The 434,658-nt window shown below is 67.3% G+C and carries 459 protein-coding genes, 6 tRNA genes and 2 pseudogenes (2 of these 467 only partly in view); 215 read left to right on the forward strand and 252 right to left on the reverse strand.

The genetic code is table 11. The features are described 5' to 3' along the window. On the forward strand, positions 1-135 hold the end of the coding sequence (locus ACOZ4I_RS03665) for a 2,3,4,5-tetrahydropyridine-2,6-dicarboxylate N-succinyltransferase (protein WP_424003137.1). Its footprint begins 696 nt before the window's first position; the window shows 135 of its 831 coding nt (coding positions 697-831); the start codon falls outside the window, past its left edge; it ends in the stop codon at positions 133-135. A 417-nt stretch (positions 136-552) separates the two neighbouring features. Continuing rightward, a complete protein-coding gene (locus tag ACOZ4I_RS03670) occupies positions 553-1,080 on the forward strand; it encodes a hypothetical protein (RefSeq protein WP_424003139.1) in 528 nt (175 codons plus the stop codon). Positions 1,081-1,090: 10 nt separating this feature from the next. On the opposite strand, the gene ACOZ4I_RS03675 is transcribed toward ACOZ4I_RS03670, so the two are convergent. Further along, positions 1,091-2,209: a bactofilin family protein gene (locus tag ACOZ4I_RS03675; RefSeq protein WP_424003141.1), complete on the reverse strand. Its 1,119-nt coding sequence runs from the start codon at positions 2,207-2,209 to the stop codon at positions 1,091-1,093. A 362-nt stretch (positions 2,210-2,571) separates the two neighbouring features. On the opposite strand from ACOZ4I_RS03675, the gene lysA reads away from it, so the two are divergent. Both lysA and ACOZ4I_RS03685 read left to right on the forward strand, forming a co-directional pair. Next, positions 2,572-3,810 (forward strand): diaminopimelate decarboxylase, encoded by a 1,239-nt coding sequence (lysA, locus tag ACOZ4I_RS03680; RefSeq protein WP_424003143.1) that lies wholly within the window; start codon positions 2,572-2,574, stop codon positions 3,808-3,810. A gap of 2 nt (positions 3,811-3,812) precedes the next feature. Next, positions 3,813-4,991, forward strand: coding sequence for a M20 family metallopeptidase (locus ACOZ4I_RS03685; protein WP_424003145.1), 1,179 nt, complete (start codon positions 3,813-3,815; stop codon positions 4,989-4,991). On the opposite strand, the gene ACOZ4I_RS03690 is transcribed toward ACOZ4I_RS03685, so the two are convergent. From ACOZ4I_RS03690 to ACOZ4I_RS03715, 6 genes are all read right to left on the reverse strand, one after another. Further along, a complete protein-coding gene (locus ACOZ4I_RS03690; protein WP_424003147.1) occupies positions 4,988-5,629 on the reverse strand; it encodes a phosphoribosyltransferase in 642 nt (213 codons plus the stop codon). The genes ACOZ4I_RS03685 and ACOZ4I_RS03690 overlap by 4 nt on opposite strands. Positions 5,630-5,722: 93 nt before the next feature. Beyond that, a complete protein-coding gene (locus ACOZ4I_RS03695) occupies positions 5,723-7,030 on the reverse strand; it encodes an MFS transporter (RefSeq protein ID WP_424003149.1) in 1,308 nt (435 codons plus the stop codon). Positions 7,031-7,085: 55 nt separating this feature from the next. Next, positions 7,086-8,468 carry an adenylosuccinate lyase gene (purB, locus tag ACOZ4I_RS03700; RefSeq protein ID WP_424003151.1) on the reverse strand — a complete coding sequence of 461 codons (1,383 nt, stop codon included), beginning with the start codon at positions 8,466-8,468 and terminating at the stop codon, positions 7,086-7,088. Positions 8,469-8,519: 51 nt separating this feature from the next. Further along, complete coding sequence (locus ACOZ4I_RS03705; protein ID WP_424003153.1) at positions 8,520-9,464, reverse strand: PrsW family intramembrane metalloprotease; 945 nt, start codon at positions 9,462-9,464, stop codon at positions 8,520-8,522. Positions 9,465-9,528: 64 nt separating this feature from the next. Beyond that, positions 9,529-10,083, reverse strand: coding sequence for a hypothetical protein (locus ACOZ4I_RS03710; protein ID WP_424003155.1), 555 nt, complete (start codon positions 10,081-10,083; stop codon positions 9,529-9,531). Between the two features lie 65 nt (positions 10,084-10,148). Beyond that, positions 10,149-10,517, reverse strand: a complete 369-nt coding sequence (locus ACOZ4I_RS03715; RefSeq protein WP_424003157.1) for a hypothetical protein — start codon at positions 10,515-10,517, stop codon at positions 10,149-10,151. Positions 10,518-10,646: 129 nt separating this feature from the next. On the opposite strand from ACOZ4I_RS03715, the gene purH reads away from it, so the two are divergent. The 6 genes from purH to ACOZ4I_RS03745 all read left to right on the forward strand — a co-directional run bounded on the left by purH (position 10,647) and on the right by ACOZ4I_RS03745 (position 18,814). Beyond that, positions 10,647-12,227, forward strand: coding sequence for a bifunctional phosphoribosylaminoimidazolecarboxamide formyltransferase/IMP cyclohydrolase (gene purH / locus ACOZ4I_RS03720; protein WP_424003159.1), 1,581 nt, complete (start codon positions 10,647-10,649; stop codon positions 12,225-12,227). Positions 12,228-12,291: 64 nt separating this feature from the next. After that, positions 12,292-13,242: a formate/nitrite transporter family protein gene (locus ACOZ4I_RS03725; RefSeq protein WP_424003161.1), complete on the forward strand. Its 951-nt coding sequence runs from the start codon at positions 12,292-12,294 to the stop codon at positions 13,240-13,242. A 59-nt stretch (positions 13,243-13,301) separates the two neighbouring features. Further along, positions 13,302-13,853 (forward strand): hypothetical protein, encoded by a 552-nt coding sequence (locus tag ACOZ4I_RS03730; RefSeq protein WP_424003163.1) that lies wholly within the window; start codon positions 13,302-13,304, stop codon positions 13,851-13,853. A gap of 45 nt (positions 13,854-13,898) precedes the next feature. Continuing rightward, a complete protein-coding gene (locus ACOZ4I_RS03735; RefSeq protein ID WP_424003165.1) occupies positions 13,899-14,699 on the forward strand; it encodes a hypothetical protein in 801 nt (266 codons plus the stop codon). A 38-nt stretch (positions 14,700-14,737) separates the two neighbouring features. Beyond that, positions 14,738-17,179: a dihydropteroate synthase gene (folP, locus tag ACOZ4I_RS03740; protein WP_424003167.1), complete on the forward strand. Its 2,442-nt coding sequence runs from the start codon at positions 14,738-14,740 to the stop codon at positions 17,177-17,179. 144 nt (positions 17,180-17,323) lie between these two features. Beyond that, complete coding sequence (locus ACOZ4I_RS03745) at positions 17,324-18,814, forward strand: globin-coupled sensor protein (protein WP_424003169.1); 1,491 nt, start codon at positions 17,324-17,326, stop codon at positions 18,812-18,814. A 9-nt stretch (positions 18,815-18,823) separates the two neighbouring features. Here the strand turns inward: ACOZ4I_RS03745 and ACOZ4I_RS03750 are convergent, their stop codons facing one another. Next, entirely contained in the window at positions 18,824-20,689 is a 1,866-nt protein-coding gene (locus ACOZ4I_RS03750) for a DEAD/DEAH box helicase (RefSeq protein ID WP_424003171.1), read from the reverse strand. Between the two features lie 145 nt (positions 20,690-20,834). Between ACOZ4I_RS03750 and ACOZ4I_RS03755 the strand changes: the two genes are divergently transcribed. Beyond that, positions 20,835-22,574, forward strand: coding sequence for a Na+/H+ antiporter NhaC family protein (locus ACOZ4I_RS03755; protein ID WP_424003173.1), 1,740 nt, complete (start codon positions 20,835-20,837; stop codon positions 22,572-22,574). A gap of 34 nt (positions 22,575-22,608) precedes the next feature. On the opposite strand, the gene ACOZ4I_RS03760 is transcribed toward ACOZ4I_RS03755, so the two are convergent. Further along, a complete protein-coding gene (locus ACOZ4I_RS03760; protein ID WP_424003175.1) occupies positions 22,609-23,667 on the reverse strand; it encodes a glycosyltransferase family 4 protein in 1,059 nt (352 codons plus the stop codon). 79 nt (positions 23,668-23,746) lie between these two features. On the opposite strand from ACOZ4I_RS03760, the gene ACOZ4I_RS03765 reads away from it, so the two are divergent. After that, positions 23,747-25,543 (forward strand): S9 family peptidase, encoded by a 1,797-nt coding sequence (locus tag ACOZ4I_RS03765; protein WP_424003177.1) that lies wholly within the window; start codon positions 23,747-23,749, stop codon positions 25,541-25,543. Between the two features lie 94 nt (positions 25,544-25,637). Then, positions 25,638-26,168: an NUDIX hydrolase gene (locus ACOZ4I_RS03770; protein WP_424003179.1), complete on the forward strand. Its 531-nt coding sequence runs from the start codon at positions 25,638-25,640 to the stop codon at positions 26,166-26,168. Here the strand turns inward: ACOZ4I_RS03770 and ACOZ4I_RS03775 are convergent. Continuing rightward, positions 26,165-27,223: an NAD(P)-dependent glycerol-1-phosphate dehydrogenase gene (locus tag ACOZ4I_RS03775; RefSeq protein ID WP_424003181.1), complete on the reverse strand. Its 1,059-nt coding sequence runs from the start codon at positions 27,221-27,223 to the stop codon at positions 26,165-26,167. The two genes, ACOZ4I_RS03770 and ACOZ4I_RS03775, sit on opposite strands and share 4 nt — an antisense overlap. A 247-nt stretch (positions 27,224-27,470) precedes the next feature. Here ACOZ4I_RS03775 and ACOZ4I_RS03780 point away from each other — a divergent pair, with 247 nt between their 5' ends. Further along, the gene (locus ACOZ4I_RS03780) at positions 27,471-30,086 is read left to right on the forward strand and encodes a glycoside hydrolase family 3 N-terminal domain-containing protein (RefSeq protein WP_424003183.1); all 2,616 of its coding nucleotides are present in this window, start codon (positions 27,471-27,473) and stop codon (positions 30,084-30,086) included. A 104-nt stretch (positions 30,087-30,190) separates the two neighbouring features. After that, entirely contained in the window at positions 30,191-31,258 is a 1,068-nt protein-coding gene (locus ACOZ4I_RS03785; RefSeq protein WP_424003185.1) for a TrmB family transcriptional regulator sugar-binding domain-containing protein, read from the forward strand. Between the two features lie 24 nt (positions 31,259-31,282). Here the strand turns inward: ACOZ4I_RS03785 and ACOZ4I_RS03790 are convergent, their stop codons facing one another. From ACOZ4I_RS03790 to ACOZ4I_RS03800, 3 genes are all read right to left on the reverse strand, one after another. Continuing rightward, positions 31,283-32,263: an NAD-dependent epimerase/dehydratase family protein gene (locus ACOZ4I_RS03790; RefSeq protein WP_424003187.1), complete on the reverse strand. Its 981-nt coding sequence runs from the start codon at positions 32,261-32,263 to the stop codon at positions 31,283-31,285. Positions 32,264-32,311: 48 nt separating this feature from the next. Next, a complete protein-coding gene (gene gltB / locus ACOZ4I_RS03795; RefSeq protein WP_424003189.1) occupies positions 32,312-36,868 on the reverse strand; it encodes a glutamate synthase large subunit in 4,557 nt (1,518 codons plus the stop codon). 152 nt (positions 36,869-37,020) lie between these two features. Then, a complete protein-coding gene (locus ACOZ4I_RS03800) occupies positions 37,021-37,434 on the reverse strand; it encodes a CBS domain-containing protein (protein WP_424003191.1) in 414 nt (137 codons plus the stop codon). Positions 37,435-37,795: 361 nt separating this feature from the next. Between ACOZ4I_RS03800 and ACOZ4I_RS03805 the strand changes: the two genes are divergently transcribed. Further along, entirely contained in the window at positions 37,796-38,752 is a 957-nt protein-coding gene (locus ACOZ4I_RS03805; RefSeq protein ID WP_424003193.1) for a patatin-like phospholipase family protein, read from the forward strand. Positions 38,753-38,820: 68 nt separating this feature from the next. Beyond that, entirely contained in the window at positions 38,821-38,958 is a 138-nt protein-coding gene (locus ACOZ4I_RS03810; protein WP_424003195.1) for a hypothetical protein, read from the forward strand. Positions 38,959-39,034: 76 nt separating this feature from the next. Here ACOZ4I_RS03810 and proS read toward each other — a convergent pair whose 3' ends face one another. Both proS and ACOZ4I_RS03820 read right to left on the reverse strand, forming a co-directional pair. Next, positions 39,035-40,489 (reverse strand): proline--tRNA ligase, encoded by a 1,455-nt coding sequence (proS, locus tag ACOZ4I_RS03815; protein WP_424003197.1) that lies wholly within the window; start codon positions 40,487-40,489, stop codon positions 39,035-39,037. 259 nt (positions 40,490-40,748) lie between these two features. Next, positions 40,749-41,471 carry a hypothetical protein gene (locus ACOZ4I_RS03820; RefSeq protein ID WP_424003199.1) on the reverse strand — a complete coding sequence of 241 codons (723 nt, stop codon included), beginning with the start codon at positions 41,469-41,471 and terminating at the stop codon, positions 40,749-40,751. A 79-nt stretch (positions 41,472-41,550) separates the two neighbouring features. Between ACOZ4I_RS03820 and ACOZ4I_RS03825 the strand changes: the two genes are divergently transcribed. The 4 genes from ACOZ4I_RS03825 (at position 41,551) to ACOZ4I_RS03840 (ending at position 44,875) form a co-directional block, all read left to right on the forward strand. Further along, positions 41,551-41,889, forward strand: a complete 339-nt coding sequence (locus ACOZ4I_RS03825) for a DUF7471 family protein (protein WP_424003201.1) — start codon at positions 41,551-41,553, stop codon at positions 41,887-41,889. Then, positions 41,886-42,386 (forward strand): winged helix-turn-helix transcriptional regulator, encoded by a 501-nt coding sequence (locus tag ACOZ4I_RS03830; protein WP_424003203.1) that lies wholly within the window; start codon positions 41,886-41,888, stop codon positions 42,384-42,386. The genes ACOZ4I_RS03825 and ACOZ4I_RS03830 overlap by 4 nt, the downstream gene beginning before the upstream one ends. 88 nt (positions 42,387-42,474) lie before the next feature. Continuing rightward, complete coding sequence (locus ACOZ4I_RS03835) at positions 42,475-43,743, forward strand: DUF7405 family protein (protein WP_424003205.1); 1,269 nt, start codon at positions 42,475-42,477, stop codon at positions 43,741-43,743. 82 nt (positions 43,744-43,825) lie between these two features. Further along, complete coding sequence (locus ACOZ4I_RS03840; protein ID WP_424003207.1) at positions 43,826-44,875, forward strand: DUF7350 domain-containing protein; 1,050 nt, start codon at positions 43,826-43,828, stop codon at positions 44,873-44,875. 23 nt (positions 44,876-44,898) lie between these two features. Here the strand turns inward: ACOZ4I_RS03840 and ACOZ4I_RS03845 are convergent, their stop codons facing one another. Beyond that, on the reverse strand, positions 44,899-45,381 hold the full coding sequence (locus ACOZ4I_RS03845) for a hypothetical protein (RefSeq protein WP_424003209.1): 483 nt from the start codon (positions 45,379-45,381) through the stop codon (positions 44,899-44,901). Positions 45,382-45,387: 6 nt separating this feature from the next. After that, positions 45,388-48,141: a cation-translocating P-type ATPase gene (locus ACOZ4I_RS03850; RefSeq protein WP_424003211.1), complete on the reverse strand. Its 2,754-nt coding sequence runs from the start codon at positions 48,139-48,141 to the stop codon at positions 45,388-45,390. A gap of 193 nt (positions 48,142-48,334) precedes the next feature. Between ACOZ4I_RS03850 and ACOZ4I_RS03855 the strand changes: the two genes are divergently transcribed. From ACOZ4I_RS03855 to ACOZ4I_RS03865, 3 genes are all read left to right on the forward strand, one after another. Next, on the forward strand, positions 48,335-48,574 hold the full coding sequence (locus ACOZ4I_RS03855; protein WP_424003213.1) for a DUF7123 family protein: 240 nt from the start codon (positions 48,335-48,337) through the stop codon (positions 48,572-48,574). A gap of 240 nt (positions 48,575-48,814) precedes the next feature. Next, positions 48,815-50,737: a beta-CASP ribonuclease aCPSF1 gene (locus ACOZ4I_RS03860; RefSeq protein ID WP_424003215.1), complete on the forward strand. Its 1,923-nt coding sequence runs from the start codon at positions 48,815-48,817 to the stop codon at positions 50,735-50,737. Between the two features lie 75 nt (positions 50,738-50,812). Then, entirely contained in the window at positions 50,813-50,968 is a 156-nt protein-coding gene (locus ACOZ4I_RS03865) for a hypothetical protein (protein WP_174242918.1), read from the forward strand. A gap of 10 nt (positions 50,969-50,978) precedes the next feature. Here ACOZ4I_RS03865 and ACOZ4I_RS03870 read toward each other — a convergent pair whose 3' ends face one another. From ACOZ4I_RS03870 to pdhA, 4 genes are all read right to left on the reverse strand, one after another. Then, entirely contained in the window at positions 50,979-51,533 is a 555-nt protein-coding gene (locus ACOZ4I_RS03870; protein WP_424003217.1) for a hypothetical protein, read from the reverse strand. Next, positions 51,530-52,855, reverse strand: a complete 1,326-nt coding sequence (locus ACOZ4I_RS03875; protein WP_424003219.1) for a divalent metal cation transporter — start codon at positions 52,853-52,855, stop codon at positions 51,530-51,532. Before ACOZ4I_RS03875 ends, ACOZ4I_RS03870 begins: the two co-directional genes overlap by 4 nt. 124 nt (positions 52,856-52,979) lie before the next feature. Next, complete coding sequence (locus ACOZ4I_RS03880) at positions 52,980-53,702, reverse strand: hypothetical protein (protein ID WP_424003221.1); 723 nt, start codon at positions 53,700-53,702, stop codon at positions 52,980-52,982. A gap of 43 nt (positions 53,703-53,745) precedes the next feature. Further along, positions 53,746-54,858: a pyruvate dehydrogenase (acetyl-transferring) E1 component subunit alpha gene (gene pdhA, locus ACOZ4I_RS03885; protein WP_424003223.1), complete on the reverse strand. Its 1,113-nt coding sequence runs from the start codon at positions 54,856-54,858 to the stop codon at positions 53,746-53,748. A 107-nt stretch (positions 54,859-54,965) separates the two neighbouring features. On the opposite strand from pdhA, the gene ACOZ4I_RS03890 reads away from it, so the two are divergent. The 5 genes from ACOZ4I_RS03890 (at position 54,966) to ACOZ4I_RS03910 (ending at position 60,997) form a co-directional block, all read left to right on the forward strand. After that, a complete protein-coding gene (locus tag ACOZ4I_RS03890) occupies positions 54,966-55,361 on the forward strand; it encodes a DUF5658 family protein (protein WP_424003225.1) in 396 nt (131 codons plus the stop codon). 63 nt (positions 55,362-55,424) lie between these two features. Continuing rightward, complete coding sequence (locus ACOZ4I_RS03895; protein ID WP_424003227.1) at positions 55,425-56,558, forward strand: thiamine ABC transporter substrate-binding protein; 1,134 nt, start codon at positions 55,425-55,427, stop codon at positions 56,556-56,558. Positions 56,559-56,565: 7 nt separating this feature from the next. Continuing rightward, entirely contained in the window at positions 56,566-58,419 is a 1,854-nt protein-coding gene (locus tag ACOZ4I_RS03900) for an ABC transporter permease (RefSeq protein WP_424003229.1), read from the forward strand. Next, complete coding sequence (locus ACOZ4I_RS03905) at positions 58,400-59,494, forward strand: ABC transporter ATP-binding protein (protein WP_424003231.1); 1,095 nt, start codon at positions 58,400-58,402, stop codon at positions 59,492-59,494. Before ACOZ4I_RS03900 ends, ACOZ4I_RS03905 begins: the two co-directional genes overlap by 20 nt. Positions 59,495-59,857: 363 nt before the next feature. Beyond that, positions 59,858-60,997 (forward strand): CapA family protein, encoded by a 1,140-nt coding sequence (locus ACOZ4I_RS03910; protein ID WP_424003233.1) that lies wholly within the window; start codon positions 59,858-59,860, stop codon positions 60,995-60,997. A gap of 29 nt (positions 60,998-61,026) precedes the next feature. Here the strand turns inward: ACOZ4I_RS03910 and ACOZ4I_RS03915 are convergent, their stop codons facing one another. Next, positions 61,027-61,746, reverse strand: a complete 720-nt coding sequence (locus ACOZ4I_RS03915; RefSeq protein WP_424003235.1) for a DICT sensory domain-containing protein — start codon at positions 61,744-61,746, stop codon at positions 61,027-61,029. Positions 61,747-61,752: 6 nt separating this feature from the next. Further along, the gene (locus ACOZ4I_RS03920; RefSeq protein ID WP_424003237.1) at positions 61,753-62,145 is read right to left on the reverse strand and encodes a DUF7344 domain-containing protein; all 393 of its coding nucleotides are present in this window, start codon (positions 62,143-62,145) and stop codon (positions 61,753-61,755) included. 97 nt (positions 62,146-62,242) lie between these two features. On the opposite strand from ACOZ4I_RS03920, the gene ACOZ4I_RS03925 reads away from it, so the two are divergent. Both ACOZ4I_RS03925 and ACOZ4I_RS03930 read left to right on the forward strand, forming a co-directional pair. After that, complete coding sequence (locus tag ACOZ4I_RS03925) at positions 62,243-62,854, forward strand: translation initiation factor IF-2 subunit beta (RefSeq protein WP_424003239.1); 612 nt, start codon at positions 62,243-62,245, stop codon at positions 62,852-62,854. Between the two features lie 60 nt (positions 62,855-62,914). Beyond that, entirely contained in the window at positions 62,915-63,331 is a 417-nt protein-coding gene (locus ACOZ4I_RS03930) for a hypothetical protein (protein ID WP_424003241.1), read from the forward strand. Between the two features lie 7 nt (positions 63,332-63,338). Here the strand turns inward: ACOZ4I_RS03930 and cysK are convergent, their stop codons facing one another. Next, complete coding sequence (cysK, locus tag ACOZ4I_RS03935; protein ID WP_424003243.1) at positions 63,339-64,268, reverse strand: cysteine synthase A; 930 nt, start codon at positions 64,266-64,268, stop codon at positions 63,339-63,341. Between the two features lie 119 nt (positions 64,269-64,387). On the opposite strand from cysK, the gene ACOZ4I_RS03940 reads away from it, so the two are divergent. Next, positions 64,388-64,516, forward strand: coding sequence for a hypothetical protein (locus tag ACOZ4I_RS03940; RefSeq protein ID WP_424003245.1), 129 nt, complete (start codon positions 64,388-64,390; stop codon positions 64,514-64,516). A 9-nt stretch (positions 64,517-64,525) separates the two neighbouring features. Here ACOZ4I_RS03940 and ACOZ4I_RS03945 read toward each other — a convergent pair whose 3' ends face one another. Next, a complete protein-coding gene (locus ACOZ4I_RS03945; protein ID WP_424003247.1) occupies positions 64,526-65,227 on the reverse strand; it encodes an SOS response-associated peptidase in 702 nt (233 codons plus the stop codon). Between the two features lie 92 nt (positions 65,228-65,319). Here ACOZ4I_RS03945 and ACOZ4I_RS03950 point away from each other — a divergent pair, with 92 nt between their 5' ends. The 3 genes from ACOZ4I_RS03950 to ACOZ4I_RS03960 all read left to right on the forward strand — a co-directional run bounded on the left by ACOZ4I_RS03950 (position 65,320) and on the right by ACOZ4I_RS03960 (position 67,578). Then, complete coding sequence (locus ACOZ4I_RS03950) at positions 65,320-65,706, forward strand: hypothetical protein (RefSeq protein ID WP_424003249.1); 387 nt, start codon at positions 65,320-65,322, stop codon at positions 65,704-65,706. Between the two features lie 75 nt (positions 65,707-65,781). After that, positions 65,782-67,017, forward strand: a complete 1,236-nt coding sequence (locus tag ACOZ4I_RS03955; RefSeq protein WP_424003251.1) for a TIGR00300 family protein — start codon at positions 65,782-65,784, stop codon at positions 67,015-67,017. A 186-nt stretch (positions 67,018-67,203) separates the two neighbouring features. Next, the gene (locus tag ACOZ4I_RS03960; RefSeq protein WP_424003253.1) at positions 67,204-67,578 is read left to right on the forward strand and encodes a hypothetical protein; all 375 of its coding nucleotides are present in this window, start codon (positions 67,204-67,206) and stop codon (positions 67,576-67,578) included. A gap of 474 nt (positions 67,579-68,052) precedes the next feature. Here the strand turns inward: ACOZ4I_RS03960 and ACOZ4I_RS03965 are convergent, their stop codons facing one another. Together ACOZ4I_RS03965 and ACOZ4I_RS03970 are read right to left on the reverse strand one after the other, a co-directional pair. After that, entirely contained in the window at positions 68,053-68,745 is a 693-nt protein-coding gene (locus tag ACOZ4I_RS03965; RefSeq protein ID WP_424003255.1) for a universal stress protein, read from the reverse strand. Further along, entirely contained in the window at positions 68,745-70,166 is a 1,422-nt protein-coding gene (locus ACOZ4I_RS03970; RefSeq protein ID WP_424003257.1) for an APC family permease, read from the reverse strand. Before ACOZ4I_RS03970 ends, ACOZ4I_RS03965 begins: the two co-directional genes overlap by 1 nt. Before the next feature lie 340 nt (positions 70,167-70,506). Between ACOZ4I_RS03970 and ACOZ4I_RS03975 the strand changes: the two genes are divergently transcribed. Both ACOZ4I_RS03975 and ACOZ4I_RS03980 read left to right on the forward strand, forming a co-directional pair. Continuing rightward, positions 70,507-72,258, forward strand: coding sequence for a sugar-transfer associated ATP-grasp domain-containing protein (locus ACOZ4I_RS03975; protein ID WP_424003259.1), 1,752 nt, complete (start codon positions 70,507-70,509; stop codon positions 72,256-72,258). After that, entirely contained in the window at positions 72,255-72,626 is a 372-nt protein-coding gene (locus tag ACOZ4I_RS03980) for a hypothetical protein (RefSeq protein ID WP_424003261.1), read from the forward strand. Before ACOZ4I_RS03975 ends, ACOZ4I_RS03980 begins: the two co-directional genes overlap by 4 nt. Positions 72,627-72,704: 78 nt before the next feature. Here the strand turns inward: ACOZ4I_RS03980 and ACOZ4I_RS03985 are convergent, their stop codons facing one another. Next, positions 72,705-72,914 carry a hypothetical protein gene (locus tag ACOZ4I_RS03985; RefSeq protein WP_424003263.1) on the reverse strand — a complete coding sequence of 70 codons (210 nt, stop codon included), beginning with the start codon at positions 72,912-72,914 and terminating at the stop codon, positions 72,705-72,707. 178 nt (positions 72,915-73,092) lie between these two features. Between ACOZ4I_RS03985 and ACOZ4I_RS03990 the strand changes: the two genes are divergently transcribed. Beyond that, complete coding sequence (locus ACOZ4I_RS03990; RefSeq protein ID WP_424003265.1) at positions 73,093-73,299, forward strand: DUF7534 family protein; 207 nt, start codon at positions 73,093-73,095, stop codon at positions 73,297-73,299. Between the two features lie 27 nt (positions 73,300-73,326). On the opposite strand, the gene ACOZ4I_RS03995 is transcribed toward ACOZ4I_RS03990, so the two are convergent. Continuing rightward, positions 73,327-74,193 carry a ZIP family metal transporter gene (locus tag ACOZ4I_RS03995; protein ID WP_424003267.1) on the reverse strand — a complete coding sequence of 289 codons (867 nt, stop codon included), beginning with the start codon at positions 74,191-74,193 and terminating at the stop codon, positions 73,327-73,329. 202 nt (positions 74,194-74,395) lie between these two features. On the opposite strand from ACOZ4I_RS03995, the gene ACOZ4I_RS04000 reads away from it, so the two are divergent. Then, entirely contained in the window at positions 74,396-74,695 is a 300-nt protein-coding gene (locus ACOZ4I_RS04000) for a hypothetical protein (RefSeq protein ID WP_424003269.1), read from the forward strand. Between the two features lie 36 nt (positions 74,696-74,731). Here ACOZ4I_RS04000 and ACOZ4I_RS04005 read toward each other — a convergent pair whose 3' ends face one another. Beyond that, entirely contained in the window at positions 74,732-75,433 is a 702-nt protein-coding gene (locus tag ACOZ4I_RS04005; RefSeq protein ID WP_424003271.1) for an SDR family NAD(P)-dependent oxidoreductase, read from the reverse strand. 129 nt (positions 75,434-75,562) lie between these two features. On the opposite strand from ACOZ4I_RS04005, the gene crtD reads away from it, so the two are divergent. The 4 genes from crtD (at position 75,563) to ACOZ4I_RS04025 (ending at position 80,005) form a co-directional block, all read left to right on the forward strand. After that, positions 75,563-77,050, forward strand: a complete 1,488-nt coding sequence (crtD, locus tag ACOZ4I_RS04010) for a carotenoid 3,4-desaturase (RefSeq protein ID WP_424003273.1) — start codon at positions 75,563-75,565, stop codon at positions 77,048-77,050. A gap of 1 nt (position 77,051) precedes the next feature. Further along, entirely contained in the window at positions 77,052-77,936 is an 885-nt protein-coding gene (locus ACOZ4I_RS04015) for a prenyltransferase (RefSeq protein WP_424003275.1), read from the forward strand. Further along, positions 77,929-78,810, forward strand: a complete 882-nt coding sequence (cruF, locus tag ACOZ4I_RS04020; protein WP_424003277.1) for a bisanhydrobacterioruberin hydratase — start codon at positions 77,929-77,931, stop codon at positions 78,808-78,810. The genes ACOZ4I_RS04015 and cruF overlap by 8 nt, the downstream gene beginning before the upstream one ends. 91 nt (positions 78,811-78,901) lie before the next feature. Beyond that, positions 78,902-80,005 (forward strand): NADH:flavin oxidoreductase/NADH oxidase, encoded by a 1,104-nt coding sequence (locus ACOZ4I_RS04025; protein ID WP_424003279.1) that lies wholly within the window; start codon positions 78,902-78,904, stop codon positions 80,003-80,005. Between the two features lie 4 nt (positions 80,006-80,009). Here ACOZ4I_RS04025 and ACOZ4I_RS04030 read toward each other — a convergent pair whose 3' ends face one another. From ACOZ4I_RS04030 to ACOZ4I_RS04040, 3 genes are all read right to left on the reverse strand, one after another. Next, on the reverse strand, positions 80,010-81,023 hold the full coding sequence (locus ACOZ4I_RS04030; protein WP_424003281.1) for a DUF368 domain-containing protein: 1,014 nt from the start codon (positions 81,021-81,023) through the stop codon (positions 80,010-80,012). Between the two features lie 111 nt (positions 81,024-81,134). Further along, positions 81,135-81,386: a DUF7127 family protein gene (locus tag ACOZ4I_RS04035; RefSeq protein ID WP_424003283.1), complete on the reverse strand. Its 252-nt coding sequence runs from the start codon at positions 81,384-81,386 to the stop codon at positions 81,135-81,137. Between the two features lie 91 nt (positions 81,387-81,477). Continuing rightward, positions 81,478-82,785: a phosphoribosylamine--glycine ligase gene (locus ACOZ4I_RS04040; protein WP_424003285.1), complete on the reverse strand. Its 1,308-nt coding sequence runs from the start codon at positions 82,783-82,785 to the stop codon at positions 81,478-81,480. 104 nt (positions 82,786-82,889) lie between these two features. Here ACOZ4I_RS04040 and ACOZ4I_RS04045 point away from each other — a divergent pair, with 104 nt between their 5' ends. Beyond that, complete coding sequence (locus ACOZ4I_RS04045; protein WP_424003287.1) at positions 82,890-83,162, forward strand: DUF7553 family protein; 273 nt, start codon at positions 82,890-82,892, stop codon at positions 83,160-83,162. 80 nt (positions 83,163-83,242) lie between these two features. Here the strand turns inward: ACOZ4I_RS04045 and ACOZ4I_RS04050 are convergent, their stop codons facing one another. Continuing rightward, positions 83,243-83,755 carry a hypothetical protein gene (locus ACOZ4I_RS04050; protein WP_424003289.1) on the reverse strand — a complete coding sequence of 171 codons (513 nt, stop codon included), beginning with the start codon at positions 83,753-83,755 and terminating at the stop codon, positions 83,243-83,245. Positions 83,756-83,791: 36 nt separating this feature from the next. Continuing rightward, a complete protein-coding gene (locus tag ACOZ4I_RS04055) occupies positions 83,792-84,655 on the reverse strand; it encodes a hypothetical protein (protein ID WP_424003291.1) in 864 nt (287 codons plus the stop codon). Positions 84,656-85,129: 474 nt separating this feature from the next. Between ACOZ4I_RS04055 and ACOZ4I_RS04060 the strand changes: the two genes are divergently transcribed. Further along, positions 85,130-85,894 (forward strand): winged helix-turn-helix transcriptional regulator, encoded by a 765-nt coding sequence (locus ACOZ4I_RS04060; protein ID WP_424004778.1) that lies wholly within the window; start codon positions 85,130-85,132, stop codon positions 85,892-85,894. Here ACOZ4I_RS04060 and ACOZ4I_RS04065 read toward each other — a convergent pair. The 5 genes from ACOZ4I_RS04065 to ACOZ4I_RS04085 form a co-directional block, all read right to left on the reverse strand. Continuing rightward, the gene (locus ACOZ4I_RS04065) at positions 85,891-86,214 is read right to left on the reverse strand and encodes a transcription factor S (RefSeq protein ID WP_424003293.1); all 324 of its coding nucleotides are present in this window, start codon (positions 86,212-86,214) and stop codon (positions 85,891-85,893) included. The genes ACOZ4I_RS04060 and ACOZ4I_RS04065 overlap by 4 nt on opposite strands. Before the next feature lie 32 nt (positions 86,215-86,246). Continuing rightward, complete coding sequence (locus tag ACOZ4I_RS04070) at positions 86,247-86,873, reverse strand: hypothetical protein (RefSeq protein WP_424003295.1); 627 nt, start codon at positions 86,871-86,873, stop codon at positions 86,247-86,249. Then, the gene (locus ACOZ4I_RS04075) at positions 86,866-87,735 is read right to left on the reverse strand and encodes a hypothetical protein (protein ID WP_424003297.1); all 870 of its coding nucleotides are present in this window, start codon (positions 87,733-87,735) and stop codon (positions 86,866-86,868) included. The genes ACOZ4I_RS04070 and ACOZ4I_RS04075 overlap by 8 nt, the downstream gene beginning before the upstream one ends. A gap of 130 nt (positions 87,736-87,865) precedes the next feature. After that, positions 87,866-88,702: an RAD55 family ATPase gene (locus ACOZ4I_RS04080; protein WP_424003299.1), complete on the reverse strand. Its 837-nt coding sequence runs from the start codon at positions 88,700-88,702 to the stop codon at positions 87,866-87,868. A 46-nt stretch (positions 88,703-88,748) separates the two neighbouring features. Continuing rightward, complete coding sequence (locus ACOZ4I_RS04085) at positions 88,749-89,714, reverse strand: beta-ribofuranosylaminobenzene 5'-phosphate synthase family protein (protein ID WP_424003301.1); 966 nt, start codon at positions 89,712-89,714, stop codon at positions 88,749-88,751. A gap of 119 nt (positions 89,715-89,833) precedes the next feature. On the opposite strand from ACOZ4I_RS04085, the gene ilvD reads away from it, so the two are divergent. Beyond that, the gene (gene ilvD, locus ACOZ4I_RS04090) at positions 89,834-91,576 is read left to right on the forward strand and encodes a dihydroxy-acid dehydratase (RefSeq protein ID WP_424003303.1); all 1,743 of its coding nucleotides are present in this window, start codon (positions 89,834-89,836) and stop codon (positions 91,574-91,576) included. A 78-nt stretch (positions 91,577-91,654) separates the two neighbouring features. Here ilvD and ACOZ4I_RS04095 read toward each other — a convergent pair whose 3' ends face one another. Next, complete coding sequence (locus ACOZ4I_RS04095; protein WP_424003305.1) at positions 91,655-91,897, reverse strand: hypothetical protein; 243 nt, start codon at positions 91,895-91,897, stop codon at positions 91,655-91,657. A gap of 197 nt (positions 91,898-92,094) precedes the next feature. Here ACOZ4I_RS04095 and ACOZ4I_RS04100 point away from each other — a divergent pair, with 197 nt between their 5' ends. Further along, complete coding sequence (locus ACOZ4I_RS04100; protein WP_424003307.1) at positions 92,095-92,484, forward strand: DUF7344 domain-containing protein; 390 nt, start codon at positions 92,095-92,097, stop codon at positions 92,482-92,484. 93 nt (positions 92,485-92,577) lie between these two features. Here ACOZ4I_RS04100 and ACOZ4I_RS04105 read toward each other — a convergent pair. Then, a tRNA-Pro gene (locus tag ACOZ4I_RS04105) sits at positions 92,578-92,648 on the reverse strand. Positions 92,649-92,732: 84 nt separating this feature from the next. Then, on the reverse strand, positions 92,733-93,833 hold the full coding sequence (locus tag ACOZ4I_RS04110) for a right-handed parallel beta-helix repeat-containing protein (RefSeq protein WP_424003309.1): 1,101 nt from the start codon (positions 93,831-93,833) through the stop codon (positions 92,733-92,735). Positions 93,834-93,978: 145 nt separating this feature from the next. Here ACOZ4I_RS04110 and ACOZ4I_RS04115 point away from each other — a divergent pair, with 145 nt between their 5' ends. From ACOZ4I_RS04115 to ACOZ4I_RS04125, 3 genes are all read left to right on the forward strand, one after another. After that, the gene (locus tag ACOZ4I_RS04115) at positions 93,979-95,313 is read left to right on the forward strand and encodes a DEAD/DEAH box helicase family protein (protein ID WP_424003311.1); all 1,335 of its coding nucleotides are present in this window, start codon (positions 93,979-93,981) and stop codon (positions 95,311-95,313) included. A 150-nt stretch (positions 95,314-95,463) separates the two neighbouring features. Beyond that, positions 95,464-96,717: a TIGR00341 family protein gene (locus tag ACOZ4I_RS04120; protein WP_424003313.1), complete on the forward strand. Its 1,254-nt coding sequence runs from the start codon at positions 95,464-95,466 to the stop codon at positions 96,715-96,717. A gap of 75 nt (positions 96,718-96,792) precedes the next feature. Next, positions 96,793-98,367 carry a DUF790 family protein gene (locus ACOZ4I_RS04125; RefSeq protein WP_424003315.1) on the forward strand — a complete coding sequence of 525 codons (1,575 nt, stop codon included), beginning with the start codon at positions 96,793-96,795 and terminating at the stop codon, positions 98,365-98,367. 10 nt (positions 98,368-98,377) lie between these two features. On the opposite strand, the gene ACOZ4I_RS04130 is transcribed toward ACOZ4I_RS04125, so the two are convergent. From ACOZ4I_RS04130 to ACOZ4I_RS04145, 4 genes are all read right to left on the reverse strand, one after another. After that, positions 98,378-99,601, reverse strand: a complete 1,224-nt coding sequence (locus ACOZ4I_RS04130; protein WP_424003317.1) for a nucleotidyltransferase domain-containing protein — start codon at positions 99,599-99,601, stop codon at positions 98,378-98,380. After that, positions 99,595-100,509, reverse strand: a complete 915-nt coding sequence (locus tag ACOZ4I_RS04135; protein WP_424003319.1) for a hypothetical protein — start codon at positions 100,507-100,509, stop codon at positions 99,595-99,597. Before ACOZ4I_RS04135 ends, ACOZ4I_RS04130 begins: the two co-directional genes overlap by 7 nt. Before the next feature lie 527 nt (positions 100,510-101,036). Further along, complete coding sequence (locus ACOZ4I_RS04140; RefSeq protein WP_424003321.1) at positions 101,037-101,408, reverse strand: lasso peptide biosynthesis B2 protein; 372 nt, start codon at positions 101,406-101,408, stop codon at positions 101,037-101,039. Between the two features lie 49 nt (positions 101,409-101,457). After that, positions 101,458-101,754 (reverse strand): PqqD family protein, encoded by a 297-nt coding sequence (locus ACOZ4I_RS04145; RefSeq protein WP_424003323.1) that lies wholly within the window; start codon positions 101,752-101,754, stop codon positions 101,458-101,460. Positions 101,755-101,870: 116 nt separating this feature from the next. Between ACOZ4I_RS04145 and ACOZ4I_RS04150 the strand changes: the two genes are divergently transcribed. Both ACOZ4I_RS04150 and ACOZ4I_RS04155 read left to right on the forward strand, forming a co-directional pair. Next, positions 101,871-103,673: an ABC transporter ATP-binding protein gene (locus tag ACOZ4I_RS04150; RefSeq protein WP_424003325.1), complete on the forward strand. Its 1,803-nt coding sequence runs from the start codon at positions 101,871-101,873 to the stop codon at positions 103,671-103,673. A gap of 146 nt (positions 103,674-103,819) precedes the next feature. Next, on the forward strand, positions 103,820-104,248 hold the full coding sequence (locus ACOZ4I_RS04155) for a hypothetical protein (RefSeq protein ID WP_424003327.1): 429 nt from the start codon (positions 103,820-103,822) through the stop codon (positions 104,246-104,248). 2 nt (positions 104,249-104,250) lie between these two features. On the opposite strand, the gene ACOZ4I_RS04160 is transcribed toward ACOZ4I_RS04155, so the two are convergent. The 5 genes from ACOZ4I_RS04160 to ACOZ4I_RS04180 form a co-directional block, all read right to left on the reverse strand. After that, complete coding sequence (locus tag ACOZ4I_RS04160) at positions 104,251-105,594, reverse strand: ATP-binding protein (protein ID WP_424003329.1); 1,344 nt, start codon at positions 105,592-105,594, stop codon at positions 104,251-104,253. 365 nt (positions 105,595-105,959) lie between these two features. After that, positions 105,960-106,631 (reverse strand): hypothetical protein, encoded by a 672-nt coding sequence (locus ACOZ4I_RS04165; RefSeq protein ID WP_424003331.1) that lies wholly within the window; start codon positions 106,629-106,631, stop codon positions 105,960-105,962. A 152-nt stretch (positions 106,632-106,783) separates the two neighbouring features. Beyond that, entirely contained in the window at positions 106,784-107,104 is a 321-nt protein-coding gene (locus ACOZ4I_RS04170) for a hypothetical protein (protein WP_424003333.1), read from the reverse strand. A 231-nt stretch (positions 107,105-107,335) separates the two neighbouring features. Continuing rightward, on the reverse strand, positions 107,336-107,836 hold the full coding sequence (locus tag ACOZ4I_RS04175) for a DUF7122 family protein (protein WP_424003335.1): 501 nt from the start codon (positions 107,834-107,836) through the stop codon (positions 107,336-107,338). Beyond that, a complete protein-coding gene (locus tag ACOZ4I_RS04180) occupies positions 107,833-108,744 on the reverse strand; it encodes an RsmB/NOP family class I SAM-dependent RNA methyltransferase (RefSeq protein ID WP_424003337.1) in 912 nt (303 codons plus the stop codon). Before ACOZ4I_RS04180 ends, ACOZ4I_RS04175 begins: the two co-directional genes overlap by 4 nt. 86 nt (positions 108,745-108,830) lie before the next feature. Here ACOZ4I_RS04180 and ACOZ4I_RS04185 point away from each other — a divergent pair, with 86 nt between their 5' ends. From ACOZ4I_RS04185 to ACOZ4I_RS04205, 5 genes and pseudogenes are all read left to right on the forward strand, one after another. Continuing rightward, positions 108,831-109,568 carry a proteasome assembly chaperone family protein gene (locus ACOZ4I_RS04185; protein ID WP_424003339.1) on the forward strand — a complete coding sequence of 246 codons (738 nt, stop codon included), beginning with the start codon at positions 108,831-108,833 and terminating at the stop codon, positions 109,566-109,568. Further along, entirely contained in the window at positions 109,568-110,563 is a 996-nt protein-coding gene (sppA, locus tag ACOZ4I_RS04190; protein WP_424003341.1) for a signal peptide peptidase SppA, read from the forward strand. Before ACOZ4I_RS04185 ends, sppA begins: the two co-directional genes overlap by 1 nt. 44 nt (positions 110,564-110,607) lie before the next feature. Continuing rightward, positions 110,608-111,729: a DUF373 family protein gene (locus ACOZ4I_RS04195; RefSeq protein ID WP_424003343.1), complete on the forward strand. Its 1,122-nt coding sequence runs from the start codon at positions 110,608-110,610 to the stop codon at positions 111,727-111,729. 35 nt (positions 111,730-111,764) lie between these two features. After that, complete coding sequence (locus tag ACOZ4I_RS04200; RefSeq protein WP_424003345.1) at positions 111,765-112,484, forward strand: diphthine--ammonia ligase; 720 nt, start codon at positions 111,765-111,767, stop codon at positions 112,482-112,484. A 543-nt stretch (positions 112,485-113,027) separates the two neighbouring features. Next, positions 113,028-113,153: pseudogene (locus ACOZ4I_RS04205) on the forward strand (diphthine--ammonia ligase); the annotation flags it as partial. A gap of 56 nt (positions 113,154-113,209) precedes the next feature. Here ACOZ4I_RS04205 and ACOZ4I_RS04210 read toward each other — a convergent pair. From ACOZ4I_RS04210 to ACOZ4I_RS04225, 4 genes are all read right to left on the reverse strand, one after another. Beyond that, positions 113,210-113,395: a hypothetical protein gene (locus tag ACOZ4I_RS04210; protein ID WP_424003347.1), complete on the reverse strand. Its 186-nt coding sequence runs from the start codon at positions 113,393-113,395 to the stop codon at positions 113,210-113,212. Between the two features lie 736 nt (positions 113,396-114,131). Next, positions 114,132-114,530 (reverse strand): PIN domain-containing protein, encoded by a 399-nt coding sequence (locus ACOZ4I_RS04215; RefSeq protein ID WP_424003349.1) that lies wholly within the window; start codon positions 114,528-114,530, stop codon positions 114,132-114,134. Then, positions 114,527-114,772, reverse strand: coding sequence for an antitoxin VapB family protein (locus tag ACOZ4I_RS04220; protein ID WP_424003351.1), 246 nt, complete (start codon positions 114,770-114,772; stop codon positions 114,527-114,529). Before ACOZ4I_RS04220 ends, ACOZ4I_RS04215 begins: the two co-directional genes overlap by 4 nt. A gap of 293 nt (positions 114,773-115,065) precedes the next feature. Further along, the gene (locus ACOZ4I_RS04225; RefSeq protein ID WP_424003353.1) at positions 115,066-116,034 is read right to left on the reverse strand and encodes a sugar phosphate nucleotidyltransferase; all 969 of its coding nucleotides are present in this window, start codon (positions 116,032-116,034) and stop codon (positions 115,066-115,068) included. 86 nt (positions 116,035-116,120) lie between these two features. On the opposite strand from ACOZ4I_RS04225, the gene ACOZ4I_RS04230 reads away from it, so the two are divergent. Beyond that, a complete protein-coding gene (locus tag ACOZ4I_RS04230; RefSeq protein WP_424003355.1) occupies positions 116,121-116,783 on the forward strand; it encodes an NUDIX hydrolase in 663 nt (220 codons plus the stop codon). An 18-nt stretch (positions 116,784-116,801) separates the two neighbouring features. On the opposite strand, the gene mce is transcribed toward ACOZ4I_RS04230, so the two are convergent. The 3 genes from mce to ACOZ4I_RS04245 all read right to left on the reverse strand — a co-directional run bounded on the left by mce (position 116,802) and on the right by ACOZ4I_RS04245 (position 118,774). Beyond that, positions 116,802-117,191, reverse strand: coding sequence for a methylmalonyl-CoA epimerase (gene mce / locus ACOZ4I_RS04235; protein WP_424003357.1), 390 nt, complete (start codon positions 117,189-117,191; stop codon positions 116,802-116,804). Positions 117,192-117,258: 67 nt separating this feature from the next. After that, positions 117,259-117,654 (reverse strand): SHOCT domain-containing protein, encoded by a 396-nt coding sequence (locus ACOZ4I_RS04240; RefSeq protein WP_424003359.1) that lies wholly within the window; start codon positions 117,652-117,654, stop codon positions 117,259-117,261. Positions 117,655-117,781: 127 nt separating this feature from the next. Next, entirely contained in the window at positions 117,782-118,774 is a 993-nt protein-coding gene (locus tag ACOZ4I_RS04245; RefSeq protein ID WP_424003361.1) for a PQQ-binding-like beta-propeller repeat protein, read from the reverse strand. A 545-nt stretch (positions 118,775-119,319) separates the two neighbouring features. On the opposite strand from ACOZ4I_RS04245, the gene ACOZ4I_RS04250 reads away from it, so the two are divergent. The 3 genes from ACOZ4I_RS04250 (at position 119,320) to ACOZ4I_RS04260 (ending at position 121,779) form a co-directional block, all read left to right on the forward strand. Further along, positions 119,320-120,321 carry a hypothetical protein gene (locus ACOZ4I_RS04250; protein WP_424003363.1) on the forward strand — a complete coding sequence of 334 codons (1,002 nt, stop codon included), beginning with the start codon at positions 119,320-119,322 and terminating at the stop codon, positions 120,319-120,321. Positions 120,322-120,439: 118 nt separating this feature from the next. Further along, positions 120,440-121,219, forward strand: coding sequence for a hypothetical protein (locus tag ACOZ4I_RS04255; RefSeq protein WP_424003365.1), 780 nt, complete (start codon positions 120,440-120,442; stop codon positions 121,217-121,219). After that, on the forward strand, positions 121,216-121,779 hold the full coding sequence (locus ACOZ4I_RS04260; protein WP_424003367.1) for a PH domain-containing protein: 564 nt from the start codon (positions 121,216-121,218) through the stop codon (positions 121,777-121,779). Before ACOZ4I_RS04255 ends, ACOZ4I_RS04260 begins: the two co-directional genes overlap by 4 nt. Positions 121,780-121,804: 25 nt before the next feature. Here the strand turns inward: ACOZ4I_RS04260 and ACOZ4I_RS04265 are convergent, their stop codons facing one another. Beyond that, on the reverse strand, positions 121,805-123,487 hold the full coding sequence (locus ACOZ4I_RS04265) for an acyl-CoA mutase large subunit family protein (protein WP_424003369.1): 1,683 nt from the start codon (positions 123,485-123,487) through the stop codon (positions 121,805-121,807). A gap of 151 nt (positions 123,488-123,638) precedes the next feature. Between ACOZ4I_RS04265 and ACOZ4I_RS04270 the strand changes: the two genes are divergently transcribed. Continuing rightward, a complete protein-coding gene (locus ACOZ4I_RS04270) occupies positions 123,639-124,781 on the forward strand; it encodes a CobW family GTP-binding protein (RefSeq protein WP_424003371.1) in 1,143 nt (380 codons plus the stop codon). Here the strand turns inward: ACOZ4I_RS04270 and ACOZ4I_RS04275 are convergent, their stop codons facing one another. Both ACOZ4I_RS04275 and ACOZ4I_RS04280 read right to left on the reverse strand, forming a co-directional pair. Next, positions 124,782-124,943: a hypothetical protein gene (locus tag ACOZ4I_RS04275; protein WP_424003373.1), complete on the reverse strand. Its 162-nt coding sequence runs from the start codon at positions 124,941-124,943 to the stop codon at positions 124,782-124,784. A gap of 57 nt (positions 124,944-125,000) precedes the next feature. Beyond that, the gene (locus tag ACOZ4I_RS04280; RefSeq protein WP_424003375.1) at positions 125,001-126,158 is read right to left on the reverse strand and encodes a glutathione-independent formaldehyde dehydrogenase; all 1,158 of its coding nucleotides are present in this window, start codon (positions 126,156-126,158) and stop codon (positions 125,001-125,003) included. A gap of 170 nt (positions 126,159-126,328) precedes the next feature. Here ACOZ4I_RS04280 and ACOZ4I_RS04285 point away from each other — a divergent pair, with 170 nt between their 5' ends. Continuing rightward, the gene (locus ACOZ4I_RS04285) at positions 126,329-126,802 is read left to right on the forward strand and encodes an FKBP-type peptidyl-prolyl cis-trans isomerase (protein WP_162411943.1); all 474 of its coding nucleotides are present in this window, start codon (positions 126,329-126,331) and stop codon (positions 126,800-126,802) included. A gap of 7 nt (positions 126,803-126,809) precedes the next feature. On the opposite strand, the gene ACOZ4I_RS04290 is transcribed toward ACOZ4I_RS04285, so the two are convergent. Next, complete coding sequence (locus ACOZ4I_RS04290; protein WP_424003378.1) at positions 126,810-127,397, reverse strand: GNAT family N-acetyltransferase; 588 nt, start codon at positions 127,395-127,397, stop codon at positions 126,810-126,812. A 110-nt stretch (positions 127,398-127,507) separates the two neighbouring features. Between ACOZ4I_RS04290 and ACOZ4I_RS04295 the strand changes: the two genes are divergently transcribed. After that, complete coding sequence (locus tag ACOZ4I_RS04295) at positions 127,508-128,212, forward strand: helix-turn-helix domain-containing protein (protein WP_424003380.1); 705 nt, start codon at positions 127,508-127,510, stop codon at positions 128,210-128,212. 67 nt (positions 128,213-128,279) lie between these two features. Here ACOZ4I_RS04295 and ACOZ4I_RS04300 read toward each other — a convergent pair whose 3' ends face one another. The 5 genes from ACOZ4I_RS04300 to ACOZ4I_RS04320 are packed head-to-tail and all read right to left on the reverse strand — an operon-like array spanning position 128,280 to position 133,222. Beyond that, positions 128,280-129,017, reverse strand: a complete 738-nt coding sequence (locus ACOZ4I_RS04300) for an ABC transporter ATP-binding protein (RefSeq protein ID WP_424003382.1) — start codon at positions 129,015-129,017, stop codon at positions 128,280-128,282. Then, a complete protein-coding gene (locus tag ACOZ4I_RS04305) occupies positions 129,014-129,763 on the reverse strand; it encodes an ABC transporter ATP-binding protein (RefSeq protein ID WP_424003384.1) in 750 nt (249 codons plus the stop codon). Before ACOZ4I_RS04305 ends, ACOZ4I_RS04300 begins: the two co-directional genes overlap by 4 nt. Before the next feature lies 1 nt (position 129,764). Further along, the gene (locus ACOZ4I_RS04310) at positions 129,765-130,916 is read right to left on the reverse strand and encodes a branched-chain amino acid ABC transporter permease (protein ID WP_424003386.1); all 1,152 of its coding nucleotides are present in this window, start codon (positions 130,914-130,916) and stop codon (positions 129,765-129,767) included. After that, on the reverse strand, positions 130,913-131,854 hold the full coding sequence (locus ACOZ4I_RS04315) for a branched-chain amino acid ABC transporter permease (RefSeq protein WP_424003388.1): 942 nt from the start codon (positions 131,852-131,854) through the stop codon (positions 130,913-130,915). Before ACOZ4I_RS04315 ends, ACOZ4I_RS04310 begins: the two co-directional genes overlap by 4 nt. 9 nt (positions 131,855-131,863) lie before the next feature. Continuing rightward, positions 131,864-133,222, reverse strand: a complete 1,359-nt coding sequence (locus ACOZ4I_RS04320) for an ABC transporter substrate-binding protein (protein WP_424003390.1) — start codon at positions 133,220-133,222, stop codon at positions 131,864-131,866. Positions 133,223-133,452: 230 nt separating this feature from the next. Here ACOZ4I_RS04320 and ACOZ4I_RS04325 point away from each other — a divergent pair, with 230 nt between their 5' ends. Both ACOZ4I_RS04325 and ACOZ4I_RS04330 read left to right on the forward strand, forming a co-directional pair. Then, the gene (locus ACOZ4I_RS04325) at positions 133,453-134,322 is read left to right on the forward strand and encodes an SDR family oxidoreductase (protein ID WP_424003392.1); all 870 of its coding nucleotides are present in this window, start codon (positions 133,453-133,455) and stop codon (positions 134,320-134,322) included. A 70-nt stretch (positions 134,323-134,392) separates the two neighbouring features. After that, on the forward strand, positions 134,393-136,462 hold the full coding sequence (locus ACOZ4I_RS04330) for an AMP-binding protein (protein ID WP_424003394.1): 2,070 nt from the start codon (positions 134,393-134,395) through the stop codon (positions 136,460-136,462). A gap of 84 nt (positions 136,463-136,546) precedes the next feature. Here ACOZ4I_RS04330 and ACOZ4I_RS04335 read toward each other — a convergent pair whose 3' ends face one another. From ACOZ4I_RS04335 to ACOZ4I_RS04350, 4 genes are all read right to left on the reverse strand, one after another. Then, positions 136,547-137,737, reverse strand: coding sequence for an MFS transporter (locus ACOZ4I_RS04335; protein WP_424003396.1), 1,191 nt, complete (start codon positions 137,735-137,737; stop codon positions 136,547-136,549). Positions 137,738-138,405: 668 nt separating this feature from the next. Next, positions 138,406-139,383, reverse strand: a complete 978-nt coding sequence (locus tag ACOZ4I_RS04340; protein ID WP_424003398.1) for a phosphoadenosine phosphosulfate reductase family protein — start codon at positions 139,381-139,383, stop codon at positions 138,406-138,408. A gap of 98 nt (positions 139,384-139,481) precedes the next feature. Further along, positions 139,482-140,135, reverse strand: a complete 654-nt coding sequence (locus tag ACOZ4I_RS04345) for a potassium channel family protein (protein ID WP_424003400.1) — start codon at positions 140,133-140,135, stop codon at positions 139,482-139,484. A gap of 2 nt (positions 140,136-140,137) precedes the next feature. Further along, complete coding sequence (locus tag ACOZ4I_RS04350; RefSeq protein ID WP_424003402.1) at positions 140,138-141,592, reverse strand: APC family permease; 1,455 nt, start codon at positions 141,590-141,592, stop codon at positions 140,138-140,140. 208 nt (positions 141,593-141,800) lie between these two features. Between ACOZ4I_RS04350 and ACOZ4I_RS04355 the strand changes: the two genes are divergently transcribed. After that, positions 141,801-142,439: a stage II sporulation protein M gene (locus ACOZ4I_RS04355; RefSeq protein WP_424003404.1), complete on the forward strand. Its 639-nt coding sequence runs from the start codon at positions 141,801-141,803 to the stop codon at positions 142,437-142,439. 15 nt (positions 142,440-142,454) lie between these two features. On the opposite strand, the gene ACOZ4I_RS04360 is transcribed toward ACOZ4I_RS04355, so the two are convergent. The 3 genes from ACOZ4I_RS04360 to ACOZ4I_RS04370 all read right to left on the reverse strand — a co-directional run bounded on the left by ACOZ4I_RS04360 (position 142,455) and on the right by ACOZ4I_RS04370 (position 144,567). Continuing rightward, positions 142,455-143,285: a DUF502 domain-containing protein gene (locus tag ACOZ4I_RS04360; RefSeq protein ID WP_424003406.1), complete on the reverse strand. Its 831-nt coding sequence runs from the start codon at positions 143,283-143,285 to the stop codon at positions 142,455-142,457. Positions 143,286-143,428: 143 nt separating this feature from the next. Beyond that, complete coding sequence (locus tag ACOZ4I_RS04365; RefSeq protein ID WP_162411925.1) at positions 143,429-144,031, reverse strand: DUF7110 family protein; 603 nt, start codon at positions 144,029-144,031, stop codon at positions 143,429-143,431. A 203-nt stretch (positions 144,032-144,234) separates the two neighbouring features. Beyond that, entirely contained in the window at positions 144,235-144,567 is a 333-nt protein-coding gene (locus tag ACOZ4I_RS04370) for a 2Fe-2S iron-sulfur cluster-binding protein (protein ID WP_424003408.1), read from the reverse strand. Between the two features lie 102 nt (positions 144,568-144,669). Here ACOZ4I_RS04370 and ACOZ4I_RS04375 point away from each other — a divergent pair, with 102 nt between their 5' ends. Beyond that, positions 144,670-146,079, forward strand: coding sequence for a geranylgeranyl reductase family protein (locus ACOZ4I_RS04375; RefSeq protein ID WP_424003410.1), 1,410 nt, complete (start codon positions 144,670-144,672; stop codon positions 146,077-146,079). Positions 146,080-146,365: 286 nt separating this feature from the next. Next, positions 146,366-146,761, forward strand: coding sequence for a type IV pilin (locus ACOZ4I_RS04380; protein WP_424004779.1), 396 nt, complete (start codon positions 146,366-146,368; stop codon positions 146,759-146,761). A 6-nt stretch (positions 146,762-146,767) separates the two neighbouring features. Here ACOZ4I_RS04380 and ACOZ4I_RS04385 read toward each other — a convergent pair whose 3' ends face one another. Together ACOZ4I_RS04385 and ACOZ4I_RS04390 are read right to left on the reverse strand one after the other, a co-directional pair. Beyond that, positions 146,768-148,039, reverse strand: a complete 1,272-nt coding sequence (locus tag ACOZ4I_RS04385) for an amidohydrolase (protein ID WP_424003412.1) — start codon at positions 148,037-148,039, stop codon at positions 146,768-146,770. 58 nt (positions 148,040-148,097) lie between these two features. After that, complete coding sequence (locus ACOZ4I_RS04390) at positions 148,098-148,430, reverse strand: uS10/mL48 family ribosomal protein (protein ID WP_424003414.1); 333 nt, start codon at positions 148,428-148,430, stop codon at positions 148,098-148,100. 94 nt (positions 148,431-148,524) lie between these two features. On the opposite strand from ACOZ4I_RS04390, the gene ACOZ4I_RS04395 reads away from it, so the two are divergent. Next, positions 148,525-148,956, forward strand: coding sequence for a bis(5'-nucleosyl)-tetraphosphatase (locus ACOZ4I_RS04395; protein WP_174242916.1), 432 nt, complete (start codon positions 148,525-148,527; stop codon positions 148,954-148,956). 83 nt (positions 148,957-149,039) lie between these two features. On the opposite strand, the gene ACOZ4I_RS04400 is transcribed toward ACOZ4I_RS04395, so the two are convergent. Continuing rightward, the gene (locus ACOZ4I_RS04400) at positions 149,040-149,513 is read right to left on the reverse strand and encodes an RDD family protein (protein ID WP_424003416.1); all 474 of its coding nucleotides are present in this window, start codon (positions 149,511-149,513) and stop codon (positions 149,040-149,042) included. Between the two features lie 136 nt (positions 149,514-149,649). Between ACOZ4I_RS04400 and ACOZ4I_RS04405 the strand changes: the two genes are divergently transcribed. Continuing rightward, positions 149,650-150,705: a DUF5787 family protein gene (locus ACOZ4I_RS04405; protein WP_424003418.1), complete on the forward strand. Its 1,056-nt coding sequence runs from the start codon at positions 149,650-149,652 to the stop codon at positions 150,703-150,705. A 37-nt stretch (positions 150,706-150,742) separates the two neighbouring features. Here the strand turns inward: ACOZ4I_RS04405 and ACOZ4I_RS04410 are convergent, their stop codons facing one another. The 4 genes from ACOZ4I_RS04410 to ACOZ4I_RS04425 form a co-directional block, all read right to left on the reverse strand. After that, a complete protein-coding gene (locus tag ACOZ4I_RS04410) occupies positions 150,743-151,222 on the reverse strand; it encodes a DUF5797 family protein (RefSeq protein WP_424003420.1) in 480 nt (159 codons plus the stop codon). An 85-nt stretch (positions 151,223-151,307) separates the two neighbouring features. Further along, positions 151,308-151,766 (reverse strand): Mut7-C RNAse domain-containing protein, encoded by a 459-nt coding sequence (locus ACOZ4I_RS04415; protein WP_424003422.1) that lies wholly within the window; start codon positions 151,764-151,766, stop codon positions 151,308-151,310. Continuing rightward, positions 151,759-153,540: a DNA polymerase/3'-5' exonuclease PolX gene (gene polX, locus ACOZ4I_RS04420; protein WP_424003424.1), complete on the reverse strand. Its 1,782-nt coding sequence runs from the start codon at positions 153,538-153,540 to the stop codon at positions 151,759-151,761. The genes ACOZ4I_RS04415 and polX overlap by 8 nt, the downstream gene beginning before the upstream one ends. A 1-nt stretch (position 153,541) precedes the next feature. Then, positions 153,542-153,994: a DUF5788 family protein gene (locus tag ACOZ4I_RS04425; RefSeq protein ID WP_424003426.1), complete on the reverse strand. Its 453-nt coding sequence runs from the start codon at positions 153,992-153,994 to the stop codon at positions 153,542-153,544. 230 nt (positions 153,995-154,224) lie between these two features. Between ACOZ4I_RS04425 and ACOZ4I_RS04430 the strand changes: the two genes are divergently transcribed. After that, entirely contained in the window at positions 154,225-156,327 is a 2,103-nt protein-coding gene (locus tag ACOZ4I_RS04430; protein WP_424003428.1) for a hypothetical protein, read from the forward strand. Between the two features lie 66 nt (positions 156,328-156,393). Here the strand turns inward: ACOZ4I_RS04430 and ACOZ4I_RS04435 are convergent, their stop codons facing one another. Further along, on the reverse strand, positions 156,394-156,525 hold the full coding sequence (locus ACOZ4I_RS04435; protein ID WP_424003430.1) for a DUF7503 family protein: 132 nt from the start codon (positions 156,523-156,525) through the stop codon (positions 156,394-156,396). Between the two features lie 407 nt (positions 156,526-156,932). On the opposite strand from ACOZ4I_RS04435, the gene ACOZ4I_RS04440 reads away from it, so the two are divergent. The 4 genes from ACOZ4I_RS04440 to ACOZ4I_RS04455 all read left to right on the forward strand — a co-directional run bounded on the left by ACOZ4I_RS04440 (position 156,933) and on the right by ACOZ4I_RS04455 (position 160,653). Further along, positions 156,933-157,877, forward strand: coding sequence for a response regulator (locus ACOZ4I_RS04440; protein ID WP_424003432.1), 945 nt, complete (start codon positions 156,933-156,935; stop codon positions 157,875-157,877). A 101-nt stretch (positions 157,878-157,978) separates the two neighbouring features. Then, positions 157,979-158,902 (forward strand): rhomboid family intramembrane serine protease, encoded by a 924-nt coding sequence (locus tag ACOZ4I_RS04445; RefSeq protein ID WP_424003434.1) that lies wholly within the window; start codon positions 157,979-157,981, stop codon positions 158,900-158,902. A gap of 2 nt (positions 158,903-158,904) precedes the next feature. Beyond that, positions 158,905-159,705, forward strand: coding sequence for an endonuclease V (locus tag ACOZ4I_RS04450; protein ID WP_424003436.1), 801 nt, complete (start codon positions 158,905-158,907; stop codon positions 159,703-159,705). A gap of 123 nt (positions 159,706-159,828) precedes the next feature. After that, a complete protein-coding gene (locus ACOZ4I_RS04455; RefSeq protein ID WP_424003438.1) occupies positions 159,829-160,653 on the forward strand; it encodes an SDR family oxidoreductase in 825 nt (274 codons plus the stop codon). Here the strand turns inward: ACOZ4I_RS04455 and ACOZ4I_RS04460 are convergent, their stop codons facing one another. From ACOZ4I_RS04460 to mct, 6 genes are all read right to left on the reverse strand, one after another. Continuing rightward, on the reverse strand, positions 160,654-161,727 hold the full coding sequence (locus ACOZ4I_RS04460) for an ArsA family ATPase (protein ID WP_424003440.1): 1,074 nt from the start codon (positions 161,725-161,727) through the stop codon (positions 160,654-160,656). A gap of 51 nt (positions 161,728-161,778) precedes the next feature. Continuing rightward, a complete protein-coding gene (locus ACOZ4I_RS04465) occupies positions 161,779-161,940 on the reverse strand; it encodes a DUF7563 family protein (RefSeq protein WP_004516852.1) in 162 nt (53 codons plus the stop codon). Between the two features lie 73 nt (positions 161,941-162,013). Further along, on the reverse strand, positions 162,014-164,476 hold the full coding sequence (locus tag ACOZ4I_RS04470) for an ATP-dependent DNA helicase (protein ID WP_424003443.1): 2,463 nt from the start codon (positions 164,474-164,476) through the stop codon (positions 162,014-162,016). A gap of 121 nt (positions 164,477-164,597) precedes the next feature. Next, positions 164,598-165,158 (reverse strand): TATA-box-binding protein, encoded by a 561-nt coding sequence (locus ACOZ4I_RS04475; RefSeq protein WP_162411903.1) that lies wholly within the window; start codon positions 165,156-165,158, stop codon positions 164,598-164,600. Positions 165,159-165,331: 173 nt separating this feature from the next. Continuing rightward, positions 165,332-165,766: a TRAM domain-containing protein gene (locus ACOZ4I_RS04480; RefSeq protein WP_424003445.1), complete on the reverse strand. Its 435-nt coding sequence runs from the start codon at positions 165,764-165,766 to the stop codon at positions 165,332-165,334. A 78-nt stretch (positions 165,767-165,844) separates the two neighbouring features. After that, the gene (mct, locus tag ACOZ4I_RS04485) at positions 165,845-167,032 is read right to left on the reverse strand and encodes a succinyl-CoA:mesaconate CoA-transferase (RefSeq protein ID WP_424003447.1); all 1,188 of its coding nucleotides are present in this window, start codon (positions 167,030-167,032) and stop codon (positions 165,845-165,847) included. A 121-nt stretch (positions 167,033-167,153) separates the two neighbouring features. On the opposite strand from mct, the gene glmS reads away from it, so the two are divergent. Genes glmS through citE form a run of 5 tightly spaced genes read left to right on the forward strand, consistent with a single transcriptional unit; the run spans position 167,154 to position 172,427 of the window. Then, positions 167,154-167,594 (forward strand): methylaspartate mutase subunit S, encoded by a 441-nt coding sequence (glmS, locus tag ACOZ4I_RS04490; protein ID WP_424003449.1) that lies wholly within the window; start codon positions 167,154-167,156, stop codon positions 167,592-167,594. A gap of 2 nt (positions 167,595-167,596) precedes the next feature. Beyond that, entirely contained in the window at positions 167,597-169,060 is a 1,464-nt protein-coding gene (locus ACOZ4I_RS04495) for a methylaspartate mutase subunit E (protein ID WP_424003451.1), read from the forward strand. After that, positions 169,050-170,318, forward strand: coding sequence for a methylaspartate ammonia-lyase (locus ACOZ4I_RS04500; protein WP_424003453.1), 1,269 nt, complete (start codon positions 169,050-169,052; stop codon positions 170,316-170,318). Before ACOZ4I_RS04495 ends, ACOZ4I_RS04500 begins: the two co-directional genes overlap by 11 nt. After that, entirely contained in the window at positions 170,311-171,390 is a 1,080-nt protein-coding gene (gene mch, locus ACOZ4I_RS04505) for a 2-methylfumaryl-CoA hydratase (RefSeq protein ID WP_424003455.1), read from the forward strand. The genes ACOZ4I_RS04500 and mch overlap by 8 nt, the downstream gene beginning before the upstream one ends. Then, the gene (gene citE, locus ACOZ4I_RS04510; RefSeq protein ID WP_424003457.1) at positions 171,387-172,427 is read left to right on the forward strand and encodes an L-malyl-CoA/beta-methylmalyl-CoA lyase; all 1,041 of its coding nucleotides are present in this window, start codon (positions 171,387-171,389) and stop codon (positions 172,425-172,427) included. Before mch ends, citE begins: the two co-directional genes overlap by 4 nt. A 30-nt stretch (positions 172,428-172,457) precedes the next feature. Here citE and ACOZ4I_RS04515 read toward each other — a convergent pair whose 3' ends face one another. Both ACOZ4I_RS04515 and ACOZ4I_RS04520 read right to left on the reverse strand, forming a co-directional pair. Beyond that, on the reverse strand, positions 172,458-173,576 hold the full coding sequence (locus ACOZ4I_RS04515) for a pyridoxal phosphate-dependent aminotransferase (RefSeq protein WP_424003459.1): 1,119 nt from the start codon (positions 173,574-173,576) through the stop codon (positions 172,458-172,460). Positions 173,577-173,614: 38 nt separating this feature from the next. Next, positions 173,615-173,758 carry a hypothetical protein gene (locus ACOZ4I_RS04520; protein ID WP_424003460.1) on the reverse strand — a complete coding sequence of 48 codons (144 nt, stop codon included), beginning with the start codon at positions 173,756-173,758 and terminating at the stop codon, positions 173,615-173,617. Positions 173,759-173,837: 79 nt separating this feature from the next. Between ACOZ4I_RS04520 and ACOZ4I_RS04525 the strand changes: the two genes are divergently transcribed. Both ACOZ4I_RS04525 and ACOZ4I_RS04530 read left to right on the forward strand, forming a co-directional pair. Continuing rightward, positions 173,838-174,350 (forward strand): CinA family protein, encoded by a 513-nt coding sequence (locus tag ACOZ4I_RS04525; protein ID WP_424003461.1) that lies wholly within the window; start codon positions 173,838-173,840, stop codon positions 174,348-174,350. 36 nt (positions 174,351-174,386) lie between these two features. Then, positions 174,387-174,893, forward strand: coding sequence for a metal-dependent hydrolase (locus ACOZ4I_RS04530; RefSeq protein WP_424003463.1), 507 nt, complete (start codon positions 174,387-174,389; stop codon positions 174,891-174,893). Here ACOZ4I_RS04530 and ACOZ4I_RS04535 read toward each other — a convergent pair. After that, complete coding sequence (locus tag ACOZ4I_RS04535; protein WP_424003465.1) at positions 174,890-175,651, reverse strand: PHP-associated domain-containing protein; 762 nt, start codon at positions 175,649-175,651, stop codon at positions 174,890-174,892. The genes ACOZ4I_RS04530 and ACOZ4I_RS04535 overlap by 4 nt on opposite strands. Before the next feature lie 115 nt (positions 175,652-175,766). On the opposite strand from ACOZ4I_RS04535, the gene ACOZ4I_RS04540 reads away from it, so the two are divergent. After that, positions 175,767-176,063: a DUF7565 family protein gene (locus ACOZ4I_RS04540; RefSeq protein WP_424003467.1), complete on the forward strand. Its 297-nt coding sequence runs from the start codon at positions 175,767-175,769 to the stop codon at positions 176,061-176,063. Positions 176,064-176,091: 28 nt separating this feature from the next. On the opposite strand, the gene ACOZ4I_RS04545 is transcribed toward ACOZ4I_RS04540, so the two are convergent. The 9 genes from ACOZ4I_RS04545 to ACOZ4I_RS04585 form a co-directional block, all read right to left on the reverse strand. After that, the gene (locus tag ACOZ4I_RS04545) at positions 176,092-176,349 is read right to left on the reverse strand and encodes a hypothetical protein (RefSeq protein WP_424003469.1); all 258 of its coding nucleotides are present in this window, start codon (positions 176,347-176,349) and stop codon (positions 176,092-176,094) included. Positions 176,350-176,487: 138 nt separating this feature from the next. Further along, positions 176,488-177,147: a helix-turn-helix domain-containing protein gene (locus ACOZ4I_RS04550; RefSeq protein ID WP_424003471.1), complete on the reverse strand. Its 660-nt coding sequence runs from the start codon at positions 177,145-177,147 to the stop codon at positions 176,488-176,490. A gap of 247 nt (positions 177,148-177,394) precedes the next feature. Then, positions 177,395-177,832, reverse strand: coding sequence for a transcription elongation factor Spt5 (locus tag ACOZ4I_RS04555; protein ID WP_162411887.1), 438 nt, complete (start codon positions 177,830-177,832; stop codon positions 177,395-177,397). A gap of 4 nt (positions 177,833-177,836) precedes the next feature. After that, the gene (locus ACOZ4I_RS04560) at positions 177,837-178,016 is read right to left on the reverse strand and encodes a protein translocase SEC61 complex subunit gamma (RefSeq protein WP_424003473.1); all 180 of its coding nucleotides are present in this window, start codon (positions 178,014-178,016) and stop codon (positions 177,837-177,839) included. Positions 178,017-178,168: 152 nt separating this feature from the next. Then, positions 178,169-180,619: a methyl-accepting chemotaxis protein gene (locus ACOZ4I_RS04565; RefSeq protein ID WP_424003475.1), complete on the reverse strand. Its 2,451-nt coding sequence runs from the start codon at positions 180,617-180,619 to the stop codon at positions 178,169-178,171. Further along, a complete protein-coding gene (locus ACOZ4I_RS04570) occupies positions 180,616-181,851 on the reverse strand; it encodes an ABC transporter substrate-binding protein (RefSeq protein ID WP_424003477.1) in 1,236 nt (411 codons plus the stop codon). Before ACOZ4I_RS04570 ends, ACOZ4I_RS04565 begins: the two co-directional genes overlap by 4 nt. Positions 181,852-182,095: 244 nt before the next feature. Beyond that, a complete protein-coding gene (gene ftsZ / locus ACOZ4I_RS04575; protein ID WP_424003479.1) occupies positions 182,096-183,256 on the reverse strand; it encodes a cell division protein FtsZ in 1,161 nt (386 codons plus the stop codon). Positions 183,257-183,360: 104 nt separating this feature from the next. After that, entirely contained in the window at positions 183,361-184,716 is a 1,356-nt protein-coding gene (locus ACOZ4I_RS04580) for a D-aminoacyl-tRNA deacylase (RefSeq protein WP_424003481.1), read from the reverse strand. Beyond that, positions 184,716-186,101, reverse strand: a complete 1,386-nt coding sequence (locus tag ACOZ4I_RS04585) for a sodium:calcium antiporter (protein ID WP_424003483.1) — start codon at positions 186,099-186,101, stop codon at positions 184,716-184,718. Before ACOZ4I_RS04585 ends, ACOZ4I_RS04580 begins: the two co-directional genes overlap by 1 nt. A 142-nt stretch (positions 186,102-186,243) precedes the next feature. On the opposite strand from ACOZ4I_RS04585, the gene ACOZ4I_RS04590 reads away from it, so the two are divergent. From ACOZ4I_RS04590 to ACOZ4I_RS04610, 5 genes are read left to right on the forward strand one after another with little or no spacing between them, the layout of a single operon-like run. Further along, positions 186,244-187,041 (forward strand): shikimate dehydrogenase, encoded by a 798-nt coding sequence (locus ACOZ4I_RS04590; protein ID WP_424003485.1) that lies wholly within the window; start codon positions 186,244-186,246, stop codon positions 187,039-187,041. A 51-nt stretch (positions 187,042-187,092) separates the two neighbouring features. After that, positions 187,093-187,701: a helix-hairpin-helix domain-containing protein gene (locus ACOZ4I_RS04595; RefSeq protein ID WP_424003487.1), complete on the forward strand. Its 609-nt coding sequence runs from the start codon at positions 187,093-187,095 to the stop codon at positions 187,699-187,701. A 48-nt stretch (positions 187,702-187,749) separates the two neighbouring features. After that, positions 187,750-189,219 (forward strand): aminodeoxychorismate synthase, component I, encoded by a 1,470-nt coding sequence (gene pabB, locus ACOZ4I_RS04600; protein WP_424003489.1) that lies wholly within the window; start codon positions 187,750-187,752, stop codon positions 189,217-189,219. After that, positions 189,216-189,926, forward strand: coding sequence for an anthranilate synthase component II (locus ACOZ4I_RS04605; RefSeq protein ID WP_424003491.1), 711 nt, complete (start codon positions 189,216-189,218; stop codon positions 189,924-189,926). Before pabB ends, ACOZ4I_RS04605 begins: the two co-directional genes overlap by 4 nt. Next, complete coding sequence (locus ACOZ4I_RS04610) at positions 189,911-190,783, forward strand: aminotransferase class IV (RefSeq protein ID WP_424003493.1); 873 nt, start codon at positions 189,911-189,913, stop codon at positions 190,781-190,783. The genes ACOZ4I_RS04605 and ACOZ4I_RS04610 overlap by 16 nt, the downstream gene beginning before the upstream one ends. Before the next feature lie 24 nt (positions 190,784-190,807). Here ACOZ4I_RS04610 and ACOZ4I_RS04615 read toward each other — a convergent pair whose 3' ends face one another. Then, positions 190,808-192,109, reverse strand: a complete 1,302-nt coding sequence (locus tag ACOZ4I_RS04615; protein ID WP_424003495.1) for an alpha-amylase domain-containing protein — start codon at positions 192,107-192,109, stop codon at positions 190,808-190,810. A gap of 268 nt (positions 192,110-192,377) precedes the next feature. On the opposite strand from ACOZ4I_RS04615, the gene ACOZ4I_RS04620 reads away from it, so the two are divergent. Continuing rightward, on the forward strand, positions 192,378-192,794 hold the full coding sequence (locus tag ACOZ4I_RS04620) for a Rieske (2Fe-2S) protein (RefSeq protein WP_424003497.1): 417 nt from the start codon (positions 192,378-192,380) through the stop codon (positions 192,792-192,794). Positions 192,795-192,817: 23 nt separating this feature from the next. On the opposite strand, the gene ACOZ4I_RS04625 is transcribed toward ACOZ4I_RS04620, so the two are convergent. Then, entirely contained in the window at positions 192,818-193,108 is a 291-nt protein-coding gene (locus ACOZ4I_RS04625) for a transcriptional regulator (protein ID WP_424003499.1), read from the reverse strand. A gap of 106 nt (positions 193,109-193,214) precedes the next feature. Here ACOZ4I_RS04625 and ACOZ4I_RS04630 point away from each other — a divergent pair, with 106 nt between their 5' ends. Both ACOZ4I_RS04630 and ACOZ4I_RS04635 read left to right on the forward strand, forming a co-directional pair. Beyond that, complete coding sequence (locus tag ACOZ4I_RS04630) at positions 193,215-193,664, forward strand: pyridoxamine 5'-phosphate oxidase family protein (RefSeq protein ID WP_424003501.1); 450 nt, start codon at positions 193,215-193,217, stop codon at positions 193,662-193,664. Between the two features lie 7 nt (positions 193,665-193,671). Further along, the gene (locus tag ACOZ4I_RS04635; protein ID WP_424003503.1) at positions 193,672-196,368 is read left to right on the forward strand and encodes a cation-translocating P-type ATPase; all 2,697 of its coding nucleotides are present in this window, start codon (positions 193,672-193,674) and stop codon (positions 196,366-196,368) included. Here the strand turns inward: ACOZ4I_RS04635 and ACOZ4I_RS04640 are convergent. After that, positions 196,321-196,902, reverse strand: coding sequence for a VIT1/CCC1 transporter family protein (locus ACOZ4I_RS04640; RefSeq protein WP_424003505.1), 582 nt, complete (start codon positions 196,900-196,902; stop codon positions 196,321-196,323). The two genes, ACOZ4I_RS04635 and ACOZ4I_RS04640, sit on opposite strands and share 48 nt — an antisense overlap. A gap of 3 nt (positions 196,903-196,905) precedes the next feature. Beyond that, the gene (locus ACOZ4I_RS04645) at positions 196,906-197,196 is read right to left on the reverse strand and encodes a DUF211 domain-containing protein (RefSeq protein ID WP_424003507.1); all 291 of its coding nucleotides are present in this window, start codon (positions 197,194-197,196) and stop codon (positions 196,906-196,908) included. Positions 197,197-197,654: 458 nt separating this feature from the next. Here ACOZ4I_RS04645 and ACOZ4I_RS04650 point away from each other — a divergent pair, with 458 nt between their 5' ends. Together ACOZ4I_RS04650 and ACOZ4I_RS04655 are read left to right on the forward strand one after the other, a co-directional pair. After that, on the forward strand, positions 197,655-198,005 hold the full coding sequence (locus ACOZ4I_RS04650; protein WP_424003509.1) for a hypothetical protein: 351 nt from the start codon (positions 197,655-197,657) through the stop codon (positions 198,003-198,005). A gap of 119 nt (positions 198,006-198,124) precedes the next feature. After that, positions 198,125-198,994 (forward strand): universal stress protein, encoded by an 870-nt coding sequence (locus ACOZ4I_RS04655; RefSeq protein WP_424003511.1) that lies wholly within the window; start codon positions 198,125-198,127, stop codon positions 198,992-198,994. 9 nt (positions 198,995-199,003) lie between these two features. Here the strand turns inward: ACOZ4I_RS04655 and ACOZ4I_RS04660 are convergent, their stop codons facing one another. Further along, positions 199,004-199,639: an FAD-dependent oxidoreductase gene (locus ACOZ4I_RS04660; RefSeq protein WP_424003513.1), complete on the reverse strand. Its 636-nt coding sequence runs from the start codon at positions 199,637-199,639 to the stop codon at positions 199,004-199,006. Between the two features lie 215 nt (positions 199,640-199,854). Here ACOZ4I_RS04660 and ACOZ4I_RS04665 point away from each other — a divergent pair, with 215 nt between their 5' ends. The 3 genes and pseudogenes from ACOZ4I_RS04665 to ACOZ4I_RS04675 all read left to right on the forward strand — a co-directional run. After that, complete coding sequence (locus ACOZ4I_RS04665) at positions 199,855-201,618, forward strand: 2-oxoacid:acceptor oxidoreductase subunit alpha (RefSeq protein WP_424003515.1); 1,764 nt, start codon at positions 199,855-199,857, stop codon at positions 201,616-201,618. Next, on the forward strand, positions 201,615-202,478 hold the full coding sequence (locus ACOZ4I_RS04670; protein ID WP_424003517.1) for a 2-oxoacid:ferredoxin oxidoreductase subunit beta: 864 nt from the start codon (positions 201,615-201,617) through the stop codon (positions 202,476-202,478). The genes ACOZ4I_RS04665 and ACOZ4I_RS04670 overlap by 4 nt, the downstream gene beginning before the upstream one ends. 123 nt (positions 202,479-202,601) lie before the next feature. Then, a pseudogene (locus ACOZ4I_RS04675) lies at positions 202,602-203,021 on the forward strand (FAD-binding domain-containing protein); the annotation flags it as partial. Positions 203,022-203,025: 4 nt separating this feature from the next. On the opposite strand, the gene ACOZ4I_RS04680 reads toward ACOZ4I_RS04675, so the two are convergent. From ACOZ4I_RS04680 to ACOZ4I_RS04690, 3 genes are all read right to left on the reverse strand, one after another. Then, a complete protein-coding gene (locus tag ACOZ4I_RS04680) occupies positions 203,026-203,523 on the reverse strand; it encodes a metal-dependent hydrolase (protein WP_424003519.1) in 498 nt (165 codons plus the stop codon). Then, positions 203,523-204,071 carry a hypothetical protein gene (locus ACOZ4I_RS04685; protein ID WP_424003521.1) on the reverse strand — a complete coding sequence of 183 codons (549 nt, stop codon included), beginning with the start codon at positions 204,069-204,071 and terminating at the stop codon, positions 203,523-203,525. Before ACOZ4I_RS04685 ends, ACOZ4I_RS04680 begins: the two co-directional genes overlap by 1 nt. A gap of 102 nt (positions 204,072-204,173) precedes the next feature. Next, positions 204,174-205,472, reverse strand: coding sequence for a hypothetical protein (locus ACOZ4I_RS04690; RefSeq protein ID WP_424003523.1), 1,299 nt, complete (start codon positions 205,470-205,472; stop codon positions 204,174-204,176). 110 nt (positions 205,473-205,582) lie between these two features. Here ACOZ4I_RS04690 and ACOZ4I_RS04695 point away from each other — a divergent pair, with 110 nt between their 5' ends. The 4 genes from ACOZ4I_RS04695 to ACOZ4I_RS04710 all read left to right on the forward strand — a co-directional run bounded on the left by ACOZ4I_RS04695 (position 205,583) and on the right by ACOZ4I_RS04710 (position 208,752). Next, positions 205,583-206,815: a digeranylgeranylglycerophospholipid reductase gene (locus ACOZ4I_RS04695; protein WP_424003525.1), complete on the forward strand. Its 1,233-nt coding sequence runs from the start codon at positions 205,583-205,585 to the stop codon at positions 206,813-206,815. A gap of 83 nt (positions 206,816-206,898) precedes the next feature. Then, positions 206,899-207,609 carry an ATP-NAD kinase gene (locus ACOZ4I_RS04700; RefSeq protein WP_424003527.1) on the forward strand — a complete coding sequence of 237 codons (711 nt, stop codon included), beginning with the start codon at positions 206,899-206,901 and terminating at the stop codon, positions 207,607-207,609. Between the two features lie 51 nt (positions 207,610-207,660). Next, positions 207,661-208,122 carry a DUF7313 family protein gene (locus ACOZ4I_RS04705; RefSeq protein WP_424003529.1) on the forward strand — a complete coding sequence of 154 codons (462 nt, stop codon included), beginning with the start codon at positions 207,661-207,663 and terminating at the stop codon, positions 208,120-208,122. 450 nt (positions 208,123-208,572) lie between these two features. Beyond that, a complete protein-coding gene (locus ACOZ4I_RS04710; RefSeq protein WP_424003531.1) occupies positions 208,573-208,752 on the forward strand; it encodes a DUF7317 family protein in 180 nt (59 codons plus the stop codon). A 49-nt stretch (positions 208,753-208,801) separates the two neighbouring features. Here ACOZ4I_RS04710 and ACOZ4I_RS04715 read toward each other — a convergent pair whose 3' ends face one another. The 8 genes from ACOZ4I_RS04715 to ACOZ4I_RS04750 form a co-directional block, all read right to left on the reverse strand. Beyond that, positions 208,802-209,071, reverse strand: a complete 270-nt coding sequence (locus tag ACOZ4I_RS04715) for a DUF7314 family protein (RefSeq protein WP_424003533.1) — start codon at positions 209,069-209,071, stop codon at positions 208,802-208,804. After that, positions 209,064-209,375 (reverse strand): DUF7315 family membrane protein, encoded by a 312-nt coding sequence (locus tag ACOZ4I_RS04720; RefSeq protein ID WP_424003535.1) that lies wholly within the window; start codon positions 209,373-209,375, stop codon positions 209,064-209,066. Before ACOZ4I_RS04720 ends, ACOZ4I_RS04715 begins: the two co-directional genes overlap by 8 nt. Positions 209,376-209,449: 74 nt before the next feature. After that, positions 209,450-210,217: a cytochrome bc complex cytochrome b subunit gene (locus ACOZ4I_RS04725; RefSeq protein ID WP_424003537.1), complete on the reverse strand. Its 768-nt coding sequence runs from the start codon at positions 210,215-210,217 to the stop codon at positions 209,450-209,452. A 4-nt stretch (positions 210,218-210,221) separates the two neighbouring features. Next, positions 210,222-211,025, reverse strand: a complete 804-nt coding sequence (locus ACOZ4I_RS04730; RefSeq protein ID WP_424003539.1) for a cytochrome b — start codon at positions 211,023-211,025, stop codon at positions 210,222-210,224. Between the two features lie 3 nt (positions 211,026-211,028). Then, positions 211,029-211,892: a ubiquinol-cytochrome c reductase iron-sulfur subunit gene (locus ACOZ4I_RS04735; RefSeq protein WP_424003541.1), complete on the reverse strand. Its 864-nt coding sequence runs from the start codon at positions 211,890-211,892 to the stop codon at positions 211,029-211,031. A 3-nt stretch (positions 211,893-211,895) separates the two neighbouring features. Beyond that, a complete protein-coding gene (locus tag ACOZ4I_RS04740) occupies positions 211,896-212,315 on the reverse strand; it encodes a DUF7318 family protein (protein WP_424003543.1) in 420 nt (139 codons plus the stop codon). Beyond that, positions 212,315-212,971 carry a halocyanin domain-containing protein gene (locus ACOZ4I_RS04745; protein WP_424003545.1) on the reverse strand — a complete coding sequence of 219 codons (657 nt, stop codon included), beginning with the start codon at positions 212,969-212,971 and terminating at the stop codon, positions 212,315-212,317. Before ACOZ4I_RS04745 ends, ACOZ4I_RS04740 begins: the two co-directional genes overlap by 1 nt. 61 nt (positions 212,972-213,032) lie before the next feature. Then, positions 213,033-213,905, reverse strand: a complete 873-nt coding sequence (locus ACOZ4I_RS04750) for a DUF7319 domain-containing protein (protein ID WP_424003547.1) — start codon at positions 213,903-213,905, stop codon at positions 213,033-213,035. 80 nt (positions 213,906-213,985) lie between these two features. Here ACOZ4I_RS04750 and ACOZ4I_RS04755 point away from each other — a divergent pair, with 80 nt between their 5' ends. Together ACOZ4I_RS04755 and ACOZ4I_RS04760 are read left to right on the forward strand one after the other, a co-directional pair. Then, entirely contained in the window at positions 213,986-214,468 is a 483-nt protein-coding gene (locus ACOZ4I_RS04755) for a DUF7321 family protein (RefSeq protein WP_424003549.1), read from the forward strand. Between the two features lie 66 nt (positions 214,469-214,534). Continuing rightward, the gene (locus ACOZ4I_RS04760) at positions 214,535-215,038 is read left to right on the forward strand and encodes a universal stress protein (protein ID WP_424004780.1); all 504 of its coding nucleotides are present in this window, start codon (positions 214,535-214,537) and stop codon (positions 215,036-215,038) included. A gap of 37 nt (positions 215,039-215,075) precedes the next feature. Here the strand turns inward: ACOZ4I_RS04760 and nth are convergent, their stop codons facing one another. The 3 genes from nth to ACOZ4I_RS04775 all read right to left on the reverse strand — a co-directional run bounded on the left by nth (position 215,076) and on the right by ACOZ4I_RS04775 (position 216,758). Then, the gene (gene nth / locus ACOZ4I_RS04765) at positions 215,076-215,759 is read right to left on the reverse strand and encodes an endonuclease III (RefSeq protein WP_424003551.1); all 684 of its coding nucleotides are present in this window, start codon (positions 215,757-215,759) and stop codon (positions 215,076-215,078) included. 163 nt (positions 215,760-215,922) lie between these two features. Next, a complete protein-coding gene (locus ACOZ4I_RS04770; protein WP_424003553.1) occupies positions 215,923-216,219 on the reverse strand; it encodes a hypothetical protein in 297 nt (98 codons plus the stop codon). A gap of 14 nt (positions 216,220-216,233) precedes the next feature. Then, complete coding sequence (locus ACOZ4I_RS04775) at positions 216,234-216,758, reverse strand: DoxX family membrane protein (protein ID WP_424003555.1); 525 nt, start codon at positions 216,756-216,758, stop codon at positions 216,234-216,236. 257 nt (positions 216,759-217,015) lie between these two features. Between ACOZ4I_RS04775 and ACOZ4I_RS04780 the strand changes: the two genes are divergently transcribed. Together ACOZ4I_RS04780 and ACOZ4I_RS04785 are read left to right on the forward strand one after the other, a co-directional pair. Then, positions 217,016-218,479: an RtcB family protein gene (locus ACOZ4I_RS04780; protein ID WP_424003557.1), complete on the forward strand. Its 1,464-nt coding sequence runs from the start codon at positions 217,016-217,018 to the stop codon at positions 218,477-218,479. Between the two features lie 60 nt (positions 218,480-218,539). After that, a complete protein-coding gene (locus ACOZ4I_RS04785; RefSeq protein WP_424003559.1) occupies positions 218,540-218,971 on the forward strand; it encodes a universal stress protein in 432 nt (143 codons plus the stop codon). Between the two features lie 75 nt (positions 218,972-219,046). On the opposite strand, the gene ACOZ4I_RS04790 is transcribed toward ACOZ4I_RS04785, so the two are convergent. Then, complete coding sequence (locus ACOZ4I_RS04790; protein ID WP_424003561.1) at positions 219,047-220,186, reverse strand: acyl-CoA dehydrogenase family protein; 1,140 nt, start codon at positions 220,184-220,186, stop codon at positions 219,047-219,049. An 80-nt stretch (positions 220,187-220,266) separates the two neighbouring features. Here ACOZ4I_RS04790 and ACOZ4I_RS04795 point away from each other — a divergent pair, with 80 nt between their 5' ends. Then, positions 220,267-221,064, forward strand: coding sequence for an RIO1 family regulatory kinase/ATPase (locus ACOZ4I_RS04795; protein WP_424003563.1), 798 nt, complete (start codon positions 220,267-220,269; stop codon positions 221,062-221,064). Between the two features lie 19 nt (positions 221,065-221,083). Here ACOZ4I_RS04795 and ACOZ4I_RS04800 read toward each other — a convergent pair whose 3' ends face one another. From ACOZ4I_RS04800 to ACOZ4I_RS04815, 4 genes are all read right to left on the reverse strand, one after another. Then, positions 221,084-221,992, reverse strand: a complete 909-nt coding sequence (locus ACOZ4I_RS04800; protein ID WP_424003565.1) for a DMT family transporter — start codon at positions 221,990-221,992, stop codon at positions 221,084-221,086. A 223-nt stretch (positions 221,993-222,215) separates the two neighbouring features. Next, on the reverse strand, positions 222,216-222,698 hold the full coding sequence (locus tag ACOZ4I_RS04805) for an SRPBCC family protein (RefSeq protein ID WP_424003567.1): 483 nt from the start codon (positions 222,696-222,698) through the stop codon (positions 222,216-222,218). Positions 222,699-222,782: 84 nt separating this feature from the next. Then, the gene (locus ACOZ4I_RS04810; RefSeq protein WP_424003569.1) at positions 222,783-224,039 is read right to left on the reverse strand and encodes a Glu/Leu/Phe/Val family dehydrogenase; all 1,257 of its coding nucleotides are present in this window, start codon (positions 224,037-224,039) and stop codon (positions 222,783-222,785) included. A gap of 117 nt (positions 224,040-224,156) precedes the next feature. Then, complete coding sequence (locus ACOZ4I_RS04815; RefSeq protein ID WP_424003571.1) at positions 224,157-224,990, reverse strand: HpcH/HpaI aldolase/citrate lyase family protein; 834 nt, start codon at positions 224,988-224,990, stop codon at positions 224,157-224,159. An 87-nt stretch (positions 224,991-225,077) separates the two neighbouring features. Between ACOZ4I_RS04815 and ACOZ4I_RS04820 the strand changes: the two genes are divergently transcribed. Beyond that, complete coding sequence (locus ACOZ4I_RS04820; RefSeq protein WP_424003573.1) at positions 225,078-225,533, forward strand: MaoC family dehydratase; 456 nt, start codon at positions 225,078-225,080, stop codon at positions 225,531-225,533. A 13-nt stretch (positions 225,534-225,546) separates the two neighbouring features. Here the strand turns inward: ACOZ4I_RS04820 and ACOZ4I_RS04825 are convergent, their stop codons facing one another. Both ACOZ4I_RS04825 and ACOZ4I_RS04830 read right to left on the reverse strand, forming a co-directional pair. Continuing rightward, positions 225,547-225,912, reverse strand: coding sequence for a DUF5658 family protein (locus tag ACOZ4I_RS04825; RefSeq protein ID WP_424003575.1), 366 nt, complete (start codon positions 225,910-225,912; stop codon positions 225,547-225,549). 134 nt (positions 225,913-226,046) lie between these two features. Further along, on the reverse strand, positions 226,047-227,825 hold the full coding sequence (locus tag ACOZ4I_RS04830) for an acyl-CoA carboxylase subunit beta (protein WP_424003577.1): 1,779 nt from the start codon (positions 227,823-227,825) through the stop codon (positions 226,047-226,049). A gap of 105 nt (positions 227,826-227,930) precedes the next feature. On the opposite strand from ACOZ4I_RS04830, the gene ACOZ4I_RS04835 reads away from it, so the two are divergent. Continuing rightward, positions 227,931-229,934, forward strand: coding sequence for a PKD domain-containing protein (locus tag ACOZ4I_RS04835; RefSeq protein WP_424003579.1), 2,004 nt, complete (start codon positions 227,931-227,933; stop codon positions 229,932-229,934). Positions 229,935-230,341: 407 nt separating this feature from the next. On the opposite strand, the gene ACOZ4I_RS04840 is transcribed toward ACOZ4I_RS04835, so the two are convergent. Continuing rightward, positions 230,342-231,217 carry a class 1 fructose-bisphosphatase gene (locus ACOZ4I_RS04840; protein WP_424003581.1) on the reverse strand — a complete coding sequence of 292 codons (876 nt, stop codon included), beginning with the start codon at positions 231,215-231,217 and terminating at the stop codon, positions 230,342-230,344. Positions 231,218-231,504: 287 nt separating this feature from the next. Between ACOZ4I_RS04840 and ACOZ4I_RS04845 the strand changes: the two genes are divergently transcribed. Then, positions 231,505-232,362: a 3-hydroxyacyl-CoA dehydrogenase family protein gene (locus tag ACOZ4I_RS04845; protein ID WP_424003583.1), complete on the forward strand. Its 858-nt coding sequence runs from the start codon at positions 231,505-231,507 to the stop codon at positions 232,360-232,362. A gap of 114 nt (positions 232,363-232,476) precedes the next feature. Then, positions 232,477-233,625, forward strand: coding sequence for an acyl-CoA dehydrogenase (locus ACOZ4I_RS04850; RefSeq protein ID WP_424003585.1), 1,149 nt, complete (start codon positions 232,477-232,479; stop codon positions 233,623-233,625). Here ACOZ4I_RS04850 and ACOZ4I_RS04855 read toward each other — a convergent pair. Both ACOZ4I_RS04855 and ACOZ4I_RS04860 read right to left on the reverse strand, forming a co-directional pair. Further along, positions 233,622-233,876, reverse strand: coding sequence for a hypothetical protein (locus ACOZ4I_RS04855; protein ID WP_424003587.1), 255 nt, complete (start codon positions 233,874-233,876; stop codon positions 233,622-233,624). The two genes, ACOZ4I_RS04850 and ACOZ4I_RS04855, sit on opposite strands and share 4 nt — an antisense overlap. A gap of 68 nt (positions 233,877-233,944) precedes the next feature. Then, the gene (locus tag ACOZ4I_RS04860; protein WP_424003589.1) at positions 233,945-234,235 is read right to left on the reverse strand and encodes a PadR family transcriptional regulator; all 291 of its coding nucleotides are present in this window, start codon (positions 234,233-234,235) and stop codon (positions 233,945-233,947) included. 86 nt (positions 234,236-234,321) lie between these two features. Here ACOZ4I_RS04860 and ACOZ4I_RS04865 point away from each other — a divergent pair, with 86 nt between their 5' ends. The 8 genes from ACOZ4I_RS04865 (at position 234,322) to ACOZ4I_RS04900 (ending at position 241,609) form a co-directional block, all read left to right on the forward strand. Beyond that, positions 234,322-234,609 (forward strand): DUF7111 family protein, encoded by a 288-nt coding sequence (locus ACOZ4I_RS04865; RefSeq protein ID WP_424003591.1) that lies wholly within the window; start codon positions 234,322-234,324, stop codon positions 234,607-234,609. 304 nt (positions 234,610-234,913) lie between these two features. Then, entirely contained in the window at positions 234,914-237,574 is a 2,661-nt protein-coding gene (locus tag ACOZ4I_RS04870) for an alkaline phosphatase PhoX (RefSeq protein ID WP_424003593.1), read from the forward strand. 41 nt (positions 237,575-237,615) lie between these two features. Further along, positions 237,616-238,359, forward strand: a complete 744-nt coding sequence (locus ACOZ4I_RS04875) for a cell surface protein (protein WP_424003595.1) — start codon at positions 237,616-237,618, stop codon at positions 238,357-238,359. Positions 238,360-238,375: 16 nt separating this feature from the next. Further along, positions 238,376-238,798: a hypothetical protein gene (locus tag ACOZ4I_RS04880; protein WP_424003597.1), complete on the forward strand. Its 423-nt coding sequence runs from the start codon at positions 238,376-238,378 to the stop codon at positions 238,796-238,798. A 40-nt stretch (positions 238,799-238,838) separates the two neighbouring features. Next, positions 238,839-238,973, forward strand: a complete 135-nt coding sequence (locus ACOZ4I_RS04885) for a hypothetical protein (protein ID WP_424003599.1) — start codon at positions 238,839-238,841, stop codon at positions 238,971-238,973. A gap of 106 nt (positions 238,974-239,079) precedes the next feature. Further along, positions 239,080-239,502, forward strand: a complete 423-nt coding sequence (locus ACOZ4I_RS04890) for a cobalamin B12-binding domain-containing protein (RefSeq protein WP_424003601.1) — start codon at positions 239,080-239,082, stop codon at positions 239,500-239,502. Beyond that, positions 239,499-240,542 (forward strand): methylmalonyl Co-A mutase-associated GTPase MeaB, encoded by a 1,044-nt coding sequence (gene meaB / locus ACOZ4I_RS04895; protein WP_424003603.1) that lies wholly within the window; start codon positions 239,499-239,501, stop codon positions 240,540-240,542. Before ACOZ4I_RS04890 ends, meaB begins: the two co-directional genes overlap by 4 nt. Before the next feature lie 125 nt (positions 240,543-240,667). Next, positions 240,668-241,609: an alpha/beta fold hydrolase gene (locus tag ACOZ4I_RS04900; protein WP_424003605.1), complete on the forward strand. Its 942-nt coding sequence runs from the start codon at positions 240,668-240,670 to the stop codon at positions 241,607-241,609. A gap of 36 nt (positions 241,610-241,645) precedes the next feature. Here ACOZ4I_RS04900 and ACOZ4I_RS04905 read toward each other — a convergent pair whose 3' ends face one another. From ACOZ4I_RS04905 to ACOZ4I_RS04915, 3 genes are all read right to left on the reverse strand, one after another. Next, entirely contained in the window at positions 241,646-242,032 is a 387-nt protein-coding gene (locus ACOZ4I_RS04905) for a Zn-ribbon domain-containing OB-fold protein (protein ID WP_424003607.1), read from the reverse strand. After that, positions 242,029-243,195: a thiolase domain-containing protein gene (locus ACOZ4I_RS04910; protein ID WP_424003609.1), complete on the reverse strand. Its 1,167-nt coding sequence runs from the start codon at positions 243,193-243,195 to the stop codon at positions 242,029-242,031. Before ACOZ4I_RS04910 ends, ACOZ4I_RS04905 begins: the two co-directional genes overlap by 4 nt. A gap of 165 nt (positions 243,196-243,360) precedes the next feature. Next, positions 243,361-243,558, reverse strand: a complete 198-nt coding sequence (locus tag ACOZ4I_RS04915) for a DUF5800 family protein (protein ID WP_162411819.1) — start codon at positions 243,556-243,558, stop codon at positions 243,361-243,363. Between the two features lie 120 nt (positions 243,559-243,678). Here ACOZ4I_RS04915 and ACOZ4I_RS04920 point away from each other — a divergent pair, with 120 nt between their 5' ends. From ACOZ4I_RS04920 to ACOZ4I_RS04935, 4 genes are all read left to right on the forward strand, one after another. Beyond that, positions 243,679-244,758 carry a polymer-forming cytoskeletal protein gene (locus tag ACOZ4I_RS04920; RefSeq protein ID WP_424003612.1) on the forward strand — a complete coding sequence of 360 codons (1,080 nt, stop codon included), beginning with the start codon at positions 243,679-243,681 and terminating at the stop codon, positions 244,756-244,758. A gap of 163 nt (positions 244,759-244,921) precedes the next feature. Next, positions 244,922-246,475, forward strand: a complete 1,554-nt coding sequence (locus ACOZ4I_RS04925) for a Na+/H+ antiporter NhaC family protein (protein ID WP_424003614.1) — start codon at positions 244,922-244,924, stop codon at positions 246,473-246,475. Further along, positions 246,472-246,744, forward strand: a complete 273-nt coding sequence (locus ACOZ4I_RS04930; protein ID WP_424003616.1) for a DUF7513 family protein — start codon at positions 246,472-246,474, stop codon at positions 246,742-246,744. Before ACOZ4I_RS04925 ends, ACOZ4I_RS04930 begins: the two co-directional genes overlap by 4 nt. A 70-nt stretch (positions 246,745-246,814) precedes the next feature. Further along, positions 246,815-247,996: a redox-regulated ATPase YchF gene (locus tag ACOZ4I_RS04935; RefSeq protein ID WP_424003618.1), complete on the forward strand. Its 1,182-nt coding sequence runs from the start codon at positions 246,815-246,817 to the stop codon at positions 247,994-247,996. 69 nt (positions 247,997-248,065) lie between these two features. Here the strand turns inward: ACOZ4I_RS04935 and ACOZ4I_RS04940 are convergent, their stop codons facing one another. The 4 genes from ACOZ4I_RS04940 to ACOZ4I_RS04955 all read right to left on the reverse strand — a co-directional run bounded on the left by ACOZ4I_RS04940 (position 248,066) and on the right by ACOZ4I_RS04955 (position 252,104). Beyond that, a complete protein-coding gene (locus ACOZ4I_RS04940; RefSeq protein WP_424003620.1) occupies positions 248,066-249,253 on the reverse strand; it encodes a DUF5305 domain-containing protein in 1,188 nt (395 codons plus the stop codon). 84 nt (positions 249,254-249,337) lie between these two features. Continuing rightward, entirely contained in the window at positions 249,338-250,486 is a 1,149-nt protein-coding gene (locus ACOZ4I_RS04945; RefSeq protein ID WP_424003622.1) for a signal peptidase I, read from the reverse strand. A 42-nt stretch (positions 250,487-250,528) separates the two neighbouring features. Next, positions 250,529-251,194: a hypothetical protein gene (locus tag ACOZ4I_RS04950; protein WP_424003624.1), complete on the reverse strand. Its 666-nt coding sequence runs from the start codon at positions 251,192-251,194 to the stop codon at positions 250,529-250,531. A gap of 382 nt (positions 251,195-251,576) precedes the next feature. After that, positions 251,577-252,104, reverse strand: coding sequence for a DUF1102 domain-containing protein (locus tag ACOZ4I_RS04955; RefSeq protein WP_424003626.1), 528 nt, complete (start codon positions 252,102-252,104; stop codon positions 251,577-251,579). 321 nt (positions 252,105-252,425) lie between these two features. On the opposite strand from ACOZ4I_RS04955, the gene ACOZ4I_RS04960 reads away from it, so the two are divergent. Both ACOZ4I_RS04960 and ACOZ4I_RS04965 read left to right on the forward strand, forming a co-directional pair. Further along, positions 252,426-253,013: a DUF7344 domain-containing protein gene (locus ACOZ4I_RS04960; RefSeq protein ID WP_424003628.1), complete on the forward strand. Its 588-nt coding sequence runs from the start codon at positions 252,426-252,428 to the stop codon at positions 253,011-253,013. Further along, the gene (locus tag ACOZ4I_RS04965) at positions 253,010-253,462 is read left to right on the forward strand and encodes a hypothetical protein (RefSeq protein WP_424003630.1); all 453 of its coding nucleotides are present in this window, start codon (positions 253,010-253,012) and stop codon (positions 253,460-253,462) included. The genes ACOZ4I_RS04960 and ACOZ4I_RS04965 overlap by 4 nt, the downstream gene beginning before the upstream one ends. A 20-nt stretch (positions 253,463-253,482) precedes the next feature. Here ACOZ4I_RS04965 and ACOZ4I_RS04970 read toward each other — a convergent pair whose 3' ends face one another. The 6 genes from ACOZ4I_RS04970 to ACOZ4I_RS04995 all read right to left on the reverse strand — a co-directional run bounded on the left by ACOZ4I_RS04970 (position 253,483) and on the right by ACOZ4I_RS04995 (position 257,819). Beyond that, positions 253,483-254,409 carry a hypothetical protein gene (locus ACOZ4I_RS04970; protein ID WP_424003632.1) on the reverse strand — a complete coding sequence of 309 codons (927 nt, stop codon included), beginning with the start codon at positions 254,407-254,409 and terminating at the stop codon, positions 253,483-253,485. 68 nt (positions 254,410-254,477) lie between these two features. Further along, the gene (locus tag ACOZ4I_RS04975) at positions 254,478-255,332 is read right to left on the reverse strand and encodes a UbiA family prenyltransferase (protein WP_424003634.1); all 855 of its coding nucleotides are present in this window, start codon (positions 255,330-255,332) and stop codon (positions 254,478-254,480) included. 88 nt (positions 255,333-255,420) lie between these two features. Continuing rightward, the gene (locus ACOZ4I_RS04980) at positions 255,421-255,792 is read right to left on the reverse strand and encodes a hypothetical protein (protein WP_424003636.1); all 372 of its coding nucleotides are present in this window, start codon (positions 255,790-255,792) and stop codon (positions 255,421-255,423) included. Positions 255,793-255,834: 42 nt separating this feature from the next. Continuing rightward, positions 255,835-256,131, reverse strand: coding sequence for a hypothetical protein (locus tag ACOZ4I_RS04985; RefSeq protein WP_162411806.1), 297 nt, complete (start codon positions 256,129-256,131; stop codon positions 255,835-255,837). Between the two features lie 70 nt (positions 256,132-256,201). Next, positions 256,202-256,480, reverse strand: a complete 279-nt coding sequence (locus ACOZ4I_RS04990; RefSeq protein WP_424003638.1) for an ArsR/SmtB family transcription factor — start codon at positions 256,478-256,480, stop codon at positions 256,202-256,204. Positions 256,481-256,697: 217 nt separating this feature from the next. Beyond that, positions 256,698-257,819, reverse strand: a complete 1,122-nt coding sequence (locus ACOZ4I_RS04995; protein WP_424003641.1) for a pyridoxal phosphate-dependent aminotransferase — start codon at positions 257,817-257,819, stop codon at positions 256,698-256,700. Between the two features lie 188 nt (positions 257,820-258,007). Here ACOZ4I_RS04995 and ACOZ4I_RS05000 point away from each other — a divergent pair, with 188 nt between their 5' ends. After that, the gene (locus ACOZ4I_RS05000; protein ID WP_424003643.1) at positions 258,008-258,802 is read left to right on the forward strand and encodes a spondin domain-containing protein; all 795 of its coding nucleotides are present in this window, start codon (positions 258,008-258,010) and stop codon (positions 258,800-258,802) included. A gap of 201 nt (positions 258,803-259,003) precedes the next feature. Here ACOZ4I_RS05000 and ACOZ4I_RS05005 read toward each other — a convergent pair whose 3' ends face one another. The 3 genes from ACOZ4I_RS05005 to ACOZ4I_RS05015 all read right to left on the reverse strand — a co-directional run bounded on the left by ACOZ4I_RS05005 (position 259,004) and on the right by ACOZ4I_RS05015 (position 261,416). After that, positions 259,004-260,167, reverse strand: a complete 1,164-nt coding sequence (locus ACOZ4I_RS05005) for a thiolase family protein (RefSeq protein WP_424003645.1) — start codon at positions 260,165-260,167, stop codon at positions 259,004-259,006. A gap of 261 nt (positions 260,168-260,428) precedes the next feature. Then, positions 260,429-260,584, reverse strand: coding sequence for a hypothetical protein (locus ACOZ4I_RS05010; RefSeq protein ID WP_424003647.1), 156 nt, complete (start codon positions 260,582-260,584; stop codon positions 260,429-260,431). A gap of 64 nt (positions 260,585-260,648) precedes the next feature. Beyond that, positions 260,649-261,416: a MarR family transcriptional regulator gene (locus ACOZ4I_RS05015; protein ID WP_424003649.1), complete on the reverse strand. Its 768-nt coding sequence runs from the start codon at positions 261,414-261,416 to the stop codon at positions 260,649-260,651. Positions 261,417-261,521: 105 nt separating this feature from the next. Here ACOZ4I_RS05015 and ACOZ4I_RS05020 point away from each other — a divergent pair, with 105 nt between their 5' ends. Together ACOZ4I_RS05020 and ACOZ4I_RS05025 are read left to right on the forward strand one after the other, a co-directional pair. Beyond that, complete coding sequence (locus tag ACOZ4I_RS05020) at positions 261,522-262,202, forward strand: metallophosphoesterase (RefSeq protein WP_424003651.1); 681 nt, start codon at positions 261,522-261,524, stop codon at positions 262,200-262,202. A 37-nt stretch (positions 262,203-262,239) separates the two neighbouring features. Continuing rightward, positions 262,240-262,389, forward strand: coding sequence for a hypothetical protein (locus ACOZ4I_RS05025; RefSeq protein ID WP_424003653.1), 150 nt, complete (start codon positions 262,240-262,242; stop codon positions 262,387-262,389). A gap of 39 nt (positions 262,390-262,428) precedes the next feature. On the opposite strand, the gene ACOZ4I_RS05030 is transcribed toward ACOZ4I_RS05025, so the two are convergent. Both ACOZ4I_RS05030 and ACOZ4I_RS05035 read right to left on the reverse strand, forming a co-directional pair. Further along, complete coding sequence (locus ACOZ4I_RS05030; RefSeq protein WP_424003655.1) at positions 262,429-263,679, reverse strand: NAD(P)/FAD-dependent oxidoreductase; 1,251 nt, start codon at positions 263,677-263,679, stop codon at positions 262,429-262,431. Between the two features lie 50 nt (positions 263,680-263,729). Beyond that, positions 263,730-265,637 (reverse strand): methyl-accepting chemotaxis protein, encoded by a 1,908-nt coding sequence (locus ACOZ4I_RS05035; RefSeq protein WP_424003657.1) that lies wholly within the window; start codon positions 265,635-265,637, stop codon positions 263,730-263,732. A 302-nt stretch (positions 265,638-265,939) separates the two neighbouring features. On the opposite strand from ACOZ4I_RS05035, the gene ACOZ4I_RS05040 reads away from it, so the two are divergent. From ACOZ4I_RS05040 to ACOZ4I_RS05050, 3 genes are all read left to right on the forward strand, one after another. Next, positions 265,940-267,112, forward strand: a complete 1,173-nt coding sequence (locus tag ACOZ4I_RS05040; RefSeq protein WP_424003659.1) for a threonine synthase — start codon at positions 265,940-265,942, stop codon at positions 267,110-267,112. Positions 267,113-267,199: 87 nt separating this feature from the next. Further along, a complete protein-coding gene (locus tag ACOZ4I_RS05045; protein ID WP_424003661.1) occupies positions 267,200-268,225 on the forward strand; it encodes an alcohol dehydrogenase catalytic domain-containing protein in 1,026 nt (341 codons plus the stop codon). Positions 268,226-268,316: 91 nt separating this feature from the next. After that, the gene (locus tag ACOZ4I_RS05050; RefSeq protein ID WP_424003663.1) at positions 268,317-268,529 is read left to right on the forward strand and encodes a hypothetical protein; all 213 of its coding nucleotides are present in this window, start codon (positions 268,317-268,319) and stop codon (positions 268,527-268,529) included. Between the two features lie 51 nt (positions 268,530-268,580). Here ACOZ4I_RS05050 and ACOZ4I_RS05055 read toward each other — a convergent pair whose 3' ends face one another. The 7 genes from ACOZ4I_RS05055 to ACOZ4I_RS05085 all read right to left on the reverse strand — a co-directional run bounded on the left by ACOZ4I_RS05055 (position 268,581) and on the right by ACOZ4I_RS05085 (position 271,975). Then, a complete protein-coding gene (locus tag ACOZ4I_RS05055; RefSeq protein ID WP_424003665.1) occupies positions 268,581-269,204 on the reverse strand; it encodes a J domain-containing protein in 624 nt (207 codons plus the stop codon). A 63-nt stretch (positions 269,205-269,267) separates the two neighbouring features. Next, entirely contained in the window at positions 269,268-270,026 is a 759-nt protein-coding gene (locus ACOZ4I_RS05060) for a proteasome assembly chaperone family protein (protein ID WP_424003667.1), read from the reverse strand. 5 nt (positions 270,027-270,031) lie between these two features. Then, the gene (locus ACOZ4I_RS05065; RefSeq protein ID WP_424003669.1) at positions 270,032-270,214 is read right to left on the reverse strand and encodes an RNA-protein complex protein Nop10; all 183 of its coding nucleotides are present in this window, start codon (positions 270,212-270,214) and stop codon (positions 270,032-270,034) included. A gap of 16 nt (positions 270,215-270,230) precedes the next feature. Continuing rightward, complete coding sequence (locus tag ACOZ4I_RS05070; RefSeq protein ID WP_424003671.1) at positions 270,231-271,031, reverse strand: translation initiation factor IF-2 subunit alpha; 801 nt, start codon at positions 271,029-271,031, stop codon at positions 270,231-270,233. Position 271,032: 1 nt separating this feature from the next. Further along, positions 271,033-271,206, reverse strand: a complete 174-nt coding sequence (locus tag ACOZ4I_RS05075) for a 30S ribosomal protein S27e (RefSeq protein ID WP_162411790.1) — start codon at positions 271,204-271,206, stop codon at positions 271,033-271,035. 2 nt (positions 271,207-271,208) lie between these two features. Continuing rightward, a complete protein-coding gene (locus tag ACOZ4I_RS05080; RefSeq protein ID WP_162411789.1) occupies positions 271,209-271,487 on the reverse strand; it encodes a 50S ribosomal protein L44e in 279 nt (92 codons plus the stop codon). 227 nt (positions 271,488-271,714) lie between these two features. Next, the gene (locus tag ACOZ4I_RS05085; RefSeq protein ID WP_424003674.1) at positions 271,715-271,975 is read right to left on the reverse strand and encodes a hypothetical protein; all 261 of its coding nucleotides are present in this window, start codon (positions 271,973-271,975) and stop codon (positions 271,715-271,717) included. A gap of 189 nt (positions 271,976-272,164) precedes the next feature. Between ACOZ4I_RS05085 and ACOZ4I_RS05090 the strand changes: the two genes are divergently transcribed. After that, entirely contained in the window at positions 272,165-272,437 is a 273-nt protein-coding gene (locus tag ACOZ4I_RS05090) for an HAH_0734 family protein (RefSeq protein ID WP_424003676.1), read from the forward strand. 45 nt (positions 272,438-272,482) lie between these two features. Here the strand turns inward: ACOZ4I_RS05090 and ACOZ4I_RS05095 are convergent, their stop codons facing one another. Continuing rightward, positions 272,483-274,801 (reverse strand): DUF2298 domain-containing protein, encoded by a 2,319-nt coding sequence (locus tag ACOZ4I_RS05095; protein ID WP_424003678.1) that lies wholly within the window; start codon positions 274,799-274,801, stop codon positions 272,483-272,485. Between the two features lie 123 nt (positions 274,802-274,924). On the opposite strand from ACOZ4I_RS05095, the gene ACOZ4I_RS05100 reads away from it, so the two are divergent. The 3 genes from ACOZ4I_RS05100 to ACOZ4I_RS05110 all read left to right on the forward strand — a co-directional run bounded on the left by ACOZ4I_RS05100 (position 274,925) and on the right by ACOZ4I_RS05110 (position 276,323). After that, positions 274,925-275,692 (forward strand): glycosyltransferase, encoded by a 768-nt coding sequence (locus ACOZ4I_RS05100; RefSeq protein WP_424003680.1) that lies wholly within the window; start codon positions 274,925-274,927, stop codon positions 275,690-275,692. Next, the gene (locus tag ACOZ4I_RS05105) at positions 275,689-276,180 is read left to right on the forward strand and encodes a GtrA family protein (protein ID WP_424003682.1); all 492 of its coding nucleotides are present in this window, start codon (positions 275,689-275,691) and stop codon (positions 276,178-276,180) included. The genes ACOZ4I_RS05100 and ACOZ4I_RS05105 overlap by 4 nt, the downstream gene beginning before the upstream one ends. A 68-nt stretch (positions 276,181-276,248) precedes the next feature. Further along, positions 276,249-276,323: transfer RNA gene (locus ACOZ4I_RS05110), tRNA-Met, on the forward strand. Positions 276,324-276,615: 292 nt separating this feature from the next. Here the strand turns inward: ACOZ4I_RS05110 and hpt are convergent. The 20 genes from hpt to ACOZ4I_RS05210 form a co-directional block, all read right to left on the reverse strand. Then, positions 276,616-277,185 (reverse strand): hypoxanthine/guanine phosphoribosyltransferase, encoded by a 570-nt coding sequence (hpt, locus tag ACOZ4I_RS05115; RefSeq protein ID WP_162411782.1) that lies wholly within the window; start codon positions 277,183-277,185, stop codon positions 276,616-276,618. A gap of 44 nt (positions 277,186-277,229) precedes the next feature. Continuing rightward, positions 277,230-279,137 carry a hypothetical protein gene (locus ACOZ4I_RS05120; RefSeq protein ID WP_424003684.1) on the reverse strand — a complete coding sequence of 636 codons (1,908 nt, stop codon included), beginning with the start codon at positions 279,135-279,137 and terminating at the stop codon, positions 277,230-277,232. Beyond that, positions 279,134-279,622 carry a hypothetical protein gene (locus ACOZ4I_RS05125; protein WP_424003686.1) on the reverse strand — a complete coding sequence of 163 codons (489 nt, stop codon included), beginning with the start codon at positions 279,620-279,622 and terminating at the stop codon, positions 279,134-279,136. The genes ACOZ4I_RS05120 and ACOZ4I_RS05125 overlap by 4 nt, the downstream gene beginning before the upstream one ends. A gap of 89 nt (positions 279,623-279,711) precedes the next feature. After that, positions 279,712-280,152 (reverse strand): type IV pilin, encoded by a 441-nt coding sequence (locus ACOZ4I_RS05130; protein WP_424003688.1) that lies wholly within the window; start codon positions 280,150-280,152, stop codon positions 279,712-279,714. Between the two features lie 266 nt (positions 280,153-280,418). Then, the gene (locus ACOZ4I_RS05135) at positions 280,419-280,997 is read right to left on the reverse strand and encodes a DUF7344 domain-containing protein (RefSeq protein WP_424003690.1); all 579 of its coding nucleotides are present in this window, start codon (positions 280,995-280,997) and stop codon (positions 280,419-280,421) included. A gap of 111 nt (positions 280,998-281,108) precedes the next feature. Continuing rightward, a complete protein-coding gene (locus tag ACOZ4I_RS05140) occupies positions 281,109-281,582 on the reverse strand; it encodes a type IV pilin (RefSeq protein WP_424003692.1) in 474 nt (157 codons plus the stop codon). Between the two features lie 217 nt (positions 281,583-281,799). Continuing rightward, a complete protein-coding gene (locus tag ACOZ4I_RS05145) occupies positions 281,800-283,590 on the reverse strand; it encodes a Na(+)/H(+) antiporter subunit D (RefSeq protein ID WP_424003694.1) in 1,791 nt (596 codons plus the stop codon). Beyond that, on the reverse strand, positions 283,590-285,269 hold the full coding sequence (locus tag ACOZ4I_RS05150) for a cation:proton antiporter (RefSeq protein ID WP_424003696.1): 1,680 nt from the start codon (positions 285,267-285,269) through the stop codon (positions 283,590-283,592). Before ACOZ4I_RS05150 ends, ACOZ4I_RS05145 begins: the two co-directional genes overlap by 1 nt. After that, a complete protein-coding gene (locus tag ACOZ4I_RS05155; protein ID WP_424003698.1) occupies positions 285,266-286,786 on the reverse strand; it encodes a monovalent cation/H+ antiporter subunit D family protein in 1,521 nt (506 codons plus the stop codon). Before ACOZ4I_RS05155 ends, ACOZ4I_RS05150 begins: the two co-directional genes overlap by 4 nt. Continuing rightward, positions 286,779-287,135: a cation:proton antiporter subunit C gene (locus ACOZ4I_RS05160; RefSeq protein ID WP_424003700.1), complete on the reverse strand. Its 357-nt coding sequence runs from the start codon at positions 287,133-287,135 to the stop codon at positions 286,779-286,781. The genes ACOZ4I_RS05155 and ACOZ4I_RS05160 overlap by 8 nt, the downstream gene beginning before the upstream one ends. Further along, positions 287,135-287,608, reverse strand: a complete 474-nt coding sequence (locus tag ACOZ4I_RS05165; protein ID WP_424003702.1) for a Na(+)/H(+) antiporter subunit B — start codon at positions 287,606-287,608, stop codon at positions 287,135-287,137. The genes ACOZ4I_RS05160 and ACOZ4I_RS05165 overlap by 1 nt, the downstream gene beginning before the upstream one ends. Beyond that, positions 287,605-288,150 carry a DUF4040 domain-containing protein gene (locus ACOZ4I_RS05170; protein ID WP_424003704.1) on the reverse strand — a complete coding sequence of 182 codons (546 nt, stop codon included), beginning with the start codon at positions 288,148-288,150 and terminating at the stop codon, positions 287,605-287,607. Before ACOZ4I_RS05170 ends, ACOZ4I_RS05165 begins: the two co-directional genes overlap by 4 nt. Then, positions 288,147-288,467 (reverse strand): monovalent cation/H(+) antiporter subunit G, encoded by a 321-nt coding sequence (mnhG, locus tag ACOZ4I_RS05175; protein ID WP_424003706.1) that lies wholly within the window; start codon positions 288,465-288,467, stop codon positions 288,147-288,149. Before mnhG ends, ACOZ4I_RS05170 begins: the two co-directional genes overlap by 4 nt. Further along, entirely contained in the window at positions 288,464-288,739 is a 276-nt protein-coding gene (locus ACOZ4I_RS05180; protein ID WP_424003708.1) for a cation:proton antiporter, read from the reverse strand. Before ACOZ4I_RS05180 ends, mnhG begins: the two co-directional genes overlap by 4 nt. Beyond that, a complete protein-coding gene (locus ACOZ4I_RS05185; protein ID WP_424004781.1) occupies positions 288,736-289,770 on the reverse strand; it encodes a monovalent cation/H+ antiporter subunit E in 1,035 nt (344 codons plus the stop codon). The genes ACOZ4I_RS05180 and ACOZ4I_RS05185 overlap by 4 nt, the downstream gene beginning before the upstream one ends. Positions 289,771-289,928: 158 nt before the next feature. Further along, positions 289,929-291,086 (reverse strand): bifunctional phosphopantothenoylcysteine decarboxylase/phosphopantothenate--cysteine ligase CoaBC, encoded by a 1,158-nt coding sequence (gene coaBC / locus ACOZ4I_RS05190; protein ID WP_424003710.1) that lies wholly within the window; start codon positions 291,084-291,086, stop codon positions 289,929-289,931. A 68-nt stretch (positions 291,087-291,154) separates the two neighbouring features. Beyond that, entirely contained in the window at positions 291,155-292,705 is a 1,551-nt protein-coding gene (locus ACOZ4I_RS05195) for a DUF7519 family protein (RefSeq protein ID WP_424003712.1), read from the reverse strand. Then, positions 292,702-294,024 carry a DUF58 domain-containing protein gene (locus ACOZ4I_RS05200; RefSeq protein WP_424003714.1) on the reverse strand — a complete coding sequence of 441 codons (1,323 nt, stop codon included), beginning with the start codon at positions 294,022-294,024 and terminating at the stop codon, positions 292,702-292,704. The genes ACOZ4I_RS05195 and ACOZ4I_RS05200 overlap by 4 nt, the downstream gene beginning before the upstream one ends. Beyond that, complete coding sequence (locus ACOZ4I_RS05205; protein ID WP_424003716.1) at positions 294,021-294,743, reverse strand: DUF7269 family protein; 723 nt, start codon at positions 294,741-294,743, stop codon at positions 294,021-294,023. The genes ACOZ4I_RS05200 and ACOZ4I_RS05205 overlap by 4 nt, the downstream gene beginning before the upstream one ends. Next, positions 294,740-295,837: a DUF4129 domain-containing protein gene (locus tag ACOZ4I_RS05210; RefSeq protein WP_424003718.1), complete on the reverse strand. Its 1,098-nt coding sequence runs from the start codon at positions 295,835-295,837 to the stop codon at positions 294,740-294,742. Before ACOZ4I_RS05210 ends, ACOZ4I_RS05205 begins: the two co-directional genes overlap by 4 nt. A 121-nt stretch (positions 295,838-295,958) precedes the next feature. On the opposite strand from ACOZ4I_RS05210, the gene ACOZ4I_RS05215 reads away from it, so the two are divergent. After that, positions 295,959-297,008: a M48 family metalloprotease gene (locus ACOZ4I_RS05215; protein WP_424003720.1), complete on the forward strand. Its 1,050-nt coding sequence runs from the start codon at positions 295,959-295,961 to the stop codon at positions 297,006-297,008. A gap of 88 nt (positions 297,009-297,096) precedes the next feature. Here the strand turns inward: ACOZ4I_RS05215 and ACOZ4I_RS05220 are convergent, their stop codons facing one another. Next, positions 297,097-297,840, reverse strand: a complete 744-nt coding sequence (locus ACOZ4I_RS05220) for an NAD(P)/FAD-dependent oxidoreductase (RefSeq protein WP_424003722.1) — start codon at positions 297,838-297,840, stop codon at positions 297,097-297,099. Positions 297,841-297,995: 155 nt separating this feature from the next. On the opposite strand from ACOZ4I_RS05220, the gene pan1 reads away from it, so the two are divergent. Then, positions 297,996-299,210, forward strand: a complete 1,215-nt coding sequence (gene pan1, locus ACOZ4I_RS05225; RefSeq protein WP_424003724.1) for a proteasome-activating nucleotidase Pan1 — start codon at positions 297,996-297,998, stop codon at positions 299,208-299,210. Positions 299,211-299,309: 99 nt separating this feature from the next. Beyond that, the gene (locus ACOZ4I_RS05230) at positions 299,310-299,891 is read left to right on the forward strand and encodes a DUF420 domain-containing protein (RefSeq protein ID WP_424003726.1); all 582 of its coding nucleotides are present in this window, start codon (positions 299,310-299,312) and stop codon (positions 299,889-299,891) included. 12 nt (positions 299,892-299,903) lie between these two features. Here the strand turns inward: ACOZ4I_RS05230 and ACOZ4I_RS05235 are convergent, their stop codons facing one another. The 5 genes from ACOZ4I_RS05235 to ACOZ4I_RS05255 all read right to left on the reverse strand — a co-directional run bounded on the left by ACOZ4I_RS05235 (position 299,904) and on the right by ACOZ4I_RS05255 (position 304,278). Continuing rightward, positions 299,904-300,644: an ABC transporter permease gene (locus tag ACOZ4I_RS05235; RefSeq protein WP_424003728.1), complete on the reverse strand. Its 741-nt coding sequence runs from the start codon at positions 300,642-300,644 to the stop codon at positions 299,904-299,906. After that, complete coding sequence (locus ACOZ4I_RS05240) at positions 300,641-301,579, reverse strand: ABC transporter ATP-binding protein (protein ID WP_424003730.1); 939 nt, start codon at positions 301,577-301,579, stop codon at positions 300,641-300,643. The genes ACOZ4I_RS05235 and ACOZ4I_RS05240 overlap by 4 nt, the downstream gene beginning before the upstream one ends. A gap of 348 nt (positions 301,580-301,927) precedes the next feature. Further along, positions 301,928-302,161 (reverse strand): SelT/SelW/SelH family protein, encoded by a 234-nt coding sequence (locus ACOZ4I_RS05245; RefSeq protein WP_424003732.1) that lies wholly within the window; start codon positions 302,159-302,161, stop codon positions 301,928-301,930. A 39-nt stretch (positions 302,162-302,200) separates the two neighbouring features. Further along, positions 302,201-302,887, reverse strand: coding sequence for a DUF7546 family protein (locus tag ACOZ4I_RS05250; protein ID WP_424003734.1), 687 nt, complete (start codon positions 302,885-302,887; stop codon positions 302,201-302,203). Next, positions 302,884-304,278, reverse strand: a complete 1,395-nt coding sequence (locus ACOZ4I_RS05255; protein ID WP_424003736.1) for a heme o synthase — start codon at positions 304,276-304,278, stop codon at positions 302,884-302,886. The genes ACOZ4I_RS05250 and ACOZ4I_RS05255 overlap by 4 nt, the downstream gene beginning before the upstream one ends. Positions 304,279-304,420: 142 nt before the next feature. Here ACOZ4I_RS05255 and coxB point away from each other — a divergent pair, with 142 nt between their 5' ends. After that, positions 304,421-305,194, forward strand: a complete 774-nt coding sequence (coxB, locus tag ACOZ4I_RS05260) for a cytochrome c oxidase subunit II (protein WP_424003738.1) — start codon at positions 304,421-304,423, stop codon at positions 305,192-305,194. A 462-nt stretch (positions 305,195-305,656) separates the two neighbouring features. On the opposite strand, the gene ACOZ4I_RS05265 is transcribed toward coxB, so the two are convergent. Beyond that, complete coding sequence (locus tag ACOZ4I_RS05265; protein WP_424003740.1) at positions 305,657-306,430, reverse strand: CAP domain-containing protein; 774 nt, start codon at positions 306,428-306,430, stop codon at positions 305,657-305,659. Positions 306,431-306,551: 121 nt separating this feature from the next. On the opposite strand from ACOZ4I_RS05265, the gene srp19 reads away from it, so the two are divergent. The 3 genes from srp19 (at position 306,552) to ACOZ4I_RS05280 (ending at position 308,234) form a co-directional block, all read left to right on the forward strand. Beyond that, positions 306,552-306,830 carry a signal recognition particle subunit SRP19 gene (gene srp19 / locus ACOZ4I_RS05270; protein ID WP_162411753.1) on the forward strand — a complete coding sequence of 93 codons (279 nt, stop codon included), beginning with the start codon at positions 306,552-306,554 and terminating at the stop codon, positions 306,828-306,830. Beyond that, a complete protein-coding gene (locus tag ACOZ4I_RS05275; protein ID WP_424003742.1) occupies positions 306,827-307,054 on the forward strand; it encodes an H/ACA ribonucleoprotein complex subunit GAR1 in 228 nt (75 codons plus the stop codon). The genes srp19 and ACOZ4I_RS05275 overlap by 4 nt, the downstream gene beginning before the upstream one ends. A 136-nt stretch (positions 307,055-307,190) precedes the next feature. Then, positions 307,191-308,234, forward strand: a complete 1,044-nt coding sequence (locus ACOZ4I_RS05280; protein WP_424003744.1) for a presenilin family intramembrane aspartyl protease PSH — start codon at positions 307,191-307,193, stop codon at positions 308,232-308,234. Here ACOZ4I_RS05280 and ACOZ4I_RS05285 read toward each other — a convergent pair. Continuing rightward, positions 308,231-309,238, reverse strand: a complete 1,008-nt coding sequence (locus ACOZ4I_RS05285) for an ornithine cyclodeaminase family protein (RefSeq protein ID WP_424003746.1) — start codon at positions 309,236-309,238, stop codon at positions 308,231-308,233. The two genes, ACOZ4I_RS05280 and ACOZ4I_RS05285, sit on opposite strands and share 4 nt — an antisense overlap. A gap of 95 nt (positions 309,239-309,333) precedes the next feature. Beyond that, complete coding sequence (locus ACOZ4I_RS05290) at positions 309,334-309,567, reverse strand: hypothetical protein (RefSeq protein ID WP_424003748.1); 234 nt, start codon at positions 309,565-309,567, stop codon at positions 309,334-309,336. Between the two features lie 488 nt (positions 309,568-310,055). Between ACOZ4I_RS05290 and ACOZ4I_RS05295 the strand changes: the two genes are divergently transcribed. After that, entirely contained in the window at positions 310,056-310,211 is a 156-nt protein-coding gene (locus ACOZ4I_RS05295; protein WP_424003750.1) for a DUF7331 family protein, read from the forward strand. Positions 310,212-310,278: 67 nt separating this feature from the next. Here ACOZ4I_RS05295 and ACOZ4I_RS05300 read toward each other — a convergent pair whose 3' ends face one another. Both ACOZ4I_RS05300 and ACOZ4I_RS05305 read right to left on the reverse strand, forming a co-directional pair. After that, positions 310,279-310,698: a DUF3054 domain-containing protein gene (locus tag ACOZ4I_RS05300; protein WP_424003752.1), complete on the reverse strand. Its 420-nt coding sequence runs from the start codon at positions 310,696-310,698 to the stop codon at positions 310,279-310,281. Then, a complete protein-coding gene (locus tag ACOZ4I_RS05305; protein WP_424003754.1) occupies positions 310,695-311,300 on the reverse strand; it encodes a class I SAM-dependent methyltransferase in 606 nt (201 codons plus the stop codon). The genes ACOZ4I_RS05300 and ACOZ4I_RS05305 overlap by 4 nt, the downstream gene beginning before the upstream one ends. Before the next feature lie 83 nt (positions 311,301-311,383). On the opposite strand from ACOZ4I_RS05305, the gene ACOZ4I_RS05310 reads away from it, so the two are divergent. Both ACOZ4I_RS05310 and fen read left to right on the forward strand, forming a co-directional pair. Next, entirely contained in the window at positions 311,384-311,932 is a 549-nt protein-coding gene (locus ACOZ4I_RS05310; protein ID WP_424003756.1) for a GNAT family N-acetyltransferase, read from the forward strand. Positions 311,933-311,981: 49 nt separating this feature from the next. Then, positions 311,982-312,962: a flap endonuclease-1 gene (gene fen, locus ACOZ4I_RS05315; RefSeq protein ID WP_424003758.1), complete on the forward strand. Its 981-nt coding sequence runs from the start codon at positions 311,982-311,984 to the stop codon at positions 312,960-312,962. 34 nt (positions 312,963-312,996) lie between these two features. On the opposite strand, the gene ACOZ4I_RS05320 is transcribed toward fen, so the two are convergent. The 4 genes from ACOZ4I_RS05320 to ACOZ4I_RS05335 form a co-directional block, all read right to left on the reverse strand. Further along, complete coding sequence (locus ACOZ4I_RS05320) at positions 312,997-313,554, reverse strand: hypothetical protein (RefSeq protein WP_424003760.1); 558 nt, start codon at positions 313,552-313,554, stop codon at positions 312,997-312,999. A 124-nt stretch (positions 313,555-313,678) separates the two neighbouring features. Continuing rightward, complete coding sequence (locus tag ACOZ4I_RS05325) at positions 313,679-314,818, reverse strand: ABC transporter ATP-binding protein (protein ID WP_424003762.1); 1,140 nt, start codon at positions 314,816-314,818, stop codon at positions 313,679-313,681. 11 nt (positions 314,819-314,829) lie between these two features. After that, positions 314,830-315,762, reverse strand: a complete 933-nt coding sequence (locus tag ACOZ4I_RS05330; protein ID WP_424003764.1) for a carbohydrate ABC transporter permease — start codon at positions 315,760-315,762, stop codon at positions 314,830-314,832. After that, complete coding sequence (locus ACOZ4I_RS05335) at positions 315,759-316,823, reverse strand: carbohydrate ABC transporter permease (RefSeq protein WP_424003766.1); 1,065 nt, start codon at positions 316,821-316,823, stop codon at positions 315,759-315,761. The genes ACOZ4I_RS05330 and ACOZ4I_RS05335 overlap by 4 nt, the downstream gene beginning before the upstream one ends. A gap of 512 nt (positions 316,824-317,335) precedes the next feature. On the opposite strand from ACOZ4I_RS05335, the gene ACOZ4I_RS05340 reads away from it, so the two are divergent. The 3 genes from ACOZ4I_RS05340 to ACOZ4I_RS05350 all read left to right on the forward strand — a co-directional run bounded on the left by ACOZ4I_RS05340 (position 317,336) and on the right by ACOZ4I_RS05350 (position 319,626). Next, positions 317,336-318,739, forward strand: a complete 1,404-nt coding sequence (locus ACOZ4I_RS05340) for a class II fumarate hydratase (protein ID WP_424003768.1) — start codon at positions 317,336-317,338, stop codon at positions 318,737-318,739. Between the two features lie 249 nt (positions 318,740-318,988). Further along, the gene (locus ACOZ4I_RS05345; RefSeq protein ID WP_162411739.1) at positions 318,989-319,222 is read left to right on the forward strand and encodes a hypothetical protein; all 234 of its coding nucleotides are present in this window, start codon (positions 318,989-318,991) and stop codon (positions 319,220-319,222) included. Positions 319,223-319,317: 95 nt separating this feature from the next. Further along, entirely contained in the window at positions 319,318-319,626 is a 309-nt protein-coding gene (locus ACOZ4I_RS05350) for a hypothetical protein (protein WP_424003771.1), read from the forward strand. Between the two features lie 8 nt (positions 319,627-319,634). Here the strand turns inward: ACOZ4I_RS05350 and ACOZ4I_RS05355 are convergent, their stop codons facing one another. Beyond that, positions 319,635-320,468 carry a DUF7537 family lipoprotein gene (locus tag ACOZ4I_RS05355; protein ID WP_424003773.1) on the reverse strand — a complete coding sequence of 278 codons (834 nt, stop codon included), beginning with the start codon at positions 320,466-320,468 and terminating at the stop codon, positions 319,635-319,637. Between the two features lie 89 nt (positions 320,469-320,557). Between ACOZ4I_RS05355 and gatE the strand changes: the two genes are divergently transcribed. Next, on the forward strand, positions 320,558-322,432 hold the full coding sequence (gene gatE, locus ACOZ4I_RS05360) for a Glu-tRNA(Gln) amidotransferase subunit GatE (RefSeq protein ID WP_424003775.1): 1,875 nt from the start codon (positions 320,558-320,560) through the stop codon (positions 322,430-322,432). Here the strand turns inward: gatE and ACOZ4I_RS05365 are convergent, their stop codons facing one another. The 3 genes from ACOZ4I_RS05365 to ACOZ4I_RS05375 are packed head-to-tail and all read right to left on the reverse strand — an operon-like array spanning position 322,433 to position 323,549. Next, positions 322,433-322,840: a DUF7344 domain-containing protein gene (locus ACOZ4I_RS05365; RefSeq protein ID WP_424003776.1), complete on the reverse strand. Its 408-nt coding sequence runs from the start codon at positions 322,838-322,840 to the stop codon at positions 322,433-322,435. Further along, positions 322,837-323,049: a hypothetical protein gene (locus ACOZ4I_RS05370; RefSeq protein ID WP_424003778.1), complete on the reverse strand. Its 213-nt coding sequence runs from the start codon at positions 323,047-323,049 to the stop codon at positions 322,837-322,839. The genes ACOZ4I_RS05365 and ACOZ4I_RS05370 overlap by 4 nt, the downstream gene beginning before the upstream one ends. Further along, positions 323,046-323,549 (reverse strand): HTH domain-containing protein, encoded by a 504-nt coding sequence (locus ACOZ4I_RS05375; RefSeq protein ID WP_424003780.1) that lies wholly within the window; start codon positions 323,547-323,549, stop codon positions 323,046-323,048. The genes ACOZ4I_RS05370 and ACOZ4I_RS05375 overlap by 4 nt, the downstream gene beginning before the upstream one ends. Before the next feature lie 260 nt (positions 323,550-323,809). Here ACOZ4I_RS05375 and ACOZ4I_RS05380 point away from each other — a divergent pair, with 260 nt between their 5' ends. Beyond that, positions 323,810-326,275 carry a bacterio-opsin activator domain-containing protein gene (locus tag ACOZ4I_RS05380; RefSeq protein ID WP_424003782.1) on the forward strand — a complete coding sequence of 822 codons (2,466 nt, stop codon included), beginning with the start codon at positions 323,810-323,812 and terminating at the stop codon, positions 326,273-326,275. Between the two features lie 42 nt (positions 326,276-326,317). Here the strand turns inward: ACOZ4I_RS05380 and ACOZ4I_RS05385 are convergent, their stop codons facing one another. Further along, the gene (locus tag ACOZ4I_RS05385; protein ID WP_424003784.1) at positions 326,318-327,040 is read right to left on the reverse strand and encodes an RNA methyltransferase; all 723 of its coding nucleotides are present in this window, start codon (positions 327,038-327,040) and stop codon (positions 326,318-326,320) included. Beyond that, positions 327,037-327,561, reverse strand: a complete 525-nt coding sequence (locus tag ACOZ4I_RS05390; RefSeq protein ID WP_424003786.1) for a hypothetical protein — start codon at positions 327,559-327,561, stop codon at positions 327,037-327,039. The genes ACOZ4I_RS05385 and ACOZ4I_RS05390 overlap by 4 nt, the downstream gene beginning before the upstream one ends. 106 nt (positions 327,562-327,667) lie before the next feature. On the opposite strand from ACOZ4I_RS05390, the gene ACOZ4I_RS05395 reads away from it, so the two are divergent. Further along, entirely contained in the window at positions 327,668-328,504 is an 837-nt protein-coding gene (locus ACOZ4I_RS05395) for a DUF7537 family lipoprotein (RefSeq protein WP_424003788.1), read from the forward strand. Positions 328,505-328,538: 34 nt separating this feature from the next. On the opposite strand, the gene ACOZ4I_RS05400 is transcribed toward ACOZ4I_RS05395, so the two are convergent. After that, the gene (locus ACOZ4I_RS05400) at positions 328,539-329,993 is read right to left on the reverse strand and encodes an alpha,alpha-trehalose-phosphate synthase (UDP-forming) (protein WP_424003790.1); all 1,455 of its coding nucleotides are present in this window, start codon (positions 329,991-329,993) and stop codon (positions 328,539-328,541) included. A 241-nt stretch (positions 329,994-330,234) separates the two neighbouring features. Between ACOZ4I_RS05400 and ACOZ4I_RS05405 the strand changes: the two genes are divergently transcribed. Next, entirely contained in the window at positions 330,235-330,927 is a 693-nt protein-coding gene (locus tag ACOZ4I_RS05405; protein WP_424003792.1) for a 6-hydroxymethylpterin diphosphokinase MptE-like protein, read from the forward strand. 27 nt (positions 330,928-330,954) lie between these two features. Here ACOZ4I_RS05405 and ACOZ4I_RS05410 read toward each other — a convergent pair whose 3' ends face one another. Next, positions 330,955-331,953 (reverse strand): TIGR04024 family LLM class F420-dependent oxidoreductase, encoded by a 999-nt coding sequence (locus ACOZ4I_RS05410; protein ID WP_424003794.1) that lies wholly within the window; start codon positions 331,951-331,953, stop codon positions 330,955-330,957. A 243-nt stretch (positions 331,954-332,196) separates the two neighbouring features. Between ACOZ4I_RS05410 and ACOZ4I_RS05415 the strand changes: the two genes are divergently transcribed. Next, on the forward strand, positions 332,197-332,877 hold the full coding sequence (locus ACOZ4I_RS05415) for a haloacid dehalogenase type II (RefSeq protein WP_424003796.1): 681 nt from the start codon (positions 332,197-332,199) through the stop codon (positions 332,875-332,877). Positions 332,878-333,457: 580 nt separating this feature from the next. Then, complete coding sequence (locus tag ACOZ4I_RS05420) at positions 333,458-334,123, forward strand: helix-turn-helix domain-containing protein (protein WP_424003798.1); 666 nt, start codon at positions 333,458-333,460, stop codon at positions 334,121-334,123. Positions 334,124-334,221: 98 nt separating this feature from the next. On the opposite strand, the gene ACOZ4I_RS05425 is transcribed toward ACOZ4I_RS05420, so the two are convergent. Next, on the reverse strand, positions 334,222-335,379 hold the full coding sequence (locus ACOZ4I_RS05425; RefSeq protein WP_424003800.1) for a dihydropteroate synthase: 1,158 nt from the start codon (positions 335,377-335,379) through the stop codon (positions 334,222-334,224). Positions 335,380-335,520: 141 nt separating this feature from the next. Here ACOZ4I_RS05425 and ACOZ4I_RS05430 point away from each other — a divergent pair, with 141 nt between their 5' ends. Further along, a complete protein-coding gene (locus ACOZ4I_RS05430) occupies positions 335,521-336,549 on the forward strand; it encodes a phosphotransferase family protein (protein WP_424003802.1) in 1,029 nt (342 codons plus the stop codon). Positions 336,550-336,594: 45 nt separating this feature from the next. On the opposite strand, the gene ACOZ4I_RS05435 is transcribed toward ACOZ4I_RS05430, so the two are convergent. Beyond that, on the reverse strand, positions 336,595-337,497 hold the full coding sequence (locus ACOZ4I_RS05435; protein ID WP_424003804.1) for a carbohydrate kinase family protein: 903 nt from the start codon (positions 337,495-337,497) through the stop codon (positions 336,595-336,597). A 180-nt stretch (positions 337,498-337,677) separates the two neighbouring features. Here ACOZ4I_RS05435 and ACOZ4I_RS05440 point away from each other — a divergent pair, with 180 nt between their 5' ends. Genes ACOZ4I_RS05440 through ACOZ4I_RS05450 form a run of 3 tightly spaced genes read left to right on the forward strand, consistent with a single transcriptional unit; the run spans position 337,678 to position 340,971 of the window. Beyond that, complete coding sequence (locus ACOZ4I_RS05440; RefSeq protein ID WP_424003806.1) at positions 337,678-339,165, forward strand: hypothetical protein; 1,488 nt, start codon at positions 337,678-337,680, stop codon at positions 339,163-339,165. Continuing rightward, positions 339,162-339,845, forward strand: a complete 684-nt coding sequence (locus ACOZ4I_RS05445; protein ID WP_424003808.1) for an ABC transporter ATP-binding protein — start codon at positions 339,162-339,164, stop codon at positions 339,843-339,845. The genes ACOZ4I_RS05440 and ACOZ4I_RS05445 overlap by 4 nt, the downstream gene beginning before the upstream one ends. Continuing rightward, positions 339,835-340,971 (forward strand): ABC transporter permease, encoded by a 1,137-nt coding sequence (locus ACOZ4I_RS05450; RefSeq protein ID WP_424003810.1) that lies wholly within the window; start codon positions 339,835-339,837, stop codon positions 340,969-340,971. Before ACOZ4I_RS05445 ends, ACOZ4I_RS05450 begins: the two co-directional genes overlap by 11 nt. Here ACOZ4I_RS05450 and ACOZ4I_RS05455 read toward each other — a convergent pair. The 12 genes from ACOZ4I_RS05455 to ACOZ4I_RS05510 all read right to left on the reverse strand — a co-directional run bounded on the left by ACOZ4I_RS05455 (position 340,968) and on the right by ACOZ4I_RS05510 (position 349,270). Then, positions 340,968-341,480, reverse strand: a complete 513-nt coding sequence (locus tag ACOZ4I_RS05455) for an HTH domain-containing protein (RefSeq protein ID WP_424003812.1) — start codon at positions 341,478-341,480, stop codon at positions 340,968-340,970. The genes ACOZ4I_RS05450 and ACOZ4I_RS05455 overlap by 4 nt on opposite strands. 663 nt (positions 341,481-342,143) lie before the next feature. After that, on the reverse strand, positions 342,144-343,217 hold the full coding sequence (locus ACOZ4I_RS05460) for a methionine synthase (RefSeq protein ID WP_424003814.1): 1,074 nt from the start codon (positions 343,215-343,217) through the stop codon (positions 342,144-342,146). Between the two features lie 2 nt (positions 343,218-343,219). Then, positions 343,220-344,218, reverse strand: a complete 999-nt coding sequence (locus ACOZ4I_RS05465; protein ID WP_424003816.1) for a 5-methyltetrahydropteroyltriglutamate--homocysteine methyltransferase — start codon at positions 344,216-344,218, stop codon at positions 343,220-343,222. A gap of 62 nt (positions 344,219-344,280) precedes the next feature. After that, the gene (locus tag ACOZ4I_RS05470) at positions 344,281-344,874 is read right to left on the reverse strand and encodes a HemK2/MTQ2 family protein methyltransferase (protein WP_424003818.1); all 594 of its coding nucleotides are present in this window, start codon (positions 344,872-344,874) and stop codon (positions 344,281-344,283) included. Between the two features lies 1 nt (position 344,875). Then, the gene (locus ACOZ4I_RS05475; RefSeq protein ID WP_424003820.1) at positions 344,876-345,730 is read right to left on the reverse strand and encodes a 16S ribosomal RNA methyltransferase A; all 855 of its coding nucleotides are present in this window, start codon (positions 345,728-345,730) and stop codon (positions 344,876-344,878) included. A gap of 49 nt (positions 345,731-345,779) precedes the next feature. Beyond that, the gene (locus ACOZ4I_RS05480; protein ID WP_424003822.1) at positions 345,780-346,346 is read right to left on the reverse strand and encodes a DUF655 domain-containing protein; all 567 of its coding nucleotides are present in this window, start codon (positions 346,344-346,346) and stop codon (positions 345,780-345,782) included. A gap of 158 nt (positions 346,347-346,504) precedes the next feature. After that, positions 346,505-346,861 carry an RNA polymerase Rpb4 family protein gene (locus tag ACOZ4I_RS05485; RefSeq protein ID WP_162411711.1) on the reverse strand — a complete coding sequence of 119 codons (357 nt, stop codon included), beginning with the start codon at positions 346,859-346,861 and terminating at the stop codon, positions 346,505-346,507. Then, a complete protein-coding gene (locus ACOZ4I_RS05490) occupies positions 346,858-347,148 on the reverse strand; it encodes a 50S ribosomal protein L21e (RefSeq protein WP_424003824.1) in 291 nt (96 codons plus the stop codon). The genes ACOZ4I_RS05485 and ACOZ4I_RS05490 overlap by 4 nt, the downstream gene beginning before the upstream one ends. 109 nt (positions 347,149-347,257) lie before the next feature. Beyond that, positions 347,258-347,524 carry an elongation factor 1-beta gene (locus ACOZ4I_RS05495; protein ID WP_162411709.1) on the reverse strand — a complete coding sequence of 89 codons (267 nt, stop codon included), beginning with the start codon at positions 347,522-347,524 and terminating at the stop codon, positions 347,258-347,260. A 2-nt stretch (positions 347,525-347,526) separates the two neighbouring features. Continuing rightward, positions 347,527-347,712: an HVO_2753 family zinc finger protein gene (locus ACOZ4I_RS05500; protein ID WP_162411708.1), complete on the reverse strand. Its 186-nt coding sequence runs from the start codon at positions 347,710-347,712 to the stop codon at positions 347,527-347,529. 71 nt (positions 347,713-347,783) lie between these two features. Next, complete coding sequence (locus ACOZ4I_RS05505) at positions 347,784-348,380, reverse strand: DUF2391 domain-containing protein (protein WP_424003827.1); 597 nt, start codon at positions 348,378-348,380, stop codon at positions 347,784-347,786. After that, the gene (locus ACOZ4I_RS05510; protein WP_424003829.1) at positions 348,377-349,270 is read right to left on the reverse strand and encodes a 3-hydroxyacyl-CoA dehydrogenase family protein; all 894 of its coding nucleotides are present in this window, start codon (positions 349,268-349,270) and stop codon (positions 348,377-348,379) included. Before ACOZ4I_RS05510 ends, ACOZ4I_RS05505 begins: the two co-directional genes overlap by 4 nt. A gap of 138 nt (positions 349,271-349,408) precedes the next feature. Here ACOZ4I_RS05510 and ACOZ4I_RS05515 point away from each other — a divergent pair, with 138 nt between their 5' ends. Both ACOZ4I_RS05515 and ACOZ4I_RS05520 read left to right on the forward strand, forming a co-directional pair. Continuing rightward, positions 349,409-350,368 carry a transcription initiation factor IIB gene (locus ACOZ4I_RS05515; RefSeq protein WP_162411705.1) on the forward strand — a complete coding sequence of 320 codons (960 nt, stop codon included), beginning with the start codon at positions 349,409-349,411 and terminating at the stop codon, positions 350,366-350,368. A 149-nt stretch (positions 350,369-350,517) separates the two neighbouring features. Continuing rightward, positions 350,518-350,847, forward strand: coding sequence for a hypothetical protein (locus ACOZ4I_RS05520; protein WP_424003831.1), 330 nt, complete (start codon positions 350,518-350,520; stop codon positions 350,845-350,847). 130 nt (positions 350,848-350,977) lie between these two features. On the opposite strand, the gene ACOZ4I_RS05525 is transcribed toward ACOZ4I_RS05520, so the two are convergent. From ACOZ4I_RS05525 to ACOZ4I_RS05535, 3 genes are all read right to left on the reverse strand, one after another. After that, a complete protein-coding gene (locus tag ACOZ4I_RS05525) occupies positions 350,978-351,682 on the reverse strand; it encodes a bacteriorhodopsin (RefSeq protein WP_424003833.1) in 705 nt (234 codons plus the stop codon). Positions 351,683-351,684: 2 nt separating this feature from the next. After that, complete coding sequence (locus ACOZ4I_RS05530; protein WP_424003835.1) at positions 351,685-354,006, reverse strand: methyl-accepting chemotaxis protein; 2,322 nt, start codon at positions 354,004-354,006, stop codon at positions 351,685-351,687. A 184-nt stretch (positions 354,007-354,190) separates the two neighbouring features. Further along, positions 354,191-355,255, reverse strand: a complete 1,065-nt coding sequence (locus ACOZ4I_RS05535) for an FG-GAP repeat domain-containing protein (protein WP_424004782.1) — start codon at positions 355,253-355,255, stop codon at positions 354,191-354,193. Between the two features lie 388 nt (positions 355,256-355,643). Here ACOZ4I_RS05535 and ACOZ4I_RS05540 point away from each other — a divergent pair, with 388 nt between their 5' ends. Continuing rightward, positions 355,644-356,285, forward strand: coding sequence for a hypothetical protein (locus ACOZ4I_RS05540; RefSeq protein WP_424003837.1), 642 nt, complete (start codon positions 355,644-355,646; stop codon positions 356,283-356,285). A gap of 76 nt (positions 356,286-356,361) precedes the next feature. Then, positions 356,362-357,072 (forward strand): SDR family oxidoreductase, encoded by a 711-nt coding sequence (locus ACOZ4I_RS05545; RefSeq protein WP_424003839.1) that lies wholly within the window; start codon positions 356,362-356,364, stop codon positions 357,070-357,072. Positions 357,073-357,116: 44 nt separating this feature from the next. On the opposite strand, the gene ACOZ4I_RS05550 is transcribed toward ACOZ4I_RS05545, so the two are convergent. After that, entirely contained in the window at positions 357,117-358,172 is a 1,056-nt protein-coding gene (locus ACOZ4I_RS05550; protein WP_424003841.1) for an ATP-binding protein, read from the reverse strand. 159 nt (positions 358,173-358,331) lie between these two features. On the opposite strand from ACOZ4I_RS05550, the gene ACOZ4I_RS05555 reads away from it, so the two are divergent. Beyond that, positions 358,332-359,669, forward strand: a complete 1,338-nt coding sequence (locus ACOZ4I_RS05555) for a sodium-dependent transporter (protein WP_162411697.1) — start codon at positions 358,332-358,334, stop codon at positions 359,667-359,669. A 190-nt stretch (positions 359,670-359,859) separates the two neighbouring features. Here the strand turns inward: ACOZ4I_RS05555 and ACOZ4I_RS05560 are convergent, their stop codons facing one another. Further along, positions 359,860-360,465 (reverse strand): small multi-drug export protein, encoded by a 606-nt coding sequence (locus ACOZ4I_RS05560; protein ID WP_424003843.1) that lies wholly within the window; start codon positions 360,463-360,465, stop codon positions 359,860-359,862. 149 nt (positions 360,466-360,614) lie between these two features. Here ACOZ4I_RS05560 and ACOZ4I_RS05565 point away from each other — a divergent pair, with 149 nt between their 5' ends. Next, entirely contained in the window at positions 360,615-361,421 is an 807-nt protein-coding gene (locus ACOZ4I_RS05565; RefSeq protein WP_424003845.1) for a TrmB family transcriptional regulator, read from the forward strand. Positions 361,422-361,536: 115 nt separating this feature from the next. Here the strand turns inward: ACOZ4I_RS05565 and ACOZ4I_RS05570 are convergent, their stop codons facing one another. Continuing rightward, positions 361,537-362,517, reverse strand: a complete 981-nt coding sequence (locus ACOZ4I_RS05570) for a DMT family transporter (RefSeq protein ID WP_424003847.1) — start codon at positions 362,515-362,517, stop codon at positions 361,537-361,539. Between the two features lie 223 nt (positions 362,518-362,740). Between ACOZ4I_RS05570 and ACOZ4I_RS05575 the strand changes: the two genes are divergently transcribed. Beyond that, a complete protein-coding gene (locus ACOZ4I_RS05575; RefSeq protein ID WP_424003849.1) occupies positions 362,741-363,532 on the forward strand; it encodes a helix-turn-helix transcriptional regulator in 792 nt (263 codons plus the stop codon). A gap of 1 nt (position 363,533) precedes the next feature. Here the strand turns inward: ACOZ4I_RS05575 and ACOZ4I_RS05580 are convergent, their stop codons facing one another. Next, positions 363,534-364,157 carry a uracil-DNA glycosylase family protein gene (locus tag ACOZ4I_RS05580; RefSeq protein ID WP_424004783.1) on the reverse strand — a complete coding sequence of 208 codons (624 nt, stop codon included), beginning with the start codon at positions 364,155-364,157 and terminating at the stop codon, positions 363,534-363,536. Positions 364,158-364,298: 141 nt separating this feature from the next. On the opposite strand from ACOZ4I_RS05580, the gene ACOZ4I_RS05585 reads away from it, so the two are divergent. The 4 genes from ACOZ4I_RS05585 (at position 364,299) to ACOZ4I_RS05600 (ending at position 369,207) form a co-directional block, all read left to right on the forward strand. Next, the gene (locus ACOZ4I_RS05585) at positions 364,299-365,849 is read left to right on the forward strand and encodes an acyl-CoA carboxylase subunit beta (protein ID WP_424003851.1); all 1,551 of its coding nucleotides are present in this window, start codon (positions 364,299-364,301) and stop codon (positions 365,847-365,849) included. Positions 365,850-365,851: 2 nt separating this feature from the next. Beyond that, complete coding sequence (locus ACOZ4I_RS05590; RefSeq protein WP_424003853.1) at positions 365,852-366,154, forward strand: acc operon protein; 303 nt, start codon at positions 365,852-365,854, stop codon at positions 366,152-366,154. A gap of 151 nt (positions 366,155-366,305) precedes the next feature. Continuing rightward, the gene (locus ACOZ4I_RS05595) at positions 366,306-368,150 is read left to right on the forward strand and encodes an acetyl-CoA carboxylase biotin carboxylase subunit (protein WP_424003855.1); all 1,845 of its coding nucleotides are present in this window, start codon (positions 366,306-366,308) and stop codon (positions 368,148-368,150) included. Positions 368,151-368,259: 109 nt separating this feature from the next. After that, positions 368,260-369,207 (forward strand): biotin--[acetyl-CoA-carboxylase] ligase, encoded by a 948-nt coding sequence (locus ACOZ4I_RS05600; RefSeq protein ID WP_424003857.1) that lies wholly within the window; start codon positions 368,260-368,262, stop codon positions 369,205-369,207. 23 nt (positions 369,208-369,230) lie between these two features. On the opposite strand, the gene ACOZ4I_RS05605 is transcribed toward ACOZ4I_RS05600, so the two are convergent. The 5 genes from ACOZ4I_RS05605 to ACOZ4I_RS05625 form a co-directional block, all read right to left on the reverse strand. Beyond that, a complete protein-coding gene (locus tag ACOZ4I_RS05605) occupies positions 369,231-369,710 on the reverse strand; it encodes a universal stress protein (RefSeq protein WP_424003859.1) in 480 nt (159 codons plus the stop codon). Between the two features lie 74 nt (positions 369,711-369,784). Beyond that, on the reverse strand, positions 369,785-370,231 hold the full coding sequence (locus ACOZ4I_RS05610; protein ID WP_424003861.1) for an SHOCT domain-containing protein: 447 nt from the start codon (positions 370,229-370,231) through the stop codon (positions 369,785-369,787). A 33-nt stretch (positions 370,232-370,264) separates the two neighbouring features. Then, entirely contained in the window at positions 370,265-371,290 is a 1,026-nt protein-coding gene (locus ACOZ4I_RS05615; protein ID WP_424003863.1) for an amidohydrolase family protein, read from the reverse strand. 21 nt (positions 371,291-371,311) lie between these two features. Continuing rightward, positions 371,312-372,535 carry an HD domain-containing protein gene (locus ACOZ4I_RS05620; protein ID WP_424003865.1) on the reverse strand — a complete coding sequence of 408 codons (1,224 nt, stop codon included), beginning with the start codon at positions 372,533-372,535 and terminating at the stop codon, positions 371,312-371,314. Positions 372,536-372,576: 41 nt separating this feature from the next. Continuing rightward, the gene (locus tag ACOZ4I_RS05625) at positions 372,577-373,125 is read right to left on the reverse strand and encodes a protein-tyrosine phosphatase family protein (protein ID WP_424003867.1); all 549 of its coding nucleotides are present in this window, start codon (positions 373,123-373,125) and stop codon (positions 372,577-372,579) included. Between the two features lie 143 nt (positions 373,126-373,268). Here ACOZ4I_RS05625 and cofD point away from each other — a divergent pair, with 143 nt between their 5' ends. From cofD to ACOZ4I_RS05650, 5 genes are all read left to right on the forward strand, one after another. Further along, positions 373,269-374,261 (forward strand): 2-phospho-L-lactate transferase, encoded by a 993-nt coding sequence (gene cofD, locus ACOZ4I_RS05630; protein ID WP_424003869.1) that lies wholly within the window; start codon positions 373,269-373,271, stop codon positions 374,259-374,261. Next, positions 374,261-375,007 (forward strand): tRNA-dihydrouridine synthase, encoded by a 747-nt coding sequence (locus ACOZ4I_RS05635; RefSeq protein ID WP_424003871.1) that lies wholly within the window; start codon positions 374,261-374,263, stop codon positions 375,005-375,007. Before cofD ends, ACOZ4I_RS05635 begins: the two co-directional genes overlap by 1 nt. After that, entirely contained in the window at positions 375,004-375,843 is an 840-nt protein-coding gene (locus ACOZ4I_RS05640; protein WP_424003873.1) for a triphosphoribosyl-dephospho-CoA synthase, read from the forward strand. Before ACOZ4I_RS05635 ends, ACOZ4I_RS05640 begins: the two co-directional genes overlap by 4 nt. Next, positions 375,840-376,451 (forward strand): DUF447 domain-containing protein, encoded by a 612-nt coding sequence (locus tag ACOZ4I_RS05645; protein ID WP_424003875.1) that lies wholly within the window; start codon positions 375,840-375,842, stop codon positions 376,449-376,451. The genes ACOZ4I_RS05640 and ACOZ4I_RS05645 overlap by 4 nt, the downstream gene beginning before the upstream one ends. 186 nt (positions 376,452-376,637) lie before the next feature. Then, positions 376,638-376,829 (forward strand): 30S ribosomal protein S17e, encoded by a 192-nt coding sequence (locus ACOZ4I_RS05650; protein WP_004516807.1) that lies wholly within the window; start codon positions 376,638-376,640, stop codon positions 376,827-376,829. Between the two features lie 51 nt (positions 376,830-376,880). Here the strand turns inward: ACOZ4I_RS05650 and ACOZ4I_RS05655 are convergent, their stop codons facing one another. Both ACOZ4I_RS05655 and ACOZ4I_RS05660 read right to left on the reverse strand, forming a co-directional pair. After that, positions 376,881-377,942 (reverse strand): Mrp/NBP35 family ATP-binding protein, encoded by a 1,062-nt coding sequence (locus ACOZ4I_RS05655; RefSeq protein ID WP_424003878.1) that lies wholly within the window; start codon positions 377,940-377,942, stop codon positions 376,881-376,883. 131 nt (positions 377,943-378,073) lie between these two features. Beyond that, positions 378,074-378,370, reverse strand: coding sequence for a hypothetical protein (locus ACOZ4I_RS05660; RefSeq protein WP_424003880.1), 297 nt, complete (start codon positions 378,368-378,370; stop codon positions 378,074-378,076). A 214-nt stretch (positions 378,371-378,584) separates the two neighbouring features. Between ACOZ4I_RS05660 and ACOZ4I_RS05665 the strand changes: the two genes are divergently transcribed. The 33 genes from ACOZ4I_RS05665 (at position 378,585) to ACOZ4I_RS05825 (ending at position 406,486) form a co-directional block, all read left to right on the forward strand. Then, positions 378,585-378,669 (forward strand) — tRNA-Ser (locus ACOZ4I_RS05665). 24 nt (positions 378,670-378,693) lie between these two features. Beyond that, positions 378,694-379,227 carry a 30S ribosomal protein S13 gene (locus tag ACOZ4I_RS05670; RefSeq protein WP_424003882.1) on the forward strand — a complete coding sequence of 178 codons (534 nt, stop codon included), beginning with the start codon at positions 378,694-378,696 and terminating at the stop codon, positions 379,225-379,227. Beyond that, the gene (locus tag ACOZ4I_RS05675) at positions 379,227-379,742 is read left to right on the forward strand and encodes a 30S ribosomal protein S4 (RefSeq protein ID WP_424003884.1); all 516 of its coding nucleotides are present in this window, start codon (positions 379,227-379,229) and stop codon (positions 379,740-379,742) included. The genes ACOZ4I_RS05670 and ACOZ4I_RS05675 overlap by 1 nt, the downstream gene beginning before the upstream one ends. Beyond that, a complete protein-coding gene (locus ACOZ4I_RS05680) occupies positions 379,739-380,128 on the forward strand; it encodes a 30S ribosomal protein S11 (RefSeq protein WP_162411674.1) in 390 nt (129 codons plus the stop codon). Before ACOZ4I_RS05675 ends, ACOZ4I_RS05680 begins: the two co-directional genes overlap by 4 nt. Before the next feature lie 3 nt (positions 380,129-380,131). Continuing rightward, entirely contained in the window at positions 380,132-380,911 is a 780-nt protein-coding gene (locus ACOZ4I_RS05685; protein WP_424003886.1) for a DNA-directed RNA polymerase subunit D, read from the forward strand. A 104-nt stretch (positions 380,912-381,015) separates the two neighbouring features. Continuing rightward, positions 381,016-381,100 (forward strand) — tRNA-Leu (locus ACOZ4I_RS05690). Positions 381,101-381,124: 24 nt separating this feature from the next. Continuing rightward, positions 381,125-381,475: a 50S ribosomal protein L18e gene (locus ACOZ4I_RS05695; RefSeq protein WP_162411672.1), complete on the forward strand. Its 351-nt coding sequence runs from the start codon at positions 381,125-381,127 to the stop codon at positions 381,473-381,475. Further along, entirely contained in the window at positions 381,472-381,951 is a 480-nt protein-coding gene (locus tag ACOZ4I_RS05700) for a 50S ribosomal protein L13 (protein ID WP_424003888.1), read from the forward strand. Before ACOZ4I_RS05695 ends, ACOZ4I_RS05700 begins: the two co-directional genes overlap by 4 nt. Further along, positions 381,945-382,343, forward strand: a complete 399-nt coding sequence (locus ACOZ4I_RS05705; RefSeq protein WP_162411670.1) for a 30S ribosomal protein S9 — start codon at positions 381,945-381,947, stop codon at positions 382,341-382,343. The genes ACOZ4I_RS05700 and ACOZ4I_RS05705 overlap by 7 nt, the downstream gene beginning before the upstream one ends. Before the next feature lie 12 nt (positions 382,344-382,355). Next, a complete protein-coding gene (locus ACOZ4I_RS05710; RefSeq protein ID WP_004516797.1) occupies positions 382,356-382,556 on the forward strand; it encodes a DNA-directed RNA polymerase subunit N in 201 nt (66 codons plus the stop codon). Then, the gene (locus tag ACOZ4I_RS05715; RefSeq protein ID WP_162411669.1) at positions 382,553-382,726 is read left to right on the forward strand and encodes a DNA-directed RNA polymerase subunit K; all 174 of its coding nucleotides are present in this window, start codon (positions 382,553-382,555) and stop codon (positions 382,724-382,726) included. The genes ACOZ4I_RS05710 and ACOZ4I_RS05715 overlap by 4 nt, the downstream gene beginning before the upstream one ends. Beyond that, a complete protein-coding gene (eno, locus tag ACOZ4I_RS05720) occupies positions 382,727-383,932 on the forward strand; it encodes a phosphopyruvate hydratase (RefSeq protein WP_424003891.1) in 1,206 nt (401 codons plus the stop codon). Next, positions 383,929-384,750, forward strand: a complete 822-nt coding sequence (rpsB, locus tag ACOZ4I_RS05725) for a 30S ribosomal protein S2 (protein WP_424003893.1) — start codon at positions 383,929-383,931, stop codon at positions 384,748-384,750. The genes eno and rpsB overlap by 4 nt, the downstream gene beginning before the upstream one ends. A 102-nt stretch (positions 384,751-384,852) precedes the next feature. Next, complete coding sequence (locus ACOZ4I_RS05730; RefSeq protein ID WP_424003895.1) at positions 384,853-385,236, forward strand: DUF5518 domain-containing protein; 384 nt, start codon at positions 384,853-384,855, stop codon at positions 385,234-385,236. A 71-nt stretch (positions 385,237-385,307) separates the two neighbouring features. Continuing rightward, a complete protein-coding gene (locus tag ACOZ4I_RS05735) occupies positions 385,308-385,688 on the forward strand; it encodes a DUF5518 domain-containing protein (protein WP_424003897.1) in 381 nt (126 codons plus the stop codon). A 71-nt stretch (positions 385,689-385,759) separates the two neighbouring features. Then, positions 385,760-387,100 (forward strand): cytochrome P450, encoded by a 1,341-nt coding sequence (locus ACOZ4I_RS05740; protein WP_424003899.1) that lies wholly within the window; start codon positions 385,760-385,762, stop codon positions 387,098-387,100. Positions 387,101-387,159: 59 nt separating this feature from the next. After that, positions 387,160-387,840: a class I SAM-dependent methyltransferase gene (locus ACOZ4I_RS05745; RefSeq protein ID WP_424003901.1), complete on the forward strand. Its 681-nt coding sequence runs from the start codon at positions 387,160-387,162 to the stop codon at positions 387,838-387,840. Positions 387,841-387,938: 98 nt separating this feature from the next. Further along, complete coding sequence (mvk, locus tag ACOZ4I_RS05750; protein WP_424003903.1) at positions 387,939-388,922, forward strand: mevalonate kinase; 984 nt, start codon at positions 387,939-387,941, stop codon at positions 388,920-388,922. Next, positions 388,919-389,680, forward strand: a complete 762-nt coding sequence (locus tag ACOZ4I_RS05755) for an isopentenyl phosphate kinase (RefSeq protein ID WP_424003905.1) — start codon at positions 388,919-388,921, stop codon at positions 389,678-389,680. The genes mvk and ACOZ4I_RS05755 overlap by 4 nt, the downstream gene beginning before the upstream one ends. A gap of 189 nt (positions 389,681-389,869) precedes the next feature. Next, entirely contained in the window at positions 389,870-391,366 is a 1,497-nt protein-coding gene (locus ACOZ4I_RS05760; RefSeq protein WP_424003907.1) for a hypothetical protein, read from the forward strand. A gap of 334 nt (positions 391,367-391,700) precedes the next feature. Further along, on the forward strand, positions 391,701-393,047 hold the full coding sequence (locus tag ACOZ4I_RS05765; RefSeq protein ID WP_424003909.1) for an RNase J family beta-CASP ribonuclease: 1,347 nt from the start codon (positions 391,701-391,703) through the stop codon (positions 393,045-393,047). Between the two features lie 6 nt (positions 393,048-393,053). Further along, complete coding sequence (idsA3, locus tag ACOZ4I_RS05770; RefSeq protein ID WP_424003911.1) at positions 393,054-394,094, forward strand: geranylfarnesyl diphosphate synthase; 1,041 nt, start codon at positions 393,054-393,056, stop codon at positions 394,092-394,094. Between the two features lie 71 nt (positions 394,095-394,165). Next, a complete protein-coding gene (locus ACOZ4I_RS05775) occupies positions 394,166-395,101 on the forward strand; it encodes an ArsA family ATPase (RefSeq protein ID WP_424003913.1) in 936 nt (311 codons plus the stop codon). An 827-nt stretch (positions 395,102-395,928) separates the two neighbouring features. Further along, complete coding sequence (locus ACOZ4I_RS05780) at positions 395,929-397,023, forward strand: hypothetical protein (protein ID WP_424003915.1); 1,095 nt, start codon at positions 395,929-395,931, stop codon at positions 397,021-397,023. Between the two features lie 255 nt (positions 397,024-397,278). Beyond that, positions 397,279-399,018 carry a glutamate--tRNA ligase gene (locus tag ACOZ4I_RS05785; RefSeq protein ID WP_424003917.1) on the forward strand — a complete coding sequence of 580 codons (1,740 nt, stop codon included), beginning with the start codon at positions 397,279-397,281 and terminating at the stop codon, positions 399,016-399,018. A gap of 148 nt (positions 399,019-399,166) precedes the next feature. Continuing rightward, positions 399,167-399,538 (forward strand): Hsp20/alpha crystallin family protein, encoded by a 372-nt coding sequence (locus ACOZ4I_RS05790; protein ID WP_424003919.1) that lies wholly within the window; start codon positions 399,167-399,169, stop codon positions 399,536-399,538. 131 nt (positions 399,539-399,669) lie between these two features. Continuing rightward, positions 399,670-400,647: an alpha/beta fold hydrolase gene (locus ACOZ4I_RS05795; RefSeq protein WP_424003921.1), complete on the forward strand. Its 978-nt coding sequence runs from the start codon at positions 399,670-399,672 to the stop codon at positions 400,645-400,647. A 48-nt stretch (positions 400,648-400,695) separates the two neighbouring features. Beyond that, complete coding sequence (locus ACOZ4I_RS05800; protein WP_424003923.1) at positions 400,696-401,025, forward strand: 4Fe-4S dicluster domain-containing protein; 330 nt, start codon at positions 400,696-400,698, stop codon at positions 401,023-401,025. 130 nt (positions 401,026-401,155) lie between these two features. Next, positions 401,156-402,010 carry an electron transfer flavoprotein subunit beta/FixA family protein gene (locus tag ACOZ4I_RS05805; protein WP_424003925.1) on the forward strand — a complete coding sequence of 285 codons (855 nt, stop codon included), beginning with the start codon at positions 401,156-401,158 and terminating at the stop codon, positions 402,008-402,010. 2 nt (positions 402,011-402,012) lie between these two features. Then, entirely contained in the window at positions 402,013-403,668 is a 1,656-nt protein-coding gene (locus tag ACOZ4I_RS05810) for an electron transfer flavoprotein subunit alpha/FixB family protein (protein WP_424003927.1), read from the forward strand. After that, complete coding sequence (locus ACOZ4I_RS05815) at positions 403,661-405,322, forward strand: FAD-dependent monooxygenase (RefSeq protein ID WP_424003929.1); 1,662 nt, start codon at positions 403,661-403,663, stop codon at positions 405,320-405,322. The genes ACOZ4I_RS05810 and ACOZ4I_RS05815 overlap by 8 nt, the downstream gene beginning before the upstream one ends. Positions 405,323-405,327: 5 nt before the next feature. Then, positions 405,328-405,687: a hypothetical protein gene (locus ACOZ4I_RS05820; protein ID WP_424003931.1), complete on the forward strand. Its 360-nt coding sequence runs from the start codon at positions 405,328-405,330 to the stop codon at positions 405,685-405,687. A gap of 67 nt (positions 405,688-405,754) precedes the next feature. Then, entirely contained in the window at positions 405,755-406,486 is a 732-nt protein-coding gene (locus ACOZ4I_RS05825) for an N-acetyltransferase family protein (protein WP_424003933.1), read from the forward strand. A gap of 27 nt (positions 406,487-406,513) precedes the next feature. Here the strand turns inward: ACOZ4I_RS05825 and ACOZ4I_RS05830 are convergent, their stop codons facing one another. The 5 genes from ACOZ4I_RS05830 to tmcA all read right to left on the reverse strand — a co-directional run bounded on the left by ACOZ4I_RS05830 (position 406,514) and on the right by tmcA (position 412,188). Further along, positions 406,514-407,488, reverse strand: coding sequence for an LLM class flavin-dependent oxidoreductase (locus ACOZ4I_RS05830; RefSeq protein ID WP_424003935.1), 975 nt, complete (start codon positions 407,486-407,488; stop codon positions 406,514-406,516). 80 nt (positions 407,489-407,568) lie between these two features. Beyond that, positions 407,569-409,170 carry a class I adenylate-forming enzyme family protein gene (locus ACOZ4I_RS05835; RefSeq protein ID WP_424003937.1) on the reverse strand — a complete coding sequence of 534 codons (1,602 nt, stop codon included), beginning with the start codon at positions 409,168-409,170 and terminating at the stop codon, positions 407,569-407,571. A gap of 125 nt (positions 409,171-409,295) precedes the next feature. Next, positions 409,296-409,460: a hypothetical protein gene (locus tag ACOZ4I_RS05840; protein WP_424003939.1), complete on the reverse strand. Its 165-nt coding sequence runs from the start codon at positions 409,458-409,460 to the stop codon at positions 409,296-409,298. Continuing rightward, complete coding sequence (locus ACOZ4I_RS05845) at positions 409,457-409,954, reverse strand: DUF456 domain-containing protein (protein ID WP_424003941.1); 498 nt, start codon at positions 409,952-409,954, stop codon at positions 409,457-409,459. Before ACOZ4I_RS05845 ends, ACOZ4I_RS05840 begins: the two co-directional genes overlap by 4 nt. After that, entirely contained in the window at positions 409,951-412,188 is a 2,238-nt protein-coding gene (tmcA, locus tag ACOZ4I_RS05850) for a tRNA(Met) cytidine acetyltransferase TmcA (protein ID WP_424003943.1), read from the reverse strand. The genes ACOZ4I_RS05845 and tmcA overlap by 4 nt, the downstream gene beginning before the upstream one ends. Positions 412,189-412,288: 100 nt before the next feature. Between tmcA and ACOZ4I_RS05855 the strand changes: the two genes are divergently transcribed. From ACOZ4I_RS05855 to ACOZ4I_RS05880, 6 genes are all read left to right on the forward strand, one after another. After that, positions 412,289-413,308, forward strand: a complete 1,020-nt coding sequence (locus ACOZ4I_RS05855; protein ID WP_424003945.1) for an NAD(P)H-dependent flavin oxidoreductase — start codon at positions 412,289-412,291, stop codon at positions 413,306-413,308. A 212-nt stretch (positions 413,309-413,520) separates the two neighbouring features. Then, the gene (gene rpl7ae, locus ACOZ4I_RS05860; RefSeq protein ID WP_162411641.1) at positions 413,521-413,883 is read left to right on the forward strand and encodes a 50S ribosomal protein L7Ae; all 363 of its coding nucleotides are present in this window, start codon (positions 413,521-413,523) and stop codon (positions 413,881-413,883) included. 11 nt (positions 413,884-413,894) lie between these two features. Then, positions 413,895-414,122, forward strand: coding sequence for a 30S ribosomal protein S28e (locus ACOZ4I_RS05865; protein WP_162411640.1), 228 nt, complete (start codon positions 413,895-413,897; stop codon positions 414,120-414,122). 2 nt (positions 414,123-414,124) lie between these two features. After that, entirely contained in the window at positions 414,125-414,469 is a 345-nt protein-coding gene (locus ACOZ4I_RS05870) for a 50S ribosomal protein L24e (protein WP_424003948.1), read from the forward strand. Further along, positions 414,469-414,933 carry a nucleoside-diphosphate kinase gene (gene ndk, locus ACOZ4I_RS05875; protein WP_424003950.1) on the forward strand — a complete coding sequence of 155 codons (465 nt, stop codon included), beginning with the start codon at positions 414,469-414,471 and terminating at the stop codon, positions 414,931-414,933. The genes ACOZ4I_RS05870 and ndk overlap by 1 nt, the downstream gene beginning before the upstream one ends. A 70-nt stretch (positions 414,934-415,003) precedes the next feature. Then, on the forward strand, positions 415,004-415,243 hold the full coding sequence (locus tag ACOZ4I_RS05880) for a glutaredoxin family protein (RefSeq protein ID WP_424003952.1): 240 nt from the start codon (positions 415,004-415,006) through the stop codon (positions 415,241-415,243). On the opposite strand, the gene ACOZ4I_RS05885 is transcribed toward ACOZ4I_RS05880, so the two are convergent. The 12 genes from ACOZ4I_RS05885 to ACOZ4I_RS05940 form a co-directional block, all read right to left on the reverse strand. Continuing rightward, positions 415,234-415,962, reverse strand: a complete 729-nt coding sequence (locus ACOZ4I_RS05885; protein WP_424003954.1) for a hypothetical protein — start codon at positions 415,960-415,962, stop codon at positions 415,234-415,236. The two genes, ACOZ4I_RS05880 and ACOZ4I_RS05885, sit on opposite strands and share 10 nt — an antisense overlap. A 54-nt stretch (positions 415,963-416,016) precedes the next feature. Beyond that, the gene (gene msrB, locus ACOZ4I_RS05890; protein WP_424003956.1) at positions 416,017-416,421 is read right to left on the reverse strand and encodes a peptide-methionine (R)-S-oxide reductase MsrB; all 405 of its coding nucleotides are present in this window, start codon (positions 416,419-416,421) and stop codon (positions 416,017-416,019) included. A gap of 41 nt (positions 416,422-416,462) precedes the next feature. Next, the gene (locus tag ACOZ4I_RS05895) at positions 416,463-417,695 is read right to left on the reverse strand and encodes a DUF6498-containing protein (RefSeq protein WP_424003958.1); all 1,233 of its coding nucleotides are present in this window, start codon (positions 417,693-417,695) and stop codon (positions 416,463-416,465) included. A gap of 63 nt (positions 417,696-417,758) precedes the next feature. Next, positions 417,759-417,832 (reverse strand) — tRNA-Thr (locus ACOZ4I_RS05900). 32 nt (positions 417,833-417,864) lie between these two features. After that, on the reverse strand, positions 417,865-418,332 hold the full coding sequence (locus tag ACOZ4I_RS05905; RefSeq protein WP_424003960.1) for a GNAT family N-acetyltransferase: 468 nt from the start codon (positions 418,330-418,332) through the stop codon (positions 417,865-417,867). Positions 418,333-418,441: 109 nt separating this feature from the next. Next, the gene (locus tag ACOZ4I_RS05910; protein WP_424003962.1) at positions 418,442-419,023 is read right to left on the reverse strand and encodes a CBS domain-containing protein; all 582 of its coding nucleotides are present in this window, start codon (positions 419,021-419,023) and stop codon (positions 418,442-418,444) included. Positions 419,024-419,105: 82 nt separating this feature from the next. Then, positions 419,106-419,864 (reverse strand): GTP cyclohydrolase III, encoded by a 759-nt coding sequence (locus ACOZ4I_RS05915; protein WP_424003964.1) that lies wholly within the window; start codon positions 419,862-419,864, stop codon positions 419,106-419,108. Between the two features lie 49 nt (positions 419,865-419,913). Then, positions 419,914-420,243 (reverse strand): DUF7344 domain-containing protein, encoded by a 330-nt coding sequence (locus tag ACOZ4I_RS05920; RefSeq protein WP_424003966.1) that lies wholly within the window; start codon positions 420,241-420,243, stop codon positions 419,914-419,916. A gap of 55 nt (positions 420,244-420,298) precedes the next feature. After that, positions 420,299-420,598, reverse strand: a complete 300-nt coding sequence (locus tag ACOZ4I_RS05925) for a DUF5785 family protein (protein ID WP_424003968.1) — start codon at positions 420,596-420,598, stop codon at positions 420,299-420,301. A 49-nt stretch (positions 420,599-420,647) separates the two neighbouring features. Next, entirely contained in the window at positions 420,648-422,039 is a 1,392-nt protein-coding gene (locus tag ACOZ4I_RS05930; RefSeq protein ID WP_424003970.1) for a PGF-pre-PGF domain-containing protein, read from the reverse strand. A gap of 251 nt (positions 422,040-422,290) precedes the next feature. Beyond that, positions 422,291-422,374: transfer RNA gene (locus ACOZ4I_RS05935), tRNA-Ser, on the reverse strand. Between the two features lie 26 nt (positions 422,375-422,400). Further along, the gene (locus ACOZ4I_RS05940; protein WP_424003972.1) at positions 422,401-423,153 is read right to left on the reverse strand and encodes a hypothetical protein; all 753 of its coding nucleotides are present in this window, start codon (positions 423,151-423,153) and stop codon (positions 422,401-422,403) included. 197 nt (positions 423,154-423,350) lie between these two features. On the opposite strand from ACOZ4I_RS05940, the gene ACOZ4I_RS05945 reads away from it, so the two are divergent. Beyond that, positions 423,351-423,887, forward strand: a complete 537-nt coding sequence (locus tag ACOZ4I_RS05945; RefSeq protein ID WP_424003974.1) for a hypothetical protein — start codon at positions 423,351-423,353, stop codon at positions 423,885-423,887. On the opposite strand, the gene ACOZ4I_RS05950 is transcribed toward ACOZ4I_RS05945, so the two are convergent. After that, the gene (locus tag ACOZ4I_RS05950) at positions 423,888-424,514 is read right to left on the reverse strand and encodes a uracil-DNA glycosylase (protein WP_424003976.1); all 627 of its coding nucleotides are present in this window, start codon (positions 424,512-424,514) and stop codon (positions 423,888-423,890) included. 7 nt (positions 424,515-424,521) lie between these two features. Continuing rightward, on the reverse strand, positions 424,522-425,721 hold the full coding sequence (gene aroC, locus ACOZ4I_RS05955; protein ID WP_424003978.1) for a chorismate synthase: 1,200 nt from the start codon (positions 425,719-425,721) through the stop codon (positions 424,522-424,524). A gap of 91 nt (positions 425,722-425,812) precedes the next feature. Between aroC and ACOZ4I_RS05960 the strand changes: the two genes are divergently transcribed. Next, on the forward strand, positions 425,813-426,661 hold the full coding sequence (locus ACOZ4I_RS05960; RefSeq protein WP_424003980.1) for a TrmB family transcriptional regulator: 849 nt from the start codon (positions 425,813-425,815) through the stop codon (positions 426,659-426,661). On the opposite strand, the gene ACOZ4I_RS05965 is transcribed toward ACOZ4I_RS05960, so the two are convergent. The 3 genes from ACOZ4I_RS05965 to ACOZ4I_RS05975 all read right to left on the reverse strand — a co-directional run bounded on the left by ACOZ4I_RS05965 (position 426,652) and on the right by ACOZ4I_RS05975 (position 430,343). After that, the gene (locus ACOZ4I_RS05965; RefSeq protein ID WP_424003982.1) at positions 426,652-428,106 is read right to left on the reverse strand and encodes a sulfatase; all 1,455 of its coding nucleotides are present in this window, start codon (positions 428,104-428,106) and stop codon (positions 426,652-426,654) included. The two genes, ACOZ4I_RS05960 and ACOZ4I_RS05965, sit on opposite strands and share 10 nt — an antisense overlap. Positions 428,107-428,108: 2 nt before the next feature. After that, positions 428,109-429,089 (reverse strand): alkaline phosphatase family protein, encoded by a 981-nt coding sequence (locus tag ACOZ4I_RS05970; protein WP_424003984.1) that lies wholly within the window; start codon positions 429,087-429,089, stop codon positions 428,109-428,111. A gap of 72 nt (positions 429,090-429,161) precedes the next feature. After that, a complete protein-coding gene (locus ACOZ4I_RS05975) occupies positions 429,162-430,343 on the reverse strand; it encodes a glycosyltransferase family 4 protein (protein ID WP_424003986.1) in 1,182 nt (393 codons plus the stop codon). A gap of 115 nt (positions 430,344-430,458) precedes the next feature. Here ACOZ4I_RS05975 and ACOZ4I_RS05980 point away from each other — a divergent pair, with 115 nt between their 5' ends. Further along, on the forward strand, positions 430,459-431,886 hold the full coding sequence (locus ACOZ4I_RS05980) for a sulfatase (protein ID WP_424003988.1): 1,428 nt from the start codon (positions 430,459-430,461) through the stop codon (positions 431,884-431,886). 18 nt (positions 431,887-431,904) lie between these two features. Here the strand turns inward: ACOZ4I_RS05980 and ACOZ4I_RS05985 are convergent, their stop codons facing one another. The 3 genes in view from ACOZ4I_RS05985 to aglG are tightly spaced (at most 59 nt apart) and all read right to left on the reverse strand, a layout consistent with a single transcriptional unit that may run on beyond the window. Continuing rightward, complete coding sequence (locus ACOZ4I_RS05985; protein ID WP_424003990.1) at positions 431,905-433,341, reverse strand: polysaccharide biosynthesis C-terminal domain-containing protein; 1,437 nt, start codon at positions 433,339-433,341, stop codon at positions 431,905-431,907. A gap of 59 nt (positions 433,342-433,400) precedes the next feature. Beyond that, positions 433,401-434,564 (reverse strand): glycosyltransferase family 4 protein, encoded by a 1,164-nt coding sequence (locus tag ACOZ4I_RS05990; RefSeq protein WP_424003992.1) that lies wholly within the window; start codon positions 434,562-434,564, stop codon positions 433,401-433,403. Positions 434,565-434,570: 6 nt separating this feature from the next. Next, positions 434,571-434,658: the 3' portion of a glucosyl-dolichyl phosphate glucuronosyltransferase gene (gene aglG, locus ACOZ4I_RS05995; RefSeq protein ID WP_424003994.1), read on the reverse strand. 848 nt of this gene lie beyond the right edge of the window; 88 of the gene's 936 nt are visible here — the last part of the coding sequence; the start codon falls outside the window, past its right edge — the gene reads right to left on this strand; the stop codon is at positions 434,571-434,573.

Consider the following 434,658-nt stretch of genomic DNA (forward strand, 5'->3'; position numbering starts at 1 on the left):
CAGCGCTTCGTCGACTCCTCCGTCGGCGACCACGACCTCATCCCCGGCGGCGCGTACAAGCCCGCTGTGGTGGCGACCGACGTAGAGGAGGAGACGCTGGAAGCGACGGAGCGAGAGGACGCGCTTCGGGAGTAGCGAGAGGCGCGACCGAAGGGAGCGGCTCTCGATACGCGAACGGTGAGCGAAGGGAACCGTGAGTTGCGAGGTTCTGAGCGAAGCGAAGAACCTCGGTAACGTGAGCGGGGAACGGAGTGGCCCGCGAGCAGCGAGGAAGCGACCGAAGGGAGCTTCCTCGGACACGCGAACGGTGAGCGAAGCGAACCGTGAGCAGCGAGGTTGCGACCAGCGGAAGCAACCTCGACGGAACGGCGACCGACGGGAGCCGTGGAGTAGCGGATGACCTGGAAGCGGCTCTCGCTGGGCTAAGTGATCAGCACATCCTTGATTCGTCCAGTATCCAAGCCTCAGACGTGCCGTAGGCCGACGTTACGCGTCGCCGCCGACCGTGGACGATCTCCCGAATATTTGTTACTGTGTGACAGTGACGCATGCATGAGCCAGGGCCACACAGTCTCTCGCGTCTCGGCGGTGGCGCAGTACAGATGGGTCGCTGGTGGTGCGAGCGGACTGGTCGCCGGCATCGGCATGGGCATCGTGTTCCACGCGGGAGCGAACCTCATGCCGTTCGTCGGGGCGCTGTACGGCTGGCCGACTGTCGTCGGCGGGTGGGTCGTCCACCTGCTGAACAGCGTCCTCGCGGGCCTGTTGTTCGCGTTCGTCGTCTCTCGGCCGGTGTTTCACAGCCAGATCGAGTCCGTCGGCGAGAGCGTTGCGGCCGGCGTGGTCTTTGCGGCCGCGATCGGTCTGCTCTCGACGGGACTCTTGCTCCCGGTGTCGATGAGCGCGCTGGGAGTCCAGTCGTTCCCCGAGCCGCTGGTCCCGCTGCCGGGCATGCTCGGGAGCCTCGTCGTCGTGGCTTCGGTCGGCGTCGCCCACCTCGTGTACGGCCTGCTCCTCGGTTGGACCTACGCCGCGGCCAGGACTCGCGGGGCCCCGGACCGAGTGCCGAGCGAGGCGTGACAGCCGGTGGTCACGCCGCCGGCGTGTCGCCGCTCTCGTCGAGCGTCGCCTGCCGGCCGCCCGTTGACTCCTCCCTGCGGCCCCGGTAGGACTCCCGGAGCGTGAGCGCCAGGGCGCCGAGGCCGAGCAGGAACGCGACCAGTTCGAGCAGGCCGCCCAGGATCGGAATCGCACCGAGGATCGCGAACCCGACGAGACCGACGACGAGCGCGAGCCAGCGGTTCTCCCGGTCGGCGAGCGTGAGCGCCCACGACCCGACGGCGAACTGGCCGTAGACGACGGCGACCCACGCCGCGATGCCGAACGCGACTGCACCGACCAACGAGAGCGGGATGCCGACGATGGTGAACAGGAGCACGACGAGCACGAGCGGTACACCGACGAGCGTCAGCAGGCCAACGCCGCCGGACGTGGCCGGATTCTCCCCAACGCGCTCGGCGACGCGCGCCGAGAACGACGGGAAGGCGGCCAGCAGGACCGCGCCGAGCAGGAGGTTCACGAACAGACCGTAGACGACGCCGAGCCACGACGGGAGCGTGAACGCGCCGAAGTCCGGGCCCCCGCTGTCGCCGATGCTCTCGTCCTGGACGACGCTCCCGCCGACGGTGGCTTCGGGGTCGCGGGTGAACGTCGCGGCGTCGTAGCGCACGTCGCCGCCGACCGACGCTGTCGGGCCGACGACGATCTCTTCTGCCCCGGCGCTGACGCTCCCGCCGATCGTCCCGTGGATCGCGAGGAAGCCCGCGCCGGCGTCGAGGTTTCCGCCTATCTGCGCCGTCTCGCCGATCTCGACCGTGCCGCCGGCCGCGCTCACGTCGCCGCCGACGGTCCCGTCGATGCGGACGGTCCCCGCCGCCGCCTCGATGTTCCCGCCGACCTCGCCTGACTCTGTGACGTGTATCGTCCCTGCCGCGGCGGCGACGTCCCCGGTCACGGTCCCGCGGACGATGATCGTCCCGGCGACGCCCTCGATGCTGTCGTAGGACTCGTCGACGCCGACGACGATGGTGTCGGAAGCGCCCTGATACGACTGCGCCGCGGCGACGCCGGTCACGGCCGAGAGCAGGACGAGCGATGCGAGCGCGAGCGCGGCGGCCCGACGGCCGCCACTGGAGAACCTGAAAGGCATACGTCCCAATAGTGTTGGATGAGTAATAAGTCTATGCTGACACGAATTGACAGCGCGAATACCACCCGAAAACTGCGGGTGAAACCGCGGCCGTGCGAGACGAACGGCCGGTTCGAGACGACGCTGTTTCGCCGTGAACCGTTACTTCGACGCGGTTTACGAGCGAATGACTTCTGATTTGTCGGGACTACCAGTCGCTCGAACCAGGGCGGATCGATTTCGCGCCACCGTCAGTCTGCCACGGAATTCCCCACTCACTGACACACAGTTGCGTCGTCATCGCTCCTGACTGCGGCCGTCGGACCCGACAGTCGGGCCCCGAAACGGAACCCTTGTTAGCCGCCGTCGCCGTTGTTCCCCCAATGAGCCACGACTCGCCGCCGGTCCGCCGTCTCGCGGACTGGGACCACGAGCGCCTGGAGGCGGTCGCCACCGAGCACGGCACCCCGCTGTACGTCGTCGACCTCGACCGCGTCGCCGAGAACTACGAGCGCTTCGCCGCGGCGTTCCCCGACGCCCACGTCATGTACGCCGCGAAGGCCCACACCGGCCGGGCCGTTCTGTCGAAACTGGTGGAAACCGGGGCCGATATCGAGTGCGCCGCCTGGGGAGAACTCCAGCGCGCCATCGACGCCGGTGCGGACCCGGAGACGCTCCAGTACACCGCCGTCAATCCGCCGGACCGCGACCTCGACTACGCCGTCGACCTGGCCGCCGAACACCCAGGACTCACCATCACCGCCGGCGCGCGCCACACCTTCGACCGCCTCGAAGAGCGGGGCTACGACGGTCGCGTCGCCATCCGAATCAACCCCGGCATCGGTACGGGCCACCACGAGAAGGTCGCCACCGGCAAGGACGCGAAGTTCGGCATCCCCTACGATCAGGTGCCCGAGGTCGCCGCGGACGTGCGCGAGCGCTTCGACCTCGTCGGCCTGCATGCACACGCAGGCAGCGGCGTCCTCCACGACGACCTCGACGACCACTGCCGAGCCATCGGGAAGGTCGCGGACATGGGCCGGGAGGTCATCGCCGACGGCGCGTCCCTGGAGTTCGTGGACTTCGGCGGCGGCTTCGGTGTCCCGTACCGCGAGACGACCGAACCGCTGGACATGGACGTGGTCGGTGAGAAAGTCCGCGACGCCGTCGGCGACATCGACGCGCAGATCAAACTCGAACCCGGCCGCTACGTCGTCGCCGACGCCGAACTGATTCTGACCGCGGTCAACACGATCAAGGAGACACCAGCGGCGACGGTCGTCGGCGTCGACGCCTCGCTGGCGACGCTCATCCGCCCCGCCATGTTCGGCTCGTATCACCCAATCCGAAACGTCACCGCGCCCGAGCGCGACAGCGAACCCGTCTCTGTCGGCGGCCCTTGCTGTACGAGCGCCGACGTGTTCTGTACCGACCGCCCCATCGCGCGCCCCGAGCGCGAGGACCTGCTGGCCATCGGCAACGCCGGCGCGTACGGCTACGAACTCGCCAACCAGTTCCACTCCCAGCCCCGTCCCGCGGAGGTCGCCTTCGAGGACGGCGAAACGCGAGTGGTGCGCGAGCGCGAGACGCTCGACGACGTGACGCGGCTTGAACGGGCGTGATGATGGCGTTCGACATCCCCACCTTTCACCGAAAGGCGGTCGAGACGCCCTCACACGAGGACGTCTCGGAGATGCGCGCGCTGCTGGTCGACACGCTCGACGACGCCGGCGAGTCGCCGGCGGTCGACGACCTCGGGAACGTCGTCGCGACACGGGGCGAGGGTGACGGCACGCACGTCCTCCTCAACACGCACATCGACACCGTCCCGCCGCACCTGCCCTACGAGCGGCGGGCGGAGCGGCCCGGCGACGAGCGCGTGGACGGCAGCGGCGACGAGGGCGACGGCGACGTGGTTTGCGGTCGCGGGGCCTGCGACGCGAAGGGGCCGCTCGCCGCGCTGCTCGACGCCTTCCTCACGGTCGAGCCCGACGACGGGCGGGTGACGCTCGCAGTCTCCATCGACGAGGAGACCACGCAGACCGGCGGCGCACACCTCGCCGAGACCATCGACGCGGACGGCTACATCGTCGGCGAGCCGACCGGGCTGGACGTGTGCACCGCCGCGAAGGGCCAGTTCGAGGGCACCGTCACCATCCGCGGCGAGAGCGCCCATGCCGCCGACCCCGGCAGCGGCCTGAACGCGATTCGGGCCGCCGCGCCGGTCCTGCAGGCGATGGAGTCGTTCGACGAACGCGAGTCGGCCAGCGCCTCGGAGGTGGAGAGCGGTTCGGACGGCGAGCCGCGAGCCGGCGGCCCCGGCGAGCACGAGACGCTCGGCCGCCCCATCCTCACGGCGTCGATGATCGAGGGCGGCGAGGCGACGAACCAGGTCCCGGCCGAGTGTACGATCACCTTCGACCGCCGGAGCGTCCCGCCGGAGACGAGCGAGTCGTTCTGTGACGACCTGCGCGCCCACCTCGAACAGTGGCTCCCGGACGCGATGGGGCTGGAGGTCGAACTCATCCGCCCCGACACGCCGTTCCCCGAGGCCTTCGCGACCGACCCCGAGGCCGAACTCGTCCGCACGCTGCAGGACGCCAGCGGCGGCGCGGTCCGGCCGTTCGGCGCGGCGACGGAGGCCTCGTACTTCGCCGCGCACGGACCGACCGTCGTGTTCGGCCCCGGCGAGCTGAGCGACGAGGTGGGCGCGGTCGCTCACTCGAAACGCGAGTACGTCCACCTCTCCGAGGTTCGGACGGCCGCCCGCGCGGTCCGCGAGACGGTCGAGCGCCTGGTCTAGGCGGTCCGCTCGCCAGCGAGCGCCGATAGCGTCGTCGCCTCTTCGTCGGTCACGCGGCCGAACTCCTCGTAGTAGTCCGACGTGGACTGGAACGCCGACGGCTGGAGGGGGACGACCACCTCGTCTGTCCACCGGCGGACCTCAGCCAGCACGTCGGGCGGTGCGACGGGCGCGGCGGCGACGACGGAGTCCGCGCCGGCCTTCCGCAGGCGCTGGACCGCCACGCGCATCGCCGCCCCGGTCGGAATTCCGTCGTCGAGCAGCAGAACTCGCTTTCCCGCCACGTCGAGCGGGCCCCACTGCTCGCCGTAGTCGACGGCCCGCGTCTCGACGGCGTCGGCGGCGTGGGTCTTCGCCTCCTGAACGTACTCCCAGTTCACGTCGAGAAAGCGCATCATCGGGCTGTTGATCCACGAGAAGCCGCCCGGCGCGACCGCGCCGATAGTCAACTCCGGGTGGTCCGGCGCGCGGATGCGCTGGGCCACGAGGACGTCCATCGTGACCTCCAACTCGTCGGCGACCACGGTTCCGACCGGGATTCCGGCGGGCGCGATGGCGACGACGGCCTCGCTTTCGACCTCTCGCCGGTGGAGTGCGGCGACCAGGTGTCGCGCCGCGTCCGAGCGGTCTGTGAACATACGACACGATAGGCCGTCGGCGATGGTAACGGTTCCGGTCGATATTGCCTGAAATGTCGGGCCTGGCACGTTGTTCCCTGGCTGTGCACCGTCTCAGTCCTGCGGCGACGGCCGGGACGACTCGTTACCCACGTCCAGCGTCTCCTCGACCTGCGAGTACGTCAGGACGAGCGCGACCAGCGCGAGGACCGCCCCGGCGGTGAAGGGCGTGCTGAACGAGCCGAGATTGTAGAGGACGCCGGAGGCGAGCGGGCCGACGGCGACGCCCAGTCCGAACGCCATCGTCAGGACCGACAGCGTCGTCCCGGAACCGCGCGTCCCGGCGAGGTCCCCCGCGAGCGCCAGCGAGGGCGCGAACACGAGCGCGACGGCGATGCCCTGGACGAAGCGGGCCAGCAGCATGAGCCAGGGGTCCGTCACGAGGCCCTGGGCGAACACCGACGGGACGAGGACGGCGAAGCCGGCGACGACGAACGGCCGCCGACCGAAGCGGTCGCTCGCCCTGCCGATGGGGACCTGGAACACGACGTTCGCGATGACCACGGCGGCGAACTGGACGCTGAAGAACAGCGTGGACTCGTCCAGCCGCATCCGGATCGGGCCTTCGAGCGTGGCGAACAGCGCGATGGTCGTCGCCATCATGAACGTGCCGACGCCGAGGACGAACACCGAATCGAGGCCCCGACCGTCCGGGTCCATGACCGCGATAGAGAGGTCCTTCCCGGCCTCGGCGTCCACCGGCGGGTCCTGGATGAGAGCCCAGACGAGCAGGAAGCTCACCACTGCGCCCAGCACGGCGACGGCGAAGGCGGCGGTGAAACCCGAGACCGCCGTGCCCGCGATGCGGTAGGTCACCACCTCGTTCGCGGCGAGGCCGCCCGTGACGACGACGCCGGCGATGATCGGACCGAACCCGAAGCCGATCAGCCGGAAGGTGTTGAACACGCCGAAGTTCCCGCCACGCTCGGCGTCGCTCCCCGCGTAGTCGTTGACCAGCGCGATAGTCGCGGGGATGGTGAAGGCCGCCCCGAGACCCTGGAACGCTCGGGCGGCGAGGACCGTCCAGTAGCTGGAGAGGAACGGGTAGGCCGCGCTCCCGACGGCGAACAGGATGAGACCGGTGAGGACGAACGCGCGCCGACGGCCGGTACGGTCCGACAGCCGTCCGGTGAACGGCTGGCCGAAGCTGTTCAGCAGGCCGAACAGCGACAGCACCAGACCGATGAGCGTCTCGGTCTGGAGCGTGAATCCCAGCAGCTCCGTCCCGACGAGGCCGGTCAGCGACACCTGGCCGCTCGCGATGTACAGCGGGAGGACGATGATGAGAAACGAGTTCCCGAGCGCGTCCGCCATCCGCGCGAACGCGAGCGTCAGGACTCGCGAGTCGGTTCCGAGGACCATCTACCGTACGCGAACGGCCCCACCTCCCTGAGCGTTGCGTTCGACGACCGGCGGCTCAGATATCGTCGGCCAACTGCTCCGCGATGCCGGTGTAGTCCGCCGGCGTCAGCGCTTCGAGTTCCGCGCGCACGTCCTCGCTCACGTCGAGGTCGGCGTACATCTCGTGGAAGTCCTCGATGGTGACCGAGCGCCCGCGAGTGGCCTTCTTGACCTGCTCGTAGGCGTCGTCGTGGCCCTCGCGCCGGAGGATGGTCTGGACGGCCTCGCCGATGATCTCTGGCGTGTCGGCGAGGTCGTCGGCCATCACCTGCTCGTTCGGGACGACCTTCGCGAGCCCGTTCTGGCACTTGCCGTAGCCGACGAGGCAGTGGGCGAAGGCGGCCCCGATGTTGCGCTTGACCGTCGAGTCCGAGAGGTCGCGCTGGAGCCGGGAAGTGGTGACGTAGTCCCCGAGGAAGACGAGATCGGAGTTTGCCTTCGAGAGGTTCCCCTCGCTGTTCTCGAAGTCGATGGGGTTGACCTTGTGGGGCATCGTCGACGACCCCGTCTCGCCCTCGACGGCCTCCTGGCCGAGGTAGCGGTCGGAGACGTACAGCCACACGTCCAGGTCGAGGTCCAGCAGGACGTTGTTCGCGCCCCGGAGCGCGTCGAACAGCGCCTCGAAGTCGTCGCAGGGGTTGACCTGCGTGGTCAGCGGTTCGTGCTCCAGGCCGAGGTCGGCGACGAAGCGCTCGGAGAACGCCGGCCAGTCAACGTCCGGGTAGGCGGCGACGTGGGCCGCGTAGGTCCCCGACGCGCCGGCCAGTTTCCCGGAGAGGTCGTCCGCGGCGCGCTCGACGCGCGCGACGGCCCGCCCCAGTCGGGAGGCGTAGACGGCCATCTCCTTGCCGAACGTCGTCGGCGTCGCGGGCTGGCCGTGCGTGCGGGCGAGCATCGGCACGTCGGCGTAGGTGTGAGCCATCTCGACCAGGGCGTCCCGAATCTCGCGGAGTTCGGGGACCAGCACCTCCTCGGCGGCGGGCTTGACGAGCAGGCGGTGGGCGAGGTTGTTCACGTCCTCGCTGGTCAGCCCGAAGTGGATCCAGTTGTCGGCGTCTAGGTCCTCGGGCATGCCGAGGCGGATGAAGTACTCGACGGCCTTCACGTCGTGGTTGGTCGCCGAATACTCGCCGTAGCCCTCGGTCTCCAGTTGCTTGACGACGGAAGCGTCCTCGTCGTCGAACTCCTCGTACAGTCCCCGGAGCGCGGCCCGCTGGTCGTCGTCGATGGAGAGCGGCGTGGCGTCGAGGTCAGCGAGCGCGAGCAGGTACTCGACTTCGACTTCCACGCGGGCGCGCATCAGCGCCCGCTCGCTGGCGTACGGGACGAGCGGTTCGGTGTAGCGGGCGTATCGGCCGTCGAGCGGCGAAACGGCGTCGAGTGGCCCTCTGTCGGTCATGTCCGACTGTCCGCGGGAGGCGCGAAAAAGCGTGTCGTTCCCGGTCGCGAGCTACTGCCCCGTGCCCGTCGCGTCCTGGTAGTGTGTGCGGTAGCGCGCGATCTTCCGGTACAGCAGGTAGCCGACGATGCCGTCGAAGACGATCACGAACCCGAGGAACGCCAGCGTGCTGAGCGGCGCGTACGTCACGACCGTGTTGTAGGTCGCGTGGATGAGCGCCGCGATCAGGAGGCCCTTGACGACGATGGGGCCGGCGTCCTCGGGGTTGAACTTCGCCAGGCCGAGGTAGTAGCCGGCGAACGACGAGTAGAGGACGTGGCCGGGGCCGACGAACGCGCGGCTCGTCGCCGTCTGGATGGCCGAGACGATGGGCTGGCCGCTCTGGGCCGCGATGGCCTGGGAGTAGCCCTGTGAGATGTACAGTGCGTTCTCGATGGTGGCGAAGCCCAGCCCCGCGACGGCTCCGTAGACGACGCCGTCGACCACTGCGTCGATGGTGTCGAAACTCCCGACGCGGACCGCGAGCCACTTCACCGTCTCCTCGATGGGGCCGACGACGACGAAGAAGAACAGCGCCATCCCGACGACGGGAACGAACTGGAACACCGGCTGCAACAGGGTGTTGACCAGCGCGGCGATGCTGGCGAACAGTATCGAGAGGACGAACGTGATCGCGAGCGGTTCCAGCGGCTCGCGCATCGTCGGGTCGCCGTACCAGAGGAAGCCGACGATGCCGAGCGCCGGGACCGCCGACAGCGCCGCCAGCGCGCCCAGCTCCGGCTGTCGGAGCGCCAGCAGGATCGTCGCCGCGAGCTGTCCCACGAACAGGAGCACCGCGACGGCGATGAGGAGCCAGCGCCGCGACGCGTGCAATACCCCGTAGAGCCCGACCGCCACCCCATCGAGGCGCGACCGGGCGTCCCAGTCGGCGATGTCGTACAAGTCGGTGGTCCCGCTCATCGACGCCGCGACCGGATCCGTCTCGTCGTCTGTCACGCCTGATCCGTCGCGTGGCGGCCCCCTGATACTTTCGCCCGCACACGCAAGACGGGCTGCTGGATCAGCCGAGCCAGCCGTAGTCGGCCTCGGCGTCGCCGAAGCGACCGTCCGGCGGGAGGTGCCGATAGAGGTCCTGTCCGAGTGCGAGCCACGCCAGCCCGTAGACGGCGGCCGCCGCCGGCTGGACGCTCAGGCTGAGGAAGGCGAGCGTCCCGACGCCGAGAGCCACGCCCAGCCACGGCGGCTGGATGCGCGTCCGGACGAGGCCGACCGCGACCAGCAGCGACCCACCCACCAGCGCGAGTACGCCGATGCCGACGACCGCTTCGCCGCCGCCCGAGAGGAGGCGTATCGACTGCCCAGCCCCGAACACGAGGCCACCGAGCGCGCCGATCCACGCGCCGATGGTCCCCGGGCGCTTCATCCGCGCGCCGTAGAAGTCCTCGACGGCGTAGTGGCCGGCGACGACGCCGGCGCTGGAGAGGGCGCTGGCGACGAGGACCGGCGGACTCGTCGTCGTCAGACCCGTCGCCGCGAGCGCCACGGCCCAGGCGGTCCAGACGATTCCGCCGACGGCGGCGACCGCGCCGGCGTACTGACACCGTAGCTTCGACATACCGGCGAGTTGGCGGCCGGCTACAAAGGAACGTCGACACTGGTACGTCGGCGGTCCACCGTGCCTCACAGCGCAGCCAGGAAGCCGTATACGCACAGGAGCGTCCCGAGGGCGACGAGCGCCCGGGAGACGACACGCGACGGCCAGGCCGTCTCGGTGTCGCGGTACTCGTGTCGGCAGAGCGCCCCCACGCCGGCGGCGACGAGGGCAAACCCCGGGCCGGCGACCCAGCCGATTCGGAGGGTCAACGCCAACAGCCACCCGCCCACGAGCAGCGCGGGCGCAACCAGCAACTGGGCCCAGGGCGTGAGATCCCAGTCGTCCAACAGGGGAGCGAACAACGTCGGGTGGTACCAGGTCCCCGCACCGATGCCGAGGAACATCCCGCAGATTCCCACCCCGATGGCCGCGTCGGTGAGCGTCTCGCTGAGCACTGCCAGTCGCTACACGCATCCGGGCGAAAACAGTTCGGGCCAACCTGGGGCCGCGTTCGCGGCGCTCACCGAGTCGGTCCGAGCGGTCGTTTCGCAACTACTTTGCACGGCCCCACCACCCACTCAGATATGAAACTCGCCGGTATGGCCAGTAACCGCGGCCGAAATCTCATGAACATCGCCGACCGCGCCCCGGGCGGCGCGGAGTTCGCCGTCGTCCTGACGAACGACGCCGACGCGCCGGTCCTCGAAGCGGCGGCCGAGCGCGGCATCCCGACGGAGGTCGTCGAACGCGACGACGACGAGGCCCGCGAGGCCCACGAGGAGCGAATCCTCGACGCGCTCTCGGAGTACGACTTCGACCTCGTCACGCTCGACGGCTACATGCGCGTCCTCAGCGAGACGTACCTCGACGCGGCCCCGACCACGCTGAACGTCCATCCGTCGCTGCTGCCGAACTTCGCCGGGGAGAACGCCCACGAGCAGGTGCTCGACGCCGGCGTGAAGGTGACCGGCTGTACGGTCCACGTCGTCGACGAGAGCGTCGACGGCGGCCCCATCGTCACACAGGAGCCCATCCCCGTCTTCGAGGGCGACGACGAGGCCGACCTGAAAGAACGCGTCCTCTACGAGGGTGAGTTCACTGCCTACCCCCGCGTCGTACAGTGGTTCGCCGAGGACCGCGTCGAAGTCGACTGGGACGAGGGCGCGGTCAGCGTCGAGGGCGACGAGGGCGGCGACTTCCCCGCGCGGCGCATCGTCTCGGACGACATCGCCGCCAGCCTGCGCTACGGGGAGAATCCCCACCAGGACGCCGCGCTGTACGCCGACGCCACCGTCTCGGAGGCCAGCGTCGTCCACGCCGACCAGCTCAACGAGGGCGCGAAGGCCCTGTCGTACAACAACTACAACGACGCCGACGGCGCGCTGAACCTCATCAAGGAGTTCGAGGAGCCGGCCGCCGCGGTCATCAAGCACACCAACCCCGCCGGCTGTGCGACCGCCGACTCCGTCGCCGAGGCCTACGAGAAGGCTCTCTCGACGGACCCGATGAGCGCCTTCGGCGGCATCGTCGCGCTGAACCGCGAGTGCGACGCAGCCACCGCCGAGCAGATCATCGACTCCTTCAAGGAGGTCGTCGTCGCGCCGGGCTACACCGACGCCGCCCTGGACGTCCTCTTCGAGAAGGAGAACCTCCGTGTCCTCGACGTCAACGACAACTTCGAGGTCACTGACACGCTGACCGAGAAGCCCCTCGTCGGCGGCAGACTGGTTCAGGAACGGGACACCCAGCACCTCACCGCCGACGACCTCGAAGTCGTCACCGAGCGCGAACCGACCGACGAGCAGATCGAGTCGATGCTGTTCGCCTGGCACACGCTCAAGCACGTCAAGTCAAACGGCATCCTCTTTGCGAACGGGACGGAGACGGTCGGCATCGGCATGGGGCAGGTCTCCCGCGTCGACGCCGTCCGACTCGCCGCGATGAAGGCCGACGAGCACGCCGAGGGCAAGGACGCCGAGGGCGCGGTGATGGCCTCCGACGCCTTCTTCCCCTTCCCGGACGGCATCGAGGAGGCCGCCGACGCCGGCATCGAGGCCGTCATCCAGCCCGGCGGCTCGAAGAACGACGACAGCGTCATCGAGGCCGCGAACGAACACGATATGACGATGGTGTTCACCGGCCAGCGGTCGTTTAGACACGACTGACGAAGCGCACGACTCAGTTTCCCGTCTCGAAAGACGCTTCTGCGGGGCTTTCGAACCCGCGAGCATGTCCGAGGACACCGACCGCGAGACTGCGGTCAGAGACGCGGTGGACCGCTCCCAGAGCGGAGCGCCGGCTGGCGGAGAGACCATCCGAGACCGCTTCTCCGCCGACGAGATCTTCCAGCGCATCATCGTCGCCGCGGACCACGAGATAACGTCGAGCAAGCGCGAACTGCTCGCGAGCGCCCTCGCGGCGGGGTTCGCCATCACCATCACCTTCCTGCTGTACGCCTCGCTGTACGCCTCGACCGACGGCGACCCGGTGCTGAGCGCGCTGCTGTACCCGCTCGGCTTCGTCTTCATCATCCTCGGGGACTACCAGCTCTACACCGAGAACACGCTGCCGCCGGTCGCGCTCACGCTCGAACGGATCGCCTCGCTCCCCTCGCTGTGTCGCATCTGGGGGCTCGTCCTCTTCGGGAACCTCGTCGGCGGGGCGCTCGGCGCGCTCGCGCTCGCCTCGACCGGCGTTCTCTCGCCCGAAGCGGCGACGGCGGCGGAGGGCTTCGCCCAGAAGGCCATCGAGACGCCGTGGTGGACGCTGTTCGCCAAGGCGGTGTTCGCCGGGCTCATCGTCGCCGGCGTCGTCTGGGTTGACTACTCGCTGCGCGACAGCGTCTCGCGACTGCTGCTCGTCTACATCTCCTTCCTCGCAATCCCGTTCGGAAACCTCTATCACGTCGTCGTCTCGGCGACCGAGATGCTGTTTCTGGTCTACAACGGCGAACTCGGTCTGATGGTCGGGACCACGCAGTTCGTCCTCCCCGTGCTGCTCGGGAACTCCATCGGCGGCGTCGTTCTCGTCACCGTCGTCAACTACTTCCAGACGACCGAGAGCCGACTGGCGGCGATCCGCGAGGGCGGCACGAGCCTCCAGCTGACGGTACGGGAGTGGGTCCTCGGCCCCTTCTCCGACTCCGGACGGTCGTACGTTCCGGTGAACGACGACCACTAGCTCTGGGCCGATTCGGATACAAGCCAAACGCATTTGACACGCTCGGCGCTAGTGGGGGTGTGAGCTGGCTCGCCGACAACCGTCTCCTGTTGCTGTTCGCCGCCGTCGTCCTGACGACGCTCGGCGCCGTCGGCGCGGCCATCGTCGGCGTCGTCGCGACGCTCGGCGCGCTGTTGGGCGGCGGCGCGGTCGTCCAGACGTTCGCGGCGTTCTTCCTGGGGACGCTGCTACTGGCTGGCCTCGACGTGGTGTTCTCGGTGGCGCTGGTCCGCGAACTGGCCCGGCGGGCGTCGCTGCCGAAGAGTCGGCGCGCCGCCGCCTTCCTCGCGCGAGCCGAGTCACTGATTCCACCGCTGGCCGCCCTTGGCCTCTCGGAACGGGTCGCCCCGAGCTTCGAGGACCGCCACGAGGCACTGACGCAGCGGTACGTCGAGGGCGAAATCACCGAAGCGACCTACGAGCGAGAGCTGCAGGCCCTCCTCGACGACGCGGACGCCGAGACGGGGCCGCTCGACGATGTCCGGGTCGACTCCGGGCGCTCGGCGTCCGCCGCCTCACGGAACGCGCCGCAGTCGGAGACCGAACCCGAGCGCGAACCGGCCCGCGAGTAGGGACCACTGCCCGGTTTTACGTACCGTCGCGACGACGGGACAGCTATGGACGATTACATCGAACTCGACGTCGAGCGCGACGCCGTCGCCCGGGCGCTGGGCGTCGTTCCGGGCGTCGCGGTGGCCGGCGACGCGGACGAGGATTCCGTCGGTGACGACGACGGAGGCGACGAAGCGGGTATGACGCCGGTCCCCGGCGCTGACCCAGGTGACACGGGCGAGGGCGGCGCGACGGCCAAACTGGGCTCGCTCTGGCGGCAGTGGGGACTGCTCGGGACCGGCGTCACGCTGGTCGCGCTGGGCGCGGGCCTCGTCGGACTCTGGTGGTACCGACGCCGGAACGCGAAAGGGGCCGTGGCCGGTGAGACCGAGGAGTGGGACGAGTGGTCGCCATCCGAGACGATGGACTCGCCGCCGCCGTCGGTCGACACGCCGTCGTCGACGGGGTCGGAGGACGACGAGGCCGTCGAAGCCGCGAGCGAATCGACGCCCGAGCCACAGCAGACGGCGCTCGGCGAGCAGGCCGCGAGACAGGAGGGCGACGACACCGCCGTTCGCGGTCGTCGCGAGGACCGAGAGGACGTGGACTGGAGCGTCCGCGAGGATCGGACTTCCGCCGGCTCGACGGCGTCGCCGCCAGCCGGTTCGAGGGCTGGTGAGCGGCCCGAAGCAGACACGGACGAGTCTGCCGAAGACGATGCGGACGAGTCGGCGGCGGACGAGCGCGACGACCTTCCGGGGGCGTCCATCGACCCCGCTCCGCTCCTCGGAGCCGCGTTTCTCATCGCGACGAGCGCGCTGGGGCGGTGGGCCAGGCGGGAGCGCGAGGCGGACGCAGGGCAGTAGTTCGACAGGCTAAAGCGAGCGGCTCCGATACTGCGAGCATGAAGTTCCACGAGGCCGCGAACTTCCTCTTCGAGCTGCGCCGGTTCGCCTCGCGACCCGGCACCGACGCCACGCGGGAGTTGCTATCGTCGCTCGGCGACCCACACGAGGACCTGCGCTGCGTGCAGGTCGCGGGGTCCAACGGGAAGGGGTCGACCGCGCGGATGGTCGAGCGGACGCTGCGAGAGGCCGGCCTCGACGTTGGACTGTACACGTCGCCGCACCTGGACGACGTACGCGAGCGCATTCGCGTGAATGGGCGGAAGGTGCCCGAGGCCGCGGTCGTCGAGTTCGTCGAGGCGGCGCGCGAATACGTCACCGAGCGCGGCGCGGCCGGCGACTCGCCGACCTTCTTCGAGACGCTGACCGCGCTCGCGCTCTGGGAGTTCGACCGACAGGACGTGGACGTGGCCGTCCTGGAGGTCGGCATCGGCGGCCGACACGACGCCACGAGCGTCGTCGACCCGGTCGCCAGCGCCGTCACGTCGGTCACGCTCGAACACACCCACATCCTCGGCGACACCGTCGCGGAAATCGCTCGCGACAAGGCCCACGTCGCGCCGGACGGCGAACCGCTAGTGACGGGGACGACCGGCGACGCGCTCGCGGCCGTCCGCGAGGTCGCCGGCGACGTGGTGACCGTCGGCGAGAGCGACGACGCCGACGTGACCGCCACCTACGGCGGCCGAGACGGGTTAGAGGGCGCGGTCGCCATCGACGGTCCGGACTGGGCCGTCGATACGCACCTCCCGCTGCTCGGCGAGCACCAGGCCCAGAACGCCGGTATCGCGGCCGCGCTGTGCCGGCAGGTCGCCGACGTGTCGCCGGCGGCGCTCGAACGCGGCCTGCGGAACGCCCACTGGCCCGGTCGATTCGAGGTCATGGGCGAGTCGCCGCTGGTCGTCCTCGACGGCGCGCACAACCCCGGAAGCGTCGAGCGGACGGCTGAGACGCTCGACTCCTTCGACTACGACGACCTCCACGTGGTCCTCGGCGCGATGGTCGACAAGGACCACAGGGGCATCGCCGGGGCGCTGCCGGACCCCGACCACGTCGTCGCCTGCCAGCCCAACGTGGACCGGGCGGAGTCACACCACGTGCTGGCGACGGCGCTGGAGGAAGCGACGGACGCCGACATCGAGACGCGCCACGACGTGGCCGGCGCGCTCGGCATCGCGCTCGACGCCGCCGACGAGGGTGACGCCGTCATCGTGACCGGGTCGCTGTACGCGGTTCGGGAGGCCCGCACGCGCTGGTCGCGCTCGCTGGTCCCGAAGCGCGTCGACTCCGTCGACGAGGCCCGCGAGACGATTGAGGCCGCCCACGTCACCGACGCCGGCGCGTGGCGGATGCGCGGGAAGGGCGTCCACCGCGTCCTGCGGACCCGCGTCCAGCCCCGGCAGGCCCAGTACCTGAAGGAGGAACTGCTGTCGCTGGGCGGCGAGTGCGCAGTCTCGGGCCTGAACGACCAGGACGAGGAGTCACTGGACGTGGTGCTGATGGCGACGATGGCCCAGTACAAGCGCCTCGCGGAGAAACTGGACGGCCAGCCCTACGGGCTCTCGACGTTCGCCGACGAACTGCGGGCGGCGCTGTCCATCCAGCAGGACGACGAGCACGAGCGCGACCACCCCTGGGACGACGGGACGGCCGTCATGGGCATCTGCAACATCACGCCGGACTCGTTCCACGACGGCGGCGAGTACAACGCCGTCGAGGACGCCGTCGCACGCGCCGAGCAAATGGTCGAAGACGGGGCCGACATCCTCGACATCGGGGGCGAGTCGACGCGCCCCGGCGCGGAACCGATCTCGGCCGCGGAGGAGATCGACCGCGTCGTCCCCGTCATCGAAGCGCTCGCGGACCTCGACGTGGCCATCTCCGTGGACACGCGGAAGGCCGCCGTCGCGCGGGCGGCGCTCGACGCCGGCGCGGACATCCTCAACGACGTGTCCGGGCTGGAAGACCCCGAGATGCGCCTCGTCGCCGCGGAGTACGACGTGCCCGTCGTCGTGATGCACTCCATCGAGACGCCCGTCGACCCCGACAGCGACGTGCAGTACGACGACGTGGTCGAGGACTGCATCGACCAGTTGACCGAGCGGGTCCTGCTCGCGGAGAAGGCCGGCCTGGAACGCGACCAGATCATCGTCGACCCCGGCCTCGGCTTCGGGAAGTCGCCGGCCGAGGACTTCGAACTGCTCGGCCGACTGCCGGAGTTCCGCGCGCTCGGCTGTCCGCTCCTGGTCGGCCACTCCCACAAGTCGCTGTTCTCGCTCGTCGGCGAGGAGGCGGGCGACTGCCTCGAGGCGACCGTCGCCGGGACGACGCTGGCCGCCCAGCGGGGAGCCGACATCGTCCGCGTCCACGACGTGGCCGAGAACGCCGCCGCGGTGCGAGTCGCCGAGGCGGCCCGGAATCCAGAACGTTTCGAAGACTGACTCGATACGTACCGAGTGTCGACAGGCTGACTTCGATTTACATCCCAGACGAACAGAAATAGCGCTCGCAGTCGAAAGTGTTACTATTATCACATTTGAAAGGCGGGAGCGAACATATTAATCCGCTATTTGCTGACGAAGAGTATGGCCACTGACGATACGACTGCCGTCCCGCGAAATCGGGTCACGGCCGCGGAGCGAAAAAGCGTCGACGGAGCGACACTCACGGAGAGTATCGGCCTCGACGATGCGGAGATGCAGTGGCGGAAAGATTTCACGGGCTTCGACGACGCCGACGTTGACACGCTCGTCGCGATGGAAGACGAGGTCGACGCCAGCGCGGAGGCCGTGGTCGAGGATTTCTACGACAACCTCCAGTCGTTCGACGAGACGGTCGAGATCTTCGGGCGCTCTTCGAAGTCCGTCGAGCAACTCAAACGGACCCAGGAGCAGTACCTCCGGGACCTCGTCGCCGGAGACTACGGGCGGCAGTACTTCGAGAACCGCGCCCGCATCGGGAAGATCCACGACATGCTCGAACTCGGCCCCAAGATCTACCTCGGGGCCTACACGACGTACTTCGAGCACTTCCTGTCGATCATCGCCTCGGATCTGCGTTCGACGGACGCCGACCGCGACGAGGCGCTGGAGGAACTGTGCGACCGCGCGCTCTCCGTCTTCAAACTGCTGAATCTCGACCAGCAGGTGGCGATGGACACCTACATCGACTCGTACAATCAGCGCCTGGAAGCCGTAACCGAAGAGCAAGAGCAACTGATGCGGGAGGTCGAGGCAGGGCTCAAAGACCCCATCGACGAATTGAGCGAGTCCGCCGAGCGCATCGCGGAGACGAACCAGCAACTCAGCGCGACCGCCGACAGCCAGGCCGAGTCGATGGACGAGGTGACCGGCGAGGTCGCGGACATGAGCGCGACCATCGAGGAGATCGCCTCCACCGCCGAGGAAGTCGCGAGCACCAGCACGTCGGCCGAACAAACGGCCGAACGCGGCAGCGAGGCCGCCGAGCGGGCCGCGGACGTGATGGACGAGGTCGACGACGCCGTCGACGAGGTCTCCGACGACATCGCGGGGCTCAAGCGCCGGGCCGACGAGATCGACGAGATCGTCGAGGTCATCAACGGCATCGCCGACCAGACGAACATGCTCGCGCTGAACGCCTCCATCGAGGCCGCCCGCGCCGGCGAGGCCGGCGACGGGTTCGCCGTCGTCGCCGACGAGATCAAGACGCTCGCCGGCGATTCCCAGGACCACGCGAACCGCATCGAGGACACGGTCACGGAGATCCAGGACGAGACCGTCGACGCGGTCGAGAGCCTAGAGACCGTCACCGAACAGGTCTCCGACGGCATCGACGAGGTCGAGACGGCCACGGAGCGCCTCGACGAGATCGTCGAGGCGATCGACGAGACGGCCCAGGGTATCCGGGAGGTGTCGGCCGCGACCGACGATCAGGCGGCTTCGACGGAGGAAGTCGCCAGTATGGTCGACGAACTGTCGGCCGGCATCGACGATATCTCCGGGCAGATCGGCGACCTCGCGGCGACGAACGAGGAACAGACCGCGAAGATCCAGGACGTGGCCGAGACCGCCCGTCGGCTCGACACCGACGGATAGCTCCGCGCCTTACTCCTCGGTTTCGGGTGGGTCGACCGCCTCGGCCTCGCTCTCGGTCACGCGGATCCCCTTCGAGGCGAGGTGTCGCATCTGCCGGCGGACGAAGTCCTCCTCTGTCGTGCCGCGCGTCGCCAGGATGACCATGCGCGCGTCGCCGGCCGGTCGCATCGTCCGTCCGGCCCGCTGTGCGCCCTGTCGACGCGACCCGCCGAGTCCGGAGGCGACGATGGCCAGTTCAGCGTCGGGGAGGTCGATTCCCTCGTCGCCGACGCGGGAGACGACCAGCGTGTCGCGTTCGCCCTGGCGGAACTCGTCGAACAGTTTCCCCCGGCGGGCGTGGGGCATCTCGCCGCTGATGAAGGGCGCGTCGATGGCCTCGCTGATGGCCTCGCCCTGATCGAGGTACTCGACGAAGACCAGCGCCTTCGCCGCCGGATTCTCCGCCAGTGCGTACCTGATCTCGTCGATCTTCCCCGAGTTACTGGCGGCGGCCTGCCGCCGGTCGTGGCCCGACGTGGCACTGTATTCTGACCCTTCGGTCTCGTCGCCCCACGGCACGAGGCGAATTTCGACCTCCGGTTCAGCGACGTAGCCCGCGTCGAACAGTTTCCCCCAGTCGGTCCCGATGGGCGGGCCGACGAGCGTGAATATCTCCTCCTCGTCGTCGCTCTCGCGGGTCGGCGTCGCGGTCAGGCCGAGCCGGTGTTTGGTCTGGAGGTCCGCGCTCCGCCGGTGGATCGGACTCGGGACGTGGTGGACCTCGTCGTAGACGATGAGCCCCCACTTTCGCTGGTCGAACAGCTTCCGGTGGCGGTCCATGCCGGCGGTGCGGTAGGTGGCGATGGTGACCGGCCGGATGGACTTCTCGCCGCCGTGGTACTCGCCGATGTCGTCGTCGGTGAGCGAGGTGTGTCGGACCAGTTCGTCGCGCCACTGGGTCGCGAGTTCGCGCGAGGGGACGAGGATCAGCGTCTCGCCGCCGACGGCGGCCATCGCGCCCATCGCGGCGACGGTCTTGCCAGATCCGGGCGGGCCGACGAACACGCCCGATCCCTGCTCGGTGAACCGCTCCACCCAGTCGCGCTGGTAGTCTCGCAACTGGAGCAGGAGGTCGAGTTCCAGCGCGTCGCCCGTTTCGAGGTCGCGGTCGTCCCGGACTGGGTAGCCCGCCTCGTACAGCGTGCGCTTGATCTCGGCAGTGGCGTCCTCGTTGACCCACGCCTCCGAGTCGGAGATGGGCGCGCGGAGGTGGTGGTCGTCGAGCTTCTGGCGGGCGACGTTGCCCATGAGGTCGTCGCTCTCGGCTTCGAGGACGACGTAGCCGTCCTCGTGGGTCTTCAGGCGGAACTTCCGGGCGCGCTCCCACTGGCTCGTGACCCACTCTTCGAGGTGGGGCGAGCGCTCGCCCAACACGTCCCGCATCGTCGCGAGCAGGTCCTCCAGTGATTCGTGGGGCGCGGCCCACACGTCCTCCTCGCGGAGCTCGTAGACGTAGCCGCCAGAGCGATTCGTGTCCTGTAAGCGCGCGAACTGCGAGAGCTGGGCCCGCGTGAACTGCTCGGGGTGTTCGACGACCACCTCGCGGCGGTCCGGGAACAGGACGACGCGCTCGCGGTCGGTCACTTCCGCGACGTCCGCCGGATACCACACCGACTCCACCTCGGAGACGTCCTGGCGCTCGATGTCGCCTTCGTCGGCCAGCGCGGCAAGTGCCTCGCGGGCCTCGTCCGGCGTCAGATCGGTCTTCCGTGAGAGTTCCGTCGCGGTCAGATGCGGCCGGCCGACGGCGTCGATGGCGTCGTAGACGGCGTCGAGTTCGAGAACCGGAGCGTCGTCCTCGTCGTCGGTCCGGTCGGCTGGCTCCTCGGCTGTCACTACCGGTGGGAGGCGACCGAGGGGGAAACGGGTTTCGTCTGTGGCCCGGGCGGGGGCCGTGCGGGCGTGGATGGGAATCACACGCGGTGGCCGTGGAGACGGGCCGAATACGTACATTAATGTGTCGCCCCACGGACCTGCCGGCATGGTCGAGGGAATCGTCGCCGGTCCGTGGTCCGTCGTCCCGGCGCTCGTGGCCATCGGGCTGGCCTGGTACACGCGCGACGCCCTCATCGGGCTGTTCGTCGGCATCGTCGTCACCGGCGTCCTCGTCGGCGCACTGCACCCGCAGGCCGTGGGGGTCCCGTCGGATCTGATTACCGCCGGCGGTGAAGTGGCGACCGTCCAGCCGCAGGCGGACGACGCGGAGCCGTGGACCGTCGGCGTCGGCGGCGTCGCGCTGGGTGCGCTATTCGGGCTGAAGGTCGTCCCGGAGATCATCGCCACCGCGCCGCTGTTCGGGGAGTGGTACGTCAAGAACGTCCTGCTGGCCATCTTCGCCATCGGCGGCATGATCGGGCTGATGATCCGCGCCGGCGCGATACAGGGCGTCCTCGAAGTGCTCGCGGAGCGCGCGGACTCGGCCGAAGACGCCGAGAAGGCCGCGTTCCTCGCCGGCATCGCCATCCACATCGACGACTACTTCAACTGCCTCGTGGTCGGCTCGATGATGCGCCCGCTGACCGATCGGTTCGACGTCTCGCGGGCCAAACTCGCCTACTACGTCGACTCCGCCGGGTCGCCGGCCGCCCGCCTCGCCTTCTACTCGACGTGGGGCGCGGCGATGGTCGGCTTCATCGGCGGCGGCCTCGTCGAGGCACAGAAACAGGGCACGCTCCCGTCGGGGATGTCGAACTTCGTGAACGCCGGCGGCGACCAGGTGACCGCGGCGACCGGCGCGGTCTGGCCGCTGTTCTTCAACACGCTGTTCACCGGCTTCTACTCGTGGATCGCGCTCGCGCTGGCCGCGCTCGTCGCCTGGCAGGTCGTCCCCAACATCTACGAGATGGGCGTCGAGGAGACCCGCGCTCGCGAGGAGGGGAAAGTCGTCGGCGACGACGCCGACCCGATGATCTCCGAGGAGATGGACGAGTACGAGGTCTCCGAGACGGCGACGCCGGACTGGCGGAACTTCGCCTGGCCCATCCTGACGATGATCGTCGTCGGCCTGAGCGCGATGTTCTGGCGGGCCAGCCCCGTCATCTACGTCGAGGGCAAACAGGGGATGGGAACCACGCTGGTCCAACTCGGCGGCTGGCAGCTCGTCGTGCCGCCGAGCGGCGCGTGGGCGTTCAACATCGGCGGCGTCCAGCTCGGTCTCGCCTCGTTCTCGGCGCTGGCCGTCGCCTTCCTGCTGTACCGCTGGAAGGGCGACATCCCCTCGAACGACGACGCCACCGACGCGATGATGGTCGGCTTCAAGGGCATCCTGCTGGCCGCCGTCATCCTCATGTTCGCCAGTTCCATCCAGAACGCGGTGTCGATACTGGGCATCTCGTCGTTCGTGACGAACGTCTTCGGCGGCGTGCCCGCCTTCGTCGTCCCGGTCGGCGTCTTCCTCGTCACCTCGGCGGTCAGCTTCTCCGATGGCTCCTCGTGGTCGACCTACGGCATCATGTTCCCCATCGCCATCCCGCTCGCGTTCTCGACGGGCGCGAACCTCCCGCTCGTCCTCGGCGCGGTGTTCAGCGGCGGCATCTTCGGCGACCACACCTCGCCCATCAGCGACACGACGGTCCTCGCGTCCTCGACGAGCGGGAGCGACCACATGGTCCACGTCAGGAGTCAGGCCCCCTACGCACTCATCACGGCGGGGCTCGCCGCCGCGCTGTTCCTCGTGTTCGGGCTGGTGCTCCCCGAGGGATTCCGGATCATCCCGTACTGACGAGCGGTTTCGCACACGCTCGGCCCCTCCGATTTTAGAACAGCCCGTGTTCGTCGATCAGGCCCTCGTAGAGGGCCTCGTAGCGCCCGCGAACCGCGTCGTGATCGAACTCGGCGACCGACTCGTCGACGGCCCAGCGGTCGTAGGCCGCCGACTCGGCGATTTTGTCGGCGATCTCCTGGGGGTTCGTCACGCGGTAGGCCCGATCGCGGTGTTCGACCAGTTCGTGGGCGCTGGATTCGGCCTGGTACTCGACGATGCCGATACAGCCACAGGCCATCGCCCAGAGGAGGTCCGTCGCGAAGCACTCGCGGAACGCCGTCTGGACGAAGACGTGCGCGCCCTTGTAGATGGAGACGCGGCGTTCGAGGTCGCAGGCCCCGACGAAGGTCACGCGGTCGTCGATGCGGAGGTCGGCGGCCTCCTGTTCGTAGTACTCTCGCTCCGGCCCGTCGCCGACGATGGTCGCCGACCAGTCGCGCTGGCGGAGTTCGGCGAGGCCGAGCAACAGCGACTCGACGTTGGCGCTGCCGTCGAGGCGGTGGGCGTAGGCCACGTCGATCTCGTCGTCGGGGTCGACCTCGCGAACGAGGTCCATGTCGATGCTCTGGGGGAGTACGGTCGTCTGGTCGGCCGACGCGCCCCGCTCGCGGACGCGCGTGCGGACGAGTTCCGACGGCGTGACGATGCGGTCCGGGGAGCGAAGCGAGAGCGACGCCGGGACGCTCTCGGGCACGTCGTCGTCGCCGTACCACTCGGTGACGAGCGGCGCTCGGGCGAGCGACGCCCCCGTGCTGGCCGCGAGGACGACGGACGGCGGCGTCGGGAGGGCGTGGACCACGTCGGGCCGGTACCGCGCCAGCATGAACGGCAGGCGCACACAGAAGGAGGGGACGGTCGGCGAGACGGTGACGGCGCGGTAGGTGACGTCGTCGGGCGCGAACTCATCGTCGAACCCGTCCCACCACTGGGAGCAGAACACGGTCACGTCGTGGCCGGCGTCGGCGAGTTCGGCCGCGACTCGTTCCAGTCGCCGCCGGCCCTCGGTGTCCCGGTAGTGGCTCGTCCTCGTGGCGACGACCGCGACACGCATACAGGGGCGACGGTATGCCCGCTCAAAAATCCACCCGTTTGCCGCAAAGGGTTTTGGCCGCTCCCGCCCTGCCTCCGATGTGAACGCGTACGACCTCTCTCGCTATCTCACCGTCCGCAGCGCCTACGGCAGTTCGCTCGCGCCGGACGGGACGCTCGCCTTCCTGATGGATACGACCGGCGTCGCACAGATCTGGACCCTCGACGACCCGCGGGGCTGGCCGGAACAGCGGACCTTCTACGACGAACCGGTGAGCTTCGTCGACTACTCGCCCGAGCGCCCCGAACTGGTCTTCGGCATGGACGAGGGCGGCAACGAGCGCGCGCAACTGTACCGCCTGGACGCCGACGGACGGATCCACGACCTGACGGCCCGACCCGAGGCCAAGCACCGCTGGGGCGGCTGGTCGCCCGACGGGGAGCGCTTCGCCTTCGCCTCGAACCGCCGGGACGAGGCCGTCTTCGACGTGTACGTGCAGGACCGCGACGCCACCGGCGACGACGCCGACCTCGTCTGGGAGGGCGACGGCTGGCTCTCGGTCGGCGGCTGGTCGCCCGACGGCGGCAAACTGCTCGTCAGCGAGGCCCACTCCAGCTTCGACCAGGACCTCTACGTCCTCGACCTGGCGACCGAGGAACTGACCCACCTCACGCCCCACGACGGGAGCGTCCGGTACACCAGCGCGTCGTGGGGTCCGGACGGCGAGGGCGTCTACCTCGTCACCGACGCCGAGAGCGACACGCTCTCGCTGGCACGCCTCTCGCTCGGCGGCGACCTCGAAATCGTCCGCTCGGACCCCGAGTGGAACATCGACGGCGTCGCGCTGGACCGCGATAGCGCACGCCTGGTGTACTCGCGCAACGTCGAGGGCTACAACGACCTCACCGTCGGCGAACTGACGGGACCGACGACTCTCGAGGAGTTCCCGACGCCGGACCTGCCGGGCGGCCTCGCCGGCGGCGTCTCGTGGAGCCCGGACGCCGAGCGCTTCGCCGTCAGCGTCACCGGCCGGACCGAGAACACGAACGTCTTCGTGGTCGAGACGGCGACCGGCGAGAGCGAGCGCTGGACCGCGGCGTCGACGGCCGGCATCCCGCGCGAGACGTTCGTCGAACCCGAGGTGGTCCGATTCGAATCGTTCGACGGGCGCTCGATTCCCGCGCTGTTCTCGCTGCCTGAGGGGGCCGGTACCGGCGACACGCCGGTCGTCGTCGACATCCACGGCGGGCCGGAGAGCCAGCGTCGCCCCTCCTTTTCGGGACTGACCCAGTACTTCCTCTCGCGGGGCTACGCCGTCTTCGAGCCGAACGTCCGCGGATCGACGGGCTACGGCAAGGCCTACACGCACCTCGACGACGTGGAGAAACGGATGGACTCGGTGCGGGACGTGCGCGCCGGCGTCGACTGGCTCCACGACCACCCGTCGGTGGACCCGGACCGAATCGTCGCGATGGGCGGCTCCTACGGCGGCTTCATGGTGCTCGCGGCGATGACTGAGTACCCAGACCTCTGGGCCGCGGGCGTCGACGTTGTCGGCATCGCGAACTTCGTGACGTTCCTGGAGAACACGGGCGACTGGCGGCGCGAACTGCGCGAGGCCGAGTACGGGTCGCTCGCCGAGGACCGCGAGTTCCTCGAATCCATCTCGCCCATCACCAACGTCGACCGCATCGCGGCCCCGCTGTTCGTCCTCCACGGCGCGAACGACCCGCGCGTGCCGGTCGGCGAGGCCGAGCAGATCGCCGAACGCGCCGCCGAACAGGGCGTCCCGGTCGAGAAGCTGATCTTCGACGACGAGGGCCACGGCATCAGCAAGCGCGAGAACCGCATCGAGGCCTACACCGCGGTCGTGGACTTTCTCGACGCCCACGTCTGAGGCGGGCCGTCGACCTCGCGTCCCGGGTGCAGACGGTTTCAGCGCATGAGAACGTTCGGGCGGGTTTATGCCCGTTGGCCCACTTGGAGGTGGCATGGACGTAGCCGAGCGCTCGCGGGCGCGAGTGCAGGAGCGCCTCGCTCGCCTCGAACAGGAGTTCGGCTCGACCGCGGTGGACCAGACGACCTTCTCTGTGGGGGAGGGGGCGTATCGGCACGCTGTCGAGCACTCGCGCGAGGGGCGGGTAGACGTACACGCCTTCGTGCACAACGAGTCGGGAGACGTACTGCTCAGCGAGGACGACGGCTCCTGGACCATTCCGCAGGGACAGACCGAGGACGCCGAGCGGCCGGCCCACGCCGCGAAACGGGTGGTCAGCGAGGCCGCGGGCGTCGAGTGTACGATTCGCGACGCCGTGCGGGCCACGATCTGCGGCGTCCGAAACGACGAAGACGACGACGCGGAGACGGTCTACCGACTCAGCGTCGTCTTCGACGCGGAAATCGACAGCGACGCGCTCGACGAGGACGACACCGACACCGAGACGACCGGCGCGACCGCGGCGTCCGACGCGGCGATCCGGTGGGACGAGTCGGCGGGCGCGGCCGTCGCCGAGTTCGTCTAGATCACGCCGGTGACCGACGCCGCCTCGATGGCGGCCTCCTCGCTCACGCCGTCCCCGAGGATCGTGTAGCGGTCGCGAATCCGGTGGGCTGTCGTCAGCGCCTCGATCACCGTCTCGTCGTCGATGTCGAGCCCTGCGGCCGTCGTCGGCGCGCCGATGGCAGAGAGTGCGTCTCGCACGTCTCGCCACTTGCCCTTCGGGCCGCTGTGGAGGTACTCGGTCATGATCGAGCCGACGCCGACCTGGTGGCCGTGGAGCGCGCCGTCGGGGACGAGCCGATCGAGCTGGTGCGAAAAGAGGTGTTCAGCGCCGCTGGCCGGCCGTGAGGACCCGGCGATAGACATGGCGACGCCGGAGGAGACGAGCGCCTTCACGACGATCCAGGCGGACTCCTCGAGGCCCTTCTTGATCGAGTCGGCACTGTCGACCAGCATCTCGGCCGTCATCCGCGCGAGCGCCCCGGCGTACTCGGAGTAGGGGATGTTCTTCAGCCGGTGGGCGAGCTCGTAGTCGCGGACGGCCGTGTAGTTCGAGATGATGTCCGCACAGCCCGCGGTCGTCAGCCGCCAGGGGGCCTCGGCGAGCACCTCGGTGTCCGCGACGACGGCCAGCGGCGGCTCGGCGGCGACGCTGTGACGCGTGTCGCCCTCGGGGACCGAGCCCCGGCCGGAGACGATGCCGTCGTGGCTCGCCGCCGTCGGCACCGAGACGAAGCCGAGTCCGAGGTCGTCGGCCGCCATCTTCGTGATGTCGATGGCCTTCCCGCCGCCGACGCCGAGCAGGAAGCCCGCGTCGCTCTCCTCGGCGTACTCGATGACCCGCTGGACGGCGTCGAAGCTGGCCTCCTCGATGACGACCTCGTCGGGGTCGTAGCCGGCGTCCTCGAACTGCGCGACGACGCGACTGCCGGCCACCTGATGGGGTGTCGGACTGGAGACGACCAGCGGCCGCCCGGTGAGGTGGAGTTCGCTCACGGCCTCGATGGTCTGGTCGAGGACGCCGTGGCCCACCACGACGTTGCGCGGCAGGCGGATCCACGTGGTTTTCTCGAACATATCAGTGAGTCCCCCGCCGCGCGTGAAAACAGTTTAGGTGCGGTGACGCCGCGATTCCGAAGTCAGAACGGCGGCCCGGCCACCGGGGGCGTAGTACGGAGGTACCACCGGGCCCGTGACCGACACGGCAGTCGGTCGGTTCAGATTGCCGCGGCCCCGTTCGACTTTCGACACAAATCCGTTGACAACTATTCCACACTTCTTTTCCACAAATAATTATTAATAACCGAGTTTGTGTCTGACTGTCATGTCTGATGACCACACGGTATCCGACGACGGCCTGCGGACGTATCGACGGACGTTTCTGAAAGCGACCGGCGTGGCGACAGCGACGGCGGCTACTGGCGCGGGCCTCGGAACGGCCGCGGCACAGGCCGACGTGGACACGCTCCTCTCGGAACTGACGCTCGAACAGAAGGCGGGCCAGATGACACAGGTGGCTATCAGTTCCTTCGAGCCGGAGCCAGAGGAGTCGAACGTGCCCGACAGCTTCGGCGTCGACACCGTCGGCGAGTACTTCAGCGAACTCGGTGTCGGGTCGATTCTCTCGGGGGGTGCGGCACCGCCAAGCTTCGATGCCGACAGCGTCGTCCAGGGGATCAACGCCTTACAGCAGTACAACCTCGACAACACCGAACACGCCATCCCGTTCCTCTACGGCGTCGATGCGACGCACGGCAACGGCTTGCTGGAGGGCGCGACGGTGTTCCCACAGCGACTGAACATGGGCGCGACCCGGGACGTGGACCTCGTCGAGGAGGCCGAGCGCCACACCAGCGACGCGACGGCGTCGATGGGGGCCCACTGGACGTTCGCGCCGACGACCGACCTCCAGCGCGACCCCCGCTGGGGGCGGTTCTTCGAGGGCATCAGCGAGGACCCGAAGCTGGAAGGCGACTTCTCGCGAGCGCGGGCCCGAGGGCTGGAAGACGACGATCGACTGGCGGCCTGCGTCAAGCACTTCGCAGCGTACTCCATCCCGAACAACGGCAACGACCGCGCGCCGGCCTCGACCTCGTTGCGCGACCTCCGAACGAACATCCTGCCGCCGTACCGCGAGGCCCTGGAAGCCGAACCCGGGACGGTGATGGTCAACAGCGGCGCGATCAACGGCGTTCCGGCCCACGCCTCGGAGTGGCTGCTGACGACGCTCCTTCGGGAGACGTACGGCTTCGAGGGGCTGGTCGTCTCCGACTGGGACGACCTGAACCGGATGCTCACGAACCACGACTACGCGCCGGACTTCCGCACGGCGACGAAACTGGCGATCAACGCCGGCGTCGACATGTACATGATCGGCAACGGCGGCAGTGCGCCGGGGCCGGTGCAGTTTATCGACACCGTCGTCAGTCTCGTCGAGGACGGCGAAATCCCGATGGAACGCATCGACGAGGCCGTCCGCCGCGTGCTCGAACTGAAGGCCGACCTGGGGCTGTTCGAGTCGCCGACGGTAGACGAGTCCCGTATCGGGAACGTCCTCGGCGGCGCTCAGGATACCTCCGAGACCATGGCCAAGGAGTCGCTGGTGTTGCTGCAGAACGCCGACGACACGCTCCCGCTCTCGGGCGACGAGAGCGTCCTGCTGACCGGCCCCGGCGTCGACGGCGACGGCAACAACACCCGGGCGCTGATGCAACACGGCGGCTGGACGCTCGGCTGGCAGGGCGCGAGCGCCGGCGGGCCGTACCCGCGACAGAACCTGCTCGTCGACGAACTCCGATCCCGCGTCGGCAGCCTCACGCACGTCCCGACGACCTACGAGAACACCACTTGGTACGCGGGCCAGGGCGACGGTGAGAACCAGCAGAGCGACGAGAACGGCAACTTCGACTTCACCGACGAGCAGCGCTCACAGGTCGAGTCCGCCGCGCCCGACGCCGACGCCGTCGTCGTCGTTCTCGGGGAGGGGACGCACAACGAGGGCTTCGGCGACCGCGACGAACTCGAACTGGACGAGTCCCAGCAGGACCTCCTCGCGACAGTCACCGACGCGGCCGACGACGAGACGCCCATCGTCGGCGTGTTCCTCGCCGGGTCGCCGCGTGGCTCGCCCGACACGTTCGACCAGCTCGACGCCGCCCTGTTCGCTGGCCAGCCCGGCAGCGACGGCGGTGTCGCGATAGCCGATACCCTCGTCGGCAACTACAACCCGTCGGGCAAGCTCGCGTTCAGCTGGCCCGACAACGTCGGAACGACGCCGGTTCAGTACAATCGCTACGAACCCACCTCGACGGGCGGGACGGACAACACCGCGCTGTTCGAGTTCGGCCACGGCCTGTCCTATACGACCTTCGAGTACGGTTCCGTCTCGGTCACGCAACCGACGGTCGGGAACCCGGCGAACCAGTCGGAGGTGACCGTCAGCGTCGAGGTGACGAACACCGGCGACCGGGCCGGCGAGCACGTCGTCGAGGTGTTCAACACGCAGTCGTACGGCTCGGTCCTCCAGCCCCGGCGGCGACTGCTCGGGTACGAGCGCGTCGCCCTCGACGCCGGCGAGACGACGACGGTCGACGTGACAGCGGACCTGACCGCGCTGGAGGTCGTCCCCGGGAACGTCCTCGCGCTGGCTCCGAAGGCCGTGGAAGCCGCGGAGTACGAACTCACCGTCGGCCAGGACGGCCCGACGGCCACGCTGACCGTCCAGAACACCGCGAGCATCACCGACCCCGATCCGGTCCCCGGTCGCGAGACCGACGCGGGCGACGGACCGGGTCGGAGCGACCGCGATAACAGCGAGAACGCCAACAACGGCAATAGCGACAACAACGGCAATGGCGGCGGGAGCGAGAACAGCGAGCGCCGCGACCCGACGATGGACGACGTCGTCGACCTGCTCGACGAGGTCAGGCGAACGTCCTGAGGGCCGGTCGCCGCTCGCTCTGACGAACTATTATAAACTCTGGGTGACACTACCTGTGGTAGCATGGCCGGCGGCGACCTGGACCGCCGGTCAGCTGACCACTCATGTCCGACACGACACAGCAGCCCGCGGAACCCGTTCGCGACGCCCTCACGCAGTACGGACTCTCCGAGAAAGAAGCCGAGACGTACCTCGCGGTGGTCGAGCGGGGGCCGGCGACGGCGAGCACCGTCGCGCGCGCCGCCGGCGTCTCCAAGAGCTACGTCTACGACATCTGCGACGGCCTGGCCGCCGACGGGTTCGTCACCGTCGACGACCACCGGACGCCGACGGTCATTCGCGCGGCCCCGCCCTCCGAGGCCTTCGGTGAACTGAAACGGGAACTCGACACGCTCGAAACCGCCGTCGAGGCCCGGTACAACGCCGGCGAGGACGGCGGCGACACCTTCGAGGTCGTCAAGTCCCGGCCGACCATCGTCAAGCGCCTGGAGCGCCACATCGACGCCGCCGAGAGCGAGGTCGTTCTCCAGCTTCCCGCCGGTCGAGTGCCGGACATCCGCGACAGCCTCCGGCGCGCGCGCCGCCGGGGCGTCCTCGTCTTGCTGTCGCTCTCGGATTACGACCCCGAGTCCGCGCCGGCCCTCGACGGCATCGCGAACGCCGTCCGTATCGGGCTCGACGCCGCGCCCTCGATGCTCGCGACGGACCAGCGCCGGGGACTCGTCTCGCCGGCGTCGACGCTCGGCTGGGACCACGACGAGTCGCGGGCCATCACCTTCACGCAGGAGGCGGTCGCGTCCGTCCTCGTCGGTTCCTACCTGGGCAACTACTGGCCAATGGGTGATGAGGTCCTGGTCTCGCGCCCGCCGAACTTACCGGTCAGCTACGACATGTTCCGCCACGTCGTGCTCACGTCGACGCTCCTGGGGCGGGCCGGCGAGCGGTTCGTCGCCGAACTCTACGCCCGGCCGACGGGGTCGGACCGCTCGTTCGAGATGCTGACCGGCGAGGTGGTCTCGGTCCGACAGAACCTCGTCGAACCGGGCAACAGCGACTTCGGCTTCGAGAACTCGCTCGTCGTCGACACCGGCCAGCGGCGCGTCTCCGTCGGCGGGTACGGGGCGTTCCTCGAAGACTACGAGGTCAAGCACACCACGCTTCGGTCTCCGTGAGTCGGGGCTGTCGCCGGCCGCCGATCATTCCGTGACGCGCTCGATGACCGCAGTCTCGGTGTCCCGGTCCGGGCCGTACTTCCGCCCGGTCCGATCGTTCTCACGATGCTCGGTGACGGTCCGCTGGAGCCCGACCCGGTGAGGCGTCGAGGTCCACCCCAGCGACCGGAGCTTCTCGACGCTGAGGACGTGGGGCGTGGCGCGATACATCGGGAAGTCCTGTGGCTCCAGTCCCTCGCGAGCGAGGTCGCGCGCCGTCGCGCCGATCTGCTCGACGCCCGTCTCGCAGGTCTCGGCGAGCAGGTCAACCCACTGGGTGAGCATCGGCGCGTGCTCGTCGCCGACGTTGTACGCCTCGCCCGCCTCGCCGCCCTCGGCGACGATGCGGAGTGCGGCCGCAACGTCCTCGACGTAGGCCATCTGCCAGAGGCTGAGGCCGTCGCTGGGGACGACGATCCGGTCTTGCACGGCGACACGGTCCACCCAGTAGGCGAAGCGCTCGGTGTAGTCGTGGGGACCGTAGACAACGGTGGGACGGACGCTCATCGCGCGGACGCCGTCCTCGGCAGCGGCGAACACCTCCCGGTCGCCCTCGGCCTTGCGGGGGCCGTAGGTCGCCGCGCTGTCCGTGGTGGCCTGCTCCTCGTCGCACGACTCCAGCGCGGTCTCATCTTCGCGCTTTGGCACCCGCTCTTCGCCGTAGGCCGCGCCGCTGGAGACGTAGACGTAGGCGTCCGCGTCGGCGAACACGTCCGTCGCCGTCGCCACGTCGTCGGGGAAGTACGCGACGCAGTCGACGACGGCGTCGGGGTCGATCTGCTCGCGGGCAGTTTCGAGGGCGTCTCGGTCGCGCCGGTCGCCGGTCACGCGCTCGACCCCGTCGCCGAAGGGGTCGTCGTGGCGGCCGCGGTTCAACATCGCCACGTCGTAGCCGGCCTCGCGGAACTCGGTGACGGTGTGTCGTCCAATGAATCGTGTACCCCCGATGACGAGGACGCTGTCCATACCGGTGGCTGGAGCGGCAGCGTGAAAAAACGGGTCGCCGGTTGGGCGTCAGTCGTCGACGGAGGCCACGAAGTCGGCCTCGGCCGCGTCGGCGCTCGGTGCGGCCTTCGCCGGCGGTTCGTTGCGCACGTCGTCGCGCTCGCGGTCGGCGATGACCTCGGCGTAGGCGTCGGGCATCACCTTCGTGAAGTTCTCCAGTTCGGCGTCCCAGTCGTCTAAGAGTTCCGCCGCGCGGTCGGAGTCGGTGTAGGCGGCGTGGTTCTCGACGAGGCGGGTGATCATCTGGCGGTCCTTGCCCTCCAGCGAGTCGTCGAGCGACACCATGCCGGTGTTGCACTTCGTCGCGAACTCGCCGTCGGGGTCGTAGACGTAGGCGACGCCGCCGGACATCCCGGCCGCGAAGTTCTTGCCGGTCTCGCCCAGCACGACGATGGCGCCGCCGGTCATGTACTCACAGCCGTGGTCGCCGACGCCCTCGACGACGCCCTTGACGCCGGAGTTACGGACGGCGAAGCGCTCGCCGGCCATCCCGTTGACGTAGGCTTCGCCCTGGGTCGCGCCGTACAGCGCGACGTTGCCGATGACGATGTTCTCGGTCGGGTCGAAGGGGGCGTTATCGGGCGTGTTCAGGATCAGCTTCCCGCCCGACAGCCCCTTGCCGACGTAGTCGTTGGCCGTCCCGGTCAGTTCCATCGTCACGCCCTCCGCGAGGAACGCGCCGAAGGACTGGCCGGCCGTGCCGTCGAAGTCGACGCGGATGGTGTCGTCGGCGAGGCCGTCGCCGCCGTGCGTGCGGGAGACGCGGTTCGAGAGCGTCGCCCCGACCGCCCGGTCGACGTTGTCGATGTCGGCGTCGATGGCGACCGGCTCGCCCTCGTGGATGGCGTCCTCGGCGGCGTCGATGAGGTCCCAGTCGAGTTGTTCGTCGACCTCGTGGGTCTGCTCGCGCTGCTTGTAGCGGCCGTCGTTGTCGGCCGGCTCGGCGATGACCGAGGAGAGGTCGAGCTTCTGGGCCTTGGGCTGGCTCACGTCGTCGCGCTGTTTCAGGACGCTCGGGCGGCCGATCATCTCGTCGATGGTCTCGAAGCCGAGTTCGGCCATGATCTCACGGAGCTCCTGGGCCACGAACGTCATGTAGTTGATGACGTGCTGTGGCTCGCCCGGGAAGCGCTCGCGGAGGTTCTCGTTCTGGGTGGCGATGCCGACCGGGCAGGTGTTCTCGTGGCACTGGCGGGCCATCACGCAGCCGGAGGTGACCATCGAGGCGGTCCCGAAGGTGTACCCCTCCGCGCCGAGGAGCGCGGCGACGGCCACGTCGCGGCCGGTCTTCATGCCGCCGTCGGTCGTCACTTTGATGCGCGAGCGCAGGCCGGTGGCCCGGAGCATCTGGTTGGCCTCCGAGACGCCGAGCTCCCAGGGGAGGCCGGCGTTCTTGATGGAGGTCTTCGGCGACGCGCCGGTCCCGCCGTCGTGGCCCGAGATGTGGACCACGTCGGCGTTGGCCTTGGCGACGCCGGCCGCGATGGTCCCGATACCGTCCTCGGCGACCAGCTTGACGTTGATGTCGGCCTCCGGGTTCGAGGCCTTGAGGTCGTGGATGAGCTGCTTTAAGTCCTCGATGGAGTAGATGTCGTGCAGCGGCGGCGGCGAGATGAGGCCGACGCCCGGCGTCGCGTACCGGACGTGCGCGATCATCTCGTTGACCTTCTTGCCGGGCAGGTGACCGCCCTCGCCGGGCTTGGAGCCCTGGGCCATCTTGATCTGGAGTTCGTCGGCCGAGGAGAGGTACTCCGAGGTGACGCCGAAGCGCCCCGACGCGACCTGCTTGGTCGTACACTCCTTTTCCGTGCCGAAGCGCTCGGGCGGTTCGCCGCCCTCGCCGGTGTTGGCGTTCGCGCCGAGGCGGTTCATCGCGATGGCGTTGTTCTCGTGCATCTCGGGCGACAGCGACCCGAGCGACATCGCGGCCGTCTCGAAGCGCTCGACGATCTCTTCGACCGACTCGACGTCTTCGATGGGGATGGACTCGCGATCGGAGTCGAACTCGAGCAGGCCCCGGAGCGTCTGGAGCTGCTCGTTCTGGTCGTTGATGAGTTCGGCGAACTCCTTGTAGGTCTCGTAGTCGCCCATGCGGACGGCCTGCTGGATCTTGCCGACCGTGTTGGGATTCCACTGGTGGTGGATGCCGTTCGAGCGGAACTCGAACTCGCCCTGGCGCTCCATCTCCGGCTCGTCCTCCTCGTTCCAGGCCACGTCGTGGCGCTGGTGGAGGTCCTCCTCGATTTCGTCGATGCCGATACCCTCGGTGCGGCAGGTCGTGCCCTCGAAGTACTCGGCGATGAAGTCCGAGGAGAGGCCGACGGCCTCGAAGATCTGAGCGCCCTGGTAAGACTCCACGGTGGAGATGCCCATCTTCGCCATCGTCTTCAGCAGTCCGTCCTCGACGGCGGTGATGTAGGCGTCGATGGCCTCCCCGAGGTCCGCGCCGTCGGGCCCGGCCACGAGGTCCTCGATGGTCTGGTAGGCGAGGTAGGGGTTGACCGCGCCCGCGCCGTAGCCGACCAGCGTCGCGAAGTGGTGGACGGCCCGCGGGTCGCCGGACTCGACGACGAGCCCGACGTGGTTGCGCAGGCCGTTGCGGACGAGGTGGTGGTGGACGCCGCCGACTGCGAGCAGCGACGGGATGGGGACCCGGTCGCCGCCGGCCGCGCGGTCGGAGAGCACGATGATGTCGTGTTCCTTCGCCGCGGCGTCGGCCTCGGCGCGCACGTCCTCGACGGCCGATTCGAGGTCGCCGCCCTTCTCGTAGGTGATGTCGACGACCTTCGTGGACATGCCGTTCGCGTCGAGGTCCTTGATCGCCGTCGTCTCCTCGTCGGTCAGGATCGGCGAGTCGAGGACGAGCTGGCGCGCGTGGTCCTGGGACTCGTCGAGCAGGTTCCGCTGGAAGCCCAGCCGCGATTCGAGCGAGGTGACCAGTTCCTCGCGGATGTAGTCGAGCGGCGGGTTCGTCACCTGCGCGAACAGCTGCTTGAAGTAGGTGAACAGCGGCCGGTTGAACTGCGAGAGCACCGACAGCGGCGTGTCGTCGCCCATGGAGCCGACCGGGTCCTTGCCCTTCTCGGCCATCGGCTCGATGAGGTGGTCGACCTCGTCGTAGGTGTAGCCGTACATCGCCTGCTGGCTCCGAAGCGCCGACGTGCCTTCGCGGGGCATGTTGTCCTCGCGGTCGGCCACGTCGTCGATGTCGACCTGCTCCTGTGCGACCCACTCGCCGTACTTCTCGTCGGCGATGTCTTCGAACACTTCCGCGTCGGGGATGACGCGCCCTTCCTCGGGGTCGGCGAGGAAGCACTGACCCGGCTGGAGGCGGCCGCGCTCGCGAATCTCGCTGGCGTCGTGGTCGAGCGCGCCGGCCTCCGAGGACATCACGAGCGTGTTGTTTTCGAGCACGTCGTAGCGACACGGGCGCAGGCCGTTGCGGTCGAGGACCGCACCGATCCGCTCGCCGTCGGTCGCGGCGACGAGCGCCGGCCCGTCCCACGGCTCGACGAGCGAGGCGTGATAGTCGTAGAAGTCGCGTCGGTCGCCGGTCACGTCGTTCATCTCGCCGCGCCACGCCTCGGGGATGAGCATCCGGAGCGCGTGCGGGAGGTCGCGACCGCCCTGAAGCAGGAGTTCGAGCGCGTTGTCGACGCTCGCGGTGTCGGACTGCTCGGGGTCGTCGATGATCGGTTTGATCTTCTCTAAGTCGCCCTCGAACTCGTCGCTGTCGATGTCCGTCTCGCGGGCGCGCATCCAGTTGATGTTGCCCTGGATCGTGTTGAACTCGCCGTTGTGGATGATCCGGCGGTACGGGTGCGCGAGGTGCCACGCCCCGAGCGTGTTCGTCGAGAAGCGGGCGTGGACCATCGCGAACGTCGACTGCATGCGCTCGTCACTCAGGTCGGGATAGTAGTCTTCGAGCTGCTCGGCCTTGAGGAGGCCCTTGTAGACGACCACGTCGGTCGCGAGCGAGACGACGTAGAAGCGCTCGTGGCCCGCCGGCGTCTCCTCCTCGACGGTGTTCTCGAGGACGCGACGGCCGACGTACAGCTGGTTCTCGAACGCCTGCCCCGTCTTGCCCTCGGCAGAGGTGACGAAGAACTGGACGATGTCCGGTTCGGATTCCAGCGCCGTCGAACCGAGGTCGCTGTTGTCCGTGGGGACGTCGCGCCACTCCAGCACGTCGAGGCCCTCGCCTGCGAGTTCCGTCTCCACGAGGTCTTTCAGCCCGGCGGCGACCTCGTCGTCCTTCGGGAGAAAGAGCGTCCCGACGGCGTACTCGCCGGCGGGCGGGAGATCGGTGTCGAGTTCGTCGTCGAAGAATTCGTGGGGAATCTGCAGCATGATCCCCGCGCCGTCGCCCGTGTTCTGCTCGGCTCCCGTCGTCCCTCGGTGTTCGAGGTTGTCGAGGAGTTCGAGTCCGTCCGATACGACCCAGTGGTCGCTGTCGCCGTCGAGGTCCATGACGACCCCGACGCCGCAGTTCGACCGCTCGTCGGTGGGGTCTACGAGCCCGGCCTCGCCCGCAGACATCCCTGTGTCTGTCTGTCGCTCAACCATGTGTCCGGGGACTAGGCGTGCCCCTATAAGAGGGTACTCCTAATGGTATTAGTGTTGTTTAACCCCACTTTAAGCCATATATATTCCTAACGATTATTTAGTGCAGTTCGGGGTTTATCAGTGTCGTCCCGCCCGCTAGCGGTTCGAAGTCGTCAGGCGAGCGGGGGCGGTGACCCGACCTCGATCCCCGAGACGTACGCCGTGAGGTCGGTGGTCGTCACCATGCCGACGAGGCCCTCCGTGTCGTCGACGACTGGAAGGTGGTGGACGCCGTGTTCGAGCATCAGGTCCGCCGCCTCGACGATCGAATCGTTGGCCGTCACCGTGACGGGATCACTCGACATGTGCGTCGCGACGGCGACGTCCGCGGTCGCCCCGTCACGGGCCGCGATCTGCACGAAGTCAGTCGACGTCAGTATCCCCTCGAGATCGCCGTCGTCGTCGACGACCGCGACCGAACTGATGTCCTCCTGTATCATCTGGCGCGCCGCTTCGTTCGCGTCAGTCTTCGCGTCGACGCTCGACACCGGTGCGGACATGAGTCGTCCGACAAACACGTCGTCCATGCCACTTGTTATCACATCTCTCCATATAACCATGCCGGTTCCGGAGATACCGAACGCACCCATATTAGGTCATAATACTCAAATTTATTATGTACTTTCCCGGACGTCCGTCTCTCCCTCGTCGTGAGCCCCGCCGAAGGCCTCCCCGGGGCCGAACCGGGCGGCCTGAAATACCCGTTCCCACGACGGTATTTGTTCGCCGGTTGCCGTTTGTATGACTGCAGTCTGACGCCGATTTATATAGGTAGGGGCATGACTGGTCATCGGGGGCACGGAGAAAACGTCACACGCTCCCCGACCCCATCCTTCCTTCCCACGGACGGTAGCTATCTATACGAGCCGCGCGTATCTGAATTAAACCATGAGTGATACGGGCCGACGGGTCGCCATCGCCTGTCAGGGCGGCGGGAGTCACACCGCGTTCACCGCCGGCGCGCTGCAGCGACTGCTCCCCGCCGTCGACGCCGACTACGACCTCGTCGGTCTGAGCGGGACCTCCGGCGGCGCGCTCTGTGCGGTCACCGCGTGGTACGGCCTGCTCAGCGACGGACCTGACCGCGCGGCCGACCTGCTGGAGGAAGTCTGGTGCGACGTGGCCGCGACGACTCCCGGCGAGTTCCTGCTCAACGAGTCGCTCGTCTGGCGCTCACGCCTGCGACAGCTCATGTTCCCGCTCCCGGACGTCTCGCCGTACGCGGTGCCGGGCAACGTGGGTCACGACTGGTACCTGGACCTGCTCGACCGCCACATCGAGTTCGACGACTTCGCCGCGCTCGCGGACGATGCCCCGCCGCACGTGACTATCGGCGCGGTCGACCTCAACAGCGGCGAGTTCGAGACCTTCACCGACGACGCCGTTACCCCCGAGACCGTGCTTGCCTCGGCCGCGCATCCGTTGCTGTACGAGGCCGTCGAGATGAACGACCACTGGCACTGGGACGGCCTGTACTCGCAGAATCCGCCGGTCAAAGAGTTCCTGACCAGCGAGCGGCCAAAGCCCGACGAACTCTGGGTCGTCCAGATCGAGCCACAGACCTACGACGGCGTCCCGACCTCGCTAGGGGATATCGCCGGCCGCCGGCAGGAACTGTCCGGGAACATCTCGCTGAACCAGGAGCTCGACTTCATCGAAAAAGTCAACGAGTGGGTGAACGCGGGCTATCTCCCCGACGACTACAAGCACGTCGAGGTTCGCCACCTGCGACTCACCAGGGACGCCACCCCGTCGTCGAAACTGGACCGGGACCCGCGGTTCATCGAGGACCTGCTGGAACGAGGCGAGCGCGAGGCCGCCGACTTTCTGGACCGGGTTGCCTGACCGGCTCCGACCGCTGACGGCGTCCCACGGAGAAGAACTATGCTCCCGCGCGGTCCATCACCGGCAAGATGCAGCCGAGTGTCCTCCTCCAGTCTGCCGGCGCCGGTTCGGGGAGTGTCGTCGAACTACTCGTCGCGCTCGCGGCGGTGTTCGGGATTCCAGTCGCGATTCTCCTCGCGGGGCGACTGTTCGAGGCGGTTTTCTGACCACTCGCGAGACTCGCGCACCACTCGTCGCAAACCGTCGGCGAAAACTGCGGTCCCTCGCTCCGCTCGGGCCCGTTCAGTAGCTCTTGGCGAAGTACGCCGTCTCCTCCGCGTCCTCGCCACAGATAGCGCAGTCGTCGTGGATCGGCTCCTCGTCGCGGTCAAGCGGGACCATCACGATCTCGGCGGCGATGGCCTCCTTGATCGGCTCCTCGCAGTCCTCGTCGCCGCACCAGCCGCACTTGACGTAGCCGCCGTGCTGGCCGATGGTGCCGAGGATTTCCTCGCGGGACTCGGCCTCGCGGATCTCGCCCTCCAGCGTCTCCTCGGCGTCGGCGTAGAGCTTCGCGTGGACGGTGTCGAGGTGCTCCTCGACGGTCTCGGCGATGCCCTCGCGGTCGACGGTCGCGTTCTCCCCGTCGGGGCGGTGGACGAGGGTGGCCTCGCCGTCCTCGACCTCGTGGGGACCGATCTCGACGCGGAGCGGGACGCCGTGCAGTTCGTGTTCGTTGTACTTGAAGCCGGGATTGCGGTGCTCGCGGTCGTCAAGTTCGACGCGGACGCCGGCCTCGTCGACTTCGGCGGCGAGGTCCGCGGCGTACTCCACGACCTCGTCCTTGTTGTCCTCCTGCCAGATGGGGACGACGACGACCTGGTCGGGCGCGAGCGCGGGCGGGAGCACGAGGCCCTGGTCGTCGGAGTGGGTCATGATGAGCGCGCCCATCGCGCGCCAGGACAGCCCCCACGACGTGGTGTGCGCCAGCGTGTCCTCCTCGTCGGCGTCGGCGTAGGTGATGTCGAACGCCTCCGCGAAGGAGGTCCCGAGGTAGTGGGAGGTCGCGGCCTGGACGGTCTTCCCGTCGGGCATCAGCGTCTCGATGGTCGTCGTCGTGTGCGCGCCGGGGAACTTGTCGTGTGGCGGCTTGCGCCCCTTCAGCGGCGGCATCGCCATGACCTCCTCGTAGAGGCGGGCGTACTGGTCCAGCCGCGTCATCGTCTCCTCCCACGCGTCGTCCTCGTCGGCGTGGGCGGTGTGGCCCTCCTGCCAGAGGAACTCCTTCGTGCGGAAGAAGGGCTTGGTCTCGGTGGCCTCCCACCGGACGACCGAGCACCACTGGTTCAGTTGCATCGGGAGGTCGCGGTGCGAGCGGATCCAGTCGGCCATGAAGGGCGCGATGATGGACTCGCTGGTGGGGCGGACCGCCAACCGCTCTTCGAGTTCCTCGTGGCCGCCCTTGGTCACCCACGCGACTTCCGGGTCGAATCCCTCGACGACGTCTTTCTCCTTCTCCAGGTAGCTCTCGGGGATGAAGAGTGGGAAGTAGGCGTTCTGGACGCCGGTGTCCTTGAACCAGCCATCGAGGTTGTTCTGGATCCGCTCCCAGATGGCGTAGCCGCGCGGTCGCGTGACGATGAATCCGCCCATCGGGGCGTAGTCCGCGAGGCCGGCCTTCTGGACGACCTCGGCGTACCACTCGCCGGGTGAATGCTCCTTGCTCTCGGTAATGCCGAGTTCCTGCTCGCCGCTCATTAGGTGAGTCGTGGCCCACGGCGCTAATAAACTCCCCGAAGGGTGGTCGCGGCGACCCGCGACCCCGTGTCTCGGACGCCTCGCTGGCACGCAAGTACCGCCGCCCACCGGCGACGTTCCCGACCGTGTTGAACGATCGGTCGCGGTCGGTGTATGACGATGTGTACTATTGCATACGACCGACGGTTCGGCACAGACGGACCCTGTCCGGCAGTCTCCCGTCGATCACCGTACGTTGACGGCGGACAGAGACGGCGGCTCAGGCACCGATAGTGGTCAGCGAGGCGACGGAGTCCGCGATGCGCCGCTCCATCCCGGTCCCGACGAAGTTCGGTGCGGGGTCGGCGTCGACCGCGTAGTGCCCGTCGTGGCCGGCGACGAAGTCCACGCCGAGCGCTCGCGCGTCGAAGCGGTCCAGCAGTTCGCGGACGCGGGCCGCGAGCGTCACTTCGACTGTCTCCTCGACGACGACTTCCTTCGGCCCGGTGAGTTTCGAGCGGACCCGGAGCGCGCGGAGGTGAGTCTCGCGCCCGTCGTCGACTGCGTAGTACTTGTATTCGACCGGCTCTGACCGGATGCGTTCCTGATAGAAGTCACCCTCGGCCCCCATCGTTGGCACGCCGTCCCAGCTGTAGCGCGTCCTGGCGACGTACTCGCAGTCGGGCTGCTCGAACCAGACCTTCGGGACCCGACAGCCCACGTGCTCCAGGCCGTGCAGCGCGATCAGCCGGCAGGAGAGCGCCGTCGTCGCGAGGAAGCCGTTCCACGTCTCGACGCCGGTCCGGTCGGCGTAGTGGAGCGCGCGGAAGGACTCGGGACGGATTTTCTCGTTGACGAGCGCCGTCAGGTCGTCGATGTCGGCTTCGGGTACCGGGTCACCGGGGCGGAAGAACCGAACGTCGAACCCCCTGGCGGAGAGGCGCTCCGCGACGTCGCTGAACACCGGATGGCCCGGCTCGCAGATGAAGCCGATGCGGTCCATACCCGCCACATCTCAGCGGTCCGATAAAAAAGTCGTGCCGGACCGAACGACTGAGGCGCGTCGACGCCGTAGCCCGCCCATGATCTGGCCCGCCCACGTCGGGGGACACCTCGGCGAGTTCCACGCCGACATCGCCGCCGTCCTCCTCGTCTCGACGCTGGCCGGGGCGGCGCTCTGTGGCCTCGGCGTGGTCGCGTACCGCCGTCGCCGCTCGCGCTCGTACCTGCTGGTGGTCGTCGCGCTGGCCGCGTTGCTCGCTCGGCCGCTCGTCGCCCTCGGCTCGACCGCGGCGATGGTCTCGGCCGAGACGCACCACCTGCTCGAACACTCGCTCGACGCCGTCTTCGTCGTGCTTGTCCTCACAGCGGTGTACCACGCCCGCTCGGTCGAGCGACGGCTGGACGAGGAGGAACGATGAGCGAGACCAGAGCCCGCATCCGCGAGCACATCGACGCCAATCCCGGCGTCCACTTCCGTGAACTGACCCGCGCGCTAGATCTGGCGACGGGGCAGGTGCAGTACCACCTCGACCGCCTGGACGGCGTCCGCCGCGAGTCGGTCAGCGGCCGCACGCACTACTACGACGCGTCGTACGACCCCTGGGAGCGGCGGGCCATCGCCTTCCTCCGCCGGGAGACCGCACGGGACGTGCTGGTCGCGCTGCTCGACCGCGGGACGGCCCAGCCAGCCGAAATCGCGGACCGCCTCGACATCGCCCGGAGCACGCTCGAACACCATCTCGACGGCCTCGTCGACAGCGGCGTCGTCGCGAAGCGCCGCGACGGCGGCGCGGTGACGCTGTCGCTCCGCCGACCGACCGCGACGGCCGTCCTCCTCCGCCGGGTCGATCCCTCGGTCACTGACCGTCTGTCCGACCGCTTCGAGCGGCTGCTGGACAGTTTGCTGGAGGGGTAGCCCAGCCCACCGTCGAACGTCGCACCGAGCGGGCTTTTCGACCGCTGTACCACAACCGCATAAGAGGGGATAGTTCCTAGAGCGGGTGATGACTGGACGCGGGATTTCCCGACGCGAGTTCGCCAAGAGCGCCGTCGCCATCGGCGGGACGGCGGCGCTGGCCGCCTGTCTCGACCGCGGGTCGGGTTCGGTCCCCGAGGGGACCGACGACCCGTCGGCGCTCCCGGAACGCCAGCACGCCTGGAACGACGCGCTGGCGACCGACGACGCGGGCAACCCCCGGATGCCGCGCCACCACGTCCTCCTGTTGCTCGACTACGCCGGCGAGGGAACGCCGACCGACGCCCACCGCGAGGGGGTCGAGACGGCGCTCCGGGACCTCGAACGGGCCTACGAGTGGAGCACCGAGGGCCTCCTGTTCACGCTCGGCTACGGACCGGCGTACTTCGAGCGCTTCGGGTCGGGCCCGGCCGGCGTCGACCTCCCCGACCCGGAGGCGCTGGCCCCCTTCGAGGACCCGGCCTTCGACACGCCGGACGCCCTGCTCCACCTCGCGAGCGACGACGAGCGGGTCGTCCTCGAAGCGGAGGAGGCGCTGAAGGGGACCCGAGAGACGGCAAACGACCACGAGATGACTACATCCTTCGAGGGTATTTTCGACGAAGCGGACCGACGGACCGGGTTCATCGGCGCTGGGCTGCCGGCCGGCAATCAGGACGTGGATGGCATCCCCGATTCCGAGCCGGTCCCCGAGGAGGCCCCGCTGTTCATGGGCTTCAAGTCCGGGTTCAAGGGGAACCAGGCCACCGAGGACCGCGTGACTGTCGCCTCGGGACCCTTCGCCGACGGGACGACCCAGCACCTCTCGAAGATCCGCCTGCAACTCCAGCAGTGGTACGAGCAGGACTCCCGGGACCAGCGCGTCTCGAAGATGTTCTGCCCGGCCCACGCCGCCGAGGACCGCGTCGAGGGCGTCGGCGAGAACCTCGGCACGGACAGCGGGATGGACGAGTGCCCCGATGATGCGGTCGAGAGCGGCCGGCGCAACGGCGTCGTCGGGCACTCACAGAAACTGGTCTCGGCACGTGAGGACGACTCGCCGCGCATCCTCCGGCGGGACTTCGACTCGACCGACGATGGGGTGGCGGGCCTGCACTTCCTCTCGCTACAGGCCGCTATCGACGACTTCGTCGCGACGCGTGAGGCGATGAACGGGACCGACGTGGCCGAGAACTCCGCCGTGGGCCAGCGGGTCAACAACGGTATCCTCCAGTACATGTCGGTCGAGCGCCGCGGGAACTACCTCGTCCCGCCGCGCTCCCTGCGGGCGTTGCCGCCGGCGTCGCCGGGCCAGTAGTCTCGACTTCGCGCCGACGACCGCCGGTGTTTTCGCCCGCCGTACCAGAATCGTCTTTCACCCGAGGCGGTAAGGGACGGCCATGAACCGCCGACGATTCCTCGCCGGGGCCGGCCTCGCCGGCGCGACGGCCCTGGCCGGGTGTGGGTCGCTGAGTACGCAGTCGACGCGGGCACCGCCGCTGGTTGAGGACCGCCCGGACGCCACCTACCGCCCGACGCACGTCGAGGGGATGGGCATGGCCGGGATGGCCCAGGCCGGCGACTACATGGTCGGACTGACCTACTCGTTTCCCCACCGCTTCTGGACGGTCACGGGGACGACCGCCGAGAAGGTCGACATCCGGAGCGAGGACAGCGTCCACCTGATGGCGACCGTCTGGGACCCCGAAACCGAGATGGTCCTGCCCGTCTCCGCCGGCCTCTCGATCACGGTCACGCGCGACGGCGAGTCGGTCGCCGACAAGCCACCGTGGCCGATGGTCTCACAGAACATGGGGTTTCACTACGGCGACAACTACGCGCTCGACGGCGACGGCGTCTACCAGCTCTCGGTCCGCGTCAACGGGATGAGCGAGCGGCGGCTGGGCGCGTTCTCGGGTCGCTTCGGCGAGGCCGGTGAGGCGACTGTCGACTTCGACTTCCGCCAGAGCACGCTGGAGCAACTCTCCTTCGAGGAGTTCCCCGAGTCACAGGGCGAGCGGGGGGCCGTCGACCTGATGACCATGGACATGATTCCGACCTCGCAGGCCCCGGAGGTGTCGGCGCTCCCCGGCTCCGTCCTCGGGACGGACAAGGGCGGCGACGCCGTCTACGTCGCGTCGTGGCTCCGGGACGCCGCGTTCCTCGACGACGGCCAGTCCTACCTCGCCGTCTCGGTGCGGACGCCGTACAACCGCGTCCCGCTCCCAATGTTGTCCCTCGACGGGCGCGTCGAGGCCGACGGCGCGACGGTCTTCGAAGATGCCCTGACGGCGGCGGTCCACCCCGACATCGGGCACCACTACGGCGCGGTGGTCGAGACGGACGCGGCGGAGCCGTCCGTCGGCGTGGACGTTGTCGCCCCGCCGCATGTGTCGCGCCACGAGGGCTACGAGACGGCGTTCTTAGGGACGCCGTCGTTCTCGTTCTGAGGGCGGGTCGCTCGCTGGCCCACTCACTCCACCGCGAACGGGCTCTCTCCGTCCTGCCAGGGCCACCCGGGGACGCGGGTCTGGACGCCGGCGGCCAGCGCCGCGTCGAGGTCGTCCGCGCCCGCCGTGTCGCCATCCTCGCCGTGGGTCCGCACGTCCGCGACGTGGAACGTCGCCTCCGCGAGCAGGCGCAGGGGCTGGTCGCCGGCGATCATCGCCGCCAGCTCTCGGCCCAGTAGCTCGTCGACGACGAAGCCGGGGTAGTCGCCGTCCACGTCCAGGTCACGGAGGAGGCCGACGAGCGCGGCGACGTTGACCGCGCGGTCGCCGTCCGCGAACACCTCGTCGACGGCCGCCCGGTACTCGGCGTCGTCCAGCCTGTCCACGTCGACGCCGAACAGGTCGCCGAGGTGCGCCCGCGTGTCGTTGACGAGCGGGACGACGACGTCGGCCCGGTCGCACACCCACTCGTACTCCTCGCGGACGGTCGCCTGGGTCACGCGCATACGCCGTCACTCGCGCTCCTGGCGCATACTCCTTGTGCCGTATCGGTAGCGCCAGGACAGCTTGTGGAGCTCCATCGCGACCAGCAGCGTGAGCGCCAGGCCGGCGACGACCGCCCACGTCGAACGGTCGACGGGCACCGTCCCTAAGACGGCCTGCGCGGGCGGGAAGTACATCGCCAGCACGTGGAGCAGGAAGGCCGAGGCCGCGCCGACGAGCAGGACGGGACTGCGCAGCGGCGAGAGCCGGAACACCGACCGGACCTCCGAGCGCGCGTTCCCGATGTGGACGTTCTCGAAGAGGACCATCAACAGCAACAGCGAGTTCCGGGCCGCGGCCTCCGAGAGGCCCTGGCCGAGCCACAAGGTGAACGCGCCGAAGCCGACGAGGCCCATCACGAGCGCGCCGACCACCGTCCGCTCGATCATCAACCGATTGAAGATGCGCTCGTCCGGGTCCCGCGGCGGCCGCTCCAGAACGTCCTCCTCGGCCGGCTCGAAACCGAGGGCCACGTCCTGGATCCCGTTGGTGACGAGGTTCAGCCAGAGCAGTTGCGCGGGCAGCAGCGGTAGCGGCGTCCCGGCCGCGAGGCTCAGCATGACGAGGACGAGTTCCGCCGCGCCCGTCGAGACGAGCAGGTAGATGACCTTCCGGACGTTGTCGAAGGCGACCCGCCCCTGCTCGATGCCGGCGACGATGGTGGCGAAGTTGTCGTCGCTCAGGACCAGTTCGGCGGTGTCCCGGGCCACGTCCGTCCCGGCGCGTCCCATGGCGATGCCGACGTTCGCCACCCGGAGCGCGGAGGCGTCGTTGACGCCGTCGCCGGTGACTGCGACGAAGTGGCCGACCGACTGGGCCGCCTGCACGATGCGGAGCTTCTGGTCGGGCGTGACGCGTGCGAAGACGCGCACGTCGTCCAGCCGCTCGCGGAGCGCGTCGTCGTTCATCTCCGCCAGTTCGGCCCCAGTCAGCACCTCTTCGATGTCGGTCGCCATCCCGAGCTGTCTGGCGATCGAGAGGGCCGTCTGCGGGTGGTCGCCGGTCACCATCGACACCTCGATGCCCGCCGCTCGCGCCGCGGCGATGGCCTCGGCCACGCCGCTTCGGAGGGGGTCCACCATCCCGACGAATCCGAGCAGGTCGAGGCCCGCGGGCGTCGGCGGCTCCGACCCGTCCAGTTCGCTCGGCGGCGTCTCGACGGTCCCCCCGGCGACGGCGAGCACGCGGTAGCCGTCGGTCGCGTAGGCGGTAGCCCGCTCGCGAAGCTGATCGCGGCGCTCGGCGGTGAGGTCACACATCTCGAAGACGCGTTCGGGCCCGCCCTTGACGAAGACGCGGGTCTCGGCGCCGTCGCGATGGTAGCTCGCGGCGAAGCGTCGGTCCGCCTCGAACGGGATGGCGGCCACCTGCGGCAACCGCTCGGTGAGCGGGTCGCGCTCGACGCCCAGCTTGTGGGCCGCCGAGAGGATGGCCACGTCCGTCGGGTCGCCGGACCAGGACCAGTCGCCCGGCTCGGTCGAGCGCTCGGTCACGTCCCCCTCGCCGGTGTAGGTCAGGTCTCCCTCGTTGCACAGCGCACCGGCCCGCGCGAGGGCCCGCAGTTCCGCCTGCGTCTCGGCGTCCGGCGGGTGGCCCTCCTGCAGGACGCGGCCGTCCGGCGCGTAGCCCTCGCCGGTCACCTCCAGTTCCCTGCCGTCGGGGAGCCAGACCCGCGTGACCGTCAGTTCGTTCTCGGTCAGCGTCCCGGTCTTGTCAGTCGCGATGAGCGTGCAACTGCCCAGCCCCTCGACGGCGACGAGCTTGCGGACGATGACGCCGATGCGAGCCATCCGCCGGGTGGCGATGCCGAGCGCGACCGTCATCGCGACCGGCAGTCCCTCCGGGATGGCCGAGACGGACAGCGCGACTGCGAACAGGAACATCTCGGCGAGGGGATAGCCCTGGACGAAGACGCCGAGCGCCGCCGCGACGACGGCGGCGACGAGGACCACGGCCCCGACGACGCGGGTGAACCGCTCCATGCGGACGACCAGCGGCGGCTTCCCGCCGCTGCGTTCGGTCACGTCCGCGGCCAGTTCACCGACGGCGGTCTCCGCTCCGGTGGCGACCACGATGCCGCTGGCCCGACCCCGCGCGACCGAGGTCCCGGCGTAGGTCATGTTCCGCCGGTCGCCCAGCGTGGCGTCGCGGTCACCCGTCCAGTCGGGGTCCTTCTCGACGGGCTCGGACTCGCCGGTCAGCGCCGACTCGTCGACTGTCAGTCCGGTCGCCGAGAGCAGGCGCACGTCCGCGGGCACCCGGTCGCCCGACTCCAGTTCGACGCGGTCGCCAACGACGAGCGACGCGGCGTCCACGTCCCGCAGTTCGCCGTCCCGCCGGACCGTTGCCTGGGTCCGGAGGAGTCGCTGGAGCGATTCGGCGCTGCGCTCGGCCTGCCACTCCTGGACGGTCCCGATGACCGCGTTGAGGAGCAACACGACGCCGATGAACGCGGCGTCGGTCGGGTGGCCGATGGCGACCGAGACGACGGCGGCCGCGAGCAGGATGTAGATGAGCGGATTGCGGAACTGGCGGGCGAAGACGGCCCAGACCGGGGGCGCGCCGCGCTGTGGGAGCGCGTTCGGTCCGTCCCGTTCGAGTCGGCGTTCGGCTTCCGCCGTCGAGAGGCCCCCGCGGTCGGTCTCGACGGCGTCGAGGACTCCGTCGGCGTCACTCGCGTGCCAGGCGACGGTCGGTGTGGTGTCGGACGGGGACGGCGGCACGAACGCCGGGTTCTCAGCCGGAAATGGTAAATCTTCGCACAGGTCGGTGGGTCGCCACCCTGCTTCTGGCCGCTCACCGCGACAAGCGGGGGTCGCGTCGTCCGCTCCAGAGCGCAAATCTGTGCCCAATTCGTGACCAATTCGGCCCGAATCTCGGCAATGACTGATGGGGGCCCGCGACCCTGCGACGGACATGCCACCGGCCGAATCACGGACCGAGGAGTGGAAGCGGCTCGAACGCTACCTGCTGCGGGAACTCGACGGCGGCTGTCGGTATTTCAAGAGCCGGTACGTCGCCGCGGACGTCGGCCGTTCGCCCAGCGAGGTCGGCGCGATGTTCCGACAGCTCAGACAGCGGTCCGCAGCGCTCGCCGTCGAGAAGTGGGGGTACACCAACGGGACGACGTGGCGCGTCGAGCGCGAGTCGGCGTGACGCGGACCGCGTCGCTGCCGCCCGCTCGTGACGCCGCCGTCGTAGTGCGAAGGCTTTTATAATCCGAAGGGAATACTCAGGATTAGAGGTCGGTTTTCCGGACACGCCTCCTCGTCCGGACACTCACATCGCACCGATAACTGTATGACTTTATTAGAGCGCGTTCGTCCCGTCGGTTCCGGGTTGGCCCGCGACGGCCGCGGACTACCGAGCCACCGGGACGCCCACCACTGCTGAGCAATGAGTACTGTAGACAAGCAACTCGAAGACGTGAAGGCAACGATAGACGACGAAGTGCCGAGGCACATCTCAGTCTCGGACGTCACCTACGAGGGGCCGGAACTCGTCATCTACACCCGCGACCCCAAGGAGTTCGCCGCCGACGGTGACCTCGTGCGTCGCCTCGCATCGAAACTTCGCAAGCGAATCACCGTCCGCCCGGACCCGGACGTGCTGACGCCGCCGACGCGGGCCGAACAGGACATTCGTGACCTCATTCCCGAGGAAGCCGGGGTCACGGACCTCGACTTCTACGAGGACACCGGCGAGGTCGTGATCCAGGCCCAGAAGCCTGGCGTCGTCATCGGCCGCCACGGCGCGACCCTCCGCGACATCACCCGTGAGGTCGGCTGGACGCCCGAAGTCGTCCGCACACCGCCCATCGAGTCCTCGACCGTCGACAACGTCCGGAACTTCCTCAAACAGGAGCGCGAGGACCGCCGCGACATCCTCGAACGCGTCGGTCGGCAGATCCACCGCGACCCGATGTCCAACGACGAGTACGTCCGGATCACGACGCTCGGGTGCTGTCGGGAGGTCGGCCGCGCCGCGTTCATCCTCTCGACCCCGGACACGCGCATCCTCGTCGACTGCGGCGCCAAGCCCGGCGCGGAGAGCGAGACGCCGTACCTCCAGATCCCCGAGGCGTTCGGGGCCGGCGCGAACGGCATCGACGCCGTCGTGCTCACCCACGCCCACCTCGACCACTCGGCGCTCGTCCCGCTGCTGTACGAGTACGGCTACGACGGCCCGATCTACTGCACGGAGCCAACGCGGGACCTGATGGGCCTGCTGACGCTCGACTACCTCGACGTGGCCGCCAAGGAGGGACGCAACCCGCCCTACGGCTCGGAGATGGTCCGCGAGGCGATCAAGCACACCATCCCGCTGGAGTACGGCGACGTGACAGACATCGCGCCGGACATCAAACTGACGCTGCACAACGCCGGCCACATCCTCGGGTCGTCGATCTGTCACTTCCACGTCGGCGACGGCCTGTACAACGTCGCGTTCTCCGGCGACATCCACTACGACGACACCCGCCTGTTCGACGGCGCGGTCAACGACTTCCCGCGGGTCGAGACGCTCGTCCTCGAATCCACCTACGGTGGGAAAAACGACTACCAGACCGACCAGGACGACTCCGAGCGAAAGCTCAAGCAGATCGTCCAGAACGCGTACGACCGCGACGGCAAGGTCCTCATTCCGGCGTTCGCGGTCGGCCGCTCGCAGGAACTCATGCTCGTCCTCGAAGAAGCGATGCGGGAGGGCGACATCCCCGAGATGCCCATCTACCTCGACGGGATGATCTGGGAGGCGACGGCCATCCACACCACCTACCCCGAGTACCTCCGCGATAGCCTCCGCGACCGCATCTTCGACGCGGACGACAACCCCTTCCTCGCCGACCAGTTCCAGCATATCGACGGCGGCGACGACGAGCGCGAGGCCGTGGCCGACGGCGACTCCTGTATCGTCCTCTCGACCTCCGGGATGGTCACCGGCGGCCCCATCATGTCCTGGCTCGAACACCTCGCTCCCGACCCGGACTCGACGATTACCTTCGTGGGCTATCAGGCGAGCGGGACCCTCGGCCGTCGCATCCAGCGCGGCCGGAACGAGATCCCGATCGGCGGCAACGGCAACGGCCGGAGCGACTCCGTCACGCTCGACATGAACGTCGAGACGGTCGACGGCTTCTCCGGCCACGCCGACCGGCAGGGCCTCGAAAACTTCGTCCGCACGATGAACCCTCGCCCCGAGAAGATCCTCTGCGTCCACGGCGACGAGTCGGCCACCCAGGACCTCTCGTCGAGCCTGTACCACGACATGAACCTGCGGACGTTCGCGCCCCAGAACCTGGAGACGTTCCGCTTCCGCTGACCGCGGCGCTTCGCCGTCTCCGCACCGTCCCGCACCGGACGAACCTCTTTACCACAGGCGGGCGAACCCTCGACTATGGACTTCGTGAAGTACATGGACGAAGTCGAACCGGTCGGGATGGTCCTCGTCGGCCTCGTGCTGTTTCTCATCCCGGAGCCAGCCACGTCCACGCTCGGCATCGGCCTGATGTTCCTTGGCGGCGCGTGGTGGTTCTACGAGTGGAACCGGTAGCCGAGGTCGCTCAGGACAGTTCGACGGTCCGGTCGGCCCACGCCCGGACGCGGACGAGCGCGTCTCGCTCGGCGCGGGACACCGGGTTGTCGACGCCCAGTTCGTCGCTGTCGAAGGCGTTGCAGACGCAACACGCCGCCGTGTCGCAGTAGTCAAGCAGGTCGTCGGGCGACTCGCGGCCGTGCTGGAACGGGATGGTCACGTCGTTGACGAACACCGCCCGTGGCGCGCCCGGGACGGCGTCGAGCAGCGTGCGCGCCCGCCGCCAGTTCTCCCGAGCCAGCGCCTGTGCCTGCTCGGGCGTGTCGCTCTCGGCCCGCGGCGCGCGGGCGTCCATCCGGCCGACCCACACCTCGTTCGGAATCTCGGTGAAGCGGTCGAGGTGGCCGCCCAGCACCGTGCCGTCGCGTTCGAATTCGGGGGCGAAGTCCAGGACGACGACGCCATCGGTCCCCTCGCGGTCGAGCCACGCGTCGAGCGCCGCGGCCGTCAGCCGGGTCTTCCCGACGTTCGAGGGGCCGGTCAGCAGCGTCGACCCCGACAGCGGGAACCCGAGTTCGCTCACGCGACCAGTTCCTCCCGGAGGAACTTCCCGCCGAGGCCGAGCGTCGCCAGCCCGAGCGCGACGGCGAACGCGAGAACGAACCCCGAGAGCGGACCGATGCCGCCGCCGACCTGCTCGACGACGAAGTTCCCCGCCAGCCCGCCGGAGACGACGACCAGCGCCAGGCCGCCGAGGTTCGCCAGCCGGGAGTTCGCTTCCGGCACCGCGTCGGAGTTCAGCAGGTAGAGGACGAGCGCGATGGCGAACGGCGTCCCGACGGTTCCGAGCGCGAGGACGAGGACGAGCTGGCCGAGGACGGAACCGCCGATGAACGCACCGGGGGCCGACAGCAGCGCGGCGGCCACGAGCAGGGCGCGGTAGCGGCCGTCCTCGATGGTGGTCCCCCAGCCGAGCTTGTCGGCCAGCAGGAACGGCGGGACGATGGTGTTGCCGCCCAGCGTCGACACCGCCGCGCCCCAGAGTCCGAGCAGGAAGAGCCACTGCGCGCTGTCGCCGACCAGCGGGCCGAGCGCCTGTGCCGCCCCGACGGTCGAGAGGTCGGCCGACGTGAGGACGCTCGCCGTCACGAGGAAGATGGCGAGGCTGTAGACGCCGAAGGCGACCAGCATCGACGCGCCGACGTCGACCGTGGCGAGGCCGTAGTCGTCGCGGTCCCAGCCCCGCGCCCGCATCGTGTAGGAGTGCATCGTGATGAGCGTGATGTGGACCGCGCCGCCGAGGATGCCCGCCGCGACCAGGGCGCTCCCGCTCGGGACGGACGGCACCAGCCCCCTCGCCGCCGCCCCGGCGTCGATTGGGACGACGAACAGGCTCGCGACGAACGCGAGGACGACGAGCAGGACGAGCACCTTCGCGGCCAGTTCGAGGAAGCGGTAGCCGCCGCCGGCCAGTCCCGCGGCGAGGACCAGCGCCCACGCGACGCCCCAGACCCGCGCGTCGATGCCCGTCACCGTCGCCGACACCGTGGCGACGGTCTTCATGATGACTAGCTGGGCGACGCCGGCGGCGAGCACCGCGTCGCCGACGAGCAGCCACGCCCACGTCTCCCCGAGGTGCTCTTCGACGACGGCGACGATGCCGCGCTCCGTCAGCAGGCCGAGGCGCATCGCGAGGTACTGCGCCAGCGCGCCCGCCCCCGCGGAGAGCACGACCACCCACAGGAGCGTGTAGCCGTACGCGCCGCCGGCGGTGACGAGGCTGGCGATGGTCGCGGGCCCGGCGGCGATGGCCCCGGCGATCCACGAGGGGCCCATCCGGTCGACGTACGCGGCGACGGTCCCGACACCGTCGGCGGACTCACTGACTGTCTCTGTCTGACTCATTGCTCCGGCGTGGGTGATGCCCTCTCAAAACTCTGCCGACTTATCTCCGAGTGATATTCTGGAGTGATTCACCCGCAGTCTGGCGATCTGCCGTCCAAACAGTCGTGTCGTTGACAGCCACTCCTCAGAGTTCGACGGTCGCGAGGTCGGACTCCAGTTCCCCGACGTGTTCGTTGTAGGCGTCGACGAAGCCCCGAAAGCGCGGGGCGTACTCGCGGATGTCGTCGGCCGACGGGGGCTCGTACTGCGAGAGCAGGTACAGGCCGCCGGTCCCGCCCACGCGGAGGTACGACGCGCCGTCGGCGTCCCACTTCAGTTCCCAGCGCGTGCCGTCGACCCGGCTGGTGAAGGTGCCGTAGTCCCCGCCCTCGTAGCGGTGGAGTTCGCGAGCGATACGGTCACAGACCTCGCGGATTCGGCCGAGGACGCGGTCGCGTTCGGCCACGACGCCGTCGGTCGACGCAACCTCGGGGAACTCCGTCGACACGTCGTCGAGGACCCCGTCGAGCGACGAGACGTAGTCGTTGAAGCCGGCGACGAACGCGTCGTAGTCGGCGAGCGCGTCGGCGAGGGCCTCCGGTTCCGGCGGCTGTTTCGTCGAGACCACGTACGTCTCGGTCCCGCGGCCGGGGGCGAAACGGAGGTACTCCAGGTCGCCGCCCTCGTACTTCACCGTCCACTCGGCGCGGTCGGTCTCGACGGTCGCCTGCCCGTAGTCGCCGCCCTTGAGGCGCGCGAGCTGGTAGGCGATCCGTCCGGCGTGGTCCCGAACCGCCGCGAGGAGGTCGTCGCGCTGCTCGGCGACCGCGCTCGCGTCGGCCGGGTCGACTGGTGGCCAGGATGTCACAGCGAAATGCAGTGGCGGCAGGGGGATAACGGGCTCGGTCGCGTTACTCCGATTCGAGCAGTGTCGCGTCGCCGTGGCGCTCGCGCAGCGCCTCGAAGTACTCGCGCTGGTCCTCGACGTTCGCCGTCGGCTCGGCGTAGGCGTCGGCGAACAGGTCGGCGGGGTCCGGGGCCTCGGCTTCGGCCCGTTCGATTATCTCGTCGATTCGCTCGCCGATGCGCTCGTCAATCGACTCGATGCGCTCGTCGTCGAGCAGGTCGCAGTGACGGAGGAAGGCCTCCATCCGATCGAGCGGGTCGCGCTCGCGCCAGCGCTCGACTTCTGCCTCGTCGCGGTACACGTCCGGGTCGTCGGCGGTCGTGTGCGCGCCGAAGCGGTACTGCACCGCCTCGACGAAGACTGGTTCGGGGTCGCCCCCATCGGCCCCGACGGCGCGCTCGCGGGCGGCTTCCGTGACGGTGTACGTCGCCAGTGGGTCCATGCCGTCGACCTGCACGCCGTCGAAGCCGTAGGCGTCTGCTTTCTGGGCGAACGTCTCGCTTGCCGTCTGGCGCTCCCTCGGCACGGAGATGGCCCACTGGTTGTTGTTACAGACGAAGACGGTCGGCGTCTCGAACACGCCGGCGAAGTTCATCGCCTCGTGGAAGTCGCCCTCGGAGGTCGCGCCGTCGCCGAAGTGCACCACGGCGGCGCGCTCGTCGCCCCGCCGCTTGGCCGCCCACGACCACCCGACGGCGTGGGGCAGGTGGCTCCCGATGGAGATGTTCAGCGGGAACACGTTCACGTCGGCGATGGCGGCGTTACCCATCTCCTGGCCCATCCAGTAGCAGACGTACTCCCAGGGGAGGCCGCGGGCGACGAGCGCGCCGTGCTCGCGGTACTGATAGAAGATGGTGTCGTCGTCGGAAAGCGCGTAGGTCGACCCGATCTGTGCGCCCTCCTGGCCGGCGAGCGAGGAGTAGGTCCCGAGGCGACCCTGGCGCTGGAGGCTGATGAGGCGCTCGTCGAACTGCCGGGCGAAGCGCATGTCGCGGTACATCGCCACCATCGCCTCGTCGCCGACATCCGGGACGAGGTCCGGCTCGACGATGTCGCCGTCCGGGGAGAGCGCGCGGGCCTGGTCGTCGGGGTCCCGGTCGAGAACGTCGCGTGCCATGTCGTGTCACCACGTCGGGGCAGACCGGGAAAAAGGTGCGTATGGCGACAACGTCGGTGTCTCGCCCGCCGACCGGGAGCTATTTTCCGTCACGGGCCGTGTCCTCGATGATGACAACGGACTCCGGCCCGTCGGCGGACGACGGCTCCTGGCGCGCGTGGTTCGGCAGTCACGACATGTCCGAAGCGGATGTCGTGCTCTGGACGGCCGTCCTCGTCGCGACCGTCGGTGACATCCTCCTGACGCTGACCGGCCTCACCGCCGGGCTCCAGGAGGGGAACGTCGTCGTCCGGACGATGCTCGCCGAGTTCGGCGTCGCGGGCTTCTGGCTCGTGAAGTTCGTCGCGATGCTGTGGCTGGTGGCCGGCTGGCGCGTCCTCGACGAGCGGAAGGCGACCGCGTTTCTCGCCCTGTTCGCCGTCGTCACCCTCGCCGTCGTCGCCCACAACTCGCTGGTGATCCTCCAGTACCGCGGGCTGCTGGTTCTCTTCGGGCCGTTCTGAGCGAACGTTCCCTTCGGAACGGGAACAGGCACGTTAAGTACCACTGGGTGTGACCACGGGGTAATGGATAGACGGAATTTCCTCACAGCGGCCGGCGCGACGGTGGCCGCGTCGTTCGCGGGTTGTGCCGGACTGGGCGGGAGCGGCGAGACGAGCACCGGCGAGTCGGGCGGGAGTGAGACGGCCACCGGCGAGACGGCGAGCGGGACCACCACCGGCGATGCGGGCGGCGACCCGACGCTGGTCGTCGGCACGTACAGCGCGCTCGTCGACTCGCCGTCGACGAGTCCCGGCGCGTGGCTGAAAGAGCGCTTCGAGTCGGAGTTCGACGCGCGCCTCGTCTGGCAGACGCCGAGCAACGAACTCAACCACTACGTCGAGCGCCGGACCGCCGGCGTCGACATCGAGGCCGACGCGTACGTCGGACTGAACACCGACGACCTCGTCCGCGTCGACCAGACGCTCGACGACCCGCTGTTCGCCGAGGCGGGCGACGTGGCCGGCCGCGACGACGTGAAGCCCGGACTCCAGTTCGACCCGCGCGGGCGGGCCATCCCCTACGACACCGGCTACATCAGCCTGGTGTTCGACGGCACGTCTGTTGAGGCCCCCGAGACGTTCGACGGCCTCCTGGGCGAGGAGTTCGCGGGCGATCTCATCACGCCGAACCCGGCCAGCACCGCCACGGGGCGGGCGTTCCTGCTCCACACGGTCAAGCAGTTCGGCGCGGACGGCTACCTCGACTACTGGAGCGACCTGCAGGACAACGACGTTCGCGTGCTCGGGTCGTGGAGCGACGCCTACAGCGCGTGGTCCGGGGGCGAGGCCCCGATGGTCGTCTCCTACTCCACGGACCAGGTGTACGCAGACCGCAACGACGCCGACCTCCAGAAGCACCGGGTTCGCTTCCTGAACGACCAGGGCTACGCCAACCCCGAGGGCATGGCGATCTTCGAGGGCGCGAGCAACCCTGACCTCGCCCGCGAGTTCCTGGGCTTCGTGTTGCGCCCGGAGGTCCAGGGCGAGATCGCCGTCAGGAACGTCCAGTTCCCCGCGACCACGACGGCGGACCTCCCGGAAGACTACGCCGAACTGGCACACGAACCGCCCGAGCCCGTGACCTTCACCTACGACGAGCTGAAGGGCTCCGTCTCGGACTGGGTCGAGGACTGGGAGCGCCAGTACGCCTCGAACTGAGACCACCGTGGCCGACGCTATCGACGGCGCGACGGACGGGGACGACGGCGTGCGAGCGACGCCGACCGGGGACCGCGCTCGCCGCGACAGCCGCTCGCTCCGCGGTCGCATCGAACGCAGGGCCCTCGTCGCGCTCGCCGCGGCCACCGTCGGCCTGCTGCTCGTCGTCTTCTACTACCCGGTGGCGACGGTGTTCGTCGACAGCGTCCTCGTCGAGGGTCGCCTGACAGCGCGGGTCTTCCTCGACATCCTCAGCGACCCGTTCTACTTCGGCGAGCCGGCCCGCCTCCTCGCGGGCGACTCGGTCGCGTCGGTCGTCGAGAGCGTGCTCTCGCCTGACCGCCGGCTCGGAATCGTCGGCTTCACGGCCTACCAGGCCGCGCTGTCGACGGTCGTCAGCGTGGCGCTCGGCCTGCCCGCGGCGTACCTGCTGGCGCGCTTCGAGTTCCCCGGCCGGCGGACGCTCCGGTCGCTGACCATCCTCCCGTTCGTCCTGCCGTCGATCATGGTCGCCGTCGGCTTCGTCGCCACGTTCGGGCAGAACGGCACGCTGAACGCCGTTCTCGGCGCGCTCGGTCTCGGCCCGGTGAACCTGCTGTTCACGCTCGAAGCGGTCGTGATCGCCCACGCCTTCTACAACGCGCCGCTGGTGGCGCGCGTGACGACCGCCGCGTGGGAGTCCGTTGACGCCAGCGCGGTCGAGACGGCCCGCAGCCTCGGCGCGAGCCCGTGGCGGGCGTTCCGCGACGTGGTCGCGCCCCAGCTCGTCCCGTCGGTGCTGATGGGCGCGGCGCTGACGTTCGTGTTCACCTTCTCGACGTTCCCCATCGTCCTCGCGCTCGGCGGCTTCCAGCTGGCGACCGTCGAGGTGTTCGTCTACCGCCTCATCCGCGACCTGGAGTACGCCGAGGCGGCCGCGCTGGCGCTGATCGAACTCGGCATCTCGCTCGGCCTGCTGTACGCCTACCTCCGCTACGAGACGCGCCACACGGTCCGGTCGCGCGGGATTCGGCCCCTGCCGCGCCGGCCACTCGTCCCGCCGTCGCTCTCGGCGCGCGAACTCCTCCTCCGCGCCGGCCTCGCGGGCTACGCCGTCGTCGCGCTGGCCGTCTTCGTCGCACCCATCGCGAGCATGCTCCTCGCCAGCCTCTCCGGGCCGGAGGGACTGACGTTCGCGCACTACCGCTTCCTCGTCGAGCGGCAGGCCACGGGGACCTCGTTCCAGGTCCGACCGTGGGACGCCGTCAGGAACTCGCTGCTGTTCGGCGTCGCCTCGCTCGCCGTCGCGCTCCCGATGGGCGTCGTCGTCGCCGTCCTCACGACGCGGGACTACCGCGGACGAAAGCTGGTCGACGCGGTGGCGATGGCCCCGCTCGCGGTGTCGGGCATCGTCGTCGGCCTCGGCCTCCTTCGGGGACTCGTCTTCGGCGTCGAGGTCGGCGGGACGCGACTGGCCGTCGGCGGCGCGGTCGCCATCGTCGCCGCCCACGCCGTCGCCGGCTACCCGTTCGTCGTCCGCACCGTCGCGCCGGGACTCGACGGCGTCGACCGCACGCTCGTCGAGTCGGCCCGCGCGCTCGGCGCGCCCCGCGTCCGGGCGCTCGTGGACGTGGAACTCCCGCTGGTGTGGCCCGCCGTCGTCGCCGGTGCAGCGTTCGCCTTCGCCATCTCCATCGGGGAGTTCTCGGCGACGGTCGTGCTCGCCTCCGGAACGAGCCAGTTCACGATGCCCGTCGCCATCGAGCGCTTCATCGGCCGCCGGCTCGGCCCGGCGACGGCGATGGGCGTCGTGCTGCTGGTCGTCACCAGCGTCAGCTTCCTGCTCATCGACCGCCTCGGGGGTGACGACGTTGGCTTCTGAACGCCCGCCCGCCGTCTCCCTCGACGGCGTCACGCGGCGCTACGGCGAGACGACCGCCGTCTCAGATCTCTCGCTGTCCGTCCGCGAGGGAGAGTTCTTCACGCTCGTCGGTCCCTCGGGCTGTGGCAAGACGACGACGCTCCGGCTCATCGCCGGCTTCGAGGAACCGACGGACGGGACGGTCCGGTTCGGCGGCGAGTCCGTCGCCGGGGTCCCCCCGGAGGACCGCGACGTGGGCGTCGTGTTCCAGAACTACGCGCTGTTCCCGCACATGAGCGTCGGCGAGAACGTCGCGTACGGGCTCCGGTTCACCGACCCGCCCGACGGCGGTAGTGCCGACGAGCGGGTGGCCGACCTGCTCGACCTGGTGGACCTCGGCGGGATGGAAGACCGCGACCCCGACACGCTCTCGGGCGGCCAGCAACAGCGGGTGGCGATGGCCCGCGCGCTCGCCCCCGGCCCGGACGTGCTCCTGCTCGACGAGCCGATGAGCGCACTGGACGCGAAGCTCCGCGAGCGCCTCCGCGTGCAGGTCCGCGAGATCCAGCAGGAACTCGGCATTACGACCGTCTACGTCACGCACGACCAGGAGGAAGCACTCGCGGTGTCCGACCGCGTGGCGGTGCTACACGACGGGCGGGTCGAACAGGTCGCGCCGCCGCGGACCGTCTACCGCTGGCCGGCGACCGAGTTCGTGGCCAACTTCGTCGGCGACAACAACGTCTTCACCGGCGACGTGACGGCGGTGCGAACCGGCGATGGCGGGCGGCGGCTGGCTGACGTTGCCGTCGGCGACGCCACGTTCACCGTCGGGCTCGACCCCGACGCGGATGCCGGGTCGGTCACCGTCCGGGACCGGCTCACCTTCTGCGTCCGCCCGGAGCGCCTCGCCGTCGACGCCGGCCGGAACGAGGTGACGGCCGACGTGGCGAGCGCGGAGTTCCTCGGCGAGACCACGCGCGTCCACCTCGACTGGGCGGGCCGCGAACTCCTGCTCCGTGCCGAGGAGCCGCCCGAAGGGTCGGTGACCGTCGGCTTCGACCCCGCCGACGCTCACGTCGTCGACGCGGAGTGACCGGTGGTGTTTAGTGTAGCAGTCAGCAGTGCAGAGAGCCAGAAAGCCCCCGGTTTCTCAGCTCCCGCGACTCGCTGCGCTCGCGTAGCGTGCTTGCGTCGTCGGGGTTCGCTGAGAAACCGGCCCCTTTCAGTCCCGCCCCTGCCGGCTGCCCAGCCGGCTACGGGTGGGACTGAAAGGGGCGGCTGGCTGAACGACGGCGGGCGACCTAAGCACCGCAGGCCGGAGGCCGAGGAGCGCAGCGAGCCCCCCGAGTTCAGCCAGCCGGGGCTTTCTGGCTGTTTGCGGTCGCTTTCTCTTACCTAAACACTGCCGAGTGACCGGGGCCGAGATTCAAGGTCGGTCCCGCCCTCAGTTCCCCACGTGTCTCCGATGCGACGCCGCGTACTCGCGGACGCCTCGCGAGCCGGCCTCGCTCTCACAGGCGTCGGTGCCGGGCTCGCCGGCTGTCTCGGCCGCGCGAGCGAGGTGACCGTGACGTGTCCGCCGTCGGTCCCCACCGACGAGACGCGCCGACTCGGCTTCGTCGGCGACGTGATGCTGGGTCGGAGCGTCGATCAGCGCTGGCGCGACGACCCCGACGGGCCGACCGCCGTCTGGGGGTCGACGCTGGACCGATTGCGGTCGCTCGACGGTCTCGTGGCGAACCTCGAGTGCTGCGTCTCGACGCGGGGCGAGCCGCGGCCGGGCCGGACCTTTCACTTCCGGGCGAGTCCCGACTGGGCCGTGCCGGCGCTCGCCCGAGCCGGCGTGACGTGCGCTGGCCTCGCGAACAACCACCTGCTCGACTTCGGTCCCGAAGCGCTGACCGACACGCCGGCGCATCTCTCCGACGGCGGCGTCGCCGCGACCGGGGCCGGGTCGGACAGAGAGACCGCGTTCGAGCCAGCGGTGGTCGAGGTCGGCGGGCTCTCGGTCGCCGTCGTCGCCGTCACCGATCAGTCGCCGAGCTACGCGGCCGGACGGGACAGCCCCGGAACGGCCTACGCGCCGCTGGACCCGAGTCACCCGCTCACCCGGCGGCGCGTCGGCGGCGCGCTGGCGGCGGCCCGCGACGCCGACGCGGACCTGCTCGTCGTCACCGCCCACTGGGGGCCGAACTGGGTGACGGAGCCGACCGAGACGCGGCGGTCGTTCGCCCGCTGGCTCGTCGACCGCGGGGCCGACGTGGTCCACGGCCACAGCGCCCACGTCCTCCAGGGCGTCGAGGTGTACCGCGGCCGTCCCATCATGTACGACACCGGCAACTTCGTCGACGACTACGCGATCAAGGACGGGTTCCGCAACGACCGCAGCTTCCTGTTCGAACTCCGCGTCGCGGACGGGACGCTGGCGGCGCTCCGCCTCGTCCCGGTCGAGAACGAATACGCGCAGGTGGTCGAGGCGGGGGCGGACGCCGCAGCGTGGCTCCGAGCGACGATGCGCGAGCGGTCTCGCCCCTTCGAGACGGCCATCGAGCGCGACGGCGCGGGACTCCGGGTTCCGCTCTCCTGCGAGGGGTGAGCGCGCGCGTCACGTCGCGAGAACAGCCCTCAGCCGTCGACGGCGGCCAGTTCGGCCATGACCTCGTCGACCACCGCTGCGTCGTACGTCCAGAACCCGCGGAAGCGGTCGTCACCCAGGTCTTCGGCGACGAGTCCGCACTTGTGGTCGTCGTCGCCACCGCCGTCGAAGGCGAGGAGCCACAGGCGTTCGATCTCGTCGTCGGAGACGGCGTGGACCGTCACGCCGGGAATCGACGGCGGATACCAGTCCCCGTGTCCGTAGACGTGGATGTCGAGCGCCGTGTCGTCGGCGAGGTGCTGGTAGCGCTCGAACTGCGCGCGGAATCGCGACAGCGACTGAAAGCTCACTCGGAGCGTTCCGTGGCCCACGCGATAGGCCCGATCCTCGAATTCCTGGGCCGTGGCGAGCAGCTGCGGCCGTCGCAGCGCCGAGATGGGAACGTTCGTGAGTGTTTCCAGGATCTGCTGGATGCTCTCGTCGACCGCCGACCGATCCCCCGGCCGTCCGAGCGTCGGCGGGTCCGACAGGAACGTCCGCAGGTCGTCGAGTGGGACTACTCCGGCGAACCCACTCTGGTCGCGGATGACGACGAAGGCCTCCGACGACGCAGTGGGGAGCTCCTTCCAGTCGACGGCGATGTGCTCCGACGACAGCCGTTCGGTGACCGTCGCGTCCGGCTCCGGGCCGTACACCGTCAGCTGCAGGCCGGTCCGCTCGAACCGGTCGAGCAACTCTCGCACCGTCATCGGCGTTCACCCGTCATCTTCGCGACCGGTGCGGGCCAACTTCGTAATCGTCGAATGGAGTTCAGACGCAGGCTCCGAGAGCGCCTCCAGTGATACCGTCTCCGTCGCCGGGTCGAACTCGACCAGTCCCGCGTCGTCGAGTGCGGGCAGGTGGCGGTGATAGAGGTTCGAATAGGTCTGGAGCCAGCTCTCGTCGGAGCCGACCGCCCGGTCGCTCGTCTGTGACCAGCCGACGACCACGTCTGTGAGTTCCTCTACCGAAGCCGAGTCGTGCTGTGAGAGGTAGGTGACGACCATCCGTCGGGGTTCGGCCGAGAACGCCCGCAGTAGTCCGTCGAGACGGTCCGGGGACAGCACCGTTCCCTCGCTCACCTCGCCGGGGTCCTCTGTGGGCTCCATGCGTCCCTGTTCGTTTGTCAGCCTAATAATGTCACTGGCCGTGAAAGTTGTGTGGTCGTGACGGAATCCATTTACGTGCCAGCGCCGTCGAAGACGTATGAACTACGACGCAGCGCTTCAGCGAGCGTACGACGTGTTGCCAGACCAGCCCCGGGAATCGGGCGACCGACTGTCGATTCCTGACCCCGAGGGTCAGACCGACGGGGCGTTCACGCGGCTGACGAACCTCGAAGCCATCGCGGACGCCGTCTCCCGCGACGCCCAGCACCTCCACCGCGCCATCCAGCGCGAGTTCGGGACGAACGGCCAGTTCGACGGCGGCGAGGCCCGCTACAACGGGTCGTTCGACACCGCGGACTTCCAGGCGGCCATCGACGCCTACGTGGCCGAGTACGTCACCTGTTCGGAGTGTGGCCTGCCCGACACCGTCCTCAAGACCGAGGACGGCGTCGACATGCTCCGCTGTCAGGCCTGCGGGGCGTTCCGCCCGGTCGAGAAGGGCGCGCGGACCAACACCCAGCAGAACCGCCCGACGCTCGAAGAGGGCGAGACCTACGAGGTCAAGATCACCGGCACCGGCCGCGAGGGCGACGGCGTCGCCGAGAAGGGCAAGTACACCATCTTCGTCTCCGGCGCGCGGGAGGGACAGGTCGTCACCGCTTACATCGAGAGCATCAGCGGGACGCTGGCGTTCGGCCGCGTCCAGTAAGCGCGCTGCGGGCGGGCGTCGCCACAGAAAGCATTTATTTCAGCCGATTAGTTTCGTACTATGGTCGACGATCACGGCGAGGTGGGCCTGTACGCCGTCGCGGCGCTCGCGCTCGGCCTCGGTGCCGTCCACGTGCTCTCGGGGGTCCTGGGTCTCGTCTCGTCGCTCGGAGCGGCGGGCGCACTCGTTCTCGCGGGGAGTCGGACTGTGCTGGGACTGCTCCTGATCCCCGCCGGCGTGGGGCTCGCGCTCCGGAAACCGTGGAGCCGCTGGGTCGGCGTCGTCGCGTTCGGCGGGATCGCCGTCGTTCAGCTTCTCCCACTGTTGGCGGGCACCACGTTGGCGGTCCCGCTCGCGGGCGTCCTCCTCTCGACCGGCTGCTCGCTGTACCTTCTGCTGGCCGGCGAAGCGTTCGAGAAGGCGGATGACGGGCGGGTGCTGACCGAGGACACGGACCCGCACGAGTTCGTCCGGTGAGGCCGGCTCAGTCGCCGTCCCAGAGGTCCGTCGAGAGGTAGCGCTCGCCGGTGTCCGGCAGGACGACCACCACCGTCTCGTCGGGGTTCTCGCGGGCGTAGTCGGCGGCCGCGTGCAGCGCCGCGCCCGACGAGATGCCGACCATGAGTCCCGCCTCGCTCGCGAGTCGACGGGCGGCCGCGACGGCCTCGTCCTTGCTCGCCGTGCGGACCTCGTCGACGAGTTCCGTCCGGAGGATGTCGGGGACGAAGCCCGGGCCGATGCCCTGTATCTCGTGGCTGTCCGGATCGTCGGCGGAGAGGAGCTTCGAGGACTCCGGTTCGACGGCGACCGAGGTGAGGTCGGCCCCGACCTCCTCTTCGACGTACTCGGTGATGCCGGTGATGGTGCCGCCGGTCCCGACGCCGGCGACGACCGCGTCCACGTCGCCGTCGGTGTCGCGCCAGATCTCGGGGCCGGTCGTCTCGCGGTGGGCGCGCGGGTTGGCCTCGTTCTCGAACTGGCGCGCACGCACCGCGTCGGGGGCGCTCGCCAGTTCGTTCGCCCGCTCGATCGCGCCGCTCATGCCGTCGTCGGCCGGCGTGAGTTCGAGGTCCGCGCCGAGGGCCGCGAGCAGGCGGCGGCGCTCCTCGCTCATCGACTCGGGCATGGTCAGCACGCAGTCGTACCCCCGCGCGGCGCTGACGGCGGCGAGGCCGATGCCGGTGTTACCGCTGGTCGCCTCGACCACGGTCCCGCCGTCGGGGAGCGCTCCGGACTCGGCGGCCGCCTCGACCATGTACAGCGCGATGCGGTCCTTGACCGAGTAGGGGTTCGCGGCCTCGACCTTTCCGTAGAGATTGTCAGCGAAGACGTCGAGACAGACCAGCGGCGTGTCGCCGATGAGATCCGTTACACTGGACGCCACAGCACCGTCTCGCTCTGCGAGGGTCTGCATACGCCCGAGAGTTGCGGAGTGCCCGCCGTAACTCCACACCCCGAAAACTGCGGGCCGAATGTTTCACTCGATACCGAGTCTCCAGAAGTTTATGTATTCTCGATACCACTTTTTCGGTGATGCCCGAGATAACGGTCTCCGAAGGGCTGTACCGCCAACTGCGAGCCGCCGCCGGCAGTCAGGCCGACGAGGACGCGCTCTGGAAGATGGTGTACCACTTCAAACGCCAGCACGCCGCGAGCGAGTGAGGCGTCCGCTCACGTTCCGACTTCTTCGAGGAGTTCCGGCGAGTCGTTGCTGGGGTCGTTGACCGACGTCGACACCGGATAGGCCCGCATCGGGCCGTCGTAGGGGTCGAGCAGCGACTGCACCTCGTCGACGCTCCCGCGGAGCCACAGCGCCTCCTCGTCCGGTGCGAGAACGACGGCCATCCGGTGATGGAGGGCTGAAACGGTCTCGTTCGGCTCGGTGGTGACGACGGTGAACGACTCGATCACGTCGTCCTGCCCGTCGCCGGCCCCGCTCGCGCCGAACTCGCCGAGTCCGGTCTGGCGCTTCGGCGGCTCCCAGCGCTCGTACAGGCCCGCCATCGCGAACAGGTCGTCGTCGGGCAGCGCCACGCGGTAGGGCTGTTTGCCCCCGCTCTCCTCGACCCACTCGTAGAAGCCGTCGGCCGGGACCAGACACCGCTGCGACTCGTAGGCCTCGGCGAAGGACCGCTTCTCGGCCAGCGTCTCGGCGCGGGCGTTGATGTAGCCGTGGTCCGACCGGGACTCGGCCCAGGACGGGACGAGGCCCCACTCCATCCGCTGGATGGTCTCGGGCTCCTCGCTCGCGATGACCGGGAGGGCCTGACTCGGGGCGGCGTTGTACCGCGGCGCGAACTCGAAGTCGAACGCGGCGGCGAAGCGCTCCTCGATGTCGGCCGGCGGGGCGAACAGGCTGTATCGGCCACACATACCCGGAGGGAGGGGGCGCTCGCGGATAAACGCCACTACGGGGTCCAAACCGCCCGCGAATTTAACTTGTATCGCGCCCAACCACTTCTCAGATGACGACGGACCCCTCGTTCACCATCCCCGCCCACCCACAGCGGCGCTTCCCCCACGGGAGCGGGGTCGAGTACGAGGGCGGGACGGAGTTCCGACTCACGCCCGATACGGAGCGGGCGACCCCGGAACTGGCCGACACCGTCGTCGACATTCTCGCGGACGGGCCGTATCGCTACGGCGACTTCCACGACCTGCCGATGCCGCTGTGGCTGGTCCGCGACGAGGAGACGGCCGACGTGTTCCGCGTCGCCGTCAGAGACGGCACGGTCCGCCTGCACGTCCTCCCGACGACCGAGTCCGACGGTCTCCGGCGGTTCTTCGAGCGACTTCGTGCCAGCGACCCCGCGCTGTCGTGGTCGGTCGGCCGGCACGTCGACGGTCGGTAGTCGGTCTGACTCGGCGGCCCGACCACCCGCCGGGGACCCAAAACCGTCTTACACACCTGCCCCCATGTCTCGGCCATGACCGTCTCTCGCGAAGTCGAACTGGAGGGCCACATCATCGACTCCGGGATGATGCAGTCCTGCTTTGGCATCATCATGGACATGGGTGGCTCCTTCTCCGTCGAAGAGTTCGACATCGGCCGCCACAAGGACGAGGAGTCCTACGCCCGATTGCTCGTCGAAGCCGACGACACGGACCAGTTGCAGTCGATCATCCACGAACTCCACCAGCACGGGGTCAACCCCTCGGACCCGAAAGACGCCACGCTCGTCCCCGCGCCCGACGACCAGGTCGTCCCGCACGGCTTCTACTCGACGACGAACCACCCCACGTACATCCGTTACGAGGGCGAATGGATCGAGGTCGAAGACATGGAGATGGACTGTGCGGTCGTCGTGGAGGACGGCGAGGGAGCGGACGGCCCGCGCGCCTACACCAAGGTCCTGAACGCCATCGAAGCGGGCGACATGGTCGTCACCGACGAGACCGGGATCAAGGTCCAGCCCCCGGAGCGTCCGCGCGACTCCGGCGGTGCGTTCGGCTTCATGCAAGGGGGCGTCTCCTCGGAACGCCCGTCCGAGTCGACCATCCGCAAGATAGCCAACGCCATCCGCGAGACGAAAAAGGAGGGCGGCAAGGTGCTCGCCGTCTGCGGCCCGGCGCTCATCCACTCCGGCGCGCGCGAGGACCTCGCCCGACTCGTTCGCGAGGGCTACGTCGACATGCTGTCTGCCGGAAACGGCTTCGCCGTCCACGACATCGAGCGCGACATCTACGGCACGTCGCTCGGCATGGACACGGAGAGCCTGGACCACCCCCGCCACGGCCACAAGCACCACATCTACACCATCAGCGAGGTCATCCGCGAGGGCGGCATCGCCGAGGCCGTCGAATCGGGGACTATCGAGTCCGGCGTCATGTACGAGTGCGTCGACAACGACCGCCCGTTCGTGCTGGCCGGATCCATCCGCGACGACGGCCCGCTGCCCGACACCATCACCGACGCCGTCGAGGCCCAGAACGCCATCCGCGAGCAGGCCCACGAGGCCGACATGGTGCTGATGCTCTCGACGCTGCTGCACTCGGTCGCCGTCGGGAACTGCCTCCCGTCGACGACCCGCGTCGTCTGCGTCGACATCAATCCCGCGACGGTCACGCAACTGCTCGACCGCGGCTCCGCGCAGGCCGTCGGGATGGTCACGGACATCGGCACGTTCGTCCCGATTCTGGCGGAGCAGTTGCTGGAGGAGTAGGACGCGAGCGAAGCGAGCGGGCGTTTTTTGGTCCAGATTTTTCGAGGAGGGTCGTGTCGTCGTTCCTCCTCGAAAAAGGTGGATCGCGAAGGTTCGTCCCGATCCTGGCGGAGCAGTTGTTAGAGGAGTAGGACGACCGCGAGGAAATATATCAAATTTTATAACTATTCAGTATCCAGTCAGGATATGGAGCTGAGAAGTAAACTTGGTATGGTCATTATATTGTTCTCTTACGGTGGGATGGCAGCCCTAGTTCCCCCTTTTTGGGCACCTTGGACTAGTCCATTAAACTTTTTCAGTTTAATTTTAGTAAGTATTGGACTTATGATTATGACAATAATTGGAGGTATAATTGCATTTTCCGGATATCCGATGAATAAGCATTCGGGAGTATCTAGCTACATTTACGCATTATTATTTGTTATATTCCCTATGACACCTATTTATTTATATTTAGTTTATAGTTCCACAGACCCACTTGCCCCAATGTTTATGTTTGTGTTATTGATCGGGATTACATCATCATTATTAACAAACTTTGTTTTGAATGACGATATATAAATAATTGAGTTTTTATAATTTGATTATCATGCAATGGTATTATTTTACTATAGTAAGACATGTCATCTGATGGGACGGTGGCTTAGATATAGTCAAGACCGAGAGAAATAGCAGTCAAGACCGGATAACTCGACGAACAGCTTTGAAAGCTTCAGCCGGTTCCCTAGCATTTACCGGTGTCAGTACGGTTGCTGCCCAAAGTACCCAAGAACAAACAACACTGGAGCAGAGCGAGGAGTGGGAACATCTGGGCACAGCGTTATTCGCGGAAGTAGGATTCGTCGTATCATCGGAAAGTATTGATTATTCATGTCACGTTGACCAACTTTCACCATATTACGTGGACATAAATCGGATGGAAAGCGCACCCAGAAGAGCCGAAGCAACAGGTGTTGCCAGTGGAAGTAGCGAGACTACGGAAGCTGGTTCTAATTCGAGGATAAATTAGCTCTGGCGCTCCGCCGGTAGTCTGAGTTATTCTTCCTTCGATGCTGGCTGTCGCACGACGAGCACGGGGCCAACCGACCCCGCCGCGACGCGGTCGGTGACGTCGCCGAGGAGGAACGACTGGAGCGACGGCGCTTGCTCGCCCATCACGATGGCATCGTGATCCGGGACGGCCGCGAGCAGCGCGTCGAGCGGGCTCGCATCCGCCGCCAGCACCGTTCTCACGTCGATCCCGGCGTCAGCCAGTCGCGCCTGTGCGTCGGTGAGCGACGTGGATTCCTCGTCCCCGGCGACCCGCAGCAGCGTCACGCCGATCTCGCGGTCGTCGACGAGTTCGATCACGAAGTCGAGGATCCGATCCGCCGAGACGTCGCCGGAGAGCGAGACGAGCAGGCGGTCGACCGTCCCGGTCGCGCCGGTGATGGCGAACGCTCGCGCCTCGACCTCGTCGGCCACCCGCCGGATCGACTTCGCGCGGTCGCCGGTGAAGACGAGGCGGTAGTCCGCCGCGCCGCCGGCCTCGCGGAACTCCTCGGTGATGTCTTCGAGCGCCTCGTTCGCCCGGTCCTCGTACTGGAGGCGCGCCTGGTCGGGCGGCGTCTGCTCGGGCAAGACGTGGTAGCCGAGCACTGTCACGTCCATCGTTCCGAGGAGGTTCATCAGCCCGAACGAGACCGCCTCGTTTGCGAGCACCGCGACCGGGACGACGACGCGAGTCACTAGAGAGCCCCCTTCAGGCTAACGTCGCGGGCGTAATAAGCGTACCAGCCGGCCGTCACGAGCATGATTCCGACGCCGATGGCCTGCGAGAGCGGTCGCATGAAGCCGATGAGCGCGAAGCTCGCGATCGCGCCCAGCACCGGAACGACGGGGTAGCCCGGCGTCCGGAAGTCGGGGTCGTACCACTCGGGTTCGTCGCGGCGGAGCACGACGAGCGCGACGCACATGAGCCCGTAGAGGACGAGGTGGAGGAACGACGCCACCTCCGCCAGCACCTCGACCCGCCCGGTGGCGACGAGGACGAGCACCGGCCCGCCCGCCATCCCGAGCGCCACGTGCGGGGTCCCGTACTTCAGATTGATGCGGCTCGCCCACCGCGGCAACAGCGCGTCCTTCGACACCGCGTAGATGGCGCGCGACGTGCTCAGGATCGACGCGTTCGCGCTCGACATGGTCGCCAGCAGCCCGCCGACGACGATGGCTAGCGCGCCGGCGCTGCCGAGGTAGTGGCGGCCAACGTCGACCATCGCGGTCTCGCCGAGGCTCGCGAGGCGCGCGCTCTCGAACGCGCTGGTGGCGACGAATATGGTCACGACGTACAGCGTCGTGACGACGAGCACCGACCCCGTCATCGCCAGCGGGAGGTTCCGCCCCGGACGCTTCATCTCCCCCGCGACCGTCGCGACCTGGGCGAACCCGAGATAGGAGGTGAACACCAGCGCCGCCGTCGTCAGCACCGGGAACGGCCCGAACGGCATGAACCGCTCCGGGGTGCTGGGCTGGCCGACGAGACCGACGGCGTTCAGCACGCCCCAGAGCAACACGACTGCGAGGATCGACAGCAAGAGCGCGACGACGCCGTTTTGCAGTTTCGCGGCGTTCTCGGTCCCGGTCACGTTCAGCAGGGTGAAGCCCGCTCCGAAGACCAGCGCGATCGGCACGACGTACTGCCCGCCGAGGGAGAGTCCGAGCACGGCAAGCGTGTCGATGGCGTAGTAGCCGAATCCAACGAGGTAAAACGCCGTCGCGAACACCAGCCCGAACCAGAGCGACAGGCCGACGACGGCGCCCGGGAGCGTCCCCAGGCCCCGCGAGATGAAGTAGTAGCCGCCGCCGCTTTTCGGCATGGCCGTCGCCAGTTCCGAGGTCGGCAGGGCGACCAGCAGCGCGACGACGCCTCCCAGAGCGAACGACCCCGCGGCGGCCGGTCCTGCCTGTCCCGCGGCCAACCCGGGGAAGACAAAGATCCCCGCACCGATCATCGTCCCGACGCCGATGGCGAGTCCGCCCGACAGCCCGATGGTCCGTTCGAGTTCGGCGTCGTCGGTGTACGTCGCCTCGTCGGTCTCGACGGTCGGTTCGACGTCCGGCTCCTCGCCCTCGATGTTGGTTCCGAGCGGTGGCGGGTCCCCGGTTCCCATACAGGCCGTTGAACGAGACCAGTTGTAGTTGTGTTGGATGCTAGTACTTCTCGCTCAGTCGCCCGGGGATGGGTGCCGGGTCCGATCCCAGTGACGAACCGGTATCCGGTGTCACTGCTCGGGCACCTCAACGTCGAAACACGACTCGATCCCGTTTTCCCGGGCTCCCTCCCGGCACGCTCCCGAACCGCTAGTCAGTACACGATGCTATCTGATACGTAAAACAGTCTTATCTCGACGTGAACACGGATAATCGAGCCCTCATTTCGCACCCGACAGTATCGATATTGAGTATCGCTGCAGAACACCTAATACCTACTCTGATCTAAGCTGGGTGATAATGGCCGTGCAGGCGCTACGAACGATAACGACTGTCTTCGACGACCGTTTCCGGCGTTATTATCTGCTGGTCACGCTGCTGTTGACGCTGCTCTTGCTCGGCTGGGTCCTCCGGGTGTTGACCGGCTCGCTCTCGGCCGCACTCTCCCGGTACGAAACGTTCTTCCAGCTGGCTATCGCCGGGATTCTGATCGCGACGTTTCGCAACGAGTTCGGGATCAAGACGTACGGGCTGTTCGCGCCCGCCGTGATCTCGTTCGTTTTCGTCTCGACCGGACTGCTCTGGGGAATGGCACTGTTCCTCAACATCTTCGTCATCTCGCTTGGCGTCTACTACATCCTCGAGCCGTTTACTATCGGGACGGCACATCGAGTTGGAACGATCATGGCCGTCGTTTCTATCGCTGTCGCCTCGTTTCTCGTACTCGGTGATATCGGGCTGCTACCGCGACTCTCCGGGACGATCCGCGTGTTCTTCCCGGCGATCCTCACGGCGTGGTACGCCGAGCGGTTCGCGACCGACGTCGAGGAGCGGGGCTGGTCGGTCCCGTCGATTCAGTTGCTCTGGACGCTGGTGACGATCACGGTCGCGTACGCCGTTATCTCGGCGCGCGCCTTCATCGAGTGGTTCCTGGGAACGCCGGAAGCGTGGGTCGCGGTGGTGACGCTGAGCATCGTGCTGGGCGCGACAACCCGGGTCCGACTCAAGGAGTACTACCGATTTAGCGTCCACTACGGCGGCACGCTCGCCGGACTCTGGAGACGCCTCCAGGTCGCCAGCACGAACCTGCTCGCCCGTCTCCGGGGCGATCACCAGCGTCTCCACGTCGGCACGGCCCTGACGATGAACGTCAGGAATCGGTACATCAGGAAGTACAACCCCGGTCATCTCCGCAACAGCGCCAACAAGGTGGAGGCGAAGCGCCGGTTCCTCGCCATCGGTATCCCGACGCCGGTCGCCTTCGCGATTGCCGAGGAAGAGGCGGCCCTCGACGACGTTCGCCACGCGATCGAGACCCACGACCAGTTCGTCCTCAAACCGGACAGCGCCTCCGGCGGGGAGGGAATCGTCGTCGTCCGGGACCGTGACGGTGACGCGTACCGGACTGGCAAGGGAGACCGGACCGCGAACGAACTCCTCCGGCACGCCCGCCGGATCATCCAGGGACAGTACTCTGGGCTGCGAGGCGACGGGACGGTGATCGTCGAGGAACGCATCGAGCAACACCCGTTTTTCGAGGCCCGGAGCTCGGGCGGCGTGGCCGACATCCGCGTCCTCGTGTTCAAGGGGTACCCGCTGATGTCGATGGTTCGCCTCCCGACAGCCGAGTCCGGCGACCAGGCAAATCTCCACAAGGGCGCTGTCGGCGTCGGCCTGTCTATCGCGGACGGGACGCCACTGGGTGCCTACCAGCAGACCCACCACCGCTGGCTGACGACCCACCCGGACACCGGGACCGACCTCACGACGTTTCAGATACCGGTCTGGGACGACGTGCTGGACGTCGCCGTCCGGGCGGCGGGCGCGTCGGGACTGGGATACGCTGGGGTCGACATCGCAATCGACAGCGACGGCGTCCCGCAGGTGTTCGAGGTCAACGCCTCACCGGGGCTCGGCATTCAGAACACGACGAGAATGGGGCTCCTCCGACGGTTACAGTACGTCGAATCGCTCGCCCCCGAATACGAGTTCTACCCGCCCGAGCGGAAGGTCGAACTCGCCCGTCGGTGGGATCGGGAGGGGTACCAGTGAGACGAGCCGATCTCCGGACGCTCGTCTTCGGGGCCTGTGCCGTGGGTCTCGCTGGTGTCACTGCGTACGTCGTCCTCCGTTCGCACCTGTCGCTGTTCGAGGGGGCGTTCTTTCTCACGCCCGCGTTCTTCGTCCTGTTCCTCTGCTGGGAGGCGAGCACGTACTACGTCATCGTCGACGAGGACGACGCGGCGGAGTGGCACGTGCCGACCCGATCGGACGCCGCTGACCGGTCGAGACAGCCGGACGCCGCAGACGACGCGCCTCGATCGGACAGCGAGGACGTGCCGGAGACGGTCTACGACTTCGACGGACGGGACCACCCGTTCGAACCGCCCGACGAGCAGCGAGACCGCCTCGAAAAGTGACTCTGGGGTGCTCAGTGAAGCGCCCGACGCTGACTCACTCTTGAAAGAGACGGGTCTGCTGTGGTGACAACGGGGGCGTTACTCCTCGCTATGAGAAGCTTCGTACCGGAGAACGAGCCAACCGGCGATTAGACCGACGAGTATGACAACCCCGACCCCAGCCAGCCGGTTTTCGCTGGAAATCAACTCAATCGCTCCTCTCGAGGCTATCAGGATGAATACAAGGAGGACGAGGCGGCGAAAAGAAAAGCCGAGCGCCTCCCTCGTGTCCTGATTATCTGCGCTCATGTCTCATTTCTTTCACCCCGCTGATAATAGTTCCTTCGCCGTTCAGCTCGAGCGGCTCCCGAGCAGCAGAGTCGTCGATTTGCGCAGTCGTACCGCCGTTTGGCGGACACGTTCCGGATGCACTGCGGCCGTGTGACCGGGTACGACGTTACTTGTTCCTGCGGCGTCATCTCGACACATGGCTCTCTCGATTCGAACGCAGTTCGCGGTCACGGCGCTGGTCGCGCTCGCGTTCGTCCTCCCGCTCTCGGCGGTGCTCACCCCGCCGGACCCGTACACCCAGTTGCTCGCGGCCGGAGTGTTGACCGCGGCGGCGATGACACTCGCATACGCGCTCAGCTACGGCGGCGGATATCGGGCCCTCTCGTCGCTGACGAATCGGTAGGCGGAAGGACAGTCGACGCCGCGACCCTCAGATAGCGACCCAGGCGACCACGACGGCGGCCGCCCCGATGACGGTCGAACCGACCGCGTGGGTACGCAGTTCGTCGAGCAGGTCGTGGGAGTGCTCGTGGAGCGAGCAGACCTCGTCGATTTCGCTGCCCGCCTCGCAGTTCGGCAGGAAGTCCATCGCGACGTGGAGGAAGATGCCGGCCGCGAAGCCGAAGATAACGGCGTTGAGGACCGCTGACTCGGGGACCGGCAGGAGGGCGGAGGGGATGGCCGTCAGGCCGACGCCCGTCGCGGGGAGCAGCAGGGCGGTGGCGGACTTGCCGCTGCGGCTCAGGCGCCGGGCGGCGGCGTAGCCGGCGGGTCCCTTGTGCGAGACGATGGCGAGCCCGAGCAGGATCCCGAGTTCGGGCATCGAGGCGTAGACGAGTCCGATGACCAGCCCCGCCGAGAGCGCGTGGGCGGCGATGGCGGTCGTCGTCATGTCGAAGGAGGTATCGAGGTGGGTCAGCCTGTGGCCGATGGTGTGGGTCCCGTAGCCGATGACGATGCCCGCCGCGATGCCGACCCCGCCGATGCGGGCCGCGCCGGCCTGCCCGCCCAGTCCCATCGCCTGCGGGACGAGGAACATCGCCGCCGAGGTCACCATCGCGCCGCTCGCCAGCCCGTACCCCCAGACCAGCCGATAGGGATTCGTCTCGTCGGCACGCGCGCCGAGCCACGCTCCGGCCGCCATCGCCGCGAAGGCGACCCAGGAGATGACCAGCACTTTCTGCGCGCCCCCGGTGGCCGCGACGCCCGACAGCACGACCAGGCCGACGACACTCGCGACGCCGACGAGCGACACGCGCCCACCATTATTAAAGACGGATTCTGAATTAATAGTCATCAGATATTATCAGAAGATAGTTGTTAATAAATCCGTCGATGGGGGGTCGCCGCCCCGTTTCGGTCCTGTGACGACGCGGGGCGTCAGTTCGCACACCGTCCGAACGCGCCTGCAGGCGTCCTCACGGTCGCCCACGTGACATCGCCAGCCCTGTCGTCGCGGTGGCCGAGTTATTTGTCGCTCCGGGCGGCACGTGGACTCGATGCCCTCCAGACTCAGCGACAGCGTGTTCAGCGAACCGTCCGGCAGGCCGATAACGGTCGTGATGCTCGGCGGCGCGCTCGTTATGTCGAGTGGATACCTCTACTACGCCCTCCTGTCCGAGGCCGCGCCACCTTACCTCCTCGTGATGGCGGTCGGATTCGCCCTGTCGGGGGCCGCAGAGTCACTCCCCGCCGACCATCGACGGGCCGCCGGGGCGTTGCGTGTCACTGCCATCGTCCTCTTGCTGGTACTCCTCGCCCTCACCGTCGTCGCCCCGGATGCTGCCTTCGGGATGTGACGGGTACTAACGCCGTCGCGTCCCGCTATCGTTCGCTCATCGCTGTCGGTAGTCGCCCCAGTCGAGGACGCCGCCGTCGAGCGCCGCGGGGTCGGCGTCACGCAGCGCCCAGAGTACCATCTCGGCAACCTCTTCGGGTTCGCGGCCGCCGTCGCCCGAGAGCTCGGTCTCGACCTGTCCGGGGTCGACAGCGCCGACCGGAACGTCAAGTTCCGCCGCGAACCCGCGGGCGACGGCCTCGGCGGCGGCCTTCGAGACGGCGTAGGAGCCGTAGCCCGGATAGCCCTCGCGGGCCACCACCCCGGTCGGGACGACGATGCGCGCGTCGTCGGCGAGGTGGGGGAGCGCCTCGCGTACCGTCGCGAACACGCCCCGGGCGTTCGTCCGGAGGTGGTCGTCGAAGGCGGCGTAGGTCTCCTCCGAGAGCGGGGTCTCGCCCGGTTCGCCGTGGTAGACGCCGGCGTTCGCGACCACGAAGTCGATAGCGCCGCCGCCCTCGCGCGTCGCGAGTTCGACCAGTCGCTCCACGTCGAACTCGTCGCGAACGTCCGTCCGCACGGCGGTCACGGACCCGCCCGCCTCGCGGATGTCGGCCGCGACCGCGTCGAGGGCGTCGGCGTCGCGTGCACAGATGACTGCGTGTGCCCCGCCGGCGGCCACCGCGTGTGCGATCTGCTCGCCGATTCCCCTGCTCGCCCCGGTGACGACCACCGTCGCGCCGTCCATCGTGTCGGCCATACTGGGAGTTCTCGGGCCAGGAACAAGGCGATTACCCCGACGCCACAGCGCCCGCCGCGTGCTGGCCCGCCGCACACCGATTCAGTTTGGCCGCCCATTTATTGGCACTCCGACCCTCTTTTATCGGTAATGAGCGACCTGTCCGGAGAAGACGTGACGGTCGTCGGCGGCGGCATCGGCGGACTCTCCGCCGCGTGCTACCTCGCGGACGCGGACGCCGACGTCTCGCTGCTGGAGAAGAACGACCAGCTCGGCGGGCGCGCCTCCCGGCTGGAGGCCGAGGGATTCCGTTTCGACATGGGGCCCTCGTGGTACCTGATGCCCGACGTGTTCGAGCGCTTCTTCGCGTACTTCGGCCGCGAGCCGAGCGACTACTACGCCCTCCAGCGCCTGGATCCCCACTACCGAATCTTCTTCAAGGACGGGGACAGCCTCGACGTGACTGGCAACAACGACGAGATGCGCGAGAAGTTCGAGGACTACGAGCCGGGCGCTGGCGAGGCCTTCGAGGAGTACCTCGCCACGAGCGAGCGCCACTACGAGACGGCGATGGAGAAGTTCGTCTACGAGGACCGCTCGCGGCCGCGGGACTGGGTCGACCTCGACGTGCTGACGGCCGCGCCGGTCGGGCTCCAGTTGATCGGGTCGATGCAGGGCCACGTCGAGGAGTACTTCGAGCACCCGAAGCTCCAGCAGATCATGCAGTACACGCTGGTCTTCCTCGGTGGCTCGCCCAAGACGACGCCCGCGCTGTACAACATGATGAGCCACGTCGACTTCAACCTCGGCGTGTACTACCCCGACGGCGGCCTGGGCGCGGTCGTCGACGGCCTCGTCGAACTCGGCGAGGAACTGGGCGTCACCTACGAGACCGACGCCGAGGTCGCGGAGATCGCCCGCCGGAAGGAGGGGTTCCTGGTCGAGACGGTCCACGGCGACGTGTCCCATCCCGACGCCGTCGTCGTCAACGCCGACTACGCCCACGCCGAGCGGGAACTCCTGCCCGACCACGAGCGCCAGTACGACGACGAGTACTGGGACGAGCGCACGTACGCGCCCTCGGCGTTCCTCATGTACCTCGGCGTCGAAGGCGACGTGGAACCGCTGGCCCACCACACGCTCGTCCTGCCCACCGACTGGGAACCGCACTTCGACGACATCTTCGAGGACCCCCAGTGGCCCGACGACCCGGCGTACTACCTCTGTGTCCCGTCGAAGACCGACGAGCGCGTCGCGCCCGAGGGCCACTCGAACCTGTTCGTCCTCGTGCCCATCGCCCCGGGCCTGCACGACGAGGACGCGATCCGCGAGGAGTACCGCGAGAAGATCCTCGCCGACATCGCCGAGCACGCGGGCGTCGACCTGCGCGACCGCATCGTCTACGAGAAGCAGTTCGCCGTCTCGGACTTCGGCGAGCGGTACAACGCGACCGAGGGGACCGCGCTCGGACTGGCCCACACGCTCCGCCAGACCGCGCTCCTCCGGCCGAACAACCGCTCGTCGGCCGTCGACGGCCTCTACTTCACCGGGTCGTTCACGACGCCCGGCATCGGCGTCCCGATGTGCCTCATCAGCGGCGAGCACACCGCGAAAGCGCTCGTCGAGGACTTCGCCTGAGATGCCCGAACTCCCGACCGACCGGCTCGCGGCCGTCGTCCCGCCGGAGGAGTCGCTGGTCGGGTACCTCCTGCGACTCTCGCGGCCGCGCTTCTGGCTCTACCTCGGCGGCCCGGTCATCGTCGGCGTCAGCTACGCGGCCAACGGGCCCGCCGAACTGTTCTCGCCGCTGGCCGTCGCGCTGTTCCTGTACTTCACGCTGCCCGCGAACGTCTTCCTCTACGGCGTCAACGACATCTACGACGCCGACGTGGACGAACACAACCCGAAGAAAGACGAGGGCCGCGAGGTCAGCTACCGCGGCGATGGGGCCGTCGCGTGGGTCGTCGCCGCCTGCGGGCTCGCCGCGCTCCCCTTCGCCCTCGCCCTTCCTCCGCTGGGCGTGGCGGCCCTGCTCGGGTGGCTCGCCCTCTCGGTGGAGTACTCCGCCCCGCCGCTGCGGTTCAAGACGACGCCGCTCCTCGACTCGCTGTCGAACGGGCTGTACGTCCTGCCGGGCGTCGTCGCCTACGCCGCCGTCGAGGGAGTCGCCCCGCCGGCATCGGCAGTCGCCGGCGCGTGGCTCTGGGCGATGGGAATGCACACCTTCTCGGCCATCCCCGACATCGAACCCGACCGGGAGGCCGGCATCCGGACGACGGCGACGTTCCTCGGGGAGTCCAACACCTACTACTACTGCGTGGCCTGCTGGCTGCTCGCCGCCTTCGTGTTCACGCTCACGCACTGGGTGTTCGGCGCGCTGTTGCTCGTCTACCCCGCGCTCGTCTTCGGCATCCTCGCGGTCGGCGTCGATATCGACGAGGCGTACTGGTGGTATCCGGCTATCAACACCGCCGTCGGGACAGCGTTCACGCTCATCGCGCTGTGGGTGATGCTGTATGGGTAGCGAGCGCGACGGCGTCTCGCTGGAGTGGGCGGTCCCGGAGTCCCGTCGGGAGACGACCGCTCGGCTCGACCGGTTCGTCACCGAGAACCGCTTTACCATCGCCGTCGTGTTCCCGCTGGTCGGCGCGGTCACGCTGCTCGCCAGCGCCGAGGGACTGCTGCCCGACCCGCTCGCCTTTAACCCCTACTTCGTCCTGTTCGGGACGCTCGTGATGCGGCTGCCGCTGGTCGCCGGCGTCTTCCCGCTCGTCGACCGCCGGGCGGGCCTGGCGCTGGTCGCGCTCGCGGCGTACTCCTACGGTATCGAACTGCTCGGCGTCCGAACGGGGTGGCCCTACGGCGAGTTCGCCTACGGCGTCGACCTCGGACCGATGCTGTTCGGCGAGGTCCCGCTCGGGCTCCCGGTCTTTTTCTTCCCGCTGGTGCTCAACGCCTACCTGCTCGTCCTGCTGTTGCTCGGGAACCGGGCGGAGTCGACGCCGCTGCGCCTGCTCGCGACGCTCGCGACGGTCGTGCTCGTCGACCTCGTGCTGGACCCCGGCGCGGTCGCCATCGGGTTCTGGGCGTACCAGGACGCGCAGTTCTACGGCGTCCCGTGGCAGAACTACGCGGGCTGGCTGCTGTCGGGGTCGGTCGCCGTCCTGCTGTTCGACCTGGGCTTCGACCGGACGGGCCTGCGCCGCCGCCTCGCCTCCTGTGAGTTCATGCTCGACGACCTCGTGAGCTTCGTCCTGCTGTGGGGCGGCGTCAATCTGTTCTACGCGAACTGGATCCCGGTGGGGCTGGCGGCGCTGCTGGGCGCGGGGCTGCTCTGGACCGACCGCTTCGACTTCGACCTCTCGGAGACGCGGGTCGGGAGCGCCGTCTGGCGCTGACTTCCGGGGCCCGTCACACCTCCGTCCTTCGATTCCGGCGCGGTCTGCAGTCGCCACTGCGGTTTTCCGTCTGCCCGGCCAACCCTCGTCGATGACGGAACTGTTCTCGCCGCTCGAACTCCGCGAGACGACGATTCCGAACCGCGTGATGGTCTCTCCCATGTGTCAGTACTCCTGTGCGGACCGCGACGGCCTCGCGACCGACTGGCACCGCGTCCACCTCGGCTCGCGGGCCGTCGGCGGCGCGGGGCTGGTGATGAGCGAGGCGACGGCCGTCGAACCCCGCGGGCGCATCTCGCCGGAGGACCTCGGCATCTGGAGCGACGAGCACGCGGCGGCGCTCGAACCGATCACCGAGTTCGTCCGGGCGCAGGGGAGCGTCCCGGCCATCCAGCTCGCCCACGCCGGCCGAAAGGCCGCCACGTCGCGGCCCTGGGAGGGCCACGAACCGCTCCAGCCCGACGAGGGCGGCTGGGAGGTCGCCGCGCCGACCGACGACCCGTGGCCCTACGAAGACGGCGAGGCCCCGCCGACGGAGCGCCTCGATCAGGACGGGATCGAGGGCGTCATCGACGCCTTCCGCGCGGCCGCCGAGCGCGCGCTCGACGCCGGCTTCGAGGTCGCGGAGGTCCACGCCGCCCACGGCTACCTGCTCCACGAGTTCCTCTCGCCCGTGACGAACAGCCGCGAGGACGACTACGGCGGCGGCTTCGAGGGCCGGACGCGGCTGGTCCGCGAGGTGACGGCCGCCGTCCGCGAGGTCTGGCCCGACGAGAAACCGGTGTTCGTCCGCATCTCCGCGACGGACTGGCTCCCCGACCGGGAGTCCTGGACCGTCGACGACTCCGTGCGGCTGGCCGACCGGCTGGCCGAGGTCGGTGCGGACCTGATCGACGTGAGCGGCGGCGGCATCCACCCAGAGTCGCGACCGGAGTCCGCCGGGCCGAACTACCAGCTGCGCTACGCCGAGCGCATCCGCGAGGAGACCGACTCGGACATCGCCGTCGGTGCGGTCGGCGGCATCACGACGCCCCAGCAGGCCGAGGCCGTCGTCGCGAACGACCGCGCAGACCTGGCCATCGTCGGCCGCGAACACCTCCGGGACCCGTACTTCACGCTGACCGCGGCGAGGGAACTCGATGCGACCGACGAGATCGACGGTCCGCCCCAGTACCGCCGCGCCTGGGGCTTCTGAGAGATCAGACCTTGTCGAGGTCGAGGTCGACGGCGTACCAGTCCAGCGCGAGTAGGATGACCGCGCCGACCACCGCGGCGGCGGCGAACGCGACGAGCACGTCCGTCGAGAAGCCGACCTCTTCTCCGACTTTGACGACCGGCGCGCGCAGTGCGCCGACGACGAGCGCCACGAGGAAGGCGAGGGTCGCCTGGCGGTTGTAGTCCAGCGCGCGACGGACCGCGCGAGCGATGGTGAACAGGCCGACCAGCCCGCCCACGATGAAGGTCACGACGGGAACGGCCGTCGCAGTCACGTCGTCGGCCGAGCCGCCCGTCGCGAGCGCGATGAGCGCGTCGATAAACTCGCTGAGCGCCCTCGTCATCCGGGTGTACTGACCGAGGATGACGAGCAGCAGCGACCCGGAGATCCCGGGGAGGATCATCGCGCTGACGCCGACCATCCCGGCGACGAAGACGATGAGCAGGCTCCCGCCGGTGCCGTCGCCCCCAGTCGAGATACCTGACACCAGGAACGCGACGAGGAACCCGACGACGCCCGCCGCGGCCTGGAGCGGCGTCTCGATCGAGAGGCCACGTAGCAGGACGAGCGCGGAGGCGGCGATGAGGCCGAAGAAGAAGCCGAAAAGCAACGCCGGCGTCCTCTGGCTGGCGACGGTGACGATGTGTGTTACGACGACGACCGCCACGCCGACGCCGGCGACCAGCGACAGGAGGAACCACACGTCGATTTCGAGCAGTTCGGCGAGTGCGCGGCGCGGGGCGAACCCGCCGTCCAGTGGTGTTAGCGCCCGAAGGAGTCGGACGAGTCGGGCGGGAGTGACCGCCGTGATGGCGGCGATGAGGCGCTCGTAGACGCCGGCGATGAGCGCGATGGTGCCGCCGGAGACGCCGGGGACGCCGTCCGCGCTCCCCATACAGAGGCCGATGAGAAAGGTCTTGAGCCACGCGCGCAGCGGCGGTATCGAACCGCGGAGTGTCGGCAGGTCGCGCTGGTCCCGGTCGGGAAGGGTGGTCATCACTGGACGATTCCAGTATCACGCTCAAATCCCTTGTGGAGTGGCGTCGCCTCGGACGCCTGATAGATCCGGTGGCGGTGCGTAGTCCACCCCGCAGGACCGACTGCCCGCTCAGTCCTCGCTCGCGATCGTTACCACGCCGTTCCGGCGCGACTCGACTGCGCCGGCGCTCGGGAGGTCGACGTCGAACTCCGTCTGCCGGCCGGGGGCGTCGACGGCGACGACGGCCTCTGATCCGACCAGTTCGACTGTCACGTGGTCGGCGGTGGCCGGCAGCGAACTGTAATCGACGACGACGGTCCAGTCGTCGCCCTGTTCAGTGCGTGAGACGTGAAGCGGTGACCGCTCGGTTAGTGCGTCCATTCGACGACCGTGAGTACGTCCCGCACACACATAGGTGGGCGTTTGGCACATGACAATCGCCGCAACCGAAACACGCATGTGCCATGCCCTATCAGGCCGGGCCGAGATACCCCCACGCCTGCAACCGGTCGCCGTCGCCGTCGATCCAGCGCTCGCCGATGTCGTCCCGGTAGTACATGTTCGGAATCACGATGTCGCCGATGCGGTCGTAGGCCTGCTCGCGGGCGGCCTGCATCGTCTCGCCTGTCCCGGTGACGACGAGGGGCATCCCGTTGTCGCCCGCGACGCGCCACTGGCCGTCGACGCGTTTCGCGTCTTCGAGGTGGATGCCCTCGCGGCTCTCGGTCTCGAAGACGACCGCCGCGTTGCGCGAACTCTCGTCGTAGGTCTTCTCGTCGTCGAAGGGGAACGGCGGCAGGACGACGCGAACGCCGATCTGGTAGCCGCCGTGTACGTCGAGGTCGGGGTCGTTCCCGTGCGCAAGATCATAGAAGAACTGCCCGGTCTCGGACTCGAAGGACTCCTCCTGGAGCGCGATGGTCGGATAGCCAAAGCGCGGCGTGAATTCGAGGGGATATATGCCGCTGTCGTTGACGATGCAGTTCAGGTCGATGCTCCCGACGTAGCCCTCCTCGGCGAGCCACCCCTCCAGCCGCCCGAGCGTCTCCTCGAACAGCCGATTGTGGCCGCCCCAGAACATCGAAGTCCCCATCTCGCCGGTCGAGGGGCCGATATTCCCGGGAAACAGCTTCTTGTGCTCGAAGTTGAAATTGACCCGGTCGACGAACCGTTCGCCGTCGAAAAAGCCGCAGATGGCGATCTCCACGCCCTCCACTTTCCGCTGGAGCTGGAACCCCTTCATGCGGTGGCCCCACGCCTTCTTGTAGGCACGCAGGACCTCCGCCACGTCGCTGCCGTCGTCCTCGTTGCCGACGTACAGCAGGCGCTTGACGTTCTGGACCTCCCCGAGCGGCTTGATGACGTACGGTGCTGGGTTCGCTTCGACGTGTGCGATGCCCGCGTCGAAGTCGCGGAAGACGTGGTGTTCGACCGTGTTGACGCCGTTCACTTCGAGCACGTCCATCGCGTAGCCGCGGTCTTCCTCCAGACGGTCGGTGTTTGGCGTGCCACCGACGACAGCTTTCCCGCGCTCGCGGAGGTCCCGAGCCAATGCGCCGGTTCCCACGTCCGTGCCGACCCAGATGTCGTCGAAGACGACGACGTCCGCCCAGTCGACCTTGGCCTCCCAGTCGTCAGTCTTGGGGACGAAGCCGTCGCCGATCTCTCTGTCCGATTCGGCCTCGATGTAGTACTTCACGTCGTGGCCTTCCTGATGAATCTGCCACGCGAGGTCGGTGATCAGCGCGGCGTCGGCGGAGACGAACAGGAACGTTGCCATAGGGATCCTGGGCGCGGGGGCGGGATAACCGTTGGCCGTCCGCGACACCTGCAGGATTCCCCACCAGGCGAACCGTTTTATCCCTCATCCGAGAAGCGCCATCCATGACACGCGAAGAACTCGCAGCGGCGAGTGACCAACTCGAATCGGCAGCCGAAGACACCGACAGCGACGACGCGAGCGAGCGCCTCGCGGACCTCGCCGGACAGCTCGACAGCCTCGCGACCGCCGAGACGGGGCCTGACCACGGCCGTCTCGCCCGCATCCAGTCCGCGCTCAACGACCTCGAGAGCGGCGACGGCAGCGACGTGGCCGCCGCCATCGACGAGGCCGACGACCACATCAACGAGTACCGTTCCGACCTCGAAGGAGTCTGACGGCGCGGTTTCTTCCGTATCTTCGCCGCTCCGAGCGGCTGTGCTGTCCAGCCGTCCTGTCGCTCTGCCGTCCCGTCCTCCTACAGCGCGCGCTTGGTTTCCGGATCGTCGAGGTCCCAGAGCAGTTCCGGCAGGAAGGCGTCGAGGTGCTCGACGACACGGCGCTCGGACACGTCCAGGCCCTCGCAGTGCTCGTGAGCCTCGTCGCGAATGCCGACGTGAATCTCTTCGTCTTCGACGGTGACCTGAAGCGGGAACACCGAACAGCGCGTCGGCTTCCAGTCGTGTTCGGCGTGCAGCGCACAGAGGCCGTCATCCCGCAGGAAATAACAGGCCTCTCCCGCCTCGTCGACGTGGTCGTCCCGGTCTTTCTCCTCCTGTCGGACGAAGTCCTGCCCGCGGAACTGCGTCGTCGCCTCGCTCAGACTCGCCCGACTTGCCAGTTCCAGTAAGTCCTTCTCGTAGAGGAGCACGCCGTGCTGGCAGCACCACGTGCACTCCTCGACGCACTCGAATGTGAGCGCCGGGTCGAAGTCGACGACGGCCTCCTTGCCGGGGTAGACCTCGACGCGTCGGGCGGGGTCGGTCGTCACACCCCCGCTTGGGTTCCAGCGGGCAAAAGGACGGCGCTACGACCGCGTCCCGGTCGTCGCCGCCTCCGTTCGCTCCGTTGCAGTTTCCGATTTCTCCGCTACCGGCGCGATTCGGTGGCTGGCGTCGTTTTGCTCGCCCGGTGCGTCCAGGCGGTAGAGTACGGCATCGGTGGACGTCGGCCGCTTGGCGTCGTGTGTGACGGTCTCCGTGTTGCCGGCATCGAGGACGCCGCTGATGCGGCGCTCGGGGATGTAGTCGACGCTGGGACCGATCCGGTTCATCGCGAGCACGTACCGCCCGGCGATTTCACCCGTGTTCGTCACGGTGACCTCCAGCGTCGGGTCGACAGTCGCCTCGCCGGGGCCCGAGAGCGTCACGTCGAACGACGGCAACGGTGCGGCGAGTCGCCGTTTCACCCCCTCTGAGAATCCGTGCTCTCCGCCGGGCCACGTGAGTGCCGCGTCGCTCGGGTCGCCGGTCTCCGGGAGCCCGAACACCAGCACGCCCTCACCGTCGGCGTAATCCGCGCCCAGGTCGCCGTCGCGAAACAGGGCCCGACTCGACCCCGTCTCGACCGGCGGGTGTTCGGTGCCGTTGAACGCGAATCGGAACGCGGACCGGTCCGGCGGCCTCCCGTCATCGGTTCGGACCTCGACGGCGAGGTACTGCCCGGCGTCGTCGTACACGCCGATCGAGTCGGGACTGTCCATCGCCACGTAGCCGGGCTGGACGGTTGGGTTCCCGACTTCGAGGCTGGCCGGCGTCTCGCTGTCCGTGACGGTTCGGCGCTCACCCGGCGACGGGACAGGCGTCACCGTCCCGGCGTCGTCGGCACTGTTCTGACAGCCGGCCCCGGTCAGGAGCGTCCCACAGAGGGCAAGCAGGCGGCGGCGTCGCATGGCCCAGTCTTCCGTCGGTCCGGGTAAGTGTCTTCAGGTGGCTTCGATGCCGCTTTGACCGTCCGAACGCACCGGCGTCGATCCGGTGCGTTCGATGCCCGGTGTCGAATCGCTCACCAGCTCCAGTCGCGACCCAGATATTCATACAGCCCTGAATATCCCGGGCAGAAGTGTGCCGTCAGACGTATATTTATAAAAATTATTACTATTGTTGGTGGCCAAAATCCGTTTCAGAGGGTGGCTTGCAACCGCAAGCAAACCTGAATAAATCAGCAGACGGGGACCGTATTGTCCGACCGCTTCTACACTGTCGGCTCCAGAGAAACATCCGATACTTGAGGCAAACCAAAACTTTTTGATAATACCACTGAAACTGTTCAATTAGATAACCTGTAGGGGTGTGGTAGTCCCCGCCCCCTCCCCGTGGTGTTAGGAATGAGCAAATCAAGTGAGGGCCGAACGGCCCCGAAATCGATGCGTCACAAGCAAATCCTGGATGTAGCGGCAGACAACCCCGAAGCGTCGATCGAAGACCTCGCGGCCGAGGTTCCGAGCGCGACACCGGACCTCGTCGAGCGGGTCCTCGAAAAGCACGGCGACCCGGCGAGCAAAGACGACGGCGTGGACGGCGAGAGCACCGGCCACACGCCGTCTGCAGACGGAACCGCATCACCGACTGCGACGGACGACGACGCCGCGGCAGTGGACACCGCGACACCGACGGACGACGACGCTCCTGTGACCGCCGCGAATCAGCCAGACGGACAGTCGTATCCGGCCCCGGACGAAATCTCGCCGACCCAGCGCGAGACGCTCCGGGCCATCATCGAACACCCGACGGCGTCACAGCGTGACCTCGCAGACGTGCTCGACGTGACGGCCTCGACCGTGAGCAACCGCGTCAACAGCATCGACGGCTTCGACTGGTCGGAACGCGAGACGTTCGCCCACGCCGTTCTCGGCGACGCGGAGTCACCGACGACCGAGCAGCAGTCGCCGCCCGAAGTGGTCGACACCGTCGAGACCGTCCAGTCCACTGTCGATGAACTCTCGACACAGATCGAGGACCTCGAAGGACGGATGGAGACCGTCACCGACGGCAGCGGCGCGGCACAGGCCCCGGCCCAGTCGCGCGTGTTCGACGACCCCGAACTCGTCCACAAGGTCGTTCACGCCTGCATGGACTCCGAGAACATCACCGAAGACGAGGAACTGCGGATCCTGAAGTCGCTGCTCTAGTTGTACTCGCGCCAGCGGTGGCCACACTCCTGGCACTTGAAGAAGCGCGTCGGCGGTTCGTCGGCGGAGCCGGTCTGCTTGATCGTGTACCAGGCCGTGCCGTGGCCGCACTCGTCGCAGGTCACGTCGTCGGCGGTCGGCTTGCCCTCGAAGTTTGCGCCCTCCTCGGTCTCGATCAGTTCGTCGCCGCTCTGTTCATCGGTAGTGACGAACTCGGCCGCGCGCTCCCGGTCCTTGGCGACGCGTGCCCCGCAGGACTGACAGACCATCTCGTCACCGTCTGCGTGCATCATCGAGCCGCAGTCGTCGCAGAACTGCATACCGGTCGTTCGGACACCGAGTCGGAAAGCCGTTACTGCTCGCCGTCGAGTTCGTGTTGCTCGGCGACGACGGGGCAGTCCCGGAGCCGGACCGTCTCCATGTCGAGGAACTCGACGAGTTCCGTGTCTTCGTTCGTACAGTGGGCGTTCGGCGGTTCCGAGAAGTGCTCGCACTGCTCGCAGTAGCGGTGTTTCGACACCTCGGCGTAGCGGTTCTCGGCGACGTCGGCATCGTCGCCGTCGCCGGTGATCTCGGCCCACACTTTGTCGGCGTCGACGTGGTCGACGTCGACCCGTTCGAACGCGCTCTCGGTGTCTCCGAACGGGTCGTCCTGGGCCTCCTCGAACCCCGCAAACGGATCGTCGGAACTGGCATCCGAATCGGTGCGGAACTCCTCGACGTCGACCGCCGAGAGGAGGTCGTCGTCTATCGTCGGATCCGGGCCGTCGGTCGACTGGCCGTGCTCGCTCCCCGGATCCGTCGCTGGGTCGGTTCCGGCGGAGGACGTCTCACCGCCCCCGCTGGAAGGCTCGATGTCGCTGGCCCCGTCGTCGCCGGTCGTCTCCTCGTCGTCTGCCGGGTCGAGTCGTTCGAAAGGATCCCCCTCGCGGTCGTCGACCGGGTCGAGCCGTTCGAAGGGGTCCTCGTCGTCACTCATCGGTCGCTCCCGATTCGAGCTGCGCGGCGGTCACCAGTCGGGCTTTCGTCCGGAAGATGCCGCCCTCCGGGCGCACGTCCGAGACGGTCACGTCGCAGTGCGGGCAGTTCGGCTCGGTCAGCAAGCCGATCTCGACCTGCTCGTCGCACCTCTCACAGCGGGCCGCGGAGATCCCTTCCTGTGCCGCAGCGCGCTTCAGGCGATCGACCGCCCGCTGGGTCGCGTCGCGGCCGCCTCGGTCTTCGCGGAGGTCGCTGACGACCCACGCCACGCGGGTGAGTTTGTCCTGAAGGTCGCTCAGTCGCTCGTCGATATCCTCGGTGGTGGCCGCCTGTGTCTCCAGGTCGGCGGTGAGATCGGATCGCAGTTCGGCGAGCTTCCGGTCGAGTCCGTCGACTTCCTGCCGGAGCGCGTCGATGCGGTCGAACTCCTCGTGGTCGTGGTCGGCCGGGGCTTTCCCGTCGGTCTCGCGTTTCACCTGGACGACCCGCTCGCGGACGTCTTCCACCTTGGTCTGAAAATCGGCTTCGAGGTCGTCGAGACGGTCCTCGAGGCGGTCCTCGACACCGTCGACGATGTCGGGGAGCCGAGAGTGCAGGGCGTCCTCGGCCGCCGTGTCGAGTTCGCCGCTCAGCTTCTCGTCGACGGTCGCGGCGACGACCGCGTCGAGTTCGTCACGCGAGACGCCGACCACCGCCGTCTCGTCGTCGTAGTCCGCCGTCGCCTTGTACGAGGCCAGTAGCTGTTCGACGACGGCCTCGCGGGGGACTCCGAGCGCCTCCGCCTGCTCGGTCAGCCACTCGTCCATATCCGCGGCTAGCTCGACGTGCACGCCTCCGTCATCCGTCGACTCGGAGGACATTACGAGTCCCTTAATGAACGACACTGATAAGCGTTTACCGCCTATTTCAGAAATCGAGAGAGACGGGGTACTGGGCGAATCGCCGCCAGAGACGGTGTCGGTGGCACTGACCGTGGATGGTGTCGAGCGCTTATCGGATTTTTCGCACGTCGCTGATGTCGAAGCCGGCGTCGCCGAGTTCCGTCTCGAACTGGACGATGTCCTCTTCCTCGATTTGCGAGAGGACGCCCCGGAACTGCCGGACGACGAGCGTCCGCGCTCGCGAGGACCCGCCGGTCTCCCAGGCGAACTCCATCGTCCCGTGCGAGGAGTCGACGAGCTGGCCGTGGCGGACGTCCGAGAGCGTCTCGTGGTTGACGTGCAACAGGATGAGACCGCCCCACTCGTGGGCGGCCTTCTGGATGCCAGCGACGAGCGAACTGATGTCGGACCAGCTAATCTCGTCGCCGATCGAGCTGACGAGGTCCGACAGCGAGTCGATCACGACGAGGTTGCCGGGCGCAACCTCGTTGAGCGTCATGCCGAGCGTCCCGAGCAGGTCTTCCCGCTCGTGGCGGGCCCGAAGGTCGGTGATGGACGCGGATTCGCTGGCGTACCAGCTCCGCGGGACCGGGCTGATGTGGAAGTACCGTTCGGAGAGGTCGTGGAACTGGACGGCCTCGCTGCCCTTCTCGACCACCTCGTCGGCCATCGCCAGTCGCATCTCCGAGACGAGCTGGGACTCGCTGGCGGTAAAGGAGATGTAGTGAACCTCGTCGGGGGCGACGGCGTCGGCCGAGAGGTCGCCGTAGTAGAGGTCGTGGCTCTCGGCGTCGACCTGCTGGAGCCCGTTCACGAGCGCGCTCGTGTGCATGAACTCCCGGGAGCCGGCCCCGGCCTCCCCGGAGAGCAGGACGACGCTCCCGACCGGCGCGCCGCCGTTGATGATGGAATCGAGTTGGCGGATTCCGAACGGAATGCGCTCCATACCACCTCTCACCCACGGGGTCGCTTAAACGCTTGCCCGGGGTTCGTCATTCTGATAACGAGGCCCCGACGTTGCGCGGGGCGGCGACGCGGACGGTCCCGTCCACGCCTGCTTCGTCGAGCGCCATCTCACCGGCTTCAGCGGCTTCCGACGCGTACTCGTCGGTCGTCAGCCCCCAGACTGTCGGACCCCACGAGCTCTGGCCGGCCCCGGAAACCGACGGGGCGCGCGACAGTGCGTCGACGATCGTCCCCGCCGGCGGCCGGTAGACCCCGCCCTGCTCGTCGGCGTACCACGCGCCGTTGAGTCGCCCCAGCCGGGCCGCGGCCTGCCCGAAGTCGCGTCGGTCCCGGGTGGCGATGGCCGGGAGCAGTCGCCGGGTCAGCAACGTCGATATCTCGTCGGCGATGCCCGGGTCGGCCCGCTCGACCGCCTGGCGCATACTCTGGTCTTCCGCCGACCCGCTCTGTCCGGGCTCGGAGTCCGGCACGACCACGACGAACCGCCAGTGGGTCGGCACGTCGTGGCGGGCGAGCACCGGCGGCACGTCCCAGTCGCCCTCGGCGGGCGGCTCCGCGGTGAAGCGCTCGGTCGGGTGGCCGCCGTCGACGACGAAGCCGCCCGTCTCGAAGGTGGCGACGCCGACGCCGCTGCGGCCGCCCCGTCCCAGCCGCGGCGCGTACGTTCGCGCGTCCGCGGTCCGGTCGTAAGATCGGACGACGGCCACGAGCGTCGCGAGCGCGAGTTGCGTGCCGCTCCCCAGACCGACGTGGCGCGGAAACCGCTCCTCGATTTCGACGATAGCGCCGGGCACGTCGAGCGCGTCGACGACGCGCCGGACGTAGGGCTCGGCGGCCGCGTCGTCACAGCGGATCTCGTCCGCACGATCGGCGTGGACCGCGAGCCCCGGCTCGTCGAGCGCGAGGCCGACGCCGCCGTAGAGGCGCTCGTGGGCCAGCGAGAGGTTCTGAAAGCCGAAATGGAGTCGAGCAGCGGTCGTGACCGTCGGCATGCGCCGACGTTGTCGCCGCCCGGGAAAGAAGCTACTGTCACCGGAGATTTCCCGCCCGATCGTGGGGGACGGTAGCGCGACTACAAGTTATTTAAGGTCGCCCACGGCGACGGTGAATTATGAGCAAGCAGGAACGCCGCGAGCGGCCGGAAAAAGACCCGGACCTGCGGAGCAACGAAGTCACGAAGGGCGTCGAGAAGGCCCCGCACCGCGCGATGTTTCGCGCGATGGGCTACGACGACGAGGACCTCGCCTCGCCGATGGTCGGCATCGCGAACCCCGCCGCCGACATCACGCCGTGTAACGTTCACTTAGACGACGTGGCGGCGGCCGCCTACGACGGCATCGACGACACCGGCGGGATGCCCATCGAGTTCGGGACCATCACCATCTCAGACGCCATCTCCATGGGGACCGAGGGGATGAAGGCGTCGCTCATCTCCCGCGAGATGATCGCCGACTCCGTCGAACTGGTCACTTTCGGCGAGCGCATGGACGGCATCGTCACCATCGGCGGCTGTGACAAGAACATGCCCGGCATGATGATGGCCGCCATCAGGACGGACCTGCCGAGCGTCTTCCTCTACGGCGGGTCCATCATGCCCGGCGAGCACGACGGCCGCGAAGTCACCATCCAGAACGTCTTCGAGGGCGTCGGTGCGGTCGCCGAGGGCGACATGAGCGAGGACGAACTCGACGAGATGGAGCGCCACGCCTGCCCCGGTGCCGGCTCCTGTGGCGGGATGTTCACCGCCAACACGATGGCCTCCATCTCCGAGGCGCTCGGCCTCGCACCGCTCGGGTCGGCCGCCGCCCCCGCCGAGCACGAGGACCGTTACGAGATCGCCGAGGACGCCGGCGAACTCGTCCTCGACGCCATCGAGAACGACCGCCGCCCGTCGGACATCCTGACGAAAGAGTCCTTCGAGAACGCCATCACGCTCCAGGTGGCGACCGGCGGGTCGACGAACGCCGTCCTGCACCTGCTCGCGCTCGCGGCGGAGGCCGACATCGACCTCTCCATCGACGAGTTCGACGAGATTTCCCGGCGGACGCCGAAGATCGCGAACCTCCAGCCCGGCGGCCAGCGCGTCATGAACGACCTCTTCGAGATCGGCGGCGTCCCCGTCGTCATCCGCCGCCTGCTCGATGCGGGCCTGTTCCACGGCGACGCGATGACGATGACGGGCCGGACCATCGCCGAGGAACTGGCCCTCCTCGAAGACCGGGGCGCGATCCCCGACGACGACGACATCGACGCGGACTTCCTCTACCCGGTCGAGGACCCCTATCAGGACGAGGGTGCCATCCGGGTTCTCAAAGGGAACCTCGCGCCCGATGGCGCGGTCCTGAAGGTCACCGGCGACGACGAGTTCCACCACGAGGGGCCCGCGCGCGTCTTCGAGAACGAGGAGGACGCGATGGAGTACGTCCAGACCGGCGAGATCTCCTCCGGCGACGCCATCGTCATCCGCAACGAGGGGCCCCGCGGCGGTCCCGGGATGCGCGAGATGCTCGGCGTCACCGCCGCTGTCGTCGGGGCCGGCCACGAGGACGACGTGGCGCTCCTGACCGACGGGCGCTTCTCCGGCGGCACGCGCGGCCCGATGATCGGCCACGTCGCGCCCGAGGCCTACGTCGGCGGCCCCATCGGCGCGCTCGAAGACGGCGATCACATCCGCGTCGACATCCCCGAGCGGACGCTCGAAGTCGACCTCTCCGACGAGGAGATCCAGGACCGACTCGACGCCCGTGACGAGCCCGAACCGCCGTACACGAACGGCGTGCTGGCGAAGTATGAACAGGCGTTCGGGTCGGCGGCCAACGGCGCTGTGACGAACCCCGGCGCGAAGTGGGACTAAGTCGGCGCTAACGATCTATCGCACCGGGTGACGCGAGACGCGGGGTCGCGGGACGCGAGCCGAGCGAGCGTGGCCAGTTCATTCCTTCCGAAACGTGATGAGCCCCTCTCGAAGGGCCGCTTCGAACCGCTCGTCCAGTGCCATCTCTTCCCACCCTTCGGGCCGGTTCTCCGCCGCGATCTCCGACAGCGAGTCCACGAACGAGCGATGCAGGAACCGACCGTTCGTCTCGCACTCGCCGCAGGTGCGGATGATCGACTTCACTTCGAAACTCCGGTCGACGGTCGCCTGGCACCGGGCGCACACGTACGTTTCGGACACACGGTCCCGTACGTGGTCCGTCTACTCGGAAGTTGCGCCTGCCGCGTCGCTCTTGGACGGATCTCGATCCCGACAGGTCGGTTCGAGTTGCCGTCGACGGCCGGCGGTCAGGACGTGTAACCCGTTCGTACTCACGGTAATGTGGTACGAACCGCTATATCAGCTACGGCCCCTACCTCTCGCATCCGGTGTCCCGAATGGCCAACAATCGACGAGTAGCGGCGAAAGAGTCGAACCGACTGACCGAGGACCAGATCTTTTCGCTCCTCTCGAACCGTCGCCGCCGCAACCTGCTCCGATTCGTCGAATCCGCCGGCGGCGAGTCGGCCGTCCCCGCGATCACCGACCACCTCGCTCAGTCCGAGTACGGCAGCGACGAGGTCTCCGCGAGCCAGCGCAAGAACGTCTACGTCTCCCTGCACCAGACACACCTCCCGAAACTGGCCGACGCCGGCGTCGTCGAGTACGACGAACAGACCAAACGCGTCGCGCTCACGGACCGCGCCGTACTCCTGCTCGCGTACTGCCACTTCGATCCGACGTCGCGCGGCGGGCTCCTGTCCCGACTGTTCCAGAACGGGCGGTAATTGCGCCTCCGTCAGGCCGCTGGCACCATTCTCTGAGAGTATTGGTCAACAGCTGTGACTCTGGGCCGTATTCGCCACCAGTAGAAGTTGAAGTGGGACCGCCGAGATTCGAACTCAGGTCCGACGCACCCCATGCGCCGAGGATACCGCTACCCCACGGTCCCGCACTCTGGGAGAGGGGGGTGCTTTAATTAAGGCCTTCGTTTTCCGGACGGCCTCGCCGCGTGACCCAGTGTCACGTCCGGCGATCACTCGGCCACGTCGACGCCGCTACTCTGAACGTCGACGGAATCGAGCGACCAGCCCGACGCAGCGTCGCGGGCGTCGATGCCGATTGCCGTCTCGCCGCCGCTGACGGTGATGGACGAGTCGCTGACGGTCCAGGAGCCGTTCGTGCCGACAGCGTGGATCCCTTGGATATGGATATCGATGGTGGTGTTCCGCATCGACCACGCACCGGTGGTTCGGGCGGTGAAGACACCGATATCCCGCGTGGAGACCGTCGCGTCGGAGACAGTCCACGATCCCTCCGACGACGCCGTGACGAGGCCTACGTCGCTGTGCTGGACGGTCAGGTCGGTCACGGTCCAGTCGCCGCGGCTGGCGATGGCTTTGATGCCGGTGTCGCTGCGTCGGACGGTCGTGTGCTGGACGGTCCAGTCGCCAGTGCTGCCGGACGCGTCGACGCCGTCCGCGCCGGAGCGGTCGACGACGACGTTCGTCACCGTCCAGTCGCCGGTCGAGCCGCGAACGTCGACGCCGTCGCCGCCGACCGCGACGAAGCGCGTGTCGCGGATCGTCCACTCGCCGGTGCTCGCGCGAGCGAAGACGCCGCTGTAGGTCGTACTGGAGACGGCCGAGTCGGTGATCGTCCAGTTCCCGCTGGCGTTGGGCGCGTAGACGCCGACGCTGGCGCGGATGACGGTCGAGTCACGAAGCGTCCAGTCGCCGGTGGTGTCGTTCGCGACGACGCCGAGGCGGTAGTTACGCATCGTAAAGCCGGTGACGTTCGGGGCGGCCGCGCCGGTCACGCGCAGCGCGGTGCCGTTGACGAACCGCGAGCCGTCGAGTATCGCCCGGTCGGGTGCGACCAGCGTGACGTTCTCGGCCACGGTGATCTGTTCGTAGTACACGCCGGGTCGGACTGCGACGGTGTCGCCGCTGTCGGCGGCGTCGACGGCAGCCTGGATCGACCGGTAGTCGGCGGAGCCGTCGCGATCGACGGTCAGCGTGTCCGTGGCCGTCTGTGTGTCGGTCATCTGTATCGCCGTCACACCGGCCGGCACGGTCGCAAGCACGAGCGACAGCGACACCAGGAGGGCGAGCAGCGTCGAGCGAGTCGGTGTCATGGGGGACTGTTCGGTCTGGACGGACGTAAACTGTGCTCCCGGAGTCAGTGCGAAACGACGGTGCCCGGAGGGCTCCGCGGCGGACGCGTGCCCGGTCGGCAGCCGCCGCGAAAGCGTTATCGGCGGGAGCGGCGAACCGTCGGCCGTGCTGGAACTGACGTTCGAGTCGGGGACGATTCGCGTGAGCGGGTCGCCGCCGACCGACCTGCCCGGGGTCGAGCGCGACGAGCGGAGCCAGTCCGCCAGAGCGCCGGCGTACCGGTACGCCGACCTGGTGACCGCGCTCGACGAGCGCGGCGTCGCGTACGCGGACCGCGTCGGCCCGCTGCCTCCGGTATCGCTCTCGACGACGTACGACCTCCGGGAGTATCAGCAATCGGCGCTGGACGCGTGGCGCGCCGCCGGCGACCGGGGCTGTCTGGAACTGCCGACGGGGAGCGGGAAGACCGTCATCGGCATCGCCGCGATGGTCGCGCTCGGGACGCCGACGCTGGTGGTCGTCCCGACGATCGACCTGCTGGAACAGTGGCAGCGGGAACTCGAACGGGAGTTCGACCGGCCCGTCGGTCGCATGGGCGGGGGCGAGCAGCGCGTCGAGGACGTGACCGTCTCCACCTACGACTCGGCGTACCTCCGCGCCGACGAACTCGGCGACCGCTTCGGGCTCGTCGTCTTCGACGAGGTCCACCACCTCGGCGGCGAGGGGTACCGCGACATCGCCCGCCTGCTCGCGGCTCCGGCCCGACTGGGGCTCACGGCGACGTTCGAGCGGCCGGACGGCGCGCACGACGTCATCGAGGGCCTCGTCGGGCCGCTCGTCCAGCGGGTCGGGGTCGACGACCTCGCCGGCGAGCACCTCGCGGACTACGACATCAAGCGCATCGAGGTGGCGCTCACGCCCGAAGAACGCGAGCGCTACGAGGACGAGCAGGGGACGTTCACCGACTACCTGCAGCGCTCGAACATCCAGCTCCGCTCGGGGAGCGACTACCAGGAACTGGTCAAGCGCTCGGGGTCGGACCCGGCGGCGCGCGAGGCCCTGCTGGCGAAACAGCGCGCCCGCGAGGTGATGATGAACGCCGAGGGGAAGGTCGACCGGCTGGCGGAGATTCTGGACCGCCACCGCGGGGACCGGATCATCGTCTTCACAGCCTACACCGACCTCGTGTACCGGCTCTCGGAGCGGTTCCTGATTCCGGCCATCACCCACGAGACCGGCGCGAGCGAACGCCGCGAGATTCTGGAGCGGTTCCGCGACGGGACGTACTCGCGGGTCGTGACGGCGAACGTCCTCGACGAAGGGGTCGACGTGCCCGACGCGAACGTGGCCGTCGTCCTCTCGGGCAGCGGCTCGGAGCGCGAGTTCACCCAGCGGCTCGGCCGCATCCTGCGGCCGAAGTCGGACGGTTCGCGTGCACTGCTGTACGAACTCGTCACCGAGGAGACGGCCGAGGAGCGGGTCGCCAGGCGGCGGCGGTAGCGCGTACCGTCCCGCCGTTTCGCGTGTTCGTCTGCGGTTACTACCTGTATAAGTAAGGGCAGGTCCCGCCATGGCCGGATAGATGCTCGGCGCACGATTTCGCGAGCGGCAGTGGGGGTGGCCCTGGTAGTGCGGCTAATTCACATCCGTGTGACCGACGACGAACTGGACGACGTTCGGCCCGTCCTCGACGACCGCGACATCAGCTACGTCCGAACGGCGGAGGAGAGCGCCGACGAGACGGCGTTCCTGCTCCAGTTTCCCCTCCCACCAGAGGCGATCGACGAAGTGCTCGCGGAGATGGAGGCGGCGGGCCTCGACACCGATCGGTACGCGGTCGTCGGGACGGCCGAGACCGCCAGGCCGGACCAGTCGAACTCCGCGCAGAACCACGACGACCGCATCTCCCACGACGAACTCCGCGGTCGCGCGCGAGGGATGAACCCCGGTCGGCGGACCTACTACGGCATGACGATCCTGAGCGCCATCGTCGCCACGGCGGGACTGTTGCTCGACTCGCCGGCCATCGTCGTCGGGTCGATGGTCATCGCGCCGCAGGTGGGGTCGGCGCTCATCGCCAGCGTCGGCACGGCGCTCAGCGACCGCGACCTCATCGTCGAGGGTGTTCGCGACCAGCTGCTCGGCCTCGTCGTCGCGGTCGCGGGCGCGGCGGTGTTCGGCCTGTTCATTCGGTACAGCGGGTTCGTGCCCGCGCGACTCCGGGTCACGACGGTCCAGCAGATCGCCCAGCGCATCTCGCCTGGCTTCCTCTCGATGGCCGTCGGCCTCTGTGCCGGTGCGGCCGGTGCCTTCGGCCTGGCGACTGCGCTTCCCGTCTCGCTTGTCGGCGTGATGATCGCCGCTGCGCTCATCCCCGCCGCGGCCGCGGTCGGCGTCGGCATCGCCTGGGGCCTGCCGGCCGTCGCGCTCGGCGCGGGCATCCTCCTGCTGGTCAACGTCACGTCGATCAATCTCACCGGCTTCCTGGTGCTCTGGTGGCTGGGGTTCCGCCCGGTCGACTGGGAGGCCGACGCGGCTCCGGCCGAGGCCGTTCGCGCTCACGCGCCGACCGTCGTCGCCGTCCTGTTGCTTCTGGTCGCGTTCGCCGGCGCGGGGACGGTCACCGCCCAGCAGATGCAGGTCGAGACCGCCGTCAACGCCGCCGTCACCGAGACGCTCTCGGACGACGCGTACGCGGAACTCCGACTGCTCTCGGTGCAGACCCGATTTGGCGGCGTCTCGGTCTACCGACTGGATCGGGAGGTGTCCGTCGCGGTCAGCCGACCGGCCGAACGCGGGTATCCGGGACTCGCCGCCGACCTCGAACGGGCTATCGGCCGGTCGATCGAGGACGAGGTCGCGGTGACGGTCACGTTCGAGGACCGGGCGTCGACGCCGCAGTGAACTGACCCGCCGGCTCGTTCGGTTCCCTGACCCCGACTCCCTGCGTTTTTGTCGCTCCGCGTCGCACGCTCGGACGTGCTCACGAAGGACCTCCTGCGCGTCTCGCGGGCTGGCGGCGGATACCACCTCCAGTTCGCCGACGACGATGCGGAGCGGCTCGCGGCCCGCGTCCTCGGCGTGTATCAGGGCCACGTCGGCGAGTCCCGCGAGTCGCTCCAGGCCGCCCTCGCGGACCTGGAGCGCGAGGCCGACGACTTCAAGCTCGTCCGCGGGTTCGCCAAACTGGTCGAGCGGGAGGCCACCTTCGAGACGCGGGCTCCGGTCGACCCCGAACGGGCGCGCCGGCGGGTGTTCGAGGCCGCCGAGCGTGTCGGCGTCGTCAGCGAGGCCGAGCGCGGCCGGGCGCTCGCCGACGCCGCGGCCCACTTCGGAACGGACGCGGCGACGCTCGCCGACGCGCTGTACGCCGACCGGGAGTCGAAGCAGGTCCTCACCGCCGTCGACTCGCGCTGGGGGCCCGCCGAACTGCGGACGCAGTACGACCTCTCGCTGGCGCAGACGGCGCTGTTCGATGCCACCGAGGTCCGGGTCCGCTCCTCGGACCCGAAGGCGCTCGTGTCGGCTGTCAAGCGCCTCCGGCTCATGTACGAGATCCGGCGGACTGATCGGGGCCGCGAAGTCGTCGTCACCGGTCCCGACGCGCTGTTCTCGAACACGCGCCGGTACGGGACGCGCTTCGCCCGACTCCTGCGGACTGTCGCGGCCGCCGAGGAGTGGGACCTGACGGCGACCGTCGACGACCGTGGGACCGAGCGGAAACTCACGCTCTCCGACGCCGACGTGTCCGTCCCCGGCGTCGACCCCGTCACAGAGGTCAGCTACGACAGCGGCGTCGAGGCCGACTTCGCCGCGCGGTTCGCCGCGCTCGACCTCGACTGGGATCTGATCCGCGAACCGGAGCCGCTGGCCGCCGGCGAACACGTCGTCATCCCCGACTTCGCCTTCGAGTGGCGGCCCGGGACCGAGGGGGGCGTTCGCGACACGTTCCGAAACGACGGCCAGCGAGCGGACGGGAGCGACCCCGACGGCCCGCCCTTTCGCATCTTCTTCGAGATCATGGGCTTCTGGACGCCCGAGTACGTCGCGAAGAAGCTCGACCGCCTCGGAGACCTGGAGGACGTGGCGATGCTCGTCGCCGTCGACGAGTCACTCGGCGTCGGCGAGGCGGTCGAGGCGACCGACAACCGGGCCATCCCGTACTCGGGAACCGTTCGCGTGAAGGACGTGCGCGACGCCCTGCGCCCCTACGAGGAGCGACTCGTCAGCGAGAGCGCCGCCGCCATCCCCGACGAGGTCCGCCCCGACGCAGCCGTCGTCTCACTCGCCGACCTCGCCGCGGACTACGGCGTCAGCGAGGACGCACTCGCCGACGTGGCGTTCCCCGACCATGAGCGCGTCGGGCGCACGCTGGTGCGGCCGAGCGTCCTGGACGAACTGGCCGACCAGATCGAGGCAGGGATGGACTACGCGACCGCCACCGACCGGCTGGCCGACTACGGCATCGCCGACGACAGCGCCGCCCTCTCGCGGCTCGGCTACCGGGTCGCCTGGGAGGGACTGGGCGGCGGGACGATCCAGCCGCGGGACTGAGCGCCGTCCGTCAGGTCGGCTCCTCCGCCGGCGGGTCGGTCTCCGTTCGGTTCGGTCGTAACCCGGCCAGTAGCCTGATCGGCCAGATGACGTAGTAGAGCGGATGCAGGTGGCCTGGAAGCGGGCGAAACCGGTAGTCCGCGTAGGTCGGGTGGAGCGCCGAGTGCAGGGCCACGAGTCGGGGGAGCGCCGTCGGTGACTCGCTCGCAGCCGCGAAGAACCGGGCGGACTCGATACGGCCGGGGGCGGTCGTCGGCTCCGACGCGAGCGACCGTGTCACCCTGTCAGCCAGGCCGGTGACGCGGTTCGCCTCGCTCACTCGCGCGGCGACGGGCTCGGGGAGCGCGTACTCGAAGACGGTTTCGGCGAGCGCCGCTCCGACCAGGAACGGACGCTCGACGCCGTGGTCGCGTGCGTGAGCGAGCACCCGGTCCCAGTCGGCCGTCGTCGCGTCCATCGCGGCGACGAAATCGCAGAGCCACTTCAGGAGGTACCACCGGTGTTTCGTCCCGTGGAACGCGAGCACGAGGAGGCGGTCCGTCGCGGCGAGCGCCGGCACCGGGGCCCCGCCAACGTCGACCTGCTCGCGGTGGTCCCACAGCGCTGCCACGTCCGGCGAGAACGGGCGCTCCGCGTCGCCGACGCGCCAGCGGAGCTCCACGTCGATGTCTGAGCCAGTCATCGCGTACTCGTGGACGATAGCCTTCGTCGAGGGCCCCCCGAGCAGGGCCGCGTCGTCGAGGCGCGGTGCCCCGTCCCGCCACTCGTAGCCCCGTTCTTCGAGGACGTCGGCGGCGGTCGACACGTCTTCGGGGTGGACGAGGATATCGAGGTCGTTGTACTCGCGGACGGTCACGCTGTCGTAGGCGAACGCGGACAGCACCGGCCCCTTGAACGGAAGGGCGCGGACGCCGGCGTCGTCGAAGTCATCGAGGACGCCGAGCAGTTCGTCCGTGGCCGCGAGGTTCCGCATCGTCCGCCGCTGGACCGTCCCGTCGAGGCGCGAACTGACCGACGGGGGAACGCCGCGCTCCTCTTTGACTTCCCGGTACGTCGACGCCAGTCCCTCCTGGAGCAACTGGAGCACGCCGTGGTATCGAGCCAGATCGAGCACGCGGTCCCAGTCGAGGTCGGACGAGACGAGCGGTTCGATGTCGGGGGCTGCACCGGAGTCGACGGCCCCGCGCACGCACTCGACGACCATCTGCAGTTCCGGTTCGGCGTCGCTCAGCATCGCTCGCCCGCGAGGTCGGCCCGCACGCGGTCGATCACCTCCGGGAGGCGGCCGAGTTCGCGGGGTCGCCGCAGGCGCTTTACCGACGTCGAACCGGCGATTTCACCGCAGACACCGACGTTTGTGGCGGCCTGCCTCCCGAACCCGAGCGTTCCGATCGCGTACGTGTTGTCCACGAGCGACATGACCCGTTCGCTGCCAGAGAGCGACTCGACTGCTATCTCCGGGCCATCTTCTAGCAGGTAGACGCCGGCTAACGGGACCGGACTCTCCGGCTGGTCGTGTCTGAGTCGGTGGAAGTGTCGCGGGCGCCCGTCGTAGGTCCGCACCGGGGGGTCGACAGGCGGATCGAACGTCTCGACGGCTTCCGTGGAGAGCTTCACCGCAGGGTAGCCGCTCCGAACCACGGGGCCGTCGTCGCCGAGCGTAATCGCGGCCACGTCGTCGCTCAGTACGCGGTGCCCGTCGGTCAGGCAGGCCAGCGCGGTCGTGGTCTTGCCCTGGCCCGACTCGCCGACGAACGCCACCGCCGCCCCGTCTATCGCCACGGTGCTGGCGTGGAGGACGAAGTAGCCGCGCTGGTGAAGCAGGTGATTGAGCGCCGGCCCGACGATGACGTGTCGGAGGACCTCGTGTGGGGCCCCAGAGGCCGGATCGATGGCGATACGGGTCCCGCCCCGAACGCGAACCGTCGCTGCGTCGTACTTGAGGTAGTAGTCGCGCTGACCAGCCGCGTGGAAACTCTTTTCCGACGTGAGAGCAGGTGGTCGCGTCACCGCGCGCTCGGTGACGGTGACGTCAGGGTCCGTGGGCCCACCCAGATCGGCGGGCGACAGTTCGGGGAGGTCGATCTCCGACTGGACGGTCAGGCCGAACGCCTCGTAGGTGTCGGTCGTCGCGACGGCCACGGTCCTCACTGCCCCCTGCGTGCGAGCGTCGTCTCGCGCTCGGTCATCGCCGTCTCACGGTGTTGGGATCGACTGATACGCCCCTGGTGCATACGACACCGGTTCGGTCATGGGGCGATTAAGAATGGGCTCTATACCGGCGGTCGACCGAACCCGGTCCGGACACTGCGTGCCGATCCGTCACGAATCGCGTCACGCTACGAACGGCCGGTGACGTCTCACGGAGACACCTCGTGCGAAAAATACCGCGACGGGACCCGTCCCATCTCGTCCGAACTGCCGTACCTCGATTCCGTCTCAACCCCACCCAGTCGCGCGGTCGCCGCAGTACACAGGTACAGCAGTCCGTCTCAGTCCCACTGACCGTAGCCGTCGTCGTACCACCAGTTCGTCTTCTCTTCAACGGTTCCGTACGTCTCCACGGAGGGTTCTTCGTAGTTCATGGGTTTTGTACCCACTACAGTATCCAGACATATCTGTATTTGTTATAACTACAATTCTAGCCGAAAACTTAATCGGCGGCGGCGTTAAAACGAGGCTACTTCCGACTCCGGGAGCGGTCGGAACCGATCGAGGTCCTCGAGATCCCCGATCAGCACCTCGTCGTCGCACTCGACCCAGGCGTGAGCCTCGAACGCGCCGTCGCGCTTGTCGACGCCGAGGCGGATCCGACCCCGGTAGCCGCCGGCTACGAGGAGCGCGTTCCCGGCCACTGCCCGGTCGAGGCAGTCGAACTCCCCCGGGAGGCGCGCGGCGACGGCGTCGACCGCCCACGGGATCTGGTCTACGGACTCGACCGAGCGGGACGGCGGGCACACCCGCCCGATGAATCCGACCCAGCGGACCGAACTGTCGAGGCCGAGGAGCGACAGCAGCGCCTTGCTCGACACGACCAGCACCGCGGCTCGACAGAGCAAACGCCGAGGCTGGCTGGGCTGCGACCGAACCTCAGCGAGCAGTGTTCGCATCGGTCTCGACGAGTCGTGAGGTCGCGAGCGTCTCGAGGAACTCTGACACGTCACTCGCACAGCGCGCTCTATCAACGTCGTACTCCGCGACCAGCGCCGAGACGATCTCGTCGAACTCGGTCGGTTCCTGCACCAGCCGCCAGATGTCCGGGCCGACGCCGGTGAGGCCCTGGTACATCCCCGTCTCGCTGTTGAGCACGATCACTTCGTCGTCGACCGTGGTGGCGACGCAGTCCTCCGTCGCGACGACTGTCGTGCCTGTCTCTACCGTTACCATACCCCTGGGCACGGCGGCGGGTCAGCATTGTTATGCTCCGTATTCCGCCGTGAAACCGGGTATATCGGACCGTAGCGTGGTGGTAACTATGTCTCGAATGGACCGTGGTCAAGGCGATGGCCGAGTCGGAACTCCCCCGCGGCGAGCGGTACCGGTCGCTCCGTCGGGTGGCGCTGCATCGTCCGTTCCTGACCAGTGGTATCGTCGCCACGAGCCTCGTCGCGATGGCGCTCGAGGGTATCGGGCTCTCGTTCCTGTTTCCCGTTATCGAGGCGGCCCAGCGCGGCGGGACCCTCTCGACGGCGGAAAGCGGGATCACCAGCCGACTCCTGTCGGTCTACGCCGCCGTCGGGCTGCCACTCACGCTCGAATTCCTGCTTCTCGGCCTCGGGTGCGTGATGGTCTGTCGGTACGCGTCCGCGTTCGCGGTGAAGTGGCTCGCGGCGAGGCTCACGAAGGGCTACGAGCGGGACCTCAAAGACCGGGCCTACGAACTGGCGCTCGGCGCGTCGGTCGCGTACTACGACGACGAGGGGTCCGACGATATTCTCAACGCAGTCCTCACGCAGACTCGGTACGCCGGTCGCGTCATCGGCCGCATCGTCCAGCTCTTCCAGCAGGGGCTGCTCTGTGTCGCCTACGCCGCGATCGCACTGGCCATCGCGCCCCTGCTGACGGTGGCGGCCGCCGTGGCGCTGGGCGGACTCACCGTCCTGTTCAGACACGGCATCGAGCCCGGCTACGCCGTGGGAGACCGCGTCGCCACGGCGAACGAGCAACTCCAGGAGACCGCGCAGGCCGGCACGCAGGGCGTCCGCGACGTGAAGCTGTTCGGGATGCGCCAGGACCTGCTGTCGGAGTTCCGCGGCGCGCTCGACCGCTACGCGACGACCAGCGTCACGGTGCGCCGCAACGAGGTCGCGATCCAGAGCTTCTACCAGCTCGCCGTCTCGCTGGCGCTGTTCGGGCTCGTCTACGTCGCGATCCGCTACCGGGCGCTCTCCGTGTCCGCACTGGGCGTCTTTCTGTTCGCCATGTTCCGGCTCGCACCGCGGCTCAGTTCGCTCAACGCCACCGTCTATGCAATCGAGGGGGAGCTTCCCCACCTCGTCCGTACCCATCGGTTCCTCGACCGACTGGCCGACCGCCAGGAGAGCGTCGCAGGCGCTCCGGTGCCCGAGCGGATCGACGAGATCCGGTTCGAGAACGTCTCGTTCGCCTACGACGACGAGCGGGTCCTCGACGACCTCTCGATGGAGATCGAGCGCGGCGAGTTCGTCGGCGTCGTCGGCCCCTCGGGCGGGGGGAAGTCGACGGTCGTCTCGCTGCTGGCCCGCCTCTACGAGCCGGACGACGGGGCGATCCTGGCCAACGGCGAGTCGATACTGACGTACGACCTCGCGGCGTGGCGCGAGACGGTCGCGATGGTGCGACAGGACCCGCACATCTTCGACGACACGCTCCGGTACAACCTCACCGCGGGGCGGTCGGTTCCCGAGCGCGACATCCGTGACGCCGTCGAGACCGCGCTCGTCTCCGAGTTCCTCGACGATCTGCCGCGCGGGCTCGACACCGTGCTCGGCGACGACGGCGTGAAGCTCTCGGGCGGCCAGCGCCAGCGCGTCGCTCTCGCCAGGGCGCTGCTGACGGACGCGCCGGTGCTCGTCCTCGACGAGGCCACGAGCGACCTCGATACGGCGCTCGAACGGCGAGTCCACCGGGCGGTCGAGACGCTCGACGGCGACCGGACCGTCGTCGCCATCGCACACCGCCTCTCGACGGTGGCGAACGCCGACCGGATATACACGGTCGAGGACGGCCGGGTCACGGAGGCCGGGACGCACTCCTCGTTGACTGCCCGGAACGGGACCTACGCGGACCTGTACGCCATGCAACGCTCCGGGCAGGCGGAATCGTAGTCCGACGCCGAGACGACGGACCGGTCGCCGTGGATCCGTCCCTCGGTCGACATCCCACCCGTCTCGACCGAATTCTGCGGATGCAAGTGCACATCGGCGACCGATGTGGCCGCTATTCTTTTGCCGGTCGACACGGTTGTTCGGCCATGGCTGATTCGGAGTCGCGCCGCGAGTTCCTCCGTCGGGTCGTGCTGGTCATCGGCGGCTGTACCATCGGACTGACGGCGGCCTTCGTCGGCGTGCTGGCGGTTCTCTCCGGTGAGATCCAGTCAGTCTCCAGCCGGGTTCCGTGGTACCTCGTCGGCGGCGCACTGCTCTTCGTCGCGACCATCGTCTTGCTCGACGAGAACGACGCCGACGGGCGGACGATCATCGTCTCGGCGCTCGTCGTCAGCGTGGTCGGATTCGGCCTGCTCACGCTCGCTGTCGAGGGGATCCGGTTCGCCATCATGCGCCCGGAACTCGTGTTCGTCTCCCAGCTCGTGCTCTACCTCTTCGCCGCGGGACTCATCGGAACCGGGGTGGGCTACTGGGCGCTCAGACACTGGCGCGAGTTCTCGACAGCCGGTCCCTGACGCTACCGCTCGCGGTCGTCCGTCCCGCCGGTTCGCAGTCGATAGCCGAGGAGTCGCACCCGATAGACACACACCTGAAGGAGATACAGCGAGAGCGCGGTGAATTCGACGATGGTGCCGCTGAGTCCCGTGCGAGTGGCCGGTCGTGACGGAGGCTGGGGCCCGGCCGGCGGAGCGACGGACTCCTGCCCTGCCCGTGGGGCCGCCGCCGCGGCTTGCGATTCCGCCGTTCGCTCCCCAGTTCGAAGTCGCTCGACGGTCCGTGTCAGCGTCTCGTTGCGCTCGCGGAGCCTGCCGACCAGCGCGATCAGTTCGTCGCGGTCGAGCGTGGCCGGATCGACGGACTGCGCGTCGGTAGCGCCGTCGAAACCGCCCGGAATATCCGCCGAAACGCTTTCTGAGCCAGACTCCGCCTCCGATTCGGTGGACGACTCCGCCTCCGACCCGGCGGTCGTCGCTGTCGACGGCTCCGAACCGCCCCGTTCGTCCGTGAAATCCGCGAGCAGATCGGAACTGACCGACTGCAGGTCGGGCCGTTCGAACTGTTCCAGTCCCGGCGTCGCCCCCGCGTCGTGGGTCCGCTTTCGCTTGAACGTGACGCGCTCGACCGCCTCGTCCCAGTCAGTCATCAGGTACGCTTCTCCCGTGTCAAGTCCCTCGATCTCCGTGGCGATCTCCGACCCGAGGATGTTCCTGACCACGTCGACGTCGTTCTTCCAGGTGAGGCGATGCCAGACCATCCAGTCACACTGCGTGATGAAGTCCTTGTCGACCGACGACGGGCGCTGGGACAGCCCAAGCATCCCGAGACCGCGTTTTCGCCCGCGCTTTGCCACCCGCTCCAGGAGCTCGGCGAGTTCGCTCGATCCACCGCTCTGTGGGAGGTACTCCTGGAGCTCCTCGATCAGCAGCAGGAACGGTTTGCGCGCGGACTTCTCCCTGTGATAGAGTTCGCGGACGACGCTGGCGATCAGGTCGGCTGCGGCGTCGCCGTCGAGGAAGTCCGAGACGTCGAGGACGACGGGGACGTTCTCTTCGAGCGCCACGGCGGCGAGCTTCTCGGCGTCGTCGGCCGTGACCCGCGCGTCGCAGTGGGTCTCGTCAGCGCCCACGTGGAGCAGTTCGTACTCCGCTTTGAGTCCGTAGTACTCCCCCTCGGTGTCGACGATCAGCAGCGGGAACCCGGCGTCGAGGAGTTCCTCGACGATGACGCTCGCGGTGTTGCTCTTGCCGCTTCCGCTCTTGCCGGTGACGAATCCCCGCCCGGTGAGCACTTCGACTGCCGGGAGCGTCTTCGCTCCCCGCGTGGGCACGATCCAGTGGGTGGGGTCGTCGTCACCAGCCATACGTCTACCCCTCGGTATCGAATCGAGCGTAATAGGCTTTGTTCCCGAAATTTCAGCGATAGAAACGGCTCTCCGTGGGAAAACGTAGCCACTCGTGGGTGAGTACCCTCGTTGCGGACCGGTCGGGGAGCAAGGTTAATGACGCCGGCGACCGACAGAGCTATTGCTACAAAACAACACACCGCGGAGAAACCGGGTTGGTAGGACAACCGTGGTTTCTCTCTCTGGGTAGATAAGAGTTGCCCCTGGGAGAGTGGCGACGCTACGAAATCCCGAAGCAGTCCCGACGTTTTCGCCGCCTCGGTCGACCCGAACGCGCCTGTTGTACTTGTTACAGAACGGCGGTGCGCCCGCCGGCCTCACTGTCAGCCAGTCCCGTGAGGCAGGACCTCTGTGACCAGGAACTCGAGGAAGGCCCCCGTCTCCATCCCGGCCGGTCGATGGACGGTGACGAAACCCGACTCCGTGAGGTCCACCTTCACCGTCTGATCACGGTACTCGTAGTCGATTCCGAGTTGATTGAGCGCCGCCGTGTCCAAAACCGACTCGAACGCGTCGTCCCGTAGCAGGTCGTCACCGTAGACGGTCCCCTTCTGTGCGTTCCCCGCTGCGTCGTAGAACCCGGCTTTCCACGGCGACCCGCCCTGATGGGTATCGAGGAAACCGCTGAGGTCGAACTCTCCTCGCTCTATCGTCGTGTCCGTGTCGGCACCGATCAGATCGAACGCGAACTGGCCGCTGCCGCTCTCGGCGACGACGACCTCACCGGGCACGCCGGCGAACGCCGTCCGAACCGTCTCTTTGACCGTCGATTCGGTCACTCGGATCTCACCGCCCTCTATCTCGGTGTCGCTTCTGGTCACGATCTGTTCCGCGGCCGCGTGTCCCTCGAACCCCCGTTCGCCGGAGGGAAGCGAGAAGACCCGATCGACCTGTATCGACCGCGAGAGCTCGTGGCCCTCCTTCGTGACTGTTTCCGTGTACGACCCCACGACGTCGAACTCACCGTCGACGATCCCACAGACGCCTCCTTGCATACCCCAGGAACCGCAATCGTGCTACTTAGCTTGATTCTAACTATTCTGTACTGATCATGTCTGTAAAATAAACACTCATCTGAGGTGACTGCTACGCCTCAGTCGCGACGCGGCGCTGTCGGTCCCGTTCCGAGCGCCCGTCGCCCGAACGATCAGCCGAACGCGTCGTACAGGACGGCGAAGAACGCGAGTCCGCCAGCGATGGTGAGAACCACGCCGACGGCGACCGTCACCGCTTCGAGCGAGAGCCACGGGATCGCAGTCGCCTCTCCCACTACGCCGCCGAGCAGGAGCACCGGAATCACGACGAGGAGGACCGCCACTCCCGGTTCTCCCCAGCGGGCCACGAGCGTCTCGTCTCGGCCCGGCGCTGTTCGTCCGTTCGTCTGTGCGGGGTCCCCACGCGACCGCTCGGAACGCGGTCCCGGTCGTACCTCTGCGGTGGTCTCGTCGTCCGTCTTGCTGTATTCCATCGGTATCACTGATCCTCCCTGAGTCCGATCGAGAGCGAGCACCCGCTCAGAGACGGACGGCGCTACGAGTCACTGACTGGCGAGTACCGTCCGCTCGGAGAGAGAAACCAGCGATGTCCTACCAACCCGGTTTCTCTGCGCTGCTCGGATGCTGTGTACTACCCTATTCAGCCCCGTTCCTAATCAACGTTGGTGCCGGGGCGATATTCCCGGTGGGGACTCCGGGGCCGCTCAGACCTCGCGACGACGCCCTTTCGGGACCTGTGACCGCAGTTCGCCGTAGACGTACAGGCCGACGCCGGCCGGTTCGACCGCGCCGGCGACGTCGTGGGTGACGAGCAGGTAGCCCCAGTCGCCCTCCCAGTCGTGCTCTCGGTCTTCGCCGGCGACGAACGCGCGGGCGGCCTCGTCGTCGAGGTGGATGACGTTCTCCGTGGCGTGGGCCCCGAAGCGCTGGGCGGCCTCGAGCGTCGGCTTCCAGTGTTCCTGGCGCGTGCGCAGGAACGTCATCCCCAGTCCCTCGATGTCGACTGGCGACGGCGGCTCGCCGCGATAGATCCATAGCTTTCCCGCGCCGCGCTCCCAGAACGTGTAGTCCGCGAACGTCTCGGGGTCGACGCCGAAGCGCTCGCTCCAGAAGTCGAGCACCTCGGCGCGGGTCGCTCGCTCGGGATCCTCGCGGTCGTCGGCCGTCGCGGGCAGTCGGGTGAACGACGTGCTCTCGTCGCTCATTCGCCGGTCACCTCCAGTTTCGCACAGAAGAATCCGCCCGTGTCGTTGTGGTGGGGGTAGATGCGCTTTGCCTTCTGCACGCTCGGGTCGAACGCCTCGCCGTCCCACTCTGTGACGCCCGGCCGGTGGTCGAGCGGGAGGTCGTAGTCGACCAGTTCGCAGGCCGTCTCGTCGAGAGCGAAGTCCAGCACGGCCTCGTTCTCCTCGGGCGCGAACGTGCAGGTCGAGTAGACGACGGTCCCGCCGGGGGCCGTGGCCTCGACGGCGCGCTTGAGAACTCCTTTCTGGACGCCGGCGATGCCCTCGACGTGCGAGAGCGTCCAGTCCTCGAAGGCGTCGGGGTTCTTCCGGATCGTCCCCTCGCAGGAACAGGGCACGTCGACGAGCGCGCGATCGTAGTTCGCGCCGCCGAAGGGCTTGAGCGAGTGGTTGCGGGCGTCCTCGTGCGTGACGGCGATGCTCGTCGCGCCCAGTCGCTCCGTGTTGGTCCGCAGCGCGGAGATGCGGCCGAGGTTGTTGTCAGTCGCCACGACCTCGCCGTGGTCGTCCATCAGCGCGGCCAGCTGAGTCGTCTTGCTCCCCGGCGCGGCGCAGGCGTCCCAGACGCGGTCGCCGGGCTTGGGGTCGAGAACGGTCGCCGGGACCGCCGAGACCTCCTCCTGGCCGTGGATCCAGCCGTGGAAGTACGGCCAGTTCGAGCCGGGCGAGTCCTCGGGCAGGACGAACAGGCCGTCGTGCCAGTCGACGGGGTCGGACGCGATGTCCGCCTCGTCGAGCGCCCGTCGGACGCGCTCGGCGGTCGCCTTGATCGTGTTGACCCGAACGGCCGACGGGAGCGGTCGCTCGCACGCCGCCCGGAACGCCTCGAAGTCGTCGACGATGGGCCGATAGCGCTCGAGTGGTTCCATTGCCCGGCGTTGGCCGGCGGTGCGCTTGTGCGTTTCGAACGCCGGCGTCCCCCGACCTTCAAGCCACTCGCGAGCGAAATACGGACATGGCACACGTACAGATCCATCGCGACGACATCTCGCTCGAGTCGCCCACACTGGTCGAGGGGCTTCCCGGCATCGGTCTCGTCGGAAAGATCGCCGCGGATCACCTCATCGACGCGTACGATATGGAGTACTACGCGTCCGCACACTGCGAGGGACTGCCGGAGATCGCAGTCTACGGGGCCGACGACCCCGAGGTCCGGCCGCCGGTTCGCTTCTACGCTGACGCGGAGCGAGACCTGCTCGTCCTGCAGAGCGACGCGCCGGTGTCGCCTTCCGCCGCCCGGGAGTTCGCCGGGTGCATGGTCAGCTGGTTCCAGGACCACGACGTGACGCCCGTCTTCCTCAGCGGCCGCCCGGCAGAGAAAGACGGCGTCCCCGCGGTCTACGGCGTCTCGACCGGCGACGGGGCGGCGATGCTCGACGAGGCCGACATCGACCCGCCGTCGGAGATGGGGGCGATCACCGGACCGACGGGGGCGCTCGTCCACGAGGCTCAGCGCGTCGGGCTCACCGGCGTCGGGCTCGTCGTCGAGGCCGACCGGCAGTTCCCCGACCCTGAGGCCGCCCGGGCGCTCTTGCAGACGGCGATCAGCCCGCTGGCCGACTTCGAGGTCGACACCGAGGCGCTGGTCGAACAGGCCGAGGAGATCGAGAAGGCCAGAGAGCGCCTCGCCCAGCAACTGCAGGAAGACCAGGACGACAGCACGAGCGCGCGACCGCTCGGTATGTACCAATAATGGTCGACGCAGACGACGTCGTTCGCGGTCTCCTGGTGGTGGGGATCGCGCTTGTGGCCGCGGTCGTCGGCTGGATCCTGTTCGTTCGCGTTCCGACCGACCTCGCTGGACTGCTGGGCGTCCTGCTGGTGCTCGCCGTCGTCGTCGGCGCGGTGCGGATCGGCGGCCGGCTCGCCGGCTCGTTGTTTCCCGCCCACAACGTCGCGGAGGTCGCCGTCGAGGGGCCGATCTCACGGGACGGCGGCGGGAGCCTCACGAGTCCGCCGGTCGGCGCACGGACCGACGACATCGTCGAGCAGATCGAGCGCGCCGACGGGGACCGCGGCTCGCGGGCGCTCCTGCTGAAGCTGAACACGCCGGGCGGCGAAATCGTCCCAAGCGAGGACATCCGGCTGGCCGCCGAGCGCTTCGACGGCCCGACCATCGCCTACGCCACGGACGTGTGTGCGAGCGGCGGCTACGACATCGCCGCTGGCTGTGACGAGCTGTGGGCCCGCGAGGGGTCCATCGTCGGCTCCATCGGCGTCATCGGCTCGCGCGTCAACGCCGAGGAACTCGCAGAGCGGCTGGGACTCTCCTACGAGCAGTTCACCGCCGGCGAGTACAAGGACGCCGGCGTGCCGTTGAAGGAGATGCGCGAGGACGAGCGCGAGTACCTCCAGGGCATCGTCGACGAGTACTACGACCAGTTCGTCGAGACGGTCGCCGAGGGCCGCGAGATGGACGCCGAGGCGCTCCGCGACACCGAGGCGCGGATCTACCTCGGCGAGACGGCCGCCGAGAAGGGGCTCGTCGACGAACTCGGGACGCGCGAGGACGTGGAGACGAGCCTCGAACAGCGCCTCGGCGAGTCGGTCAGAATCAAGGAGTACGAGGCGAGCCGCGGCCTCGCGGGCAAGCTCCGGGGCGGCGCACAGCGGGTCGCGTTCGCGTTCGGCGCAGGGGTCGCCAGTGCCTTCGACGGCGACCTCGACGGCCTCTCCTTCCGTCGGTGACCGCCTCGGGAGGTTTTTTATCCGGGGACCGCCTTCCCGAACGTGTGTCCACGCTGGTGGTGTGTATCGACAGGGACGGGCCGGATACCGCCGGGTACCCCGTCGTCGGCCGCGCCGACGTCGAGTCGCTCATCACCCGGACCGGCGTCGTCGACCCGGAAGACAGCCGGGTCAACTGCCTCCTCGAAGGGCTCAGCGTCGCCGCGGAACTCGACGAGGACGGGTCGGACCCGGTCGTCTGCGTCGTCGGCGGCGGCAGCGACAGCGTCGGCTCGGACCGGGAGATCGCGGCCCAGATCGAGGCGCTGGTGGCCGAACACGACCCTGATTCGGCCGTCGTCGTGGTCGACAGCGCCGAGGACGAGCGCCTCGTCCCGATCATCGAGAGCCGCGTCGACATCGACGCCGTCGACCGCGTCGTCGTGCGCCAGGCCCGCGACATCGAGTCGACGTACTACCTGCTGAAGCAGTTCCTGGCCGACGAGGAACTCCGCAAGACCGTGCTGGTCCCCGTGGGGATCGTCATGCTCGCGTTTCCGCTCCTCCTCGTCGTCACGAGTCCGACGCTGGCCGTCGGCGCGATCGCGGCCGCCATCGGCGTGTTCCTCATCTACAAGGGTCTCGGGATCGACGCGTACCTCTCGCGGCTCCCCGGCCAGATCCGCGAGGCGCTGTACTCCGGGCAGGTGTCGCTCGTGACTTACGTCGTCGCGGCCGGGCTCTCGCTGGTCGGCATCTTCGCCGGCGTCCTCGGCGTGTCGGCGACGGACGACATCAGCCTGTTCCTGCTGGCGAACCGGTTCGCGTTTGGCTCGGTCCCGTGGCTGACCGGGGCGGCGCTCGTCGCCTCGCTCGGCCGCCTGCTCGACGAACTCCTCAAGCGGGAGGGGGTTCGGAGCGCGTACGTGAACCTCCCCTTCGGCGCGGTCGCCGTCGGCCTCGTCGTCCGCGGCTTCTCGGCGTACTTCCTCGAACGCGGCGGCGTCTTCTCCCCGTTTCGCGTCACCCCGACCGACCTCGGTGTCGTCCAGATTCAGGGGTTCACCCTCGACCCCGGGACGCGACTCGCACTGTTCATCCTCGCCGGCATCCTCATCAGCCTCGTCGGCGTCCGCGCCGCGGCGTACGTCAGTCACACCGACATCGAGGAAGAACTGGTGGAATAGACAGCGATTTAGGCGGCCGGCGGCTACCGACGCGCATGACAGACGGCGCGTGGGTCTCGCTGTTCTCCGGCGGGAAAGACTCCTCGTGGGCGCTGTACCGGGCCCTCGAACGCGGCTATCCGGTCGAGCGGCTGGTGACGGTCCACCCCGACGGCGATTCCTACATGTACCACGTCCCGGCGACGCGGCTGGCTTCGCTGGCGGCCGAGAGCGTCGGCATCCCGCTCGTTGAGGTCGAACCCGACGACTTCGACGCCGGCGACGTGCCCGACTCGGGCGCACAGGGCGACGCCGAACTCGAACCGCTGGAGGCCGCCCTCCGCGACCTCGATGCGGAACTCGACGGCGGCATCGGCGGCGTCACCGCCGGCGCGGTCGAGAGCGAGTACCAGACGACGCGCATCGAGGCGATGGCCGAGCGCCTCGAAGCGAACGTCTTCGCCCCGCTCTGGCAGGAGAACCCCCGCGACCTCGCCGATGCGATGCTCGACGCCGGCTTCGAGATCCGAATCGTCCGCGTCGCCGCCTACGGCCTCGACGAGTCCTGGCTCGGCCGGACGCTGGACGCCGACGCCCTCGACGAACTCGCGGCGCTCAACGACGAGTACGGCGTTCACATCCTCGGCGAGGGCGGCGAGTTCGAGACGCTGGTGACCGACGGGCCGCACATGGACCGCCGGATCGAACTGGAGTACGAGACGGAGTGGGACGGGTCTCGGGGTACGATTCGTGTCGAAGACGCGCGGCTGGCATAGCAGTTGTTGTGAATACGACGAATCTATTCACGACCGGTGTAATCAGTACAGAGGCGAGAATTATCGTCTCCGCCGTAATTCATTTGTGTACACTGCGAAGGTGAACAGTGGGCCAACAGCAAGAAGAAGGATTAACTCGTCAACAGCGGCTCCGACGATACTGAGCTGGAGGCCGATAATCATAAGCATCAGATCGTTTTGTCGTGCGGCAGTATTTGACATACGTAGGGATGCTTCCCATCTGTCACAGGTGTTTCGACTCAGCCGATCGCTCGCTCAGTTCGCACACTTACCGAACAGCCATTTCACTCCATCTGCTGAATCACGAACCCGTACTCACAAACGACTGATCGCATTCGGCAAGCGAGGCGATCCGATTCACCCGACCGAACGAAGTGAGTGCGGGCGTTTTCGCGTAGATTTTTCAGATTGAGCGGGACCGACGGTCTCGCTGACCATGCGAACGGGCGCGTTGCGCCCGTGAGCAGTGGGTGGTTCCCGCAGCGCCACCGGCGCGAGGAAACTCGGCGATGAAAAAGGTACGGTGGCGAGTTCGAGACGCTTGTGACCGACGGACTGCACATGGACCGTCGGATTGAACTGGAGTACGAGACGGAGTGGGACGGGTCTCGTGGCTCCGTCCGCGTCACTGACGCGTGGCTGGCATAGCGGTTGTTGTGAATACGACAAATCTATTCACGACCGTAGTGTTCGACACAGGTAATTCAATCATCACTTCGGTTCATCAAAACGTGGCCAAGAAGATAGAGTGGCAAGAAGTAGATTACCACTATTGAGGCACCAACTCCAATCTCTCGAAAGAGTTCGTTCGTAGCATTTGAGACGGTTTCAAGAGTGATTACAGCCAATAAAAAAGTGATGTATGCGAGGAACCAATCGGTTCTATCCATACACAATATGGTCCTTTCATTCCAGTATAACCTTCTGATTCGGTAAATAAGCACATCTACTAACCGGCGTATTCGCTACTCAATGCTGAATCGGAGCTACAACTTCAATAACGACTTCTCACACAAGTCGCTGCCCGGTCAGTACAGGTGATGCACGTATCGTTCGGTAGGACGAAGGAGATACAGTAGCCCACTTTCCAGCCGCCCAAACTCTTTATCAGGTTAAACTCTTACTGGTAAGCATGAATATATATCAACGAATATTGTTTCATGATCCAGATGGACGAAGGAAAGGGCTCATCCTTTGGTTCTTGTCGTTTATTTGTCTTTTTTGTGGGTGTGTATTGGTTTTGTACTCGATGGTTATCACTTCTTGCTCATTTTGGGTATCGCGCTAGGATTCTCTGGGTCCGCCGAATTGTTGCCTCCGGACCGACGACATTCAGCAGGAGTCTTGCGAATACTAGGTATGGGTATCACCGTTGTCTGCCTCGTTCTTCTAGTATCGGCTCCAGATTTACTAGTGGAGTAGGGAAGAGCACTCGGTTTTGGTAGGTATTTGATCTATCTCCGTGCTGTTCTGAGACGGTTGGTCGGTAACTATGCACATCTACTGACCGGCGTATTCGATTCTCCAAGGCTGAAGCGAATCTCCATCTGCAATACCGACGTGTTTCATAATCGGTAGCGTTTGTGCACCTTGTCTGATGAGCGCAAAGACGAGTCGTGTGGGTAATCAGCGATACTCTTCAACGTCGACGACTCGTTTCGTCACCTCGTGAGTGAGGTCACTGTCCGCCGAAACCACTGTAGCATCAAGTTCTCGCCCGACCGCAGCAACGAGTGCGTCGACACCGTCAAGATACGGTCCCTGTGGTCCAACCTCGTCGGCGATTCGCCCCGCTTCAACCGACAGGTCTTCGTTGATTTCGTAGACCTCACCCCATGACAGCGCTTCGACCGCTTCTTCAAGATCCCCCGATGGGAGGTTTCCGACACCAACGAGTGCTTCAGCGTGGGCGGGGGCAGGCATTACCCACAGCTCTTCCGCACCGCCGTTCGATTCGTAGTACGTTTCTGTGGCAGGGTGACCGCTCAGGTAATCGATGAGGAAGTTTGCATCAAGAACCCTCATGTGTCCTCGCCGAACCGTCGCATCCGCTCTTTCCGCTTCTCTTTCGAGCTTTCGCGCTTGTCTCGTATCCAGTCGGCGTCCGCATCAGAGAGAATCCCGAACCCGTCGTAGAAGTCAGCCTCTTCACTCTCATCAAGGACGCGCTCGAGCACGTCGTTGAATGACTCGCCCTCACGCCGGCGGCGGTCAAGCTGTCGCTTCACTCGACCGCTAACTCGGATCTGCTCATCTGCGGTCGCCATCGTTACGTCAACGTTAATGTTGACATTGGTTAATCCTTGTGGCAAAACACAAGCAGGACTTATTCAATACGCACACCTACCGAGCAGCCATTTCAGTCCTCTGCTGAATCACGAACCCGGACTCACAACGAGTGGTTGCATTCGGCGAGCGAGGCGATACGATTCACCCTCCCGAACGGAGTGAAGGCGGGCATTTTCGCGTAGATCTTTCTTCGAGTGGTTCCCGCGGCGGCCTCGGCGCAAGGAATCCCGCCGATGAAAAAGGTACGCCGGCGACGGTCGCCGGCTCTCAGTTAGTTCCCGTTGGTGAGCTGCGTGTGCGCGCCGATGAGCGCGCCGGCCAGGTCGAGGCTCTCGACCTGCGTGTCGCGGTCGATGATGGACTGCCGGATGTCAGAGTCGACGATGGTCGTGTCCGGGAAGACGATGGTCCGGTCGAGGCTGGAGTTGACGATCTCGCTCCCCGGGAGGACGTGGACGTTCTCGCCGAGCGTGGTGTTCTCGATGGTGGCGTCCTCGGCGACGACGTTCTCGCCGTCGAGTTCCCAGGCGACGGCTTCGAGGTAGCTCTCGGGCGTGCCGATGTCGTACCAGGCGTCGTCGAAGGTGAACGCGCGGACGGGGCCGTCGTCGACGAGCCACTGGATGAACCACCCGGGCTCGTCGGGGTTGTTTCCGGCCTCCAGGTACTCGTCGAAGCGGATCGAATCGGCCGGGAAGGCGTAGCAGGCGATGGAGACGAGCGTGCTGTTGGGGTCGTCGGGCTTCTCCTGGAAGTCGACAACTTCCTCGCCGTCGAGTTCGATCAGGCCGTAGGACTTGGCCTTCTCGCGGGTGCCCACGTCGTAGGCGGCGAGCGTGGGGTCGTCGTACTGTTCGAAGTAGTCGATGAACTCGGCGATGTCGAAGCTGATGAGGTTGTCGCCGGCGACGACCAGCAGGTCCTCGTCACCGAGGTCCTCGCGGTCGACGAGCTGGGCCAGCGCGCCGACGACGCCGAACTTCTCGTCCTCTTCGGCGGTCTCCTCGACGGTGAGGATCGGCTTCTCAAAGCTGCTCGCGGCGATGTGCTCGCGGAAGTCGTCGGCGAAGCGCTGGTTCGTGCTGACGAACACGTCCGAGATCCGGTCGTCGGCCTCCAGTTCGCCGAGGACGCGGTCGATGACCGTCGTGTCGCCCACCGGAAGCAGCATCTTCGGGCGGTGCTTGGTGACGGGCCAGAGCCGCGTGGCGTAGCCTCCCGCGAGAACGATCGCTTTCATGTTCGATTAGAGACAAGCGGACTACAAGTTCTTTTTCATGCCCTCGCCATCGCGTCATTTATCGGTTCCCCCGTGAACGTTCCTGTATGACTGAGGAGGACGCACCGGAGAGCGACGAGTCGACCGTGCCGGCGGAGAACTACATCGAGATGGTCAACCAGACCTCCGTGGAGCGGCGGATCGCCGACCTCGAAGCCGCGTTCGACGAGGTCCCGGTCACCGAGCGGACGTTCCACCTCTCGGCGGAGGAGTACGCCGACGTGTTCGCGGCGACGCAGGGGACCGGTTTCGCCGAGAACAGCGTCATTTTCCCGGTCCGGTCTGCCGACGAATTCCCCGAACTGAGCGGGAATTTGCCGGAACAGGCCGCGGCCGACACCCGTGACCGCGCGCTGCTGGTGCTGGGCCGAGGGGCCGACCTCTGGGCGCTCCCCGGCGGGGGCCAGGGCGTCGAGTTCGAGTCGATGCAGGGGACGGCGCTCCGACGCCTCAACGAACAGACGGGAGTCCGAAGCACGATCGACAGCGTCGCCGAGGTGGTCCACAGCAAGTACTACCCGGAGACCGACGCCGAGGGCTCGGTCCACACGCTCGACGTGTACTTCCGCGGCGAGTACGCGAAGGGCTCCATCGACGTCGACGAGTCAGAACTCACCGGCGCGGCGTGGTTCGCGGAACCGCCCGAGCGGATCACCGAGGGCGCGGAGAAGGTCTTCGAGGAGTTCCTCGACGAGTCTGCAGACGAGTGACGTGCAGCACCCGGGTGGTCAGTGTTCGACCAGTTCGACGAGTACGCCCCCGGTCGACTTCGGATGGAGGAACGCCACGTCGTGACCCCACGCACCGGGCCGGGGGTCCTCGTCGATGCAGTCGATACCGGACTCCCTGACGGTCTCTAGCGCCCGTTCGATGTCGTCCGTCTCTAGTGCGACGTGGTGGATCCCGGGACCGTTCGACTCGAGATACCGCGGGATCGCACCGTCGGTGTCTGCCACGGGCTCTAAGAGTTCGAAGTAGCCGTTCCCCATGTCGAGAAACGTCACCCGGAGGTCGTCGAACGTCTCCTCGTGAGCGACCGGGGTCCCGAAGGCTTCGGCGAACAGTTCCGCGAGCGGGTCGGCGTCGTCGGTGGCGATGCCGGCGTGGTCGAAGCGCATATCTGAGGGCTTCGACCGTGCGGTATATAATTCTGTGACAGCGCCGACGGCGGTGACCGCACCCCGGTTACTCCCGCTCAAGTCGCTCGCGACGCCGTTCGAACTCCTCGTCGTCCAGTTCCCCTCTCGCGTAGGCCCGGCGCAGTTCGGCAATGGCCTCGTCGCGGTCGCCGCTCGCGGCCCCGGTCACGGCCCGGTAGAGGAGGTACCCCACGCCCACAATGACCGCGAGGAACAGCACCTGCATCAGCGCGCCGACCAGGAACACCCAGCCGGGGGCGGTCCCGCCGCCGTCCCACATGTGGCCACCGCCCCACATCCCGCCACCGCCCCACATTCCACCGCCGTACATCCCGCCGCCCATCATGCCGAGCCCCATCGTGAGGAGCGGCAGCACGACGAGCGCGCCGAGGACTGCGAGTAAGACCACGACGAGCCTGCGGTCGGATGACTGTGCGCTCATGCGGACCTCCCGCGGTCACGGTAGCGAACCATAGGTGAACCTACTCGGCCATCGTTCATGCCGATTGCCACTGGGAAACGAAGGCCAGACAGGAGTCTCACTTCGGATTCGAAACCGGATCGGGGCATCAGTCCGTTCGGACTGCCATGAGATTGTACGTATATCTCTCCCCCGTCCGATACAACGAGTAGATGATGCCGTCCGCGATAGCAGGGGTCGTACTGACACTCGGGACCGGAAGCGACCACCGGAGGTCGCCCGTCGTTGCATCGAACGCGTACAGACCGGGGCTGTCCAGCGTCGCCCCTGCGATCAGAGTCTCGCCGATTCGGACTGGGGCTGACTGGGAGAATCTCGCCCCGTCATTCTCGTAGCGCCACTCGGGCGTGCCGTCGGTCGCGAGACAGTAGAGTTCCCCGTCCGATGTCCCGAACGTCACGGTTCCGTCCGCGTAGACGGCCGAACCGTTCGTCCCGTTCAACGTTTCGAACGTCCAGCGTGTCTCACCTGACTCTTTATCGAGTGCGATGAGCGTTTTCGGGCCCACGTCGTTGGGCGTCGTGACGTACACCGACGACTCACCGACCGTCGGAGCGCCGCGCACTTCCTGGTCCACAGCTCCCCACAGCAAGTCACCGGTCTCGGCGTCGAGCGCGCGCAATCCGTGGTCCTCCTGCCGGTCGCCGGGGACGTACACGGTCCCGTCGGCCACGGCTACGGGTGGGGTACCCGTGCTACCGAGTTCGGTTTGCCACACAGCCGTCTCGGCGTCCGTATCGACTGCGAACACACTCGTTCTATCGGTGTGTGCCGTGCCGTACAGCATCCCTCCCTCGAATCTGAGTCCGCCGATCGTCGGCGTCCCCGATCCGACTGATGTCCGCCACCGCTCCGTGCCAGTTTCGAGGTCGAGGGCGAATACGTGGCTCCCCGTCCGCAGACTCTGTGCACCGACGAACACCGTGTCGTCGACGATAATCGGGTCACGGACGTTGATGAGTTCATCGGCCGGAAGCGTTTCCGTGGTCGTCCACGCCGTTGCGCCCGTCGCCCGTTTGAATGCGCTGAGCCCCTCGTCACCGGCTCCCCCGGCGATGACGAACGCATCCGACAGTAGCACATTCGAAGAGACCGCGCCGACGTCTTCACGCCGCCACGCGATACACGCGGAGGAGCGGCCGACCGACTCGCCAGGGACGTAGCCGGTGTTTCGCGGCCCGTTGTGCGGTTGGTGCCAGTCGTCTGTGTTCGTTGGGGTAATCGCCGTCTGGTTCGCACACGCAAGGTCTGTGATCGATTGACCTTCCGTCTCCGTCTCAGTTGCTGCTTCACTGGTCGTTTCGGCCGTCGATTGCGATTCCGGCTCTGAAGTCACAGTTGATTGGGGAGTCGAGTCTGTCTCCGTGCGTGTGTCCTCAGCATCTGTCAGTCTGAGACAGCCCGAACCGCTCAGCCCGACCCCGATCGTTGCCAGCAGCGCTCGGCGTTCCATGACTGTGATAGACGAATCCAGCTATAACAATACTCCTTTTTGATCAGATAGTACCACTATTTGTAGCAATTACCTATAATTACAGTCTTAGAACATACACTTCAGTAAGATATACCATTTGGCAACCACTATTTTTATTACAGTTGTTAGCAAGTACACTGACACTCACTCATATGTTACGGAGAAGCGTCCTGGCGGCGTTCTGTACGGCTGGACTCTCCGGGTGTTTGCGGTTGACCGGTGACACCAGTCCTCCTGCCGAACAGACCACGGAGAGTCGAACACGGCCCGGAAACGACGGATCGCCAGCGCGGACGGAGGCGGGGGCTACCGCGACGTCCGGGGAAGCCGACGGCGGAGGACTGTTCGCGTCACGGTCCGAAGCCATCGAATTCGCCCGTTCGTTCGCCGCTTCCGGCGTCTCGAACCCGGTCTCTACGAACGGGAGCGGCGACCCCGAACTGATCCGGCACGGCGGGGGTTGGGGGAGCAGTTACGGTTCCGGTCCCCAGGGCGGCATCTACACGTCGTCCGACATCAAATTCGAAGCGATCTCTGACGACGGCGTCGCGTTCGGCGGCGATTCTGGCCGATCGATTCGGATCCGAAATCTGACACTTGGGTCGGAGATTACGTTCGAACCAACTTCGGACAGCCCTGTCTACCGTGTCAACGACTGGGACATCGATCCCGAAACCGAGGGCGTACCGCCAACGGAGATCGGTCTCGATGTCGGTGCTGACAGCGAACACGTCTTCATCTCCGGGACGTGGACCGGTGACCGCGACATCTTCAACACCCAGACGTTCTGTGCCTACGAGGTTGACCTGCTCGAAGGCGGGACCAGAATCGGTGGGACCACACCGAAAGTCTACGGGATCCAGTACAACTGGGGGGCGAAACAGACGCCTGACGAACTGTATATCACTCGTCAGCCGTCCGTGGACGAGGAGTGGACCGCCGAACTCTTCGTCGGGGAAAATACCTTCGAGGCGAAGGCACGCCAGACCTGTGAGCACGTGGTCGAGGACGACGTTTTCCGCGCTGACCTGTCTGCCATTGATCTGGATCCCGGGCAGTACGGGTGGTCGGTCCTCGTCGGAACAAAACAGCCCATCCAGCGGAACAAAGTGATCCAGCTCACTCCACTGAACACCGGACTGATACTCCAGTGAATCGCGTCTATTCGCGGTCTCAGTCTGAAACAAACCCGGTATTTATAATAGCGAACACACTGCTCTACCATTCGTACAGACATAGCTAAGTGGTACATATATGGGAAAAGTCACTCAAATGGTCGCCAGTCTGTTCAATGCAGTCTTCCGGCCGTCGCAGTTCGTCGTTGCACCCGACGCCGTCTCCCAGACGTCTGTCTGGGGGAGCGTTGACCGAATCAGGTCCCTGCTCGTCGTGTTTCTCACCAACGTCGTCCTGTATGCGACGCCGCTGACTCTCTCGGGCTATGGTGTCGCCGTCGAATCCACGGCGCCGGGCTGGTTCGGACCCGTCGCGGGTGCAGTGCTCGGAAACCCCGACACGGTCTGGTGGCTACTCGCCGGAATCGCTCAGAATTCGGTGTTTCTCATCGCACTCTCCGGCGTGACGCTTCTGACGTATCACCTCGCGCTGGTCCTGACGCGGAGTTCCAACGGGTTCGTGCTGACGTTACACACCGTCGTCTACAGCGTCAGCGCGTATCTCGCAGGGATATTTACGGTCCTGGTGTTTCTCTCACGGAACCGCGCCTATGCGACGGCCCGCACGCTGGTCACGAATTTACAGATCCGATTTATCACCGTCTTCTACGACCTGTTCGAGGTCCCTCCGTCCGAACGAGTGTTTACTGTTAGCGAAACGGTCGCAGCGGGACGGTTGACTGACCCGGAAGCCGGAATCGTCGCCCTCCTCATCGCGCTGGTACTGTACTTCGTCTACTCGATGTATCTCGGTGCGCGACTGAACCACGGGACAGACGTCACGGGTGCTGTTCTCGCTGTTCTAGCAGTCGGGCTTTCCCCGGCGATATACGTCACCGTGCTCCTCGTTTACTCGACTGGAGGTCTTTCGATATGAGCCACGAACACACTGATACCCAACAGACAACGGAGACAGACACTGATGCACAGACTACCACGACCGACGGGCGACAGAACGAGATCGTCGTCGAAACCCAACCGACACTGAAACCGACTTCGATTGCCATCGCTGCAGTCGTTCTGCTCGGAAGCATCGTCATCGCGTATCTATACGCCAACCCGACGCTGCTCGGCTCCGTGGACCGGACTGAAATCGCACTCAATCTCACCGCGATTCTGATGGTCGTCGCTCTCGTGAGACTACTGCTTCGGCTGTACGTCTTGACCCGAACCCGCTACGTTCTCACGACCGACGCCGTCCGCAGGGAGTACTCGCTGCTGTACAAGTCGTTCTCGCGGGAACTACCGCTAGCAAAGGTCCGAAGCCACGAACTCCGCCGAAACAGAACCGAGACGCTGCTCGGTATCGGGAGCGTCTCGTTTCTCACGGGGAGCGTCGCCCAGAGTCCCGCCCACCTCCGCTTCCGGAATGTCCCCGATCCCGAGCGGATTCGGGCGCAGGTCCGGAACATCCTGTCGGACGACGAAATCCAGTGACATCCCCGGCGGTCCCGAACGGCATCTACAGTGACGAGCCGGGCTGGTACTCACCGAACACGTCGCGGAAGACGTCACAGACCTCGCCGGTGGTCGCGTACACCTTGACGGCGTCGATGATGTAGGGCATGACGTTCTCCTCGCCCTCGGCGGCTTCCCGGAGCGCGTCGAGTTTCGCCTCGACCGCCTCCTCGTCTCGCTCCTCGCGGACGGCGGCGACGTTTTCCTGCTGGGCCGCCTCGACGGCCTCGTCGACCTCCTCGATGTCCTGTTCGCCCTCCTCTTCGACCTGATACTCGTTGACGCCGACGATGACGCGCTCGCCCGCCTCCTGCTCGCGCTGGCGTTCGAAGGCCACGTCCTGGATCTGGCGCTGGACCCACTGTTCCTCGATCGACCGGCGCATGCCCCCGCGCTCGTCGACTTCCTCGATGAGCGAGCGGGCCTCTGCTTCGAGTTCGTCGGTCAGCGACTCGACGTAGTAGCTCCCGGCAAGCGGGTCGATGGTATCCGCCGCGCCGGACTCGTGGGCGAGGATCTGCTGGGTCCGCAACGCCGTCCGCACGGACTCCTCGGTCGGCAGGCCGATCGCCTCGTCTTTCCCGTTGGTGTGGAGGCTCTGGGTCCCCCCGAGGACGGCGGCGAGTGCCTGGTAGGCGACGCGGACGACGTTGTTCTCGATCTGCTGGGCGGTCAGCGTCGACCCGGCGGTCTGGGTGTGGAACTTCAACTGCTTCGACTTGGGGTTGTCGGCGTCGAAGCGCTCCTCCATGATCTTCGCCCAGAGGCGACGGGCGGCCCGGAACTTCGCCACCTCTTCGAGGATGTTGTTGTAGGAGGCGAAGAAGAAGGAGAGCTGCGGCGCGAATTCGTCCACGTCCAGCCCCGCCTCGATGGCCGCCTCGACGTACTCGATGCCGTCGCCGAGGGTGAACGCGATCTCCTGGGCGGCCGTCGACCCGGCCTCGCGGATGTGATACCCCGAGATGGAGATGGTGTTGAAACTCGGCGTCTCGGCGGCGCAGAACTCGAAGATGTCGGTGATGAGCCGCATCGACGGCTCCGGCGGGTAGATGAACGTGTTGCGGGCGATGTATTCCTTGAGTACGTCGTTCTGGATGGTGCCGCGCAACTCCTCACGGTCGACGCCCTGCCGGTCGCCGACGGCGATGTACATCGCGAGGAGAACGGAGGCGGGCGCGTTGATGGTCATGCTCGTCGACACCTCGTCCAGCGGGATGCCGTCGAAGACCGTCTCCATGTCGTCGAGTGAGTCGATAGCGACGCCGGTCTTGCCCACCTCGCCGGCGGCCATCGCGTGATCGGAGTCGTAGCCCATCTGCGTCGGGAGGTCGAACGCCATCGAGAGCCCGGTCTGGCCCTGGTCGAGCAGGTAGTGGAACCGCTCGTTGGTCTCCGCGGCGGTCCCCATCCCGGCGTACTGGCGCATCGTCCAGAGGCGGCCGCGGTACCCCGTCGGATACACGCCGCGGGTGTAGGGCTCCTGGCCCGGGAACCCGAGGTCGTCCTCGTAGTCGAGGTCCGCCACGTCGGCGGGCGTGTACAGGCGGTCTACCTCGTGTCCCTCGGTGTCCGTCGTGAACGTTTCCTTGCGCTCGCCGAAGCGGTCGACGGTCGGCTGGACGTCCTCTTCCTCCCACTGAGCCTTCCCCTCGCGAATCTGGTCCAGCTCGTCGGGGTCGAACATGGAGGAAACGTCGGAGGGCGGTGGCTTAAGCGTTCGCAAATCCTTCACGGTTGTTCATGCGTCCGGGACACTCCGTCGCTGGCTCCCGGACCTGGTGGGGGTGCCTGATCGCCCGAGAATTGATGGTCGGGTGTCACGTTGTCCCACCCAAATGGGAGCAGACTCACACTCCAGCGTCCCCATCACCGTCGTCAGTGGACCGCTCGGCGCGGGCAAGACAACACTCGTCAATCGGCTCCTCGAGAACCCCGGCGACCGGCGTCTCGCCGTCGTCGTCAACGACATGGGGGAGATCAACGTCGACGCGGAACTGCTCGACGAAGCGGGCGAGGAGGGCGTCGTGGACCTCTCGAACGGGTGCATCTGCTGTCGGCTGCAGGACGACCTCGTCACGGAACTGACTCGACTCGCCGCGGAGCGGTCGTTCGACTCCCTCGTCGTCGAGGCGTCGGGAATCAGTGAACCGATCCCCATCGCCCGCACGCTCACTGGGGAGACCGACGCGGGTACTCTCCCCGACCGATTCAGGCTGGACACGACAGTCTCGGTCGTCGACGCCTACGGCTTCTGGAAGGCGTTCGACCCCGAGGCGTCACTGCCCGAGGCGGCACCGGACCCCGAGCGACCGCTCACGTCGGTGCTGGTGGATCAGATCGAGTTCTGCGACGTGCTCCTGTTGAACAAGTGCGACATGGTGCCCGACGAGGCGCTGGATGCGGTCGAGGCCGCGGTCCGCGAACTCCAGCCGCGGGCACGGATCTACCGGACGACCTACAGCGATATCGACCCCGACGAGGTCCTCGGGACAGGGCTGTTCGACTTCGAGGCGGCGAAACGACAGCAGGGCTGGAAGCGGGCGCTGGCGGGGGCCGCTGACGAAGACCACGAACACGGCGACCACGAAGACGGTGGGGCGGCCGCACACGACGACCACGAAACGGGCGCGGCGGCCGCACACGGCGTCGAGTCGTTCGTCTACCGCCGCGACGCCCCCTTCGACCCCGGCCGGTTCGACGCCTGGCTCGACGACTGGCGCGGGTCCGTCGTCCGGGCGAAGGGGTTCGCGTGGGTCACCAGTCGCCCGGAGCAGGTCCTCGGGGTGAGTCAGGCGGGCCCGGCCGTCCAGGCCGGTCCCATCGGTGAGTGGGGGTCAGACGAGCCCTCGACTCGGCTGGTCTTCATCGGACAGTCGATGGAGCGCGAGGCCATCGTCGCCGAACTCGACGACTGTCTGGCGACCGACGCCGACGAGCGCCCCGAGGCCGAAGCGGACCCCTTCCCCCGCGAGGCCTGATCAGTCCGCGCCGTAGCCGACCTCGTCGCGCAGGTCGTCCCAGTCGTCGTGAAAGCCGTACGTCGACGTCGACTCGGCCACGACCGTCGACTGGTACACGTCGTCGTACTCCAGCAGTCGCGACCACCCGTCGTGGAACCGATAGCTACAGTACTGACACATGGCCGGGAGTACGGTGGGTGTGGTGGTATAGCTACCGCCGGACAGACGGCGGGAGGCTCAGGGCTCCAGGAGCACCTTCGTCACGCCCTCCTCGCGGTTGTCGAACTTCTCGTACATCTCGGGGGCCTCCTGCAGTGAGACGCGGTGGGAGACGACCCAGCTCGGGTCGGCCCGTCCCTCGATGATGAGGTCGCGGAGTTCGCGGTTGTAGGACTTGACGTTACACTGGCCGGTCCCGAGCTTCTGGCCCTTCTCGAAGAGGAGCCCGAAGTCGATGCCCAGCCGTCCCTGTGCCGCCATCTCGTCCGGCGCGCCGGGGTCTTCGGGGACGTACAGCCCCGGGATCCCGAGTTCCCCGGTCGGTTTGACCGTCCGGATGAGGTTGTTGATGACTACGGCGGGGTTCTCGCGGGCCGGGTCGTAGGCCTCGTCGGCCTCCTTGTCCGGGTCGATGGCCTGGTAGCCCACCGCGTCGACGCCCTTGTCGACGCCGCCGCCGTGTTCGTCTTTGATCTGCTCGACCGGGTCGGCATCCTCGAAGTTGATCGGCGTCGCGTCGCAGTGCTGTTCGGCCAGTTCCAGGCGGCTCGGCACCCGGTCGACGACGTATATTTCGGCCGCGCCCTTGATCTTCGCGCTGTAGGCGGCCATCAGTCCGACCGGACCGGCCCCGTAGATGGCCACGGAGTCACCGGCTTCGAGGTTCGCGAGTTCCGTGCCGTGCCACCCTGTCGGGAAGATGTCTGCGAGCAGGGCGAAGGCGTCCTCGTGCGCGTCGCCCTCGGGCAGTTTGAGCGCGTTGAAATCCGCATACGGGATGCGGAGCTGCTCCGCCTGCCCGCCCGTGTACGGCCCCATCGCGACGTACCCGTACGCGCCGCCGGCGAACCCGGGATTGACGTTGGTACAGAACCCCGTATAGCCGTCCTCGCAGTTCTCGCAGAAGCCACAGGCCACGTTGAACGGCGCGACGACTCGGTCTCCCTCTTCGAGGTCACTGACCGCGCCGCCGACCTCGGCAACGATCCCCATGTTCTCGTGTCCGAATACGATTCCCGGCTCGGCAGCCGTTCGCCCCTCGTACATGTGCAGGTCGGAGCCACAGATGCACGACGTCGTGATGTCGATTACCACGTCGTTCGGGTGCTGTATCTCCGGCTCATCGACCTCCTCGACTGCCACTTCGTGCGGCCCCTTGTACACGACAGCGTCCATGGACATAAATTTGACAACTCCGGGCTAACTGTCGGACCGTCGCCACTTATAATTGTTGTATATTAATGATTTCCAACGGGCTCGACGGAGGTGCAGTCGATACTCCGTTGCAGTCGCGCGTGGACCGCGCGGATACCGGGGTTTATACGGCAGGCTGCGAACACTCGGGTATGCCGATCGAACCGGGCGACGACGTCACCATCGAGTACGTCGGGCGCTTCGAGGACGGGTCCGTCTTCGATACTTCTCGGCCCGAGGTGGCCCGAGAGCACGGGCTGATGGAGGCACAGGGCGTCGAGGCGGCCGACTACGCGCCGCTGTCGTTCACCGTCGGAGCGGGCGAGATAATCGAGGGCCTCGACGAGGCCGTCGTCGGCATGGACGCCGGCGAGGAGGCCACCGTGACGGTCCCGCCAGAGAAGGCCTACGGCGCGGTCGAACCCGAGCGCGTCCGCGAGTACGACCCGGAGACGTTCGAGGGAATGGTGGGGAAGCCGCCCGAGGTCGGCCTCCACGTCGAGGCGCAAAACGGCCTCCACGGCGACGTGACCGCCGTCAGCGACGACGCCGTCGAGGTGGACTTCAACCACGAACTGTCCGGCAAGACGCTGGTGTTCGAGGTCGAGATCGTCGACGCCCGGTGAATCCCCCTCAGCCGCCGGTGTCGTACTTGTAGGTGGCCTCGTCGGGGTCGATACCGAAGTCTTCGGGGCCCTCCTCGGGTTCGCGCTCTTCTTCTCCGTCGTCGGCGGCGGCGTGCTTGAACCGACTGCGGAAACGCGTCGGCATCCGGAAGCGGTCGACCGCCACGCGGAGCGGGACTGCGTCCGGCTGGATGTTCTCCTGCTTGATCGCGAGCCGGTCCCGGAGCGCCTCGGGGAGTTGCGCCGGCTCGATGCGTTCGAAGCCGAACTGCGCGAGGTAGTCCGCGGCGTTCGTCAGCGAGTAGACGGTGTCGAATCCCTCGTCGCCCGCGTACTCGACCAGCCGTTCGATGACGTGGGCGCCGACGCCCTGCCCGCGCCACTCGGGGAGGACGCCGATGCTGGTCAGTTCACAGACCGTCTCGTCCTCGCCCTTGTGAATTCGGATGCGGCCGAACCCGGCCTTCTCGTTGCTCTCCTCGTCGATGGCGACGACGTAGTCCCGGGACCTGAAGGCCGTCTCGTCGAGCCCCATCTCCTCGATGCGGTCTAGCAGCCAGACCTCCTCGCGGTTTTTCGCATCCCGGACGTACATGGCCTTAAGTTGGCCGGCCCCGGTCAAAAGGGTTTGCTGGTCGCCCCGACGGAGAGCTATCATTCAGCGGAGTGAAAATAGCTATTACAATTCATAATGAACGTTCCACCATGTTATCGGTCGAGATGGACATGGTCCAGTACGACTGTCCCTACATCGACACGACGCGGGACCACGAGGTGTCGTTTCTCGCCAAGCAGTGGGACTTCTACCCCGACGAGCGGGAACTGGAGACGCGGATCATGGTCAGTGGCGCGGATCGCGAGGCGCTCGACCACGGACTGGAGGCGCTGTCGGCCCACGACAACATGGCGTCCTATCGGCTCCTCCGGCGGAAGGGCGACATGGCGCTGATACGGTCGCGTATCGCGGAGACGAACGCGATGAACGTCATTCGCGACAACAGCGGCTACATCACCGGCCCGTTCAGAATCCGCGACGGCTCTGAGATCTGGCACGTCGGGTTCGACACCGAACGGATCGCGGAGGGGACGCTCTCGGAACTGGAGCGCAACAACGACTACACCGTCCGCTCGCGCGAGTCGGTCGACCTGGAGGACTACTACGACCTCCTGCAGAACATCGACTCGGCCAAGCGGCTGGTCGACGGCTGTCGAGAGCTCTCGGACGTGGAACGGGCCACGCTGGAACGCGCCGTCGAGGGCGGGTACTTCGACACGCCGCGGGACGCCACGCTCTCGTCGCTGGCCGAGGAGTTCGACGTCTCGAAGATGGCCATCTCGAAGAACCTCCGGCGCGGACAGCGCAAGATCCTCGATCGCGTCACGACGTCGATGAACGAGGTCACCGAGTGACCGCCATCGGTTTCTCACCCGGTCTACTGTCTTCTCGCGACCGTCTCCCCTTCTCTCACTGCCTCGCTCACTCCGTCCCGCTCCCCTGCATCAGCTTCTGAATCTCCTCGTCAGCGGCCAGGTCGTCCGGGTCGCCGCTCGCGACCACGTCGCCGCGCTCGATGACGTAGAGCCGGTCGACCACGTCGGGGACGTGCGTGACGTTCGACTCCGCGATCAGTACCGCGATCCCGCGGTCGTTGATCGCCTCGATGTGGCGCTTGAGGTTCTCGACGACGACGGGAGCCAGCCCCTCCAGCGGTTCGTCGAGGATGAGCAGGTCGGGCTGGAGCGCCAGCGCCCGGCCGATGGCGACCATCTTCGCCTGGCCGCCGCTCAGGTTCTGGACCTTCGCGTCGCGGCGGTCGTCGAGTTCGGTCAGCACGTCGTAGACTTCCTCGATCACGGCGTCCTCGTCGTCGATGCCGCGGGCGGCCCCGCTCGTCCAGATGGGGAGTCGGAAGTTCTCGTCGACGGTCATGCCGGTGAACAGCTTCCGGTCCTCGGGCTGGTAGCCGATGCCGCGCTTCGGGACGAGTTCCGAGCGGATGTCGGTCAGTTCCTCCCCGCGGAAGCGGACCGATCCGCTCCAGACGGGCGTCAGGCCCATGATGCCCCGGAAGGTGGTCGTCTTGCCGGCCCCGTTGCGGCCGACCAGTCCGACCGCCTCGCCGGCGTTCACGTCGAGGTCGACGTCCTCGGTCACCTGGAACCCCTCGACCGCGGCGTTCAGTCCGCGAACCGACAGCAGGGTGTCAGCGCTCATTCGCCCACCCCCAGGAGGAGCCGTCTGAGTTCGTCGTCGGTTTCGAGCATCGTCGGTGGGCCGACGCCGTGGACGGCCCCCTGATGGAGGGCGACGACGCGGTCGGCGTACTCGGTGACGATGTCCATGTCGTGTTCGATGGTGACCGTCGTGACGCCCGCCTCCCGCCCGACCTCGACGACCGTCTCGATGACGTACTCCTTCTCGCGGGTCGAGACGCCCGAGGTGGGCTCGTCGAGCAGGAGGTAATCGGGGTCCAGCCCGAACGACATCGCCACGTCGAGCAGCTTCCGGTCGCCGTGGGGGAGTTCCTCGGCGACGGTGTCGGCGGCGTCGTCGAGGCGGAACTTCGACAGCAGGTCGTCGACGGTCCGCTCCACGTCGTCGTGGCCGTCGGCCATCGAGAAGAGGCGCCACGTCTTGCCCCGCTCGGTGAGCACCACCGTCCGGAGGTTCTCGCGGACGGTCATCTCCTCGAACACCTTGACGACCTGGAAGCTCCGGGCGATGCCGGCGTCCACGCGCTCGTGGGCCGACATCGCCGTGATGTCGTCGCCGTCGAGGACGATGGAACCCTCGTCCGGCGAGAGGAAGCCGGTCAGGAGGTTGATGAACGTCGTCTTGCCGGCCCCGTTCGGACCGACGATGAAGACGAGTTCGCCGTCTTCCTGTCCGAACTCCAGGCTCACGTCGTCTGTCGCGACCAGTTCGCCGAACGACTTGCGGAGGTTGCGTGCTTCGAGCATGTCAGTCGACCCCGAAGAGGATGATTCGCAGACTCGACACCGATTCGGCAGCCTTTCTCTCCGTCGTCCGTACCGCGGACCGGGCCCAGTCGGCGACGGCCGATGGCTCCCGACGGAGCTGTCCCAGCCGGGTGCTGACGACGCCGCCCGACCTGAGCGACCCGACGATGCCGCGGGGGAACCCGTAGACGAGGACGAGGAGGACCACACCGGTCAGGAACTCGTAGTACTCGGTCACGTCCTGGCCCACGTCCTGGAGGAAGATCAGGACGACACCGCCGATGAGCGGCCCGACCAGCGTCCGGAAACCGCCCAGAATCGCCATGAACAGGATGTCACCGGACCGGAGGAAGAACAGCGTCCCCTCCGGGCGGACGTACTGGCGGACGACGGCGTACAGGCCGCCCGCGACGCCGCCGTAGACCCCGGAGATGACGAACGCCGCCCAGACGTACCGGCGGACCGGCAGGCCGATGAACCGCGCCCGCGTCCGCTCCTGCCCGATGGCGTCGAGCGCGTTTCGGAACGGCGACTGGGTGATGCGGTACATCACGAACAGTCCGACGAGGATGACGACCACGGTCAGGTAGTACGTCAGTATCTGGTACACCGCCGGCTCGAAGGTCGTGCCGAGCAGGAGCGGCTGGTTCGCCGGGCCCGGGCGAATCGGCATCCCGTCGCTGCCGCCCAGCGCGCTCTGGCCGAGCGCGATGGCGTACAGCAGTTGGCCGAACGCGAGCGTCAGCAGGGCGAAGTACAGGCCGGTGTGGCGAAGCGACAGCGCGCCGATGAGCGCCGCCATCACCGTCGCGGCCGCGATGGCACCGAGCAACAGCAGGCCGACGCTCTGGAGGCCCGCGTACTTCGCGAGCACCGCCGTCGCGTACGCGCCGGTCCCGAAGAACGCCGCGTGACCGAACGACGTGAGCTTCGTGTGTCGCAGGAGCAGGTTCAGGCCGACCGCCGCGAAGCCGAACAGTAGCCCCTGGTGGATGACGCTGAGTTGCAGGCTGTCGGAGAGCCTCGTCACGTCGGGGATCGCGAACAGCGCGACGACGCCGAGCGCCAGCGCGACTGCCTCCCGGCGCGTCACTTCGACGCCGAGGAACCGGTAGCGGGTCTCGCCGTCAGTCTCGACGCGCTCGGGCCTCACGCCGTCTCACCCCACGTGCCGAACAGGCCTTCGGGCTTGACGAGCAGGATGAGCGCCATGATGGCGAAGGGGGCCGCGATCTCGCCGGGCGGGTACAGCGTGATCATCCACGACCGGATGACGCCGACGAGCAGCGCACCGACGAACGCCCCGCGGAGGCTCCCGAGGCCGCCGATGACGATGACGACGAACGAGAGGACGAGCGGGTTGGTCCCCATGCCGAGCGTGGCCGCCGTCGGCGGGACGGCCATCGCGCCGGCGAACCCAGCGAGGAAGGCCCCGAGCGCGAACACGAGCGTGAACACGCGGTCGGTGCTGACCCCGATGGCCGTCGCCATCTCGCGGTCGATGGCCGTTGCCCGGACGATCCGCCCGGTCTTCGTGCGGTCGAAGAACCAGAACAGGCCGGCGACGACGGCGATCCCGACGAGGATGACGAAGACGTTGTACGTCGGGTAGTTCAACCCGACCAGTTCGCTCGTCGGAATCGAGTTGATCGCGCCGTAGACGACGTCCGTCCGCAGGGAGGTGTTCCCCCAGACGAACTTCTTCACGTCGAGCAGGATCAACAGCAACGCGAAGGTCAACACCAGCTGGTACACCTGGTCGCGGTCGTAGATCGCCCTGAGGAACAGCGCCTCGAACACCGTCCCAACGGGCAACAGGAGGGCCGCGGTCAGCAGGACCGACGCGAGGACCGCCAGCACGAACACGACGCCGCCGAGGACGCCGCTGGGCGGGCCGACGACGCCGATGACGAACCCGAACACGCCGATTCCGGCGTACGCGCCGATGGAGAACAGTTCCCCGTGGGCGAGATTCAGCACGTCGAGGATGCCGAGGATGACGGTCAGCCCCGAGGCGATCATGAACAGGATGAACCCGAACTGGACGCCGTTGAGCGTCTGGACCAGCGCGGTCTCAAGTGTGCCTGCCATTGGTGGGGTTCAGCTGCTCCAGCTGTCGAGCCACGCGCTCCCGGCGACGCCGGGCGGGGGCGCGGTCTCCGCCGCCGAGTAGATGTTCACGTCGTCGAGTCTGGCCGCGCCGAGGTCGTCGTCGTACACCATCGCCCCCGCGAAGGAGTTCGACGACCCCTGGTGGTCCTCGGCCATGTTGTGGTAGCCCGCCGGCGTGAAGAAGCCGTGGCCCTCCAGCATCTGCGCGATCTGTCCCTGGCTGGGGTAGGTGCCGAGGAGGTCGATGGCCTTCTCCACGGCGGTCGCCCAGGCCGTCACGGCGCCGTAGCCGCTCATGTAGTGAGCCGTGGGGACGGTCACGCCGTCCTGCGCGGTCGCGGCGTCGAACAGTTCGCGGCCGGGCTGCCAGTTCCCCAGGGCCGGGTGACCCCAGTAGTAGTTGCGTGACCCGGAGTAGATGTCCGTGCCGGCCAGCGCGTCGGCGGGCACGTCACCGGCGGCGCTGTACAGCGTCGTCCCGAAGACGGTCGTGTTGTCGAACATGTCGTTGGCGCTGGCCTGGCGGACGAACGTGGTCACGTCACCGCCCCACAGGCTGGAGAAGGTCACGTCCGGCTGCTCGCTGTTGATCGAGGTGATGTGGTTCGACATGTCGCTGGCCCCGAGTTCGGGGAATCCCTCGTAGACGACTTCGGCGTCGGTGAGCTTCGTGATGGCCTGGGTGAACACGCGCATCTCGTCCTCGCCGAAGGAGTAGCCGGGATTGACGCCGGCCACCGTCTCGATCTCGTCCGCGCCGATGCGCTCGACGGCCTCCCGTGCCATCGTCACCACCTCCATGATGTCGTAGTTCTGGAAGCGAAACGAGTACGTCGGGTCGGGGACCGTCTCCTCGTACAGCGTCGTCACCGTTCCGTCCGTCCCGACGTTGACCACCTCGTTCTTCTCGACTTCCGGCGCGATCTGGCTGTGCGTACCACTGGAGATGGGGCCGAAGGTGACCTCCTTGCCCTCCTCGATGAACTGGTTGTAGCTGTCGAGCGGGTTCGACCCCTCGTCGACCACGTCGAGTTCGATCTGGCGTTGCCCGCCGATCCCGCCGGCCTCGTTGATCCGCTGGACGGCCAGTTCGGCCCCGCGCTGGGCCTGGATGCCGAGGACGCCCGGCGCGCCCTTCGTGAACGTCAACAGTCCGGCCTGGATGGGCTCCTGGGGAATCGATCCACCGGAGTCACCGCCGTCGCCGCTCTGCTGGCCGCCGCTGTCGCTCAACAGCGTCGAACAGCCCGCGAGGGCCGCGGCGACCGCCGAACCGCCGATCGCCGAGAGCAGTCGCCGTCTGCCGATACCACCAGTGTCGCGCTCCGTGGGCTCCGTTCCGTGCATAGCTGTCTCCTCCCGTCGCTCGGACGCTCCGCGTCGCGGTGTGCGTCACTGTGACAGGGATGTGTGAATCTACCGCCCAATCCGGGGAATAACGGGAGGTTTACACGTAAACCAGCCACGAGCCGATTGTTCTCCTCGTCCGCCCATGCGCGCGGAGGCCGACCCATGCCCGCGTTGGTATACATGTCAACCCGACGCTATTCGGGTGTGTGTCCACAACGTGGTACCGAATGGCATCCAGTAGCTCCCACGAACGGCTCGAAGTGCCGCCCATCGACGAGGAGTCGATCCTGTTCGTCGAGGACGACCACTACGCGACAGACACCGTCTGCCTCGTCACCGGCGGCGGGTCGGGAATCGGCCGGGCGACGGCGCTCGCGATGGCGGCAAACGGCGTGACGGCGGTGGCCACGGACATCGACGAGGACGGACTGACCGAGGTCGAGGACAGGGCGGCCGACCTCGGTCTCGACGGCGCGGTCGAGACGGTGGCCGGCGACCTCGCGAGCGACGCGGCCCTCGACGACATCGTCGAGGTCGCGGCCTCTCACGGAACGATCCGCTATCTCGCCAATATCGCCGGCCTCCAGCACATCGACGCCATCGAGGACTTCCCGATGGAGACGTACGACAAGATGCACGACGTGATGCTTCGCGCCCCGCTCGCCCTCTCGAAGCGGGTCATCCCGCACATCCGCGGGACCGAGGACGGCGTCGGCGTGATCGGAAACATGGCGTCGGTCCACGGCCACTACGTCACTTCCGACAAGGTCGCGTACAACGTCTCGAAGTTCGGCCTGCGCGGCCTGACGCAGTCCATCGCCGCCGAGGGCGGGGACGGCCTCCGGTCCTTTTCGATCAGCACCGGCTACGTCAAGACGCCCCTGGTCGTCGACCAGATCCCGGACACTGCGGACCAGCGCGGCATCAGCGTCGATGAGGTCATCGACGACGTGATGCTCGGGCAGTCCCGCGTCACGGAGATGATGGATCCGATCGACGTGGCGAACCTCTTCGTCCTCGGGTTCTCCCGGCACGCCCGTCACCTCAACGGCGGCGACCTCCTGTTCGACGGCGGAATGACAAAGACCTACGCGTGAGAAGAACACACATGGACAACGCTGACAGACGCGGCCGTCCGGCCGCGACCGGTCACGGGGAGGGACTGCCATGAGCGACCACGAGTACGCCGACACCGTCGTCCACGAACCGACGCGGGAGTTCGTCGAGTCCACCAACGTCTGGGCGTTCATGCAGGAGTACGACATCGACGACTACGAGGAACTGATCGAGCGGACGACGACGGACGTGCCGGGCCAGCCTGCCTCCGGGATCGAGTGGTTCTGGGACCTGCTGCCGGAGTACCTCGGCATCGAGTTCTTCGAGTCGTACGACCGGGTGCGAGACGACGGCGGGGCGCACAGCGCCCAGGACAACACAGGCGGTGAAACCGCGAGCCGCGGCGGCCCACAGTTCACCGACTGGTACCCCGGCGGGACAATCAACGCGGCCCACAACGTCCTCGACCGCCACGCGCGCCGCGACAGCGGGACCCGGAACACGGTCGCGCTCATCTGGGAGGGCGAACCCGGCGACGTACGCGAGATCACGTATCACGACCTCGACCGACAGGCCAGTCGGGTCGCGAACTATCTCGAATCGATCGGCGTCGACACCGGCGACACGGTCGGCCTGTACATGCCGATGGTCCCCGAGGTGGCGTCGATTCTGTACGGCTGTCTCAAGGTCGGCGCGATCGCGGTTCCGATATTCTCCGGGTTCGGCGTCGACGCGACGGCGACGCGCATCGCCGACGCCGAGTGCTCCGTGCTGTTCACCGGCGACGGCTTCTACCGGCGCGGGTCCGGCGTCCACCTCAAGGGCACCGCTGACGAGGCCATCAAGCAGGCCGGGGACGAGCTCGGTGCGGTCCCGGTCGAACACACCGTCGTCTACGACCGCCTCGGACTGGCCGACGACCCCGAGGAGTCCATCCGCTGGACGCGCCGCGACGACTGGTGGGCCGAGACCGTCGGCGCGGCCGACGACGAGTACACCGCGAAGGAACTCCCGAGCGACCAGGAGTCCATGCTGCTCTACTCCTCGGGGACGACGGGGAAACCGAAGGGAATCGTCCATACCCACGCCGGGGCGCTGTTGCAGGCGGCCAAGGAGATTCACTTCGGGTTCGATCACAGGCCCGGCGACCGCTTCTTTTGGGTGAGCGACATCGGCTGGATGATGGGCCCGTGGACCCTGCTCGGGAACCACGCCTTCGGCGGCACGGTGTTCATGTACGAGGGCGCGCCGGATTACCCCGAACCGGACCGCTTCTGGTCGATGATCGACCGCCACGATATCACGACCTTCGGCGTCTCACCGACCGCGATCCGGGCGCTCCGCAAGCAGGGCGACGAGTGGCTGGAGGGCCACGACCTCTCCAGTCTCCGCCTGCTCGGGTCGACCGGAGAGCCGTGGGACCCCGAGAGCTGGCTGTGGTTCTACGAGCACGTGGGTAACGAGCGCTGTCCCATCATCAACATCTCCGGTGGGACCGAGATCATGGGTTGCTTCCTCATGCCGATGCCGATCCAGTCGCTCAAGCCCTGCACGCTCGGCGGTCCGGGCCTCGGGATGGCCGTCGACATCGTCGACGCCGATGGGACCTCTGTCGCCGATGCCCACGAGCGGGGCTACCTCGTCGCGCGCGATTCCTGCCCGTCGATGACGAAGTCGCTGTGGAGCGGCGACGAGCGCTATCTGGCGGAGTACTGGTCGACCTGGGAGGACGTGTGGGACCACGGCGACTGGGCCCAGAAGGACGAAGACGGCCTGTGGTTCCTCCACGGGCGGGCCGACGACGTGCTCAACGTCGCCGGGCGGAAGGTCGGTCCCGCGGAGGTCGAGGGGGCGGCGATGGAACACGCCGCGGTCAATCAGGCCGCCGCCGTCGGCGTCCCGGACGATACCACCGGGACCGCCGTCGTCCTCTACGTCGTCCTCGAACCCGGCTACGACGCCTCCGACGACCTCCGGGAGTCCGTTCGGGCGGCCGTCGGCGAGGAACTCGGAAAGCCGTTCCGGCCCCGGGAGGTGCTGTTCGTCGACGAGTTCCCCAAGACGCAATCAGGGAAGATCATCCGCCGAGCCATCGAGGCCGTCTACCGGGACGAGGATCTGGGCGACATGTCCAGCATCGAGAACCCCGAGGCACTGGAGACGGTCCGGGAGGCCCGGTGAGCGGGCGACTTGCCGTGACTGCGTACTGCAACGACCGTCTCGACTGCGGACGACTGCTCTGGGGCTGACGGACGGCGGCCCGTCTCAGCCCTCGACGGCCTCTTCGGTCGGCGCGTCGAGACCGAGCAGGCGCGGGAGCGCGAGAACGGCGATGGCGACCTCCGTCCCGCCGGCGACGAGGAACGCGGCGAGATAGCCGAACGCGCCAGCGACGCTCCCGCCGACGAGGATGCCGGCGAGGAAGCCGACGCTGCCGAAGACGTTGAATCCGGCCATCGCGGTGCCGCGCTCGGTCGAGGCCGCGAGGTCGGAGACGAGCGCCATCGTCGCCGGGGCCATCAGCGCCCCGATGACCCCGGTCGCGACCATGCCCGCGCCGGCCGTCGTCACCGTTGGGGCCAGTCCGACGGCGATGACGACGAGGCCGTACAGCAACGATCCGACGACGATGGGGACCGTCCGACCGATCCGGTCCGAGAGCGTCCCGAAGGGGTACTGCAGGAGCGCGAAGGGCGCGAAGAACAGCGCCAGCATGATCCCCGTCTCGCCCGGCCCGAGATCGAACGCCTCCCGGAAGTACAGCGTGCCGACGAGCGCGAAGAAACCGGCGGTCATCCGGTCGACGAACCCGAAGGCGTAGGGAATCGATAGCGTCGGCGTCCGCCTGAGGCCGGTGAGAGCGGCCGCGAGCGTTCGCCCGTCGCTGTCGGGGGCGCGGTCCTCGACGACCACCGCGAGGCCGGCCACTGCGAACAGGAGCGCGCTCGCGGCGTACAGCGGCAGCGGCGTCGCGACTTCGTACAACTGGCCGCCGAGCGGCGCGCCGAGGGCCGTCCCCGAACCGATGGCGATGCCCGCCGCGCCCATGTTCTTGCCGTGGCCGCCGCCGAGGTCCATCAACATCGTCATCGAGAGCGAGAACGCGGCGATGGTGGCCGCGCCCTGGAGCGTCCGGACGGCGAGCACCACGAGAAACGGCGTCTGGCCGTCCACGGCGAACCACCCGAGGACGGCGTAGAGAATCGCTCCGCCCGCAGCGCCGACGGCGATGAACGGCGTCCGCCGCCCGCTCACGTCGCTGAGCGCGCCCCAGACGCCGGCGAAAGCGACGAACGCGCCGAATTCGGCGGCGAGGAACCACATGCTCGCGTTCAGGTCGCCCGACGCGCCCAGTGCCGTGACGAGGCGGTCGACGCCGGGATAGAGGAGGACCTGGGCGAGCAGGACGGCGAAGACGACGCCAGCGAGCAGCCCCCGGTCACGGCTGTCCGACATGCGAGGGCCTACGACGAGACGGCGAAAATAGGTGGCGAAGGCGGGCGGACGAGAATCTCCGGGGGAGTACCCCGCCGCTCACGTGGGCCCGCTCACTCGGCGCTGTGTGGCGGGACGAACCCGCAGTTCGAACAGCCGTTGTGCTTCGTCGTTACGTAGCTCAGTTCTTCGCCGCATTTCGGACACTTGTACTGGGTCGCGTTCATACCAGCGCGTACAGTTCGACAATACCTAAATGTTTATACGACAATCGTCTATCTCTGCCTACTGGGGCAGAAGGAGGCTTCTATATCCAATATCGTCGAAAATTTCGTGTGAAAACAACACCCCGCCTGACAACCCAGTCCGAGACGAGGCGAGTCGAATTCACTAGGTACAGTCGAATTCGGACGGGCGGGTGAGTGTCACACTCATCCGGTTTTCACAGCGACAATCCGACACATTCGGAACTCTGAGTGCCTGAAAGACGGCTTTGTGGAATATCGAGACGTGCGACGAAATCGAAACGGCGGAGCAATTCGCCCATCGACTCGTGTCGAACTAATAATACATTATCATATATTACAAATATGGTGGGCGGACCCCGCTCTCGTCAGCGGGTGTCTGGGAAGCGTGCTCGGTAGACGGGTCGAAGAGAGAGAAACCGAATCGCGGTCAGTCGCCGGCCGTTACATGTAGCCGAGGTCGCGCAGGCGCTCCATCAGGTCCTCCTTGTCCTGGGCTCGGCCGGCGCGCTCGGTCGTGTTCTCCATGTCCTGGAGCCACGCAGGCTCCTCGGCGGACTTGTCGGTGCTGACCTCGCTGCCGAGCGAGCGGAACCCGGCGAAGTACTTCGGCGAGACCGGCACGTCCTCCTTCTCGATGCCCTCGGGCAGGTCGTCCTGGCCCTGCGGGACGTAGCCTTCCTCGGGGTAGCCCTCGACGGTGTCCGGGACGACGAAGTTCCAGAAGGCCTCCCACACGTCGGCCTCGGCGAACTGGAGGATCGTCTGGATGCGGTCGTGGGGCGGATAGATGTCGGGGTCGTGACGCGGCGAGAAGAACGTCTCGTCGGCGCGGGACTCCTGTTCGTCCCAGCGGATGCCCGAGATGATGCCGTCGACGTCGTACTCCTCGATGGCGTCGTTGAGCGCCACCGTCTTCAGCAGGTGGTTGCCGACGTACGTGTCGAGCAGGAACGGGAACGTGTCCTCCTCGTACTCGAGGATGTTGCGGACGTGGTGCTGATTGTGCTCGGAGAGCTCCTCGATCGGGATGTCGTCGCCCGGTTCGAGGCCGTTCTCGTCGACGTACTCGCCGACGTCCTCGTTGCGCGCCCAGATCACGTCGAGGTCCCACTCCTCGGCCCAGTGCTCGACGAAGTCGATGAGTTCGTCGAAGTGCTGGTAGTGGTCGATGAACACGACCGGGGGGACTTCGAGGTCGAAGCGGTCGGCGACCTCCTTGACGAAGTACAGCGTCAGCGTCGAGTCCTTCCCGCCGGTCCACATGACCACGGGGTTCTCGTACTCTTCGAGGCCGGTCTTCGTGACCTCGATGGCCTTCTCGATCTTGTGGTTGATCGTCGGGTACTCGGCGGGCTCTTCGCCCTCGCCGTCGGTGTAGTCGACGTCCAGATAGTCCGGGAACTCGGCTGATTCGGACATAGTGTAATGAGATATAATTACAGCCACTAAGTATTTTTTGGATATTCGACAGGTGTGTGAGCGGCTGTCAAATACTGGGCGCTGACAGGAGTCGCCGCTCAGCCCCGCAGGAGGTTCAGCACTTCGTCGACCACGTCCGGCTCGACGGCGACGATGTAGCGTCTCCCAGCCTCTAGCGTGGTGTCCGGGCGTGCGATTCGGTCGCCGTCCTCACCCGAGATAACCAGCGTGCCCGCGGGAAAGCGTACGTCCGAGAGCTGCTTGTCGGCGGCCGGCGCACCCTCCTCCACGCGGATGTCCATGATGTCGAGCGTGCTGGTCACGTCCGCGAGCGTCTGCACGTCGCTTCCGACGATTTCGTTGGCCGCCTGCCGCGCGCCGGCCCGTTCGGGGTAGAGGACGGCGTCGACGAACCGGGCGTAGGACTCGGCCGACGCCCTGTCGATCCGGGCCACGGTTCGAACGCCCGGCGCGAGTTCCTTTGCGGCCATGCAGATCGCGAGATTCAACCCGGTGTCACCGGTGAGCGCAGCGATCACGTCGGCGTTTTCGATGTCCGCCTGTTCGAGGATGTTCGGATCCGTCGCGTCCCCGGTGATGACCGTCGCCATCCACTTCTCGGCGATGTCGTCGACCGTGTCCACGTCCCGTTCGATGATCGTTACGTCGTTGCCGCGGTCGGCGAGCAGTTCGGCCGTCTGGGAGCCGACGCGCCCGCCGCCCGCGATGACGATGTCGAGTTTCTGTGTCATTGTCAGTCGTCCTCGGTAATTAGTTCCGCCTCGTCGCTCGGTTTGATCTCGGTGCTCGGTTCCGATCGAACGGCCGCTAGCCCGTAGTACGCGACCACGCCGAGGAGGATCCAGCCGACGCTGAGCACCAGCGCGACCGGGTCGGTACGGACCAGATAGACCACCAGCACGGCGGTCAAGACGAGATTCAGCAGAATCCCCAGCAGCGGGGGGATCGGGTAGTACGGCAGTTCGTACGGTCGGTTCATGTCCGGCCGCTCCCGTCGGAGTTTGATGACGGCCCCGTTGACGACGACGAAGGAGAGCAAGAAGAACAGGCTCGACATGTTGCCGGCGCTCTTCGTCGGCAGGACCACCGAGCCGAGCATCACGACGGCGCTCGCGACGATGGCGACGAACGGGGTCCCGAAGCGGTGGTGCAACTGACCGAACGTCGGGAGCAACTGCCCCTCTCGCCCCATCGAGAACGCCACCCGGGAGGAGGCGATGACCACGGCGTTCAGCGCGGTCAGCGTGGAGAAGACGGCCCCGAAGACGATGACCGCGCCGCCGTTCTTGATGACCGGCAGGCCCGTCGGCATAAACTCCGTGGCTGCGCGTGCGATGCCGGCCTCACCGGCCTCGGCTAGCCCCTGGGCCCCGAGTGTGCCGATTGCGACCGTGACGACCGCCACGTAGACGAGCACGGTCGCGCCGAGGCTGACGAAGATAGCCTTCGGGATGTTCTCGCGGGGGTTCTTCACCTCCTCGGTGACCGTCGTGATGAGGTCGTACCCCTCGAAGGCGATGAACGTCAGCCCCATCGCGGGCAGGATCGCGAACGCGCCCGATTCGGCGGGAAACAGTGGCTGGAACTCGGCGGTGGAGAACATCGGCGACACCGCCCCGAAGGCGACGAACACCAGGAGGATCGTGACCTTCGTCGCCGTGAATATCGTCTCGATGCTCCCGCTCGCCGCCGTCGAGACCGCGTTGACGGCGACGAACAGCGCCACGGCGGCGAACGCGAGCGCCAGTCCCGCCGGGACGGCGGCATCGACGACCGGGAGCGCGACTGCGCCGACCTGGTCGGGCGGCGCGACGACTCCGTAGACGTGCAACAGTTCGAGGAAGTTCGGCGCGAACCCGAGCGCGTACAGCGCGCCGGCGATCATGTACGCGAACCAGAGCATCCAGCCCATCAGGAACGACTGGAAGTCGTCGAACACCTCGCGGACGAACGCGTACCCGCCGCCGCTCTTTGGGATCGCGCTCGCCAGTTCGGCGTACGAGAGGCCGGTGAAGGCGGTGACGACGCCGTTGAGGACGAACACGAGGAGCGCGGCCGGACCGGCGATCTCCGCCGCGAGCCCAGTCAGGACGAAGATGCCCGCACCGATCATCGCGCCCATCCCGATCATCGTCGCGTCGAGCAGTCCGAGTTCGGCCTGGGGAGACCGTTCGTCGTGGCTACTCATCCGTCGATAGCTCCCCGATTTCGGACGCTACCGATCGGTCGACGGCACGGGCCTTCGATACCCATACACCGTCCGTCCACGCAACGCGCCGTGTTAACTACTGGTGGCCGTCGTCACTCGTCGGGAGCGCGCGTCACCATTTATCATCGGCGTGCGCGAGCGTCCAGGGCCATCGATCCTTTTTGCCGTCGCCCGTCAAGTGACGGCCATGGTCCCTCGCCCGCCCCCGGCGGCGCACCTCTATCGCCGTTGGATCGCTCGGTACGTCCCCGTCGCTGCGCTGCTCTTGCTCGCCAGCGGACTGGTCGGTTTCGTGCTCGGGAGCCAGGTCCCCGCGTCGTGGCTCGAAGCGCCCGGGACGGCCGGCCAGAGCGCGTTCACACCGCCAGAACTCACCACGGTCTCGCTCGCCGTCCACAACCTCGGCGCATTGTTCGTCATGTTTCTCGGGGCCGTCTCGCTCGGGACCGCGACCGTGCTGTCGCTGGTCCTGAACGGTCTCGTCATCGGGGCCGTCATCGCCATCGCGCTCAAACAGGTCTCGCCGGTCGTCGTCGCCGCCCTCATCGTCCCACACGGCCTCGTCGAGATTCCGGCGCTGCTCCTCGTCGCCGCTGTCGGCCTCCGTTTCGGCTGGCTGTCGATCCAGTACCTCCGCGGGCGCACGGACGCCTTCGTCACAACCCGGGATCTCCGCGAAGCCGGTTGGCTCCTCGCGCTCGCGGTCGTCCTCATCGTCGTCGCCGCGTTCGTCGAGGCGAACCTCACGCTCGAAATCGCCGACCGGTTCACCGACGCCGATCTCTCCGGCCTCGCCGCGAACAGCGCGGTCGTCTCACTCGCGTAGCGACCGCTCTCTCGATCAGTTCTTGGTGCCGTCCCCGTCGGCAGACGTCATCGGGCCGACGTTCGGCATCCCCTGAATGTCGGTCAGCGACAGGGGTTTCGGGCCACTCGTTCCGTCTCCCGACGCGACGCCGCTGGTCAGGATGCTCTGGACGGCATCTTCGACGGTCATGTCGACGTCGTAGAGGTTCGATTCGGGGATGTAGGTGAGAAAGCCGCCGGTGACGGGGTTCGGCGCGAGCGGGAGGAACATGGCGACCATGTCGTCGTGATCGACGCCCGCTTCGACCGTCTGGAGCGACCTGTTGGTCTGGAAGCCGAGCACGTACACGTCGTCGCCGAAGCACTCGACCAGTTTCACGTCCTGGAAGTTCTCGTCCCCGCCGTTGCCGACCATCACGTCGCTCATCCGGCGGACGCTCTGGTACACCGTCCCCACGGCCGGAATCCGGGCGACCACGAAGTCGAAAAGATCCACGAGCGACTCGCCGTAGCGGTGGCTCCCGACGCTCCCGACGACGAGCACGACGGCGAGCAACACCAGGACGGCGATGAGTTCGGTGAGAAACTCCACGATGTGCGAGTACACGCCGAGGTCGATCAGCAAGCCGACCAGGTGAACGCTCTCGACGGCCTCGATGACGCCCAGCCAGCGCAACACCTGGATTACCGGGACGAGCGCATCGACCACGAAATCCAGGACCACGGAGAGGACGTAGATCGTGACGACGACGGGGACAGTGATCGCGACACCGGTCAGTATCGTCTCGCGGAGGTGAGCGTACACACGATTGTCTGCGCTTGCGGCTGACACCGTCGTCTCCGTGGAACTCTCGTCACCTGTCATGGAGTGAGTCTGCGACCGTCTGTTCACGGGAGACGCCCATTAGTAGCCTGCCTGCAACCGCCAGTTAGGACCCTGATAAGCGAGCGGGAATCACAGCCGCGGCTCAGCGTGCACGGACGGCAGAGAGAAGCAGGCTCGGGGAGTTACGAGATGAACTCGTTGTCGCGCCAGTTGACGCCCTCTTCGTCTTCGCTCTCGCGCGGTTCCTCTGCGACGTTGATCGCGGCGGGTCGCTCCTCGCCGTCGACGATGCGGACGGCCTCGAGTTCTTCGTCGACTGCAGCGATCGCGGTCAGTGTACCCTTCTCCGCTACCTTGGCGACCTCACAGAGGACCTCGAACATCGCGTACTGGAGCGCGGTGTTCTGGAGGACTGTCTCGCGGTCGCCCTTGAAACAGGCGTACTCGACGAGTTCGGACTCGATCTCCTCTTCTTCCTCTTCGAGCGCACCCCACTGCGGCCCGCCGCCGGTACTTCCGGTACTCGCCGCACCCGGCGGCCCCATCTCGTCGGGGTCTTCCTCGTAAACCCGGTTCTCCGTGACGCTGGCTTTCAGCTGCGCCGTCGGCGTGTACTTGCTCATCGAGTCGTCTTTCGCGACGGCGCTGACGATGAGCGTGTTGTTTCGGCGCGTGATGTCGATGTCAGCGATCTCGGGTGGTAGGTCGGGATCTTCGAAGAAATCGTAGGCGTCTTCCAGTGGCAGTTCGAGTGTCGAATGAAGTCTGTATACGCGGCTGGTCATGGTTGGGGGAAGCGTGTATCAGTCGTCGAAGGCCGTCCGCTGACGCTGTAGTCGTTTCCCTATAGGAGCCACTTGCTTATATGATCTGTCCTTCACTCGCGACAACGACCTGACCCTTTGAGCGCGATTCTGCGGGCGAGCATCGGCCGATTACACGGTCACTAACCCCTCAGACGTCGTCACAGGATCGAAGTAGGAGCGGATTAATCGTCGGCGGGGGTCGGATCGCCGTCCTCCACCGCGAGGTCGCTTTCGATGCTCGGGGGGTACTTTCCGCGATCGAGTTTCAGGTCCGACTGCGGACGCGCCATGCACGTCAGCGCGTAATTCTCTCGCTCCGTCTCGGTGAGTCCGCGCGCGGCCGGCTGCGTGACCGCTCCGTCGACGATCTCCGCCGAGCAGGCGAGACACATCCCGACGCGACAGGAGTACTCCTGGGCGATGCCCTCCTCGATGCAGCGCGAGAGGATCGTCTCCGTGTCCGAGACCGTGATCTCCTCGCCGGTCCCGACGAACGTCACCGTGTACTCGGTCATGCCCCGCTGTTTGATACCCCCCGGCAAAACTCTTACCACCGCCGTCCAGCGGTCAGACGCCCAGTCGGAATAATTTTCTCTCTCCGGCATGGACGAGAGTGCATGACCACGAACACGGGCGACAGCGCCGGCGGCGGCCCGCGGACCGTCACCGCAGACATCGTCGTCGTCGGGGCCGGAACGTCCGGCTGTTACGCCGCTGCGACGGTCGCGGATGCGGGCTACGACGCCGTCGTCGTCGAACGCAAGGACGAGACGGAGGCCGGCCACATCGCCTGCGGGGACGCGCTGAAGGGGGCCAGCGACTTCCCCGAGGCCATCCCGAAGTCCCGCCTCGAACCGGCCTTTACCAACACCGGCGTCGACCACGGCCGGTTCGAGATCCCCCAGGAGGACACGGTTCTCGAAATCCCGGTCCCGGGCGAACTCGCCGTCATCGACCGCTGGGAGTACGGCCGCTGTCTCATCGAGGGCGCGAACGACAGCGGGGCGACGTTCCACTACGACACCGTCGTTCAGGACGTTTTGCAGGACGAGACCGGCCGTGTCACCGGCGTGAAGGCGATGCGGAAGGGCGATCCGGTCACCTACGAGGCGGACATCGTCATCGACGGCGCGGGCGCGCTGTCGATCCTCCAGGACAAGACCGACCTCGAAGACGCCACCTTCGACACCAACGTCCAGTACTCGCAGTTCTGCTCGGCGTACCGGGAGATCATCGAGGTCGACGAACCGGTCGAGTGGGACGACGCGCTCGTGTTCAAACCGACCGAGCGGTCGGCGGGCTACCTCTGGTACTTCCCGCGCACGGACACGGAGATCAACGCCGGTCTGGGCTTCCAGATGAACGAGGAGCCGATGGAACTGGTCGACGACCTCAAGCGAGACCTCGAAGACCGCAGCGAGTTCGAGGGCGCGACGGTCAAAGACAAACTCGGCGCGGCGCTGCCGACGCGTCGCCCCTACGACTCTGCGGTCGCCCCCGGATTCATGGCGGTCGGCGACGCCGCCGGCCACGTCAATCCGACCACGGGCGGCGGCATCGCCGGTGCGGCCTACGCTGGAAAGTACGCGGCCGAACAGGCCATCGAGGCCATCGAGTCCGGCCGAACGGACGACGAGGCTGCGCTCTGGGAGTACAACGAGCGGGTGATGGACCACTTCGGCGCGCGCTACGCCGCGCTCGACGTGTACAACATCTTCACCACCGCCTACGACGTGGACGACCTGATGGCGCTGCTGGCCTCGCTTCCCGGCGAGAAACTCGCCGAAGCGCTGTACGGCGGGTCCACGAGCATCGGCCTCGGCCTGAAGATCAAGACCGCGATCAAGAGCTTCGGCCACTGGGGGACGATCTACGACCTCTATCAGACGAAGTCCCTCGCAGACCGTCTGCTCGCGCACTACGAGGACTACCCCGCGGACCCGAGCGGGTTCGAGGCCTGGCAGCGCGAGCGCAACGACATCATGGACGACATCTACGAACTCACCGGCGCGGACCCGAAGTACTGACCGCCGTTCTCGGAACGAACAGTTCGTTTTCGACCACCGTCCGAATTCCTAGCACCTTTTACCGCCTGGTACGTAGCAGAAAACAATAAACGGTCATGTCTGAATAAAAAGTTTTATCTCATACAAACATGATATGCAAATGAAGTCACTCGGCGTCGGTCGGCTGGGGGGTCGCCGACGGACGGGACGGCGCGCAGACCGTCTCCCGAGTGAGGGGACTATCATGTCAATACACACGTTCCGAACAGACGACAGCGCAGTATCGCCAGTCGTGGGGGTCATCCTGATGGTCGCGGTCACCGTGCTACTTGCGGCCACAGCAGCGACGTTCTTCCTCGACCTCGGATCATCGGGTGCCATGAACGAACAGACGCCACAGGCAGCGTTCACGTTCGACTACGAGGCGGGAAGCCCTGACAGCTTGACAATCGAACACCGGAGCGGCGACTCGATCCGGACCGGGTCGCTGTACGTCACCGTCAGCGGGGCCTCGACAGACAACGGACAGCACGCGTTCACGAGTCTCACCGGTGCGCCCGCTGCGGGATCGAAGATCACGGCCGGGACACGCGCGACGTTCTCGGCTGCCTCGCTCGACCTGTCCGACGCGACCGTCACCGTAAACTGGCGTTCGCCGAACAACGAGCGTTCGATTCAGCTCGCGACGTGGAACGCGCCGTAACCGGCGTCACCGACCCAGTTCTGTCACTGCTTCGCTGACGACGTCGACGCCGATTGCCAGCGACCGCTCGTCCACGTCGAAGGTCGGAGTGTGGTGGCCGCCGGGGTGGTCGGTCCCGACGCCGACGAACGTCGCCCTCCCGCCGTGCTTCTGGACGCGGTCCATCAGGTACGTCGCGTCTTCGCTCCCACCGAGGTCGGCGGTTCGAAGCCGACTGGTGACGCCGGAGACGGTCCCGGCCGCGTCGTAGACGACGTCGGCGAGCGACGCGTCGCTCTCGGCGCTCGGCGCTTCCGCGGTCGTCTCGACGGTCGCTTCGCAGTCGTGCATGGTCGCCGCGGACTTGACGACGGTGTCCGCGCGTTCGCTCATGTACTCCTTGAGTTCGGTCGTCTCACCGCGTACTTCACCTTCGATAGTCGCGCGTTCCGGCACGATGTTGGTCGCCGTCCCGCCCGAGACGACGCCCGCGTTGACCCGGGTCGCGCCGTCGCCGTGGCGGCGGATCGCGTGGAGGTTCTGGACCGCGGTGGCGAGCGCCTGGACGGCGTCCCGGCCCTGGGCGGGATGGCCGCCGGCGTGGGCTGATTCACCGGTGAACGTCGCCTCGAACTGCCGGACGGCGAGGAAGCCACCGACGCCGGCGACGATTTCGCCCGTCGGGTGGTCGAGACCGATGTGGATGGCCAGGAGGTGGTCGACGTCGTCGAGGTGGCCGCTCTCGGCGACGGCCTTCCCGCCGCCGATGACCTCCTCCGCCGGCTGGAACACCACCTTGAACGTTCCGCGGAAGTCACTGTCGGCGATTGCCTCTAGCACGCCCAGGCCGATGGTCGCGTGCGCGTCGTGCCCGCAGGCGTGCATGAACCCCTCGTTGCTCGACCGGAATCCCTCGTCGGCTGGGACGTGCGCCGCCGACTCGGACTCGGTGATCGGGAGGGCGTCGATGTCCACCCGGAGCGCGACGGTCGGTCCCTCGCCTCGTTCGAGCACCGCCAGCGCGCCCGTGAAACCGCCTTCCGTAGCGTCCAGCACGTCATCGCGAGCGCCAGCGTCGCGGGCCGCCTCCCGCCACGTCGTCAGCTCCGACTCGTCGGGGACGGCCATGCGCGCGTCGGCGTCGAGCGCCTCGCGACCGAGGTGCAACTCGTCGACGCCGATGCGTTCCAGTTCGTCGACGATGCGGCTCGTCGTGTAGAACTCCCGCCAGGCGGGTTCGGGGTACCGATGCAGTGCTCGCCGGAGCGACGTGAGGTGCGACAGTGTGTCCTCGTCCATATCGGGGAGAGGAACGCCAGTAACTTATAAGAAAACTGGGGACGCCGGGCGGGTCGCGTCAGGACCCGCTGCCGACCTGTGTCCGCTGTTCGACGTCGGCCTCGACGTGGATCGAGTCAGGGTACGTCCGCTGGGTGACGGTCCGGGCGAACTCCTCGTAGCCGACGATCTCGACGGTGCGAGTGTACACCGAGTAGTTCCAGGACTCGAACCGGCCGCCGCTCGGGCCCAGCGACTTCGACTGGGGAATGCGCAGTTCCCGCGGCTGTTTGGGATGTGGGCCCTTCAGTTCGACGCCCTTCTGTTCGGCCATCTGTTTGATCTCCGCGACCACGTCGTCGAGTCGGTGTCGGTCCCCGCTCGTGAGCGTGAGTGTCGTGACGAACGGCATCTGTGGACGGAACTCCTCGGCGAGGGGTAAAAGGTCATCTGTTCGCGCCGCGTCTCCGATATTCTCTTAAGTACTGGTGTAGTAATTTCGGCTAATGATAGAGGCCACGAGCGCGGGAGCCATCCTCTTTCGCGATACGCGTGGCCGGCGGGAGTACCTCCTGCTCAAGAGCCGACCCGGCGATTGGGAGTTCCCCAAGGGCGGCGTCGAGGGCGAAGAGGAACTGCAGCAGACCGCCATCCGCGAAGTGAAAGAGGAGGCCGGAATCGGCGATTTCCGGCTCTTAGACGGGTTCCGCGAAGACTACGACTACGTGTTCGAAGCGAACGGGAACACCATCCACAAGACGGTCCACCTGTTCGTCGCGAAGTCGTTCGAAGCGTCAGCCGAACTGTCCACCGAACACCGCGACCTGCAGTGGCGCGACTACGAACAGGCCATCAACACGGTCACGCAGGATGGCCCCCGCGAGATCCTCGAAGAGGCACACGAGTTCCTCGACGAGCGCGACGAAGACGAGGAGTAGGGGTATCGCAGCGGTCGCCGATCCCCTGCAGGAGACAGCGATAGCTCTACCCGCTGTCGCTCGAAAAGGTGTCGGCGGTTCCCTCAGGCCTGTTCGACCACGACGGTGCTGCCGGCCATGTCGCCCAGACGCTGTTCGTCGTCGTTCACCGCGATGAGGATCACGGCCACCAGTGCCGAGAATGGCGAGAAGAAGAAGCCGACGAGTCGGAACACGTTCCTGACGATCGAGTCGACCCACGTGATGTCGGCCCCGCTCTCGTCGGTGATGACCAGTCCGAGCGCGTGTTTCCCGAGCGTGTACCCGTACATCGCTTCCATGATCGTGTGATAGAGGAAGTAGATGAACGGGAACCCGATCAGCATGAAGACGTAGGCTCCGGCTAACCCTGTCACGACGGCGTTGTTCTCGCCGGAGGCGGCACCGCCGACGCCGCCGATGACGAAGAAGATGGCACCGAAGACGACGCCGATGAGGAGGCCGTCGAGGAACCGCGCCGCGAATCGTTTGCCGAGCCCAGCTTTCTTTTCGAGGTTCGCTCGTGGATGTTTATCCATACACTACTGGGCATCCCGTCTGCAAGAATAAAACTTTCGTAGCAATATATAAATAAAACAATACCATCGTCGGGTAGTGCCATCTCTGTAGGCCTCTGGAAGGATACCGATCGCGCCGACCACACGATAAAACGTTTTGCTGTCGACTGCCGAACCGTCAGCCGTGTCGGTCACCTCAGAGTTCGCGTTCGAGTTGCGGGTCTGCCAGTGGGCCGAGCGAGCGTGGGAGCCCACCGGCGATTCGGCGGTGCTGGTCGCCCGACAGCTCGGGACGAAATACCGACGCTGGGACACCGTCGTTTTCGAGTGCGACCCGGACGGTCTCCGCGAACGGGCGGCGTTCGGCCCGGCGGCGTTCGATTCAGACCTGTTGCACGTCCTTCGGAACGCGCCCGCCGACTGGACGTACTACCGCGACGCGCTCCCCGACCCGGGGTATCCGTGGCGATACGTCCGCGAGTCGATCCACGAGGCCGCCGACCGTGACGCACTGGAAACGCGAAAGCGGGGCAACCGGATCCAGATCCGGTGGATCCGGCCGTACCCGGACTGGCTTCGCCGAATCGTCGCCATCGAGAACAAGCCGGACCTGACGGCCAGCGCCGCCCGCGACCTCGCCCCGCAACTGGAGCGCGACGTGGCGCTGTCACTGGCCGACGAGGTGTGGGTCGCGACGGCGGCGACCGGCGAACGCGTCGAACCGGTCCTGCTGACCGACATGCCAGCGGCGGCCGGCGTCCTGACGGTCGACACGGAACGCGGCACCGCCGAGGAAGTCTGGCAGCCCCGCTCGCTGTCGGTCGACGACCCCGGGACCCGCATCCTCGACCGTCCGAACGACGACCACAGCGCGGCCAGATTCGAGTACGTCGACACGGACTGGAAGCGCGAGCGCCGCCTCGCCATCGCCGAGCGGGCCTACGAGCGCGGCTGGCGCGCCTACGCCGACACGATGCGGCCGGACTGCCGGCACTTTCAGCTCCGTCCGAGCGAGACTGGGGTCTACCCGTACTGCGCGGCGAAGGAGTGCACTCCGACGGCGGCGGAGTGCCGCGGCGCGTGCCCGTCGTACGAACCCGAGCCGCCGGCCTGGCGGTCGAAGGGCTGGCCGCTCGACGGCGGGCCGGGCGGGGCCATCCGGCGGCTGCTCGACCGGCGGCGGCGGCGGCAGCGACCGGGGCTTTCAGAATAGCCGGGACGGCGTGACCGACCGAACGCGCTGTGCGGCGTTACTCCTCGGCCAGTTCGATGTCCAGTTCGTCGCGCGCGACCGCCAGCCTGAACGTCGGGACGGTCTTCTGTATCGTCTCGACGATGCCCTTGTCGGCGAGACTTCGCAGTGCGGACCGGACCTCGTCGGTCTCGCGGTCTTCGCCGACGTCGCGCAGTGCGTGCAACACGGCCACGACGCTCTGGCTCTCCTCGTCGGGACCGGCGATCACGTCGACGATGGCCTGCTGGAGCGGCGTGACTGTCACCGTCTGGATGCGGTCCGAGTCCGCGCCGTCGATGAGCGTCGTCGCTTCCGGCGTCGCACAGATCAGACTGTTGTCGTCGCGATAGTAGTGCTCCTTGAGTTCGGACTCGAGATACTGGTGGACCTCGCTCCCGCTGTCCATGCCCCAGCGCTCCTGTAACTCGCTGTTCTTCGTCGGCTGCAGTTCGACGATGTCGGCGAGTCGCTCGCGGGCCTCCTCCGAGAGGGTCATCGCCGGCGGATAGGTGGACCACGTATTTCGGTGTTCTGAATCCCCACAAGACGGCCGGCCCCCAGGGCCGCCGGGACGACCGGGGTCACAGCCCGTCGAGCGTCGCCGCCACCGCGTCCCAGTGACTCCCCTTCCAGAAGTGCTGCCCGCAGTCCGCGCAGCGCCAGACCCGTTCGTCGCCGGCGTCGGGTGCGTACTCCGGCGTCCGCGCAGACGACTCGACCCGTTCGACCGGGCCGTTACAGACGCCACAGCGTGTCGGCTCCGCGGGCAGTTCCAGGTCGAGGCCCGCGGCGGCGAGTTCGCGGAGCTGGTCGGTCACGTCGCGCTCTCTGAGGAGGACGCTCTCCGGGGCGCGGTTCGCGAGGTGTTCGTCCCGCGTGAGGAGCAGTCGGTCCTCCGAGACGGCGAGGGCGAGCGCGGCGTCGTCGGCCTCCGCGTCGCGGTCGAGCGCGTAGGCCGCGTCGTAGCCGCACATCCGCAGGTACGTCGCCAGCTTGCCGAGCATCGCGTCGAGCAAGAGTCGCTCCCGCGCCTCAAACATCGAAGAACTCGCGGACGCCGTCGGCGTCGCGGGTGTTGAGCACGTCATCGGCCTCGGCCCACCCGCGCCGGGCCGTGTGGACGCCGTAGCGAACGAGGCCGAAGTCGCCGGGGCTGTGGGCGTCCGTGTTGATGACGATCGTCGCGCCGGCCTCGATGGCCCGCTTGACGGCGTGGCCGCTCAGGTCGAGGCGGGCGGGATTGGCGTTGATCTCCAGCGCCGTGTCGTGTTCGGCGGCCGTTTCGGCCAGCCGGTCGATATCCACGTCGAGCCCGGGGCGTCGGTTCAGATACCGGCCGGTCGGGTGGCCGATGACGTTCACGTGGGGGTGTTTCGCCGCCGCGACGAGGCGGTCCGTGCCGTCCCCGTCGAGCGCGGCGTGGGGCGAGGCGACGACCACGTCCAGTTCGACGAGCAGGTCGTCGGCGACCGAGACGCTCCCGTCCTCGGCGATGTTCGCCTCCACGCCGGTGAACACGTCGATGTCGGCGTCGGCCGCCACGGCCTCGACCGCCTCGATTTGCTCGCGGAGGTCGTCGTCGGAGACGCCGACGCCACCGACCATCCCGGGCCCCGTCGCGTGATCGCTGATCGCGACGTAGTCGTGGCCGAAGTCGGCCGCGCCCGCGACCAGTTCCGCGACGGTGGTGCGCCCGTCCGACCAGTCCGTGTGCGTGTGGAGGTCGCCGCGAATCGCGCCCTCCGAGAGCAGGTCCGGGAGCGCGCCCTCGGCGGCGGCCTCGACCTCGCCGCGGTTCTCGCGGAGTTCCGGGGCCATCCATTCCATCCCGAGGGCCTCGTAGACCCCTTCCTCGGTCTCGCCGGCGACTCGCTCGCCCGCGCGCTGGTCGTCGTCCTCGACGCCGGCCACGTCGTCGTCGGACTGCGTCCGACTGCTTGAGGTGCTTCGCACCTCTCCGAAGACCCCGTACTCGTTGACCTTCAGGTCCCGGTCGATGGCGCGGTTGCGGACGGCGACGTTGTGGTCCTTGCTCCCGGTGAAGTACTGCAGCGCCGCGCCGAACTCCGCCGGGACGACGACGCGCAGGTCGACGCGAACGTCGTCGGCGTACGCGCTCGCTTTCGTCTCCCCGGACTCGACGACCCGGTCGAGTTCACCCCAGTCGGTGAACCGCTCGAGTACCGACTCTGGCTCGCGGCTGGCGACCAGCACGTCCACGTCGCCGATGGTCGGCCGCCAGCGGCGGATCGAACCGCCGAGCGCACATCGGTCGACGGCGTCCCCGTCGGCCATGTACTCGCGGATGCGGTCGCCGTAGGGCCTGGCCTCGCCCAGCAGCGACCGCTCGTGGGCCTCGCGCGCGAAGTCGATGTTGTCGAGGATGTTCTGCTCGGTCTTCGCGCCGAATCCCGACACCTCCTGGATTTCGCCGGCCTCGGCGGCGGCTTCGAGTTCGTCCAGCGTGGTGATGCCGAGGGCCTCGTACAGCGACCCGACCGACTTGGGACCGACCCCTTCGACGGCGGTCAGCGCGTCCATCTCGACCGGGAGCTCCTCGCGGAGCTCGGTCAGCTCCTCGATTTCCCCCGTCTCGACGTACTCGACGACCTTCGCTGAGATGGCGTCGCCCACGCCGTCGATCTCGCCGACGCGCTCCTCACCGTCGGCTGCCAGTCCCTCTATCGCGCCGGGGTAGTCCCTGATGTTCTCGGCCGCCCGGCGGTACGCGCGGGGCTTGTACTCGACGCCCTTCGCGTCCAGCAGGTCGGCGAACTCTTCCAGCAGCGTCGCGATTTCGTCGTTCCGGCTCATGTCAGAGGCTCCGCCCGGCACGGCCCGTGCCGGAGTCCGCGTCCTCGTGTCCCAGCGCCTTCTGTAAGAACTTCATCCAGCGCTTCCTGTCGGCGGTCTCCTGTGCCCGCGACTCCTGTTCGAGGTTCGCGGGCCCGAGCTGTTCGAGCGCGTTGAGCGCGCGGTCGATGCCGATGATGGCGCTCGCCAGTTCCTCGCCGCGCTCGTACCTCACCTCGCCGTCCTCGATGCGCTGCTTGCGCTGGAGGCGCTCGCGCCGCAGGTTCTTCTTCGCCTGCGTCACCCGCTCTCGCTCGCCCTGCGGAATCGTGTCCCGGCGCTTGATCTCGAAGACGAACGACCGCAGTTCGACCTCCTCGCCCTGGATCGTGATCTCGTCGGGGATGTCCGCACCGACGGTCGCGCTGTCCCGTTCGATGCGCTCTAGCAGTTGCTTGCGCTCGAACTCCTTCACTATCTACCCGTTGGAACGGGACCCCCTTACTCGCTTCGCTCCCACCGAAACGCGTCGCCAGTTTCGGCCGCGGCCTCGCCGTCGTGGCCTCGTACCCATTCCGGATCGGCCCGCCGGCCCGGGGTTTCCGATCGCGGTCACTGAGAATGCAGGGTGGTGGCGATATCTTTTTGCCGCTATCGACCGTTCGGTCGAGACGAGACCTCCACGACTCCCTCCACTCTCGCCCCATGACTCTCACTTTCGAACCGCTCGACGACCAGCACGGGATTCAGGTCATCGACGAGATCGAGCGCCAGCGCTACCGCCTCTACACGCCAGGTCCCATCGACTGCGAACCGGCCTCGACCGATCCGTTTCTGTTCCCCGTCAGCGACGCCGTCTCGATACGGACGACCGAGATCGTGCTCCCGACGGTCGTCATGGTGTACGTCCGCGACGCCGAGGGATCGATGGTCGGCGAGGTCCAGCAGTTCGAGTCCGAGTCGTTCGACGCGGACTCGTATATCCTCGACCCCTGCACGCAGATCAAGACCTACGTCCACCTCGACGCCGCCTTCGAGGTGTCCGTCGACCTGAACGAGACGCGCATCGAGTTCGAATCCCCGACCGAAGTACTGCTCGGCGCGCGCTCTCAGCACGACCGACCGGCGGCGACCGTGACGACCACCGAGGACCCGGAGGACATGATGGCCGCCGTCGAGACCTTCGGGTCGGCGCTGAAGGCCCACGATCCGGAGCGCTCGTATCCGACGCTCCGCGGTCACCCGCCGGCCATCGAGATCGGCGACAGCCTCGACATCCCGTCGGGGATCGACGTACCCGACACCGGTGTGCGCCTGGAACTCCCGCCCGACCTCGCGTCGATATTCGTCGCCGCCCCGCTGTCGTACTACCTCGGCGCGTCGCTCGTCCCCGGGTCGGAGCCCCGCCTCGTCACCGACACCGGATTTTCGTACTCGCTCGACACGCAGCGGGGCTTCGAGACCGAGGTCGGACGGACGCTCAAGCGACTGTTCTTCCTCGACTGCGTGACGCGAACCGAGGGGTTCCACCAGATTTCGCTCCACGAGCGTCACGCCATCGAGCCGTACGTCGACCTCGACTTCGCGGCGCTGTACGACGCCCCGCTCGCCGAACAGGTCGCCGCGTACCTCGACGTCCCCTACGAGGTGCTCGAGGAGCACATCCCGGAGTGGCGGCTGACGGCCCACGTCGACCCCGTCGCCGCCAACGCCGAGCAGTTGCCCTACGTCGTCGACGACCTCGCGCTGATCCGAACGCACCCGCAGCCGACGATGAGCGAGGCGAGCATTCCGGCCGAGGCCGAGGCGGAGTTCACCCGCAACGACGTGATCACCCGCTCGGCCAGCACCGGCGCCGTCACTCGCGCGGCCACCGCCGACACCGCACCCGCCAGGGACGACTACGTCCAGCCCCAGCCCGCGGACACGCTCGAACAGGCCTGGATCGGCGACAGCATCCCCATCGGCGCGAGCAAGCTCACCGTCGAGGCGTTCCAGCACCGCCTCGACCGCGAGCGCAACGCCGGCGACATCTCCATCACCGTTGTCCAGAACGACACCCGGATGGAGGCCGAGCGCCAGGTCGTCGACGAGGTGTACGGGTCACGCGAAGACCTTCCCTTCGACGTGACGGTCGAGCAGGACCTGACGCGGGCCGAACTCGAAGCCGTTCTCACCTCGGATACGGAGTTCTTCCACTACATCGGCCACACCGACTACGAGGGCTTTACCTGCACCGACGGGAAACTCGACGCGACGGAACTCGATTCCGTCGGCGTGGACACGTTCCTCCTGAACGCGTGTAACTCCTACAATCAGGGCCTCGCGCTCGTCGAGAACGGTGCGATCGGCGGTATCGTCACCCTCAACGAGGTCCTCAACGACGGCGCGGTCAGAATCGGCGAGACCGTCGCCCGCCTGATGAACTGTGGCTTCCCGCTCCGGGCGGCGCTGACCATCGCCCGCGACGAGAGCATCCTCGGCGGCCAGTACATCGTCGTCGGTGACGGCGGCATCACGGTAACGCAAGTCCAGAGTGGGACGCCCAACCTACTCGAGATTACCGAGGCAGAAGATGGATTTGACGTTTCCATGCATACCTATCCGACGGATATCAAAAGTCTCGGATCCATTGTCATGCCATTTATCGATAGCTGTGAGGATCACTTCTTGACGTCTGGTCAACTAGGGACGTTCCATGCGTCCCACGATGATCTCTCTGAATTTCTCAGTCTTCAGGAGGTTCCTGTAAGAATTGACGGCAATCTGCACTGGAGTACGTCGATCGATTTACGCACGATCTTTTGACCACTGCCTCTATCTGTCAGAGGAGCAATGCAGTAATTAACTTACGAGTATTGCTTGAAACGCCTCTTATGGGCCGAAGTAGGTGTTATTGTTCGCCGCCGCGTTCCCCGCCTGCGTCAGCAGCATCAGGAGGGTGAAGAGGGCGCCGGCCATTTTCGGGTGCTCTGCGAGGTATTCGCGCATGGTGGTATCGGACATGATACGATTTGACTGTCGATGGGATGTAAATTAAAAATATTTGAATAGTACCTACATATAATAGCTTATATTAACTCTGAAAATAATAGTCAACTACCACAAAACTAACTTGGAGACTGCGGTTAACATTCCTGAGAATAGCCACTCCGTCGAATGATGCATGACGGCGATTGATTGAGCGAAATCGTTCGCTGAAACTATCAATATTGTTTAGTGGACAGCGACGTAAGGGAGATGCAGGATTGGGTATCGATGGCGGAACTACTACCGGAGAACGAGACTGGAAGGCGCGACGTCGCGCATCGGGTGGCAATGCAACTTCGACGAAACACTGTGCCGAGTCACGTGTGCACGCGTGGTCACGACAGACCGAATCGAGACCAGCACACGCGACGTGGGTGCGGCCGATGAGGAAAGACAAATTGTGGGCGCTCGGCGGTCAGACCGTCGAGTTACCGGACGGGACGATTCGGGGGAGCAGCCGCGCCGCGACGCGGCGCGTTCCGCTGATCCGCACCGAGTCCGCGAACACGCCGGAGGGAGTACGGACGGAAGTCCCGATTCCGCTGGCGACGGATCAGGAGTCCCAGGAGTCCACACTCCTCCACGTCGACGACGACCCGCAGGTGGGCGAGCTGGTCGAACTGTACCTCTCTCGCATCAACGAGGACCTGCACGTCGTCTCGAAGACCAGCGTCGTCGCGGCGCTTGACTTCCTCGAATCCGAGGACGTGGACTGCATCGTCAGCGACTACGAGATGCCGAGCACCGACGGGCTGGAGTTCCTCGAAATCGTGCGCGAGCGCTACCCCGACGTTCCGTTCATTCTCTTTACCGGCAAGGGGAGCGAGGAGATCGCGAGCGAGGCCATCGCCTCGGGCGTCACGGACTACATGCAGAAGGGGGCCGGCTCGGACACGTACGAGGTGCTGGCAAATCGCGTCGAGAACGCGATCGAGCAACACCGCACGGAACAGCAGTTCTGGAACGCGCTCTCGTGGTATCAGCGCCTCGTCGAGCAGGAACTCGCGGGCGTCTGCATCATTCAGGACCGGACGTTCGTCTACGTGAACCAGAAGCTGGCGGACATCTTCGGATACGACCAGAGCGAACTCATCGACGAGTCACCGACGATACTCGCGCCCGACAGGGAAGAAACGCAGTTCCTCGATTCGATCCGAGCCACCGAGGCCGACGACCTCGATTCCTTCCACTCGGAGTTCGAGGGGCGGCGCGCCGACGGCGAGGCGCTCACGATCGAGGTGTCCGGCGGTTCGATCGAGTACGACGGGGACTCGGCGTGGATCGGTGTGCTCCGAGACGCCGAGAAGACACCCGACGAAGACGAATAGCGGACTCGTCGGGTCGGGCCGTCACATTCCGGGGGATTGCCGTTCGTCGTTTCTTTTTTCAAACACAATCCCTTTGCACGGCCCTCTCCTAACGTGAGCTAATGTCGGAGTGCGACGCCTGTGGGAAGCAAGAGAACATGCCGTATCAGTGTGGGCACTGCGGCGGGACGTACTGTTCCGAACACCGTCTCCCCGAGGCCCACGACTGTCCCGGGTTACAGAACTGGGACGATCCCGGCGGCGTGTTCGACAGCGGGTTCGACGACAGCGTGAGCACCGGCGACACGTCGAGCGGTGGCGTCGCCGACCGCCTCGGCATCAACACCGGGACGGGCGGCCCGCTCGCGTACTTCCGCGGGAACGTCACGTACCTGTTCCTGGCGATCATGGGCATCGTGTTCATCCTCGAACACGTCGTCATCTTCGCGCTCGGATACGACGCGTTTCAGGCGCTGTTCGTGCTCCACCCGAGTCACCCCGAGTACGTCTGGACGTGGGTCACGTCGGTGTTCTCCCACGCTCCCTTCGGCTTCTATCACATCTTCGGGAACGGCATCATCATCTACTTCTTCGGCCGTCTCGTCGAGCAACAGATCGGTTCGAAGAAGTACGCGGCGTTCTTCCTCGCCTCGGGGGTTCTCGCGGGCCTCGGCCAGATCGCGATTCAGGCCGTGCAGGGAACGAGCGCCGGCGTCCTCGGTGCCAGCGGCGCTGCACTCGCGATCATGGCGTTCCTGACGGTGCTGAAACCCGACCTCAAGGTGTACCTCTACTTCCTGATCCCCGTCCCCATCTGGGCGATCACCGGCTTCTACTTCCTGTTGAGCATCATGGGCTCGCTCAATCCGATGGGGTCGGGCCTGCTCGCGGGCAACATCGCACACCTCGCCCACCTCATCGGCCTCGTCATCGGCCTGTGGTACGGTCAGCGGGTCAAGGGGCGCAGCCGGATTCCCGGGCAGATACAGTTCGGCGGCGGCCGCGGGCCCGGTGGCCCTGGCGGCCCGGGTCGCCGACGACCGTGACGATGGAGCCCGTTCGCCCCGAGTTCGTCCCCGATCCGTCGCTGTCGCGGGCGGAGATGGAGGCGCTCCAGCGCGACATCGCCGAGGCCGCGCGCTTCAGCGACGCCCTCGACGTGTCGCCGGCCCGCCTCGGCGACGGCCCCATCGAGATCGAGCAGGCCACGCTGGGGGAGACCAGCACTGGCGCGGACCCGCCGGTCGTCGCGGGCGTCGATCAGGCGTTCGTCGGGGACCGGGCCGTGTCGGCAATCGTCGTCCTTCGGGGTGGTGAAGTGATCGAGCGCGTCCACGCCGTCGAGCGGACCGAGATCCCCTACATCCCCGGCCTGCTGTCCTTTCGCGAAGGCGGCGCGATACTCGCAGCGTTCGCCGAACTCACTCACGAACCGGACGTGATCCTCGTCGACGGGAGCGGTCGCATTCACTTCCGAGAGGCCGGACTGGCGACTCATATCGGCGTCACGCTCGACGTTCCCGCCGTTGGCGTCGCCAAGAGCATCCTCTGTGGGACGCCGGAGCGGTCGCTGGACGAGAAGTATCCGGTCGGCACGCGGATCCCGATCACCGCAGACGAGTCGATCGAGACGTGCGCGGCGGGGACGCTCGTCGGGCACGCCATCCAGACGCGACAGTACGACTCGCCGAACCGCCACGTCAACCCCCTCATCGTCAGCCCCGGCCACCGCGTCGAGGCGTCGACCGCCGCCCACCTCGTCGAGGCGACGACCGACGGATACAAACTCCCGGAACCGACGCGGCTGGCCGATAGCTACGCCGACGAGGCGAAGGCGTCGGTCGAGTGACGGCGTAGTCGTCCTCGGCGGGGGACCGCGCTGCCGGCCCCAACGCGGGGCCGTCGTCGCAGTAGCCCTGACCGCCGACAACCGACACTATAACTTCCCGGGGTGTGTTCCACCGGCCAACACATGGCGAAGACGGTGCTGATAGCGGGGGCGGCCTCGGGTATCGGGCGCGCGACAGCCGAGGCGTTCCTGGCTGACGACTGGACTGTCTGGGCGACCGCGAGCGACGAGTCAGCGCTCTCCGAACTCGCCGAGGACGGCTGTGAGACGGCCGAACTCGACGTGACGAACCCGCGTGAGTGCGAGCGGGTCGTCGAGTCGCTCGTCGAGGCGGAGGGGCGGATCGACTGCCTGGTGAACGGGGCCGGCGCCGCGCAGTTCGGCGCGGTCGAGGACGTCCCGACCGCGGCGCTGCACGAGCAGTTCGACGCGAACGTCTACGGGCCACACCGCCTCGTCCGCGAGGCGCTCCCGCACATGCGGGCCCGCGAGGACGGGACCATCGTCAACGTCTCCAGCGTCGCGGGGCGAATCGCCTTCCCCAACCAGGGCGCGTACGCCGCCTCGGAGTTCGCCCTGGAGGGGCTGAGCGACGCCCTCCGGATGGAGGTCGAGACGTTCGGCGTCGACGTGGTGCTCGTCGAACCCGGCCCCGTCGATGCGGCCGCCGGAGACCGGTCGAATGCGGAGCCGGACGGACTGGAGCCGACCGGCGCGTACGACTGGCTCTACCGGGCCCAGGAGGACTCGAACCTCTTCGGCGTCCGGGACGCGCTGTCGGTCGCGCCCGCCGCAGTCGCGCTGACGATCCGCGACGCCGCGAACGCGAGCGACCCCGAACCCCGATACCCCGTCGGCCAGGGGGCACAGCTCCTGCTCATGCTCGATTACCTCCCGGCGCGGTGGCGCGACGCCGCCTTCGACGTGTTCCGAAAACTGACGAGCTAATCAATCGAGACAGGCCGCGACCACGGCCAGCAGCCGCTCGCCCCGCACTTCTTCGGCGAACAGGGGAACGCGGCGCACGTCGTGGCCGCGGAACATGTCCTGGGAGCGGGCCAGCGCGTCCTGCTGGACCTGCCAGCGGCGCGCGCAGAACTCGCAGTCGTCGTGGTTCGGGCCCGGGATGTCGACGTCCTCACCCAACACCTCGCTCGGGTCCTGCATCACGCGGTTGACGACGACGGTGCCGACGGGGATGTCGAACTCGGCCAGGCGACCGAGCAGGCGCTCGGACTCCACGACCGACAGCTCCTCGGGGACCATCACGATCCGGAAGTCCGTCCGCCGCGGGTCCTGCAGGATCGACCGCAGGTGCTCGATGCGGTCCGAGAGTTCCCGGAGGTCCTCGATGCCGGCCTCGGCGTCCACGTCGTCGTCATCGCCGCCGAACATCCCGGTGAGGTTGTCCATCATGCCGGAGAAGCGCTCGCGGAGCTGGAGGATCTTCCCGACCATCGAGTCCATCGTCTCGGGGAGTTCGAGCAGGCGCAGGGTGTGGCCCGTCGGCGCGGTGTCGATGACGACGCGGTCGAAGCGGTCGTCGTCGACGTAGTCGAGCAGCAGTCGCATTGCGGCGGCCTCGTCCGCGCCCGGCATGGAGCCGCCGAGCAGACCGTCTTCGCCGCTGATGGGGTCGTCTCCCTCTGTACCGGCCCCGCCCATCATTCCCTCGCCGCCCAGCAGGTCGCCCATCCCGCCGAAGGCGTCGCCGTCGACGCCCAGCGGCCCGTCGCCGACGGCGGCCTCTGGGTCGATTTCGGCCGCGTAGAGCGGAATCTCCTCGCGTATCTGGGTCGGCGTCGCCGGGATGTCGGCGTTGAGCGTGTCGGAGAGAGAGTGCGCGGGGTCGGTCGAGACGACGAGCGTCGCCGTCCCGTCGCGTGCCGACGCCAGCGCGGTCGCTGCGGCGCAGGTCGTCTTGCCCACGCCACCTTTCCCTCCGTAGAGGACGTACTCCGCCGCCTCGATTCCCGTCGGCGCGTCGATCTCGTCGACCGCCTCAACGTCGAGTTCGCTCATGGCTGTAGCTACGCGCTGCCGGCCTTGTGTACTTCCCGAAAAGGAGCCGCCCTATTGTCTCGACGACCGGGCTTCGCGAACGTCCGCGCCGTCCCGGAGTTTGTCCTCACAGTTCGGGCAGACGCGCGGCCCGTGACCCTCGACGGCCTCTGGTGTGAAGACCCGTACGTACTGCTCGGTAACGAACTCGCCGCAGTTCTGACACTCGGGCATCTATACAAACACTCGTTCCACGCTGTATAGGCTTTCCGTTGCCCGCCATATGTTCCTATTCATCGACAGGAACTCACCGATGGTCGTCCCAGAACGAGTCCAGTTGCGAGGCGAGGAAGTCCGGCGTCATTCGCGTGAACTCCTCGCGCTCGCCCTCGGGGAGGTAGGGGTAGACGGAGTGGCGCGCGTCCGGAGCGTAGCGGCGGCCGACGAGCGCGCGGACGCCGACCTCGTCTGCCCCACGGATGACGCGACCGATGGCCTGGCGTGCCCGTCGGACCGCGGGGACGGTCAGGGCGTACTCGAAGGCGTTTTCCTCGCCGAATGCGTCGCCGTAGGCCCGCTGGACGCCGCGAACGCGCGGCGAGCCGATGTTGACCAGCGGAATGCCGACCACCGCGCAGGTCGAGAGCTTCGCGCCGTCGTAGTCGACGCCCTCCGTCAGCGTCCCGCGCGTCGAGGTGACCAGGACCCGGCCGTCGCCGCGGAAGAACTCCCGCTTCGTGCGCTCGGTCTCCTCGTTGCTGGATGACTCGTCGATCAGCACCTGCTTGTCGACCGCCTCGTCGAGGTACGCGCCGGCCCAGCGCGCCTCGCGGTAGTTCGGCATCGCGATCATGACGTTGCCCGGCGAGCGCGCGAGCGCCCGGAGGGCCTGGGCGTACTCGTCGCGCGTGGGGTTCCAGTCGTCGCCCAGCGGCTCCATCGCCGCCGGGTCGCCCCGGTTGCGCGCGGTGAACGGCGTCGCGTCGACGAGATACGACGCGCGGTTCTCCGGGGGAAAGGGGAGGTCGTACGTCGTCGTTCGCACGGGCCGACCCGACTCCTCGTCGGCGTCGGTCGCCCCCGACCGTTCGTCCGTCCCATTCTCGGCAATCTCGTCCAGGCCGGAGACGCGCGTGAACACGTCGAGCGGTTCCAGCGTCGCGCTCATGAGGACGCCGCCGCCGAGGTCGTCGAACACGTTCCGGAGCGCCGTCGCGGGCATGCAGTTGTAGCAACACAGCCCGGCGGTGTAGGCAGCGCGGTAGTCGGCCTCGCCGCGGCGGCGCTCGTCGGGCGAGTGCTCCAGTTCGATCTCTCGGAGGAAGGTCGCGTGGTCGCGCTCCCACCAGTGGCCCGCGAGGACGCCGACGGCGGCACACACCGGCTGGCGGGTCAGCCCCAGCTGGTCGATCACGTCCTCGACGGCCGCGCCGACCTGCGACAGCGTCCGCCAGACGGTCCCGTCGTAGCCCCGGCGTTCGGCCCACTCGGTGAGTTCGTCCTGCTCGACCGTATCGGGGTCTCGAAGCGGGATCTCCAGGTCGTGCTCGGGCAGGGTCGACGGGTCCGCGCGCCACCCTTCGTACTCGGCGTCGAGGAATGACTCGACGCGGTCGTCGAGCCAGCCCAGGAGGTCGTCGTAGAACTTCCGGGCCTGGTCGACGGCGTCCAGCGGCACTTCGCGGGCCGACAGCACCTCGCGGACCTGTCGCTTGTGGTCGGCGCTCTGCTGGGCGCGCTGAATAAGCGTGTTACAGTCGTTGCGCGCCTGGACGATCGTCTGGCGGCCGAGTCGGTCCGACAGGAGATCCCTGACGCGCTCTTCGAGCCGATGGGCCTCGTCGACGATCACCAGCGTCTGCTCGTCCAGCACGTCCGAGAGGAGCGGTCGGGACGCCGGATCGAACAGGTGGTTGTAGTTCCCGACGATCACGTCGGCCGCCGAGAGCAGCACGCTCATCACGCGGTGGGGACACGTGCCCCGCTCGGTCGCCGCCGGGAGGTAGTCGGCCATCGTCACGACGCCGTGCTCGCCGGCGGAGAAGTCGACGGGCGAGCCCTTGTTGCGGGCGTACCAGTCCGCCTCGAACGGGCAGTACAGCGGCGGGTCCGATCCCTCGGCCATCGACTCCGGTGCGGTCGGCTGGCTCGGTCGGTACGGCGAGTTCGCGCCCCCGGTCGAGAGCGTGTCCTCGCCGAGCGTCGCCTGCGAGGCGGCGTCGGGGCGGGCGGCCGCCGCGAGGTCCTGTCCCTTCCGCGGGTCCCACCACTGATCGTCGTCGTCGGCCTCGCCGGCGACCGCCGCGTCCGCGACGGCCGCCCCGTCCGAGCGCCCGTCGTCCTCCACGAGGCGGGCCGTCGCTTCCCGCAGGTCTTCACAGCGGTCGTGCGTGCTCGCGTCCTCGGGGAACAGTCCCTCGCGTCCGTACGGACAGAGGTCTCGCTTGCCCACGAGCGAGATTCCGGTAAGCGGATCGTCGAGCCCGGCGTTGAGCGTCCGGAGGTCGTCGACGAACTGCTGAAGTTGCTGTTTGACCGGCGTGACGACGACGACGCGCTCGTAGAGGTCGGTGTCGCGGACGAGCGTGGCCGCGGCGGTGAGCGCGGCCATCGTCTTGCCCGTCCCGCAGGGTCCTTCCATCGCGAGGAAGCCGCGGGCCTTCCCCGCTTCGATCGCCCGCTCGACAGCGTCGGCCTGGTTGTCGTACGGCTCGTCGAAGCCGAAGTACTCGCGCCAGGACTCGGTGCCCGTCGAGGCGGGGTCTGCCATCGGAACGGGGTTGGGCGCGATGGTATTTGAACCGCGGGGTTCGCGCCTGTCTCGGGCCGCCGCCGACGGCACTGTCGCTCGGGGCGCGGCTTGGCGATAAAAACTGCGTGACCGCGTTCTCTTAGTCCAGCAGGCCGAGGTCGCTGAGGCGCTCGACGATGGTGTCGACGGCCTCTTCGGCGTCCTCCTTGCGCTTCCCACCGGTGACGACGAGCTTCCCGGAGCCGAACAGCAGCGCGACCACGTCGGGTTCGTCGAGCCGGTAGACGAGGCCCGGGAACTGCTCGGGCTCGTACTCGATGTTCTCCAGTCCCAGCCCGATGGCGATGGCGTTCAGGTTGAGCGAGCTCCCGAGGTCGGCGGAGCTGACGATGTTCTGGACGACGATCTCCGGGTCGTCGTCGACCTGGATGTTGAGTTCGCGGAGCTTATCGAAGACGATGCGCAGGCTCTGGTGCACGTCGTCCGTCGACTTCGCGCCGGTGCAGACGATCTTGCCCGACCGGAAGATGAGGGCGGCGGATTTGGGGTCCTGTGTGCGGTAGACGAGGCCCGGGAACTGCTCGGGGTCGTAGTCGGCCCCCTCGAGGTCCATCGCGACGCTCTCAAGGTCGAGTTCCTGTCCGATTCCGGTCGAAGCAACGACATTTTCGATGTCAATGCTCTCTTTTGGGTCGACCATATAGTGTTTTAAATACCGAACTTAAATTATATAAACGTTTGTGATGCTGTGATTACTAGTCGTTCTTGGACCTCTATCGTGAGCGACAGATCCCATTCAAGTAGGCGGACGGACCGCTCACGCGGTCCTTCCCGACAAGATCCTGCTGGTCTCCTGGCGGAAGCGGGGCCCGGCTACGCGCGTTGACCGTCCGTGTCGACGACGCTGGCGAAGGCCACGTTCTCCTGAACGGTCTCGATCTCTACGGTCGGCGAGTCACCGGGCTGTCCGTCCGGGACGATGACGACGTAGCCGCGCTCGACTTTGGCGATCCCGTCGCCCTGGTCGCCGAGCGATTCGATGGTTACCTCGCGGACCTCCCCCTCGTCGACAGGCGGCTGGGGGACGCCGGAGGACGTATTGGCCGACTCGGTCTCATGTGACGGTTCCGGTTCCGCTGTCGCCGTCTCCCCGTCTACCTGTGAGAGGAGACCGACACGGTAGGTCTCACCGGGGCCGATGGCCCCGTGTCTGACCTCGCGTTTCGGAATCTCGACGACGTACCGGTCCCCGTCGGACTCGACTTTCGCACTGAAGAGCGTGCTGAGAGCGTCTGGAACTTCGACCATAGACTATCGTACGGCTCATGATAGATAATGGTCCTGTCTGGAGGTGGTGAAAATTGCCGCAGACTGGCGACCGGTCGCTCAGTCGTCGCCTTCGACGCGGCCCGCGGTCGTCTCCTCGATCTCCGATAGCAGTTCGTCTCGGTGTTCGTCGAGCAGCGGCGCGCGCCCGCCCGGTTCGGGCATCGTCTCGGTCATCTTGATCGGACTGCCGGCGATGGTCATCTGGTCGTCCGCGCCCGGTTGCTCCACGTCGGCGAGCATCTCGCGGTCGCGGATGTGTGGGTCCTCGAAGATGTCGGCGGTGTTCTGGACCGGTGCGGCGGGCACCCGGCCTTCGAGCAGGTCAAGCATGGTCTCGGTCTCGACCGTCTCTGTCCAGGCCGCGATTTCGGCCCGCAGGGCCTCGCGGTTCCTGATGCGGCTACCGGCGTCAGGGTAGTCGGCCGCGAGGTCGGGCCGATCCATCGCCTCGCACAGCGCCTCCCAGTGGCCGTCGGAGAACGCCGCGATGACGACGTGGCCGTCCGCGGCCTCGAAGGAGTCGTAGGGGAACAGCGTCGGGTGAGAGTTGCCCTGTCGGGTCGGCGACTCGCCGTCACAGGAGTACTGGTACACCGTCCGCTCGCACAGCGAGACCATCGAGTCGTACATCGCTGTGTCGACGTACTGCCCTTCTCCCGTCCGCTCGCGGTGGTGGACCGCGGCGAGGATGCCGACGGCGTTCAGCGCCGCGGTGAAGAGGTCGCCGACGCCGGGGCCCACCTTTGTCGGCGGGCCGTCCGGCTGGCCGGTGATCTCCATGACGCCGCCCAGCGCCTGCGCGATGAGGTCGAACGAGGGCTGGCCCTGTCGGTGGGTCTCGCCGGTTCGCGGGTCGCCGAAGCCGCGGATGGAGGAGTAGACGAGTTCTGGATTGTGCTCTTGGAGCGTCTCGTAGCCGCAGTCGAACTTCTCCATCGTCCCGGCCTTGAAGTTCTCGACGACGACGTCGGCGCGTTCGACCAACGAGAGGAACGCCTCGCGGTCGGCGTCGGTCCGCAGGTCGAGTTCCAGCGAGCGCTTCCCGCGGTTGACGCTCTGGAAGTAGCCGCCGTAGGCTTCGCGCTCGCGGTCGGTGACGAACGGCGGGTTCGACCGGATGAGGTCGCCGCCGGGGCGCTCGACCTTTACCACGTCCGCGCCCATGTCCGCGAGCAACATCGTACAGTACGGTCCGGCGAGGACCTGCGTGAGGTCGAGCACACGCAGGTCGTCAAGCGCACCCATACCGAAACCACGAGCGGGCGGGGGCCTAAACCCTTGTGATAATTCATTATAAATCGTATAAGGACGTATTATCATGAAAGACCATTAGGTTTATGCCCACCCGCCGTTCACGACGTAGTACATGCCCCGGACCGTTATCCTCGGCGTGATCGGCTCCGACGCACACGTCGTCGGTATCACGATTCTCGAGCAGGCGCTCTCGTCCGCGGGCTTCGAGGTCATCAACCTCGGGGTCCAGACCTCTCAGGACGACTTCGTCAGCGCCGCGAAATCTCACGACGCCGAGGCGGTACTCGTATCCTCGCTGTACGGTCACGCACGGCAGGACTGCGAGGGGCTCCACGAGGAACTCGACGCGGCCGGCCTCGACGTGCTGACCTACGTCGGCGGCAACCTCGCCGTCGGACAGAACGACTTCGAGGACACGCGCGAGACCTTCCGCGAGATGGGCTTCGATCGGGTCTTCGACGCGGAGACCGACCCAGAGGAGGCCATCGCGAGGCTCCGCAGCGACCTCCAGCTGACGACCACAGAGGCGGAGCAAATCAAGGTTGACGGGTGACCATGCCAACTGACGAGCGGCTCAGCGACGACCAGCTACAGCGCATTGCAAACGACCTCCGGGACAACTGGCACACGGGCCGGCAGGTGGACTTCGAGGAGGCCATCGCCTTCCACGAGTCGCTGCCGCCCTCCAAGCAGTTCGCCACCGTCCTGGAGTCGGCCGACAGACCGCTCCTCCAGCCTCGCGCGGGGGTTCCCTGCCTCGAAGAGCAGATCGACCTCCTGCGCTACCTGCAGGACGAGGGCGGCGCGGACCTCCTGCCGACGACCATCGACTCGTACACGCGCGACAACGAGTACGAGAAGGCCGAGGAGGGCCTGGCGGCCTCCCGCGGGAGCGAGGAGAACGAACTCAACGGCTTCCCCGCGGTGAACCACGGCGTCGAGGACTGCCGGCGGCTCATCCGCGCCCTCGACGCACCCGTCGAGGTGCGCCACGGGACGCCCGACGCCCGACTGCTCGCGATGGTCACCCTCGCCGGTGGCTTCCAGAGCTTCGAGGGCGGCCCGATCTCGTACAACATCCCGTACACGAAGCGCCACGACCTGGCGACGACCATCGAGCACTGGCAGTTCGTCGACCGGCTCTGTGGCGCGTACACCGAGCGCGGCGTCACTATCAACCGCGAGCCGTTCGGCCCGCTGACGGGAACGCTCGTCCCGCCGAGCATCGCCATCGCGGTGATGCTCGTCGAGGGCCAGCTCGCCGCCACACAGGGTGTCCGCTCGCTCACGCTCGGCTACGGACAGGTCGGAAACCTCGTGCAGGACGTGGCGGCGCTGCGCGCCCTGCGGAAGCTCGGTAACGAGTACCTGCCCGACGAGGTGACGGTGACCACCGTCTTCCACGAGTGGATGGGCGGGTTCCCGCCGGACGAGGCCCGCGCCAACGGCGTCATCAGCCTCGGCGGCGCGACGGCGGCCGTCGCCAAGCCGGACAAAGTCATCACGAAGTCGCCCCAGGAGTTCCAGGGCGTGCCGACGAAGGAGGCCAACGCGGCCGGACTGCGAACGACGAGACAGCTCATCGATATGATGATCGAACAGGACATCGACCTGGGTGGGATAGACGAGGAACAGCGACTGATCGAGCGCACGACCCACGCGCTGATGGAGGCAATCCTCACGGCCGGCGACGGCGACGTCGCCCGCGGCGTCATCGACGCGTTCGACAGCGGCGCGCTGGACGTGCCGTTCGCGCCGAGCGACGCCGCGAAGGGCGCGGTGTTGCCGGCGCGAGACGACGACGGCCGGGTCCGCATCTTCGAGTTCGCGGACCTCGCGCTCCCGGACGACATCAAGGAGATCCACGCGGCTCGACTGGGCGAGCGCGCCCGGACAGAGGGCCGCGACCAGTCGTTCCGGATGGTCGCCGACGACGTGGACGCCATCAGCGACGGGAAACTCATCGGGAGACCGACCGGCGACGGCAAGCCCGCGGGGGGTGCGAGCGATGCGGATTGAGGACGTTCGGACGATTCCCGGCCTGTCTGGCTTCTTCTTCGACGACCAGCGGGCCATCAAGGAGGGCGCGACCCAGTCCGGGTTCGCCTACGACGGCCGGCCCGTGACCGACGGGTTCGACCGCATTCGGGAGGCCGGCGAGGCGCTCATCGTCGAACTCGAACTCGCGGACGGCACGGTCGCGACCGGCGACTGCGCCGCGGTCCAGTACTCCGGGGCCGGCGGCCGGGACCCGCTGTTCCGCGCCGAGGCCTACCGCCCGGTCGTGGAGGGACCGGTCGCCGACGCGTTGCGCGGCCAGGACGCGACGCAGTTCCGGGCGAACGCCACGCTCATCGAGGAGATGGGCCCCGAGCGCTCAGGCGGTGACCGACTGCACACGGCGGTGCGCTACGGCGTCTCGCAGGCGCTGTTGAACGCCGCCGCGCGGGCCCAGGGCGTCACGCCGACGGACGTGCTCGCCGACGCCTACGACACCGAACCGGCGACCTCGCCGGTCCCCGTGTTCGGGCAATCTGGCGACGAGCGCCGCATCAACGCCGAGAAGATGCTCATCAAGGGCGTTCCGGTGCTGCCCCACGGCCTGTTCAACAGCGTCGAGAAGGTCGGCGAAGACGGCGAGGGGCTGCGCGAGTACCTGGCGTGGCTCTCGGACCGGGCGGGCGCGCTCGGCCCCGACTCGTACTCGCCGCGCTTCCACGTCGACGTGTACGGTATCCTCGGGAAGGTGTTCGGCCCGCCGTACGACCGGACGGAAGTGACAGACTACTTCGAGACGCTGGGGGAGGCCGCCGCTCCCTACCCACTGCAGGTGGAGGGGCCGATGGACGCGGGCGGCCGCGCGGACCAGATCGCAGAGATGGCCGAACTCCGCGAGGGACTGGCCGACGCCGGCGTCGAAGTCGATATCGTCGCCGACGAGTGGTGTAACACCTTCGAGGACGTGCAGGCGTTCGTCGACGCGGGCGCGGCCGACCTGGTCCAGGTGAAGACGCCGGACCTCGGCGGCGTCCAGCGCTCGGCCGAGGCGGTCCTGTACTGCGACGGCACGGACACCCGCGCGTACCTCGGCGGAACCTGCAACGAGACGGTCACCTCGGCGCGGGCCTGCGCCCACGTCGCGCTGGCGACCGACGCCGCGCAGGTGCTCGCCAAGCCCGGGATGGGCTTCGACGAGGGCTTCATGGTCGTCACGAACGAGATGCGGCGGGCGCTTGCCAGACGAGACGCCGCCCGGGAGGTGCCGGCCGATGACTGACTGGACCGACTTCGAGGCGATGGACCTCTCGGACGCCGAGACGTTCGACGCCCTGCTCGACCGCGCCGAGACCAGGGAGAAGGGCCACTTCTTCGAGTTCTTCGCCGAGGGCGACGAACTCGTCCACGACCCCGGCCTGCGCCTCTCCCAGCACGGCAGCGAGCAGTGGATGGGTCAGACGCTCAATCACGACCCGGCGTACTGGCGGGCCGACGCGGCCCGCGAGCGCGACTACGAGGACGTGCCCGTCCACCCGGACTACCTGCTCGCCTGCGTCATGGGCATCACCGTCGAAGACCTCTCCGAGAAGGGCGGCTACTTCCTCGGGCGCGACGACGTGCGCTTTCACAGGCCGGCGTCGGCGGGCACGTCGCTCGCCGTCACCTCGACGGTCGTCGACACCCGGACCTCCTCGTCCCGGCCGAAGTACGGCATCGTGACGTGGGAGACGGAGGGACGGGACCGCGAGACGGGCGAGACGCTCGTGACCTACGAGCGGACGAACATGATTCCGCGCCGAGAGCCGGCGGCGACCGACGGCGGCGCGGTCGGCGAGCAAGACGAGGGCGACCCGACGCTCCCCGACACGCTCCTCACGCCCGACGGCGAGCACTTCGAGGACTTCCGGCGGGCGCTCGACACCGCCCACGAGGAACACGCCGCCGTCGCCTACCGCCACGAGCGCGGGCGGACGATGGACGACCAGCTCGTCGCCGGCCTCCCGCTGGCGACGCTCAACACCGCGCGCCAGCACCACAACCGCGACGAGATGGCGGACTCCCCGTCGGGCGACATCGTCGCGTACGGCGACGTGACGCGCTCCGTCGCGCTGGCGCACGCTCGCTCCGACGAGGCGACCTACCGCGAACGGCGCTTCGCCGACGAGCGCTTCCACGACTTCGTTACGCTCGGCGACACGATCTACGGCTTCACGCGCGTCCTCGACGCCGACCCGGACGCCGGCCCCGACCGGGCCGGCGCGGTCACCTTCGAGCACGTCGCGTTCAACCAGGACCAGACCCCGGTCTACTCGGGCCGGCGAACTGCACTCATCCAGCGAGACACGCAATGACACGACTCTGCCGCACCTTCCAGACCGCACCGGCCGCGATTCCGAACGACGACAGCGCGAAGTTCCTCCGCTCGGGGCTGACGAGCGAGGGCTTTCAGGCCCCCGACTGGCTCGTCCCCGACATCGAGGACGGGACGGCCCCGTCGATGAAAGGCGAGGCCGTCGACAACATCGTCGAGCACGTCCCCGATCACGCGCCCGACTTCGCCGGGGACATCCTCCCGCGCGTGGAGTGGGCCTACGACGACACCGACGCCTGCGAGCGCGGCGTCGAACAGGTCGAGCGGCTCGCCGACGAGGTCGGCGAGCACATCGACGGCTTCGTCTTCCCGAAGGTGGGCCGCCTCGACGACGTGCGCGACGCCGCGGGGGTCGTCGCCGACGCCGAGCGCGACGCCGGCCTCGACGAGGGCAGCCTGGATCTGGCGATCATCCTCGAGACCGCACGCGCTCGCTCGGACCTCCGCGAGATCTGCCAGTACGCCGCCGACTCGCGGCTCTCCGCGCTCGTCTTCGGGCCGGTCGACTACACCGCCGAACTCGGCGGTCGCGCGCTTCACGGTGAGCGGCCACGCTGGGACGGCCTGCTGGAGGCGCTCTCGAACGAGACCAGCGCGGCCGGCGTCGCCGCCATCGGTGGCCCCTTCGACCAGCTGTTCCACGAGCGCGCCGGCGTGACCTACTACAACGCCGAGGGCTACGCCGATCAGGTCGAGCACGAGGCGACCATCGGCATCGACGGCTCGTGGTCCCTGCATCCCAAGCAGACCGAGCAGGCCAACCGCATCCACATGCCGACGACCGAGGAACTGGAGCGCGACCTCCACAAGATCGAGTCGTTCAACGAGGCCAAGCGCGAGGGCACGGGCGCGGTCGTCGTCGACGGACAGATGGTCGACGAGGCGACCTACAAGAACTTCGCCAACACCGTCAAGACGGTGCGGGCCATCGACGAGGCCCACCCCGCACAGACCGAGGAGTACTACGACGAGGACCTGCTCGACCGGGCGAACGCCGTCGACCTGATCTTCGGCTGAGTCACTGGGCTGAGCCGCGCAGCCGTTCTTTCACTCGAAGTACGCCGCCAGCCGCGCGGCCGCCTCGTCGACCCGCGGCGTCACCAGCGCGAAGCGGATCCAGTCGCCGCGGGACTCGCCGAACGCCTCGCCGGGCATCCCGGCGACGCCGGCTTCGTCGATCAGTTCGTAGACGTTCTCGAACGTTCCGGGGAAGTCTGGGAAGCGCGCCAGCACGTAGAACCCGCCCTCTGGGCGGTTGTACTCCGCTCCGGCGGCCGCGAGCGCGTCGCAGAACGCGTCGACGCGCCGTGCGAGTCGCTGTCGGCAGGCGGCGTAGTATCCCGGCTGCGTCGTCTCCAGGGCCCGCAGGACGGCGTACTGCGCCGGCCGACTGCCGGTGACGTTCGTCAGCATGTGCTGGGTGCGCGCCCGCTCTAAGAGCGCGCCGGTGGGGCCGTCCTCCGGCGGGAAGACGGCGTAGCCCACGCGAAAGCCCGTGATCGCCATCGTCTTCGAGAAGGAGTTGGTGGCGACGACGTTCGGCGAGTCGGCGTCGAGCGCCGACGCGAACCGGCCGCTGAAGTCGAAGTGGTCGTACACCTCGTCGCTGACCAGCAGGGCGTCGTTCTCCTCGGCGATGGCGGCGAACTCGGCCATCGCGTCCGCGCCGTACACCGCGCCGGTGGGGTTGTTCGGCGAGTTGACGACGATGACCGCGGTGTCCTCGCTCGCGGCCGCTCGCACGTCGGCGGGCCGGAGGCGGTTGTCCTCGGCGACGGGGACGAACGTGCGGTCCGCGCCGAGGAAGTTCGCGCGTCCGGCATAGTAGGGGTAGACGGGGTCGGCGAGCAACACTTCGGTGCCGTCGAAGTAGTGGAGGCCACCGGTCATCGCCAGGTGATTCGCCTCGCCCGCGCCGTTCGTGACGAGCACTCTGCTTCGGTCGACGCCCCTGCGTGCGGCGATTTCGTCCCTGAGTTCGGTGAGCCCGACGCTCGGTGGGTACTGGTAGTCGTCGGCGTCGGCCTCGGCGTAGTCCCTGAGGCCGTCGCGGAGCCCCTCGGGCGGGTCCCAGTCGGGGTTCCCCGAGACCATGTCGACCACGTCCCGGTCGGCACGGGCCGCGTACTGCATGACCCGGAAGAACTGGGGTTCCTCGTAGTCCATAGCCGCACTCCGAGCGCGGGGACCGTCTGTCTTTCCGTCTACTGCCGGACGTACAGCGTCACCGCACCCAGCGCGAGCAGGATCAGGCCCCACAGGATGTCCGAACCGGGTAGCGCCCAGAGCACGAGCGTCACGAGCCCCGAGGAAACGAGTGACCAGCCGATCGTCGTCTGATAGCTCATACGACCGTTTGTTCGCGCTCACTGAAATGTATGCGCCCTGACCTGAACGCTTATCTCGCGGGCGCGACGACCACCGGGTATGGACGACGACGCGACCGACAGCCCCGTCAGCGAGCGCGTCGGCGACCGCCTCAGAGAACGCGACGAGACGCTCGCCGTCGCCGAGTCCTGTACCGGGGGACTGGTCGGCTCGAAGATCACGGACGTGCCCGGATCGAGCGACTACTTCGATCGCTCGCTGGTCACCTACTCCTACGCGGCCAAACAGGAACTGCTTGCAGTCTCCCGGGAGGCGCTCGACGCCCACGGCGCGGTGTCGGAGGCGGTCGCCGCGGAGATGGCCCAGGGCGTCCGCGACACCGCCGGGACCGACTGGGGCGTGGCGACGACCGGCGTCGCCGGCCCGGGCGGCGGCACGGACGCGACGCCCGTCGGAACGGTCTACATCGCCGTCGCCGAGGCCGCACCGTGGGAAACCAACGAGTCGGGCGTGACCGTCTCTCACTACGAGTTCGACGGCGACCGCCGCGAGATCAAAGACCGGATCGCGACGCAGGCGCTCTCCGACCTCGAAACCGCCATACGGGAGTAGCAAGGCCTTTTACCGGGGACAGTTACCGTCCGGTAGATGAACAAACGCGGGCACGTACTGAACGCCGTCCTCCTGAGCATCGGTCTGGGGTACGTCCTCGACCCGTCGGGCGACGTGACGACGTTCGCGACCATCGCCGAAGTGTTCCTCCCCGTCGTCCTCGGCGCGCTGTTTCCCGACGTGGACACCGCCTTCGGCAAGCACCGCAAGACCCTGCACAACATCCCCGTCCTCGTGATCTTCCTCGCGCACCCGCTGTACCACGCCGGCAACCTCCAGTGGGTCTGGCTCGGCGTCCTCACCCACTACGTCCTCGACTACTTCGGCTCCCGCCGCGGAATCGCGCTGTTCTACCCGCTCTCGGACCGGGAGTACGGCTCGCCGACGGGCGTGACCACCTCCAGCGAGTACGCCGAGATCGTCACCGTGGTCATCACGCTGTTCGAACTCGCCGCGGTGGCGCTGCTGATCCACGTGCTTCCGCAGTATCTCCCGCCGAGCGTCAGTACGTTCGTGGCCGAAAACAGCGCCTTCCTCGTCTAGTAGACCTTCACGTCGTCGAAGCGCCCGTCGTAGGCGACGTGGTCCGGGTGGGTCGGCTCCGTCCCCTGCAGCATCAGTCGGTCGAACTTCCCCCAGGTGTTCTCGAAGCCGAGGTGCGCCCACTCCAGCGCGCGCCGTAGTCCGTGCGACGGCCCGTCTCGATGGATCAGCGTCCGTTTGGCCTCGGACTTGAGCGCCCCGGTCAGCGCCGCCGCGTCGTCGAGGCGCTCGTCGAACGCGACGGACACCTCTCCGACGGTTCCCCGGAGGTGCGCGTACGACGACGCGAACGTCTCGTGGCCGGTCCGCTCGGCGAACGCCCGCGCCCGGTCCCAGTGATAGGAGAGCTGCTTGGGATTGTACACCTCGATGGCGTCGATGGTGTCGGCGTAGCGCTCGATGTCTTCGAGGCCCATGCTGACGTTCAGGTACCCTGGGTGGGGGACGAGAACGGCGGCGTCCTGTCGCTCCAGTTCCGCCATCGCCCCCTCCAGGGTGATGAAGTCCGGTACCGGCTCGTCGAGTCCGATGGCGAGCACGTGGCGGCGCTGCTGCCAGGTCCCGGTGAACAGCTCCCGGGCGGGAAAGACCGTGAGTTCGTCGTCGGAGAACGCCGTCGCTCGCGAGCGAATCTCGGGCAAGCGCGTGAAGTGCGGCGCGTACACCAGCGCGTCCAGCCCCCGCTCTTTGGCCCGCTCGACAACCCGCTCGTCGAGCACTTTCACGTGCATGTCGACGGCGTACCCCTCGCGTTGCACGGACGAGGGTATCGCCGTAGTGCCATTAGGGGTTTCCGTTTCGGCGCGCCGAATCGCAACCGTCTGACAGGTGTCAGCCAAGGTTTTTACCCCCGCGCCGCCTGCCACTGAGCAAATGCCACGCTGGGAGTGCGCCATCGAAGGGGACGACAGACAGTTCGACCGCGTCGAGGAACTCATCGTCCACCAGTCGGTCGAACACGACCGTATCGAGTGCAAGGTCTGCGGCGCGGTCGTCCCCGACGGCTACTTCGCCATCAAGCACGCCTTCGACGAACACTCCCGCGCGGAGTACGTCCGCGCCTACGACGCCTCTGCCGCCGAGGTCCGCCGGCGCGAGCAGATCAAGGAGTCCGTGGAGTCCGCCGCCAACATGAACGAGGTCATCGAGCGCCTCGAAGGCGACGCCTAGTCGTCGTAGTGAGAGGCAAACGGTCGTCTCAGTCAGTCTCGACGATGTAGCTCGTCAACGAATCAGCGTCTATTTCCTCGGGAATCGTGTGTGCCTCACCGTGTCCCTTGCCGTCGGAGACACGGATGTGGGCCTCCAGTGCCTGGACGACCGACGCTTCGTCCTCGCCACCGCTGAGGTAGTTCGTCTGTGACTTCTCACAGAATGGACACGTCCACCGGTAGCCGCTCGTCACGTCGGGTTTCGTCGCCATACTCCTCGTCTCGTCGCTGCCGTCACTCGTCATCGAATCCGTCCTCACGGGTGTCTTGCGCGTGGCGTGTTCTGCACTCTTCGTGGCCAGTGCGACGGCGGTACATAACTGCAGTATCCGTCCACCCCGGTTACGAGACGTGGTTGACTGGTCAACCCTACTAACAGGGTGTCACTCGAGGCCGGGGAACGACGAGATCAGCACCGTCTGGAGCACCTTCTCGTTACTCCGACGGATCCGGTTCGACAGTGCCTGTCGTGAGATGTCGAGTTCGTCGGCGAGGTCGCCGAGACTGGTCTCTCGGGGTGTCGCGAAGTACCCGCGGCGCAACGCCAGGACGAGCGCCTCTCGCTGTTCGTCCGTCAGATCGAACTGGCGGTGCTCGTCGGTCGCCTCGCTGAGGGTGTAGGTCCGCTCGACGTGAATGGGAATCCCGTGTTCGGTACAGTAGTTGTGAAACTCGGTGAGGCCGGTGTGGTCGGCAAAGCGAAGTCGGAACAGCCACTGCTCGTCTCGGGTCGCTTCGAGGACGGTCGCCTCCGCCAGCGCGATGCCGTCGACGATGTCTGACCTCGCCTGCTCCCACTCGAGTCGATACAGGCAGCTATCGCCGATTCGATCGAGGGCGATCAGTTCTCCGACGCCGGGGGAATCTCGGACCGCGTTCTCGAACCCAGCGTGGTCGTCGCCGGTCACCCAGATGAAGGGCATGACCTGGTCCCCTATCGGCACGACCCGTTCGATCTCGATGTGCATCTTCGCAGGGTGTGCGAGTACCTGACCCAGTTGGAACTCCGAGCTCGCGACGGTGAACTCCAATAGAACGCTCATGCTGATACAGTCCAAACGACGTGGATACCCGTATTTATTGCTCATATAACATGATCCTCGGGATTCGCCTGCGGTTCGAAATCTACCCTTGTGTCGATGCTATCCGCGATTCCAGTATCCGTTCGAACGCAGGCAGAATAGCAGTACGCACGAAACGTCGGGAAATCTCAAGGTGGGGACGGTACTGCAGGCGGATGTGGGCGAGTCAGTGAACGCTTCGAACCACCGGGGTCGCCCCGTCAGACGCTTACCGCTCTTCCGAATCGAGAACGCGAATCTGGTCGCCGCGGACGGTGACCGGAATCGGGACGGTCGCCTCGTACAGTTCGACGGTGACCTGGTCCTTGCCCTCGTCGATGCGCTGGACCTGCGCCTTCTCGCCCTTGAACGGGCCGGCGATGAGTTCGACGATGTCGCCCTCGGCGATCCCCTCCACGTCGGGTTTCGGCGAGAGGAAGTGCTCGACCTCCGCCATCGAGGACTCGCCCTGGACCACGCCGTTGGCGTGGGGGATCTCGTCGAGGATGCGGTCGAAGACGGCCGGATTGTCGGCCTCGACCATGACGTAACTGGTCAGCGAGTCCGGCGCGAGTGCGGCGTGGATCTCGTCTTCCTCGCGCGAGATAATCATATCCGCGACGGTGCGTTCCTGACTGGCCGTGGTCTTGACTGCGTAGATACTCATCTGTTTACACCGGCTTGCTGCCTGGGACGAACGTCATGATGGCGAAGATGATGAACCCGAGCAGTCCGACCAGCGCGATGCCCGCGCCGGCGATTTTCGCGATCTGGGAGAACTCCTCCCACGAGGGCGTACTCGCCAGTTTGAGTACGCGGATGTAGGAGGTGAGGTCGTACGGAACGTCCATAGCGAGTCGTACCCGCCGGTGGCTTTTCTATATTGTGATGCGTCGCTACGAGTTCGGGACCATCGCAGGGCGCTCTAGGCGACACATCTCATAAAGTGAACCAGTCGACAGAACGGGGCGATAATCGGAACGGGCGTTCCGAACCTGTTCGATCAGTCGTCGGTCAGTGCAGTCTCACTTGATCCATGTCTTCTCGACTCACTTCCATCGTCGGTGTCGTCAGTTTCGAACTGGTCGACGAGTTCCTTGAGATCGGTCGCCTGACTGGAGAGTGACTGTATCTTCTCGGTGACCTCGGTGATCGACGCCGTCTGTTCCTCGGCGGACGCGGCGACGTTCTCGGCTTCGGAAGAGGTCTCCTCGCTGATCGAGCCGACTTCCTCGGCCATCGAGACGACCTCTTCCATCGAGGCTGCCTGCTCGTCGGTCGCGTCGCTGATAGCCTGGACGCCGTCGTTGGCCTCGTTGACCTGCTGGACGATACTGGTCAGCGCGTCCGTCGCGTTTTCGACCGTTTCTTTCCCGGTGTCGACGCTCTCGCCCATGTCCCGCATATCCGTGACGGTGGAGTCCGTCCGGGATCGGATCTCGTCGATCATCGACTCGATGTCGGTCGTTGCTTCTTGAGTTTCCTCGGCGAGCGTCTTGATCTCGCGGGCCACGACGGCGAACCCGTCGCCCGCCTCACCGGCCCGGGCGGCTTCGATGTTCGCGTTGAGCGCGAGCATGTTCGTCTGTTCTGCGATTTCATCGATGAGCGTCGTGACCTCGCCGATGCGCTCCATCTCCTCTGCGAGGGACTCCACCTGTTCGATGGCCTCGGTGGACTTCCGTTCGAGCGCCTCGATTTCGGCGGCGGCCTGCTCAGCGTATTCGCGCCCGGACTCGCCGTCGTTGACGGCCTGTTGTGACTTCGACGCGACTTCGTCGGTGGACGAGGTTATCTCCTCGACAGTCGCCGACAGGTCGGTCATCTCGTCGCTCACCTGCTGGATGTTCCTGTTTTGCTCGTCTGCGCCCTCGGCGATCTGCTGTACCGAATCGCTCACCTGTTCGCTGGCCGACCGCACTTCCTGTGCGCTCGCTGAAATCGCTTCCGTCGAACTGTCGACGGTTCCGGCGAACCCTTCGATGCGGTTGACTGTCCGTTCGAGTTCTGCGATCATCTCGTTGAAACTCTCCGCGATATCGACCATCGCATCGTAGTCGCTGTCGGTGGCCATCCGCTGGGTGAGGTCCCCGGCCGCCGACCTGTCCATCACGTCGCTGAACTCGGCTGCCTTCGCTTCAAGGGAAGCTGCCATCGACTCGGCGTCTTCTTTCGCCGCCTCGGCTTCGTCCCTGGCGGTTTCGACGTTGGTAATCAGCGTCTGGATGTCCTCGCCCATCTCCTCGAGGGCCGCCCCGAACTCACCGGGGATGCTCTCGTCGAGGGCTGGATCGTCGAACCGGTTGTCAGCGAGCGCATCCGCCTGATTCGCGGCGGTCGTCAGGTACGCCTGCATAGACTCGAAGGAGTTGTACAACTGTCCCATCTCGTCGACGCGCGTGGTCTCTGGAAGAGTGCTGTTGATATTCCCGGCGGCGATATCCTCAGCGGTTTCAGCCACGCGAGAGAGCGCTTTTGCGGTCCCTCGTCCGATTGTCACGCCGACGACGAACAGCGCCCCGACGGCCAGCGCGACGAGGAGAGCGATGTTCTCGGAGACCGCTGACTGGAGCGCGAAGGCCTGGTTCGCCGGGACGTGATATAGCAGGGCCCACGCTGTACCGGTAACTGGTGTATATGCCATCACGTACTCGCCGTCGTCCATCCCCGTTCTGGCGGAGACGTGTGCGTACCCCGTCTCACCGTTGAGGGCAGAATCGATTGCCGTCTCGGTTTCGTCTCCAGTAGTCGTGTATTCGTCGAGGATCGAGGCCTTTCGGTTGTCCAGTATGATGGTGCCGTTCGAGCCGACGACTTTCACGTCGCCGGTCGCAAACGGTGACGTGAATCCGTGGGAGCGTGATTCGAGTGAGGCGGTCAGTACCATGTACTTGTCGTCGCCAGCGGATTGAATGAACGCGATAACCGGTTCGTTCCCGCTCTCATAGGGCTGGGATGTCCCCGTGGGTCCCGACGACACGACTGCACCGCTGCTGTCGGTCCACGGCTCCTCGACGGTGTTGAGCGACGCCCCGTTCATGTCGTCGTTGGTACTGGCAATGACCGTGCCGTCCGCGGCGTCGACATAGTGAAGTGATCGAACGTCACTGGGGAGTCCGATGAGCTTCTGTTCGAGCCATCGCTGGTGGTCCGCCGCCGATGCCGACTCGGATCGGTCGCTGACCGAGTCCGCGAGGAACGACGCTGTCGATTGTTTGGTTGCGGCCCAGTCTGAGATAGCACTGGCCTCCGACTCTGCAACACCACGGATCTGTTCCTCGGTCTGAGCCTCGACGAGAGATTCCGTTTCGAGATGGATGGCCGCACCACCGACCGCGAGAACGAGGACCACGCCGAGCAACAGGACGCCGAACTTCGCTGCATATCGCTTTCTGATACCGGCGGGAAGTGATCGCTCAGTCGCCGTAATGATCCGCTTTGGAAGCGAACTCATTGGCCGCCTCCGGATTCGAAGAACTGCGGTTGTATTAGCTCCAGAGACTCGACTGTTCCGTCGGTTATCCGCTCTATGAGGTACGAACCCAGCGGTTCCAGGTCGTCGGTCAAGTCGACGCTGCCGGACGCGCCCTGATAATTTATGTCACGACCTGCTTCGGTGAGTGTCCGGACGCGGTCGAAATCCCCGACCGAGACGGTGTGACCCGATCCGGCGGAGACCGACTGGATTGTTTCGGCGATTGCTGGTCCGCTGCTTTCTCCGGCTTTTTCAGCGGCACTGGCCATCAGGAACATCGCGTCGTAGGCGTTCACCGCGTACGCGGCAGGTTGGTCGATGTCAGAGAACCGCCGCACCAGGTCGAAGTAGCCGTCCGTTCGTCCTGCGGAGAACGACGCGCTGTAGAATCCTTCGTAGTACGACGGGAGGTCACCGCCGAACATCCCCGAGGAAAACACCCACGGCACGTCGTAGTCGGAGCGGCCGTACGCGTCGAGGACGCCGCGCTCCTGACCGGCGGCGCAGGTAAAGCCGACCGCGTCCGGCTCGTTTTCGAAGACTGCTCCCAGGACATCGTCGAACGAGTCCGCCGACGGGTCGAACCGAACGTCGGCGACGACTTCGCTATCGAGGAACTCCGTTTGGGCCTCGGCGAGGCCAGCACCGAACGAGTTGTCGATGCTCAACAGCGCCACCGAATCCGCGCCGACGTGCATTGGGTCGTCGATAGCCTTCGCCATCACCGCGGCCTGTGCACCGTCGCTCGGGACTACCCGTCCGAAGTATTTCACTCCGTCCGCCCGACCTGCCGTCGACAGCTGTGGCGCTGTGCTGGCGGGACTGACTTCCATGACGGCATCGGACGCCGCCTTCGGTGCGAGAGCTATCGACACGTCGCTGATGAGGCCGCCGACGAATCCGACGATCCCCTGCTCGACGAGCGACTGATACTGTTCGGTCGCGGTCTCGACGTTTCCTTCAGTATCAAGAGCGGTAAGCTCGACCTCGGTTCCGTTGATACCGCCCGCATCGTTGATGTCGGTGACCGCCTGCTCGGTCGCAAGTTTACCGTGGGTACCGAGCCCCTCGAGAGAACCGCTGAGCGGAAATAACGCCCCGAACTGCACCGTCTCATCCTGCGAGACCGAACCGAGACAACCGGATGAGACGCCGAGCACCCCTGAACCGACCATCTTCTTGAGAATACTGCGCCGTGAATCCATCGCCATGTGAACGAGCAGATGAGGTCTATTTAAATCTGCATCGTTACAATTATTGATACTAATAGATATTTTTTTATGTAGCTTTCCGGTAGTGTAGGAACTAGTTACAACGACCAAGATGCTGAAATCGTGGCGTAGGGGTCCTAACGACTACCGACAGAGATCTACAGAAGATTCGCCGGAGCTCTCGCTGGAATGTACGTGTTCGAATACTGTACTTGAGAATTAGGTCGACAGTGTGTCTCGACCGTCAGTCGACGTAGTCGATGTCTTCGCCGATCTGCTGGGCGGCCTTCTCCTGCTGGGCCTCGCTCTGGCCGTAGATCTGCGGGCTCTCGACGCCGGTGACGACGATCATCGTCTCCATCTTGCCCTCGAACTCGTTGTTGACCGACGCGCCCCAGATGATGCGGGCATCGGGGTCGATGCGGTCGTAGATCTCCTCGACGACGCCTTCGGCCTCCTCGATGCTCATGTCGGGGCCGCCGACGACGTTCACGAGGGCGCTGTTCGCGCCGTCGAACTCCACGTCGAGCAGCGGCGAGCGCAGCGCCGAGCGGATGGAGTCCTGGGCCTTGTTCTCGGAGTCGGACTCGCCGAGGCCGATCATGGCGACGCCGCCGTTCTCCATGATCGTGCGAACGTCGGCGAAGTCGACGTTGACGAGGCCGGGTTTGGTGATCAGCTCGGTCATACCCTTGACCGAGCGCATGAGCACGCGGTCACAGATCTTGAACGCGTCCTGAAGCGGCATCGAGGGCGCGTAGTCGAGCAGGCGGTCGTTCGGGACGACGATGACCGTGTCGGAGACGGAGCGCAGGCGTTCGAGGCCGGCGTCGGCGTTCGCGCGGCGTCGCTCGCCCTCCGCGGTGAACGGGATCGTGACGATCGAGATGGTGAGCGCGCCGGCCTCCTGGGCTGCCTGCGCGACGACCGGGGCCGCGCCGGTCCCGGTCCCGCCGCCGAGGCCCGCGGTGACGAACACCATGTCGGAGCCGTCGATGGACTGCTGGATGTCCTCGATGTCTTCCTGGGCGGCCTCCTCGCCGATCTTCGGGACGGAGCCCGCGCCGCGGCCGCCGGTGCGCTTGCGGCCGATGAGGATCTTGGTGTCGGCCGCGACCTCGTCGGCGAGGTGCTGGGCGTCGGTGTTGGCGGCGACGAGCTTGGCCCCGTGGATGCCTTCCTCCATCATCCGGGTGACCGTGTTCCCGCCGGCACCGCCACAGCCGACGACAGTGATCTTCGTCTCTAAGTCTTTGACGACGCTCGCGAGTTCCTCGTCGGACATCGTGCCCGAGGTCGACATGTCCTTCGACGGCGTCGATGTCGACTCGTCGACATTCCCTCCGTCCGCGTCCTCCCCTTCTTGTTCTGCTTCGTCGATAGCGTCGTCGATTATCGAATCCATAATTTAAAACCCCCTTGCAGACGAACAGTTATTAGTTTTCCCCTCACGTCTGACACGCGTCTGACGCGCCGGACGTCAGTTATCGGCGGCTGAGACGCGCGTGTTCACAGCGTATATCGACGTATACGCTCCCGCTGGAACCGCTCCGGGCTGATCTCCTCGCCGTCGACCTCGACCGACTCGCCCGACGCGAGCTTGCCGAACTTCGGGCCTTCGGGGATCCCAGCGGTTCGCGCGAGGTCGGGGTCGAACGCCGTCTCGCGGGCGACGATGTCGCCGTCCTCTCGCGCGACGCTGTCGTAGCTCGCTTCGAGAATCTCGACGAGCGGGTCGACGAGCGCCTCGGCGTCGGTCCCCGCTCGGACGACGACCGGCTCCGTGACGACCGTGCCGTTCTGGTCGGTGCCGAACGCCACCGCGTGTCGCTCGACGGCCTCGCGCACCGCGTCGCCGTCGATGCCGCGGGCCTCCGCGAGCAGGTCCGGTGGGAGGTCGAGCACCGTCCACTCGCCCGCGTAGCCGGTCGCTCGCTGGCCGAAGCGGAGGCCGTCCTCGACGGTTCCGATTTCGGCTTCCAGTTCCTCGACCAGGCCGAGCGGGACGCCGCTGGTCTCGCGGACGAACGTCTCGCCGACGACGCGGTGGCCGAGCGACTCGACGGCGGCCCGGAGGTCGGGACGGTCACCTTCCATGAGGGCGTAGTCGGCCGCGCTCTCCCGGAAGGTGCGGTCGAGGACGGCGTCGCGATCGTCCTCGTCGTCGGCCCACTCGTCCAGTGCGTCGAGCGACCAGTCGGCAGCAATGTGGCCGACTGCCCAGTCCGTCTCGCGGACGACCCGCTCGAAGCGCGGCGCGTAGTGCCCGCCGCCAAGCCCGACGAGATGGCGACGCGTGCCGTTCTCGCGGGGGGCGTCCGGGGCCACCTCGGCCACGTCGAGGATCGCTCTGGCGACGGCTTCGGCGGCGGCGGGGTCCTCCCACTGCTCGCGCGCGCTGCCGACCTCGACGAACATCGAGGGGACGCCCACGTCGGTCGGTCCGTGGTGGGTGCACTCCATGCCGACCTCGTACTCGGGGGGCGCGTGGTCGTCGAGCGCCGAGACGACCGCCCGGTGTGCGTTCGGACAGGCGCGGGCGAATCGGCCGTCGCGGCCGCCGTATTCCGCGACCCCGAAGTTTCCGGTGTGGTGCGCGGTCAGCAGTTCCTCGGTCTCGCCCGCGTGCTTCGAGGCGAACACGAGCAGATCGACGTCGCCGAAGGCCGCCGCCGCGTCTTCGAGGTCCAGATGGAGCGACGCGAACTCGCGGAGTTCGACGCTGTCCGTCCGGTACACCGTTCCCCCGCCGTCGGCGTCGTCGCGGCGCTCGTCGACGGCGGTGTCCCAGTCGCGCAGCGCCAGCAGGTGCTCACCGATGTGTTCGGACGCCGCGTCTTCGTGCGAGACGACGATTCCCAGCATCAGTCTGCTTGCTCCACGTAGACCGGTTCTCGACCGAACGCGGTTCGGACGGCGTCACCGGCGAGCCCGAACAGGCGCTTCAGCGCCCGCCGGCGGTAGGCGAACAGCGCGGCACCCGCGACGAGGTACACGGCGGTGTAGGCCAACAGCAGGTCGTGGCTCGACAGCGGCAGTTCGACGAGGTCCCTGATGAGCGCGAACTCCAGGAGCACCTGCGAGATGAACAGCACGAACAGCACCACCGCCTCGCGGATGCTGATCTCGAAGTTGACGAGGATGGCGAGCGCGAAGAAGGACTGCCCGGCCGTGATCCAGATTTCCGCGCCCTGGCGGGCGTCGAACGGGAGGACGCCGTAGCCGCCGAGGGCGATGGAGTAGACGACGGCGATGGTCCCGATGAGCAGCGTCCACTGATTGAGCTTCGAGGAGATGAGCGCGTTGAACCCCGCGGTCGACCGGGCCTTGTTGACCAGCACGGCGACGACGATGAGCTCCGGCGACTCGCTCGCAAGCGGCGCGACCCACTGGATCATGAAGAACTCGGGGATGCCGTTGTTGATGCCGATCTCTTCGAGGCCGTGGGCGAACGGCTCGACGGCGGTGAAGATCATCGCGCCGGAGTAGCCGAACAAGAGGAGGACGACAATCGGTCGCCACGGCAGCGACCACTCCTGGAAGTACCTGGGGACGCCGACGGTGTGCTCGCTCTGTTCGATGTCGGACTTGAGCACGAGACCGATGTACGTGACGTAGAGGCCGACGAGAAACAGCGTGTCGAGCGCGCCGATGCCGCCGCCGAGGGGGACGAGGAACGCCCAGCAGGTCGCCAGAAAGAGAAAGGAGATCTCCATCGCGATGTCGGTGTCGAGCTGGACCGCGTCGTTCAGGAAGCCGTCGCGGTTCAGCACGGCGGTGTCGCGGGTCGACGCCGCGCGCATGACGGTGAACACCGCGATGCCGGCCCAGCCGAGGCCGATGAGGATGCGGTTCGCGCCGGTCATGTTCGCGATGGCGAGGTTGGCGTCGTGACAGGCCCGCGCCAGCTGCGTCTCGCCGGCTTCGACGGCCTGTGCGGAGAGCTGGCTGCAGGCCTCGGCCGTCGCGCCGCCGGCCCCGGCGTTCCAGGCGTACAGCGCGTCGACGGCGTACTCGGGGGCGACGGCGAGGATGGCGAGAACGGCGATGGCGAAGGCCCGCGGCACGTCCTTCTCGGCGGTTTCCGCACCCCACGCGAGGAGGAACGACGCGCCGAGCACCGCGAACCCGCTTATCGCGACGGTCGCGACGGTTCCGACTTCGGTCCCGGTGACCAGCAGACCGACCCAGGTGGCCGTCAGAGCGAGTGCGACGGCGACCTGTACCAGGGGATGACGTAGACTGCTCACTACCCGAGGTGTGGTCAGGTCCGCGTGAAAAGCTTGCGAAACCGACGACTGGACGAGGTGTCCCCCGACACGCAACCCGCGGTTCTGGCCCCACTCGCCCCAGAGCGTGGCGTTCATACGACCGGGGCTCGCTGGCGTTCGTATGGACGTCTACGGTCTCATCGGGAACCCGGTCGGTCACTCGCTGTCCCCGCCGATGCACGAGGCGGGCTACGACGAACTCGGACTGGACGCGCGGTACGTCGCCTTCGAGCCGCCCGCCGACGAGGGCGCGGCGGCGGTCGAAGCGGCCCAGACGCTCGGCGTCTCGGGGCTCAACGTCACCATCCCGTTCAAGCAGGACGTACTCGACGCCGTCGAGCCGGCCCCGCTCGCCGAGCGCATCGGCGCGGTCAACACGGTCGATTTCTCGGGCGACACCCCGACGGGCCACAACACCGACGCGGTCGGCGCGGTCCGCGCCCTCTCGCACCACGGGGTAGCGTTGTCGGGGACCGCCGTCGTCGTCGGTGCCGGCGGCGCGGGGCGCGCGGTCTCGTTCGGCCTCGCCGACGAGGAGCTGTCGGTCCGGATCGCGAACCGAACCGAGTCGAAGGCCCACGCCCTCGCGGACGACGTACCCGGCGCGACGGGCCACGGGCTCGACGAGCTCGGCGACCTGCTCGCCGACGCCGACGTGCTCGTCAACTGCACCAGCGTCGGGATGGAGAGCGACGAGACGCCGGTCCCCGCGGACGCGCTGCACGGCGACCTCGCGGTGCTAGACGCGGTCTACACGCCGATCGAGACGCGACTGCTACGGGACGCCGCGGCCGCGGGAGCGACGACCGTCGACGGGGCCTGGATGCTCCTGTTCCAGGGCGTCGAGGCGTTCGAGCTGTGGACCGGCGCTGAGGCCCCCGTCGAGGCGATGAACGACGTGCTCCGTGCGAACCTCTAGCGAAAGCGGCCACAGGTAAGAGATTTGTGTGGGGGCAAAATACGTTCGTGTATGGGTCTGCTTCAGAAGCTGAAATCCGCCCTCGGGCTCGACGGGTCGAGTTCGACCACGTCGACGGCCTCCGACGTCGACGTCACCGTCGAGCGCGAGCCTTCTACTGAAGACGAGGACGCCGTGAAGGGGACGAACACCGCGACGACCGAAGTCGGTACTGCCGAGGGCGACGCGTCCGAGGCCGCGCCCGACGCCGGCGTCGAGACGGACGCGGACTCCGGAACGGATGCCGACGACGAGGACGCGTCCGGCGCCGACTCCGAGCCAGCCGTCGACGACGCCACGGGTGCGAACGAACCCGTCATCGACGAGGCCGAACCCGAGACCGATGACGGCGACACCGCCGAGGCCGAAGAAGACGCCTCCGAGGCGGACGATGAAGACGCCTCCGAGGCGGACGACGATTCCGACGCGGCGGCCGAAGGGTCGGACGACCCCGTCACCGAGATCAAGGGCATCGGACCCGCGTACGCCGAGCGCCTCGCCGACATCGGCATCGAGACGGTCGGCGACCTCGCCGCGGCTGACGCCGCCGACATCGCGGCCGAGACCGACCTCTCGGAGAGCCGGGTCGCCGGCTGGGTCGAGCGGGCCGCGGCATACTGACTGCGCGAACCGCAAGGGAGTTAGTCGCCGCGCCGTTTTCGTGGAGTAATGCCATCGGTCGAAACCGACCGGACCGCGTTCGCCGCCCTCGCAGCCGACGCGCCGCCGACCGCTCGGGTCCCGGTCGAGGTTCGCGTCACCGTGGACGACCCGTTTCTCGCCTACCGTCGGGCGCGCGAGGACACCGGCGGCGCGTACCTGGCGACCACCGGCGGCCAGTCCGGGTGGGGGTACTTCGCCACCGTGCCGGAAGACTTCCGCGAGGTCGACCCCGGCGCTGGCGGCACGCTCGGTGCGCTCACCGACTTTCTCGACGGCGAGTCGCTCGCTCGCGGCGACTGCGACGTTCCCTACCCCTGTGGTGCGATCGGGTGGCTCTCCTACGACGTGGCCCGCGAGCTGGAGTCGCTCCCGGACAGCGCCGTCGCTGACCGCGCTCTCCCGACCCTGCAGGTCGCGAAGTACGACCGCGTCGCCGCCTGGGAGGAACCGCGCGGCGAGCGCGTGACGCTCCGCGTGACGGCCTGTCCGCGGCTCGACGACTTCGAGACCGCGGACCTGGCCTACGAGTTCGGCACGCAACACGCCCTCGACCTCGCGACGGCGGCCGTCGAGGGCGACCCGAGCGTCGGCGACCCGCCGGTCGCGGCCGACGAGGCCACCTTCGAGAGCGATTGCACGCGCGAGGCGTTCGCCGACCGGGTCCGCACCGTCAAGCGGTACATCCGCGACGGGGACACCTTCCAGGCGAACGTCTCCCAGCGCCTGCGCGCCCCCGCGGCGGTCCACCCCGTCGAGGCGTTCGACGCACTCCGGGCGGTGAACCCCGCACCCTACTCCGCGCTCGTGGAGTTCCCCGGCGTCGACCTCGTCAGCGCCAGCCCCGAACTGCTGTTGTCCCGCGAGGGCGACCGCCTGGTGACCGAACCCATCGCCGGGACGCGGCCCCGGGGCGACGCGCCGGCCGCGGACGAGCGCCTGGAGGCCGACCTGCTCGCCGACGAGAAGGAGCGGGCCGAACACGCCATGCTCGTCGACCTGGAGCGAAACGACCTCGGGAAAGTGAGCCGCTTCGGTAGCGTCGAGGTGTCTGACTACCGCCGGGTCGATCGCTACTCCGAGGTGATGCACCTCGTCTCGGTCGTGGAGGGTCGCCTCCGCGAGCGGGCAAGTCTCGAAGACGCCATCGCAGCCGTGTTCCCCGGCGGGACCATCACCGGCGCGCCCAAACCCCGGACGATGGCGATCATCGACGAAGTGGAGACGACCCGCCGGGGCCCCTACACCGGCTCGATCGGCATCTTCGGCTTCGACGGGCGGGCGACGCTGAACATCGTCATCCGGACGCTCGTGCGCTACGCCGACGAGTACCACCTGCGCGTGGGAGCGGGCATCGTCCACGACTCGGATCCCGACGCGGAGTACCAGGAGACGCTCGACAAGGGCCGCGCGCTCGTCACGGCCGTCGACGAGGCGCTCGGCAAACGAGTCGACCTCGACTTGGAGGACGCATCATGAGCGGGGCGAACGTCGCGGGTGGCGACCCGGACGCGCTCGCCCCGACCGTCCTCGTCGTCGACAACTACGACTCGTTCGCGTACAATCTCGTCCAGTACGTCGGCGAGGTGGTCCTGCGCCTCGGCGGGACCGAGGACGACGTGGTGGTCCGGCGCAACGACGCCGTCGACGTGGACGCGATCCGCGACCTCGACCCGGACGGCATCGTCGTCTCGCCAGGCCCGGGAACCCCCGAGGAGGCCGGCGTCTCGATGCCGATATTCGCGGACCTCCGCTACCCGACGCTCGGCGTCTGTCTCGGCCACCAGGCGCTCTGTGCGGCCAACGGCGCGCCGGTCGGTCACGCCGAGGCGGTCGTCCACGGCAAGTCGTCGGCGATCACCCACGACGGCACCGGCGTGTTCGCGGACCTCCCCGACCCCGTCGAGGTCGGCCGGTACCACTCCCTCGCCGTCGACCGCGAGGACCTGCCCGACGTACTGACCGAGACTGCTTACACCGTCACCGACGGTGACGCTGCAGGCGACGACAGCGCCGAATCGGCGGACGGCGACGGCCACCACGGCACCGACGAAGCGAGCGTCGTGATGGGCGTGCGCCACCGTGACCGACCCCACGTCGGCGTCCAGTTCCACCCGGAGAGCATCCTGACCGACCACGGCAAGACGATGATCGAGAACTTCTGTCTCTCATGCACTACCACGTAGACGGCGACCTCGTCCCGGCGGACGAGGCGACGGTATCAGTTCGCGACCGCGGCTTCATGTACGGCGACGCGGTGTTCGAGACGCTCCGTGCCTACGGCGGTGACCCGTTCGCGTGGGACGCCCACCGCGAGCGCCTCCAGCGGACCGCCGAGACGCTGGGCTTCGCCGAGGCCGTCCCCGAGGACCTCCGTGAGCGCGTCGACGAGACGCTCGCGGCGAACGACATCACGGAGGCCTACGTCCGTCTCTCGGTCTCCCGCGGTGTACAGCCGGGAAAGCTCACGCCCGACCCCGACGTGGACCCGACGGTCGTGGTGCTCTGTAAAGAACTGCCCCGCGGCGGCCGCGACGGCGAGCGCGTCTGGGACGGTCCGGCGTCGGTCCAGACGGTACGGACCCGGCGGATTCCGAGCGAGGCCGTCCCGGCGGACGCGAAGACGCACAACTACCTCAACGGCATCCTCGGCCGCCTCGAACTCCGCAACGCGGCCGCGGGCGGCGACCCTGCCGACGAGTGCCTCCTCCGGGACACCGACGGGAACGTGGTCGAGGGCGCGACGAGTAACCTCTTTTTCGTCACGGAGAACGGCCTGCGGACCCCGAGCGCGGACCTCGACCTGCTCCCCGGCGTGACACGCGACGTGGTGATTGACCTCGCCCGCGCCGAGGACTTCCCGGTCGAGACCGGCCACTACTCGCTCGACGCCGTCCGCGACGCCGACGAGGCGTTTCTCACGAACTCCACGTGGGAGATCCGCCCGGTGGAGTCCGTCGACGGCATCTCCGTCGGGACGGGACCGATGACGAAGCTCCTCCAGCGACTGTTCGACGAGCGCGTCGAGGCCGAACACTACTGAGACGGCTTTTTCTGCCGTTCTGGCTCACGCCGGCGCGTAGCAGACCCAGCCCGTCGGCGGAACGGACACCTGCACGCGCCCGTCGCTCGCCGTCGAGACGTTGCCCGCGTTCCCGCTGTAGTCGTTGAGTGTCGTGGAACTCCATCCCGTGGAGACCCACGCGCTGCGCTGACTGCTCGCGCGGTTCAGGCCGACGAGGAGGTTCCCCGATCGCTCGTAGACGTAGAGGTCACGGTCCACGTACCGGGTATTCGCCGCACCGCCTGCGAGGTTGTTCCTGATCCAGAGCAGGTTCCGCACGTCGCCGTCCTCGATCCCGATTCGGTTGCTGTAGACGCGGGGGTACCCTTCGTACGTCAGGATGTAGGCGTACGCGAGCTTCTCGTACTCGGGCGGTCCGCTGTCGTGATTGGAGACGAACGTCAGCGATCGGAACGGTGACTGGTCGACCAGTCCGGCCCCGTCCAGGGCGCGCAGGTCCCCGCCGCTGTGGAACGCGTCCTGCTTCATCGTGTAGTACAGCGGGTAATCGGTGACCGACATCCCGGTGTCGGCGTAGCCCTGGCAGTAGTCGACGCTTCCCTGCAGTACCTCGCCGACGGTCCAGAGCCCGAGGTCGGCGGCCCACTGATTGGCGTAGTTCTGGAAGAACGACTCGGGGACGTGCTTCGCCGCGTCCCACCGGATCCCGTCGACGCCGAGGTTCGCGTACTTCTCGACGTAGTTTTCGAGCTGTCCCCGGACGTACGAGGACTCCATTTTCAGGTCTTTGAGTCCGACGAGCCAGTCGTCCTCGACCGACTCTGGGTCGTCGTAGTCGATCGGGTCCTGTGGATGGAAGTCCTGCGAACTGAAGTACGGAAGGTCGGCGAAGGTGTAGCCCGGTGCGCCGCGGAAGTCGTCGTTCGCCGCCATGTGGTTGATGACGGCGTCGGCGATCACGTCGAGCCCGTGGTCGTGGGCCGTCTCGACCATCGTCTCGTACTCCGCCTCCGTCCCGAACACGCTATCGAAGTCCGTGTAGTCGACCGGCTGGTAGCCCAGCGGCGGATCCGTCACGCCGCGCTGGTGGCTCCGGTCGAGTCGGCTCCGCTGAGCGGGCGGGACCTGTATCGCGTCGTACCCCTGCTCGGCGAGCGTCGACAGATTGGCGGTGATCTTGGTCCAGTCCGTGTGGTAGTACTGGTAGACCGCGCTCGTCCCGACTGCGGTCGCGAGGCCTGACGGGACAACCGTCCCGACCGACGCCGCACCGAGAGCACCGATCCCTTTGAGAACTGTTCGTCGAGAGCATCGATCGTCGCCTGGAATGGTGTTTCCTGTCATCTGTGTCGTCCGTGGTTCTGCCGGATACCGATCCAGCAGTAAAAATTGATGAACAATTACTTCATGATAAATCTAGGGTAATAGGTACTGAGCGGTGCATTATTCGGCAAATTCGCCTGATATGTCATAGCCAACTGGTCGCGGTCTCGACACCAGGGACGCCGTCACCCTGAGTGAGAAGCCGTCGGTGACCGTTCGGCGACAGTGTCGCCGATCACTTGCGGCGACCGGCGGTTTGAAAGCCCCGAGACCCATACGGGGGACCAGCATGGACGAGGACAGCCGGATCGTCGCGCTGGAGGACGTACCCGACGACGGAACCTTCCTGTTCACGGTCCGCGACGGCTTCGACACGTCAGAGGCGTTCGTCGTGCAGTTGTCCGACGCCGTCGTCGCCTTCGAGAACTACTGCCCCCACTGGCGGGACATCCGCCTCGACAAGGGCGACGGCGCGACGGTTCGCAACGGCGAACTGGTGTGTGAGAAACACGGCGCGACGTTCGAATCGGACTCGGGCCTGTGCAACTTCGGCCCCTGCGAGGGCGCGGTCTTGGAGGAGGTGTCGGTCGAAGTCGAGGACGGCGTCGTCTACCTGACCGACGACCGCTACGAGTTCGAGAACCAGGGCCCCTCCGGCGATCACGACCGCTCCTCGCGCGGTCGCATCGGCTTCTCCGGGAACTGACGCCGGCGGGCGCAGGGACCGCGTCAGCCGATCCGATAGGCCGGTTCCGCGACCGACTCGCACTTGCACTCGGGACACCGACTCGGGCGGTTCGTCAGGTCGTCGAAGTCGGTGAAGCCGCACTCCTCGCACTCGGGCGGGGCGACGAGCAGCTGCTCGTCGGTCGCGTCGAGCGATTTCGCGATGTGTTCGACGTGTGTGAGCGCGTCGCTGGTCTGGATCTCGAAAGCGTTCGCGATTGTCCCCGCCGCCATGGGTTCCTCGCGCAGTTGGTCAGCGATGCGCTGGCGTGTCGTCCGACGTGCCTCGCGCATGGGAACAGTTCGCAACCGACCGTTATATGTCTTCTTCCGGCCGGGAGTTCCCGGTCGGTCGGGAGGCGCGCGGGGCTTTATTTACCGTCGGCGAGTGATATCTCGTATGGCTGAAACGAATCGCGCCGAGATGAGTGCCGACGACCGGGACGCGTTTCTCGGCATCGGCGGAACGGGGGTCTTGTCACTCGCGGTGGACGAGGAGACGGCTCCCTATGCGGCCCCCGTCTCGTACGGGTACGACCCCGAGGAGTCGGTTTTTTACTTCCGCCTGGCCGCGAACCGCGACAGCGAGAAGGGGTACCTCGACGGCCGCCCGGTGACGTTCGTGACCTACGGCGACGGCGAGGAGCCCTGGCAGAGCGTCGTCGCCAGCGGCCGTCTCGAAGACGCGTCGCGCGACGACATCACGAGCGAGGTCCTCGACGGCTTCGAGCGCGTCGACATCCCGCTCGTCGACGTGTTCGACCGCCCGGTCCGCGAGGTCACCTTCGAGTTCTTCCGGCTGGTGCCGGACGAACTGACCGCTCGCGAGGAACTCCAGCGCGGGACCTGAACGGTCGATGTCGGACACCGGGACGCAGCCGTCGACCGGCGAGAGCGGACCGCAGTCGCTCGACCGGCCCCGCGACGAGAACGCCGACGGGAGCGATACGCCGTGGCACACGCGGCCGGTCGACGACGTGTTCCGGGCGCTCGACAGCGCCGAAGACGGTCTGGCCAGCGACGCGGCGGCCTCGCGGCTCGATACCGAGGGCCCGAACGAAATCACGTCGAGTGAGGGACGGAGCGCGCTCCGGGTCTTCCTGGCGCAGTTCTCTAGCGCTCTCATCTGGGTCCTCCTCGGCGCCGCCGCGCTGTCGGTGGCTATCGGCCACACCGTCGACGCGGTGCTCATCGGGATCATCCTCCTCGGGAACGGCGTCTTCGGCTTCGTCCAGGAGTACCGGGCCGAGCGGAGCCTGGAAGCACTCCGCGAACTCGCGACGCCCGAGGTGACGGTTCGGCGGGACGGAACCGAGCAGACCGTCGACGCGACCGATCTCGTCCCCGGCGACGTGGTCGTGCTCCAGCAGGGGGACGTCGTGCCGGCGGACTGTCGCGTCGTCGAGGCGCAGTCGCTCGAAGTCGACGAGGCCGCGCTGACCGGCGAGAGCATGCCCGTCGAGAAGGGCGTCGACCCCGTCGACGAGGGGACCCCCCTGGCCGAGCGAACGAGCGTGCTGTACAAGGGGACGAGTGTCACGCGGGGGAGCGCCGTCGCCGTCGTCGTCGAGACCGGGATGACGACGGAGATGGGCGCGATCGCGACGGAACTGCTCAGCGCCGAGGACGGCCAGACGCCGCTCCAGCGCGATCTGGACACGCTCGGCCGACGCCTCGGCCTCGGGGTCGTCGCGCTCTCTGCGGTCATCGTCCCGTTACTGACACTCGGCGGGACCGCGCTCGTGCAGGCGGCGCTGACAGCTATCTCGCTGGCCGTCGCCGCCATCCCCGAAGGGCTGCCCGCGGTCGTGACGCTGACCCTCGCGCTCGGCGTCCGGCGGATGGCCGACGAGAACGCGCTGGTGCGGACGCTCCCCGCCGTCGAGGGCCTGGGCGCGGTCGACGTGGTCTGTACGGACAAGACCGGGACGCTGACCGAGGGCGAGATGCGGCTCCGGGCCGCGTGGGTTCACGACGACGAGACCGCCCTCGGGGGCGAGGACCGACCGTCGACCGTCGACGACGAGCGCCTCCGCAGACTCCTCGAAATCGGCGTGTTGTGTAACGACGCCACCGACGAGGACGGGGACCCGACCGAGCGGGCGCTGGTCGACGGCGCGGGCGAGTGCGGTATCGACGTCGAGGCGCTCCGTAAGGAGCACCCACGGACCGACGAAGTGCCCTTCTCCTCGGAGCGCCGGCGGATGGCGACGGTCCACGGCGACGAGGTCTACGTCAAGGGCGCGCCGCAGGTAGTCCTCGACCGCTCGACGCGGGTGCTCACTGCCGACGGCCCGACGGACCTGGACGACGCGACCCGCGAGCGAATCGCCGAGCAGGTCGAGGCGTTCGCCGGCGACGCGCTCCGCGTCCTCGGGTTCGCGTACAAGGAGCGCGGCGAGGACGGCGGTCCCGAGGAGAACCTCGTCTTCGTCGGCCTGCAGGGGCTCATCGACCCCCCGCGATCGGCCGTCAGGGACGCCATCGCGGACACGCACCGCGCCGGCATCGACGTGAAGATGGTGACCGGCGACAACGCGGTGACGGCGTCGGCCATCGCCGCGGAAATCGGCATCGAGTCCGACGTGCTGACCGGCACGGAGGTCGCCGAGATAGACGACGAGACGCTCGCCGCGCGCGCGGAAGCGGTCGACGTGTTCGCCCGGATGGAGCCGACCCACAAGGTCCGCGTGCTCAAGGCGCTGCAGCGCAACGGCCACTCCGTGGCGATGACCGGCGACGGCGTCAACGACGCGCCGGCGCTGAAAAACGCCGACATCGGTATCGCGATGGGCGTCCGCGGGACGGACGTGGCCAAGGAGGCCAGCGACATCGTCCTGCTCGACGACAACTACGCGACCATCCGAAACGCCATCCGCCGCGGGCGGACCATCTTCGACAACGTCTGGAAGTTCGTCGCCTACCTGCTCAGCGCGAACGCCGCCGAGGTGCTGCTGGTCTTCATCGCGTCGCTCTTTGGCTATCTCATCCTCCCGGCGGTGCAACTGCTGTGGATAAACCTCCTGACCGACGGCCTGCCGGCGCTCGCGCTCGGGGCCGACCCCTCCGGCGACGTGATGGACCGCGAACCGCGCTCCAGCGAGTCGGGTATCATCGACCGACAGATGCTGACGCTCATCGGCGGCATGGGGCTGGTCGCCACGGCGCTCATGCTGGGGCTGATGACGTACACGCTCGGCGGCGCGCCGGCGGTCACGCCCTACGCCATGACGATGGTGTTCACCGGGTTCGTCGCGCTGGAGTTCGTGAAGCTCTACGTGGTGCGCTGGACGCGGGACACGCCGCTGCTCTCGAACCCGTGGCTGGCCGCCTCCGTCGCCGCGTCGCTCGTTCTCCACCTCGCGATACTGTACACCCCACTGGGGCAGTACTTCGGGACGGTCGCGCTCGGGATCGCCGACTGGGGACTGATCGGCGGGACGCTCGCGGTCGGTGCGCCGTTGCTCGCCCTCGTCGGCTGGGCGGTCAGACGCGTCGAGCAACCTTCAGCCGGGCATGAGGTAATTGATGACGGCCACGACCAGGCCGGCTAGGCCCATCCGGGCCGCCGCCACGTACCAGCGCTGCCCCGAGATCGAGCCCATGTACGCGCCGAAGACACCGAGGACACCGACGCCGAGGCCGACGGCGACCAGCGCGGCCTCGCCCATCGTCAGCAGCGCCCCCTCGAAGAAAAAGGGGACGAGCGGGACGGCGATGCCGATGAGCGGGCCGAGGCCGCTCATCGTCGCGTGCAGGACGCGAGCGCCGCGCTGTTCGCGCTGAATGCGGGTGTCGTCCAGGTCCGTCAGCATCGCCTGTTCGATGCGGAGGATCTCGGCGCGGGTCTCCGCGCGCTCGATCTCCCAGACGCTCCAGACCGCCGACGTGCCGAGGCCGACCGCCGCACCGAGGCCGATCTTGACGACGGTGAGCCCATCGGGCACGCCCGACAGCACCGCGCCGACGACGACGCCGATGCTCGTCAGCGTACCGTCGAAGCCGTTCGAGATGAAGTACCGCCGGGAGATGGCGCGCACGTCCTCTTTCCCGAGGAGGCGCGTCACCAACTGCCGTATCGAAACCACGGCTCAGCGGTCCTGAAAGGTCGCTCGTTCCTCGACGACGCGCTCGCCGCAACTCACCTCGTCGACGGAGTGGACCGACGCGCCGAGTTCCTCCACTGCTTCCTCGACCGAGGTGAAATCCACGCCGTCGCCTTCTATCGTGAGCTTGACGTTCTGTACCTCCTTGTCGCGCTCGACGAGCGAGGCTGTCACGCCGGCGACACTGTGCTGGGCGGCGATGCGTTCGGTGAAGTCGATCAGCGGCGGCTCGTGGGGCTTCAGCACGTCGATGACGAGTCGGCGGACGGTTGCCATGGGTCGACTGTCGACCGTGTTTTCCCTAAATGTGAGGGTGACAGAAACGCTTCAGATGTTTGAGAGTCGCTTACAGAAATTTGTCAGTAGAGGTTGGCTATTGCCCTACTAACTTCCCATTCCTGTGTTTCTGCATCCCCCAGAGGAGAATGACAGAGATAGCTGCCCACGTGAGTCCCTGAACAACTTCGCCCCTTTCCAGCATCAGTAGAACCGCAAGGCCATTGATTACCGAAAAAGCGATGAGGATGTTGCGACCGGGAATTGGCAATAGTATGTTAGAAGAACACCTGAGAAGATATAAAATATCGGTGAGTGACATTCTCAATTCTACAGACCGCCGTTTCCGGCCCCTGTGACTGAAAAGAGGGGGCATCTGCGATGTTGGTCTATCAGTTAGATTTCATTTGATCAGTACAAATAACACCGGTCCCGCTGGATGAATAACCGAGTCCCGAATGACTGCCCTCCAAACTCTCCAAAACCGAACCCGTCTGGGAGCTGTACTGGTTCTGGTAGTACTGGTCGGTGCAGCCACCTATTTCGAATTTATCTATTACGGTCCACCAACGCTCTATGATGTGGTACTCTGGCTAATCGTCGTTCCACTGCTATTCGCAACGACGGTGAACGGTGTTCAAAACCATCCACTGTATCAGCCGCTTCTGTATGTCGGCTTCATTGCAATAGGGTTCTTACAGTATCTCGACGGTGACTGGTTTCTTCTCGCTGGGCTGTTTGTGCTCGCGGGGGTTCTCGGAGTGATTTCCGAAGCGTGGAACAGATTCGAAGTCTCGCGTTCGGGATGACGGCGGGAACTTCGCCAACCTGGCTGCGATCTGTCGCGCGCTACCGGTGACCGCCGTTCGTACCTACACCCGTCACGACACTTTATCACACTTGCCGGCGAACACCGGGTCCACAAGCGATGTTCGAGACGATCCTCGTCCCAATCGACGACAGCCCTGGTTCGGAGCGGGCCTTCGAGGCCGCGGTGACCCTCGCGAAGCAATACGGCTCGGCCGTCCACGTCCTCTCCGTGGTCGACGAACACGGCCCGCGGACCGACGAGTGGGACAGAGATGGCGACTCGCCGGCGGCGGCTTTTATCAACGCCCACGCCGACGCGGTCGACACCGACGGCATCGACGTGTCGCCGGCCGTGCGCGAGGGCGTCGTCCACGAGGAGATACTCGACTACGCCGACGAGAGCGGCGTCGACCTCGTCGTCATGGGGACCCACGGCCGCACCGGCGTCCGGCGCTACCTGCTCGGGAGCGTCACCGAGAAAGTGGTCCGCCTGTCCGACGTTCCCGTCCTCTCGGTCAAGGCCGACGCCGAACCGGGCGCGGTGAGCTTCGACGACATCCTGCTTCCGACCGACGGCAGCAGCGGGGCCGAGGCGGTGATCGAGTCGACCGCGGCGCTCGCCAGCGAGACCGACGCGACCGTCCACGTGCTGTCGGCCGTGGACACGCGCTCGCTCGGGATCGACGTTGGCTCCAGCGTCATCATCGACGAACTGGAGTCCGTCGCCGAGGACGCCGTGGCCACCGCGTCAGAGCGACTCTACGACGAGGGTGTCGAGGCCGTCAAGACGGCCGTCGCCCACGGGATCCCCTACCAGGTAATCCTTCGGGCGATCGACGACAACGACGTGGACCTCGTCGTCATCGGGACGCACGGACGGACCGGTATCGACCGCTACCTGCTCGGGAGCGTCACGGAGAAAATCGTCCGCACCGCCTCGGTCCCCGTCCTGACCGTTCGGTCGCCGGACGCCGGCGACGAGGCGTAAGCGACCTCGCTACCCGAAGTTCTCGACCTTCGCGTCGTCGGCGTCGACGCCGGCCGCGTCGAGGGCTTCGGTCGCGGCGTCGAGGAAGTCCGCGAAGCCGTAGATGAAGACCTGCCCACCGTCGGCCACGGCGTCCGCGACGGGGTCAGTGAGGTCCTCGTCGGCCCCGACGACGCGGACGAATGCGCCTGCCTCGGCGAGCGCGTCCAGTCGTTCCTCGTGGACCGGGTCGTCGTCCCGATACACCACGGCGGCCTCGTTTCCGTCTTCGAGCGCCCGCTCGGCGATGCCGACCGCCGGTCCGACGCCAGGGCCGCCCGCGAGCACGACGGCGCGCGCCTCGCCCTCGTAGAAGTCCGAGCCGAAGGGCCCGGCGATGCGGACGGCGTCGCCCGCTTCGAGCGCGCCGAGTTGGGGTGCCAGCTCCCCGTCGGGGTCGATGCCGACCGTGATCTCGAAGGAGCTCTCGACCGTGGGCGAGGAGACGGTGTAGAACCGCGAGACGTCCTCGCCGTCGACGGTCAGGGTCAGCTTGACGAACTGGCCCGGCTGCGCGTCGAACGCGGCCGGCGTTTCGATGTCGATGGCGACGGTGTCCGGCCCGACTTCTCGGACGGCGACTACGTCGAGTTCGCGTTCGTCCATACCGGGATCTGGCCGCGGTCGGGCATGGGGATTACGGTCGCCGTTCGTCACACGAGGGGGCAACATGGTCCGCAAATTCCGACTGTCTGCGAATTCTACCGGCTCCATCTTCGAACATTCGGGCATCCCTGCCGGTGTTAACTCGAAACCGAGTTACACGCGCGCGGGCGTTTACGGAAGGCTTTTCCTACCCCGCTGGCTACCCGTGCGATATAATGCCAGAGGACCTGAACTGGGCCATCGGCGGCGAAGCCGGCGATGGAATCGACTCAACCGGGAAGATTTTCGCACAGGCGCTCTCCCGGGCCGGTCGTCACGTCTTCACCTCGAAGGACTTCGCTTCCCGTATCCGCGGGGGCTACACCGCGTACAAAGTCCGGACGTCTGTCGACCGGGTCGAGAGCGTCGTCGACCGCCTGGACATCCTGATCGCACTCACCGAGCGAACCATCCACGAGAACGAGGACGAGCTCCACGACGACTCCGTCATCATCTACGACGGAGAGCGCTCGACGATGCAGGACGTGGAGGTTCCGGGCGACGCCACCGCGCTCGAAGTGCCGCTGAAGCGCCTCGCCGAGGACGCAGGCGGCGCCATCATGCTGAACGTCGTCGCGCTCGGTGCGGCCTGTGAGGTGTCGAACTTCCCCATCGAGAACCTCGATGAGAGCCTCCAGAAGCGCTTCGGCGACAAGGGCGAGGCCATCGTCGAGAACAACAAGGAAGCTGCCCGGAAGGGCCAGGAGTACGTCCGCGAGGAGTACGACGAGGACTTCGACTACGACCTCGAGACCACCGACGCCGACTACGTCCTGCTGAACGGCGACGAGGCCATCGGCATGGGCGCCATCGCCGCCGGCTGTCGCTTCTACTCCGGGTACCCCATCACCCCCGCGACGGACGTGATGGAGTACATGACCGGTCGCGTCGACCAGTTCGGCGGGAAGGTCGTCCAGGCCGAGGACGAACTGTCGGCCATCAACATGGCGCTGGGCGCGGCCCGCGCCGGCGCTCGGGCGATGACGGCCACCTCGGGTCCCGGTATCGACCTGATGACCGAGACGTTCGGGCTGGTCGCCACGAGCGAGACGCCGCTGGTCATCTGTGACGTGATGCGCTCCGGTCCCTCGACCGGGATGCCGACCAAGCAGGAACAGGGCGACCTCAACATGTGTCTGTACGGCGGCCACGGCGAGATTCCGCGGTTCGTCGTCGCGCCGACCACCGTCTCCGAGTGCTTCTGGAAGACCGTCGAGGCGTTCAACCTCGCCGAGAAGTACCAGACGCCCGTCTTCCTCGTCTCCGACCTCGCGATGGCGGTCACGGAGCAGACGTTCTCGCCCGAGACCTTCGACATGGACGAGGTCGAGATCGACCGCGGCAAGGTCGTCGACGAGGACGAGGTCGACACCTGGCTGGACGAGAAGGGCCGCTTCCAGGCCCACTTCCCGGCGGCCGACGGTATCTCGCCGCGCACCTTCCCCGGGACCACCGACGGCGCGCACATGACCACCGGCCTCGAACACGATGAACTCGGTCGCCGGACCGAGGACACCGACGTGCGCCTCGAACAGGTCGACAAGCGCCAGCGGAAGGTCGAGACCGCCCGCGAGCAGGAGGACTTCGACTACCGCGAGTTCGGCGACTCCGACGCCGACACGCTCGTCATCTCCTGGGGGTCCAACGAGGGGGCGCTCCGCGAGGGCCTGACACTGCTGGAGGAGGACGGCTACGACATCCGATTCCTCTCGGTCCCGTACATCTTCCCGCGACCGGACCTCACCGAGGAGATCGAGGCGGCCGACGACGTCATCGTCGTCGAGTGTAACGCCACCGGGCAGTTCGCGGACATCATCGAACACGACGTGCTCGAACGCGTCGAGCGCATCAACAAGTACAACGGCGTGCGGTTCAAGGCCGACGAACTCGCAGACGAGATCAAGCAGACGCTCGACAACCCACAGGAGGCAGCACAATGAGCTCCGACGTTCGCTTCACAGACTTCAAGTCCGACAAGCAGCCGACCTGGTGTCCCGGATGCGGTGACTTCGGGACGATGAACGGCATGATGAAGGCGCTGGCCGAGACGGGCAACGACCCCGACAACACCTTCATCGTCGCCGGTATCGGCTGTTCCGGCAAGATCGGGACGTACATGCACAGTTACGCGCTCCACGGCGTCCACGGCCGCGCACTGCCCGTGGGCATCGGCGTGAAGATGGCCAACCCGAACCTCGAAGTGATGGTCTCGGGCGGCGACGGCGACGGCTACTCCATCGGTGCCGGTCACTTCATCCACGCCGTCCGCCGCAACGTCGACATGAGCTACGTCGTGATGGACAACCGCATCTACGGCCTCACCAAGGGGCAGGCCTCGCCGACCTCGCGCGAGGACTTCGAGACCTCGACCTCGCCCGACGGGCCGAACCAGCCGCCGGTCAACCCCAAGGCGCTCGCTCTCGCCTCCGGCGCGACGTTCATCGCGCAGTCCTTTAGCTCGAACGCCCAGCGCCACGCCGAGATCGTTCAGGAAGCCATCGAGCACGACGGCTTCGGCTTCGTGAACGTCTACTCGCCCTGTGTCACGTTCAACGACGTGGACACCTACGACTACTTCCGCGACAGCATCGTGGACCTCGACGAGACCGACCACGACCGGACCGATCGCGACCAGGCCAAGGACAAGATCCTGGAGAGCGACAAGGAGTACATGGGCGTCCTCTACCAGGACGAGAGTTCCGTCCCCTTCGAGGAGCGTGAGGGCGTCGACGAGTCGATGGCCGAGATCCCCGATGGCGCGCCCGAGGGCGCGATGGATCTGGTCCGCGAGTTCTACTAGTACCTTTTTACGCCTCGGGTGCGCTTCGCGCACCGCTCGGCGTAAAAATCTACGCTAAAAAGACCGGAATCGAGGCCACGGCCTCGATTCCGGTGAAACGGCGGCCTGCGGCCGCCGTACGCTGACCGCGAGGGCTACATCCACAACCGCCCGCGCCAGAACGTCGCGTCCTTTCTGACCAAGCACCTGCTGGTCGACTGGCGAATCGGGGAGCGCCACTTCCGCGAGCAACTGCTGGATTACGACCCGGCGAACAACGCCGGGAACTGGCAGTGGGTCGCATCGACGGGGACCGATTCGGTCGCCGTTCGCATCTTCGATCCGGTCGCACAGCTGCACAAGTACGACGACGGCGCGGACTACGTCACCGAATACGTTCCCGAACTCCGCGGCGTCCCGGCGGAGAAGATCGTCGACTGGCCGACGCTCTCCGAGATGGAGCACGAGGCGCTCGCTCCAGCGTACCCGACCCCGATCGTCGACCGGGACGCGGCCTACGAGCGGGCACAGCGGGTGTTCGAGCGAGCCCTCGGGATTCGCTGACGGCTCACGAATTCCGGGACACTCGCCATCGAACTGCCAGCCACGTCGCCGCCGCGACAACTCCGGTCACGAGCGCGACCCAGCGGTCAGTGCTCAGGTACAGGCCGGGCGTCGGCGGGTGATACTGCGTCAGCGGCCAGAACAGTGGGTAGGAACGGCCCGACGGCTTGAACAGCAGGGCGTCGGCGAGCAGGTGGCTGGCGGCCCCGAGCGAGAGCAGGGCGAACACGCGCCGCCGGTCCCCACGCGTCACGGCGACGACGCCGACGAGGACCGAGACGAACGCGCCGCCGAGCGTGTGGAGGCCGAACCAGTTGAACGGCAGATCGAGCGCCGCCCCGACCGCGGCACCGTCGACGGCGAGTTTGATCTTCGCCAGGTCGGGGATGAACGCCCCTGCCATGCCGACGGTGACGTACTCACTGGTGAGCCAGTCGTACCGACGCGCGAGGAGCGTACAGAGCGTGAACGCGATGAACGCGTGTGACAGCAGGTCCGGCATCAGTCGAGGGCCTCCCTGACCGTGGCGAGTGCGACACGACCCGGCGTGAGCGGACGGTCGCGACGACACAGCGCGCCACGTCGCCAGTCGATTCGCCAGCCACAGACGAGTCGCCCGAGCGTCCACAGCCCGGCGAGCGCGGAAACGACGTACATGGACGCGAAGTTCGCCGCTGGAATGGCCACGCTGTTCACCGCGACGACGGTCATGCCGGGCCGGACCGTGCCGTACAACTGGAGCGTCTCGCCCTCGGCGACGGGTGTCGCGACATCTGTGACGGTCAGGTCGAGGACACCGGTGTGGCGGTCGCCGTCGGCGACGAAGTCGTACTCGACAGCGATGGTGACGGGATCTGTCTGGACGACGGTTCCGGTCACCTGAATCTTCTCCCCGACGAGGGCGTCGTAGTCCTGTACGAGCGCTCTCTCGTCCGGGTACGCCCCGAGTTCGGGGGCCGGCGAGATCCCACCGAACCCGACCACGAGCGCGAACAGTACGGCAAGGAGAACGGCGACGCCCGCGGTCCGTCCCCTCCACGAGTGCAGCATTCACCTCTCGCTGAGTTCGGCCCGGGGTAAACGCTATCGCTCTCGGTCAGTCACCGGGACGGGTGGGCGGCGCAGTCACCGGTCAGCTGGTAGACGTCCCAGTCAGTTGCCGGGATTGCCGGGCAACACGCCGGGATCGCCGGATCGGTAGATGTACTCGATCGCGACGCCGGTCAGCGGCGAGTCCGCCTCGGTCGCGTAGGCCTTCGCCAGATCGAGGTACTGCTCGGTCACGTCGACGACGCGGCGATAGGCCGCCTCGTCGTCCGGCGCGAGCAGGTACTCGGCGGTGACCGGCGTCAGCTGTCCCTCCCGGCGGTCATCGTCGTAGTCGTCCACGTCGTCGAGCCAGACCTGCGCGCCGATGATGGCGAGCACGATGGCCTTCGCGAACTCACGGTCGATATCCAGTCCGGCGAGCCGATACAGGTCGAGCATCCCGTCGTAGATGACGCCGACGCGGGCGTACTGCGTTTTGCTGTAGGGGAGCGCTTTCTCCCGCTCGGTGAAGGTCGCCGGCTCCTCGTCGTAGGCCGCGAACTTGTACTCCTCGCGGATGGCGTCGAGCGCGTCCTCGTCGCCGTCTTCGGCCGCGGTCATCAGGTCGCGGAAGTGCTCGTCGCGGGCCTGGTGGGCCTCGCTGTAGTCGACGGCCCACTGGTAGGCCTCCGCGACGACCGGCGGCATGTCGTCGAGCAGGCCGTCGAGGTGGGACTGCAGGGCGTCCTGTGCGACCTCGGCGACGCGCCGTCGGTCGGCCTCGCTCCCGCTCCACGGCTCACTTCGTTCATCGTGTCGCTTCGAGGGCTCCCCGCGGTCGCCCTCGCTCCCGCTCCACGGCTCGCTTCGCTCACCGTGTCGCTTCGAGGGCTCCCCGCGGTCGCCCTCGCTCGCGTCAAAATCGACCTCGAAGTCCTCGAACTCCTCGTCGTTGATGGCGTCGCGCATGTCGCCGTCTATCAGCGCCTCGATGGACAGGCGCGTCATCTGCTCGGCCCGGACGACCATCTCGCGGGGTGCGAGATCCTGTGCCGGTCCCTGCTCCAGCGCCGTCTCGTCGACCGCCGGGACACCGTCGGCGATAGCGTCGATGACGGGGTCGCCGGGTGCCTGCCGGCGGGCCTTCCGGTAGACGTAGCCGAGCGTGAGCTGGGCGGGTAGGATAAGCTTCGTGTCGTAGGAAAAGTCGACCGGGTGACCGAACTCGGCTTCGAGCGCGTCCTCGACGCGGGCGTTAACGTCGTCGACCATCTGCTCCGTGCGATCGTCGATCTCCGATTTCAGCGAGAGGCTGGCGTAGTCGAAGACGCCGGTATCCGCGTAGTATCCCAGCACCGCCCGTAGCGCCGTGGGAAGTCGCCGCCTGTCCGCGAGCGCGCCAGCACCTGTCTTGAGAACCATCGTGTGAGCCCCGGGTGTTCCGGTGGTGTGGCGGGGGCCGCCTTTACCCTTTCGAGACCGGCGTCACCCAATTCGGAAAGACTGATTACGAACAGGAATCACCCACAACCATGCGCGAGCGCTTTGACGTGGTGATAGCCGGGGCCGGGCCCGCAGGAGCCCAGTGTGCCCGTGATCTGGCGGAGCGAGACTACGACGTGCTCGTCCTCGAAACCGAGCCCGAGGACGGGTTCCCGCGTCAGAGCAACAAGTCGACCGCCGGGACGTTCATGTCGGCGATGACCTCTTTCAGCATCCCCGACGAGGTCGTGATGAACTACACGGACGACGTCGTCCTCGAGTCGCCAAACGACCACTACGTTCGCAAGCAGACCGGCGCGGTCCTCGAGTTCGCCGACTTCAAGCGCTGGCTAGTCGCCGAGGGGCGCGACCAGGGCGCGACCTACCGCTTCGACTCCCGCGTGTCCGCGCCCATCATGGAGAACGGCGAAATCGCCGGCGTCCGCTACGACGGCGACGAGGAGGTGTACGCGGACATCGTCATCGATGCCACCGGTCCCGCCGCGCCGCTGGCGAAGAAGCTCGACGTCTGTGACCTCCAGCGCGACCACCAGGCCATCGGCGTGGAGTACGAGTTCGAGGGTGTCGAGGTCAACCACGACGACTACGCCGACCTCCGCGACGCGATGATGCTGCGACTGGACCACGACCTCGCCCCCGGCGGCTACTCCTGGATCTTCCACACGGGAGGCGACACGGCGAAGGTCGGCCTCTGTTACATCCAGAACGGCTCTCACCACAAGTACGCGAAAGACGGGATGGGCATCGACGACTACCTGGAGTACTGGCTCGACTCCGATCCCCGCTTCGACGGGGCGGAACGCATCGAGGGCCAGCAGCACCGGGGGTCGGCGCACATCCAGCCGCCGAAGTCGATGAGTACGGACAACTTCATGGCCATCGGCGACACCGTCCCGACGATCGACCCGCTGTGGGGCGAAGGCATCCACAAGGGGATGAAGTCGGCCCGCGCGGCCGCCGCGACGGTCGACGCGGCGCTGACGCCCGACGAGTCGGACACCTCGGCCGAGACGCTGTCCGTCTACGACCAGTTGTGGCACAGCGACGTGGCGCCCAAGCACAGCTCCCGGCTGATGATGACCGAGTTGCTGTATCTCGCGCCGAACGAGCGCTACGACCAGTTGATGGCCGATCTCCGGCAGACGGACGACGACACTCTCACGCAGATCAACAGCGGCGACCGGCGGGCCATCGCGAAGCTCGCGCACCTCTCGGACGTGCCGATCATCGCGGCGTACGCTCGCCGCCGGCTTGGCATCTGAAACGGGTCGAACGAACCGGTCGAGCGTGGCGGAGACGGCGGCGGTGCGGCAGATTTTTCCCCGACGGCTCGGACTCTCCAGTGATGGAACACACCGTGGGCGTGGTCGGCGACGCCGCCGTCGCTGACCGCCTGCAGGAGGCCGGTGTCGCGGTCGAACTCGGCGGCGATCCCGTCCCGGCGACGGACCACGTCGTCGCCGTCGGCGAGGCCGCCGTGTCGACCGTCGCCCGGGCCGAGGCGGACCCGCTCGTGGTTCCGGTCGACGCCGGCCGCGGCGTCCGCTCCGTTCCCAGAACGGCCGTCGCCGACGCCGTCACGTCACTGGGCGACGCTCGCGTCGAATCGCACCCGGTGCTGGCCGTCGAAGTGGCCGACGGGACCGTCGAGCGGGCGTTCTGGGACGTCACGCTCGTCACGGCCGACGCCGCACGTATCTCCGAGTTCGCGATCGATTCGGCGGCTGACCACATCGGGCAGTTCCGCGCCGACGGCGTCGTCGTCGCGACGGCGGCCGGCTCCCCGGGCTACGCCCACCGCGTCGGCGGACCGATCCTGGCCCCGTCGGCGCAGGCAGTCGTCGCGCCCATCGCGCCGTTCGCCACCGACCCGGACCACTGGGTGCTCCCGGTCGACGACATCGGCGTGACGGTCGCGCGCGACGAGGCGACCGTCGAGTTGCTGCTCGACGACCGGCCCTCGCGGACGGTCGCCTGCGACGAGGGGGTCGCGATCTCCGCCGCGCCCCCGGTCCGCATCGCCGTGGTCTCCCAGAGCCGGTCCCGGTTCGGGTGACGCCGCCGGAGATTGGAAAGACACTAATGGGCTTCGGACAGAGCATGAGATATGCAGCCATCCGTAACCCTCTTCGGGCCACTGGACACCATCATGGGGAGTACCGCTCCCGGTGGCACGTACCTCATCGAGTACGTCCTCCTCGTGCTGGTGGTTGCCAACTTCTTCACCCGGCAACTCGCTCACAGGCGACACACGAAACAGTACGAGGACGACGGAGCCGAGGCCATCAGCCGTCACCCGCTACACGTGACGACAAACGTCGCGCTAGTGCTGCTGTCGTTCTATTACACGACGCTCCACCAGCACGGCGGCATGGTCCTGTCGGTGCTCGTCCTCGGTGCCGTCATCACCGACTTCTTCGAGTTCGAATCTCGGAAGGTCGAAGCCCGTCGTGACCTCCCCCTCGAACGACCCAAAGGTGCGATCGTTGCCGCGCTGGTCGTGTTCATGTACGCGGGCTACCAGAGCCTGTTCTGGGTCATCAAGGGTCCCTGGAGTTCCATCGTCTAACGCCGTCTCGGGTTCTTCTTCACCGCTTCTCTCGCCGTGAACACGGTTTGCACCGGAGTCGTTCGATTGCGTATGCACTGAATTTCAGTGGCTACTATCGGTTCATTTCTCTGAGGCCGATACCACGGTTTTCACGGTGTGCAGTTGCGAGGCTCCGCGCCACGTCCATTCCACGACCGGTGGAGCACGTCCGAGCTCACAGTGGTTCCGTTCGAGGGCCGATCAGCAAGTGGGGTGCGCAGTAGCGCGCACCGGCTCCAGTCCGCACGCGAGTGGGACGCTCGCGTTCCTCCCGTGTGAATAGTCCACAAGACGGTATTTGAAAATCTAAGAATGTATGGGAGATCATGGGTCGTTTGTCTCGTTATTATCTCTATAACTCTGTCGAACGTGCACCAATCGCCGAAATAGTTTAATACTCGTAACGTATTGGTGGTGGTGTAGAGAACGATGTCATACAGGTCCCTCACGACGGCGCTGACCTTGTACCGTGGCCGGACACTCACGCTCGAACAGGCGGCCGACTACAGCGGCGTCTCGACGGCAAAACTCGAGACCGCGCTCCGGTCCCGCGGGATCCCGGTGCGAGAAGACGATCAGGCCGCACAGCGCGACCGTGCGGCGAACTGACGGTCCGGGAGAACGGCGAAAGAACAGCCAGCAGTGATCGACGCCGAGTTCAGGCCGACCGCTCGTCGAGGTAGGTTCGGAACTCGCTGACGAGGGGAAGCAGGACCCAGAACGTCAGCGCGCCGAAGACGGCGAACCAGAAGAACGCCTCGCCCATGAACAGGCCGATCTGGTCGTACAGCGTAGGATTCTCGATGGTCACTTCGCCCGTGATCTGTGCGCCCTCGAAACTCGGCGTCCGGTACCAGCCGCCGATGGTCATCCAGCCGAGCCCGCCGATCATGAGGCACGCGAACCCCTTCATGAACTCGTCAGCCATTATCTGAAGGTTTGTCAGCGTCGTCTTTAGACTTTCCCATTTCCTCGGTACGGAAGCGTGTCGAGAAGGCGTAAACCACCGTCCCCGCGAGGATCGCGCCGATGCCGGCGATGGCGATCGGCACGTCGATTTCCGACGCCGGAACGCCCGCCCGTTGGGTCGCCACGTCGACGAGTATGAACCCGGCCACGACACTGGCGACGGCGAACAGCGTCGAGAATACGGTGACCGTCTTGTAGACCCGCAGGGGGACGACGACGTCACGTCGCTTGCCCCCCGAGTCCGCCGACTGGTCGTCTGTCATCACCGTTGCTACGGAGAGGAGCTACTTTACTGCGGCGAGACAGAGACCGGCGAAATCGGGGCGAAAACAGCGCGTTACTTCGGAGGCCGGAGTCGGTAGTACCGGCGGTTGAGGTCGAACATGTAGCCCTCGCGCATCGTCTTGAGCACCGCGTAGGTGATGGTCGCGCTGACGATGGGCACGAGGAACGTCAGGTCGAACAGCAGGTGCGAGTCCATCGGAACGAGGTTCTTGATGGACAGCGCGGCGATGGTGAAGCTGAAGATGACGCCTGACATCCCGACGGCCGCCCAGAAGGGCTGCTCGACGGGGCGACGCGCCGATCCCTTGTTCAGGAACGGCACGATGGCGACGAAGCCGACGACCACCACGTTCGCGAGCACGCCGTAGGTTCGGTCGGCCATGAGCTTCGTCCCGCCGAGGATGCTCAGGTCGGGGTTCAGCGGGCCGAGCTTGAGCAGGCCGAACGACCAGTAGAGGTACCAGTCCGGCAGGATGATGGCCGGCGTCACGCTGGAGTTGGCCGGGTTCGGCATCTCCGGCGGGAGCGTCGCCGCCACGAACAGGATCATCCCGACGAAAAAGGAGGTGAGCGCGATGTTGCGCATCATCTCGTGTGGCCACGCCGGGAAGCCGAGCACGTCGCGCTCGACGTAGTCGGACTCTTGGCGAAGGTCCTGATCCTCGCGGCGAGCGCGCTCAAAGTACTCGTAGGTCAGCCGGGAGAGCCCCTGGGTCCGCTCCTTGCGTTCGGACCACGCGGGCGTCTCGTCGTCCGGCGAGACGATACCGGTTCCGGAACCGTCCGTGCGAACGTCGTCGTCTGTGGTGTTGTCGCTCATGGTATCAGTGTGGCTCCGCGATCCCCTGCATCCAGACGATGCCGATGTGGACCGCGATGACGGCGGTCGTGATGAACGGCAGGAAGAACACGTGCAGGATGTACATCCGCTGTAGCGTCGACTGCGACAGCGAGAACCCGCCGAACAGTAGCTGTGCGACCCACTCGCCGATGAGCGGGATGGACAGCGACATCTCGACGCCGATCTGGCCCGCCCAGTAGGACAGCTGGCTCCACGGGAGCAGGTAGCCCGTGTACCCGAACACCAGCGTCAGCGAGATGAGCACGATGCCGATGATCCAGTTCAGCTCGCGGGGTTCCTTGTACGCCCCGGTGAAGTACACGCGGAGCATGTGCAGGAACACGGCCGCGACCATGATCTGGGCGGCCCAGCGGTGGACCGACCGCAGGAAGTACCCGAGGTTGAGCTGGCCCATGATGAGCATCACCGAGTCGTAGGCGATGGTTGGCGTGCCGTCCGCCGCGGCCGCCGCGGGCGCGTAGTAGAACCCGAGCAGCGCGCCGGAGATCGCCGCGACGACGTACGCGATCGTCGAGAACGATCCGAGCGCGTACAGCGGGTACCAGTACCAGAACTTGTTGTCGAGGTTGTACTGTTCCGTGTGGCTCTTTGGCATCTGCATGTTGACCTTGTAGTAGAGATCCTCGAGGATCTCGAGGTAGTCAACAACGCGCAGGCGCTTGTCGAGCCAGACGAGCACCGTCAGATACACCGATTCGACTGGCGTCAGATCGCGCGATTCCATCCAGCCTTTGTGGTCGTGTTCGTCTTTGCGTTCGAGACTCATTTGTTACTCCGTCTGTGGTGGGCGTGGCAGTGCCACGAACTGTTTCTGGATCGGGCTGAACGGATCGTACACGGACTGGTGGCACTGACAGTAGATATCGTTGGCCGCGCCGAAGTTGGCGCTCCCTTCCTGGGTCTTGAACCCGGGCACACAGCAGAAGTGCGTGCACTTGTTCAGCCAGGCGATGAACCCGTCCGCCGTCGCTTCGGCGATGAAGCTCTGGATACTGCTGGGCAGGCTGCTGTACTTGCCCTCGCCGTTGGCCATCTTCTCGACCTCGACGGAGCGGATGAGCTGGACCGGGATGGTCTTGACGTCGCCGTCGGAGCGCCAGTTCGCGCTCGCGGGTTTTCCGATCCCCGCCGTCCCGATGCCGTTGCCCCACTCCTGGTAGTCGTCGAACATGTCGACGGTCAGCGGTGCGCCGTCTTCGATCTCGCCCTGCCAGCTGTAGGAACCGCTGCTGCTCCGAAAGAGGTTGTCCTGTTCGGCCTGCGGGTAGATGCCCTGTGCGGTCTGCATCCCGCAGTACTGGAACCAGGCCGAGGAGTAGTCGATGCCACTCCCGCCGAAGTCGCGGGCGATGGCGACACCGGCCTCGGGGTCGTACTCGGGCCAGACGCCCTGGAGCTCGCCCCCGTTGATCTCGATGGGGATGATCGGCATCCCGCGCGGCGCGGGGCCGTCGGTGTTCTCGACGGCGACGAACTGCGTCGTCCCGCCGCCTTCGCCGGCTGCGTCTGTCGTCGCGTCGACGGCTGCAGCGCCACCGACGCCGACGCTCGAGAGCGCGGCGCTCCCGACGACGCCCTTTACGAACCGTCGCCGGCCTGTCTCGGCCGGATACTTGTCTTCATCAAGTGGCATGTGTTATTTCTTGTAGTATGGGTACACGGCGCGTTTGAACGTCTCAGCGAACTGCTCTCCGTCGGCCATCGTCTCCCCGTCGACGTCTTCCTGTCGGACGTAGAGGTCCTCCCACTTGCGGCGGCGCTTCTTGACGATCATCACGTCTGGGAGGAACTCCTTGCGGTACAGTAGCATGATGAACGCGAGGTCGATGAAGATTGCGGTCAGCACGCCCCCGAGGAACATGTTGGCCTCGATGAGACGAACCGTCAGCGTGGTCCCGACCCCCGAGGCCCAGCCGGCGATCATGCCGTAGGTGAAGAGGCCGACGAGGACGACCTGGATGACGGTCAGCAGGACGATGCCGACAGCGGCCGCCGTGCTCTCGCGCGGCGGCTCGTAGCGGTGGATGTCTCCGTAGGTGGAGCCTTCGGAGGCCATCAGTTGTTCCCTCCGCTGGTGTGTGGCGACTCACCGTACTTCAGCTGGAAGAACGTGAAGATGAGCGGGATGATGACCGCCAGTCCAGCGCCGAAGCCGACGAAGTGGGGCTGGATCGGGACCCCGGCGTAGTGGGGGTCGACCTCGACCGGCCCGCCGCCGCCGACGGTCTGTGTCGGATACTCCTCGCCGACGACGATGGCACCTTTCATGCCGAGTCCCTCGTGGGGGACACAGACGTACGTGTAGATGCCGTCCTCCTCGAACGTGTGTTCGTAGTTGACACCGGCACTGGAGACTGCGCTGCCCGAATCCAGTGGACCGTCCGGGGCGGAGACGACGTTGTGGCCGCCGCCGTTGCCGGTCCACTCGAACTGGACGGTCGCGCCGTTGTCGACGTGGATGGCGGGCGGGCCGAACCCGAACGCGCCGCCGTTGGCCTGGACGCCGACCTCGACCGTCGCCGAGTCCTGTCCCGTCGCGTCGACAGTCGTGCCGTTGAAGTTTCCGACCGGGTCGAGGAAACCGCCGTAGTCCGGGACGGTTTCGCCACCCTCGCCGCCGCCTTCCTGTGCGGCAGCGGAGCCGGTGGCGCTGAGGGCCGCCGCAGCGCCGGCGGTGCCCCCCGCAGTCCGGACGAACTCCCGTCTGTTCATATACGTTTGGCCGTCAGGCCTGAGTTTGTATAAACCCACCGAATACCGCCCGCAGGGACCGTCATCCACCGGCTTCGTCGGCGTCCTCAGGGTCGGTCTGTTCCCCGGTATTCTGTGGGTCTAACTTCGGAACGAAGTCGGGTCGTTCCCCGTCCTCGAGTCCGATCGCCCGGAGCCTGTCGCGGTACTCCTCGGCTCTGAAGGTGTCCGAGAGCCGCGCGTTCGCGACGGTGAAAAACAGGACGAGCGAGACGCCGACGAACGCCAGTCCGGCCACGATGAGCAACGCGATACTGGTCCCGGCGTTCCCGATGACCCCGGTCGCCGCGAGGATGCCGCTCCCGAGCAGCGCGAGTCCGGCGAGCAACTGCACGCCCGCGACGGCCTGTAACATCCGGTTGCCGAGTTCGCCGCCACCCTCCGGGACCGCCTCCGGTTTGGGGAGCGGACGGTCGGGCACGTTCTCGGGCACGTCGTAGGAGTCCATCGAGCACAGCGCCACCGTCGGCTTCACGTCCCGCATGACGGTCCCCTCGCCCTCGAGGCTGCCGTCCGGGTAGACGATGGCGTACCCCTCGTCGGAGTAGGCGAGCACCCGCGGCGGGTCCCGGTGGCGCTCGACGCGGGCGAACACGTCGCGGTTCGCGACCCGCGACCGGAGGTCCCGGGCCACCCGGTCGAGCAGGTCGTCGCCTGTGATCCAGGTGTCCTCGTCGAAGGCCACGTCCCACTCTTCGGCGGTCATCTCGGCCATGTCCGCCGGCCCGAAGTTGTCGAAGTCGTACTTCTCTTCGACCTGTTTCCGGAGTTCCTCGGTGTCGAGGTCGGCGTCCTCGGTCGCGCCCTCGCCGGGTGCCGTTTCGGCAGAGATCGACTCCTCGGGAGCGGTCCCGCGCTCGTCGTCCGACGACGCCGTCGAGTCCGGGTCGGCCATTGCCGACGTGTACGGGCCCCGTCGTCTTACAGCTTCTGACATTCGGCACGCTTTAGCGAGCACTGTCCCTAGGTCGGACCATGGTGTCGGACGGCCTCGTGGCCACGGTCGTGTTGGTGTCGGTGACGCTCAGCCTGCCCTGCTTTCTCTACGGGGCGTACTACATCATCGAGACCGAGCCGGTGACGTGGGACGTGCTCGTCCACCACCTGAAGTTCGTCACGACCGGGCTGGTCCTGACGACCGTGCCGATGTTGCTGTGGATGCTGCCGCGCCTGCCCGACCAGCTCGGCGGCCTCTCGGCCGTCCACGCGTACCTGGGACTGCAGGCGTACGCCCTGCTCGCGTTTGGCGGGACGGGCATCGTCCGCATCTTCCGGGCCAAGCGCCAGCACGACCTGTACAACGACTACGACGAGGACGTGCTGCTCGACGAGATCGGCGGCGAGACGATGAGCCACTGGCGGTCGCGGCTCCGCATCGGCGTGTTCGGCTACGTCGTCTTCTGGATCCTCGCGTACCTCGTCGGCGTGGTCCGCTACGGGCTCCGCTACGTGGCCTGACTGGCCGCCGCTCGGGCGGCGACGCCGTTTAAGTATCAGCGGAACGACTGGTTTGCTGTGGTTCAGATGTACGACGACATTCTCTTCCCCACGGACGGCAGCCACGGCGCTTCCGCGGCGTTCGAACACGCCCGCGACATCGCCGCGACGTACGACGCGACCCTCCACGTCCTGACGGTCGTGGACACGTCCTCGCCGCACATCGGCATGACCGCCGAGGGACGCGACGAAGGGGCGACCGGCATGATCGCCGCGGAGCACGACGCCATCGAACCAGGGATGGTCAGCGAGGAGCACGACATCGGTGATGCGATCGTGGAACGCGCGACCGGACTGGTCGACGAGGCGGCGAGCGCCGCCGGCGACGTCGAGACCGTCACCGCCGTCTCGGGCGGCGACCCCCACTCCGCCATCCTCGACTACGCCGCGGAGCACGACATCGACCTCGTCGTCATGGGGACGCACGGACGGACCGGCATCGAGCGTTACTTGCTGGGGAGCATCGCGGAAAAAGTCGTCAGAACGTCGGACGTGCCGGTGCTGACGGTTCGAGCGGAAGACGAGGACTGAGCGTCCGCGGGTCGACGCCGCGTTCGAGTCGCCCGGACTACCACGCCTCGCCGCTGGCGAGGTCGACGGCGCTGTCGCCCTGTTCCGAGGGACAGATGTCTGCGAGGACGCAGGCGTCGCAATCGGCCGAGCGCGCGCCACAGACCGCCCGCCCGTGGTCGATGAGCAGATGGGTGAACTGCTGCCACTCCTCTTCGGGGACCACGTCGAGGAGGTCGTCCTCGATGGCCTCGGGGCGCTGTTCCTCGGTCAGACCCAGCCGGCGCGACAGTCGCTGGACGTGCGTGTCGACGACGATGCCCTCGACGATGTCGTGGCCGTGCTGGAGGACGACGTTGGCCGTCTTGCGGCCGACGCCGGGGAGGTCGGTCAGTTCCGACATCGTGTCGGGGACCTCGCCGTCGTGTTCCTCGACGAGAATCTCCCCGATGCCCTTCAGGTAGCCGCCCTTGTTGTTGTGGAACGTGATGCCGTAGATGTCCTCGGCCAGTTGCTCCTCGCTCGCCGCCGCGTAGTCAGCGGCGGACTGGTACTTCTCGAAGAGGTCAGCGGTGACCTCGTTGACGCGCTCGTCGGTGCACTGGGCCGAGAGGACGACGGCGACGAGCAGTTCCAGTCGGTCGCTGTAGGAAAGCGAGATGGTCGAATCGGGGTACTCCTCGTGCAGTCTGTCGACGGCTTCGGCCGCCTGTGCTTCGCGAGAGTCCAGCGGGGTGCCCATACCCGTGGACGGATCCGGGTCGCCTTTGGCGTGTCGTTCTCGGACGACCGGACGGACCCGACTCGCGTCGGTCCGAATCGACCGTCCCGGCGACTCACGCCGTCGCGCCGCTGTCGGCGCATACGAAAACGGGACAAAACAGGGGTCGTCAGCGAAGCGGGTCTCAGTCGGCGATCGTCTCGTGACCGGTCGCGGCGTCAGCCTCGTCGACCGGCGTCGCGAGCCGGTAGAGGCCGTAGATCAGCAGCACGACCAGCCCGGCGATGACGAGCCCCGTTCGGATGGTGGGGTCGATCATCGGGGTCGCGATGATCTCGCCCGCGTCGTTGGTCACCGGGGCCGCGCCGTACGGCGCTCCCGCGAGTACTTCCACGATGCCGAGGCCGACGATGCCCAGCAGCATCAGTCCGCCGCTGAGTGCCATCGCCGCCTTGTCGATTATGTCGGTGTGTTGTTGCATTTTTTCTCACCTCGTTAGCCGAGCAGGTACCGGAGCTTCGGGTGGCGCTCCACGAACCGGGTCTTCTCGATGATGGCGTCGAGGCCGTAGTAGCGGCCGGTCGCCAGCACGATCATCGTCACGAACAGCAGCAGACCCATGAAGTCGCCGCTGACCACGCCGTGGCCGAAGTCCGCGTTGCCGACCCAGAACAGGGTCATGAAGAAGGCCCCGAACACGGAGGCCAACCTGACAAGCGCGCCGACCATCAGGCCCAGTCCGATGAGCGTCTCCCCGAGCGGGACCATCGCCTCGATGAGCCAGCCGAGGTTCGCACCCATCCAGACGGGGAGCGGACCGAGCGCCGTCCCGGTCATCTGCTGGAGATAGGCCGGGCCGTAGCCGTAGGCCAGACCGTTCTCGATAAGTTTCGTCACACCTGCGTGGAAGAACCACCAGCCGGTCACGACACGCAGGAACGCCAACCAGTACGCGGTCCACGCCCCGCCGAGTTCTAGCTCGAACTCGTCTGCCAGGGGGTTCGCCGCTTGATAGGACATCTGTGTCACCTCACATGTATACCTGAGCGGGCAAGGAGCATATAAACAGCAGCGCGTTCCCAGCGAATGAAAACCGGTCTCAGGCCCTGAGAAGTGTGAATCTTCGAACCGGGGCGAGACACCCCGTTCGGGAGGGGGTTTTTATGCCGTTCGTCCGCCGGCGACCGCATCCCCTACCGGGATACGGAGCGAGGGTGACAGCAGTTCGCGGACCACCGTGAAGTACAAGCCGCGGATGCGACTACCCTACGACAACGATGGTACTCGAACTGACGGGTGAACACACGACGGCGCGAGTGATGGTCGACGACGAGTCACTGGTCGAGGCGGGGTGTCTGGAGCAGATCGAGACGCTCATCGACCATCCCGCGTTCACGGAGCCGGTCCGCATCATGCCCGACACGCACTGGGGGGCCGGCGCGCCAATCGGCTTCACGATGCCGCTCGGCGACCGCGTGGTCCCGAACATCGTCGGCGTCGACGTGGGCTGTGGGATGGCCGCGACGAACCTCGGCCCCGAACTGCCGCTCGAAGACGCGGAGCGCGAACGGCGCGTCCGCGAGGCCGTGCCGATGGGGCGGTCGGTCCACGACTACGACGACGCCGTCCACCTCGTTGAGGAGTTCCCCTTCGAGCGCGCGAACCGCGTCTTCGAGCGGTTCGACGACGCCTACGCCGAGCGGTTCGGCCAGCGCATCGACCCCCTCGAGTTCGACTTCGACGGCTACGACGGCGACTACTTCGAGGCCCTCTGTGACCGCGTGCTGGCCGACCAGCGCCAGGGGATGGGGTACGTCATCAGGAGCGCGGGGACGCTCGGCGGCGGGAACCACTTCGTCGAATTCGGTCGCGGGCGCGAGTCCGGCGACTACTGGCTGGTGATCCACAGCGGCTCTCGGTACCTCGGCAAGTCCGTCGCCGAATACTGGCAGTCCACGGCCACGGACCGCCGGACCATCGGCGACATCCGCGAGCACCTGCCCGAGGAGTACGTCGAGTACCTGAAGTTCGACCCCGACACCGTCGAGTCTCGCGACCTCTACGCCTGGGTCACCGGCGGTATGGGCGAGTCCTACATCCGGAAGGAGCGCCTGCGGAGCGACCTGGACGGCTCCGAGATCGAGGACGCGTTCGACGCGCTGGGGCGGGTCCAGGACGCGATCCACAGCGACGACGACGAGGATCGGAACACCGACCTCGACTGGCTGGAAGGCCGGGAGGCCCACGGCTACCTCGTCGATATGCTGTTCGCACAGCAGTACGCCCGCTGGAACCGCGAACTGATGAGCGACGCCGTCTGCGACGCGCTGGGCGTCGATCCCGTCGAGCGCTTCCAGTCGATCCATAACTACATAGATTTCCGCGATCTGACCATCCGGAAGGGCGCGACGCCCGCCCGCGAGGGCCAGCGCCTGCTCGTCCCGTTCAACATGGCCGAGGGGTCCGTCCTCGCGCGCGGGAAGGGCAACGACGAGTACCACCAGACCGCGCCCCACGGGGCCGGCCGCGTGATGAGCCGCCGGCAGGCCCACAGCGATATCGACATGGACGAGTTCGCCGCGGCGATGGACGGCGTCTACTCCGAGTCCGTCGTCGAGGGCGTCCGCGACGAGGCCCCGATGGCGTACAAGGACGCCGAGACCATTCGCTCGGCCATCGAACCCACCGCCGAGGTCGTCGAGTGGATCGACGCCGTCCACAACCTGAAGGCGACCCAGTAGCGCTCGACCCTCGCTGGGACCGGAGTAATCTCTTTGTCGGCTCGCGGCGTGTGCGGACGTATGACCATCCTCGTGGCCGTCGCGGAAGACACCGTCCAGGAGGCGGTCCTCGACGTGGCGGTGGCCCTGGCGAAGGGACTCGAACAGGATCTCTACGTCGTCCACCTCGTCGACGCCGAGACGGCGGACGCCGAGGCAAAGCGCGTCCGCGACGCCACCCGGGAGCGCGTCGCCGACGCGAACGTCGTCGCGACCGTTGCGCTCGAACACGTCAGCCACAGCGGCACGCGGCCGGGGAATCGGATCGGTCAGGAGCTCGTGGACCTCGCGGCCGACGTCGACATCACCCACATCGTCATGGGCCACGCGTCGAAGGGCTGGCTCGCGCGACTCCGGGAGGGCGACACGGCCTTCGCCGTCGTCGCCGACGCGAACGTGCCGGTCACGCTCGTCCCGAACGGCAGCGAGACCGCCGTCGAGGACTCGCTGTGACCGGCCAAGGGTCGCCTGCCATCGATCACTCGCCGACCTCCCGTGTGACCGTCGACCGGCCGGTCGGCGGGCCGCTCACAGCCCGAGTTCGCGCCCGAGCACCATCCGCTGAATCTCGCTGGTCCCCTCGCCGATTTCCATGAGCTTGGCGTCGCGGTAGAACCGCTGGGGGGCGAAGTCCGTCGTGTAGCCGTAGCCGCCGAGCACCTGGACCGCGTCTTCGGCGACCTCCCGGCAGATCTCGCTGGCGTCCAGCTTCGCCAGCGAGGACATGCGCGTCACGTCCTCGCCGGCGTCGTACATCGTCGCGGCCTTGTGGGTTAGCAATCGGGCGCGCTCGATCTTGCGGTCCATCTCGACCAGCTTGTCACGGATCGCGTCGAACTTCGAGATGGGGCGGTCGAACTGCTCTCGCTCCGTGGCGTAGGACTTCGCAGCCTCGAACGCGCCCTGCGCGAGGCCGGTCGAGAGGGCGGCGATGGAGATGCGACCGCCATCGAGCGTCTTGAGGGTTTGCTCCCACCCGTCGCCCTCCTCGCCGAGCAGGCGGTCGGCGGGAAGCCGGCAGTCGTCGAACTGCAGTTCGCAGGTCGGCGAGGCGTTCAGTCCCATCTTCTCCCACTCGGTCGTCACGGCCCAGCCGTCGTCTTCGGGCGAGACGATGAACGTCGAGATGCCGTCGTAGCCGGCGTCGGGGTCGGTGACGGCCTTGACGAGCACCGAGCCGGCGACGGAGGCGTTCGTGATGAACTGCTTGGTCCCGTTCAGCACGTACTCGTCGCCGTCGCGCTCGGCCGTCGTCTCCATGTCGCTGGCGTCGCTGCCACTGCCCGGCTCCGTGAGCGCCCAGCCACCGAGGTGCTCGCCGGTAGCCAGCGGCCGGAGCCAGCGCTCCTTCTGTGCGTCGGTCCCGAACAGCTCGATGGGCTTGCTCCCGAGCGAGGTGTGGGCGACGTACGAGAGACCGACGCTCCCGGAGACGCGACCGAGCTCCTCGGCGACGAGGGCGTACATCAGGGTGTCGCCGCCGAGTCCACCCCATTCCTCGCTGATCGGGACGCCCATCACGTCCAGTTCCCCCAGTTCGTCGAACAGCTCCGCGGGGAAGCGGTGCTCGTCCTCGATCTCCTGGGCGACCGGCTGGATCTCGTTCTCGCAGAACTCGCGGACCGAATCGCGGATCATCCGGTGCTCGTCCGGGATGGCGAACTCCATGTCCCGCGTTGGGGCTGTGCGAACTAATACCATGGGGGCGGGCGCAAGCCATTTGGCCGTCCGCGCCGTCCCTCAGGTGAATGGCGTTCCGGCGACTGCTGCGCGGAACGGTCCCCTGGGACCAGCTCGAGGGCGTAGCGCTGGCAGTCGTCGACCGATACGACGAGCCCGCTGCCCGCGTGACGTTCCTTGAGGCCAACAACTGGCTGTCGACGCCGATGGTCGTCAACGACCGGTGGTTCGTGAAGGTGATCACCCAGCAGAACTCGCTGGTCCACTCGCTGCTGACCGCCGGTCGGAACATCGGCGCGTTCTCCTCCGGGACCGAGGGCTTCTTCGAACACTTCGACACGCCCCACGAGATGGCGACCCACGAACTGGCGGCGACCCGGCGGATGCGCGAAATCGGCGTCAACGCCCCGGAGCCCGTCGAGGCCTTCGAGTACGAGGGGCTGGGCGTCCTCGTGCTCGGCTACCTGCGGGCGTTCGAGACGCTCGACGACCTGCCGCCCGCGGCCGTCGAGTGCCACGCGCCGGCGGTGTTCGACTTCCTCCACCGGATGCACGAGGACGGTCTCGCCCACGGCGACTTCCGCTGTGAGAACGTCCTGGTCGCGGACGGCGACCTGTACTTCATCGACGCGACTAGCGTCCGTGAGGGCGCTATCGCCGACGCGCGGGCGTACGACCTGGCCTGCGCGCTCGGGGCGCTGGAACCCCTCGTCGGCGCGCCGGTCGCCGTGGCGGCCGCCGCGCGCCACTACGACCCCTCGGAGCTACTGGCCGCGGAGGAGTTCCTCGACTTCGTGAACCTCCGGCCGGACCACGACTTCGACGCGGCCGCGATTCGCGGCGCGGTCGAGAAGCGCGCCCGGTAGCCGCTCGGAGCGCGCTCGCTCAGTCAGGCGACGCCTCTTCGACCGACCGGCTCCGAGCGACGACGCCGATGCCGGCGAGGACGACGACGCCGCCGGCCAGCGTCGACCAGCCCGGGATCTCAGCGAGCAACAGGAGCGCCAGGAGCGCGCTCCCGATGGGTTCGCCCAGCAGCGAGACGCTGACCATGCTCGACTCGACGTGGGCCAGCGCCCAGTTGAGTATCGTGTGGCCGAGGACGCCGGGGCCGACGGCCATCGCGAGGAACAGCGCCCACTCGCGAGGTGGATAGCCGGTCACGGGGTGGCCCGACGCGACGACGAACGAGAGCAGACACGCCGCCGCGACGGCGTAGACGACGGTCACGTACGGGACGAGCGGGAACCGCTGGCGGAGCGAACGCCCGGCCAGCACGTAGCCGGCGGCCATCACACCCCCCACGAGCGCCAGCGCGTTCCCGTACAGCGGGCGCGGGCCGACCGCGCCGCCGCCGAGCAGTTCGCCGACGGACATCACGACGATGCCGCCGACGGCGACGAGGATGCCCGCCGTCGTCCCCCGGGTCACGCGCTCGTCGAGGAACGCCCACGCGCCGACGGCGACGAACAGCGGCTGGCACTGGACGAGCGTCACCGACGCCGCGACGCTCGTCCACGCGAGGCTCTCGAACCACGCCACGAAGTGGACCGCGAGCGCGACGCCGGTCGCGCCGGCGGCCAGCACGTCCCGCCGGGAGAGGCCGGCAAAGGCAGAGCGGTGGCGGCCGAGCGCCAGCGGGGCCAGCAGCGCGGTCGTCAGCAGCACCCTGTAGAACGCGGCGACGGACGCCGCCGCGTCGCTCCAGCGCACGAGGATGGCGCTGGTGCTGACCGCCAGCACGGCGACGGCGAGCGCGACGCGCGGGTCGACGCGCGGTTCGCTCACGCCCATCGCGCTCCGTCGTCACGTCCGCGGTCCTCGCGGTTGCCGCGCGTCCGACTCGGCCCGACGGTCCGTTCGTCGGCCGCCCGTCCCTCGGTCATTGGGGGCAGTATCGGACACGGGGGTAAAGAGCCACCGGAGACCATAGTCGGGGGCGGCGGTCGCGACCGGCCCGAACCGCTCCGTCGCTGCCTGTCCCACCCGTTCCGCTACGACACCAGCTCCCGGACGCCTACTCCAGCAGTTCCTTCGTCTTGCGGTGCCGGTAGCGGAACATGGGCTCGAACCCAAGCAGTCCGAGCGGGCCGACGGCCCGGCCCAGCGGCCCGCCGGGGAGTTCGTACTCGACGCGGTCGTGGACGATTGTCGCGTCGTCGCCGTCGGCGCGGAAGGTGTGGGTGTGGACCCAGTGGGGAAATGGTCCTTCGCGCATCTCGTCGCGGAACATCGCCTCGCCGTCCTCCTCCCGGCGCTCGACGATGTCCGAGACCCAGCGCTGTCGCGGCCCGACGCCGAACGGCTGGATGGAGGAGACGACGACCGACCCGGCGGTCAGTTCCTCAGGGTCGGACTCGCCGTCCGGGCCGCGTTGCTCCTCGATGCGGATGTTCATCCAGTCGGGCGTCAGCGCGACCAGGCCGTCGCCCGTCGCGTGGAAGTCCCAGACCGCGGACAGCGGCGCGGCGACGCGGACCTGCCGCTCGTAGGTATCCATACGCTCCCTAGGGAGAGTGCCGGCAAAACACCCGCGGTCGCGGCGGTCCCGTTCACTTCCCGGGCGTGCGGAGACGCCGCCCGGTCAGGGCCAGATGCCGCCTTCCTCGGCGGCGGAGACGACCCGGCGGATGGCGACGACGTACATCGCCGTCCGGAAGTTCGGCGCGCCGGTGTTCTCGTAGGACTCCACCAGGTCCTCGAAGGCGTTGGTGATGATCGTCTCCAGTTCGTCGTTGACGCGTTCCTCGGACCAGTAGAATCGCTGGCGGTTCTGGACCCACTCGAAGTACGACACCGTGACGCCGCCGGCGTTGGCGAGGATGTCCGGGAACACCGCCACGTCACGCTCCGTCAGCACGTCGTCGGCGTTCGGCGTCAGCGGCCCGTTCGCCGCCTCGACGATCATGTCCGCCTGCACGTCCTGTGCGAGGTCGCCGTCGATGGCGTTTTCCAGCGCCGCCGGCACGAGCAGGTCCACGTCCATCGTCAGGAGATCCTCGTTCGTCAGCTCCTCCGTCGCGCCGTCGTAGCCCGACAGCGACCCGGTCTCGCGCTTGTGGTCTTTCGCGTCGCGGGCGTCGAACCCGTCGGGATTGTACACCGCGCCCGAGGAGTCAGAGACGGCGACGATGTTCGCGCCGAGGTCCTCGATGAGCTTCGCCGCGACCGAGCCGGCGTTGCCGTAGCCCTGGACGGCCACGGTCGCGTCCTCGATGTCCTTTCCGAGGTAGTCGAACGCCTCGCGCGCGGTGAGCATCACCGACCGGCCCGTCGCCTCGACGCGGCCAGCGCTGCCGCCGGACTCCGGCGCTTTCCCGGTGATGACTCCGGGCTCGGTCGTGTTCTCCAGCGTCTCGAAGGTGTCCTTGATCCAGTTCATCTCCCGCTGGCCGGTGTTCACGTCTGGCGCGGGGATGTCGCGGTCTTCGCCGATGATCGGGCGGAGCTCTTTGGCGAACGACCGGGTGATGCGCTCCATCTCGTCGGCGGAGTACTCGCGCGGGTCGATCTCGATGCCGCCCTTCCCGCCGCCGTAGGGGATGTTGACGGCGGCGCACTTGTACACCATCCAGCCCGAGAGCGCCTTGACCTCGTCGCGCGTGACCTGCGGGTGATAGCGGATGCCGCCCTTGTAGGGGCCGCGGTCGCCGTTGAACTGCGAACGGTAGGCCCGGAACACTTCGAGCGAGCCGTCGTCCATCTTCACCGAGAGGTTCGTTTCGAGCACCCGTTCGGGGTGTTTCAGGCGCTCCAGCACGTCCGTCGAGTATTCGAGGTAGTCCGCCGCGTCGTCGATCTGCTCCTGGAGGCTCTCGAACGGGTTTACCTCGGATGACATACCGTACGTGACTGGGACGAGGGGGAAAAACGTACCGCCGTCCATGGAACCGGGGCGCGCTCGCGGTGCCTTCGAGGGCACAGACTCTCTCGGGAGAGTGACGCCGGTACCGGCAGCTCACTCGCGGTCGACGCCGGCACGCGCCAGAATCCGCTCGGCCTGCTTCACGAGCGGCGCGTCGACCATCTCGCCGTCGACGACGAACACGCCGCCCTCGGCGTCGTCCCGGGCGTCGAGGACCCGCTCGGCCCACGCGACCTCGTCCGCGTCCGGCGCGAACGCCTCGTTGATGACCGGGACCTGCGCGGGGTGGATCGCCAGCTTGCCGTCGTAGCCCAGGCCGATCGCCGCCCGCGTCTCGTCGCGGAGCCCGTTCGTATCGGAGAAATCGAGGTACGGTGTGTCGATCGGCGCGACGCCAGCGGCGCGGGCCGCGAGCACCACGTGCTGGCGGGCGTGAGAAATCTCCGAGCCACCGGCAGTTCGAGTCGCGCCGATATCCCCCGCCAGATCTTCCGCGCCGAACACGAGGGCGTCGGTCGCGTCGACCGCCGCGATCTCCTCCGCGTGAAGGACGCCGGCCGCGGACTCGACGAGCGCCATGACGGGGCGGTCCGCGCCGCGGGCGCGCAGCATCGACCGCAGTTTCCGCACGTCCGCCGCCGCGCTCGTCTTGGGGAGCATCACGCTGTCGGGCGACGGACCGGCGAGGACGACGTCGAGGTCCGCGCCGGCCCCCGAGCCGACCGGATTGACGCGGACGCACACCTCGCGGTCGGCCGGCAACACGTCGTCGAGCACATCTCGAACGGTGTCACGGGCCGCGGCCTTCGCGTCGGGTGCCACGGCGTCTTCGAGGTCGTAGACGACGACGTCGGCGTCGCTTTCGAGTGCCTTCCGTAGCTTCGACGCGTCGTCGCCGGGGGAGAACAGCACGCTTCTCCGGGGCATAGCCCCGATACGCTCGCCTCCGTGGTAAATGATGGCGTGGGTGGGCCGCCCCCCACGGCTAAACCGTGCCCGCTCCAGAGTCCGCGTATGGCCGGCAAGTACTACGAGGGGTTCACCGAGGGCGAGACCATCGCCCACGAGAAGCGCCGGACCGTCAGCGAGAGCGACAATCAGCGCTTCTGTGACCTGACGATGAACCAGCAGCCGCTCCATCTCGACGCCGAGTTCGCTGCCGAGACGCAGTTCGGCGAGCGCCTGGTCAACGGGCTCTACACGATGTCCCTCGCGGTGGGGCTCACCATCCCGGATACCACGGACGGGACCATCGTCGCGAATCTTTCCTACGACGCGGTCGAACACCCCGCGCCGGTCGTCCACGGCGACACGATCCGCGCGGAGACGACGGTCCTCGAAAAGCGCCTGACCAGCGACGAGGAGCGCGGCGTCGTCACCATGCAGGTCGACGCGTACAACCAGGACGACACGCTCGTCTGTACGTTCGAGCGGACCGCGCTCGTCGAGCGGGCCCCGACGGCGGACTGACCCCAGTTCCCGATTAGCCCGCCGCTAACAGCGTCGCGTTGACCAGCACGGCCCCCACGGAGGGGAGCGTGAGCCCCAGCGGCACGACGACGCCGCCAGGGTCGCTCAGCGCCCGCCGGACGAGCCCGCCCACGCACAGCACCGCGACCTTCGTCAGCGCGAGGACGGCGATGCCGAAGGTCTCGATCGCGACGCGCATCACCGGATTCGCCTCGTGGAAGCCGTGCTGGAGGCCGACGTGGGTCAGCCACACGTCGACGGCCAGCGTCGCCGCGAGCACCAGCCACAGTTCTCGCTCGACGGCGGCGAGCTCGTCGAGCAGGACGCTACACCACCGCTCGATGGCTCCTGTCGGAGCCGTCTGGTCGGTTTCGAACACAGTTCACCCTGACCACGCCCCCACGTGGTCTACACCAGAAATCCGCGGATGCGGTATTAACTACTCGGCGACTACGGGGCGAAAAGAGCCGGGTAGTCGCCGTCTACTCCGCGGGTTTCGCGGTTCTCGGGCACTCAGAGTATCGTGCCGTGTTTCTTGTCGGGGCGGTCCTTCTCGACGTCCTCGTAGAGGTCGAAGCGCGCGGCGAGTTCGGCGCGCAGGTCGCCCGGCGGGACGATCTCGTCGACGACGACCTCGCTGGCCATCCGGTGGACGTCGATGTCCTCCCGGTAGGCCTCCCGCAGTTCCCGCTCGCGCTCGGCGCGCTCCTCGGGGTCGTCGATCGCGTCGAGTTTGTTCGCGTACACAGCATTTATCGCCGCTTCCGGTCCCATGATGGCGATTTCGCTGCCCGGGAGCGCGAGGGTCGCCTCGGGGTCGTACGCCGGGCCGGACATGGCGTAGATGCCCGCGCCGTAGGCCTTGCGGACGACGACGCACTGCTTCGGGACGGTGGCCTGTGAAGTGGCGTAGATCATTCGCTTCCCTGCCTCGAGGATGCCCTCCTTCTCGACGGAAGACCCGGCCATGAACCCCGGCGTGTCACAGAGGTACAGCAGCGGGATGTCGTAGGCATCGCAGGTCCAGACGAAGCCGGCGGCCTTGCGGGCCGAGTCCGGGAAGATGGCCCCGGCGCGCTGGCTCGGCTGGTTCGCCACGACGCCGACCGGGCGGCCATCGACCCGGGCGAAGCCGGTCAGGATCTCCGGGCCGTACTGCGCCTGGAGTTCGAAGAACGAGTCGGCGTCGACCACGCGCTCGATGACCCGGTGCATGTCGTAGCCCTTGTTCGGCTCCGAGGGGATGACGCCGTCGAGGCCCGCGGGGTCGGCGGCGGGCGCGACTCCGTCGGTCCGCGGGGGCTTCTCGTCGGCGCTGTCGGGGAGGTACGTGATGAGTTGGGCGACGAGTTCGCGCGCGTGCTCCTCGTCGTCGGCGACGAGGTCGGCGCTGCCGGAGTGGCGGGCGTGCAGGTCCGGCCCACCGAGCGTTTCGAGGTCGATGTCCTCGCCGGTGACCATCTCGACCATCCGCGGCGACGCGATGGCGAGGGCGCTCATCCCCCGGACCATGACCGTGAAGTCGGCGAACACCGGCGTGTAGGCCGCGCCGGCGATGCAGGGGCCGTACAGGACGCAGATCTGTGGCACTGCGCCCGAGAGCAGCGAGTGGTTGTAGTAGAACTTCCCGATGCCCTCGCGGTTGGCGAAGAAGCCGCGTTGCTCGTCGATCCGTCCCCCGGAGGAGTCGACGAGGTACAGCAGTGGCCGACCGCTCTTCAGCGCGCGCTGCTGGAGGCGCAGGAACTTCTCGACGCCGCGGCTGGCGATCGACCCGGCCTTGACGGTGAAGTCGTTGGCGGCGACGTGGACCTTGCGTCCGTCGAACGTCCCCGCGCCGGTGACGAGGCCGTCAGCGGGCAGTCGGTCGCCGTCGTCCTCGGACCCCTCGGGCGCGCTCGGGTGCCACTGGTCGAAGTTGGCGAAGCGACCGTCCTCGAAGTCGAGGCCGTCCTCGCCGAACCACAGTTCGAGCCGGTCGCGGACGAACAGTTTGCCCTGGTCGGCGAGGCGCTCGCGGTACTTCTCGGGGCCGCCGCGCTCGATGTCCGCGATCTCCTCGCGGAGGCGCTCCTCGCGCTCGGTCGGTCCGAGGTCGTCCCCGTCGGCGGCCGCACCCGTCATCGAATCCGGGTCGTCGCCGTCTCCGTCAGCCGTCACCTCGCGGACGATCGTCGGCGTCTTGGCGTCACCGACGAACACTTCGACGGTCCGACCGGTGTGCTCGGCGACGGCGGCCGCGATGGCCGACGCCTCGTCGTGGCTCGCCTCGGCCGCGATGTGCACCTTCATACCGTGGGCAACGACCCCGAGGACCACAGTTGTTGCCCCGACCGATTATCACGTCTCGTAATGACGGGGGACCATTCATGTCGGAGGCCGGGGTAGGGAGGGGCGATGTCTTCTCTCGGTCCCAGCCCCCGGACCACGTCGCCATCGGGCGGGCACGCCCGGTGGCTCCCGGTGCTCATCGCGGTCCTCGCGCTCCCGGTGCTGGCCGGGGCTGTCGCGGACCCCGCGGCCGCCGACGAGGAGCCGCCCGAGTGGGGCAACGCCACCCGAGGGAACGCGACCACCATCGACGTCTATCTGTACGACGACGGCACGCTGGACACGGGGACCATCGACGCCGGCGACTTCTCGCTGTCGGCCGGCCGGGTCGCGAACGTGAGCGTCGCGTCGGTCAACGCGTCCGGCGCGAACAGGACCGGCGCGCGCGTCTCGCTGCTGCTCGAACGAAAAGTCGACGTGGACAACGTCACCGTCAGCCTGAGCAACACGGCCAGCATCACCGACGAGGCGGGGAACGAACTCCCCGACGAGGACGTGACCGCGACCGGGATGGACTCGGTCGTTCCGAAGTACAAGTCCTTCGAGGTGCGGCGGGTCAGTAACTCGACGGCGGAGATCGTCGTCGAGATGCACGAACCGCTCAGCGACCTCACCATCTCCGTGGGCGGCGCGGAACTGGACACGCTCAACATCTCGGGGTTCTCCGAGCGCGCGGGGACGACGGCGACGTACACCCGCCGGTACACGTTCCCGGTCGAGGGGCGTTACTCCCTGCTGTTGATGCGCGCGGTCGACCGAAACGGCAACGAGAACCGGTTCGGCCGCCAGCGGACGTTCCGCTACGACGGGACCGCGCCGAACGTCACCGTCGAAGGGCCGACGAACGCCACGGTCGGCGAGCCGGTGAACTTCTCGGCGGCCAACTCGACCGACGACAACGGGATCGACTCCGTCCGGTGGTATCTGGGCCGGGGGACGATTCTCACCGGTGAGCGAATCTCGGTCGCCTTCGCCACGCCGGGGACCCACGAGGTCGAAGCGCGCGTGACCGACCCGATGGGGAACACGGCCACGGTGACCAGGGTCGTCACGGTGACGGGCAACGGCAGTGGTGGAACTGTCACCGTTTCCCGACAGAACGCGACGGCCGCGACGGCGCGGATCAACGCGACCGGCCGACCCCAGCGCGTCGAAGCGCCTGACGGGCCGCTCCTCGGTGACGGGAACGTCACGCTGGAGCGAGTCATGGCCTCCTTCCCGGCCAACGAGTCGGTGCGAGTGGCCGTCCGCGCCGGCCAGGTCCCGTCGTCGTTCGCCGCGGGGACGGACAGCGACGGCGTGGGGCGGTTCGACGTGGACCACGACGCCCCCGCGGAGGACGTGACGTTCACGTTCGCCGTCGACCGAACCGCTATCGAGGCGGCCGGTGGGACGCCGGCCAGCGTCGCGCTCTTTCGGGAGCAGGGCGATTGGAACGCGCTGGAGACGACCGTCGTCAGCCGCGGTCCGTCGCAAGTCGTCTATCGCGCCCGCTCGCCGGGACTGTCGACGTTCGTCGTCGGCGTCGCGAACGACACGGCGACCGACGAGCCACAGACGCCCGAATCGACCCCCGAAGCCTCGTCAGATGCGTCGACCGCCGAGGACCAGCCACGGGCACGCGAGACTGGCGAACCGGAAATCAGCGTGACGAACGCCACGGCCGACCCGACGACGGTCGCGCCCGGCGAGCGGGTCGTGCTCACCGTCGAACTGCGAAACCGCGGGACGGCGACCGGTGACCACCGCGTCCTCGTCGCGGTGAACGGCTCCATCGTGACGAGTCGGACGGTGACGGTCCCGCCGGGCGAGGCGCGGACGACGGCGTTCGTGCCCGACGTGTCCGAGAACGCGACGGGCGACCTGACTGTCGACGGTCGCCCGGTCGCCACTGTGACGGGCGACAGCGGCGGCGGACTCCCGATACCGGCCCTGCCGTCGGTGTCGCTCCCGAACCCGCTCTCGCTGTGGCCCGACGGCCTCGTCGGGACGGTCCTCGGCGCGCTCGTCGGACTGGTCGTGACCGTCTACGGCGTGCTGAAGGCACTGGCGATCTATCTTGGCTACTGACGGTCGGCCGGACGTCACCCCGCCGTTCTGTTGCCGGGTGACGTTTGATCCGGGGGCACTGCGGGGCTGACGCTCTAAGAGGAGAGTTGGAACTCTGTCAATTATGACTGATGGCAGAACTCAGTGTGGCTCTCGACACGTCATACCCTACCGAGGTGCCGAAAAAACGCTCACGAATAATATTAATTACACTAACACTTTTTCCCGTCCAGAACGTACGTACCGGTGATGAACTGGAAACACCCACGGAACGAGACGAAGGCGGCGAGCAAGCAGCGCGAGACAGAGTCCGGCACGCGATGGTCGTTCATCGCGGCGGCGACCGCCATCGCGTAACGAGCACAGACTGCGTATCGAGTACAGAACCGTTTTCTCCGGCCGCTCAGCGAGCGTCGACGATGCGCCCGTCAGTTGACGTTGGATTCGACCCGTTCGATGAGGTCGGCGTTGCCGAGGTACAGCGGCGTTCGCGAGTGCAGTTCGTCGGGCGCGGTCTCGAGCAGCGACCGCTCGCCGTCCGAGGAGCGCCCGCCGGCGGACTCGATGATGTACGCCATCGGGTGCCCCTCGAACTGGTGGCGGAGCTTGCCTTCGGGGCGGGACTGCAGTTTCGGATAGGAGAACACGCCGCCGTAGGTGAGCACTTGATTGATGTCCGCGACCATCGCACCGCCGTAGCGAAGCTTCAGTTCGTAGCGGATCTCCTCGGCGACGGACTCGAAGTCCTCGGTCCAGGAGTCGACGCCGCCGCCGAAGCCGAACACGGTCGGCTCCTCGGGCAGCGTCACGTCGTCGTCGACGAGGCGCTTGTCGCCGTCTTCGAGGATGTACTCGCGGACCTGGCCGTCGCGGGCGACGACCATCGAGGTGATCGGCCCGTAGATGACGAAGCCGGACGCGAGCAGATTCGTCCCGGCCGTCGGGGGCCGCTCGCTGTAGACGCCGAAGATGGTCCCCATTCCGCTGTTGGGTTCGAGGTTGCTCGACCCGTCGAGCGGGTCCATGGCGACGTGGAGTCGGCCGTCCGTGGTCTCGACGTCGGCGCGCTCCTCGCTGGCGTACGTGGCGACCCCGTCGACGTCGAGGAGACGCTGTTCGAACAGTTCGTCGGCGCGCAGGTCGGCCGCCAACTGGTCGTCGCCGCTGGGATTGACTGAGTTGCTCTGGCCGCGGTACTCGGCGACCGCGCGGCGAACGTCGGGCGTCGTCCCGGCGATAGTATCGATGACCTGTGCGACCGTCTGCTCGGACTCGGATGCCGAGGTGTTGAGTGACTTGCTCATTTGTCAGATACGGGAATCGACCCGCCGGACCCGAGAGATCAGGAGTCCGGTCGAGTCATGGTGCGAGCGGGGTACCCGCGATTCGTTCCAGTACGTCTTGCTTCTCCGGCACACCATAAGTATCTTTTTGCTGACATTTACTACATAGCGAGTGAATCCTAGAGATACGTCTCACTATTGCCGCTACGTGCGCTATACGATGTCACGGGTACGGCTCCACTGGCGGCCCGCGCCCCCTCATCGATCCCGTCGGCAGACTTACACGAGTGCGAGCCGAATCAGGGCTCATGCACCTCGAAGCAGTCGACACCGTCGGCGTCGTCGGGGCCGGCACGATGGGCAACGGCATCGCGCAGGTCTCGGCGACCGCCGGCTACGACGTGGTCATGCGCGACGTGTCGGAGGACCTGGTGTCCGCGGGGTTCGAAGACATCCGGGAGAGCCTCGACAACCTCGTCGCTCGCGGGACCGTCACCGCGTCGGAGGCCGAGGCGGCACAGGAGCGAATCACGGGGACGACGGCCGTCGAGGACCTCGCCGACGCCGACCTGGTCGTCGAGGCGGTGACCGAAGACATGGACGTCAAGCGGTCAGTGTTCGAGGAACTCGACGCGGTCTGTGGCCCCGAGGCGGTGCTCGCGAGCAACACCAGCACGCTGTCTATCACCACCATCGCCAGCGCCACGGACCGCCCCGCGCAGGTGCTCGGACTGCACTTCATGAACCCGGTGCCGGTGATGAAGGGCGTCGAGATCGTCGTGGGCGAGAAGACGAACCAGTCGACCGTGCGTCTCGGTCACGAGTTCGCCCGCGACGTCGGCAAGGAGACGTGGGAGGCCGACGACAAGCCGGGCTTCGTCGTCAACCGCGTCCTCATGCCGTGGATCAACGAGGGCATCCGCGCGTACGACGAGGGCGTCGCCGACAAGGCCGACATCGACCGCGGCCTGACGCTCGGCACGAACGTCCCGATGGGGCCGCTCGAACTGGCCGACCACATCGGCCTGGACGTGGTGCTCGACGCCTCCGAGACGCTGTACGAGGAACTGGGCGAGCGGTACAAGCCGGCGTACCTCCTCAAGCGGAAGGTCGCAGCGGGGGACCTCGGGAAGAAGTCCGGGAAGGGTTTCTACGAGTACAGCTGAGGTCGGCCAGCCGCTCGTGTGGGCGCTGACGGAACCGCCCGGCGCGAGTACGAGCGTCGCCAACGGGTGACCCGTTGGCGAACAGTAAAGGGCCGGCCCTCGGTACAATCTGGCATGGACTTCAGTCCCACGCAGGAGCAACGCCAGATCCGGGAGATGGTCGCGGAGTTCGTCGACGAGGAGGTCGTCCCCCGCGCGGCCGAGATCGACGAGACCGACGAGTTTCCGTGGGATCTCGTCGACGAGATGGCCGATCTGGGGCTGATGGGGATGCCGATTCCCGAGGAGTACGGCGGGGCCGGGCTGGATTACCACAGCTACGCGATGGCGCTCGAAGAGGTCTCGCGCGGCAGCGGCGGCCTCGGGACCATCGTCGCCGCGCACATCTCGCTGGCCTGCAACATGATCTACGAGTTCGGCGACGAGGCCCAGAAGGAGACGTACCTCACGCCGCTGGCCGAGGGGAGCGAAATCGGCGCGTTCGCCCTCTCGGAGGCCGGCGCGGGCAGCGACGTGCCGGCGATGGACACGACCGCCGAACCGGTCGACGGCGGCGACGCCTACCTCGTCAACGGCGGCAAGCTCTGGATCTCGAACGGCTCAGTCGCCGACACGGTGGTCCTCTTCGCCAAGACCGACCCCGATGCCGGTAACAAGGGCATCTCCTCGTTCGTCGTCCGCCCCGAGGAGGACGACGGCTTCCACGTCGAGGGCACGGAACACAAACTCGGTGACAAGGGCTGTCCGACGGCCGAACTCCGCTTCGACGACATGCGGCTCCCGGCCGACCGCCTGCTCGGCGACGAGGGCCGCGGGTTCGTTCACGCGCTCAAGACGCTCAACGGCGGCCGCATCACCATCGCTGCCCGCGGCGTCGGCATCGCACAGGCCGCGCTTGACGAGGCGCTTCGCTACGCCCAGGACCGCGAGCAGTTCGACCGCCCGATCAGCGACTTCCAGGCCATCCAGCACAAGCTCGCGGACATGGACACCAAGACCGAGGCCGCCCGCCTGCTGATGCACCGGGCGGCGGACAAGAAGATGCGCGGCGAGACCTTCGTCAAGGAGGCCGCACAGGCCAAACTGTACGCCTCGGAGGTCTCCCGCGAGGTCGCTAACGAGGGCATCCAGATCCACGGCGGCTACGGCTACACCAAGGACTTCCCGGTCGAGCGGTTCTACCGCGACGCCAAACTCAACGAGATCTACGAGGGGACGAGCGAGGTACTTCGGAACACCATCGCTGACCAGTTACTCGACTAGGGGAGCGAGAGGAGTCCTTCGACGACCACGGCGCGCGTGAAGTAAAACGGCCTCTCGGTCCGTCGGTACCGGTTCGCGCTGATCGTTCCGAGACCGAGCAGCGTGGTCGTGCCGACGACGCCAGCGAGTAGCGCGACGAACTCGGGCGGTTGGCCACCGGCGCGGGCGAACACGACTACTGCGAGGCTGGCGAGCGCCGCGAACGGGAGGGCGTCCAGCCCCGCCACCAGGGCAGTGCGGGACAGGGACATACCGGTCACCTCTCGCGGTGTGACCAAAAATCGTCCGTTCCGCCCGACCGAGCAGACGGCGCCGCGCTTCAGGACTCGTCTCCGAGCGCCTCGCGCATCCACTCGAACTGCTCGCGCAGTCGCCGCTCGCCCGCCTCGGTCAGCGAGTACTTGTCCGCGATGCCGTCCTCGCGGTGCTCGACGAACCCGGCCGACTCCAGGGCGTCGAGCGCGCCGTAGAAGCTCTTTGGCTCGATTCGCGTCTCGTATCGACCCTCCAGCCGCGTCTTGAGCCGCTGGCCCGCCAGTTCGCCGTCCTCGGCGGCGGCCAGCAGGACGCACATGTCCCGCCGGCGGCCGCTCTGGAGCCACTTCGCCATACCGGTCCCTGTCGGCCCGCTCGCTTCGCGGTTTCGGTTTTCGCGGGACCGTCAACTTGGCATACCCCCGTTCCCTAGGACCGCCGATGACCGACACCGACTCCGCCGCGGAGGCGTCCGCCGAGGGGATCACCGCCCGCTACCGCGAGACCGACGGCGAGCGGCTTCTGACCTTCGAGAGCGCGACCGGGCGCGCCGCCATCGCCCAGAACATCGAGGGCTACGCGATGCTGAAGGTCCGACCGACCGCCGACGGCGACGAACTCGAACGGTACTACGGCTTCGACATGGCGCTCGACCACGCGGCGGAACTGCTGGGCGTGTCGCCGAACGCCCTCCCCATCCCCGACGCAGCCGCCGACATGGGGATGTAGTCGCCGAACCCGGCCGCGATATCGGATAATTCCTGTTCTCAGGCGTTCTCGTCACCGGGTAGCGACTGCTGTACCGTCTGGTCCGACGAGTGAGGTGAACAACTGAGAGGTGATCCGTAACAACGTGGGATCCACCCGTTCGTCACCGGCCGGACGTGGAACGCATCCCGTCAAAATAGGACTCCTGTGTGACACGTCTGCTGGCTGACGGGTACGGATGAGAACTGTGTCTCGGGTGGCCTCCCAAACCTGTCATACCAGTATTATAAACTGCTTTTTACGAACCATCCTCCTCCTCACCTGCATGGTCGATCTTACACGACGGCAATTGCTCTCGACGTCGGCGGCGGCCGCGCTGGGAGCGAGTGTCTTCGGAGTGGCGAGTGGGGAAGAAGTAGAAGAGACAGACACGCCCGGAGCACCGAGCGTCAAGGGGAGCCTCAAGCGCTTCTCGACGACGGCGTTCGGCGCGGAGGTGACCGGTCCGTTCGTCTTCGAGGACGGATCGCTCCTCTACAGCCTCCAGCACCCCGAGGCCGAGAACCCAGAACCGTTCGGACGAGCCGCGGTTGGCTACTTCAGCGGCTTCCAGTTCGAGTTCGACGGCAGCAACGACGACTTCCCGGAGGTCGGCGTCCCCGACACCGAGGAGAAACAGCGCCAGGTCCGGTCCGGGGCCGGCAACTACGAGATCCTCGTCCAGGGCCGCGAACCCATCAACGACGGGACGGAACGGCTCGGCGTCCCGCAGACGCCCGACGGCACCGACATCACGACCGACACGTTCGACGTCGCGAAGGGCGGCGCCGGACAGGGGCCCGACTGTAACCAGTTCGTCGCGACGAACGACGAGGGGACCGAAGGGTACCTGTTCACTAACTGGGAGAACGTCCCCGGAAGCATCTCGCGAGTGCCCCTGAGTCAGGACGACGACGGCGAGTGGAGTGCAGATTCCGACGCCGCGATGAACCTCGTCAACACTGAGGCGTTCCGGGACATCGGCGGGACGCGGACCAACTGCTACGGCGACCTCAGCCCGTGGAACACGATGATCTCCGCCGAGGAGAACTACGCTCACCCGCGGCTCCACCTCGGCGCGACGGTGGGCGACATCGTCGAGGCCGGCACCGGCGCGGGACTCCTCGGCGGCTGTCAGTTCTGGAACCGACCCCAGCCCGCCGGCATCTCGAACGCCATCAGCACGTACGCCGAGAACGGCGACATCGACGAGGCGTGGACGCCGCAGGGGGCCTGGTCGCAACTGGGCAACGAGGGGCTCGCGTACTACCTCGGCGCGGAACACGTCGACGACCGGGGCGACGGGGACGCCACGACGCCCATCGACGACGTCTATCCCAACCCCTACCGCTACGGCTACTTCGTCGACATCCGCGACCCGGCGGCTGACACGCCGCGGCCGATCAAGTACTGGGTCATGGGACGGGCCGCGTGGGAGGCCCCGGACATCCAGGGCGACCGCAAGACGGTCTACATGTGCTCTGACGGCGACAGCAAGGGCATCTACAAGTTCGTCGCCGACGAGCCGATCGACGGCTACGAGAACGTCGACGACATCGCCGGGACCCTGTACGCCCCGAAGATCACCAACGATTCGGCGAGCGCCGCCGAGTCCGACGCCCGGAACTCCCCGGCACAGACGCCCCTCGACGTCGAGTGGCTCGAACTCGGCCACGCCACCAACGGCGAGGTCGCGTCGTGGATCGCCGAGTACGACGACGTCACGCAGGCCGACTACCTCAGCGCCCACGCCGACTGGGAGGAGGGCGACGAGGTGACCACCGAAGTCATCAAGCAGGCCGACCTCTCCGTCATCGAGAACGGGAACCAGAACTACATCACGAACGAGGAAATCGTCGCGTGGGCCGAGCAGTACGAGGCCAACGGTCCCGACGGCGTCGACGAGGAGCTCCGCCGGGTCCCGTTCCTGGAGGCCCGCGCGGCCGCCAAGGAGATCGGTGCCTCGATCGAGTTCAACAAGGCCGAGGGCGTCGACAGCGTCGACGACTCCCAGCCCGGCGACTTCGTCTACTTCGGCATCTCGGAGTTCAACGACGCGCTCGCCGACGACGAGGGCGACATCCAGCTCGACCGCGTCGACGGCGGCGTCGTCTATCGCGGCGTGCTCGAGTCGGACTACAACATCTCGACCCTCGAACCGGTCATCACCGGCCCGGACTTCACCGATTCGCCGGAAGACGCCGACGACGCGCTTCGGAACATCGACAACGTCTACACGATGCGCGACGGCCGCGTGCTCTGCTGTGAGGACGGCTTCGGCGGCCCCGCCCGCTCGTACCCGAACGACGGCCTCTACGTCTACCAGCCGAACGTCATCGTCGGCGTCGGCTCCGCCGCGGTCGGCGGCGGCTCCACCGGGAGCGTTCCGCTGACCGCGTCCTCGCTCCCAGCCGGCTTCTCCGGCGCGCGCCTCTCCGTCAGCGTCTCGAACCCCGAGATCGCCTCGATCACCGGCGTCTCCTTCCCCGACGCGCTCGGGCTCACCGAGAGCGACATCAGCGACGACGGCTCCTCGGCCATCATCCGCGTGGCGGACGTGGACACGAACGTCCAGTCTGGCGCGATGGACGTCGAACTGGCGACGCTCGACGTGCGCGCCGACGGCGGCGGCACGACAGACCTGACCGTCTCCGTCGAGCAGATGGACGACGAGAACGGGAACGCCATCGACGCCGAGACGCAGAACGGTCTCGTCGTCGGCGGTCCGAAGACGGTCGTCGGCGACGCCGCTCCGTCCGACCCCGACGGCGACGGCCGCTTCGAGGACCTCAACGGCAACGGCCGCCTCGACTACGAGGACGTCCAGGTCCTGTTCTCGAACATGGACTCCGACAGCGTCCGCCTGAACACCGGCGCCTACGACTTCAACGAGAACGGGCAGATAGACTTCGCCGACGTGACCGCACTCTACGAAGAAGTCAACTGACGGCCTCGGTTGAACCCCCTCATCTTTCGATACAGGACCCAATGACCGACGATACACACCTTTCGATACCCGGCCGACTCGCCGCCCTCTCCCTCGCGCTCGTCGCGCTCGTCCTCCTCGCGGGGACGCTTCCAGCGCTCGCCGCAGGGCAGAGTGAGCCGACCATCGCCCTCCAGACAGACCCCGTCGCCGCCGGCGACACGACGGCCGTCCCGGTCGTCCTCACGAGCGCGCCCGACGGGCTGGCCGGCTACCAGATCGAACTCTCGCTCGACGACTCCGCGGTCGCCCGGTTCGAGAACGCCAGCTATCCCGACAGCTTCGGACTCACGACCGATCCCGTCGTCAGTTCGGACGGCGGGGCGATCACGCTGGAGGCGGCCGACCTCGACGGACAGATCGAACCCGGTGCCAGCGACGTGACGCTCGCGACGGTCGAACTCGCCGGCGTCGCGGCCGGCGAGACGCAGGTGACCGTCGCGTCGAGCCAGGTCGACGCCGACGGCGGCGGCGCTGTCGAGCCCGCGACCGAACCGATGACGCTCTCGGTGACCGGGGACGCGACGGCGAAGACTGACGCCACCGAAGCGCCCTCACCGGCCGACGAGTCCACGGCCGCGTCGGCGAACACCGCGAGCGCCGCGAGTGACGGGGACGACGGCTCCGGGACCGCCGCCGGCGCGCAGTCGACCACCGCGGCCGAGGGCCCGCTCCCGATAGCGCTAGTCCTCGTCGCGCTCGCCGCAGCGGCGGCACTCGCCGCCAGCACCGCCCGCCGACCGTAGCGATATCCACAAACCCATGCCACGATCAGACACCGCCGACGCACCGACGGACAGTTCGACCTACCGCGAGTACATCCTCGGCGTGCGCGTCGTCGAGCAGCCGACCGCCGACGGCGAGACGCGCTACCGCTTCGAGGCCCCCGATCACGAGGGCATCGCGTTCGAGGACCCCGAGATGGCCACGCTGTACGCCGACGTGTACTTCGACGTGAACGGCTTTCAGGAGGCCGGAACGGGCGAGCGCGGCGTCCCGCCGACCATCATCCAGGCCGGCCGCGACACCCTCGTCGCGTACCTCCTCACCCAGCCAGACATCGACCACTACTGGCTCGCGTCGTTCTACGGCGTGAAACGCGAGAAGGTCACCCGCTACGTCTCGCGGGTGCGAAAGCGCGCCGAGGGCATCCGCGAGGGCGCGAAAGAGCAGGGGCTGGCCTGACGACCCGAACCACTATCACGTTCCCGCCAGAGATTCCGGTATGGCATCCGTCACCGAGCGGTTCGACCATCCGGCCTACCTGACCGCGGCGGGGACCCTCGCGGGATACGGACTCGTCCTCCTGTTCCTGTTTCTCCTGCTGTTCGTCCTCCCGTACCTGCTGTTCCCGGCCTAGCGGGCGTCGAACGGTCTGTGCCCGTCGAGGCCGGTGATAGCGCGGCCGCCTATTTCCCACGAACGATAGGGCAAGAATGAAAGCACCCGACGTGTTAGGTGTTGCCATGAGTGTCGAGCAGGAGCAGGCGGAACGGACCATCAGGTGCCTGGTGGCGAAAGTCGGGCTCGACGGACACGACCGCGGCGCACACGTCATCGCGCGGGCGTTACGCGACGCCGGCTTCGAGGTAATCTACTCCGGGCTCCACCGAGCGCCGGAGGAAGTGGTGCAGGCCGCGGTCCAGGAGGACGTGGACGTGGTGGGCATCTCCATCCTGTCGGGGGCGCACAACACGCTCGTTCCGAAGATCCTCGACGGGCTGAAGGAGTACGACGCCTTCGACGACCGGCTGATTCTCGTCGGCGGCATCGTCCCGGACGACGACAAGGAGGAACTGCGGAACCTCGGCGTCGACGAGATATTCGGGCCGGGCGCGTCGATGGAGGAGATGATCGACTTCATCCACGACAACGCGCCCGAGCGATGAGCGACCTCGTCGACGACCTGCTCGCGGGCAAACACAGCGCGCTCGCCCGGGTCATCACGAAGATCGAGAACCGTTCGCCGGGCTACCGGGAAATCGTCTCCGACCTCCACGAGCACACCGGGTCGGCCGACGTGATCGGCGTCACCGGCAGCCCCGGCGCGGGCAAGTCCACGCTGGTCGACAAGGTCGCCGCGGCCTACCGCGACCGGGGCCTGACCGTCGGCGTCATCGCCATCGACCCGTCGTCGCCGTTCTCCGGCGGCGCGGTGCTCGGCGACCGCATCCGAATGGCCTCGAACGCCGGCGACATGGACGTGTTCTTCCGGTCGATGTCGGCCCGGGGCTCCCTGGGGGGGCTGTCGACGGCGACGACCGACGCCGTGACCGCGCTCGACGCCTTCGGCAAGGACAAGATCATCGTCGAGACGGTCGGCGCGGGGCAAAACGAAGTCGACATCGTGCGGACGGCCGACACCGTCGCCGTCCTCGTCCCGCCGGGCAGCGGCGACGACGTGCAGATGCTGAAGGCTGGCATCCTCGAAATCGGCGACGTGTTCGTCGTCAACAAGGCCGACCTGGACGGGGCCGATCGGACGGTCCAGCAGCTCCGCGAGATGTTGCAGGGCCGCGACGGTCGGCCGGACACTGGCCACCACGGCGCGACCGACCTCGGCGGCGAGGCGGCCGCTCTGGAGGCGAACGGCGAGGGCGAGTCGGAGACGTGGGACCCGCCCATCGTCGAGACGGTCGCGAACCGGAGCGAGGGCGTCGACGCGTTCATCGACGCCCTCGCGGACCACGGGGACTACCTCGACCGGACCGGCCGGCGCGTGCGCCAGACCCGCGAGCGGTACGCCTCGGAGATCAGGACGCTGCTCCGCGAGGATGCGAACGACCTGCTGGCCGACGAACTCGCGCGCCGCGGCGGCATCGAGCGGTACGTCGACGACGTGGTCGAGCGCCACACCGACCCTTACACCGTCGTCGACGAGGTGCTCGAACCGCTCCGGGAGTGCGTCGACGAGGGCCGCGACGACTGACGCGCTCGCCCCTCGTGGACTGCTGATTGTCCGGTTTCGGGGCGACTGGTGCGCTCGCTCCGAGACCCCGTGGACCGGCGGGCCGTCCCCCACGTATAAGCCCGTCCGGGCCGGTACCTCACGGTATGAACCTCCGCAAGGCGCTCGGTGCCGCCGTGGGTGCGGTCGGGGCGACGGCCGCCGCAAACACCCTGCTGCGCTCGCGTGCCGGCGACTTCGATCCGCTGTTACCCGGCGAACAGCGAACGTACCGCTGGCGCGGGTTCGACGTCGCCTACGCCGAGGCCGGCGACCCCGACGACCCGGACCTCGTGCTCCTCCACGGCGTCAACGCCGCGGCGAGCAGCCACGAGTTCCATCCGGTGTTCGAGACGCTGGCCGAGGAGTATCACGTCCTCGCGCCGGACCTGCCCGGGTTCGGGCAGACCGACCGGCCGCCGCTCCTGTACTCCGCGTCCCTGCTCACCGCGTTCGTCCGCGACTTCATCGCGGACAACGCCACCGACGCGACGGTCGTCGCCTCGTCGCTGACCGGCGCGTACGCCGCGAGCGCGGCCAGCGAGGTCGACGTTCGCGAACTGATCCTGATCTGTCCGACCGATAGCTCGATGGGCGACCGGAACGTCTGGCGACGCTCGCTGCTTCGCTCGCCGCTCCTGGGTGAGGCGATCCACAACCTCATCGTCTCGAAGCCCTCGATCCGGCACTTCCACGCCGACCACGGCTACTACGACATGGACAACCTCACCGAGGAGATCGTCGACTACGAGTGGACGAGCGGCCACCAGCCCGGCGCGCGGTTCGCGCCGGCGTCGTTCGTCTCCGGCTTCCTCGACCCGGACGAGGACCTCGGCGAGGTGCTCGCGGGGCTCGACGTGCCGGTGACGCTGGTGTGGGGCGAGGACGCCGACATCACGCCGCTGTCGAAGGGGCGCGAACTCGCAGAGGAAGCCGACGCGCGGCTCGTCGTCTTCGGTGACTCGCTGCTGCTCCCCCACGTCGAACACCCCGGGGAATTCGTCTCCGTGGTTCGGGGGAACGTCACGTCGGTGACCGTCGAGGACTGAGCGGCATCCGGGCGATGTCGGCCTGTTTTTGCTCGGTCAGCGCGGTCGGAACACGACCAGGCGGTCGCCGGTCGTCGCTCGTTCGCCGACCTCCAGTCCCACCACGTCGCCGATAGCCACGTCCGCGGGGTCCACGCCGCGAACGATACCGGTGGCCGAGACGGGGCCGAAGTCCGCGACGGCGGTCACGTACGGCGCGTCGTCCTCGAACTGCGGCGTCGGGACGGTGATCGTCGTGTGGCTCGCGATCTCGCCCGAGTCCGGGAGGGGCTCCCGCGAGAGGTCGCGGTCGTGACACTGCGGGCACACCCGGCGGGGCGGGAGCCAGCCGTGGCCGTTCTCGCACTCGAGGTAGTAGCCCTCGTCAGCCTCGATGCTGTCGAGCCACGCGTCGTACTCGCCGTCCGGCGCTTCGTCGGTCATTCTTTCACCTCCATGACGTGGACGGTCGTAGACGCCACCGTACCACCGGCGTTGTGGGCCACGCCGACGGTCCCGTCCGGGACGGCGTCGGCCCGCGGGTGCGACCCGTCGAGGACCCACGCGATGGTGGCGAGCTGGGCGACGCCGGTCGCGCCGACCGGGTGCCCCTTCGCCTTCAGTCCGCCGGAGAGATTGACCGGCAGGTCGCCGTGGCGCGTGGTCTCACCGTCGCGCGCGGCGGAGATACCCTCGCCGCGCTCGTAGAGGCCCAGCGACTCGATGGCCAGCACTTCGGCGATGGTGAAACAGTCGTGGACCTCCGCGAAATCAACGTCGTCCGCCCCGATACCGGCGTCGCCGTAGGCCTCCTCGGCGGCCTTGTCGGCGGCGGGCGTCTGCGCGAGGTGCGGGCGGTCCTGCAGCGCGAGGTTGTCGCCGCCCTGGCCGGTGCCGGTGACGGCGACCGGCGCGTCGAGGTCGTGTTCCGCGGCGTACTCCTCGGTCGTGAGCACGGCGGCGGCGGCCCCGTCTGTGATCGGACAGGAGTCGTAGAGGCCGAGCGGGTCGGCGATGGTCGGCGCTTCCAGCGCGTCCTCGACGGTGATCTCCTTCTGTATCTGGGCGTGTTCGTTGACCAGCGCGTGCTCGTGGTTCTTGACCGCGATGTGCGCCAGGTCCTCGTGTGACCCACCGTACTGCTCGAAGTACGACCGGGCCATCAGCGCGTACGCTCCGGGGAAGGTCATCCCGGCTCGGACCTCGAAGAGGTCGTCGGCGGCGATGGCGAGCGCGTCCGTCGCCGCCGCGGTCCCGATGTTCGTCATGCGCTCCGCTCCGCCGACGACGACGACTTCGGCCTCGCCGTTTCGCAGGGTTTTGACGGCCTCCCGGATGGCGGCTCCGGCGGAGGCGCAGGCCGCCTCGACACGTGTGGCGGGCGCGTCGAGTCCGATGGCCTCGGCCATCAGCGGTCCCTGGTGGCCCTGGTGTTCGGCGAGTTCGCCCATGAAGTTGCCGTAGTAGAGGCTCTCGACGTCTTCCGGGTCGACCCCGGAGGCGTCGAGCGCCTCCAGTCCCGCCTCGGCAAAGAGGTCGCGGCCGGTCCGCTCGGGGTGTTTCCCGAAGTTCGTCACGCCGGCCCCAGCGATACGTGGGTCTGACATTACCTGCCAGTGGGCGCTGGCGGCTTAAATGCCTACTGCTCGAGCGCTTAATTAGCACGAAAACGCTACTTTCAGCCCCTCAAAACGCGTTTGGTTCCTTTCGAGAGTTGTAGTACACACGTGGGCGCTAACTCCTACGTGGGCACTATTGGACGCCGCTCGCGCTCACTTCACGATTTCGGCGATTCGGCGTGGCTCGCCCGATAGCGCGGGATCCGGTTCGACGATCTGGAGGACCTCGTGGTCGGTCACGTCGGGGTAGGACTTCTGGGTGGCGTCCTCGATGAGGGCCTTCTCCAGGCGGAACTCCGTCCCCTCGTAGACGACATCGACGCCCTGCTCGTCGAACGACAACACAGTCATACAAACGGGTACGCGCGGCAGGAGTAAAAACGTAGCTCTCGACGGGAGCGTCTGACCAGCGTCAGACGCCCGTCATGCGCTTCCTGAGGCTTTAAGACGCCCGAACACGCGTATGTGAATGTGCCTCTCGGTTCCGACCCGCTCTCCGAGCTCTCCATCCCAGACGGGACGACCGTCGAGGAACACGACCTGGTGACCGACGGCGACGTGATCGTCGGCGGCCAGTCGACCGTGGAGTTCGGCGTGCGCGGACGGACCGTCATCGCCGACGAACGCGTGCGCTTCGGCGGCCACATCGAGGCCGAAGGCGATTGCCGCCTCGACATGTGGTGCGACGTCGAGGACAACGTGCTGGTCGGCGAGGACGCCTACATCGGCGAGCGGGTCCACATCGGCGGGGAGTTGCGCGTCGCGGGCGACCTCGATATCGGCGACGACGTGGACATCGAGAACGGCTTCGAGGCCAACGGCTGGATCGTCATCCGCAATCCGATGCCGACCATCGTCTTCCTGTTCGTCTACCTCTCACAGCTCCTCCGCATCGGCGAGGAGGACGCGGCCGAGGAGGTCATGGAGGAGATGCTCGGCGACGACGCCGACGACCACGACCCGGTGCTCGTCCCGCGCGGCGCACGCGTCTCCGACGACGCCTGGCGCGTCTCGACGCCGGCGACGGTCGGCGACGACTGCCGCCTCCACGGTAACATCCGCGCGAAGTCCCTCGAAGTCGGCCGCGACACCGTCGTGTTCGGGAGCCTCCGCGCCAGGGGCGACCTGGTGGTCGGCCGGGGCACGGAGATCAAAGGCGACGTGACGACCCGGAACGGGACCGTCCGCGTCGGCCCCGGCGCGAAGGTCTGGGGCGACATCTCCGGCGCGACGGTCGAACTACACGAGAACGCGACTGTCGACGGGACGATCCGAGCCAGCGACGAGATGCGGATGCACACGGACGAGGTACTCGATCGTCCGGACGAGTCCGCCGCCGCGATGGCCGAGATGGCCGAGGCGCTCGAAGGTGACAGTGACACTACGGAGCCAGACGACGACGCCGCGGCGACCGACGCGAACGACGACGACTCGGCAGCCGATTCGTCGGCGGAATCCGACGCTGATTCGACCGACTCGGCGGAGACTGACGCCACCGGGGATTCTGGGGAGTCCGCGGCGGCCGAAGACACCGCCGAGGCGACCGAGTAGCGACGTTCCTGACGGGCAGTCCGACCGAGACCGACGTCTCGACAGCCGTTGCTCGGTCGTGGACACACCCGTCTCGTGTTGGAATCGACGCTCGCTGTCTCGCGAGCGGGGAAATGGTTATTGTGCTACTCTCTGTCATGACCTCTGTTAGGTGTCATAACACATGGCAGACACACCCTCCGACGAGTCGCCCGAGGTCGACGCACTCTCGGGACCGGACGTGGATCGCATCGAGTTCTACGGCGGGCGCTGGACGAGCGTCCTCCCCATCGCGCTGTTCGTCCTGTGGGCCATCGTCCAGAGCGGCCTGTTCAGGATCGGCGACACGACGGGGCTGGTCGCCGGCATGCTCGTCTCGCTCATCGTCGGGATGTTCTTCGTGAAAGGCGACTGGACCGACTACGCCAACACCATCTTCGACGGGATGACAAAGCGCGTCGCCGCGACGGCCGTCGTCGCCTGGCTCTGGGCGGGAATGTTCGCGAACACGCTCCAGGCCGGCGGCTTCGTCGGCGGACTGGTCTGGGCGGCCGACGCGGCCGCGGTCGGACCGGCGCTGTTCCCGGCGGTCACGTTCATCCTCGCCGCGCTGCTCGCGACGGGCATCGGCACGGGCTACGGGACGACGGTGGCGTTCACGGCGCTGTTCTTCCCGGCCGGCATCCTGCTCGGCGCGAACCCGGTCCTCCTGTTCGGTTCCATCCTCTCGGGGGCCGTCTTCGGCGACAACCTCGCACCGGTGAGCGACACCACCATCGTGAGCGCGGTGACCCAGGACGCCGACATCGGCGGCGTCGTCGCCTCGCGGTTCAAGTACGCCATCGTCGCCGCCGTCTTCGCGTTCGCCGCGTACGTCGTCGCCGGCGGCGCGATGCCCGGCCTCGACATCTCCCAGCAGGCCCAGGACCTGTTCATCGAGAACAGCGAGCCCGCTGGTCTGGTCCACCTCCTCTCCATGCTCGTCGTCATCGTGACCGCCGTGATGGGGCGACACATCGTCGAAGCGGTCTCCTGGGGCCTGGTCGTGGCCGTCGCGTTCAACCTCGTCTTCGGGCTCGCCCCGCTGAGCGCGGTGCTCCTGTTTCGCGTCCCCGACACCTCGGTCGTGGCCGGTGCCGTCGCCGGCCTCCCCGTCGTCGAAATCGTCGAACCGGGCAACGCCGGCGTGACGGGGTCGCTGTACAGCGGCGCGGCCGGGTTCTTCCCGCTCATCGTGCTCGTGTTGCTCATCATCGCCGGTTCGGAGATCATGATCCGCGGCGGGGGCTTCGCCGCCATCCAGGACTGGCTGCTCGACAACGTCGCCACGGGCGTCCGCAGCGCCGAGACGACGATGGTGGTCGGCACCGCCTTCGTCAACTCCATGATCACCATCAACACCGCCGCCGAGATCGCCATCGCGCCCTACATCGCCCGAATCGGCCAGAAATACAACATCAACGGCTACCGGCGGGCGAACATCCTCGACGCGAACACCTCGGCGCTCGGCTACATCTTCCCGTGGGCCGGCGGCGTCCTCGTCGGCTTCGCGACGATGCAGGGCTTGCCCGAACAGTACGAGTGGTTCACCGAGGCGATGATAGTCAACCCGATACAGGTCTGGCCGTTCGTCTTCCACGGCTGGCTGCTGTTCTTCGTGTTCCTGCTGTCGGCGCTGACCGGCTTCGGGCTGGAGTACACCACCGACCGGCGCTCCGACGAGGTGAGCCGCGTATGAGCATTCTCAGTCAGTTCCTCGCCGGGGCGACGTTTCGAACGACGACGCCTTCCTTCGAGGCGGGGGAGGAGATCGAGGTGTACGTCACGGACTACGACGAGGACGCCGACGACCTGTACGCCCTCGTCGGCGAGACGCGCCTGTCGTTCGTCGACGGGTCGCGGGACCTCGTCGGCTGTCGCGTCCTCGCCCGCGTCGAGTCCTTCGACGACGACGCTCACCGCGGGACGGTGGCGCACCTCGACACGCTGGACCGGGGCTCGTTCTAGGCCCGGTCGGATGCGACTCGCCGACCTCCGAACCGAAACCCCCTTTCCCCGCTCACTGGTACGTGGTGGCATGCTCTCTATCGCGCTGGCCGGCAAGCCAAACGCCGGCAAGTCCACCTTCTACAAGGCGGCGACGATGGCCGACGTGGACGTGGGGAACTACCCGTTCACGACCATCGACGCCAACCGCGGGGTCAGCCACGTCCGCACCGACTGCCCCTGTCTCGACTTGGAGGAGCGCTGCGGCGACGACAACTGCCGCGACGGCAAGCGCTACGTCCCGGTCGAACTCATCGACGTGGCCGGCCTCGTCCCCGGCGCCCACGAGGGCCGCGGCCTCGGGAACCAGTTCCTCGACGAACTCACGAACGCCGACGTAATTCTGAACGTCGTCGACGCCTCCGGCGGCACCGATGCCGAGGGCGAACCCGTCGAGGTCGGCACCCACGACCCCGTCGAGGACGTGCACTTCGTCGAGGAGGAGATGGACCTCTGGCTCGCGAGCATCGTCGACCGCAACTGGGAGTCCATCGAGCGCCAGTCGCGCTCGCCCGACTTCGACATCGACGAGGCGCTCGTCAACCTGCTGGCCGGCGTCGGCGCGACCGAACTCGACGTGGCCCGCACCCTCCGGGACCTCGACTACCCCGAGGACCCAATCGCCTGGGAGGACGAGCACCGCGAGGCGCTCGCGAGCGAGATCCGCCGGCGGACCAAGCCCCTCGTCGTCGTCGCGAACAAGGTCGACATCGCGCCCGAGGGCAACGTCGAACGGCTCCGGGAGGCCGCCGACCACGTCGTGCCCGCGACCGCCGACGGCGAACTCGCGCTCCGGAACGCGGCGAAGGCGGGCGTCGTCGACTACGACCCCGGCGACCCCGACTTCGAGGTCGTCGGCGACGTGAGCGACCAGCAACGGGAGGGACTCGACCGCATCCGCGAGGCCATGACCGAGTGGGGCGGCACGGGCGTCCAGGGGGCGATGGACACCGCCGTCTACGACCTGCTCGACCGCATCACCGCCTACCCGGTCCAGAACGAGTCGAAGTGGACCGACGGCCAGGAGAACGTCCTTCCCGACGCCGTCTTGCTCCGCCGCGGCGCGACCCCGACGGACCTCGCGTACGCCGTCCACTCGGACATCGGCGACGGCTACATCCACGCCGTCGACGCCCGAAAGGGGATGCGAATCAGCGACGAGACGGAACTGGCGGAGGGGGCTGTCGTGAAGATCGTCAGCGACGCGAACTGAGCCTGCAGAGCGAGCGGTGGCGGCTCCTACCCGATGGGCCACGGGGTGTCGACGAACGTGGTCGGTCCTTCACACCCTGTCTTCGTCGGTCGGTTCGGGGTCGGCGGCGTCGGTGCGGTCACCGAGCGATTGGAGTCGTTCGACGATTCCCTCGCCATCGCCGGCCGCCCGCTCGTCCGTCTTTTGAGGCGTGGCTTCGGTCCTCGGCGGTTCGTACACGTAACAGTGTCCGTCGTGGAGTACGACGAACCGATCGCCGTCGGGATCGGCGAGGACGCTGTTGTCCGTGTCGATAGCGAAGTCGACCAGATCGCCGAGCGTCGCCGCCTCGACGCGAGGTCGGTCCTCGGCCGCCGCCGGCAGAGTGAACGTGTGGATCCACTCTTCGAAGGTCTCCCGGTCGCTCTCGAACGCGAGGCGAGCACGCTCGGTCTCGGTCAGCGAGAGGTCGTTTCGCTTCCGCGAGACGAGTAGTCCCACGAGTCCGAGCAGTCCGACGCCGAGCACTGCTGGGCCGCCCGCCCGCTGCACTGCGCCGGGCTCTCGCGGCACTTCGACCACCCGCGTGCGCTCGTGGCGTTCCGTCGCCGCCGTCGCGTTGAGGCTGTAGGTCCCGCCGTCGAACTCGACGGGCATCGCGTACGTGACGGTCTGTTCGACCGAGTGCCCGTTCACCCTGCCCGAGAGCGTCACTGCGGTGACCACGGCCACTCGGAGTTCGCCCCCCGGATTGTCGAGGCGATCGTCGATTCGCCGTGACTCGTTGCGCTCCTCCGTCACGTTCACCGTGAATGGCACTTGGACCTGCGAGTCTGGTGCGACGCCGGCGACCGACCGGTTGCCGAGCGGTTCGGTCGCGTCCCAGACGGTCACCGTCTCGGCTCCTCGTTCGACGACCTTCCGTTTCCGGAAACGCTGATCGATACGGATGTCGATCGCTCCGCTCTCGCTCGCAGCGTACCGGAACACGAAGCTCCCGTTGACGACCGGCGCGATGGATTCGATGTAGAGTGACTCTCCTCGCAGTTTCGTCCCCACGTCGTACACCGGGTTCTCCTCCGAGACGACTGCCGCGTGGGTGAACGTCCCGTTCGTCTCCCACGCCGACACCGTCTCGCGCTCCGTCGTCGTCCCGGGGTCGACGTGACCGACGTACGTCAGCCACCCCCCAGCGAGCGACACGAGGAGCAGCGCCACGACTGCGACCGCGAACCAGTCGTCGAGCACCGCTCGAACCCTGAGCCACATGTGTCCCATGAGATGTAAGGCGACATCGCCCCGTTTTGTTATACTCGGAATATATCGGATCCGGGAGAGTAACGGGAGACTGCGACCGGCCGATCACCGGAAGCGAGCCAACAGCGAGGGGCCTCCGTTCCGCGACCGGTCGCGCACTCGACCGCGACCGACCAGCGATACACCGACGAGATAGAACGGCACACCCACCATTGCATCGATGACGACGATGGGTGCCCAGGGATGGAGTTGGTAAAGTCCGCGAATGTGTTCCTGGGGCAATAGCGCGAGGTAGCGGTGTTGGGTGACGTAGTAGCGGTAGTAGCCCGTCTCTGGCGGGGCAGAGAGCGCGAGCGTGGCGTTCTCGACGGACCGCGGTCCGACCCTGAGTTCGCGTGGCTGGACGTCGACGTTCTCGTCTCCGGGGTCGAGAAAGACCACGACCGGGAGGAGGCCGCCGTTGCCGACCGGATAGGTCGTCGACTCGGTCGTCCCCTGCTCGATGACGCGCTGGCCCGGCGAGTCGCTCTCGGCGCTGACGATACCGAACTCTGTGGGCCCGGCCGGGACGACCATCGCCGCCGTCGCGCCGAGGACGAGGATGATTGTGAAGGCGGCGACGAGCAGACGAGCGCTGGTCCCTGACTGCCTCGTGTAGTCACGTGAGGTCCGCTCGCGGCCGCTATCGCGCCAGGCGTCGACGGCGTAGAACAGGACCGACAGCGCGAACAGGAGATAACCGAGTCCATGCACGCCCAGCAGTGATCGGGTGCCAAGAGCCGAGGCGAGCGTGCCCTGGACCGTCCGCAAGACGCGCTGGGTCCCGGTGACGACGGCCCCAACACCGGGTATCGCCAGCACCTCGCCGCCCGGTTGCCAGGCGACGGCGACGATCTGTTCGTCTTTGACTGGTGGCTCTCCGCCGTCCTGGTCGGTGAATGGATTGGCGTCGCCTTTCGTGATGTAGCCGCGGTCGGTTTCTTCGACGATTCGATGGGTAGTGAGGCCGCCGCCCTGGATCTCCTCGGCGCGGAAGACTATCACATCTCCCGTCTCCGGGGCGTCGGTTATGGCTGTCGGAATAGCAACGAAGCCGTCGCCTTCGTCGAGTGTGGGTTCCATGCTGCCGGAGGTGACGAATCCGAGGAGGACGGGTTGGCCGAGGAGTTGGCCCGAAACTAGTATTATACCAGAAACCATAATTAAAAATAGTGTTGCCTCAAACAATCTCGATTCAAAAGAAACGACCAACATGGTTGTTTATATTGACTAAATATAGTATATTAAAATATCTAATTAATTGATGAAATCGACTGTGGGTGATCCATTTTCGGGGAACGTATAATTAGAAACTACATCTTTGAATATCTCAGAATCATCCGAAGCTGCATTTAGTCCAATATCAGCTTCATAGATGCTCCCAATATCGTCTTCAGGGATATTGTAGAAACCTAGAGCAATATTGGCAGTATGTCCGGGGGCGACGAAGACGCCCCACTGACCAGGGTTACCACTGGTACCTTTAGTGCTAGACGTACCACCTCCACCATCCATGCCTGCTCCGACGTTGTCCATTGAGAGATAAGCGGTTACATATTGCCCGTCGGAGGTGGAAGGGTCTGGACCAATTAAGCTGTTGAGGTCATTAAGATTCAGCCAGAGCAGGATATTTTCCGTTCCTTGGTTCGTTACAGATATTAAGTCAGCGAATTCCGTTGTTGCACCACCATTGAGTCCACTCCCATTTTGATTGTTGCCTTGAAGATCTATCTGTAACGTACCATTAGTGTAGCTCGTATAGTCTGGATCACCCCCCAACTTAAGATACGCATTTTGGTCATTACTCACATTCACATCCATAGCACGGTCCGCACTCGCGGTTGAAAACGCCCCAGTACCCATTGCAGCCGCCGAACCGGCGGCGAGCGATCCCATACCGACCAGGAATTTGCGTCGTTGCATTGTCGTATTCTCCGTGCACACCCACTCGACCAGTCGCGTCGCCGACATTCCATCGGGGGTGCGCTCGTCCTATGCATGTGATTCCCACCCTTTGTGTATACACAGCGACAGCATTGCAAAGGCATCCTGGCTGACCAGAATCAAGGACTGCGTGCTGCAAAGGGAGATTGCAGTAAGTAAGACGGTATTACTGGCAAAGTATCGGGCGCCAGGCATCGAGGGTGCGAATGGGGTTGGAGGTGCGCCGGGGCAGCGGTCGTGAGTCAGGTGGTCACCGCCGAGTCGAGATTGACCGTGTCAGTCCACCGGCGCGAAGGCCATTCCATCAAGCCGCTGTTCGGGATGGGTGACTCAGAAACTGTGTGACGAGTCGTTCATGGGTTCAGTTCGCGGTGATCGTGAGGGTCCCACCAGCACCGCCACCGATTTCGCTATCGCCGTCACCAGGTTCTTCGACGACAGCGACATCTAGCACTGCGGTTTCACCGGCTCCCATGGTCGGACTGCGGACGGCGACGTAGATGCCTTCGCCGTCGCTCAGGTCGACGTTAGCTACGTCTGAAACTCGCTGGACGTTCCCGCCGTCACCCTGAACAGAGGCGGTCAGCGTGTTCGGACCCTGATTGGTGATGATGACGACGCCTTGTGCCCGAGTCACGGCGTCGTAGTTGAACGCAGAGCCTCCGTTGCCGTTGTTTGACGGTCCTCCGAGGTCGATGACCAATTTGCCGTTGTTGTCGGTGACGTAGTCGCCGTCGCCGTCGAGTTTCAGGTACGCCGAGTTGTCGCCGGTGGTCTGCACGGAGACACCCCGTTCTGCCTCGACGAACGAAAACGCACCAGTACCCATTGCGGCCGCCGAACCGGCGGCGAGCGATCCCATTCCGACGAGGAATTTGCGTCGTTGCATGGTCGTAGGTTCTCCGTGCACGCCCGAGCGACAGGTCCCGAGACCGACACCACGGCGAGGGCGCACGTAGAATGCCACGCCGTGCCATGTCTTTGGTATACACAGGGACCACAGCGCAAAGGGGGATTTCGCCGCTGGAATCGATGATTGGTGTGCGCAAAGAGATTCTATGCCGGACTAATCAGGCCTTACCAGCCATGCCCTCCAAATAGCGGGAACATCACTATTGATAGTTTTGAATTATATTGAGGTGTAACTTGGCTAACTATATCTCTGGGATACGAGGGGACGGTGCGGTTGCGGAGTGGTGGACATCATCGTATGAGTGAGGCACTATTAGACTCGTCTCGGGCACGTGGTGGACAGGACGGAAACCGAGGGCTGACGGAGGAACAGGTATTCGAAGTGCTGAGCAATACGCGGCGACGGTACGTCTTTCACTATCTGAAGCAACAGCAACGGGAGGTCTATCTCAGGGAGCTCGCCGAGCGTGTGTCCGCCTGGGAGAACGAGAAGCCGATTCCAGAGCTCACCTCGGCGGAGACCAAGCGAGTGAAGACGGCGCTCCATCAGCATCATCTGCCGAAGATGGACGATGCCGGGTTTGTGCGGTACGACTCGATCCGAGAGACGGTCGAACTCGACGACCGAGTCGCCGGTCTGCAGGTGTACCTGGACGTAGTTCCGGGGGCCGACATCCCGTGGAGCCTCTATTACATGGGGCTTGGCGGTGTCGCGGTCGCGCTCTCGGTGGTTTCGTGGGGGAATCTGTGGCCGCTTTCCGGCGTGTCGCTTGCGATGGCCGTCTCGGTGGCACTGCTGCTCTCTGCCGGCGTTCACACGTTCCTGAACTACTCTCGTCTCAGACTCGGCAGTACAGAGGAACCCCCGGAGGTGAACCGGCGGTGAACCTCTGGCAGGTGACCCTAGCGCTTGCGGCACTCTCCGCGTCGACCGCCCTCGTCGCTCAGACGGGGGCATACTCTGCGGTATCGGCCGAACGAGAGGTACGCGTCGCCGTCGTCGACGACGAAGAGGCGCTCGTCGGGATCCAAACGCGGCCGGTCGCTGTCGAGCGTAATTCGTCGGCGAACGTCACGCTCGCTACCGTCTCGAACAGATTCGACAGTCCGATCGAAATCGGCACGACGGCGACTGAGGCCGCTGCCGACCGTCGACTGACCCTCACATCGGTGGCCGCGCCGGATTCGCTCGGAAGCGGTGAGCGAGCGTCCATTTTGGCCACAGTCTCCTGCGCGAACGCGACCACTGCGACGGCCATCACTGTCACCGTCACTGCGACGGGAGCTGGAACCAGCGTCGAACTCCGCCGGAAACTGGACGCCCAGTGCGTCTGAGATCCGGACCCGTATCGGCATTATTCCGACAGCAGATCCCGCAGTGTCCGCCGGAGATCCTCGCTGCCGGGGCTCTGGGGGACCTGGCCGAGCACGTCCCGCCCGAGCCGGTCCAGGGCCTCGGCGACCGAGAGTCGGTCGAGCAGACTGCCGTACTTCAGGGCGACGCGCGGCGACACGTCGAACAGCAGGTCGTGCTTGCCGATGGCCGAGTGCGTGATCGAGAGGATTTCGACGGCGCGGTCGACGAACTGCGCCCTCACTTCGTCGTCGCCGTATTCGTCCAGCGCCGACCGCAGGAACCCTTCGAGTTCGGACTCACGGGCCTGGAGCCTTGGCGGCTCGTCGAGCAGCGTCGTCGCGTCTGGCAGTTCCGGGACCATCCCAGGTCGCGGCGCGTACGAGAGAACCGCACCGGTCAACGGCGTCGTCGCGGCGGGCAGGGGGGCTGACAGCCGCTTCGATGGGGTAGTGTCCGTGAACACGACGTGGAGATTCGACGGCTCGCCCCGGACCGGCCGATCCCAGCCGTCGGGGGAGTGTGCGTATCCGCGGCGGACGGCCTCCCGGAGCGTCCGCGAGACCGGGCCGCCCTCGCTGCGCAGTTCGAGGTGGAGGACGACGGGGCCGTCGCCGCTTTCGTCGACGATCTCCCACAGCGCCGGGACCGCGTCACCGGCCATCGCGGAGAGCTCGTAGCAGGGACAGCCGCGCTCGTCGGCCAGGAGCCGTGCGAGCGACCCGCCGCGCCACCCCGTCAGGTCGGCGACGTAGAGCCACGGGAGCGAATGGATTGGGCCGTAGGCGGCGTCCCCGGTCCCCGCCTCGACAGTGTCGGGGACCCCGTCCAGATACCCCTGGATCGACCGCAGTTCTGGCGCGAAGTAGTCCCTGGTCGCGGCCGGCGGTGCGGTCGAGAGGCGGCGGTGGTCGGCGACGGAGGTCATTGTGGGGCCAAGGGCCGGTTGGCGGAAAACAGTGGCGAGGCGGGCGTCGCGGAGTTGCCCTCCGGAGCCTACCCCAGTGGCCGGAACCAGACGGCCGCAACGAGGACGGCCAGCAGGAGATAGGACCCGCGTATCAGCAGCATCGTCGCCGTCTGGGGGTCGGCCCGCCGGGCGAGCGCCGCGACGGCACCGAACGCGATTGCGGCCGCCGCGGCGCTGGGCGGAACCCCCGGGAGGGCACCGGCCAGGGCGACGACGCCGAGGAGTCCGACTGCGAACAGGCCGAGCGCGAACCGGCGCGCGCGCCGCCGCCCCAGCACGACGGCGACCGTCCGCTTCTCGATGGAGCGGTCGTAGTCGTAGTCCTGCTCGTCGTCGATGATCTTGACCCCGGTCAGCAGGACGAGGAACACGGCGGCCAGCCCGACCGCCCGCGGCGTCAGCGTCGTCGCTTGCGCGTAGTAGCCGCCGAGCAGCGACAGCGCGATGCCGGTCGGGTAGCCCATCGTCGCGCCGACCGGATTCGTGTCCAGTTGCGGCGCGTGCGTGTAGCCGATGGCCCACGTGGGGAGCGTCACCAGCGCCGCGCCCGTGCCGACGAGCAGCCAGAGCCCGGCCGTACAGGTAGCGAAGCCGACGCCCGCACCGGCCAGCGCGAGGCGACAGCCGCCGCCGGTCAGCGGGTGGTCGTCGTCCTCGCCGCGGACGTGGAAGTCGACGTAGCCGTCCTTGACGTGGGCGGTGTAGACGGCGAAGAACATCGCCCCCGCGTGGAGCGCGGCCACGGGCGGCCAGAATCCGCCAGAGAGGAGGCCGCCGAACAGCGAGGTGGCAAGCGGCGGCAGCATGAACACCGGGTGGACCTGCGAGGCCAGCGCCCGGCCGGTCGCGAGCGCGCCCGTGTCGTGTCGGCTGACTGCCATGCCGAACGAACGGACGGGTGTGGCAAAAAGACTCGTCCGCGTTGGTTGGGTACTTCCGGCGACCCGGACGTAGCCCCGGGGCCCGCCGTCACCGCCAGTTCGAGCGGTCCAGCACGAAGCCCGAGATGTGCGAGGCCAGTTCCCGGGCGGCGTCTTCGGTGTGGGCGTGGAGTTCGCCGGAGACCGGGCCGGCCTCGCCGCCGACGCTCTCGGTCTCGGAGATGGGGTCCGTCGTGGTGGGGTACGGGCGACGCGACCGGACCCGGTCGCGCAGTTCCTGGACCGTCGCGTCGGACAGTTCGTACTCCAGATGCTGGAGATCGTACCGGACGATGTAGCCGCGCCGGGCCTCGCGGACCGCCAGCACCGGTTGGCCCCGGTCCCGACAGCGCACCCAGATCGCACGCTGTTGCTCGCGCGTCGCGTACACCGGGACGTTCGACGGAGCGAGGTGTTTCATCCACCGGCAAATACGGGCCGGAGCGGTATTACCTTTCGGCAGTCACCGTAGCGTCGCGTAGCTCAGGACGGCGATGGCGACGAACTGCAGCGCCCGGAGGACGAGGACGGCCTGCTGGACGTGCGGGTCGCCGGCGTAGAAGCTCTGCATCGAGAAGAAGAAGTAGACGGCGACGGCGTTTTCGGCGAGCATGGCGACGGCGAACGCGAGCAGGCCGGCGACCAGCCCCGTCCGAAACGTCGCGTAGTTGCGCACCCAGACGCCCACCAGCGGGAGCAACAGGAGGACGTTGACGGCCGCGAGGGCGGCCGCAGCGGTGATGAGCGGTCCCATCGCCATCAGCGGCGCACCTCCCAGTTGCCGGAGTTGGTGTGGCCGGCCGTCGTCACGGCGTGTCGCGCTCGCCCGGTCATTCGTCCATCTTCTCCACGATCTCTTCGAACGTGTCGCGGTAGTTGTCGAAGCGGTCGGTCAGGAAGTACAGTTTGGCGTAGTTCTCGTCGCCGGACTCGACCACGCCGTGCTCTTCTAGCTGTTCCATGTGGTGGCGGATCGTCTTGTAGCCCACGTCGAGTTCGTCGGCGAGTTCGTTCGCGTTCATCGGTCGATCCGAGAGTGCGTCGATGATGCGCGCTCGGTTGGCGCCGCCGCGCGTCGCCGTCAGCAGATACCAGAGCGCTTTCTCCATCCCACTGTCCTCCCGAGAACTGCGTCGGCCCGTTTTATAGTCCTGTCTCTCCCCGCCGAACAGCCCGGATCCGGTTTCGTTCGCATGTGACACGGTGGATTGTCGGAGACAGGGCAGCGACCGACATAACCGTTCTTCGCACTCCCTTCCGAGACTGTTCCAAATTCGGGTCCAGTGTCGGCGGACCGACAGTGGGTCAAGCGGCTCCGTTCCGGGCTCAGCGCAGCGCGTCGGTCGCCTCGGCCATGATCTCGATGGCCTCCTTCAGCGTCTCCATGTCCGTCGCGTAGGAGATGCGAGCGTAGCCCGCACCGTGTTCTCCGAAGGCCTCGCCGGGGACGACGACGACGCCGCGGTCGATGACCTCGTCGACCCATCCCTCGGGGACCTTCGGCATTGCGTAGAACGCGCCCTTCGGTGTGGGACAGTCGAGTCCCATGTCGTCGAGGCCGTCGAGCAGCACGTCGCGTCGCTCCTCGAACGCCTCGCGCATCTCCGTGACGGGGTCCTGCGGGCCAGAAAGCGCCGCCTCCGCGGCGTACTGCGCCGGAGCCGAGGCGCAGGCCTGGGCGTACTGGTGGACGCGCAGCATCCGCTCGATGCGGTCGTTCGCGCCGGTGACCCAGCCGAGTCGCCAGCCCGTCATCGAGTACGCCTTCGAGCAGGCGTTGACCACGACGACGTTCCCCGACTCGCTGAACTCCGCCGGCGAGCGGTGCTCGCCCTCGAACACCTGGTGTTCGTACACCTCGTCGGAGACACAGAGCACGTCGTGCTCGTCGGCGATGCGGGCGAACTCCCGCATATCTTCCGGCGACTGCACCGCACCCGTCGGGTTGGCCGGCGAGTTCACGACGAACGCCGCCGTGTCCGCCGTGATGGCATCCTCGACCGTTTCGGGGGCCATCGTCAGGTCCTCGCGCAGCGGGACCGGCTTCGGCGTCCCGCCTGCGAGGTGCGTGAGCGCGTCGTAGGAGACGAATCCGGGGTCGGGGAAGATGACTTCCTCGCCCTCGTCGACGTGAGCCTCCAGCGCGATGTGGAGCGCTTCGCTGCCGCCCGACGTGGCGATGATATCTTCCGGATCCACGTCGAGGTCGTTGTCCCGAGCGTGTTTGGCCGCGATGGCCTCGCGAAGGGTCTCGGTCCCCTTGTTCGACGTGTAGGCATCGACCTCGCCGCTTCGAATGGCCTCGACCGCCGCCTCACGGGCGTGGTCCGGCGTCGGGAAATCCGGCTGACCGAGTCCGAGGTTGATTGCGTCCTCGCCCGCCGCCTCGAACACCTCGCGGATGCCGGAGATCGAAACCTGCTCGACTCGTCGAGAGAACCCTGTCATACTCTCCCTGCGGGGGGCCGGCCCGATTAATCTTCCCGATTCCGCGAGCCGCGTACCAGCGGCTCACCCGGCCGCCCGAATCGGGCCGAACTGGTCACAGAGTTGGTAGCGTTTCGACCGACAGTTGGAAATATTGATATGTCACCTCTCAACGATGTTTCCGGCGTCCCACCCGGGACAGAGACGACATGTCTTCCGACGAATCCACAGACGCCGACGCCCGCTGGAGTCGCCGAGGGTTCCTGGCCGCGGGGACCGCGGTCGGTCTCGGTGCCATCGGCATCGGCGCGACGGCGGCACAGAACGACGCACAGTCGACGAACAGGACGTTCACGGTCCGCATCGAGAACGTCTCCGACGGATCGACGCTCGACACCACGGACGGGGCGAAGCCGATCCCGCTCTCGCCCGGCGCGTACGCGGTCCACACGCACGACGAGCCGATATTCTCCTCGGGCCATCCCGAGCGCGACAACGGCCTCGAAGAGGTCGCCGAGGACGGGATGCCCGGCCGCCTCGCGGAGTCCCTGCACGCTCGCGACACCGTCCTCGAAAGCGGCGCGTTCACGACCCCGGTCGGTGCCGACGGCCCAGCGCCCATCGGTCCCGGCGACGCCTACGAGTTCACCGTCGCGGCCGAGAGTGGCCGCCCGACGCAGTACCTCTCGCTGGTGACGATGTTCGTCCAGTCCAACGACCTGTTCTACGCCCTCGGCGGATCAACCGGGATGGCGCTGTTCACCGGCGACGGGAACGCTCCGGTGGCCGGCGACGTGACCGATCGGGTCGGCCTCTGGGACGCCGGCACCGAGGTCAACGAGGAACCCGGCGTCGGGGGCGACCAGGCCCCGCGCCAGCGCGGTGCGAGTATCGGACTCGTCGAGCGCGGCACCGTCGCGCCCATCGCCGCTGTCAACGGGTACGACTACCCGGCGACCGAGGACGTGATCAAGGTGCGGATCACGCCGACCGACATCGAGTGAAAACTGGCGAGAGCGACCGGAACGGTGGACTCGCCGCCCCTGGTGTCCCCCATGGCGTATTTTATCGGACGACCGACATCACTACTGCGCCGCCACCGCCGACGCTCACTCGCCTCGGCGCTGACGGGTGCTCAACGAATGACCGACATTGCAATCGCGCCGCCACCGCCGACGCTCACTCGCCTCGGCGCTGACGGGTGCTCAACGAATGACCGACATCGCAATCGCGCCGCCACCGCCGACGCTCATCCCCACCACGCCGCGGTGATGATCTTCTCGCTCCATCGCGTACAGCATCGTCGTCGTGAGGATGCCGCCGCTCGCCCCGATGGGGTGGCCGAGCGCCACTGCGCCGCCCAGGGGATTGTGCTTCTCGGTCGGAATCCCGAGTTCGTCGGCGACGTAGACCATCTGGGCGGCGAAGGCCTCGTTGAGTTCGAAGTGGTCCACGTCGTCGACCGCGAGGTCGTTGCCCTCCAGCAGTTCCTCGACGGCGTCGGCGACGGCCAGCGAGAACTCGGCGGGGTCGCGGTAGGCGACGGCGTAGTCCTCGACGTGGGCCATCGGTCCCATCCCCTCGCGCTCGACCGTCTCTGCGTCGGCGAGTAACACCGCACCCGCGCCGTCCGAGAGCTTGGAGGCGTTCCCGGCGGTGATCGTGCCGCCCTCGACGAAGGCCGGCGGTAGCGTCGCCAACTGCTCGACCGTCGTGTCGGCCCGCGGCCCCTCGTCTTCGGTGACCAGCTCGTCGGCGGTCTCGACGGGGACCAGTTCCTCGCCGAACGTCCCCGACTCGATGGCGTCGGCGGCGCGGTGGTTGCTCCGGCGAGCGTACTCGTCCTGGGCCGTGCGACCGATGTCGTACTCGGCGGCGAGTTCCTCGGTCAGCGTGCCCATGTGGGCGTCGTACTGCCTGTCCCACAGCGAGTCCCAGATCATCGCGTCGACCAGTTCGCTGTTCCCGTGTCGGCGGCCACCGCGCATATCGGGTACGAGGTATGGCGCGTTGGACATCGACTCCATGCCGCCGGCGATACAGGTCGCGGCGCGGCCCGCCTCGATGCGGTCGACGGCGGTCGTGATCGCCCGGAGGCCCGAGCCCGACGCCTCGTTCAGCGTCGTCGCGGCCACGTCGTCGGGAAGCGGCGACTCGACGACGACCTGTCGGGCGGGGACCTGGCCCACGCCGGCCTGGACGGCGTTGCCGAGGCCGACCCAGTCCAGCACGCCGTGGTCGAGTCCGGTGCGGTCGAGCAGACCCTCGACGGCGGCACACCCTAGGTCGACGGCCGTTCGCCCGGAGAGCGCCCCGAGGAGTTCGCCGTGTGCGGTGCGTGCGCCGTCGACAAGGACCACGTCGGTCATGGCGCATACATGACGCCCGTCCTACAATACTGTTCGGCCGACGGCAGTGTACCGTGGCCGTGAAATCGATGGACCGGGAGGATTACGCGCTCGGAAGCCCCCGCGGTCTCGACTCCCGGGACTCGCTGTGGGCCTCGGCGCTCACTGCGTTCGCGCCTGCGGTCCTTGCGTCGTCCGGGTTCGCCGAGAGCGCGGCCCCTTCTATCCCGCCCCGAGGGTGGGTCTCCGGTCGGCACCCGCGTACTACCCAGACTGTGCCCGTTACTCCTCGGCGGCGGTCCGCAGTTCCTCGATGGCCGCTTCGAGTCTCCGAAGCGTCGCGTCGGCGTCGCTGTACCCCTGCTCGTACTCGCTGTAGGCGCTGTCTGCCTCGTTCAGGAACACTTCGACGGCGGTCTCGATGTCGTCGTCGCTCATGGCTCGGCCGACGGCGGCCGGCGGGAAAAGTCTCTCCACTCGGTGTGACTGCGGTCTCCTCGCCCTACTGGGTCACGTCGTAGGAGACGCTCGCGTCGCGGAGCGCGTCGGTCACGCGCCCGACTGTGTCCTGCGTCGCGACGACCACGGCGTCGAGGCCGCGGGAGGCAGCGTCCGCGGCCACCTCGCCGGCGGCGAAGTGGGTCGTCGGTTCGACGCCCGCGTCGCGGAGCGCAACGACGGCCTCGACGCCCGCGGCGGTGACGATCGGCACGTCGGCGCAGGCGGCCGCGATTCCCTCGAGGTCCTCGACCGGACCCGAGCGGACCGGCGGGACCTGGATGACGCTGACGTGGCCGGGGTCGAGGTCGATGACGCCCTCGAACCCGGTGACGCCGACCACCTCGCCCGCCTTCGCGCTCGTCGTCGTCACGCCCGTGGCGTCGCCGCCGCCCGGGTCGGCGTGGAGCAGGCCGTCGGTCAGCGAGAGCGTGACCGTCTCGCCCTCGTCGACGTCGGCCGTCGCGATGGCGGCGTCCTCCTGGACGCTCCCGAGCACGTCGTCGGTGACGTGGTCGACGAACCGGCGCACGTCGGTCGCGGACTGGAACACCCAGTCGACGCCCTCCTTCGTGACGCGATAGCGCGACCGGCCCTCCTTCTCGACCAGCCCCTCGTCGACGAGTTCGCGGATGTACTCGCTGACGGCCTGGCTGGTGACGCCGACGGCGTCGGCGATCTCGCCCTGACTCACCGCGGGCTGGCGCTCTGCGATCTCCACGAGGACCCGAAACCGCGTCGCGGCCCGCTTGTTCTCCAGGACGTCGACCATACAGGACTCACGGGGGTCCCCGGTAAAAATACCACCGACAGCGTCAGGGTGGCTGCCGCGGTCGTAGCGCGCGATATATCCGTCCCCGGCACTGACGGGACGGCGATGACCGACGCGTACGACGACCGGGCACTCGTCGTGGGGGACACGCTCGTCGTCGCCGACCTCCACGTCGGCCGCGGCACGGGCGGCTCGCTCGAACTCCCGGTCGGCTCCAGTTCGGACGTGGTGGAGCGGTTTCAGAGGCTCGTCGACCGCCACGAGCCCGCGGAGGCCGTCGTCGCCGGGGACCTCCTGCACTCGTTTCAGACCGTGCCCCGGACGGTCGAGAGCACCGTCGCCGGCCTGAAGCGGGCCTGCCGCGAGGCCGGCGCGCGACTACTGGTGACGCCGGGCAACCACGACACGATGCTCGATTCGGTCTGGGACGGCCCGACCGTGCCCGAGTACCGAGTCGGCAACGCGGTGGTCTGTCACGGCCACGAGGCCCCCGAGACCGACGCGGACCGCTACGTCGTCGGCCACGACCACCCGACCATCCGCATCGAGGGCCAGCGTCGGCCCTGTTACCTCGTCGGTGCCGACCAGTACCGAGGGAGCGAGGTGGTGATGCTCCCGTCGTTCAACAGGCTGAACGCGGGCGTCGAGGTCAACGACATGCGCGCCGGCGACTTCCAGTCGCCGCTGATCACCGACGCCGACCGACTGGAGCCGGTCGTCTGGGACGAGAGCGGGCGCGAGACACTGTCGTTCCCGCCGCTGGGCGAGTTTCGGCGCATGCTATAGCGGTAGGTATTTGAGCCACGACGGTGGACGCTGGAACATGGTTCAGACACAGATCGCACTCGGCCTCATCGCGGTTACGCTGCTCGCGCTGGTGCTGATATACTTCGCGACCATCAAGTACGTCTCTGAAGTGCTCTACGAGGAGCACGACGAGGGAAACACGAGTAGCGGCGGCCGGGCAGCGTAGGCCGCCGCAGCGACCCGACGTTCTTCTCTCCACCCGTCGTCACTGCAACAGGTCAGCGGCGACTTTGCCGCTCTCCAGGGCCCCCTGAATCGATGACCAGCGGGTGTAGTCCCCGGCCAGCACGACGGGCCCGTCGGGTGCCGTCGGCTCGGGAAGCGAGCGGCGAAAGCCCGGTGGCTGGGCGAACTGCGCGAACGGGATGCGGTCGGTCCGACGCAGTTCGAGCGCATCGAAGCTCGCCTTCGGATACCACGACCGCAGAGCCGCCCTGATCTCGTCGGCCAGTTCCTCGTCGCTCTCATCCGGCGTCCCGAGGAACGTCGCGCCGTACAGTTCCATGTCTTCTGGAGCGTACTCGCTCGCGACGGCCGACAGCGGCGCGACGGTGTTCGGCCGGTCGTCGGCCGCGTTGAGGACGATTCGCTTGCCCGTGTCCGGGGCCCGACTGCTCGGCAGTGAGAAGTACTGCGTGACACAGCCCAGTGCCTCGGTCGGAATCGCGTCGACACCGGTCAGCTCCGTCGCCGATTGCGGGTCCGTAGCCACGACAGCGCTCTCGGCGGTGACGGTCTCGCTCCCGGCCTCGACGGTCACCTCGCCGTCGTCGGCCTGCAGGTCGGTGACTGCCGCGTCCGTCTCGATGGTCGCGCCGGCCGCCCGCGCCCGGTCGGCGAGCTGTCTGGGTATCGCCTGCATCCCGCCGGCCGGGACGAATATCTCGCCCTCGGTGAGCATCTTGTAGGTGTACTCGAAGACGGCGCAGTCGGTTTCGAGCGACCGGTCGAGGGTGATGCCGCCGTAGAAGGGCGCGGCGAAGCGCTCGACGAAGCGCCGGGAGAAGCCGTAGTCGGCGAGGTAGTCGGCGATGGTCGACCCGCCACGGGCGAGCAGTTCGACCGGCTCGACGTCCGCCAGTTCGCGCTGGAGGCGAAACAGCCTGAGCTTGTCCGCCGTCCGCACGTCCGTGTTGAACAGCGTCTGGGGCGCGGCGGTAGGGTTCCTGAGCGGGTCCGACAGCACTGAGCGGTGATTCGGCGCGGCGATTGTCGCCCCCGGCGTGAATGGCCGGGGAGCCAGCGCCTCGACGTCGAGTTCTCGCTTCGCCGCGGGGTAGGCGCTGAACATGACCTGGAAGCCGCGGTCGAAGGTGTAGCCGTCCCGCTTCTCGGTTCTGACGCGCCCCCCGACCTCGTCTCGCTCCTCGAACACGGTCACGTCGCGGCCCGCCTCGGCGAGGTGACGGGCGGCGACCAGTCCGGCGAGACCGCCGCCGCCGACGACAACTGTCATGTCTCACCGTTCGGATGCTGCGGACAAGAGCGTGCTGGACCGCGGGCGACCTACGTCGACCGCGCGTCGCCGACGGAGAACCCCGACAGCAGCGTCCGGAGCTCCTCGGTGCGCTCGTTCAGCGACTCCACGTTGGCGCTCACCTGCGCGATGGCCGCGGACTGCTCCTGGGCGGTCGCAGACGCGCGCTCCGCCTCGTCGGCCGTCTCGCGGCTGATGTCGGCCACCTCGTCGACCATCGACACGGCCTCCTCGGTGCTCGCGGCCTGGTCGTCCGTCGTGTCGCTGATCTCCTGGATACCCCGATCGGTCTCCTCGGCGTTCGCAGCCACCTGCGAGAACACGTCGACCACGTCCTGCACCGCCGTCACGCTCTCGTCGACGTGTCGGCCGGCCGCCCGCGCCTCTTCGACCGTCGTCTCGGTCTGGTCCTGGGTCTCCTCGATGAGCTGTTCGATCTCAGAGGCCGACTCCTGGGTCTCCTCGGCCAGTTGCTTGACCTCGTCCGCCACCACGGCGAACCCGTCGCCGCCGGCCGTGCCGTCGCCGCTGGCCCGCGCCGCCTCGATGTTCGCGTTGAGCGCCAGCATGTTCGTCTGCTCTGCGATGTCGCCGATGAGCCCGATGATCTCGCCGATCTCGCCCATCTGCTCGTCGAGCGTCTCGACGTTCTCGATGGTGGATTCGATCGTCCGTTGGACGGCCTCCGCACCCTCGATAGCCTCCTGTGCCGTCGTCTCGCCGTCCTCAGCGATGGTCGCCGTCTCGTGAGAGGTCTCGGCGACCGTCTCGGCGGACGCAGCCACCTCCTCGACCGTGGCCGATAGCTCGGTCATTTCGCCGGAGACGGTCTGGAGCGTCTCGCGCTGCTCCGCGGCGCCGTCAGCGATCTGCTGGATCGCGTCGCTCACCGTTTCGCTGGCCTGCTTCGCCTCTCTCGACCCCTCGCTTGCCTCCTCGCTCGCGGTCGTCACCTCGCTGGCGAACGACTGGATCTCCTGCATCGCCGCCTCCGTCTCGTCCATCATCTCGTTGAACGACTCGGCGATTTGCGCCATCGCGTCGCTATCCGTTTCGGGGTCGACCCGCACGGCGAGGTCGCCGGCCGCTGCCTGTGCCATCGTCTGGCTGTAGGCGTTGGCCGCGTCTTCGAGGTCCTGGTTCAGCTGCTCGGCCTCGCGTTTCTTCACCTCCGCCTCGGCTTTCATCTCCTCCGCCTCGGCCTTGGCCCGCTCGATCTCTGCCTGTTTCTCCTCCAGATTCTCGATCTGGGCCGTCTTCTCTCGGGCCTGCTGGAGCTGTTCCTGTGCCTCCTCGCGGGACCGCTCGGTCGAGTACCAGTGCGACATCAGCGCCGACGCGAGCGCCAGGACGAACACCCCGTGGATGAGGCCCCACGCCCAGGGGTTGTTGATCGCCGCCGAGTGGTTGTACACCCGGCTCGGGTCGATCATCCCGAAGACGCCGTGCTGGATCACAACGAAGACGATGCCGAGCAGGAACGGGGCCCAGTCCTCGTACACTGCGACCACGGTCATCACGACGAAGAAGTGGAAGTGCGCTTCGATGAATCCACCCGAGAAGTGGACGAGGAACGCCGACGACGCCACCAGCCCCGTCGTGGCGAGCGCGGTTCTCGTCCGCCGGCCGAACCGCGACCAGCTGGCGAGTCCCGCGAGCGCGACGATGACGCCCAGTTCGAACAGGACCGTCGATAGCGGAATCGACGGGAACGTCGCGCCCGTGATCAGCGACTCGGTCCCCTCGTAGGTCCCCAACAGGAACAGGAACGGGACGTGCGCGAGCAACAGGATGAGGATGTTCCGATGCCGGCCACGCCACGTCTCGTCCGGAATCGTGTCTCCGGCTGGGATGTATCTAATAAAATCTCGAACCGTTTCCTCCCATCGATTTACCGGAGACAGACTCGACCCCGGACCGCTCGTAGATTCGACCATCTAGTGGCACTTGGGAAGTCTGGTCTAAAAGCGCTCTCGCGTAAATATCAAATCATATAATCTACCGAATAGGATGGGGATAAAGACTTTATGGCCACAGGTTGGCCCGTCACCATGACTCCGAGACCAGTTGGTCGGACGACCGGATGTACCGACCGCCTGCGGCCGGCACGTCCCGTAATTTCCTGCGGATCTCTCTAGCTGGCTCCCCGCCACCACACTACCAGGATATTCTGATATGTTGGGGAATAGATGGGAATGGGACCGGATAACACTTGGTCGTGCCCTTCAGAACGGAACGCATGGAGACGACTGCGGCGTTTCGCGGCCTCAGCTGTACGGCGTGTGGCGCGGCAACCGACGGCACGGTCGACCGCTGTCCCGACTGCGGCGGCGTCCTCGTCGGGGACTACGACGTACCGGATCTGACGCCCGACGACCTGCCGGACGCGTCTGGCCCGGGACAGTTCGAAGCGCTGCGGCCGTTCCTGCAGGCAGAGACGGTGAGCATCGGCGAAGGTGCGACGCCGCTGGTTCCCGTCCCCGACCTGGCCGCCGAACTCGGCGTCGAGGCGGTCTACGTCAAGGACGAGGGCCGGAACCCGACGGGCGCGCTCGCCGACCGCAAGCTTTCGCTCGCTGTCACGGCCGCGACGCGAGGCGGCGCGGAGCGCGTCCTGACGCCCTCGACCGGCAACGGCGCGCAGGCGAGCGCCGCATACGCGGCCCGCGCCGGCGTCGACTCCACGGGCTTCGTCCCCTCGCGCTGTCCGTTCCTCAACAAGGCGATGGTGAACGTCCACGGCGGCGACATGCGCGTCGTCGAGGGCCGCTACGACGACGCGGTCGCGGCGTTCGACGACGCTACCGACGAGGCCGAGGACGACTGGGCCTCGGTCGCACCCGGTCACCCGTTCCGTATCGAGGGCGCGACGGGCGTCGCCTTCGAGATCGCCGCCGAACTCGACTGGACCGCGCCGGACGCCGTCGTCCATCCGACCGGTCACGGCGAGACCGTCGTCGGCCTCGAACGAGGGTTCGCGGCCGCTGCGGAGAGCGGGCTGATCGACGCCGGGGCACGCCTCTACGCCGCCCAGCCCGAGACGACCGCCGCCATCGCGGACGCCGCGCGCGAGGGCGAGACTGAACCGGCGACCGTCGAGCGCCCGGACACCATCGTCGGCCCGCTCGAAGTCCCCGACCCCGCGGCCGGCACAGCCGCGCTCGACGCGCTCGACCGCACCGGCGGCGACGGCGTCGCGGTCCCCGACAAGGCGATCCTCCAGGGTGCCGTCGACGGCTGTGAGATGGGCCCCGAGACTGGTGCGACCGGCGGCACGGCTGTCGCCGGCGCCCGTGCGCTGGCCGAACGCGACGCCTTCGCAGCGGACGACACCGTCGTGCTGGTGAACCCCGTCGCCGGGAGCAAGGAGGCCGACCTGCTGCGCAGTCACCTCATGAGCCAGGGGATCTGAGGGCGTGGTCGGTCGGAACGGGCCCGTCGTGTCACGACACCGCACGCTTCGGTGTTGTTTAGACCGTCGTGGCACAACACTGGCCTGATGCGCGCCGCAGCGTTCAGCGAACTCACTGGCCCGGACGGCGTCTCGATCGTCAACCAACCGACCCCCGAACCCGGACGCGGTGAGGCGGTCGTTACCGTCGAGGCGTGTGCCATCAACCGCCACGACCTCTGGATCCTCGAAGGCGATTCGGCGATGGTCGACGCGGACGATCTGCCGTTCGTCACCGGCCTCGACGTCGCCGGAACCGTCGACGCCGTGGGCGAGGGCGTCACCGCCGTCGAACCCGGGGACCGGGTGGTACTCTGTCCGAACGAGACCTGCGGGACCTGTCGCTACTGCCGGGAGGGGCCAGAGAACCGCTGTGAGAACTTCTCGCTGTACCACGGCGGCCTCGCCGAGGCGGCCCGCGTGCAGGCCGACCGCCTCGTCGCGCTTCCCGAGGGCGTGGACACGGTCGACGCGGCCGCGCTGCCGACGGCCTACATGACCGCCCTGCACATGCTCCGCCGGGTCGATACCGGACCGGGCGACCTGGTGTTCGTCCCGGGCGTCACCGGCGGCGTCGGCGTCGCGGGCGTGCAACTCGCCGACACGCTCGGCGCTCAGACCGTCGGCACCTCGTCCTCTCGGACGAAACTGGACCGCGTCGAATCGCTCGGCCTGGACCACGCCATCGAGAGCACCGACCCGGACGAGATTCGAGCGGCGGTCGACGAGATCGGGCCGGTCGACGGCGTGCTCAATCACCTCGGTGGGGAATACACGCAGGTCGGCCTCGACGTCCTGCGACGCGGCGGCCGGATGGCGGTCTGTGGACGGACGGCCGGCGGCACGTCCGAAATCGACGTCCCCGACCTGTTTCTCGGCCACAAACGCGTCATCGGGAGTACGATGGGAACGCAGGGCGACCTGGAGCGACTCGTCGGACTCGTCGCCGACGGCGAACTCACCCCGGAAATCGACGAGACGTACCCGCTCGAAGCGACCGGGGCCGCGTTCGCGGCGATGCAGGACCGCGACAGCGTCGGGAAACTCGTCGTGACGCCCGACAGTACCGATTGAAGCGAGTGCCCGCGTCGACCACACTGCGTCGTGCGTCCGCCTCTCGGCAACTCCCAGAAAGAACATGTCCGCCGAGACCGAACTGTGGCGTATGGTCATTTCCACCGCATCGGTGTGGGACGAAATCGCTGACGAGCTCGCAGACGGAACGGTCATCGAGTACGAGGACGCGACTGTATACGGCGATTTCGAACAGGACCAAATCCTGCACCAGGGAGCAGTTCGCGTCCTTCCGAACGGTTGGATCGCCCTCCCGACCGGCCGGCTGCTCTCTCCCGAGGCAGTGCATCACATCGACCCGTAACTCCAGTGAGCGCCCTCAGCCGGAAGCGAGTCCGAGAACCACTGTCCGCTCTCACGACGCGCGCTGTTTCCTCGCGCCGGACGCGTGCTGTTTCGCCGTCGTGTAGGCCTCGCGGACGCGCTTGAACTCGGCCTCGGTCCCGCCGTGGTCCGGGTGGACCTCCTTGACCCGCTCGCGGTAGGCCGATTTCACGTCGTCGAGCGAGGCGCTCTGGGTGAGTCCCAGTTCTCCGAACGCCTGGACTGTCGGGTGGACCTGCTCTTCGGGGTCCGGACCGAGGTCGACCTCCGGCGTCTCGAAGGGCAGGCGCGCGCCGAGGGCCGTCCCCGGCATCTCGTGTTCGACCAGCACCGGGACCGTCGGGGAGCGCTCGATCCGGTAGTACGCCCGCGCGTCGAACGTGATGGCCACGTCGCGCTTCGGGAGGTAGAAAGCCACGTGCTGGCCCTCGACGAAGTGGTTCTCGGCGAACTGCTCGTCGATGGCCGTCAGGTACTCGCGAAGCTCGTCGCGGCGTCGCATCTCCCCGCCGTCGGTCGCCTGTCGGTTCGGCCGCTCCGCGGGGAACAGCCGTCCGGCGAGGACGAACAGGCCGGCGACGACGAGGCTTCCCGCGACGCCGAGGATCAGGCCGAGGACGAGCCACTCCGGCAGCACGCCCGGTTGCATCTGCACGCGCTCCCGTTGGGTCCGGCAGCTAAAGAAATTCTCGCTCGCGTCGGTGTACCCGCCGTCCGCTCATCCGATGTACCGGAGATCCTCGTCCGCCGGCGAGGGAGAGTTCTGCTGTTCCATCTCCTGGATCTTCCTGACGACCTCCTCCATCTCGTCGGCGCGCTCCTCTAAGGTTCCGTAGTCGACGTCGAAGCCGACCACGTCCTGCAGGATTTCGAGGACGGCCTGGGCGCTCTTGGGGTCGACGAGGTAGCCAGAGGTCTCGCCCATCATACAGCACGCGGGCACGTCGCGGCGCTTGCCCAGTCCGAGAAGGAGCCCCGAGACGCCGACGATGCCGCCGGCGGGTTCGTCCTCGCGGAACTCGACCCCGGCGTCTTCGAGCGTCTCGCGGAAGTCCTCTGTCGTGGTCGCGCCGAGCACGTCGTACTCCTCGATGAGTTCGCCCGTCGGGACGCCACCGAGCGCGAACACCTGGTCGACGCCGAAGTCCTCGGCGACGTCGAGGAACGTCGACGTGAGTCCGTAGTGGCCCTGGTTGTCCTGGGCCTGGTGGTTGCCCGAGAGAACGAGCATGTCCCGTCCCTCCTCGGGCGTGACGGCGTGGAACTCGGCGCAGGCGAGCGCCGCCTGCCCCTCGTCGATGCTGACCTGGGGCGGGAAGTGCGTCGAGTAGACGCGACGAACCAGCTCGCTGTCGAGTTCTTCGAGCAGGTGCTCGGCGGCGAGCTTCCCGACGTGGCCGACGCCCGGGAGCCCCTCGACGAGTACCGGGTCGTCAAGCTCCGGGTCGGCGACCGTCTCGATGTCGAATTCGTCCATACGGCTTATTCGCGGCGGCGGCGCTTAAGAGAACGTCGATACTCGCCGTAGGAGTCCTCCGGCGAGAATGGTGCGGGAGCGCTGTTGACCGCCTCGGCACCGCAGTCCGGGCAGGTGTCGGTGAGCGTGTACACCGGCCGGTCGTGTTCGCGCTCCCAGTCGGCGCACACGCGGATGTCCGATTTCATGCCGTCACGCGGTCGCTTACTCGTCGTCTTCGCTGCGTTCGCGGTGGAAGTCGCCCACGCCGCCGTGGTCCTCGACGACGGCTTTCGCGCGGTCCGCGCTCTCTTCGAGCGCGTCCTCCGCGGTCTTGTAGTCGGGGGCCTGCACCTGGATGCGGTACTCCGGCGACCCGACGTAGGTCACTTCGAGGTCGATCTCGTCGGGGACTTCGCCGTTGCCCTCGGCGGCCTGGAGTGCCTCCTTGATGATGTCGACCCCGGCGCTCTCGGGACAGGACAGGTCCACGTAGCCGGTGACCTGAACGTAGGGGACGGAGACGTTGTTGCGGGCCGTCTCGACGATGGCGTCGATCTCGTCCTCGGAGAGGTCCACGTCGTCGAGGGCTTCCTCGCCGTGGATCGCCGCCGCCTCGAAGCCGTCGTACATGGAGCCAAAGTCAGCGAGCAGCTCGTTGGCGATGGCGGCGTAGGTCTCGTCGTCTAAGTCCTCGCCGAAGGCCAGTTCCATCCAGTTGTCGGCCTTCTGCTCGTTTTTCCACTCCTGGATCTTCTCCTTTCGCTGGTGGTCGTTGACGTCCTTGATCGAGAGGTCGATCTGCTGGGCGCTCTCGTCGACGTCGAGCACCTTGGCAACGACTGTCTGGCCTTCGTTGACGTGGTCGCGGACGTTCTTGATCCACCCGCTCGCCACCTCGGAGATGTGACAGAGGCCGCGCTTGCCCTCGTACTCCTCGAGGTCGACGAACACGCCGAAGTCCTCGATCTCGTCGATCTTGCCGACGACGAGTTCGCCCGGTTCGGGCCAGCCGCTGTATTTCATCCTATCGTGCCTCGACGACGGCGGTCACTTCGCCTTCGATGTCGGCCTTGCCGCCCGTCGGGCGGGCGAGCGTGTGGCCGCAGACGGCACACGAGACCTCGCTCGCGGCCTTCTCGAAGAGAGTCTGTTCGTTCTCGCAGTCCGGACACTCGACGGTGAGGAAGCTTCCTGCCATGGTTACTCCTGGAACTCCAGTCGGCCGGCGCGCCATCCCTCACGGAGGTGGGCCTTGCCACACTCCGAGCAGCGGTACTTCAGGTCCGTCTTCTTGGTGGGCTTGTCGCCACCCGGGACCTTCGAGAACTTGCCGTCGTTCCCGATACCGGAGTTGCGCTCGCGCTGGCGATCGATCCACTTCATTCCGGTCTCGCGCCCGGAACGAACCTTCTCGACCTCGTGTTCGTTGTGCTCGTTGCAGTGCGGACAGTACGTATTGAAGCGTCGTGGCATCTGCATAGATATCGGCCTTACCGAGCGATTTGACGTGACCGCTTAAAACCCGTTTGGTTCGAACCGACCGCCCGCCGCCCGGATTCGCCCGTCGTGCGAACTGAACACACGCACTACGCTGTGTGTGCCCAACGCACACCAGCACTCACTCCCTCGTCGCCTCCGTCGTGTCGTCCTGCTACAGCGACCACCACACCGGCCGCCAGCGCCTGTTCCTCCCCGCGCTGTGACCGCTACTGGAACCGAGCGGACGGCCCGCTCGACTCGATTCGGACCGCGCCGAAAACGTCGTCGATCCCGGCGAACAGTTCGAGATTCACCGCTTCGCCGGCCGAGAGTGCGTCCAGTTTCGCCGCCAGTTCCTCGTCGATGTAGTCAACGACCTCGTACGTCTCGTCGGTGTCGACGTCTCGGAGTTCCATCTTCCCGCTCTCGTCCATCGGAGAGATCACGACGGAGGCCCGCTCGCACGACCGCTGCTGTTGTTTCAACATACATGACTGTCAGCGATTCCGATACATAAAGGCCGGCTATCAGGATGTTAAGCATCTAAACACTGTTCGGAATGATATAAGGTCACATTAGGACATTGACAGCCAGTCACGGGGGCCACGGCGGGCGATTCCTGCGGCGGCGCGGTCGCCTTCGAAGTCACTAAGTACGCAGTTGGCAAACGAGCGGGTATGAAGAAGCTCATCATCCACGGCGACCCGGGACTTCGCAAGGGCGGCCGCATCGAGTACGACGGCGAGGAGTACGAGGTGTTCTCGGTCAGCCGCCAGGGCGACTGGCACGGCCCCGACCGGCCCCAGCTGTGGTGTACCATCGGCTCCGAGGACGAAGAGGAGACGTTCAAGACCCAGGAGTACATCCCGATGCACCTCGACACGATCAACGCAGACGCCGAGGCCGTGACGGTGCTCCGCGAGCGCGGCGCGGCGAACGCCGAATCGTAAGCCGAGTACTGTCGGCCGACCGACGCGGTTCTCTCCGTTCTCTTCTCAGAGCTGTTCCGGGTGCACGCGATAGATGGTCACGCCGTCGGTCCGCTTCGCGACGGTGACGCCGCCCACTCGGTCGACGGTTATCTCCCCGTAGCGCTCCCGTTCTACCGGTCCGACGTAGACGTAGCGCACGTCGTACTCACGGAGGAGTCGCCGCTGGGCGGTCGCCTCGCCGGTGTAAATCGTCTCGACGTCCGCGACGCGCTCGTCGTACACGGTGGCGTTACGGTACTGCGCCTCGTGGTGCCAGCCCGCCACGGTCGGAATCCCGGTCAGGCTCGCCGGCGCGCTCGCGCCCTCGCCCTCCGCCGGGTTCCAGTGGTAGCCGGCGGGCGCGGCCGTGACGATGTTCGGCCGGCCGTCGACCGTCGCGTCGAGCCACCGGATCGCCTCGGCCTCGGCGGGGTGCTCGTCGTCCAGGTAGGCCAGCCCGTCCAGCGTCGGGTCGTCGGCGGACTCGACGTGGTTCGAGAGCGCGAAGGCACCGTACAGTGACGCCGAACAGACCAGCAGGACGACGAGCGCCCGCGTCCCGGTCCGGGTCCAGGTCCGTGCGCGCTCGCCGCTCGGCCGCCAGCGGGTCACCAGCCACACCAGCACCGGCCCGACGGCGACGCCCCAGAGCACCCAGACCTGCATGTACGTCTTGAAGACGGTGTTCATCCGGCCGATGTTCTCCCTGACGAAGACGAACTCGACGAGGAGGACCAGCCCCGCGCCCGCGAGAATCAGCACCGCCTCGAAGCCGACGGGCCGGTCGCCGCCGTCGGCCACCGCCGGGACCGCGTCGACGGTTCGGCCGATCGTCGGCGAGCGAGCGAACAGCCACGCGCCGACGAGGAGCGGCAGGAGGAGACCGACCGCGGCGACGTCGAGCGTGGCGGCGAGCGCCGCCCCGGCCACCGCGAGCAGGCCGACGATGCGAGCCGACTCCCACCCGACTGCGCGTCCCGTCTGGGCGTAGAGGTACAGCCAGAACGGGACGACGAACACGCCGTGGACGGCGAGCAGCTCGAACAGCGACGTGCGGTCCGGAAGCACTGCGATTTCACGGCCGCTGGCCGGGCCGAGCCAGAACGGGAGCGACCAGAGGAGCCCCAGCGCCAGCACGCCGACGGCGACCGCGAGCCCCATCCCGATTCGGACGCCTTCCTGTCCGGCGCTGTCGACCCGGAGCTTCCGGCCGAGGCCCCTGGGGAGCAGCGTCGTCGGATCGGCCGGCGCGACCGTCACCGTCAGGAGTGCGAGGCCGCCGATCGAGGGGAACGACCACGTGTTGGTGACGGCCATGACGCCGCCGACGGCCGGAAGCGCGCCGAACAGCAGCGCGAGCCGCCGCCACCGCTCGCTCGCCGGCGTCTGGTAGTAGCTGAAACAGAGCGCGGCGGCCAGAAGCAGGAAGCCCGTACTCATCATGTGTGCGTGGAGGTCGCCGTTGAGCCAGGCGAACAGCGGGAACTCGTCGATGACCAGCGCCGCTCCCGGCTCGTAGGTCGCGAAGTCGCCCGCCGTGTCGTCGATGACGCGGCTCGCGTCCCAGTAGCTAAAGGAGTCCGGGCCCGTCGCCAGCCCCTCCAGTTCGTACCCGGCCCGCGTCGCGACCGTCTGCCCGAGGCCGTCGGGCAGGAGCCAGATGACGAACCGGGCCGGCGTCGAGAGATTGCTCGCGAACCCGACGAAAAACGCGGTGAGGCCGGCGGCCAGTCGGCGGGGAAGTCCCCGGTCGCTCGCGACCGCACCGGCGAGTCCATACGCCGCCGTCACGAGCGTGGCGTAGAACCCGGCCAGCGCGAGGTTGTAGGCGTACTGCCCGGCCGTCCCCGTGAGCCTGGTGAGTATCGCGGCCGCGAGGTGACCGCCGTAGTAGTACGCGACCGGTTCGCCCGCGAACCACACGTCTTCGAGCGGGAGGCTGTCGGCGCGCAGCAGCGACTGCAAGAGGCCGAAGTCGAGGAACTTCTCGCCGCCGAGGGGGACGATGGCCGGGTCGAGCGCTCGGACCCACACGAGAAACAGGAACGCGAGCGCGAAGACGCCGGCCGCCTCGGCGTACGCGCGCGAATCGACCGCACCGTTCGACCGGGCCGCAACCGCTGCGCTCACGGCGAGGACCGCGACGCCGAGCCAGACGCCGACCGTCAGCGTGAGGCGACCGACGAAGTAGGTCACGAGCCACAGGACCGACACCGCGACCGGGACGCCGAGGGAGACGCCGCGGTCGGCGAACCGGGGGAACAGCGCCGTCGCGACGGTTCCGCCGGCGTAGAGCAGGAGTAGATAGCAGGCGAGCCAGAGGGCGAGGACCCCGTATTCCATCAGTAGGGGGACCGGTTCGCTGGCCTATACGTCTTTTCGTTGGACTGCTCCCGACGGCTTATCAACCACCTATGGTGAGTAGCTTCGAACTGTTTTTACTCCTTCCAGTCGGACACGCTACCAATGTCGCGTTCCGTCGGCGTCGTCCTCCCCGCCTACCGTCCCGACGTTGCCCAGCTCGGGACCTACATCACCGACATCCAGGCCGCCCTCTCTCCAGAGACCGTCGTCGTCGAGCTCGACGCGCCCCGCGAGGGGGTCCCCGCGAAACTCGCTTCTCGCTCGGTCGACGTGGACACGGTTCCGTACCGCCGCGGCAAGGGCGCCGCGATCACTGCCGGCTTCGAGCGCCTCGACACCGACGTGCTGGCGTTCGCCGACGCTGACGGCTCGACGCCCGTCGCGTCGCTCGACAAGGTGCTAGAGCCGGTCCGATCCGGTCGCGCGGACCTCGCCGTGGGGTCGCGCCGACATCCCGACGCCGAGGTGGCCAGTCACCAGACCTTCGCCCGGCGCTTCCTCGGCGACGGCTTCGCGTGGCTCGCCGGACAGTTGCTCGACGCCAGCCTGTACGACTACCAGTGCGGCGCGAAGGCCATCGACGCGACCGCCTGGGATCGCGTTCGCGACCATCTCTACGAGCCCGGCTTCGCCTGGGACGTGGAACTCATCGCCATCACCGCCGCGCTGGATCGCTGCATCGAGGAGGTGCCCATCGAGTGGGAGGACCAGCCCGGCTCGACGGTGTCTCCGATACGCACCTCGATCGACCTGTTCCAGGCCCTCCTGACGGCTCGCCACCGCTCGAAACAACTCCGGAACGACAGCTTCCACACGGCGCTCGCCGAACACCTCGACGAACCGACGGCGCTCGTCGAGAAGGACCGATGAGCGACCTCGAGCGGCAAGTCCGGCAGTACGTGCCCGACCGGTTCGAGTCGCTGGTCTCTGGCGTCCGGTTCGGCCAGTTCGTCTCCGTCGGCGTCGTCGGTGCGATCAGCGACAACACGGTCCTCGCCGTGCTGGGGCTCGGCTTCGGCGTCGGCGACATGGCGGCGAAAGCCGCCGGCGTCGAGACGGCGATTCTGGTGATGTTCCTCGTCAACGAGCACTGGACGTTCGCGGACGAAGGCGACGCCGGCCGCCGATCCTTCGCCAAGCGCCTCGCGAAATCACACCTCGTCCGGTCCGGCGGCGTCGCGGTCCAGCTCTCCGTGTACTGGCTCCTGACCCAGCGCCTCGCGTTCGAACTCGTGATCGCGGGCACGGACCTCTGGTTTCTCGCCGCCAGCCCGATTGCCATCGGTATCGCGATGTTCGTCAACTACGTCGCCGAGAGCGTGTTCACGTGGCAGGTTCATCAGGACGACTCCCTGTAGCGCGTCACAAAGTCACGGACGGCACTCGAATCACAACCCTTAATGAGGGGACCGGACTACCAGATGGTAGCGGGATGGGATAGCCAGGAGATTCCGGCGGGCTCATAACCCGCAGATCGGTAGTTCAAATCTACCTCCCGCTATGTTCTGACGACACAACGACGAGGAGCAAAGCGACGAGTCACGTGTCGTCTGCGGTAGTCTGGAGTGGATCTGAACCCTGACAGTCGCGCACAGCGCTAGCGAGCACGTCTGTCTCCGGTTCAGATCTACCTCCCGCTATACTTTTGCTTCGAACATCACCGTGAGAAGCAAATTCTGTCCGAGGGAGTTCGAACGAGAGAACGCCGAGCGATAGCGAGGTGTTCCCGTCGTTCAACTCTACCTCCCGCTATCCGTGGTCGGGACTCGGACGAAGAATATGCAGTCGAAGCCCTAGTCGTCGCCGTGTTCGTCGACGATGACGACCTCGCCATCGACGACTTCGACGTTGATGAGCGTCTTTGCGTCGTAGCCAGCCTCGTCGAGTTTGTTCGTCCCGTCGGCCTTCTTGATCACGCAGACGATGTCGCGGATGTCCGCGCCGATGTCTTCGAGCGCGCCCGTGAGACCGGCCAGCGTGCCGCCGGTCGAGAGCACGTCGTCGAGGACGAGCACGCTGTCGCCCTCGTAGACGTCGTTGACGTACATCTCGCTCTCGGAGTAGCCCGTCACCTGCGAGAGCGACACTTCGCCGTCCAGGCCGTACTGGCGCTTGCGGACGACGACGAGCGGGATGTCGGTCATCAGCGACACCGCCGTCGAGATGTGGATGCCCATCGCCGCCGGCGTGACGATCTTGTCGACGTCTTCCAGCTCCGCCTTGCGGATGATCTTGATGACGATTTCGCGCAGGAGCTCCGGTCGAAGCATCGGGACCCCGTCGCTGATGGGGTGGACGAAATAGTGGTACCCTTCTTTCTCGATGATCGGGGCCTCGAGGAGGGACTCCTTGAGTCGGTCCATGCCGTCGGTACTGCGAGGCCATACTAAAATTCTCCGTCACCGACTCAGTACAGTCCCACCAGTTCGCCGAGCGCTCGCATCATCGGAAGCGCGTGCGAGTCACCGAGGGCGTAGTACTCGAGCACTGTCAGCAGGACGAAGACGAGCGTGACGCCGGTCGCGAGCCCGAGCAGCACCGCGCCGAGCCGCCCCGCCTTTCCCTCGCTCCGCCCGCGCAGCGACCAGAGCCCCAGCGGCAGCGCCGTTCCCAGCCCGACGAGTGCGTGGAACTGGAACGCCTCCCCGATGCCGTTCACCGTCAGCGCGACGGCGACGAGGGCAAACTGGCCGCCGACGAGGACCGTTGCCGAGGCCGTCCAGAGGTACGCTCGCCAGTGGTTCGCGAGCGCGTCGCGCACCGGCGGCAGTCGCACGGCGAGGTACACGCCGAGCGGGCACAGGGGGAACAGATACCGGGCTGTCACCTGCGCGTGCGTCGGCAACCGACTCGTGTACAGCAGGACGAGACCGAGCACCGTCGTCGCGGCGAACAGGTCCACGACGCGAGCCGGTCCGAGTCGGCGGTCCGGTAGCGACAGCGACGAGCGACGACGGGCGACCACGGGGAGCACGCCGGCCAGCGCGGCGAGCAGGGGGACCGACTCCAGCAGGGAGAGGTTCACCGATTCCGCGTCGGTGTCGCTGAGCGTCGACTGCGCGCTCCCGGAACGGACGAAGGTGTGGTACACGTCGATGGGCTCGGCACGGAACGCCCTGAACCCGACGAGGAGCTGGTCGACGAGCAACAGGAGCGGGCGCGCGCCGCTCTCGACGACGCCGAAGAGCGGCTGAAGTGGTGCGAGAATTCCGCCGGAGCCGTTCGACGAGCCGCCGGTGTCTCCGGCACTCCCGCCACCCGCCGCGGCGTCGCCCCCGGCCGAGTATCCGCCGGCGAGCAACCGCGGCGGTTTGACCGGCGAGCCGGTGATGGCGACGTTCGTCAGGGCGAACGGGATCAGCGACAGCAAGAACACACCTCCGACGACGGCCAGCGTTCGCGGGCTGTTCTCCGGGGCGGTCGGCACGTCGACGAGCGCCAGCGTCACGCAGAGGAGCAACGCCTCGGGCGCGTGTACCCAGGCGTACAGGCCGACCAGCCCGTAGGCCAGCGCCCGGAAGGTCCGCGACCGCGAGACGACCGGTCCGTCGGCCTCGCGGCGACTGCGGTAGAGGCAGTACGCGACGCCCATCACCACCGCGGCGGTGACGACGTGTCGCTTGGGGACCGACGCCCAGAACGCCAGCGGCGTCCCCGCAGTGACCGCGACTGCGCCCAGCAGTCCCAGCCGCCGGGTCTCCACCAGCGTGAGGAGTCGATAGCAGAAGACCGGGACGAACGCGGCCACGGTGAGGTGGAACAGTTGCAGGGCGTAGAGGTGGACTGCGCTGGGGTCGAGCGGCCGTGCTAGCGCCACGTTGAGCCCGAACAGGCCCAGAACCGCGATACCGCCGCCGACGATCACGCGGTCGCTGTCGGCGAGCCGCCCGCACTGGACGAGCAGCGCCAGCAGCGCGAGCGACCAGAGCCCGACCAGCGCGATGCGAAGTTCGACAACCGCCGCGAGGCCCTGAAGCACGAGCAAGTACGGCAGCGAGAGGGCGATGACGCCGTAGTTCCGCGCGAACTCCCGCCCGCCGTAGCTGTTCACGCCGGGGGTGTTCAGCGTCCCGCCGTAGGCCGGCTCCAGCAGCGCGACCTGTCCGTTCGAGAGGCTGTACAGGCCGTTCGCCAGCGTGACCGAATCGTTGATGAGAAACGTCGTCCGCCACACCAGCCCGAACAGACAGACCGCCCCGAGGAACACCACTAGCCCCCAGCGGTCGCCGAACAGGACAGGCACCGCTGTCCTGCGGGCGTTCGCGAACGCTTCCGATCGGTCACGAAGTTCGACTGCGACCGATTCGGCGCTCATCCGACCACCCTGACCGTGACGTTCCGCGTCGCGACGTCGGCGTGGCCCTCGCCGTCGCGCTTGCGGACGCTCACAGTGCCGTCGTATCGCTCCTGTTCGATTTCGTCTGCTCGGAACGTGTCCGACGCCAGCGTCAGTTCGTAGGTCTCGGCGGTTTCAGGGTCCAGAAAGTGGTTCGTCGTCCGCGTGTAGCCGAGTTCGTCGATCGTGAACCGGTAGACCAGCGTCGGATTGCCGTCGACCGACGAGAGTCGGACCGTCGCCGGCGGCACGTCGAGGTAGTAGTTCGCCGCCCCGTATGCCCCCCTCTCTATGGTCGCGTTCGCGGGCAACCGCGCGTCGGTGACCGTGACCGTTCCCGTCTCCAACGTGAGCGGTTCGGGTTCGGAGGCGAGCGTCACCCCGGGGACGAGCGGCCCGGAGAGCAGCGTGACTCCGACGACGACAAGCGTCACGACGGCGACGACGCCCCGGGCCACATCCATCGTATTCGCTCACTGGATACGCGGAAATAAAAGCATCGTGGCGCAGTGCTGTCGCTCACCGACTGAAAAATGGAGAAACGGCGGCCGGATTACGCGTCCGGACCGGAGTCTTCGGAGAGCGTCGCGGAGGTGTCACCTTCGACAGGCTCGTAGACGACGCGGAGTTCATACTGTGTGCCAGCGTTAGGACTAATCGAGTTACCAGCAGTGACTTCTGATGAAGGACTTAAACTACTCCAGTTTGTCCATGCGGCTGAGGACGTGGCGTAATCGAAGTCACCTCGAACATACAGTTCCTGTGCTTCGATCGAGTCACCGCCATCGTGAGTCACAGTAAGTGTTTCCGTGCCACCTCCCTCGTACTCCCACGAGAAGCTGGCCTGCGGCGTCGCCTGCTGTGCCTGGTCCCCGAGCCCGAGGACGAAGGAGGCGATAACGGCCGCCAGGATGACCGTGATTGCGACCATCAGGATGACCCCGATGACCGGCGAGACAGCGTCGTCGTCTTGAATGAGACGTTTGATGTCCATGGTTCGTGCTTTGCGTCGCACACCGCGAATACGACCCGAGTAATCCAACCCTACGCTCCGAAGGGATTACTTACCGGCCTCGCGGTGATGCGCTGATTCAGCTACATGAGAGGTATCCACTTAAACACGTAGTACGTTTTAGCCGTTCAATGGCGGCCTGAAACCCTTCAAGATGGCCTGTAAACCCAATTTTCGCCACCCCTACTGGATATATAATGGTAGGGGGCGCTCGAAGGAGACTTCCCAAAACGAGGTTGCCGATCGACTCAATCGTCGCACTCGGACTGCGCTGTGAACTCGGTGAGCGTCATCTCGCGAGCGACGTAGGTGTGGTAGCCCGCGGAGACGCAGAGGACCATCGAGAACACCGTCGCCCAGACCAGCGGCGGGATGAGTGTGAACGGATAGACGCCGACCCAGAGAATCGTGACGACCGCGAGGCTCACCGCCCCGAGTGAGAGGTAGTACTCCCGCCAGGGGAACTCGCTCCCGGGGACGATTTCGAGGTAGACGGTGAGTTCCTCCGTCTGCTCGGTCCGCGTGATCGTCCCGTTGTCGTCGTCGTAGTCGATGATGCCGGCCTCGTCCATCCGGGGAAGGTGCGACTGCTGTAGCGTGGTGTAGACCCGCTTTCGCTGCGCGCTGGTCACCTCGGCGTTCGGACAGTCGTACTCCTGGGCCGCGACGTGGGACGCGAGGTCTCCGAGCGACACCGGCCCGCCGTTCTCACGGAGATACTGGAGCGTGTGCCGACGGCGCTCGTTCTGTAGCACGTCGAAAATCTCGCCCTTGGAGATGTGTTCCTGCGCATCGGTCGACTCTGGTTTTTGTACTTGCTTGCTCATGCGATCGCCTCCAATCCACCACCCTGACCGCGCATTATAGCGAATGTCAGGTGGTCCATCGGTTATAATATCACTGGTCTCGGCGGCGTAATGAAAAACGAGAATCCGCGATTACGCGTCCGGCCCGGTTGCCGTCGCGAGAGTCGCGGAGTTGTCGCCGGTGGAAGATTCGTAGACGATGTTGAAGTCGTAGCCACCGCCGGTCACACCCACGGTGATTCGATCCCCTGCAACCACCTTGCTGTTGCTTCCACTCACATCGCCGCCACTGGAGAGCCAGTCGGCATTGTTACTGGTCACATCTGATGAACTGCCACCGATACCCGATCCTCGGATATACAGATTGCTCGCCTTGATCGAGTCCCCACCATCGTGGGTTACGGTTACCTGTCCGTTAGTATCTGCACTGCTATCGTATTCGGTACTGAAGCTTGCTTGCGGTGCGGTGTTGCTGACCTGGTCGCCCAGGCCGAGCACGAACGTCGCGATGACGGCCGCGAGAATGACCGTGATCGCGACCATCAGGATGACCCCGATGACCGGTGATACAGCGTCGTCGTCGTCGAAGAATCGTTTGAGTTCCATGGTTGTCTATCCGGCACACGCAGACGGGGCGGTCATCACTGTGGAGGTCGCCCCGGTACGTTGTGCTTACTTCGGGAGTGGATATGGAGCTATTTAAGCTTGCACCTGTATTATCAGAGACTGTAATCTCTCACCACATTCAAGTCGCGCAAAACTGTACGAATGGGGCTGATACGGGACTGCAGCATTCAGTTATCGTCTCCGATACCGTGGCAGGCTACGAGAGCAGCAACAGCGCTACCGTCACGAATACCGCGAGTATCAGGACGCTGAATCCGATTCCAGCCCGGAGCGGATGAGCCGCCCGGTCGTCTGCCGCGTTTCGGAACTGTGCGAACTGTTCGTCCGGCTCCGTTGCCGTCCGTACGATCGTATTCGTCGACTGGACCACGACGCGGTCGACAGCCGCGTAGAGTTCCGTCACGCCGACGACGAGAGCCCGTGCCCCGTAGAAGACGACTGGGTTGTACAGCCGGTCGATGTCGGGGACGCGACCGAGCTTCGAGAGGGGTTTCTTCGTCACCGCGAAGCCGATCAGGCCGAGGACTGCGAGGGCAACCCCTTCGACGACGTGTGGGATAGTGTAGGTCTTGTAGACGTGGTCGACGACGGCCCCGTCGGTCACGTCGAACGGCAGGATCGCGAACAGCGCGCTGTCGAAGACGCCGTAGACGACACACAGCGCGGCGACGGCCAGCATGGCGACGCTCTGGAGGCGGTTGGCGTCCGGGACGCTCCCGTCGTACTCGCCGTGGAAGAAGGCGTAGTAGCCGAACTTGATGAACGACATGAACGTCCCGACGCCGCCGAGCAGCAACAGCCATTCGAGCGTGTAGAACTCGCCGATGGGCAGCGGCCCCTTGGAGAAGCTGTAGTGGCTCGCCGAGATGACGATGCCTTTGCTGACGAAGCCGTTGAAGCCGGGGAACCCGGCGATGGAGAGCGCGGCGACGGTGAACGCCCCCGCGGTGAGCGGCATCTCCTTCCGGAGGCCGCCGAGTTTCTTCAGGCTCTCTTCGCCGGTGCGGTAGATGACGACGCCGGCGGTCATGAACAGCAGTCCCTTGTAGAGGATGTGATTGAAGACGTGCGCGAACGCCCCGGCCTGCGCGAGCGCGCCGCCGATGCCGACCCCGGCCACCATGTACCCGACCTGCGACTGGATGTGGTAGGACAGCAGGCGGCGCATGTCGTTCTGGAACAGCGCGAACATCGCGCCGAAGACGGCCATCCCCCCGCCCATGTAGGCCACCGCGACGTGTCCGTCCGGGAACGCGCGGTACATCCCGTAGACGCCGGTCTTGGTCGTGAACACGCACAGGAACACGCTGGCGGCGACGTGCGGGCGCGGGTAGGTGTCCGGCAGCCAGGCGTGCAGGCCGATGAAGCCCACGTTGACGCCGATACCGATTGCCGCGAGCGCGGCGGGCAGCCCCGCCGTGATACCCGCCGTCTCGGGACCGTTGGGAACCGACGCGAACAGGAACGTCCCCTTCGCCACGTACGTCTGGAGGATCGCGGCCATCAGGAGCGTCCCGCCAACGCCGTGCAGGAGCGCGTAGCGAAAGCCCGCCCTGACGGCCTTCCCGCCGTAGTGCCACACCAGCAGCGTGCTGGTGACGGCCATCAGCTCCCAGAAGAACAGCAAGGAGAGCCAGTCGCCGGCGAAGACGGCCCCGAAGCTGGTCGCGACGTACGAGAGCGCGAAGCCGGTCTGCGTGGTGTCGGCGTCGCTAGCGTAGGAGTACGCCACCGCGACGGCGGCGATGAGCCCGAAGATCAGCCCCATCAGCCGCGAGAAGTCGTCGACGTTGAACAGCACCGCGTCGAAGCCGAGGAACGTCGTCTGGAGGTGCGCGCCGGTCGGCACGAACCAGACCCAGGCCACCGCGAGCGCTGGCACGAGCGCCCCGAGGGCGTGCCCGCTCCGGCGGCCCAACAGCGCGACGAGTATCGCCACGGGGAGCAGGACGGCGACAGGCGGGACGAGCGTCAGGAACTCGGCCATCAGAGCGTCACCCCCGGAAGGTTACCGACGATCGTCGTCACGATGCGGAGGAAGACGACGGTGTTGGGGACGGTCCCTAAGAGGAGGGACAGCGTCGCCGCGGTCAGTATCGGCCCGAGCATGAACCACGTGCTCTCGCCGCCGCGCCACCCGGCCTTCGTCCAGCCACCCGCCGGCGGGCCGCCGTGGTGTTCCACGTCCTCGTGGTGTTTGCCGAGGTGGTCGACGTGCTGCGGTTCCGGGACTTCTTCGACAGTCTCGGTCGATGGCTCGTCCGACTCCGCTGCGCCGCCGTCCGCTCGCACGGCGTCGCGTCCGCCGAGCGGGCCTCCGATGAGCGGCTTCTCGTCGTGGCCCTCCGGCGACTCGAAGTACGCCTGATAGACGATGGGCCAGAAGTACGCGATGTTCAGGACCCCGGAGACTAGCAGGGCGGCGGCGAAGACGGTGCCGCCGCCGTCCAGCGCCCCGATGACGAGGTACCACTTGCTGACGAAGCCGGCGACAAGCGGGATACCGGCCATGCCGGCCGCGGCGACCCCGAACGCGGCCATCGTCAGCGGCATCCGCTTCCCGATGCCGGCCATGTCGCTGATGTCGTCGGTGTGCGTCTCGACGTGGATTGCGCCCGCACAGAAGAACAGCGTGAGCTTCATGAAGGCGTGGGCGGGGATGTGGAGCAGCCCGCCGACGAGGGCGTCGCCCTTCAGCAGTGCCAATCCGAGCACGATGTAGGAAAGCTGGCTGATCGTCGAGTACGCGAGCCGTCGCTTGAGATTGTCCTGCCTGAGCGCGATGACGCTGGCGGTCAGGAGGGTGAAGGCCGCGACGGCGGCGAGCGGCAGGCCGACGCCGAGTTGCTCCATCGTCCCCGTTCCGTACACGTCGAGCACAACGCGAGCGATACCGAAGACGCCGCTCTTGACGACGGCGACGGCGTGGAGCAGGCCCGAGACGGGCGTCGGCGCGACCATCGCGTCCGGGAGCCAGGAGTGTGCCGGCATGAGCGCGGCCTTCACGCCGAAGCCGGCCGCGAGCAGCGCGAACGCGGTCCGTGCGAGCGTCGGATCGGCGGTCGCCAGTCCCTCCAGTCCGCCGGGCGTGAACGCGGTCGTCCCGGTGAGGACGAACACGAGGACGGTCCCGCCCAGCACGGCGACGCCGCCGCCGAACGTGTACGCGAGGTACTTCCGACCGGCGGCGCGGGCCTCGTCGGTCTCGTCGTGGGTGACCAGCGGGTACGTCGAGACGGTCAGTAGCTCGTAGCAGACGAACAGCGTGAGCAGGTTCGACGCGAACGCGACGCCGACCGCCGACGCGAGGCTGGCCGCGAAGGAGGCGAAGTAGCGCGTCTGAGCGTGTTCGTCCAGTCCGCGCATGTAGCCGATGCTGTAGAAGCTCGTGACGATCCACAGCAGGCTCGCGAGCAGGCCAAAGAGGAGTCCCAGCGGATCGACGTTGAATGCCAGTTCGATACCGGTCGCGAACTGCCCGACGACGAACTCGTACTCTGTCCCGTTCAGGACGCCGGGGACCATGCTCGCGATGATACCGAACTTTGCGAACGCGACGGTCAGGGTAACCCCCTCTCGTAGATTCGGTCGGCCTTTGAGCGAGAGAATCACGGGGATAGCCGCCGCCGAAACCAGGATCGCCAGGATGGGTCGTAACTCAGTCATTGGGTTAGCAGGGGTGGAAGCGTTTCTTCGAGCACTCTTTGCAACTCCGGGACGGCGGCGGTCAGCGCGACCGCGAGGACGGCCGCGGTGACGACGACGGCGACCATCCCGACCGAGACCGCCTGCCCGCTCCCGTCGGCGACGGTGGCGTCAGCGGGCGCGTCGGAAGGCGCGTTGGCCTGCTCGTCCGCGTGGATGGTCGCCTCGGCGAAGTACAGGCGCTCGACGAGGCGCGCGAAGTACGCGAGCGTGAGCAGCGTGCTCGCGAGCAGGACGACGACGACGGGCCAGATCCCGGCGTTGACCGCGCCGATGACGATGTACCACTTGCCGACGAAGCCGACCGCCGGCGGAACCCCGACCATCGCGAGCGCGAGGACGGAGAACGCACCGGCGGTCACCGGTGCGCGACTGCCCATCCCGGCGTAGCCGTTCAGGGTCGTCGCGCCGGTCTTGCGCTCGATGACGCCCGTCGCGGCGAACAGCCCGCCTTTCATCACCGCGTGGCCGAGCAGGTGGACGCTCGCACCGACGACGGCCATCGGCGTCCCGACGGTGAAGCCGGCGACGACGAGGCCGAACTGCGACACCGAGGAGTACGCGAGCATCCGCTGGACGCTGCTCTGGGAGACGGCGAGCGCGCTGCCGGCGACGATGCTCACGCAGGCCAGTCCGAGGAGCGCCCAGCGCGCGACCGGCACGGCAGACAGGAACTCGACGGTGAACACCGAGAACAGCAGCCGTGCGAGCGCGTACGCGGACACGGTCGAGACGAGCGCGGAGATGAACGCGCTCACTGTGTCCGGTGCGTTCGCGTAGGCGTCGGGCTGCCAGGTGTGCAGCGGGAACAGCGCAACCTTCACCGTCAGCCCGCCGACCATCAGCCCGAAGGCGGTCAGGATCAGCGTGGAGTCGTAGGCCGCCATCGACCCGAGCTTCTCGGCCAGGTCGGCCATGTTCAGCGTCCCCGTCGCCGCCAGCAGGTAGCCGACGCCGAGGAGGTACAGCGACGCGCCGACGGTCCCGATGACGAGGTACTTCAGCGCGGCGACGGCGGACTTCGCGTCGTCGCCGCTCGCGACCAGCCCGTAGGCCGCGAGCCCGGTAATTTCGAGGAAGACGTACAGATTGAACACGTCCCCGGTGATGCTCATGCCGGTCAGGCCGGCGACGAGCAGCAGGTACAGGCTGTAAAAGGAGTTCGACCGCGGGCCGGCGTGGCGCGCGTACGCGAGCACGCCCAGCGCGACGACGGCGACGAGCAGGGCGACGGCCGCCGAGAGCCCGTCGACGACGAGTTCGATGCCGTACGGGGCGGCGAAACCGCCGACCTCGTAGCTCACTGTGCCGTTCGCTGCGACAGTTCGGGCCAGCAGTCCCGCGAGAGCGACCTGCCCGGCGACGGTCAGCGTCGCGACGACCCAGCCGGCCCGTTCGTGGAGCAGGCTGACCACCAGCGGCACCGCGCCGCCGAGTATCGGCAGGACGACCAGCAGGACGGGGAGATGTTCAATCATGGTAGAGCTGTTTGAGTTTGTCTTCGTCCAGCGTCCCGTACTCGGTGTAGATGCGGATGAGCAGCGCCAGCGCGACGGCGGTCAGGCTCACCCCGACGACGATGGCGGTCAGAATGAGGACGTGCGGGAGCGGGCTGACGTAGGGGCCGCCGCCGTCCTCGATGATCGGCGGATGGCCGCCGGCCCGGAACGCGAGCGTGATGAAAAACAGGAAGATGCCCGTCTGGAAGATGTTCATCCCGATGACTTTCTTCACGAGGTTCCGGGACTCGACGAGCATGTACAGGCCGATACCCAGCAACAGCATGACCGCGACGTAGTTGTAGTGTGAATCGAGCAGTTCCAACATCACTCTTCAGCCTCCGGTGTGTCGACCGCGTGACCGTAGCCCGCCGCCAGCAGGAAGAACAGCCCGATGGCGACGCTCGCGACGATGCCCCCGATGCCCAGTTCGACGAGTTCGATCCCGTAAGCGGTCGCGTGCGAGAGGAACCGCTCGTACAGGTGGTACTCGAGGAAGTTCCCCCCGAGGAGGATCGTCCCCAGGCCGATAGCGGCGAACAGGAGCACGCCGCCGGACGCGAGGGAGGCGACGACCCGCACGTCGACCCACTCCCGGGTCGAGTCGATGCCGTAGGCGAACGCGAGCATCATCACCACGGAGCCGGCGATGACGCCGCCCTGGAACCCGCCGCCGGGCGAGTTCGCGCCGTGGAACATCACGAACAGCGCGAACGTGAGGACGAACGGCGCGACGACCCGGACCGTCGTCATGATGATCGTGCTCTCGACGTACAGCCCCGGCCGGTCCTCGCCGCTCATGCGAACACCTCCTGCCTGAGGACGGTTAGCGCGGCGACGCCGGCCGAGAAGACCACGACGGCCTCCCCGAGCGTGTCGAACCCGCGGTAGGCCGCGAGCACGGCGGTCACCGCGTTGTGGACCTCCGTCTGCTCGTAGGCGTTTTCGAGGTAGTACTGCGTGACTTCGCCGCTGACGACGGGGTTCGCTGCCCCATCGGCACCGATAGCTGGAAGCGAGGGCACCGTCGCCAGCATCACGAGGACGAACGCGCCGACGAACGCGACCGTTCGGAACCGGACCCGCTCCAGGATTCGGTCTTCCTGCGGGCGGACGGTGTTCGCGAGCGCCAGCAGGAACAGAATGGTCATGATGCCGGCCCCGACGGCGGCCTCGGTCAGACCCACGTCTGGCGCTTCCAGGATCACCCAGATGATGGAGACGCCGAGGCTGTAGGCGGCGAAGGCCATCACGGACGCCAGCACGTCCTTGAGGAGTGCCGCGCCCAGCGCACAGCCGAGGACGAACACCAGCAGCGCCGCCTCGATGAGCGTCAGCGTCATCGCTCTCCCTCCTCGTCGCCGGCGGTCCACGGCTCGATACCCTGATCTTGTGCCGCCCGGGCGATGGCGTGGGCGGCCGTCGGGTTCGTCAGGAACATGAACGCGAGCAGGAAGACGGCCTTGATCGTCGAGAGGTCGGTTTGCAGGGCGAGCGCCGCCGCACCGATAGTGAGGACGGCTCCGAGGGTGTCGCTCTTCGACGCGGCGTGGGCCCGCGTGTACACGTCCGGCAACCTGACGATGCCGACTGCGGCGACGCCGCCGAAGAACGCGCCGACGAGCGCGAGCGCGATGATCGCCCACTCGGTCGGCGTCATAGCACACCCCCGTGCTCGACGTTGAACTTCGAGAACGCGATCGAGAGCAGGAAGTTCAACAGGGCGTACACGAGCGCGATGTCGAGGAACAGCGGCGCGTCGAGCGCGCTGGAGACGAGGGCGATGGCGATCACCGTGTTCGTCCCCATCACGTTGACCGCGATGACCCGGTCGTGATCGGTCGGTCCGGCGACCACGCGGTACAGCGAGACGAGGGCGAAGACGACGAACGCGGCCGCGATGGCGAGCAGCGCCGACTCGAACGCGATCATTCCGCCACCTCCGTCTCGCTATCGGCGTCGGCCGCGTCTCCGTCGTCACCCTGGCCGCGCTCGCGCGGCGAGGGGATCGCGGCCGCCTCGCGGCCGTAGAAGACGAACCGGACCGCCCGCTCCAGGCCGCCCTCGAAGAGGTCGTCGCGCACCTCGCCGGTGAGCGAGTGAATGTCGAATGCCCGTTCTGAGACGCTGACGGTGAGCGTCCCGGGCGTCAGCGTGATGGAGTTCGCGAGCGTCGTCACCGGGGCGTCGCCCCAGACGGCCGCCTCGAACTCGACGATCTTCGGGTCGATCGGCAGCGAGGGGTGCAAGACGACGTAGGCGATGTGGACGTTCGCCACCACGATCTCTTTGAGCAGGTACGGGACGTAGATCGCCATCCGACCGAGCTGTTTCGGGATGCGGGTCAGCGAGGGCTGTCGGCTGAACGCGATCGGTGCGAGCAGCGCGGAGACGATGGTCGCGGTGATCGCCCCGGTCAGGAAATCGAGCGGCTTGTAGGTGCTCAACAGGAGGTAAAACAGGTACGAGATCCCGAATACCGTGCCGTACTTGGGGAGCGTCGCCGCCCGGGCGAGTGCTGTCGACCGGGCCGGTCGCTCGACCGGTGCGCTCTCGACGGACACGTCGTCGCGGGCGAGTTCGACCTCGAGCGGCCGGAGCATCGGCGTGGTCCCGCCGGGGTTGAACTCGGGATCGAGGACGACCTGCTCGATGTCGTGGTCGCCCGCGTAGGCCAGTATCGCGTCGGCGTAGTCGCCCGGGCTGAACAGATAGCGGTCCGCGCCGATGATCTCGAACGTCACGTCGAGGTTCGTCGGCGGGTCCGAGCCCAGGTCCTCTTCGACCCAGACCTCGGCGCGGTCGAGCAGCGACTTGGCGTCTCCGAGTTCTTCCTGCGCCTCGGGGTCGACTGCACGCGTACTCGCGATCACGACGAGGTGAAGCGCTACCTGCTGCGGACTGTCGTTCGCCACCGTCTCGGCCTGCTCGACGGCGTAGGCGACGGTGCTCCTGACCGTCACCGAGTCGTCGAGTGGCACCAGCAGACGACGGGGTTGGGCTGCAGTCACGGTGTGTCCTTGAAAATCCTGTTTGTAGCTGTTTGACGAGCGTTACTGTCGTTATCGGTCCCGAACAACGGGACACGCAAAACTATTTCGTAATCGGACACGGCGTCGCTTCAGTTCGTCAATCGACCTGCCAGTTGGTCGGCGACGGCGAAGCCCAGCCCCTGCTTGTCGCCGACGTACTCCGTCGCGTCGTCGTCGACGAGCAGGGCGCGCGTCTCGGTCGCACCCATCACGCTCGCGTCGTTGGCCACGACGAACGCGAGGGCCGTGCGGTCCCGGATCTCCCGTGCCCGGTCGACGAGCGTCTCGTCGTCGCCATCGGTCTCGACCTTGAAGCCGACGATGGGGAGGTCCGGATGGCGCTCTCTGACGGTGTCGATGAGCTTCGGCGTCGGTTCGAGCGACAGCGTCAGTCCCTCCTGTCCGCTCTTGATCTTCTCGGGGGCCTGCTCGACCGTGTAGTCCGAGATGGCGGCGGCGGAGACGAGCGCGTCTGCCTCGTCGGCGACGCCAGTCACCACCTCGGTCATCTCCGCGGCGGACTCGACCGACTCGACGGTCGCGTACGGCACGTCCGGCCCGTCGTGGACGAGCGTCACGTCCGCGCCACGCACGTGGCACGCCCGCGCGACCGCGCGCCCGGTCTTACCGGAGGCGCGGTTCGAGAGCGTCCGAACCGGGTCGATTGACTCCGTCGTCGCGCCGGCGGTCACGACGACGTGCTCACCCGCCAGCGGCGTCTCGCCCGCCGCTCTGGCCGTCGCGGTCACGATGGCCTCCTCGGTCGCGATCTTCGCCTTCCCCTCTTCGATGCGCGGGTCGACGAAGTCGACGCCCCAGGACTCGACGCGGTCGATGGCGTCCAGCACGCCGGGGTGGTCGTACATCGGCTCGTGCATCGCCGGCGCGACGACCACCGGCAGGTCCGCGCCGAGGGCGGTGGTGGCACAGGTCGTCACCGGCGTGTCGTCGATCGCCGCGGCGACCTTCCCGACGGTGTTGGCCGTCGCCGGGGCGAGCAGCAGCACGTCTCCCCAGCCGGTCCGCCCGCAGAGGTCGACGTGCTCGACGCTCCCGGTCAGTTCCGTCACCACGTCGTGCTCGGTCGCGAACTCCAGCGCCCACGGGTGGATGATGCCCGCGGCGCTGTCGGTCATCACGGCCCGGACCGCGGCCCCCTCGCGCCGGAGTTCGTGGGCGAGTTCGACCGTCTTCACCGCGGCGATGGAGCCCGAGACCCCCAGCACGACGTTGACTCCGTCCAGCATACCTCCGGGTTCGCGGTGCGGGAGTAAAAGCACCCGACTCTCGACCGGCGCGTCTCGACGGACCCCAGCTACCCCTTACCGCCGGTCCGCTCGCTCTGTTGGGGCCGCTCGCGATGTGAGAGGAGGGCGACAGTGACGAGCAGGATCGACAGCAGTACCAGTCCCAGCGCGACCACCGTGGCGACCGACAGACCTGCGGCCGCGGTCGGGACGACGAACGGGAACAGGGCGTACCTGACGAGCAGGACCGCGACGATGCCCACACCGAGGACGGCCGCGGTCCCCGTGACGTGGACGAACTCGCTGTCGGTCGTCTCGGCAGCGCGACCCAGTTGCGCGCCGACGCTGCTGGCGTGCGCGCCGGTGTCCCAGACCAGCAGCGATGCGGCCGCGCCGACGAGGACCAGCAGCGGCGCGAGTCCGACTTCGGCCGCGACAAGCGTCGTCACGAACAGGAGCGCGCTCCCGGTCGCGAACCCGGCGGTGCGCCGCGGGAGCGTCCCCTCGCGTGCGACCGCCCCGAGGACGTGAACGATCGCCCTCGCAGCGGTCAGTGCCACCAGCACGCCGAGTAGTGCGGCGGTGGCGACCGCGTAGTTGCCAGTCCCGCCCAGCGACTCCCCGACGGACGCCGTGACGCCGACCGCGGCGAGGACGGTCCCGCCGAGGACCACCAGAACCGGGACGACGATGCCGCCGGCAGCGAGCGCCAGTGTGGTCGCCGGGTCGTCGCCCAGCGAGCGGACCGTCCACCTGTGGACGACGTCCGCGGCGACGACGCCGAGCAACAGCAAGAGACAGGCCGCGAGCGGGACGTGGAGCGGGCCGCTGAACGCGACGCGGAGGACTCGTCCCACGACCGGAACGCTGGCGAGGAAGCGGTCGAAGAGCCGCTGTGCGACGGACGCGAACGACACGACGAGCTGGATCGCGACGGCAACGCGGATCGTTCGGTCGATTTCCCACCAGTCCGTCCCGACCGCGGCCAGTCCGTCGAGCGCCCGGTCGGTGGTCGCCGCCGGGGCCGGGTGCCACGATTCGAGTATCGGGACGGCGCGGTCGAGCAACAGGAGGCCGGCGAGGACGCCGGCCTGGAGCGTCGCGAAGCCCACGAGGGGGTGAATCCCGTTCTCGACGAGGCCGAGTGCCACCCACAACAGATCGACGTACGCGGCGACGGTGAGCAGGGCCGCGGCACCGACACCGACGGCCATCGCCGCGGATGCCGCCCGCAGCATTCGGGGCAGCCGATCCGACTCCGCGTCGTCCGGGACCAGCCCGCTGGTCGCGTCAACGACGACGAACATCGCGGACAGGGCGAACCCGAGTGCGGTCGCCAGCGCCCACGGGTCGTCTGTCAGCCACGCGCTCCCTGTGAGGGCGGCCGTTCCGAGCACCACGCACAGGCTGCCGACCGCGACGCGGACGTGGGACGGGTGCCGGAGCGACCAGACTCCCGCGGCGACCGTCAGGCCGCCCACCAGGCTGACAAGCGTCGGGCGCGGCTCTCCGACGGCCAGGCCGAGCACGAGCGCCGTCGCCACCGCGACCGCACCGACCAGCGCCGAACTCGACTCGGCGGGTCGCCTGTCGAGCGTCGACGCCTCGTCTCGATTCATCGCGACCACCGCTCCGTCGAGCGGACCAGCGCTTTCGCGAGCGGCTCCGTCCGCGGCCAGTCGACGACGCGGACGGTCCCCCGGATGTCGCCGAGGCGTTCGCCCCGTTCGACGCGTTCGAGCGTGGCTCCCGGCGTCTCCGTCGAAGTCATGTCCGGGCTGACGACGGTGACGTCGTGGCCGTACGCGGACAGTCGCTTCGCCGCGTCGGCCGCCCGGTCGTCGAGCAGGGGCGTACAGAAGACGACCTGCGCCTCACCCGGGATCGTGCGGTCGAGCGTCGCTACCGGATCGCCGCCGTCGGTGAGGCCGTATCGGCGCTCGACCTCGTCGACGGACTGGAAGAACGAGTTTCGCGACGCGTTTCCGAAAGCCCCCGAGCGCCGGCGGTCCGACGAGGGGGACCCGCCACCGACTTCTGCGAGGAACGACTGAATGCGGCGGGCCTGTTCCCGACTCGCCGACGGCCGGAGGTACGAGCAGTCGTCGTACACCGCGGCCCCGACCCGGTTGTCATCGTCGAGCAGCGCCGTGGCGACCTGCTCCGCGGCGTACGCGCAGTACTGCACCGCAGTTGGCGCGCCCGCCTCGCTCGCCACCCGGTGACGGGCGTCGACCAGGACGACGACGCTGGCCGCCCGCGACTCGCGGAACTCGACGGTCGCGAGTTCGTTCGTCTTGGCCAGCCGGTTCCAGTCGACCCGGCTCATCGGGTCCGCGGACTGGTGCTCGCGGATGGCGTAGAACGAGACGCCGTCCCCGCCCGCGTCCGTCGGGACACGGCCGGTCTGGGCGAGGGTCTGGGACGACAGTTCGAAGTCGTCGACCGGCGCGGTACACTCGACGGGCGTCTCGATACCGACCCGCTCGGCGAACTCGACCGTCCCGGTGAGGTTCCGGCAGACGACGGTCGTCTCCGCGAAGGCGTGCTCGCCCCGGCGCACCCCGAGGGTGTAGGTGAACGACTCGCTCGCGCCGGGTTCGAGGTGCGTGCCGAAACGTGGCGAGCCGTCGACCACGTCGAGGCGCTCTGGGACGCCGTCGCGGACGCGGACGTCGGGGAGGGTCGCGTCGCCGTCGTTGCGGAGGGTCACGGTCACGTCCAGTTCCGATCCCGGAAGCGGCTCGGTGGTCTCGACCTCGCGCTCGACGGTCAGCGTCGGCTCCGGGTCGCCGATGGCGGCCTGATAGGCCGCGTACACCAGCCCGAGGACCGAGACCATGAACACCGCGGGGTTCCCGGTGACGACGCCCGCGCCGCCGGCGACGAGCGCGGCCGAGACGCCGACGTTGCGCCGCGAGGTCTCGCGGGTGCTCATCCGTCGCCCTCCTCGTACAGCGCGTAAATCTCGGCCGTCGCGGCGTCCACCCGGCGGTCGAACGACTCGCCGCTGGCCCAGTCACGCACCTGCACGGCTATCGGCGGGTCCGGCGCGTCGTCGCCGCCGAGGAGCGCGGCCGCTCGTCGGTCGTCCGTCCAGGTCCCCGCTTCGACGGCCGCGACAGCCTCGTCGCGTGTCCGGTCGGTCCGCCGGACGAGCGCACGGCGGGCCGCGGCCCGGAGGTCGCCCCTGACGTCGGCCGCGTAGCTCGCTTCGAGTCCGCTGTCGGGGTCGACGCGGCCGCCGATCCGTTCGAGTTTGTAGTCGATGTCGCCGCCGACCAGGTCGGCGCTGCCGTTCCCCGGTCGCTCCGTCGACTCGATGTCGCGGAGCAGGTCTTCGTGTGCCGCGTCGTCCGTCTCACGCTGGGCCTGCCCGTCGGGGACTGGCTCGAAACAGATGGTGTACAGTCCGACAAGTCCGACCGCGACAGCGGCGGCACTGGCGAGCGTGCGGAGCGCTGCCGGAGCGACGGCCCCCGACGCTGGAGCCAGCGACGGGACGGTGACGACCAGTACCGCGCCGGCGAGCGAGGCGAGGCCCGCGAACGTGAGTGCGAGGAACCGCCGCCCCGGCTCGGGCCGCTCGACGCTGGCGTCGACGGTCGCTCGGCCGACGCCGTCGGGGGTTTCGTCGCGCCGCTCGGCCTCTGTCATCGCTCGTCACCCCCTCGGAGCAGGCGCTCGACGGCGTCGCGGGCGGCCGCGGTTCGATCCTCGCTCTGCGAGCGGCCACCGTACTCCACGTCTCGGAACAGGTCCGTCAGCCGCCGGACCGGCTCCGCCGGCAGCCCGCGTTCGATAGCGGCGCGGGCGTACTCCCCGGGCGTCGTCGCCGCCGGGTTCGACACCGGGACACGCTCGGTCATCGCCGCCCAGGCGTCCCGCACGGACAGTGAATCCACGTCGAGACCGTCGTCTTCGTCTGTCTCGGCGCGCTCGGTCGACGGCCCGCCTTCGTCGGCCGCCGAGCCGAACAGCGACGGCCGTTCGACGCCATCTCGCAGCGACGACAGCAGCCCGTCGCCACCGCCGAGGCCCCCGAGGGCTTGGAACGGCGCGACCGTCAGCGCGCCGAGCGCCTGTGGGAACTGCACGAGGCCCCGGCCGGACAGTTTCGCGATGGGGACGACGCCGGCGGCGAGCCCGTCCAGCACGCCGCTCGCGACGGTCTCGACGCCGTGGGCGACCCGCGCCATGGCCGACGACCCGGCGAGCAGCGCGGTGGTCGTCAACTGGGGGATGCGCGAGATGACGCGGCCCGCTGACGCGTCGGCGAGCGCCGACACCGTCGTCTCGACGGCCCACGCGACTGACGCGGGGAGAACGCCGACCAGTATGCCGGCGTCGGCGGCCCCCGCTCTCGTCGACCGATACACGCCCGCGGCGACGAGGCCGATTCCGGACAGCAACAGTAGTCCGAGAACGGTTCTACCGAGCGAGCCCCGGCCGCCAGTGTCGCCGTCCGCGTCCGCACCAGCGGTCTCGGTTTCGGTCGGCTCCGGCGTCGCCGTCGAATCGGCCTGCTCGGTCGCGTCCGCCGTCGGGGCGTCGACCGGGGTCGAACTCGGTTGCCGGTGCTGGCCGTCGTCCGGCGTTCCGTCGGGGCCGCCCGGGCCGCCGCTCCGTCCGTCGAGCGGACCGCCGGCATCGAGGCCGACGCCGAGCGCGCCGGGGAACAGCGCGGTGCCGAACAGGACCGCAACGGCACAGAGGAGGGCGAGGGAGGCGCGAGCGGGGCTCGCTGACACTGTTTCACGGTTTCCGCCCGTCGGAGTAAATACTTTCCTCCCCCGTGTGACGGTGTCCGGCGTCGGGACGCACCCCACCAGAAGACCTTTCGTTCGCTGCACGGATAGCTGGAAACGCCCAATGCGGACACTCACCCGCCATATCCTGGGGACCCTGGCCCTCCTCCTCGCAGTCGACTTCGCCGTGGTTGCCACGGCTGCGTTCTTCCTGACGCCGTGGCTCGCCCCAGTGCGCGACGCCGTCGCCGCCGAGTTACCCTTCGGGAGCGCGTCGACGCGGATCGCCTGGTGGCTCGCGGTCCTCCTGCCGGCGCTGATCGCGTTCGTCTGGGCCCAACTGCGCTACACGCGGGCCCAGACGATGGCCGAGGTCGACGCCCGAGTGGTCGATCCCGAGGCCTACCCGGACCTCCACGAACGCGTTCGGCGGCTCGCACAGCTCGCAGACGTGACGCCGCCGCGGATCGCCGTCGCCGACACCGACGTTCCGAACAGTTTCGCGCTCGGCACGCTCGGCGGCGCGACCGTCGTCGTCAGCGAGGGTCTGCTCTCAGCGCTCGACGGCGACGAACTCGACGCCGTGCTGGCCCACGAACTCGCCCACGTCGCGAACCGGGACGCGACCGTGATGACGCTGGCGAGCTTCCTCCCGTCGCTGACCGACGGCGGGTACGACCCGCTCGACGAACTCCTCCCTGGCGGCGGCCGCTACGCGGTCGGTGTGGTGGCCCTGGTCGGGGCGTACGCGGCCAGCGCACGACTGCTCGACGCGCCGTTCGGAAGCCTCGCGTTCACCTTCGGCTTCCTGTTTCTGTTCGCCTGCACCGTCCTCGTCGGCGGCGTCGCGCTCGGGACGCTCACCGCCCCCGTCGTGGTCCTCGGGCGATCGCTCTCTCGCGCCCGGGAGTTCGCCGCCGACCGGAGCGCGGCGCGACTGACCGGCGACCCGGCCGCGCTGGTCAGGGCCCTCGAAACTCTCGACGGGGCGGGAGCCGACCGACCGTCGGCCGACAAGCGTCGCGCGTACGCGAGCCTGCGGGGACTGTGCTTTCTCCCCTACGGATTCGGCGGCTCGTCGGGCGAGGCGGCGAGTGCCGTCACGGAGACGCGCTCGCACCCGCCGACGGAAGAACGAATCGAGCGGTTGCGGGCCGTTGCCCGCGAGCTATAGTAGCCATTGAAAGTCAATGCACACCCGATCGCACGACTGCAGTGCGATCGGTGTGTAATTCGTTTCATTTGTTACTATAGAGGCTGGCTCAGTCTGAGTCGTCGTCCGCGACGCTCGGGTGCATCGTCGGTTCGCCCGGCATCGGCTGTTCGAAGTACCGCTGCATGACCTCCAGTGACTCCTCCTCGCGGCGCTTTCGCTCGTCCTCGTCGATCTCCTCGCAGCCCGGGGGGACCTCCCGGCCGCGCTCGGTGAAGTACCCCTCCGGCGCGGTCCAGTCGTGGTAGAAGTCCACGTCGGAGTCCTCGACGAGCGTCAGGCCGACCTGCGCGCCGTGGCCCGCGGCGACGATGGTCTGGTGGTGCTGCTCGGCCAGTCGGCCCGCCGCGTACAGGCCCGGGACCTCCGTCCGGCCGCGGTCGTCGGTTCCGATGAACTGCTTCGAGCCCCGATCGATCAGCGGGAGGTCCAGCCCGTCGAGGTACGAGGGGTCGGACCACGAGGCCGCGACGAGGTACGTCGCGTCGTAGCTCTCCCCGTCGTCGCAGGTCACGTCGAAGCCGTCGTCGGTCCGCTCGACCGACTCCGCTTTTCCGTCGATGAACCACACGCCGGCCCGCCGGGCCTGCGCGCGCATGAGTTCGAGCAGGAGCCGCGGATTGACGCCGGCCGGGAAGCCGGGGTAGTTCTCCAGGTGGGCGTTGCGGTTCAGTATCGATTCCCCCGTCGAGATGATCCGCGTCGACATGTCTGCGCGGGCGGTGAAGATCGCCGCCGAGAGTCCGGCGACGCCGCCGCCGACGATCAGCACGTCTTCGGGTTCGTCTGCCATGGGTGGCCGTTCCGGGTCCATCTCAAGAAGGATGCCGATTCGGAACCGCCGGAGTCCAGCCCGACGTATCGGCGACCTCGGGGCCCACGGCGGTCGATATCGGTATCTGGCGCTACCCGAAGCCTCATAACGATACACCTACTACACGTTTCGTAATGACCGACACCGTCGACGAGGTCGACCTGCCGTACGACGACGACGCCTCTCAGCAGAAGAAAATCGAGGCGCTGCAGGAGCGGCTCGAGGTGCTCGAAGCCCAGAACGAGGAGATGCGCGACAAGCTGCTGGACGCCAACGCGGAGAACAACAAGTACCAGCAGAAGCTCGAACGACTCACCCACGAGAACAAGAAGCTCAAGCAGTCGCCGCTGTTCGTCGCCACAGTGCAGGAGCTGTCCGACGACGGAGTCATCATCAAGCAGCACGGGAACAACCAGGAGGCGCTGACCGAGGTCACCGACGAGATGCGCGAGGACCTCGAACCGGACGACCGCGTCGCCGTCAACAACTCCCTCTCTATCGTCAAGCAACTGGACGACGAGACCGACGTCCGCGCCCGCGTGATGCAGGTCGACCAGTCGCCGGACGTGACATTCGCCGACATCGGCGGCATTGAGGAGCAGATGGACGAGGTCCGCGAGACCGTCGAGATGCCCCTGAAGAGCCCCGAGATGTTCGAGGACGTGGGAATCGACCCGCCGAGCGGCGTCCTGCTGCACGGCCCGCCCGGGACGGGCAAGACGATGCTGGCGAAGGCCGTCGCCAACGAGACCGACGCGACGTTCATCAAGATGGCCGGCTCCGAGCTGGTCCACAAGTTCATCGGCGAGGGCGCGAAGCTCGTCCGTGACCTGTTCGAACTCGCCCGCCAGGAGGAACCCGCCGTCGTCTTCATCGACGAGATCGACGCGATTGCGGCCAAGCGCACGGAGTCCAAGACCTCCGGCGACGCCGAGGTCCAGCGGACGATGATGCAACTGCTCTCGGAGATGGACGGCTTCGACGACCGCGGCGAGATCCGCATCATCGCGGCGACGAACCGCTTCGACATGCTCGACCGCGCCATCCTCCGCCCCGGTCGCTTCGACCGCCTCATCGAGGTGCCGAACCCCGACTTCGAGGGCCGCAAGCAGATCTTCCAGATCCACACCCGGAACATGAACGTCTCCGACGACGTGGACTTCGAGGTGCTGGCCGAGGAGGTGCAGGACGCCTCCGGGGCCGACGTGAAGGCCATCTGCACCGAAGCCGGGATGTTCGCCATCCGCGACGACCGGACCGAGGTCACGATGGACGACTTCCGCAACGCCTGGGAGAAGATCCAGCAGGAAGAGACGGAAGACGACGACATCTCTCGCACCTTCGCCTGACGCCTGCGGACTCTCTGGCGCTCTTCTCGCTCGGTCCCGGGCCGCGACCGTCTGTGCCGTTTTCAGAACACAGTTACCCCTCCGGTCCCGAGTCGGGGTATGGCCGTCGCAGATTCGCTCCAGTCGCGCGCCCGCGCTCGTCCGCGCCTCGTCACCGCCGCCGTCTCGGTCGTCGGCTACGCGCTCGTCTTCGGCGCGTTCGGCGGCGTGTTACCCCTCCCAGACCTCTCGCGGGAGACCGTTATTATACTCGGTGACGCCATCGCCGCCGTCAACAGCGTCGCACTCCTTGCGATTCTCGTCGGCGTCTACTTCATCAAAAACGGCGACGTCCAGAAGCACCGGGCGGCAATGCTGAGCGCCTTCGCCCTCATCATGGCGTTTCTGGTCCTGTACATCCTCAAGGTGGGCGGCGGCTTCGAGAAGGAGATCGTCGTTGAAGGGTTCGTCTGGACCGCGTACATCGTCATGCTCGCGGTCCACATCCTGCTCTCTGCGGTGTCGGTCCCCGTCGTCGTCCACGCGGTCGTCCTCGGGCTGACGCACTCGCCCGCGGAACTCAGAGAGACGATTCACGCCCGCGTCGGCCGCATCGCCGTCGCCGCGTGGAGCCTGAGCCTCTTTCTCGGCCTCGTCACCTACGTCATGCTGAACCACGTCTACGGCTGGGTCCCGCGCTGAAGCGGCGCGTCCTCAGTCCGTCCGCGGCAGGAGCCGCGCCCCGACGGCGAACCCGACGATCGCACAGGCCGTGAGTACGACGAGCGGCGTGACGGCGTCGCCCGCGCCCGTCGTCGCCGCCCGCACGCCCCGCGAGAAGTACGTCAGCGGCGACAGCCACGTCGGCAGCCAGGCCGGAAGCAGCGACTGCGGGACGAACGTCTCGGAGAGAAAGAGCAGCGGCAGGGCGAGTCCGTTACTGGCCGCGATGACGCCGTCCTGAGAGTCAGCGAGGCTGCCCAGCATCGCGCCGACGGCGCAGAACAGCGCCACGCCGAGGACGACGAACGGGAGCAGGAGGACCGAGGGCCGGATGACCGCTCCGGTCAGCCACACCATCAGCCCGAGGATGAGCAGGCCGGCGATGCCGATGATGACGACGTTGACCAGCGTCTGTGCCAGCAGCCACTCCGTTCGCGAGAGCGGCGTCGTCGCCAGCTTCTCGAAGCGGTTGCCGTCGCGGTGGCGCGCGACCTCGCTGCCCACCCGCGAGAGCGGGGTGAACAGGACGACGACGGCCAGGTACCCCGGCGCGTAGAAGCTCGGTTCCTCCGTGAACAGCCCGCCGCCGCCGGGCTGGGTCTGGACCAGCACGCCGAAGATGACGACGATGATGACCGGGAAGAAGAACGTGAAGAAGACCGCGGTCCGGCGACGCAGGAACGACAGCGACGCGGCGCGGGTCTCCGACCGGAGACGACCCAGGCGGCTCACCGCGCATCACCCGCCGTCGCCGTCGCGCGCCCGTCGTCTGTCCGGCCCACCGCCGTCCCCGTGAGTTCGAGGTAGACGTCCTCCAGGTCCGGTTCCTTCCAGGTGAGGCTGTCGTAGTCCAGTCCCGCGAGGTCGAGTTCCTCGACGACGCTCCCGATGGACTCCGGACGGATGCCGTAGACGACGAGTCGACCGTCCAGAACGCGCATCTCGGCCGGGTAGTCGATGGCCGAGACGGCGCTGTCGTCGAAGGTCCCGTCGACCACCAGTCGGCTGTCGCCGCCGTGCTCGCCGATCAGGCGTTCCGGCGTGTCGAGCGCCGCCAGTCGGCCGTTGGCGAGCAGGCCGACGCGGTCCGCGAGCCGCTGGGCCTCTTCCATGTAGTGCGTGGTGACGAGAATCGTGACGCCGCGGTCGGCCAGTCCTTCGAGCAGCGTCCAGAGGTCGCGCCGGCCGGCCGGGTCGATGCCTGTCGTCGGTTCGTCGAGCACCAGCAGGTCGGGGTCGTTGACGAGCGCTGTCGCCACACAGGTCCGGCGCTGCTGTCCGCCAGAGAGGTTCTCGTAGGTCGTTTCCGCGGTGTCGGAGAGCCCCACGTCGTCGAGAACGGCGTCCACGTCGCGGGTCTCGTCGTACAGCCCGGCGTAGTAGTCGACGAGTTCCCGCGCGGTCAGTCGCTCGTGGGGGTCGAACGACTGCGGGAGCAGGCCGATTCTGTCACGGTCGACCGCTTCGGGCGGCACACCGAACAGTTCGACCGTTCCCGACGCGTCCGTCGTACCTGTCAGCGCCCGTACGAGCGTCGTCTTCCCCGCGCCGTTGGGGCCGACGAGCGCCAGCACCTCCCCCGCAGTGGCCGACAGCGAGACGCCGTCGAGCGCGACGGTGTCGCCGTACGCCCGCCGCACGTCCGACGCGACCAGTACCTCGTCCATGCGCGCAGGTCCGGTCGGCGCGCCGAAAGCAGTTCCGTTCTCCTCGCGCCGTCGGTCGGTCTGGCCGTCTGGCTACCGACCCTCGACGAACGTCCCGCGCCAGCGGCTACACGTTCCGCCCGCACTCCAGACAGACGACTGGAAGCCACGGCTTGTCTTCCATTACCGGTTGGGTGTCTTCGCAGTTGTCGCAGAACTCAGTCTTCGTAGCCATTTGACATGAGTGTCACACCAGAAGGATAAATAGTTTGTCGTGAACCGAACGTCGAGTCTATGGTGCGGAATATAGACGTTTGGACCACTCACGAGGGATGTGAGGGTCACGTCGGCGGGGCCGACCGACGAACGCTATCGGAGTTTCGCTCGGACCGAGCGGACGATCTCGTCGACGTCGAACTCGTCGTCGGCCTTGTCGAACACCGTCTCGCCGTCGACGCTGACGCGGAACACACCGTGATCGCCCGTCACCAGGGCGATGCGGTCCAGGTGTTCCTCCAGGCCACCCAGGATTGCCCGCTGTACGTCCAGGGCACGGTCGCGAAACCCACAGGGCACGCAGTACTCGATTTCGACAGTACTCATACCCCCACTACGCCCGCCGGCGGGAAAGGCCTGCGCTCCCTATGATCTGAGTCGACTCACAACCGTCACGTCGAACCGGTGGACGCCGTACAGGAGGCCGACGGAGACGAGAAACACGGCGGTCGAGACGCCGTAGGACTGATAGAGTGCCGCCTGATACAGCGTCGCGCCGACGCCGGCGAACCCCCCGAGGAGCGAGGCGACGACCGGGAGCACACAGGACACGCAGGAGAACAACCCGAGGACGCCGCCGAGCGCGCCGCCGCTCGCGTCGACGACGGTCACGAACACCAGATAGGTGAGCGCCAGGTAGCCGGCGACCTTCCACGGGATGAGGACGGCGCTGAGCGTCGCGCCGCTGAACACTACCGTCGGCGCGAATCCGGGCGGGGCCTGCGTGACGAGCCGGAGGCCGGTCCCCTGTCCGCCGGTGCCGAAGACGCCGCCGACGTAGCCCAGTACCAGTGCGTACCCGACGGCGAGAGCGGTGGCGAGGGCCGTTCGCCGCCGGTCCACCGGTGCGGGGCGGACCCGTAGAAACACGAGCGCCGCCACGTTGAGCCAGATGAACGGGAACGTGAGGAGAAACGGGTCGGTCGCCGGCCGCGGCGTCAGCAGGACGTAGCCGAAGATAAGCAACAGCTCGGCGTTCAGAATGGCCGCCCACGTGACGAGCGAGCGCGCGTCGGGGGCGTACTCGCCGAGATCGAACGCTGTCGTGCTCATAGGACGAGTGCGTCGACGACGACGGCGATCAGCACCGCCCCGAGGTAGGCGTTCGACGCGTGAAAGGCGCGAAAGGCCGCCGCCTCGGTCTGTTCGCGGTGGAGTCTGATGACCGTCCAGAGGAACACCGCGCCAAGCGCGACCGACGTGGCCGCGTAGAGCCAGCCGAGTTCGGTCAGGACGCCGAGGACGCCCGCCGAGACGAGCGTCGCGCCGAGGTAGTAGACGATGTGCTTTCGGGTCTCGGTCTCGCCGCGGACGACGGGCATCATCGGGAAGCCGCCCGCCTCGTAGTCGTCCTTGTACGCGAGCGCGAGGTTGTAGAAGTGCGCCGGCGTCCACAGGAAGATGACTCCTGCGAGCACCACGCCGGGGAGGCCGATAGTGCCCTCGGCGGCCGCCCAGCCGATGAGGGCCGGCAGCGCACCGGCGGCCCCGCCGATGACGGTGTTCTGGACGGTGTTGGGCTTCAACAGGAGCGTGTAGACGACGCTGTAGAACAGGATCGCCGTCAGGCCGAGCACGGCCACGAGGGCGTTGACCTGCCAGAACAGCCAGAGCGACGCGACCGACAGCAGGCCGCCGAACGTGAGCGCGTTGCGGACCGGAATCTGGTGGGTCGCGATGGGGCGGTCGGACGTTCGGTCCATCCGCTTGTCGATGTCGCGTTCGAGCACGTGGTTGAACGTGCCCGACGCGCCGATGGAGAGGACGCCGCCGCCGAGGGTCAGGAGCACCGTGCGGACGGTGAGGTCGGGACCGACGGCCAGCGCCATTCCCGCGGCCGCGACGAGACACAGCAGCCACATCAGTCGGGGCTTCATGAGGCGGAAGTACGCCGATGCGGTTGCGGTGACTCGCTCGCCGAACGTGAGGGCGGCCCGCGGCTGGGCGCTCTCCTCGGCGGCCGGTTCGGGCGCGAGCGTCGGGTTCTCGACCGGGTCCTCGTCGTCGCTCCCGGTCTCGGCTTCGAGGTGCCAGGCGAGTCCGAGGACGAACGAGCCGAAGATACCCATCCCAAGCGTGAGATGCAGGCCGGGAAGCACGCCTGCGCCGGCGGTCGTCGCGACGAACGCGCCGAGTCCGATCTGCACCGGGTACAGCACCGCGCCCGCGAGGAGCGTCGCCTTCACACGCGGTTCGCAGTCGGATCGCAGGCCGACGACGACCGTCGCGGCGGCCAGCAGTCCGACGGCTGCCGCGGTCAGGCGGTGACCCCAGGCGACCAGCAGCGCCGTGTTCGTCATCGCGACGGGGCCGTCACACAGCGGCCAGGTGGTGCAGGCCGACGCCGCGTCCGTCAGCGTCGTCGTCGCGCCCGCCAGCACCAGTAAATAGACGCCGACCGCCGTCGCGGCGAGCAGCCCGGTGAACGTCCGGCTCTCTGCCATTGTCCTAGGCTTCGGTGCTGGGCACTTAGACCCCGCGATTCCGCCGTCGACACGCCCGCAATTTCACGGGTCCGGGACGCCAAAATCAGGCGACTGCGGCGAAGACAGCAGTTATTTATCCCCGAAATACTAAGCCGCCTCTATGATCCGGAAACGTGCCGGTCTGGTCGCTCTCTTCGGCGCTGCGCTGCTCGCGCTGGCTGTCGAACCGGCCGCTGCCCAGACCACGGACTCGGCGACTGAGACCCTCATCTGGGGCCTCAATCAGAACCTGCTGTACGTCGCCATCCCGATTACGGTACTCGTCGAGGGAATCCTCATCTACACCGTCTGGCGGTTCCGTAATCAGGAAGAGCCCCTTCCGACCCAGGAGAACCGTCGACTCGAGATCACGTGGACCATCGCGACGGCGATCATCCTCTTGTTCGTGGGCGTCGCGTCCTATCAGGTGATGGCGAGCCCGTACGTCACTGCGTCGGCCGCCGATCAGGCCCAGCTATCGGAGGAGAATCCCGAACTCGTCACCGTCGAGGCCCAGCGCTACGGCTGGACGTTCTACCACAACGAGTCGAGCTGGGACGGTGAGGCGGCCGCGACGACGACCGGCACCCTGAAACTCCCGGCGAACAAGGACATCGTCTTACGCGTCACGTCGGTCGACTGGCTCCACGCGTTCCACGTCCCTGGGCTCGGACTGAAGACCGACGCCTTCCCCGGCCAGTACAACCGACTCCGGACGAACGTCAACAACCCCGGAACGTACCAGCTCTACTGCGCCGAGTACTGTGGCTCCGGCCACTCCAACATGCTGGGGACCGTCGAAGTCGTCCCGCAGGACGAGTACGACCAGTGGCTCTCCGAGCAGCAGTCGAGCGGCGGAAGCGGCGGGCAGAACAACAGCACGAGCAGTAACTGACGACCACCGTCGGTTTGGTTCTCTTCTTCGCGAAGTGGGCATCTCTCGTCCGCGTACGGTGACCACCGGGTGACGTCCATCTCCATCACACGTGGGAGTGCGCTGGCCCCCAGTCCCTTTCAGCCGCGGTGTACTTGAACTGCGACCGGTCGGACACTCGACGCGCTCACCCGGGGCTAGCATCACCGATCAGGAACGCCGTCACCGGGCAGCGTTCGAGAGAACGGTTGTTGCTGTGTCCGTGCCACGTCGCTGTCCAGCCGCCTCACTGCGACTGTTGCTCTCTTTCGAGGCTGCCACTGCTGGAGGCTCTCGATCTGGCGTCTCAGGAAGCGGCTCCGAAGTTGACGGGTGAAACGTCGCGCCACCAACGGATCGTGCTGTGCGCGCCGTCACTGCCAATACGGTGGTAGGTAGGCGAAACGAGTGCGCCGAACGGTTCGACGGTCGAGAACGGCCCGCTCAGCCGCAGATGTTCGCGGTCGCGTACACGTTCCCGGTGTCGGTGACTTCGATGCCGATTCCGACGAGGTTCGCGTTCCTGAGCGTGAGGCGCTCGCGGTAGTCGGGCCAGGCCATCCACGCGTCGACGATGGTCCGTGCGACCTCCTTGTCGTTCGCGTTGAACTGCTCCTCGCCGTCCTCCTCGTACACCTGTCCGGCGACCGTCTTCTCCACGGCCTCGAAGCGGGTTCGGTCCGGAGTTTCGATGTAGTCGCCCTCCGACGAGGAGAAGGTACAGCGGTCGTAGAGGCCGCTGTTCTCGTACCGCTGCTTGCTCGACACGCCGTCGATCTTGTGGATGGCTTTGCCTTCGATCGCCATCTGTTCGCTGTGGCCCTGTGCCATCTCGTTGAGGTCATCTTCCGTCTTCAGGCCGGACTCGAACGCCGGCACGCCGGCAGCCTCGCGCTCCTCGTTGAGGTACTGTCGGACGTACGTCGAGATGTTCTGTTCGTTGAACTCCCGGGCGGGGACCGACCGCTCTTCCGGCGTGGCGGTCGCAGTCGGGGTGCCCGTCACGGTCGCCGTTGGCGTCGGCGTCGTGCTGTTGTTCGCCGTCGGCGTCGAGGCCGTTCCCTCGTCACCGCCGTCGCTCCCGTCACCCTGATCTGATCCCGTCTGTGACGGTGTTTCAGCCGGCCCACCGGCGAACTGGGTTCCGATGAGGATACCCGTTCCGAGGACCACGAGCAGCGCGACTGCCGCGACCCCGAGTAGTGCTTTCTTTGCCATCTCTATCTTTTTTAGAGCACAGATGTATGTAAGTTACTTGCTTGAGTACGACATGTAGGGGCCGAACGGGTTCCCGTCCGGTGACGACAACCCATATAAGCCGCCGGTGACCACGTCCGGTATGGTCGAGAACGTAATCTGGCCGGTGGCGCTCGACGCCGGCTGCTCGCGCAGCGACGGGCGGCGCGTCTCCCGCGACCTCGCCGTCGAGGACCCGACCGTGGACGAGATCGCGAAGGCCGTCCAGCAGGTCGGCTACGACGCGGTCATCGAACGCGAGAAGACGTATCCACGTGAGTACGAGGCCCGCGGGCGCGTCCTCGTCAGGAACGCGGACGACGCCACGAAGAGCGATCTGCTCGGGGCCGTCGCGGCCTACGTGCAGGCGCTCCGGGAATGAAGCGCATCGGCACCGTCTCACGGGTCGCACAGGGCCTCGCCATCGTCCGCGCCCCGGACGATGAGTACGCCGACGTGGGGACGACAGTCGTCGACGAGACGCTCGAAACGGTCGGCTCTGTCGTCGACGTGTTCGGGCCGGTAGACAGACCCTATCTCGCCGTCTCGCCCGACGACGGCGTTCACCTGCCGGGACTCGTGGGTGCGGTGCTGTACGCGCGGTGAATCCGCCGTGCCCGTCGGGGTGTCCCGCCGGGCGGCTTCGATCGGCCCCGTCTGATCCTGTCGCCGTCTGGCTGTTTCACCCATCGTTCGGAGCGGCTCCGTAACCCTCAAACCAGTCCCTGTCGGACGTGTGTGCATGGAGAGACGGTGGCGACTCGTCGGTGGCTGTGGACTCATCGCTGGCATCTTTCTGTTCGTCCAGCTCGGCGCGCTGGCGCTCGTCCAGCCGTTCGACTCGGCCGGCTACCAGGCGGTCGAGGATCCCTCGGACCCGACGAACAGCCTCATGTACGTCGGCGCGATTCTCGCCGCCACAGCCGTCATGCTGCTCGCCTTCCGTTACGACGTGGACCAGCTTATCCGCGGCCTCATCGTCTTTTCGGCCACCTGGCTCTCGCTGTACGTGTTCCAGGTGCTCGTCCCGCCGGTCCTGACCTACGCCGGACTCAACGTCGTCGCTGTCGCCCTCGCGCTCGGCCTCGGTGCGGCGCTGTTGCTCTACCCCGAGTGGTACGTCATCGACGCGTCCGGCGCGGTGATGGGGGCTGCCGCCGCCGGACTGTTCGGCATCAGCTTCGGCATCCTGCCGGCGCTCGTCCTGCTGACCATCCTCGCGGTGTACGACGCCATCAGCGTCTACGGCACCGAACACATGCTGACGCTCGCTTCCGGCGTGATGGACCTCAAGGTCCCCGTCGTGCTCGTCATCCCACTTTCCCTGTCGTACTCGTACCTCGACGCGACGATGCCCGATCCGACCGCCGAGGACGAAGACGAGGGGGAGACAGCTGCTGACGGCGAGGCTGCAGTCGGCGACGAGAATCAGCCGACGGAGACGTCCGACGACGAGGCCGATACGGACGACCACGCCGATCCGCTCGACCGCGACGCGCTGTTCATCGGCCTCGGCGACGCCATCATCCCGTCCGTGCTGGTCGCGAGCGCGGCGTTCTTCGCGCCGTCAGGAATCGGGACTGTCCTCGGCGTGCCGCTGCCGGCCGTCACCGCGATGGTCGGGACCTACCTCGGGCTGGCGGTCCTCCTCTGGATGGTTTTGAAGGGGCGCGCACACGCTGGGCTCCCGCTGCTCAACGGCGGGACCATCGCGGGGTACGTACTCGGCGCACTGGTCGCGGGGATGGGCCTCGTCGACGCGCTCGGACTCGCACCGTACCTCTAGCGGCCGGTCAGGGCCTCGCTCGCCGGTGCGAACTCGATTTCTTCGCCGCGTCCCTCGGACTTCGCCCGCTCGTACAGCATGTACCCGGCGGCGACCGTCTCGATTGCCGTGCCGCCGGAGTCGAAGACCGTGATCTCGTCGGGCGACTCCCGGCCGGGGGCGGTTCCGGCGACGACGTCGCCCAGTTCGGCGTGGACGTGGTCCTCGTCGACGACGCCCTCGTCGAGTGCGTTGAGGAACGACCCGGCATCGTTTGCGACGCGCTCGCGGAGGTCGGGAACGTACTTCGCGCGCTCGATGGTGGTCGCGTCGAGCTCGTGCTTCTCGGGGTGATACTGCCCCATCGCGGTCACGTGGGTCCCGTCTTCGAGCAGGTCGCCGTCGAACACCGGTTCGCTGGCGTCCGTCGCGGTGATGACCACGTCCGCTCCCTCGATCGCCGCGGCCGAGGAGGCGACGGCCGCGACGGTGGCGTCGAGGGCGTCGTTCATCTCAGCGGCGAACGCCTCGCGGTGTTCCGCGGTCGGCGAGTACACCTCGACGCGGTCGAACGAGCGAACGGTCGCCGTCGCCCGGACCTGCCCGCGGGCCTGTGCGCCGCTCCCGATGACGGCCAGGTCGCTCGCGTCGCGGCGGGCGAGCGCGTCGACGCCGACGGCCCCCGCGGCCCCGGTCTTGTGGGGATTCATGCTCGCGCCGTCGAGGACGGCGAGGGGCGCTCCGCTCTGGGAGTCGAAGATCGGCAGCGAGAAGTGAGCGTCACGCTCGCCGAAGCCCGCCGCGTAGGTGTAGCCGCCCATCGCACCAGTCTCGGGCAGGATCGCCAGATAGCCCGTCAGCATCCCCGCGGGATCGTCGGAGAACAGCGTCGTCCTTGGAGTCGCGGGCGCGCCCTCGCCCCGCTCGCGGTAGCCCGCGCGGACCGCGTCGACGTACTCGGCGGGCTCGGCGAGGTCGGAGACTTCGTCGCTCCGGAGAAACAGCGCTGTCGCGTCGGATGTCATACCCGCCTCTTCGACCGACGCGCCCTTAACAGCGGTGACGGCGCTGGCGCTTGCCGGAGAAGTGATCGTGGGAGAGAGACGGGTTCGACCGGACGCTAGTCGGCGGTCTGGATCGGTTCAGACTGTGCGTTCCGCTGGGTCCCCGCGTCGGTCGGCGTCGGGTCCACGGGAGCGCGGACGAACATCGCGTGACCGATGAGGCCGACGGCGACGACGGAGGCCATCGGGATCGCGGTCGTCAGTTCGAAGCCCGCTGCGAACAGCGAGCCGGTGATTCCTGCCATTGCGAGCGGGATGAGCCCCAGAACAACGTCGTAGTAACCCGTCATAAGTATAGATAATACTACGGGGTAGTCTGTTATTAACCTTTCCCCGTTTTCTCGGATAATACATTGAATGGCCTTCTCAAATTTGCTCTGAACCCCCAGCGAATCCAACCCATAACTTATGAGTTGGATATTGCCCCAAAGTATATATACAAAAATTCTTGTGGAGTAGTCACAAGACATCAGGAATTCGAGTGGTTTGTACCTCGTTCGTCACGAAATCCAGTCGACGCGTACTCCGCGAATATTCTGTACGTAATTATATGGCCACCGTTACCAACAGACATGGCCGTTGTGTCTGATGGCGAGCGAGACCAAGGGGTAGCGGTCTGTTAGTCACTATTTATGAATTTTGAGAACTGGATTTCGGCGACTGGGTGGTTTCTAACCCACCTGTTCTCTATCGTGATAACTGGGTCCGTGTGCTTATTACGTGCGATGGGATACCCGTAATCGGAGACAGAAGGCACAGCCGACCTCCATCCGAGACAATGAGTACGAACGCTACGGACAACACGACGGACGAGCAAGCACGACAGTACGCCGAACTCAACATCGGGGACGAGGAATTCGTCATCTACGATCGGGAGAACCACCAGGCGTGGATTCAGTCGACAGTCTCGCTCGAAGTATCGGAGCTTCGGTAAGCCTTCGTCTGCGATGCGGGGCGGACGGGTAGGCCGTCACCGCACCCGAACTCTCTTTCCTGTCGACTTATCGGTGCAGAAGCGTCGCTGCGACGCTGCGCCAGCACACGAGCAGCGTCCCACCGACGAGAACCGAGACCAGTGCGAACGTCAGCGCGGCGTTACCGGGGAACAGCTCGGTCGCGCGAAGCGCCTGTGCGATGCCGACCGCGAGTATCCAGCCGACGAACGTTTTGGCGACGGCCGCACGGAACGTTCCGATGCCGTCGCTCGTGTACAGGCCACCGATCGCCGCCACGAGGGCCCAGCCGACGAGGAACGGTGTCAGCGTGCCGGCGAACCGCCCCGGGTTGAGAAACGGATTGATACCGTGGGTGAACTCGCCGACGGCGACGAACACGCCGATGGCCAGCAGGTCACCGACGGCCAGCAGCGCGGTCCGACCGGACAGTTCGACGCGACCGTTCCCGACCGTCGAGACGCTCATACTCGCTCTTGGCCGTCGGGGTACTTTGCTCCCTCGGAATCGACGACTCCCGCGACCGTGTAGCCGAAGCCTCGCTCGACGACGCTCCCGGTGAATCCGGCGTCCGCGAGGCGAGCGACCAGTTCGTCCGGCGTATAGAACTCGGACTCGAAGCCGACCAGGTGCTCGGAGGCGACCAGAAACCGGCCAAGCAGCGTCGTCGGGTCGAACTCCCGCACCACGAGCACGCCGCCCGGCCGGACGACCGAGGCGGCTGCGCGAAACACCGCGTCCACGTCGGGCATGTGGTGTAGCGCGTCGACGATGATGGCCGCGTCGACCGAGTTCGGGCACAGCGGGAGCCTGATCGCGTCGCCGGCCACGGCGTCCAGCCCGTGCCCGCGCGCCCGTCGGAGCATTCCCGGGGCCGCGTCGACCACGATCCGCTCCGGTACGTCCAGCCGCCTGACCGCCCGTCCCGACCCGCCGCCGATGTCGACGATCCGTGTGACCTCTCGCTCGGCGACGGCCAGCCCGGCCCGGAGCTTCCCGGCCCGCGCGGGCGGCATCACGAGGTCGTACGCCGTGGCGAACCGATCGAACGCGCTCACGTCGCCGCTCATACCCCGCCCATCACGGCGAACGGAGTTATAGCTGGGTGGCCGAGACCACCACGGCTTAGAGGCCGCGGGGCCGAAATCGGGGCATGGAGTTCTCGCTGCTGGGCTGGCCCGAGGACGGTCATCGGCTCCGGCTCGACCACGAGCAATTCGCCTACGCGGGCAAGTTCGTGATGACCTCGACCGGCAAGGCCGTCGCGGGCGACGACGGCGTCGTTGCGGCTGCGGCCTTCGACGCGGACCGGACGGACCCGGACACGCTCTGCGTCCGCTACATCACCGTCCGCCGGGACCGGCAGGGCGAGGGCCTCGGTCCCCGGCTGCTCCGGTTCGTTCGCGAGCGAGCGGCCGAGAAGGGCTTCGAACGCGTCTCTATCGGCGTCAACAACCCCTTCTCGTACCAGGCCGCCTACCGGGCTGGCTTCTGTTTCAGCGGCGCGGAGTCGGGGCTGGCCGAACTCGACCTGGTCTGGCCCGGCGACCGGAGCGCGGCGCGGTACCAGGCCGGCCTGGACCTGTTCCGCGAGCGCGACCTCTCGGCGGACGAGGAGTCGTTCCTGGCGGCGAAAGCCGAAGCCGACCCCCCGCCGGTCCTCGATACCTGGACCGAACGGCCGACCTCCGCCGCCGAGTGAGCTGCCCCGCTCCGGGAGATTCAAACCGCTGTTCCCCCAAGGACTGCCAATGGGAAACGCAGACCTCCGCTCGCTCGCGGCGCTCGAAGACGTGTCGTTCGGCGACCTCGACGGGAGCGTCGTCGCCGTCGACGCCCACAACTGGCTCTATCGGTACCTCACGACGACGGTGAAGTTCACCAGCGACGCGAAGTACACCACCGCTGACGGCGAGGAGGTCGCGAACCTCATCGGCGTCGTCCAGGGCCTCCCGAAGTTCTTCGAGCACGACCTGACGCCGGTGTTCGTCTTCGACGGCGCGGTGACCGACCTCAAGGACGACGAGGTGGAAAAGCGCCGTGCCCAGCGCGAGAAGTACGAGTCGGAACTCGAAGACGCCCGCGAGGCCGGCGACGCCACCCGCGTCGCGAAACTGGACTCCCGGACTCAGCGCCTGACCGACACCATCGTCGACACGACCCGCGAACTGCTCTCTCTGCTCGACGTGCCGGTGGTCGACGCGCCGGCCGAGGGCGAGGGCCAGGCGTCGGTGATGGCCCGCCGCGGCGACGTGGACTACGTCGGCACGGAGGACTACGACGCACTGCTCTTCGGTGCGCCGCTGACGCTCCGTCAACTCACGTCGAAGGGAGACCCCGAACTGATGGACTTCGAGGCGACGCTCGAACGCCACGACCTCACCTGGGAACAGCTCGTCGACGCCGCCATCCTGATGGGGACCGACTTCAACGAGGGAATCTCCGGCATCGGTCCGAAGACCGCCGTCTCGGCGCTTCACGAGCACGGTGACCTCTACGCGGTACTCGAAGCCCGCGGCGAGCACATCGACCACGCCGACCGCATCCGCGACCTGTTCCTCGACCCGGCGGTCACCGACGACTACGAGATACCGGACGATATCGAGCCGGACCTCGACGCCGCTCGCGCGTTCGTCACCGAGCAGTGGGAGGTCGACGCAGACGAGGTGGCCCGCGGGTTCGAGCGCATCGAGGAGTCCGTCGTCCAGACGGGACTCGACCGCTGGGCCTGAGCCCACACGCGCCTGTCTTCCGGTACCCCCGAAGTTACTCGGTCTCGTGCTCCAGTTGGTCGCGCAGTCGCTGCATCTGGTCTTGCAGCCGCTCGATCTGTTCGTCCAGTTGCCCTTCGCTCGCCGACTGTAGCTCGTCGAGTTGCGCTTCGGTCTCCTCGACGAACGACATCGTCTGTGACTCGAAGTCCTCGTGGGCCGACAGTAGCATCTCGGTCTGTTCTTCGACCGTCTCCAGATAGGTTTCCGACGCGTCCTCGAACCCCTCGACGCCCTGGTCGGCGGCTTCGATTGCCTGCTGGCCGGCCTCGTTCGCCGCGTCGAACTGGTCGTCTATCGCCTGGCGCACCTGGTCGAGACCGGTCGACGCTCCGGGGACGGCCGACTCGATGGCATCGAGCGTCCGGTGCATCGTCTCCCGTGTCGTCTCGGCCCCCTGCTCGTTCAGCTCCGCGCCGTGTTCCATCCCCTGCAGCAGTGCGCGGTTGAGCTGCTGCTGGAAGGCGAGCCCGGTCGATATCGCCTGCCGACCGCCCTCGATCGTCTGGCGCTGGAGTTCGAACGCCGGTTTGAACGGATTGTTCTCGTCCATGTGTGTCTGTGTCACCCAGGAAGCTGATAAATGCTGTTCCCGGTTCGACACGGATCCGGTCCACGGAGCGACCGCTGTGCCATGCTCTCAGACTAAAACGGCAAAAATGGGCTGGAGTGGGGCTTCAGACGACCGATTCGACGGTTTCGATGTCGTCGAGCTTTCGGTTTCGGATCGCCTCTCCGCTCGCGGTGTCGAAGAGGTGGATCGCCTTCTCGGGGAATGTGACAGAGATCCGCTGGCCGGATTTGAGGCTCGTCATGCCGTCGACGGTCATGGTGAACTGCTCGTCGGCGTCCGCGTCGAACTGCAGGTGGGCCGTGTTCTCGTTCCCACGGGGCTCGACCACGTCGACCACCGCTTCGAAGGTGTTCGGGGCGGCGGTCGACTCCGCGAGTTCGATGTCCTCGGGGCGGATACCGAGCGTGATGTCGGTCGCGTCGTTCACCGCGGCGACAGTCTCGTCGCCGAGTTCGTACTCGAAGCGGTCGGCGCGCAGCGTCGACCCCTCTCGCGTCGTCGAGAAGAAGTTCATCGAGGGCTCGCCGATGAAGCCGGCGACGAAGAGATTGTTCGGCTTGTGGTAGCACTCGAGGGGCGTGGCGCACTGCTGGAGGACGCCGTCGTTGAGGATGGCGATGCGGTCGGACATCGTCATCGCCTCCGTCTGGTCGTGCGTGACGTACACCGTCGTCACGTCGAGGTCCTCCTGGAGGTGCTGGAGCTCGGTCCGCATCTCGGCCTTGAGCTTGGCGTCGAGGTTGGCCAGCGGCTCGTCCATCAGGAACACTTCGGGGTCACGGACGATGGCGCGGCCGAGCGCGACGCGCTGTTGCTGGCCGCCCGAGAGCTCCCCGGGCTTGCGGTCGATGAGTTCGAAGATGCCGAGCATCTTCGTCGCTTCCTCGACCCGTTCGTCGATCTCCGAATCGGGCATGTCCGTGGACTCCTCCAGCCCGAACGCCATGTTCTCCCGCACAGACATGTGTGGGTACAGCGCGTAGGACTGGAACACCATCGCCACGTTCCGGCGGGCCGGCGGCTGGTCGTTGATGATCTGGCCGCCCAGTCGGATCTCGCCGCTGGTGATGTCTTCGAGCCCGGCGATCATGCGCAGCGTCGTCGACTTGCCACAGCCCGACGGGCCGACGACACAGAGGAACTCGCCGTCTTCGATATCGACCGATACCTCGTCGACAGCGATGATCTCGCCGTCGTCGTCCTGGAACGTCTTCGTTACGTTGTCGAGAGTGAGTTGTGCCATTGTGAATCTCCTCAGTTTTCGCCTGCGACACCTTTCGCGAACTGTTCGCCGAACACGATGTACACGAGCAGCGTCGGGAACGCCGCGACGATTGCCCCCGCCATCGTGGTGTTGAACGACTGGACGACCCCGCCGGTCAGGGCGGCGAGTCGCTGGGTCGCGACCTGTGCCGCCGGCTCGTTGACGAGCACGAGCGCGAACAGCAGGTCGTTGTACACCTGCGTGAACTGGTAGATGAGCGTCACCGCGAACATCGGCAGCGACAGCGGCAGGATGATGTTGCGGTAGATGCTGAACGCGCTCGCGCCGTCGAGGCGGGCGGCCTCGATCATCTCGTCGGAGATGGCCTGGTAGTACGACCGGAACAGCAGCGTACAGATCGGAATTCCGTACGCGGCGTGGGTGATGGACAGCTGCATGAGCTGGACGTAGCCGTTGCGGCTCGGGTACGTCCAGTTTCCGCCCGTGATGAAGCCGAAGACGGTGTTGACGAAGCCGTTGAGCAGTCCCGGCAGGATCTGGTACCAGAACTGCGCCAGCGGGACCAGCACGGCCTGGTACGGGATGAAGATGCCGGCGATGATGAGGACGACGACGCCGACCTGTCCGCGCCAGCTAATCGTCGTCAGTCCGTACGCGGTCAGGCTGCCGAGCAGCGCCGACATGATCGTCGCCGGAATCGCCATCAGCAGTGAGTTCATCAGGCCGGGCCTGAGCGTGTTCCAGGCGGTGGCGAGCGCCGACAGCGTGAAGCCGTCGCCGCTCGGCGGCGCGAACGGGAGCGTCCGCGCGAACTCGCCCTGCGTCTTGAACATCGTCATCACGGCCGTCTCGACCGGGAAGAGGTAGAAGACGATGCCGAACAGCAACACGGCGTACAGCCCGATGCGGCTGTTGTCCATGTTGCGGAGCTCTTCGACGTAGTCGCGGTTTCGGATACTCATAGTTCACCTCGCCGGTACTCGCTGTAGAGGTACGGTCCGATCACCAGCAACGCGAGGACGAACAGCACGATGGCGATGGCCGAGCCGTACGCCCATTGCAGGCTGTCGAATGCGACCCGGTACATCATCGTCGCGAGGATGTCCATGTTGGCCCCCGGCTGGGAGCCCCGCAGCGCGTAGATGAAGTCGAAGGCCTTCAGCGCGAACACCATCAGCACCACGGACGCCGACACTGCGGAGGCCCGGAGCTGGGGGATGATGACGCGCATGTACATTCGGACGGTCGTGGCCCCGTCGACGCGCGCGGCCTCGTAGTGCTCCTGGGGAATCGCGCGCAGTCCCGCGAGGAACACGACCATCGCGTAGCCGCTGAACTGCCAGATGAGCGCGAAGATGACCGCGGCGAGGGCGGTGGTGTTCCAGGAGAGCCACTGGATGACCTCGGCGTTGACCGCGGCCGGGCGCAGCAGTCCGACCAGCAGCCCCTCTAAGTTGAACAGTCGGAGGAGCTGATTGAACACCCCGCTGCGGGCGTTGTACACCCAGGCCCACATCGTCGCGGTGACGACGAACGAGAGGCTCATCGGGAGCAGGTAGATCGTCCGGAAGGAGTTCTCGAAGCGGATGTTCTGGTCGATGAGAATCGCCACCAGCAATCCGAGCGCCAGACAGAGGACGGTGAACACGACCAGTAACACGACCGTGTTCTGGGCCGCGTGCCAGAACGCCCCGTCGTTCAGCATGCGGGCGTACATGCTGAAATCGAAGTTCGCGTACGTCGCCCCGCCCAGTCCGTTGTAGTCCGTCAGCGACAACAGGAAGTTCCAGGCGATGGCGCCGTAGACGAAAAAGCCCGCGAGCAGGACCGGCGGCAGCCAGAACGGGGCCGACTCGACGAGTTCCCACTCGACCGGGAGCGACTTCCGAAGCGTGTCGTCCCCAGCCCGCTGTACCGTCGCTCCGCCGTCTGTTGCCAGTTGGTCTCCGTTCGATTCGTCTCTCGATATCGCCGCCCGGAGTCCCCCTCCGGCGGCGCGGAGTCTGCTGAGTATCTCGCGCATGGTTGTGTCAGTCGTTCGCCGACGTGAGTTCGCCGTCCGTCGGTCGACGGACGCGTCGTCCGTGGCTCGCCGCGAGATCGGTACGGTCGATGTTCGACGACCTGTCACACCGAGACAGACCGTCGATCGGACCGCGTCGGTCGCGTCGTCGACGGGTGTGCCATTCCGTCGAGCGTGTGCGACAGCGAGCAGCGCGGCCGTCTGCCGATTGCGGAGCCTGCATTCGTGCGCGTCGTCCGTCGACGTCCGGTCTGTCCCGCCCGTCCGGGTAGGTGTCTGTACCTATGGACCGAGCGGGGCCGTCAGTCACCAACGTCGTTGTAGCGTCGAACTCATGATAAGTGGAGAGAGATTCTACTTAACATTTCCGAATGATAACACACGTTTATTGAGGTCACGGGGGTTCTGGCCGGCGATTCCCCGAGTTGGCGCAGTCGGCGAGTGTCGGTCGACCGGACCGTGCCATCACGTACCGATGGGTTTTACGACCACGGGGTCGACCCCCCGCACGTATGACCGACGAGTACCGGACGGAGCGGGACAGCCTCGGTGAAATGCAGGTACCAGCCGACGCGTACTGGGGTGCCCAGACCCAGCGCGCCGTCGAGAACTTCCCCATCAGCGACGTGACATTCGGGCGGCGGTTCGTGCGCGCGCTCGGGGTCGTCAAGAAGGCCGCCGCACAGGCCAACCGCGACTTCGGGACGATTCCCGAGGACAAGGCAGACTGCATCGTCGAGGCCGCCGACGAGGTCATCGCCGGCGAGCACGACGACCAGTTCCCCGTCGACGTGTTCCAGACCGGGTCGGGCACGTCCTCGAACATGAACGCCAACGAGGTCATCTCGAACCGCGCGACTGAGCTGTACGGCGGTGAGATCGGGACCCGGGAGATCCACCCGAACGACCACGTCAACTTCGGCCAGTCGAGCAACGACGTGATCCCGACGGCGATGCACGTCGCCTCCCTCGAAGCGGTCGAGAAGGACGTCATCCCCGGCCTGAAGACGTTGCGCGACGAACTCGAAGCCAAAGAAGACGAGTTCGCCGACGTGGTCAAGACCGGCCGCACGCACCTCCAGGACGCGACGCCGGTGACGCTCGGTCAGGAGTTCTCTGGCTACCGCACGCAGGTCGAGAAGGGCATCTCCCGCGTGCAGGACACCCACGGCCGTCTCGCCGAACTCGCGCTTGGCGGCACCGCCGTCGGGACCGGACTGAACACCCACCCCGACTTCCCCGCGAAGGCCGCGGAGTACATCAGCGAGGAGACGGGCATCGAGTTCCGCGAGGCCGACAACCACTTCGAGGCCCAGGCCGCCCACGACGCGATGTCGGAAGCCCACGGCGCGCTTCGGACCGTCGCCGGGTCGCTGAACAAGATCGCCAACGACCTCCGCCTGCTCGCCTCCGGCCCGCGCAACGGCCTCGGCGAGATCGACCAACCGGAGAACCAGCCCGGTTCGTCGATCATGCCCGGGAAGATCAACCCCGTCGTCGCCGAAGCGGTCAATCAGGTCCACAAGCAGGTCGTCGGCAACGACGCCGCCGTCTCGGCCGGCGCGGCCGAGGGCCAGATCGACCTGAACCTCTACAAGCCCGTTCTCGCCTCGAACTTCCTGCAGTCCGCGCGCCTCATCGCCAACGGGAGCGAGGTGTTCGGCGAGAAGTTCGTCGCGAAGCTCGAAGCCGACGCGGAACACTGCGCCGAGCGGGTCCAGCAGAGCATGGCGCTCGCGACGGCGCTCAACCCCGCCATCGGCTACGACAAGGCCAGCAAGGTCGCCAAGAAGGCCCTCGCCGAGGACAAGACCATCCGCGAGGTCGTCCTCGAAGAGGGCTATCTGGACGAGGACGAGGTTGACGAGGTGCTGGACCCCGCGAAGATGACGGAGCGGGGGATTCTCGGGGAGTAGCGAGGGGCCGAACGAAGTGAGGGCCCTCGATTATGGCGAACGGCGAAGCCGTGAGCCGCGGAAGGTGTGACCGGAGAGCGGCCCTCGGTTATGGCGAGCGGGAGCGATAGTGACCCGTGAGAGCGCAGTGATTTCGAATCGACAGCGTCACTGACTGACCCCTTCTCGTCGCACGGGTGCCGCAGTCTCGCCAGCCAGCAGACGACTCCCAAATCGATTATGCCCCTCTATGCCAAAGTATCACATACAATGGGAGCGACAGTGTTCCTCGACAGTCCGATGGGTGACGAATCCAGAATCGAGTGCGAGACGGCGAAGATCATGGGCAACGTGGTCTGGGCGGTCGCCGACGGCGACGGCGGCGAGCGCGTGATTCCGCTCGGGAACGTCGCGGGCGTCGCCGGCGACGTGGTCGAACAGGAAGTGGACGAGGTGGAGTACCCCGGCGGGCGAGTCACGGAATTGGTCACGCGACTCTCTTGAGGGGGCGCAGCCGGCGGGGCGTCGACAGGGACGTGCTGACGGCCACGTGACTGGTTCGTCAACATTCATAACATTCTTTTATTATGAATGTCTCCGTGCAGACACCGATGCGCTACTCCGAGACTCATCAGTTGTTCGAACAGGCGTGTGAGTTCCCCGCCGACCACGACACGGTCGTCCGACAGCTCGGGGACGTAGAACTGACCTCGCAGACGGGCGATTCGGTCACGGTTCGCGAGATACTGGCGCTGACCGACGAGACCACGTATCGCACGCCGGAGGACCTCTACACGTCCCTGGTCGGTAATCTCGGCGACCCGTTCATCGGCCGGAAGTACTACGACGACCGGGCCGGGAGCACGTCGGGAACGAAGACAGTCCGGTCCGACGTGGACATGCTGTAACAGCCGTTTCACGCGCCGCCCGTGGGCCGTCCCGCCGGTGTCTCGCCGATTGGTGACCCCGACTCGTTCGTCGCGTTTTCGAGCCACGCCGGCCTGGGAACGGTCGTCTCACCGACGTCCTCGTACCGGAATCGGTAGCTCACGACGTCGGACTCGGTCCGGTAGCGGACCTCGAAGCGGCGGACCAGTCCGTCAGGACCGACCAGGAGTTCGATACGGTACCGCTCCAGACGCTCCGTCGACGGCACTTCGCCGCCGGTCCCGCGAATCCGATACAACCGCGTCCCGTTCCTGACGACGACCGTCGTCTCGCTCTGGTCGACGACGCCGTATCGCCCCAGGTAGAACGCCGTCCGGGCGGCGAACTTGTCCCGAGTGAACTCCAGGCGTCCGTGCCGGTACTCGACGGTGCCGTCGTCGCGGCGCTCGTACCAGCGCGTCCCGTCCGCGTACGTCGACTGCTCGAAGCGGACGACGGTCCCGTTCGCGGTGGTGCGCATTTGGACCATCTCGTCGCGATACCGGGTGGGCGAGGCGACGGCGATCGTGGCGGCCCGCCTGGCGGATTCGGAGCCGTCGTCGTCGATTCCGAACGCTCGATACTCCTCTCTGAGCGTGTACGACGTGTTTTCCAGCGCCGCACGGTGGGCGACCGACAGGCGCGACACGCTGTGGAGGCCGTCGCGCGTGACGCCCGGCGGGGGGTCCGCCTCGGAGGCTCCCGCCGTCGGAACCGGGGCCGGCGTGACGGTCGTCTGTTCGGCCTGGTCGGGCCCGACCAGCGCGCTACAGCCGGCCGTCGTCAGGAGGCAGGCGAGCAGCGCCGCCGACAGCCAGCGCATACCGGTTATGTGGGGCAAAGACGCAAAAGGACAGTGCCGAGGCGGCGGAAGGGAGCGTTTTTTGGCCCCCGGTCCCGGACCATCCGACAATGACTGCCGCCGACTTCGACTACGAGGATCTGGGACTGGTGGCCGGCCTGGAGATCCACCAGCAGCTCGACACCGACACGAAGCTGTTCTGTGACTGCCCGACGCAGCTTCGCGAGCCCGAGGAGTCCGAGCGGTCGTTCACCCGCTATCTCCACCCGACCAAGAGCGAACTGGGCGAGATCGACGAGGCCGCCCTGGAGGAGAGCATGGTCGACCGGGAGTTCGAGTACCTGGCCTACGACACCACCTGCCTCGTCGAAGAGGACGACGAGCCGCCCCACCGCGTCGACCGCGAGGCGACGGAGACGACTCTGGAGATCGCCCAGTTGCTGGACATGAACGTCGTCGACCAGGTCAACGTCATGCGGAAGATCGTCGTCGACGGCTCGAACACCACGGGGTTCCAGCGGTCGATGCTGGTCGCCAACGACGGCGAGATCGAGACGAGCGACGGCGCGGTCGGCGTCGAAGACATGCTCTTAGAGGAGGAGTCCTGCCAGCGCGTCGCGGAGACCGACGACGGCGTGCGGTTCTCGCTCGACCGGCTGGGCATCCCGCTGGTCGAGATCGGGACCAAGCCCGACATCAGTTCGCCCGAGCAGGCCCGCGAGGCCGCCGAGCGAATCGGCATGCTGCTGCGCTCGACGGGCAAGGTCAAGCGCGGTCTCGGGACCATCCGCCAGGACGTGAACGTCTCCATCGCCGAGGGCGCGCGCATCGAACTGAAGGGGGTCCAGAGCCTCGACGACATCGACGACCTGGTCCGCAACGAGGTCCGTCGGCAGGTCGAACTGCTCGACATCGCCGAGGAACTCGGCGAGCGCGACGCCAGCGTCGGCGAGCCCCGGGACGTGACCGAGGTGTTCGAGGGCACGGACTCGGGCGTCATCGGCGGCGCGCTCGACAGCGGCGGTCGGGTACAGGCGCTCCGCCTGGCGGGCTTCGACGGCCTCGTCGGTCGCGAGATCCAGCCGGACCGCCGGCTCGGGACGGAACTGTCGGACCACGCCAAGCGCCACGGCGCGGGCGGCATCTTCCACACCGACGAGCTACCGGCCTACGGGGTCACCGAGGCCGAGGTCGAGGTCCTGCGGGACGCGGTCGACGCCGGTCCAGAAGACGCCGTCGCGCTGGTGGCCGACGACCCCGAGACCGCCGAACTCGCCATCGAGGCCGTCGCCGAGCGTGCGGAGACCGCCCTCGACGGCGTTCCGGAGGAGACTCGCGACGCCAACGAGGACGCCACGTCGCGGTACCTCCGCCCGCTCCCGGGCGCGGCTCGGATGTACCCCGAGACGGACGTGCCACCGGTCGAGCCAGACGTGACCGAGGTGGAGACGCCGGAACTGCTCACCGAGAAGGTCGAGCGCTACCAGTCCGAGTTCGACCTCGGCTCGGGGCTCGCCGACCAGGTCGCCTACGGCCAGCGGTGGCCGCTGTTCGAGGCGCTGGTCGCGGACGGCGTCGACCCGACGCTGGCCGCCGGCACGCTGGAATCGACGCTGACCGAACTCCGCCGCGACGACGTGCCCGTCGAGAACCTCACCGACGACCACCTTCGAGCGGCGATTCTGCTGGTCGACGGCGGGGACGTGCCCCGGGAAGGCATCGAAGACCTGCTGACGGCGCTCGCCGAGGACCCGTCGCTCTCGGCCGAGGAGGCGGTCGAACAGGAGGACCTCGGCGGCGTCGACGAGGCGGCTGTCCAGGAGGCCGTCGCTGAGGTCGTCGAGCGCCACGAGGACCAGGTCGCCGAGGAGGGCATGGGCGCGTTCTCGGCGCTGATGGGCGAGTGCATGGGCGCGCTCCGCGGCAAGGCCGACGGCGACGTGGTCAGCGACGTGCTGCGCTCGGAGATCCAGAAGCGGGCCTGACTACGAGAGCGATTCGAGGTCCGGCTCGCGTAGCCCCCCGTTCTCTGCCGGGCGATCGTGCGTGATCGTCAGTTCGAGTAGTGGCACCAGTTCGCCCGCGTTCGGTCCCAGTTCCACCGAGTCGTCCGACTGCTCGTAGCGGACGACGCCAGCGTCGGCCAACTGGGGCAGGTGATTGTGATACAGCGAGGTGTAGATCGCGAGGCGCTCGTCCGGGTACTCCTCGGCCGGCGTGCCGTGTTCCAGCGTCGTGACCGCGTCGGCGATTTCCGGCAGCGGGACGGGTGTCGAATACGTCGAGAGCGTATAGAGGAGGTAGCGACGGAGGCGTGAGGAGAGGAGCGACAATCGTTTGTCGACGCTGAGCGGTTCGGACTCCGTCTGTTCTTGCTGGTTCCTGACAGTCATTGTGTGAGTGCCTGCGGGTCGTCGGCCCATCTCGCCTCGGCGCGTTCAGCTTCGAGCATGTCCCTGAGCGTCGCTACGTCTCGGAGGGTTTCGTCGACGAGCGCGAGCAGGGCGTCGTCACCGCCGTCGAGTTCCTCTCTGGCGCGACGGAGGTGCGTCTCCGCCTCGGCCAGTCGCGTTCGCGCCGACAGCGTCGTTCGTTCGGTCATCGGTCTCCTTGGATAACGGGTGCGCGCTCACTCTCTGCCTCGCGCTCGCTCGACGGCGTCGGCGCGGAGAGCGCGGCAACGCGATCCCGGACGCACTGGACGGTTCCGTCGCGCGTACACGGCGCGACGTGGCGCAGTTCTCCGTCGACGAACTCGGCGAGCCCCATCAGCGGGAGCGAGATCACGTCGATCACCCGATCAGACGCCATCGTCGTCGAACTGTCCCGCCAGCCGAAGGCGTCGAGCGACGCGCCCGACTCCCGCTCCCAGCGCTCGAAGGCGGTGAGCCTGTCGAGCAGGAACTCCCCGTGTTCGGTCAGGTGGGCGGTGTCCGGTGCGAGGCGGTCGCCCCAGACGTAAATCGACAGGTCGGCGATACGCCCGTCGTTCTCGAGAGCCTGTAACTGCCCGATGATGTGGTCCTGCTGCTGCGACACGCCCCCGGGGGAGAGCGACCGGACGTACAGTTCGACGTGTGGAAGGTAGGTGTCTGGTGGCATAGTTCGATTCCGTGTGGTTCTTGATTCTGATTCAACTGTTAGACGCCTAAACACTCTCTCTAGGTCCCTAGAACTGCGCTCTCTCGACCGGCGCAGTCCATGCTGTTTCAGGGCCACACGCTCGCAGACACCCGTCGCCCCCGCGGGCGCCGAAACCGAGAGAAGCGCGGCGCTTCGGACGAGCGGTCGCTTCGCGGCAGATACTGTTGGTAATCTAACGAAACTGCCGAGACTAAGTGATTCGGCCCCACAGCAACCTCATGGCTCCGAGCGTGGCCGACGGACACGACGAGTGGTCGCTCCTGGGTCCGGCCATAGAGGCGCTCCCGATTCCGTTCGCGGTCCTCGACCGCGAGGAGACGGTCCTCGCGGCCAACCGGGCGTGGCGGGAGTTCGCCGGGTCGGACGACCGGCCGGCCGATTCGGACGCGCTGGGCGCGGCGTACCGCGAGGTCGCGGCCGCTGCTGACGACGACCACGCCGGACAGGTGTCCGAGGGGCTCCGGGCGGTACTCGAGGGCGAGCGCTCGCAGTTCGAACTCGCGTACCCCCGGCACTCCCCCTCGTCCGGCCGGTGGTACCTCCTCCGAGCGGCCCCGTTCACCGTCGAGGGAGTGCGGTTCGTCGCCGTCGCCCACGTCGACATCACCCAACGCAAAGCGCGGGAGGAGGCGCTCCGGCGGGCCCACGACATCTGTACCGACTCTGACCGGACGTTCGCAGAACAGGTCGACGCGCTACTGGAACTCGGATGCGAGGTTCTGGGGACGGACTTCGGGACGCTCTCGCACGTCCACGGCGACGAGTACGTCTTCGAGGCGGTCGCGGCCCCGCCCGGCGTCGATCTGGAACCCGGCGAGACCACGCTCACGGACTCGCTTCCGGTGTGTCAGCACGTCGTCGACCACCGCGAACCGCTCGCGCTCAGCGACGTTGCCGCCCAGGCCCCGACGCTCGAAGACCCGGAGTGGGGCATCGCGAACTACGTCGGCGCACCGGTCGTCGTCGACGGAGACGTGTACGGGACGTTCTGTTTCTACGGCCAGGACCCGGCCGCTCGCGAGTACACCCAGTGGGACCTCACCTTCGTCAGGATCTTCGCCGACTGGGCGAGCTACGAACTCGAAAGCCGACGACGCGCCGACCAGCTCGAGGCCCTGAACACCGCGTTTCCCGATCCCAGTTTCGTCGTCGACGCGGAGGGACGATACCTCGACTGCCTGACCGCTCCCGAGGCGCTCGATCGGATCGTCGAAGACGCAGACTCGCTGGTCGGGCAGACGCTCCACGACGTGCTCCCCGGCGCGACCGCCGACTCGCTGCTGTCGACCGTCCGCGACTCGATCTCTTCGGGGGCGTTCCAGTCCGTCGAGTACCGGCTCGACGCGCCGGCCGGCGAGCTGTGGTTCGAGGCCCGCGTCGCACCGCTCGACACCGGCGAGTACGACCCGGACGCCGCAATCGTCGTCGCCCGCGAAATCACGGAGTACAGGGAGCGGCAGGCGGCCCTCGAACGCCAGCGCGACGAACTCGAGCAACTCCAGCGACTCAACGCCCTGGGCCGCGAGATCATGAAGGCGCTCCAGGGGGCGACCACGCGCGAGGCCATCGAGTCGGCGGTGTGCGCTCACCTCACCAGGTCGGATCTCTACCGAGCGGTGTGGGTCGGGATCCGCGAGAGCGAGTCGACGGTCGAACCGGTCGCGGCAGCCGGCGTCCCCGACGACACCCTGGAGACGGTGTCGGTACACGAACACCGCCTCGCGACGGACGCACTGGCGACCGACGAGGTGGTAGTGGTCGACGACCTCACTGCCGTCGCACGACGGTCGACGGCCGAGACGGACGTCCCGCTCGTCCGGGAGCGCTCGGCGGTGGCCGCCGTGCCGCTGACCACGGGCGAGACGACTTTCGGCGTGCTGCTGGTCTACGCCCCCGTCGGCGACGCCATCGGCGAGCGGGAGGCAGACATCCTCGACGACCTCGGACAGGTGATCGCGCTCGCCATCCAGCGGGTCAACAGCCAGCGCTCGCTGCTGTCGGCGACGGCTATCGAACTCGAGTTCCGCATCACGGACTCGACCTCCGTCTACGCCGACGTCTCGGCGGAGTTCGACTGCCTCCTCGATCTCGAACGCCGCGTCCCGACTAGCGACGGGACCCGGCTCAATTACGTCCGCGTCCACGAGGCCGACCCTGTGGCGGTGTGTCGGGCACTGGCTGCCGCGGGCAGGGTAGAGGGCTGTACCATCGTCCAGGAGGCGACCGAGGACCGATCGTCGCTGCTCGAAGTCACGTTCGGCACCGTCGAGGCGTCACCGCTCGACGTGCTCAGTGACTACGGAGGGGCGGTCACGCGGGCGGTCGCGGATAGTGGCGACCTACTGTTCTCGGCGGAGATCGCCCCGGAGACCGACGTGCGTGCCGTCGTCGAGGCGATCCGCGAGATCGAACCCACGGTCGAACTGCGGAGCAAGCAGTACCTCGACCAGCCGGTGACGACGGTCTCCGACTTCCAGACGCAGGTACGCGAGAAATTGACGCCGAAACAGGCGACGGCGCTCCAGACCGCCTACGCCAGGGGCTACTACGACTGGCCGCGCGAGAGCTCCGCCGAGGAACTGGCGGAGACGCTCGGCATCTCGGCCCCGACGCTGCACTACCGGTTACGGAAGGCACACGACACGGTGATGGCCTCGCTGTTCGAGCGCGACGACGGGGGCTGACAGACGCCGGTTCGGTCGACGCGCCCAGCGCCGCCGCCCCTCTCAGTCCTCGCGCCGTTCGATACCCTGTCTGGCCCGCCGGAAGATTCCCCGAAGCGTCTTGGTCTCACGTCCGGTCGGCTGCGCGCGGCCCAGCACTCGTCGGAACAGCCGACGGGCCTTCGGCCGCTTCTCCTCGGGGTGGCCGATGGCCGTGAGGAACCGCCCGAACTCCTCGTGCAGTCCCTCGACGGCCGGCTTCTCGGCGAGCGCGTGGAGGTCGTCTGGATGCTGGTCGGACGCGACGGTCAGGTCCCGGAGTTCGTAGAGGACGATGGTCGCCGCCTGTCCGAGGTTCAGGACGGGGTAGGACTCGCTGGCCGGAATCGAGCAGATCACGTCGAGGCGCGAGAGTTCGTCGTTCGTCAGGCCGACCCGCTCGCGGCCGAACACGACGCAGATGTCGCCGTCGACGCCGCGGAGCGAGTCCGCCAGATCGGCTGGTGTCGTCGCCGGGTAGCGGACGTGGTTCGCCGGGTCCTCGTTGGTCGTCGCCGTGCAGGCGACGGTGTGGTAGTTCTCGACGAGGTGGTCGAACGTCACGGTCTCCGCGTTCGGGAGGATGTCCTCGCGGGCCTGGCCGGCGAAGCCGTAGGCCTCGCCGTCGGGGTCGAGTTCGGGCGGGTCGACCAGCAGCAACTCCGAGAGGCCGAAGTTCTTCATCGAGCGGGCGATGGTGCCGACGTTCCCCGGCGTCTCGGCGTCGACGACGGCCACCGAAATCATACGTCGAGGTCGCTCAGATCGAGGTCCAGCGCGTCGATCTCGTCCTGGTCCATCGCCTCGACCTCCTCTTCGAGGCCCGGAATCGCCTCGTCCGGGTCGGGTGCATCGGGGAGCGCGGTCGGGTCCTCCTCGACGTGTTCCAGCCCCTCGTAGCCCTCCGGGGCCCGGTTGCCCTCGGCGAACCACTCGTGGAACGCGGACTGAAGGTCGGCCTCGCCGGCGTAGGCGTCGCCGCCGGCCTCCCGGAACCAGTAGAGGAAGTCCGGCTCGTGGGCCGAACAGAGGACGACCTCGCCCATCGGCTCGCCGTAGATGACCTCGGCGACGTTGCACTGGGAGATGTCGTCGTCGCCGTGGATCAGCCAGCAGGCGTCACACGGGTCGACGACTCTGTCGGCGAGCACCAGGAGCCGCTGTCGCGTGTCGGGCTCCATCGTCTTGAGCGGGCGGACCCGCCCGTCCGAGCCCAGCACGTCCTCGTCGAAGCGCCACCCCCGAAGCCCGATGTTGACCTTGCTCATGTCTCAGCGTCGGGGGTTCTCCGACTAAAAGAGCGCGGTGTGTCGCGCCCGAACGTGACAACGAATCGGCCACAACGCACTACTGTGTGTATAAAGTGGCTCAGGTATGCCTCTCCAACGAAAACACGCCTCGCTCGCCCTGGTCGTCCTGCTGACTCTGACGGCGGGCTGTAGCGGCATCTTCGGCGGCACAGACGCCGGCGCGTCCACCGCGACGCCGGCGGACCGCAACGGCCCCGCGCCGGGGACCAGTGGGTTCGACGCGGCGGCTATCGAGACCGGCCACTTCGAGACGCTGTCGAACGAGTCGTTCACGGCGTCGCTGTCCTTCCGGCTCTCGACGGTCCGCGACGGCGAGAACCGGTCCGTGTTCGTCAACCGAACCGTTGCCGTCGACCGGGCGAACGACCGCGCGCTCGCCACGGGCGCGCTAGTCCGGGCGAACGGGGCCGAACTGGAGACGACGACCTACACCGCGGACGGGACGACGGCCGAGCGTCGGGTCCTCTCGACGGCGGACCGGACGGCGACCGACTACCGTTATGACACTGCCCCGTACGACGGCGCTGTCCGCCCGGTCAACGCGAGCAGCGTCCTCGACCGCTCGCTGGTGCAGTCGCTCGGGTCGGACGTCAACTGGACGTACGCCGGGACGGACACCGTCGGCGGCGACGATGTCTCCCGCTACGAGGCCACCGGGCGCAACGTCACCGGATTCGCGGCCGACGAGGCCGTTGCCGCGAACGTCACCGAGGGCGAGTCGGCCGACTCTGTCAGCGCCGCGGTGCTGGTCGACGAGCGCGGTGTCGTCCGCTCGCTCCAGTACTCGCTCACCACGGAGCGAGACGGCCGACCGTTCACCGTCACGCTGACGCTGTCCGTCTCCGACGTCGGCGAGACGACGGTCGAGGAACCGGACTGGCTATCGAAGGCGACCGCCTGAGCGCCGGCCGCGTCACCGACTTGCGCCGAGACCGTCACGTCTCGGCACCGAACTGTCTGGCCACCCAGTGCCGACTGTCGAGGCGCTCGACGCTCTCGCGGAGCGACCGCAGCCGTTCGCGCCGCTCGGCCGCGTCGAGTTCCAGCGCCCGCTCGATGGCGTCGGCGATACCGGCGATGTCGTGGGGATTGACCGTCAGCGCGCCGTCTATGTGGGCCGCAGCGCCCGCCAGGTCGCTCAGGACCAGCGCGCCGTCGCCGTCGACGCAGGCCGCCGGGTACTCGTGGGCCACGAGGTTCATGCCGTCGCGGTGGGGCGTCACGAGCGCCACGTCGGCGGCGCGATACAGGCCGGCGAGCGTCTCGGCGTCCAGGTTCGCCTCGGTGTAGACGACTGGCTGCCAGTCGGCCGTCCCGAAGCGGTCGTTCACCCGCTCGACGGCGTCGAGCACGTCCCGACGGTAGCGCCGGTAGGCCGCGATTCCCTCTCGCGTTCGGCTCGCCTTCTGTACGTAGGTGAACTCGCTACGGAGGTCGGGTCGCCGGTCCCAGAGGTGCGCCAGCGCCTCGATGCGCTCCGGAATCCCCTTCGAGTAGTCGAGCCGTTCGACGCCGAGAGCGAGGCGAATCGTCGGGTCCGAGCGGCTGTCGCCCAGCACCGAGCGGCGGACCGCGGTCGTATCTGCGGTTCGTGCCCGCGCTCGGACGGCGTCGGCGTCGATGCCGAGTGGGTTCGCGAGGACGCGCGTCTCGCTGCCCTCGTATCGGACGACGCCGTCGCCCGTCTCGACGACCGCACCGGGCAGGATGTCGTCGACACAGCGCAGAAACCGCTCGGCGTAGGCCGGCGTGTGAAAGCCGACCACGTCGCTGGCCAGGACCCCGTCCAGGAGGGCCGCGCCGTGGGGACAGTGCCGGAACACCGACGGCGCGGGCCAGGGGATGTGCCAGAAGTGGTGCAAGGTCGCGTCGGGGCGACGGTCCCGAACCCGTCTGGGCGCGAGCGCCAGGTGGTAGTCCTGAAACCAGATCGGCTCGCCGTCGTCGGCGACCTCGCTCACGGCCGCCGCGAACTGGTCGTTGACGGCGCGGTACTGCTCCCAGAAGGACGGCTCGGCCCACATCCGCCCCGTGTCCTCGTGGCAGAGCGGCCACAGCACCTGATTGGCGTAGCCGTAGTAGTAGCCCTCGACGGCCTCCTCGGAGAGCGGAAGCCGCTTCAGCTGGTAGGCGGGGTCCGACGGCGGGACCTCGACGATTCCGTCGTCGGCGACTGCCATGTCAGCGTCGCCGCTGGCCCACGCGACCCACGTCCCGCCGCGCTCACGCATCACCGGGTCGAGCGCGCTCGTCAACCCGCCCGTCGCGAACTGGACCTGCGTCTCGCCGTCCGCGCCTCGCTCGTGGCTGTACGGTTCGCGGTTCGAAACGACCACCAGCGACGCGGGGACGCCGTCGACTATCTCGCTCTCTGACAGGTCCTCTCCCATCTTCCGGCGGTACGGTCCGACTCTCCTTGAGACTGTCGTGAAGCGCCCGTTCGCTGGGTATCTGTCCCACCTCGGAACCGCTCACGGCGAACACCACAGCGGGCTGGTAGTAAGAGAAAGCTTATACCGGAGGACCCAAAACACAGGCGTGAAAGCCGAAAGGGCACCCGGGTAGGGGTACACGGACGTGCCATTTCGGCTCAACTCGGTTTATCTGGAACCTACGTTGGCAGCGACAGCTATGGACTTTCACACGTGGGAACCCGTCTACGAGGCCGTGCTCGCCGATTTCGGTTACCCCCGCGAGGGCGACGAGCGGGCCCGCGACCGTCTCGGCGAACTGCTCGACGGTGCCGAGACGTACGACCCCGCGGCCCTCGGACTCGACGGCGCGACGGTCGCCGTCGCCGGCGCGGGCCCGTCGCTCGAAGCCGAAGCCGACCGAGCGGCAGCAGCGGACGTGGTCCTCGCCGCGTCGACGGCGGCCGACAGGCTCGCGGACGCCGGCGTCGCCGTCGACTGCATGGTCACCGACCTCGACAAGAACGCCGCGACCGGGCGGGCGCTGACGGCCGACGGAACGCCCGTCGTCGTCCACGCTCACGGCGACAACGTCCCGGCGCTGAACAGTCACGTCCCCGACTACGACGCCGCCTTCGTCGTGCCGACGACGCAGGCCGCCCCGACCGTCGCCGTCCACAACTTCGGGGGCTTCACCGACGGCGACCGCGCCGCCTTCCTCGCCGACCACTTCGGCGCGTCGTCGCTCTCCTTTCCCGGCTGGGACTTCGACGACCCCGACGTTGGCCCCGAGAAGCGCCGGAAGCTCCGCTGGGCCGAGCGGCTGCTCCACTGGCTCGAACGCCGGCGCGGGGAGCGCTTCGACGTGCTCGACGGGCGACGCGGAGAGATCGACCCGATCGAGGAGCCGTAGCCGACCGACTGGGGGACCGTCGCGCTCTCAGGGCGCGAGCGCGTCCATCGTCGCGTCGATGACCTCGCGGTCCGCCGCTCGCGGGAACGAGACGCTGACCGCGTCGACGCCGTCGATGGCCTCGAACGTCTCGATGCGCTCGCGACACTCTTCGGGTGTCCCCGCCGCCGCGAGGCTGTCGAGCAGGTCGTCGCCGACGGCGTCGACGGCCGCGTCCTTCTCGCCCGAGGCCCACCGAGCCGAGATCTCGTTGGCCGTCTCCTCGTAGCCCTGCCGGGCCAGCGCGTCGCGGTAGAACGTCCCCATACCGCCGACGTAGAACGCGAGGTGTTGGCGGGCGAGTTCGCGGGCCCGCTCGCGGTCGGCCAGTGCACAGCAGGGCAGCGACAGCGTCACCCGCTTGTCGTCGATGTCGTCGTCACCGAGCGAACAGCCCCGTTCGAAGTCTTCGAGCCGGTCCCTGAGGCCGTCCGGCGTGAGCAACAGCGCGTGCCAGCCGTCGGCGAAGCGCCCGGCGAGTTCGACCGACTTCGGCCCGAGTCCGCCGGCGTCCACGCCGGGCGCGGGCTCTGGCGGGTCACAGCGAAGGCGAAAGCCCGACAGCGAGAACACGTCGCCGTCGTACTCGACGGCCTCGCCAGAGAGGACGAGCTTCACGATCTCGACGGCCTCCCGGGTCCGCTTCAGCGGTCGGTCGAACTCGACGCCGTGCCAGGCCTCGATGACGATGGGACCCGAGGGACCGATCCCCGCGCGAAAGCGCCCGTCGGAGACCTCCTGGAGCGTCGCCGCGGTCTGGCCGAGCAGCGCCGGTGACCGCGAGTAGACGTTCAGCAGCGAGGTCCCGATCCCGACTTCGTCTGTGCGCTCGGCGATGCTGGTGAGCGTCGTCACGGCGTCGCGGCCCCACGTCTCCGGGAGCCAGACCCGCTCGTAGCCCCGTTCCTCGGCTCGCCGGCTCATGTCGACGAGGGCGTCTACCGAGGGCTGTGCCGCGACCGGGAGGAACACGTCTCTGACGGTCATCGCTCGACACCTCTCGGGCGAGCGCGTGCGGCCGTCGCCGTCGGCTTCCCGACTCCCGACCGAGCCCGTAGCGTGCGTCTCGTTCGCATTAGTCACTGTCGGGGTGGTGGCGGGATAAATCCGGGTGAGAGGGGGACGGCGGCCCGTTGAACGGCGTTTATTTTCCGCCGTGCTGACACAGGGTTCTGCGAGCGCGACTCGCGGCGACCGAGCTATTTGTGCGTCGCGGCCCAACGGTCGGCCATGCCGTTCGACCCGGACCGCGTCACGACGCTCACGTTCGACTCGTACAGCACCATCGTCGACGTCGAGGCGGCCGAGACGGCCCTCGCCGACCGGGTCCCGAACCCGGAGCCGGTGTCGCGGCTGTGGCGCTCCCGGTCGCTCGCGTACACCTTTATCGCCAATCAGATCGACGCCTACAAGCCGTTCTACGAGATGAACCGCGATGCCCTCCAGTACGCGCTGGACGCCCACGGCGTCGACCTCTCGACCGAGGAGCGCGACGAGATTCTCGCGGTGTACCACGAACTCGACGTGTTCGACGACGTCCGCGACGGGATGAACCGGCTGTACGACGCCGGCTACGACCTCTACGTCGTCTCGAACGGCAACCCCGAGATGCTGGAGTCGATGATCGAGCACGCCGGGATCGGCGGGCTCGTCGAGGACACCGTCAGCGCCGACGAGGTCCAGACGTTCAAGCCGGCGGCCGAACTGTACCACCACGCCGCCGATCGAATCGGCACCGACATCGGGGAACTCGCCCACGTAACCGCCGGCTACTTCGACGTGTACGGCGCGATGCACGCCGGGATGCAGTCCGTGTGGGTCAACCGCGACGGCGGCCCGTGGGACGCCTTCGCCGGCGAACCCGATCTCACGATCGGATCGTTCCACGACCTGCGGGACGAACTGGTCTGAGGAGGACACAACTCGCCCGTCACGGCCGGTCTACTGGTTGTTGGGACCGTTCCACGGGATCCGCCGTGCGTTGGACTCGCGGTCACGAAGCGATATCCGGGACGGCGGAGACGCACAGGAGATCTCGACGAGGGGATATAAATGGATTATACGAATAAGCTACAGACCGATGGGCCTTACGCGGGTAGTCTGTTGTATGGCACGAGAAAACCGAGCGCCCCGTCACAGTAGCGCGACCGAGTCAAAGTTCTATCTCCCGGCCGGCGTAACCCAGTCGTTCGACGGCAGTCGGTTCGACCGTCTCTGGGCGACGCTGTTCAACCATGGGGTCTGAACCGAGTGGCTCGGGCCGAGCGTGTTGATCCTGCCCGGCGTTCCCGGTCTGACAGACACACAGGGACGAGATGGACGTGAACACAGGTCTGGGATTCAGTCCCTCTCGCCAACCGACTTGCTTAAGCCCCACCCAGCCACTATCACACCCTGTAACGTACGACGTGACGGTGTGATTTTCACGACGCAGTCGAGCGCAACTGCCCGCAACGTGACCCCCACGTGAACACCACGGCCACACGGAACGATGACAGACATTAACGCGGTCGTCCGAGTCGAGCACCCCGACATAGTGCTTACAGAGACCGTCACTCACGACCGAAGTTCGACAGTCACGTCGGTGTCGGAGGCCGGCACTGACCCGACCTCTGGAAAATTCTTCTATCGCATCGAGTCGGCCGATTTCAGCCGGTTCGAAGAGGGACTACGGAAGGATAGTACCATCGGCACGTTCGAACGGGTCATCGAAACCAGAGACGACGAAGCCATCTACAGTTTCGAGTACACGGACGAAGCGAAGATCCTCTCGCCCGTGATTTCGGCTGCGAACGGTGTCATCCTCGATATGAAGAACGACGGCAGCGCCTGGATCCTGACTGTCTGGATGCCCGAGCGAACGGACCTGGTTCATCTCTGGGACTACGCACGACAGAACACCATCGATATCGACCTCCTGCGCGTGAACGACTACGCCAGTCTGGGAAATACGGACGCTGGACTGACCGATAGCCAGCGAGACGCGCTCCTCGTCGCCTTCGAAACTGGCTATTTCGAAGAACCGCGGAACGCGACGCTCAGCGAGGTCGCCGCTGAACTGGACATCTCACAGCCTGCTGCCAGTGGTCTCCTTCGGCGCGGCACGAAGCGACTTATCATGTCGTCCATACTGGATGGCGCCGAAACGCCAGAGTGAGTGTCGGCAACCCAATGGAGTGGCGACCGCGCGGTAGCGTGATTCGAACGGTCTACAGACGCCGCGACAGCGCCGCGCGGTAGCGTGATTCGAACGGTCTACAGACGCCGCGACAGCGCCGCGCGGAGTTCGCCGGCCAGTTCGCGGTGGCCGTCCTCGGCGAGGCTGTCGGCCACGACCTTCATCGCCGTGGCGGCGCCGCCGACGTACTGGCCGCCGTCGTCCTTCTCGACGAGGACCACGTCCGTGACGCTCGCGACGGCCCGGAGGCTGGCGCGGGCATCGTCGGTCAGATCACCGAGCAGGAACGTGAGCGTCGCGCCGTCGTCGGTACCGCCGGCGACCGTCTCGCCGAGGGACTGGTGGCGCGTGACCTCCCGCAGGGTCACGTCGGTCAGTTCCGCGACGGTCGGGCCGGGCTCGGTCTCGGCGCGGGTCGTCCGCTCGTCGCCGAGCGCGTCGGCCACCCGCACCACGTCGTGGGTCTCTCGCGTGTCGTGCGTGCGGATGATGTGCGAGCCGCGTTCGACCTCCATCGTCGCTGCGGCGAGCGACACCGCGAGCTGGTTCTCGGTCTCGGGCTGGTCGGCCAGGTCCCCCAGGAAGTCCTCGCGGTTGGTCGCGGTGAGCATCGGCCGGCCGAAGGCGCGGAACTCGCGCAGGCGGCGAAACAGCTCCCAGTTGTCCTCGAACTCCTTGCCGTCGTACCAGCCACCGAAGGCCGGGTCGATGATGGTCTTGTCCGTGAAGCCGTCGCGCTGGATGGCCTCGAAGAGGTCGTCGATGGTCTTCAGCGCGCCCGGCCGGGAGAGGTCCGGCGGGCTCGCCATCTTCACCACGGGCACGTCGTGGTCCTCGACGACGCCCTTCATGTCGGGATCGGCGAAGCCACAGACGTCGTTGATGAGGTCGAAGCCGTGGCCGATGGCCTCCTCGGCCACCTCGGCGTAGCGGGTCTCCAGCGAGAGGGGCACGTCGGCGTCCAGTTCGTCGACCAGCGGCGCGACTTCTTCGAGCCGGTCTTTCTCCATCTCGACCGGCTTGGACTCGTACTTCGGGTTGGCCGACTGGAGGCCCACGTCGACGATGTCCGCGCCGGCGGGGATGAGGTTCGCCTCGATGGCCTCGGCGGCTTCTTCTGGGTCCAGGTACACGCTGGGCTTGTACCCGGAGTTCGAGCTCATGTTCAGGACGCTCATGATCCTGGTGGGGTGGCCATCGCCCACCGGGAGGCCGTCGATGTCGACCGTGCGCATACCGCTCCCTGAGGACTGTGGGTACAAAGACCCCCCGACATCGGCAGTGTCCCCTGCGGACCGCGGTCGGCTCGCCAGCGCTGATCCGGTGCGCTGAGGGGATTGACAGATTTATTTACACGCCGCTGCAATACGAAGGCAGTGTCGACTCCGGAACAGGACATCGAGGCTGTTCTCGCCGAGTCGGGACCGGACTACGAGGGATTCGAGTTCGAGATCCCGGGCGGCGGGCACCAGAGTGACGTCTACATGGTGACGCTGCACCACGCCGGCGAGGCCTACGAAGTGGTGGTGAAGTTCAAGCCGCCGGGTGACGTGCCCTTCGCCGTCGAACCGTTCCTCCACGAGTACGTCGCGGAACGGACCGAGGTCCCGGTCCCGCGCATCCTCGTCTACGAGGAGGAACCCGACGCAGACGTGCCGCCGTACTTCGTCACCGAGCGCGTCCACGGGGAGAACCTCGCCGAGGAGTTCGCGGGCCTCACGACCGAGGACCGTCGGCGCGTCCTCTCGCAGGCGGGGCGGAACCTCGGCGACCTGCACTCGGAGATCGGGTTCGAGGCGTTCGGCCGGCTCACCCTCCACGACGACCGGCTCATCGTCGAAGACTGGATGGGAAGCTGGCGCGAGTACTTCGAGACGCTCACCCGGTCGCACCTCTCGAACCTCGACGAGACGCCCTTCGCCGACGTGCGCTCGCGAGCCCGAGAGACCATCGATCCCGCCCTCGCTGAAGTCCCGGAGTCCGGCGTGCCGCGCCTGGTCCACGACGACTTCCGGCCGGCGAACCTCCTGTTCGACCCCGCCGAAGACGAGCCGATCACGGCCGTCCTCGACTGGCAGGACGTGCTCGCGGCGCTGCCGGAGTACAACCTCGCACAGACGGAGTTCCTGTTCATCGACTCGTCCTTTAGAGACCCCGAGATCCGCTCGTCGCTCCGGGACGCCTTCCGCGATGGCTACCGCGAACACCGTTCGATGGAGTTCGGCGACGGCTACGAGCGGCGGCGACCGCTGTATCAGCTCTCGACGCTCCTGTGGCGGATGGCGGGCTTCGACGCCGCGTTCGCCGACGAGTCCGGCCTGGCACAAGCGCGCGCCGAGGCCCAGTACCGACAGCAGTTCGAGCGACTCGTCGAGGAGATCGAGTCGGCGAATGATAGCCAGTGAACGACAGTACAGACCCGATCCCACGATGGCAGTGTGATCGGTGTGTCAATCGGTTCGATTGTTACGATAACGCCCGGCCTGCGTCGAGCGGTCCGTCCCGAGCAGGCCGTCGACGGCGTCCCAGTCCAGCGCGGCACGCGCCCCGTTCGTCTGCGTCGCGAGCGCGCCGCAAGCGTTGGCGACGGCGAGCGCCCGGTCGAGGTCGTCTCCGCGCCGCGTGGCGAGGATAAAGCCCGCCGCGAACGCGTCGCCGGCCCCGGCGGTGTCCACCGACTCGACGGGGCACCCCGGCGTCGTGACGGTCCGGTCGCCCACGTGGGCCGTCGCCCCGCAGTCCCCGTGTTTGACGACGACCGTCGACACCGACTCGAAGAGCCCCGCGTCTCGGGCGTGGTCGGCCTCGCGGTCGTTGCAGAACAGGATTGTCGCGTGTGACAGCACGTCGGTGTAATCGCGGTACGGGAGCCGCCGTCCGGGGTCGAAACTGACCGGGATGTCGGCGGCCGCGGCGTCGCGAGCGAGTCGTGCGGCGGTGTCTGGGTCCTGGCCTGTCAGGTGGAGGTGGTCCGCGCCGGCCAGCGCGTCCGCCGGCAAGTCCGTCGCCCGGAACGCCTCGTTCGCACCGTCGTTGCCCAGCACGGCCACGTCCCCGTTCTCGTCGACGATGAGGTACTTCACCGTGGTCGGCTCGCTCGACTCGACCAGGTGCGTCTCGACGCCCGCCTCGGCCAGTTCGCGCCGGGCGTTCTCCCCGTGGTCGTCGCGGCCGACGCTGCCGAACACCAGCGGGTCCGCCCCCAGTCCGGCCAGCGCGACGGCCGCGTTCGTCGCGCTCCCGCCGCCGGACTGCGACCGGTCCGTGATCCGGCCCTCGCCGTCCGGCTCCGGGAGGCGGTCGACGTGGAGCGTCACGTCCCAGTTGACGTGCCCGGCACAGATGACGCGCATATCACCCGCTGGGACGGCCGCTGGTATATCAGTTCCCCCGCCGGTTCGGAACGAGAACACAGTCAGTATATTTAACATTCGGCCGTTCGCAGCAGTGGTCATGGAATCGGTCCCCGATCTCCCCCTCCTGTTGAGCGACTGGAACGCCGAGCGACCGAAGCGACTGCGGGTGACGGACTGATGCGTCGGCTCTCGGCCGTTCTCGTCTGTCTCCTCGTCCTCGGCTCGCTCCCGCCGTCGGTGGCCGGTGCGAGCGTCAACGTCACCATCTCGGACGTGGAGGTGACGCCGTCGTCGCCGGCTCCCGGCGAGACGGTCACGTTCGACACCACCGTCCGTAATCTAGAGAGCAGCGACTCGCCGCTCGAAATCAACGACATCGCCATCCGGCGGTCGGGCGGCCGCGGCATCACCGAGTACGAACGGGTGTCCGACCTCGGTTCGATCTCGCCGGGAAGCTCCCTCGAAGTACCGCTGACCGCCTCCTTCGGATCGGCCGGCACGCGTGACCTCCGGGTCATCGTCTACGGTCGTGACCGGGGCTCCGGTGAGAGCGTCACCATCCGGTACCCGGTCTTGCTCCAGGTCGAAGAGAACCACCCGCAGGTCGACATCACGGCGAACGACTCCGTCGCCGGCGTCGAGTCCGGCGGCCGCGTCACTGTCGCTAACGGGCTCGACACGCAGCTCTCGAACGTCGAGGTCGTCGTCCGCGGACAGGGCGTCGAGATGACGAAACGCCGTACGGTTCAGGCGACCGTTCCGCAGAACGGCTCCATGACGGCTCCGTTCCGCTTCCGCCCGCGGACGGCCGGCGACCACGACCTCACGGCCACCGTCCGCTACACGATCGAAGGTAACACCAGACGCAACGTCTCGCGGACTACGACGATCGAGACCGACCCGCTCCGGGAAAACGTCTCCATCGACACCGAAGCGGTCGGTAGCGGCAATGAACGCGCCCTGCAGGTCACGGTCTCGAACGGCGCGAACGTCCCGATCTCCGACGTGGCGATCACCGCCCGGTCCGAGAACGCGACGTTCCCGCGGGCCCTCATCGAGAACGTCTCTGCCAGTTCGTCAAAGCGGGTGCGGCTGAACGCGACTATGAACGAACCGCGCGCCGACGTGCGGGTCGCGGCGACCTACGATCTCGGTTCCGAGACCCGCCGCGCCGTCACCGAGACCGAACTCAGATCGGTGCCGGGAACGATCGAACTCACCGGGCTCGACATCGTGCGCCAGGGCTCACGTTACCAGATCTCCGGCAGCGCGAGCAACGTCGGCTCGACGGCGGCGGACAGTGTCCTCGTCAGGGTCGTCGACACGGAGATGGTCACACCGGCGACGCCGAACCGCGACTACTTCGTCGGAACGGTGCCGGCGAGTGACTTCGTCTCGTTCGACGTGTACGCGCGGACCGAGGGCAACGCCACGTCGATCCCGCTCGAAGTGACGTACCTCGTCGACGAGGACCGGAAGACACAGCGGTTCTCGGTCGACCTGAACCAGTTCGGCGGGGCCGCGGCCCCCGAAACTCCCGAGAGCAGTGGCGGCGGCCAGAGCGGTCTCCTGCCGGTCCTCGCCGTGGCCGGGGTGGCCGTCCTCCTCGTCGTGGGCGTCCTCGTGCGCCGATATCGCCGCGGTGACGACGACCTGGACGTATGAAGGTCGTCGACGCCGACGATCTGGTGAAGCGCTACCGAACCGGCGACCAGACGCTCGACGCGCTCGCCGGCGTCGACTTCGACCTCGACGCCGGTGAGTTCGTCTCGATCATGGGGCCGAGCGGTAGCGGGAAGACGACCCTGCTGAACATCCTCGGACTGCTCGATACCCCCACCGAGGGACGGATCCGCCTCGACGGACAGGACGTGACCGGCCTCAGCGACCGCAAGCGGACAGCGCTCCGAAAGCGGACCATCGGGTTCGTCTTCCAGCACTTCTACCTGCTGCCGACGCTAACGGCGGTCGAGAACGTCGAGGTGCCGTTGCTGCTCGACCAGCCCGCGGGACTCACGAAGCGGGCGCGGTCGCTCCTCGAACGGATGGGGCTCGGTGATCGACTCGACCACCGCCCCGACGAACTCTCGGGCGGCCAGAAACAGCGCGTCGCCATCGCTCGCTCGCTGATCAACCGACCGAAGATCCTGCTCGCTGACGAGCCGACGGGTAATCTCGACAGCGAGACCGGCCGCCAGATCTTGGACGAGTTCCAGCGCATCGCCGACGAGGACGACGTGGCGATCGTCGCCGTCACGCACGACGAGCTCGTCAACGAGTACGTCGACCGGACCGTCCATCTCGTCGACGGCACCATCGGGAGGGAGCGCAAGAGTGGCGGGTAGGTACTTCCCGGCAGCGCTGATGGCGCGCCGAAACCTCACGCGGACGAAGATGCGGTCGCTACTCGCGTCGCTGGGCATCGTCATCGGCGTCATCGCCATCGCCTCGCTCGGGATGTTCGGCGTCGCCCTCCAGTACTCGTTCACCCAGAACCTCGGCGACATCGGCAATCAGATCACCGTCTCGCCGAACGCCGGGGAGAACGTCACGGAACTCACCGAGCGCGACGTGCGCGACATCCGCCGGGTTTCGAGCCCCACGGCGACGGTCGCGCCGGTCAAACAGCGCGTCGAACCGGTCTCGTTCGACAGACGGACGACAGGGAGACAGTTGGTATACGGCGTCGAGAACCCCGCGGAACTATACGAGGCCAGCGAAGGCCGCGTCACCGAACCGTTCCGGACCGGCGCGCTGGTGGGAGCCCACCTCGCCGAGCAACACGACCTCCACCCCGGGAGCACGATCACCGTCAACGACAGCACCGTCCGCGTCAGGGCGGTCCTCGCGGAGGGTGACGCCTTCTCCTCGCTCAACCCCGACAACCGGATCCTCCTCCCTGCGAGTTCCTTCCAGGAGCGGGGCTACTCGCAGGTCTACGTCATCGAGTCCTCCGGTTCGCGAGCCAACGAGACGGCGATGGCCATTCGGAACTCGCTCAACGACCGACAGGAGCGCGTCAACGTGATGGAATTGGGCTCGATCGTCGACACCATCGAACAGCAGTTCCAGATCATCAACACGGTCCTCGTCGGCATCGCCTCGATCTCGCTGCTCGTCGCCGGTATCTCCATCCTCAACGTGATGCTGATGTCGACCGTCGAGCGCCGCGAGGAGATCGGCGTCTTGCGAGCGGTCGGCTACCAGAAACGCGACGTGTTGAAGGTGATGCTCATGGAGGCGACGCTACTGGGCGTTCTCGGTGGCGTCGCCGGCGTCGTCCTGAGTCTCGGCGCCGGCCTGGCGATCAATCACTACACGGTCGGCGACGCGACCGCGGTCTTCAGGATGGCGAACGCTTGGTACCTCGGCGCGGCGTTCTCCTTCGGCGTGGTGACGAGTATCGTCAGCGGCCTGTATCCAGCCTGGAAAGCGGCGAGCGAAGAACCGGTCGAAGCGCTCCGGGGTTAGATCGTCGTCTCGACGCCCGGTTCGAGCCACGGTTCCGTGCGGCCGACCGTGACGGAGTCGAACTGCGCGAGCCAGTTCTCGTCGCCGCGCTCGAAGGCCTCCAGCGCGTCCCCGACGGTGTAGGTCCGCTCCGCGTCGGTACAGGGGAAGACGGCCTCCAGCGTCGAACCCTCGTACAGCGCCAGCGAGACGACCGGGAACACGACCACTTCGTCCACGCGGTCCATCCCGACGTAGCTCCGTGTCCGGCGCTCGAAGGCCGGTTCGAGGGAGTGACCGTTGCGGTCCGCCCAGTCTTTGAACTCCTCGTAGGTGGCGATGGCGCCCGAGCGCTTGTCCTCGGCCATCGTCCGGATGCGCTGCCACTCGCCGGCGACCATCGACTCGCTGAACACGCCGTTCGCTTCGAGGCGCTTGACCCGGTTCAGCACCTGCTGTTGCGCGTCGAACGTCCCGTAGGTGTCGCCCCGAAGATACAGTTCCGCCCGAAGGTGTGTGTCTCCTGTCATGGGTTGATCAATTGAGTATTCTCCAGAAGCTAACTAAACTCTTTCCCAAAATACAAATGTTACCATGCACCACGATTCCGTCGAAGGAACTTCGTGATATAGGTGCTCTATAGCGCTATTGTTCCCAATACACGGGTTCTCTGGAATCCCGCAATATGTTGGGATATCTATACGTAATTTCTGTTACAGTCGATGGTTAGTTCGTCGAACGTCGAATTATTATGAGTTGGGAATCCAACTATTTAAGCGTATCTCTACCTGATATATTCGAATTCCGAGATTATAGCCGAGGGCGCTGTTTGATTCCGTTCGTCACAGGTGGCCGGCGACGCCGGCCGAAACGCCGCCGCGATGCTTCACCCACCGACCGGCATTCAGGTTCGGTAACAGGCGTTCTCCGGGGGGTTCATCCGCAACGTAGCGCTCACGGATCGGCGGCGAGGCGCTCGCGCCTCAGAAACTTCGATAGTTGCCGAACCGGCAGTCGGCGAGAGTACAACACAAAGCGACGCCGCGGGAAGTGGTCTGGGAGGCTCTCACGGTCCTCGACCGCCTCACTACCGACTCCTCGCGTGCTCACTCGCAGGGCAGACCGAACGCTGCCCGTCAGTTCCGCACCGACGGGCCGCAGTCACCTCCGCAGGAAAAGGGAACGGCGGGCCGCTAGTCGTCCGCGCTCGCTTCCGCACCGCTCGCGACCACGTCGATCTCGCCGGCGTCGAGTTCCTCTTCGATCTCGCGGGCGGCCTGCACCATGTTCTCCATCTTGCCGTAGGCCACGTCGCGCGGGAGCAGTTTCACGCCGCAGTCAGGCGAGACGGTGAGTCGCTCCGGCGGGACGACCTCCAGGCCCTTCTTGATGTTCTCCTTGATCTCCTCGACGGGCTCGACCTCGGCGACGTGGGCGTCGACGACGCCCATCGCGAAGTCCTTGGTGAACTCGTGTTCCGTGAACACGTCGAGCTGGTCGTAGTCGCCGTTGGCCAGTTCGAGGTCGTACTCGTGGACGGGGTAGTCCAGAATCTCCGGGTAGATGCGCGAGTAGTCGCCGTAACAGACGTGCAGGCCGAGGCGTACGTCGTCGGGGATCTCGTCGACGATGCGCTCCAGACACTCGCCGACGATGGCGTGGTCGTCCGGCGTCGTGGCGAGGGCGGGCTCGTCGATCTGGATGTAGCGCGCGCCGGCCTCGACCAGCGCCTCGATCTCCTCGTTGACGAGCTCGGCCAGCTCGTAGGCCAGTTGCTCCTCGCTGTCGTAGACCTCGTTGAACGACCAGTTGGCGAGCGTGTACGGGCCCGTGATCGGGACCTTGACCGGGCGCTCGGCCACCTCGTCGGTGAACTCGAACTCCTCGACGAGCCACTGCTCGCCGTACTCGACCTCGTCGGCGACGCTCGGCTTGTCGAAGTAGTTGTGGCCCCACACCTTCACGCGGCCGTTGAACTCGTAGCCGTCGATGCGGTGGGCGAAGTACTCGACCATCTCGTTGCGGCGCATCTCGCCGTCGCAGATGACGTCCAGCCCCGAGCGCTCGTGCTCGTGGGTGATGAGCCGCGAGGCGTCGTCTTTGGCTTCCTCCCACTGCTCCTCGTCGAAGTCGGCGTCCTCGTCCTCGAACAGTTCCCGCGCCCGGTCGTGCCACTTGGGCTTGGGGTAGGAGCCGACGACGGTCGTCAGCAGGAAGTGGTCGTTCGGGTGATCCTCCGGCTTGAACTGGTCTCGTGGTCCTGTCATGGTTATGCCTCCGCCGCCTCCAGGTCGGCGGCGTTCGCGAGCGCGTCGAGCTTGTCTTCGAACTTGTTCACGGGCAGGTAGAACAGCTCCGTGTTCGCCGTCGCGTAGACGGTGTCGTAGGCGGTGTTGGTCTGCTGTTCGAACCAGTCGATGCGGTCGCGGATGGTCTCGGGGGACTCGACGAGCGTGTTCTGCCCGTCGACGACGCCGAGCGCCACGTCGTCTTTCGTGCCGTACTCCTGCACGTTGTAGACGTTCTGGTCGTGGTTCGCGACGAGGTCGAAGCCGATGGCGTCCACGTCGGCGTCCATCAGGTGCGCGTAGGTCTTCTCCTCGATTGCGCCCCAGTAGGTGTGGGCGACGACCTCGGCGTCGGCGGCCGAGGCGACGGCGTCGATGGCCGCGGCGGCGCGCTCGTCCTCGCCGTCCTCGGGCGCGTTCTCGACGAGGGACGGTTCGAGCAGGAACAGCGTCTCCACGTCCGGGAACGAGTTCACTTCTTCGGCGAGGAAGTCAGCGACGGCGTCGAGGAACGCCGCCTCGTCGCCGTAGTGCTCGTCGGTCGCGAGGTCAGCGAGCGAGTACGGACCGGGGAGGACTGCTTGCAGGCCCGAGTCGACGAGGTCGGCGGCCGCATTGAGGTCCGCGGCCACGTCGCCGCCGTCGGCTGAGAGGTCGTCCTGGACGACCGGCTCTCGGTAGAAGTTGTTGTTGTCGTAGTAGCGGACGATACCCTTCGTCTCCACGCTGTCGTGGACGGCGAGCGGGTGTGCGAGCATGTCGTCCCAGCGCAGTTGCCCCTCGACGATCCGGTCGAGACCGGCGTCCTGCTGGCGCGCGACGACTTCCGCGCGCGCTTCGTCGTACGCTTCGACGATAGCGCCGGACTCGTCGCCCGAGATGAGGTCGGTCTTCTGGTGGCCTTTCAGATCTGCCAGTTCGTCCTTGGCCCAGTCCGGGAGGGGAAAGAGACCAGGGGTCGTGGCGACTACCTGTGTCATTGGATCGGGATAAGAAATGACGGGCTTTAATATTTCCTATTCAGCTTAATGCTCTCCAGTAATCACTCGATGGCAAAGCGCAGGACGACGAGTTCCTCGTACGGATGCTTCTCGCTCGCGAGACGCACGCTTTCGAGGCCGCGCTCGCTCGCGTACTCGCGGATGGCATCGGGGCCGGTGAGACTGCTGACCAGCACGAGCGCCTCGCCGTCCGGGGACAGGACCCGACCCACGGAATCGAGGAAGGGGTCGACCAGCCGACGGCCGTCCTCGCCGCCCGAGAGCGCGTGTTCCATCCAGTCGTCCCACTCCCGTTCCGCGGGCGTCGGCAGATACGGCGGATTGAAGGCCACCAGGTCGAAGACGCCGTCTCGAAAGGGGGAGACGAGGTCCCCTCGGACGACGGGAACGCCGTTGTCGGCGGCCTGCCGACAGGCCAGCGGGCTCACGTCGACGCCGACCGCGTCCGCGCCGGCATCCGCGAGCACGGCGGCCACGTAGCCCGACCCGGTCCCCACGTCGAGGACGCGGTCGCCCGGCGTGACGCGGTCGCGGGCCGTCCGCGCCAGCAGATCCGAGTCCTCGGCCGGCTGGTACACCGACTCCACGTCGCGCTGATCGGCCAGCGCCGGGCGGTCGGTGGGGTCGTCGCCCATCTCAGTCCTCCGGGTCGCCGACCTCGTAGGCGAGCGTCGCCAGCGTCGCGAAGTCCCGCGGCGCGAGAGCACCCGCGCGGGCGCTCAACAGGTCCTCGTCGGCGGCGTCGACAACCGCGTCGGGGTCGTCCAGCCCGGAGATGTGCGCCGTGTTCCGAATCGCGTTCCGCATCGTCTTCCGGCGCTGGGTGAACACGGCCTTGAGGAAGTCCATGAAGAAGTCGTCGTCCGGGACGGTGTAGTCAGGCGTCCGCGGCGTCGTCCGAACGACGGCGCTGGTCACCCGCGGCTGCGGGTCGAACGCCTCCGGCGGGACCGTCTCGACGACCTCCACGTCGGCGTAGTGGCCCGCCGTGACCGACAGCCGCCCGTACTCGTCGGTCCCCGGGTCGGCGGCCATCCGCTCTGCGAACTCCCGCTGGAACATCAACACGAGCGGTTTCCCCTCGGGCAACAGCCGGAACGCGATCTCCGAGGACGCGCCGTACGGGAGGTTCGAGACGCTGGCGGTGAACTCGGGGAGTGCCACGTCGAGGGCGTCGCCCTGTACGACCGTCAGGCGGCCGTCCGCGACCTCCTCGGCGAACTCTTCGCCCAGGTGCGCCGCGAAGTCGGGGTCGCGCTCGACGACCGTCACCCGGTCGGCGACGGCGAGCAGACGGTCCGTCAGCGCCCCCGGACCGCCCCCGATTTCGAGGACGTGCGAGAGGTCCACGCCGGCCTCGGTCGCGTAGCCCGGAATCCGATCGAGCACCCTGTCGTCGACGAGGAAGTGCTGGTCCTTTCGGGTGTCGGCGCGCTTGCCGGCCCGGCGGACCAGTGCGTCCGGGTCCCGCGCCCCAGTCTCTGTAGTCATTGGCTGGGCGTAGCGGACCGGGATAGAAAAGGGTCGCCTTCGACCGCGACTAGGAGGACTGCTCCTCGCGCCGGACGAAGATACGGTACTTCAGGTCGTCCTCTTCGAGTTCCTCGATGATTCGCTCGATGAGCACCTCTTTCGGGTTGTGGAGGCCGCTGACACGCTCTCCCAGTTCCTCGAAGCTCTCGAAGGGCTTTCGCTTGCGCTCGTCGAGGATGGTGTTCCGCAGCTTCTTGCCGATCCCCGGCAGGAGGTTCAGCTGGTGGAGCCGGAGCGTGATGGGCTGGGCGTCGTTGTAGAAGTCGACGAAGCGCTGCTCGTCGGCCTCGACGATCTCCTCGACGGCGTACTCCAGTTCCGAGCGAGCGCCGCTCGGGAGGTCCTCGAACGAGACTTCGGTGACCCGTCCGAACTCCGTCAGGTCCACGCGGTCACCGAACGCGATGTCGTCGTCTTCATCGAGCGAGAGCTCGTAGATGTAGAACTCCTCGACGTCGAGGGCGTACGCGAGCGGCTCCTTCTGGTGTTGGGGGCGATCGTCGCCCGGTCGCCCGTGCGGGAGGACGTCCAGGACGGCTCCCGTCAAGTTGTCGCCGCTCTCCGAATCAGTCATGTCAGGCTGTACGAGCAGAGTCCACTTAATGCCGGTGGATGGCTGGGATCACGTCGCCGGCTGTCGATACGCGACGCTCGTTCGGATGGAACAAGAGCGCCAGCGCGGGTGACCCGACACGACGCGATCTGCCTCGACGTGAGGCCGCCGCAGCCGTCTCAGGCGTAGCGCTTGACGATGTTGAGAATCTCGTCCAGTTCGTCGCCGGACAGCGTGTACCGCTCCTGGGCGAACACGGCGCGGAGTTCGTCCCGGTCGAGCGGTCGCAGGTTCGCGATCTTGTAGGCCGTCGGCGTGTCGACCTTCTCGAGTTCCTGCAGCTCCTCGACGAACTCCAGCGACTCCTCGGGGTCGAGGACGGCGAAGCGGTTGACGTGCTCGATGGCTCGCTTGAGCTCGTAGCGCATCTCGCGGTCCTCGTCGGCCGCTCGCTCCATCTCCAGGTCCTCGAGGATCGCCTTCGTCTCGGCGACGGTGAGGTATTCCTCGTCGAGCTTCTCCTTGAAGATCGTCATTCTTGCCGGCGCAGGTGCGCAGCCGTGACGATGACGGTCTTCTTCTTGCCGCCGTCGACGATTTCGACCTTGAAGGCGTCACCCTGCTTGCCGACGACCGTCCCGGTCTGGCCGCCAAAGCGCGGGTGGAACCGGCCCTTCGGGACCGACGGGTCGATCTTCAGGTGGACTTTCTCGCCGTTCTCGAACTGCTCGACGGCGCGCTGGGGCGGCGAGGTGCCGCGTTCTCGGGGGTTGTTCTTGAGCTTGTTCCGCGTTCCTTCCAGGGGTCCGTTCGAACTGGGCATTCTTGCTCCCCGCTAATCCGGTCGCCCTAATAAAACGTGCGTTCCGCGACCGTCCCTGGCCGGGTCGTGCCGCCGCTACGGACGAGAGAATGCGGGGATGACCGGACGCTCAGAGGCGGCCGGTGCTCTCGATGGAGACCGACTCGACGCCGTCGACGTTCGCGAAGGCCTCTTCCACGGCGTCAGTCCCGCCGGAGTCGTCGGGGACGATGACCGTCGGGGTCAGCGCGACGAGGCCGAAGGCCACGTCCTCGCGCTCGAAGCCGTTGATCTTCGTTCCTTCGGGAAGTGCGCCCTCGAGACGGTCCTGCAGGGCGTCGAGGTCGACTTCCGGGCTCTGCGGCATGACTTTCATCTTGGCTGCGACTTTCCCCATCGTTATGGTCCCGTGAATCCGCAGTCGGGGCACTTGTAGAGGTTGCTCTGCTTCCGGCAGGTGGCACACCGGTAGATCTGGTGGCCACAGTCCGGGCACTTGAACGCCGCGGCGTTCGTCCCGGCGATGTTGATGCCACAGGAGACGCACTTCTGCGTCCGTTTCTGTGTCTGTTGGCTCTCGCTCATACCACTCCGTATCCGACCGCGGCTTTTAACGATTGCCAAACGCGACCGACACCGCGACGGCCCCGACCGACCTAGCTCCCGGGCAGGATGTCGCCCAGCGCCGCGCCGATCGCCATCGGGACGAAGGCCACGGCGCAGACGCAAGCGGACTCCCAGATCGCGGCCGGGCCGCCCGACCAGTCGACCAGGCCCCACCCGGTCAACAGCGCCACGGAGACGACCATCGCCGTCCCGGTGACGCCGACCAGCCGGCGGGGAACGATCCCGAAGATGGCGTTGGCGACGCGCACGTCCTGGAAGTCGGCGACGTAGAGGATCGCGACGACGAGCCCGATCGCGATGCCGAGCGTCGCCACCAGGTACAGCGGGTGCTGTGCGATGTGTCGGCCGGCGTCGACGGTCCCGCCCTCGACCGCCATCGGGATGCCAAAGAGGAGCGATCCCAGCAACGCCTCGGCGAGGTCTGACCGGCCGAACCCCCAGACGACCCTGCCGAACACCGCCGGGTCGGAGTCCTGTGACTCCGCGGCCGCGCGCATCGCCTCGCGGACCTGCCGGCGCTCGTCCTCGGAGTCCACGAGGTCCTCGAGTTCTTCGAGTTCGTCGAACAGCGTCGAGAACTCGCCGTCGTCCTCGTGTTCCGCTGGCGGCGCGTTCGGCGGGGTCATCGGATGTCGGACTCGTCTCGCGTGGGGACTTTGGGATCAGGGTCTGCTCCCGTCGTCGGTTCGCCGTTCTCCCAGACGTAGAACCCCTCCCCGGTTGCCGCGCCGATCTGGCCGTCCTCGACCTTCCGCCGTAACAGCTCCGGCGGTTCGAAGCGGGCGTCGAGTCGCTCCGAGAGGTCCCTGAGTCCGCTCAGCACTGTCTCCAGCCCGAGCCGGTCGGCGCGCGCGAGCGGCCCGCGCCGGCGTTCGGGGGCGCCGTGTCCGCCCGCGCCGTCGCGCTCGAACGCGCGGTCGATTTCCCGAACGGATGCCACGCCCTCTTCGACCATCCGAATCGCCTCGGCGACGGTAGCCAGTTCGAGGCGCATCGCGGCGAACCCCGGCGTGTCGCGGACGACGATGGGGGTCGCGCCGAGCGACTCGACGAAGTCGACCGCGCGGTCGCGGGTTCGTCCCGTCGTCTGCTCCGCGATGACAACTTCCACGGTGTCCCCGTCCGGCGGATCGACGAGGTGCAGCCCGACGGCCCGGTCCGGTGCGCGAAGCCCGGTCGCGACCGCTGTCACCGACACCGTCGGCTCGCCGACCGCGAGCAACACGTCCTCTCCCACCATCGTCTCGGTCTCGGCGACCAGTTCGCGGTGGCCGTCCGTGTCGCGCTCCGTCGCGTCGACGACGATATCGGCCCCGCTGACGGCGCTTTCGAGACCCGTCGTCCCGTCGACGCGGTCCCGGTCGCCCGTTTCGCCCAGCGCGCGCTCGATCTCGTCGATGCGGTCCATCACGGCGGTCGCGTCTCTGCCGCGAAGGCGCACGTCGTGGCCCGCGCGGACGCATCGCTGTGCGATGTCGCGCCCCCGCTGGCCGGCCCCGAGTACGGCCACAATCATGACAACATCACCGCGCGCCCGCGGTTAAGCCTTTACGCTGGCCCGATTCGCCCCCAGTATACAGGCCTGTGGGGTGAGAAATATAGGCGAACCACCCAAACATTTATACGTGATTGGCTTTTCTCCGTAAAAGAACACATGGAACGGCCGACGCGCCAGCGGGATTCTGACCAGGAGGAACGCGAGCAGGAGTCCGAGAGCACGGGCCAGCAGACCTGCCCAGAGTGTGAGTCGGAGTCCATCACCAGCGACGGCGGGGGGGAACTCGTCTGCGAGGACTGCGGCCTCGTCATCGAGGACGAGAACATCGACCGCGGCCCGGAGTGGCGGGCGTTCAATCACTCCGAGCGCCAGTCGAAGTCACGCGTCGGGGCCCCGACGACCCAGACGATGCACGACAAGGGCCTGACTACCCAGATCGACTGGAAGGACAAGGACGCCTACGGCCGGTCGCTCTCCTCGGAGAAGCGAAGCCAGATGCACCGGCTGCGAAAGTGGCAGGAGCGCATCCGAACCAAGGACGCCGGCGAGCGGAACCTGCAGTTCGCGCTGTCGGAGATCGACCGCATGGCCAGCGCGCTGGGCGTGCCCCGCTCGGTGCGCGAGGTCGCGTCGGTCATCTACCGTCGCGCGCTCAACGAGGACCTCATCCGCGGGCGCTCCATCGAGGGCGTCGCCACCGCCTGCCTGTACGCGGCCTGTCGGCAGGAGGGGATCCCCCGGAGCCTCGAAGAGGTCTCTGACGTCTCCCGCGTCGAGCAAAAGGAGATCGGTCGGACCTACCGCTACGTCGCCCAGGAACTCGAACTCAAGATGGAGCCGGTCGACCCCAAGCAGTACGTCCCGCGCTTCGCCTCGGAACTGGAACTCTCCGAGGAGGTCCAGTCGAAGGCCAACGAGATCATCGACACCACGGCCGAGCAGGGTCTGCTCTCGGGCAAGTCGCCGACAGGGTACGCCGCCGCCGCCATCTACGCCGCTTCGCTGCTCTGCAACGAGAAGAAGACCCAGCGCGAGGTCGCGGACGTAGCCCAGGTGACGGAGGTCACCATCCGCAATCGGTATCAAGAGCAGATCGAAGCGATGGGTATCCACTGACTGGCTGACTCCCGCCCCGACTTTTTCGGCCGTCGACTCGCGAGCCACGGGTAACCGGTCGTCTCCAGCGGCCGTCCGCACCCGGGTAGCGGAACCCGGGACTGCTACCGTCGTGCAAACCTATCCGTCTGGACAGCGATACTGTCGGTATGTCATCGGCTGAATCCCAACGGCGGATCGTCATCCTCGTCATCGGACTGGTGATACTCTTTGCGCCCGCGCTGTTCGTCGTCGCCACGCTCGAGTTCCTCATTCTCACGGGGGACCTCGCGCTCAGCCAGATCTCGCTCGTCGACTTTCTCGAACTGTACCTCATCGACCTGGTGCTGTTCGTCGTGATCGGTTACGGCGTCTATCGCCTGACCTTCTGGCTGATCGAGAACCCGCTGCCCGACGCACTCGATACGCTTGCCGACGAGACTGACCCGGGGGACGAGGGGACGACCGACACCGACGCCGTGCGTGACGACGGTCTGTGAGCACCGCTCCCGGCTCGGTCCGTCGTCCAGAAAAACGCCTTCAGGGTGTCTTCGCGGTTTCGAGAGCAATCGCGGCCCGTGCTCGCGACGGTCAACCGTTCGGTAGCGGTGGACCGCGCTTCGTGACCCGCTAGTCTCCCGCAGTCGCCACTACCTCGTCATCGCTGACCGACCCGATGTTCGTCATCGCGAAGAGCGCGATGACGCCGAAGCCGACCTTCGTGACCACGTCGAGGTAGACGATGACCATCGACGCCGTCTCCATGTCCATCAGCCCGAGGCCGGGTGCGGCGAGCAGCCAGACGACGGGGTAGACCGACCAGAGGACGATGACGAAGTTCCGGAGCGTCCGGTACATGCTCATCTCGAGGTCCGACAGCGTTTCACTCGCCGCCTCGGCGACGGCCCCGTAGAGCAGGTAGATGACGCCGCCGAACAGCGCCGCCCCGACCGCGAACAGGCCGTAGTTGATCGGCGTGGGGGCAAGCGCCCCAGCGAAGCCGAACGCGATGGTCAGCGCCTGGAGCGCAACGAGCGCGATGGTCTCTCGTCGGTCCGCGCCGGCCAGCAGCGCCAGGAACAGGACGTTGATCGGCGTCGTCAACAGCCAGTCGGCGTATCGGACGGCGTAGACGGCGTGGCCCTGCACCTGTATCGCGCCGTACCCGAGCGTCATCAGCGCGTAGGCGACGATGGCGATGCCGGGAATCGCGACCAGCAGCAGGTAGCGCCGCCGCGTCTCTTCGGGGACGAGCGTGTAGCCGTAGGCCAGTACGGCCGTCCCGAGCAGTTCGCCGAGCAGTCCCAGCGTGAACCAGGTAGTGATGTCAGCCATTGTCAGTCGTCCATAGTCGCGGCCGTGCCGTCCGCGTCCGTCTCGGCCGCGGCGTCGACGGTGAAGCGGTCGAGGAGCGATTCGAGGTCGTCGGCGCGCTGGCGGAGTTCCGCCGCGGAGTCGGAGACCTCCTCGATGGAGGCCGACTGGTCTTCCGCCGCACCAGCCACGGTGTCCGCCTCCGTCGCCGTTTGCTGGCTGATGGTCGTGAGGTCGTCGATGGTCTCCATCACGTCCTGAGACGTCCGGGCCTGTTCCTCGGTCGCTCGGTCGATCTCCTGGATGCCGGTGTCGACCTCCTCGGTGTACTCGACGATGGTCTCCAGGGCGTCGACGGCCTCCTCGACCGTGGAGACGCCCTCCGTGATACGGCGGCTGGTCGACTCCATCGTCTCGACCGTGTCGCCGGCCTGCTCCTGGATGTCCTCGATGCGCTGTTCGATGTCGCCGGCGGCCGCCTTGGTCTCCTCTGCGAGGCCCTTGATCTCGTCGGCGACCACGGCGAAGCCCGCGCCGTCGCCGTCGGCGTGTGCGGCCTCGATGGACGCGTTCAGCGCCAGCATGTTCGTCTGCTCGACGATGCTGGTGATGACGCTCACGATCTCGCCGATCTCGTCGAGTTCGTCGTCGAGAGCGTTGATCTCCGTGACCGTCTCCGCGGTCTCGTCCTCGATGGCGTTCATCTCGGCGATGGCCTCCTGTGCGGCCTCGCGGCCGTCCTCGCCGACCTCGGCGGCCGACTGGGAGGTGTCGGCGACCTGCTGGGCCGACGAGGCGACCTGCTCGGCGATGGCCGAGAGGTTCTGCATCTCCGAGGCGGCGGATTCGAGGCCCTCGTTTTGCTCGGTCGTCCCCTCGAAGATCTCGGTGATCGACTTCGCGACCTGCTCGCTCGCACGGTCGACGCGTTCGGCGTTGGACCCGACCCGTTCGCTCGATTGGATGACGTTCGTCGCGAACGCCTTCATGTCGGCGATCGTCTCACCGAGCGCGTCCAGCGTCGCGTTGATGTCCTCGCCGACCTCGGCCATCGGCTCGCTCATGCTGTCCGGGTCGACGCGGGCAGTGAGATCGCCGTTCGCGGCCGCGTCCAGCGCGTCGCTGTACTGCTGGGCCTTGAGTTCGAGGTGGCCGGTCAGCGCTTCCATCTCGTTGCGTTCGGCCTCCACTTCTTCGCGGGCCGTCTGTGCGGACTCCTTGGCCGCCTCGGCCTCCTCGCGGGCCGCTTCCGCCTCCGAAATCTTGTCACGGAGGTTCGTCCGCATGTTGTCGAACGCCGCGTACAGCGTCCCGAACTCGTCCTCGCGCGACGTTTCGAGCGTGATGCCGAGGTTCCCGTCGGCCATCGCCTCGGCCTTCGCCGAGAGCCGGCGGAGCGAGGCGATAGTGTTCCCGCCGATGGTGACCCCGATGAGCCCGAGATTCACGACGGCGAGCAGGATCAGCCCGATGAGATCGGAGTTGACCTGGTCGCTCAGCGCGTAGGCGACCTCGGGGTCCGAGTGGACCATCACGACCCAGTCGGTGGCTTCGAGTCGGCTCAGTCCCATCAGCATCTCCTCGGTCTCGTGGAAATTGCTCTCGCCGGATTCGAGGGATTCCAGCGGGTTCGACGACAGCTGGGAGATCGGCGAGGTGGTGCCGATCTTCGAGGCGTCCGGGTGCGAGACGAAGGTGCCGTCGGTGTTGACGACCGTCGTGAACGATCCGTCGCGCTGGTTGGAGATCTGATCCGCTTTCGCGGCGAGGTCGACCATGTACACGACCGCGCGGTCCTGCTCTCCCGGGACCGGCGAGACGACCGCAACGATCGGATGGTCGACGATCGAGACGGAGAACGGGTCCGTCACGTGCGTGTCGTCGGGTCCGTCGAACTGCGGCGGGTCCGTCGCGAACGCCGCGCCCTGTTCTTCGGCGTCGACGCCGACGAAGTTCCGGTTCGAACTGGCGAGAATCTCGTTCGAGTCGGTGTCGACGTAGTGGGCCGCCACCACCGTCGGCGGCAGTTCCTCGTTCGACTGCATGCGCTCCAGTCGCGACTGCTTCTCGTCGGTCGTCCCCTCAGTGAAGACTGGCAGTCGCGACGTCGAGCGGACGCTCCGCCGCGACGTGGTCAGCCAGTCGTCCAACTGGGCGGCCTGTGTCTCGGACAGCGCCGTGATATCGTCGGCCACGTCCGCTTCGAGCGTCGCTGACGCCTGTACGCTCGTCAGGACGCCCGCGCCGATGATGACGAGTATCGCGAACGCGAGCGCGACCCCGAGCCTCGCGGCGTAACTGCCGCCGACGAAACTCGGGAGTGGTGAATCCCTATCGGTTACCATCCCTTGGCACAAAGGAAACACCTCAATAAAGCGTTCCCTCGCGATTCTCAGCAGTGATAAGCTCGCCCGGTGCGTTCGGCCCCCCAGGCTTCGTGTGGTGTGTCGAACGATACGACGATCCGGCCGCTCAGTGATCGACGTTCAACGACCGGCGCTCGCTTCCGACGCACCCACCGGCGACTGTTCACAGTCGGTTGTACCACACGTCGACCTTCGCCCGCGGGGCCCACGGCTTGCCGACGATGTCGGGCCGCCCGTCGCCGTCCATATCCGTGACCTTCGCGCAGTGCGTCGGAACGTCGATGTCCAGTTCCCGGCGCTCGAACCCACCGGCCCCGTCGCCGAAGAACACGAGGTGCTTCGGGTCGGGGTTCTCCCCGAGGCCGAGTTCAGCGACGTACACGTCCGGGTTCCCATCGCCGTCGAAGTCGGCGATCTTGAGCGTGTGCGGATTGAACAGCCCGTCCGAGAGGACGGTCGGCTCCCACTCCGGCGGGTCGAACACGGCGACGCGGCCCGGGCCTGTGCCGTAGGTCGGCGAATCGCACTCCGAGAGGACGACTTCGAGGTCGCCGTCGCCGTCGAGGTCGGCCACCGCGACCTTCGTCAGGTCCCAGCCGGTGACGATCGGTTCGCGTCGCCACCCCGCCCCGTCGTCGGTCCGGTGGTAGACGTTCGGGCCCGCGAGGAGTTCGGTTGCCCCGTCGCCGTCGATGTCGATCAGTTCGAGACCCTGAACCGTCCGCTCGTCGACGACGTGCCTGTTCGCCGTCGGCCACGGCGACTCGGTCGGGTCCTCGGGAACGTCGTAGTAGAAGACGACGCCGCTCTCCTGTGAGGCGGCGACGACTTCCGGCTCGCCGTCGTCGTCGATGTCACCGACCTTCACGTCGTGGTACTTCTCGAAGTCGTCGGTGATGAGCACGCGCTCCCAGCGCGAGCGCGGGTCTGCTGGCTGTCTGAACCAGAACAGCTTCGTCTCGTAGATGCCCTGCCCCGCGACGATGTCCACGCGGCCGTCGCCGTCGACGTCGCCGAGCGTCCCCCGCTCCAGCGACGGTGCGAAGGCGATGGGGTGGCGCTTCCACCCGGGGTTCTCGTACCAGAACAGGTGTGATTCGACGCGGTCGACGGCGGGGACGCCGGCGCTGACGGCGTCCTGGACGTACGAGCGGCCGGGGTACGCGCCGGCGTTCCCGCCGACGATGACGTCCGGTCGTTCGTTCCCGGTCAGGTCCGTCGTCTGCATGACGGTGAGTCGCCGCTGAACGGGCGGGTCGTCGTCGATCACTTCGTGTGCGAAGCCGCGACCCACCGAGTCCCGCGTCCCGCTCGTCTCACCCGTCGTAGCGGGTGCCGATTCGTCGGATGCACCCACGGTCAGCGCGGAGCCGACACCGATTCCGCCGGCCAGCGCGAGGAGAACCTGCCGCCGATTCATGCCCCGATTGTGGGCGGTTCGGACCATAGCTATCCGCTCTCTTACCGATTTCAGGCGCTCTATACCGCTGCCGGTGGCTGGACCGGTTCGCCGTCCCGATCACGGTCGCTCCGCCTCCATCCCCTCACGGACAGAACACCCCTCGCTGCGGGAGTAGCGACCGTATACTGATACCGCTCGTCGAGAAGGCTCTCGCATGGCCGGTTCCCGGGACGGGACGATACGCGACCTCGGTTCCGTCGGGATGCTCGGCGGCGCGCTCCTGACGGTCTACGCCCTCCCGGACCTGCTGGTTCCGATCGCGTTCAGCCTGACGGGCGGTGCAGCGCGGCTCTACGGTCTGTTGCTCTTGCCGCCCCTGTGCTGTCTCGTCGCCGGTCACATTGCGCTCCGAACCGCTCGCACCGACGAACTCGGCCCGATATCGCGGACTGCACTCCGGGGCTCGGAACTCGGAACCGCCCTCGCCGCCGTCGGCGTCGCGGCGTACTTCGGCTTCTCCATCGGGACCGTGGCGGGGGTGACCGACGCGGCGTTCCTCTGTGTCGTCCTGGGACTCTCCGGCGCGCTGAGTTGCAGCTGTGTGTTCGGCGCGGCCCGCCTGTGGACTGCGCGCGGTGTCACACCCGAAGTAACGCTCCTCGCCGCGCCGCTCGTGGCGGTGATCGCTCTCGGAGTGTCACTCGCGACGGCCCTCCCGATCCGGTTCGGCGCTGTCTCGGTTCCGTACGGCCTTGCCTGGGCGTACACCGGCTATCACCTGTTCGAGAGCGGTCCGACCCGCGACCGTCGGGCGGCCGACGTTCTGTGCGCGAGTCGGAACTCCGGCGAACGGTGAGTGCCGGCCCTGGGCGACTGCCCGCCGACCGTGATCGGGGGCGGGCTTTATCGGCGTGCCGGACGTTATCATACGTATGTCAGCGACATTCCACTTCGACGACGAGGTCGCGCTGGTCACCGGGGTCGGCGGCGCGCTCGGGAGCGCCGTCGCGAACGCCTTCCTCGACGCCGGGGCGACCGTCTGCGGGAGCGACATCGTCGAGCCGAACACCGAGGACTTCCTGCTGTCCGACCCGGACCGCGTCGACTTCTATCAGGCCGACTTCAGCGACGAGGACGCGGTGGCCGAGACGGTCGACGCGGTTGTCGACGAACACGGCCGCCTGGACTTCCTGCTGAACATCGCCGGGACCTGGCGCGGCGGGACACCGGTCGACGAGACCGACGCCGACACGTTCGACTTCCTCTTCGACGTGAACCTCAAGACGATGTTCCTGGCGTCGAAACACGCCGTGCCGCACCTCCGGGAGACCGAGGGAGCCATCGTCTCCGTCTCCGCGCGCTCGTCGCTCGAAGGCGGCGAGGGCGACGGCATCTACCGCGCGACGAAGGCCGGCGTCCGACTGCTGACGGAGACCATCGCGGAGGAGAATCTCGGAACTGTCCGGGCCAACGCGGTGATGCCGAGCGTCATCGACACGCCGATGAACCGCGAGATGATGCCCGACTCGGACTTCGAGAAGTGGGTCGACCCCCGCGACATCGCCGACGTGATGCTGTTTCTCTGCTCCGACGCCGCGACGGTCACCAGCGGCGCGGCGGTCCCGGTCTACGGCGAGGCCTGACCGGCGACTTCGACAGCGACGCGCACGACCGCTCGTCGCTCTCGTCAGTTCGCGGCGTCCAGCCGAATCGTGACCGTCGCGCCGCCGTCTTCCGGTTCCGTGAACTCGAGTGACCCGTCGTACGCCTCGACGACCCACTTCGACAGCCACAGCCCCAGGCCGTTGCTGTGCTTCAACTGCGTCACCTCCTGCTCGCCGGTGACGAGGGCTCGCTCGTCGGCCGGGATGCCCGGGCCGTCGTCGCGGATCGCGACCGTGACCGATCGGCCGGCGCGCTCGATGTGGACCTCGACACCGGTCGGATCGCCGCCGTGTTCCAGCGCGTTCTCGATCAGTTCGGAGACGGCGATTTCGATCGGTTCACCGGCGAGTGCCCGCCCGTCGTCCTCGGTGGTTACCGCGACCGCCGCGTCCGGGAAGTCGGACTGCAGGTCCTCGACGGCGGCACGGGTCACCGACGCCAGATCGACCGGGTCGCGCTCTATCGCGTCCGCCTCGATGAGTCGCGTCACGGTCTCGACCTGACTGTCGATGGCGGCCAGGTCCGACCCCACGCCGTTCACGCGCTCTCCGATGTCGTCCACGGTGGGGTCCGACCGGCCCGTGAGCGCGTCGCCGAGGCCGATCAGTACCTGTGCGCTGTGTTTCAGGTCGTGACGGATCAGGCGGTTCATCACGCTCGCTTTCTCCCGTTGCCGGGCGAGGTTTCGCGTCCGGATCCGGCGCACGTCGTTCACGCCGATGAGGACGTGTGCGGTGGCGCTCACGCCGACGACGATGGTCCCGCTGAACAGCGGCGCGACGACGGTGCCGCCGTTCGCCCGCTGGTAGCGAAGTATCAGCGCCAGCACCGCGGCGGTGACGACGACGCCGAGGAGGTTCCAGCCGGCGACCCTGAGTGCGTGCTCCGTTCGCACGTCGCTTCGAAAGAGGACCGCGCTCCCGGCGAGAAAGCCGAGACCGACGAGGACGCCGAACGCCGCGACTGCGGTCCCGACGAGGCCGTTGCCGCCGGCGACGAGGTGTCGTCCGGCGACCAGTCCGACGCCGACGCCGGTCGCTGCGATCGATCCGCACCCGAGAAGCCGTTTAGTAGTCACGTGTCACTCCGTCTGGAACGGCCGGTGAAAAACCTACCACTCCGATTTTCTTCGTTGATAGCGGTCTGGCGGCGATTTCGCCGGGAGCGTCGACCACCGGATGGTACCGTGGGCGAAAATCACCGGCGTTTTATTGCGCTACGGGAAAGCGCGGCTACAATGAGCGACAGAGAGACGTGGGCGACGCGGCTGGGGTTCATCCTCGCGGCCATCGGGAGCGCAGTCGGTCTCGGGAACATCTGGCAGTTCCCGTTCAAGACCGCGACTAACGGCGGCGCAGTGTTCCTCGTGTTCTACCTGGCCGCCGTGCTGCTCATCGGCGTGCCCGCGATCCTCGCGGAGTTCGTCGTCGGGCGGCGGACGAAGAGCAACGCCATCGACGCGTTCGCGGAACTGGGACATCCGCAGTTCCGAATTGTCGGCGCGCTCGGCGTCTTCACCGGGTTCTGGATCCTCTCGTACTACGACGTGGTGGGCGGGTGGGTCCTCCGGTACATCCTCGGGAGCGCCACCGGCGCGTACTTCGGGAACCCAGCCGAGTACTTCGGCGCGGTCTCGGCCGGCCCCGAGGCGGTGCTCGCACAGGCGCTGTTCCTTATCATCTGTATGTCCATCGTCGCGCTCGGCATCGAAGACGGCATCGAGAAGGCGACGAAGGTGATGGTCCCGAGCATCGTCCTGTTGATGCTGGCGCTCGCGGCCTGGGCGGCCACGCTCGGCGGGGCCGCGGACGGCTACGCGTACTTCCTCACGCCGGACTTCTCGACGCTGACGGCGAACGCCGGCGACGTGATTCCCTTCGCCGTCGGCCAGGCGTTCTTCACGCTCTCGCTCGGGATGGCGATCATGATCACCTACTCCTCGTACATCGACGAGGACGACAGCCTGCCCGTCGACGGCGGCATCATCGTCGTGACGAACACGCTCATCGGCGTGCTGGCCGGGCTGGTCGTGTTCCCGATCCTGTTCGCCATCGGCGTGAGTCCTGACACGAGCGGCCCGTCCGCCATCTTCGTCGCGATGGCCTCCGCGTTCGGACAGCTCCCGGCCGGCCGCGTGCTCGGGGTGCTCTTCTTCGGGGTCGTCCTCATCGCGGCCGTCTCCTCGGCCATCAGCCTGCTCGAAGTCATCGTCGCCTACGGCGTCGACAACACCGGCTTCTCCCGGCTCACGCTCTCGTTTGCGGCCGGGGCCGGGCTGTTCGTCCTCGGGCTTCCCTCGGCGTGGGACACGGCGTGGCTCGGCTGGTTCGACACGCTCGCGTACAAGCTGTTCCTCCCGCTGTCGGTCCTGCTGGTGCTCGTCTTCGTCGGCTGGGTCCTCTCGGGCGAGGCCGTCGCCGAACTGCGGCAGGGGACCGGCGGACTCGGCGCGTTCGGCCCAGTCTGGCTGTGGATGGTCCGGACAGTGGTCATCCTCGCAGTCATCCTGACGCTCGCACTCGGCCTCCAGACCCTGTTCCTCGGAAGCGAACCGGCTATCGTCCCGCCGATATAGACGCTGTCCGGATTTGATTGCCTGGGTATTCGGACCACTGGGCGTCATTTTCTATGTAAGCGTCCGGTGCCAGACAGTACCACAGGAAACAGGGACCGCAATCCGTCGAGCTGTCATCCCGTTCTTCGTCGGGTGTTGCTTTCAGCCAGCGTCGTCTGAATAGGCTGCACAGCGATACTGCCTACTTGATCTACAAAGCTAAGGAAACTGTAGTAAGAATAACTGTCCAAAAGGCAATGGAGACTGTCATCCACAGCAAAGCCTTCCGTCTCTTCGCACCCATTGTAAGAACCAGAAACGCGGCAATGTGGACCCCGACCAGGAAGGGTGCGCCGACAGCGAACCCTGGAAGCCCATATCTTTTGAAGAACTTATAGGACCGTTGTCTCGACTTGGCTGGGTTTTCGCCAATGTATCCCCTCGCCTGCAGCCAATTTTTGATACGGGTGAAAAATATAATTATGATGTATACTGGTATAATATTCCCCAAAAATCCGAATATGGCCACTCCAAGTGGATTCATTCCCAGTGCGATTCCAATTGGAATCACTGCCCACAGTTCCAACGCAGGAGTCGCCGCGAAAATGAATACAAGCACGTATTGGACAAGTGGACTTGTGTTTCGAAGACTCTCTTCGATAGAGAGATCACCAATAAAGAGAGGGTTTACTCCTAGTGAAACCGTTGGGTCTAGGCCTGTGAGATAAATCGCTAATAGAACCCCTCCACCAACGATTGAGAAACAGCTTCTCGGGCGACTACGTCCTACTAAGCGAGATACTAATTTCTCCTTCACACATTGATGTGCCGTTGGTAGTGTATACCCTTTCTCGAATAATCAGAAACATTATATTTGTTTATTTATTAATGTTGGTTGGTACGAAGTTCGCCGTGTAGTGATCTGATGACATTAACCCATTTATTCGTGGGTCCCAGTGACAGGGTATGGCAAGTCTCTGTGATCTCGGGCTTTCAAGCTATGAAGAACGAGTGTATACTGCCCTTCTTGAGCTTCGTACCGGCACAGCAGAGGAGATCGCAGATCAAAGCGATGTCCCCATGGGGCGGATCTACGATGTGCTGAACAGCCTTGAGTCACGTGAAGTCGTGCGGCGAAAACCGAACTCACGTCCTCGAGAATACAGCCCTGTCGATCCCGAACTCGTCGTATCCCGCCTGCTGGAGCAGCGAAAACAAGAACTGGACGTCAAACAAGCACAGTTAGAGTCGACTGCAGCCGATGTTCTTTCACAGATAGGTCAAAAGACTCCCATCGACGGGAAGTTCTGGATAGCAAATGAGGATGAACGGTCATTGTTTGATGGCCTCGTCAACCGAGCCAACCGTGTGACAGAGAAGTGGATGATGACGTGGACGGCGAACGCTGGAGGGCTGTTCGGTCTTGAAGATACTACTGATGAGATATGGCCGTATTTTGGGGATGTATTAGAGAAAGAAATCCAATTTAAACTACTTATGACCACCCAATTGATTAACCTACTTCCAAACGACTTTGTCGAGGAGATGGCGGACGGGATTGATGATTATCCTAATTTCGAAGTCCGTATTACCGACGGTGTACATAATTCACTAGACATAATCGATCAAACTGATCTCGCCGTATACGTGGCTGACCCGTTTGACCCACAATCGATCCTTGGTATAACCCAAATCAATAATCCAGAATACATTAAATTGGTTAAGTCCTCGTTTATCACCCATTGGAATGAAGCAGAGCAGTTCAGATTCTGACAGTATTCCTCCCGTATCAGCCATGAGACGATGAAGAGTTTGTTGGGTATACTTCCTGTACTGCCTGTTTCAAGCCGAGAGTGACGACCGTTCGACGACTCCCTCTTAGTCCGTCTCAGTCGGACTCGAACCCGCGCGATTCGCCCGCGAGGCCGAATCCCTCGGTCGCGGCGTCAGCCTCGTCCGCACCGTGCGAAAGCAGCGCGCGGACATCTATGGACTCGCTCCCGATGACGGCGAACCCGGCGAAGACGGTCAGGAAGCCGACGAGCGCCGACGACGTGATCGGTTCGCCCAGCAGCGCCCAGCCGCCGAGCGTCGACACCACGGGGACCACGTAGAAGACGAGGTTCGCGCGGATCGCGCCGGTCGCGTCGAGCAGGCCGAAGTAGGCGATGTAGGCGACCGCGCCGGCGAAGACGCCGACGTACAGCAGCGCGGCGATCGCGGTCGGACTCCAGACCGCCGCCGAGAGCGACTCGCCGGTGCCCACGCTCAGCGCGTGACAGAGCGCGGCGGCGACGGGGAGCGCCCACGCGGTCCTGACCGTGCTGGACAATTCGCCGCCTGCCCAGCGGATGAGGACGCTGCCGAGTGCAGCGCTGACAGCGCCGGCGAACAGCACCAGTTTGCCGAGGCCGCCGCTCAGGAGCATCGCCGGGTCGGGGCTGACGACCAGCCCGACGCCGAGCAGTCCGATCACCATGCCGAACCCGCCGCGGGCCGAGAGCCGCTCGTCGGCGAGCAAGAGCGCGGCGAACACCGGCGTCAGGATGGGGTTGAGGCTGAACACGATGGCGGCGACGGCGCTGGTCGCGGACTGCTGGCCCACGAAGATGAGCGCGTTCGACAGGCCGATGGCGAACAGCCCCGTCGAGAGGACGCCGAGCACGTCGCCGCGGGTCCGCGGGAGCAGTTCGTCGCGCGAGCGCGTCGCGAAGACGTACCCGAACAGCACTAGCGCCGCCACGTCGAACCGTAGCGCGACGAACAGCAGCGGCGGGAGGTACGCGAGTCCCGCCTTGGCACCGACGAACGTCCCGCCGAACAACAGCCCGGCGGTGGCGGCGAATGCGAGCGTCCGACGCGAGGTCATCGACCCACCTCCTGTAGCGAGATTGATACGGGTCCGCAACCGACTGCAAAATCGAATAGAGGGCCTTGAGTCATCGTACACTACGGTACGAGACTGGCGCTTATCAGTCCGTTCAGAAATTCTTACACGACGCGCAACGGCGAACTGACGTGCCGTGATTTCATACGATGAAATAATTTCACAGTTCGAAACGGCTTTACCAGACAGGAGCCAACTGGGGCGCATGGAATCCGCCCTGGCCGAGATGGAGTTCCTCGCGCTCTCGGCGAACCGCGTCGACGTGCTGCGACTGCTCTCCGAGAGCGCGCACACGCGGGGGAAACTCGCCGCCGAGACCGGCGCGTCCCAGGCCACGCTGGGGCGCATCATCGAGGACTTCGAGGATCGGTCGTGGATCCGCCGCGAGGGCGGCGCGTACGTCGCGACGGCGACTGGACGTATCGTGGCCGAGGGCGTCACCGACCTGCTCGACATCCTTGACACTGAGCGGGACCTGCGCGGCATCGTCCGGTACCTGCCGAGCGACGCGATGGACTTCGACCTGCGCCACCTGGCGGACGCGACCATCACGACGCCCAGTCAGACGCGGCCGAACGCGCCGCTCCAGCGCTTGCTCGACCTGCTCCGGGACGCCGAGGACGTGCGGACGTTCTCGCACGCCTTCAACGACCAGACGCTCCAGATCGTTCTGGAGCGCGTCAGCGCGGGCGAGCAGTCCTTCGAGGGCGTGTTCTCGCCAGACGCCATCGAGGCGCTCGCCGCCGACGACCAGCTCCGCCGTGGGCTTCGCGACCTGCTCCGCGAACCGAACGCCGCCGTGCGCGTGCGTCAGTCGGGCGTCCCGACCGCCGTGATGCTCGCCGACGACACTGTCCACCTGTTACTGCGCGACGACGACGGCGTCCTGCGGGCCGCGCTCGAAACCACGAACCCCGAGGTCCGCGCGTGGGCGGAGCGGACGTTCGAGTCACACTGGGACGACGCCGCCCCCGTCTCGGACGCGTTCTCGCTGTGACCTAGCGGACGAGGTAGGGATCCTCGCCAGGCATGAACCGACCGAGGTCGGCCTCGCGGCGGTAGTCCGTCGCTCTGAGTGCCGTGAGGGCGGACACGAGATCGGCCTCGTCTGCCTCGGTCCACTCGGCCGGGTCCTTGATCGGGAACACCAGCCAGCCGCTGCCGGCGACCTCGGTGGCGTGGAGCGCGTCCATGTCGACGGACGACGGCGGTTCCGAGGTCATGTTCGCGAAGACGTGTTTCGTGGCGCGCTCGCCGACGGGCAGGAGGACGTGGGCGGTGATGGCCCGGACCTCCGTGTCGAACAGGGGTTCCAGGTCGGCGTAGTCCGCCTCCGTCGGCGGGTCGCCGCCGCACATGTACAGGTACGAGAGGTACGTCTTCTCGACCGTCGGCGGCGTCCCGGTCGCCGTCAGGAGTCCAGCGTCGAGCAGCGCGCCTTGGAGTCGCTCTGCCGCGGGGAGTTCGGTGAACGGCACGCCGGACTCCGCGCCGCCGTGGACGCCCGGGTGGTCCCCGATGACGTGAAAGTGCGCGTTGGCGTCGCCGTACCCCGGGACGAACGGCTCGCAGGGGGCCTCGAAGCCGAAGGGGTTGTGTCGTCGGGACGTGACGTTCTTCACGCGCGAGACGAGCGCGCCGTCGCTCAAAACTCCGCCGATTCCCGCAACGAAATACGGCAAATAATGGTTAACTTTGATAACGCTTTTCTCGGATGCCCGCCAGGGGTCGATTATGCTCAGGTCCGGGAGCAGTGAGATCGCGTGAGTCACGAAGACCGAGTCGAGGACCTTCGGGAACGCAAGGCCGCCGCCGAGCGCGGTGGCGGGGAAGAACGCATCGAGGCGCAACACGACCGGGGGAAACTCACGGCCCGCGAGCGCATCGACTACTTCCTCGACGACGGGACGTTCGTCGAGATCGACTCGCTTCGCGAGCACCGCTCGACCAACTTCGACATGGACGAGAAGAAGGTCCCGGGCGACGGCGTCGTCGTCGGGTACGGGAAGGTCGACGGCCGACAGGTGTACGTCTTCGCCCACGACTTCACGGTCTTCGGGGGGTCGCTCGGCGAGGCCTTCGCTCAGAAGGTCTGTAAGGTGATGGACAAGGCCATCGAGACCGGCGCACCCATCGTCGGGCTGAACGACTCCGCCGGCGCGCGCATCCAGGAGGGGATCGACTCGCTGGCCGGCTACGCCGACATCTTCCACCGAAACCAGCAGGCAAGCGGCGTCGTCCCGCAGATCTCGGCCATCATGGGTCCCTGCGCCGGCGGCGCGGTGTACTCGCCGGCGATCACGGACTTCGTGTACATGGTCGAGGAGACGAGCCACATGTTCATCACCGGCCCCGACGTCATCGAGACGGTGACGGGCGAGGAGGTCGGCTTCGACGAACTCGGCGGCGCGAAGACCCACGCCTCAGAGTCCGGCGTCGCCCACTTCACCGCCGCCGACGAGAAGGCCGCGATGGACGATATTCGCTATCTGCTGTCTTTCCTCCCGCAGAACAACGTCGCGGACCCGCCCCGCGTCGACCCGTGGGACGACCCCGAGCGGCGGGACGAGGGCCTGAAGACGGCGGTTCCCGACGCCCCGCAGAAGCCATACGACATCACCGACGTCGTCGGGCGCATCGTCGACGAGGGCTCGTTCTTCGAGGTGGCCGAGGACTTCGCGCGCAACATCGTCATCGGGTTCGCGCGCATGGACGGCCACAGCGTCGGCGTCGTCGGCAATCAGCCACGCGTCAACGCCGGCACGCTCGACATCAACGCCTCGCGGAAAGGTGCTCGCTTCGTCCGCTTCTGTGACGCGTTCAACATCCCGATTTTGACCTTCGTCGACGTGCCCGGCTTCATGCCCGGCAAGGACCAGGAGCGAAACGCCATCATCAATCACGGCGCGAAGCTCCTGTACGCCTACTCCGAGGCGACCGTGCCGCTGGTGACCGTCATCACGCGGAAGGCCTACGGCGGAGCCTACGACGTGATGGCCTCGAAGCACATCGGTGCGGACATGAACTACGCCTGGCCGACCGCCGAGATCGCCGTGATGGGCCCGCAGGGCGCGGTGAACGTCCTCTACGACGACGAACTGGCGGACGCCGACGACGTGGAGGCGCGCCGGCAGGAACTCATCGACGAGTACCGCGACGCCTTCGCGAACCCCTACACGGCGGCCGAGCGCGGCTTCGTCGACGACGTCATCGAACCCCAGGAGACTCGACCGCGACTCATCGACGACCTCGACCTCCTGCGGGGCAAGCGCAAGGACCAGCCCGACCGAAAGCACGGGAACATCCCGCTGTGACGATGGCCGCCGAATCAGACGCGCCGGTCGACGCCGAACTGGTCGCAGCGGTCGTCGAGCAACTGCCCGACGCCTCTACCGACGAGGCGGCGGCGATCGCCGTCGCCGTCGGGGCCCATCTCACCGACCGTCAGCGAGCGGCTGCTGCCGCCGCGGCAGCCGCGGCGAGCGACGGCGAATCGTGGGCCGGCCGCGAGTGGGCGTTCTCCGGCCGGGTCGAGGGGACACAGAAGCGGTCGGTCCGGGTCCGCTCGGACGCGCCGACCGACCCCTGGAGCGCCGCGGGCCGGGCCGACCGCTTCTGACTGCAGGCCCCGCTAGACGTCGCGTCGTCGGAGCCGGTCGTCCCGTCTCAGCGCCGCTCCGTCTCCGTGTTGGAGACTAACACGATTTTATATGAAAGATTGGCCGCTATCTGCGCATAGTTTTATGGGGCAACTCTCGGTATGAGCGCGTATGTTCGACAAGGTGCTCGTCGCTAATCGCGGGGAGATCGCGGTGCGCGTGATGCGCGCGTGCGAGGAGTTGGGCATCGGGACCGTGGCCGTCTACTCCGAGGCCGACAAACACTCGGGGCACGTCCGGTACGCCGACGAGGCGTACAACGTCGGTCCGGCCCGCGCCGCCGACTCCTACCTCGATCAGGAAGCGATTATCGACGCCGCGAAGCAGGCCGGGGCCGACGCCATCCACCCCGGCTACGGCTTCCTCGCGGAGAACGCGGACTTCGCTGAGCGAGTCGAGTCGACCGAGGACGTCCTCTGGATCGGCCCCGAGAGTGACTCGATGGAGGCCCTCGGCGAGAAGACCAAGGCCCGAAAGATCATGCAGACGGCCGACGTGCCCATCGTGCCGGGCACGACCGACCCCGTCGAAGACCCCGAGGAGGTCGTCGAGTTCGGCGAGGAGAACGGCTTCCCGGTCGCGATCAAGGCCGAGGGGGGCGGTGGTGGCCGCGGAATGAAGATCGTTCACGACCCCGAAGAGGCCGAGGAGCAACTGGAGAGCGCGAAACGCGAGGGCGAGGCGTACTTCTCGAACGACTCGGTGTACCTCGAACGCTACCTGGAGAACCCACGGCACATCGAGGTCCAGATCATCGCCGACCACCACGGCAACGTCCGCCACCTCGGCGAGCGCGACTGCTCGCTCCAGCGCCGCCACCAGAAGGTCATCGAAGAGGGACCGTCGCCGGCGCTGACCGACGAGCTCCGCGAGAAGATCGGCGACTCCGCCCGACGGGGCGTCCGCGAGGCCGGCTACTACAACGCCGGCACCGTCGAGTTCCTCGTCGAGGAGGACCCCGACCGCGAGCCCGGCGAACTGCTCGGCGAGGACGCGAACTTCTACTTCCTGGAGGTGAACACCCGCATCCAGGTCGAGCACTGCGTCACCGAGGAGATCACCGACATCGACATCGTGAAGTGGCAGATCCGGGTCGCGATGGAGGAGGAACTCGCCTTCGCACAGGACGACGTGGAGATCGAGGGTCACGCGATGGAGTTCCGCATCAACGCGGAAAACGCCGCCAACGACTTCGCCCCCGCCACGGGCGGGAGCCTCGACACCTACGACCCGCCGGGCGGCATCGGCGTTCGCCTCGACGACGCGCTCCGGCAGGGCGACGACCTCGTCACCGACTACGACTCGATGATCGCGAAGCTCATCACGTACGGCGGGGACCGCGAGGAGTGCATCGAACGCGGCAAGCGCGCCCTCAAGGACTTCGACATCGAGGGCATCCCCACCGTCATCCCCTTCCACCGACTGATGCTCACCGACGAGCGGTTCGTCGGCGGCACCCACACCACGAAGTACCTCGACGAGCACCTCGACCGCTCGCGCATCGAGGAGGCCCAGGAGCAGTGGGGTACGACCACCGATTCCGACGCGGACGAGGACGAGGAGGTCGTCGAGCGTGAGTTCACCGTCGAGGTCAACGGCAAGCGCTTCCAGGTCGACCTCGAGGAGCGCGGCGCGCCGCCCATCAACGTCGGCGACGTCGACGCCGGCGGCGGCAATCAGCCCCAGCGCCCGCAGGCCGGCGGTGACAGCGGGAGCGACGGCGGCAGCGCCTCCGCCGCCGAGGGCCAGGAGGTCACCGCCGAGATGCAGGGCACCATCCTCGAAGTCAACGTCGAGGAGGGCGACGAAGTGGAGTCCGGCGACGTGCTCTGCGTTCTCGAAGCCATGAAGATGGAAAACGACATCGTCGCCGAGCGCGGCGGCACGGTCAACGACGTGGCCGTCGGCGAGGGCGAGTCCGTCGACATGGGCGACCTGCTGTTCGTCATCGGCTGATTTTTCACTGGCGGGGTCGCTAACGCCGACCACCGCTCGTACCGATTTCGTTCAAAACGGCATCTGCGTCTGCCGATTCCTTTTAGTCCGGCCCGCCGAAGCCGCGGGTATGCAAGAGACACGCCACCGGGTGCTCGACGCGCTGGCGAACGGTCCCGTCTCGGGACCGACGCTGGCCGAGCAACTGGACATCTCGCGTTCGGCCATCTGGAAGCACGTCGAAGCGCTCCGCGACGAGGGATTCGAGATCGAGAGCGGCGACGACGGGTACGTCCTCGACTCGGTGCCGGAGTTCGGCGAAGCCGCCGTCGAGTACGGGCTCGACGCGCCCTTCTCGGTCGAGTACCACGACAGTATCCCGAGTACGAACGCCCGCGCTCGGGACCTCGCCGCCGAAGGCGCGTCCGACGTGGTCGTGCTGGCCGACGAGCAGACTGGCGGCCGGGGTCGCCTCGATAGAGAGTGGTCCTCGCCGAGCGGCGGAATCTGGCTGTCCGCGCTGTTCCGGCCCGACGTACCGATGGCCCACGCGCCGGTGTTCACGCTCGCCGCGGCCGTCGCGGTCACCCGCGCGGCCCGCGAGGCCGGGGTCGACGCCGGCATCAAGTGGCCAAACGACGTGCTGGTGCGCCGCGGCGACGAGGAGCGAAAGCTCGTCGGCATCCTCACCGAGATGGAGGGCGAGGCCGACCGCGTCTCCTGGGTCGTCGTCGGCATCGGGATCAACGCGAACGTCGACCCCGAGGACTTGCCCGGCGACGCGCGGCCGACCAGCCTGCAGGCCGAGCGCGGCGACCCGGTCGACCGTCGGGCGTTCACCCAGCGGGTGCTGGAGGAGTTCGACGCGCTCCGGCGCGACCCGGACGGCGTGCTGGACGCCTGGCGGGAGTACGCGACCACACTCGGGCGACGGGTGCGCGTCGAGACGCCGTCGAGAACCGTCGAAGGAGAGGCCGTGGACGTGCAGTTCCCCGGTGCGCTCGTGGTCGAGACAGGAACGGGTACCGAAGTCGTCTCAGCGGGCGACTGCGAGCATCTCCGCCCGCTGTCCGAGTGAGCGCTCGCCGCCAGAGGGACTGCTCACCGCGGAACGCCGGCGGGCTGTTCGCCGTCTGGCTCTTCCCGCCCGGTCGCCGATACCGGTACCGTCACGACCGGGACGGCCGACGACCGGACGACGCGCTCGGCGACGCTCCCGAGCAAGAGACGGTCGATGCCGCCGCGGCCGTGGGTCCCCATCACGATCAGGTCGCAGTCGTGATCGCGGGCATATTCGACGATTTCCTTGCTGGGTCCGCCTTCGACGACCGCTCCCTCCACGGTTACCCCATCGCCGATCAGTCGCTCGAACGATTCGAGCGCCATCTCGCCCTCGCGTTCCAGCATCGTCGTGACGCTCTCCCAGGTCGTCTCCGCCGGGAGCGTCGAGAACCGTCCGGTGTCGACGACGTAGAGCGCGTGCACTTCGCTGTCGTGGGCCCTCGCGAGGGTTCCGGCGTGTGTGATCACGTCGTCCATCCCGGCCGACCCGTCCGTCGGTACCAGTATCCTGCCGTACATAGTGTACGTTTGCCCGGCCGAGCGCATAGTTGTTTGGCATGCGATAGCATACAACAAATAAGACGGACGGTGACCTAGTTCAGTTCTCGGTCCCGCTCGAACGAAGCGGCATCGTCGTCGGCAGACGGGTCGTCGAGCGTCTGTTCCAGCCGTCGTTCCAGTTCCGCCTCGGTTATCTCGCCCCTGGCGTAGCGCTCTGTGAGTCTGTCGACGGGGTCTGCTCCGTCGGTTCCGGTAGTCCCCGCTCTGTCGGTACTCCGCGTCTGTGTCGCCGACGCTGTCGTCTCGTCCTGGCCGAGAACCCTCGACGTTAGCCAGTACACGGCGTAGCCGATAGCCGCCAGCACGCCGACGGTGACGGCCAGAGCGACGATACTGAACAGGAGACCGACGAGGCTCCACAGCAGTTCGAACACGATGCTCACGACCGTCAGGACGACGACCAGCGAGACGACGCCCAGAAGGCCGTACAACAGTATTTTCAGCGGTGTACTCAGAGCGCGGTCGGTGGTGGAGGGCATCAGCCGCAAATACTGTTCCTGCACTGATAAGAATTAGTCCGACTGGGGGTGGACGACGCGCTTCACGTCGGCCGTCCCAGCGCGTCGGACGGCGGCTCGGACGGCGTTTCGCGCCCCCGTGAGGTTGTCCGAGTCGCCGTCGAGCACGAGGAGGCTCGCCGGTCGCCCCGCCTCGACGACGCCGCGGTCGAGGCCCGCGATTTCGGCCCCGTTGACGGTCGCCATCCGCAGCACCTCGCGGGCGGTGAGGTCGTACAGCTTCGCGGTGAACTCCATCTCGCGGAACATCGAGGGGCTGTTGAGAAACACGTTGTCCGTCCCGAGCGCGACGGTGGTCCGCTCGGCAAGTTCCTCGACCGGCGGTCGGCCCACGTCGGTGACGATGTTCGAGCGCGGACAGACGACGACCGGGATCTCGCTGTCCGCGACCCGCTGGAGGTGCAGCGGTTCGGCGTGGACCATGTGGACGAGGAAGTCTGGATCGAGGTCCAGCGCGGGGTTGATGTCCGAACTGTCGACCTCGCCGGCGTGGATTCCGAACAGCTTCCCGGCCTGGCGGGTCGCTCGTCGCTCGGCACCGAATTCGCTGTCGTTGGCCCCGCTCGCGCCAAATCCGTCGGCCAGTTCCATCGCGTCCGTCGTCTCGCGTCCGAGGACGACGCTCTCCAGCGGCGAGTCCGACAGTGCGTCCCGAATCGCCTCGACGCCGTCGACGCCGCCCTCACGGAACTCGACGAACGCGCCAGTCCCCGACGACTCCATGAACGAGAGCGACCGCGCCATCGCGGCCACCAGGTCGTCCCGGTCGGCCTGCCGGAGCAGTCGGTGTTTCAGGCCGTCCGGCGGCGCGACCAGCTCCTCTAGCGAGAGCCCTTCGCCGGCCTCCTTCGCGATCGAGTCGCCGATGTGCGTGTGGGCGTTGACGAACGCCGGGAGGACGATGTCGTCGCTGTCGACGCTCGCTTCCTCGACGGCTTCGATCTGTCCGTCCTCGACGACGACGCGGCCCTCGACGGCCTCGAAGTCCCGCCCCGTCAGAACCGTCCCTTCGAGAATCACACTCCCCCTTCGCTTCCTCTGTCAGTTAAACTCATCGAGGGTCGCGTGGATGCCCGGGCGAACGTCCCTGACCCTGGCCCCGTCGAGGTCCAGGCCGAGTTCGCGGATCGCGGCCTCGCCGACCCGCTCGCTCTCGTCGGCCGGCGCGTAGACGCCCAGTCGCCACTGGTCGCGCTGGGCCGCGCGGATGGCGTTGACGAGCGTCGACTGCTCGCCGAGGCGGCGGACCTCCCCGTTGACGAGTACGCGACTGCTCGACTCCGTCATCGACGGCTCGGCTGGCACGTCGAGGACGACGGCGTCGTCGTCAACATTCGCCGTGTTAGCGATATCCGCCTCCATCGCCCCGACCGCCTCGCGGTCGGCTTCCAGGAGGTCGTCGGGGACGGCTCCTCGCTCAGCCCAGACGGCGCGCTTGTACAGGTCGCGCTGGGTCAGGCGACGGGCGTACCCACTGGTATCCTCACACCGGCGCAGCGCCACGAGCAGGTCGCTGTCGTCCCAGCGGCGCAGTTCCTCGGCCGTCGCGTCCGTCGTCGCGAGCAGCCGTTCGGTCCCCCGTCGGAGCATCGACTTGGCGATGCGGGCGACGTGGTGCTGGTAGACGGTCGGGTTCATCAGCGCTCGGGCAAGGAGGAGCGACTCGGCCGTCTGAACGTTGCCCTCGTCGAGGACGAGTTCGCCGTCGACGAAGCTCAGCTCCCGGATAAGTCGCTCGTGGTCGATGGTCCCATAGGGAACGCCGGTGTGGTGGGCGTCGCGGACGAGGTAGTCCATCCGGTCCACGTCGAGTTCGCCGGAGACCAGCTGGCCGAGTTCCCCCTCACCGGCGACGAGGCCCGCCACGCGGTCGGGATTCAGCCCGTGTTCGGACAGCACCCGCGCGACGGGTCCCTCACCGAGCAGGCCTTCCACGTCGTCGTGGTACTTCCCGGTCCGGCGGTGGACCACGTCCTCGACGTTGTGGCTGTACGGCGAGTGGCCCACGTCGTGGAGGAGCGCGGCCGCGCGGACCCGCTCGGCCTGCTGTCCCTCGATTCCGAGATGCGACAGCGCCCGGTCGGCGAGGTGGTAGACACCCAGCGAGTGCTCGAAGCGCGTGTGGTTCGCGGAGGGGTAGACGAGCGTCACCGTCCCGAGCTGTGAGACGTGCCTGAGCCGCTGGACCGGCGGCGTGTCGAGCAGCGCCGCGGCGACCCCCTGGACCTCGATGTGGTCGTGGACGCTGTCCTTGATCGTGGTCATCGGCGTGGCCTACGGCGGCGGCCGGCAAAGTCGTTCGCCACCTACAGCCGAGCGACGGAGCCGAGCAGGTCGTAGAGGTCCGATTGTGTCGCGTTCCCCTCCTCGATGGCTTCCTCGGGGTCGCGGCCCATCTCCTGGACCGTCTCGATGGCGCGGTCGGGGCCGTAGTCGTAGTGGTACACCAGCCACGCGGCGAGCACCTGACCGGTACGGCCGATCCCGGAGAGGCAGTGGACGACGACGCGCTCCTCCCGGTCGCGGGCGGCCACGAGAAACGGCAAGATGTCGCCTTCGAGACGGTCGCGCGAGACGAGGCGGTAGTCGGGAACCGGCGCGTGGAGGACGGACGACTCGCCGAAGGCGTCCCGATAGCGGTCGAGGTTGGCGCCGTTTTCGTCGAGCTGTCGGCCGGGCAGCAGACAGCAGACTCGCTTGATGTCTCGGTCGCGGACGTGTTCGATCCAGTCGTCGACCGCGTCGCGGTGCGTCGCGGCCGTGTGCCAGCCGGGGCTACACGAGCCGTAGACGAACTCTTCGGTGGGGGCGGCGGGCGCAAGGCGGTGTGGATTCACGGCGGGGGTCGCACCCATTACGACAGTGCATCCGACGGACAAACTTCACTTTATGCACCCAGTTCTCACGCTTGATTCTCCGGTGGTTCCACCGGATACTACAGGCGACGATGGACGGTCAGTGGCCACGCTTATGCCGACCGTTGCCCCTACGTCGAAGCATGGTGACGTTTCTGGCCGGCGGGACGGGCACGCCGAAGCTGCTCGCCGGAGCCGACGACGTGTTCGCCCCCCGCGAGACGACCGTCGTCGCCAACACGGGCGACGACATCGAACTCGGCGGCCACCTCGTCTGTCCCGACCTCGATACGATGCTCTTTCTGGACGGCGACGTGCTCGACCGCGAGACGTGGTGGGGACTCGCCGACGACACCGCCGAGACACACGACGAACTCGAGCGGCTCGCCGACGCCGCTGGCCTGGCCGGCGGGCCGCGGTACCTCCCTGACGAGGCCCAGACCTCGGGCCGTGACATCGCCCGCTGGCGGCGCTTCTCCGGCGTCGCGGAGTTCATGCACATCGGCGACCGCGATCGCGCCGTCCACGTCACGCGGACCTCGCTCCTCGACGAGGGGCGCTCGCTGACCGAGGCGACGCGTACGCTCGCCGACGCCTTCGGACTGGACCGGACGCTGCTGCCGATGAGCGACGACCCCGTGGCAACCGTCGTTCACACCCCGAATGGACCGATGCACTTCCAGGAGTGGTGGGTCGGCAGAAACGGCGAGCCGACGGTCGAAGACGTCGAGTTCCGGGGTGCGGACACGGCCGAGGCGACCGACGCCGTCCTGACCGCGCTCGACGACCCCGTCGTCGTCGGGCCGTCGAACCCTGTCACCTCGCTGGGGCCGCTACTCGCGATCGACGACATCGAGCGGGCGCTCCGTGAGACGCCCGTCGTCGCCGTCTCGCCGTTCGTCGAGGACACCGTGTTCTCCGGGCCGGCGGCGGACCTGATGGACGGCGTCGGCTACGACCCGAGCACGGCCGGCGTCGCCGAGGCGTACCCGTTCGCCGACGCCTTCGTGCTCGACGACGACGATGCGACACCGCTGGACAGGCCCGTCGTCAGGACCGACACGAGGCTCGACGACGACGCGGATTCCCGGCGAGTCGCGCGGGCCGTCGAAACCGCGCTCTCGGAGGTGGCCTGATGTTCGACCCCCGGCTCGCGCTGGCGAGCCTCAGCGGCGAGGCCGACGCGGACTGGGCGCGTGCCGTCGAGTCCCACGTCGGCTGTGCGTTCCTCGGCGGCATCGCGCTCGACGGCCCGACGCGCGAGGCGGCTCGCGAGATGGTCGGCCGCGACCGCTCCGAGTTCCTTCCTGCGGACCCGGTCGCGTTCGTCGACGATCAGCTCGCGGCCCTCGCCGACGCCCCGCTCCGCCCGGCGTTCAACGTTCGAAGCGCGACGCTAGGCCCGGTCGAGCGCGCCGCACGGGTCTGTCGCGACCACGACGCGGTCCTCGAAGTGAACGCCCATTGCCGACAGGACGAGATGTGCGCCGCCGGGGCCGGCGAGTCGCTGCTTCGGGACACGGACCGCCTCGCCGAGTTCGTCGAGACGGCGGCCGCGACCGGTGCGACCGTCTCGGTGAAGGGCCGGGCGGAGGTCGAGGGGGTGTCACTCCCCGAGGTCGCTCGGGCGGTCGAGTCGGCCGGCGGTGACCTCTTCCACGTCGACGCGATGGACTCGGAGCCGGTGATCGCCGACGTCGTCGACGTGACCGACCTGTTCGTCGTCGCGAACAACGGCGTCCGAGGCCGTGAGACGGCACGAGAATACCTCGCCTGCGGCGCGGACGCTGTCAGCGTGGGGCGTCCGAGTGACGACCCCGAGATACTCCGCGCGGTGCGGACGGCGACCGACGAGTGGTTCGCGGAGGAAGCGCGGCCATGACCGAACGCTCAGTCGCGCAGAACGCCGAACTGGCGCTCTTGCTGGAGGTCGCCGGCACGCCGAAGCCGGGCAACGTCGACCGCGTGCGCGAGTACGACGACCTCCGGTTCGAGCACTTCTTGGCCGGTGCGGTGGGGGCGCGTCCAGGCTTAGAGCGGGCGGCCGCTGGCGACGCCATCGGCTCGGCCTTCGAGCACGCCGTCGAGGGGATGTCCGGCCAGTCGGCCGGGAACACGCAGTTCGGCGCGCTGCTGGTGCTCTCTCCGCTGGTCGCCGCGGCCGGCGAGGACGATCTGAGCCGGGACGGTGTGGACGCGGTCGTCAGGGACACGACCGTCGCCGACGCGGCGTCGTTCTACCGCGCCTTCGAACACGTCGACGTGGCAGTCGACGACCCGCCGGACGGCCTCGAACCACTCGACGTTCGCCGCGGGAGCGACGCGATACCCGTGCTCGAATCGCGCGAACTGACGCTGTTCGACGTGATGGAATCGAGCGCCGAGGTCGACGGCGTCGCGGCCGAGTGGGCGTCCGGGTTCGACCGCGTGTTCTCGGCGGCCGAGCGACTCCGCGACGACTCGGGGCCGGTCGCAGACCGCGCCTCGCGCGTGTTCATCGAACTCCTCGCCGCGGAACCGGACACGTTCGTCGTCACGCGACAGGACCGCGCCACGGCCGAGGAAGTACAGCGCCGAGCGCAGGCGGTCCTCGACGGCGACGAGGACGTCACCGACCTCGCCGAGGAACTGGTCGACAGGGACGTCAACCCAGGGACGACCGCCGACCTGGTCGCCGGCGCGCTGTTCGTCGCGCTGGAACAGGGGCTGGTCGTGTGACGCCCGACGCCGCTCGCGACGGGGGTGTGGACGCAGACTGGCCGGTCGAACTCGCCGGCGTCACCGAAACGGTCGTCACGACGCTGGGACCGAACGACCGCTGGAACCTCGCCGCGCTAGGCGTCCACGCGCCCGACGGCGACGGCTCCGCGACGGCGACCACCTGGGGGCGGACCAGGACGTGGCGGAACTTCCGGGAGCGCGGCGGGGGCTACGTCCAGTTCACGCGGGATCCAGTCGACTTCGCCGAGGCGGCACTCTCGGTGCGAGAGGAAGCTGACCCCGTGCTCGACAGCGCGGACGCGTGGGCGGAGGTCACCGTCGAGCGGCGGGCGTCTGGGACGGAAGGCGACACCCGATGGGTCGAGTGGGCGCTCGAACCCGTCGATGTCGGGGTCGATCGGCGTATCGTGCCGACGACGAACCGCGGTCACGCAGCCGTGGTCGAGGCGACGGTCGCGGCCTCGCGGCTGGACGTGCCGAGCTACGACCGCGAGACGCTGCGCTCTCGGCTCGCGTACTTCGAGTCGGTCGTCGAGACAGCGGGGAGCGAGCGCGAGCGCGAGGCGTTCGACCGGGTTCGCGAACTGGTCGACGCCGACTGGTAGCGACGCTGGCGTGGTGGCGGACAGGCGTCACGGCGGCGGTCGGTGGCAGGACGTGACGCGCTCTCGCGAACCCTGCCACCGTAACGGTCAGCGCACGGGGACCGGTTGCCCCGTTCTTCCTGATAACCGTTCGCGTGCGTGGTCCGTTCCGAACCCTTTTTGAGTGCCACAGAGCAAGTAGCGCGCATGGCAATCAAACCCGCCTACGTCAAGAAGACCGGGACGCTCCTCATGGAGCGATACCCCGACGCCTTCGGCGCAGACTTCGAACACAACAAGGACGTCGTCGAGGAACTGACGAACATCGAGTCCAAGGGTGTCCGCAACCGCATCGCCGGCTACGTCACCCGCAAGATGAACAACCCCGTCGAAGCGTAACTCGGTTCTTCTCTCTGCGCTCTCGGACCCTGAGCGACCGCCGTTTTCGGGTTACTGTTCCGGCTGTGCGGCGCGCCCGTCGCTCTGGCGCTTCCGGTGGATGATGCCCTGCATGTTCGCGGTGCGGGCCGCGATGTCCCGGAACGCCTCGCCCACCTCGCTGTCCTCGTCCAGCACGAGCGGCTGGCCGCTGTCGCCGCCCTCCCTGACGGCCGGGTCGAGCGGGACCTCGCCGAGGAACGGCATCTCCGTCTCGTCGGCGAACTCGTGTCCGCCGCCGCTCCCGAAGATGTCGTGTTCGCCGCCACAGTCCGGGCAGACGAACGTCGACATGTTCTCCACGATGCCGAGCACGGGCGTCTCGTGGCGGCCGAACATCCGGAGGCCCTTGCGCGCGTCGTCGAGCGCGACCTGCTGGGGCGTGGTCACGATGACGGATCCGGAGACCGGGACCTGCTGGAGCATCGTCAGCTGGGTGTCGCCGGTCCCCGGCGGCAGGTCGACGATCATGTAGTCGAGCGTGCCCCAGAGCACGTCGTCCCAGAGCTGTGTGAGGACGCTGTCGACCATCGGCCCGCGGAAGATGACGGGGTCGTCCTTGCCGACGAGGAAGTCCATGCTCATCAGCTTCATCCCGTACTTCTCGACGGGGATGATCTCCTCGTCCTCCGTGGCGCGCGGCGACTCGTCGGCGTCGAGCATCCGCGGGACGTTCGGACCGTACACGTCGGCGTCGAACAGGCCGACGCGGGCGCCGAGGCGTGCGAGCCCGGCGGCGAGGTTGACCGCGATGGTCGACTTCCCGACGCCGCCCTTGCCGGACGCGACCGCGATGACGTTCTTGACCTTCGGCAGGGGGTCCTCGGCTTCCGGGACGCCGCGGTCGACGCTCGCCGAGAGGTCGATCTCTCGGTCGGTATCAGACAGCGCCTCGCGGACCGCGTTCGCCATGCTCGTCTCCGTGGGCGAATACGGCGCGCCGAGCGCGAGGTCGATGCTGATCTCGTCGTCGGTCACCTCGATGTCGTTGACCAGCCCGAGCGAGACGATGTCGCCGTCGAGGTCAGGGTCGCTGACCCCGCGAAGTCGCTCGCGAACGTCGTCGATATCCATGCCCACGGGTAGGTCCCGGAGGTGCGATAAGGATTGTGAAGGGACGAGTGGCAACGGGACGGACCGAGTCCGTCGGTGGAACGGAGACTCTGGCCAGGGTCATCGCCTCCCGCGCGCGAAGTACCGATCAATTATGGCCGTCGGAACACGTAGGTCGTCCCCCCGTCCAGTTCTGCTCGCAGTTCCCCGTTCCCGTGATCGAAGACGAGCACCTCTGGCTGTCCGTCGAACGCGTGGAGGGCCATCCCCGTGTCGAGCGAACCGTCCGGCGCGATTGCGACGTGGGCTCTCCCGCCGAAGTCGGCCCGGAGCGTCCCGTCGTCGGCTTCGGTGACGCCGCCAGTTCCCGCGAACCGTTCGAGTTGCGCCCGGACTGCAGCGCGGTCTGTCGGATCGATCCTGTCGCTGTCGGCCCCGTTCGTTCCCATGTGCCACGCTACCGCATGATGGCTGGTATGCGTTGTGTCCCACCGATCCCTCGATGCGTGCTCCGATGTGCCTTGCCTGGCATGTCGCGTATTCACGCGGCCGCGGCCCTTCGTTGCGTTTAAATACAACCCCGGAATACAGTCTGACAGACTCGTGTAGGGGGACCGGCCCCCGAGTCCGCGTGCTGCGGGCGCGAGTGTCGACGAAGCGTGTGTCGTGGTAGCCAAGCCTGGCCCAAGGCGCAGGGTTGCTAACTCTGTGGCGTACAGCCTCCTGGGTTCGAATCCCAGCCACGACGCTCACCCAAACCGATTACCCACATATGAGTGCAGAAGACCCCAACGCGGGCGAGGACGCGGATGCCGAAGAGGAGGAGGACATCCGCTATTTCGTCCGTATCGGACAGACAGACCTCGACGGGACCAAGTCCGTCGAGCGTGCGCTGACAGAACTGAACGGGATCGGCCACCGGGCCGCCCGAATCATCGCCCAGAAGGCTGATGTGGACCGTCGCGCGGTCTTCGGCAAGCTCGACGACGACGTGATCGAACGCGTCGTCGACCACGTCGAGAACTTCGCCGACGAGGTTCCCGAGTGGATGGCCAACCACCAGAAGGACTACTTCTCCGGTGAGACCACCCACGAGACCGGCAACGACCTTCAGCTGACCCGCCGGCAGGACATCAACCGCATGAAGATGATCGATTCCTACCGCGGTATCCGCCACAAGCGCGGTCAGAAGGTCCGCGGCCAGCGGACCAAGTCCACCGGTCGTACCGAGGGGACCATCGGCGTCAACGTCGAGGCCATCAAGGAAGAACAGGCCGAGGAAGCCGCCGCGGAGGATGACGAATAATGGCGCTCGGATCCAACACGAAGTTCTACGAGACGCCGAACCACCCGTTCCAGGGCGAGCGCATCGCCGACGAGTCGAACCTCGTCGGCCGCTACGGCCTGAAGAACAAAGAGGAACTCTGGCGCGCGCAGTCCGAGCTCCGTGGCTACCGCCGCGAGGCCCGGAAGCTGCTCGGTAGCGCCGGCGAACACGACGCCGAGGCCGAGGAGTTCCTCTCCCGGCTCAAGCGCTACGGCATCCTCAGCGAGCAGGACCAGCTCGACGACGTCCTGTCGCTCGACGTCACCGACGTGCTGGAGCGCCGTCTCCAGACCGTCGTCTACCGCAAGGGCTACGCGAACACGCCCGAGCAGGCGCGTCAGTTCATCGTTCACGGACACATCGTCCTCGACGGCGGCCGCGTCACCCGACCCGGCATGACCGTCGAGACCGCCGTGGAGAACACGGTCGGCTTCGACGAGAACAGCTCGCTGTCGGACGAACTCCACCCCGAGCGAGCGGAGGCCCAAGAATGAGCGAAGAAACCGAAGACATCTGGGGCATCGCCCACGTGCACGCATCGTTCAACAACACGATCATCACCATCACGGACCAGACCGGCGCGGAGACGCTCGCGAAGAGCTCCGGCGGGACGGTCGTCAAGCAGAACCGCGACGAGGCGTCGCCGTACGCGGCGATGCAGATGGCCGAGGTCGTCGCCGAGAAGGCCCTCGACCGCGGCGTGGAAGGCGTCCACGTCCGGGTTCGGGGCCCCGGCGGCAACCTCCAGACCTCGCCCGGTCCGGGCGCGCAGGCGACGATCCGCGCTCTGGCCCGTGCCGGACTGGAGATCGGCCGCATCGAGGACGTCACGCCGACGCCCCACGACGGCACCCGCGCGCCGAAGAACTCCGGATTCTAACCAATGACACAGGACTACGAGGTCGAGTTCGTCGAACGCGGTGAACGCGAGGCACGCGTCCTCGTGCGCGGCATCACGCCGGCGTTCGCCAACGGTATCCGGCGAGCGATGGTCGCGGACGTGCCGACGTTCAGTATCGACACCGTCCGCGTCATCGAGAACACCAGCGTGATGTTCAACGAGCAGATCGGCCTCCGACTGGGGCTGGTCCCGCTCACGACCGACCTCGACGACTTCGAGATCGGCGACGAGGTGACGCTGTCGCTGTCCGTCGACGGGCCGAGCACGGCCTACTCCAGCGACCTCGTCTCCTCGGACCCGATGGTCGAGCCGGCCGACGACAACATCCCGATCATCGACCTGAAAGACGGCCAGCGCCTCGAAGTCGAGGCCGACGCCGTCCTCGACACCGGTCGGGAACACGCGAAACACCAGGGTGGCGTGGCCGTCGGCTACCGCCACCTCCAGCGCGTGAACGTCGTCGGCGACCTCGGTGAGTTCGAGGACGACGACCCGAACATCCTGCGTGGTGTCATCGAGGAACAGGCGGCCGAACACGCCGCCGGCGACGCCGAGAACGGCGAGCTCGTCCTGACCGACGAGTTCGACAACGACCTCCGGAACCGCTATCCCGGCAAGGAGGTCGAGGTCACCGACGTGGAGAACGCGTTCGTGTTCCACGTCGAGACCGACGGCTCGTTCACCACCGAGGAACTGGTCCTGCGCGCGGTCGAGACGCTGCGTGACCGCGCGACCGAACTGAAAGACGCAGTCCAACTGTAACGCTACGATGTCCCGTACCACACCCACGACGCCGATGACCGCCCGCCCCCCGAGCGCGAGGACCGAAAGGGGTTTTACGGGGCACGCGAAACGCAACAATGCGAGCAGGGATAGCCAAGTCTGGCCAACGGCGCAGCGTTCAGGGCGCTGTCCCGTAGGGGTCCGCAGGTTCAAATCCTGCTCCCTGCACTTTTCCTACAACGGAGGAATCATATGAGCAAGACGAACCCGAGACTCAGTAGTCTCATCGCCGACCTGAAGTCGGCCGCCCGCAGTTCGGGCGGCGCTGTCTGGGGCGACGTCGCCGAGCGCTTGGAAAAGCCACGGCGCACACACGCGGAAGTCAACCTCGGCCGTATCGAACGATACGCCCAGGAAGACGAGACCGTGGTCGTGCCGGGCAAGGTGCTCGGCTCCGGTGTCCTGCAGAAGGACGTCACCGTCGCCGCAGTCGACTTCTCTGGAACCGCCGAGACGAAGATCGATCAGGTCGGAGAGGCTGTATCACTCGAACAGGCAATCGAAAACAACCCAGAAGGCTCCCAGGTCCGGGTGATCCGATGAGCATCGCAGAGTTCGACGCGGACGTCGTCGTCGACGCCCGCGACTGCATCATGGGCCGTGTCGCATCGCAGGTCGCCGAGAAGGCGCTCGCCGGCGAGACGGTCGCCGTGGTCAACGCCGAACACGCGGTCATCACCGGCCGAGAGGGCCAGATCAAGGAGAAGTACAAGAAGCGCGTCGACATCGGTGACGACAACGCGTACTTCTATCCCAAGCGACCGGACGGCATTCTCAAGCGCTCGATCCGCGGTATGCTGCCACACAAGAAGGCACGCGGCCGCGAGGCGTTCGAGAACGTCCGCACCTACGTCGGGAACCCGTACGACGAGGACAGCGTGGGCGGGAGCCCACGAGGCGACGGCGAAGCCGTCGAAGCGGAGATCCTCGACGGGACGTCTCTCGACCGACTGTCGAACATCAAGTTCGTCACGCTGGGCGAAATCAGCGAAACGCTCGGAGCGAACAAGACATGGTAACGAACACGTCTGGCAAGAAGAAGACCGCCGTCGCCCGCGCCACGATCCGCGAGGGCGAGGGCCGCGTACGTATCGACTCCCAGCCGGTCGAACTGGTCGACCCGGAGCTGGCACAGCTCAAGATGCTGGAACCGTTCCGCATCGCCGAGGACGACCTCCGCGGGGAGGTCGACGTCGAGGTGTCCGTCGAGGGCGGCGGCGTCATGGGGCAGGCAGACGCCGCCCGGACCGCCATCGCTCGCGGGCTCGTCGAACACACCAACGACGCCGAACTCCGCGACGCGTACATGGAGTTCGACCGCTCGCTGCTGGTCAACGACGTTCGCCAGTCCGAATCCAAGAAGTGGGGCGGTCCCGGCGCTCGGGCCCGCTACCAGAAATCCTACCGCTGAGGTGATCCAGGTATGATGGTACCGGTCCGGTGTTTCACCTGCGGCAACGTCGTCGGCGAGCACTGGGAGGAGTTCAAGGCGCGCACCCGCGAGGCCGAGGAGCCTGAGGACCCGGAGAAGGTCCTCGACGAACTCGGCGTCGAGCGGCACTGCTGCCGTCGGATGCTCGTCTCGCACAAAGACCTCGTCGACATCGTCTCACCCTACCAATGAACGCACAGGAAAGCCGCTACGAGAAGGCCCGCAAGCTCGGCGCGCGAGCGCTGCAGCTGGCCCACGGCGCTCCCGTGCTCATCGAGACGGAACACACCCAGCCCATCCTCATCGCGGCCGAGGAGTACGACGCTGGCGTACTGCCATTCACGGTCAAGCGAGGTGACTAGATGACGCTCATCACTGACGTACGACTCCGCCGCGTCCTCGACTCGCGTGGAAACGCGACCGTCGAGGCCGACGTCCTCACCGAGAGCGGGGGCTTCGGTCGTGGCAAGGCACCGAGCGGTGCAAGCACGGGCGAGTACGAGGCGATCGAGCTCCCCGCCACCGAGGCTATCGCCAACGCCCGCGAGGACGCGATTCCGCGACTCGTCGGCGAGGTGCACGCCGGAAACCAGCGTGACGTCGACGCGGCGCTGCACGCCGCCGACGGCACGGACGACTTCTCCGGCATCGGGGCCAACAGCGCCGTCGCCATCTCGATGGCGGCCGCGAAAGCCGGTGCCGACGTGCTCGGTGCGCCGCTGTACCAGCACCTCGGCGGCACCTTCCGGGGCAACGAGTACCCGACGCCGCTGGGTAACATCATCGGCGGCGGCGAGCACGCCGCGGACGCGACCAACATCCAGGAGTTCCTCGCGGCCCCCGTCGGCGCGCCGAGCGTCGAGGAGGCCGTCTTCGCCAACGCCGCGGTCCACCAGGAGGTCCACGACATCCTGGCCGACCGCGACCTGCCAGCGGGCAAGGGCGACGAGGGCGCCTGGGCTCCCTCGATTTCGGACGACGAAGCGTTCGAGATCATGGACGAGGCCGTCGAGACCGTCGCGGACGACTTCGGCTTCGCCATCACCTTCGGCCTCGACGTCGCCGGTGCGGAGCTGTACGACGACGAGGAAGACGGCTACGTCTACGACGACGGCGTCAAGTCGACCGCAGAGCAGATCGACTACATCGCCGAGAAGGTCGAGGAGTACGACCTCGTCTACGTCGAGGACCCCCTCGACGAGAACGACTACGAGGCCTTCGCGGACCTGACCGATCGGGTCGGCGACCAGACGCTCGTCTGCGGTGACGACCTGTTCGTCACCAACGTCGAGCGCCTGCAGGCCGGAATCTCGGCCGGCGCGGGCAACTCCATCCTGATCAAGCCGAACCAGATCGGGACGCTGACCGACGCCGTCGACGCCATCGAACTGGCGACCGAGAGCGGCTACGAGTCGGTCGTCTCCCACCGCAGCGGCGAAACCGAGGACACGACCATCGCACACCTCGCCGTCGCCACCGACGCGCCGTTCATCAAGACCGGCGCGGTCGGCGGCGAGCGCACAGCCAAGCTGAACGAACTCATTCGTATCGAGGACAACGCAGTATGAGCGGCAACGAAAAAGAGGGTCTCGACGCGTCCGAGTCCGACTACGACCCGTCCGAGGAGGACGAGGAAGTGGCCGACGCCGACGCAGAGACCGAGACGGAAGCCGAACAGCCCGCCGACGACGCCGCCGAGGCGTCGGAAGCAGAACCAACCGACGAAGACGCCGACGCCGCGGACGAGGCCGAGGAGGCCGCCGGTCCGCAGCTCGACGAGGACGTCATGCCCGACGAGCAGTCCGAGGCAGACCTCCTCATCCCCGTCGAGGACTACCTCGGGGCCGGTGTCCACATCGGGACTCAGCAAAAGACCCAGGACATGGAGCGGTTCATCCACCGCGTCCGGACCGACGGGCTCTACGTGCTGGACGTCTCGATGACCGACCAGCGCATCCGCACCGCCGCGGACTTCCTGGCCAACTACGAACCGGAGCAGATCCTGGTCGCTTCCTCGCGCCAGTACGGCCGGTTCCCGGCCGAGAAGTTCGCCGAGGCCGTCGGGGCGCGCGCCCGGACGGGCCGGTTCATCCCCGGCACGCTGACCAACCCGGACTACGACGGCTACATCGAACCCGACGTCGTGGTCGTCACCGACCCCATCGGCGACGCCCAGGCCGTCAAGGAGGCCATCACGGTCGGCATCCCGGTCATCGCGATGTGTGACTCCAACAACACCACGTCGAACGTCGACCTGGTGGTCCCGACGAACAACAAGGGGCGCAAGGCCCTGTCGGTCGTCTACTGGCTGCTGGCCAACGAGACGCTCGACCGCCGCGGTGCAGAGCCGTCCTACGGACTCGACGACTTCGAGTCCGACATCTGACGCCGTTCGCGGAGGTCACTTTTCCGACGCGTTCGAGTCCCCGAGCGACCGCACCGGCGCTCGGCACAAGACATTTCTCGCGACCCCGAGAAGCGACTGGAAATGGGAGACGGCGACACGCTGCTCAACGTGGTCATCGGTGCAGTTGCGACGGCCGTACTGGGCGGGTTCGTCCCGTTCGCGCCGCTGTTCGGCGGGGCACTCGCGGGGTACCTACAGGGCGGCACGCGAGACGACGGCGTTCGAGTCGGACTGCTCTCGGGGCTGTTCGGTTTCGTCGGAACGGTGGTGGTCACGCTGTTCGTCCTGTTCGTGCTGTCGGTGTTTCTCGCGTTCTCGCCGGAGGCGCTGGCGGCGGTCGGGGCCGTCGGCGTCCTCTTTCTCCTCGCCAGCGCGCTGTCGGCGGCCGCGTACTTCCTCGGCCTGAGCGCGCTCGGCGGGTGGCTGGGGAACTACGTCAGGTACGACACGGACCTGTTTTCGTGACGGACCGGTGACCGGAACGCCCGCGCGGCACGGAACCTACATGAAGCGCGGCGCACAACGGGCCAGACAGTATGCGTGAGGTCCTGTCCGACGCCGGCGTGGGCGCGCTCGTCACCATCGCCCTCTCGTTCGTGCCCTTCTCGTCCGTCGTCGGCGGGGCCGTCGCCGCGACGACCCACGGCGGCGGCTACCGGACCGGGCTGTGGCTGGGGACGCTTGCCGGGGTCGCCGCGATGGTCCCGCTGCTCGCCCTGTTCGTCCCGGCGTTGTACATCGCCGGATTGCTCGGATTCGGCATCCCGCCCGGCGCGCCGGGCTACGGGCTGTTTCTGGCGCTGGTGTTCGTCTTCTTCCTCGCCTACACCGTCGGCCTGAGCGCGCTGGGCGGGCTCGGCGGGGTGTGGGTCCGGGCCAACACCGAGTGGAATCTTGACGCGAGCCGCTGGCTCTAATTCCGCTCGCTCCGGCCGCTCCGTCGTGATTTGGCATGCCGTTCAAGCGTGTCCGCTCCCAATTGTATGCAATGTCAGGGACGCCGCCCGGACCGAAGGGCGAACCGCTGTTCGGCAGCAGCCGCACGTACGCTCGCGACCCGTTCCGGTTCATCTCGGCGCTGGAGCGGGCCTACGGCGACGTGGCCCGGTTCGACATGGGCCCGATGGACACCGTCATGCTCTGTGACCCGACGGCCATCGAGCGGGTCCTCGTCTCCGAGGCCGACCGCTTTCGCAAGCCGGACTTCCAGGGCGACGCGCTCGGCGACCTGCTCGGCGACGGACTGTTGCTGAGCGAGGGCGAGACGTGGGAGCGCCAGCGCAAACTGGCGAACCCGGCGTTCTCGATGGCGCGGCTGTCGGGAATGGCGGATCGGATCACCGGCCACGCGGAGGACCGCATCGCCAGCTGGTCGGACGGTGACACCGTCGACGCCGAGCGGGCGATGACGCGCGTCACCCTCGACGTAATTCTGGACCTGATGATGGGCGTCGAACTCTCCGAGGATCGCGTCCGGACGATCGAGGAACAGCTCGTCCCGCTGGGGCAGCGATTCGAGCCGGATCCGCTTCGCTTCGCCGCGCCGTCGTGGCTCCCGATGCCCGACGACGCCGAATTCGATCGCGCGATGGCGACGCTCGACGACGTGCTGGACGACATCATTGCGACACGCGAGGAGTCCGTCGGGACCGACGAAGACGGGCCGATGGACTTCCTGTCGGTCCTCCTCAGAGCGCGCGACGACGGGCGACAGTCGCCCGAGCAACTGCGCGACGAGATGATGACGATGCTGCTGGCCGGCCACGACACGACCGCGCTGACGCTGACGTACACGTGGTTCCTCCTGTCCGAACATCCCGAGGCCGAGCGCCGCGTCCACGCGGAACTCGACGCCGTCGTCGGCGACGACCGACCGGGGATGGAGCACGTCCGCGACCTGGAGTACCTGAAGTGGGTCGTCCAGGAGGCGATGCGGCTCTATCCACCGGTCTACACAATTTTCCGGGAGCCGACCGAAGACGTCGAACTCTCCGGGTACGACGTCTCCGCCGGAACGACGCTGATGCTCCCGCAGTGGGGCGTCCACCGCTCGGCGCGGTTCTACGACGACCCGGAGGCGTTCGACCCCGAACGCTGGCGGCCCGAGCGGGCAAGCGAACGGCCCCGCTTCGCGTATTTCCCGTTCGGGGGCGGTCCGCGCCACTGCATCGGGAAGCACCTCGCGATGCTCGAATCGCAACTCATTCTCGCGACGACGGCGAGCGAGTATCGCCTGCAGTTCCTCGGCGAGACGCCGCTGGAACTCATGCCCTCGCTGACGGCACACCCCCGCCAGGAGATGCGGATGCGTGTCGAGCGGCGGTCGTAGCCGACCGGCCCGGTCCGATGGAAACGCTTAGGCGCGCATGGTGACAACCGAACGACAGAATGGTGCTGTCGCTCGCGAAGCGCGTCGTCGCGGAGTCCTGTCCCGAGCGCCTCGACCCACTGCTGGCGGGACTGTATCAGACCGTCTTCCCCGCTGCCGCGGGGTCGGGAGGCTCGACCGCGGCCGGGGTGCTCGAACGGGTCGACGGGGTCCCCGAGTCGCTCCCGACCGGAGCATTTGCCCACGCCACGCTCCTCCCGGACCGCGAGCACCTGTTTCGGGAACTGCCGGCCGAAGGGACGGTGGCGGTGTTCGGCGTGAGCGAGGACCTCGCGGCGTCGATTCGGACCGCTGCCGACCCGGCGGCCCTCACTCTCGTCGACGACTGGACGAGCGACGAGGCCCGCCGGGCCGTCAGAGAACGGGCCGGTGGTCCCGCCGATGCCGTCCGCGTGAACGACGCCGACTCACTGGCTGTCTTCGACGCCTTCGACGACGGCGCGCTCGACTGGGTGTACATCAACAGCACGCACGAGTACGAAGACACGCTCGCGGAACTCAGAGCGAGCGCGGACAAAGTGGCCGACGACGGCTACATCGCCGGTGACGATTACAACGTCTTCCACGGCGTTATCCCCGCCGTCCACCAGTTCTGCGCCGAGACGGAGTGGCGACTGGCCTACCTGACGATGGAGACTCACGGCCGTCGGAGCTACGCGCTGGAGAAGGTAGTGGCCTGAACGGCGGCCGCGGTTCGAAACAGGTGGGGACACCGGGGACCGGCGCTCGCCGCATCCGCTCCGAAAACGCCTAACGCTCGGGGCGCACACGGGCGGGTATGGTCACGTCGAGCGCTCCCGGGAAGGTGTACCTGTTCGGGGAGCACGCGGTCGTCTACGGGGAGCCGGCGGTACCCTGCGCCATCGAGCGCCGGGTCCACGTGACGGCCACCGAGATTGACGAGGGACTGCGAATCCACGCGAACGACCTGCAACTGGACGGCTTTACCGTCGAGTACACCGGCGACGGCGAGAGCCGCCCGGACGTCGACGTCGCCGAACCGCTCGTGGAGGCGGGGATGGGCTACGTGAACGAGGCCATCGCACAGGCCCGCGACGCGGCCGACGCGCCCGAGGCGGGCTTCGAGATCTTCGTCGAGGGCGACATCCCGCTGGGGGCGGGCCTCGGCTCGTCGGCGGCGCTCGTCGCCGCGGCGATCGACGCGGCTGCCGGGGAACTGGGCGTCGACCTGTCTGCAGAGGAGATCGCTGACCGGGCCTACCAGGTCGAACACGCGGTGCAGGACGGGCAGGCCTCCCGGGCTGACACCTTCTGCTCGGCGATGGGCGGCGCGGTCCGGGTCGAGGGCGACGACTGCCGTCGGCTGGATGGCATCGACAATCTCCCGTTCGTCATCGGCTACGACGGCGGCGCGGGCGACACCGGCGCGCTGGTCGCGGGCGTCCGCGACCTCCGGGCCGAGTACGGCTTCGCCGCGGACACGGTCGAGGCCATCGGCGACGTCGTTCGCGAGGGCGAGGCGGTGCTCGGCACGGGCGACTACGAGGCGCTGGGCGAGCTGATGGACTTCAACCACGGCCTCCTCTCGGCCCTCGGCGTCTCCTCGCGGTCGCTGGACTCGATGGTGTGGGCGGCCCGCGACGCGGACGCTCACGGCGCGAAGCTCACCGGCGCTGGCGGCGGCGGCTGTATCGTCGCGCTGGACGAGACGGACGACGCTCTCACGGCGCTGAAGTACACGCCGGGCTGTGAGGACGTGTTCCGCGCCGAACTGGACACCGACGGAGTGCGGCGGGAATGACGGTCGTTCTCAAGCTCGGCGGCAGCGTCGTCACCGAGAAGGACGAGCCCGAGACGGTCGACCGGGCGGCGCTTGACGCCGCCGCGTCAGCGGTCGCCGACGCCGCCGCCGGGGGCGACATCGTGGTCGTCCACGGCGGCGGGAGCTTCGGGCACCACCACGCCGCCGAGTACGGCGTCAGCACGACCGCGGGGACCAGCGACCCCGCCGGCGTGCGCGCCGTCCACGGCGCGATGTGCCGACTCAACGACGCGGTCGTCGACGCGCTCGCGGAGCGAGGCGTTCCGGCCGTTCCCGTCCACCCGTTCTCGGCGGCCGCCCGCGACGTTGAGGGAATCCTCTCGCTCCCGACGGGACAGGTCGAGACGCTACTCGGCGAGGGGTTCGTTCCGGTGCTCCACGGCGACCTCGTCGCGCACGCGGGCGAGGGCGCGACGGTCCTGAGCGGCGACGAACTGGTGGTCGAACTCGCCTCGGCCGTCGACGCCGACCGCGTGGGCGTCTGCTCGACCGTCCCCGGCGTCCTCGACGAGGCCGGCGACGTGATCGACCGGATCGAGTCCTTCGAGGCGGTGGCGTCGGCGCTCGGCGGGAGCGACGCGACCGACGTGTCGGGCGGGATGGCCGGCAAGGTCCGCGCGCTGCTCTCGCTGTCCTCCGAGGCAGTCGTCTTCGGCCCGGATGCGCTCGGGCCTTTCCTCGCGGGCGAGCGTCCGGGGACGACTATCGGCGGCGGCGACGCTGAAGTGAACCAGTGACGCTGTCGTGTTATCTATTGAGAATGTCGTCGCCCGAATCCCGACCGAGTTCGTCCGCACCGCGGTTTACGCCCTTGCGTAGCGAGACGGCCACGGCGCAGTCTCGTGGTTTTTGACCGAGCGTCCCGGGAAACACCCGGGCCCGACCTCGGCGTAACATATTTGCCTACTGTTATCAATAATTGGACCATGTCTGCTGTAGGTCTGACCGACGTCTATCGATACGGAACGAAGTTTCTCGGCGCGTTGCTCGTCGTCGCCGGCGTCGGTGGCGGCCTCGTCGCCGCGGGCTACGTTCTGATACAGAACGGCTCGCTCGACGCGCTCTCCGGCAACGCCGGCTACCGTGCGCTGCTCGGCGTCGTCGTCGGCGCGCTCGGCTGCCTGCTCCTCGTCTCCGGCCTCATCGGGCTGTTCCACAAGCTCGTCGCCGACGCGACGATGGCCGGCGCCGTCGCGGCCCGGGCGACGCGACCGGACACCGTGAGCGCGGCGACCGGCGAGGCGGAGTCCGACAGTGCCCCTCCCGCCCCCGCCACGGGCCCGGAGACCGACTCCGAGCGCTCCGACGAGGGTGACGAAACCGAACCACGGACCGAACCGGTCGCCGCTGAATCAGAGCCCAACACGGCGGAGAACGACGAGGAACCGGTCTCCGATCCGTCCGCCGGTGAGGTGCACTCGGACCCTCCGGCCGAAGCCGGGGCCGAACCGGAACCTGAGAACTCACCCGCGGTATCTGAGCCCGAGCCGGCGACCGAAAGCGCACCCGCGGCGTCCGAACCGGCGGCCGCGGAGACGCGAGCCGCGGCTGCCGACGCCGGACCGGCGTCCGCTGACGACCAGTCGGCGTCGGCGGTCCCGTCCGCCGACGTGACGCCCGATACCGACACCGCAGCGACGGCTGTCGACGATGGGGCGACGCCAGACGCCGAACCCGATGCCGCGCCGTCCGCCGCTGGGGTCGCTACCGAGTCCGAGACGGCGTCTCCCGAGCAGTCCGACGCGGGCGACGTACCGGACCGCGACCTGCTAGATCAGGACCCGCCGGAGGAGGAGCAACCGCGGACGGAGCCCCAGGAGTGGACGCCGCCGGACCCCGCGGAGTTCGACACGCCGGACGACGAGGCAGCCGACGAATCGGGCTGGGTGACGGGGGACGAGGGGGGGTCGTCGACAGCGGACGCCGGACGCGACGCGCCCGCGGCCGACGGCGACGCGACGCCGCCTGCATCCGACGCACCGTCGGACTCCGACCCCGCCCAAACGGCGGACTCAGGGTCGCGCTGGGACGGCGCGGACGAGAGTGCGGACGAGTCGCACGAGGACGTGACGGCCCGGGAGACGCGCGTGCTCGACGAGTCGAGCGACCAGCACGGACCCCGTACCACCGATGACCTGTTCGGCGGAGATTCGACCGACCGGACGAACGACTCGGCGGCCGAGTCCGACCCCCGGAACGCGCCGGAAGGCGAGCCAGCAGACTGGACCGAACCGGGCCGGACGAACGATTCGAGAAGCGAACTCCGCGACGTGCCGACCGACGCGGGTGTGGAGTCGGCGGAGGAGGAAGTCGAGGCGTCGGGCGACGAAGACGGGGCCGAAACGCTCGCCGACGAGGACGTCTCCGGCTTCGACGTGGCCAGCGACGACGACCCGCTGTCGGACGCGCTGGACGACAAGTAACGAGCGCGGCCGTCGGCCGCTCGCTTTCGTCACGCCGTCGCGCGTTCCCGTCCGACAGCCGACACGCGTCGTCGGGAACCCACACCGTTTTAAGAAGCGCCGTTGTAGGCCCGAGTAACCGAGCGCACGGCCGCCCGCGGACCGCGGTTCGGCGGCCGGCAGACGGCGGATGTGAGTCGCGGGACGGAAGTCCCTCTACTGCGGACGTGCGGGCTACGGGCGTACCCGGATGGCCTGGCACGTCAGCGCGGACCAGAGTCGCCTCCATTGCAGCCACCGTCGTTGCCGTGCCCCACCGCTTCTCGCGGTCGGCTCTCCACTCGGAGCTACAACCATGGAAGTCGAAATTGCGACAATTGGCGGTTACGAGGCTGTAGGCCGACAGATGACGGCCGTCCGTGCGGGGGACGACGTCGTCATCTTCGACATGGGCCTGAACCTCTCGAAGGTACTGATTCACGACAACGTCGAGACCGAGCGCATGCACTCGCTCGACCTCATCGACATGGGCGCGATCCCGGACGACCGCGTCATGTCCGACCTCGAGGGCGACGTGAAGGCCATCGTGCCGACGCACGGTCACCTCGACCACATCGGAGCGATCTCGAAGCTCGCACACCGCTACGACGCGCCCATCGTCGCGACGCCCTTCACCATCGAACTCGTCAAACAGCAGATCAAGGGCGAGGAGAAGTTCGGCGTCCAGAACGACCTCGTGAAGATGGAGGCGGGCGAGACGATGTCCATCGGCGAGCGCAACGAACTGGAGTTCGTCAACGTCACCCACTCCATCATCGACGCCATCAACCCCGTCCTCCACACGCCGGAGGGCGCGGTCGTCTACGGCCTCGACAAGCGGATGGACCACACGCCGGTCATCGGTGACCCCATCGACATGAAGCGGTTCCGCGAGATCGGTCGCGAGGGCAACGGCGTCCTCTGTTACATCGAGGACTGTACGAACGCCGGCCGGAAGGGCCGCACCCCCTCCGAGTCCGTCGCCCGCCGTCACCTCAAGGACGTGATGGACAGCGTCGCCGACTACGACGGCGGCATCGTCGCCACGACGTTCTCCTCGCACATCGCCCGCGTGAAGAGCCTCGTCGAGTTCGCCGACGACATCGGTCGACAGCCGGTCCTGCTGGGCCGCTCGATGGAGAAGTACTCCGGCACCGCGGAGCGACTGGACTTCGTCGACTTCCCGGAGGACCTGGGCATGTACGGTCACCGCAAGTCCGTCGACCGGACGTTCAAGCGCATCATGAACGAGGGCAAGGAGAACTTCTTCCCCATCGTCACCGGCCACCAGGGCGAACCGCGCGCGATGCTCACACGCATGGGCCGCGGCGAGACGCCCTACGAGCTGGACGACGGCGACAAGGTCATCTTCTCCGCCCGGGTCATCCCGGAGCCGACAAACGAGGGCCAGCGCTACCAGTCCGAGAAGCTGCTCGGCATGCAGGGCGCGCGCATCTACGACGACATCCACGTCTCCGGCCACCTGCGACAGGAGGGCCACTACGAGATGCTCGACGCGCTCCAGCCCCAGAACGTCATCCCGGCCCACCAGAGCCTGGAAGGATTCGCACCGTACGTCGACCTCGCCGAGAACATGGGCTACAAGGCCGGACGGGACCTCCACATCACCCGCAACGGCAACATGATCCAGCTCACAGAGTAGACTCACATGTCCGAACGCCACCAGCAGGTCGAAGATGCGATCGTCGCCCGACGAGACCAGGTCAACGACGCCCTCCCCGAGAACCTCCCGGTCACGAAGCCGGCCCACCTCTACGAGGCGTCGCGGTACCTGCTGGACGCCGGGGGCAAACGACTCCGGCCGACGGTCCTCTTGCTGGTCGCCGAGTCGCTGCTGGACGTCGACCCGCTGACGGCGGATTACCGCGAGTTCCCGACGCTCGACGGCGGCCGGGCCGACGTCATGTCGGCAGCGCTCGCTATCGAGGTCATCCAGACGTTCACGCTCATCCACGACGACATCATGGACGACGACGCCCTCCGGCGCGGCGTCCCGGCCGTCCACAAGGAGTACGACCTCTCGACGGCCATCCTCGCCGGCGACACGCTGTACTCGAAGGCCTTCGAGTTCCTGCTGTCGACCGGCGCGGACCACGAGCGCTCCGTCGAAGCGACCGAGCGCCTCGCGACGACGTGTACGCGCATCTGCGAGGGCCAGTCTCTCGACATCGAGTTCGAGCAGCGTGACGTGGTCACGCCCGAGGAGTACCTGGAGATGGTCGAACTCAAGACCGCCGTGCTGTACGGCGCGGCCGCGTCCATCCCGGCGACCCTGCTCGGCGCGGACGAGGAGACCGTCGACGCGCTGTACAACTACGGCCTCGACGTGGGCCGGGCGTTCCAGATTCAGGACGACCTGCTCGACCTGACGACGCCCTCGGAGAAGCTGGGCAAGCAGCGCGGCTCCGACCTCGTCGAGAACAAGCAGACCCTCGTGACGCTACACGCCCGCCAGCAGGGCGTCGACGTTGGCGACCTCGTCGATACGGACTCCGTCGACGCGGTCTCGGAGGCCGAAATCGACGCGGCCGTCGAGCGACTCCGCGAGGTCGGATCCATCGAGTACGCCCGTGAGACGGGCCAGGACCTCATCGCCAGCGGCAAGGAGAACCTCGAAGTCCTGCCGGACAACGAGGCACGCTACCTGCTCGAAGGCATCGCGAACTACCTCGTCGAGCGCGAGTACTGAGGTCCCGGCGGTCTCTTTTCGACGGCTCCCGGTGGTCAGCACCTAAGTCGTGTCGTTCCCTAGTAACGACCGTGACTCGATTCGTCCTCTACGGCGGCAAGGGCGGCGTCGGCAAAACGACGGTCGCGGCGGCCTCGGGCCTGCGGCTGGCCGAGGCGGGCCACGAGACGCTCGTGGTCTCGACGGACCCGGCGCACTCGCTGGGCGACGCCGTGGAGACGACCGTTGGCGGCGAGCCCACAGAGCTCCGGTCACGGCTGTGGGGCGTCGAGGTGGACCCACAGACCGGGATCGACCGCTACCGCTCGCTGTTCGAGGCGCTGGCGGCGGAGTTCTCCGACGCCGGCATCAGGCTGGACGAAGACGAGGTCGCGGAGCTGTTCACGTCGGGCGTGATGCCGGGTAGCGACGAACTGGCGGCTATCGAGGGGCTTGCGACCTACGTCGAGAGCGACCGCTGGGATCGGGTGGTCTTCGACACCGCGCCGACCGGCCACACGCTCCGACTGCTCGACCTCCCGTCGGTGCTCGACCGCGGCGTGGCGACGGCGATGGACCTGCGCGACCAGGTCCGCCGGAAGGTGAACACGGCGCGGACCATGATGTTCGGCCCGATGGCGGGCCGGCGAGACGACGGGCCGGACGACTTCACCGCGATGCGCGAGCGGATGGACCGCGTCGGAACGGTGTTACGGGACCCGGACCGGACCGAGTTCCGCGTCGTCACCATCCCGGAGACGATGGCCGTCCGCGAGTCCGAGCGGCTGGTCGGGCGGCTCCGCGAGTTCGAGGTCCCGGTGACGACGCTCGTCGTGAACAAGGTCATCGAGGACGCCGGCGATTGCGAGCGCTGTCGCGCGAAGCAGGCGGATCAGGCGGATGCCATCGCGACGCTCCGGGACGCGCTGCCCGACTTGGACGTGTGGACGATTCCAGACCAGTCCGGCGAGGTGACGGGACTGGACGCGCTGGACCGGGTGGCAGACTCGTTGAGTGCTATAGGGTGATTACACTACATCAAAGGGAAACCAACTGTCTGAGACTATACATTAGGTTGACAATTGACCAGATTTCTACAGGATAGATGGTGTGTTTATTGGTACTGTGAAGCACCCCTTCCGTCGCGTAGGTGCGTGGATACGGACTCTTTCGCGGATGGATACGCAGTTCTGACAGGTATCCAAACCGATTTCGCTGTCCTTGGCCTCACTCTGTTACTGGGTGATTGGGTACCTTTCCAGGGGGCTTTGATGTCTGTACAATACCTATGTTATATTATATTGTGTTATATTCTTGACCCAAATAGTCAAGTTGAGTAAGAGTCGTCACCAAGATATTGAGAGTGCTTTCCTTTAGACGCAGCAATAGAAACTGTGCTTTTTCAGCAATATTGGGTGTATACGCTGCAACAGGGCTCTCGTGAGCCAAAAAAAGGTCTGGACCTTGTCGTCAAACGTAGATTGTTGGCCTCCTACGGAATTTAGGGGTCGGCAGATCTGCGTTATCAAATGATGAATCATTGCGCAGCTTTAAGAATCAGTATCAATTTTTATCAGATACGATGCGAAAAGAACGAGTATCTCGGCGTGAGTATTTGTTTGCTGCTACTACGGCTAGCACCCTCGGTATCGCTGGTTGTTCATCGGGGAATGACAACGGAACTGGGGGAGAGGGAACAGTTGAAACAAAAACCAAAACTGAAAATAGTACATCGGCCCCCTCGCATGATCAGATTGGCGAAACACGTCTCTCAACTGGGGAGACTCGACTCACCGTAAATGATGTAGTAGTCACACAGTCGTTGTATGCCATCGGCGACCACACTAACACCGCTATGAGTCCAGAAGGCGGGAAACAATTCGTTCTCGTTGATGTACAAGCCCGGAAACAAACTGAAAATGGGACGGTTCCGAAGAGGCCAGATTACAGAATTGAGACTGGATCGGCTTCCTACAGCATTGACAACGTCGATGTCGACAGTCTCAACCGACCAGTGAACGCCAGTTTGTATCAGGCCAGTGGTGGGTTTACAACGCCTGAAATCGGTAGCACGACTCGTGGATGGTTAGTGTTCGAAATTCCTGCTGACGCTTCCAGTGGAACACTACGGGTGCGTGAGATGCGAACCCAGGATGACGAACCGGTGGCTTGGAAACTTCAATTTGACGATGAAAAAACAATCACATTCGCAGAAAATATTCGATTCCCCGCAGAGGCCGAGGTAGCTTCTACTGTGGATGCTACGGTCTCGATCAAGAACACTGGCGGCAGGACCGGTAGATATGCTACCGAAGTAACTTCCGATCTTCTTTCTAAGAGTCGCACCCTTGAGTATACGATCGAAGCAGGCGAAAGCAAAGAAGAAGAGATCGAACTGGCTGTTGACGGATACCATCAGGGAAGTGCTGGTCTCTCGGTCAGCTCAACAAATACGTCAACCATGGATATAGTTGCACCAGAGGTGGAGTTGGGAGACACGTGGACAGGTCCACAAGGGGTTAAGTATACTGTCTCAGACTTTGAACTTACGCAATCGCCAGAATTCAAGGGATCTTACAGTACATTGAAAGTAGCTGATGGACAGCAGATTGCCGTCGCTAAGTTTACTGTGACAAATCCGACGACAGATCAGCAAGATCTCCCTGAGCGGTGGGAAGAGCCATTGACGATAGTATCGGGGGACACGACCTATCCAAACATTGGGGGCCGTTCAGCAGACGACCTACAATTCACATCACCAGTAGATGGAACTGTGTATCCCCGTACTGCGACACACTTTGAGGTGGGTGCCGAGGTGTCGGGAATTCTTCCATTCTATCTGCCTGCTTCCGTTTCGAGAGATGACATTGAGATCAGACTCTCTCACGAAAATTCGGGGAATAGCATCACTTCGGAAGGTCGCGAAGCCAGAGCTATTTGGACACTCTAGCATAAGCTATCTTATATCAGGGGGCAGTTGTTGTAAATTTCGCATAGTCACAATCCGGAAATTTTAACATAGTGTTGGAAATATGTCTTGATCAGGTCTAGCCAGTTCTGAGTCCTTGGATGCCTGTGGTCTCGGTCTGCCGAGCGAGGCGAAGCGTTGCAGACAATTGGATATGTGAACTCTGGTATCACACCCTGTCTCAGTAGCTAGCCGAACCCGACGGCGTTTTGACCCTCCCAGCCGCAGGTCCCGGTAATGGACGACGAGCTGCGAGACCGCGTCAGGGAGGCGGCGGAGACGAACGCTCTCCTCAACGCAGTCAAACACGACAGCGAGGCACAGGTCGGCGCGATCATGGGGCCGCTCATGGGCGCGAACCCCGAGTTCCGCGAGCACGGCGACGAGATTCCGGGCGTCATCGCGCCGGTCGTCGAGCGCGTCAACGGGATGAGTAGTTCGGAACGGCGGGAGCGGCTGGCCGAACTCGCCCCCGAGAAACTCGAAGAGCTGGAGGCCGAGGACGAGGGCGAAGACCACCCGCTGCCGGACCTGCCCAACGCCGACGAGTACGACACCGTCCGAATGCGCGTCGCGCCAAACCCCAACGGCCCGTGGCATATCGGCCACGCGCGGATGGCGGCCGTCGTCGGCACGTACAAGGAACGCTACGACGGGGAGTTCATCTGCCGCTTCGACGACACCGACCCCGAGACGAAGCGCCCGGACCTCGACGCCTACGGCGCGATTCTGGACGCCATCGGCTACCTCGGCTTCGAGCCGGACGACGTGGTGAAAGCCAGTGACCGCGTCGAGACGTACTACGAGTACGCCCGCGACCTCATCGAGTTGGGCGGGGCCTACACCTGCTCGTGCCCGCAGGGCGAGTTCTCCGACCTGAAAAACAGCGGCGAGGCCTGTCCCCACCGCGAGAAGGACGCCGAGACCACCCGCGAGGAGTTTGAGGCGATGGTCGACGGCGAGTACGACAGCGGCGAGATGGTCCTGCGGGTCCGCACCGACATCACCCACAAGAACCCGGCGCTCCGGGACTTCGTGGCCTTCCGTATCGTCGACACGCCACACCCGCGCGAGGAGGCGGCCGAGTACCGCTGCTGGCCGATGCTCGACTTCCAGAGCGGGCTCGACGACCACCTGCTGGACGTGACCCACATCATCCGCGGCATCGACCTCCAGGACTCCGCGAAGCGCCAGCAGTTCGTCTACGACTACTTCGGCTGGGAGTATCCCGAGGTCATCCACTGGGGCCACGTCCAGGTCGACGAGTACGACGTGCCGCTGTCCACGTCGAGCATCGCGGAACTCATCGAGGCCGGCGACCTCGCGGGCTGGGACGACCCCCGCGCGCCGACCGTCGCCAGTCTCGAACGGCGGGGCATCCGCGGCGAGGCCGTCGTCGACGCGATGATTCAACTGGGCACGTCCACCTCGAACGTCGACCTCGCGATGTCGTCGATCTACGCCAACAACCGCGAACTGGTCGACGACGCCTCGGACCGCGCGTTCTTCGTCCGCGACGACGACGCCCACGGCGGCCTCGTCGAGCGCCAGGTCGTCGGCGGTCCCGACGCCGGCGAGCCGCCGCTGCACCCCGACCACGAGGAGCGCGGCCGCCGCGACATCCCGGTCGCGGGCGGCGTCGTCGTGGAGGGCGACGACCTGCCGCCCCACGGCGAGCGGGTCTGGCTCAAGGGCTACGGCTGCGTTCGCCACACGCGCGACGCCTTCGAGTACGCCGGCGACGACATCGACGCCGTGCGCGAGGAGGGCGTCGACGTGGTCCACTGGGCTCCCGCCGACGGTCCCGCGCTCCGCCTGCGGACGATGGACGGCGACGTGACGGGCGTCGCCGAGCCCGGACTGCTCGGCTACGACGCCGACGCGGTCGTCCAGTTCGAGCGCATCGGCTTTGCCCGCCTCGACGACGTGGCCGAGGACCCCGAAACGGAGTCCGTCGCGTACTTCAGCCACCCCTGAGTGGCCGCGCGCTCGGTCGACTGCTCGCCGGTTCGTTCCGACGCAGTCTGAATTGGTCCTTCGTCGCTTCGTGTTAACTCATTGCATAATCGGAAAGATTTTTATCGAACCGCGACACTAGTGTCAAATGGATACGAGGTGATGTCCGATGGCTCTGCCAACCACAACACCGAGTTCGTGGATGCGGGGTCTGGACCTCCCATCTCGCCTGTTCGAAACCGGTAGTGACGACTACGAACTGTACGAGGAGGACGGGGAGTTCGTCCTTAGCGTCGAGCTACCCGGCTTCGACGTCGAGGACATCGACGTCTCCTGGGACGATGGAATGTTGAACATCGCCGCCGAGCGCGAGGACGAACAGCGGAGCCAGCGGCGGACGTACCACCGCCGCTTCCGCTTCCCGAAGCAGGTCGACGACGACGGCATCGCCGCGAGCTACACGAACGGCATCCTCGAAGTCCGCCTCCCCGTCGAGACCGAGGCGACGACGCGCGGCAAGCGGATCGAGATCGAGGCGTGACTCCACCGCGGCATGCACCGCCCGATACCCGCCGCTTTTTTCGCACCGCGTGGCATCTGAATCACTGGTGAAAACGACCCTATTCGCCCGATGGCGACGGGCTTATGGGGCAGACGACCGGATGCGTATTTGTGACAGACAGCGCTCCGTCGACGGTGACAGTGCAGCGTGATCTGCCCTTCCACGAGGCCGACGGCGAGACGCTGGCGCTCGACCTGTACGACGACCCGGCGGCGACCGGCCCGAAGCCCGTCGCCGTCCTGGTCCGCGGCGGCGCGTTCTGCTGGGGCGACAAGGGCGAGTTCGCGCGCCACGCCATCGACCTCGCCGCGGAAGGCTTCCTCGTCGTCGAGCCACAGTACCGCCTCGCTCCCGAGTGGACGTTCCCCGCGGCGCTAGTGGACGTGAAGGCCGCAATCGAGTGGGTCCGGGCGGAAGGCGACGAGTACGGCGCGGACACCGACCGGGTCGTCGGCGTCGGCCACTCGGCCGGCGCGAACCTCGTCGCCCTCGCGGCGCTGACGGCGGACGAACCCGGTTTCGAGCCGGAGGCCTACCCGGGCCGCTCCTCGGCGCTCTCGGCCGTCGTCGGCTACGCCGGGGTGTACGACTTCCCGTCGCTCGACGCCGCGACGGGCGATGGCGAGCAGTTCCACCGGCAGTACCTCGGCGGTGGCCCCGAAGACGAACCGGCAGCTTACGATCTCGCCTCGCCGGTCGCACAGGCCGGCCCGGACGCGCCGCCGACGCTGTTGCTCCACGGCGACGCGGACGAGACGGTCCCGCCGTCTCAGTCGGCCCTGCTCGCCGACGCGCTGTCGCCGGTGGCCGACGTGACCCACGAGACGCTGTCGGCCGACCACGGCTTCCCGTTCCACGGCGCGCACTACGACGACGTGTTCGAGCGGACGCTCGCCTTCCTGCGCCGCGTCGGCCTCGCCGGAGCGGGACCGACGGACGGGCCCGCCGACGGAGTTGGGGGTGCTGACGACGGAATCGGTGGCGCTGACGACCGAATCGGAGGATCCGGTGATCCGTCGCGCTCCGGCCTCGGCGACCCATCGAGCCGACGCGGACCGGACGACCGCCGCGGCGACCCGGGGTTCTGACCGGAGGTCGAACAGTTAAGTAGCTCGCATCAGTGTGGTTAGATACCAATGGCCATAGACCCGGAGTTCGAGGACAACCGTGAGGTAGTCGAACAGCACGAGGGCCACAACGTCTGGGGCCCGGTCGACGAACCGGACGAACTGGGCATCCACGGCACACACGTCGCCGTCGACTTCGACATCTGCCTCGCAGACGGCGCGTGCCTGGAGGACTGTCCGGTCGACGTGTTCGAGTGGGTCGACACGCCGGGCCACCCCGAGAGCGAGATCAAGGCCGACCCGGCCCACGAGGACCAGTGTATCGACTGCATGCTCTGTGTCGACGTCTGTCCCGTCGACGCCATCGACGTGGACCCTGGCCGCGCCGGTCGCATCTGAGCGCGCGCCGACCGTTCGAGTTCTGTTCGTCCCTTCGTTCCAGCAGCGGCCGGTACTGTCAACTGGAATTGTAAACATAAATTTATTACCGACTCCTGTGTGAGATACGGTCACGAGGGTCGTGACAAAAATGCGCACAGTAGTGTTGACGAAGGGCGTTCCGGACTTCCGCGAGGGACAGGTATCGTTCGACGAGGAGGGACACCTCGAACGGGGGAAGACTCCCACGGTGATGAACCCGAACGACAAACACGCGCTGCGGGCCGCGTTCCAGACGAAAGTCCGCAACGGCGGACAGGTGTCGCTGATGAGCATGGGGCCGCCGGGCTACGAGGAGGTCCTGCAGGAGGGGATGGCGGACGTGTACGCAGACGACCTCTATCTCCTCTCCGACCGCGAGATGGGTGCGGCCGACACGTGGGCAACCGCGATGACGGTCGCGAGCGGCCTCCAGAAACTGGACGAGGAGCCGGATCTGGTGTTCGCGGGCTTCAAGACGGCCGACGGCGAGACCGGCCATACCGGACCACAGACCTGCTGGTGTCTCGACTGGCCGATCATCACGCACGTCCTCTCGCTCGACATCGACGAGGACGAGCGGACTGTGCGGGCCAAGCGACTGGTCGACGGCGACATCTCCGAGATCGAGACGGTCGAGGCGCCGATGCCGTGTTTCATCGTCGCGGACCCGGAGTTCGAACCCACCTACCGGCGCGCCAGCCACCGGCTGAAACACAAGGACCTCCGCGAGGAGACGAAAGAGCGCGCCGAGGACTACGAGGAGCACCTCACGGTCTGGGACCACTCCGACCTCAACCTCGACCCGGACTACATCGGACTGGACGGGTCGCCGACCATCGTCGCGGGCGTCGACCCGATTCCCAAGGCCCCCTCCGAGCGGGAGGCGACGGTGATCGACGGCGGCGCGGACGAGGAGATGGAACAGGTACTCGACGAACTCACGCCGTACGCGGCGGGTGACTGACGATGGTCGAATACGATCCAACTGAGTACGAAATCGCCGACCTCGGACCGAAGATCAAAGACGTCGACGACGCCGACGAACTGCGGGAGATGCTGGAACTGGAGGAGGGCGGCGAGGACCGTGTGCCGGTCAAGACGCTCATCGAGGACCGCATCGAGAAGGTCGAGGACGAGGGCGACGGAGAACTAGACCCGGAGACCGTCGATCTCGCCGCGCTGACCGTCGCCGACGTGGCGAACATGGTTCGGGACATCGACGACGCCGAGGTGCTCCGTGACCTCTTAGAGCGCGAGGAGGCCGGCGAGGACCGGAAGACGGCGAAGTCACAGATCGAGAGCCGCATCGAGTCCGTCGAGGGGAGCGACGAGGAGGCGGGCGAGGTCGAGTACGTCCCGCCGGAGGAGAAGTATCCCGAACTCGACCATCCGACGAACGACAAGCAGTGGGTCGAGGGGACCGTCGGCGCGGAGTACCGCGACATGTGGGTCTACTGCGAGACGCAGGCCGGCGACCTCGTGGACGTCTCGAAGGAGATGCTCGGGAAGGCCCGCGAACTGATGGACACCTACAACGCGGACTACGACGAGGAGGAGCGCGTCGTCGCGGTGCTGATCGGGGCCGACGCCAGCGACCACGTCGACGACGTGATCGCCTACGGCGCGGACCTCGTCCTCTATCACGAGGACGACCGCCTCGAGCGCTTCCGCCACCAGCCCTACACCGAAATCTTCTGTGACATGGCCCGAGCGGGCGGCGACCTGGCCGCCGAGGGCCGCGAGGCGGTGGACTGGAAGGACTACCACGAACCGCGCTACACGGTCTTCCCGGCCACGAACAACGGTCGGGACCTCTCGGCGCTCGTCCAGGGCGAACTCGACTCGGGGCTGGCCTCGGACTGCTCGGGGCTGTACATCGAGAACGCGATGATCTCGAACCCCGCGAAGGTCGGCACGGCCGGCGACAAGAAGGAGTTCGGTCGCGTCCTGCACATGAAGCGCCCGGACTTCTCGGGCTTCGAGTACTCGACCATCCTCTGTATCGACAAGCCAAACCGGGACTTCCACCCGCAGGGGGCGTCCGTCATCCCGGGGAGCTTCGAGATTCCCGATCCCGACTTCGAGCGCGAGGCCGAGGTCGTCGACTACGAGATGGACCTCGACGACGAGTGGTTCAAAGTCGAGGTCGAGGAGTTCGACCGTCTCTCGGGCGGCGTCGACCTCACCGGGAACGACGTGGTCGTCGCCGTCGGCCGCGGCATCGGCGACGATCCGACGACGGGCATCGAACTGGCGCTGGACCTCGTGGACGCCTTCGACGAGGCCGACCTGGGGCTCTCGCGGGGCGTCATCACCTCGTCGTACTCCTTCGACAGCCACGTCGAGCAGTACGTCACCGAGGAGCGCCAGATCGGTGAGTCCGGCCAGGAGGTCGAACCGGACGTGTACATCGCGGCGGGTATCTCCGGCGCGATCCAGCACAAGGTCGGCTGCGACGAGTCGGACACGATAATCGCTATCAACACCGACCCGGACGCCGACATCCGCGACTTCTCGGACTACCTCATCGAGGGCGACTTGTTCGAGGTCCTGCCGCGCCTGACGGAGGCGGTCGAAGCGGGCGATCTCGGCGCGGTCGTGGGGGAGGTCAGCGATGACTGACGCCTACGAGGAGTACGAGGCGGTCGTCGTCGGCTGTGGTCCCGGCGGGGCCGCGGCGGCGGCGAATCTCGCGCGAAACGGCGTCGAGACGCTCGTCCTCGAACGCGGCGTCGACGCCGGGTCGAAGAACGTCTCCGGCGGCCTCATCTACGCCGAGGAGTCGGCCCCCTACACTATCGACGGGCTCTTTCCCGGCTTCCGCGAGGAAGCGACCGAGCGGCCGGTCACCGAGAACTACATCCACAACGTCGCCGGCGAGAAGGTCAAGACCTTCGACATCGGCGACCTCCACCACCACGACACGGCGTGGGCCGACGCGGTGCTCCGGCGGAAGATGGACTCCTGGCTCGCCCAGCAGGTCCACGAGCGCACCCGCGAGACCGGCGGCGGCCTGCTGACGGAGGTCCACGTCACCGGTCTGCTGCGCGAGCGCGGCGAGATCGTCGGCGTGACGACCGAGGAACTCGACCCGATCAAGGCCGATCTGATCGTGGCGGCCGACGGCGTCAACTCCGAACTGGCCCGGGACGCGGGCCTGATGGACTGGGAGGAGCCCGAAGAGTGGTTCCAGGGCGTCAAGGCCGTCGTGGACGTGGAGCCGGATGTCATCAACGAGCGCTTCGACGTGGACCCGGACGACGGCGCGGCCCACCTGTTCTCGGGCGACCTCTTCGACGGCGTCCGGGGCGGCGGCTTCCTCTACACCAACGAGTCGTCGCTCTCCATCGGGACCGTGTTCCACCTCGATTCCATCGCCGAGGAGGAGGCCGAGCCCCACGAACTGCTGGACGGCCTACTCACCCACCCGCTCATGGCCCAGTGGCTCGGCGACGAGTACGACGAGCGCGAGTACAGCGCCAAGCTGGTGCCGGACTCGAAGAAGGCGGCCCACCCCTCGCCCCACGAGGACCGCCTCGTCCTGGTCGGCGACGCCGCCGGCCAGATGCAGGCTCAGGGCCCCATCATCAAGGGGATGAACCACGCCGTCACCGCGGGCGCGCTGGCCGCCGAGGCCTTCGCCGACGCCCGTTCGCGTAACGAACCCCACCGCGCCGGCGAACTGTACGAGAAGAAGCTCCACGACGAGGGCGTGATGGACAAACTTCGGCCGACCCGCTACGAGGTGTTCGGACGGCTCGGCGAACTCGGGCCGGTCGACGACATCTCGAACAGCGTCGCCGAGTCCGCCGTCGGCCGCTTCGGCGTCCGGGCCGCGTCGGGCCTGCTCGAACGGGCCTACTCCTCGCCGACGCTGGTGTCGATGATCCCGGACACCAAACTGCCCTACGTGACGCTACCAACGGTCATCGCCGAGGAACTCGGAGAGGTGGTCGACGACGAGAACACCGTCTCGCCGCCGGACCTGGCCGACCGCATCGGCGACTTGACCTACGACGTGGGCGACCCCCACATCGAACTGCTCGACAAGTCCTTCGAGGCGTCGGGGACCGCGGTCACGGCCTGCCCGGTGAGCGCGAAGGACTTCGGCGGCGGCTGTTACCGCGACGAGCGGGTCCAGACGAACGGTAGCGAGGAACACCTCGTGAGCCTCGACACCCAGCCCTGCGTCGAGTGCGGGACCTGCGCGGTCGTCGCCGACACCGAGTGGGAACACCCGGCCGGCGGGAAGGGGGTCGAGTTCAAGCAGGGCTGACCGCCGTGAGCCACCAGTACCACGACCGGATTCGGGCGCTCTCCCGGCGCGCCGAGGCGGCCCGCGAGTCGCTGGACCCGGACCCGCCGGACGACGAGCGCGCGATGACGCTGCTCCGGGAGGGCTTTGGCCCCACCGTCGCGCTGTACTGCGAGGCCCGCACCGGCGGCACCTGGGTTCGGTTCTCCGAGGCCGAGTTCGAGCGCCTGGAAGCGACGATGAACGACTGGCTCGAGTGCTACGCCGCCTGCTACGGCGTGGAGTTAGCCGGCTCCTACGCCATCAGGGAGGCCGCGGAACTGCTTGTCGACACCCACAACGCCCGCGACGTTGCGCAGGTGCTGACCGGCGTTCCGGAACGGTAGCGGCCCGTTACCTGAAGTAAACGATCTTTGATAAAGGACTAAGTACTGTCTCGTGGTAACGTTCAACATGGAGCTCACAGAACAGCTGCAGTTCGATCACGAGGACCGCAAGGACATCTACGAGTACGTCGAATCGCACGGCTCGGTCGAGCCGTCGATGGCTCGGTCGGCGTTACAGATGGAGCCGCGGCCGTTCGGCCACCACGTCGCGATCCTCAAGCGCGACGGCGTCCTCGAAGAGATCGACGGCGAGTTGCGGATCGCCTACGACGACACCGTCGAAGAGGAGTTCGAGGCCGACGACATCGAGTTCACGATTCGGCAGGCCCGCCAGGAGGACCTCACCGGACTCGTCGGGGCGATCCGAGCCGCCATCGGCGGCGGCGAGTACGTCAACGCCGAGACGGTTGCCGACGTGGTCGACTCCGAGGGCGTGCTCCTGCGCCACAACGAACTGGAGTCGCGCATCTTCTTCGTCGCCTGCATCGACGACGACGTGGTCGGCTGGGTCCACCTCAAGCACCCGGAGATCGAGAAGCTGAGCCACACGGCCGAGCTCACGCTGGGCGTCCTCGAACAGTACCGCGGGCACGGCATCGGCTCGCAACTGCTCGCCCGCGGGACCGAGTGGGCGGCCTCCCACGGGTACGAGAAGCTGTACAACTCCGTGCCGTCGACCAACGAGGACGCCATCGAGTTCCTCTCGACCCACGGCTGGGACACCGAAGCGATCCGCGAGGACCACTACAAGTTCGGCGACGACTACGCCGACGAGGTGATGATGGAGATCGACCTCTAGGGTCCCGATCGACATTCGCCGGCGACGCTAACTCGGCCCGAGTGCGTGAATCGTCTCCCGAGCGAGGTCCCCGTCTACCTGCTGTGGCACCGTTATCAGTAGCCGGTCGATAACCGAGTCCTCGGTCACTAACCGAACCTTCTCTCGCGCCTGTTCCGGCGTCCCCGCGATTCCGAGGTCGGCCAGCATCTCGTCGGTCACCAGTTCGGTGGCTTCCCCCCGGTCGCCCGCACCCCACGCTTCCGCGATTCGCTCCGCGCGATCCGGGTACGCCGACGCGACCGCGCGGCGATACCCCTCGCCGCTTCCCACGTAGTAGGCGACGTGCTGGCGAAGCTCGGCAGCGGCCCGGTCGGGGTCGTCGTGGACGACGGCCGGAACGTACGGCGCGACGGTTATCTCGTTCGGGTCGCGGTCCGCCTCCCGCGCGGTCTCCGCGACGTATTCGAACGACGATTCGAGTTCGGAGAAGGGAATCATGTGCGGGAGCCAGCCGTCGGCGAGCCTGGCGACGACCCGCCTGTTGGCCGGGCCGAGCGCCGCGTGGTAGACGGGAACGTCGCGACCGAGCGGCGGGACGCCCTCGACGGACAGTACCTCGCCGTCGTAGGTCACCCGATCGTCGCTCGTCAGCAGTCGCTTCACGATGTCGATGGCCTCGTGAGCGTGTCGAACCGGTCGGTCGAAGGAGGCGCTGTGCATACTCTCGACGGAGCGTTTCGTGCTCGTGCCCAGCCCCAGGACCGCGCGGCCGTCTGACACCCTGTCGAGCGTCGCCGCGGTCATCGCAAGCACGGCGGGGGACCGCGAGAAGACGTTCAGGATCGCCGTTCCGATCTCGATCTCGTCGGTACGGGTCGCGATGTCGGTTAGCTCCACGACGGAACTGGCTCCCCACAGCTCGTTGAGCCAGACTGAGTCGTAGCCGTGGGTCTCCGCCTCGACGGCGAGGTCGATGGTGCTGAAATCGTCGACGCGCGGGACGACCACTCCGAGGTGCATGGTCGGACCGACCGCCGGAACCATAATAAAGAATCGTGCTGGACCAGTCGCAACACGCCACCGCTCGGCTCCGCCCGCGCTCACTCCTGGCCGATCATCCGCTCCTGTTCCTCCCAGTACTCCTTGCGGAGCTCGTACTTCTGGATCTTGCCGGTCGCGGTCTCGGGGAGCCCGTCGCGGAAGTCGACGCCGGCCGGGAGCTTGTAGCTCGCGACGCGTTCCCTGAGGAAGTCGAGGATCTCCCGCTCGGTCGGCTCCTCGCCCGGCGTCGGGACCACGATGGCCATCGGCGTCTCGCCCCACTCCTCGCTCGGGACGGGGATGACCGCGGCCTTCTGGACGCCGGGGTGGTCGTAGAGCGCGTCCTCCAGTTCGATGGAGGAGATGTTCTCGCCGCCGGAGATGATGATGTCCTTGCGGCGGTCCATGATCTGGACCATCCCGTCGTCGTCCCACGTCGCGAGGTCGCCGGTGTGGAAGTATCCCTCGACCTTGGCATTGAACGCTTCGTCGGTGATCTCCGGCTTGTTGAGATAGCGGTCCATCACCTGATTCCCGCGGACGACGACCTCGCCGATGGTCGACCCGTCGCGGGGCACGTCCGCGCCGTCGTCGTCGACGACGCGGATCTCGGTACACAGCGCGGCCGCGCCCTGCCTGACCTTGAGGTCGCGCCCGTGCTCGGCGATCCGCCGCGGGGAATTGCTGGTCGTGATGACCGGGGCCGTCTCGGTCAGGCCGTAGATGTGGATGATGCGCCAGCCGAACTCGTCCTCGACGCGCTCGATGGTCGCGGTGGCGGGGGCGCTGCCCGCCGTCGCGATGCGCACGTCGCGGTCGCCCTGCGTCTCGATGTCGCCGTCGTTCGCGCGGTAGTGCTGGACGAGCTTGTTCAGCACCGTCGGCGCGCCACACATGAACGATACGTCGTACTCTCGGACCCGGCGGAAGGTCTCCGCGGCGTCGAACGTCCGCTGACAGACGTGGGTCCCCCCGGTCCCCGTTATCGCGTAGGTGTGGCCCCAGCCGTTGCAGTGGAACATCGGGAGCGTCCAGAGGTAGGTGTCGTCGTCGCGGATCTCCATGTGCTGGTTCAGCACGAGCGCGTGCCAGCTCTCGGTCCGGTGGGTCCTGACCACGCCCTTCGGATCGCCCGTCGTTCCCGACGTGTAGTTGATGCTGGCGTCGTCGTCCTCCGAGATGTCGGGCCGGTCCGGCTCGGCCGTCGGCTGGCCGTCGAGCAGGGTCGCGTACTCCTCCCAGTCACCGTCGATGCGGTCCGCCTCGTAGCCGACGAACGTCTCCGCCGGGACGGCGTCACGTACCGGCTGGACCTTCTCGGCGAACGCGTGGTCGGCGATAATCGTGGCCGCGTCGCAGTCGTTCAGGATGTACTCGATCTTCGCCGGGTCGAGCCGGTAGTTGAGCGGGACGAACACGCCGCCGAGCTTGTTCGTCGCGTACAGCGTCTCGATGAAGTAGTGCGTGTTCGGCGCGAGGACGGCGACGCGGCTCCCCTGGGAGACGCCGCGCTCCGCCAGCGCGTGTGCCAGGCGGTTCACCCGCTCGTTCACTTCGGCGTACGTGTACTCGGTTCCGTCGTGGGCGACGATCCCTGTCACGTCGTCGTAGAGGTCCACGGCGCGGTCCAGGAAGTCGAGGGTGCGCATCTCTCGTTTCATGATAACACTCCACAAGCAACGTTCGTATCGGTTTATTATTATATTTTCTTCGAAGAGAGTCGTCGATCTGCGAACTGACGGCGAACGATTCCTTCGTGAGAAGTCAGCTTGCCGAACGGATCGATTCAGGGCCACTCGTCCTCGCGCCCCTCCAGCGGGTGGGGCACGACGCCGTCCTTCTGGGCCCAGACGCGGGCGTGGGCCGGACACACCACACGGTTCGCGTCCCAGGGGATGTGGAGTTCGACCGCGGCCTCGGCCTCGCAGTCGGCTTCCTCGCACTGCGTCATAGGAGTGCGACCGCGAGCATGGCTACCAGTATCGAGCCGGTCAACAGGGCCTGGACGATGCCGGAGGCCAGCATCCCTGCCGTCGTGACGAGCGCGGCCTTCGCGCTTCCCCGGGCGTCCTCCTGGCGGTAGAACTCGACGGCGAACACGGTTCCGGCGACGCCGAGCAGGACGCCGAGCGGGCCCGTGACGAAGAAGAGGACGAGGCCGACCACGCCGGCCAGCAGCGCCGTCCAGTTCGACGCGCCGCCGACGCGCGCGGCGACCGCGCCGCCCGCCCAGTCGACGACCCACGTCAGCACGGCCACGAGCGTGAGCGCGGCGAGCAACAGCGCGCCGGGGTCCGTCATCCCGCTCGCGTACCAGTAGGTGTAGACGCCGGCCAGCGAGAGCAGTGCCCCGGGGACCTGCGGCGTGAGGCTGCCGACGACGCCGCCGACCAGCAGGGCGAAGGCGACGACGATCAGGAGCGCGTCGAGTCCGAGCGCGATCATCGGTGTCTGTCGAGTTCCTCCGTGACCGACCTGTCGCCGTACAGCCGCGTCAAGCTTTCGACGGCCCCGCCCAGCGCCCGCATGCACTCGCGCCGGGAGACGAAGTCGAGTTCGTCGGTCACCGACAGCCACGGTTCCGCCTGCAGGACCTTTCGGACGAGCAGGCGCTCTTCGCGGTCGGTCAGCGCGTCCGGGTCCGCCGGGTCGAGCAGGTGTCGCAGGGTCAGGTCGCGGAACGGCGTCGGATTCGTGTCCATGATCGACGCGCCGCCGGGGACGCCCGCGACCAGTCGCCACTCCCACGCGGACAGCGACAGGTCCGGTTCGGCGTCGGCGGCTCGCAGGACCGCACGGACCACGTCCGGGTCGCAGTCCGCGAGCGCGTCCGACAGGACCGCGGCGATGCGGTCGCGGAACCACGCGGCGTGGCGCTCTGCCAGCGCCTCCCCCGCCGGCGAGCAGGGGTCGATCATGACAGCGGAGTACTCGCCGCTGGTGTCGTTGCGCGAGGTCGAGAGGTGGACCGTCCCGTAGCCGTTCGCGTCCCAGAAGCGGACCAGCTCCGGGGTCGCGCCGTAACCGACGCCCAGCCAGTCCACCTCGTCGTCGAACTCGGCCTCCACCTCCGAGAGGAGCCGCGAGCCCAGCCCGCGCGAGCGGACGGCGGCGTGGGTCGCGATGCGCAGCACGCGCTGGCCGACGGGGACGCCCGCCCCCTCGTCGCGCAACTGCGTCGTCAGCACGTCGGGGAGCATGTTCCCGCGAATGCGCCCGCCGCCGTACATCGTCGCTCGCGTCTCGGCCGAGAGGCTCCCCTCGCGGGCCAGCAGCGCGACGGCGACCACGTGGCCCTCGCGGGTGAGCGCCCTGACGGTGAGGTTCGGCGCGTCGAGCAGTCTCGCCAGGTCGGCCGGCTCCGTCCGGTAGTGGGCCAGCACGAGCAGCCCGAACGCCTCACCCAACAGGTGTTCGTCGGCGAGGAGGTCGGCCGTCGAGAGCCGCCGGTACTCGACGGTCTCCGGCGTCGCGTCGGTGACGAGCGGGTCGACGGGGGGCCGCGCGTCCAGCAGCAGCGCCCGGAAGGCCCACACCTCGACGGGGTCCGCGTCGCCGTACCGAATCGGCGTCGTCATCGTCGCGTCGATCACTTCGTGATCGCCGTCGGCGAGTCGGTCGCGAAAGCGCACGGAGAAGCCCCGCCCGGCTCCTTCGTAGCCATGGACGGTCGTCGTGAACGCGACGGCCGGCGCGTCGAGGAACCGTTCGAGCCGCCGGACCGGCAGGGCGGCCGCCTCGTCCACGATGACCGCGTCCGGGCTCTCGGGGAGGTCGACCGCCGTCGCCGGCGGACAGAACCGGACGCGGCCGCCGCCGTCGAGCGTCAGCGACCGGGGCGAAGATGCCTGGTCCCGGGTGTATCCGACGCCGAGCGCGTCCAGCAGGGCCGCCGCCCGCGCGAACACCTCGGCGGCGCTTCGGTACCGCGGTGCGGTCACCAGCACGTCACGCCCCTCGGCCGCGAGGCTCCCGGCGGCCAGTCCCGCGGCGCTCGACTTCCCCCTGCCGCGGTCGGCCTCGACGACCACCGCGGTCCCGGCGTCGCGGAGCGCTTCGAGGGACTGCACGGCGTCACGCTGGTCGTCGGTGAGACAGTGTGCGTACGCCTCGTCGGGGAACGCTGCGTCTTCGGGAGGTGTCGGCGGTGCAGTCGGTCGGCGCGGCGGCGGGTCGGTCAGGCCGTCCGCCTCGACGGTGTCGGAATCCACGTCGACGATGGCGATGCCGCGGTGGGCGCGCAGCGTCTCGACGAACCGCCGACGGAAGTGGCCGGTCACGTCTGCCGTCTCGAAGGGCGGCACCGCGAGCGTCTCGTCGAAGCCGTCGCACTGCTCGGGAAACGTCTCCAACGGCGGCGCGAGCAGGACGTACAGTCCGCCGCCGTCGACCGCGCCAACAGAGCGTCCGACGGCGTTCGGGCGGAGTTCCGCGTGAGCGTCGAGGACGACTGCCGTCCGCGTCCGGCCGAGCAGTTCCTCCGCGCGCGATTGCTCGTGGCGCTCGCAGTCGAGGAACGGTTCAGGGCCGAGAACGGTCGTCTCCGACAGCGGGATGTCCGCCGCGTCGAGGGCCGCTTTCGCGCGTGCTCGCGTCCGCTCGGGGTCGCCCGCGAGCACGAGCAGTCGCCGCTCGTTCGACCGCCGCGCCTCCTCGCGGAGCGACCGCGCGATGTCCATACCGGTGGTGGACGGCGAGTCGACATGGGCCTGACGGTCGGACCGGTCGCGGCGGGCGCGAGCCCCGACGTTTTTCGGTCGCCCGGTTCGGAGAGCGGACATGGCATCCCTCCAGACAGCGCTCTGTGACGCGCTCGGCATCGAGCACCCGGTCGTTCAGGCCCCCGTCGGCAGCGTCTCCACGCCGGAACTGGCCGCCGCGGTCGCCGATGCCGGCGGCCTCGGCATGCTCGCGATGTCGTGGCGCGACGCCGAGGCCATCCGGGAGGCGTACGAGACGGCCGCGGCCGCCACCGACGGCGTGGTCGGCGTCAACGTCGTCCTCGACGACGCGACGGGGCAACTCCCGCCGTCGGCGTGTCTCGACGCCTGTCTGGACGCCGGCGCGTCGGTCGTCTCGTTCTCTTTCGGCGACGCGGGCCCGTTCGTCGACCGCGTCCACGAGGCCGGCGGCACGGCGATGGTGACCGTCGGCAGCGCCGCCGAGGCCGAGGCCGCCGTCGACGCGGGAGCCGATATCGTCGTCGCCCAGGGCCGAGAGGCGGGCGGGCACGTCCAGAGCGAGGTGACCACCATGGCGTTACTTCCCCGCGTGGTCGACGCCGTCGACGTGCCGGTCGTCGCCGCCGGCGGACTCGGAGACGGGCGCGGCCTCGCGGCGGCGCTGACGCTGGGCGCGGACGGCGGCTGGCTGGGCACCCGGTTCGTCGCGACCGCCGAGTCCGGCGCGCACGAGGACTACCGCGACCGACTCGTCGCCGCCGACGAGACGGCCACGCGATACACCGAGCTTTTCAGCCGCGGGTGGCCTGACCAGCCCCACCGCGTGGTCGAGACGGCGGAGGTGGCCGAACACGCCGTCGAGTCGGACGAGGCGCGGCCCGCGGCGGACGCTGACGAGCCAGCTACCGTCGCCCGAACGCCCGACGGCGACCCCGTCGAGCGATTTGCCGACCTGCCGCCCCTCGAGGGGATGGACGGCGACCTGGATTCCCTCCCGCACTACGCCGGCCAGAGCGTCGGTCTCGCGGACGGCGTCCCAGCCGCCGGAACGGTCGTCGACCGCCTCGTCACCGACGCCGCCGCCGCGCTGTCCGATGCGGCCGACCTGACGCGATAGGGAGACCGCCCGACAGCGACCGTGTGGCGGGCTGGCACGGGATTTCGGCTTCGAAAGCGCTTTTAGGGCCGGTGGCACAGAATTGGGTACAGCCTGCGCCGAGTTGATGATGCTCCCAGCCTTCTCAGGACAACACGCCATCACGGCGTGACGGGCGCGCGCCCGGACACGGCGGGGGAGCCTGAGCTCGCGTGCAGGAGGTGAACGTAAAAATGCCAGTATACGTAGATTTCGACGTTCCCGCGGACCTCGAAGACGACGCCCTCGAGGCGCTCGAGGTCGCCCGGGACACAGGTTCGGTAAAGAAGGGTACCAACGAGACGACCAAAGCCATCGAGCGCGGCTCCGCCGAGCTCGTCTTCGTCGCCGAAGACGTCCAGCCCGAGGAGATCGTGATGCACATCCCCGAGCTGGCCGACGAGAAGGGTGTCCCCTTCATCTTCGTCGAGCAGCAGGACGACCTCGGACACGCCGCCGGGCTCGAAGTCGGCTCGGCCGCCGCGGCCGTCACCGACGCCGGTGAGGCCGAGGCCGACGTCGAGGACATCGCCGACAAGGTCGAGGAGCTTCGGTGAGGTGACCTCGGATGAGCGCTGAGGAATCCGAAAGCAGCGGTTCCACGCCCGCTGAGGTCATCGAAGTCGTGGGCCGAACGGGGATGCACGGCGAGGCCATGCAGGTCAAGTGCCGCATCCGCGAGGGCGAGAACCAGGGGCGCATCATCACGCGCAACGTTCTCGGCCCGGTCCGCGAAGGCGACGTGCTCCAGCTCCGCGAGACGGCTCGCGAGGCCGACTCCATCGGAGGACAGTAACCATGCCCCGAACACGCGAATGCGACTACTGCGGCGCGGACATCGAGCCCGGCACGGGCACGATGTTCGTCCACAAGGACGGCGCGACCACGCACTTCTGTTCCTCGAAGTGCGAGAACAACGCCGACCTGGGCCGCGAGGCCCGCAACCTCGAGTGGACCGCCTCCGGTCGCGGGACCGAGGGCACCGTCGAGGAAGCAGAAACTGACTCGGACGCCGAGGCCGACGCGGACGCCGCCGCCCCTGATCTCGAAGAAGCTGAAGACGAGGTCGACGAGGGCGACGCGGACGCCGACGAGGCGGACGAGACCGAAGACGAAGAGGAAGCCGAGGAGGCTGAAGCGTAATGTCCGAGACGGAGCGCACCTTCGTGATGGTCAAGCCCGACGGCGTCCAGCGCGGGCTCATCGGCGACATCGTCTCCCGGTTCGAGGACCGCGGCCTGAAGATGGTCGGCGGCAAGTTCATGCAGATCGACCAGGACCTCGCCGAGGAACACTACGGCGAGCACTCGGACAAGCCGTTCTTCGACGGCCTCGTGGACTTCATCACGTCCGGTCCGGTCTTCGCCATGGTCTGGGAGGGCCAGGACGCGACCCGCCAGGTCCGCACCATGATGGGCGAGACCGATCCCGCCGAGTCCGCGCCCGGCACCATCCGCGGCGACTACGGACTCGACCTCGGTCGGAACGTCATCCACGGTTCCGACCACGAGGACGAGGGCGCGAACGAGCGCGAGATCGCGCTGTTCTTCGACGAGGACGAACTGGTCGAGTGGGACCAGATCGACTCGTCCTGGCTGTACGAGTAACGCGGCGCGACACCTTTTCGTTTTTTCACCGAGCGCAATCCCCTTGAGTCGCGCGTCCGAATGGACCGCCATGAGCCGTACGCTCTACCAGCTCGACGGCTGTCCGTACTGCGAGAAGGTGGCCGACCGACTGGACGAACTCGGCGTCGACTACGAGAGCGTCTGGGTCGAGGCCCTGCACTCGAAGCGCGACGAGGTCAAGCGCGTCTCCGGTCAGCGCGGCGTCCCGGTGCTGGTCGACGACGAGCGCGGCGTCACGATGGCCGAGTCAGAACGCATCCTCGAGTTCGTCGAGCGAAGCTACGCCTGAGCGACTCGCGTGTCGTAGAGATAGCTCGTGGCCGCACCCAGTCCAGCGAACAGGAACGGGATGAAAAACAGCAGTATCAGGAGCCACAGCACCGCGGGCGCGGCCTGTCCCTCGGCCCCGCTGTCGAACGTGACCCGGCGGACGAACACGAAGCTTCCCGCAAAGCCCACCAGGACGTATCCGAGTCCGATGCCCGTCCCGACGAGCGCGATCTCTTCGAGCAGGCTGTCCGACCGGCTCGGGCCGCGAGACCGCTCGAACAGCGCGCCGGCGACGACCAGCGCGACGAGCGGGAGGAGGAAGAAGGCGAGCGGCGGTACGGAGGGATTCTCGACGCCGTAGAGGACGTTCCGCGCCGCCGCGCCGTACACTTCCGCGTCCGATGCCGTCACGAGCGTCGGGACGTGATGAGCGTTGTACAGCACGAACCCGTACTGGATCAGCCGGTCCGAGAGCGACGGCATGTCGACGTTCGACGGCCCGAGCACGAAGACCGCCGCGACCAGCGCGTACTCGACGACCAGCGTACCTGCCGCGACGCCGGTCGCGCGAAGCCAGGGGAACGTCCGGAGGCTCTCGTCAAGCAGATGGCTCTCTGGCTGGGCCGGTTCGGCCGACGCCGTCGGCGGCTCGTCTATCGGCGTCCCGCCGTTGGTGTCCGCCGGTGCCGTCGGTTCGTGCTCGTCGCCGGAAGCGTCGTCGGGGCCGTCACGTGTCACGTCTATCCTATGGAGCCCGAAGAGAGAAAAAAGGGTTCCGGTGGTCCGGCTCTGCTACTCGCTCTCGAAATCGAGGGCCGCACCGTTGATGCAGTAGCGCTTCCCGGTCGGCTCCGGCCCGTCGTCGAACACGTGGCCGAGGTGGCCCCCGCAGTTCGCACAGACGACCTCGGTCCGCTGCATCCCGTGGCTGTTGTCAGCCCGCGTCTCGACGTTGCCCTCCTGATAGACGTCCCAGAAGCTCGGCCAGCCGGTTCCCGACTCGAACTTCTCGTCGCTGTCGAACAGTTCCGCGCCACAGCCGGCACAGGTGAAGACGCCCTCGTCTTTCACGTCGATGAGATCGCTGCTGAACCGCGGCTCGGTCCCGGCCTCCCGCAGGATCCGGTACTCCTCGTCGGACAGTATCTCGCGCCACTCCGCGTCGTTCTCGGGTAGCTCGCCGCTGGATTCGCTCATGGAGACGCGTACGCGCCGGACGCGTAAAAACGTGGAGCCGGTCAGGTGGCTTCGTCCGCGGGCTGCCCCGTCGTGGCGTCGGCCTTCGTATCATTGGCCTCGAGCGCTGATCCGTCTTCGAGGTGTGGGATGCGAATGTCTCGGCCGTCGTGTTCGACCACGACCGTCTCCGTCCCGCAGAGCCGGTCCGCGAGGGTCTGGTCGCGCTCGCCCTGGCTGAGTTGTCGACCGGCGACTCGCCACTGGGCCGTCCCGAACAGCCGGTCGTAGCCGACCGCGTCCCGCCCGACACGGTACTCCATGGCCCCGTGGCGGATCACACGGTCGAGGACGCCGACACCAGCGGCCACGACGAGCAGGGCCGCGATTACCTGTCCGGTGAACACAGCGCCGTCGATCGATCCCGACGCGACGAGGACACCGCACAGCAACGCGCCGAGGCCGGCGATGAACCACACCGCCGTGACGGACAGTCCGCGAACGACGCCGTCGATTACGAGTGGCACTCGCGCCGGCCGGACGCGGTCGACCGGCGGTCGAAGCTCCGTCTCGATGGGCGTCCACTCGTCCGGTTCGCTCGCCAGGCCGAGGTCGATCCGGTCACGCTCGTCGAAGGCGACCAGTCGGTCGCGATAGACGTCGGCGACGTCGAACAGCGACTTCCCGCCGACCGCGGCTGCGATGGCGACCGACGGGGGGAACCCGGCCGCGGCCGCCATGCCGCCGACGGCCATCGCCATCCCGACGACCACGACGGGCCAGATGCCCGACTGGAGCGCGCGCTGGACCGACGCGTCTTCGTACGCGCCATCGAGAAAGTACTCGGTGAGCGTCTCGTAGCCCCGGCCGACGAACACGCCACAGATCCCGAGCAGGAAGGTCATCGCCGCACGCTCGTCGATCGGGTCTCCGGCGATCGCCTGATCCGCGCCCCCGATCGCGGCCGCCCCGACGAAGACCCACGCGACGCCAAACGCCGGGAGAGCGAACAGGACGACTGGAACGTTCGCGATCTGAATCGAGAGTCGCGTGCCGGGGATGTCCACGCCGCCGCGCTTGTGCTGGACTGCACCGATCAAGAGCGGGTCGTTCGCCGCTTCCGACGGTCGCTGTGCGAACAGTCCGCGGAGGGCCGCGAACCCGAGACCGATCCCGAGTTCGAACCAGTAGATCAACAGCAGCGCCGCCAGCGACCAGTCGAGAAACAGCACGCCGACGACGGGCACGGCGTTGGTCGAGACGGCGATCAGCAGTTGGGTCCGTCGGTCGCTCATTGGAGGTGCGGTCGCGGGGGCAGTCGCGGCTTCGGAGGCTTCGTCGGGCAGCAATCGAAGGAGAGCCAGGGGTGGGATTTGAACCCACGAACTCTCGATTACAAGTCGAGTGCTTGGACCACCCAAGCTCCCCTGGCGCGGTTGCATACCTGCGTTGTGTGGGGACCGTTTAGAGAGTATCGTTTTCCGTCCGCTTCTCGAACTCGACGCGGTGCGGTTCGTAGCCGTGGGACCGGTAAAACCGCCGGGCCGCGTCGTTGGCCGCCATCGCTTCGAGCGCGATCACGTCGACACCGGCCGACCGGAGCGTCTCCTCGGCCGCCTTGAGGAGCGCGCTCCCGATGCCTCGATTCCGAGCGGCCGGTTCGACGTAGATGTTCTCCAGGAGGCCGCGGCGCTCGTCCTGTTCGTAGCGGCCCCCGTCGACGGTGACCATGACGAAACCGACGAGACCGCCGTCTTCGCGGGCGACGAGCACGTTCTCGGCGACGATGCGCTGGACGATGGCCCCACGGACCGCGGTTCGGTTCCGGTCACCGAGGAGGTGCGACCCGTGGGTGCGCTGGTCCGTCGCCAGCGCGACCCAGAGGTCGACGACGTCGTCAACCTCGTCCATCGAGGCCGTGTCGATATCCACGCTCGTACTCCGGCGCGTGACGGCAAAACAGTTCGGTCGCCGTCACTCGATCCGCGACGGTGAGCGACCGGCAGGTTCGATCACGGGTCGGGCGCGCGAGGCGGTCCGTTCACACGTCACGACAGTCCGCACAGAGGAGCTGTCCGTTGAAGGAGGCCAGATTTCGAGTGAGGGTCCCGCAGGCGGAGCAGATTCCCTGTTCGTCGAACGTGTCTTCGGCGGCGGACTCCACGTTCCTGTCCTCGGCGGTCGCTTGCTCCCCCGTCGTCGCGACTTGCGGAACCGCCTCGGGCGACTCGGTCGATTCGCTCTCGAGTCGCGCCGACGAGAGGATGTCGTGTTCGGTCAGCGTCCCCTGTGGCTCGCCCCCGGCGGTGACCACGAGGAACTCGGCGGAACGGGCCGCCATCTTGTCGCGCGCCTCCGGGAGGCTGGCGTCGGGCTCGACCGTTGGAATCGCCTCGCGCATCACGTCGCCGATGGTGGCCGTCGACGGATCGCCGCCGTCGACGACGTAGGCGAGGATGTCTCGGTCTGTCGCCACGCCGACCGGTTCGTTCCCCCGGAGGACCAGAATCGGATGCTGGTCTTCACGTATCACCAGCTCCGTCGTCTCGAGGAGGTCGTCGGACTCGCTGGCCCCGACGTACTCCCGGTTCATAACCTCCCGTACGGTTACCTCACCGTTCATGTGTGTCATTATCTCACGACGTGGCTAAAAGATACCTACACTACGCTTATGTCGCCTGGTTCCCAAGTTACTCAGTCGTTACCTATTCGATCGTGACGGCGTCGCCGGTCGCTCGACACGTCTCTAAGGCGTGTTTCGCGTCCATTCCGGCGTCTGACGCCGTCCGCCCGCGTCCGACGCCGACTTTCAGTTCCACGTCGACCGCCTCGCGGACGTGGCTGATGGCGTCCTCGTACGCCGCCTCGCCCAGATCGGGACAGACCGCGATGACGTTGTCGCCGCCGACGAAGAAGGAGAGCGAGTCGTGGGCCTCCCGCATGTACTTCATCAGGGACGCGTACCCCTGCTCGATCTGGATGAAGGTGTCGAACTCGTTGAGTTCGTCCGTGTACTTCTCGGTGGCGTCGTCCACGTCGAAGTGCGCGAGCTGGACGTCCGTCTCGGTCTGGAACTGCTCGTCGATAGTCTGGCCGCGCAGGACCTCCCGGCGACCCTTGTCCTGTGCGCTGCCGGCCTCCTGGAGCTGTTCGGTGGCCGTCCCGAGCGCCGAGACCGGCGTGGTTCCGGTCGCGACCGAGAGACTCATCGTCACGGGATATCGGTTCCCCACCGACTCCTGGATGAGCGCGTGGGCTTCCTCGTCGAGGCCGTTGGTCACGGCGATCATGTTGTCGAACCGCGAGAAGAAGATGTAGCCGTCGCGGTTGCCGAACAGCTGGGCGAGGTCGGCGTACAGTCGAGACTGGAGGGTCTGGAGGTCGACTTCCCTGCGTGGCTCGGGCGTCACCGTCCACGGTCCGTAGTTGTCGATCTGGATGTGGGTAACCTGCGTGTTCGTCACTGTCGATCGACCGTTCGAAACCGACGGCTATTGGTCTATCGAAATCAGCTCACAACTGGTCGGTCGGAATCGCTTCGGGTCGTCGAAGTTCCACCCTCCCGACAACCGAGTCGTACGAAACGACCGCAGTCGCGGTCAGTTTCGGCAGGTGCTCGGTGTACAGTTCGTCGGCGAGTGCCCGGCGATCCGTGTCGGGGACCGCATCGGGTTCGACATTGCGCTCGGCGGCGAGAATCGCGGCCGCCAGGTCGTCGACGACCATCGGCTCGCCGCGCGCGGCCAGGATGGACAGCGCGCGCCGCCGGTGCTCGTCGTCGAGGAGGTCCGAGACGACCGCATCCGGGAGGTCGAACGCACCGCTGGTGCTGGTCGTGGCCATACACGTCGCTACACTGGCATCCCACAAGTATGTGTCGCGTCCACACCCCACGCGATCAGGCGTGTTCGAGTCGGTAGGGCCACCAATCGGCCTCGCGGAGCGCGCGCCCGAGGCACTTGTGGAAGTCAGGGAAGTCCTCGAACTCGTCCTGGTCGACGTATTCGAAGATGTCGGCGACGCTGACGACCGTCTCGTAGTCGATCCGTACCGGGTGGTCCCCGTACTGCTCGACGTACTCCGCGGCGGTCAGCGGGAAGTCCTCCTCCTCGTCGATCTTCTTCGCCAGGACGGCGTGGCCGTACTTGCGCCGGCCTTCGCTGCCCTCTTCACCGTCTGGATCGTGTGGCCAGTCCATACGCGACTCTCTGGACACTGGCACAAAAAGGGTTTCTCTCCGCTCGCCGCTACAGTTCGAAACCGCTGTTGCGCCGACCGCCGCCACCGCGCCGCAGGAGGGCGATGATGACGCCGAACAGGAGCAGCGCTGCGACGAGTCCGCCGACGACGAACAGCGTGTTGATGCCCATGACGGTCGCCGGGAGCGGCCCGACCCCGCTGTCACCGTCCCCGTCGCCGACGCCGGGGTCGGTCACCGCTGCGTCCGTCCCGGCCGCGGTCCCGGTCGGCTCCGCGCCGCCGTTCCCGTCGGTCTGGACCTGACTCTCGCTGACCTGAATGACGCCCGCGCCGGCGTCGTTGAGCGCGACCTGGTAGCGTCCGGGGGTCGTGACGACGGTCGACAGTGCGACCGTTCGCTCTCCGTTCGCGGGGATCTGCACCGAGGTCTCGTTGACGACCTCGTCGTCGACGCGCATCTGGGCGTCGTACGTCCCTTCGATGCTGCCGGTGTTACGAACGACGCCCTCGACGACGACGCGCTGACCGGTCGGGACCTGTTCGCTGACGACCGACGTCCGCGCGATCGAGAACGACGGCTCGATCGAGCCGACGACGAACGCCGTCGAGCCGGACGTGTCGGCTTCGTAGATCACGCGGCTGGTCTGTTCTTCCACGACGGTGGTCTCGGTCGCCTGCCACGACTCGTTCACGCGCTGGTAGACCCGTACCTCGTTCGCGTCCATGCCCGCGTTCCGAAGTTGCGACCGGTTCAGGGCGAACCGCATCGATGACGGCTGGACGCCGTCCGTCGAGCCGACCGTAACGGCGCTGAATACGGCCGCCGCGTCGTCTGACGGAATCGGGAGCCCGGACGTAGCGGGGTCCGTGTACTCCGTGACGCTCTGCGTGAACGACTGCTGGGACGCGTCGACCGTCCACGACTGCACGGTGAACGACCGGTTCGTGTCGGCGGGCATGTCCACGGTGTAGGGTTGCGACGTCGGGACCGACCCACCACGAACGCTGATTGCTCGGCTCCCCGCGTCCTCCCGCGTGACCTCCGCGAGCGCCCGTTTGACCTGGACTCGACCCGCCGATCGCTCCGGGCTCGTGACCGTCAACCGGTACGTGCCGGGCTCTCCCAGCCGTATCGCCCTCGTGGTCGTGTTCGACGAGTCGGCCTCGACCACCACCCGCTCGGTGGCCGTCGTCGTACCGTTCACCTTGAATTCGATGTCCATCCCACCGCCGTCTTCGCCGGTGTTTTTCACCGTCGCGGTGACGTTCACCGTCTCACCAGCGAGTATCGTGCTCGCGTCCTTGGTCGCGCCCGAGACGAACAGCCGCGGTGCGGCTGCCGTCGGTCCCGCGACCGTCGCTGTGAGGAGGAGGGCAACGACGCCGACGGCCACGAGACGCGGGGCGACCCGCTTTGGGGACCTGTTTTCGCGTGCCATTACAGGAATTGACCCGGACCAACGACATAAAACCGCCCGATTGCCACACTCCAGTAGACGCCCCCTACGGCACCCGTCGCTTGCGGTTTCACCCGTGATAGAACTGCCGCGACGCGATTCCCTACAGGGATCTGCTCGGAGAAACACGGTGGGGCTGGGATTTGAACCCGATGCAAACGCTCTCTCCGTTCGCGTTTCCGTGATTCAAACCCAGTTGCACCGCTCACTGCTCACTATCGTTCGCAGAGAAGCGGTGGGGCTGGGATTTGAACCCAGGAATCCGTGAGGATACCTGCTTTCAAGGCAGGCGCAATAGGCCGCTCTGCCACCCCACCGCAGACGTGGATACCGTGTGGCGCTTCTAAGGCTTGTCGGTCTCTCTGACCACGGTCGGCGTCCCGTCGTCGTCGACGACGCGCAGTCCGACCTCGTCGACGAACGCCGTCGTTCGCGGTGGGACGGCCCGCTCGGCCCGATTGCGCGCCCGGAGCAGCGGCACGGCGCTCCGGAGGTCCGCCCGCGTCTCGACGACCGGCGTCGACGGCAGGAAATCGACGCCCAGTCCCGCGTCGGCGGCGCGTTCGCCGATGGTCTCCACCGGGGGTGTTGCGTAGGCGTTCTCGAAGTCGATCGGTTCGCCGAATCCGGCGTAGTAGACCCGGCCGTCGCCAGCGGGCCCGAGCACCACGTCGCTGGTGCGGAGCTTCATCGCTGCGCTGTCGACGAGCTGTCGGCTCAAGAGCGCCGCGGTCGGCTCGACGGCGGCGACGGTGGCGACGTCTTCTCGCTCCAGCAGGTGCGTGACGGTGTTCCCGACCCGGCCTGCGAACGTCGACCCGACCTGAACCTCGTAGCGGGCGTCTCCGGGCGAGTCGAGCGCCTCGTCGAGGGGCTCTCGGACCGCGGTTTCGGGGTCGACACCGTCAGGGACCTGCTCCGGCGGCCGGTAGTTGACCAGCAACTCCCCGCCGCTGGACTCGACCGCGCGGCACACGTCGACGAGCATCGCCTCGTACAGCGCGGCGGCCTCGGACTCGGTCAGCAAGCCGCCCGCTAGATCCTGCAACACGAACCCCTCGACCGGCGGGTCCGCGAACACGGTTACCGTTGTCATGTCCCCATCTGCACCCGTCGCGGGTTAGTCGCTTGCGTTTTCCGTCACCGCACGGGCGTAACTCGGTCGTGGCCCGCCTCTCGTATACTCGGCAGCGAGCTGCTGTCGACCGACGTGGTCATCGAAGTAGGCGACGGCTACGGTCTTCAGGCGGTCGCTATCAAAATAGGATGGCGCTGGTACGTACACGGTGAGACATGGCTCACGTCGAGACGTACCGGTGCGCGGGGTGTGGGGCGGAGTATCGGGTCCGAGGTGACCCACAGCCGAAGGTGACGTGTCGGGACTGCGGGCGCGAGGCCGATCTCTGTGGCCCCGCCGCGGCGCGACGGGAGTACCGAATCGGCTACACCAAGTATCGCGAGGCGCGCCGCCAGCTCTCCGACGCGATGTCGCTCGTCGAGGGCGGCGCGACGACGCTCGCTCGCGGGGGGTTCGACGACGCCGCGGCGGACTTCGAGGCGAGCGTCTCTCACTTCACGACGGCCGTCCGGGAAGCGGACGACGAGTCGTTCAGCGAGTGCGCCGAACGAGCGCGCAAGAAGGCGACCTGCCTCTGGCAGGCCGTCGAGTGGCTCAGCGGGATGACCTTCGCCAGCGAGCAGGGCGAACGGCTCCGGGCGAGACAGCACCGTCACGACGCCGAGAACCGCCTGCGCGCCGCCAGTGAGTACGGCTCAGTTTCTGGGCCGAACGAGGCGTTCCCCGCGGCCCAAACTGGGCCGACGGCCTGACTACCGCCCGCGTCGCCCCTTCGTCTGGCGGTAGTCCCGCCCGATCGTCTCGCTGAAGTGCTCCAGAAACGTGGTCCGCTCCTCGTCGGTCTGGTCCGCGGGCGACAGCATCGGGATAATCTCGAAGCCGCGGCCGCGGATCGTGGTGGCGTGGCGTTCTTCGATGTCGAGGTCGTCGGCGCTTTCGGTCGTGTACTCGAAGGCCAGCTCTTCGAGCGGTCGCTGACCGACCGGCAGCAAGATCTCGGGGTTTATCATCCTGATCTCGCTGTTGAGGTACGGCTCGCAGTTGACGACCTCCTCGTCGGTGGCCGTCCGGTCAGGGTGGCGACAGCGCGTCACGTACGTCAGGAAGGCGTTCTGCAGCGTCGGCTCGGCCGCGTCCGGGTCCGGGCACATGTCGACGGCGGCGAGCACGTCGAGCAACTCCCGCTCCGCCTCGCCCGTGAACGGGATTCCGGACTCGTCCGCGCCGGCGCTCGGCGAGTCGCCGAGGACGAGGAACTCAGCGCCAACGTCGCCGTAGCCGTGGACGACGGTTTCGCGCGCCTCACAGAGGTCCGGGCAGTTCTGACACTCCTCGTCCATGCCGAAGGGATTTGACTTCGTTTCCTGGTTGGCGTCCATCGTCACCTCACTCGTCGTCGATGGTCGTGGCGTGGGTGTCCGCGTCCTCTGGGTCGTTCTGCGGACTCGACGGGTGGTACTCCGTGTCGTACTCGCCCGGCCGACCGTCGAGCCGGTCGGGGTTGATCCGCCCGGAGAGCAGCATGAAGTCGAGGATCGTACAGGCGAGCATCGCCTCGACGACCGGGACCGCCCGCGGCGGCAGAACCGGGTCGTGGCGGCCGGTGACGGTGATCTCCTTCTCCTCGCCGGACTCCCAGTCGACGGTTTTCTGCGTCTTCGGGATCGACACGGGAGGATGCCAGGACACCTCGCCGTAGATGGGCTGGCCGGTCGTGATACCGCCCTGGATACCCCCGTGGTCGTTGCCGACGGGCGTCGGCGTGCCGTCGTCGTCGAACGCCCAGTCCTCGTTGTACTCGCTCCCGCGAGTGGTCCGCGCCTCGCGACCGATGCCGTACTCGAAGTCGTTGACGGCCGGGATGGAGTACATCGCCTGTGCGAGCCGCGACGGGAAGCTGTCGAACCGCGGCGCGCCGAGCCCCGACGGGACGCCGCGGCACTCGAAGTAGATCGCGCCGCCGATGGAGTCGCCCTCCTTCTGGTACTCGTCGGCCACGTCACGCATCTCCTCGGCGGCCTCGGGATCGGCACAGCGGACCTCGTTCTCCTCGCTGTGTTCGAGCATATCCTCGAAGGTGACCTCGCCCGCCTCCACGTCGCCGATCTGGCAGACGTGGGCCTTGATCTGCACGTCGTGCTCGGACTGGTCGAGCACCTGCTTTGCGATCCCGCCGGCGGCGACCCAGTTGACCGTCTCGCGGGCTGAGGAGCGGCCGCCCCCGCCCCAGTTCCGCGTGCCGAACTTCGCGGAGTAGGTGAAATCGCCGTGGGAGGGTCGCGGAGCCGTGATGAACGGCTCGTATTTGCCCGACCGGGCGTCTTTGTTCTGGATGACCATGCCGACCGGCGTCCCGGTCGTGTAGCCGTCCTGAATCCCGGACTGGATGCTCACCTTGTCCGGTTCGCCCCGGGACGTGGTGATCATCGACTGGCCGGGCTTGCGCCGGTCGAGGTCCGTTTGAATCTCCTCTTCCGAGAGTTCGACCCCCGCCGGGACGCCGGAGACGGTACAGCCCATCGCCTCCCCGTGGGACTCGCCGTAGGTCGTCATGCGGAACAGACGACCGAACTCGTTGCCGTTCATTACACTCGTTTCGGGGGCGGGGGCATTTGAACCTTGTAGATGCGGCTTGCGGCCCGACGCGTTTTACAATCCCTGCCGCGCATGGACGTGTATGAGCGACCCCGCGGACGTGTTCGACCTGGTCGGGCTGACGGAGTACGAAGCGACGGCGCTGGAGCAGTTGCTCTCGCTCGGCCGCACCACGGCCCCCAATCTGGCCGAGGCCAGCGGCATCCCGAAGGCCCGCGTCTACGGCGTGCTCGAATCGCTGTCCGACCGCGGCTTTATCAAGGTGATCCCCGGCCGGCCCAAGGAGTACCAGCCGAAGGCCCCGGCCGAGATCCTGGACCGCGCCGTCGAGAACCACCGGCAGTCCTACGAATCCTTCGCCGCCGACATCGAGTCGCGGCGCGACGCCTTCCTCGCCGAGTACGAACCGCGCTTCGAGCGCGCGAGCGAGGACATCTCGCCGACCGCCGAACTGTTCCACGTCGTCGACGTGGGCGACCCCAGCGAGCGCGAGACTCGGCGGCTGTACGACGACGCCGAGGAGACGCTGCGCGTCATCACGAACAGTTTCGCTTACCTCGACAGCGTCGAGCGCGCGCTCGCTGACGCCCTCGACCGCGGCGTCGCCGTCGACGTACTCTTTCTCCACCCCGACGCATTGCCCGCGGAGAAGGCCGCGGTCCAGGCGGATGTCGTCGACCGACTGCGCGGGAACTATCCTGCCGTGGGCCTGCGGTTCAGCACCGAAAAGCTCCCTTGGCGGGGCACGCTCGTCGATCCGAGCATGGACTACGACAGCGGCGAGGCCATCCTCTTGGTCGAGGAACCGGACGTGCCGAACCACATGCGACAGGCCGCGATCACCGACAACGGCTCGTTCGTCGCCGGGATGAAGCGGTACTTCGATCTGATCTGGGAGTACGAGAGCGTCGCGTCGCCGACTCAGACGTAACCGAGGTCTTCGAGGCGCTGGTAGGTTCCGTCGTCGAGGTCGTCGAAGTCCTCGCCGGCCGACTTCACGTCCAGTTCCTCGATTGCTTCGAAAGCCCGTTCCACGGGTTCGGCACCGTCGTCGCCGATCTTGTACGAGGTCTGGGCGTCGCGGCAGACGACCGTGGCGGCGCGGTCGCGGTTGGTACAGTACTTGACCACGGTGTCACCGTCGTCCTCGAACACCGCTCGGGAGGTGGCCGTCCACGGGGAGAGGTCGTCGACGTACGCGCCCGCACGCTCTTGCAGCGGTTCGTCGAGTCCGACCGCGGTGGCGAGTACCGGCCCGTCGGGACAGAAGCCCGCAGTCGGTCGCTCGCCGTCACGGACCCGGTTTACGACGCGTGGGAACTCGACGAGCGACGCGGGGCGGTCGACGCGCCGGGCCTCGGTTTGCCCGGGATACCGGACGATCAGCGGGACGTGGAGGACGCTGTCGTGGATCGCCACCCCGTGTTCAGCCACGCGAACGCCCGGCCGAACGTCGCTCGGTTCGCCGAAGCCCTCGCCGTGGTCGCTCGTGACCACGAGCAGCGTCTCGTCGAGTTCGCCCCGCCGCTCCAGCGCCGCGACGAGCCGTTCGATCTCCGCGTCCGCCTGGCGGATCCCGCCGTCGTACAGCGACTCGACCGCCTTCTTCTGCCACCAGGGGCGGTGGCCGCCGTTGAAGTCCCATTTCTGGTCCTCGAAGGACGACTGCAGTGACGCCGCCTTCGACCCGCCCCACTCGTCGTACTCCGGCAGCGGCTCGTAGGGGATGTGGGGGTCCATCAGATTCAGGCAGGCGGCCCACGGCCCGTCCTGTCGGTCGCTCCAGTCCAGCAGCGCGTCGACGTACACGTCCGCCGGCGTCGACGCACGGACGCTGTCCGGCAGGAAGCGCTTGTAGTCCGACTGGAGCTTCGTCGCCACCCCGTTGGCCAGCGATCGGAGCGGCGCGTCGTCGGTCAGCGCGAGTTTGACGAACTCCGCGTACTGGCCCCGCCCCTCGTTGGAGACGAACTCGTGTGGATTGACGGCCTCCGGGAACGGGACGTTCCGCGCGCCGACGATCTGGTCGAACCCGTCGCGCAGGCCCACGTCGACCGCCGTCAGCCAGTCGTTCTCGGTGAACACGCCGGTGCTGTAACCGTCCTCGCGCAACTGCGAGAAGACCGACGCCGAGGGGTCGAGCCGGTGGCCCGCCGAGACGACGCCGTGTTCTTCGACGTGCAGGCCCGAGAAGATGCTGGCGTGGCTCGTGACGCTCCGAGCGCCGGGCGCACGGGCCTGCTCGTAGAGCGTCGCCCGCTCGTCGGCGAACGATTCGAGGAACGGTGTGGTCTCGTTGGCGTGGCCGTAGGCGCTGCAGTTTCTCGCACGGGCGCTATCGAGGACGACGAGGAGAACGTTGGGGTCTGTGGTCATTGCTACATGTAGCCGAGGTCTTCGAGGTGCTCTCTGACCTCCTCGGACTGGTCGCTGTCGCTGCCGGTCGCCGCCGTCGCGCGCCGCGTCGGCGTGTGGTCGTGCCTGTCGAGTTCGGACTCGATCGCGTCCCGAACGTCGACCACGCTCGCGATGGCGTCGACCATCGCCTCGTCGGTTCCGGCGACCATCGCCTCGTCGGTGTGGACGCCGTCCTGCAGGCCGTGGTCGCTGACCAGCAGCAGTTCGTCGCCGTCGCCGAGGTCGTCCCGGACCTCGCCGACGAACTCGTCTAGCTCGTCGTAGGCCAGGTCCTGTAGCTCAGGCTGTTCGTAGGCGACGTGCCCGATGAGGTCGAGCCCGCTCGTGTAGGCGAACACCAGTTCGTACCGCCCGCCCCGGAGCGCCCGCCGCGCACGGGCGAGTCTGACCATCGACATCTCCAGGCACTGCTCGTAGAACAGCGCCGGGTCCGTCGAGGAGTGGCCGCCTTTCGCTTCGAGGTCCCGCTCGAAGAGGTCGCCGAGGTTCCGTCGGAGGCTGTGCTCGCGGTCCTCCGAGTCCGGATCGACGACGTAGTTCGGGATGCCGATCGGAGCGGCCTCGCGGCCGTCGAAGACCGTCGAGAGCCCCTCGTCCTCGTAGTACGTCGCTGGAATACGGAAGGCGTCCTGCTCGGTGTTGTTGAGCAGCCACGCGCCGAGGCGCGTCTGGAGACTGGACGGGAGGAGGTAGTCCGCGGCGGCGCTCCCAAACCGGAGTAGCGGGTTCTCCCAGGCGACGCCGTCGTCGAGCGTGATGCCGTGTTCCGGCGGCGTCAGGCCGGTGATGATCGTCGGCCAGAGTTCGTGCGTGCTGGGCCCGCCCTCGGCGCTCTCGATCGTCTCGATAGCGCGGTGTGCGTCGAGCGTGAGGTTGGGGTGTGCCGCCGAGTCAACGAGTTCCGGGTCGAGGGCGTCGATACCCAGCACCACGAGCACCATATCTACTCGCAGAGTCTCGGGGGACGGCTTAAGACCTTTCGATGCGTGCGGTAGCGGTCCGAAACGGCCGTCTCAGTCGACTAGCGACCGGTACACGTCGAGGTACTCCTCGGCGATCTGTCGCCAGTCGTACTTCTCCTCGACGCGCTCGCGGGCCCGGCGACCGATTTGCTTCGCGAGGTCGTCGTCGGCGAGCAGCGTGCACACCGATTCGGCAATCGCGTCCGCCGACTCGATTGGAACGACGTACCCCTCTTCGCCGTCCCTGACCATCTCGCGGGCCCCGGAGATGTCCGTGACAACCATCGGACACCCCGTCGACATCGCTTCGAGGCGGACGAGCGAGAAGCTCTCCGAGCGGGATGGGTGAACGAACGCCCGCGCTCGCGAGAGGTGCTCGCGCACCACCGCCTGGTCCACGTACCCGTGGAACGTCACGTTCGATTCGAGGTCGAGCGTTCTGACCTGCCGTCGCAGCGCCTCCTCCTGCGGGCCGTCGCCGAAGATGTGGAGGTGGACGTCCGGGAATTCCCGGCGAATCTGCGCGAGCGCGTCGAGTAGCACGTCGTAGCCCTTCCGTTCGCGGAGGGCCCCGATGGCGACGAGTTCCTGTGAGTCGCCTCGTTCGCTGTACTCGAAGACGGTCGGGTCGACACCCAGCGGAATGGTCCTGAGTTTCGACTCGTCGACCAAGTCGGCGTACACCTCGCGGGCCTGTTCGTGGACGACCACGACTCGGTCCGCAGCGTCGAGCGTCCGCTGGAACAGGTCCATCCGCGGCGGGTCGAGGACGACGTCGCGGGTGGCGTCGACAGTCGCGTGCAGTGGATCGGTGAGCGACCGCGGCAGGTCCGTCCCAACCCACGAGGAGACCATTCGATTGAACTCCTCGGCCATGATCGCGTGGCCGGCCTGGCACGGGCCGACGACGACGGGCACGTCGTCGTGGAGCCCGGAGACGAGGATCGGGTTGAACCACCGGTAGCTGAGGTTCATGTGGTGGTACACGTCGACCGTCCCGCTCCGCAGTTCCGACAGGAGCGTCCGGTAGAGTCGCGCGTAGAACGTGATCCGGTTGGCCCCGCCGACGGGGTGGACGGTGACGTTCTCCGGTGACGGGTGGTCCGCGACCGAACGGGTGTAGGTGTCGACAGTGAACGACTCGTCGTGGAGGTTGTTCAGGAGGTTGTAGCTCTTCCCGTATTCGTCGTCGTGAATGTCCGCCTTCGTCGGCCCGACGAGCACCCGCGGCATGGGTGATGGTGGTACAGTCGGCGATTTAACCGTTGTGTCTGTCGGTTCGCCGGCCGATCTGTCGGTGCCGTGTCTCACGAAAGACATATTGCGCTCAGTCCGGTCCCCTCAGACGATGGATACGCCCAACGTCCTCCTCGTCGTCCTCGACAGCGTCCGGGCGAAGAACACGAGCCTCCACGGGCACGGCAACGAGACCACACCGTTCCTCGAATCGTTCGCCGACGAGGCCGAGGTGTACGAGCAGGCGCGCGCACCCAGCATTCACAGCGTTTCGAGTCACGCGAGCATCTTCACCGGCCACCACGTCCCCGAGCACAACGTCACCAAGCACGAGTCGGAACTCGATCCGACGAGCACGATCTGGCACGAACTCGCGACCGACCACGGCTACGAGACTGGCATCTTCACGCCGAACGTCGTCGTGGGCGTGTCCTCGAACCTGATCGACCCGTTCGACACCGTCGACGGTCCGCGACAGGACCCGGGCCACCGCTACTTCGAGGGGGGCATCTCGCCCTCGGACGTCGAGGGCCACCAGACGAAACGCGAGTACCTCGAACGGTGTCTCGACAGCACTGCCCCGCTGAAGTCCATCGTCAACGGGCTGTACTTCGAGTACTACGACGGCGGCGACGCGGACGTCGACGAGTCGGCTACGGCCTACATCGACTCCTTCTTCGAGTGGACCGACGCGCGAAGCGGTCCGTGGGCCGCCTGTCTCAATCTGATGGACGCTCACTACCCCTACGAACCGGCGGCGGAATTCGACCGCTGGGGCGACGACGAACTGCAGGCCGTCCACGACGGGCTGCCGGCCCCGCCGTCGAGAGAGATTGCGACGGACGGAAACTGGTGGAAGCTCCGCGCCATCGAGTCGCTGTACGACGGTTGTATCCGGCAGGTCGACGCGGCGATGGAACACCTCGTCGGTGAACTCAGAGAGCGCGGCGCGCTCGACGACACGCTGCTCGTGATCACCAGCGACCACGGCGAAGGCTTCGGTGAGCGCAGTCTAATCACGCCGAGCGTCCGCATTGCTGACCACAGCTGGGGCGTCCACGAGGTCCAGACCCACGTGCCGCTCGTCGTCCGGCATCCCGGCGGCGGCGACGGCACGGTCGAGGACCGGCTCGCGAGCCTCACCCGCTTCCCAGACGTCGTCCGGTCCGAGCTAGCGGGCGAGCGCGGGTCCTTTGCCGTCGACGACCACGCCGTCGCGATGACCTACCGTCTCGAACAGCCAGAGCGTGTGCTCCCGTCCGCTTGCCCTGACAGGGAGTCCTACGGCGGCCCGTGGCGCGCCGTCTACCGGCAGGACGGCGACCGCGTCAGAAAGGACGCCGATCACGGCACGGACGCCCGAACGGAAGTCATCGAGAGCGCGCAGGTGTCCTCCCCCCGCGGCGACGGTGACGTGGAATTCCTCAACGAGGTTTACGGAGATTTCCAAGACGCTGGCGTCCGCGGGCGGTCGGCCGACGACGCGTCGCTGGACGACGACGTCGAGCAACAACTCGAAGAACTGGGCTACCTCCGGTGAGCGCCGCTCGGCTGGCCGTCAGTTTCTGCGCACGGCGTCCGGCGCGTTGTCGCGGACGACCGACCGCAGGTCCGGCGAGACCGACAACAGGACGACGAAGTACGTCCCTGCTCCGAGCGAGATCAGTACGGTGGTCGCGACCTCGTTCGAAAGCGGGTTCCCCATTCGCGCCAGCGCGACGTTTGCGGCTGCCACGAGCGCTCCCATCGCGAGTGCCGCCCCCGCCTGTCGCGCGATCTGGACGACGGGCGTGTCGAACGAGACGTGTCGCCGGAGAACGAGGTAGCCACCGATCACGCTCAGGAACGTCGACGACGCGGACGCGACCGCGGCCCCGATCATGCCGTAGAAGTAGACGAGGACGAGATTCAGCGTGACGTTCGAGACGATCAGTATCGCGTTGACCTTGAACGCCGCCCGCGGCCGGTCGATTCCGCCCAGCGCGTTCGTGAACTGCGTCTGGTAGCCGTAGAACAGCACCGAGAGGATGAGGAGGCCGAGCACCTGCGCGCCGCGGCCGAACTCCTCGCCGAATATCCGGAGGATGCGGGGCGCGAGCAACAGTCCGCCGACGAGCCCCGGAATCGTCACCAGCCCGGTATAGGAGAGCGCGTCCTCGACGAGCGTGGCGACCTGCCGGTCGCGGTCCTCGGCGGAGAGCTTGCTCAGTTCCGGGAACAGGGCGCTGCTGATCGAACTGCTGAAGATGATGAGGAAGTTGGCGACGTTCCAGGTGATGCCGTAGACGCCGACCAGCGCGCTCGGAACGAACAGCCCGAGGACGAGGATGTCCGCCTGTTGGAAGGTCTTTCCTTCGAGTCGCCCCATCCACGCGTACTTCGCGTACTCGACGAGTCGCTCGAAGTGCCGGCGCTGTGGGAGGCGGTAGGGCCCGCCCACGAGATACAGCCCCGGAATCACGAGGACGAGTCCGCCGATGGCGTACCCGCCGACCAGCGCGGTCAGCCCGAGACTGAGGAACACGCCGCCGACCTGTAGAAGCGTTCTGGCGACCCGACGCGCGACCTTGAGCATCGCGTCGACGTGGACGAGGTGCGAGCCGTTCAGCATCGCGTCGACGTACGAGCCGAGCAGTCCGACGGCGAGGAGGGCGACGACGAAGCCGATCCGATCGACGTCGAAGTACTGTTCGATGGGTCCCTGAAAGACGACCAGTCCGACGGCGATCGCCGCGCCGATCGTGCCGATGACGAGGCCGCCGGCGACCTTGTACTCGCCGACGTCGTCGCCCTCGCTCATCCGCTTCGTGATGGCGCTCCCGATGCCGATGGAGCCGGCGAGCGACAGCCACGCGACGATGGAGAGCAGCAGGTAGTAGCGGCCGAGGACTGTGGGACCGAGCAGGCGCGCGAACAGGATGGTGGCGGCGAACCCCGCCACAGAGGAGAGGGCCTTCGAGACGAAGGCGACGAAGGAGGTTTGCCCGATTCGCATCAGTATGTCCCGACAGCGCCACCGACCTAATAAGCCCCCGTGGTCTGCGACCGAGCGGCTCAGCGGACTGCAGCGAGGATCGCGGCGTACCGCTCGCAGGCGGCCTCGAAGCTGTACTCTCGTTCGATCAGCTCGCGGCCGTTCTCGCTGATGGCCGCCAGATCGTCGCGAGAAAGTACATTGAGGACCGTCTCGCGGAGCGCCTCGGGCGCGCGTGACTCGATGAGGAAGCCGGTTTCGCCCTCCCGAACCACGTCGGGGACCCCAGAGACCGGCGAGGCGAGCACCGGGGTCCCGCAGGCCAGCGCCTCCAGAATCGTCGTCGGCAGTCCCTCGGTCGGCTGGGAGGGCATCACCAGCAGCGCGAGGTCATTCAGCTGTCGGGGCACGTCGTCGTGGTCCACCCAGCCGGTGAGTTCGACCTCGCCGCGCTCGATTTCGGCCGCCAGATCGGCTTCGAGCCACTCCCTGAGGTCGCCGTCGCCGATGAACCGGAAGGTCACGTCCTCGGGGAGCGACTTCGCAACGGCGGCGAGTTCGCGAACGCCCTTCTCCTCGTCGAGCCGGCCGAGGAAGCCGACGACCCGCTCGCGGTCGTCGTAGGGCCGTTCCACCGAAAAATCTGCCGTACGGACGTAGCGAGCGCCGCTGGGGTAGACGGTCGGCGCTTCGGGGTGGAGGTCGAGCTGTCGCGCCATCTCCGGCGTGTACGTGACCACGCCGTGAGCGGCGGCGAAGCCCGCGCGCTCCAGCGCCCGGACCGCCCCGGCGAGGGCGGCGGCGACGGTGTCCGGCAGATCCCGCTCCCAGTTCAGCCTGAGCGTCAGCGGCACGTCACCGCGGGGCTCGACGAGCACCGTCTTGCCGAGCAGTCGCGCGGCGAGTATCGGCAGGAGATACGACGTCGCGCCGAAAAAGAGCACGACCTCCTCGTCGCGATCGGCGACGACGCGACACATCCGTAGCTGATTCAGGAGGAACCGGACAGCGGCGACCAGCACCGAGTTGCCGGCTCCCTTCTGCGTGAGTTCGATCAGCTCGTGGCGCTCGCGGATCTCGGAGTCCGCTGGCAGGTCCGCAGTAACGAGCGAGACTGACGTGATCGCCGAGAGGATGTCGAGCAGGCTTCGCGTGGCGTTCTCGCCGGCGGCGGCCAGCGGGTGCGTGACGACGCAGACGTCCGGGAGGGTCGCGGTTTCGTCGACGGGACTCGCTGTTTCCATCCTCCGTTACCCCCAGACCGTCATCCCGTAGAGGTAGCCAAGCCCGACGAAGCCGGTGAGCGCGAACAGGAATACGAACTGCAACAGCGCCGAG

It is taken from the genome of Haloarcula salina (assembly GCF_049603855.1).
GTDB lineage: Archaea > Halobacteriota > Halobacteria > Halobacteriales > Haloarculaceae > Haloarcula > Haloarcula salina_A.

What these genes read in the sequence shown, in the direction of transcription:
- ACOZ4I_RS04220 (WP_424003351.1), bottom strand. Translation starts at nt 114,772, where the DNA reads ATGGCGACCGCAGATGAGCAGATCCGAGTTAGCGGTCGAGTGAAGCGA.
- ACOZ4I_RS04185 (WP_424003339.1), top strand. Translation starts at nt 108,831, where the DNA reads ATGGCACACGTACAGATCCATCGCGACGACATCTCGCTCGAGTCGCCC.
- ACOZ4I_RS04945 (WP_424003622.1), bottom strand. Translation starts at nt 250,486, where the DNA reads ATGTTGGTCGTTTCTTTTGAATCGAGATTGTTTGAGGCAACACTATTT.
- ACOZ4I_RS05440 (WP_424003806.1), top strand. Translation starts at nt 337,678, where the DNA reads ATGCGTCGGCTCTCGGCCGTTCTCGTCTGTCTCCTCGTCCTCGGCTCG.
- ACOZ4I_RS04375 (WP_424003410.1), top strand. Translation starts at nt 144,670, where the DNA reads ATGACCACGAACACGGGCGACAGCGCCGGCGGCGGCCCGCGGACCGTC.
- ACOZ4I_RS05985 (WP_424003990.1), bottom strand. Translation starts at nt 433,341, where the DNA reads ATGCGAATCGGGCAAACCTCCTTCGTCGCCTTCGTCTCGAAGGCCCTC.
- ACOZ4I_RS04255 (WP_424003365.1), top strand. Translation starts at nt 120,440, where the DNA reads ATGGTCGCCAGTCTGTTCAATGCAGTCTTCCGGCCGTCGCAGTTCGTC.
- eno (WP_424003891.1), top strand. Translation starts at nt 382,727, where the DNA reads ATGACGCTCATCACTGACGTACGACTCCGCCGCGTCCTCGACTCGCGT.
- ACOZ4I_RS04130 (WP_424003317.1), bottom strand. Translation starts at nt 99,601, where the DNA reads ATGCTGAGCGACGCCGAACCGGAACTGCAGATGGTCGTCGAGTGCGTG.
- ACOZ4I_RS04450 (WP_424003436.1), top strand. Translation starts at nt 158,905, where the DNA reads ATGGAGCCCGTTCGCCCCGAGTTCGTCCCCGATCCGTCGCTGTCGCGG.
- ACOZ4I_RS04340 (WP_424003398.1), bottom strand. Translation starts at nt 139,383, where the DNA reads ATGTCCGAATCAGCCGAGTTCCCGGACTATCTGGACGTCGACTACACC.
- ACOZ4I_RS04160 (WP_424003329.1), bottom strand. Translation starts at nt 105,594, where the DNA reads ATGGCTGGTGACGACGACCCCACCCACTGGATCGTGCCCACGCGGGGA.
- msrB (WP_424003956.1), bottom strand. Translation starts at nt 416,421, where the DNA reads ATGAGCGAATCCAGCGGCGAGCTACCCGAGAACGACGCGGAGTGGCGC.
- ACOZ4I_RS04440 (WP_424003432.1), top strand. Translation starts at nt 156,933, where the DNA reads ATGAGGAAAGACAAATTGTGGGCGCTCGGCGGTCAGACCGTCGAGTTA.
- polX (WP_424003424.1), bottom strand. Translation starts at nt 153,540, where the DNA reads ATGAGCCGGAACGACGAAATCGCGACGCTGCTGGAAGAGTTCGCCGAC.
- ACOZ4I_RS04435 (WP_424003430.1), bottom strand. Translation starts at nt 156,525, where the DNA reads ATGTCCGATACCACCATGCGCGAATACCTCGCAGAGCACCCGAAAATG.
- ACOZ4I_RS04740 (WP_424003543.1), bottom strand. Translation starts at nt 212,315, where the DNA reads ATGGCCTCCGAAGGCTCCACCTACGGAGACATCCACCGCTACGAGCCG.
- ACOZ4I_RS04910 (WP_424003609.1), bottom strand. Translation starts at nt 243,195, where the DNA reads ATGTCAGACCCACGTATCGCTGGGGCCGGCGTGACGAACTTCGGGAAA.
- ACOZ4I_RS05570 (WP_424003847.1), bottom strand. Translation starts at nt 362,517, where the DNA reads ATGACCTCGCGTCGGACGCTCGCATTCGCCGCCACCGCCGGGCTGTTG.
- ACOZ4I_RS04980 (WP_424003636.1), bottom strand. Translation starts at nt 255,792, where the DNA reads ATGAAACACCTCGCTCCGTCGAACGTCCCGGTGTACGCGACGCGCGAG.
- ACOZ4I_RS04530 (WP_424003463.1), top strand. Translation starts at nt 174,387, where the DNA reads ATGAACAAACGCGGGCACGTACTGAACGCCGTCCTCCTGAGCATCGGT.
- ACOZ4I_RS05045 (WP_424003661.1), top strand. Translation starts at nt 267,200, where the DNA reads ATGCGCGCCGCAGCGTTCAGCGAACTCACTGGCCCGGACGGCGTCTCG.
- ACOZ4I_RS04660 (WP_424003513.1), bottom strand. Translation starts at nt 199,639, where the DNA reads ATGGACGAACGCGAACTCGACGTAGTCGCCGTCCGAGAAGTCGGGCCG.
- ACOZ4I_RS04085 (WP_424003301.1), bottom strand. Translation starts at nt 89,714, where the DNA reads ATGCCGACGGTCACGACCGCTGCTCGACTCCATTTCGGCTTTCAGAAC.
- ACOZ4I_RS05095 (WP_424003678.1), bottom strand. Translation starts at nt 274,801, where the DNA reads ATGGAATACGGGGTCCTCGCCCTCTGGCTCGCCTGCTATCTACTCCTG.
- coaBC (WP_424003710.1), bottom strand. Translation starts at nt 291,086, where the DNA reads ATGCTGGACGGAGTCAACGTCGTGCTGGGGGTCTCGGGCTCCATCGCC.
- ACOZ4I_RS04570 (WP_424003477.1), bottom strand. Translation starts at nt 181,851, where the DNA reads ATGGCGATGGATTCACGGCGCAGTATTCTCAAGAAGATGGTCGGTTCA.
- ACOZ4I_RS04215 (WP_424003349.1), bottom strand. Translation starts at nt 114,530, where the DNA reads ATGAGGGTTCTTGATGCAAACTTCCTCATCGATTACCTGAGCGGTCAC.
- ACOZ4I_RS04900 (WP_424003605.1), top strand. Translation starts at nt 240,668, where the DNA reads ATGAACCTCCGCAAGGCGCTCGGTGCCGCCGTGGGTGCGGTCGGGGCG.
- ACOZ4I_RS04845 (WP_424003583.1), top strand. Translation starts at nt 231,505, where the DNA reads ATGCACCTCGAAGCAGTCGACACCGTCGGCGTCGTCGGGGCCGGCACG.
- ACOZ4I_RS03945 (WP_424003247.1), bottom strand. Translation starts at nt 65,227, where the DNA reads ATGTGTGGCCGATACAGCCTGTTCGCCCCGCCGGCCGACATCGAGGAG.
- ACOZ4I_RS05760 (WP_424003907.1), top strand. Translation starts at nt 389,870, where the DNA reads ATGTCTGCTGTAGGTCTGACCGACGTCTATCGATACGGAACGAAGTTT.
- ACOZ4I_RS05395 (WP_424003788.1), top strand. Translation starts at nt 327,668, where the DNA reads ATGCCTCTCCAACGAAAACACGCCTCGCTCGCCCTGGTCGTCCTGCTG.
- ACOZ4I_RS04620 (WP_424003497.1), top strand. Translation starts at nt 192,378, where the DNA reads ATGGACGAGGACAGCCGGATCGTCGCGCTGGAGGACGTACCCGACGAC.
- ACOZ4I_RS04915 (WP_162411819.1), bottom strand. Translation starts at nt 243,558, where the DNA reads ATGACTGTGTTGTCGTTCGACGAGCAGGGCGTCGATGTCGTCTACGAG.
- ACOZ4I_RS05410 (WP_424003794.1), bottom strand. Translation starts at nt 331,953, where the DNA reads ATGACCGTCAGAGACGTGTTCCTCCCGGTCGCGGCACAGCCCTCGGTA.
- nth (WP_424003551.1), bottom strand. Translation starts at nt 215,759, where the DNA reads ATGGGCACCCCGCTGGACTCTCGCGAAGCACAGGCGGCCGAAGCCGTC.
- ACOZ4I_RS05735 (WP_424003897.1), top strand. Translation starts at nt 385,308, where the DNA reads ATGCGTGAGGTCCTGTCCGACGCCGGCGTGGGCGCGCTCGTCACCATC.
- ACOZ4I_RS04240 (WP_424003359.1), bottom strand. Translation starts at nt 117,654, where the DNA reads ATGAGCGCACAGTCATCCGACCGCAGGCTCGTCGTGGTCTTACTCGCA.
- ACOZ4I_RS04350 (WP_424003402.1), bottom strand. Translation starts at nt 141,592, where the DNA reads ATGAGTAGCCACGACGAACGGTCTCCCCAGGCCGAACTCGGACTGCTC.
- ACOZ4I_RS04905 (WP_424003607.1), bottom strand. Translation starts at nt 242,032, where the DNA reads ATGACCGACGAAGCGCCGGACGGCGAGTACGACGCGTGGCTCGACAGC.
- ACOZ4I_RS04545 (WP_424003469.1), bottom strand. Translation starts at nt 176,349, where the DNA reads ATGACGAGTGACGGCAGCGACGAGACGAGGAGTATGGCGACGAAACCC.
- ACOZ4I_RS05200 (WP_424003714.1), bottom strand. Translation starts at nt 294,024, where the DNA reads ATGAGCACCCGCGAGACCTCGCGGCGCAACGTCGGCGTCTCGGCCGCG.
- ACOZ4I_RS04100 (WP_424003307.1), top strand. Translation starts at nt 92,095, where the DNA reads ATGGCCAACAATCGACGAGTAGCGGCGAAAGAGTCGAACCGACTGACC.
- ACOZ4I_RS04265 (WP_424003369.1), bottom strand. Translation starts at nt 123,487, where the DNA reads ATGTTCGACCCCGACGAGCTGGACCAGATTCGCGAGGGGAAGGCTCAG.
- mnhG (WP_424003706.1), bottom strand. Translation starts at nt 288,467, where the DNA reads ATGACGCCGACCGAGTGGGCGATCATCGCGCTCGCGCTCGTCGGCGCG.
- ACOZ4I_RS04680 (WP_424003519.1), bottom strand. Translation starts at nt 203,523, where the DNA reads ATGCCGGACCTGCTGTCACACGCGTTCATCGCGTTCACGCTCTGTACG.
- ACOZ4I_RS04250 (WP_424003363.1), top strand. Translation starts at nt 119,320, where the DNA reads ATGTTACGGAGAAGCGTCCTGGCGGCGTTCTGTACGGCTGGACTCTCC.
- ACOZ4I_RS04285 (WP_162411943.1), top strand. Translation starts at nt 126,329, where the DNA reads ATGCCGATCGAACCGGGCGACGACGTCACCATCGAGTACGTCGGGCGC.
- ACOZ4I_RS04040 (WP_424003285.1), bottom strand. Translation starts at nt 82,785, where the DNA reads ATGGCAACGTTCCTGTTCGTCTCCGCCGACGCCGCGCTGATCACCGAC.
- ACOZ4I_RS05780 (WP_424003915.1), top strand. Translation starts at nt 395,929, where the DNA reads ATGAGTCCAGAAGGCGGGAAACAATTCGTTCTCGTTGATGTACAAGCC.
- ACOZ4I_RS03735 (WP_424003165.1), top strand. Translation starts at nt 13,899, where the DNA reads ATGGACGATTACATCGAACTCGACGTCGAGCGCGACGCCGTCGCCCGG.
- ACOZ4I_RS03710 (WP_424003155.1), bottom strand. Translation starts at nt 10,083, where the DNA reads ATGTCGAAGCTACGGTGTCAGTACGCCGGCGCGGTCGCCGCCGTCGGC.
- ACOZ4I_RS04475 (WP_162411903.1), bottom strand. Translation starts at nt 165,158, where the DNA reads ATGGTCGACCCAAAAGAGAGCATTGACATCGAAAATGTCGTTGCTTCG.
- rpl7ae (WP_162411641.1), top strand. Translation starts at nt 413,521, where the DNA reads ATGCCAGTATACGTAGATTTCGACGTTCCCGCGGACCTCGAAGACGAC.
- ACOZ4I_RS05020 (WP_424003651.1), top strand. Translation starts at nt 261,522, where the DNA reads ATGACCGACGCGTACGACGACCGGGCACTCGTCGTGGGGGACACGCTC.
- pdhA (WP_424003223.1), bottom strand. Translation starts at nt 54,858, where the DNA reads ATGGCACGCGACGTTCTCGACCGGGACCCCGACGACCAGGCCCGCGCG.
- ACOZ4I_RS05180 (WP_424003708.1), bottom strand. Translation starts at nt 288,739, where the DNA reads ATGATCGCGTTCGAGTCGGCGCTGCTCGCCATCGCGGCCGCGTTCGTC.
- ACOZ4I_RS04525 (WP_424003461.1), top strand. Translation starts at nt 173,838, where the DNA reads ATGGACGACGACGCGACCGACAGCCCCGTCAGCGAGCGCGTCGGCGAC.
- ACOZ4I_RS05385 (WP_424003784.1), bottom strand. Translation starts at nt 327,040, where the DNA reads ATGATTTCGGTGGCCGTCGTCGACGCCGAGACGCCGGGGAACGTCGGC.
- ACOZ4I_RS04795 (WP_424003563.1), top strand. Translation starts at nt 220,267, where the DNA reads ATGGCGTTCCGGCGACTGCTGCGCGGAACGGTCCCCTGGGACCAGCTC.
- ACOZ4I_RS05505 (WP_424003827.1), bottom strand. Translation starts at nt 348,380, where the DNA reads ATGACCCCGCCGAACGCGCCGCCAGCGGAACACGAGGACGACGGCGAG.
- ACOZ4I_RS05230 (WP_424003726.1), top strand. Translation starts at nt 299,310, where the DNA reads ATGGCCGTCGCAGATTCGCTCCAGTCGCGCGCCCGCGCTCGTCCGCGC.
- ACOZ4I_RS05740 (WP_424003899.1), top strand. Translation starts at nt 385,760, where the DNA reads ATGTCAGGGACGCCGCCCGGACCGAAGGGCGAACCGCTGTTCGGCAGC.
- ilvD (WP_424003303.1), top strand. Translation starts at nt 89,834, where the DNA reads ATGAGCAAGCAGGAACGCCGCGAGCGGCCGGAAAAAGACCCGGACCTG.
- ACOZ4I_RS04230 (WP_424003355.1), top strand. Translation starts at nt 116,121, where the DNA reads ATGACTGAGGAGGACGCACCGGAGAGCGACGAGTCGACCGTGCCGGCG.
- ACOZ4I_RS05160 (WP_424003700.1), bottom strand. Translation starts at nt 287,135, where the DNA reads ATGTTGGAACTGCTCGATTCACACTACAACTACGTCGCGGTCATGCTG.
- ACOZ4I_RS05980 (WP_424003988.1), top strand. Translation starts at nt 430,459, where the DNA reads ATGGATACGCCCAACGTCCTCCTCGTCGTCCTCGACAGCGTCCGGGCG.
- ACOZ4I_RS05730 (WP_424003895.1), top strand. Translation starts at nt 384,853, where the DNA reads ATGGGAGACGGCGACACGCTGCTCAACGTGGTCATCGGTGCAGTTGCG.
- purH (WP_424003159.1), top strand. Translation starts at nt 10,647, where the DNA reads ATGAAACTCGCCGGTATGGCCAGTAACCGCGGCCGAAATCTCATGAAC.
- ACOZ4I_RS04225 (WP_424003353.1), bottom strand. Translation starts at nt 116,034, where the DNA reads ATGAAAGCGATCGTTCTCGCGGGAGGCTACGCCACGCGGCTCTGGCCC.
- ACOZ4I_RS04430 (WP_424003428.1), top strand. Translation starts at nt 154,225, where the DNA reads ATGACTCTCACTTTCGAACCGCTCGACGACCAGCACGGGATTCAGGTC.
- ACOZ4I_RS05555 (WP_162411697.1), top strand. Translation starts at nt 358,332, where the DNA reads ATGAGCGACAGAGAGACGTGGGCGACGCGGCTGGGGTTCATCCTCGCG.
- ACOZ4I_RS05620 (WP_424003865.1), bottom strand. Translation starts at nt 372,535, where the DNA reads ATGACCACGATCAAGGACAGCGTCCACGACCACATCGAGGTCCAGGGG.
- ACOZ4I_RS04985 (WP_162411806.1), bottom strand. Translation starts at nt 256,131, where the DNA reads ATGGCGATGGGACCGCTCATCACCGCTGCGGCCGCCCTCGCGGCCGTC.
- ACOZ4I_RS04355 (WP_424003404.1), top strand. Translation starts at nt 141,801, where the DNA reads ATGGTCCCTCGCCCGCCCCCGGCGGCGCACCTCTATCGCCGTTGGATC.
- ACOZ4I_RS03920 (WP_424003237.1), bottom strand. Translation starts at nt 62,145, where the DNA reads ATGGAGCCCACAGAGGACCCCGGCGAGGTGAGCGAGGGAACGGTGCTG.
- ACOZ4I_RS03925 (WP_424003239.1), top strand. Translation starts at nt 62,243, where the DNA reads ATGAACTACGACGCAGCGCTTCAGCGAGCGTACGACGTGTTGCCAGAC.
- ACOZ4I_RS04390 (WP_424003414.1), bottom strand. Translation starts at nt 148,430, where the DNA reads ATGCCGTTCGTCACGACACTCACGCTCACGAGCGGGGACCGACACCGA.
- ACOZ4I_RS05495 (WP_162411709.1), bottom strand. Translation starts at nt 347,524, where the DNA reads ATGGGGAAAGTCGCAGCCAAGATGAAAGTCATGCCGCAGAGCCCGGAA.
- ACOZ4I_RS05530 (WP_424003835.1), bottom strand. Translation starts at nt 354,006, where the DNA reads ATGGTAACCGATAGGGATTCACCACTCCCGAGTTTCGTCGGCGGCAGT.
- crtD (WP_424003273.1), top strand. Translation starts at nt 75,563, where the DNA reads ATGAGCGACCTGTCCGGAGAAGACGTGACGGTCGTCGGCGGCGGCATC.
- ACOZ4I_RS04650 (WP_424003509.1), top strand. Translation starts at nt 197,655, where the DNA reads ATGACTGCCCTCCAAACTCTCCAAAACCGAACCCGTCTGGGAGCTGTA.
- ACOZ4I_RS05015 (WP_424003649.1), bottom strand. Translation starts at nt 261,416, where the DNA reads ATGGTCGACGTCCTGGAGAACAAGCGGGCCGCGACGCGGTTTCGGGTC.
- ACOZ4I_RS04370 (WP_424003408.1), bottom strand. Translation starts at nt 144,567, where the DNA reads ATGACCGAGTACACGGTGACGTTCGTCGGGACCGGCGAGGAGATCACG.
- ACOZ4I_RS04610 (WP_424003493.1), top strand. Translation starts at nt 189,911, where the DNA reads ATGCACTACCACGTAGACGGCGACCTCGTCCCGGCGGACGAGGCGACG.
- ACOZ4I_RS04955 (WP_424003626.1), bottom strand. Translation starts at nt 252,104, where the DNA reads ATGCAACGACGCAAATTCCTCGTCGGAATGGGATCGCTCGCCGCCGGT.
- ACOZ4I_RS05465 (WP_424003816.1), bottom strand. Translation starts at nt 344,218, where the DNA reads ATGACACAGGTAGTCGCCACGACCCCTGGTCTCTTTCCCCTCCCGGAC.
- ACOZ4I_RS05335 (WP_424003766.1), bottom strand. Translation starts at nt 316,823, where the DNA reads ATGCGCGAGATACTCAGCAGACTCCGCGCCGCCGGAGGGGGACTCCGG.
- ACOZ4I_RS05940 (WP_424003972.1), bottom strand. Translation starts at nt 423,153, where the DNA reads ATGACAACGGTAACCGTGTTCGCGGACCCGCCGGTCGAGGGGTTCGTG.
- cruF (WP_424003277.1), top strand. Translation starts at nt 77,929, where the DNA reads ATGGGTAGCGAGCGCGACGGCGTCTCGCTGGAGTGGGCGGTCCCGGAG.
- ACOZ4I_RS04670 (WP_424003517.1), top strand. Translation starts at nt 201,615, where the DNA reads ATGAGCTCCGACGTTCGCTTCACAGACTTCAAGTCCGACAAGCAGCCG.
- ACOZ4I_RS04260 (WP_424003367.1), top strand. Translation starts at nt 121,216, where the DNA reads ATGAGCCACGAACACACTGATACCCAACAGACAACGGAGACAGACACT.
- ACOZ4I_RS04870 (WP_424003593.1), top strand. Translation starts at nt 234,914, where the DNA reads ATGGTCGATCTTACACGACGGCAATTGCTCTCGACGTCGGCGGCGGCC.
- ACOZ4I_RS04495 (WP_424003451.1), top strand. Translation starts at nt 167,597, where the DNA reads ATGCCAACTGACGAGCGGCTCAGCGACGACCAGCTACAGCGCATTGCA.
- ACOZ4I_RS04705 (WP_424003529.1), top strand. Translation starts at nt 207,661, where the DNA reads ATGCAGCCATCCGTAACCCTCTTCGGGCCACTGGACACCATCATGGGG.
- ACOZ4I_RS05590 (WP_424003853.1), top strand. Translation starts at nt 365,852, where the DNA reads ATGGCCGCCGAATCAGACGCGCCGGTCGACGCCGAACTGGTCGCAGCG.
- ACOZ4I_RS04555 (WP_162411887.1), bottom strand. Translation starts at nt 177,832, where the DNA reads ATGAGTATCTACGCAGTCAAGACCACGGCCAGTCAGGAACGCACCGTC.
- ACOZ4I_RS04295 (WP_424003380.1), top strand. Translation starts at nt 127,508, where the DNA reads ATGTTATCGGTCGAGATGGACATGGTCCAGTACGACTGTCCCTACATC.
- ACOZ4I_RS04335 (WP_424003396.1), bottom strand. Translation starts at nt 137,737, where the DNA reads ATGTCGGACAGCCGTGACCGGGGGCTGCTCGCTGGCGTCGTCTTCGCC.
- ACOZ4I_RS04385 (WP_424003412.1), bottom strand. Translation starts at nt 148,039, where the DNA reads ATGGACGAGGACACACTGTCGCACCTCACGTCGCTCCGGCGAGCACTG.
- ACOZ4I_RS05700 (WP_424003888.1), top strand. Translation starts at nt 381,472, where the DNA reads ATGAGCATCGCAGAGTTCGACGCGGACGTCGTCGTCGACGCCCGCGAC.
- ACOZ4I_RS05655 (WP_424003878.1), bottom strand. Translation starts at nt 377,942, where the DNA reads ATGGATATCGACGACGTTCGCGAGCGACTTCGCGGGGTCAGCGACCCT.
- ACOZ4I_RS04590 (WP_424003485.1), top strand. Translation starts at nt 186,244, where the DNA reads ATGGACGTCTACGGTCTCATCGGGAACCCGGTCGGTCACTCGCTGTCC.
- ACOZ4I_RS04360 (WP_424003406.1), bottom strand. Translation starts at nt 143,285, where the DNA reads ATGACAGGTGACGAGAGTTCCACGGAGACGACGGTGTCAGCCGCAAGC.
- ACOZ4I_RS05305 (WP_424003754.1), bottom strand. Translation starts at nt 311,300, where the DNA reads ATGAGCGGCGACGTGAGCGCGTTCGATCGGTTCGCCACGGCGTACGAC.
- tmcA (WP_424003943.1), bottom strand. Translation starts at nt 412,188, where the DNA reads ATGGACATCGCGCGGTCGCTCCGCGAGGAGGCGCGGCGGTCGAACGAG.
- ACOZ4I_RS04290 (WP_424003378.1), bottom strand. Translation starts at nt 127,397, where the DNA reads ATGTACGTCCGGGATGCGAAAAACCGCGAGGAGGTCTGGCTGCTAGAC.
- ACOZ4I_RS04745 (WP_424003545.1), bottom strand. Translation starts at nt 212,971, where the DNA reads ATGAACAGACGGGAGTTCGTCCGGACTGCGGGGGGCACCGCCGGCGCT.
- ACOZ4I_RS05435 (WP_424003804.1), bottom strand. Translation starts at nt 337,497, where the DNA reads ATGCGCGTCATCTGTGCCGGGCACGTCAACTGGGACGTGACGCTCCAC.
- ACOZ4I_RS05140 (WP_424003692.1), bottom strand. Translation starts at nt 281,582, where the DNA reads ATGGAACTCAAACGATTCTTCGACGACGACGACGCTGTATCACCGGTC.
- ACOZ4I_RS05400 (WP_424003790.1), bottom strand. Translation starts at nt 329,993, where the DNA reads ATGGGAGAGGACCTGTCAGAGAGCGAGATAGTCGACGGCGTCCCCGCG.
- ACOZ4I_RS05710 (WP_004516797.1), top strand. Translation starts at nt 382,356, where the DNA reads ATGATGGTACCGGTCCGGTGTTTCACCTGCGGCAACGTCGTCGGCGAG.
- ACOZ4I_RS03985 (WP_424003263.1), bottom strand. Translation starts at nt 72,914, where the DNA reads ATGAGCGCAGATAATCAGGACACGAGGGAGGCGCTCGGCTTTTCTTTT.
- ACOZ4I_RS05010 (WP_424003647.1), bottom strand. Translation starts at nt 260,584, where the DNA reads ATGAGCGACGACGACATCGAGACCGCCGTCGAAGTGTTCCTGAACGAG.
- ACOZ4I_RS03930 (WP_424003241.1), top strand. Translation starts at nt 62,915, where the DNA reads ATGGTCGACGATCACGGCGAGGTGGGCCTGTACGCCGTCGCGGCGCTC.
- ACOZ4I_RS05575 (WP_424003849.1), top strand. Translation starts at nt 362,741, where the DNA reads ATGGAATCCGCCCTGGCCGAGATGGAGTTCCTCGCGCTCTCGGCGAAC.
- ACOZ4I_RS05930 (WP_424003970.1), bottom strand. Translation starts at nt 422,039, where the DNA reads ATGGCACGCGAAAACAGGTCCCCAAAGCGGGTCGCCCCGCGTCTCGTG.
- ACOZ4I_RS04790 (WP_424003561.1), bottom strand. Translation starts at nt 220,186, where the DNA reads ATGGAGTTCGCCATCCCGGACGAGCACCGGATGATCCGCGATTCGGTC.
- ACOZ4I_RS04015 (WP_424003275.1), top strand. Translation starts at nt 77,052, where the DNA reads ATGCCCGAACTCCCGACCGACCGGCTCGCGGCCGTCGTCCCGCCGGAG.
- ACOZ4I_RS04315 (WP_424003388.1), bottom strand. Translation starts at nt 131,854, where the DNA reads ATGGCAGGCACACTTGAGACCGCGCTGGTCCAGACGCTCAACGGCGTC.
- ACOZ4I_RS04270 (WP_424003371.1), top strand. Translation starts at nt 123,639, where the DNA reads ATGGGAGCAGACTCACACTCCAGCGTCCCCATCACCGTCGTCAGTGGA.
- ACOZ4I_RS05755 (WP_424003905.1), top strand. Translation starts at nt 388,919, where the DNA reads ATGACGGTCGTTCTCAAGCTCGGCGGCAGCGTCGTCACCGAGAAGGAC.
- ACOZ4I_RS03895 (WP_424003227.1), top strand. Translation starts at nt 55,425, where the DNA reads ATGGATAGACGGAATTTCCTCACAGCGGCCGGCGCGACGGTGGCCGCG.
- ACOZ4I_RS04970 (WP_424003632.1), bottom strand. Translation starts at nt 254,409, where the DNA reads ATGACCTCCGTCGCCGACCACCGCCGCCTCTCGACCGCACCGCCGGCC.
- ACOZ4I_RS05000 (WP_424003643.1), top strand. Translation starts at nt 258,008, where the DNA reads ATGTCTTCCGACGAATCCACAGACGCCGACGCCCGCTGGAGTCGCCGA.
- ACOZ4I_RS05485 (WP_162411711.1), bottom strand. Translation starts at nt 346,861, where the DNA reads ATGACGATCTTCAAGGAGAAGCTCGACGAGGAATACCTCACCGTCGCC.
- gatE (WP_424003775.1), top strand. Translation starts at nt 320,558, where the DNA reads ATGACTGCCGCCGACTTCGACTACGAGGATCTGGGACTGGTGGCCGGC.
- ACOZ4I_RS04865 (WP_424003591.1), top strand. Translation starts at nt 234,322, where the DNA reads ATGACCGACACCGACTCCGCCGCGGAGGCGTCCGCCGAGGGGATCACC.
- ACOZ4I_RS04470 (WP_424003443.1), bottom strand. Translation starts at nt 164,476, where the DNA reads ATGGCAGACCCCGCCTCGACGGGCACCGAGTCCTGGCGCGAGTACTTC.
- ACOZ4I_RS05680 (WP_162411674.1), top strand. Translation starts at nt 379,739, where the DNA reads ATGAGCGAAGAAACCGAAGACATCTGGGGCATCGCCCACGTGCACGCA.
- ACOZ4I_RS03915 (WP_424003235.1), bottom strand. Translation starts at nt 61,746, where the DNA reads ATGACGGTGCGAGAGTTGCTCGACCGGTTCGAGCGGACCGGCCTGCAG.
- ACOZ4I_RS05130 (WP_424003688.1), bottom strand. Translation starts at nt 280,152, where the DNA reads ATGGACATCAAACGTCTCATTCAAGACGACGACGCTGTCTCGCCGGTC.
- ACOZ4I_RS04630 (WP_424003501.1), top strand. Translation starts at nt 193,215, where the DNA reads ATGGCTGAAACGAATCGCGCCGAGATGAGTGCCGACGACCGGGACGCG.
- ACOZ4I_RS04000 (WP_424003269.1), top strand. Translation starts at nt 74,396, where the DNA reads ATGCCCTCCAGACTCAGCGACAGCGTGTTCAGCGAACCGTCCGGCAGG.
- ACOZ4I_RS05205 (WP_424003716.1), bottom strand. Translation starts at nt 294,743, where the DNA reads ATGACAGAGGCCGAGCGGCGCGACGAAACCCCCGACGGCGTCGGCCGA.
- ACOZ4I_RS04750 (WP_424003547.1), bottom strand. Translation starts at nt 213,905, where the DNA reads ATGGCCGACCCGGACTCGACGGCGTCGTCGGACGACGAGCGCGGGACC.
- ACOZ4I_RS04830 (WP_424003577.1), bottom strand. Translation starts at nt 227,825, where the DNA reads ATGAAGGTGCACATCGCGGCCGAGGCGAGCCACGACGAGGCGTCGGCC.
- ACOZ4I_RS05355 (WP_424003773.1), bottom strand. Translation starts at nt 320,468, where the DNA reads ATGCGCTGGCTGTCGGCGGCGCTGCTCGCCTGCCTCCTGACGACGGCC.
- ACOZ4I_RS04200 (WP_424003345.1), top strand. Translation starts at nt 111,765, where the DNA reads ATGACAGACGGCGCGTGGGTCTCGCTGTTCTCCGGCGGGAAAGACTCC.
- ACOZ4I_RS03745 (WP_424003169.1), top strand. Translation starts at nt 17,324, where the DNA reads ATGGCCACTGACGATACGACTGCCGTCCCGCGAAATCGGGTCACGGCC.
- ACOZ4I_RS04500 (WP_424003453.1), top strand. Translation starts at nt 169,050, where the DNA reads ATGCGGATTGAGGACGTTCGGACGATTCCCGGCCTGTCTGGCTTCTTC.
- ACOZ4I_RS05120 (WP_424003684.1), bottom strand. Translation starts at nt 279,137, where the DNA reads ATGAGCGCCGAATCGGTCGCAGTCGAACTTCGTGACCGATCGGAAGCG.
- ACOZ4I_RS04885 (WP_424003599.1), top strand. Translation starts at nt 238,839, where the DNA reads ATGGCATCCGTCACCGAGCGGTTCGACCATCCGGCCTACCTGACCGCG.
- ACOZ4I_RS03775 (WP_424003181.1), bottom strand. Translation starts at nt 27,223, where the DNA reads ATGTTCGAGAAAACCACGTGGATCCGCCTGCCGCGCAACGTCGTGGTG.
- ACOZ4I_RS05815 (WP_424003929.1), top strand. Translation starts at nt 403,661, where the DNA reads ATGACTGACGCCTACGAGGAGTACGAGGCGGTCGTCGTCGGCTGTGGT.
- ACOZ4I_RS05425 (WP_424003800.1), bottom strand. Translation starts at nt 335,379, where the DNA reads ATGCGCACGGTCGACATCGACGGCCTCCCGGTGGGCGATGGCCACCCC.
- ACOZ4I_RS03875 (WP_424003219.1), bottom strand. Translation starts at nt 52,855, where the DNA reads ATGAGTCAGACAGAGACAGTCAGTGAGTCCGCCGACGGTGTCGGGACC.
- proS (WP_424003197.1), bottom strand. Translation starts at nt 40,489, where the DNA reads ATGAGCGGCGAGCAGGAACTCGGCATTACCGAGAGCAAGGAGCATTCA.
- ACOZ4I_RS05075 (WP_162411790.1), bottom strand. Translation starts at nt 271,206, where the DNA reads ATGGCAGGAAGCTTCCTCACCGTCGAGTGTCCGGACTGCGAGAACGAA.
- ACOZ4I_RS04720 (WP_424003535.1), bottom strand. Translation starts at nt 209,375, where the DNA reads ATGACAGACGACCAGTCGGCGGACTCGGGGGGCAAGCGACGTGACGTC.
- ACOZ4I_RS05545 (WP_424003839.1), top strand. Translation starts at nt 356,362, where the DNA reads ATGTCAGCGACATTCCACTTCGACGACGAGGTCGCGCTGGTCACCGGG.
- ACOZ4I_RS05345 (WP_162411739.1), top strand. Translation starts at nt 318,989, where the DNA reads ATGGGAGCGACAGTGTTCCTCGACAGTCCGATGGGTGACGAATCCAGA.
- ACOZ4I_RS05085 (WP_424003674.1), bottom strand. Translation starts at nt 271,975, where the DNA reads ATGTTGAAACAACAGCAGCGGTCGTGCGAGCGGGCCTCCGTCGTGATC.
- ACOZ4I_RS04710 (WP_424003531.1), top strand. Translation starts at nt 208,573, where the DNA reads ATGTCATACAGGTCCCTCACGACGGCGCTGACCTTGTACCGTGGCCGG.
- ACOZ4I_RS05490 (WP_424003824.1), bottom strand. Translation starts at nt 347,148, where the DNA reads ATGCCCAGTTCGAACGGACCCCTGGAAGGAACGCGGAACAAGCTCAAG.
- ACOZ4I_RS05540 (WP_424003837.1), top strand. Translation starts at nt 355,644, where the DNA reads ATGGCCGGTTCCCGGGACGGGACGATACGCGACCTCGGTTCCGTCGGG.
- ACOZ4I_RS03760 (WP_424003175.1), bottom strand. Translation starts at nt 23,667, where the DNA reads ATGCGTGTCGCGGTCGTCGCCACGAGGACGAGCCACTACCGGGACACC.
- ACOZ4I_RS05370 (WP_424003778.1), bottom strand. Translation starts at nt 323,049, where the DNA reads ATGACCGAACGAACGACGCTGTCGGCGCGAACGCGACTGGCCGAGGCG.
- ACOZ4I_RS05790 (WP_424003919.1), top strand. Translation starts at nt 399,167, where the DNA reads ATGGCTCTGCCAACCACAACACCGAGTTCGTGGATGCGGGGTCTGGAC.
- ACOZ4I_RS04930 (WP_424003616.1), top strand. Translation starts at nt 246,472, where the DNA reads ATGAGCATTCTCAGTCAGTTCCTCGCCGGGGCGACGTTTCGAACGACG.
- ACOZ4I_RS05030 (WP_424003655.1), bottom strand. Translation starts at nt 263,679, where the DNA reads ATGACAGTTGTCGTCGGCGGCGGCGGTCTCGCCGGACTGGTCGCCGCC.
- mce (WP_424003357.1), bottom strand. Translation starts at nt 117,191, where the DNA reads ATGCGCTTCGACCACGCCGGCATCGCCACCGACGACGCCGACCCGCTC.
- ACOZ4I_RS04770 (WP_424003553.1), bottom strand. Translation starts at nt 216,219, where the DNA reads ATGCAACAACACACCGACATAATCGACAAGGCGGCGATGGCACTCAGC.
- ACOZ4I_RS05445 (WP_424003808.1), top strand. Translation starts at nt 339,162, where the DNA reads ATGAAGGTCGTCGACGCCGACGATCTGGTGAAGCGCTACCGAACCGGC.
- ACOZ4I_RS05165 (WP_424003702.1), bottom strand. Translation starts at nt 287,608, where the DNA reads ATGAGCGGCGAGGACCGGCCGGGGCTGTACGTCGAGAGCACGATCATC.
- ACOZ4I_RS05635 (WP_424003871.1), top strand. Translation starts at nt 374,261, where the DNA reads ATGTTCGACCCCCGGCTCGCGCTGGCGAGCCTCAGCGGCGAGGCCGAC.
- gltB (WP_424003189.1), bottom strand. Translation starts at nt 36,868, where the DNA reads ATGGTTGAGCGACAGACAGACACAGGGATGTCTGCGGGCGAGGCCGGG.
- ACOZ4I_RS05970 (WP_424003984.1), bottom strand. Translation starts at nt 429,089, where the DNA reads ATGGTGCTCGTGGTGCTGGGTATCGACGCCCTCGACCCGGAACTCGTT.
- ACOZ4I_RS05105 (WP_424003682.1), top strand. Translation starts at nt 275,689, where the DNA reads ATGAGCGACCTCGAGCGGCAAGTCCGGCAGTACGTGCCCGACCGGTTC.
- folP (WP_424003167.1), top strand. Translation starts at nt 14,738, where the DNA reads ATGAAGTTCCACGAGGCCGCGAACTTCCTCTTCGAGCTGCGCCGGTTC.
- ACOZ4I_RS05035 (WP_424003657.1), bottom strand. Translation starts at nt 265,637, where the DNA reads ATGGTCGAATCTACGAGCGGTCCGGGGTCGAGTCTGTCTCCGGTAAAT.
- ACOZ4I_RS04580 (WP_424003481.1), bottom strand. Translation starts at nt 184,716, where the DNA reads ATGCTGGGAATCGTCGTCTCGCACGAAGACGCGGCGTCCGAACACATC.
- ACOZ4I_RS03810 (WP_424003195.1), top strand. Translation starts at nt 38,821, where the DNA reads ATGCAGCCGAGTGTCCTCCTCCAGTCTGCCGGCGCCGGTTCGGGGAGT.
- ACOZ4I_RS05910 (WP_424003962.1), bottom strand. Translation starts at nt 419,023, where the DNA reads ATGAACGGTGAGGTAACCGTACGGGAGGTTATGAACCGGGAGTACGTC.
- ACOZ4I_RS05265 (WP_424003740.1), bottom strand. Translation starts at nt 306,430, where the DNA reads ATGGCAAAGAAAGCACTACTCGGGGTCGCGGCAGTCGCGCTGCTCGTG.
- ACOZ4I_RS05150 (WP_424003696.1), bottom strand. Translation starts at nt 285,269, where the DNA reads ATGACTGAGTTACGACCCATCCTGGCGATCCTGGTTTCGGCGGCGGCT.
- cysK (WP_424003243.1), bottom strand. Translation starts at nt 64,268, where the DNA reads ATGCAGACCCTCGCAGAGCGAGACGGTGCTGTGGCGTCCAGTGTAACG.
- ACOZ4I_RS05745 (WP_424003901.1), top strand. Translation starts at nt 387,160, where the DNA reads ATGGTGCTGTCGCTCGCGAAGCGCGTCGTCGCGGAGTCCTGTCCCGAG.
- ACOZ4I_RS04805 (WP_424003567.1), bottom strand. Translation starts at nt 222,698, where the DNA reads ATGGATACCTACGAGCGGCAGGTCCGCGTCGCCGCGCCGCTGTCCGCG.
- ACOZ4I_RS05825 (WP_424003933.1), top strand. Translation starts at nt 405,755, where the DNA reads ATGGAGCTCACAGAACAGCTGCAGTTCGATCACGAGGACCGCAAGGAC.
- ACOZ4I_RS05650 (WP_004516807.1), top strand. Translation starts at nt 376,638, where the DNA reads ATGGCAATCAAACCCGCCTACGTCAAGAAGACCGGGACGCTCCTCATG.
- ACOZ4I_RS05920 (WP_424003966.1), bottom strand. Translation starts at nt 420,243, where the DNA reads ATGGCCACGACCAGCACCAGCGGTGCGTTCGACCTCCCGGATGCGGTC.
- ACOZ4I_RS04410 (WP_424003420.1), bottom strand. Translation starts at nt 151,222, where the DNA reads ATGACCCTCTCGGAGGAGGCCCGCGAGCGACTCGCCGACATCGTCGAA.
- ACOZ4I_RS05475 (WP_424003820.1), bottom strand. Translation starts at nt 345,730, where the DNA reads ATGACTACAGAGACTGGGGCGCGGGACCCGGACGCACTGGTCCGCCGG.
- ACOZ4I_RS04655 (WP_424003511.1), top strand. Translation starts at nt 198,125, where the DNA reads ATGTTCGAGACGATCCTCGTCCCAATCGACGACAGCCCTGGTTCGGAG.
- ACOZ4I_RS04380 (WP_424004779.1), top strand. Translation starts at nt 146,366, where the DNA reads ATGGTCGCGGTCACCGTGCTACTTGCGGCCACAGCAGCGACGTTCTTC.
- ACOZ4I_RS05290 (WP_424003748.1), bottom strand. Translation starts at nt 309,567, where the DNA reads ATGACGGGTTACTACGACGTTGTTCTGGGGCTCATCCCGCTCGCAATG.
- ACOZ4I_RS04275 (WP_424003373.1), bottom strand. Translation starts at nt 124,943, where the DNA reads ATGTGTCAGTACTGTAGCTATCGGTTCCACGACGGGTGGTCGCGACTG.
- ACOZ4I_RS04515 (WP_424003459.1), bottom strand. Translation starts at nt 173,576, where the DNA reads ATGGACTACGAGGAACCCCAGTTCTTCCGGGTCATGCAGTACGCGGCC.
- ACOZ4I_RS04415 (WP_424003422.1), bottom strand. Translation starts at nt 151,766, where the DNA reads ATGTTTGAGGCGCGGGAGCGACTCTTGCTCGACGCGATGCTCGGCAAG.
- ACOZ4I_RS04840 (WP_424003581.1), bottom strand. Translation starts at nt 231,217, where the DNA reads ATGAGCAAGTCACTCAACACCTCGGCATCCGAGTCCGAGCAGACGGTC.
- ACOZ4I_RS05840 (WP_424003939.1), bottom strand. Translation starts at nt 409,460, where the DNA reads ATGACGCAGTGCGAGGAAGCCGACTGCGAGGCCGAGGCCGCGGTCGAA.
- ACOZ4I_RS05135 (WP_424003690.1), bottom strand. Translation starts at nt 280,997, where the DNA reads ATGAGCAAGCAAGTACAAAAACCAGAGTCGACCGATGCGCAGGAACAC.
- ACOZ4I_RS04615 (WP_424003495.1), bottom strand. Translation starts at nt 192,109, where the DNA reads ATGACAGGAAACACCATTCCAGGCGACGATCGATGCTCTCGACGAACA.
- ACOZ4I_RS03990 (WP_424003265.1), top strand. Translation starts at nt 73,093, where the DNA reads ATGGCTCTCTCGATTCGAACGCAGTTCGCGGTCACGGCGCTGGTCGCG.
- ACOZ4I_RS03970 (WP_424003257.1), bottom strand. Translation starts at nt 70,166, where the DNA reads ATGGGAACCGGGGACCCGCCACCGCTCGGAACCAACATCGAGGGCGAG.
- ACOZ4I_RS04345 (WP_424003400.1), bottom strand. Translation starts at nt 140,135, where the DNA reads ATGACACAGAAACTCGACATCGTCATCGCGGGCGGCGGGCGCGTCGGC.
- ACOZ4I_RS05715 (WP_162411669.1), top strand. Translation starts at nt 382,553, where the DNA reads ATGAACGCACAGGAAAGCCGCTACGAGAAGGCCCGCAAGCTCGGCGCG.
- ACOZ4I_RS04550 (WP_424003471.1), bottom strand. Translation starts at nt 177,147, where the DNA reads ATGAGCGTTCTATTGGAGTTCACCGTCGCGAGCTCGGAGTTCCAACTG.
- ACOZ4I_RS05640 (WP_424003873.1), top strand. Translation starts at nt 375,004, where the DNA reads ATGACCGAACGCTCAGTCGCGCAGAACGCCGAACTGGCGCTCTTGCTG.
- ACOZ4I_RS04645 (WP_424003507.1), bottom strand. Translation starts at nt 197,196, where the DNA reads ATGGCAACCGTCCGCCGACTCGTCATCGACGTGCTGAAGCCCCACGAG.
- ACOZ4I_RS05785 (WP_424003917.1), top strand. Translation starts at nt 397,279, where the DNA reads ATGGACGACGAGCTGCGAGACCGCGTCAGGGAGGCGGCGGAGACGAAC.
- ACOZ4I_RS05070 (WP_424003671.1), bottom strand. Translation starts at nt 271,031, where the DNA reads ATGAAATACAGCGGCTGGCCCGAACCGGGCGAACTCGTCGTCGGCAAG.
- srp19 (WP_162411753.1), top strand. Translation starts at nt 306,552, where the DNA reads ATGGTCGAGAACGTAATCTGGCCGGTGGCGCTCGACGCCGGCTGCTCG.
- ACOZ4I_RS05240 (WP_424003730.1), bottom strand. Translation starts at nt 301,579, where the DNA reads ATGGACGAGGTACTGGTCGCGTCGGACGTGCGGCGGGCGTACGGCGAC.
- meaB (WP_424003603.1), top strand. Translation starts at nt 239,499, where the DNA reads ATGAGCGACCTCGTCGACGACCTGCTCGCGGGCAAACACAGCGCGCTC.
- ACOZ4I_RS04320 (WP_424003390.1), bottom strand. Translation starts at nt 133,222, where the DNA reads ATGCACGGAACGGAGCCCACGGAGCGCGACACTGGTGGTATCGGCAGA.
- ACOZ4I_RS05675 (WP_424003884.1), top strand. Translation starts at nt 379,227, where the DNA reads ATGGCGCTCGGATCCAACACGAAGTTCTACGAGACGCCGAACCACCCG.
- ACOZ4I_RS04560 (WP_424003473.1), bottom strand. Translation starts at nt 178,016, where the DNA reads ATGGACGTTCCGTACGACCTCACCTCCTACATCCGCGTACTCAAACTG.
- ACOZ4I_RS04180 (WP_424003337.1), bottom strand. Translation starts at nt 108,744, where the DNA reads ATGGAACCACTCGAGCGCTATCGGCCCATCGTCGACGACTTCGAGGCG.
- ACOZ4I_RS04860 (WP_424003589.1), bottom strand. Translation starts at nt 234,235, where the DNA reads ATGGCGAAGTGGCTCCAGAGCGGCCGCCGGCGGGACATGTGCGTCCTG.
- ACOZ4I_RS04455 (WP_424003438.1), top strand. Translation starts at nt 159,829, where the DNA reads ATGGCGAAGACGGTGCTGATAGCGGGGGCGGCCTCGGGTATCGGGCGC.
- pabB (WP_424003489.1), top strand. Translation starts at nt 187,750, where the DNA reads ATGCCATCGGTCGAAACCGACCGGACCGCGTTCGCCGCCCTCGCAGCC.
- ACOZ4I_RS05245 (WP_424003732.1), bottom strand. Translation starts at nt 302,161, where the DNA reads ATGAGTACTGTCGAAATCGAGTACTGCGTGCCCTGTGGGTTTCGCGAC.
- ACOZ4I_RS05310 (WP_424003756.1), top strand. Translation starts at nt 311,384, where the DNA reads ATGGAGTTCTCGCTGCTGGGCTGGCCCGAGGACGGTCATCGGCTCCGG.
- ACOZ4I_RS05460 (WP_424003814.1), bottom strand. Translation starts at nt 343,217, where the DNA reads ATGACAGGACCACGAGACCAGTTCAAGCCGGAGGATCACCCGAACGAC.
- ACOZ4I_RS04165 (WP_424003331.1), bottom strand. Translation starts at nt 106,631, where the DNA reads ATGCAAGGAGGCGTCTGTGGGATCGTCGACGGTGAGTTCGACGTCGTG.
- ACOZ4I_RS05595 (WP_424003855.1), top strand. Translation starts at nt 366,306, where the DNA reads ATGTTCGACAAGGTGCTCGTCGCTAATCGCGGGGAGATCGCGGTGCGC.
- ACOZ4I_RS05145 (WP_424003694.1), bottom strand. Translation starts at nt 283,590, where the DNA reads ATGGCCGAGTTCCTGACGCTCGTCCCGCCTGTCGCCGTCCTGCTCCCC.
- ACOZ4I_RS05025 (WP_424003653.1), top strand. Translation starts at nt 262,240, where the DNA reads ATGGTTCAGACACAGATCGCACTCGGCCTCATCGCGGTTACGCTGCTC.
- cofD (WP_424003869.1), top strand. Translation starts at nt 373,269, where the DNA reads ATGGTGACGTTTCTGGCCGGCGGGACGGGCACGCCGAAGCTGCTCGCC.
- ACOZ4I_RS04700 (WP_424003527.1), top strand. Translation starts at nt 206,899, where the DNA reads ATGGAACACACCGTGGGCGTGGTCGGCGACGCCGCCGTCGCTGACCGC.
- ACOZ4I_RS04035 (WP_424003283.1), bottom strand. Translation starts at nt 81,386, where the DNA reads ATGGACGCACTAACCGAGCGGTCACCGCTTCACGTCTCACGCACTGAA.
- ACOZ4I_RS05865 (WP_162411640.1), top strand. Translation starts at nt 413,895, where the DNA reads ATGAGCGCTGAGGAATCCGAAAGCAGCGGTTCCACGCCCGCTGAGGTC.
- ACOZ4I_RS04935 (WP_424003618.1), top strand. Translation starts at nt 246,815, where the DNA reads ATGCTCTCTATCGCGCTGGCCGGCAAGCCAAACGCCGGCAAGTCCACC.
- ACOZ4I_RS03820 (WP_424003199.1), bottom strand. Translation starts at nt 41,471, where the DNA reads ATGGACCGCATCGGCTTCATCTGCGAGCCGGGCCATCCGGTGTTCAGC.
- ACOZ4I_RS03830 (WP_424003203.1), top strand. Translation starts at nt 41,886, where the DNA reads ATGAGCGAGACCAGAGCCCGCATCCGCGAGCACATCGACGCCAATCCC.
- idsA3 (WP_424003911.1), top strand. Translation starts at nt 393,054, where the DNA reads ATGTCCGAACGCCACCAGCAGGTCGAAGATGCGATCGTCGCCCGACGA.
- ACOZ4I_RS03670 (WP_424003139.1), top strand. Translation starts at nt 553, where the DNA reads ATGAGCCAGGGCCACACAGTCTCTCGCGTCTCGGCGGTGGCGCAGTAC.
- ACOZ4I_RS04855 (WP_424003587.1), bottom strand. Translation starts at nt 233,876, where the DNA reads ATGTCCCTGTCCCGCACTGCCCTGGTGGCGGGGCTGGACGCCCTCCCG.
- ACOZ4I_RS05605 (WP_424003859.1), bottom strand. Translation starts at nt 369,710, where the DNA reads ATGTACGGCAGGATACTGGTACCGACGGACGGGTCGGCCGGGATGGAC.
- ACOZ4I_RS04395 (WP_174242916.1), top strand. Translation starts at nt 148,525, where the DNA reads ATGATAGAGGCCACGAGCGCGGGAGCCATCCTCTTTCGCGATACGCGT.
- ACOZ4I_RS05195 (WP_424003712.1), bottom strand. Translation starts at nt 292,705, where the DNA reads ATGAATCGAGACGAGGCGTCGACGCTCGACAGGCGACCCGCCGAGTCG.
- ACOZ4I_RS05080 (WP_162411789.1), bottom strand. Translation starts at nt 271,487, where the DNA reads ATGCAGATGCCACGACGCTTCAATACGTACTGTCCGCACTGCAACGAG.
- fen (WP_424003758.1), top strand. Translation starts at nt 311,982, where the DNA reads ATGGGAAACGCAGACCTCCGCTCGCTCGCGGCGCTCGAAGACGTGTCG.
- ACOZ4I_RS04065 (WP_424003293.1), bottom strand. Translation starts at nt 86,214, where the DNA reads ATGCAGTTCTGCGACGACTGCGGCTCGATGATGCACGCAGACGGTGAC.
- aroC (WP_424003978.1), bottom strand. Translation starts at nt 425,721, where the DNA reads ATGAACGGCAACGAGTTCGGTCGTCTGTTCCGCATGACGACCTACGGC.
- ACOZ4I_RS03975 (WP_424003259.1), top strand. Translation starts at nt 70,507, where the DNA reads ATGGCCGTGCAGGCGCTACGAACGATAACGACTGTCTTCGACGACCGT.
- ACOZ4I_RS04300 (WP_424003382.1), bottom strand. Translation starts at nt 129,017, where the DNA reads ATGAGCGCTGACACCCTGCTGTCGGTTCGCGGACTGAACGCCGCGGTC.
- ACOZ4I_RS04605 (WP_424003491.1), top strand. Translation starts at nt 189,216, where the DNA reads ATGAGCGGGGCGAACGTCGCGGGTGGCGACCCGGACGCGCTCGCCCCG.
- ACOZ4I_RS05705 (WP_162411670.1), top strand. Translation starts at nt 381,945, where the DNA reads ATGGTAACGAACACGTCTGGCAAGAAGAAGACCGCCGTCGCCCGCGCC.
- ACOZ4I_RS05415 (WP_424003796.1), top strand. Translation starts at nt 332,197, where the DNA reads ATGCCGTTCGACCCGGACCGCGTCACGACGCTCACGTTCGACTCGTAC.
- ACOZ4I_RS04725 (WP_424003537.1), bottom strand. Translation starts at nt 210,217, where the DNA reads ATGAGCGACAACACCACAGACGACGACGTTCGCACGGACGGTTCCGGA.
- ACOZ4I_RS05835 (WP_424003937.1), bottom strand. Translation starts at nt 409,170, where the DNA reads ATGAAACGAGAGATGCGCACCCTCGACTTCCTGGACCGCGCCGTGGAC.
- ACOZ4I_RS05295 (WP_424003750.1), top strand. Translation starts at nt 310,056, where the DNA reads ATGAGTACGAACGCTACGGACAACACGACGGACGAGCAAGCACGACAG.
- ACOZ4I_RS05975 (WP_424003986.1), bottom strand. Translation starts at nt 430,343, where the DNA reads ATGCCGCGGGTGCTCGTCGGGCCGACGAAGGCGGACATTCACGACGAC.
- ACOZ4I_RS03675 (WP_424003141.1), bottom strand. Translation starts at nt 2,209, where the DNA reads ATGCCTTTCAGGTTCTCCAGTGGCGGCCGTCGGGCCGCCGCGCTCGCG.
- ACOZ4I_RS05670 (WP_424003882.1), top strand. Translation starts at nt 378,694, where the DNA reads ATGAGTGCAGAAGACCCCAACGCGGGCGAGGACGCGGATGCCGAAGAG.
- ACOZ4I_RS04940 (WP_424003620.1), bottom strand. Translation starts at nt 249,253, where the DNA reads ATGGGACACATGTGGCTCAGGGTTCGAGCGGTGCTCGACGACTGGTTC.
- ACOZ4I_RS05695 (WP_162411672.1), top strand. Translation starts at nt 381,125, where the DNA reads ATGAGCAAGACGAACCCGAGACTCAGTAGTCTCATCGCCGACCTGAAG.
- ACOZ4I_RS05250 (WP_424003734.1), bottom strand. Translation starts at nt 302,887, where the DNA reads ATGAGCACGACAGCGTTCGATCTCGGCGAGTACGCCCCCGACGCGCGC.
- ACOZ4I_RS05275 (WP_424003742.1), top strand. Translation starts at nt 306,827, where the DNA reads ATGAAGCGCATCGGCACCGTCTCACGGGTCGCACAGGGCCTCGCCATC.
- ACOZ4I_RS04400 (WP_424003416.1), bottom strand. Translation starts at nt 149,513, where the DNA reads ATGGATAAACATCCACGAGCGAACCTCGAAAAGAAAGCTGGGCTCGGC.
- ACOZ4I_RS04975 (WP_424003634.1), bottom strand. Translation starts at nt 255,332, where the DNA reads ATGGCAGTCAGCCGACACGACACGGGCGCGCTCGCGACCGGCCGGGCG.
- ACOZ4I_RS05005 (WP_424003645.1), bottom strand. Translation starts at nt 260,167, where the DNA reads ATGACCGACGTGGTCCTTGTCGACGGCGCACGCACCGCACACGGCGAA.
- ACOZ4I_RS05220 (WP_424003722.1), bottom strand. Translation starts at nt 297,840, where the DNA reads ATGGCAGACGAACCCGAAGACGTGCTGATCGTCGGCGGCGGCGTCGCC.
- citE (WP_424003457.1), top strand. Translation starts at nt 171,387, where the DNA reads ATGACACGACTCTGCCGCACCTTCCAGACCGCACCGGCCGCGATTCCG.
- ACOZ4I_RS04060 (WP_424004778.1), top strand. Translation starts at nt 85,130, where the DNA reads ATGCGTCACAAGCAAATCCTGGATGTAGCGGCAGACAACCCCGAAGCG.
- ACOZ4I_RS04280 (WP_424003375.1), bottom strand. Translation starts at nt 126,158, where the DNA reads ATGGACGCTGTCGTGTACAAGGGGCCGCACGAAGTGGCAGTCGAGGAG.
- ACOZ4I_RS03950 (WP_424003249.1), top strand. Translation starts at nt 65,320, where the DNA reads ATGACGACGGACCCCTCGTTCACCATCCCCGCCCACCCACAGCGGCGC.
- ACOZ4I_RS04465 (WP_004516852.1), bottom strand. Translation starts at nt 161,940, where the DNA reads ATGCCCGAGTGTCAGAACTGCGGCGAGTTCGTTACCGAGCAGTACGTA.
- sppA (WP_424003341.1), top strand. Translation starts at nt 109,568, where the DNA reads ATGGTCGACGCAGACGACGTCGTTCGCGGTCTCCTGGTGGTGGGGATC.
- ACOZ4I_RS04365 (WP_162411925.1), bottom strand. Translation starts at nt 144,031, where the DNA reads ATGACCAGCCGCGTATACAGACTTCATTCGACACTCGAACTGCCACTG.
- ACOZ4I_RS04815 (WP_424003571.1), bottom strand. Translation starts at nt 224,990, where the DNA reads ATGCCCCGGAGAAGCGTGCTGTTCTCCCCCGGCGACGACGCGTCGAAG.
- ACOZ4I_RS04070 (WP_424003295.1), bottom strand. Translation starts at nt 86,873, where the DNA reads ATGAGTGACGACGAGGACCCCTTCGAACGGCTCGACCCGGTCGACGAC.
- ACOZ4I_RS05830 (WP_424003935.1), bottom strand. Translation starts at nt 407,488, where the DNA reads ATGCACCTCGGAGTGGTCGTCCCGCGCGTCGACGATTTCAGCACCATC.
- ACOZ4I_RS05660 (WP_424003880.1), bottom strand. Translation starts at nt 378,370, where the DNA reads ATGGGAACGAACGGGGCCGACAGCGACAGGATCGATCCGACAGACCGC.
- ACOZ4I_RS05375 (WP_424003780.1), bottom strand. Translation starts at nt 323,549, where the DNA reads ATGCCACCAGACACCTACCTTCCACACGTCGAACTGTACGTCCGGTCG.
- ACOZ4I_RS03890 (WP_424003225.1), top strand. Translation starts at nt 54,966, where the DNA reads ATGATGACAACGGACTCCGGCCCGTCGGCGGACGACGGCTCCTGGCGC.
- ACOZ4I_RS05090 (WP_424003676.1), top strand. Translation starts at nt 272,165, where the DNA reads ATGAAGAAGCTCATCATCCACGGCGACCCGGGACTTCGCAAGGGCGGC.
- ACOZ4I_RS04460 (WP_424003440.1), bottom strand. Translation starts at nt 161,727, where the DNA reads ATGAGCGAACTCGACGTTGAGGCGGTCGACGAGATCGACGCGCCGACG.
- ACOZ4I_RS04445 (WP_424003434.1), top strand. Translation starts at nt 157,979, where the DNA reads ATGTCGGAGTGCGACGCCTGTGGGAAGCAAGAGAACATGCCGTATCAG.
- ACOZ4I_RS03725 (WP_424003161.1), top strand. Translation starts at nt 12,292, where the DNA reads ATGTCCGAGGACACCGACCGCGAGACTGCGGTCAGAGACGCGGTGGAC.
- ACOZ4I_RS04595 (WP_424003487.1), top strand. Translation starts at nt 187,093, where the DNA reads ATGGGTCTGCTTCAGAAGCTGAAATCCGCCCTCGGGCTCGACGGGTCG.
- ACOZ4I_RS05520 (WP_424003831.1), top strand. Translation starts at nt 350,518, where the DNA reads ATGTCATCGGCTGAATCCCAACGGCGGATCGTCATCCTCGTCATCGGA.
- ACOZ4I_RS05405 (WP_424003792.1), top strand. Translation starts at nt 330,235, where the DNA reads ATGGACTTTCACACGTGGGAACCCGTCTACGAGGCCGTGCTCGCCGAT.
- ACOZ4I_RS04685 (WP_424003521.1), bottom strand. Translation starts at nt 204,071, where the DNA reads ATGCTGCACTCGTGGAGGGGACGGACCGCGGGCGTCGCCGTTCTCCTT.
- ACOZ4I_RS05050 (WP_424003663.1), top strand. Translation starts at nt 268,317, where the DNA reads ATGGTCATTTCCACCGCATCGGTGTGGGACGAAATCGCTGACGAGCTC.
- ACOZ4I_RS04690 (WP_424003523.1), bottom strand. Translation starts at nt 205,472, where the DNA reads ATGGTTCTCAAGACAGGTGCTGGCGCGCTCGCGGACAGGCGGCGACTT.
- ACOZ4I_RS05280 (WP_424003744.1), top strand. Translation starts at nt 307,191, where the DNA reads ATGGAGAGACGGTGGCGACTCGTCGGTGGCTGTGGACTCATCGCTGGC.
- ACOZ4I_RS03955 (WP_424003251.1), top strand. Translation starts at nt 65,782, where the DNA reads ATGACCGTCTCTCGCGAAGTCGAACTGGAGGGCCACATCATCGACTCC.
- ACOZ4I_RS05125 (WP_424003686.1), bottom strand. Translation starts at nt 279,622, where the DNA reads ATGGATGTGGCCCGGGGCGTCGTCGCCGTCGTGACGCTTGTCGTCGTC.
- ACOZ4I_RS04540 (WP_424003467.1), top strand. Translation starts at nt 175,767, where the DNA reads ATGCCACGCTGGGAGTGCGCCATCGAAGGGGACGACAGACAGTTCGAC.
- ACOZ4I_RS05855 (WP_424003945.1), top strand. Translation starts at nt 412,289, where the DNA reads ATGGCATCCCTCCAGACAGCGCTCTGTGACGCGCTCGGCATCGAGCAC.
- ACOZ4I_RS04210 (WP_424003347.1), bottom strand. Translation starts at nt 113,395, where the DNA reads ATGGATAGAACCGATTGGTTCCTCGCATACATCACTTTTTTATTGGCT.
- ACOZ4I_RS03940 (WP_424003245.1), top strand. Translation starts at nt 64,388, where the DNA reads ATGCCCGAGATAACGGTCTCCGAAGGGCTGTACCGCCAACTGCGAGCC.
- ACOZ4I_RS05610 (WP_424003861.1), bottom strand. Translation starts at nt 370,231, where the DNA reads ATGCCCTCCACCACCGACCGCGCTCTGAGTACACCGCTGAAAATACTG.
- ACOZ4I_RS04890 (WP_424003601.1), top strand. Translation starts at nt 239,080, where the DNA reads ATGAGTGTCGAGCAGGAGCAGGCGGAACGGACCATCAGGTGCCTGGTG.
- ACOZ4I_RS04820 (WP_424003573.1), top strand. Translation starts at nt 225,078, where the DNA reads ATGGCCGGCAAGTACTACGAGGGGTTCACCGAGGGCGAGACCATCGCC.
- ACOZ4I_RS05060 (WP_424003667.1), bottom strand. Translation starts at nt 270,026, where the DNA reads ATGGACGAATTCGACATCGAGACGGTCGCCGACCCGGAGCTTGACGAC.
- ACOZ4I_RS03695 (WP_424003149.1), bottom strand. Translation starts at nt 7,030, where the DNA reads ATGGTCCTCGGAACCGACTCGCGAGTCCTGACGCTCGCGTTCGCGCGG.
- coxB (WP_424003738.1), top strand. Translation starts at nt 304,421, where the DNA reads ATGATCCGGAAACGTGCCGGTCTGGTCGCTCTCTTCGGCGCTGCGCTG.
- ACOZ4I_RS05805 (WP_424003925.1), top strand. Translation starts at nt 401,156, where the DNA reads ATGCGCACAGTAGTGTTGACGAAGGGCGTTCCGGACTTCCGCGAGGGA.
- ACOZ4I_RS03995 (WP_424003267.1), bottom strand. Translation starts at nt 74,193, where the DNA reads ATGACTATTAATTCAGAATCCGTCTTTAATAATGGTGGGCGCGTGTCG.
- ACOZ4I_RS04775 (WP_424003555.1), bottom strand. Translation starts at nt 216,758, where the DNA reads ATGTCCTATCAAGCGGCGAACCCCCTGGCAGACGAGTTCGAGCTAGAA.
- ACOZ4I_RS04695 (WP_424003525.1), top strand. Translation starts at nt 205,583, where the DNA reads ATGCGCGAGCGCTTTGACGTGGTGATAGCCGGGGCCGGGCCCGCAGGA.
- ACOZ4I_RS03835 (WP_424003205.1), top strand. Translation starts at nt 42,475, where the DNA reads ATGACTGGACGCGGGATTTCCCGACGCGAGTTCGCCAAGAGCGCCGTC.
- ACOZ4I_RS05685 (WP_424003886.1), top strand. Translation starts at nt 380,132, where the DNA reads ATGACACAGGACTACGAGGTCGAGTTCGTCGAACGCGGTGAACGCGAG.
- ACOZ4I_RS05515 (WP_162411705.1), top strand. Translation starts at nt 349,409, where the DNA reads ATGGAACGGCCGACGCGCCAGCGGGATTCTGACCAGGAGGAACGCGAG.
- ACOZ4I_RS03825 (WP_424003201.1), top strand. Translation starts at nt 41,551, where the DNA reads ATGATCTGGCCCGCCCACGTCGGGGGACACCTCGGCGAGTTCCACGCC.
- ACOZ4I_RS05455 (WP_424003812.1), bottom strand. Translation starts at nt 341,480, where the DNA reads ATGACAGGAGACACACACCTTCGGGCGGAACTGTATCTTCGGGGCGAC.
- ACOZ4I_RS04155 (WP_424003327.1), top strand. Translation starts at nt 103,820, where the DNA reads ATGGCTGATTCGGAGTCGCGCCGCGAGTTCCTCCGTCGGGTCGTGCTG.
- ACOZ4I_RS04520 (WP_424003460.1), bottom strand. Translation starts at nt 173,758, where the DNA reads ATGAGCTATCAGACGACGATCGGCTGGTCACTCGTTTCCTCGGGGCTC.
- ACOZ4I_RS04785 (WP_424003559.1), top strand. Translation starts at nt 218,540, where the DNA reads ATGACCATCCTCGTGGCCGTCGCGGAAGACACCGTCCAGGAGGCGGTC.
- ACOZ4I_RS04480 (WP_424003445.1), bottom strand. Translation starts at nt 165,766, where the DNA reads ATGGTCGAAGTTCCAGACGCTCTCAGCACGCTCTTCAGTGCGAAAGTC.
- ACOZ4I_RS04760 (WP_424004780.1), top strand. Translation starts at nt 214,535, where the DNA reads ATGTACGACGACATTCTCTTCCCCACGGACGGCAGCCACGGCGCTTCC.
- ACOZ4I_RS05040 (WP_424003659.1), top strand. Translation starts at nt 265,940, where the DNA reads ATGGAGACGACTGCGGCGTTTCGCGGCCTCAGCTGTACGGCGTGTGGC.
- ACOZ4I_RS04635 (WP_424003503.1), top strand. Translation starts at nt 193,672, where the DNA reads ATGTCGGACACCGGGACGCAGCCGTCGACCGGCGAGAGCGGACCGCAG.
- ACOZ4I_RS04080 (WP_424003299.1), bottom strand. Translation starts at nt 88,702, where the DNA reads ATGGAGCGCATTCCGTTCGGAATCCGCCAACTCGATTCCATCATCAAC.
- ACOZ4I_RS05950 (WP_424003976.1), bottom strand. Translation starts at nt 424,514, where the DNA reads ATGGACGCCAACCAGGAAACGAAGTCAAATCCCTTCGGCATGGACGAG.
- ACOZ4I_RS03770 (WP_424003179.1), top strand. Translation starts at nt 25,638, where the DNA reads ATGGACGTAGCCGAGCGCTCGCGGGCGCGAGTGCAGGAGCGCCTCGCT.
- ACOZ4I_RS03685 (WP_424003145.1), top strand. Translation starts at nt 3,813, where the DNA reads ATGGCGTTCGACATCCCCACCTTTCACCGAAAGGCGGTCGAGACGCCC.
- ACOZ4I_RS04025 (WP_424003279.1), top strand. Translation starts at nt 78,902, where the DNA reads ATGACGGAACTGTTCTCGCCGCTCGAACTCCGCGAGACGACGATTCCG.
- hpt (WP_162411782.1), bottom strand. Translation starts at nt 277,185, where the DNA reads ATGGACCGACTCAAGGAGTCCCTCCTCGAGGCCCCGATCATCGAGAAA.
- ACOZ4I_RS05965 (WP_424003982.1), bottom strand. Translation starts at nt 428,106, where the DNA reads ATGACCACAGACCCCAACGTTCTCCTCGTCGTCCTCGATAGCGCCCGT.
- mch (WP_424003455.1), top strand. Translation starts at nt 170,311, where the DNA reads ATGACTGACTGGACCGACTTCGAGGCGATGGACCTCTCGGACGCCGAG.
- ACOZ4I_RS04735 (WP_424003541.1), bottom strand. Translation starts at nt 211,892, where the DNA reads ATGCCACTTGATGAAGACAAGTATCCGGCCGAGACAGGCCGGCGACGG.
- ACOZ4I_RS05800 (WP_424003923.1), top strand. Translation starts at nt 400,696, where the DNA reads ATGGCCATAGACCCGGAGTTCGAGGACAACCGTGAGGTAGTCGAACAG.
- ACOZ4I_RS04565 (WP_424003475.1), bottom strand. Translation starts at nt 180,619, where the DNA reads ATGAGTTCGCTTCCAAAGCGGATCATTACGGCGACTGAGCGATCACTT.
- ACOZ4I_RS05895 (WP_424003958.1), bottom strand. Translation starts at nt 417,695, where the DNA reads ATGAGCGACCGACGGACCCAACTGCTGATCGCCGTCTCGACCAACGCC.
- ACOZ4I_RS05470 (WP_424003818.1), bottom strand. Translation starts at nt 344,874, where the DNA reads ATGGGCGACGACCCCACCGACCGCCCGGCGCTGGCCGATCAGCGCGAC.
- ACOZ4I_RS05880 (WP_424003952.1), top strand. Translation starts at nt 415,004, where the DNA reads ATGAGCCGTACGCTCTACCAGCTCGACGGCTGTCCGTACTGCGAGAAG.
- ACOZ4I_RS05990 (WP_424003992.1), bottom strand. Translation starts at nt 434,564, where the DNA reads ATGGAAACAGCGAGTCCCGTCGACGAAACCGCGACCCTCCCGGACGTC.
- ACOZ4I_RS04925 (WP_424003614.1), top strand. Translation starts at nt 244,922, where the DNA reads ATGGCAGACACACCCTCCGACGAGTCGCCCGAGGTCGACGCACTCTCG.
- ACOZ4I_RS03860 (WP_424003215.1), top strand. Translation starts at nt 48,815, where the DNA reads ATGAGTACTGTAGACAAGCAACTCGAAGACGTGAAGGCAACGATAGAC.
- ACOZ4I_RS04170 (WP_424003333.1), bottom strand. Translation starts at nt 107,104, where the DNA reads ATGGAATACAGCAAGACGGACGACGAGACCACCGCAGAGGTACGACCG.
- mct (WP_424003447.1), bottom strand. Translation starts at nt 167,032, where the DNA reads ATGGGTGCGCTTGACGACCTGCGTGTGCTCGACCTCACGCAGGTCCTC.
- ACOZ4I_RS04075 (WP_424003297.1), bottom strand. Translation starts at nt 87,735, where the DNA reads ATGTCCTCCGAGTCGACGGATGACGGAGGCGTGCACGTCGAGCTAGCC.
- ACOZ4I_RS05535 (WP_424004782.1), bottom strand. Translation starts at nt 355,255, where the DNA reads ATGCAGACGACGGACCTGACCGGGAACGAACGACCGGACGTCATCGTC.
- ACOZ4I_RS05170 (WP_424003704.1), bottom strand. Translation starts at nt 288,150, where the DNA reads ATGACGCTGACGCTCATCGAGGCGGCGCTGCTGGTGTTCGTCCTCGGC.
- ACOZ4I_RS05100 (WP_424003680.1), top strand. Translation starts at nt 274,925, where the DNA reads ATGTCGCGTTCCGTCGGCGTCGTCCTCCCCGCCTACCGTCCCGACGTT.
- ACOZ4I_RS04780 (WP_424003557.1), top strand. Translation starts at nt 217,016, where the DNA reads ATGGTACTCGAACTGACGGGTGAACACACGACGGCGCGAGTGATGGTC.
- ACOZ4I_RS04715 (WP_424003533.1), bottom strand. Translation starts at nt 209,071, where the DNA reads ATGGCTGACGAGTTCATGAAGGGGTTCGCGTGCCTCATGATCGGCGGG.
- ACOZ4I_RS05525 (WP_424003833.1), bottom strand. Translation starts at nt 351,682, where the DNA reads ATGGCTGACATCACTACCTGGTTCACGCTGGGACTGCTCGGCGAACTG.
- ACOZ4I_RS03840 (WP_424003207.1), top strand. Translation starts at nt 43,826, where the DNA reads ATGAACCGCCGACGATTCCTCGCCGGGGCCGGCCTCGCCGGCGCGACG.
- ACOZ4I_RS04305 (WP_424003384.1), bottom strand. Translation starts at nt 129,763, where the DNA reads ATGCTCGAAGCACGCAACCTCCGCAAGTCGTTCGGCGAACTGGTCGCG.
- ACOZ4I_RS05870 (WP_424003948.1), top strand. Translation starts at nt 414,125, where the DNA reads ATGCCCCGAACACGCGAATGCGACTACTGCGGCGCGGACATCGAGCCC.
- ACOZ4I_RS04880 (WP_424003597.1), top strand. Translation starts at nt 238,376, where the DNA reads ATGCCACGATCAGACACCGCCGACGCACCGACGGACAGTTCGACCTAC.
- ACOZ4I_RS05925 (WP_424003968.1), bottom strand. Translation starts at nt 420,598, where the DNA reads ATGGACTGGCCACACGATCCAGACGGTGAAGAGGGCAGCGAAGGCCGG.
- purB (WP_424003151.1), bottom strand. Translation starts at nt 8,468, where the DNA reads ATGACCGACAGAGGGCCACTCGACGCCGTTTCGCCGCTCGACGGCCGA.
- ACOZ4I_RS05255 (WP_424003736.1), bottom strand. Translation starts at nt 304,278, where the DNA reads ATGGCAGAGAGCCGGACGTTCACCGGGCTGCTCGCCGCGACGGCGGTC.
- ACOZ4I_RS04045 (WP_424003287.1), top strand. Translation starts at nt 82,890, where the DNA reads ATGACACGCGAAGAACTCGCAGCGGCGAGTGACCAACTCGAATCGGCA.
- ACOZ4I_RS05285 (WP_424003746.1), bottom strand. Translation starts at nt 309,238, where the DNA reads ATGACATCCGACGCGACAGCGCTGTTTCTCCGGAGCGACGAAGTCTCC.
- ACOZ4I_RS05215 (WP_424003720.1), top strand. Translation starts at nt 295,959, where the DNA reads ATGCGGACACTCACCCGCCATATCCTGGGGACCCTGGCCCTCCTCCTC.
- ACOZ4I_RS05510 (WP_424003829.1), bottom strand. Translation starts at nt 349,270, where the DNA reads ATGATTGTGGCCGTACTCGGGGCCGGCCAGCGGGGGCGCGACATCGCA.
- ACOZ4I_RS04850 (WP_424003585.1), top strand. Translation starts at nt 232,477, where the DNA reads ATGGACTTCAGTCCCACGCAGGAGCAACGCCAGATCCGGGAGATGGTC.
- ACOZ4I_RS05765 (WP_424003909.1), top strand. Translation starts at nt 391,701, where the DNA reads ATGGAAGTCGAAATTGCGACAATTGGCGGTTACGAGGCTGTAGGCCGA.
- ACOZ4I_RS03790 (WP_424003187.1), bottom strand. Translation starts at nt 32,263, where the DNA reads ATGGACAGCGTCCTCGTCATCGGGGGTACACGATTCATTGGACGACAC.
- ACOZ4I_RS04145 (WP_424003323.1), bottom strand. Translation starts at nt 101,754, where the DNA reads ATGGTAACGGTAGAGACAGGCACGACAGTCGTCGCGACGGAGGACTGC.
- ACOZ4I_RS05945 (WP_424003974.1), top strand. Translation starts at nt 423,351, where the DNA reads ATGGCTCACGTCGAGACGTACCGGTGCGCGGGGTGTGGGGCGGAGTAT.
- ACOZ4I_RS05845 (WP_424003941.1), bottom strand. Translation starts at nt 409,954, where the DNA reads ATGATCGCGCTCGGACTCGACGCGCTCCTGATCGTCGTCGCCTTCGCC.
- ndk (WP_424003950.1), top strand. Translation starts at nt 414,469, where the DNA reads ATGTCCGAGACGGAGCGCACCTTCGTGATGGTCAAGCCCGACGGCGTC.
- ACOZ4I_RS04330 (WP_424003394.1), top strand. Translation starts at nt 134,393, where the DNA reads ATGAGCGACCACGAGTACGCCGACACCGTCGTCCACGAACCGACGCGG.
- glmS (WP_424003449.1), top strand. Translation starts at nt 167,154, where the DNA reads ATGCCCCGGACCGTTATCCTCGGCGTGATCGGCTCCGACGCACACGTC.
- rpsB (WP_424003893.1), top strand. Translation starts at nt 383,929, where the DNA reads ATGAGCGGCAACGAAAAAGAGGGTCTCGACGCGTCCGAGTCCGACTAC.
- pan1 (WP_424003724.1), top strand. Translation starts at nt 297,996, where the DNA reads ATGACCGACACCGTCGACGAGGTCGACCTGCCGTACGACGACGACGCC.
- ACOZ4I_RS04175 (WP_424003335.1), bottom strand. Translation starts at nt 107,836, where the DNA reads ATGAGCGACGAGAGCACGTCGTTCACCCGACTGCCCGCGACGGCCGAC.
- ACOZ4I_RS04990 (WP_424003638.1), bottom strand. Translation starts at nt 256,480, where the DNA reads ATGGAGAAAGCGCTCTGGTATCTGCTGACGGCGACGCGCGGCGGCGCC.
- ACOZ4I_RS04325 (WP_424003392.1), top strand. Translation starts at nt 133,453, where the DNA reads ATGGCATCCAGTAGCTCCCACGAACGGCTCGAAGTGCCGCCCATCGAC.
- ACOZ4I_RS03805 (WP_424003193.1), top strand. Translation starts at nt 37,796, where the DNA reads ATGAGTGATACGGGCCGACGGGTCGCCATCGCCTGTCAGGGCGGCGGG.
- ACOZ4I_RS04810 (WP_424003569.1), bottom strand. Translation starts at nt 224,039, where the DNA reads ATGTCATCCGAGGTAAACCCGTTCGAGAGCCTCCAGGAGCAGATCGAC.
- ACOZ4I_RS05420 (WP_424003798.1), top strand. Translation starts at nt 333,458, where the DNA reads ATGACAGACATTAACGCGGTCGTCCGAGTCGAGCACCCCGACATAGTG.
- ACOZ4I_RS03800 (WP_424003191.1), bottom strand. Translation starts at nt 37,434, where the DNA reads ATGGACGACGTGTTTGTCGGACGACTCATGTCCGCACCGGTGTCGAGC.
- ACOZ4I_RS05480 (WP_424003822.1), bottom strand. Translation starts at nt 346,346, where the DNA reads ATGACTGATTCGGAGAGCGGCGACAACTTGACGGGAGCCGTCCTGGAC.
- ACOZ4I_RS04665 (WP_424003515.1), top strand. Translation starts at nt 199,855, where the DNA reads ATGCCAGAGGACCTGAACTGGGCCATCGGCGGCGAAGCCGGCGATGGA.
- ACOZ4I_RS04960 (WP_424003628.1), top strand. Translation starts at nt 252,426, where the DNA reads ATGAGTGAGGCACTATTAGACTCGTCTCGGGCACGTGGTGGACAGGAC.
- ACOZ4I_RS05365 (WP_424003776.1), bottom strand. Translation starts at nt 322,840, where the DNA reads ATGACTGTCAGGAACCAGCAAGAACAGACGGAGTCCGAACCGCTCAGC.
- ACOZ4I_RS04835 (WP_424003579.1), top strand. Translation starts at nt 227,931, where the DNA reads ATGTCTTCTCTCGGTCCCAGCCCCCGGACCACGTCGCCATCGGGCGGG.
- ACOZ4I_RS04800 (WP_424003565.1), bottom strand. Translation starts at nt 221,992, where the DNA reads ATGGGCGTGAGCGAACCGCGCGTCGACCCGCGCGTCGCGCTCGCCGTC.
- ACOZ4I_RS04055 (WP_424003291.1), bottom strand. Translation starts at nt 84,655, where the DNA reads ATGCGACGCCGCCGCCTGCTTGCCCTCTGTGGGACGCTCCTGACCGGG.
- ACOZ4I_RS05625 (WP_424003867.1), bottom strand. Translation starts at nt 373,125, where the DNA reads ATGGGTGCGACCCCCGCCGTGAATCCACACCGCCTTGCGCCCGCCGCC.
- ACOZ4I_RS03855 (WP_424003213.1), top strand. Translation starts at nt 48,335, where the DNA reads ATGCCACCGGCCGAATCACGGACCGAGGAGTGGAAGCGGCTCGAACGC.
- ACOZ4I_RS04030 (WP_424003281.1), bottom strand. Translation starts at nt 81,023, where the DNA reads ATGACCACCCTTCCCGACCGGGACCAGCGCGACCTGCCGACACTCCGC.
- ACOZ4I_RS03845 (WP_424003209.1), bottom strand. Translation starts at nt 45,381, where the DNA reads ATGCGCGTGACCCAGGCGACCGTCCGCGAGGAGTACGAGTGGGTGTGC.
- ACOZ4I_RS04625 (WP_424003499.1), bottom strand. Translation starts at nt 193,108, where the DNA reads ATGCGCGAGGCACGTCGGACGACACGCCAGCGCATCGCTGACCAACTG.
- ACOZ4I_RS03690 (WP_424003147.1), bottom strand. Translation starts at nt 5,629, where the DNA reads ATGTTCACAGACCGCTCGGACGCGGCGCGACACCTGGTCGCCGCACTC.
- ACOZ4I_RS05330 (WP_424003764.1), bottom strand. Translation starts at nt 315,762, where the DNA reads ATGAGTATCCGAAACCGCGACTACGTCGAAGAGCTCCGCAACATGGAC.
- ACOZ4I_RS05340 (WP_424003768.1), top strand. Translation starts at nt 317,336, where the DNA reads ATGACCGACGAGTACCGGACGGAGCGGGACAGCCTCGGTGAAATGCAG.
- ACOZ4I_RS05500 (WP_162411708.1), bottom strand. Translation starts at nt 347,712, where the DNA reads ATGAGCGAGAGCCAACAGACACAGAAACGGACGCAGAAGTGCGTCTCC.
- ACOZ4I_RS05390 (WP_424003786.1), bottom strand. Translation starts at nt 327,561, where the DNA reads ATGAGCAAGGTCAACATCGGGCTTCGGGGGTGGCGCTTCGACGAGGAC.
- ACOZ4I_RS05380 (WP_424003782.1), top strand. Translation starts at nt 323,810, where the DNA reads ATGGCTCCGAGCGTGGCCGACGGACACGACGAGTGGTCGCTCCTGGGT.
- ACOZ4I_RS05325 (WP_424003762.1), bottom strand. Translation starts at nt 314,818, where the DNA reads ATGGCACAACTCACTCTCGACAACGTAACGAAGACGTTCCAGGACGAC.
- lysA (WP_424003143.1), top strand. Translation starts at nt 2,572, where the DNA reads ATGAGCCACGACTCGCCGCCGGTCCGCCGTCTCGCGGACTGGGACCAC.
- ACOZ4I_RS04875 (WP_424003595.1), top strand. Translation starts at nt 237,616, where the DNA reads ATGACCGACGATACACACCTTTCGATACCCGGCCGACTCGCCGCCCTC.
- ACOZ4I_RS04150 (WP_424003325.1), top strand. Translation starts at nt 101,871, where the DNA reads ATGGCCGAGTCGGAACTCCCCCGCGGCGAGCGGTACCGGTCGCTCCGT.
- ACOZ4I_RS05155 (WP_424003698.1), bottom strand. Translation starts at nt 286,786, where the DNA reads ATGATTGAACATCTCCCCGTCCTGCTGGTCGTCCTGCCGATACTCGGC.
- ACOZ4I_RS04005 (WP_424003271.1), bottom strand. Translation starts at nt 75,433, where the DNA reads ATGGCCGACACGATGGACGGCGCGACGGTGGTCGTCACCGGGGCGAGC.
- ACOZ4I_RS04110 (WP_424003309.1), bottom strand. Translation starts at nt 93,833, where the DNA reads ATGACACCGACTCGCTCGACGCTGCTCGCCCTCCTGGTGTCGCTGTCG.
- ACOZ4I_RS03865 (WP_174242918.1), top strand. Translation starts at nt 50,813, where the DNA reads ATGGACTTCGTGAAGTACATGGACGAAGTCGAACCGGTCGGGATGGTC.
- ACOZ4I_RS05565 (WP_424003845.1), top strand. Translation starts at nt 360,615, where the DNA reads ATGGCAAGTCTCTGTGATCTCGGGCTTTCAAGCTATGAAGAACGAGTG.
- ACOZ4I_RS05065 (WP_424003669.1), bottom strand. Translation starts at nt 270,214, where the DNA reads ATGAAATCGGACATCCGCGTGTGCGCCGACTGGGAGCGCGAACACGAC.
- ftsZ (WP_424003479.1), bottom strand. Translation starts at nt 183,256, where the DNA reads ATGGATTCGATAATCGACGACGCTATCGACGAAGCAGAACAAGAAGGG.
- ACOZ4I_RS04995 (WP_424003641.1), bottom strand. Translation starts at nt 257,819, where the DNA reads ATGACAGGGTTCTCTCGACGAGTCGAGCAGGTTTCGATCTCCGGCATC.
- ACOZ4I_RS03960 (WP_424003253.1), top strand. Translation starts at nt 67,204, where the DNA reads ATGGAGCTGAGAAGTAAACTTGGTATGGTCATTATATTGTTCTCTTAC.
- ACOZ4I_RS04755 (WP_424003549.1), top strand. Translation starts at nt 213,986, where the DNA reads ATGGTGTCGGACGGCCTCGTGGCCACGGTCGTGTTGGTGTCGGTGACG.
- ACOZ4I_RS05600 (WP_424003857.1), top strand. Translation starts at nt 368,260, where the DNA reads ATGCAAGAGACACGCCACCGGGTGCTCGACGCGCTGGCGAACGGTCCC.
- mvk (WP_424003903.1), top strand. Translation starts at nt 387,939, where the DNA reads ATGGTCACGTCGAGCGCTCCCGGGAAGGTGTACCTGTTCGGGGAGCAC.
- ACOZ4I_RS03780 (WP_424003183.1), top strand. Translation starts at nt 27,471, where the DNA reads ATGTCTGATGACCACACGGTATCCGACGACGGCCTGCGGACGTATCGA.
- ACOZ4I_RS05320 (WP_424003760.1), bottom strand. Translation starts at nt 313,554, where the DNA reads ATGGACGAGAACAATCCGTTCAAACCGGCGTTCGAACTCCAGCGCCAG.
- ACOZ4I_RS03785 (WP_424003185.1), top strand. Translation starts at nt 30,191, where the DNA reads ATGTCCGACACGACACAGCAGCCCGCGGAACCCGTTCGCGACGCCCTC.
- ACOZ4I_RS04950 (WP_424003624.1), bottom strand. Translation starts at nt 251,194, where the DNA reads ATGCAACGACGCAAATTCCTGGTCGGTATGGGATCGCTCGCCGCCGGT.
- ACOZ4I_RS05300 (WP_424003752.1), bottom strand. Translation starts at nt 310,698, where the DNA reads ATGAGCGTCTCGACGGTCGGGAACGGTCGCGTCGAACTGTCCGGTCGG.
- ACOZ4I_RS04730 (WP_424003539.1), bottom strand. Translation starts at nt 211,025, where the DNA reads ATGAGTCTCGAACGCAAAGACGAACACGACCACAAAGGCTGGATGGAA.
- ACOZ4I_RS05960 (WP_424003980.1), top strand. Translation starts at nt 425,813, where the DNA reads ATGAGCGACCCCGCGGACGTGTTCGACCTGGTCGGGCTGACGGAGTAC.
- ACOZ4I_RS03755 (WP_424003173.1), top strand. Translation starts at nt 20,835, where the DNA reads ATGGTCGAGGGAATCGTCGCCGGTCCGTGGTCCGTCGTCCCGGCGCTC.
- ACOZ4I_RS05810 (WP_424003927.1), top strand. Translation starts at nt 402,013, where the DNA reads ATGGTCGAATACGATCCAACTGAGTACGAAATCGCCGACCTCGGACCG.